Origin of the sequence: Neolewinella maritima (assembly GCF_923081025.1) — a bacterium.
In the GTDB taxonomy this organism is placed as follows: domain Bacteria; phylum Bacteroidota; class Bacteroidia; order Chitinophagales; family Saprospiraceae; genus Neolewinella; species Neolewinella maritima.
In genome coordinates this window covers 1-461,373 of sequence record NZ_CAKLPZ010000001.1, presented here as the reverse complement: position 1 = coordinate 461,373, position 461,373 = coordinate 1, and the positions used below count along the sequence as shown (strand labels likewise).

Below are 461,373 nucleotides of genomic sequence, written 5' to 3'. Positions count from 1 at the left end.
GTTTGTCGATCATCCCGTTGTACACCTTGCGGGTGTCGTGGTAGTGGTCGTGCTCGGGGGTGACGATGGTGCCGCGGAGGCGTTCGGCGAGAGAATCAAGTGAAGAACCGGATAGTGTGGCGGTAGACATGGGTGTGTGTTGGGTGAGTGTGTGTAGGTATGCTTTCGGTTGCCCGCTAAAGCTAGTCCCCCCCACGCCCCGCCGCTTTCACGGATCGATCAATTCCTGCCACCCACGGTTCACCCGCGCCCCTGCTGCCAATCGCTGGGCAGCATACCGAAGCGTGCCTTGAACGCCCGTGTGAAGTAGGACGGACTACTGAAGCCCACCGCGTAGGCCACTTCCGCTACCGTGGCTCCTCCGGCCCGCAACAGCTCCAGGCTCCGGTGCAGGCGTATCCGTTGGATAAATTCTCGGGGCGAAAGGTCCAGCAAGCGGGTCAGGGTCCGGTAGGTCGTTGCCTTGCTGATCCCCAATCGGGAGGCCAGCCGGGCGACGCTGAATTCGACGCTACCTATCTCCTCCTCCACGGCCGAGAGCGCGCGCTTCAAAAAGGTCAGCTGTTCCGGCGCGAGTACCGTCAGTCCGACCGCTATGTGCTCCAGGCGAGCGTCGGATGCTTCGGCCATGGCGAGGGTAGTCCCGTCCACGAGGACGTAGTTGGCCAACCCGATACGCGCCAGGTCCCGTAGCCGCTGCTTGGCCTCGTCAAATAGGTGGGTACTCTCCGGATCGAGGATTTGGTCCGTGAGGATACCCAGAGTAAATTCCAGCGATGGGCCTGCCCCTGCGAGCAGCCCAACTAGTGCCCGCCCACAATCCAGGGCGCGGTCGGCCGCGGAGAAGTACGCCAGGATCTCCGCACCGGGCAGCGGAATGACGTGACCCTCCTCCCGCCGGATCAGCTCGTGCACCTCCCGGCCGATCCGCTGCCCCTCGCCCGCCGCACCAATCACGTCCAGCCGCAGCAGGGTCCGGTAACCGGGGTCCAGGGCGCCGGATTCGGCGTAGGCCAGGTCGTTCTTACTGCTGCCCAGCAGCAGAAACCTCGACTCGTCTTCACTGAGCTCCACGATGTTGCAGGCGGTCATCCCGTGCGACTCCCGGTGCACGGCGTGGCAGGCCGCCTTATTCGGCCCGCGCATCAGGCAGAACACTTTCTTATTCGTGGTATCCACCCAGTACTTGAGCTGCTGCACGTCGTGCCGCTCCTCGACCTTCAAATCCTCAATGTGTGCCTTCGCTACGTCATCGGCGAGTAGCTCCTCGGTGTCCATCACGTGGATATCCATGTATAGCGGCATAGCAGATGATTTCTGTTCAGAAAAAGCAAGCTTCATGAAGTACTTAAGCTAACAAATTCTGGCGGCGGGGCGCAGGTGCTGTGTATTATGCCTCGGATCTCTCAAACCACGCGACCCGTTTAGTTAGTCGAAATTTAAGCGGCGTTTTGATACCTTAAAATAGGGGCGGTGTATCAGAAGTAATGGTCTAACGGCTACAAAACGGCAGCCTGAGCGAGGTCACTATCTCAAAGGTGACGAAACGCAAAAGGATGCTCACCTGCCCAGACTACATAAGGGGAAAGATAATCATGTACGGCCACACTCACCACCGCAAACAGCGCTACCGACGCAAGGACTGTCAGCGGCAGTTCGTCTCCCGCAACGATCACTGGATTGATGAGCGGACCCGGACATACATCGAACAGCTACTGCGCGAACGCATCAGTTTACGCGCCATCTGCCGGGCGATGCAGGTGAGCATGACCTGGTTGATGAACTTCGCCGCCTCGATCTGGGAGCAGACACCGGCCGACCTCGGAGTGAACTATGAGTTACTCGACAACTTGACGGAGGAAGAGTTGCGAGGTGTTGAATTAGAACTAGATGAGATGTGGTCTTTGTGGAGCGGAAACAAAATAAGTGGTGGATCTGGGTGATCTACTATCCGGCGATCAAGCAAGTGTTAGCCTTTCACATTGGTGGGCGGGGCAAAGCGGATGCCGAGCGGCTCCTGGACAAACTGCCCGATTGGTTACGCGAAAACTGGGCATTTGCTTCAAGTTAAGTCACTTTCTACCAAAAACTGGTCGCGCTAAATGGAAAGCCTACAGAAGGAAAGCCCAACGAAAAGCAGTTACGTAAATAGCAGCACTCTTTGCAACCTTACCTCTTGCCATTCATACAGAATAAACCTAGAAAATATTTGTCTACTTTGAAGTCAGCAAACGTCAAAAGGAGGGGGGATACAATCCTTTTCGATGCCGCCGTTCTCCGGAAGGAAATTCCCTTTGATGAGTTCGTGCTGAGTACATCAGACTGCTTAAAAGGGGGAGCTATATTCTGGCTGATAGCACTAGTTAACAGAACCAGATGTACTATCGAAATTCAAAGTGACGTGTCGAGCAGAGATGGAGTCGGCGTAGTCATTAAGAGCGGTGAAGAAGAAATACTGGAGATCTTCAGGGACGACTCAGATCGCACACGATATGTAACGATTTACTCGAACGAACTACCACTAGTTACTCTGAAAGAGGCTATTAGAGTTTTTACGACCGAATATTATCACTATATCACTTATGAGGAAAAGGAGGGTAACGTATTTAAATACTCCGTCGATTTCGCAGGCATGACGGCCTGGAAAACTCCCCTAATAGAATATTATCGAGAGTTTAAATCAGTATACGTCATTCTAAATTCATTTTATAAACCTACAAAGCCGTATGATCTCAACAATGTAAAACACAATAGATTTGCAGGTGGAAAATTCGACCAATCATATCCCACCGAAGAATACATCATCGATAGCTGTGAAACGGTCACATGGAAATACATACTAGACAATAGCACGTTAAAAACTTTTGCTGAAATAGATACGGCGCTTATTGGAATGCAGGTTGATGACGCAGAGACCACAAGATTACAAAATGAACTAGCTAAATTTTGTGACCAAACTGGATTATTTTACCCATTGGAACAAGCTATATGCCCAAAGGTCGTGTACAGAATGAGAAATGCTTTGTTATATACTAATCATAGAAGTATTAAACTAAAAGACCAATTCAACGAAACGTCAGTTGAAATAAGTGGTGAACTGAAGTATCCCCATTTATTTAGACCTTTTGCAATTGACGCGGATAGTTTGACTACCCTACGTAGCTCAACCTTTGACGATTGTAAAGTAATTGTGTGTTCCAAACTAGATTCACATGCTATGCAGAATGCTATGAAAAAATATAACATTGAATTTATAATGCCGCGTCCAGACTCAAGCCTGCAGGATCTGTCACTATGAATGCGCACAACACTGCGCCACCTCTTTAAAGCTAAGCTGTTCCTAACCATACTGGAGCCTTGACCACGGCTGCTTGACAGCTACTCTTACGTTGAGATAGCTTAGAATGTAACTTTAGGACATATTGCCCCTGCCCGGCTGTGAGGCGGCTCGTGCCGTGACCTACTGCCTTGGTAGTCCATCAGCGTGCTAAGTGATTATTGGATTCCCGATGGGCATCGGGCCCTCGGCAGATGTTGATTTTTTCATGCTGCTCCGGTGTAGTTAAAAGCAGCTAGATTGGCCAGATTTTCTAGTTATCAGTGGTCACGCTTTAAAGGGTGGGGTCACTGGGACGAGGACGAACTACCCACACTGTACCCGAAGCTAAGCCAACGATTTGGGTGATACATATGCACCAACGATAGTAGACTCTTATCCAGAAGCTAGACATTTTCAACAGCACAATCCCTGACATTAGAATTGCATATTCAGCCCACTTCCAATAACTTCATAGCCCTCCCAAACACACAAAGATCCCATGCATGAAACTCAACGCAGGAATTATCACCGAGAAGCTAGCGGAAAGCAAGGCCTTTTACACGGAGTACCTGGGCTTTGGCGTCACCTTTGAGAATGACTTCTACCTGCTGCTCCACACCCCCAACAAACAGGCTGAACTTTCCTTCCTGCTTCCCGACCATCCGACGCAACAGCCCTTATTCCGGGCGCCCTTCCGGGGCGAAGGCATGTACCTCACTATCGAAATGGACGAGGTAGATCCCCTCTACGAAGCGCTACGGTCTAAGGGCGTTGAGATCAAGATAGCGATCAGGGACGAGCCCTGGGGAGACAGGCACTTCGCCATACAAGACCCAAACGGCATCGGTATCGACATAGTCAAGTATTCCGCTCCCCAGGAATGACGGTAAGCTTTGGAGCATTTGCTCCAGACACCGTATAGGCATCATACCCCCCTCAAAAACTCAAATCCACCACCCGCAACCGCCGATACTTGCCCGGACGAAACTTGCGCGTCCCCAGCACCTTGATCAGCAGCGCACCCAGGCCTACGGAGGTGGCCGTTACCAGGGCATCGTCGGTGGAGTAGCTCGTGCTGGGGTCCTTATCGGTGGCGTAGCCCACGGCGGCAAACAGCGACCAGGCAGTCCCGAAGGTCACCAGGCCATAGCCCAATTTGGTGGCTACGGTGCTGCCGCGGTACACCAGCTCGATCTCCTCCAGTAGCACGTAGCGGTCGTTGATGACCAGCGCCTGTATATCGGGCCGCATCTCGCGGATGTAGCCCTCCTGCCAGAACTTATCGCCCCGCAGGCGGAACCGCAGCTGGTCCCCCTCGTACACCCGCTCGCTCTTCGAGTTCGTCAGCCGCTCAAACAGCAGCACCCGTTGGGCGCGCACGCAGGTGCAGGTGAGGAGGAAGAAGAGCAGGAGGATCAGACGCATGCCGGCAGGGGGGCTTCACGAGCAAGGAGGGTGGTCCGGCGAAGATAGTTGGCTAGCGACTAGCCGTCGTCAGGTCGAGGATGCGCTGCATGTGACCGGCGTAAGCGTCCAGTACCTCCCCGAGCCGGTCGATCTGCTGCTGGGCCTCGGGGAAGTTGCGCTCCTCGATCGCCTCGCGCACCCCGGGCAGGGTCTTAACCCCGTAGCCCGTATAGTAGCCCGGTGCGTAGACGTGGTGCACAAACCAGGGCCGCCGCGGCAAACCCTCCTCCCGGGTCAGCTGACGCTCCAGGTCCAGAAAGAGCTGGTTGAGCGCCTCGCGCTGTTCCTCCGGCAATTGCAGGGCTACTTTCGTATCGTACTTGCCGGCCAGCGTTTCGATCTGCCGCAGACCGTTCTCCAGGGGCGCAAAGTTCAGGTAGGGTACCTCCGCCTTGGGGGAGGGCGTGACGAACTCTTCACTGGGATCAGCCGCCAACACGTACGAACTGTCCGCGATCAGCTTGTTCTCTTGGGCGGTCTGCTCGCGCAGCTTATCGGCCAGCTCCATGACGTCCTTCCCGTAGCCCGCTAGTGTAGTACTAAAGCGTCCGAACTCGAAGGGTAGTACCTCGGCACCGGCTAGCCGCAGCGTCGTCCGACCGGCCACCTGCACCAGCGCCGCGCCATACACGAAGCCTGGATCCTTGAAGCGAGTGTAATGGGCATAGGAGTCGTACATCGTATGGTACTCTCCCCCACTGCTCTCCCCCCCGAAGCCCAGGTTGAACGACGCAATACCCAGGTGCTGAAAGAAGGGCGAGTAGTCCGAGCCGGAGCCGAGGGCCGACAGCACGAAGTGGTCTGAGTCCTTCCCGTCGTGCACGGCCTGCGCCGCCTGTGCCCGCTTCAGTACGCTGACCCCCGTTTGCGGGTCCATCACATCCCCCGTGATCTCCCCAAAAAACTCCTCCAGGGTATGGGAGCCACCGGCCGATAAGAAGCCACGCCCCGTCCCGTCCGTATTGATGTACGCCACGGCCTTTTCCCGCAGCTCGTCAGCGTGGGTCTCGACCCATTCGGTGCTTCCCAGCAGCCCCGGCTCCTCCGCCCCCCAGGCGCAGTACTTGATGGTGCGCTTGGGCCGCCAGCCCGTCTTGACCAGCTCGCTCACTACGCGGGCCTCTTCCATCACGGCGACCATGCCACTGACCGGGTCGTTCGCACCGTGCACCCAGGCATCGTGGTGGTTGCCGCGCAGGATCCACTCGTCGGGGTACTCGCTCCCCGGCAGCGTAGCGATCACGTCATAGGCCGGTGCCAGCTCCCAATTGAACTCTACCTGTAGGTGCACTTCGGCCGGACCGGGACCGATCCGGTACGTGATCGGCAGCGCCCCCCGCCAGCTAGCGGGTGCCACCGGTCCGGTCAGCGCCCGCAGGAACGGCAGCGCATCGTGGTAAGAGATCGGCAGTACGGGAATCTTGGTGAAGCCCTCCACCTCGCTGCGGTCCAGCCGCTCGGCGTCTTCCGTAGCTCCGTAACCAGGGGTGAGGGGGTCACCCGGCTGGGCGGGCAGGTCCATGACCGCGCCGCGCTGCACGCCATATTCGTTCTTGAAGGCACCGTCGGGATAGGTCTCGCCCTGGTAGTAGCCATCGTCCTCGGGGTCGGAGTACAGGATACAGCCGATGGCCCCGTGCTCGGCGGCCACCTTCGGCTTGATGCCCCGCCAGCTGCCCTGGTATTTGGCGATGACGATCTTGCCCTCCACGCTGATGCCCCGCTTGTCGAGCTCCTCGTAGTCGGCCGGCACCCCGTAGTTGACAAACACCAGCTCGGCGGTCACGTCGCCGTCGATACTGAAGGCGTTGTAGGGCGGCAGGGCCTCCTCGGTCTGCTCGGTACTGGGGTCACCCTCCACGGGCGGCTCCTGCAGCATGGCAGTATAGGGACTATCCCCGAGCAGCTCCAGCTTGCGCAGTTTCGGCGTAGGGAACAGCACATCGAAGCGCTCCACCTCCACCGCATACCCCCAGCTGCGAAACTTCTCCGCCATATAGTCCACCACCTGCTTGTCGTAGGGCGATCCCACGTGGTGGGGCCGGGCGGTCATGTACTGCATCCACTCGTCGAGATTTTCGGGCTCCACGAGGCTATCTAGCTCGGCCTCAATACGGCGCTGCTCCGCGCTACCCTCCGGAGTGAACCCCATCAGCGTCTGGGCGTGGGCGGGGCCGCAGGTGCAGAGGAAAAACAGGAAGAGCGAGGTCAGTCGTAGTAGCATATCGCAATATAGTCCACGGGCAACGACGCATGAACCGCGAAGAACGCTGAGGCGCGCAGACCGCAAAGAAGCCAGAAACCTGAGACGTTCCCCCTCTCCCCCGGAGAGGGGCCGGGGGAGAGGTATCCCAGGGCTTGGGGGAGAGGAATCCCAGGGCTTGGGGGAGAGGTATCCCTAGGCCCAGAGGAGAGGTATCCCCAAGACCTACAGAAATAGAAAACCAATAGTACCTATGTTTACAACCTCAACTACCCGCCAGATGCTCCGCTACCTCCTCCCCGTCCTTGCGTTCAGCGCACTGCTCTCCTGTGGAAACTCCGGCACCGGCGGCCCCGCCCCGGAGCGCTCCGACGTAGAACTACGCGCCCACGCCGACAGCCTGGCCCACGCCTACCTGATCATCGATGGCCACGTCGACCTGCCCTACCGCCTGAAGGTGAATAACTTCCGGCTGGAACGCGAGATGCTGGGCATCCCCATCGAGACCGATGAGGGCGACTTCGACTACGTACGGGCCGTAGAGGGCGGACTGGATGCCCCCTTCATGTCTATCTACATCCCCAGCCGCCTGCAGGACGAGCCCGGCCAGGCCCCACTGCTGGCCGATAGCCTGATCGAGATGGTCAAGGGGATCGCCGCGGCCCACCCCGATAAGTTCCGCATCGCGCTGAGCCCGGACGACCTGGAGCGCAACTTCCGCGAGGGCGTGATGAGTCTGCCGCTGGGCATGGAAAACGGCGCACCGATCGAGGACCAACTCGCCCGCGTGCAGGACTACCACGCAAAGGGCATCCGCTACATCACGCTGACCCACGCTACGGACAACCTGATCTCCGATAGCAGCTACGATACCCTGAATACGCACGGCGGACTCAGTTCCTTCGGCGAGGAGGTCGTGCGCGAGATGAACCGCGTAGGCATCATGGTCGACGTGAGCCACATCAGCGACTCGGCCTTCTGGGACGTGATGGAAGTGACGGACGTGCCGGTGATCGCCAGCCACTCCTCGGTCCGCTACTTCACGCCCGACTTCCAGCGCAACATGAGCGACGAGATGATCGAGCGGCTAGGAGAGAACGATGGCGTGATCCAGATCAACTTCGGCTCTACCTTCCTCGACGGCGCCCTGCGCGAGCGGCAGGATAGCCTGCGCGAAGTGCTCAGCGCGCAACTGGTCGATGCCGGCATGGAGTACACGGACGACGCGGCGCAGTCGCTGGTCGACAGCTTCGAGCAGGCCAACCCCACCCTGTACTCCGACGTAGAGATGGTCGCCGACCACATCGACCGCGTCGTAGAACTGGCGGGGATCGACCACGTAGGACTGGGCTCCGACTTCGACGGCGTAGGCGACAGTCTGCCCACCGGCCTCAAGGACGTAGCCGACTACCCCAACCTGATCTACACCCTGCTCAAGCGCGGCTACTCCGACGAGGACATCCGCAAGATCTGCTCCGACAATGTGCTGCGGGTCTGGCGCGCGGTAGAAACAGCCTCTTCGGCCCGGGGCTAGTACTGCAACCTGCCCAGCAGCTTTTTCACTGACTTCTCAATGGAAGCGTAGGGGAGGATTTCCTTACCGGTGTACATGAATAGCAGCGCCAGTTGGTGCGGCGTATCGGACGCGTCGGCCTGCACCTGCGTCCGCTCCCCGATCGTCTTGTGCAGCCGGTAGGCTTCGCGCATCCGGCGCTTGAGCAGGTTGCGGTCCACGGCCCGTTTGAAGCGCTTCTTGGGCACTACGAAGGTGACCTGCACGGGGTGCGGACCCCGCTGCTGCTCCATCTGACGGTATAGTATACGGACGGGATAGGCCGAGGCCGTCCGGGCACCGGAGGCGAAGAGCCGCCCGATCTCCTTGCGGGACTTTAGCCGTTCGGCGGAGAATAGGCGGTGGGACATGGCGGGGTCCTAGACGTCTACTTTGGCGTACTTGGCATTAGCCTCGATGAAGGCGCGGCGGGGGGGCACCTCGTCGCCCATCAGCATGCTGAATACGCGGTCGGCCTCCGAGCTCTCCTCGATGGCGACCTGCTGCAGCATGCGGGTGTCGGGGTCCATGGTGGTTTCCCAGAGCTGGTTCTCGTTCATCTCACCGAGTCCCTTGTAGCGCTGCACCTTGACCGAGCCGTCGTTCTCGTGGCGGCTGAAGCGGGCGATGGCCTCGCGGCGCTCCTCCTCGTTCCAGCAGTACTGGAACTGCTTGGCGCGGCTCACGCGGTACAGTGGCGGCTGGGCGATGTAGATGTACCCCCCGGCGACCAGGGCGTGCATGTAGCGGAAGAAGAAGGTCAGGATCAGCGTCACGATGTGGCTACCGTCGATATCGGCGTCACACATGATGATGATCTTGTGGTAGCGCAGCTTATCCAGGTTCAGGATCCGCTCGCCGTGCTCCCCCTCCACGATGCTCACGCCCAGGGCGGTAAACATGTTCTTGATCTCCTCATTCTCGTAGATCTTGTGCTCCATGGCCTTCTCTACGTTGAGGATCTTACCGCGCAGCGGCAGGATGGCCTGGAAGGCGCGGCTGCGGCCCATCTTGGCCGTACCACCGGCCGAGTCACCCTCGACCAGGAAGATCTCCGAGCTCTCGGGGTCCTTGTTGGCGCAGTCGGCCAGCTTACCGGGCAGTCCGGTGCCGGTCAGCACGTTCTTGCGCTGCACCATCTCGCGGGCCTTGCGGGCGGCGTGGCGGGCCGTGGCGGCGATGATCACCTTGTCGATGATGCGCTTGGCCTGGATGGGGTTCTCCTCCAGCCAGTGACCTACGCTCTCGCCGACGGCGCGGCTCACGATACCGGTCACCTCGCTGTTGCCGAGCTCCCCCTTGGTCTGCCCCTTGAACTGCGGTTCGGGCACCTTGACCGAGATCACGGCAGTGAGCCCCTCGCGGAAGTCCTCCCCGCTCACCTTGAACTTGAGCTTCTTGAACAGGCCGTTCTCGTCGCCGTACTTGGTGAACAGGCGGTTGACCGCGCGGCGGAATCCGTTGACGTGGGTACCGCCCTCGCGGGTCTTGATGTTATTGACGAAGGAGTAGATGTTCTCCTGGTAGGTCGTGTTGTACTGCATGGCGACCTCTACCTCCACGTTGTCTTCCTTTGACTTCACGTAGATGGCCTCCTCGAGCAGGTCCTGCTTGCCCTCGTCGAGGTACTTGACCATCTCGGCCAGTCCGCCCTCGCTGAAGTAGTCCTTGCGGACGAACTTGCCCTCATCGTCGGTCTGCCGCTCGTCGGTCAGGCTCAGGTGCAGTCCGCTGTTCAGGAACGCCAGCTCCTGCATGCGGCTGGCCAGGGTTTCGAACTTATAGACGGTAGACTCAAAGATCGTAGCGTCCGGCTTGAACATGATCGTGGTACCCGTATGGTCGGTGGTACCTACTTCGTGGACCTTGTTCTGCGGGATACCCTCGCTGTAGTCCTGCTGATACACCTTGCCGTCGCGGTGTACGGTAGCGCGCAGGTGGCTGCTCAATGCGTTCACACACGAGACGCCTACGCCGTGCAGACCGCCCGACACCTTGTACGTATCCTTATCGAATTTACCCCCCGCGTGCAGCACGGTCATGACCACCTCCAGGGCAGACTTTTGCAGCTTCTGGTGCATGCCCACCGGGATGCCCCGGCCGTCGTCTACGGTAGTGATCGAGTTGTCCTCGTGGATCGTCATGTCAATACGGCTGCAGTAGCCCGCCAGGTGCTCGTCGATCGAGTTGTCGACCACTTCCCAGACCAGGTGATGCAGCCCCCGCGTATCGGTGCCCCCGATGTACATACCGGGCCGTTTGCGTACCGCTTCCAGCCCCTCCAGTGCGGTAATATTGCCAGCGTCATAACCCGCTTTCGGGTTCAGCTCGTTGTTCTTTGTCATAGCTACGAAGGTACAAAAATTATGCCAGCTTTCCTAGCATTTTCGGGCCTTCGGAGGGGGTATATCGGGCGCGGTCGCCGGTGCGGTGAACGGGGGAAGATGCGGTGAGATTTGAGCTGTCGTTGGGGGTTCTTTGTGGTAGTCTTACGTGGTACGAACATCTGTCTGATGGGACTATTTTTATGGGTGCTCGCTGCCGGAGGCAGCATCTTACTATCGCTGCCGGAGGCAGCGTTTTACTGTCGCTGCCGGAGGCAGCATTTTACTATCGCTGCCGGAGGCAGCATTTTACTGTCGCTGCCGGAGGCAGCGTTTTACCGATATTCACTATGGCCACCATTCTCCCCAGCTTTATTGCCAGTATGCGTGCCGCCCGTCCGGGCCAGGCCGTAGCCATCGACGAGCGGCTTACCGCGTTCCGGGTGCCTAAGCAGCGCTTCCGTCACGGACAGTCCTACGCCCTGAGCCACGACGAGCGGGTGATCCTCATCGATGCGGTGCACGACGTGACCCGCGATGCCGTGGACCACTACCTCGCCGGCCGCACCCCCGCGGCCCTGCTACTCACCCACGGGGACCTGGTCAGCCAGGCCTTTGGCAGTCCTGGTGAGCTATCCGACTGGCTCGGTGGCGCGCCCGTACTGATCCACAGCTTCGATACGATGAACCGCGATGGCCTGCACCCCCTGGAGACCAACACCCACATCCTGGAAGACCTCAGCATGGCCTACCACCACGTGCCCGGCCACACCCCCGGCTCTACGGCCTATCTGCACCTGCCTACGGGCTACCTCTTTACCGGTGATATCATCGTGGGCAACAATTACGAGAAGCCCACCCAGCTCTTCACCCACGCCCCCATCAGTGATGCAGACTGGGCACTCAACACGGTAGGCTGGCAGGGTATTCCGGCGGCGGGGGTCAAGGCGGTGTTTCCGCTGCACGGTCAGCCCTCCATGGGCCCCAATGCCTTCGGTGAAGCGCTATCGGCGGGACTGGATCGTAAGCGGTTGATGCGGGAGTAGCCGCCTACCAGGGCCGCAGGCGGCGGCGGTACAGACTGATCATCTCCTGCTCCGGCGCCCCGGCCTTGTACATGCGGAATACCTTCCAGTTGGCCAGCTGAACCCGTAGCCAGCTGTTGGCCCGGTACTTGCGGGCTGACACCGTGATGGAGCGCGGAATGACGCGAAAGGGGATCTCCCGCGCCCAGATGCGCTCGATGATGTCGTAGTCCTCCATGATCTGCATCGAGCCGTCGAAGCCACCCAGTTCCCGCCAGGCCGCGCTGGTCAGGAACAGCGACTGATCGCCCCCCCGGCAGGAAAGCGCCCGTGGAATGCGGGTAAAGAAGGCGTTGATGGCCAGCAGCGGACTATCCGAGTCGAAACGGAAGCGGTAGCAGCCCACAGGGTAGCCCTCGTCTACACTGCGCTTGATATCATCGTAGAAGCCGTGGGGCGGACGCGTATCGGCGTGCATGAAGTACAGCACGTCGTACCGCTCGGGCTGCAGCGCGGCGGCCTCGTTCATCTGGGGGGCGCGGCCCCGTTTACTGCATCTCAGGTACTGTACGTCCTGCTTAGTCAGGGCATCCAGCATCTCCGCCGTGCCGTCCGTACTGCCGCCGTCGGCCACGGTGATGGTGCCCCGTCCGGCCAGCTCGCCGGCCAGGTACGGGAGCAGCTGTACGAGGTTCTCCCGTTCGTTGACGACGGGGATGATGAGGTGGAGGCGCATAGGGGGCGTGGATCGGCAGTCGTTCTATAGTACGTAATCGGTTCGCGGCTGGTTTCTAGTCCACCCGGTAATACACCGACTTGAGGTAGCCCCCTTCCGGAAAGCCGATGGGGTGGTCGATGTCGTGGAAGGTCTGTTCCACCAGCTCGTAGCTGCGGCCGCTGCGCTTCATCACCTTTTCTACGGTACTGAAGAAGTCCGCCGCACTCACGCGGGCCGAGCAGGAGCAGGCTAGCAGCAGACCGCCGGGCTTGACCAGGGGCACGGCCAGGGTATTGATGCGGCGGTAGGCATCCAGAGCACCGGGGATCTCCCTTTCCCGCTTAGCGAAGCTCGGAGGATCAACCACTACAATACCGAATTCCTCGCCCTGCTTAGCCAGCTGCTCCAGTTCCTTAAAGGCATCGCCCTCCAGGATCTCATGGCGGGGATCCTCGCCGAAGTTGAGCGCTACGTTGCGCTGTGCCGTGGCCAGGGCCGGACCGCTAATGTCCAGGCTCAGCACCCGGTAGGCCCCGCCCTGCAGAGCGTGTACGCTGAAGCCGCCGTTGTAGCTGAATACGTCCAGTACATCCTGCGCCTTGGCCAGCTTACCTACCCTACGGCGGTTGTGGCGGTGGTCGAGGAAGAAGCCGGTCTTATGTCCACTGACCACGTTAGCCAGGAAGTTGACATTGTGCTCCTTGAAGGTTATCTCCGGGTTTGGGAGCTCGCCGATCAGGACGGTGCCGTCGGACAGACCGGGCCGAGCATCTACCACCCGGGCCAGCCGCAGCACGACCGTGTCAGCCTTAGCCGCCCGCTGTAGGTGGGGCAGCAGCATATCCAGGTACGGAAACCAGACGGGACTGTACAGCTTCACCACCGCTACGCCGGCGTATATGTCTACGATCAGTCCCGGCAGCCGGTCGTTCTCGCCGTGGATCAGCCGGTAGCCCGTCGTGTTCTTTTTGAATAGGGGTGCCCGCAGCTTACGCGCCTTCTCGATGCGGCCGGCGAAGAAGGCTTCGTCGATACGTACCGACTCCCCCTGGTGCAGCACGCGGATGCGGATGGGTGCATCGGGGTCGTACAGGCCTACGCCGATGAATTTATCCCGCTTGCGGTCAAAGACGATGGCCAGGTCGCCGGCCTGGCCGTCGCCCTTCACGGAGTCCACGGAGCCGTCGAACAACCAGGGATGGCCCGAGCGGAGAATACGCTCCCCCTGGGGGGTAAGCTTGGTGGCGAGGCGTTTTGTCATAAAGGGCGGCAAAGATAGCCTTATTTTGGGGCGATATGCCCGAGGTATTGCAGCACCTGCACCGTTCCTTTCCCGTACAGCTCCTGCTGCTGCACCTGCGGACCAATTTCCTGTTGCTGGGCATGTGGCTGCTGCTGTTGCTCATGATCAGCGGCGGACTAGGCGCCCAACTGGGCCTGCAGTACCTCTTCCTCGACCCCGAGTACCTGGGCGAGACCGGTTACTTCGCCTTTCTCATTGTGGGTCTGGCCTTCGGCTTTTTCACCATGAGCTGGAACCTGAGTACCTACCTCCTGCTGGGGGGCTACTTCAATTTCCTGGCCAGTCTGTCGCGGCCCTTCTTCAAGTACTGTATCAACAACGCGCTGCTGCCCCTGGGGGTGCTGCTTACGTACTGCGTGCTGCTCTTTCGCTTTCACTACACCACGGGGCCGGGCGCGCAGGTGCCGGTCCTACTGGGCGTGCAAAGCCTGACGGGCCTGCTCATCGGCTTGGTGCTTAGTCTGTTCATCTACTCGATCTACTTCAACCTTACGAACCGCGACATTACCTACTACACCGGTAGCCGCGAAGCACCGCCCCACCGCGGACCGGGCCGGCGCGGTGCGCTGGGTTACCGGCCGTACCGGGCCACGGCCCTCGGTCCGCAGCTGGTCAATCTGTACGACAACCCCTTCCATGTACGCTTCTACCTCAACAGTCGCCTGCGGATAAAGCGGGTCCGATCGGTAGCCCACTACGAGACTGATCTGCTGCGCAACATTTTCCGGCAGAACCACGTCAACGCGCTGGTCCTGCAATTTGTCACGATCGGCGTACTCATTGCCCTGGGCCTGCTGATCGAGCAGCCCACCTTCCAGATCCCGGCGGGGGCCAGCTTTCTTATTCTGTTCAGTCTGTTCGTATCCATCATCGGTGCGGTCAGCTACTGGTTTTCGGAGTGGCGGGTGACCCTGCTGATCCTCCTGCTACTACTCATCAACTGGCTCACCAGCACCCCCTTCTTCGACCACGGTAACCAGGCCTACGGGCTGGACTATACGATGCGGGCCGAGTATTCCCTCGATTCCCTCCAGCAGTTCTACGCACCCGCCGCCCGCCGCCAGGATATTCGCGCCACCGAAGCTATTCTCGACCGCTGGAAGGCCAAGCAACCCACCGACCGACCCAAGCTGGTCATCCTCTGCGCCAGCGGCGGCGGGCTCACCGCTTCCCTCTGGGCTACCCACGTTGCCCAGTCCATCGAGGCCTGCAGCGAGGGCCGCCTGCTGGAATCTACCGCCCTTATCACCGGTGCCAGTGGCGGACTACTGGGCCTGGCCTACCTCCGCGAAGCCTACCTGGAGCAAAGCACCTTCCCCTTCGAGGGCACCGAGCACCTGGCCCGGGTGAGTGACGACCTGCTCAATCCCGTGGCCTTTTCCATCGTCAGCAACGACATCTTCCTGCCCTTCCGCCGGGTACGCATCGGCGGCCGCTCGTACCGCCGCGACCGCGGCTACGCCTTCGAGCGGGCCTACAACCTGGCTACTGACAACCTGCTCAACCGCCCGCTCAGCGCCTACCGGGAGGTCGAACGCTCCGCGCAGGTGCCGATGCTTTTTGTTACTCCTAGCGTGGTAGAAGATGGCCGCCGCATGGTCATCTCCCCCCAGGGCGTCAGCTACATGATGACCCCGCCCGTCAGCGCCGGCCGACAAGTGCCTTTGGAATTGGACATGGTCGATTTCCGCCGCCTGCTCCACGCCCAGGATGCCGATAGTCTCCGCCTCAGCAGTGCCCTGCGGGCCAACGCCTCCTACCCCTACGTGCTGCCCCAGGTGAGTCTGCCCACCGAGCCGGGCATCCGCCTGATGGACGCCGGCTACCGCGACAACTACGGCATCGCCTCCGCCGCCCGCTTCGTCCACGTCTTCCAATCCTGGATCGACCGCAATACCTCCGGCGTCGTCCTGGTCCAGCTCAGCGCCTTCCGCGAGCAGGGCATCCCGGACGACGGCCACCGCGGCGTCATCTCCGGTCTGCTCAGCCCCCTCGGCGTAGCCGGCAACATCCTCAGCCTCCAGATCCTGGATCAGGAAGAGCTGCTTGCCGGCCTCTACCGCAGCCTTGGCCCCGACCGCTTCCATTTGTTCCGCTTCAACTACCAGCCCAACGAGTCCGACCCCCGCCGCACCTCCGTCTCCCTCCACATGACCGCCTCGGAAAAGGTACAGGTACTGCGTGCCCTCGATAGTCCGGAGCAGCAGCGACGCATTGATGCGCTTCTTCAGGTTTTAGAGTAGGGCGCCTTCGGCTCGGTAGACGCTTCGCTGGTTAGACGCCTTCGGCTGGTTAGACGCTACGCTAGTTAGACACTTCGTTGGTTAGATGCTGTGCGGTAGACCCTTCGGGAGTAGACCGCTTCGCGCGTAGACCCTTCGGGGTAGATGGCCTGACCCGCGCGGCAGCTACCCGCGACAGCGGTCTACCGAGCCGACAGGCGATCTACCCCCAAAGGGGTCTAACCAGCGTAGCGTCTACCAAGCCGAAGGCGATCTACCGAGCCGACAGGCGATCTACCCCCGAAGGGGTCTAACCAGCGAAGCGTCTACCGAGCCGAAGGCGATCTACCAAGCCGACAGGCGATCTACCCCCGAAGGCGATCTAACCAGCGTAGCGTCTAATGAGCGAAGGCGATCTACCTTTACCCCATGCCGAAGCCCATGCCCCGCATCAATCGCCTGGAGCGCGAATTGCACCTGCGCCAACTGCAAGTACGACGCTTGCTGCAGATGACCCAGGCGATCAATAATAATGTGGCGGCCGACGATCTCTTCCAGATGTACCGGGCGTTCCTACGCAGCGAGCTGGGCGTCAACGAGATGGCCCTGATCGTGCGCGAGAGCGAGCACGACGACGAGTGGCAGCTGGCTACCTCCATCGGGCTGGATGAGGCGGAGCTCGCTACGGCCATCGATTACAGTACGGACCTGGCGGAGATCAAGCGGCCGGGCCTGATCGATCGCTACGACCACCCGCTGTTCTCCCACTTCGAGCACGTGGTGCCGGTGCTGCACAAAGAGCGGCCCATCGCCTATATCTTCATCGGCTCGTTTGAGGATGAGGATAATATGTTTGAGCGGGTACAGATCATCACGACGATCAGTAACGTGATCGCCGTAGCCATCGAGAACAAACGGCTGTTCCGGCGGCAGATCGAGCAGGAGCGACTGGAGGCTGACCTGGACCTGGGCGCCAAGGTGCAGGCTATGCTGATCCCCAAGGAGCTGCCCGTCAATGATTTTTACGAGCTCAGTGCTATCTACCGACCCAAGCTGGGGGTAGGCGGCGACTACTTCGACTACCGGGAGTTCGTGGACGGCAAGCTGGTCTTCTGTATCGGTGACTTCACGGGCAAGGGGGTGAGCGCAGCCCTGCTGATGGCCAACTTCCAGGCTAATTTCCATACCCTGATCCGCAAGCGCGGCAACCTGCACGAGTTCGTCACCGAGATCAACGAAAGCGTGTACCGCATCACGGATGGCGAGCGCTTCGTGACCTTCTTCGTGGCGGAGTACGACCGCGAATCTCACCTGCTGCGCTATGTCAACGCCGGCCACCCACCCGCCGTGCTGGTGGGCGAGAACACCTTTCAACTCCTGGATAAGGGCACTACCGTACTGGGTTCCATCGACCGACTGCCGGTACTCGAGGTGGGTGAAGTAAGCCTGCCCCCCCAGGCGCTGATCGTGACCTATACCGACGGGCTGACCGACCTGCAGAGCACCGCCGGCGAAACCTTCGAAGAGGAGATCCTGCACCAGTTTGCGCGCCGACAACACTCGCGATCGGCCAGCTCCTTCAACGCGAATCTGCTGGATAAGCTGGAGGAGTTTCGCCAGGGAGAAGCCTACCCCGATGACCTGACGATTCTGACCTGCCGGATCTTTGGCGACTAAGGGCCGACACGGGGGCGGAAATGTCCCGTAGCGAAGAACGAAATGCGGCCCGCATCCGTTCCCGTTAGTGAGATGAGAGACAAGACGATCGCGGCAATCCTGGCGTTTTTCGGAGGCATCGTCGGCCTCCAGCGCTTCTACCTCGGGCAGAAAGGTATGGGCATGGCCCACCTGTTCTTTTTCGTGCTGGCCCTGTCGGCCGGTCCGAGCCCCTTCACCGTTATGCTGCTGTCTCTGGCCCTGGTGTTCGGCATTGTAGATGCGATCGCTTACCTTTCGATGGACCCCCGAGAGTTCGACCTGAAGTATAATCAACCGGTGACCCAGACCGCGGCGGGCTACGGTCAGGCGCAGACCGGCAACGGACAAGTGCAAAAGAGAACCATCATGAACGATCGCGAACGCCGCTTTCAGGAACGGCAGCGGCAGCGGGCCGAGCGTGAAAAGGAACGCGAACGCCGCGACAAGGAACGCTACAACCAGCGCAGCACGAGCAGCGAAAAAGCTAGCGAAAGCCAGACCAGCCGGCGCGACATCGGACGGGCAGACCGGGAACGTGGCGTACGCTACTTCCGCGAGTACGAATACGAAGAGGCCATCGCCTCGTTCCAACGCGCCCTGGAGAAGAACCCCCGCGACGTAGCCTCTCACTTCAATATCGCCTGCGCCTATTCGGTGGAAGAGGAAGCTGACCGCGCTTTTTACCACCTGGACCGCGCCGTAGCCCTCGGCTTCGACGACTTCGAGCGGATCCGCACCCACGACAGCCTGGCCTACCTGCGCGTGCAGCGGGCCTTTCCGGACTTCGCGCGGCAAAACTTCCGCCTGGCTACGGCCACCGCACCTGCGGCCCCGCCCGCAACCGACGATCCCATTGCAGCCACCGATATGCCGCCCCTCGAAACCCAGGCGCCCGTTCACGACGAGCTGCTCGAACAACTGCAGCGCCTGGCCGCGCTGCGTGAAAAAGGTCTGCTGACCGAACTGGAGTTCGTAACCCAGAAGCGCCGCCTACTGGGTTAGGCCGACCCACCCTTACTTCCCCCCCCCGAATGACCGCTGACTTCCTCCTTACCGACGCTCTCGTGCCTCTGCGTCCCTCCGACACCGGGGAGGAAGCCCTCGAGATCATGAACGAATTTTACATCCGTCACCTGCCGGTGGTAGACCAGGGTAAGCTCGCCTCCGTGATCTCGGAAGACGACGTGCTGGATGCCGACCCGGAGGAGGCCGTGGGCGAATACCGCGTGGCCAAACTGCCCCCTTCGGTGTATCCCGACGATCACCTCTACGACGTGATGCGGCAACTGGTGGACAACAACCTCACGGTGGTGCCCGTCATCGACCGCGAGGGAAGTTACGTGGGTATGGTGACCGGTGAGGACCTGCTGCGCTTCTTCGCCCAGTCGAGCACCTTCAGCAACCCGGGCTCGATCGTAGTGCTGGAGATGGGGCGGCACGACTACAGCCTGGCCGAGATCGCCCGCATCGTAGAGAGCGATAGCGCGATCATTCTGAGCTCGTTCGTGCGCGGCGCGGTCGACTCCAATCAGATCGAGGTGACCCTGAAGCTGAATAGCCAGAGCATCGCCGGCGTGATCGCCACCTTCGAGCGCTTCAACTACGTGGTCAAGGCCAGCTTCAACGAAAAGCAGCTACAGGATACCCTGAAGGAGCGCTTCGATAGCCTGCTGAACTACCTCAACGTCTAGAAACTGCCCGACAGCAACAGTCGGAATTGCACATCCTGCTCGTCATTCGAGAAGAGATCGCGGTCCAGCCGGTAAGCACCCTCGACCCCGACGGTAATGGCCTGGGTGTTCAACCACACGTTGTCGAAGTACAGCTGCCCCCCCACACTCTGCTCCCGAAACCCGCCGCCGGCAAAGGCGTCAATGGTGAACCGGCTGTAATCGTAAAAGGCGTTGAGCCGGACGCGCTTGAAGTAGGTGATGCCCAGCAAGCCGATGTCGGGGTAAAGTAGCGGCAACTGGTAATTCACGCCCAGGCGGTACACTCGGTCGTTGAGGGGGGCTGAAAAGCCGCGCGCGTAGCGGAATAGATCGGGGTACTGGTACAGGTTTTCCGCCTGCTCGCGCTGTAGATCTAGGTCCAGACGAATACCGTGGGTCAGAAACGCACCCGGCAGGTAGGCGGAGCTGCGCAGGAGGAAGCGCGCCCCCGCCGCCCCGTCGCCCAGGGCACGGTCGTACAACAGGGCGGCGGTCATGCCCCAGCGGGGCTGCACCTGGCGGACGGCCGTGCGCTGGAGTACGCGGAAGTTGAGTCCCGCCGTCAGATTGCCAAAGCTGCGGGGCAGCCGGCCACTCTCTCCGCCACTGGGATCTATATAGGTGAAGCCCAGGGAGGGCGTCAGACCGGTGACGAAGTTGCCGCTTACCCACTCCAGGGGTAGCCGCAGGGTGGGTCCGAATGCCACCTCGGAGAATTCCTGGCGGAAAACCCGAAAGCTATCGGTGCGGGATTCCTGCACGAGGGTGTTGCGGTCGCGGTAGCGGCCGGAGAGCTCGATGACGGGGAATAGTCCGCCGTAGGTCGCCGTAGCCCCACCGGAATAGCGGGCCTCGTTGATATTGTACAGGCCGTCTAGCGCTAGCTCGGCCGTATTTAAGGCGTTGGCGAATTCGACCCGCACGCCGGGGGTGACGTAGCTGCCGTTGAACGACCAACTGTGCAGCTTGATGCCGCCCAGGGTATTGCTGAAGTTCTTCACCGGGTAGTTACCTGCTTCTACCTTAGACAGCAGATCGGTAGCCTCAGCAGCGAAGGCTTCCGGACGTTCGAAGAAGCTCGGTGCGGACGGTAGGTCGACAGCGCCACCCCCCTCGTCCGGACTAAGCGTAAGCAGGTGCAGCCGCTCCCCCCGCGGCGTGGGGCTGGCGTAGTAGAGCGTCGATCCGGACAGTCGCGGATAGTAGGCCCCTACCGCCACGTTGGTAAGTTGCTCTTCCCGGCTGGTGACCGGGTCGAGACGGTGCACATTGTCCACGCCGCTGCGGCCGTTGGTGAACAGCAGTTGCCCCGTCTCCGTCACCGAAAGCATGTCGATAGGTTCACGACTCGGCGGGCGCAGGGTGCGCACGGCATCCGTATCCGTGTCCCAGGCAGCGATGCTTATTCCCGTTGCAGCCTGACCGAGAAAGTACACGGTCTGGCCAGCGGGTGCGAAGCGGGGCCAGGCTACGGTAGTATACTGGACCGCGCGGCTGTTGATAACCTCCCCGCTCGTGGCGTCGAGTAGCCGCAGTTCGGGGTTCCGGGCCAGGGGATCGAAGTATACGGCTACGATGCGGCGGCCGTCAGGACTCAGAGAGGCCGAAAGGTAGTGGCCCCCCTCGGTCAGGACGTGTTTTTCGCCGGTACCAAGGTCGTAGCGGACGATCTCCGAGTAGTTCTGATTGGTGTAGCGGGGATCCTGGCGGTACTCGGTCCACAGTACGTCGCTGCCGCCGTCCAGCCACGGTTCCCGCTGGATGCCGATCGTCGTGATCACCCGATCGGGATTGCCGACTTCCACCAGCGCGGGCAGCTGCCGGTAGCTCGTGCGTAGAGCTAGTAGCCGCCCCCGTGCGTCGACGAAGGGGAAGCGGTAGTCGCGGATGTCGCCACGGTCGGACTGCTCGACTGGTAGCCCCTCCACCAAGGCTCCCCGGGCAACCAGCGCACTGTCCTGTAGCTGCTCGAGTTCGGCCATGGTGGTGAGGTACAATTCGCGGGTGGTTAGTCCGGTCTCCCGCTTCAGGGCACGGCTGAAGGGGTACAGCAGGCTGCGGTAAGCTGCCCCCTCGTGGAGTACGCGCCGCCAGACGTCGTTGCCAAACTGCTGGCGGGCATAGGTGAGCAGGGCGTAGCCGTAGCGGTAGTGGTCGGGCACCAGGTCACGGAAGCTGCCGTTGCGCGCCTTGGCGTAGCGGTATACCCGGTTCCGGCCGAGCAGGGCGCGCAGGTCACCGCTGAAGGCCGGCGTACGACCGCGGCCGGCTGCGCTGAAGGCGGTCTCGGCGATCACCGCATCGCCCTCGCTGAACCAGTTCGGCGTGGCGATACCCGACAGCACCGCCCAGCCGGTCTGCCCCTGTAGCAGGGCGGCTAGGCCGGTGAGGCCTCGCCGTTCGTTGCTGGTCTGCTGCACGTGGCGAAACTCGTGGAGGGTGAGCAGATCCACCCAGTCGGTCTGGCTGAGCAGGCTGAAGCTCTGGGGCGGGGTGACGTAGAATTCCGAACGGAACGGCCCCAGTCCTACGTAGCCGTTGACCGTCATATTGGGCGTCTGGAGCACCAGGTCGATGTCGTACAGCTTCTCCCCTACGCTGCGGGAGTGCCCGGTGGCCAGCGTATCGATGAGAGCGGCTACCCGCTGCGCCCGCTGTTCGTAGCCGGCCGGAAAGATGATACGGGCCTGCGCGGTGCGGAGTTGCTGCCAGTCGACCTCCGGGGGGTGCAGGCCGATCCCCTGGGCCGAGAGTACGGATACGCAGAGGCACAGGGCGGTCAGGAGCAACTTCATGGCACAAACTTAACCGGCCAGCACATTTTCCCGGCTGCTTTGGTCAAACATTCCGTCCTTTGTCGCCCTATTAGACTAGCCCCTTACGTTTCCTCTCCCCTAGCATATAACTAGCAGCGTAATGCTGCCCCACCCTCCCGGTGAACTGCCCCGCCAAATCCTACCCCGTACATGCGTAATTCTACCACCTCCGTCTCGCCGGGTAGCTTCAAGGCCGAGGCCCACTGGTACCCCAAGGCGCTCAACGCTACGATCCACCCCATGGTCAGCTTCTTCCTGAACCTGGACCGCGAGCGGATCGTAAGCCGCTACTGTCACCTCAACCCCCTGGTAGATCCCGACGGACTGCGCGAGATTCTGGCTTACCAGTGCAAGTACTTTCTCTGGGGTGGGGCCGATCTCATCAACGCCACCACCGCCCAGGGTCGCCGCCGCATGGTCATCATTGAAAACAACTCCTGCCCCTCGGGCCAGAAGTCGATGCCGCTGCTCGACGACCACCAGGAGGAAGGCAGCTACCGCCTGCTGGTCGAGCGCACCTTCCGGCCCTACGTAGAGCGCCGCGGAAACAAAAAAGACGGCCGCCTGGCCGTGATCTACGACAAGAACCCCATGGAGTCCAGCGGCTACGCAGCCACCATCGCCGATGTATTTCAGGAGGATGTACTCTACATCAGCGACTACTACGGGGCCGACGAACGCAAGCTGAAGGTCGAAAACGACTGGCTCTACGCCCTGCACGAGGGGGAGTGGGTACGCCTGCGCGCCGCCTTCCGCTACCTCACGCAGCGGCCCTGGACGCGGCTGCCCCTCAACTGCAAGACCCGCATCCTCAACCCCATCGTCACCTGTCTGGCCGGGGGCCGCAACAAGATGGTAGCTGCCAAGGCCTACGATTTCTACAACGGCGAGATTAGAAAGTGGGGACTCAAGATCCACACCCCCGAAACCATCTGGGACGTAAGCCGCAACGAGATCCCCCTCTGGGTGGCTAAGCTGGGCGGACAGGCCGTGGTCAAAGTCCCCTACTCCAACGCGGGCCAGGGCGTGTACACCATCACCAACCAGGGCGAGCTCGATGCCTTCATGGCCGAGCCCATCGACTACGAGCGCTTCATCGTGCAGAGCCTGATCGGCAACTACGGCTGGAGCTCGACGGGCGGCGACGGCAAGTTCTTTCACGTCGGCACCATCCCCGACAAGAAGGGCCGCACCTTCGTGAGCGACGTACGGCTCATGGTCAGCAGCACCGCTTCCGGCATCCGTCCGCTGGCCTGCTACAGCCGCCGCGCCGAGCAGGCGCTGTCGGATCAGCTCGACGCCGGCACCGACTCCTGGGCCATGCTGGGCACCAACCTCTCCGAAAAACTGGCCGACAACCAGTGGGGCTCGGACACCAACCGGCTGCTGCTCATGGACCGCCGCGACTTCAACAAACTCGGCATCGGCCTGGACGACCTCATCGAGGCCTACATCCAGACCGTACTGAGCACCGTAGCCATCGACAAAATGGCCACCAAGCTGTTTAACTCCAAGGGCAAATTTAGCCTGCGGCTGTTCTCCAGCCTGAACGACGATCCCGTCCTCCTTTCCGAAATCCTCGCATGAGCGCGCTTTCCTTCCTGGTACTGACCGACCACAGCGGTCACAGCGACCAGAATTCCGTCTACTCCCTCGTCAGCACCCTGGCGGCCGATCCGCGCTGCAAGTATGTCGACATCGCCAGCCGGGGTAATCCCAAAAATGCCCCGTTTTTCCAGGGGGCGCGCACGCAGGTGCAGGGCTTCCGGGTGAAGGGCAAACTACAGTTTCAGCCGAGCGGACGCCAGTTTCTGGAAGATACTCACCCACTCGACCCCCAGGCCTACGACGTGATCTGGCTGCGCCTGCCCCACCCGGTATCCGCCGTATTCTTCGACGCGCTGGCCGACTACAACAGTGGGGCGGACGCTCCGCTGTGCATCAACAACCCGGAGGGGATCGAGGTGACCGGCGATAAGTCCTTCCTGCTCAATTTCCCGGAGTGGACACCACCCATCCGGCTGGTGCGCAACGCGGAGGAAGCCCGGGAGTATGCCCGTCACTTCCCCCTCGTCCTCAAACCCCTGCGGGCCTACGGTGGCAACGGTATCCTGCGGGTGAACGGACCGGAGGACGTCACCGGGGCGGACTTTAGCACGCCGTACCTTGCCATGAAGTTCCTGCAGAACGTCAGCCAGGGCGACAAGCGCATCCTGGTCGTGAACGGCAAGATCCTGGCCGCTTCCCTGCGCCTGCCCGCACCCGGACAGTGGCTCTGCAACGTGGCCCAGGGCGGTAAGTCGATCGGCGCCGAAGTAGCTCCTGAGGAGCACGCTATGATTGAGGCGATCGCCCCCGAGCTCCTGCGGCGCGGCATCTGCTTCTGCGGCGTGGACACCCTGGTGGCCGACGACGGCCGGCGGGTGCTCTCGGAGCTCAACACCCTGAGCATCGGCGGCTTTCCGCAGGCGGAGGCCCAGACCGGCCGGCCGATCCTACAACAAACGATTGACGAACTATTCAGCTACTGCTATGACCACTAATACCGAAGCCCCCACCATCCTGAGCCTCTCGGAGGTCGATCAGCCGGCCGGCACCATCCGCCGGTACTGGCTGCGCATCATCAGCGACGGACTGGGTGAGCCGGTACGCATCCCCATTCTCGTGGCGAAGGGCAAACAGGACGGACCAACCCTGGGCGTCACCGCGGCGGTACACGGCGATGAGCTCAATGGTATTCGCGTGATCCAGCGCTTGTTTTCCGATCTCGACGTGGAAGAGCTTACCGGTACCATCATCGGGGTGCTGGTGGTCAATATTCCGGCCTTCCTGCGGCAGACGCGCGTCTATACCGACGGCTTCGATCTCAACCATGTGATGCCGGGTAAGGAGGACGGTCGGGCCAGCGAGGTCTATGCCTTCCGGCTCATGGACCGGATCATTCAGCACTTCGACTACCTGCTGGACCTGCACACCGCCAGCCGCGGACGGGTGAACAGCTACTACGTACGGGCCGATATGTCGCACGAGATCACCCGCCAGCTGGCCATCCTGCAGAATCCCCAGTTGATCGTCCACAACCCACCGAACGACAAGACCCTGCGCGGATCGGCCGATGCGTTGGACATTCCCGCCATTACCCTGGAGGTAGGTAACCCCGGAGTGTACCAAAAGAAGCTGATCCGGAGCGGTATCGAAGGCATTCACAATGCGCTGAGCTACCTGAAGATGACGCAGGACGAGATCATTCAGCCTTCCTCCACGGAGTCAGGGCCTATTCTCTGTAAGCGAAGCTACTGGATTTACACCCACACCGGCGGTCTGCTGACCGTAGAAGTAGATCTGCTGGCCGAGGTCAAAAAGGGTGACCTGATCGCCAGTCAGCGCGACGTATTCGGCACCCTCAAGGAGCAGTACCTGGCACCAGAGGACGGCGTAGTGATCGGCAAGAGCACTATGCCCGTGAACCGCAGCGGCGGCCGCGTCCTACATCTGGGCATCGTGTAGCGGCAGCGCCACCCGGTACATGCCCCGCATACTGGGGTACAGCAGCGGCATATCCAACTGTACGTAGGCCGATTCGGTGAAGCCCAGCTGCTGGTAGAATGCACGGGCGGCGGGCGCCTGCTCCATGGTATCCAGCCAGAGCAGTTCCTGTCCGCGGGCACGGCGGGTAGCGATCACCCACTCGATGACCGTGCGGCCGATGCCGCGGCCGTGGACGCGCTGGTCGAGGTAAAGCCGGTGCAGCTTGCTGGCCCGTCGTTCGGGCTGCTCGGGCAGCGGCTGATGGTCTACGACGCGGACGATACCCACTACGTCGCCTTCCCAGCGGATACTGCAGTAAAGGGTGTCCGCTACGCTAAGCTCCCCAGCGAAGTGAGCGGGATTGTAGAGGCTACCGACGTACCAGCGGCCACCGTCCGGCCAGAAGTTATGGTAGGCGGGTGGGTAGATACGGTGCATGAGCTCCCAAATTCCGGGCTGGTCAGCGGGCGTGAGGGTGGTGAGGGACAGCTGCTTGCTGATGGGAATAGTGCTGGGGGGCATAGGGCATCGGTATCGCAGCGGTAACCCCCTTACGCACCGCTTGGATGTGTGGTGTAGTGTGATTTTCTCTTACTCGGATCAAGCCCGCCCAGTGGGAAAGCAAACTTTCGTCCGCCCCGGGTGTCCTCACACCCTTAACTAGCTACTATGCGCTACCTCACCCTCCTCTCCTTTCTCCTGCTTCTGGCCTGTAGTCCAGATACCGAGCCTACTGCTGAAGTAGTGGTCGAAGAAACCAGTACTCCCCATGCGGAGCGGATCGCCGCTGCTACCGAACGACTCGGCACCAGCGCCCCCGCCCAGCAGGTACTACGGGCCATCAACGCCATGGGCGGACTGGAAGCCTGGTACGGCAACGGCGCCCTGTACTACCACTTCAACTACCGGCCCCTGGACGGAAGTACGCCCCGGGACACCTACATCACCAACGACTACCTGCGCAGCCGCGCGGTACACCAGCTGGCCAGCGATACGACGGTGCGCTACGGCTACGACGGTACGGATGCGTGGTCGGCCGACGGCGAAAAGGTAGAGGGAATGAGTCCGCGCTTCTGGGCCTTGACACCCTACTACTTCGTGGGCCTGCCCTTCGTGCTGGCCGATGAAGGCATCAACTTCGAAGCCATGCCCGCGGCCGATCTGGACGGCACCACCTACGATATGGTGCGCGTGACCTACGCCCAGGGTACGGGTGATGCGTCGGAGGACTACTACGTACTGTACCTGCACCCCGAAACCGGACAGCTGGATGCGCTGCGCTACGTGGTGTCTTACCCCGGCTTCTTCCCCGACGGCGGCAGCACCCCCGAAAAGCTGATGGTGCTGACCGGGAAGACCAAGGTGGACGGGCTGAGTCTGCCCACCGGCTACACTACGTACATGTGGAACGACGGCGAGGTGAGCGAACCGGTGACCGAGATCGAGGTGACGGACTATGCCTTCCGCAGTCTGGCCGATGACTTCTTCGATCGGCCGGCCGACGCACAGGTGTACAACGACCTCCCGGATAGCGAATAACTTCCAGGTCCTGTTCTACTGATCTGCCTGCCCGGTCACGAACTGTCCGACCCGCTCCATGTAAGCGGCCACCTCGGCTTGCTCCGCAAAGTCGCCGAAGTAGCTGCGGTACGCACGGCCCTCCCCTACCCCTACGAGCGGACAGCTCCCGTCGTAGGCCAGGGCGGGGCAGTTGTCTGTCTCCTGCAATTGGGCGAAGGCCTCCTCGGGAAAGCTAGTAGCAAGATCATTGGCCTCGGCCGGGGCGGGGCCTATACGCTCCCAGTTGGATTCGTCTCCGGCCGGGTCATCGGAATTGAAGGCGTAGTCCGGATCGTTGGTGCGCAGGCCGGCGTAGGCGCTGCGGTAGAGGATACCGTCCTTGAGGCGCAGGTAAGTTTCTGCGCCGTGGCCGCCGCGGGTGCCGAATACGAAGGTGGTGGTAGTGCTGGCGGAAGGCGCTTCATCCGCAGCTACTGTAGGCAGGGTGCCAGGAGACGAGCAACCCAGAATAAATAGAATGAAAACGGTGATCAGGTGCACGGATTGCATAAGGCATTTCGGTTAGGTGGTACCTTCCGAAAACCGTAATGCGGGGCGAAGTTTACTACCGCAGGTAGACCGCGTGGTTGCCGCTATGCTCACCAGCGACTCGGGGTAGCGCGGATGGCGCAGCGAGACTATCGGTGGATACCGGTGCGTGGTCTTCTACGATCACCATATTGGGGACGTCCGTAGCCGGGGGCTCGGGTGCGTCGGTGAAGGCCGAAGCGCCATATAGCGCCAGAATGATCAGGGCAAATAAATACTGGTTCATGAGGGAGAAACTAAGGGTAATGCGGGCCAAAAGACCCCGTATTACATATTCAACGATGGTAGAAAAAGACTTAGTATTTCATTAACAGTCTGCTGAATGGAGTAGAATGAGGGGTCATCCGATCACGGCTGGCCGCAATACGCTGTAATTCCCGTGCTCGATACTTGTGATCGACGGTGGTAGATTCTATAGGCTGGATGTGAAGATCTACGTTTACGCGCAGTAGGGTGAAGGAGCAGTAGACGTGGCTTAAGTATGGCCGCAGGGTGAGCGCCGGGGGCGGGATCGGCCGTTTGTTTACCACCCACCCAGCCCGTAACTTAGGAGCCTTACGCGTTCAAACCGATCATGCCATGCTTACACGCTACACACTACCGTTCTTGCTGCTCGCCGTCCTCTTCGCCCTGCCCCTGCCCCCCCTGCTGGCGCAAGACGAGATCGCCGAGCCGGTACTACTGCGCGAAGGCGCGCGGGTGAGCCTGTACTTCCTGTCCGATAGCGCGGCCAATACCGATACGATGACCGCGACCGACGGAGCGCCGATCTACCACCTGAAGGGCGAACGCGGACAGTACGAAGGCCGCCACCTGCTGCTACAGGTACTGCCCGATGGCAGTGCCCAACCCAGCGAAGTACTCACCTCCGGAGAGGCCTTCGATCAGATCCTGAACAACACCTACGAGATCATCGAAACGGGTGAGGACGTTACCCAGCACTGGCTGAGGCCCGGCGCGATCCTCGGTCTGCACCACGTACGGCTGAAGAGCGACGTGGACGAAGCCGAGTTCGAGCGCTTCATCCACAATATGTGGTCACCCACCCAGTCGGATGCCCTGCCTGATTCTAAGATCATCTTCCTGCGCGGCATAAGCGGGGAGCGCAGCGGCGACTTCAGCTTCATGTGGCTCATCGACTCCGAGGAGACACGCGACTACTACTTCCCGCAGTCCGGCGAGCCCTCGCAGATCTACCAGGATTTCGAGCGCGGCTGGGCCTGGATCAACGACGACGAGCACCTCGGCAAGTACGTTGATAACAGCCGTGGTGACGAGTTCACGGATTATATCGTGGTGCGCTGAGCCAGGTCCGTGACCTCGCGCCAGACCTCCATGCTCACCGCCATGCCGTGGGCTAGGTTGTGCTGCATGTTCTGCAATGCACGCTCCCCCGGATAGTAGGTGCGCTGCCCTTCCCGCAGGGGGGGGCCACTGTGGTTGTAGTCGACGATCTCGTCGAGTAGGCGCTGCTGTAGGTCGCGGTCGTGAAAGCGTGCGGGGTCGATGCACAGAAAGACCTGGGAGACGTCGGTCTCGTGCCCCCGCTGTCCGATCCGGTAGGTAGAGTTGCCGGCGGAGAGCAGGGTGGCCAGCATATCGAGTACCATGGACAGTGCCGAGCCCTTCCAGTACCCGATGGGCAGGGCGCGCTCGCTGGCGATGATGTCGGCGGGGGTGGTGGTCAATTGACCCTGCGCGTCCCAGCCGCCGGGGAAGGGTAGTTCCTCGCCCCGGAGCCGGTGGGCGTTCAGACCGCCGAAGGAGAACTGCGAAAGGGCCATATCGAGGACTACGTGGCCGCCCGCGCGGGGTATAGCGATGATCAGGGGGTTATTGCCCGTACGGGGATCGCGCCCGCCCCAGGCCGGCATATTGTGTGTGGTGTTAGTGAACAGGATGCCGATGCAGCCCGCCGCTGCCGTCCGCCAGCCGTAGGTACCACCGCGCATCCAGTGGTTGGTGTTGCGCAGGGCCACCAAGCCCATGCCGTGCTCCCGGGCCAGCGTGATGGCGCGATCGGTGCAGTGGAGGGCGTTGAGTACGCCGGGACCGGAGTGGCCGTCGTACCGCTCGATGCTGCCGAAGGTCGCTACCCGCGCGGCCCGGGCGTCGGTGTCGACCAGGCCCCGGCCAATGTAGTCGATGAACTTGGCTACCCGGTCGATGCCGTGGGAGTTGACCCCGTACAGGGTGCTTTCGGTGTGGACGCGGGCAAGGGTAGCGGCGTCGGCGTCGGTGAAGCCGTGCAGGGCGAACACCTGGCGGAGCACCTCGGTCATCTCCGCGGCCTGGATGGTGACGGTCATGGGGGGGTTGGGTAAGGCGCTCAGTTCAGGGAGCGCGTGAGGAAAGACAGCGACCACTTGCGTTTAACGGCGAAGAAGCGGATCAGGAAGACCACCGCGATGGCGATACTCATACCCGCCTCGTCGCCCAGCCAGGAGTCGATCAGCAGAAAAACGACGGCACCCAGCAGGCAGGCCGAGGCGTAGATCTCGCGCCGGAAGATAAGCGGCACCTCGCCGGACAGCACGTCGCGGATGACGCCCCCGAAGGTGGCCGACACCACCCCCAGCATAACGGCGATGAGGGGGGAGAGCCCGAAGGACAGGGCCTTCTGCAGACCGAGAATAGTGTAGAGCGCAATGCCGATCGTATCGAACAGGAACATTCCCTTGCGCAGCTTACCGATCTGAGGGTAGAGCAGTACGGCAAATGCCACCGCCCCGATCACCAGGTAGACGTACAGATTACTCAGCATCCAGCTGACGGGTGTGCTGCCGATGAGCAGGTCGCGCAGCGTGCCGCCGCCGATGGCCGTGACGAGTGCCATGAGGAAAATGCCGAACACATCAAACTTGCGCCGGATGCCGGCCAGGGCACCGGACACGGCAAACACCAGGGTACCGGCATAGTCGATGAAGGGGATCAGGTAGTCGATGGGGCCGGGCATTTACGGAGGGCCGCAAGGTACGGAGGGCCGCAAGGTACGGTGGCTACTAGCGGCTCACCCGATCATTCAGCAGCCGATCCAACAGGTCGCGAACCTTCCGGGTATCGTACTGCCCCATGCCCCGGTGCTCCAGGACGACCTGCCCGGCCGGAGAAATCACATAGGTTGTCGGCAGCGTACCGGTGCGGAGCTCTTCCGGCAGTCCGCCGAGTAGTCGGTATACGGGAAAGCCGTAGCCGTGACGACCTACGTAGGCGAGTCCCTTAGTCAGCTCGTCTTCCGTATTCAGTAGCACGAAGGCGATGCGGTCATCTTCCGCATAGTCTTGCCACAGGGCGTGGATATTGGGCATCTCGGCCAGGCAGGGCGCGCACCAGCTGGCCCAGAGGTTGAGGAACACGACCTTGCCCGTCAGCTCACTTGCGTTGACCACCTGACCTGCCGGGTCGACCATGCGGAAGTCGAGGGTCGTGGTACTGACCGGCCCGCCCGGCGTATAGGTAGTCGGTAGATCCGTAGCGGGCTGGAAAAGTCCGGTGGCCAGGATACCCCGCTGCAGCAGGGCGATCACGGGCGTGTGCAGGCCGGTCAGGTATAAGAACCCCACCACTAGCAGGGGCAGCCAGTTGGACGTGAGGATACGCCGGAATACGGAGCGTACTGCCATGCTGCTAGCTACTTAAAGTCATTCACCGCTTCGCTCAGGTCGAAGACCTTCACGTCCTGCAGGGCACCGGCCAGGATACTAGATCCGATCGCCGAGCGGTAGCCACCGGCACAGTGCACGACCACGGGCTTATCCGTAGGCACCTCCCCTACCCGATCGGATAGCTCGGGAAGCGGGATGTTGATGGCCGAGTCGAAGAACTTCCCCTCCTCCACCTCGCTGGCGTTGCGGATGTCGACGATGGTGTACTGCTCCGGTGCAGCGCGGAAGGCAGTCAGGTCGATGGCGGGCATGCGTTCGCCGGCCGAAGTTTCTTGCATCGAAATGGCTGCCTGAATGAAGGGTTCGTAGCCGATCTTGGCGGCCTTGGCGATCACGGTGCCAAGCGCGGCTTCATCCTTACCCACCAGGTAGAAGAGTGTTTCGGGCGCAACGAGCGCGCCGAGCCAGGTCTCGAATTTGTTGCCGTCCTGAATGTTGAGCGCGCCGGGCAGGTGACCGAGCTTGAAGGTGGCCTCGTCGCGGGTGTCTACTACTACGGTATGGCCACTGGGATCGGGAGTAAACCCGGCTTCTTTACGTGTCACGTCCTTTAGACTCTTCTCCAGCGCGGGGGCACCCTGCTTGTTCAGGTCGACATCGTAGGGGAAGTATTTCGGGATGAAGGGCTGGTCGGCCAGCAACCAGTCGACAAACGCGTCTTCCGATAGCTCCTGTAGGGCGGGATTGGTCTTCAGTTCCTTACCGATCGTGCTGCTGCGCTCGTCGCTCATCCCCTTACCGCACAAGCTGCCGGCCCCGTGGGCGGGGTAGACTTCGGCGTCCGGATCGAGGGGCATCAATTTGTCGCGCAGGCTGTGGTACATGGCGCGGGCCAGCCGCTCTTTCTTGCTGTCGGCCGCTCCGCCGGATTCGCGCAGGTCGGGCCGACCGACATCCCCCACAAAAAGAGTATCGCCGGTGAAGACCGCACGCTGCTTGTCCGCTGCGTCGGTGAGTACGATGCTGATGCTGTCCGGCGAGTGACCGGGGGTATCGAGGGCCGTAAGGGTACAGTCGCCCAGCGAATAGGTAGCCCCACCGTCGAAGGCCCGGTGGGGGTAGTGGGCGCCGACCTTACCGCTGACCAGGATCGGTGCCCCGGTCGTTTCGTGCATTTCCAGGTGGGCAGAGACGAAGTCGGCGTGGGGGTGAGTCTCGATGATGCCAATCAACTCGGCACCTGCTCCCTGGAGGTAGTCGTAGTAGGGCTGCGGGTCGCGGGCCGGGTCGATGACTACGGCCTGCTGCGCGGAGGTGACGATGTAGGATGCATGGGCGAGGCCCTCGTCGAAGAATTGCTTGATGTTCATCGTGCTATATTTTTTTGCTATTAACCCTGCACCGGCGGCCGCGCCCGGGTGCTTTGCTCGGCGTGCAACGCCTCGACCTTAGTGCGGGAGCCGGGGGCGCAGGATGCCGTACACGAAGGTGCCGAGAATGGAACTCAGGATGACGACGCCGATGGTCCAGATGCCCTGGCCGAGTAGGGTGAACATGGGGCCCGGACAGGCGCCGGTGATGGCCCAGCCCAGTCCGAACACGATGCCGCCGTAGAGGTAGCGGGGGATGCTGAAGTCCTTGGGCTTGAGCCGCAGGTCGCTGCCGTCGTAAGCGTGAATGCCGAAGCGCTTAGCCAGGGCGATACCGAGGGCGCCGACGACCACCGCCGTGCCGATGATGCCGTACATGTGGAAGCTCTCGAAGCGGAACATTTCCTGAATGCGGAACCAGCTGATGGCTTCCGACTTGGTCATCACGAAGCCGAACAGGATGCCGATGGTGAGGTAGATGAGGGAACGCATGGACTAGAATTGGAGGATCAGGGGAAGAATGAGCCAGCTCATAAGGAGCCCGCCGATGAAAAAGCCGATCACGGCGACCAGCGAGGGAAGCTGGAGGTTGGACAGGCCGCTGATGGCGTGACCGCTCGTACAGCCCCCCGCCCAGCGGGTACCGAACCCGATCAGAAAGCCACCGATCACCAGCACGATGAATCCGCGCAGGGTGAAGATCTCTTCGGCCGCAAAGAGCTCCCGGGGGACGTACGACCAGGGGGTGCCGGCCGGACCGGGGGCGGCAATACCTACCGACTGCAGGTAGTCGACCGTCTCCCCGCTAAGCTGCACCGGCTCCGGGCTGGAGAAGAAGTAGAAGGCCAGAAAACCGCCGATCACCGAGCCGGCGACGAACAGCAGGTTCCAGCGCTGGGCCCGCCAGTCGATGTCGAAGAAATCGTAGCGCTTACCGGCCCCGGCGATGGTACACATCGTGCGCAGGTTGGAGGATACGCCGAACTCCTTACCGGCGTAGAGGAGGAGGAACATCACCGTGGCGATGGCCAGTCCGCTGACGGACCAGTGCCAGGGTTGGGAAAGTACGTCTAGCATAAAAGGATCGGTTGAGGGGACAAAAGTAGGCGTCTGCCGCGGCAGACTCCGTGATGTACATCACACAGCAAAGAACTAAGCTGAGAGCGGTTTGACGAGACGGATGTGGTTACGCCCCAGCTCCACTACCCCGCGCTGTTCCAGCATCTTGAGCAGGCGGGAGACGGCCTCCCGGCTCACGTGCAGATCGCTGGCAATGTCCTGGTGCGTGGCCTGTATGCTACGGTCGGGACGCAGCTGCGCGCGGGTATCCACGTAGTCGTACAGCCGCTGATCCAGCTGGTGAAAGGCCACCTGATCGACCGTGCGGATCAGCTCGTGCATGCGCCGGTCGTAGGTCTGCATCACGAAGTTCTTCCAGCTCGTATAACGCATCATCCACTCGTCGAGCTTCTGCTGGGGCAGGCCGAGCAGCACGGTGGGTTCTTCGGCTACGGCGCGGATCTCGCTGCGTTTGCTGGCCATGCAGCAGGAGAAGGTCATCGCGCAGCTTTCCCCCGGCGCGAGGTAGTAGAGGAACAGCTCGGAGCCGTCCTCGCTCAGCCGGCTGATCTTGATCGTACCGCTCAGGATCAGCGGCATCATCCGCACGTAGTTGCCGTAGTCCATGATCACCTCCCCCTCCCCGAAGCGGTGCACACGGCCCTGATCGGCTAGCACCTGCTGTAGGCCGGGCTCCGTGAAGGTGGGGAAGTGCTGCTGTATAGCGTCGGCGGTAAGTCGGTCGGTCAGGGGGAAATGCTTTAGCACGGGGAACACTTCGGTCAGGAACCTGGTTTTGCGGGCGCGTCCGCCGGTGCGGTGTGGATTGAGCAAAAGCGCTAGCGATGGGTTTACTGCTGAAAGCCCACCCACCATGCGTTTCCTTCTGTACTGCCTCCTTCTGCTTACCGCTAGTTGCGCCACCCAGCGACCGGCTGCTTCGGCAGTGGTGGTGCCGGAGCGTAGCACGGCTATTCCCCAAATTACGCCGCAGGAAGCGCTCCGTGCCGTCCAGTCCGACACCCTACTGCTCGACGTACGGGAGCCGGAGGAGCTGGCAGCGGTGCGTTACGGCGTAGATGCGCAGCTCGACATCCCCCTCAGCGAACTCCCCGACCGACTGGACGAAGTGCCCCGCGACCGGCCCATCATCGTCGCCTGCCAGTCGGGCGGACGCAGCACCCGCGCCATCCAGTTGCTGCAGGACGCCGGCTTCACCCAGCTGCTCAATCTGGATGGGGGTCTGGGGGCGTGGGAGGCGGCGGGGCTGCCGGTGGAGCGGGGGGAGTGAACTACACGTAGTCATATGGGGCGGTAAGCTTGTTTCCCTTACTGGAGCTCCATAAACTACTGATCTACCACGCGCTTGGTCACCTAATGGTATATCTCAAAAATTACCTGCTTGTGTTTGATTAGGACACTTTCACCGTACTCTATTAGCGGTCGGGGAGATAATGCAAGCTCTTAATGCTTCACTACCCGCCGGGTCACCGAGCCACCCGCCGTATCCGTTAGCCGCAGCAGGTATATCCCCGCCGGTAGCCCCCCCAGGTCGATCGTAGCAGACTGCTGGAACGCCCGTGACTCCAGCTGCTGACCCCGGGCATCGTGCAGGGTATGGCGGAAGTCGCCCGCCTCGGACAGGCGTAGGCTAAGGCGGCTGCGGGTCGGATTGGGGGCCAGGGTCAGAATTTTTCCGCCGAACTCCCGGACCGCCGAGGTGCCATCCACCCCATCGCAGTTCTCGTCGATGCCGTTGCCGGCAATGTCGGTCATGCCCGGATTGATCTCGGCACGGCTGTCATCGCAGTCGACGAAGAAGAAGTAGCCGTCCTTGTCCGCATCCAGCTCCTCCACTATCGTGTTGGTCACCGTATTCGTGATGACCGGCGCATTGAAGTCGAAGTAGATACCGGCCGTGTTTTCGATGGCCGTGAAATCACTTACATCCTCCTTGGCCAGGATCTCAAAGGTGAAAAAGCCGTGGCTTCCCGGCTCGTTGCGCACGCTGTCGACCAGTAGGATGTTAGGAAACAGGACTTCGAGCAGTCCGCCGTCGGACAGCGTGACCCGGTAGTCGTGGCTAGCGGTCAGCGGCTTGAAGGTCGTCAGGTCCAGTTGGTCACTGAGCTGGTCCTCCAGCCGGACGGTGAAGGCCGTATCGTTGCCCGTGTTCTGAAAGCGGATCGAGTAGGTGATGGCCTCGTTGACCTGGGTGTAGTTGCTCATCGTCTCCTCGGCGCGGCTGGGCCAGCTGCGCTTGTCGTTGGGGTCGATGGCGCAGCGCAGGATGTCGGCGTAGCGGAAAGTGTCGCGTATCGTTTCCCCCGTCAGCACCCCTAAACGAATTGATCACCGGCATGTCGATAGCCTTCCCCGTGAAGTCTTCGTTGGGTAGCTTCAATTCCAGTTTGATCTGGTAGTGGACCCTGGGGGCGAAATAGGACCAGCTAAGTAGACCGTCTTCCTGACTGTCGGGGTTTTATACGCTACCGACCAACTCAGCTTCTTCGTGCAGTTGTAGGCTGACCCGGCCAGCCTGTCAGGGCATGGATTTGCTTCAGTCTCGTCTCAATCTATTTGCACTCGTACTCGTCGTAGAAGATCGTCTGCCACAGCCTGTCCTCCCCCTCGTGGTTGATCATGACCATCGTCTGCTGGAAGCGGTTGAGGTCGGCGTACTGCAGCGGCGGTTTTACATCCCTGCGGTGCTTGCGCAGGTAGGCCCTTAGGGGTTGGCGGACGGGGATCAGGACTTCTTCATCACGGGTAGTACTTGGGCGGCGGGGCGCGGGTGCGATGAAGTTAAGAAAGTCGGTGCGTTAAGCGGATCAACTGCCAGTTGACCAGTGGACTAGACAGTAAGTATTACTATACTAAGTCGCAGGTATCTCGCTACTGCGCAAGGCGCTAGAACCGGAGTACAGCTGTAGCTGCATGAGAATTTTGGCAATGCAGTGCGGAAGTGAGAGGCCAAGTCTTGAGTATAACAGGACTTGCAAGCTGGTTCACTAGAATAGTCATCAGATAAGCTGATATTTCATCAGTAGAGTTTGCACCTGCGCACCGCTGCCCGGCTTGGTAGTTCCTAGCTATGGTTAAGCTGAAGCGGTGAACTACGTAATAGAGGTAGCATCGTGTTGGTGTGGAACGAGACTAACTGCCTTCCAACCCCACTGCTTTCTTTTCTTATTGTAGGACAGAACGGCGGTACCAGTAACTGCGTGATTTTGCTGTAGTCCGTGACGTGCGGTTATGTCTGGTGCGATGAAGACCTGATCGACAAAGCTAAATTCCTGCCCCTCTCGTTTATTAATACTACCGCTGAAGGAGCGCAGAGCTTCACACTTTGAGTCCGCGTTTAGTTTTTTGGCGGTAGCGACCTTAAAATAGCCTTCGTTGGCTTGGGTAGAAAAACGTACGTTTAGGATGTCCCCAATAGAGGGTGTGAGTCCTAAATGAGTGTAGGTGAAAAAACCGTACTTACGTTCATTCTTCACGAAGTTTGCTACGTGTTTGTTTGAGTTTACAAATTCAATTACAATAGTTTCCACCGGGAGGTTCCGATAAAGGATCTCTTCGGCTTGCTGTAGATGACGTTTGTATAGCTTCTCGTTGTTTGATCGGCTCCGTGCGGTGGCATACCAGTCCTGCTTCTGCCAGTTGGTAAGTTGTGCGGACGTGTTCCAACCGTTTTTCTCCTGAATTCGAACTACTTGCTCGATCTCCGTTTTGGCGGCATCGTAGTTACCCCGCTGAATGAGAAGACCAGCGAACGTAGTCTTCGCCTTGCCGGTGTACTCAACGGGGGGCTTTAGGCTGAGCGCTTTGCAGTAGCAGGCGAACTGCACGTCTTCTTCTTCCGGAAAGAGGTCCGCCATCATCGTCCAGACCCAAAAGTCATTTTTCTTTTGCTTAGCGAAAGGAAGAAAGGCGTCAAGAGCTTCCTGCCCATCCCCCATAGCAATCAGGAACTGTGCCTTGTAGTAGGCGGGGTACTGATACTCGGGGTGCTCTTCAATTACCTTGTCAAGTAGTGGCATGAAGGCGACTACCTTCTCCTTGTCGATCGCATTTGGACTACCGAACCCCCCGGTGGGCACTCCCACTAGTAGCCTTTTTGCGTAGGCGATGTAGACTTGTTCTGCGACGGCCATGATACGACGGCCATTGAACTCCTCTTTCCGGTAATCTTCTTTGCGTAGATTGTCCAAACCGAACCAGTCGATAAAGGCTAGGTAGTTGCTCCATTCCTTATTGATCTTCTGAAAGGCCTTGAGCATAAAGGAAGCTCCTTCGGACGGGCGGGGGATGGGCATCGTCCGAACTGCACTAAAAATCCGATTGACGACTTGGTTCTCCAAGGTATTTTCCTGTGCGAGAGAGAAGATCAAGCTGCCTATCTTCCAGGTGACTTGTCCAAATAGTAGATCCTCTTCGGCCGATAGGTTCAGCGCCTGAAGAGCTTCTAAGTGCTTGGCGAAGCGCTTCTTTCCACTGGGCGTGGCGTTAGCTTTTAGGTACTCATAGTGAACCCAGGAGGCGGCACGCTTCACCCAGATGTCGTCTGGTTTTTCGACCAGCAGAAGAGTAGCTAACTCAAGAGCCTCCGATAACTGACCCGCCTTACGCAGCTCGGTAATATCCTTGGATGTTTTACGACTTGAGTCCATGGATGATGTCTTTTAGGGTAAGTATGATAGTTGGATCCTCACACTTTCCGGGCAGTAATTTTATGGTTGTAAAGAAACCATTGTCCTTGTACCGGAGATCAAATATGCATGTCTTACCACTTTTCTCAAACGTGTATCGTTCGCAGTTCTGCTGGTGTAGCAGATGAGTGATGCGCATATCATCCGATAGTCTACTAACGAACTTCGCGTAAAATCTCTTTAAAAACGGTTTTTCCTCTTCTACTTCAAGTTCGAATTGAATTCGGGGCAGTATACTCTCTACCGTATCTCGATTTACGATTACTGGCGGGACCTTTGGCAGTAATTGAATTATCTCATCGTATAGGTCGTCCGAGGTCGTAAGATTTGAAAGCTTCTGGCTCTTTTTGTTGAATTTAACTTTTTTGTTTACCCAAAATTTGATACCGGCGGTTTGCCCCTCCCGCTGAAAGGTGTACCAGATTTCAAAGCTTATTCTTTCCCAACCACAAATGTCGATATACTTCTTCCGCAGGAATAAGTGATGACGGATAAAGTGGTCCTGAATAGATAAAGGTGCATCCTGCAGGTTAAACTGTTCCAGGACCGGTAAGACCTCCGCAAATTCTACTTCTACTGCCTCGGCAGGAATGCCCGTAAGAGCAGCCAGCTCGGCTTCTACCCCATTATCGACAAAGGTGAGATTAGAAAAAGAGGTGAAGTGAGGCGGATTGATACAGTAAAGCTGATCTGCTGCCCGGGTAACAGCTGTGTAGGCCCAACGGTAAAAATCCTGGTTGTCTTTGCCCGTCTTAGTATGTTTGTTTTCGAAGAAGTCGAACCCTTCGGTGATACCCCGATCCCACAAGACAAAAGCGCTTTGCCACTCGCCACCCTGTGCCTTATGGCAGGTTACCGCGTAGCCGTACTTTAGTAGGATGCAATTGATCCATTCATCATCTGCGATCGCTACTTTGAACTCTGGTGTACCGGGTCGTAACTTCGGATGGCGCTGTTTAAAGTCGATGTATAGTGCGCGCTGTTCGAGCGAGTTCAAGTTGGCTTCGGAGGTGAGAAAATTCTCCAGTATGTACCCCGTCACCGTCACTACCTGACCACTTTCATCCCGCTTCAACAGTTCAACACTTCGCCAAGTCAGGTCTACGCTTTCCGTTTTGCCCCCTTTTACGTTAAAGCGAACGTTCCTTGTGACTGTATTTGCATCCGCTTTGTTAACCACAGCAAACTCTCCGTTGAGCAGTTCAGCCTTGTAATTGTTTCGTCCAATAATAACTATATCGCGCTCTTGGATCGGCAGGTCACTACCAAACTTATCCTTACGGATCCGTTGGTTTATGTCCCAGGCGGTCCTGTTCTTGTAACAGATGATGAGCTTCTTCCCGCTTTTTTCCTTATAGGTTTGGAGGAAGTCGGCGTATCGGGGGGTAAAAAGATCGGTGCCATTGGCCCGTAAATCGAAATCGTTGAAGAAGCCCGAAGTCATTGAGCGGCGGATGTTAGTGGCCGCTTGCAGTATACCGTTACCCTCAGCCTGTCGCACTACCCGCGACATCTCGGTACTACGTGCAGTTATTCCGAAGTGCTCGTTCAGGTAGTTGTCATCAAGGGCGGGAGAGAACGACATGCCGACCGGTGGTAGCTGGGCGCTATCCCCAACGAAAATAATTTTGCTCCTAGCTGCTGCATCGGCGATCCTACCGTAATCTATCAAATCATTCAGTAAGCGGCCACTACCGAAACGGAAAAACTCCTGCTCGCTGTAGGTATTACCGACCATGGAGGCCTCGTCTACGATCAGGATAGAGCTAAACGTATCTGCATTCTGCCTGAGTTTAAAGGCGTAAAGGAAACTGACATCGGTTGTCGCTTCCCCTGCTTCGACCTCATGCAAATCGTTGAATGCATAGATGCCCCTATGGATGGTCGATGCTTTAGCTTGAGTCTTTTCTTGTATGATCTTAGCTGCCCGGCCGGTGGGAGCCATTAGTTGGTAATTACATTCCGTAGATCTTAGGTAGCTGACTAGCCCCTTCAGCAGAGTCGTCTTCCCGCTTCCCGCGTAGCCACGTAGAATAAAGGCCCGGTCGTTACCCTCGATGAATGCCCCTAGCTCAGTTACGGCTCGGTCCTGATCGTCGGTGAGGGTAAGGTGTTGGAAGTGGTCGTGGATGTGCATTGAGGGGTGGTTTTGCTGCGAAGGTTAGGGGGTTGGGTGCAGTGGTGGTGCGTATTACCTTCTATGCTTTCTACGAATTGCATCATACTCTTTTTCCTGTTTATGTTTTAACTCTTCTTCTCTAATCTTTGCTTGCCGATTTACTAAACCTCTTTTGCTGATTTGAGCCTGGTTCTTTAGATCAAAGAAGAATACCATAAAATCGATAAGCCGATTCAGATCTTCCACAGTAATCGTTGCGTCGCTGGCGTGTGCACCTCTTTCATTGCGAATGTCTCTAATATTCGGCCAATCTGTTTGACTAGTACTGTCAAATCCATACAGACAGAGCAATACAGCTGACATTCTAAAGTCAATCGATATTGGATGGCAGTCCTTTTCTACAGTTTCCCACGTATAATATGCTGCTGGGCAACTCTTATTAGCCCTATTCCAACGTAATGCCTTTTCACAATTATATGGTTTATACTCGTCGAGCTGATTTGCGACTACGATATCTCCATTTACTGTATGGGTTACACCACCGCTATATAGTGATTCTTCATTCATGACATCTTCAAGAATCAGATATAACTGCAAATACGCATAATTCTTGTACTTTGGCACCTCGAAGGATTTTTCAATTAGCGTATAAGCAACTTCTAAATTGCTGGACAGTCTATCACGAAAATATTTGGTGAGTTTAGGTATATCAGTACCGTGTATTAGTTTAAACTTGACGTATATAGCCTTTAACAAAAGAGCTCTATCAGCAGCGTCATACATCTCACTGACCATATCTAACGCTGATGTAGTTGCGTCATTATTAAACTTCGAAACAAACCCATCTATACCAACTACTGCTCCTGGAGAAAAGCTTCTACGCTTTGGTTGATTGCCCTTCTCTACCCGCTGCATTAACCGCAAGTTCTTAAGTTGGTTTGTAGCCGAGAACACGATTACTTGAATACCTGGATTAACTTGTGTTTTGATCAGCTGCAGTATATCTACTGATATTGGGGTACCTTGATCATGGCACTGTTGCGATAAATAATAGTCTAGAATCACCACATCTGGTTGACTGCTTACAGACTTTACTTTAGACAATACCTTCTCGATGATTTGGCTAGAGGTCATTTGCCGGAAATCTGCGCCTAAAAAATCCACGGATAATTGATTCACCTTCCCAAATAAAGATGAGATTACTACATCCCAACCCATACCTACTTCATCATCCACTACTAGTACGGAAGCTGTTCGTGACAAGGAAGATCTCTTGTCACGAATGGCCTGCAGACGCACATCAAATTTTAGCTTTGCTTCGTGTCCGCAATTAGAATCAGCAAGATGCTTATAGCTATAATATTTTATGTAGAGGTTAGTTTGTGCTGCTTTGCTTAAGCCAGTAGAGGAAACGTCTATTTCGGTAGCCACAGCCCATCTATATACAGCCCATTCATTTTTCATAGAGTGGCTACTACCGTAATTCGAAGGAATTCTCAGATTTACCTTTTCTAATTCACTGATTAACTCTTGATAACTAAGCGGTGGATATACTACGCTACCATCTGCGTATCTTTCAACTACCTCAACATCACGATCGATCAGGAAGACACTTTTGGTTTTCAAAATATCGAAGCATTGATTTTGAATCAAATCGGCGTGGCCTACGAAGCTATATATAAATATTGGAGTAAGCTGGTTTGGTCCAGGTGTAAAGCGTATATGCATAGCAAGACGCAAACCGAGATAATCACATAGCGTTTTACCAAATGCTACAGGTATAAAGACTTGATCGAACACCTTATCAGCAAGGTTTGTACGCACAAAATTATCAATTTCTTCGTCGGAACTAATGCTGTATATAGTTACTTCACCCCCCCCACTAAATCGAATATTCGGTATAGCTCCTGAGGATGGTTTAATATACAGACTACCCTGATTACCAATGTCAACTAAGCTGAACTTTTTGACATTATCCCAATCAGAATTATCCCTCGCACGTCTCGCTGATTCCTCCCGCTCAGGTGTCGTCCCAAATAGGAGATATCTAATATCCCCATTTTCAGTTATTGCATGACAGGCATATGCTTCCAGATTTTCGTATAATACTTCTACCGGAAGGTATGCTACGTTATCCTGTATGTGTCTACTGTTTTTACTTCCACTAAAAATTACCAAACTAAAACTCTGATTCTCTGCGGCAAACTGCTCTAATTTTTTGCGCTTCTCTAATGCACGATCTCTTAACGAAGTTTTAGCCAAGAATGACTCGTGATAGCATATAGTGTTGCCATCTACAAAGATCTCTTCACTAAGAGCAGATAGATGCTTGAGGTTGTTTATTATCTGGACGTTATGCGCGGCCTCAAACTTATCTATGCTCCATCCGTAATCGGCCGCTCGTTTTATCTTATCATCTACTATATAAATCATAGTCAATTTTAATTTGGAAATACTAAAATGTGTTCTACCCCAAGACGTTTACTTACTGTTTGACTGGTTCTTTTTTTTCCATTCCAAACATTTACTTTTGCATAATGCGAACTACCAAAATCAGCTTCAAGGTAGAAGTCACATAAGCCATTTATTTGCTTCAATATTAAACTCGTATAGTCCTTACCCAAACGGTTAACAGTATTTTCAATGGGTTTCCCATACACTGAATTAACATGATTCACGCTCAAAATCACATTTTTACCATCGCTAGTAACGAGTGAAGAAACGATAACTTCAGGCATCATGGCTCCTTCCTGTTGTTTACTTGCCTCCACAATCATATTCAATATTTTGACATATACCTGCTTGATAGCATCTACATATGTAAATAGTTCAAGGTTACTTGCAACTTCTGATAGGTCAATTTTTATCTCAGACTTATACGTATTGTTGACTCGAGCTAGCAAACTACACAAGGAATTATCCTGCCGGATGTGGAACATATGTTTAAAATATATGACTAATTCTCTAAAATCCCGGATTATCCTATTTTGTTTTTCTATTACTATTGGCTTCACTATTCGAAAACCCTCCCTTCTGCGGCTTTCTATCAGTGATGAATTAGCATGAGGTGGGAAGTTAGGATGATTTTTTGCCCATTCGACCATACCTTTCGTACGCCAATTCATCTCAATATTTTCTTCAGACCATCTAGTTTTGCTATTCTGAATACCTAGGTATGCGGAAATCAGGCCTAACACATTTCTATTAACACCCTTGCTTCGATATCTTGCTGTCAACGAGTTGTAGTTACTTACTATTAGTTTATAATGGGCCTCCAAATTATAACTTTTGATACCACAGTAGTCGTTGATAACTTCTAGGTCGTCGCTATCCATATCATGACAAGTCGTCTTAAGCACAGGGTCCTGATTGAATTCATACAAAAAATCACGTAGATTTTTTGGATCTCTGTATTGAGGCATATCAGACTTGCCAAATACAGTTAGATCACCTTTACTACTATTCGCTTCACTATCGAGCAACTGTAGAGTTGATGACAATTCCAATCTACTATCATTGCAATAGCTGTTAGATACACCAGTATTTTTACCTCTATTGGTGATTATATCTACCTTTTGAGATAGGTTAGAACCTAAAAACTCATCGCCAATTAGTTTAACTAACCGCTGCCGCTCTTTAGGTCGAAGAACTTGACTACTTAGTATATCGTGCAAAAACCGAAATTTATCCATCATTTCTCCTTATCCTGTCCATAATATATCTTCATCCCCTCTTTAATTCCTCCCATCTCCCAAGCATCAAGCGTTTTGCTGATCTTGGTGGGTCGGAAGTCGAAGCGCTGAAAGCGCTGGAGTAAGCTAATGTATGTACTATCCTCCTGACCCTTCACCATACGCAGGAAGTCTAGCTTGCCGCCGAGCACATTCAACATCTGGGGGTTACCCTTTACATTGTGTTTTCGATCGGCGAGGTAGTCACGTAGGAAGATCGCCTCCGCCTTGTAAAATCCATACTTCTCCAGGTAGTAGAGGTACATTCGGAGTTGCTTGACGTAGCGGCGGCGGACATTTACCTTCTCGTTGACGATTAGCCCTGTCACTTCCTGTCGATGAGCCAGGTTCTGTAGTCTCGTTTTGTCGGGGTTTAGGGTCAAACCTTGGCCTTCGATAATTCGGAGAAGCTCTCGCTGGAAGTCTTCCCGATTATAGGGGCAGTGTTCGGAGCTGAAAGTGATGTCATCCGCATAGCGGGAATAGGTCACTCCGAAACGGCGAGCCAAGCCGGTCAAGCGCCGGTCGAGGGTAGCGCAGATGATGTTTGTAAGCGTAGGGGAGGTAGGACTCCCCTGAACCAAAATGGCCTTGACTACCTCGCCTGGAAAACGGAATGCTTGGGTACATAGTGAAGCGAGGAAGAAAGCTAGCGGTTCCCGCTTGTCTCGAAGATTGAAGGGTGCGTACATAAAGGCCAGCTTGACCCGATTGCGATCGAAGGAATGGAAAAAGTCCTTTACGTCGATGTTATAGACATAACGATGACCTATGTGACACTTCGCATTGTCGACAATAGATCTACCTGGCACAAAACCCGTAACAACTCGAGCCGGGGTGTACATACACTGTAGTATCAGATTTAGCGCACGAAGGATAGCCTTCAGATCATTGGTTGGCGCATAGATCACGCGCGCGCCCCCCGACTTTTTCTTTATAGTAAAATTCCGGTACCGATTCTTATTCATGTACGGGTTCATATGATAGGCAAATGCAGTTGCCGTTATCGGCTTACACGTTTTACCGTGCAGGATATTTTGCGCTTCACTCAGTAGCGCAGCTAAGTCTGTCTTCGTCTCAACCGCAGCGAGTTGAGTGGTAATTTGCTTGACTTGTTCCGGAGTGATGTTCATAGTGGATGAATTTGAAAGTTCTGAAATACTCGCCCGATACTCTATTTGTGCCACACTCTAATCCTAAAGCGTACACCTATATGCATAAATAAATAAGCGTTATACGTTCATTCATCTGCATCTATCTAGATCCTCAACTGAAAACCGTTCATCCCGGACCGAAATCAGGGAAGAGGTGCCGATCGTTGTTCCGAGCCGTAGCTAGAACCAGCACCCACGAGTCAATATCTTCTGGGCGAGCATTTCAAAGAACTTACGCAAAGATGGACCACTTGCTTGCAGCCTATTTGCAGGGCGAATATAGCTTGGCAGATGGTGAAGGACGCGTTTGTCCGAATTACTACCTAGCTTTCCCCCTTTGCTGATGCAAACCTATGCGCATAAGATGCAGTGATACTGCGCGCTATAAGATGATCGAATGCCTACCAATAAAAATGCGCTACTGCGCTACCTGACGCTCGATAAATGCCTCCGTAATACGGGACGACTGTACACCCTCAACGACCTGATAGAGACATGCAACGACGCGCTGGCCGAAGCGAACCCCGAAAGTGATGGCATCAGGAAGCGACAATTGCAAGACGATCTCAAATTCATGCGAAGCGAAGATGGCTATGGGGCGAGTATCGAGCGGATCAGAAAGGGTAAACAGTCTTACTACCGCTATGAAGACACCAATTTTAGTATTCGCGACCAGGGGCTAAACGATTCGGAGGCAAAGCAAATGCAGGCTGCCCTATCCATTTTGTCGCGTTTCTCCGGTCTGCCCCAGTTCGATTGGATTAATGAACTGACCTCTCGACTCAAGTCAAAATTTGATCTGGTTCACCAGGAAGCGGAGGTTATCAGTTTTGAGGGCAATGTAGACCTGACCGGTAGGGAGTTCATCACACCGCTTTTCAATGCCATCGTAAATAAGCGAGGCCTGAAGGTCGTTTACCAAGACTTCCTCAGTCCGGAACCGTATGAATTAGACTTTCACCCCGGTTACCTGAAGCAGTACAACAACCGGTGGTTTGTCTTCGGTTGGAATCCTGCTGAAAAACGCCCCAACTGGAATCTAGCACTAGATCGAATTAAATCCATTCATGAGGTCGACGTTCCCTACCATCCGGTCGATATTGATTGGGAGGACTACTTCTACGACATTGTTGGGGTTACCCGCCCGGAAGATGGAGTAGTAGAGAACATCGTGCTGCAGTTCGATTCACATGTAGCGCCTTATGTGAGGACTAAACCGCTACACCCTACTCAACGTATGCAGGAACTTGGTGACGGTCTCAGCGTGACCATCAAAGTCATTCCAAACTTCGAGCTAGCTAAACTAGTGCTCTCGTTTGGGGATCAGGTGACGGTTGTGGAGCCTACTAGTTTTCGGAAGAGTATTCAGGGGCGGTTGAATCAGGCTGTAGCTAGTTATAGCAAGTAGTATATTCTGTATTCCCCGCACCAGCGCCCCCGCCCCCACCTACAACGCCCCCTCCAACTTCCGCTCCTCCATCACCTCTTCTACCCGCTTCGACAGCGATTTAAGGGTATCCTGGGCAGCGGTCAGACTCATCACCCGCTCCTTGATCAGGCTGAGGCGGCGGGTAGATTGTTTGAGGCGCAGGCCGCGCAGCTTCCCTTCGTCGGCAATGATGCCGCTGAGGGACTTGAAGATCTCGGAGTCGTAGTAGAGCGACTGCGAGTCCTCCACGAAGAAGCACAGCAGCTTGTCGTTCTTGAGGATGACGCGGTCAAAGCCCAGCTCGCGGCAGAGCCAGCGGAGGCGCAGCCCGTCGAAGAGCTCCTTAACCTGCTCGGGCAGGGGACCGAAGCGGTCCTTGAGGCCGTTGGCGTAGGCTTCTAGGCGCTGCTCGTCTTCGATGTTGTCGAGGTCCTGGTAGAGGCGTAAGCGCTCCTGGACGGATTCGACGTAATTGGTGGGGATGTGCATCTCGGTGTCCGTCTCGATGGTGACGTCGCGGACGAAGTCGGCCCCCTCGGTCATGGTATCGGCAAACACGTCGCGGAACTCGCCCTGCTTCAACTCGCGCACGGCCTCCTCCAGAATGCGCTGGTAGGTCTCGTAGCCGATATCGGCGATGAAGCCCGACTGCTCGCCGCCCAGCAAATTACCGGCTCCGCGGATGTCGAGGTCCTTCATGGCGATGTTGAAGCCACTACCCAGCTCGCTGAACTCCTCCAGGGTGCGCAGACGCTTGCGGGCGTCGGGGGTGAGGACGGAGAGCGCCGGTGCGATGAGGTAGCAATAGGCCTTTTTATTGGACCGCCCTACCCTGCCCCGGAGTTGGTGCAGGTCGGACAGGCCGAACTGGTGGGCATTATTGATGACGATCGTATTGGCGTTGGCAATGTCCAGGCCGGTCTCGATGATGTTGGTGCAGACCAGCACGTCGTAGCGGCGGTCGATGAACTCGACCAGGGTGCCCTCGAGCTCTTTGGGGTCCATCTGGCCGTGGGCGGTGGCGAACTGTACGGTAGGGCACAGCTTGCGCAGCATGGTCACGATGTCGGTGAGCGTCTTGACGCGGTTGTGGACGAAGAAGACCTGTCCCCCCCGGTTCACCTCCTGCTCGATGGCTTCCTTGATCACCTCCTCGTTGAACTGCCGCACCTCGGTGTGGATCGGCTGCCGGTTGGGCGGCGGGGTGCGGATGACGCTGAGGTCGCGGGCGTTCATCAGACTGAACTGCATGGTGCGCGGGATCGGCGTAGCGGTCAGCGTAAGCGTATCCACGTTGACCTGCATGGCGCGCAGCTTTTCCTTAGCCTTGACGCCGAACTTCTGCTCTTCGTCGATGACCAGCAGACCCAGGTTCTTGAACTCCGCCCGCTTGGACAAGATCGCATGGGTACCGATCAGGATGTCCAACTTGCCCTCCTTGACATTCTTGAATATGGCCGTCTTCTCCTTCGAGGTGCGGAAGCGGTTGATGTAGTCGACCGAGATGCCGAACTCCCCCAGCCGCTCGCTGAAGGTGCGAAAGTGCTGCAGCGCCAGGATGGTGGTGGGTACCAGCACGGCGACCTGCTTGTTATCGGCGGCGGCCTTGAAGGCGGCCCGCAGGGCGATCTCGGTCTTGCCGAAACCTACGTCGCCGCAGATCAGGCGGTCCATCGGGTGGGGCTTCATCATGTCGCCCTTGACGTCGTTGGTGGCCTTGAGCTGATCGGGCGTGTCCTCGTAGATGAAGCTGGCTTCGAGCTCATTTTGCAGGTAGCCGTCGGGCGGGAAGGCGTGACCCGGACTGGCCTGCCGCTTGGCGTAGAGCTTGATGAGCTCACCAGCCATATCCTTCATCTTCTTCTTGGTGCGCGACTTGAGGTTCTTCCAGTGGTCGCCGCCGATCTTGTCCAGCCGCGGCAGGTGGCCGTCCTTGCCGCTGTACTTCGACAGCTTGTGCAGGGAATTGATGCCGACGTAGAGGATGTCGTTGTTCTTGTACACCAGGCGCACGGATTCCTGCACCTTGTTGTTGATCTCCAGTTTTTCGAGTCCGGAGAAGCGACCTACACCGTGGTCGATGTGCACGACCATATCCCCGGGGGTGAGGTCGCGCAGCAGGCGCAGGTTCAGGGCCTGGTCGCGCGTAAAGCCGCGCCGCAGCTTATAGCGGTGGAATCGCTCGAAGATCTGGTGGTCGGTGTAGCAGGCACACTCCAGTTCGGAGTCGATGAAGCCGGCGTGGACCGATAGCGGCACCGGCTCGAAGCGCACGTCGGCATTCAGGTCGTTGAAGATCGAGTAGAAGCGCTCGATCTGCTTGGGGTTCTCGGTGAAGATGTAGTTGGTGAGTCCCGAAGAGGTATTCTCCAGCAGGTTGCGGATCAGCAGCTCGAAGTTCTTGTTGAAGCTTGGCTGCGGCTTGGCGCGGCAGTCGATGGTGTGCCCGATCTTCATGGGCTGCTTGTAGTCGCTGAAGAACACGATGGGCTTATCCTCTACATCACCCATCACCTCGCCCGGACGGATGAAGGCCCGGTCGTCGAAGAGCTGCTTCAGCTCCGCGTCGTCTATCAGCGTAAGATTGCTGCCAAACTCCTCGGCCTTCGTATAGGCCTCACCCAGCTTATCGAGCAGTAGCTGGAAGTCCTTTAACCAGATCACCGTATCGTCGGGCAGGACATTAAAAATACTTGTCTTCTGGTTGCGCTCGAACTTGGTGTTGATGTTCGGTACAATACTCACGTAGCTTACCGACTCCACCGATAGCTGGTGCATCGGGTCGAAGGTGCGGATACTCTCCACCTCATCGTCGAATAGCTCGATCCGGTACGGATACTCATTGCCGTAGCTATAGATATCGATAATACCGCCGCGGATACTGAACTGCCCCGGCTCGTAGACGAATTCTTCCCGCTTAAAGCCGTATTCCACCAGTACTTCGATAATGGTGTCTACGTCGATATCCTCCCCCTGCTGCAGCTCGATGCGCGACTTCATCAGCACGGCGGGGGCTACTACTTGCTCGAACAGGGCTTCGGGATAGGTCACTACGATCTCGCCCTTGGACTGGGAATGGGTGAGGTAGTTGATCGTCTCGGTCCGCAGCAGCACGTTGGTGGGATCCAATACCTCGAAGTACAGCGGCCGGCGGAAGCTATCGGGCAGCAGACGCACCTGCTTTTTCGGCAGCAGGGCGGCGATCGTATTCTGGATATAGGCGGCTTCTTCCTTATCGGTGGCTACGACCAGGTAGTGTCCGCCCACTTTGCGGTAGCAACCCGCTAGCAGGAAGCTCTCCAGCGCGCCGGCCAGGCCCCGTAATTGAATGCGCGGTGCAGTTTTGCCCTGTGCCTTGGTTAGTTCGGTTAATTTGGCCACGCGGTCGCTCTTGGCGTACCGTTCCAGGACTTGCTCTGCAGGATTCAAATGGTCGGGGGAGTTTCTAAAATAACCCAAGTTTTGGAGTTTGGGTTCTGAGAAAGTAGGCCTGTAGCCATGTAGTTCGCAAGCCTATCAATGCAGAAGGCGTGGTGGGTGTCAAACCCTACCACGCCTCCCACATAAGACTACAGAACTATCTACTACAGAACTGCCGAGCTAGTAACTCCACAGATCCTGCTCGTAGTTGAAGATCTCCTGCTTGATGCGCTCGCTCTCGCGCAGTTGCTCGCGACCACTCCGCTCGGGCCGGTCGATGCGCTGGTCCAGTACGTTGCTGGCCTTGGTGATGTAGCTATTGAAGAAGCGGTACTCGAAGACGTCCTCCCAGCTGCGGTTGGCCGCGTCGTTGCCGTAGGCAAAGGCACTTTCGTTGGCCAGTAGCTGACGGGCCTCGGGGTAGTACACCCAGAACATGGGCCGTTCGATGGTGCGGGCGCTGCTTTCGGTGGTCTCCTGAATCATGGGGGCGATACCCAGAATGCGGACCTTCATCGTGCTGCTCTCCTTATCGAAGAACCACATCTCCTGGATGCGGTAGCGCAGTACGCTGCTGGGGTCGAAGATGCGCTCCTCGAGCACGATCTCCTCTTCGTAGGTTTCGGGGTTCATGACGCGGACGGAGTCGACCCCGCCGGCCATGCTGGTAAGGGTCTTATCGTCCATCAGCATAGAAAAGTTATCTCCGCCAATGGGGTCGAATACCCGCAGGTCACCGCTCTGCGCAGCTTCCAGAAGGATAGAGATCAGGGGCCGTTCCGGATTCTGGAAGGGCAGGTTGATCTTCTCGTTCACGTCGATGACGCGCCAGATCCGCTTCTTCCACATGATGTCAGCCTCCCGCAGGTTCTCATAGGCCAGCACGCGGCGTTCGCGGATGGACGTATTCTCGATGATATCATTGAGGGGGGCTACGAACTCCTCGTCCTGCATCAGGGGATTATCCTCCGCCACACCGGGCAGGGTGAAGGTGCTGGGCTGCTCTTCCTCCGTCGTAGGCACTTGCGCGAACGCGGGTGCGGAGCAGGTGATCAGGAGCAGCGTAGCCAGGGCATGTGTAAACTTCATAGGTAGTTGGTTCATCTAAGGAACGGGGTAAGAACGCAGGGGCGGTGAAATGTGGTATACCGGGACAAAAAAACGGGCCTCCGGAAGCGTAAACTCCCGAAGGCCCGTGCAGGTTGGTCGGCCAGCGGCCAAGCACCACTTAGCGAATCATGAAAGCCATCGTACCGAGGTTACGCGGAGCGGCGTCACCGGGACATTTAGCCTTGATATTCTTGAAGGTGTAGTTGTCGCCCGGCTTAGCGCGGCCAATCAATTGAGCAGCCTGTCCACTGAACCCACCACCACTGTTGGTAGCTACGAGGGGGTCTTCCCGTGCGGGGATGTAGAGGATCTGGAATCCGGCGATATTACAGCGGGCATCAAAGTCGAAGTTCTTCAGCTCGGCAAATACACCCTTCTGGGCGCGGAAGGTCGAGTTGGCGATGTCACCGCCCTGCTGACCACCCATCGTGGGGACCGGATCGGGAATGGGCTTGACGCGGAAGGGGAAAGTACCCAGCGTCTGACCGTCAGCCGTGACCGTCACGTTCGTCGTACCGGCTCCGGTGGGGCGTACGCCCTTCACCATGTAGCTGTTGCCCGATCCACTACCGGAGATCGCATCGCCGAAGCTGACACGTACCGAACTGGAGGGAACACCGGCGGCGGCAACCGTAAGGGGGTTGTCTACGCCCATGTAGAAGACGTTCATCTTGTCGGCCGACACAGCGACCGAGCGGGTGCCGATCTCGTAGGTGAACTCACCGTTCTCCTCGACCACGTCTCCCGTCAGGGGGTTGGTGACCTTTACGTAGGTCTTGATGGTCTTGGGTCCGGGGCTGCCGGAGGCCGTCAGGCTGAAATCGGCCGTGCCATCGGGCTTGATCGCCAGCTTCTGTCCGTTGACGCGCAGGTCGATGTTCTCGGGCTGCAGGCTGCTGGAGTAGCTTCCTACGGAGACTACCGCGTTGAGCCGTTCTCCACCGATTACGTAGCTCTTATCCGCCTGGAAGACGGGGAAGAACTTGTCGAATACGATCTGCTTGCCACCGGCGAGCTGTACCATATCGTTGACCAGGTTGGCTTCGGATATCTTGAGGTCGGACTGAATCTGCGACATCAGGGGCAGCACCGCCGCCAGGGGCATGTGCCCGAACTTGAAGTCGGCCCAGCTGACCTTCTTATTGTTAGATGTACGCCATCCCTCGTCGTCGATGTTGAAGGGCATATTAGTGGCTGCACTCTGGATGCGGGCCTCTACTTCGGCCTCATCGAGGTCGAACCGATCGGTACCGTACTGTTGCAGTAGTTCGGTGTAGGTGTCGATGAGCTTCTGGCGGGTATCGATGATCCGCTGCTTGAGCGCTTCGCCTTCACCCTCGCCTTCTTTGACGTTACCCTGTTCGTTCTGCACCAGGATCCGGGTGGTGACGTCCTTGTTCTTCTTACCGATGGGGGCCATCACGCCGTGGCTTTCTTTGTAGTCACCTTCGATGGTTACTTCTCCATCGTTGTTGCCAGACTCGTCGATGAGCCGGTCGCGCAACTGATCGACGTAGGTATTGAAGTTCTCGGATTCCTGACGAATGGTAGCGATGGCGGGCTCCAGTACGCGGAACTTCTCCTTCGACTCGTCTTCGAGCAGGTCCTTGAGGCTGGCCTCGGTTTCGTCGATCTGTTCGTCGACGGTAGCGATGCTACTCTGATTGCCCCGATCGAGGGTCTGGAACGCGTCCATCACCTCCGCAGAGACGTTGAGGGCCAGCAGCGCCATCAATACCAAGTACATGATATTGATCATTAGCTGCCGGGGTTCCTTAGGAATTGACATAGTTTACTTTTTTCGCCCCTTTGCTGTAGGCAGCCTGGAGGGGGGGGGGGATTTAGATTGGGATTATACGTTTACGCGGTGGGTGCGCGCATGGCGCTGATCATGTTGCCGTACACGTTATTGAGCGTGCTCAGGTTACCGTTCAGCTGTTGCATGTTCTTCTTGTACACCTTCGTTTCGTCGGTGGTAGCAGCCAGGTCGGCCATGGCCTCGTTGAGCTTGGCGTAGAAGTTGCCCATTTGCTTGATCTGGGCGGAGGTACCGCTGAAGTCGGCTTCCTGCAGAGCCTTGAGGCTACTCATGCTCTTGGACATGGTCTGCAGCTCTAGCAGCATGCCGCCGAGTTGCTCCTCTACGACCTCGCCGTTCAGGGCGGCCGTGGTGGGGGCGGCGACGCCGCCGCTGGTCAGGGGTTGTACATCTCCATCGTACTGGGCCAGTCCGGGGTAGAGCTTATCCCAGTAGTAGTCGGGGTCGGGTCCCACCAGCGCGATGAGTACGAAAAGGAAGGCTTCCACCCCCAGGCCGATCGTAAGTAGGTCGAAGGTCACGCCACCGATGGTGGGCATCTCCCAGGACTGGATCTTGTAAAGGGCACCGAGCATTACGATGGCCGCGCCAATACCGATGATGAAGTTTTTGGCGTACTTGACACCGGGGGATTTTAGAAAAGACATAAGTGAAAACTGTTTAACGGGAGAATGTGGAGGTTGACAACCACGATTCGCGGCGCCAATAGACGGGTTTGATGAACGGGGTTTTAACCATTTGATCGAGGCCCTTATTGCTTATTACCAAAAAAAAGGCCCGGACGTTCGCGGCGTAGTCGATTCAGCTTGGGCGCAATGTAGCGACGGCAAAACGGGCGCTCCGGATCACTGCGGTAGTAATCCTGATGCTCCGGCAGCGAGGGCGTAAACTGTACGAAGGGAAGGACCCGCGTCTGTAGTTCACCCAGATGATCGACTGCCAGCTCGGCCAGCAGACTACGGCAGGGACCAGCATCCTGCTCCCCGAAGGTGTACACTGCCGAGCGGTACTTGTGCCGCAGGGCATGCGCCACGGTAGCCGCGTGGGTCTCCAGGTGGACGGCAAGCAGCTCACCCAGTGCGATCACCGCTGGATCGTAGTGCACCACCACCGCTTCGGAGGGTGTGGCGTGGGGCGGCACCGAAGCGATCCAGCCCTGCTCCACCCGCGCTACGCCGGCTAGCGACACGAATACACCCTCGGTGCACCAGTGGCATCCGCCGCCCAATCCGATCCGCTGTAGACTTGACACCCCAAAAGAACACTCCGGACCTCCGGTTCGGTCGACTCAGGCCACCCGCTGCTGGCTGTTCCAGATCAGGCGTTTGCCCTCTTGTCGGATGGCTGACTCGGAGCGGCCAAAAACCGAAGCCAGCTTCTCCCCATCGTTGGTGTAGCACATCGCTTCGATCAGTAAGGCCCGCTCCTCCTGTGTCCAGGGCTCGAAGGAGCGCGGCAGGTGGGTACGGGCCCGGACCATGTAATCGGGTAGTTTGGCGGTGACCTTGCGCAGCCCCAGTGCCTCCACCTCCCGGTACAGCTCAGTGGCCTTTGCTTCAGAAAGCTTGTCGAAGCCATCCGTGTCGAAAAAGTCTACCGTACGCCAGGGCTTATCCTGCCGGCTACGCGCTGGCTTGGGTCCCTCGATGAGCTCCCGGTGCAGACTCAGGAGTTCGGCGATCGCCCGCCGGGTGAGCACGCCCCGGTACTTACGGTAGCTGGCCAGGCCCCGTAGCCGTGGATCGACGATGCTACGGCTCCCGATAAACACCTTAGCCAACTGGCTGACGGTCGGGGCGTAGCCCAGTTCACGCAGACTGGCGCAGCTGGTGGTGATCTCGGCTTCAGAAATGGTGGTGGCCACTGCATCCTCGTCGCGGAGCGTACGGATCAGTTGATTGATGCCACTGCGGACAGCAGTATCATTCAGGCAGCTGGTAGCAGCTACGGCCTCCCCGGTCAGCGGATTGGTGGCGTTGTGGAGGGCGTCGAGTAAAGTAAGAAGTTCGGAAGTAGTCACTAGCGGTATATTCTAGGGATGAAGGATGTGGTTGATGTCCACAAAGCTCCTCCCCGCTCACACCGCTAGTGGTCAAGTATCCGCTTACTTGCGATTATATTCGTTTACAGACGACTACAGCTTACTAGGGCTTGATCGCGCCCTGTACGCCGTCGTCCATGGTCTTACCTACCACCACCGAGGCGGCCATCTTGGCAAAGGCCACCACCTTGCCGTGCTGTGTATCCCAGTAGTAGCCCTGCTTAGGCTGGAAGTGAATAAGGCTCAGGTTAGGGTCCGTGGGTCCTTCCTGGAACCAGACCTTGACCATAGGACTCCAGAGCTCCTCCGCTTTCTGCAGGTCGTACACTACGTGGGCTTCGCCATACAGACTCAGGTATTCGTTGTTCTCGTCACTCGACCAGATCAGCTGGGCTTCCGGATCGCGTTTCAGGTCGGCGTTGCGATCACTATCCTTTGCGCTAAAGAACCAGATGGAGCCATCGTTCTCTACCTGCTGATGCGCCATCGGAGTGGAGCTAAAGGGTCGTGCCCCCAGATCGGTACAGAACATGGTCGTACGCGTGTCGTCACAGATCTTCTTGATCTGCTCGATCGCCTCCCGGCTAAATAGATTTTCGGTCTTACCCATTGGTTTGTTTTCTCGCGAAACGTCGGCCAACCAACGCCTGTTCGCCAGCACGATCTCCACACCCCCTTATCACCCAAACCATCCGCACCCGCGCCCCCGCCCGCCTATCATACCTATCCCACCCGCCTACAGAACTACAACACTAAAACTCCCCAACCCGCCCCACCGCATTCTCCCGCACGTTCATCCAGAAGAAGTTGTAGTCCGCGACGTGGTAGTTCTGCGAGCGGAAGAAGATGTTGCCAAAAAACTTCGGCTTGTTGGTGTAGAGGAACGCACCGCGGATCTCGGCCCACACGAGTTCCGGTTTTATGCCCCCGTCGTAATTGTACAGTACGCCGCCCCGGTTGAGCGCGATCGGGGCCCGGTCGGTGGAGGTGGTCCAGCTGAGGGGATTGACCACGGCAATGGCCGGATCGTCCCGCTGTGCACTCGGCACGTAGTCTTCGCGGTAGGTGCGCCAACTGACGAAGCAGCCGGTCTGCGTAGGCTCGGTACAGACCGGGATATCGGCAAACTCGTCTTTGCGTACCGGCATGCCCACCAGGTAAGCGGCCACGAGTTGCGGGTGCAGGGCGGTGCCCACGAAGCGGTCCTGCAACAGTCGGATCGTATGCAGCGTACCCTGGCTGTGGGCCGCCAGGATGATGGGACGCCCCTCATTGAAGTGCGTCAGGTAATGATCGAAGGCGGCCAGCACGTCCGTATAGGCGGTGTCGAGTGCGCGCTGCTTGACGGCGGCCCCCTCGTCGTAGAATACGCTCAGGTTAGCCTGCCGGTAGCGCGGGGCATAGACCTTACCAGCTGCATTGAACACGCTGGCCTGGTTAAGGATGGTGCTTTCGTCGACCGCTTCGTTGAGCTCGGCATCGGCTAGGGAAGCATTCCAGTAGGCATTGCCCTCGCGGGTGTCGCGGTAGATCGTGGGGTGGACGAAGAAGACGTCGGCCTTAGCCGTAGCCTGACCGTCCGGGATGGTATCGCTGGGCGTACGGTCGGCGGCATCGTCGGTAGTAGGTAGCGCAGCCCAGTGCTGCTGCTCGGCGTAATCGGGGGGTGGGGGGACCGGAAAAGAGTCTACCGAAGGCAGATCGGGCACGGACGCACACCCCGCGCAGAGGCAGAGCGTGAGGGAGAAGATACGGAGCAAATTTACTGGCTTATGCGGAGGTCGCCGGAGAGGTAAACCCCGATCAGGGCAAGTACCGCCAGGATAAAAATAGTCATGCGTGCTAGGTGCTGGTCGCTGGTATAACTGCAATATAAGCCCTGAGGTTTTCGCATATGGGTCGGCTACAGGACGCGCTCCAATAAGGTAGCTACTGCAGCCACCTCATCGGCCGTATTGTAGAGCGGAGCGGGAGCCAGCCGGAGCACGCCGCCGCCGCTGCCATCCAGATTGTCCTGCCGGTAGTCGCACACCAGCCCCGCGCGGCTCAGTTGCCGCTCCAGATCGGGTCGCTCACCAGGAATGTACACCGACAGCTGTGCGCCCCGCTGCGCGGGATCGGCGCTCGTCAGGATACGCACGTCCGGCAACTGACTGACCTGCTCGTACAGCGCTGAAGTCAGCACGATACTCTGCGCACGCAGCACTTCCACCCCACCTGCCCGCTCGAATAATGGCAGGCCCGCCAGCAGGGGGCCCAGGCCCAGCACCGGTACGGTCGATACCTGCCAGCCCGCCGCCCCGTGTTCCGGACGAAAGTCCGGCTTCATCGCAAACCGGTCGCTCTCCCGGTGCCCCCACCAGCCGGCAAAGCGGGGTAGCTGCTCGTCTTCGGCGTGGCGGGCGTGGACGAATAGCCCGCCCGGCGCGCCGGGGCCTCCGTTGAGGTATTTGTAGTTGCACCAGACGGCAAAGTCACAGCCCCAGTTGTGCAGCTGCAGCGGCACGTTACCCACCGCATGCGCCAGGTCGAAGCCCACCCGTGCGCCCACCGCCCGGCCCGCCGCGGCGATCTCACCCAGTGCGAAGTACTGCCCAGTGTAGTACTGTACGCCGGTCCACAGCACCAGGGCCAGCGTGTCGCCGGCTTCCTCGATGGCAGCTACGATGTCTGCGGTAGCGATCGTTGACTCCCCTTCCCGCGGACTCACCTCGATCAGGTGCTCGTCCGGGTCCAATCCGTGAAAGTGTAGCTGCGCCCGTACCGCGTGCTGATCGCTCGGGAAGGCTCCGCTTTCCATGATCACCTTGCACCTGCGCCCCGCCGGCCGGAAGAACGACACCATGAGGAGGTGCAGGTTGACCGTCAGGGCATTGGTGGCCACTACCTCATCGGGCTGTGCACCTACGATCGCGGCCAGTCCGTCCTGCAGCCGCCGGTGGTAGCCGAGCCAGCCGCCGTCGGGGCCCTCCCACCAGCCCTCTACGCCGCGCTGCTGCCAGCTCTGCAGGTCTTCGGTCAGTTGCTGTTGGGCCGCTTTGGGTTGCAGGCCGAGGCTGTTGCCACATAGATAAATCAGGGGCTCGCCGTCGGCATTGCGGGGCAGGTGGAAGTGGTCGCGCAGCATGGGCTAGGTACGTAGTGCGCCCTCCGCCGCCAGCCGTCCGCTGCGCATGGCGGCGTCCAGGGAGCCGTTGAGTTGTTGGTCGCCGGCCAGGAATACGCGGTCGATGAGCCGGCTCTGCGTAGCCTGGTAGCTGTAGGACACGGCGTCCAGCTCCGGCAGGGCGTGCTCGATATCGTAGCGCTTCAGCAGGCGCAGCGCGTCGTTGGGCAGCCGGCTGTGGCGCAGCAGATCCTGCTCCACCTGGGCGATGCTGTCAGTATCGGGGCAGGCCTTCAGACTCACGCTGATCAGCGAGCCGCCTTGTCCCTGTTGCTTATAGGTGGGCGCTACCTCGTCGAGCACGCAGAAGGTATTGATGGTGCTGGTGGGGTCGGCCACCAGGTTGATCAGGCGGTTCTCCTTCAGGCGGCGTGTGCTGTAGTAGTACAGGTTGGTGGTGCTACGCCACGCGCGGACCGTGCCGGCCAGCTGGGGAAACAGCGCATCGGGTGCACAGGCCACGATGACCGCCCGGGCCTCCAGGGTACTACCGTCATCCAGGGTCACCGTGTCGTCCGTCAGGGCGCGTACGCGGGTGCCGAGACGGATCTCGGTGCGGGCTAGTTTTCCGGCCAGTTGCTTAGGGATCGCCTCGATGCCCTCCGCGGGCAGCACAGCATCCCCCTGGGCAAACATCTTGAGGATGAAGCGGAACATGGCCGCCGGGGTCAGTAATTTCTGCTCCACGAAAATGCCCCCGAAGAAGGGCCGGAAGAAGCGCTCCACGATCTGCTCGCTGAAGCCGTACTCCCAGAGGTAGTCGATGGTAGACTGCTCATCGAATCCCGTAAAGCACTCCTCGGGCGTGAGCCGCATCACCTTGAAGCCGAGCTGCGCCAGGCGGATCTTATCCTGCAGCGTACCTACCGGAGAGAGCGCCGAGCGGAACAACTGCGCCGGCTCCCGCAGCGGATCGGCGAAGCGAAAGTGCTGCTGCCGCGTGTGCACGTGGGCACCCGGACGAAACTTCTCCACACCCAGCGCCCGCAGGTCGAGGTAGCGTTTGACCTCCGGATACTGGGTGAGTAGGACCTGGAAGCCGCGGTCGAGCCGGAAGCCGTCCACCTCGTCGGTACGCAGCCGTCCGCCCACGGCGTCGGCCGCTTCGAGCAGCACGGGGGCGTGGCCGGCAGCTTCGAGGGTCTGAGCGGCGATCAGGCCGGCGACGCCTCCTCCAATAACAATAAATTTAGGTGGCTCCAAAGTGGGGGGCTTAGTCGTGCAAAGATGCTACTTTTCGCCGATCGGCCAGCAGGTAGGCGTAGCGCAGGAATACCCCGTACGAAATGATGACGCTCAGCAGCAGCCCCTCGCGCCCGTCGCGGAAGCCCCCCTGGATCAGGTAGTGCTTGACGAAGCGGAACACGGGCTTGCCCAGCAGGTGGTAAGCCGTGATGCGGGGCGTGCGCTCCGCCTGGTCCTGGGCCTTCCACCGGGCGTAGCGCCGCGTCTTGTCGAGGAAGTGGTCGAGGTTCTTATACGTATAGTGTAGCAGCCGGCCGTTCAGATGTCCGACACGCAGTCCCGCCAGCTCGATCTCCTCGTGTACCTGTTTGCTGTCGTAGCGCGCCCGGTCGCGGTGAAAGAAGCGCACCACCCGGTCCCCGGCCCAGCCGCTGTGGTAGATGCGCCGGCCCATGAAGTGGTTGTCGCGACCGATCCAGTAGGCATCGAGTAGCTCGGGGGCCGCCAGTAGAGTATCTACCTCGGCGCGCAGGGCGGGGGTGACGATCTCGTCGGCGTCCAGCAGTAGGATATAGTCGTGCCGTGCCCGGGCGATGGCCCAGTTCTTCTGGTCGGAAGGGCCGGTGTAGGCGCGCTGTAGTAGGGTCACGCCCGGCGTGTCGGCGAGGAGTTCGGCCGTGCCGTCGGTGCTGAAGCTATCCACTACGACGAGATCGTCGCTCCAGTCTGCCACGCTGGCCAGCGAGCGCGCGATGATGTCCCGCTCGTTGTAGGTGGTGTAGATGATGGATAGCGGACGGCGACGACCGCGGGCGGTAGGCATCAGCAGCTCAGTTGCCCCTCACGTACGGCGCCGTAGGCGATGAAGTGTGGGTTGCGCAGTACTTCTTTATTATACACCAGCTCCTTGCCGGTACCGTCGTCGACCAGGCGGCCCCCGGCTTCACTGAGGATGGCATGGGCCGCAGCGGTATCCCACTCCATGGTGGGGGCCAGGCGGGGATAGAGGTGGGCACTTCCGCGGGCCAGTTCGATGATCTTCAGGGAGCTGCCGCGACTGACGATCTCCGGCTCGGTAAGCTTATCCATGAAGTCCTGGGTAGCCTCGTTGAGGTGGCTGCGGCTGGCGACTACCCGTAGGTTCGTATCCTGCAGGGTGAAGGCGGCGGCCTTGATCTGTCCGTGCCCTTCCTGGTGTGCACCTTCTCCCTGGGCGGCGTAGTAGAGCTCGTCGGTCACCGGCACGTAGACCGCGCCGAGTACCGGCCGGCCATTCTCGATCAGGGCTACGTTGACGGTAAACTCGCCGTTGCGCTTGATGAACTCCTTGGTGCCGTCGAGGGGGTCCACCAGCCAGAAGCGGGTGTACTGCTGCCGCTCGGCGTAGGGAATGTCCTTCCCCTCTTCGGATACGATGGGGGCCTGCAGACTCAGGTTTTTTAGGCCGGCTACGATAACGTCGTTGCCGGCTTTGTCGGCCTTGGTCAGCGGGCTATCGTCGGCCTTCTGTTCTACGCCGAAGTCGTCGGTACCGTAGATCTCCAGGATCGCGGCACCGGCCTCGCGGGTGATCTGGCCTACTTGTTTGGCCAGGTCTAGGTAGTCTGTCTTCATGGGTGCGAAGGTACAGCCTCCCGGGCGCTACCGCCAGCTCCCCTACCCCACGGCCCACACCAGGAACTCGCCGACAACTTTGCCCCATGTTTCCGGCTCGTGCTTTCCGCCCTCTACTTCGCGGTACACCATATCCTTGCCGGGCTTGAGACCTTTCTGCTGTAGCAGTGCCATAAGCTGGAGCGTATCGTCGATGGAGTCGATCACGCCGTTGTTATTGCGGTCGGCCTCTTCATCCGCCGTGCCGGCCATGAACCAGAAGCGGTTGGTGATGCCCCGCCGTGCCCGGCTGACGTAGTCGTGTACGATGCGGTTAGCATCCGGCCGCTTGGGATCAAAGGGTTTGCTGCGGTACCAGAGGGATCCACTGAATATGCCCGCAGTGCGGAAGTACCGCGGGTGCCGCCAGGCCAGGTCGAAGGCGCTTAGTCCACCCAGGCTGAAGCCGGCAATGGCCCGCCGCTCCGGCCCGTGGTAGATGTTGTTGCGCAGCTCCAGCCAGGGCACCAACTCCTCTATGATGAACTGCTCGTAGGCTGCCGCCAGTTCGCCGTGGCCCTGGTCGCTGCGGCGGCCGGCCGTGCCATACTCCCGCAGGCGGTCGTTGGCGTGTACTCCTACGACGAGGGTGGGCGGCAGTTGCTTTTCTTTAAGTAGTTGGGTGAGCGTTTTGCGGAAGTCCATCCGGTCCAGGTCCTGCCCGTCATTAAATACCACCAGCGAAAGCAGGCGCCAGGGGGGCACGGCCGGCCGGTACACATCGACGCGGACCTGCCGGTTGAGGTGGGTGCTGGTCAGGGTATACGTGCGCCGCAGCAGGCGTTTGCGCCGCGAAAGCAGGCTGCCGGCCAGTTGCTTGAGGTAGGTGAGGGGTTCCACGTTACGAAGGTAGGCGTATTCGCCGGCTTCACTACCTTGCCCGCCACTTCCCGCCCCACTATGCAAGAGTCTTATTCTGAGTTCTACAGCCACCACCTCGGTCACTCCGTCAAGGTGCTCACCTTCGGCACCCGCGGCTACCCGCTCGTCATCTTCCCTACTACACTAGGCAGCTACTTTGAGGCCAAGGACCGTGGCATGATCGAGTCGGTACGCTACTTCATCGATCGCGGCTTCGTGCAGGTCTTCTGCCCCGACAGCATCAACGACGCCAGCTGGTACGCCAGCATCCACCCCAAGCACCGGCTGGAGCGGCACATCCAGTACGATAAGTTCCTGTACGAAGAATTCGTCCCCCAGATCCGCTACAACACACCTGCGGGCCGCATCGCCTGCGCGGGCATCAGCTTCGGCGGGTTCAGCGCTACCAACTTCGCCTTCCGCCACCCCGAAGCGGTCAGCCACCTGTTCTGCATGAGCGGCGCCTTCGACATCAAGTCCTTCCTCCACGGCTACTACGACGACAACGCCTACTTCAACAACCCGGCCGACTTCATCACCGGTGCCGACGACCCCTGGCTCTGGAACATGAAGATCATCCTCGGCACCAGCAACTGGGACATCTGCCTGGACAACAACCTCAAGTTCTCCGAAAAACTCCGCCAGCGCAACATCCACCACTGGCTCGACGTGCGTGGCGATATGGAGCACGACTGGCCGCTGTGGCTGGAGATGTTTCCGCATTATGTCAGCCTTATTTAGGGAAGGGGTTAAGGGGTCAGTAAAACTCCACCTGCACCATATCCTCCACCTGGATGCCCAGGAGCGGGGCGGCGCGGCCCAGGTTTACGGCGAGCTCCAGCTGTCCGTCGGCGTCGAAGCGGCAGAGGGGCTCTCCTTCGGGAACGTCGTGGTAGTTGAAGCTCAGGCCGTCCAGGGGGGGCATGCGCTTGATCTGCAGCTGGAAGCCCCGTCCCTCCCCCACCCGCTCGAAGAGCTCGCGGCTGATGTTGGTGGTGACGTTGTCGAAGCGGTCGATGAAGACGACGGTGCCCCGGATGTAGTTGGGGCCGATCACGGGTTGAAAGGCCAGTCGCTCGGTGTAGCGGGTGGCCGGCAGACCAATCTCGTGAAACGGCTTGCGCCGCGTCAGGTGGCCCACCGCGCCGGCGTAAATGGCGTACAGGGGGGCATCGGCCGCGTAGTCGTCGAGTACAAAGGTCTGCTCGGGGACCAGGCCGAACAGCAGGGAGAAGATACCATTGTCGGGGCCGATGAAGTAGTGCCCTTCGTGATAGGTAGCCAGGAACCGGCCGCGGGGCTGGTAGTAGTCGTTGACGCTAAGCAGGTGGATGGTGCCCTTCGGAAAATGCTGCCACACCTTATTGAATACGAAAGCGGCCCGTACGATGTCGTAGGTCGGTATACTGTGGCTAATGTCTACGATCTGCAGGCCGGGCTGGGTGGTGAGTAGCTGCGCCTTTAGGCGGGGGAGGTGAAAGTCCTCATGGCCAAAATCGGTGGTCAGGGTAAGCAGCGGAGGGGCGGGGGTGGCCAAGGCGGAAAGGTGGTTTAGCGGGACAAAGAAAGGGGTTCGCGCGGCATTGGGTAGATCAGGGCGCTAGAACCACTGCAACAGCGGGTGAACATTGTGCGCCCACCCGGTAGTTGTATTCGGTGCGTTTGCGCTGCTGCAGACCGCTCATACCCCCCGCCGCCTCAGCCCCATGCTTCAACCCCTCCGTCTCAGCTTCAGGCTCCTGCTGCTCCCGCTATTCCTCGCACTTGCCCCGATGGCTATCGCGGCGCAACTGACGCTTGAACAGGGCAACCTGGAGGCGCTGACGGATGATCTGCCGGTATACTCCCGCCCGGGGGTGCGCTACCGGAGCCAGAGCCGGGGTGTAAGCATCCGCTACGAGACGCAGCCGAAGTTCGACTGGACGGGCCAGGACGGTATCACCGGAGGTACCCAGACCGTGACTCACCTGGAGCAGTTCACCTTCAAGTTCAAGGTACCGCTGCTGAATAAGCCGCGTACGAAGGTGCTGCTGGGCTACGAATGGGATACGGAAAAGTACTTCTTCGACGACCCCTACGTAGGCTTCGAGGACAAGCAAACCCTGTTTCAACTACTGGACGAGCGGCGGCTGAAGGCCAATAAGCTTTCCGCCTATGTGACCCACAGCTGGGACGATCGCTTCTACTCCTCGGGCCGCTTCCGGATATCCTATAACGGCGACTACCAGGGTTTGATCAACTTCGACGGTATCTACCGTACCTACAGTGCCGCGGCGGTGTACGGCAAGAAGGTCGACGAGGATACCGAGTGGGCCGTGGGCATCACCTACAGCAACAACAAGGCCCGGCAGATCGCCCTACCCTTCTTCGTGTACAACCGCACCTTCAACGCGCGCTGGGGACTGCAGACCGCCCTGCCCGGACAGGCCTACCTGCGGCGCAATGTAGGCAGGCGCATGGTCAATACCTTCCTGCTGGGCGCCACCTTCGATAGCAAGTACTACGCCATCAATACCGGGAGCCGGGGCGGCTTCGAGGAGCTGGGGCAGTTCTTCCTGCGCAACAACGGCATCCGTAGTATGCTACAGTACGAGCACAGCGTATCCAGGTGGGTGTGGGTATTCGGACAGGCAGGCTACTACATCCCAGTGACCACCCGCTTCAATCCGGCCGAGACGATCGATCTAGACATCGAAACCACGGTACAGGGGCGGCCCTTCTTTCGGGTAGGGCTGTTCCTGGCACCGCCGAAGGAGCTGATTAAGTAGGACAAACTAAAACGACCCCGCCAGCTGGGCTGACGGGGTCGTTGATTGTAGACTTAAGTCACTGACTTACCGCAGAAATACCTTCCGTGCGGTAGTACCCTCATCGAAGCGAAGCTGGATGATGTAGCTGCCGTTGGCCAGGTTGCCTCGGTCCAGTACGTAGCTCGACTGATCGATGCCCTTCACCTGGGCTACGCGGCTGCCACGCAGGTCGTACACGTCGATCTGACGGATGCGCTCGCTGTTGGCGACACGGATGGTGAAACCGGTGGTGCCGGGGTTGGGGAAGATCTCCAGGCCTACGGAGGCGTTGGTGAGGAGGTCTTCGGTGGACACGGTGATGTCCGCAAGCTCAAGCTGGTACCACGCACGGGGAATGAAGTGGGCCATCATGGTGTCGATGAACAGCTTGGCCTCAGCGGGATTGTTCCGGTTGGGGTTAGTGATGTCTTCACCCTCGACGACTGCATCAGCATTTATATTGGCTCCGGGCACATTCGCGTTGATACCGGTAATCTGAGCCCGTAGGGTAGTCTCGTCAAACCAATTGTAAATCCCTGCAGTTGGCGAAGCGCCGCGGTTCCGCAGAATGGGGTACATATTATCCCGGGAAAGGGGGAAAGAATCATCCGTATTTCCGGGAATGGGCGAAGTACGCGTGATGTTCTTGTAAGCGGCGTTGCGCTGGTTCACAGCGGTAGATAGCGCACTGAACGGTGCTGGCAACTGCAGCGCATTGGCGGGTGCCATGGCATCATTTAGTCCACTTCCGTTGGCGATAGCGATGATGGTGTTCGAGCCTAGAACGTCGATGACGGGAAGCGATCCGTTGGGTACGGGTACCTGAACCAGACCGGCATTGAATGGAGCAAACGGGTCGGTGAAGCTATGGTATGCGATCACACCAGGCTCGTTTTCCGTTGTGTCGATCCAGGCCGTGTCGCCGAGTGCCCCCGCCATATTCACGGTTAGGGCTACATCGGACATGTAGCCTGGGTGGTTGACTACATTCTGGGCCGTAGTTGTCGTACCCTGAGGGTTAGAGTTGACCTCCTCAGATACCAGCTGTACTCCGTCTTCATCGTAGAAATCAGGGTTTGTCAGGATTTCATCGATGTCGTCGAGGAATGCATGGGCGAGTGCCAAGTACCCACCGGAGCCGTTGCCCCAGTAGACCAGGCGGCTAGTGTCGATGTTGTAGGGGTTGTTGTCTTCAGCGACCGTTTTACGTAGGAAGCGTCCGGCAGCATGAGCATCCTGACCGGCCCGATAGACAGCGCGCAGGAGCGTACCGGTTCGGGTATCCTGATCGGCCGTAGGGCTCCATCCTACCCGGTATTCCGCAACAGCTGCGACATATCCACGCTGCACTAAGCGCTTGGCGATCTCGACGTTGACCGAATCCTTGCGGCTTCCGTAGGGACTACCGTTGAAGTACTGGGGAAGAAAGCTACCGGTGGGCCAGATGACCACCATTGGGCGCTCGGTAGTGGTCGTGTCACCTACGGGCTGGTAGATGTCCATCATAAGATCGCGGTTGGCCATCCGCAAAATGTCAAAGTTATTGGCGTACACCACTTCGGTAGCAGCACTTACCGCGAAGGAAGAGTCTACGTAGCGCGTCTGAGCGTTGACGGGTTGTAATGCCGCTCCTAAGAGGGCAAAAGCAAATAGGTAAAGAATTCGCATAAGTAATAGATTTAAAGAGTAGTTAGAAGGGTTTAGCGTTTCTGCCAGTTGTAGGTGGCTGAGATATAGGCCAGTCTACCGATACGCGGGCCACCGTATACTTGGTACACCTGATTGTCTAGTAGATTGGATGCCCCCAGTTTGATGGTCGTGTTCAGTTTGTCTAGGGTAAAGTTAACCTGTGCATCCAACATTCCATAGCTATCTACAAAGCCGGTAAACTGGGGCGAACCTTCGAAGATGAAGCCCTGCACCCACTTGTAGGTGACGTTGAAGCCGAAGCCATCCAGGTAGTTTTCTAGTACGGGAATGTCCCGGCCCGCTAGACCGATATTGTACTTATTCTCCGGCGTGTTGAAGGCCGGAATAATGGGATCTTCCGTAGCGGTGTTGAGCTTGTTCCAACTGTAATTACCATTGAGCGAGAAGTAGTTCCCAAAGTAATAGTTGCTCCCGATGCTGAAGCCCTGGGTAGTCACTCTATCCTGTGCGTTGGCCGACACCCGGTAGGCCTGCCCCCCGGTGATGAGGTTGTTGGCAAAGTCGAGATCCACGCCGATCTGGTACCCGATGAAGTCCGTGTAGAAGCTGTAGTAGTACGTAGCATCCAGGTACAACTTCTCGAATAGCGTAGTGCGGAAACCCGTCTCTAGCGTGCGTACTTTTTCGGGCCGGATCGGATCTACATCAAAGTACTCCAGCCGACTTGCATCCTGGGTGTTAGCAAATTCCCGCACGCTTTCCACCGTTACCAGTCCTTCTATTCCGTCAAGGTTGCCGAGAAGGATAGCTCGCCCTACGTTATAGAACAGGTACTGATCGTTCAGGGTAGGATTGCGAATGGCCGAGCTAAAGGAGGCCCGAAGGGTGGTGCGTTCGGTCGGCGTATAGACGAAACTGGCCGCGGGGCTGAAGAGCAGATCGAAGTTCTGATTCTTATCCGCACGTAAGCTTGCACTAAATTTATAGCGATTGTTGAGGTGGAAGGTGCCTCCGCCATATGCACCGACCTCCCAGGTGTCAATGTTGCGTCCCATCGTATCGAGCAGTAGGGTACCCTGACTGTTGGGGGTGTAGAATCTACCGTTGGCTCCTACGGTAGCCTCCAGTCGGCTATCTGCGTTGGGAGTCCAGATGCTGGCAAACTTCCGTTCCCCATGCAGGTGGTACAGGGCCGAACGATCGAAAAAGCGGGTGCCACCCTCACTGGCTAGTGTTGAGGTTATGCTATCGAAGGCTTGCTCAAAGCGTTGTGTACCTACCTCGTAAGCAGCCGAGTTACCTGCTCCGCGACCTGCCTGCCGGGCTACCTCGCGGGCGTCCATATGGTATCCATCCAGTAAGTCCTGTATGTCGGGCTGGGCCAGGAAGGTTTGGCGTTGCTGATCCTGTTCCGAAAGGCTACAATTCTGGGGGAAGCAAGCGGGCCACCCCTCCAGTTGACTGATCTTTCGTACTACCGTACCCTGCCAGTAGCTGGCGTAGTCACTAGCCCAGGCTACATCGTCTTTGCTTAGGTCCTGGAGCCGGATAGCGGTGAAATAAGGATCGTAACTATTTCCAGCATCCTCATGCGTCATGTAGGCCCGGAGGAAGAACTTATCGCGGTTGCGCAATTCCAGCCGGTGCTGGTAAAATTGAATGTCCCGCAGACTAAAGCGGTTGTCCCCCTGAAATACGGTAGTTCCGGTACTGTAGTTACTGCTTACCAACAGCTCGGTACTTTCCAGGGTCTTCTCGGGGTTCAGCCGAAAATGAAAGGCTACGCCCGCCTTCAGGTTCTTACTGTCGTAATCGACTAGGTCGAGTTCGCGGTAGCCCTGCCGGGTGATCTCCCCCAGGCCCGGACGCGACCGGATACCACTGTAATCGAAGGTTGAGCTCTGCTCATCCCCATAGATGTTGACCGCATCGTAGCCCCCTGGGTTGTCCCGTCCCAGCGTAGTATCGAACACCGGGTCGTAGTTGTCGGCAACCCAATCGTCTGCCCGGAATCCGAATAGGTTCAGCTTATACGCCATCCAGTCCTGTCCCTCCTTATTCTGCAGTGCATCGGCCCAGCGTACGCCGCCCTCGACCAGGTTGCGCTCGGCTACCTTGATCTGCGCGGACAGTCCCTGCTGCAAAAACGGATCCTTCGTCTCGATCGCGATCACCCCGTTGAAGGCGTTCGGACCGTAGAAGGCGGACGACGCGCCCACGACTAAATTTACCCGGTTGACGTCCAGTTCGGAGGCCCCCAGAAAGTTGCCGAGCGAGAAATTGAGTCCCGGGCTCTGGTTGTCGATACCGTCGATGATCTGTAGCGAGCGCACCGGATTGGTACTGTTGAAGCCCCGCGTATTGACGATCTTGAAGCCCAGGCTGGCGGCCGTGAGGTCTACGTCTTTGAGGCTTCCCAGTCCGTCGTAGAAGTTGGCGGCGGCGGTTTCCTTGATGGCAATGGCGTCGAGCGTCTCTACCGTCAGGGCGGCCTGCTGCTGCTTTTCACCGATGCGGCGGCCGCGCACTTCGACCACGTCGGTGGTCACCGCGTTATCGCCGAGGCGGATGTCCAAGTCCTGTTCCAGGTCCACGACTTCCACTTCCGTGGGGGCAAAGCCGATGTAGGAGAACTGCAGGATGGTGGGCAGTCCCGACACGGTGAGCGTCCAGCTTCCGTCCACGTCCGTCACGGTACCCGTCGTGGTGCCCTTGACCAGCACGCTGGCACCGATGAGGGGATCGCCGGTCGCACCGTCGAGAATGGACCCGTTGAGGATCGTCTGGGCCGACAGGGCGCCACTAAATGCCAGCACAAGGGCGGCCAGTAAGGGGAGTATCTTCATTGATTTGCCGGCGCTTCGTCCTAGTACATGATCGCATCCGAAAACTGCGCACTACGTTTCCGAAGGGCCAATTTAGTGAAATTTCGCTGGTAAACTATGGGCGGGGCCGCAGGTGCGATGTGCTGAACGGGATTGCTCGCTTCGCTCGTGGTGCACCATGGAGGGATACACCGAGGTGTGGCCGTGTTGTCTGTCTTGTCTGCATCCTAAGCACCCGCGGCCCCGCCCACCTATACACGCCTAGCATGCCTATCCTGTCTGACTACCCCCACAGAACTATAGAACTACCTGACTAAATCCCTACCTTTGCCCGTCTTTATTATGTCAGACCTCCTCCCACAGATCGATACGCAGCGGCTGCCACACCACATCGGTGTGATCATGGACGGCAACGGACGCTGGGCCACCGGACAGGGCAAGCCCCGCGTGTTCGGCCACCACAGTGCCGTGGAGTCTGTACGGGCCACCGTAGAATCCTGTGCGGAACTGGGCGTGGGCTACCTGACGCTGTACGCCTTCAGTACCGAAAACTGGGACCGGCCCGAGCTGGAAGTAGGCGCGCTCATGCAACTACTGGTAGATACCATCGGCAGTGAAATGAAGATGATGCTCGACAACGGCATCCGCCTGGCCACGATCGGCGACACGGCCGGTCTGCCCCAGGCCACCCGCGAAGCCCTGCAGCTCGGTATCGAGCAGACCAGCAGTGGTGACGGTATGACGCTCATTCTGGCCCTCAACTACAGCGGCAAGTGGGACATCGCCCGCGCCGTACGCCGACTGGGGCAGGAGGTAGCGGCCGGACGGCTCGACGCCGACACCCTCGACGAGGCGGACCTGAGTACCCGGCTGAGCACCCACGCCTACCCCGATCCGGAGCTCATCATCCGTACCAGCGGCGAGCACCGGCTGAGCAACTTTTTTCTCTGGCAGGCGGCCTACGCCGAATTTTACTTTAGCCCCGTGCTCTGGCCGGAGTTCCGCAAAGACGACCTGTACGCCGCCGTGATCGACTTTCAGCAGCGCGAGCGGCGCTTTGGCAAAACCAGCGAACAACTCAAGCAGGCGACCAACCCCTGAGCCTTCGTTCCTATCCTTACCCCCGACGGCCGGCCCACCCGCCGCCAAATTGAAGCTAGTATGCGTAACATCCTTTTGTGTCTCGGTTGCCTCGTTCTCTTCGGCTCCCCCATGGTACTGCACGCGCAGACCGATTCCCTGGAGCTCCCCGTGTTCGACTACTCCGAACCCCAGGAATACGAGATCGGCGGTATCAAGATCGAAGGCGCTTTTTTTGCGGAAGAAAACGCGATCATCGGGGTCACCGGCCTAAGCGTAGGACAGGAGGTCCGTATCCCCGGTCCGGATATTCCCCGCGCCATCAAGAATCTGTGGCGGCTACGGCTATTCACCAACGTGAGTATCGAGGAAGAAAAGACCATCGGTGACGTGATCTTCCTGATCGTACGGGTCGAAGAACGCCCGCGCTTCCTGAAGCACACCTTCACCGGGGCCAAGCAGAGCCGCCACGACGACCTGGATGAGGAAGTGAATAAGTACATCGTCCGCGGCGGTATCGTCACCGAAGACGCCAAAGTCAACGCCGCCGAAGCCATCCGGGGCTACTACATCGAAAAGGGCTACCTGGATGCCACCGTCTCGGTAGAGGAAGTACAGGACACCAGCCGGGCCAACTCCGTGCGCCTGATCTTCGACATCGACCGCAACGACCGGGTCAAGATCGCCGACATCAATTTCTCCGGCAACACGGCGGTGAAGGACAAGAAGCTCAAAAAACAGATGAAGGAGACCAACGAGAAGCGCAAGCTGCTCAAGGGATCCAAGTTCCAGCCCACCGAGTTCGAGAACGACAAGGAGGCCGTCGTAGCTTACTATAATACCCTGGGCTACCGCGACGCGCGGGTGCTCAGCGACAGCATCTCCCGCAATGCGAAGGGCGAACTGGTCATCGACATCAAGCTCAATGAGGGCAACCAGTACTACTTCCGCGACATCAGCTGGCGGGGCAACTCGATCTACGACGACGCCACCCTGGCCCAGGTACTCGGTATCGAAAAGGGGGATGTGTACAACGAAGAAGAACTACAGACCCGGCTGAGCTTCAGTCAGGACAACGCCGACGTCTCCTCCCTGTACATGGACAACGGCTACCTGTTCTTCAACGTCGACCCCATCGAGGTAGCCATCGAGGGCGACTCCATCGATCTGGAGATGCGCATCTTCGAGGGTCCGCAGGCAACGATCGATAAGGTGGTCATCAACGGCAACGACCGGACGCACGAGCACGTGATCCGCCGCGAGGTCTTCACCCGGCCCGGACAGAAGTTCAGTCGCTCCGACATCATCCGCTCCCAGCGGCAGATCATCGGCCTGGGCTACTTCAACCAGGAAACCCTCGGCATCGAGACCCCGGTCAATCCGGATCGCGGTACGGTAGACATCATCTACACCGTCGAGGAGAAGCCCAGCGATCAGCTGGAACTCAGCGCCGGCTGGGGTGGTAACCGGGGCGTCATCGGTACGCTCGGGGTGACCTTCAATAACTTCAGCCTGCGCAACCTATTCAACCGCGAAGCCTGGCACCCCCTGCCGCAGGGCGATGGACAGCGCCTCTCGCTGCGCGCCCAGACCAACGGCCGTTTCTATCAGAGCTACAACGCCAGTATCACCGAGCCCTGGCTGGGCGGTAAACGGCCAACCTCGCTGTCGGTATCGGCCTTCTACAACAAGTACGACTTCGGCACGAGTCAGCTGGCCCGTAAGCTGATCATTCAGCAGGCCTCCGTGAGCCTGGGTACCCGCCTGCGCTGGCCGGACGATAATTTCGTCTTCCGCACCGGCCTCAACCTACAGACCCTTACGCTGGACAACTGGAGCGAGCTCTTCACTACGGACGAGAACGAGGTAGTACGCACCGGCAACTACAACAACTTCAGCTTCCAGTTCTCGCTGTCGCGCAATACGGCCACCGACCCGATCTTTCCCAAGCAGGGCTCCAACATCGAGCTCTCGCTACAGGCTACCCCACCCTACCGTAGCCTGGGTATCCGGAACAATCCCGAGAACCTGGAGACCGTAGAGGAGCGCTTCCGCTACGTCGAGTACCACAAGTGGCGGTTCAATGCCGAATGGTATACGCCGGTCGTCGGTAAGCTCGTACTCAAGACGCAGGCCAAGCTCGGCTACGTAGGCAGTTACGACGATGCGGTAGGCGTGAGTCCCTTCGAGCGCTTCCAGCTCGGCGGTGACGGCGTCAATAACCAGCAATTCGCCTTCGCCGGTGTAGATATTATCAGCCTGCGCGGCTACGAGATCGAAGACCTGGCCAACAACTTCGTCTTCGACCCCGTCACCCGCAGCAACCGCAAGATCGCCACCCCCATCTTCAGTAAGTACACGGTGGAGCTGCGTTACCCGCTCTCCCTCAACCCCTCCAGTACCATCTTCGTCCTTGCCTTCGCCCAGGGCGGCAATGCCTGGCGCACCGCCCGCGACTTCAATCCCTTCGACCTCAAGCGCAGTGTCGGACTCGGTGCCCGCGTCTTCCTCCCCATGTTCGGTACCCTCGGCTTCGACTGGGGCTACGGCTTCGACAAATCCAGGCTCGACCCACAGACGGGAGACGACAATAAGCTGAGCACGTTTAATATTATTCTTGGCTTTGAGCCTGAGTAGGGTGCCTTTGGCGGGTTAGACCCCTTTGGGGGGTAGACCACTTCGTGGAGTAGACCGCTTCGCGGGTAGACCGTCTACTCCGCGAAGCGGTCTACCGAGCCGATAGGCGGTCTACCCGCGATAGCGGTCTCAAACCCGAAGGGTTTGCTACAACGTTCCCCGCAACGCCTGCTCCCGCTCGATGGCCTCGAACAGTGCCTTGAAGTTGCCCTTGCCGAAGCTGGTAGCCCCCTTGCGCTGGATGATCTCGTAGAAGACCGTAGGCCGGCTGCCGATGGGGCGGGTAAAAATCTGGAGGAGGTAGCCCTCGTCGTCGCGATCGACCAGGATGCCGAGTTCGCGCAGGGGCTCGATGGCTTCGTCGATCTGGCCGACGCGGTCCAGGAGATCATCGTAGTAGGTGACGGGTACGCGGAGGAACTCGATGCCGCGGGCGCGCAGGGCGGTGACCGTCTGGACGATATCGTCCGTAGCTACGGCGATATGCTGAATGCCGGGTCCGCCGTGAAACTCGAGGTACTCCTCGATCTGGGATTTTTTCAGGCCGGGGGCCGGCTCGTTGATGGGAAACTTGATGCGGCCGTTGCCGTTCGACATCACCTTACTCATCAGGGCGGTGAATTTGGTACTGATGTCCTTATCGTCGAAGCTGACTAACTGCCGGAAGCCCAGCACGTCAGCGTACCACTGTACCCAGCGGTTCATTTGTCCCTCCGCTACATTGGCCACCATGTGATCGATGAACTTGAGGCCGACGGGCTCGGTGCGGTAGCTCGGCTCCCAGGCTACGAATCCGGGCAGGAATACCCCGTCATAGTTACTGCGCTCGACGAAGACGTGTACAACGTCCCCGTAGCTCTTCACGGCCGAGCGGATGGTGGTACCCTGCTCGTCCGATTCCGTCATGGGTGCGAAGTGAGCAGTAGCTCCCCGTGCCACGGCGGTCTCGTAAGCGGCCGTAGCATCGTCGACCCACAGGGCCACGGTGCGCACCGTATCGCCGTGCTGGTCGATGAGCTTACCGATATCCGTACCGGGTACCAGTGGACTGGTCAGTACCAGCCGGATCTTATCCTGCACCAGCACGTACGACTCCCGATCCCGCAGTCCCGTAGAAAGGCCCGCATACGCCAGTGGCTGAAAGCCCATAGCCGTCTGGTAAAACAGGGCGGACTGTCGTGCATTACCAACCAACATTTCCATGTAGTCGGTCCCGTTAATGGGAAACGCATCGGTATTTTCAACAGCAGTAGGTGCGGGAGCGGTACGGGTCATGATTGTTTATTATTGTTCTGACAACTATAAGAACCACAAAGATAGGTCCAAAAGCCATACATTCAACCCCTCACCCCCCCAGCGGTTTCCTCACCAGCCCCATATACCCACAAAGCACCCCACCGAGCCGAAGGCGAGTCTACCCCGCGCAGCGGTCTACCCCCGAAGGGGTCTAACAAGCCGAAGGCGATCTAACGAGCCGACAGGCGATCTACCCAGCCGAAGGCGATCCACCCGCGCAGCGGCCTAATGAGCGAAGCGAACCATGCTACTAAAAACCCGCGCCATCATCTTTCGGTCCACCAAGTACGGCGACTCCTCCCTCATCATGGAAGCCTACACCGAAGAGCGCGGTATCCGCAAGTACATCGTCAGCGGAGTGCGTAAGGCCCGCAGCAGCACGCCGGCCAGCAAGCTGCAGCTGATGAACCTAGTGGACCTGATCGCCTACGAGCGGCCCGGCAAGGACCTCACCCGTATCAAGGAGGTGCAGCCCGCCTTCATCTACACCCGTATTCCCTTCGAGGTGGAGCGCGGCACCATCGGCCTGTTCATGCTCGAGGTGGCGCGCAATAGTATCCGGGAATCCGAAGAGAACCCCTCGTTGTTTCACTTTCTTTATGAGTCCTTCGCCTTTCTGGACAGCACCGCCGGACCGATCAACAACATCCATCTCCACTTCCTGCTGGAACTGACGGCTCACCTCGGCTTTCTGCCCTCGGGCGATCACTCGCCGGCCACGCCTCTCTTCGATCTGCGGGAGGGACAGTTCATCGGCGGCTTTCCCGGTCATACCGAGTACCTCGATCCGCACCGCGCCGGACTCATGTACCGGCTGCTACACGCCGACCGGCAAGCGCTCGCCGATATTCGGCTCAGTAGGGAGGAACGCTCGGGTCTGCTCACCGATCTACTGCGCTACTACCGCTACCACATCGAGGGCATGCGCGAGATCAATTCACTGGATATCCTGCGCACCGTCATGGCCAAGTAGCCAGTCGGGGCCCTGTACGCCTACACTCCCCCCCGGTGCGCGACGCCCCGCCCTTACCTTCGCCTTCATGAGATCCCGTACCCGCTACCTCACCGCCGCCGGTCTGTTTCTTGCCGCTGCCGGTGTCGCCGTGGTGATGTACCAGCGCAGTGCAGCAGAGGAATTATGGGGGCACCTTCCCCTGGCCCTTTACCTATTCAGTTGGGGAGGCGTGGTGGCGCTCTGTCTGGCAAAGGCCGGCCGCGCTACCTACCACCGCTTCCTGCTTTCTACCGCCAGCGGACTACTGCTAGGCCTAGGCTTCCCCGGCTACCTGCCCGTGCCGTTCCTGCTGCTCGTGGCGTGGGTGCCCTTGCTGTTGCTCCAGCAGAAGACGCGGAGTACCCGGACCGTCTTCTGGCACGGCTTCAACACCTTCCTGCTCTACAATATCCTGGCCACCTTCTGGGTCACCAACACGGCATTTGCGGCCGGCCTATTTGCCGTGGTGGTCAACACGGGCCTGATGTGCGTGCCCTGGCTGGCCTTTCACTGGACGAGCCAGGTCTCGCCGCGCGTAGCCTACCTGTCCCTGGTCGCCTTCTGGCTCAGCTTCGAGCACTTCCACTACAACTGGTCGCTCAACTGGCCCTGGCTTACGCTCGGTAACGGCTTTGCCCAGTATCCCTCGCTGGTGCAGTGGTACGAAGTGACCGGCGTGCTCGGAGGCAGTGCCTGGATCCTGCTGGTCAACTACCTCCTGCTCAAGTGGTACCTCTCCCCCACCCCCCGCCGGGTGCCGCTAGCCCTTATCGCCAGCGTGCTGCTTCCGCAGACCGGCTCATTGATCCGCTACGCTACCTACACCCCACCCCCCGGTGAGGTCATCGCCGTCAGCGCCATCCAGCCGAATCTGGAACCCCACTTCGAGAAATTTTCCAGCGACCCACAGCGGCAGTTGGAGCTGTTTGCTTCCCTGAGCCAGCAGGCGCTACGGGCACAGGACGGACCGGTAGACTACCTGCTGTTTCCAGAGACCAGCTTTGGTGGACTGGATGAATCCCGGCTCAGCACCGCACCGGCGTTTCGCGCCCTGCTGGATGTGCTGCCGGACGATAAGTTGCGCTACCTGATCAGTGGGTATCAGGGCTACTACCGTTTCGGACCCGACGAGCCGGTGACCGATGCGGTGCGCTACGTACCTACGTCCGACGGCAGCCAGGTAGCTCTGGAGCGCCTCAACGCCGCCGTGCAGCTGGACACCCGCAGTCAGGACTACCAGAGCTACCGCAAGGGCGTATTCGTGCCCGGAGCCGAAAGCTTTCCCTTCCGCAAGGTGCTGTTCTTTCTGGAGCCGCTGGTGAATAGTCTGGGGGGTACGGTAGCCGGTACCGGCACGCAGACCCTGCGCACGCCCTTCGTCGGGGAGCGCGCCCGCGTGGCGCCGGTGATCTGCTACGAAAGTGTGTTTGGCGAGTACTTCACGGGCTACGTGCGCGAGGGGGCGCAGGCGGCCTTTGTACTAACCAACGACGGCTGGTGGGACAATACCGCCGGCCACCGCCAGCACCTCTACTTCAGTAGCCTGCGGGCCATCGAGACACGGCGGGCCGTCGTCCGCTCCGCCAATATGGGGGCCTGCGCCTTCATCGATCAGCGGGGCCACATCGCTAGCCGCACCCACTATGATCAGCGCGGCTACCTGAACGGCACGATCCAACTCAACGACGCCATCACCCCCTACGTGCGCTTCGGCGACATCCCCGCCCGCGTGGCTATGCTCCTTGCCGCTATGGCGTTGCTCTCCAACCTCGCCCACACGCTACGCCGACGCAGCGGTTCGTTGGATCCCCACTAAGCCCGTCCCATGCGCTGCCTGCTATTGCTATTTCTATACTGCCTCAGCTCCCCCGGGGCACGGGCGCAGGTGCAGGAGTCGGTGGCAGAAAAGACCCTTAGGGCCGACTGGACACTCATTCCCTCCGGCAGCGATTTCACCTTCACCGACCGCCTGCCCAAATCCTTCGCAGACTCCGCCGCCGTGCGCCGTTTCCTGACCACCTGGCGCGACCGCCAGCGGGAATCAGCCTACTGGGAAGCCTCGGTAGATAGTGTCGTACGCAGCGGACCCAGTGCACTCACCGCCTACCTGCATCGGGGCCCATCCTACGCCTGGTCGGAGCTGACGCTACCCGACGATCCCCTGATCGAGCGGTGGGCCCGGCGCAGTGGGTACCGACAGCGGCGCTTTGCGGGGGGGCGCCCCCTGAGCCCGGCCGCCTGGGCGACGGTGCGCGATAGCCTGGTGTCACGGGCGGCGGCAGGCGGTTACCCCTTCGCTTCGGTAGCACTGACCGACATTGAATGGGTAGCGCCGGGCCAGCTGGCGGCCAGGGTGGACGTGCGGACCGGTCCGCTAATCCGCGTCGGCGAGGTGAGCGTGCCGGAGGAAGTGCGGGTGCGCAACATCTTTCTGGAGCGCTACCTGGGCCTGGTCGCCGGCGAGGTATACTCCCAGCGGCGGGTGCGCAGGCTGCAGGAGCGGATCGCGCAGTTGCCCTACCTGACCATGCGAGGTGCACCGGCGGTGAGCTTTCGCGACAGTCTGGCGTACATCGACCTGCCCCTGAGCCGGCGGCCCGCCAGTCGGTTCGATTTCGTGATCGGGGTGCTGCCCAATAGTCAGGCCACGGGTAAGCTGCTCATTACCGGCGAGCTGAACGGAGAATTATACAACGGCTTCGGGCAGGGCGAGCGGATCGCCGTCCGCTTCGAGCAGCTGCGGCCGCAGACGCAGGAGCTGCAACTGGCCCTGGACTACCCCTTCGTGTTCGGACTCCCCTTCGGATTCGAAGGGGAGTTGGAGCTGTACCGGCGGGACACCTCCTTTCTGAACCTGAGCTGGCACCTGGCCGGCACCTACATCCGCGAGGGCAACGACCGGCTGTCGGCCTTCTGGGAGCAGCGCAGTACCATTGTGCCCGGGCTGGATAGTACTCGCCTGGTGAACGGACAACTGCCCGACACCCTCGGAGTGAGCCGCTCGTTCTTCGGCCTGCAGCTCCGGCGTACGCGTACGGACCGGCGCTTCAGTCCCCGCAATGGTTATACCGTAGATATAAGCGGTGCGGCCGGATTCCGACGCCTGCGCAACATCGACTTTACTGGCGAGGCGGCCGATAGCCTGAAGCGGCGCAGTACCCAGTTCCAAGTAGGGGCAGCGCTGGATTTTTACGTGGAGCCCCTCGTAGGCACGGTCCTCTACCTCGGTCTGCGCGCCCGCGCCTTGCTAACGGACCGCGAGGTGCTCGCCAACGAACAGTTTCGCATCGGCGGCGCGCGGCTGCTGCGGGGCTTCGATGAGCAGCGCTTCTTCGCTACGGACTATCAGGTACTGACGGCCGAGTTTCGGCTGCTGCTGGGCGAGCGTGCCTTCCTATACACCTTCGTCGATGCCGCCCGGCTCAATCAGCGCAGCAGCAACCGCCCGGACCTACCGATCGACTACCCCATCGGTCTGGGCGCGGGGGTGAACTTCGAGACGCGGGCCGGGATCTTCGGGCTCAGTCTGGCCGTGGGCCGGCGTACGGATGAGCCGTTCGATTTAGGGGCACCTAAGGTGCATTTGGGGTACGTGAGTGTGTTTTAGCCTAGTGACTAGAAAGTCACGACCAGGGGCAGGCGCGCCTGCGGCGTCTGGGCCTTAGACAGATCGCGGAGCAACTCGAAGTGTTGGTACTGCTTGGTGCCGATCTGGCTCCGGACCAGTTGGTTCATGACTTTATCATCGTCATCAGCTCCGATGAGTTCTTCAATGAAGCGCTCCAACGGGGGCTTGAGGCGGGGGTAGTGACCGATGGCAAAGTCGTCTCCGAGATCAGCCATGCGGGCGGCGGAGGCTACGGCGGCATCCAGTCCACCGAAGTGGTCGATCAGGCCGATCTCCATGGCGCGGTCACCGGAGTACACGCGGCCACCGGCGATCTCGCGCACGCGCTCGATAGGTAGCTTGCGACCGTCGGCTACGCGGTCCAAAAAGGTGGCGTAGATGCCCTGGGTGCGCTGGGTGAGCAGTTGTTTTTCATCCTCGCCCATCTCGCGGAACGGGCTGAAGGCGTTGGCGTTGGCGGCGGTATTGACGGTGTCGAAGGAGATACCGATCTTGTCTTCCATCAGTTCGCGGATGATGGGGAAGGTCAGGAACACCCCGATGGAGCCGGTGATGGTGGTAGGCTCGGCGTAGATGCTATCGGCGGCCGCGGCGATGTAGTAGCCTCCGCTGGCGGCATAGTCGCCCATGCTCACGACGACGGGCTTACCCGTTTCCTTAAGCTTCTCGATGGCGTACCAGATGTTTTCGGAGCTACTGGCACTGCCGCCGCCGCTGTTGACGCGCAGCACGACGGCCTTGACGTTGTCGTCTTCGGCAAGCTTCTCGATCTCATTGACGTACTTCTTGTCGCCGATGCTGCCGAGGTCGCCGGAACCATCGACGATACCTCCTTCGGCGATGAGTACAGCCACCTGGTTATCTCCACCGTTCAGTCGCTCCATGCGGGCGGAGAAGTAGCGAGCGATGTCGATGGTGTTGAGCTTCTCGTCTTGTTCGAGGCCGACCTTGTCGTGGAGTAGGCGGTCTAGCTCGGTGCGGCGCAGGATACCGTCGATGAGCCCGGCGTCGACGGCTTCCTGATCGCGCCAGCCGGTCATATTGGAGGCGGCCTGGCGGAGGCGGCTTTCGGATACGTTGCGGGAAGTGCTCAGGTCGGTGAGCATGACGCCGAAGAGGTCTTCCAGAAATTCCTTGGTCTGCTCCCGATTCTCGGGGCTGATCTCGGTGCGGCGGAGGGGCTCGGTAGCGCTCTTGTAATCACCAGCATAGAAGATCTCGAACTTGATGCCCGCCTGGTCGAGGGCATTCTTCAGGAAGGGGATGTCGGCACCCAGTCCGCGGAAGTCGACGACGCCGAGGGGGCCTACGTATACTTCATCCGCCACGCTGCCGAGGTAGTAGGCACTCTGGTCGTAGTAGGGGGAGTAGGACACGACGAACTTGCCGGCGGCGCGAAACTCAGCGATCGCCTCGCGCAGGGTACGCAGGCTGGTAAAGGGCACTCCGGTGATGCCATCGTTGAGGTAGATGCCCTTGATGTCATCGTCCTCGGCGGCGTGGCGTACGGCGCGGACCACGTCATGTAGTCCGGGAGGTTGATCTTTTCCGAAGGATTCAAACGACTCGAAGGGGTTACTGACCGGCGTATTACCGGTAAGTTCGGGAAGTCCCTGCAGATCGAAGGTGAGGATCGAATTCGCGGTGACCTCCGGTTTGTCTTCCCCGGAAGCAGCCAGACCTCCGATCACGGAAAAGCCGATGATCATGAGTACGGCGAGGGCCAGCAGGGTACCCAGGCAAGATCCCAGGAGAAGTTTGACAAAGTTAGGCATGCTACGGAGTTTCAGATGATAGCGGAGCGCAAAGAACGGCAGTACGCACAGAAGGTTACCAGCTTTTCGATCAATGCCCCCTTTTATCGGATGACTACCTTTGCCGGATGCCCACCGACGCCCACGGCCTACGCATTGCCGACTTCACCTACGAGCTACCCGACGCGCGCATTGCCCGCTACCCCCTACCCGATCGCAGCAGCGCCAAGCTGTTGCAGTACCGCCGCGGTGATATCAGCTCCCATACCTTCCGCAATCTCCCCGACCTGCTCCCCCCGCACACCCTGCTGATCGGCAACGAGACCCGGGTGATCCATGCCCGCTTACACTTTACGCTAGACAGCGGTAAACCGCTGGAAATATTCTGTCTGGAGCCTCTCCAACCGGTAGACTATGCCCAGTCCCTGGGGAGCACCGAGCCGGTCACCTGGAAGTGCCTGATCGGGGGCAACCGACGCTGGAAGTCAGGCCCCGTCTCCCTATCGCTTAGCCTGGATGGGAGCCCCGTCCACCTGAGTGCGCAGCGCGGAGCCCGCGATGAAAATACCTTTGCCGTCACCTTTCACTGGCAAGCGGCCCGGCCGGTGTCCTTCGCCGAGGTGCTGGAGCTGGCCGGCACCATTCCCTTACCCCCCTACCTAGGGAGGACAGCGGAGGCAGAGGACCAACAGCGCTACCAGACGGTATTCGCCCGCCGGGAGGGCTCGGTGGCTGCCCCTACGGCTGGTCTCCACTTTACTCCCGAAGTACTGCAGGAACTTACCCAACGCGGCATAGCCTTTGCTCCCGTTACCCTGCACGTGGGAGCGGGCACCTTCAAACCCGTGAGCTCGGATACACTCGGCGAGCACGTCATGCACCGGGAGTACTTCACGGTAAGCCGGTCGTTCATCGAGCGGGTACTTAGCCAGCTGCAGTCCGGCCGGCCGATCGTGTGCATCGGTACCACCAGCCTGCGGTGCTTGGAGTCCTTGTTCTACGAGGGGGCTTCCTTGCTGCTAGACGGACAGCGGGTGGTGCAGGAAGACCAGTGGGTGGCTACCCGGGATCGCTTCCTTGCCGTAGACCCCGCACCTGCGTGCAGCGCCCTGCTGGAGTACCTGGATCAGTCCGGACAGGATGTAGTAGAGGGATATACGCAGTTGTTACTTACCCCGGCTAGCCGGGTACGTATGGCGGATGGACTCATCACTAATTTTCACCAGCCGAACTCGACGCTGCTGCTGCTGGTGGCTACCCTGATCGGGCCGGACTGGCGGCGGATGTACGACTATGCGCTACAGCACGACTACCGCTTTTTGAGCTATGGCGACAGTAGCCTACTCTGGCGGCGGCGGGGAAGTACGGAGTAGGTACACCAGGCGCTGGGCGGTATCGGCCTGCATACGGATGACGAGGGAGTCGAGGTTGAGCGTCTCGACGGCTACCACACGCTCCGGGTTGCTAGGCTGGGTAGTATCCTGGGCGAAGAGGTAGCCGCTGTCGTACCGCCAGGTGCCGGCCTCGCGGTAGCGCAGCGTGGAGGTGAAGACGTAGCGGTTGTCGGGGGTAAAGCGGAAGGTGATCTCGCGGGGGTCGAGGCGCAGGCTATCGCCGTTTTCGGTCACCAGCTGCGCCTGCCACTCGCCGAGGAGTAGCTCATCTTCCCGCGCGCAGTGCAGCAGGAGGAGGGACAGGAAGAGCAGGAGGTATTTGGTCAAGGGCCGGGGGGGTTAGTGCTCTATCCCGAGATTAAAGGCGGTTTCGATGACCAGGAAGGTGACGGCACCGGCCGCGAAGCCGACGAAGGCCAACCAGGCGATCTTCTTGAAGTACCAGATGAAGTCGATCCGCTCCATGCCCATGGCGGCTACGCCGGCGGCCGAACCGATGATGAGCATACTGCCTCCGGTACCGGCGCTGTAGGCGATGAAGTGCCACAGGCGCGCATCGATGGGGTGGGTACCCAGATCGTACATGCCCATGGAAGCGGCTACGAGGGGCACGTTGTCGATGATGGCGGACAGAAAGCCCAGTACCACGATCACGATGTCTTCGTTGGGGATGACGCTACGCAGGCTCTCGGCTACGGCACGTAGGGAGCCGACTCCGTTGACCACCACCGTCTCCAGCGCGGCTACGGACATCAGGATACCGAGGAAGAACAGGATGGACGACATCTCGATCCGGCTCAGGGCCTTGTGGGCCGAGTACTGGACCTTGCGCTCTTCGGTGAAGTCCTCCTCGGGGTGGATGTATTCGCTGACCAGCCAGACGACGCCGAGGCTCAGCATCATACCCAGGTAGGGGGGCAGGTGGGTGAGGGTCTTGAAGATGGGTACGAAGACGATCATACCGAGGCCCAGAAAGAGCATCGTCTTGCTGCTCAGCAGGCGGCCCTGCTCTTCTTCTTCGGCCTCCGTGAGGACTACCGTGGCCAGATTACCCTGGAAGGGCTTCAGGAAGCTGGCGATCACGAAGGGCACCGCAAAGCAGACCAGGGAGGGGACGATGAGAAACTCCATCAGTCCGGCCGTACTGACCCGCTTACCGATCCAGAGCATGGTCGTGGTGACGTCTCCGATGGGCGACCAGGCACCACCGGCATTGGCGGCAATGACGATGAGGGCTACGTACCAGATACGCTCCTCGCGGTCCGGCACGAGTTTGCGCAGCAGGGTAACCAGTACGATGGTGGCCGTGAGGTTGTCGATGATGGCCGACAGGATGAAGCCGAGCGCGCCGACGATCCAGAGTAGTTTTTTCTTGTTGCGCGTACGTACCCAGCCCTTGAGCACGTCGAAGCCGCGGTGCAGGTCGACGATCTCGACGATCGTCATGGCCCCGATGAGGAAGATGAGGATCTCGGCCGTTTTGCCGAGGTGGTGGAGCAGCGTGCCGACGAAGCCTTCTTCAGCGACCTCGTGCGCACCGGCGTGGCCGAACTCCTGGGCGTGGCCACTTACGCTGTTGAACATATTGAATACCTCCCCCTCGGTATTGACGACCTCGAGCGTACCCGCATTGAAACCGAGGCTCAACAGGGCCCAACACACGGCCCCCATCAGCAGGGCGGGCACGGTCTTATCCAGGCGAAGGGGGTGTTCAAACACGATTACGATGTAACCGATGACAAAACAAGCGACGATGGCTGCAACCATGAGGTGGGGTAGTTATCTTGGGCGGACCGGCGTGGTCCGGCCGCTCGCAATTATACGAATAGTACGCAACTACCACCCGGGCAAAACAGTTTCTAGCGTATGAAACCGGAACAAGGACCCGATACTTCACGCCTTCTTCTCCTCGCCGGCACCGTCCTCATCATCGTGATGGTGCTCCTGCGGGTTCACCCCCCGATGGCCTTTATGGCCTTCATCATCGGCAGTACGGCTGGCTTTTTCCTCCTGGGTGGCCGGCTGCTGCACCTGATCAACGGCACGCCGCTGTTCGGCGGCAAAGCCGCACGAAAAGAAAGTGAGTTCAGCAAGCGCGTAGCCGAACGACTGGCCGACTGCCGGGAACGGGAAGAGCGCTTCCGCGACGAGGGCGAGCGGATTCTGAAGAGCATCGCTACCCTGCGGGACGACCTGGCGCGCAACGCGGCGGCCGACCCGGTAGAAGTAGCTAAGGCCGACACCGTTATCAAGGAATTGGAAGCAGAATTCAGCCTGCGCCATGCCAAAGCCAGCTTCTTCGCCGACTGCGCGGCCAAGCTGCGCGAACTACTCGACCGCCACCGCCTGGTGGAGAGTATCGCCGCCCGCCGCCGCGAACTGCGCGATCTACGGCAGACCAACTTCGACGACGAAGCCGTGGTGGAAGAAACCCGCTTCAGTATCGAGCAGGATACCATCGAGTTGGATACCATCGTAGAGTTGAGCAACTCCGCCGCCAGCAGCAGCAAAGCCGAGCAGGCCGAGCACCTCCGGGATCGACTGGAGCAGCTGCGCAGCACGCTGGGCAAGTCAAACAGCACGGAAAGCAGTACTTCTTAGCGTATTTTTTTCCATTTCCCTTGCGATTTTCACTCCCGCACCTATCTTTGCACTCGCTTACGCCAGGATGCTGGTCTAGCTGCTTTTATATGGCCCGTTCGTCTATCGGTTAGGACGCCAGGTTTTCATCCTGGTAAGAGGGGTTCGATTCCCCTACGGGCTACCTTAGCGCTGCACGTCTTCTGCCTACTGCGCGATCTACCTGCTTGGCAGATCATATGTGCACAGGAGGCAGCGCGTAGAACTGCTACGTCAGTCATCGCGTACCACTACACTTTTCCGGCCCGTTCGTCTATCGGTTAGGACGCCAGGTTTTCATCCTGGTAAGAGGGGTTCGATTCCCCTACGGGCTACTTCAGTGCTGCACGCTTCGGATTTCCGGTGGTATTCCAGTGGTCCATCCCGGCCATGAAGCCGTGAGGGACAGCACACCGGTCGATCCGGATACCCGCCTCCTCCCCCCCGCTAAACATTCGTGGCCTTAGCTACTTATCATTGCGCACACTGCACGTACTTTGCGTCCCGGTAGCATTCGGGGGCCCGCCCCCGCATCGTGGTGACCGCACATATACGTAACTCCCCAACAAACCAACTCAACCCCCCTCTCTCCCATGGCAAAGATTGCAATCAACGGTTTTGGCCGTATCGGACGGATCACCCTGCGTAACCTCCTGGAAAAAGGAATGGACGTAGTAGCTATCAACGATCTCACGGACAACGCCACCCTGGCACACCTCTTCAAGTACGATAGCGTACAGGGCAACTACGCCGGAGACGTCTCCTCGGATGAGAATTACATCTACATCGACGGGAAGAAGATCGATGCACTGAGCCAGCCCGACCCCAGCAAACTGCCCTGGGGCGATATGAACGTAGACGTGGTGCTGGAGTGTACCGGCCGCTTCGTAGAAAAGTCGAAGGCCAATCTGCACATCGAAGCCGGCGCGAAAAAGGTACTGATCTCGGCCCCCGCCAAGGGCGACGTAGCCACCGTAGTACTCGGCGTGAACGAAGAGGTGATCAACGCCGAAACCAAGATTTACAGCAACGCCAGCTGTACCACCAACTGCCTGGCCCCCATGGTGAAGGTACTCGACGACGCTTTCGGCGTGGAGAAAGGCTTCATCACCACGGTACACGCCTACACGGCCGATCAGAACCTGCAGGACGGCCCCCACAAGGACATGCGCCGCGCCCGTGCCGCCGCCATCAACATCGTACCTACCACCACCGGAGCCGCTAAGGCGGTCGGACTCGTACTGCCCCACCTGGATGGCAAGCTCGACGGCGGTGCCATGCGCGTACCCGTACCCACCGGTTCGTTGACCGACCTCACCGCGATCGTCAAGCGTGACGTGACCCTCGAAGAGGTAGACAACGCCTTCAAGCAGGCCGCCGAAGGCGATATGAAGGGCATCCTAGCCTACGTAGACGAGCCCTACGTGAGCAGCGATATCGTAGGCAGCAAGTACAGCAGCCTCTACGACAAGGACCAAACCATCGTATCCGGCACCCTCGTGAAGGTGGTGAGCTGGTACGACAACGAAGCGGGTTACAGTGCCCGTCTGGCCGACCTGTGCGAGCGCATCTCGAGCCTTTAAATCAGGACCCCATGAAGTTTGAAGCACTAGACGTTAAGGACAAGAAGGTACTTGTCCGGGTAGACTTTAATGTCCCCATCGACGAAGACGGAAAGATCACCGACGCTACCCGTATCGAGAAGGCGGCCCCCACCATTCAGTACCTGCTGGAGCAGGGCGCGGCCGTGATCCTGATGTCGCACCTCGGTCGTCCGCAGAAGGAGAAGCTGGAAGACGGTACCATCGATAAGGAGTCTTTCACGCTACGGCCCATCGTCACTACCCTGGAGGACCACATCGGCTGTCAGGTCCAGTTCGTCGAAGACACCATTGGGGAGGAAGCCAAGGCGGCCGTCAAGGCCCTGGAGTCCGGCCATGTGCTACTGCTCGAGAACACGCGCTTCTACGCCGGCGAGGAAAAGGGAGACGAAGACCTGGCCCGGGCTATGTCGGCACTGGGCGAGGTGTACGTCAACGACGCCTTCGGTGCCGCGCACCGGGAGCACGCCTCTACGGCCACGGTGGCCAAGTTCTTCCCGTCTGACAAGAAAAGCTTCGGTTACCTCATGGGGGCGGAGCTCGCAGGTGCGGAGAAACTCCTGAACGAGCCAGCCCATCCCGTCACGGCCATCGTAGGCGGCGCAAAGGTGAGCGATAAGATCCAGCTGCTGGAAAAGCTGCTGGACTTTGCCGACAACATCATCATCGGCGGAGCCATGGCCTATACCTTCAGCCTGGCGCAGGGGGGCAAGGTGGGCAACTCGCTGGTCGAGCGCGATAAGGTCGACACCGCCAAGGAGCTGCTCGAAAAAGCTAAGGCTCAGAACACCAAGATATACCTACCCGTAGATACGATGGTCGGTAAGGAATTCAGCAATGAGACGCCGAGTAAGGTCGTCCCTTCCGGGGAGATCGAGGATGGCTGGGAGGGTCTGGACATCGGGCCGGATTCCATCGCAGAGTTCTCGCGCATCATCGCGCAGAGTAAATCCATCCTGTGGAACGGCCCGATGGGCGTCTTCGAAATGAAGAACTTCGCGATCGGCACCAACGCGATCGCCGAGGCGGTAGCCCGGGCCACGGAAGAGAATGACGCCTATAGCCTGATCGGCGGCGGCGACTCGGTGAGCGCCATCAATCAGGCAGGACTGGCCGACCAGGTCAGCTTCGTCTCCACCGGCGGAGGGGCCATGCTGGAACTGCTGGAGGGCAAGGAGCTACCCGGTATTGCCGCGATCCGCAGCTAGGCCGGGAATCCTTTTGCGGAGCCGGGGCGTTCACGGCATGTTATGGAACTGGAAATCTTCGTAAACGATCATGAACCCCGTGAGGATACCTCCTTCACCCTGGTAGATAATGACGGACTGCGCTCGACCACCAATCCCTTTGCGACGCCCTACGACACCTCGCTGTGCCTTGACGTACTGATTCGGCAGGTAGAAGAACTGGCCGGGGGCGAAGACCCCGGAGTACGCTTCCTGGCGCAGGAGATCCTGCGACGACTGGCTCCCCTACCTCAGCTACACGGCCCCATTACCGACCTATCCATCCTGCGGGAGCATACCGAGGTACTCGACCTGCTGATGCTGGCCATGATCTCACCGCACGAGCGGGCTACGGGGCTGTTCAAGATATCCCTTCCCTTCGCCTTCGATCCACTCTACATCAGTAAGACCCTGCGGGCACTGATGGGCCAGCAAAACGTATGCTACTCCTTCGGCACTCACCTTGAGGAAGTAAAGAAGCTGAACCTACTGATGCTGGGGACCACCATTCTGAAGCAGTGCTACGGGGTACAGGTAGAGGTGAAGCCGACGGCTATGCTCACGGTACCGGACGCAGAGACCGGGCTGAAGCGATTCTACAAACCATCACTGAACGAGGAATTCATCGAGGTTCAGGTACGGGGGGAGTTACCCCCCCTCGGGGAGCAGGAAATTCAGCAACTCCTCAACAACGTACACGACACGGAACTCTGGCTGCGGCTGCTCCCACCGCGGAGCTTTCACTTCCACGGCTTCCACCTGGCCCGCCTGTACGAAGTGACGGAGGAGGAAAGCCTCAGCCGGCTGAAGCACCGACTCATCAGTCGGGATGCGGTGCTCGACGTAAGCCGGGTCAAGGAACTAGCCAATCTGGTCCGCCTGCAGTTTCAACTGCCCCACCTTCAGCTCGGCCTCACGGCGGTAGATTATCCGGTAGAGCGCGCCATCGATCACGAGTACCGCATCCGCTACAATCTCCTGGCGGACGAGGTAGATCGGCTGACCGACCCCCTGTACGCCGGTAGCATTTATGACCAGGTATTCTTATCCGGCGAGATCCTAGTGGTTCAGGATCTGCGGGAACTGCCCGTCCGCACCGTGTTGGAGCAAAAACTGATCAGCCTGGGCTACCGGAGTATGCTGCTGGCCCCCCTGCTCAGTCAGGAGCAGCACGTGATCGGAATCGTGGAACTGGCCAGCCCGGTGGTTAATGCGCTAAATGCCTTTCTGGAAACCCGCTTCGAAGAGATCCGCGGCCTGTTCCGAACCGCCGTGGAGCGTAGCCGGGAGTATATCGACAACCGCATCGAGGTGATCATGCGCGAGCAGTACACCAGCCTGCACCCGACGGTCGAGTGGCGCTTCACCGAAGCTGCCTTCAATATTCTGAAGCGGCAGGAAGAGGGACTGCCCGAAGTGCAGGAGGAGATCCGCTTCACGAAGGTTTATCCCCTATACGGGCAGGCCGACATCGTAGGGAGCAGTAACCTGCGCAACGCGGCGATCTATCAGGACCTGATCGACAACCTGCGGGCCGGCCGCTTCTTCCTGCTCCAGGCACTCGAGCTGGTAGACTTCCCGATCGTCAATCAGGCAATCATGCGGCTGGACGGCCATCTGGCTACCACGATGGAAGAGTTCGACAATGGGCACGAGGTACGGTTCGGCGAGTTTATCCACAAACAGCTCAGTCCGCTGGTCAAGCAGCTCGGCGGACAGCTGCCTGAGCTCCGGCAAGTAGCGGAGCAGTACCGCAACAACCTCGATGAGGAGCTGGGGCTGTTCTACCGCGTGCGGCGCGACTACGAATCGAGCGTAGACAAACTCAACCGCACCATTAGCGACTTCCTGACCGAACGCGACCAGGCAGCCCAGCGGGTTTTGCCCCACTACTTTGAAAAGTACAAGACCGATGGGGTCGAATACGAGATCTACGCAGGGCAAAGCCTGCTCAAGCGACATCATTTCTCCCGGATCCACCTGCGCAACCTGCGGCTCTCGCAACTCGTGGACCTCTGCCACCTGACGCGGCAGATTGCGACGCTGAGCACCACCCTACCCATGCCCCTGCGCACCGCGCAGCTGGTGTTCGCCTACACCACACCCCTCAACATCCGCTTTCGGATGGATGAAAAACGCTTCGATGTAGACGGAGACTATAACGTACGCTATGAGATCCTCAAGAAGCGGATCGATAAGGCCACCATTCACCAGGGGGAGGAGCGGCTCACGCAGCCGGGTATGATCAGTATCGTTTATCTGCAGGACCGCGACCTGGAGGAATACCAGGATTACCTGCACTACCTGCGGCAGGCGGAGTTCATTGACGGGGAGATAGAGTATCTCGTACTCGACCCCCTACAGTCCGTAAACGGTTTACGGGCCATCCGCTTCCGCGTAAGGGTATAGGCTACTGCAACTTTGCCACAATTATGTGGGTTAAGTAGCCACTACCACGGCACTTTCATCGTGGGAAAAAAGCGAACACGTTTGAGTGAAATTGTAATGACCCTCAACGGGGTGGACCCCGTAGAACTCCTAGGCGAGAACAATAAGAAGCTGAAGCTCATCCGGGCCGCCTACCCGGAAGCCACCATTACCCAGCGGGGTACCAACGTCAAGATCAAGGCTGAAAAGCAGGACGCCCAGAAGATCAAGCACCACCTGGAGTTGATGATGCGTCTGCTGCAGGACAATAGGGAGCTCAGCAGCCAGACCGTCGAGGATTTACTGGCCGGTGAGAACCCCTTCCAGACCCGCCTGGGCAACGGGGCCAAGAATAAGACCATTGTATTCGGCCGCAACGGTAAGCCCATCAAGGCCCGCACCCCCAATCAGGCGGCAATGATCACGGCGGCTGAATCCAATGACATCGTTTTTGCCGTAGGTCCAGCTGGAACCGGCAAAACGTACACGGCAGTAGCCCTGGCGATCCGTGCCCTGAAGAATAAACTCGTGAAAAAGATAATCCTGACCCGCCCCGCCGTAGAGGCTGGGGAGAGCCTCGGCTTCTTGCCGGGTGATCTGCAGGATAAGATCGATCCCTACTTACGGCCCCTGTACGATGCACTAGACGATATGCTACCGCGTGAACGCCTGGACAAGTTCCGCGAAGACGGTACCATCGAGATCGCCCCCCTGGCCTACATGCGGGGCCGTACGCTGGATAATGCCTTCGTCATCATGGATGAGGCGCAAAACACGACCACCTCTCAAATTAAGATGTTCCTCACCCGCCTGGGCCCCTCCGCTAAGTGTATCGTTACGGGCGACCTATCCCAGGTAGACCTGCCACGTAATCAGGTATCGGGACTGCGGCGCGCCATCATGTTACTGGCGCCCATCAAGGGCATCTCGGTCATTCGGTTGAGTGCTGACGATGTGGTACGCCACCGACTGGTCAAATCCATCATTAAGGCCTACGACGCTGCCGACGAGCAGGAGGGCCGGGGACGGTTCGGGCCGGTGCAGCAGGAGAGCACGTTCGAGCGATTAGGACCTCCGGGCCGCAGCCACCGGGACGATATGCGGGAAAATACCCCCCCGGAAGTAGAGAATTAACTTACTATTGTATTCCAAAATATAGAAAAGCCAAAGGTGTAAACCTTTGGCTTTCTTTGTTTTATAAAAAGTACGCCGTTTTCACCACCAAATATAAGCTTAAAATAACGTGAAAACTGCCGCCGGCGTGCCCCCATCCTCCCCCCATATTTGGATCACAATCAACGGGGACACACCGATTAACGTGCTCCCCACACTCAATCACCTTCGACCGGGTGCAAATTTTTCCACCCGGTTTTAGCTTTCATCTCTCAATCTACTTTACCCATGGCTTTCATTAACGAACTCTTTTCCCCAGAAACCATCCAGGCCGCTCAGTCCTTCATCGACTACCTCGGCACCGTTGCCCCCCATATTGTTGTCGAGGACATCATCATGCGTGGTCAGGAAGTTGCCAGCAGCAACATCGTCGTCGAAGACATCATCATGCGCGGCCAGGAGGCTAGCATCGTCGTCGAGGACATCATCATGCGTGGCCAGGAAGTTGCCAGCAGCAACATCGTCGTCGAAGACATCATCATGCGCGGCCAGGAGGCTAGCATTGTAGTCGAGGACATCATCATGCGTGGCCAGGAAGTTGCCAGCAGCAACATCGTCGTCGAAGACATCATCATGCGCGGCCAGGAGGCTGGCATCGTAGTCGAGGACATCATCATGCGCGGCCAGGAAGTTGCCAGTAACAACATCGTCGTCGAAGACATCATCATGCGCGGCCAGGAGGCTAGCATCGTGGTCGAGGACATCATCATGTAACTACCTGCTAGTTAGCACCCTAAATATCCTCATGAATCACACCTACTCGACTCCCATACGTTCACCTGATCTAGGCAGTGGCGCATTCGCGTAGCAAGCGGCGTAAGTACCCCGGATCGTAAATACATTTCCCATGGTTGAGGACATCATTATGTAAGTAGCTAGGTATCCTAGCCCTTACACTCCCCCCCCACCTGTATGCACCCTGAGCGGTGACGCTCGCGGCCGGCTCACGCCTGCTGACGTCTCCGCAACTTCCGCCCGTCGGGCAGCGTGGTGTCCAGGTTCTCTAGGACGATCTCCCAGAGGTTTTCATACTGAATGATCTCCGTGCTGTTCGCACGGCCCAGGCGCTTCGCCTGGGGACTAGTCATTCGCTTATAGGTTTTACTCGATTCCCGTACCGTGGCCGCGCGGTGGAACTGACATTTTTCCGCGGTCAGCAGCAGCTTAAAGAAGCAGTTGTTTCGTAAGTTTTCATTGTTCATCAGGTACCGACTACCGTAGCGGACCAGTGCGTCCGTGCGGTCGATGATCTTACCGTACTGCTTCTTGATAATAAAGTAGACGACCTGGATGATCAGTATCTGGATGTTCATCCCCTGTTTGTCCTTCGAATAGGAGGGCACGTTATTGACAAACTTTGCCAGCTTAAAGTCAGGCAGCTTGATCTGCTGCTCCTCCGGGTCGATCCGTCCCGCCAGTACCAGCAGATTGACGTAGGCCTCGAGGATAAGCCAGTACTCTACGTGCTGCTGCGTGAGCAGCCGGTTGAGCACCTCCCGGTCTACCTGGGCGAGCTGCGCGTAGGCGTAGGCAAAGTTGCCAGTCTGTAGGCCCAGGGTAATCGCGTACTCCGAAAGCTTGATGTGGTTGATGCTATTAGCAGGCACCATCAATTCGGCACGCCTTACCTGCACCGAGCCCTGCTCGAAATCCCTTAGCTTGATGGAACACTCCACCCGGGTGAGCGCCATCAGGCTAAGGGATTGCTTACCCGCCCCCTTACACTTCGTCAGTACGGCTTCGGCATCGTTCGCCGTATGGATCGCTGAGCGGTAGTCGCCCAACAGGGTCATTCCGTGCACCTTCATGATGAAGAACATGGCCTGGAGGGCAGATACCTGAGGATACTGCTGCACCAGGTGCTGGCAGCCCGCCACGTACTCCCCCACTTTCTCCCCGATCTCGTTGGGCAGTAATTTGTGGGCGTACATCATACGGCGCATCTCGCGGTAGTGACTGGACACCAGGTTGAGCACCCGTTCCGCTTCGGCGTAGTAGTCCGTCATCGTCTGATACTTCGTAAACTGCTTTTCGTCAAATCCCACCCCCAGGTACAGGCTCGCCAGTATCGAGGCCAGGCGGTGATTGATAGGCAGGATCTCGAAGTCCTTTACGCGGCGTAGCGTCAGGTGCGACAGGTAGCGTGCACTGTGCCAGGCACGGCGCAGTAGCAGCAGGTTGATCAGATTGAGCTGGCGGAAGCCGTTGATCTGGGCATTGTCGTAGTCCTTGTAGTTCGCCGAGTACACGTCCTCGTCCATAATGGCCGTGGTCAGTAGGTCGCGCAGGCGGTTCTTTACGGCGCGGTACGCAGGATGCGATGGGGTGTGCGTAGGGCTATACAGCTCGGCAACGATCTGCTGTTCCGTAAGATTATCGCGTTTGACCAGGCGGTGCAGTTCTCCGATTACAGAGTGTTTGCCCTTGGTCTGGCTGATTTTCAGCAGCTTAGTCACCTTTTTTGGGGAGGCGATCTCTAGCAGTTCGCGTATATCTTCCATGAGCGTGTTCCAGTTTGCGGCGCTTATCGCCTAGTTTGGAACGTGTAAATTACAGCAAATCAACAGATTACCAAATATAGCCAGGGAAACATCCAGAATAAGCGGGTTACAAAACCCGGCATTCTGCTTATTTTATGGGCCTATGCTGCCGCTATATTTGTATCATCAACAACGGGGGAACACCTAAAACCACCCTCCTAAAGAATCTAAATCTTGAGTTTTATGAAATTGTGTTTGTTCATAGTGTCTCTTTAGTTATAATTCGCAACCCTTGAATGTGGGGTCTATAGCATCAAAGGAGTGACTGACCTTACTAGCCTTGGGTCAGTTAACCGGTTTAGCGAAATTATAGCGACAGCGCCAACCGCATTTCGGTTGGCGCTATTTTTTTGCCCCAACCTATGCACAAATCTAACAAAAGTTAGCGAAACATTCCAAGGCAATCGTTGTAGCGGTCCGCATGCCGCCTCCGCTGCACCTCCCGGCTATCCCCAAAGTCTACCGCAATACTCACTTCCAGGGTAGCTCCCAGCCCACCGGGCACCGTCCGCAGCGCCGAAATGACCGCGTCATAGCTCACCCCTACCTTGAATATATCCTCTCGAAAGGTGACCGTGCCGATGAAGCCGTCCGCATTACCGAACGCATGCCGGTACCAGCCCCCCACGGCAAACTGTCCGTAGCCGAAGTACGCCCCCAGGTTGAGTTGCCGAAACTGTGCCTGACTGGTGTAGAGGAAGTTAGGCGTCACGTAGGCCGGACGGCGGGGATTGGAGTAGCGCTTCACGTCCAGCTGTGCCCCCGCGTGGAGACTGAATCGCTGGGGCCTGCCGGCATACAGGTTGTTGTCCAGTTGCAGCAGGTTCTCCTCCGGCCGGTTCATGTGCTCTATGCTGAAGCCCGCATAGAGATTCTTGACGTACATAAGGATACCGGAACTCAGATCGACCGCCGTACGCGAGATACTGGCCAGTTGTTCTTGCGTTGGGGTGTTATCGCCCGAGGGGTCGATCATATCTCCGAAGACCAGGCCGTTGTAGTCGATCCGGGAGGTTAGCAGACCCGCACTGAGTCCGATGCGCGCGTGCAGCTCCTGCGTCACCCGGATATCGTAGGCGTACACCAGTCCTACCGAGGTGTTTTTGTAGAGGCCCTCCAGTTGGCTATCCGTCAACAAGCGAAAACCAAAGCTAGAAGGGCTGCGGTACATCGGCACTTCCAGACTGGCGGCCAGGGTACGGTAAGCGCTGGGATAACTGGTATGCTGGCTCCGGTAGTTGGCCGTCATGCGCGGTGCGGCACTCACCCCCGCAAAGGCAGGGTTGAGCTGCATCGGGGAAGCGTAGAACTGGGAGAACACCGCATCCTGCGCCCCCGCCCACGTGAGGCCCAAACAACACAGCATAAGTAGGAGGATGCGCATGCCTAAAGCTACTCTTCCCGCCCCCCGTTTCCAAATAGCAGCTCCGGGCGGTCGCTCGGCCGACAGCCCCCGTAATGTGCGGCGGCGGAACAACGTTTCCCCGGCCGCAGTGTATCTTAATTTTGCGTCCCAACCCCACCGTATGCTCAAGTCCACCATTAGTCTGCTCTTTTTTCTCTGCCTTGCCTTTTCCCTTGGGGCTCAGGAAGTTATTCAACAGTCCCTGGACTGGCAGGAAGCGCAGACCATCGAGTGGGAGGGGCAGCGCAGTGCCGTACTCTCCTACACCCTGGGCGGAGACGCAGCCGCGGTACGCTCCGGGGAGACACCCGCCTTCGTCCACACCTTTCGCGCCACCACCGGAGCCGATAGTCGGGTAGAGATCGTACGGCTGGAATCGGAGCCCTTCTCGCCACCCAGTACCTTCCGGGCCGAAGTACCGGAGGCCTTCACCTTCGACTATACGGCCGTGCAGCAGCCCGAGGGGTGGTTGGGTAAGGTGAGCGGGCCGTCCGTGATCCGCACGGCCGGTGGCTACGAACGGCTGCTGACGGTAGCCCTGCGCGTCGTGCCGACCGTTGGCGGACGCTCAGCCAGTGCACGAGTGGCTGAGTTTGCCACGGCCTCGGTGCTGCGGGAGGGAGACATTTACCATTTCGCCGTTCCCGCTACCGGCGTATACAAGCTTACGCGATCTTTCCTGATCGATGAACTCAGGATGATGGGACTGGAGGGGGTAGATCCGCGCGACATCAAGATATACGGTCAGGGCGGCGGGATGCTGCCGGAGACGAATAATGTGCAGGCGCCTGATGACCTGGTCGAGCAGGCCATTGCCATCGAGGGGGAGGACGACGGGCGTTTTGACTCGGGTGACTTCATTCTCCTCTACGCGGAAGGGCCGGACGAGCGGCGGTACGACCCTCTGGCCAATCGCTTTATCTACACCAAGAATATATACGCCCAGGAAAATTACTACTTCCTGCAGATCGGTACGGCCGGTCGCGGCCGGCGGGTGACTGCCCTACCGGCTGGCTCCGGCGGCACGGTAGTCGATAGCTATGATGCGCTGTACCGCTACGAGGAAGACCGCAGTAACGTACTACACGAGATCGGTGGCAACAGTCATGGTTCCGGGCAGACCTGGTTCGGGGAGTTCTTCCGGGTAAACCGGGAGCGGAACTTCCCTGAGTTCGCGGTGATTCCCGATGTGGTGACCGGCGAGCCGATGGGGGTACGCGCACGGATGGGACTGCGGTCTACCACCACGAGTGCCTTCTTTCTCAATGTGAACGGCCAGGAGATCAGTAGCTTTTTAGGATCCCGTGTCAACTTCGGGGCCCAGGAGCAGCAATCGGCCGTGGACGTTACGGATCTGGTGGGTACGGTGCAGAATGCCAGCGAGCGCGTGAGCATCAAACTGACCTACCCCGTACCGGGTGGGGCCAGCCAGAGCGAGGGTTGGTTGGACTACATCGAGCTACAGGCCCGCCGCCGGCTGAGCTTCGGGGGGCAGGACCAGTTTGGCTTTCGGGATACCCGGAGTCGTACGGCTGCTTCGCTCACGTTCAACCTGCTCAATCCGCCCGCCGATACCCGTATCTGGCGGATCGACAGCAGTGAGGTGCGACAGGCCAGCCTGTCCGGCGGTAGTTTTACGGCTCCGGGAGGGCGGCTCTACGAGTACGTGGCATTCCGACCGGGCAGCGCCCTACTCACGCCCCGGGCAGTGGGCCGCATAGAGAACCAAAACTTACACGGGCTGTCTACGGCGGACATGGTCATCGTCACCCATCCGGACTTTCTGCCCCAGGCGGAGCGTCTGGCCGAGCACCGACGCAATCACAACGGCTACACCGTACAACTGGTGACTACCCAGCAGGTGTACAACGAGTTCAGTAGCGGGCGGGACGACGCAGCGGCCATTCGCAATTTCGTGCGCATGCTGTACGAACGCGATCAGGGGCTGCGGTACCTGCTGCTCTTCGGTGACGGTAGCTTCGACCACCGCAACATCTACGGACTAGGGGACAACTTCATCCCCGCCTACGAATACCAGGGAGCCTTTACGGAGGTACGCAGCTTTCCGGCTGATGATTTCTACGGCATTATGCTTCCCGCGGCCGGCGGACAACCCCTCGGGCCCGATCTGAGCGTGGCTGTAGGGCGCCTGCCGGTAAAGTCGGCCGACGAGGCTGGCCCGGTCGTAGAAAAACTGATCCGCTACGATACGGACCCCAGCGCCCTGGGCGACTGGCGTACCCGTATGGTCTTTGTGGGGGATGACGAAGATCAGGGGCGCCACACGATCGACGTGAACCGGGTGGCCAACGCGGTAAAATCCCGTAAGCCCGACCTCAACTTCGATAAGTTGTACTTCGATCTCTTTCCGCAGGTCAGTCAGGTGGCGGCCGACCGGTACCCGGCGATCAGCGAGGGCCTGGACCGGGCGATATTCAAGGGGGCGCTAGCCGTCACCTACCTCGGCCACGGCGGTCCCCGCGGTTGGGCGCAGGAGCGGGTGCTTACCATCCCCCAGATCCGCAACTGGACCCGTCCGGTGAACGCGGTCGACCCCATTCAGCCGCCGGTGTTCATCACGGCTACCTGCACCTTTAGTAACTACGACGATGCCTCCTTCGTGAGTGCGGGTGAAGAGGCCCTGCTCACGCCCCGCGGCGGGGTGATCGCCCTGATGACCACTACGCGGCCCGTGTTTGCTACCCGGAACTATGAATTGACGGACAATACCGTGCAGGCCATGCTCGAACGCCCCGACGGGGAGTGGCGTAGCCTCGGTGACATCATCCGTATCGCGAAGAACGAGACTACCCCCATCGACCGGGGCTTTCTCTCGGGAGACACCCAGAATGCCCGCAAATTTACCCTGCTGGGTGATCCGGCGACGGTCATCGCTCTACCAACCCACGGAGTGCGTACTACGCAGGTGGACACCATGTCCGTAGATGGTGTGCGCACGGACACGGTAAGTGCCCTGCAGAAAATGCGTATCAGTGGTGAGATCGTCGATGGGGCCGGTAACCTACTAGCTGATTTCAACGGTGAGGTATATCCGACGATCTACGATAAGGCGCAGACCATCCCCACGCTACAGCAGGATGCCAGCAGTCCGCTTCTCGAGATCGAAGTACAGCGCAGCATCGTCTTCCGGGGCCGGGCTACGGTGACCAACGGCAAGTTCTCCTTCGAATTCGTGGTCCCCAACGACATCGACTACGCCTACGGTCCTGGCAAGGTGAGCTACTACGCTGCCGATCGTACGCAGTTTACCGATGCGGCGGGCTTTTACGACCAGCTCATCATCGGCGGCACCAGCCAGGAGAATACCGGCAACGATGCCGGACCGGAGGTAGACGTCTATCTAGATGATACGGACTTCGTATCGGGCGGGCAGGTAGGCGAAGACCCCGTCCTCCTGCTTCACCTATCGGACGATCTGGGGATCAACGTGACGGGGAACAGTATCGGGCACGACCTGGAGGCGGTCATTGACGGGGATACCCGTAACGCGATCGTCCTGAACGACTACTACGAAGCCGACGTGGACAACTTCCGCAGCGGCAAAGTGCGGTATCCGCTGTTCGATCTCGAACCCGGCGTATATACCCTCTCGGTACGTGCCTGGGATGTGGCCAATAACAGCACGGTAGCTACCACTGAATTTGTGGTGAGCAGCGAGACCGGAGCCGCCCTGAGCCACGTACTGAACTACCCCAACCCCTTTACGACCCAGACCTGCTTCCAGTTCGACCACAGCCTGATCGGACAGAATGTAGAGGCGGTCGTACAGATCTACACGGTCAGTGGCCGGCTGGTGAAGACCCTCGACCGGACCTTCGACTTTAGCGACGGCTCCATCCGGCAGGATGATTGCATCGCCTGGGATGGCCTGGATGACTATGGCGACCAGTTGGCCCGCGGCGTCTACCTCTACCAGGTGCGGCTACGGGGCGACGGGGTGAATACCGTGAATGGGGAGCTGGAGAAGCTGGTGATCCTACGGTAGGCAAGCAATACAAACAAAAAGGGGGTTGAAAGCAGTGCTTTCAACCCCCTTTGGAATCGCTTAGTACGTCGGTTAGTAACCGGGGTTCTGAGGAAGTATCTCGGGACCCTGTAGGTCGATCTGACCCTGGGGGATGGGGTAGAGAAGATCCTGAGGCGTGACAAACTCTGCACCGGCGTATGCCAGGGGCAGGTACTGCTTCTCGTTGTCGATGATGCGGTTCAGCTCAGGCTCGGCAATGCCCCAGCGACGTAGATCGAAGAAGCGGTGTCCTTCGCCACTCAGCTCGAGCTTACGCTCCAGGCGGACTGCCTTACGGGCCATATCCAGGTCGGAGAATGGCTCGTACAGTTCGATGCTGTAATTAGCAGCTGGGCTACCGTCGTCCATCATGACGAAGTTCTCATCGTCCTTGGCACGGGCACGCACCTGATTGATCAGTTCGCGGCCGGCTTCTAGGTCACCGGTTTCGATCTCGGCCTCGGCGAGCAGTAGGAGCACGTCGGAGAAGCGGATCAGGTTGTAGTTGATGGCTGTGTAACCTGCCGTCCAGGAGGTACCATCGGCGATGGTGCTTTCCTGGCTCTGCCGGAATACAAACTTCTTAGGGGAGTAAGGACCAGCGTATCCCTGGTCGCGAATGAACGACTTACCGGGGTGGATCTGCCAGTCGAGGTAAGGAATACCACGACGTCCTACACTGTGGTCGAGCCGTGGATCGATGGGGCCGGTGTCCGGGGTGAAGGGATCCGAGCTAGCGATACCGAGATCATCCGCGATCTTGTTGGATGCCGAGTTGTAGCTATTGTCCAGCAGGGGTAGACCGTCCTCCGTACGGAAGGAGTTTACCAGGTCGTAGCTAGGCTGAAAGAAGCCACAGCAGCCACCGGGCTTGTTTCCCTGGATGAAATTGAGTACGAAGTCAGGATTCGCCACGTTGGTGGTACCGCTATTCGCAGCTGCCTGAATGGCGAAAACGGACTCTAAGCTGTTGTCGAAGTCACCGTTGAAGGCGTTCGCGTAGCTATCCAGCAGACCATACTTCTGTCCGTTGGTAGTTTGTCCGTTATCTACTACATCGCGCAGTACCGTCTTAGCTGGTTCGTACTTGCTCTGGTGCATGTACGTCTTGCCGAGGTATGCTCCTGCGGCCCACTTATTGGCACGGCCATCTTCAGGTAGGGTCTCGGGTAGGTTATTGTAGGCGTACATGAAGTCCGCTTCAATCTCAGACCATACATCTCCGGAAACTACCTGTACGATCTCGTCGAGAGTCAGGCCCGGGGTCAGAAAAGGTGCCTGACCGAAGGAGATCTGAAGTTGAAAGTAGTAGTGGGCACGGAGGAAGCGGGCTTCCCCTTCGATGCGGGTGCGGTCAGCGTCCGTCAGCAGGGGATCTTCCGAAAGGCTGAGCAGTTCGAGGACCTGATTGCTACGGGAAACACCTTCGAACAGTCCGTTCCACCGGTCGGCGGGGATACGGGAAGTAGGCTGGAGCTGGTAACGTACGAGTTCGTTGATGTCCGAGAAGTCACCGTCGTCCGTCCCTTTATTGGCTTCGCCGCCCTGGATGGAGCCGTTGGCCCAGTTGGAGGAGCCGCCGAAGTAGTTTCCGCGGCCGCCGAGCTGAGCGTAGGCGCCCAGCAGAACGCCTTCGATACCGGCCTCGGTCGCGAGGACGGATGGTGCGAGTGCACCCTTGGGCGAAACTTCCAGGAAGTCGTCACTACACGTCCATAGTAGTCCTCCGACTAGGAGGGACCCCACGAACAGCAGGGGGAGTCTTTTATAAAGTTGCATGATATAGTAATTGCGATTCGTGATTAAAAGTTGAGACCGACCTGAAAGTTGAATCCGCGGGTGACGGGGTAGTTACCTACATCAACACCGAAGTTGGTATCGGCGGCACCTCCCACGGCGGGGTCGAGGCCCTCGTAGCCCGTGATGGTGAACAGGTTAGTAGCGGAGACGGCTAGCCGCAGGCTATTGAATGCACCACCCAGCGCACTGTTGGGCAGCGTGTAGCCCAGCGTCAGATTGACCAGACGCAGGTAAGAGCCATCCTCTACGTAGTAGCTGGTCGACTGCTGGTTGGTACTGAAGTTAGCGGCCGTCTCGTAGATAGGAATCTCGGTATTGGTATTGGTGGGTGACCAGCTGTCCAGTACACGACTGGAGATAGCTGCTCCCTTGAACGTACCGTAGAAGTCGGTGAACCACCGCGAGTTGTTGTAAATCTCGTTGCCCAGGCTGGTGTAGAAGAAGGACGTCAGGTCGAAGTTCTTGTAGATCAGCTTGAGGTTGAGGCCTCCGGTGAAGTCAGGGACAGCACTTCCGAGCAGCGTACGGTCGGCTTCATCGATCACGCCATCGGGTACACCGGTAAGCTCACCGTCGTCGTTGCGGCCGTTGTTGTCCTCGAAGCGGAAGCGGCCGGGAGCGGCACCCTCCTGGGTAGGCGCACTGACTACTTCGTCGTCGCTCTGGAAGAGACCGATCACCCGGTAGCCGAAGAAGGAAGACAGGGGGCTGCCCACTTGGTTGCGAACGATGTCTCCGTTGATCCGAGAGCCACCGCTGCCGAAGAAGTCGACATCGTCGGTGAACTTGGTGATCTCGTTCTTCAGTAGGGCACCGTTCAGCGTGACCTCCACGCCGAAGCCGGAACCCCAGGTATTGCGGTAGGTGATGGCGGCATCAACGCCCTGGTTGAGCATGCTACCGATATTGACAGCCGGAGCTGCGGCGGTAGGGCCGGTTACGTTAGGAAGGGGCAGTACGACCAGGAGGTCGTCGGTCGTCTTTCTCCACACATCCACGACGAAGTCGATCTTGCCGTTGAGGAGCGTAGCATCCATACCGATGTTGGTCGTGATGGCTGCTTCCCAGCGGGCGCTCTCCGTACCGATCCGGCTACGCCGGAATCCGTTGCTGGCTGTCGAGTTAGATCCAGTGATCGGGTAGCTGGCCTGGCCGACGCTCTGATCGAAGAGGCTAAAGCGGTTCGAGGCACTCACGTTGTTGGAGTTACCCATCTGTCCCCAACCACCACGGATCTTCAGGTCCGTGATCAGGCTCTGGTTTTCCATGAAGGATTCACCGGTAACACGCCAGGCGGCGGAAAAGGCGGGGAATGTACCGTAGCGGCTGTCCGTACCGAAGCGGCTCGATCCGTCGCGGCGCACGGTAGCAGAAGCGTAGTAGCGATCGTTCCAGTTGTAGTTCACCTGCCCGAAGGTGGAGAAGAACTTGACCGGCACGTTGTACCCACTGCCGGGAGGGTTGGCACTCACCGTGTTCAGGTTGATAAAGTCGAGGTTGCGGCTAAAGGGGTTAATGCCACTCGCACCACTCTGTCGGCCATTGCCGGCGGAGAGCGCTTCGACGCCTACCAGTACATCTACATTGTTTGCACCGAAGTTCGTCTTGTAGCGCGCGGTATTGGTGAACGTCCAGTCGAAGAAGTAGCCCTGGAACTCGTTGTAGCCGAAGCTGCTGTTGTTCTCCGAGTTCTCGTACGTCTGCCGGCTGTAGCCATTGCCGTTGTACTCCAGGTACCGACCGCCGATGCTCGACCGCAGTGTGATCGCTTCGATGGGGTCTACCTCGATGTACACGTTACCAAAGGTCGCGGTGCTGAAGTTTTGGTTGTTCTTCACACCTTCCCGCTCGGCGCGGGGGTTGCGGGGGTTAGCAAAACCCTGGGCAGCCGTACCGGCAAAACCGCCGAACTCGTCGTAGACGGGAATGATGGGGTTCATACGGGCCGCGCCGAGGATACTGTTCTCGTCACGGGCAACGCCGGCACCGCCACCGCCACCGATCTGGCCGGTAGCACTGCGGTAGGTGATCTGCAGGTTCTCACCGATGCGTACCCGGTTGCCCAGGTCGAATTCAGTGTTGGCGCGCAGGCTGTAGCGATCCAGGTCGTTGTACAGCAGGATTCCCTCCTGTACCTGGGCGCTCAGACCGACGTAGTACCGCAGGTCCTCCGTAGAGCCCTGGAAACCCAGCGTATGCCGCTGCAGGATACCCGTGCGGGTGATGGCGTCATACCAGTCGGTACCTTCTTTGTTAGCACGCACGACCTGATACAGGGGGCCGAAACGCGCATCGATGTTGTAGTTCTCCCGCTCGGCGTCGAGGTCGACGTTGCCGACTACACCGAAACGATTGCCTACCAGTAGGTAGTCAGGAAGCACCGGCGTGGCACCGTTGCCGTACTGGGGGTGTCCCCAGGCATCGTCACCGGGCTGCAGTCCGTCGTTGCGCAGGGCCTCGAAGGTCTTGTCCGCATCCTGTTGCGGGGTCAGGAATTCCTGACCCTCACCGGGGTCGGTCAGACCCACCAGTCCGTTGTAGCTGATGGTGAGGGGCTGGGGGGTCTTCTTGCCCCGCTTGGTCTGAATGACGATAACTCCACCGGCGGCACGGGCACCGTAGATAGAGGCCGAAGCGGCGTCCTTCAGTACGGAGGTAGCCTCGATGTCGTCGGGGGAAAGAAATTCGATGTTGTCAATGGGTACACCGTCCACTACGTAGAGGGGTGCGTTGCCACCGAAGGAGCCGAAGCCGCGAATACGGATAATGGAGGTCGTACCGGGCTGTCCGTTCGTAATGACGGTCACACCGGGCGCGCGGCCCTGCAGCTGCTGCTCGACGTTGCCCGAAGGAACGGCGGCGAGCTCTTCGGTGGATACCGTAGAGATGGCAGCGGTGGTCTGTCGCTTCGTACCGACCGAATAGCCGGTCACCACGATCTCGTCCAGGGCTACCCCCTCGCTCATGATCACGTCTACGACCGTTTGTCCGCTCAGTACGACGGTCTGGGTCTCGTAGCCCGTGAAGGAATATTCCAGCTCCACGACATCTTCGGGAACGGTGAGTGAGTAGTTGCCGTCGAAGTCGGCTACCGTACCTACGGTAGTGCCCTTGGCCAGCACGGTAGCACCGATGAGGGGGAAGCCATCCGCATCCTGGATATTACCCGTGACAGTAGTTTGCCCGTACACGGCGGCTGTAAGACACAGCGCCACGATGAGGCCTATAAGTCTGTTCATGATCAAGTAGAATTAGTGAGTCGAAGTTGATTAACGTCCGAAATGTACAGCACTCCGGTATCTAGTCGTAAGGTACTGCGAACATACTCAATTTTAGAAAAACCATGCAAATCCAAATTATTTGTTTCGCCGGGGGGCCTACATAGCAGCGACTTCTGTTTAAGATTCTAGCGAAAAGTTCACGCCTCCAGCCGGTACGTGGGCTATCTTGGCGACTCCCACTTTACTGTCCAGCATGCGTACCGGTAGCTTCCTTCTCTTCGTGTTCGTTCTTTTGGTCTCGGGCTGTGATTCTACCCCTCCCACCCTATTCGTGCGGGTGCCCACCGCGGAGAGTGGACTGACCTTCGCCAACCGCATCACCGAAAACGACACCTTTAACATCCTCGACTTCGAGTACGTCTACAACGGCGGCGGCGTCGGCGCGGGCGACTTCAACGGCGACGGCCTTACCGACCTCTACTTCAGCGGCAACACGGCCGACAACCGCCTCTACCTCAACCTGAGCGACTTCAAGTTTCTGGACGTCACCGAGCAGGCAGGGGTAAGCGGGCGCGGCCGCTGGTGCAGTGGTATTACAGTCAGTGATGTCAATGGCGATGGTCTGCCTGACCTCTACGTGAGCGCCACCGTGCGTGAGCCCGCTAGCTTACGGGCGAACCTGCTGTACATCAACCAGGGTAGTGAGGACAATGGACAGGGGGTCTCTATCCCCCGCTTCCGGGAAGTAGCCCGCACCTGCGGCCTCGCCGACACCTCCCACACGACTCAGAGCGCATTTCTGGACTACGACCGCGACGGCGATCTCGACCTGTACGTACTGGTCAACGAAATGGACGACCGCGCCATCCCCAACCGCTACCTGCCCAAACGGACCGACGGCAGCGGCCGCAAGAACGATAAGCTCTACCGCAACGACGGCCTAGCTGCCGACGGCCTGCCCCGCTTCACCGAGGTGACCCGGGAGGCCGGTATCCTGACCGAAGGCTACGGCCTGGGCGTGAGCGTGAGTGACGTGAACCGGGATGGCTGGCCCGACCTCTACGTCACCAATGACTACCTGAGCAACGACCTGCTGTGGATCAACAATCAGGATGGCACGTTTACCGACCGCGCCGCCGACTACCTCAAGCACAGCAGCTACTCGGCCATGGGCAATGACGTAGCCGACCTGAATGGCGACGGCATAGAGGATCTGTTCAGCGTAGATATGTACCCGGAGAACAACCTGCGCCGCAAGGCCATGATGCCGCCCAACAACTACAATGCCTACCTTAATAATGCGCGCTTCGACTACCTGCCGCAGTTCACCCGTAATACGCTGCAACTCGGGGCCCGCCCCACGGACAGCACGCTGGTGTACCAGGAGGTAGGTATGCAGGCCGGCGTGGCCGCTACCGACTGGAGCTGGAGTCCGCTGGCCGCCGATGTAGACAATGACGGGGACCGCGACCTGCTCATCACCAACGGGTTCCCGCGTGACGTGACGGACCGCGACTTCATGGACTATAACGTGCAGATGAGTCAGCTGGCCAGCCGGGAGATCCGTCTGGCGCAGATCCCCTCGATCAAGATCCCGAATTACGCCTATGAAAATACCGGTGGCAACGTACCCGTATTCACCAAGCGCATTGCGGAGTGGGGGCTGGACTACCCTTCGTTCAGCAACGGAGCGGTCTACGCCGACCTGGACAATGACGGTGACCTGGACTACGTAGTCAATAACATCAACGACAGTTGCTTCCTGTTTCGCAACACCCTGATCGGGGACGCGCAGCCGTCGGATACCCACTGGGTGCAGTTTCGGCTGGAGGGTAGCGGACTGAATACCTCCGCGCTGGGCGCGCGGGTGACGGTGTACGGTCCGCAGTACCCCATGACAGCCTACCACCACCCCACCCGCGGCTTTCTTTCCAGTGTGGCCGACGACCTGCACTTTGGCTTTGCCGCCGGTGATACCCTGGGTGACGTCGTCGTAGACTGGCCGGACGGTACGCGCCGTGCTTACGCCGGCCTGCAGTGGGACCAGCGGATCGTACTGCAGCAGGAAGATGGAACGGAGGCGCTCGTACTAGAGGACAGTCTCCCCACCCCCCTGCTGCAGGCGACCGATCACCTGGACCAACTACCGCTGCACCGCGATAGTCTGTTTATCGACTTTAATGTACAGCCCTTGCTCCCCCACAAACTCTCCGAGTACGGGCCAGGGTTAGCCGTGGCCGATGTCAATGGAGACGGGCTAGATGATGTGTACCGCTCCGGCAGTCACTTCTTCCCTGGCTACCTCCTGCTGCAGCAGCCCGGTGCGGCGGGGGAAGCCAGCTTCCGAATGGCTTCGCCGCTGCCCGTAGACAAGGGTCCGGAGGAACTAGGCAGCCTGTTTTTCGATGCGGACGGTGACGGTGACCAGGACCTATACCTGGTGAGCGGCGGTAGCGAGCTGAGTATCGACCGTCCCGAACTTTTGGACCAGCTACTTCTCAATGACGGCAGCGGTGCCTTTACCGTAGCCGAAGGTGCACTGCCCGGGGTATACTCCAGTGGCTCCTGCGTGCGGGCTGCCGACTACGACCGCGACGGCGACCTGGACCTGTTCGTCGGGGGCCGTCTCCAGCCTGCCCGCTTCCCCGAACCCGTGGACAGCTACGTGCTGGAGAACGACGGCTCGGGCCACTTCGCGGTAGCCCCCCTACCCGAACTGAGCGCCCTCGGCCTGGTGTGTGACGCCCTGTGGACGGACTACGACAATGACGGCTGGGTAGACCTACTGATCGCTGGCCAGGGCATGAGCCTACGCTTGTTTACCAACCGGGAGGGCGTACTCAGCGAGGCTACCCCCCCTACCCTCGCCGAGCACGTAGGCTGGTGGAACGGACTGACGGGTGCAGACTTCGACCACGATGGAGACATCGACTATGTAGCCACCAACTTCGGCAGCAACAACCTGTACCGGCAGAACGGACAGGATTACGTGGGCCTCTATGGTGCGGACTTCGACGGCAACGGCGGCTACGACCTACTGGTAAGCAACTACGCCCTGGCCGAAGACGGCACCTACGGGGAGTACCCCCACAACCAGCGTACCGACACGGAAAAGCAACTCATCAGCGTCAAGCAGCGCTACCCGCGTCACGATGCCTTCGGACGGGCCACGATCGATGAGATCGTCGCGGGCTACCCCAGTGCCGAACTCACCGCACTGCGCGCCAACTATTTGCGCTCGGCCTGGATCGAGAACTTGGGAGATGGAACCTTTGCCTTCCACGAGCTGCCCCGGGAGGCTCAGGTCGCCCCGCTCTACGGCGTGCAGCCCCTGGATGTAAACGGTGATGGCTACCAGGATCTCATCGCTATCGGCAACGACTACGGTGCCGAAACAGGCATGGGCATGCTGGATGCGCTTAACGGCCTAGTCCTATTATATGTGCCGGAACGGAAAAATTTCGAGGTCCAATCACTTGGCACCTCGGGCATCTACGTGCCGGGCAATGGTCGCAGCCTCAGCGTGCTTAACCTCGCCAGCACCCCCCTCGTGATCGCCGCCGAAAACCAGGGGCCTACCCGCAGCTACCGAGTCACCCCATCAACTACCGGAGCAGACCCGACCTATACGGTTGTGGACGATGATGTCCAGCGCGTCACCTACATCCTAGACGGTAAGCCGGTAACTGAAGAGGTCTACTGGGGCAGCGGCTACCTGAGTCAGCGCAGTCGCGGAATCTGGCTTCCGGCGGGAGCCGAAAAGGTCTCCTTCACCAAATCAAACGCCCTACCCAGCCGATAGGCGATCTACCCGTGCAGCGGTCTACCCCCAAAGGGGTCTAACGAGCCGAAGGCGATCTACCCGCGCAGCGGTCTAATTCATAGGAACCTCCATAGCCAGGACCCGCGCACCCTCCGGCCCAGCGATAAGCGTAAAGCGCTCCGTAGCGGTGACGCCGAGTCCATCCCGCGTTCCGAGCTGCTGCCCGTCTACCTCAGCACTCCCTTCAAGAATGAACAGGTAGACGCCATGACCGGCTTTGTTGAAGGTGTAGTCCGTATGCGTACCCGCGTCGAAGCGGCCGATACTGAAGTAAGCATCCTGATGGATCCAGACGGTACCGGCTACCGCAGCAGCCTGAGGAGCGAGCACCTGCTGCCAGGCGTTGGTTTCCTTGTCCGCATCCATCGCTAATTGGTCGTAGCGGGGCGTTACGTTGCGCGCATTCGGAAACACCCAGATTTGTAGGAACTTGACCTCGCGATCAGCGTGCTTATTCTTTTCCGAATGCACCACGCCGGTACCGGCACTCATGACCTGTATGTCCCCCTGCCGGATGACCGTAGTATTGCCCATACTATCCTTGTGCTCCAGATCTCCCTCCAGAGGAATAGAGATGATCTCCATATTATCGTGGGGGTGTGACCCAAATCCGCGACCGGCCGCGACCTCATCGTCGTTCAGTACGCGCAACACCCCGAAGTTGGTCCGCCGTGCGTCCCGGTAACTACCGAAGCTGAAGGTATGGTGCGTATTTAACCACCCGTGATTAGCGTGGCCGCGCGAGTCAGCGGCGTGATAAACAGTCTTCATGATTTACTATTGTATGTACATTAGATACAAGTGTATAACATCTTCATCAAACATTAGGTTGCCCCAATCTACCACCCCGAAGGCGTCTAACCCCGCACAGCGGTCCACCCCCGCAGGGATCTAACCAGCCGAAGGCGTCTAACCCGCGAAGCGGTCCACCCCCGCAGGGGTCTAACCAGCCGAAGGCGTCTAACGAGCGTAGCGATCTACCTACCTTCGCCGCATGGATCAGCTAATCGTACACCACCTCATCGTCCACGAGCTCAAGAAGCAGCCCGAAATGGCCGAAGCCGACCTGCTGCTCAGCACTCAACCCCTGGCCATCACCGAGCAGGCCGTGGACCTGATCGGCCGGCTGGACCAGACCTTCGAGCGGAAGTCCGACCTCCTGCAGGGCTTCCTGGTGGCACCGGATGAGGGCCTTTTCCCCGCCTACTACCAGAACTGGCTGGAGGAGGGCCGCAACCGGTCGGCCTTCGTCACCTTCAGCCAGAACGCTATGGACGTGCTAAAAAACAGCCTGCAGGGTGTAACCGGGGCCAAGGGGGGCTACCTGCTATTCGCCGACTACACCATCGAGGAGCAGCGTATGCTTGGTATTTATATGATCCGCAATACGGAGGGAATGGTTTTTGTGGATGACGAGGAGCAGGACGCCCTGCGACTACAGACCACCGCCTACCTGGATATTCAGAATATGGCCATGGCGGCCCGCTTACTGGCCGGCTCCGGACGCAACGTACAGATGATCCGCCACGCCCGTACGCAGAGCAGCATCAGCCAGTACTTTACCGACTGGGTAGGTATCGACCGGGCTGAAACCAGCTCCGAGCTGACCTACTCCTTCCTGGAGATGGTCGAAGAACTGCCCGTACCCAAGGACCGGGAGACGGGTTTTGCCATGAACGACGGAGACTTCGAGAAGGCACTGGTCAAGTATGCCGCCAAGGCCCCGCAGCAGACCATTCGGGTGGAAGACTTCGATGCACACTTCTACGGCAATGAAAAGCCGCTCAAGGATATGCTTGCCGAGCAGGAGAGCCCCATCGATCAGGGCTTCCGGGTAGATCGTAAAGCCCTGCGCAACCAGTTCTACCTGCGGGCCGGGGTGGGCGGTATCAGCATCACCTGCACCAAGGATCATTTCCGCAACGGTCAGGTACACATCGACGAAGCGAGCGGCAAGATCACCATCCATAGCGAGGAGTTGGCCTCCCTACTACTGGATCAATACGGGGAGTAAGGCCCAAAATACTGTGTGAGCGCGAACATCTGCCCGCTTGCGCTAGGTTGTATAGCTACTAACCTAAACTACCACTACTATGGCTACGACCGACCAGAACCCCGAAACTACCTCTACCGCAAGTGCAAGCAGCGAGAACCTGCCCACTACCACGGACACCGCAAACAAAGCGGAGCAGGCTGATGCTATCATCAAACGCTATGCTCTGTTCGGCACTGCAACGGGACTGATTCCCTTCTTCGGCCTCGACGTAGCCGCCATGACCGCCATCCAGGTCAAGATGATTAAAGAACTGGCCAACGTATACGAGTACGACATCGACGACCAGATGATCCGTATGACGATCACCACCGGGGTTACCTCCCTGGCCGGCCGTTTGGTCACAGGTGTACTCACTAGCATTACCAAAGCCTTCTCGCCCCTGAAGTTCCTCATCGGCGGCGCTACCCAGGCAGCCCTGAGCGGATTCCTGACCGCCGAGACCGGTAAGATCTACCAGGCACGCATGTCCAGCGGTGAGAACCCTGCCGACATCACCGTCAGCGAGATCGTCAACCACGTGGTCGCCCAGATTCAGCAGGGTGAATGGAACCCCACCAAGGTGGCCGGCTTCCGCAACAACTTCAGCTACCTGATGGACAATAAAGAGAGTGACAAGGCCTAAACCTGCCTCGGCATTCGTCGACGAATACAAAAAGCCCCGCTGCGTAGTACGTAGCGGGGCTTTCTGCTATCTTAGAAGTTGTAGTTGAAGCCCGTACGGAACTCGTAGGGGGAGTCATTCAGCCGGTCGGGCTGGGTAAGACGAAACATGACCAGGATCTCGAAGCCGCCCATGCCGGGACCACCACCCTGGCTCAGTCCGGCCCCCAGGAAGGGAACGGCCCGGGTAGCCCGCTGCTCGATGAGCTGCTGCCCGTTGGCGGTGACTCCGGTGATGACTACATCACTCAGCAGACTGTACTCCGCCTGCACGAAGAAGCCACGGTAGATCTTGGCCCGGGTGAAGGCACCGATCGACCAGGTCCAGTTGCGTGACTTTAGTCTGCCGCCGCCGGTACCGGTCTCGAAGCCGTAAGCATTGTAGATGATGCTGGCCCGCGGGCCTGCGCTGATTATGTTATTGAACTTGTAGCCTACGATGGGATTGATACCGACCCGAAACTGGTTGCTGAACCGGGAGCTCGAGAACTGTAGCACCGCACCGGCACCGTACCAGATATCTCCCGCCTCATTAAAGGTTTCCCGCTGGCTGCGCTGGTTGCCGTAGCGAATGTCATCACGGGCAGCATCTTCCCGCGTCTGGGCGGTAGTAAAAGTAGAAAACACGAGGCAGCACAGGAGGGGGAGTAGATAACGTAGCATAGAAGATAGCGTAAATGGAGGAGTAAAGATAACGGAATGAACGACCGGTAAGGGTGTGTGCCCGGCGGGCTTAACCGCCACTATGACGGACGGCGGCCAATTCTGCGCCGACTTCCTACCTTTCGGCCTGATGACCGACCGCAAAAAGACGGGAAATCGTGGCGAAGCGTTGGCCCGGCAACACCTCGAGGCCCTAGGTTACGCCATCGAGGCGACCAATTACCGCTACCGTCGCACGGAGATCGACCTGGTCGCCGCCTTCGAGAACCGCCTCGTATTCGTGGAGGTGAAGACGCGCAGCTCGCTGGCCTTCGGTCACCCCAGTGTGTTCTTCAAGCGGCCACAGCAGCGACGTATCAGCCGGGCCGCCTCCATGTACATGGAGCAAACCAACTACGACTGGGAGATCCGCTTCGACCTCATTGCCATTCACCTGCGTTCCACGGCCGATTATACCCTGCAGCACTACGAGGACGTGTTCTTTCCGGGACTACACTAGATACTTCCCCGCCCCTTGAGTTCCAGGTATTTGGAGATGGTTGCTCCGGTGAGGTCCTCGGGACGGGTCAGCACTACCTGTATACCGTTCTGCCGTAGCCTGGCCGCCATCAGTTCCCGTTCCTGCACGTAGCGCCGCGCGGTACTCTTGCGGTATACCTCCTCGATGCTCGCGGCCGGGGGCTCCAGCAGTTCGGTGATTTCCGTGTTCTGAAATAGGATCACGACCAATGCGTGGTTGCGGCCGATGCGGCGCAGTACCGGCAGCACCCGGTCCAGCGCATTATTGCTCTCGAAATTGGTGAATAGCAGCAGCATACTCCGGGCGGGCAGAAAACGCCGGGTGGCATAGTACAGCAGGTCGTAGTCGCTCTCCCCCTCCCGTTCCTGTTGCCGGTAGAGCGTCTCCAGAATACGCCGCAGCTGATCGGGCTTGCTGTCGGCGGTGAGTACATCGCCGAGCTTGTCGGAAAAGGTGATCAGGCCGGCCCGGTCGTCGCGGCGCAGGACCACGTTGGAAACTGCCAGCGATGCGTTGATAGCGTAGTCGAGCAGGCTCAGTCCAGCAAATGGCATCAGCATCGACCGGCTCTTGTCGATTACGCAGTAGATGCGTTGGGCCCGCTCTACGACGTAGGTATTGACCATCAGCTCCCCCCGCCGCGCGCTGGCCTTCCAGTTCACACTGCGCAGATCGTCTCCGCGGACGTAGTCCTTGATCTGATCGAATTCGTAGCTCTTGGCCACGGGTCGGGGCCGGCGGCGGCCGCCCGTCCGCACGGTCTCATGGCCCCGCGCCGCAAACTGCTTCATCTGTACGATGCTGGGGTAAACGGCGACGGACTGTGCAAGCGGCACCGCTACGCGCCGCTCGACCAAGCCCAGGGCGGATCGTAAGAATAGCTGGAGCGCACCGAAGCTATGTACGCCCCGCTGCGTGGGCCGCAGGCCGTAGCTGGTCGTAAGCATCGCTCCCGCCGCGATGGAGACCGAGATGTGATGATCTCTACGTTGCAGCTGCTCGGGCAGCTCATCGATCAGGGTGAGCCAGAGGTCGTGACTCCCGGCATTGTGCAGGGATAGATGCACCTGCATTTCATCCCCCAGGGAGAAGACGGGCGGCGGCTGGCGCGTCGCCGTCAGTGATTTAGCAGCGGAGTGCAGGAGGTAGGTATCGTAGACGACCAACAGCAGCAGCACGCCCAGTAGCACGGTAGATAGCCAGAATGCGCCGGGGTACCAGAAGCCTATCGCACTGAGGGTACTCACTACCGCAAGACCCAGGAAAAAGCGGCTCCCCAGGTAGAGCGCACTTAAATGATTCATAAAGGTGAGTATTTGGGCCGTCACGGGTGCCCCAAACTAAACTATAATTACCGTAGCCGGCGTTCCCCCGGTACTAACTACCACACATTTGAAACATCCCGTTCTACTGCTGTTCCTGTTCGGATTACTCGCAAGCTGTAGTTCCTTCCGTCCGGCCACCTCGGTGCGCAACCCCTCCCGCGCCTCGGGCGATGCCGTTGTGCGCACGGATCGGACCGCCACTCGGCACCCGCGACCGCGCCCTACTCGCACCGCGCCACCCGTACCCCGCAAGAAAGAGGCCCCCACCGGACCAACGGCGGCCGTACGCAACAACTTAGTGAGTAAGGCGGAGCAGTACCTCGGACTGCGCTACAAATACGGTGGTAATACGCCCCGGGAGGGCTTCGACTGCTCCGGCTTCGTGAAGTACCTGTACAACGACCAGGGGCTGGACATCCAGCGCGTGAGCCGCGACCAGGCGCGACAGGGCCGGCAGATCGACCCCGCTACGGCCCAACCCGGCGATCTGGTGTTCTACCGTCGTGGGGCCAACCAGCCGGTGTTTCACGTTTCGATGATCGTGTCAGCAGCACCCGGGGAGATCTGGGTGATCCACCCCACCAGCAGCCGGGGCGTTATTCGGGAAAATATCCTTGCGTCCTCCTACTGGCGGCCCAAGATCTATACCGTTAAGGACCTGATTCAGTAGCCGCCGCCCGTCTCGGTCGGTAGTACGCTTTCGGTCTGGTTGATCTGGCTCTTGTTATTATAGCCCTGCTGAATCTCCTGCTGCCGCATCGGCATACTGTCGATGAGGTTGAGCAGTACGGAGGGCGGGGTCACGGTGTTTCTGGCACGGTACTTTTCGTAGCTATCCAGGCCCACCAGGATCAGCTCCATCTGGTAGGGCTCCGCGCTGAAGTGATCGTAGAAATACCGCGAGGCGCTTTCTCCCAGAAAGATGCCGGTATTCTCGTGCTCGCCGTCCGGGGTGATCAGCATGATCTTGATCATACGCTCCTCCAGTTCCTCTGCGGCCTGCTGGAGTAATCCGTACTGCTCTACAAAGAGTGGGTCGCTGATATCGGGGGTGAATACGAGAATTAGCCTAGCCTTCCACTGATAGTCGCTCAGACTCTGTGCCGTAGCAGTGAGGGGCAGTAGCACGGACAGGCAGATCAGGAGGGCGGAGGCTTTCATACCCCTGAAACACAGTCCCTTAGTCGGATGTTCCGGATAGCGCCATGAGCAGGGCCCGGAAGCTTTCCGGCTCGCCGTAGAGGGAGTCCTGATAGGTCGTAGCCCGCAGCCGCAGGTTCCAGGGCAGGTCGTCGCGCAGTTCCAGCTCGACGGTGATGTTGCCAAACTTCTGGTCTAGTCCACCGCGCTCCAGGGGGGCGGTCTGCCGCTGGTGCCGGGTACGGGGCTTGAGGTAGTGACGCTCCTGGGTCTCTACCCAGTCTTGCCGGCTGAAGACGCGCCGGTCGCTGATCTGCGTGCGGTAGTTGAGGGCCAGGACCCGCTCCTTGAGGTAGTGAAAGAAGTGGTTGATCTCCTCGCGGCGGTACTGCGTCTCGTGAAAGTGCACCACAAAGCCCTTGCTACTGGTGGTATCCAGAAAGCTGACGGACTGATCGGACTGCCGCCCCGTCAGAAACAGGGCGTACTGATCGGTGATCCAGTCGAAGAGCCGGCGGCGGGCCAGCGTTTTCTTCCACCGCTCGTAGTCGGCTACCTCTTCGGTATCGCGCTCGATCAACTCGTGCACGGCCGGTGCCTGCGGCGTGCTTTCGGCCGCCGCATCGAAGAGCGCCGTGATCTTATCCCAAAAGTTAGCCATAGCGAGTTAGTTAAAGCGAGTGACGGTGCCCCGGAGCCGCTGCTCGCGCTCTTCGGTGTAGCCGAATTCAGCGTGGGGCAGGAGTCGGTTCAGGGTTTTGGTGACCAGTAGGAGCTGCTCGGGATGCAGACTGAAGTCATGTGCCTCCCCGCGGTCGTCCACCAGGTAAAGGGTGGCACTGTGCATCAGGTTCAGCCCGAAGGGCATGCGTTCGGTGACCATACCGTACACCCACACGATGCGGTGGGGTGCCTCGCGTAGATCTTCCCGCCAGGCGGCGGCGGGTTGTTCGCCCAGCAGACGCACCAGCCAGTACACCCCCAGCGTGGCGCCCAGAATACCCAGAAAGGGGAATACCGCGGAGTAGCGCAGGGTGAACAGACAGGTCGCCAGACCCACCACCACCAGGCCTACCGCGGTGAGTTGCTTCATACGGTGTTCCCGCTCCATACTATCCCAGAGGGGCAGCAGTCCTGGGTGTCGGAGTAGGCGTTCGTGGGGGGACATAGGTATATAGGTCTGCAGGCCAGGGCTGGTTTATTTTTCCCCACCCTTTTTATGTCACTTACGCAAACAAGCGGTTGCTCCCCTACGCTTAGTCTTATACAGATGCCCGCTGACAATAAAATTCAATCCTACGCCCATGTGGTGGTGCTAGACGCTGCTACCCATACGGTGCGCGCGGCGAGCAGCAACCTGCAGGACATCACGGGCGCGGCCGCGGGTGCCATGGTCGGATGGGCAGCTACGGACTTGTTCCCCCAGGATATTTTGGACGGACTGCCGGCTAACCGGGATCGGCGCGTCCCGCTGCCCCAGCGCATCGGCAGCGATGGTCCGGTAGACTGGGGGCACCGCCAGATCATCCCCTTTTTTGACCAGGACGTCATCGTCCTTGAGATCGAACCTTACCTGCAAAATCAACTAGGCAGCCTGGATCGGGAGGTAGCTCTCAACGACATCACTAAAGGACTCTTGGAGGCTAGCGACTCCAACGAACTGCTCAATATGGTGTGCCAAAAGCTGGCCGCATACCTTAAGTTCAACCGCGTGATCGCCTACCAGTTTGAAGACAATGGCGCCGGATTGGTACGCAACGAGTATAACGATGGTCGCTTGCCCGCCATGCTGAACCTACGCTTTCGCGCCTCCGACTTCCCGGATGAAGGCTACAAATTGCACGAGCGGGAGACGGTACTGAACTTCGCAATATCCTCCATACCCTTCGCTACGGTACAGGGTGATCTCGGTGCCGGAACGCACAGTGTCAATTACTATTTAGGTTGCCGGACCCCCTACCCCATTTTTGAGCAGTTTATGGTGGAGTCTGCTTTCAAAACCCTATTGAGTATTGCCATCATAGTAGATGGTAAACCCTGGGGAATGCTCTTCGGCCACGCCATCCCGGAGACCCGGCTCGACTATCAACTGCGCACGTTCGCCCACCTGATCGGTACCCTTACGGGCCAGAATATTACGTACCGTCTGCTGGAGGAGATGCGGCAGCGGCTGCTATCCTCCGATGTAGTGCGCTCGACCCTGCGGGAGCGTATCGCCGGCGCTTCTACACTGCGTAAGGGATTGCTAGGCACCGATCCCTCTCTGCTGGAATACGTAACACCCAGCTCCGGAGCAGCACTATTGGTAGAGGATAAGTTTGCCGTCCTTGGCATTACTCCCCCGAAGCACGAGGTGCTCGAGCTCGCAGTCTGGTGTCGACAAGCTTCTGGCACGGAGGATCTGTTCGTGACCAACTGCCTGGAAAAGCAATACGGTAGTGAGCACTTGCGTGAGCTGGCGTCCGGGATACTATTCCTTCCCCTTAATGCCAGTAGGTCGGAGTGGATCATCTGGTTCCGTCCCGAATTGGTGGAGGAGATCATATATGGAAGCTCGGACAACAACCAGCAGGAAACGGGGGAGGCGCGATACGTGTCTGTAACGGAATCGCGCCGGGGCTACGCGCTGGCCTGGTCTATGGCGCAGATACGGGCGGCCCGTGATCTGCAGGCCTTTGTCCGCGATGTGGTCATGGAGCGTTATACCCATCTACGCCGCGTCAATCAGCAGCTCAAAACGGCCTACGCCGAGATGGAGGACTTCAGCTACATGGTCAGTCACGACTTACGCGCGCCGCTGCGGGGCATCGATGGTTTTGCGGAAATCTTACTGGAGGATTACGGCACCGGTATCGGGGAGGGGGGAAAGGAGATCATCCAGACGATCCAGTACAATGCCGCCCGGATGAACCAGTTCATCGCCGATATTCTGGAGTTGAGCCGGGTGGGCCGGGCCAAGTTGATCATCAACGACATTAGCGTGGCGGACTTAGTGGCTGACACCCTCCGCGATGTCAATCAGCAGATGGGCCTCGCCGCTGAGTTGACCGTGCAGCAGCCTATGCCTCCCATTCGCGGAGACCGCGACCAGCTGGCCGTAGTCTTTCGGCAGCTTATCTCCAATGCGATCAAGTATAGCGGAACACGCAAAAAAGCCGAGATCGTCATTGGCTTCCGCCCCGCCGCCGCTGGCGCGCGCTTCGGCGAGTTCTTCATCTGTGACAACGGTATCGGTATCGAGACGCAGCACCAACAGCGGGTATTCGGCATGTTCAACCGTCTGGTCACCCAGGAAGACTACGCCGGTAATGGAGTCGGGCTGGCCATCGTGCGTCGCATCATCAAGCGGCACCACGGAGACATACGCATCGAGAGTAATCCGGACCAGGGGGTCACGTTTCTTTTTCACACCGACCTACCCGCCCCAATTTTTGAGAAAACAAGTTAGGATACGATCGGTTAGTGTAGATGTCCCGCAACACCCCCACGTTTTTTCGCACGAAATCCCATGTACAGCAACCAAATACTCCTCGCTGAAGACGATACCACCGACGCTACGTTCTTCCAGCGCGCCCTCAACCGCCTTGACGCTCCCCCGGAACTTCTCTGGTGTCGAAGTGGTACCGAGGCGTATGAGGGGCTCTGCCGCAGCAGCCGGCCCGAAAATATGTCGCTACCCCGGCTGGCCGTTCTGGACATTAAGATGCCCGGTATGACTGGTTTGGAATTACTTCAGAAGCTTAAGACCGACGATAGATTCAGGAGCCTACCGGTCATTATCATGTCCAGCAGCGACGAGCCGCAGGACATTGCGCGGGCCTACGATCACGGTGCCAATGGCTACCTGGTCAAGCCCAGCCGCTTTCAGGAGTTGCGTGAACTGGTGAGCTGCATCAATTCTTTCTGGATAAAAACCAACCGACTTCGCCCGATCACCGTATAGCGTGGTGTGATTATTCTACCGAAGCGGAGGCTGCGCGTCTTATTTTGCGTACGTAATTACATATGTGGTTCTGCCTCAACCTGTCTAGCGCAGCACAATTTAGCCCATGTCCCTATCCTCCGATCCGGTAGCGCAATCTATTCGCGAAGTATATCCCTATCCGGTCGATCTCGAAAATTGTGATGTAGAGCCCTTGCGCCACATTCAGGTCGTACAGGCCCATGCCTGCCTGCTGGCGGTAGAGATCGATTCGCTGATTGTACGCTACGTAAGTGAGAATACCCTGTCCTTTTTGGGTAAGCCCTGGGAAGAGATCATCGATGCGCACGTAGATACGGTGCTCAGTGCAGAGGTCATCGGACAGATCCCGTTAGGTCTGGGACGGACCGGCGGATTCGACACGATCAACCCGATCCTGTCCATGGTGAAGATCTCCGGCAAGCAGCTCATGCGCAATGTCATCATCCACCGTACGGATGATCTCCTGCTCATCGAAGTGGAAGCCCGCGATTCAAACTTACAGACCGCGCAGTATCAACAGCTCCTGGCGCGTTCCATCAGTCGCATACAGAACATCACCGACCCCAACATTCTATTCCCCGATACCGCCCTGATCATCAAGCAGATATCGGGCTACGACCGCGTGATGGTCTATCAGTTTGACAAGGATTACAACGGGGAGGTGATCGCCGAAGCCCGCAACGAAACGCTGGAATCGTTTGAGGGGCTGCGGTACCCCCATACCGACATACCCAAGCAGGCGCGGGAGCTGTACCTCACCAATCGAATACGCCTCATCAGCAGTGCAGGCGAAGTACCCGCACGTATTCAGCAGAGTACTCAACTACCACAGGCTGCCCCCCTCGATCTTACCCTTGCAGGCAGCCGGGGGGTTTCCCCGGTCCACCTGGAGTACCTAGGATACATGGGCGTGAATAATTCGCTCAGTGTAGCCATCGTGCTACGGGGCAAGCTGTGGGGCCTCTTTGCGCTACACCATTACTCCCCGCGCCACATCGATTACGAGGTGCGCAACGTACTCATGTTTATCGGTGAGATCTTCAGCGGTCACCTCTCCCTTCAGGCAGCCAATCGCTACCGGGAGCAGACCCTTACCCGTAAACTAGCCCGACTAGCGATCGGTGAGCAGATCACCAAGACCAGGGACATATTTGCGGGCCTTACCACCGGCAATTACTCCTTGCTCAATATGTTCCCGGGTACTTCCGGGACCGCGGTGTACTTCGAAGGGCGCATGGAGCGACAGGGCGATGCTCCCGATGAAGCGGATATACTGGCACTTGCCGGGTGGATACGCGAACATGCCGCTTTTCAAGATCTATACTACGAGTCCGACTCGGTCAGTAAGGTTTTTCCTCCCTTTGCGGCCTACTGTGATTCGGCGGCCGGTGTGATGATGATCTTCCTGGACGCTACCCACAATGATTGGATCTGCTGGTTCCGACCCGGGATGGTGCAGCAGATCAGCTGGGGCGGCAAACCCAATAAGCAACTTGTAGTGACCGATACCAGCCGGCGGCTGGGTCCGCGGCAGAGCTTTGCCCGCTACGTGCAGACGGTAGAAGGCTGCTCCGCCCCCTGGACGGACGGGGAAATAGACACCGCCCTGGCCCTGCGCATTACCGTCATCAACAGCCTGATGCAGCGGTATACGGAGGTCAAAGAAATCAATGAACGCCTACAGAAGGCGTATGAAGACCTGGAGTCATTCAGCTACACCGTATCGCACGACCTGCGGGCTCCACTGCGGGCGATCAACGGTTACGCCGAAATACTGGAAGAAGAGTACGGGGAAGAGCTTAACGATGACGCGAAGACCCTACTCGGCGGCATCCAGCGGGGCGTCGAGCAGATGAACAGCTTTATCACCGATATTCTGGAACTGAGCCGGGTGGGTAGTGGTGGACTTCAACTGAAGACTACCGCCGTGATTCCGTTGATCCAGGATGTTCTGCTGGAACTAAATCTGGTTTACCTCCGCTCCCGGAAGATCGCAATTCATGTTGACGAACAGATACCTCCCGTAGTCGCCGATCCGCGCTTGCTACGGCAGCTCTATACCAACCTGCTCTCGAATAGCTTAAAGTACGTATTGCCTGACGCGCAGGGTGAACTTGCCATCCGGGCGGGAGCCTATTTTGACGAAGAGCTTCAGTGTACCGTGTATACCGTCAGTAATACCGGACCGGAAATACCGGTGGAGTACCGGCGCTCGATATTCCAGATGTTCTCCCGTATGTCCTCCAATCATGAGTCCGAAGGCACTGGAGTAGGCCTGGCAATCGTAGAACGTATCGTCGAACGCCATATGGGTAAGGTGTGGGTGGATGATACCGGACTGGGTGTCACCTTTCACTTCTACCTCAAGTCGGAGCACATTACGCAGTAATGGCTGAGCCCAGCAGTTATCCGCCCCAGGAATCCTACATCCTCTATGCCGAGGATAACTACATCGATGCGCGCTTTTTACTCCGTATCTTTTATAAGCAGTATCCGGAGCAGCACATCGTTCACCTGGAAAACGGTCAACTCGTCAAGGATTTTTTACTTAGGGCGCTAGAGGAGGGCACGCCCCTTCCCCACCTGGTTCTATTGGATATCAAGATGCCGGGACTCAGCGGGCTGGACGTACTTGAGTTTATTCGCTCCGAACGGCTGCTCCGTAAAATTCCCGTGGTGATACTGAGTGCATCCGGAGAGCAGCGGGATCTGACGCGAGCCTACCACTCCCGAACGAACGCGTACTTGATCAAGCCCGAAGGCTATCGGGGACTTAAACATGTAGTCCTATCCATCTACAGCTTTTGGTCACAGCATAACCGTATCGTTGTATGAGTAGTCCCCTACTCGCCGCCCTGCGGGCGGGCACTCAGCAAGCCCACCGAACCCTGGAGGAAATGACCTTGGGGGCCAGCATTATGGATGCGACCCTCAGTCTGGCAGAATACGAACGGATCCTGTCGTGGCAGCGCAGCGTCCATGAGATATTGGAACCCGGCCTGGTCGGTTTTGAATCTGGCATGTACCGGTACCGGCCGCGCTTCGTCTCCCCGACCGAACATCCTACCCCCCACCCCAGCGGAATTCTCGGTGTACTCTACGTCGTCGAGGGAGCCAGCCTGGGAGGTAGCCTGATCTACCGTAAGCTACGGACTAACCCGCGGCTTAGTGCCGCCGCCCCCTTCGCCTTTTACCGCGATCAGGCCGCGTGGGGCCTACAGCAGTGGCGGGCCTACGTCGGTATGCTCAGCGAACGCAGCTTTACCGAAGAGGAGATACAGACCAGCGTAAAAAGCGCCCAGGAAACCTTTGCGGTATTCGCCCGCACGTGGAAGGCCACGGAAGCCTAGTTACCTTCGCCCCATGCCCCCCGTACCCGTACTGTACCAACTCGACACCTGCTCTACCTGCCAGCGGATCCGCCGCACCCTCGGTGACCAGCCGGATCTGACCGTGGTCGATATCAAGACCACGCCACTCACGGCTCCCGCACTCGACCGGATGGCCGAGCTTGCCGGCAGCTACGCCGCCCTGTTTAGCCGGCGGGCCATGAAGTACCGCAGCATGGGGCTGGCCGATCAATCGCTCACCGAAGCCGATTACCGCCGCCTGATCCTGGAGGAGTATACCTTCCTCAAGCGGCCCGTCCTCCTCACCCGGGATCAGGTCTTCGCCGGAAGCGCTAAGGCTACCATAGCCGCCGCAAAAGCCGCCCTGGATGCCCGCTGAACCTACCCGCGACGAGATCACCGCCTACTTCCGGAGTCTGCAGGACAGTATCTGCAGCCAACTCTCCGCGGCGGACGGCGGCACCCCCTTTACCGAAGACGAGTGGGAACGCCCCGGCGGTGGCGGCGGCCGGGCACGCGTGCTGCTCGGCACCGACATCGAAAAGGGGGGCGTCAACTTCAGTAGCGTACACGGCGAGCTTTCCGCCGCCGCAGCGGCGAGCCTGCATACCGAGACGGGGGAGACGAGCTTCTACGCTACGGGGGTAAGCATCGTTCTGCATCCCCGCAACGTGCACGTGCCCATCATCCACATGAACGTGCGCTACTTCGAGCTCGACGGGGGCCGCTACTGGTTTGGTGGGGGCATCGACCTGACGCCCCACTACATCGTGCCCGAGCAGGCCAGCTACTTCCACCGGCAACTACAAGCTACCTGCGACCGCTTCGACGACAGCTACTACCCCCGCTTCAAGAAGTGGGCCGACGAGTACTTCTTTATCCCTCACCGCGACGAGACCCGTGGCGTCGGCGGCATCTTTTTCGACCGCCTGCAGCCCATCGCCGAGCGGAAATCCAAGCGAGAGCTGTTCGACTTTACGGCCGCGGTGGGAGAAACCTTCGCGCCTACGTACCTGCCCCTGCTCCTGCGTTCGCGCCATACCCCCGTTACGCCCGAACAGCGGCGCTGGCAGGAGTTGCGCCGGGGTCGCTACGTGGAGTTTAACCTGGTCTGGGACCGTGGCACGAAGTTCGGACTTACTACCAACGGACGTACCGAAAGCATCCTGATGAGCCTGCCGCCGCTGGCGGGCTGGACCTACGACTACCAGGCCGAAACCGGTAGCCCGGAGGCCGATACCCTCGCCCTGCTAAAGAAGGGCATCGACTGGTGAGCCAATCGGTGCACTACCGCGTTCAGTCTGCGTATGCCACGCGAAACCGCCTTTGATGAGACCGCTATTCTGGAACGGGCCCGCAACCTGTTCTGGGAGAAGGGCTACACCGCTACGTCCATCCAGGATCTGGAGGCCGCCCTCGGGATCCGGCGCAGCAGCATCTACAACACCTTCGGCGGCAAGCGGCAGCTCTACGACCGCACGCTGGCGCAGTACCAGGAAGAAAACCTAAGCCGGCTACGCACTGCACTACTTAATACGCCGGACCTACGGGCCGCGCTGATCACGCTATTCACCCAGGCCGCCTCTCAGTTACACCCCGAGTGCCTGACCTCCTCCCGCGGCTGCTACATCGTCAACGCCACCACGGAGATGGCCAACTCTTGCGCCGACGCCCTGACCTTCGTGAGTGACAACCGCGAGCAGTTCACCACTATCCTCCATGAGGCCCTGGCGGGGTCGCAGGTGCGCGGCCAACTGGATAAGGACGCAGACCCAATGGAGCTGGCTGACTTCCTCTTTCTGTGCTACAACGGCCTGCAGGTCGTAGTGCAGACCCGCATCGAGCGGCCCGCCCTCCTGCGCTCCGTAACCCGCTGCATTAACAGCCTACCTTGGACCTAGACCCCACCCCGTTTCAGAATCGCCTGCGCAAAATGGCGCGCCACCACGGGAAGTGGGCACGGCGGCAAGGCCTGCAGGCATACCGGATCTACGATGCGGACCTGGATGAGTTCCCGCTAACGGTAGATCGCTACGGCGACAATCTTTACGTGGCTATATATACCAAGGGGGAGACGGCAGGGGGGGAAGAAACTACCTACCGCCAACTGCTAGCCGATACGCTGGACGTGGCTGCGGAGCGCATTTTCTTTAAGTTGCGGCAGCGACAGTCGGGCAGTCAGCAGTACGAAAAGCTGGCGGCCGCACAGGAGGAGTTTTCGGTACGGGAGTACGACCGGCAGTTCTTGGTCAATCTGACGGACTACCTCGATACCGGACTGTTCCTCGATCACCGGCTACTTCGTAAGACAATTGGAGCGCAGGCTGCCGGTAAGCTCGTGCTCAACCTGTTTGCCTACACCTGCTCCTTCGGCGTGTATGCAGCTACGGCCGGCGCTACCCGTGTGGACAACCTCGACCTGAGCAATACCTACCTCGACTGGGGGCAGCGCAACTTCCGCCTGAACGGCTTGAACCCCAAGCAGCACGGCTTCATCAAGGCCGATGCGCTGCAGTGGCTGGCCGGTCCGGCTCGGGACACCTACGACCTGATCGTGCTCGACCCGCCGACCTTTTCCAACTCGAAGATGATGACCGACGTACTGGATACGCAGCGGGATCACGTCCAGCTGATCAACAGTTGTATGCGCCGGCTCGCACCGGGGGGTACGCTCTACTTCAGCACGAACTACCGCAAGTTCAAACTGGACGAAGGGGGCCTGGAGGGGGAGGCGAAGGAGATCACGCAGCAGACACTCTCACCGGACTTTCGCCGCAAGAATTTGCACCGCTGCTGGCTCATTCGAGCTTAGGACCTAATAGTTGCTCTGGAAAAAATCACCGTAGCCGTCGAAGGAGCGCGCCTTGAGGATCTCGCGGTAGTTGGTCTGGGATACCGGATAGACGGTGAAGCTTTGTCCCACGTCGTTGAGGAACTCCGTCTGGTGCTGCTGGGTGCTGCGGTAATACGCCTGGGCATCTTGCCCGGTCTTGAAGCGACGCAGGACTAGCACGGGCACCTCGTTATCCTGCCCGATGAAGATGGGGGTGGAGCGTAGGCGGTCCGTCTTGTTGTACTTCTCGTTGTAGGCTTCCAGCTTGTCCTTGAGCTCGTTGAGCTGTGCCTCCCGGTCGTCGAACACGACGAGGACGTAGTGGATCTCGTCCATACTTTCGCGGAATTTGCCGCCCGCTACGGCGGTAGCCCGGCCCGGTAGTCTGGCCCCGGTCTCGCCGAGTAATCGGAGGATCTCACGGGCACGGGTCTGCTCGGGGGTATCGTTGTATTGCGCTACCAATTGCTGCAGCGAACTGATGTAGGCGGCGCGCCCTTCGAGCTTGCCGGTCACCATGGCCTGCAGCAGGGCATAGCGCGGGAGCAGGGGATCGCCCTCGGGTAGGTCCGGCATGGCTCCGGTGATGAGCTGATTGGCGCGGGCGTAGTTTTCCTGTTCGAAGGCCTGATAGGCCACTTCGTACATGCGCGCGCGCTGACCGGCCTCCCCCACGAGCTGCTGGGCGTAGGAGGGATCGTTGGCCAGACGGGCAAACTTGCTATCGGGGTAGTTCTCGGCCAGGCGGGCAGCGTAGCGGCCGGCGGCAGCGGCATCCTTTTCGGTAGTGTGTAAGAGGTAGAGGTAATACCAGCTTTCAGCTTCGTACTTGGAACCGGGAAACTTACGGTCCAGCGTCTCGAAGGCCTCGATGGCGCGGGCATTATTCTCTACCCGGTCGCGGTACTCGCGCCCCAGGGTGAAGTAGGCATCGGCCAGCTGATCGCGCATCGTGGCCTGGGTCTGCGCATCTACGGGGATGTCGGCTAGAATGGCATTGATCTCTTCCTCGGTGACCAGGGCTACCTCAGCATTAGAGGGGGCACCGGCGGCGAGGTTATCGTCGACATCCGTGAAGAGGCTTGCATCGGTGCGGTTGCTGCGGCGCCAGTTGTCCTCCAGGGAGCGGTCGCCCCAGGTGCGGCTGAAGTCGCGGCTCCCCCGGCGGATGACCTGGTTGTCGTAGCCCCAGAAGCTGCTGCCACTGAGGGTACTGGCGGAGGCGGCCGGGTTCCTGATATTGATGCTGCCCTGTGTGGCTGGCGTACTGAAGTTGGCGGCCGAGTTGGTGGCCCGTCGCAGCTCGAACACTTCTTCGGCCCAGCGGCGGCGGTCGGGTTCGGCCAGGGTACCGATACGGAGCAGGCTATCGCGGAGGGTGATCTCCTCCAGGCTGCGGGCTACCCCGCTGAGCCGGTCGCGGCGGTCGCTGGTAGTGAAGTAGCGGCCATCGGTATCGGCCATCACCTGCAGGGTACTGTCGTAATACCGCTTGGCGGGCAGGTAATCTTCCTGTCCGTAGGCCATATCACCCAGCAATTGGTAAGCTTCGATGCGGGTGGCCCCGCCGCCGTAAGGGCTATCCAGGGCCCGGCGGAGGTAGTCGGCACCGCCCGCGTCGTCACCGCTGCGCATGGCGATACCGGCCATGGCGTAGTAGAGCTGGCTTTCGTACTCCAGGTTCTTCTCCTCCCGGGCCATACGTTCCAGTTGGCGAATGGCCTCGTCGGGGGAGCCGCTACCGCTCAGGTAGGCGTTCTGGGCCATATTGATGCGGGCACCGAGCTCGAATTCATAGGCGGGTTTGGCGGCCACGACCTGCTCGAAGGCAGCCAGGGCGGCCCCGGGCTGATTGAGCTCCTGATACAGCTGACCGGCGATGTAGTAGTAGCGCGCGCGCTCATTGCGCTCCTCGGCTACCTCGGCGGCGGCCTCTAGGTAGGGAATAGCTTCTTCGGGGCGTTGCTGCTGCAGGTAGTAATAGGCCTGTACGGCGATGGCCTTACGGCGCACGCTGGCGTAGGTGGAGCGGTCGTTGCGCAGGTCATCGAGGATGATCTGCGCCCGGTCGAAGTTGTCGCGCTTGATGAGCGTCCAGGCCAGCCACAGGCGGATCTCCTGGTGGGCGGGGCGGTGCTTGAGGATATAGCTGCCGGACTTCTTACCGTACTCGCCGCCGTCGGCGTCCGCGGCGTTGCGGTTGCCAAAGATCGAGATCATGCCTACGGGACCTTCCTCGGCCTCGGCGAACAGCTCGTCGGCCACCGGGTCGGGTTCGTTGTCGAGCCCCTCTACCTGGGTAGTATCGCTGGTGACCTTGGTGGGGGTGCGGATTCCGCGTTTGCGGTTGCGGATCTTTTCCTTGCGCTCCTTTTCCCGTTCGCGCTGGGCTTCCTTGCGTTCCTTATCGCGTTGCTTGATGGTGCGCTGCCGCTCGCGCTGGGCGTCGCGGCGGGCCTGCAGTTGATCGCGGCGGCTCTGGGCCTGGCTGCTTTCCACCTCGCGGCGGCTTTCGAACTCCTCTTCGGACTCGTCCGCCTTCTGGCCCTTCTTGACCTTCTTCTTGGGCGGGCGGGGGCGGAACTCGGTGGCGGCGAAGCTGAGGGTGCGCTCGGCACTCTCGTAGTCCTGCTTGATGAGCTGGGCCTGACCCACCAGGAGGTAGCTGTCGTCGGTCCAGTTGCTGTAGGGGTGCTTCTTGACTACGATGGCGACCTTTTCGATCGCGCGGTCGAGCTCTTCGGAGACGCCGGCTACGCTTTCGGCGGCCAGGAAGGGGAACATCTCCAGCCGCTGGTTGTAGTTGTCGGCGTGCTGCTCGTTGAGGACCAGGAGCGTCTCGTCCATGATCTCACGGGCGTTGAAGTAGCCGTTGTAGTGGGCGTTGGTGTTGTGCCACAGCTTTGCGATCGCGCCCTGTTCTTCACGGCTCTTGGTGGACTTGCAGCTGATGAACACAAGCTGCAGGGCCAATAGAAGAAATACGTAGCACGTTAGCTTTTTCAAATCGTTGGTAGTCTTAAGTGTCTGCTTTGCCCTTCACCCTATCTTTGCCCCCGGAGGGGCAAACGTACAGGTTAGGGCGTAAAGTACCCGACCGCACCGCTTTAACGCCATTCACCATGGAGGAACCACAGAAGACTAACCGCTGGAAGCGCCTCCGGGAAAAAAGCCGCGACGAATACCAGCTAGTCGTGCGCAACCTGCAGAACTACGACGAGGTCGGTAGCTACACCCTCACCCCCCTGAACGTCTATATCCTGTTCTCCGGCGTATTCGTGATCATGGCATTCCTGGTCGTACTGCTACTGGCCTTCACGCCGCTGCGGCGGTACATACCGGGCTACGGCGACGTGGTGCAGCAGCAGGAACTGACCGAACTGGAGGGCGCCCTCACCGAACTCAGCGACCTGGTAGAAAGCCAGCAGACCTACATCGAGAACCTGAAGCGGACGGTGCTGGGGGAAGTCACCACGGTAGACAGCCTGGCGGAACGCGAGGTGGTAGTGCCCCGGGAGGTCATCGCCGCCCTCCCCCCCTCGGAGGCGGAGATCAAACTGCGGCGTGAACTGGAGCAGGAGCGGCAGGGCCGAGTGGGTACCACCCAGTCTGCCGCCGCCCCGCCCTCCCCCGGCAGCGACGCGGTCTCCCTGGCCCAGGTGTATCTGGTGACCCCGGTGAACGGAGAGATCAGTGCGGGCTTCGACCCGGCCAGCGCGCACACCGGCGTAGATATTCTGGCTCCCCAGCACACGGCCATTAAGGCGGTGCGGGCGGGCATCGTATTCATGTCGGAGTTCACCAGCGCCAACGGCAACGTGATCGGCATCCAGCACGACCACAACCTGATCAGCTTCTATAAGCACAACGAACAGTTGCTCAAAGAAGTAGGCGACCGTGTGCAGCAAAGCGAGGCCATCGCCATCATCGGCAATACGGGCACCCAAAGTACCGGACCCCACCTGCACTTCGAGCTGTGGTACGACGGCCGGGCGGTGGATCCGCGCGACTACCTGAGCTTCTAGATGCTCTTTAATTCGCTGGACTTCTGCCTGTTCCTGCCCCTGGTGTTCGTCCTGTACTGGTACGGGACCCGGCACAGCCTGCGGGCCCAGAACGCACTGATCGTCCTGGCCAGCTACGTCTTCTACGGCTGGTGGGATTGGCGGTTCCTACTGCTCATTCTGGGCAGCACCGCCGTGGATTTTTGGGTCGGGCGGCGGATCGCGGCAAGCAGCGGCGGGCGGCGGCGGGCGTACCTGGGCGTGAGTATCGCGGTCAATCTGGGGGTACTGATCTACTTTAAGTATGCCGACTTCTTCCTGGCCTCCTTCGCCGAGGCCTTTACCTTTTTCGGTCACCCCTTCAGTCGTCAGGCCCTGGGGGTAGTCCTGCCGGTGGGCATCAGTTTTTATACCTTCCAGACGCTGAGCTACTCGATCGACGTATACCGGGGAAAGCTACCGGCCAGCAACGATCCGCTGGCCTTCGCCGCATTCGTAAGCTTCTTTCCGCAACTGGTGGCCGGGCCCATCGAGCGGGCCACCCGACTGCTGCCACAGTTTGGCCGGCGGCGGGAGTTTGACTACGATCAGGCAGTCTATGGCGGCAAGCAGATCCTCTGGGGGCTGTTCAAGAAAATGGTCGTGGCGGACAATTGCGCGGTCGTGGTTAACGAGGTATTCGCCGATCCTGGCGCGTACGCGGGAAGTACCCTCCTGCTGGGGGCGGCGCTGTTCGCCTTCCAGATCTACGGCGACTTCTCGGGCTATTCGGACATCGCCATCGGTACGGCGCGGCTCTTCGGGATACGCCTGACGCGCAACTTCGCCTACCCCTACTTCTCCCGCAACATCGGCGAGTTCTGGCGGCGGTGGCACATCTCGCTGTCCACCTGGTTTCGTGACTACCTCTACATCCCCCTGGGAGGCAGCCGAGGCACGCAGGTGCGGGTGATCAGAAACACCTTTGTCATCTTTCTCGTCAGCGGGCTCTGGCACGGGGCCAACTGGACCTTCGTGATCTGGGGCGGACTGCACGCGCTCTACTTTCTCCCCCTACTCCTGACGGGCCGCAACCGCAAGTATACCGGCATCGTGGCGGCAGACCGTAAGCTACCCAGCGGCCGCGAAGCCCTGGGCATGCTTGGCACCTTCACCCTGGTGACGATAGGTTGGGTATTCTTCCGGGCGGATAGCCTGGGCGAAGCCTGGCTCTACCTGGAGCGTATAGCTTCGGCCTCCTTGTTTGCAGAGCCGATCTTTCCCGGTCGGCGCGATGCACTGGTGACGGTAGGCTTCGTGCTGTTGCTGTTAGGCATAGAGTGGTGGGGGCGTAGGCGGGACGTACCGCTGCTGCAGGTAGAGGGCATCCTCCCGCGCCGCCTGTGGATCATGTTCTACTACGCCTTTGCCGTCTGCACGCTACTCGCGGCGGGCCGGAGTCAGGCCTTTATTTACTTTCAGTTCTGACCCCGTCGTATGGCTCCACGCACCCGCTTTATGCTGCTCTGGATGGGACTCGCCGTAGTAACGGTGGGAGTACTGTACGGTGTATTCTACCGGGCGGACGGCTACGCCGACCCTTACTACTTACGGTTCACTAGTCCGCCGCAGCGGTCGCTCATCCTCGGCACCTCGCGGGCGGCGCAGGGCCTACAACCCGCCGTGCTGAACGAGGTACTGGACCGGGATGACCTGTACAACTTCGCCTTCACCATCGGCACCTCCCCCTACGGACCGGCCTACACCAGCCTGATCGAGCGAAAATTAGTGCCGGCCACGAATACCGAAGGTCTGTTCATCCTGGCCATCGACCCCTGGAGCCTGTCGGTGAGCTGCCCCACTGGCCCCGATAGCCTGTGTCTGGACGAGCAGGACCGCTTCACCGGTCAGCTACGGGAGGTATCGCAACAGCCCAACTTCGCGTACCTCCTGGACCACTACGGCTCCCCGTACTACCGCATTCTACTCCCCGCGTCCCGCGATATGGCCGTACAGGCCGACGGCTGGCTGCGGGTTGATATCGAGATCGATTCGGCCGACTTCGTAGCCAACCGCGACGAAAAGCTCCTCCCCTACCGGCGGTACGCGCAGACCTGGCGCTACTCCGACTACCGGGTCCGCTCCTTGGTCCGGTTGATCCGCTCGCTGCAGACCAGGGGGGAGGTCTTCCTCGTCCGCCTACCCGTAGACCCGGCCATGCTGGCGATCGAAGAGGCGTACCTACCGGGCTTCCGTGATTCGATCGAAAGTCTGGCAACGCGTAACGGAGTCCCCTATCTGGACCTTACTATAAACAGCGCCGGCTACCGTACGCTTGACGGCCACCACCTGGAGCAGGCTTCCGGTCGACGGGCCAGCCGGGAGGTCGGCCAGTGGATACGCAGACAGCTAGCTGAGTAGATTATACAGCAACTGCACCGCCAGGATCTTGCCGATCAGCACCACCGGCAGCATACGCGTGTACCCGATCGTCGGGTAGCGGTTACCCGCCTGCTCTACGGCAAACTCCAGGACGGCGGGCTGGGAGCCCACCATGCCCCCCAGGAAGCTGAAGGGGATGCGCAGCACCCGGTAGCCGATAATGATGGTAGCGGCCGTGGTGGTCAGTGCGATTACTCCGCCGGCCAGAAAGAGCTTGAAGCCCAGGTCGGTCTGCAGGGTCTGGTAGAAGGTCTGGCCGGAACGGATTCCGATCCCCGCCAGCAGGAAGATTAAACCTAACTGTCGCAGGGTGAGATTGGCACCGTAGGGGAGCGTCCAGACGATAGGCCCGGTGCGGCGCAGCTGACCGAGCAGCAGCGCTATGATGAGCGGTCCGCCGGCAAAGCCCAGACTGAAGGAGTAGCCCCCCGGTAGCGCAAAGGTGACCATACCCAGCAGCAGACCGAAGGTGATGCCCAGGCCGAAGGAGAACAGATTGATCCGCGAGAGCGCCTCGTAGCTGTTGCCGAACACCCGGAACACTTCCGGCAGGTCATCGCGGTGGGCCACCAACAGGATCCGGTCACCGAGCTCCAGCACCGTATCACCACTGGCCAGTAGGTCCATATCGCCCCGCTGTACGCGGGTGATCAGGACGTTGAATTTTTCCTGCAGGTTGAGCGAGGCGATGGACTTGCCGGCGATCTCGTCGTTGGATACGAAGATGCGGCGCACGTCGAACACCGAGCGGTCGTGATTGAGCTGCCCCTCGGCGGCCGGGCCCACGAAGGCCGCCGCCTCCCGGATCGCTTCCTCGGAGCCCACTAGCACGATCAGGTCACCGGCGACCGGCCGCGTATCCCAGGTCGTAAGCGTAGTGCGGCCCTCGTGCGAGCTACGCCCGAAGGCGATTCCGATACTGTGCTGCTGCCGCCATTCACGGATGGTGTGGTTCACCAGGTCGGGGTGCTCCACGCGGAAGGTGCGGCTGATCAGCTCCTCCCCCATGGGGTAGTCCTTCTGCAGGCTCCGGAACTCCTCCCGGTAGTCGATCTTGAATAGGCGCTGCAGTACAAACAGACCCAGCATTACGCCCAGCACCCCGAGGGGATAGGCCAGCGAGTAGCCCACCACGGCCTGCTGACTCACCGCATCCCGCGCGTCCAGCGGCGTATTCTTCTGGATCGCGTCGAGTAGACCCGCCAGGGCGGGGGTATTGGTACTGGCTCCGGCGTAGAGTCCGCCCGTAGTCGCCGCATCGAAGTCGAGCCACACCCCAATCCCGTAGGCCAGGGCCGCCGAAAGCAGGATAGTACCCAGCGCGAAGTAGATATCCCGGAAGCCATTGCGCCGGAAGCTGGCAAAAAAGGCGGGCGCGGAGCTCAGTCCTACGGTATAGACGAATATGGCCAGCCCCAGAAATACGATCAGCTGCGGCACCTCCAGCCGGGGGTCGAGCGCCCCGAAGCCCAGGCCCACGAAGAGTACGGCGGCTACACCTAGTTTGAAGCCCTTGATGCGGATCTCCCCCAGGCCGTAGCCGAGGGCCATGACGGCGAACAGCAGGAGCAGGGGGCTGGTAGTGAGAAGGTCGATCATACGCTAGGTGAACATCTTGCCTACCCCGTTAGTCAGCAGACGCCGCAGGGCGGGTACCCCATGGGTAAAGCGGAGGTAGCAGAAGAATAGGCTACAGATCAGCCCGCCCCGTACCAGCACTTGCATCGACGTCCGCGCCTCCAGGGGTAGGAACCACCCGATGAGCCCGGCGGTCACCAGGGCTAGTGTGGTGTATAACTGACTGACGGTCAGCGGCTGCAGCCGCATTTTCCAGTACACGAAGGCTACTTTGCACACATTGTACAGCAACAGCGAAACCAGCGTGGCCAGGGCCGCCCCCGTCATGCCGTAGCCCAGCACGGCGATAAAAATATAGTTGAGAAAAACGTTCAGGATGCCGAGGAGTAGCACCAGGCCTACGTTCCAGCGGTAGTAGTCCGTCATGCCGATCAGGTTGCCGTTGATGCTGGTGAGCAGGTCGAACAACTGCGCACCGCCCAGTAGCAGTACAGCGGCATAACCGATCCGGTAGGCTTCGAGGGCATCGGTGAGTCCGTAGACGTAGGGCAGGCACACTACCGAGCCCACGTAGATCAGTCCACCCACCGCATAGAGCACCTGTGCGCTCTCCTTGTAGAGAAAACCCAGATGCGCCATATCGCGCTCCTGCCAGGCGCGGGCCACGATGGGGGAGGTGATGGCGTTGATGGCCACCGTGGGGATGATGATCACGTTCATCACGTACTTGGCGATGGCGTAGATGCCAGTGTCCGTATCGCCCAGTAGGGTGTTGATGCTTGCCGTGTCGAGCTGCGCGCTGAGCCGCGAGCCCAGCGCACCGAAGACGCTGAACAGCGCCAGACTATATAGTTGCCGCACCCGCACCTCCCCGAGCGCCAGCTTACCCCAGCCCAGCCGCAGGATGCCCAGATGCCTGGCGTACACCACCAGCCCTACGGCGGCCAGCCCGTACAGCCCCACCAGCCAGGCGGTCACGGCGGTTTCCGATAGGTAGCCGTACACCGCGGCCAGCACCAGCAGTGGTACGCCCACCTTGATGAGCAGGTTGTTGAACACCACGGGTAGCGCGATGCGCTGAAAGTTGACGAGGTGGGAGGTCAGCACGCCGGCGTACACCAGCGCGCCCGTCACGCCGATGATGGCCCAGCGACTGTCTTCCAGCACCCCCTGCCCTACGGCCAGCCGATCACCGAACGCCACATTGAGCAGGCATACCAGCAGCAGCGCCAGGGTACTGACTACCAGACTACGCGTCAAAAGTTGTCCGGCCCCCTCCACCTCATCCTCCCCCCGCAAGTACGGCAGGTAGCGCACCATCACCGCCGGTGTACCCAGCAGCACGAGCGGCACCAGCAGGGTGGCAAAGCTGACGATCCCGTCCAGGTGCCCCTTCAACGCCACGTCGAGGGGGTAGATCAGCAACTGGCTCACCGCCCCTATGGCCACCCCCACCAGGGATACCACATTGTTTTTGATGGTCTGCCGCTGGATCACCCCCACTGCTCAGGCTTTTCTGCGTAGGTGAGAGTAGAGTTTAGCCAGCTCGCTCAGGCGCAACCGGCGCCCGGTCACGATGCGGTGAGTACGCAGCCAGTCCGACAGCCGGGGCAGGTAGCGCAGTAGCCGACGCGCAGTACCGGCACTGAAGCGGCGCAGCTTGTTGCCCGCCACGTAAGCCGTCTTAGGTCCTTCAATTCGGGCGTAGCTATACGGTTTCCCGTAACTGCTTGCGAACAGTCCGTACTTCAGGGTCCCGACTGAGTCGGGACGGGTGCAGGGGGGAAGACCGGGCGTAGTGAGTGTTTTCATCAGCTCCGCGAAGGTCTGTGGGTGATAGACCGCCCCCTCCCCCTCGTAGAACGCTCTGCCGTACAACACGCTGGCCGTACCCCAGTAGGTAGCTTCTACGCCGATGGTGGAGGCGAAGGCGAGCACTACGTCGGCGTGATCGCAGAGCGTATAGGTATCGACCGTATCGGTGGGTCGCAGCAGGGTCAGGTTGTCCTGCTGAAGGGCGTACAGCTCCTGCGTCTGCGCGTTATCGACTACGCTCAGGTTGGGGTGCATGCGGATGTAGACGTGCACGTCGTCGCGCCCCCGCAGCTGTGCCAGTACGGCCGTAATAGCTTCGTTTTGATTCGTATACAATGGGGTGCGCCATTCGGCGATGGCCTGCATCTCGTCTTCCGAGCTGTTGAACACCACGATGTTGTGCTTGGCCGGGTCGAAATCGTCCGGCAGCTGGCCCGTCGTCATGGCATCGAGGTAGCTGCGGTCGTCGCTTGCCGTGCCCCGGCGCTTTTGTTCGTACCAGGCGCTGGCGCGGCGTTCCCGTTCGTCTGCCGGCGTACTATCCCACAGTTCGTTCATGAGTCGCCGGCGGGCGGCGATACTGTGGGGCAGGCTGTTGCGAAACTCCTGGTACAGCTGGATACTACCCCCCCGCTCGTGGCAGACGTAGTCGATACCGCGATCGCGACACAGCTCCACCATCGGCCAGAGCTCCGAGTGCCGTCCGTTGAACAGCACCACCTCGCTTGGTCGCACTTCATCCAGCACACGCCGGTAGTTACGCAGGGCACCCACGGCATTGCAGCATTCCAGCTCGACCAGCGCGCGGTGCCGGCCCCGGGGCTGCACATCATAGTCCCGCAGGATGGAGATGGTCGACGAGGCCACCCCCCGGCCGATGTTGATGCCCTCGTAAGTCAGTTCCATCAGCTCCCCTACCGTAGCGGGTGCCTCCCCGTACTGCGCGGGAAACAAGCTGCGGTCGAGCTGCCGCGTACGCACACCGGCCTGATCCGCCGTAGCGTGGGCCCGTGCCTGACACACCGCGCAGCCCAGCAGATTATGGGTGCTGTTGAGGCTGCAGCTGCGCAGACAGGCCCCGCAGTGCAGCACCACCACCTCGTGGCCCGCCCGCAGCCGCTGCTGGATCAGCTCGGCCTCCGTAGCCTGGTGTAGAGGACTGATGCCCTGAAGGGATAGGAAGAGGGTGGTCATAGGGGCGGGGGCGCGGGTGCGGTGAGTTGTGCACGAATCTCATCACCAATAACGCGTACGTTATGCGCTACAGCTAGTCCCAATACGGAATTTTCGTGGTAGTACGCATCGCAGTTTGCGGGTAGGGTTCGGGCCAGTAACGCTGCGGTAAATGCCCTCCCCTGCCCCTCTGGTTTCGACGGGCTCCGCTGCATGATCTCCGTAGCCGCCCGACGGGCAGTGTCTACACTGGTGACGGAGTACACTCCCGGCCCGCCGAGGTAGTAGGTCAGACCGAAGGCGAGCACCGGTATACCGAGCCAGATAGATTCGTAGCCCACCGTACCCGTTACCGTGGCCACCGCTACCGCGTGCTGCCTCAGCCTCAGGCTGCTCACCCCACTCGCAATGAAGTGTAGGCGGGGAGACGCCGCGAATAGCTCGCAGTAGCCCTCGCCCCGACCGACCAACCCCTGGGCCGGGTGTTCCTTGACGTACACCTGCACCTGCTCCGGAAAGGCCGCCAGCAGGGCATCTACCATCAGGTACTGATCCACGAATACGCCGCCCAGGGGGGAGGTAGTCGCCTCGGGCTGGTAGTGCAGCGCCAGGTAGATGTAGGGCTGATCCAGGTCTGGGGTATCGGTAGCGATCGCTGCATACCGCTCCGCAAATGTACGGTCGGCGCGTACCTGCAGGAAGCGCTTCTCGGCCAATAGGTACCAGGCATAGCGCAGTCCAGAGGGGGAAACCATCCGCCGCCAGTCGGTGCGTACTTTGGTGAGCGCCCTGCGTATCCAGTGCCGCTCGCGCCTTTGCTTCTGGCGGCGCACGATGCCGGTCTGCATATAGAACGGAGTCCGCTCCCGGCCCGTCTCGTACTGCTTCTGTATACGGATTTCAGTGGCGATCAGTAGTTGCACGTCCGCCTCGCCCAGTATACTCACCGGCCTGGTCGACTGCTCCCCCAATTGCGCTATCCTACGGAGCGGAAGCAGTACATCGGGGGTCCACTGATAGAAGAAAACCGTCCTGATACCCAGCGCCTGACACAGCTCGTAGACGATGTAGTCGACGGTTTCGTGAGGCACATTGGAGCAGATGAATCCTTCGATCTTGCGCTGTGTAAGGAACCGTAACCAGTAGTTAAAGTGCTTGCGCAGGGTGGTCTCGCGCTGCGCGTAGCTCACTGCGGGTCCGTAGCGATCCAGGCGGTCCTGCATTTTGAGTACTACCGGCTTGATGCGCGCGTAGCACTGCAGCAATTCATCGGACCACGATACCTCCTGCTGTACTGGAGGGACTACGTCTGGGTTGAGCTGGAGTACTTCCTGGTGGTCGAGCACCAGTAGTCCGTCGCGGGATACCTGCTGTTCTTCGCCCAGGTTATCCCGGATCCAGTAGACCGTACCCCCGTCAGGCGCACTGACGAACGATTCGACCAGGCCGGTTACCGCTGCGGTTCCAAATCCATTAAACAGCAGATTCATGGCGGCGAAGGTACTGTACCCGCTACCGGGCGGATGCCCTTTACTGCTTCACGAATCGCTGTAGCCCGAAGCGATCTCCGCGGAAGGCCCGCACGAAGTAGGTACCCGGTGACAGGCCCTCGATGTTGAAAGTAGTCTGCGGCTGAGAAGTTAGTACAGCTCCTGTGATGGACACGAGCTCGAAGCGATCGAATTGCTCCACAGTATTGATCGTCAGGTAGATACTGGCAGGATTGGGACTTAGCTGGAAGAGATCATCCGCAGCATAGTCACGGGCGGGATCACGCTGCGCTAGTGCAGTAGGATCGTCGTCCTCCGGCTCTTCCGTCACGGTGGACTCTATAGCCTGTAGCGCCGTCCAACGTAAATAAAGTCCCAGATCTTCCGCGGTAGCTACCGTAAGCGGGTTAGGGTACTGCTTAGATCCGATGGCAGGATCTACGCTTGGATGATCTACCCAACGAATGTAGACATCAAAGCCTTCCATGGTAGGGTCGTAGACCGAAGCGGTCCCGGTCATAAACCAGTGATAGCCGCCGAGGGATTCTAGGGTAACTATGTATTGGGGTACACTAGTGAAGTTACAGCCCCGGGTGTCGACATGTACTCGGATCCCCTGTACGGGCTCGGAGGTGATAGTGCGGTAGGGCTCCCATTCCGCTGGCTGGGTCACTCCTTGGCAAATCTGGCTGGTGGTGGAACTGAGTTGGCCATTCAAAAAAGTAGAAAATAGCAATGTCACTAGAAAAACGACCGAAGGAACAAATGCAAACATGGCTGCTTAATTTAGGGTAATCTTTGAAGGAGATGCTCTCTATTTTTTAGGATTCTTTTCTCAAGAATACAAGTTCATGACCGCATCAAATCGTTTGAACTGTTATATAGGTATAACCCCACCACCACCCACAAGCCCCGAAAGTTCATCACGTCCTTAAACACACTGACCAGCAGAAACAGTAAGAGCAACACGGCAGCCACCGTAAGCTGCTGCGGGCGGTAGTAACACAGGGCCAGCACCAGTGCCAGTAGAGCTAGCAAGCCGGGCAGACCAGTTTCGGCAAAGGCACCGGTCCAGGCGGAGTGGGGATCGAAGCGGCCAAAGTGCGGAACGAACTCTCCCGGTAAACTAGCCGCCGTCGAGTAGGCTGCGAACTGTCCCGGGCCTACACCTAGCCACGGATGGGCAAGGCCCACCCGGACCGCCGCGCGCTTGATGGGTAGGTAGACCGTCTCTACCAACTGATAGTCCCCCCCACGGGCCAGGGCGGTATCCGTCGTGTAGGGATTCGTCTGTAAATCGGTAGCGGCTGGAACAACGACCCAGTGTGTACCGACGAGTAGTACGATTCCCAAGCCCGCTATCACTAGCGCATGCCAGTACCGCCTGCCGGGCAGGAGCAGGATTACCCCCAGGGGGAGTAAGAGAAGTTCCTTACTCAGCGTGGGTATGGTAGCCAAGCCTATGATCCACCAGCACCAGTTACTGCCCTGCTTAGCGGTGGCGTAGGCCATTAAAAAGCCTGGTAGTAGCAACATCACCCACATACCGTAGGTATTGGCCGTACCCCGCATGCGGTATACATCGCCCAGGTATGGGTAGTCGGCATGGAAGGAGGTCCAGTGGAGTAGGTCGGTTACTCCCCAGGCGATCATGCTGTAATACATAAGACCAAACGCGGCTACAGCTACCGTGCCCCATATCCACCAGCGCAGTAGTTCGTGGCCTCCGTAGCGGTTGACATGGCAGAGGGTAATGATCGTGACGAGGACCAGGTAACAGCGCGCGCCGCCCTCCAGTATCGCACCCGCGGTTCCCGCCCATAGCCCCGACAGTAGGTTTAGCCCTGCATACAGCACCAAAATGATGGAAACCACACGGTATCGACGAAACTGCGTCAGCAGATCGTGCCGAAATACCCACAGCAGGGGCAGAAACAAGCATTCGGTTAGCTGGACTTGGTGCAGTGGCGCGGGTAGCTGCAGCAGACGGGGCAGTAGCGTACTGATGGCATAGAGCGGCAGCAGGTAGCGTATCCACCCCATCACTTCACCCCACCCCAGGCTCCGTCCCACTGTGCGATCATGTAGGCACCGAGCTGCTCCAGGTCCGGAGACCACGGTAGCGTACCGCTATTCGCCTTCCAGGTCTGGTAACTTCCCAGCAACCAGGTGCGGGGAGATTCCGTAGCGCTGTATACCCGACCGCCGTGGGTACCTTCTACCAGTTGACGAAGCTCCGGGTCGTCGGGCCCGTTGACCAGCGCCACGATGGGCCGGCCGGACGATAAGTAATCGTACAACTTGGCCGTGAGGACGCCGTAGTAGTCCGGAGCAGACCAGTTGAGCAACAGCAGCAACTGCGCCTCCGCCTGTAGCTTTTGCGCGGCCGCAGGTGCGATGTAGCCCCGGGTATTGCAGTGAACGGCGGGATGCAAGGCTTCCAGCCACTTGGTCCAGAGCGCATCGTCCTTGCCCCGGTAGATGAGCTCGATATCGTGGGGGTCGACCGCCCCGCTCTGTACCAGCTCGTTGAGCGCTTCGATCAGGGGGGTGATCGACTGCAGACGCTGGTAGACACTGCCGGTATAGACGATGGTGAACCGGTCGGTCTGCGGAGCGGTGGTCGCGGGTGGCAGAGTCAGTAGTTGGTTCCGGCGCACCGTAGCGGCCGGAAAGAGTTCGCGCAGGTACTGCACCTGCCCCTCTGACACGCCCCATACTTCACTGGCTTGCTCCACGACCCAGCGGGCCCACCGTCGTTGCAGGGCGGGCCACCATACGTCCTTACGCACCGGATCAGCGTGCAGGTCACGAAAGTCCGCAATCCAGTGTAGGTGGGGATAACGTCGCTTCAGGCGGCGGGCCACCAGGTGGTCGGACCACGGGCGGAAGGAAGAAAAGACGGTATTGATCCCCTCGGTTTCGATCAGACGGACTGCCTCGCGGTAGGCCATGTGGCGGTAGGCCGGTCCACCATCGTCGGTCAGGTACAGGAAGGGGAAGGATTGGCGCAGCCGCAGCAGCGGACCACTCAGGCGGCGGCGGTAACTGTCGTAGGGGAGCGTCTGCGCCGGTCCATTACCTCCGGCGATGGAGCGCAGGTCGCGGTTGGGCAGGGCGGTGACCCGCAGGCCGGGTGGATCATCGCCGGCGAAGTTGCGATCGCCCCGAATGACGAACACTTCATCGTACCGCTTTCTAGCCCAGGCGGCGAGGTGGCCGAGCCTACGACCGGCTACCGCGGGGCGGGGCGGGAAGTAGCTGGTGATGAAGAGGATTTTTTCCGCCGCCAAGGGTGCATCATACTTTTGCTGAGAAAACGGGAACCTCGGGGAAGGTACGGTACACGAGGTCTGACTGCGGTTGGACGATGACCCAGGCGGTAAGTAACAAGATTTTGAAGTCTACCCCGAAAGACTGGTTGGCCTGGTACCACTGCTCGATCTTGCCCTTGTGGGGGTAGATCACATTGCGGTAATAGGCCCAGGTATCTTCGCCCCGATTGCGCACTTCGGTGATCAGCTGCTCCTCGTCCCGGAAGACGATGCTACCGATTCCGGTGATGCCCGGCTTGACGTTGTAAATCACTTCCTGTACCGGTGCGGGGTACTGGTCGAAGCTCTTTTGCATGACGGGGCGCGGCCCCACGAAGCTCATATCACCAAAGAGTACGTTGAGTAGCTGGGGGAGCTCGTTGATCTTCGATTTGCGCAGGAATCCGCCCATCGGTGTGATCCGGGGGTCGCGCGTAGTGGTGATGATACCCCCCTTCATATTGGGGCTATCTTTCAGCATCGTGGCAAACTTGTAGATATTGAAGAGCCGGTTGCGGTAGCCCACCCGCTCCTGCAGGTAAAATACGTGGCCCTCCCCCGTAAGTTTCAGGCCGATGATGATGGGGATCAGCAGGGGACTGAGCACGAGCAGGGCCAACACGGAAAACGTAAGGTCGAAAAAGCGTTTAATGAGGGGGTACATGCTTACATTTTCTGGTCGAGGGAACGACCGGTCTCGATGTGCTCGAAGTTGGGGATGAAGTTGGTAATCAAGCGCACAATGGCAGCCTTGTCGATGTGAGAGTCCTGAAACAGGGCATTGAGCTTCGCAAACATCACCTCCAGATCCTGTGCCGACTTCCGCGGAGCGTTCTTGATCACGCCGAGCTGCTCGAAACGTTCGCGATCGATTTCCTCTCCTTCCGTATAGAACTCTTCAAATTGCTTCTCCCCGGAAGTCGTACTCCCAAAAAAGAAGACGGGATATTCCTGTGCATCCGGACCAAGCGCGGCGGCCGCTTCCCGGGCTTCCTGCTCCGAACTACAGTAGCGGGGCCGGTAGTTTCCGTATTCGCGTAGAAAGTCCTCGGCGATACTAGAAAAGGTGCGCATTTGCTCCTCCCGCAGATTAGGAAAGACGATCTCGCCGGTTTGCCCTACGATGCAGGCCAGTAAGCAGAGTTGACCGGATTCGGCTGGAGAGACAAAGTAGCGCTTCACGTCGCTGGGGGAGCTTAAAGGCTGTCCCTTCATCATCCGCTCGATGAACCCGAAGAGCAGGCTACCATTGGAGAAGGCCACATTAGCAAAGCGCGCGGTCGTGATCTTGAGCCGATTGGAGTAAGCTAGGATGACCTCCTCCATGAGTTTCTTACTGGCTCCCATCACGTTGACGGGATTAGCGGCCTTATCCGTAGACACGCAGAAGAAGTGCTGCGGCGGATAAGCCAGCAGTAGTTCCAGTAGGTGCTTGGCCTTGAGGACGTTATTGTCTACCATCGCCTCGATGCTGTAGCGGTCTTTTTCGCTGCGCACGTGCTTGTGAGCGGCGAAGTTGGCTACGATGTCGAAGGGTCCTTCGTTGGCTAGCATCTTGGCAAAAACCGTGCCGCCAAAATCGATGGGGTACGGCTTGTAGTCGTCGGGGACCGTAAGGTCGGCGCGCGAACGCAGGTCCCTGGTCAGTTCTGTAAGCCCATTCTCATTGGTATCCACGACGAAGAGCCGGGCGGGGCCGTACTGGAGCAGGGCACGGATAAAGGACGAACCGATGGTACCGGCCCCACCGATCACTAGTGCGGACTTACCACTAATCTGTTGCCGAAGGAGTGCATCGTGCGTGGCTAGGTCAGCGGCGAACAAGCTCTCGTCCCGTGCGGTGACGTACTGCGCGATAAATTGATCAAGGCTAAAGTGCTTCATAAATCTGGGAAGATGGTGATCAGCTGTAAAAAGCGCGAACGTGACCGACCACTTCGGCCAGTTGGTCGTCCGTTAGTCCGCTGCTACTGGGTATACTGATTGCGGTAGCGTGTACGGCACGGGCGTTGTTTGCTTCGGTAACGTAGCGCAACCGCTCGTACATGGGTAGATCGTGCATCGGGGTCCAGAATGGCCGCGACTGTATGCCCCGGTCATTGAGGTAGGTTAGCAGTTCCCGCATCCGTCCGGTACGAAAGGTAAAGAGCCAGCAGTTGGGATCTACCCCCGGGGTGATACGCTGAAAGCTGATGTCCCCTACCCCACCGAGTTGCTCGCGGTAGTAAGCGTCCATGTGTTTTTTGCGCCGGATCAGGTCCGGAAGCTGCTCCAACTGGGCCACCCCGATGGCGGCCAGTACATTGACCAATCGGTAGTTGTACCCTACCTCATCGTGAAAGTAGTCGAGCGGATCTGTTTTAGCTGTTGTGGTAAGGTGTTTAGCGCGGGTGGCCAGGTGTTCATCCTGGGTAAATACCATGCCGCCGCCGCCGGTAGTGATGATCTTGTTACCGTTGAAGCTACTGGTACCGAACACGCCGAAGGTGCCAGCATGTTGTCCCTTGAAGGTAGAGCCCAGCGCCTCGGTACTGTCTTCGATGATCGGGATGTGGTAGGCCTCGCTGAGCTGCTGCAGCCGGTCCATATCGCACAAATTACCCAGCACGTGGACGGGCATAATTGCCGCGATCCTACGACCGTCCTCCCGCAGAGTACATACTGTATCGGTTATCGAGGTATGTTCGGCGAGCCAGCGCTCCAGCAGCTTCAGATCAAGCTGCCAGCTAGCGGGATCTACGTCGATCAGTAGGGGATCCGCCTTCGTATAGGAGATAGCGTTGAGGGTAGCGACGAAGGTGAGGTTAGGGGCCAGTACGTAATCCCCCCGGCCAATACCGAGCAAGTTCATGGCCGTATGCAGACCGGCCGTACCATTCATGCACGATATAGCATACTTGCTACGGGTGAAGGCCGCAATATCCTCCTCGAACCGGCTGACGTATGCACCCGCCGTTGAGACCCATCCCGTGTCGAGGCACTCCTTCACATAGGTCCATTCGTTACCGGCGAGGTGAGGGATAGAGAGGGGGATCATACCTTGAGTTTAGCTGGGTTACCGTACATGGTCTGCCCCGGAAAGACGTCGCGCAAAACTACGGCACCTGCACCGATAATGGCTCCTTTGCCGACCTTTATTCCGGGAAGGACAACTGCACGGGCTCCGATGAACGCTCCCGCACCGACGGTTACGTTTCCGGTCAGTACCGCTCCGGGAGCTATGTGCGCAAAGTCACCGATCCGGCACTCGTGCTCCACCACCGCCGCACTATTGATGATGGCCCCCTGGCCAATCTCGGTCAGTGCATTGACCACCGCTCCCGGCCCGACTAATGTGCCCGGACCGACGGTAGCTATTCTAGATACTTGACTACTGGGATGTACCGCGGCCGGAGCTGCGGTGTAACCCATAGCAAGGAGCTGCTCACTGACCCGGCGACGGATCGTATTCGAGCCGATGGCTACAAAAAAGTCCGCTGCCCGTAACTGGTAAGCTGCCCGTTCACCGGCCTCCGGTCCGAAGAACGTGAGCCCGAATGGGTTGACTATCTTCTGCTCGCGGTCGCAGTATCCCACTATAGGACGGCCCGCGCTACGCAGTACGTCGGCCACCACGAATGCATGGCCGGAATAACCGATCAGTAGTACGGAGCGATTCACCGTCCTTTAGCGGTAAGTAGTGCCCGGTAGCGGTCCAGGATCAACCCATGGATCACCCGACGGTCAAACTGTGTCTCCACCTTATGGCGTAGAGCTTCAGCCATATGTCGCATACGCGGGCGGTTGGTTAAGGCCTCCTGCAAGCAGATACGGAGCGCCTGCGTGTCACCGACGGGGAAGCTCAGCCCCGTTTCCCCGTTACTGACAATATCGATATTTCCCGGTATGGCGGAACAGACGATTGGACATTTCATGGCGCCTGCTTGTAGCGGTACATTAGGAAAGCCTTCCCGGTGGGAGGCGTGCACTAGCACGTCGGCCAGATCGAGGAAGGCAGCTACGTCATCCGTCCACTCGATATGGATGATGGACCGATCTTCGGCGATGGTCCGGAGGTCCTCTTCGCCCAGGGTCTCTTCCGGGCGTTCTCGTTCGATGGGCCCGATCAGCACCAGACGCAGGTCGGGGAAGTCCTCCTTCAGCTGACGGAAGGCGGTGAGCACTTCAGGAATGCCCTTGTCGCGTACCACGCGTCCTACCGCCATCAGGTAATTAGCATCGGCGCGGTAGTCCAGGAGGTGTTCCGCCGCCGTGCGGGCGGCCGTCCGCACGGCGGCGGGTGAGAAGACTTCCAAATCGATCCCGTTCGTGGATCCCTGCCCGATCATGGATAGCTTCCGTTCCGGACACAGTTGGTGCGTCTGCATATAGGACATAATACTGTCGCTGTTTGGCCACACGTGCTGGGCGGCGGCATACGTCAGTTTCTCCATAGCAATGAGTAGTTGCCGTTTGCGGCCGGTAGCCGTCATGAAGGGCAGTCCGGCGATGGTGTGGATTCGGATAGGGACTCCGGCAAGCTTAGCGGCCAGCATACCCAGCAGACCGGCCTTAGGGGTATGGGTATGCACGATATCGGGCCGGTACTCACGCATGAGCTGTACCAGTACGCGCAGACAGTTCAGGTCCTGCACCGGGGTGATGGCACGGGTAAACGGGATGATCACGTGCTTGCAGCCCTCCGCTTCGAGGACTAGGGGGCGCTCCGGTCCGTCTGCACTCCCCAGCAGCACATCCATCCCCGCCGCCGCCATATACCTAGGTTGCCCCGTAAGTAGCAGGCGGAGTGAAATCGGTACTGTGGTAAGTCGAAGAAGTTTCGGCAAATTAGTGGGGGGCGTTAGTCGATGCCAGCTCTTCCATGCTCACACTCTGCATCCCGTACTGTTGGCGTACGGCAGCGAAGTGATCCAGTATATGGTCTAGTGCGGCAAAATTCTTGTGGGGGTCGGTAGCCATGTTATGGGGGTGCCACCAGAGGTGATAGTCCCGGCCGGAGCGTGCTGCCGCCGTGAGTTCGTGACAGATTCGGCGGATCTTCAGCGACTGCCCCCCGAATCCGTCGATTTTAGGCAGGTAGGGTCGTAGGAACCGGCTGGCGGGTATATCGACTGGCTGCTGGGCCAGCACCTGGGGAGCGGAGAAACTACTCTGCTGATCGAGGCTCACGTAGTGGTCGGCGAGTCGTGCCGCTTTCTGCAGCAGGCCGGTCGACTCGGCGGACTCTGCCTGCCAAAACCACACATTAGGGTTGGTCCGGTAACTTCTGAAGCGGTTGTCAGTAAGGGCCGCTGCATAGGCTGGCACGTACTGATTGCGGGGGTAGACCAGTGAGGTAAGCCGGGTACCAAACATCCGTTCCGCGATGCGTTGGGCGGCAGCCAGGTCGGCGGCGAAGGCCGTCCCATCCTGCCCGGGTTCCAGGCAGTAATAGTGAGAGTATGTATGGCTACCGAGTGCTTGCCCTGGAGTGGCTAGTATCCGCTCGATCAGGCTGGCGGCGTAGTGGTAGGGATCTTCGTCCTCGTCGCGCCCGATGTCGTCGAGCAGCGCGTAAGGGTTCAATGCCTGATTGCGGTAGGCCGGCAACTCATCCGGCAGGGTGGCCAGGATATCGGCCTTAGTGCGGGCAAACAGTAGGCCCACCGTGGCCCAGGTAGCGTGAATATCCTTTTGCTGAAACCGGTCCAGCAAGGTGTGGACAAGTTCGCGCGTGCGCAGGAAGTAGTTCCTACCCGCTTCGTCCAGGGCTACATGATCGAATACGCCCCAGTGGAGCTCGAAGTCTAGCGATATAATAAGTCTACTCACCGATCACTAGTTTGCGGTCCTTCTGGTAGGCGTAGTCTGCGTAAGCCAGGAAGACGAAGAGAAACAAGTACATCACCTGCGATTTTTGCCGGATGGCGATGCCCGAGTTGCCGGAAATTTGGGCGAGGGCTACTGAAACTCCGATGAATACGATCAGAGCGACCTTCACGATCCAAGGTGATTTACCTAGGTACCGTACAAAGGAGGGTGTAAGGCATTTAAGGAACAGCAGCAAGTAAAACAGATTCTCGAACGAGACGATCAACCCCAGCGCATTCGGTGCATCTACAAAGAGCGGGCGAAACAAGAAGCTAAAGATTTTCATGGGTTGGGAGTAGTTCGTAATGTCTACCCCCGAAGTAGCATTGCTCAAGTCGCTTCCCCGATGATCCTGCCAATCCTCCACCGCCTCAGTGTCTGCCTCCTCCAGCCCCGCTACGGCTAAGAAGGTACCCAGCACAGGTACGATCGCACCCAGGGCTACCGTCACAATCAATGCTTTTTGCCAACCCTTGATCCCTTTGGATGAAAAGATAGACGCGATGACGGCTGCAGCTAGCACGATCAGTAGTACGTGCGCCCGCACGTGAAAAACAATTAGTCCACCTACAGCCAACAAAATGAGACGCCGCCCGATGTCATTAAGGGCATAGAACAACAACCCCATACCGAACAGAATCACCGACCCCTTACCCAACGACACACTCCAAAAATGCATATTTGGTAGTAGCATGAGCACTACGATGAAGTCTATTCCGAAGAGCCGGTGGCGGAAAGTAGTTCGCTCGACAAAAAAGAGGTAGAAATAGAAGATTCCTATAAAACCAAGAAAGGAAAACAACAGCATGATCGCCTCGTAGCTGAAGTTGAGTCCCTGTACGAACGGAAAGGCTAAAAACTTGATGAAAGGCGTACTTACTCCGTAGTAGTCAAACCAGTTCTCCCCATAGTATAGGGTAGAGACATCCTTGTAGTACCTGAAGGAGTCAGATCCGCTACTCGATGCGTATAGGTAGTACACGACAAATAGCAGCAAGTGAAAGACAAATACGCCGTTCAGTAAGGCTTTGGAATGACGCAGCTTCGCCTCGTAGCGCTTCAGCAGCAACTGCGTAAATAGGATAGAGAACAGTAGTACAGCAACGACACCCAGCATATCAGAAGAGTTCCATGTCACCTAATTGATACTGCCAGTCGGTTAGTGCGGGAGCTTGGTCGAACGTCAGTCTACGAAATGTGAGCACCGGCCCTACCTCACGCCTGATCCAACTTACACCCCAATCGAAGTTTCTACCGGGTGCAACGGAGGTATAATCCGGAGTAAACTGCCGCCTTAAGTCTTGTAGCGCAGCTTGGGCTGCGCCTACCTGGCCCGGACCAACATGTGCCTGCACCACCCTGAATTCCAGTCCTAATGCGGTCACCTTAGGGTGTACGACCAGCAGGTAGCTATTCCGCTGCCCCAGGGGGAGGTAGTTAGCTACGGGACAGTCGCGGTACCGCCAGCCTATATATTTGGGTCGGTAGGCTGTTGACCAGCCTTGCACCGGCGACCCCGCCCAGTCTTCCCATAGGCTCCAGTCGAACGCATCGCGCTCTTTTGCTACATCAGCAGGCGCAGGCTCCCACGCTGCAGCCGCCCAGCCGAGTTTACGTTGCAGCAGTGCGAGGGGCCGGTTTATCCGCAGGGCAACCGGCAACCGGCCTACCTCCTGCCACCCCATCTTCAGGTAACCGGGCTTGCTCTGCGAATTAGGGGTATTGAAAATGAAGTCGTCGCCGGCTGCAGTTCGCTCGGCAATGAGCTGCAACGTGAGTTTTTTAAAGATGCCCCTGCCACGGTATCCGGGGTGAGTCGCAGTATCTACGGCGCGCAGTGCGCTGTACTCCCGCCGTCCATCCGTCCACCGCCACTGCATGAAAGCACGTACCCCCACCAGTATGCCATCGGCTTCGGCGAGCAGGACGTGCGATGCCCCGAAGGGATTATCCAGGTGCTTCCAGCGCCAGAAGTGGGCAGATTTGGTGGTCGATACATCTCCCAAACTAAGCTTGAGCAGCTCAACGATCCGGTCGGTATCGGAGGGCGTGGCGGGGCGGACGGTCATGCTACGGGATGGGGTTGGGACGTAAGTATGCGGTGATAGACCGCCTCCAGTTCGCCGGCCATCTTCTGAATACTGAAGTCTGCAATCACTCGCTTGCGGGCACTGGCTCCGAGTCGTGCCCGAAGTGTGTCATCCTGCACCAGTTGGTGCAGGGGGTCGTACAGTTCGGCCCAGTCTGCTACGGGGCGTAGGAAGCCTTGCGCGCCATCCGTTACCGCCTCCGGTATGCCACCCGCTGCCGTGGCTACGATGGGGAGAGCCATACTCATGGCCTCCAGCATAGCGATGGGTAGACCCTCAAATTCCGAGGTCATCAAGTACACGTCCATAGCACTTAACCAGGGCCTGACCTCGTCGAGGCGACCGGGAAAGTGCACGCAATCGTGCAGATCGAATACTGTAGCGCGACTCTTTACCAGCTCCTCTGTAGGGCCGTCACCAATTAGCACAAAGTGGACAGCTGGTACAGCTTCCCGAAGTCGACGTGCTAGGTCCAGCCACAACTCCAGTCGTTTTTGGTCGCGAAACACGCAGACGGTACCTACAATGGGGGCTGTAGCTGGTAGCTTAAGTTCGGTCCGGCTGACCAGTCTGTCGTAGTTGGCCGGATCGTAGCGCTCGGTGTTGACCCCGTTGATGAGTACACTGAGTTTGCCCTTTGGGCCCTTCCAGTGCGCGGCAATGCTATCCCTGACATCATCGCTCACCGCCAGAATGGCTGCGTTGTAGTCCATGGTAAGCAGGTTAGCGCGTCGCGTAGCTCCATGGTAGCGTTCCTGCTTATTGTGCTCAGTGTACACAACGGGTACCCCAAGAAACTTACCCACCAACCGGCCGGCCACGGCAGATACTGGCAGGTGACAGTGGATAAGATCGAAGTTCTCGCGCTTTACGTAGGCGGCCAGGCGCGGCAGGCTGGCAAGGATAGCCGGTGCACTATCCGCGTTCAGGCAGGTCACTACCGCATCCTGTGCACGGAGATCTTCGGCCAGTTGTCCCTTATAGCTGACGAAATAGGCGTACTGAAACTCGAAGGCCTTCCGATCATGTACCCGTAGGGTTTCACTCAGTAGCGTTTCGGCACCTCCCCGTCCCAGGGATTTTATCAGGTGAAGGATTTTGTACACGTAGGCTATGGGTGTTTGGGCGGGGCCGCGGGTGCGAGAGAAGGTAGACCAGTGGCAAAGCTACAACGTAAAGGGGGTGCCGCGCTTCCAGGCCCGTCGGGCCGGCTTGCCGAGCACCTGCTCGTAAAATTTGGGGGCTAGTCCGTCTCCGGGCCGAATAACCCGTAGGTTATCTGGACTAAGCAGTTCCCCTTCGGCGATGTCCTGTACGACGTAAACAGACCGTTTGAACTGTCGGCTCTTTTTTTCTGCCTTTTGTGTGTCAAGCTGTACGCCCCCCAGGCCCTGCCAGGCCCGCTCCGTTTCAGTCACCAGAGCGGCAAGTTCGGTGGGTTCCAGGCTGAAAGCACTGTCTACTCCTCCATCCGCACGGCGAAGTGTGAAGTGCTTTTCTATGACGGAGGCTCCGAGAGCTACGGCAGCTACTGAAACTCCAATGCCCATGGTGTGATCGGATAGACCCACCGCGCAGTCGGGAAACAGTGACTGGAAGACCGGAATAGTACGCAGGTTCGTGTTTTCGGGCGTAGCGGGATAGGTACTGGTACACTTGAGCACGCAAATTTCCTTAGCTCCTGCTTCGCGTAGTACACGTACGGATTCGTAGATTTCGTCCAACAGCGAGGCACCCGAACTGATGATGATGGGCTTACCGGTAGCGGCTACCTTGCGTAAGAGAGGGTAGTGATTAGACTCGAAAGAGGCAATTTTGTAGGCGGGCACATTCAGTTCCTCCAAAAAGTCTACGGCGGATTCGTCGAAAGGAGATGAAAAGGCTACCATACCCAACTCCTCGGCCCGCTTAAAAATGGGCTTATGCCACTCCCATGGTGTATGCGCTTCCTTATACAGATCGTACAGATTCTGCCCGGCCCAGAGGCTGTTCTTGTCGGCAATGTCAAAGAGTCCTCCCCGGTGATCGATAGTGATAGTATCGGCCGTGTAGGTCTGCAACTTGAGCGCATGCGCTCCTGCGGCGGCAGCGGCATCTACAAGTTCCAGTGCCCGATCCAATGATTGATTGTGGTTGCCCGACATCTCCGCAATTATGAAGGGTGCGTGCGTCGACCCGATGTCGAAGTGCCCAATTTTAAAAGTCATGGAGCTCAAATTTTATAGCGTTAGGATAGTCATCTGTGGGTAACTCCCGGTAGCCAAGCCGGCGGAAAGTAATTAGGGAGGCTACATTGCTTTGCTTGACGTACCCCACAATGTGATCTACTTCGGGTCGATGCGCCTGTAGATGGTTCTGGGCGAAATGGAGCATGGCTAACCCAAATCCAGCTCCGCGTGCTGCTGCAGCGACCGAATAGCCAATCACGGCAGTCGATCCATCAAGTTGCAGACGTACCTGCCCTACTGCTAAGCGGCGGCGATCGGTAAACACTAGCAAATCGGTGTTTGGATCTTCTAGGCGGCGGCTAAACCAAGCGTCATGTGCGGCAGGATCGATCATCCGGGAATCGAACGATTGGGCCCGCACCAGAGGGTCGTTGGCCCATTGCAAGTACACTGCACTATCCGAGTGGGTCGCCGCACGATATGTCAGGCCAAGCCCAGCGAACAACTTTCGAAAGCGTACATCCTGCAAGCCATCCAGTAGCATAGGCCCTCTGGTGGAAGGGCTATCCGCCAGTGTGTCGCCTCTTCCGGACCCCACACTGAATGCTGAGATATCTTGCGCTAACCCACGTGCAAGCAGTGCGGTATGAATCTCCTTTTGATTATCAGCGATTTGCTGTAGGAAGAGACGGCCACCAGCACTAAGGTATTCTAAGCAGACCGTACTGGGACTTGTAATCCCCACGCTGGATGCTCTCATCAATTGCGCCATTTGACTAGCCGAAACTGCCCGGTGTACTGTTACGGATAACTTGCTATGCCTGAGGTAGTCCGCTAAGGTCACCTCATGCGTGTAAGCTGAGCCGACCACCAAATCGATGGTCTCGCTTACACCTCGATCAGTAAGTGTTTGAAGCACCTTGATCGTAACGTTATCTGGATCAGCCCCCCCCAAACAAACGAAGATGTGATTACCCTGCTGCTGCCGCTCAGTTCGCGATTGCGCAGCTTGGCGAAACGGTGCGCGAAGTAGTGCAAACCGCAATCCAAGTGCGAATTGCGTAGTCTGCGCCGATTGGTAATCCGCTAGTGTGGCCGCTGGCGCGTGATTGATCACGAGTTGACCGATAAACTCAGTCTGGTGGATATCGTCAATACATACCAGGAAGCAACCCGCTGTAACGATTTCCTGCTGGTAATCAGTGGTGAAGTGATACCCATCAAGTACAACAATGGGACAAGGTTGACCGAGACTAGCCACATAATCAATCAGAGCCTGTGCATCGGTGTGAAGCGACAGCGAAGCATCAAGTTGACAGAATCCGATGAAATGCGAAAAGTCTGCAAGTAGCGCTTTTGGACAGTGGCGGTACACTAGGTGGCAGTCAAAATCTGGTGTCAGCATTTCGGCTAGGGCGGCCGACCGGATCAGATGTCCCAAGCCCATCTTAGCATGGCCGTCCGCACGAAAGACCACAGCAGACTTACCCATGTTGCAAGTATTTATACTTGAACTCGGCTAACTGCCAGTCGGCCAGGGTATCAATGTCCTGAGCAGCTAACTCACTGACCTCTATACATCCCGTATTGTCCGTCCATAACTTCTGCTTGCGCAGTATCGGTTCTGGTTGAAACCAGTAGAACATCCCGGCATCATGATAGCTGGGCACCAAATCCTGTGATCTGCTGCTCAGGTGTTCGGGTGAACACAACTTCATCCTGGCGGATGAGTCCAGCGTTACCGCGCGCTGAATTGGGAAACTATAGCGGAGCACAGGAAACACACAATCGAATGAACCGTGCTCCAGTAGGGAGAGCCCTGATTGCAGCAGGTCCGCGGTAACGAACGGGCTCGTGGGATATATACAGCAGACGTTGTCGAAGCTACGCCCTTGTGTTGCATAGTGTTCTAGCACCTCAGATAAAGCATCGAACGTAGTGGCGGTATCATCACTATTAGCCGCACTACGATAAAAGGGTACCTGGGCACCGTACGATGCGCCGATACGTCCGATCTCCACATCGTCCGTGGAAACGATGACCTCTTCGAACAGTCCGCTTTGCAACGCCGCCTCGATGGAATAGGCTAAGATTGGCTTACCCAAAAAGGGGCGGATGTTCTTACGGGGTATGCGCTTGCTTCCTCCCCGAGCAGGGATGATCGCCAGGTTACCCACGCACAAATTCTTTTATCCGGTCAATGACAAAATCTTGCTCCTCATTCGTCAGCGTAGGATACATAGGCAAACTGATGCCACCGGAATAGTACCGCTCCGAGTGGGTGAGGTCCGCCTCTTCATAACCAATATCCTGGTAGTAGGGCATGGTATGCACGGGTACATAGTGGACCTGCGCATAGATTTCGTGGTCGCGTAGGAAATCGTACAGGCCCCGTCGGTCGGCCACCTCGATCACGTAGAGGTGGAAGGCATGGCGGCGATCGGCAGATGGGACGCCGTGTATCTTCTTTATGTTTGCAGTACGGAAGTCGTCAGTTGAAAAGGCAGTATCGTACCGTTGAGCGATCTCTTGCCGACGTTGCATCCCCTCTTCCGCCCGGGACAGCTGACTGGTGCCCAGTGCACAAAGGATATCGGGGATGCGGTAATTATAGCCTAGTTGCTGCATCTCCATGTACCAACCGCCGTGATCAGGGTAGCGAAGGTTGCCGCGGTCGCGCGTAATGCCGTGAGTGCGCAGTATTTTGAGCCGTTCGTACAGTGCCTTGTCGTTGGTAGTGATCATCCCCCCCTCACCACTTGCAATGTGTTTGACGGGGTGGAAACTAAAAATGGCAAGATCGGCGTAGTTCCCGTTGCCACACCACTGTTCTTCACCCTTGCTATCCGTAAACCAGCCGCCCGGGGCATGACAGGCATCTTCGATGATCCATAGACCATGCTCGTCGGCCAGCGCACGGAAGGCCTCAAGATCGACGGGATACCCCGCAAAGTCAACGGGGACAAGGCCGTGGAAAAAGCCCTTCGGACGGCTTTCAATCAGTTGCCGCACCCTCTCTAGGTCAAGTGTAAGCGTCTCTGGATCGATATCGGCGAACCACACCTCCCCACCACAGTAGCGTACGCAGTTGGCACTAGCGGCGAATGTAATGGGAGTAGTAATAACCCGAGTCCCGGGCTGCACGTCGAGGGCAAGCGCGCAGAGGTGCAAGGCGGCCGTACCGTTAGCTACCGCTACGGCGTAGCGCGCACCAATGTATTCCGCAAACTTCTCCTCGAATGCATCGACGCGGGGGCCGGTAGTGAGGTAGTCCGATTTCAGCGCTTCGGTGACTGCGGCGATATCGTCATCCGTGATGTTTTGCCGTCCGTAGGGAATGGCGTGGGTCAGGGTGGTCATGCGACGAAACTTGAATCTACATGGGTAGTGATGAACGAACGCAGGTCGTCTACAGTAACCCAGTCGGTGTTGGTGCCTGAGTTGTAGCTAAAGCCATTGTCTACGAGTTCCGCGCCAAACTCTTGCTTGAACGATTCCAGGTCCCAAGTGGGTACAGACGGTAGGATAGCGTAGTACTTGCCCATATCATATGTATAGAACGAGTCGGAGGGAGTGATCATCTCTTCGTGGATCTTCTCACCGGGACGAATACCAATGACCCGTTGCTCTACGTCTGGAGCGATTGCACGGGCTACGTCAGTGATTCGGTAGCTAGGAATTTTAGGAATGAAAATTTCTCCTCCCCAGGCGTTTGCTAGCGCGTGGAAGACCATGTCCACCCCGCCGTCCAAGCTAATATTGAAACGGGTCATGCGTGGGTCCGTGATGGGCAGGTACGCCTCGTTCCGCTTGTTGAGAAAAAAGGGAATGACCGATCCGTTAGAGCCCATGACGTTTCCGTAGCGCACGACGGAAAAGCGAATGGGGTTCTTTCCCTTTATGTTATTAGCGGCGATGAATAGCTTATCACTGGTCAGCTTGGTGGCTCCGTACAGGTTGATGGGCGCGCAGGCCTTGTCGGTACTCAGGGCTACAACGCGCTGTACGCCAGCCTCCAGGGCGGCGTAGATCACATTCTCAGCTCCCCCCACATTGGTCTTGATACACTCCGAGGGGTTGTACTCAGCTAGGTGCACGTGCTTCATGGCCGCAGCGTGGATGACCTGATCCACCCCCTGCATGGCGCGTACGAGGCGTTCGCGATCACGGACATCGCCAATGAAAAAGCGAATGGCAGGGTACCGCTTAGTGGGGTATTCCTGTGCCATCACGAACTGCTTTTGCTCGTCGCGGCTAAAGATCACCAGACGGCGAACATCGGGCCACTTGGCAAAAATACGCTTGGTGAGGGCCTTGCCAAGTGAGCCAGTGCCTCCGGTAATGAGGACGGATTTTCCGTTTAGATCGAGATTTTCCATAAGGGGGGCAAAGGTAAGACTATTTGGTGATGGGTTCAAGGTCAAACGCCTCAATCACCTCGCCCAGATCGTCTCCTCTCATCTCTGATTGCCAGCGGACATCAGCCTTGATAGCGAATCCGTGCTGAGCGTAGAATTCCTTACTTCCCTCGTTTGTCGTGTAGGCGTCTATCGCGTTATGGTACTTTGCCACCAGGGTCTTGGTGCCCGAGTTGCCCGCAATATGGTGGTGCTCGTGCTTCCAAAACTCCAGCATGTCCGCTTCGAAGTCGAGCCCACAAAAGTCACACAAGCGGCGGGTTTCCGCTTCTGGGTAGCCAGCGAGTTGGCCGTAATCTACGATCATTTTCTTGACGCCCAGCGTGTCATGAATCTGCCGGATCTCCCGTTCAGCACGCTTAAACTTCTCGATGAAGGTGGCCACGGGGATTTCCGGATATTTCCTCCGGTAGCTATTGATCACTCCCCGGGGATCTCGTTTAATCCAGATCAGGTAGGGCTCGAATGCCTCCGACGCTTTAAGTTGCAACAAGCTGGTTTTGGTGTACGGCACTGACTTCGAACTATCTACTAGCAGCCTCTTCTTCGGCACAGCATCAAGAATTGAAGCGTAGATTTTTGTCCGGTTAGACTGCATCATTGGTGCCACCTTCCCTAGTACGCGATGCCAAAACGACCGTTCCTTTACAAACTGCTGGTACACGTACCGAAGCCGTTGGGGTGTCCAAAGCGAATCATCAAACCCGTAGAGCTCATTGGGGACTAGAGTCCCTCTGGCATAGCCCTCCTTATTTCTGACATCGATCAACTCCCCAACCCCCAAGCTGGAAGAATGACTACTCAGTATGAGGTCTACCAAGGTAGATCCACAGTGTCCGGTACCCGTCACGAGTACTACTTTCTTTTGCTGCATTCCAATAGATTGCCTTTATTGATCAGCCACACTACATAAGTCGGCCAGCGGGGATGTTTGGTTAGTACCCAATCAGTTGTTTGGTTCTTACCTTGACTAAGCGCTTGAAATCAGTCATTTTACTGTTGGGAATGCGCTTCAGCGGTATCCGCACATCGGCGCTCTCTGCCTCGTATTCGGCCAATCTGGCCAGCCAAGTGCCCATATCAATGTGGAGCGGTGCTTTCTCCTGTATGCCAAGCTTTGGGAACTCTTGCGCGGTGATCGTCTTGAAGAATCGGCTATCAACTACCGTGCTACTGGTGTCGATTCTTCCATGGACCCATCCCTGGTACATAACCTTAAAGTCAGGATCCTTATCGATATTCTTTTGCCAGTAATTTAACATCTTCATAGTAACGGTATCGTTACTAATTTTCTTTGCATGAAAATACGCTTTCCGGAAATAGTCCTCATACGTTTGGGCGTAGTCGTGGACCCCAAAGGCCAGGGTATCAAAAATGGTTTGATACCCTAATTTACCCAGTTCAATGTACGTCCTTGACTCCGGGCGCAGCATATCTTTGGTTTCTTCTAGCGCCTTCACCCCAAGCCCCAGCAAATCCGTATTGTAAAGATGTGGACCGGCAGAGCGAAAACTACCCAACATTTTATCCTTGATTAGGCCCTGGTAGCTATATAGTTTCGCTCCGTATTTACTAGCGCGGTCGACCATTTTTTTTATGGCGCCGGGAAAAACCAGTACATCTGCATCAATGGCCAGCGTCCAGGGTAGATCTCGTTGTATCCCCAACTGATAGGTTTTGCGTACAGCTTCCGAAAAAGGAGAGATTTTGATCGTCACGATGTTTTTAGCGGGGACTTGTAAGCCTACAAGCTTTTCGCAAAGCTCTAACGTCCGCTCGTCTACGGCTCGAATCACTACTAAAATATTAGTTTGCATTCGTCTTAGTTTATGGAATGAGTTGAGGCGATTCGTCAAATGATGGAGAACTAAAGTTCTTCATCCTACTTGAGCGACCGGCTATTTCTATAGGCTAGACGAATTTAGGGGTGAATAAATTTGACGATCAGGCAAATATTTTCCCTGCAGCTGCTCGATAAGCATCCCAGGAGTAGTCGCGCTCGTAGGTCAGGCGTGCATTAGCCTGTAGTTTCTGCCTCACTGTCGTATCAGTCAGGGCAGCGTGTACTTGCTCTGCAAGCTGATCTACATGTCCGAATGGGACCAGGATCGCGTTGTCCGTAGTGCAGATCTCCGATGTACCCTGAATGTTGAACGTTGCAACCACTTTGCCCAAAAAGAAACTCTCCCGGATTATTCGTGAAACGCCCTCCAGTTCAGAGGTCTGTACGATAGCATCCGCCTCGCTCATATACTGCAGGTAGTTCTCCCTGAATCCGGCGATCTCGACCGTGCCGGGGGGCAAACTGAGCGCTTGCTCCCGAATACCGGCGGCGTATGCAGCATCGTAATGGGGCCCGACCAGAGTCAGTTTATACGTATAGTCGTAGGCAAGCAGCTTTCTGACCACATCAAGGGCGAGGTCCGGTCTTTTCCGGGTCTGCAAAGACCCCACCCACACAATATTGACATGCTGATCAGATAGGACCTTCGATACTCCGAGATTTGCGGCCTTATCCTCTCGGAACGAGGGACGGAGCGTTGTAGCGTTCGGTAAACCTGAAGTCTTGCAGTCTGCACCGGACTGAAAGAGCACCCGATCAAAAAGACTACAGTAGGCTGAATAGGTGTGTCCGTTTTGCTGGACTATGCTGGTCATCATATCTACACTAGCGGCGTGATTCAGAACGAGTTTAGCCTTTGTCGACTGCTTAATTCGTGCAAGCCGTTGTGGACTTACGAAGGGAACTATTACGTAGTCGGATCTCCGTAGGACTGATCCGACGCTTGGTGAATAGAACGTCTTGATAGTATCTTTCACTAACCGTTTAGGCGAATATCCCGAGTTGCTGTCCATAAAGGTAGCTGGATAGATCCCCCTGCCAAAATTGACCAAGATGCTCTTCACCGTGAAATAGTTGACTACGTAGTTGACCCGATGCCCAAGCTGCGTAAGCGCTTCGCCTAATTCAATCAGGGTAGCACTACCTCCGTTTTTATGCGTGTACTGATCAAGGAATATAGTGATATGCTTCATCAGGTGCTTTTCAAACAGGTCTGTAGAATTTGAGTGAGATTGCCAACGTGTGCGGCCGGAGAGTAATACATCGTGTAATCCTGCTTTGCCTCCGGATAAAAAGCAGTGATTTGCCCACCTTTCTTCCGCTCGATGAATGCATCCATGATCCGCACGAATTCATCTTTCTCGTCAAATATAGAAATATAATCTTTATCTATTATTTTATCATATCCATTAATCCCCATACGGGTAGATACAACGGGCTTACCGTAGTACAGTGCTTCGGCCACCTTAGTCTTCATGCCCGAACCGGAAAAGATAGTATTCATCACTACATCACTGGCGTTGTAGTACATAGCTAAAGAATCGACAAATCCCAATACGCGAATATTATCCGCGCCCAGTCCCTCCACACGATCGAATCCCTTACCAACCACCGTCAACATAATATCATGGCGATCACCTAGTGCTTCCTGAAGCCAACGGGCGGCTTCTACATTTGCGTAGAACGCTCCGCCTACAAATAGGGCGTTTAGTGGCAGCTGCGAATCCGCACTTGGCCTTATTGGTCCGTCACACTCTACCGATATGGGAAGCACTTCGGTGTTTCTCATTCCCGGATAAAACTGCTTGGCAATGTGTAAATCTTCCTGGGTCAAGAAAATATTTACATCCGCATATTTTGCTACCAGGCGCTCCTGCATGAAATAGTAGCCGGCCAGGGCCAGGGACTTAGGACGTCGATTCTGCTTGAAGGCCCGGTGAAAGAATGAGCTTTCTACGTTATGATAGAGTACAACGATGTGAACGTCCGGTCGTAAACTTCGCAGCCTGGCCACGGCTGACCCATAGTTGGATCCATCAAAGAAGGCGATCCCCTCTTTTGGAATGTTCCGTACAAAGTCTACGAACGCGGAGCGACTCATCAAGTGTAGACCGTCAAGGCGTAGCGACAGTAACTTAGCCAGCTGATGCTGTTTGTTGTACTTGAACTGAAACACGGGTAGATCCGGGACGATTTGTTGCAGGGCAATTAAGTTGCTATACCTGAATTTCTCTCGTCCAGTGCCATGCTCATCAAAAAGACCAGTAAATAATACAGTATGTGCACTTATGTCCGCTGCCATCGGTCGTAGATTATTGCCGTCGATTTCAGTTCCTCATCTAGTATACTGGCAATACGCTGTAATGCCTGAAGACCGGTGTAACTCATCCATTCGGCGAAAAACAGTTTGGCCCGTTGCTCGTACGCCTTCAGATCGAGTTGGAAGGCACTGACCAGCGGGATAATCTCACGAATAGCATGCTCGCGCTGCTTGATGATAAGCTCATCCTGTAGGTAATAGTAGTTCAGGTCGACCCCGGGGGCAGTCAGGTCTACCACAATAGCACCATTCTTTAGCCCGTCCAGTGCTACCCCCGAAGAGCAGCAGAGAACTACATCTCCTCGCCTACAGTAAACTGCTACCCGCTCGGCAATAAACTCAAACGGGTACGGTAGAAGCTCCGTAGCTAGGGAGGCTAAGGTGGCTTTTGTCATACGTGGATGCATGCTGATGCGGAGTAGGTCCAGAGGTAGTTGCCCCAGTATCGCAAACTGTCTGCGTAATTCTGCTTCTGTGTAGGGGGAAGGAGCATATACGTACCTAAATGCTGTGGACTCGCGTTCAGGAGGAGGAGTAATTTCCTGCAGCACCGGATTGCCTGCCACCAGTAGGTAACCTGAAGTCGAGAAGCTTCGATAGATAGATGCATCGCGCTCACTCCACAGACCCGCTGTATGGACGGGTAAGTCTTGGTACGCAACATTATTAGCTGTGGGTGCGTGAGGTAGGTACACGACGTGCAGTCCTCGCTTGCGAGCTATCCAAATCAAGGCACGACAAGTAATGGAGTGCTGGCTGAACACAACAATTCTCTGGGGACTGCTAGATTCAAAAATGACCGAAGCCCGCACGTAGCTCCACATGGCTGCCCGTACGTCGACTAACCTGATGGTCGGACGATCTGCTGCTTGTGCGAGTGAACAAACAATGGAGGGTATTGATCCTATTAATCTCGCCCACACCTTTACTCCCCTCCACTGCCAACCGGTATGGTGCACTGGGCGTGCCCCCACATATTCGCAGACTGTGGAGTAATAAGCCGCTGTGGTCCCCCAATCGCTAAATAGTAACGTATCGCGGTATCTGCTGTAGTGATACGCTCTTTTTACGATAGTTATACCTGCAGTCAGTACAGCGATCACAATAGCCCACAGTATCCTGATCCGACTGGGTTGGTGGCGTTCAGGTTGAAGGTGATAAAATGGAGCGCCTGCCCAATTTATGAAAAAGAGGAGGTTACGACTCACTATAATATCCATAACCGTACCCATAACCGTAGCCATAGCCATAACCGTAGCCATAGCCCCGTCCACTCTTCACCCCGTTGAGTACTAAGGAGAGATTGGGTAGTTTCTTAGCGGCATACAGGTCGTTTACAATGGCTATCTGGCCCTGCTTCGTCTCTCCAAAACGGGTGACATACACCGACAGGTCTACCTGATTTCTAAGCAGTAGTGCGTCAGTAACCAACCCTACTGGCGGTAGATCGATTAGAATATAATCGTATCTTTCCCGTAGCTCGCTAAGTAGATCGGTCAGCTTAGGCAGCATTAGCAATTCAGCCGGATTAGGGGGCACCACGCCGCTTGAAATGAAGTGCAGGTTGGACTGTTCCGGATATGGTTGAATGATATCTTCTAGTTGGGCTCCTCCCGTCAGGTAATTCGTCAGGCCATCATGTTGGTAGTTCTCATCATTGGTGATGTACTTACCTAGTTTAGGCTTGCGTAGGTCCATGCCAATCACCAATACCCGCTTACCGGAAATAGCTAAGCTCATACTCAGGTTAAGACAGATAAAGGTCTTGCCTTCCCCCCCCACGCTGGAGGTTACCAGGATGATCTGTTGGTTCTTGCCGGCCCCCACGAACTGCAAGTTGGTACGTAACATCCGAAACATCTCAGCGATGGGAGTACGACTACTTGCGTCCACTACAATGCGATTCTGCGCAGTTTCGAAAGCGATTGTACCCAGTAGAGGAGCCAAAGACAACTCTTTGAGCTTATCGGGACTCTTGATGGTATCATCCATGAACTCCTGCAGGGTAACCCACCCCAGGGGCAGTAACAAGCCCATCAACAGAGCTATACTATAAACTGGTACTGGCCCGGAGGATGTACTTCCTCCCTGCATCGGTGCTTCGAACACCCGGATGTTTTCAACCGCCGCGGCGGAGGAAAGCGCAGATTCTTCTCTGCGCTGTAACAAGAAAAGATAGAGTTGCTCCCGGATAGACTGTTGCCGCTCCAGCGCCATGAGTCCACGCTGTTTGCCCGGAATACGTTTGATACTGGTAAACACTGTCTCGTTAGTAGCCTTTAGTGCGGCTATATTGCTATTGATATCCTCAGTAGCTTCCTTCAACACATCGGCGACCGTCTGTCTCACCTCTAATAAACTCTCATTAATTGGGATCAAGGCCGGATTATCTGACTTCGCGGATTGTAATAATTGTTCGCGCTCCAGAAGCAGACGATTGTACTGTTCAAGCACTGGACCTAGGTCAAGATTTGCTAATTCCACGGTATAAGGAAGATACCTTAGTGAATCCGTAGAATTTCCGCTAAGCACACCCCGAAGGCGGCTGATTGCCTCCTGAGTGATAGAAAGTTCGATAATTTGCCGCTCATTCTCGGTAAGTTGGGTAAAGGCCGTTTCCAGTTCGCGATCCGTGCCGCCTACAATATCATTATTGATGATGTAGTCCTCCGCAGCGACTTCCACTTCGTTAAGTTCTTGTTGCAGATAATCAAGTCGGTCGTTTACGAATTCTGTTGTCCGCAAGGCAATCTCCTTTTGCTCAAGGATAGTGAACGTATTGTATACCTGAATGATGGTCGTGATGAAATCGATGGCCCGCTCAGGTACGACGTCCTGCAGACTGATCTCTAACAGCTCCGAACTACGCAGCGTATTTATTTTAAGTCGCTTGCCGTAATTCTTAGCTACACTAACCGGATCCTGGACTACGATACTCATGGAAGCACGACTGCCTACGTAGTCCGAGTTGCGTTCGAGCGTGATGGTGCCGTATGGCAGCACCAAGGACTGACCAAACCGCCCTATAATCTTTTCCTCGTCCTCAAAGGATACAGCATAGGACTGCCGGTCATCATTTAGCGCAATGAAAAGGGGTTTGTTGTACAAACGCTGACCATCACTTTGGTAAGAGGATAGTAGGAAGGGTCTTTCCGCTAGGTCGTAAAGGTTCGTATTTTTTACGTTCCCCATGGATAGATAGCTGACCTCCAGTCCCAGCGTATCCACCGCCGCCCGCATGATGGCGAATGACTTCAAAATCTCGATCTGGTTGATCAGATTCGTAGCGTTGTTTTCTACAAATACCCCCCCGACATCACCTACGGCTTGAGACAGTGCGCGATCTTCCGGACTCTCCTTAATGAGTATCGTTCCTTTCACTTCAAATTCGGGCACCTCATAACGCAGGTACGCATAGCCCAGTGAGAACGTCAACAGAGGGAAAAGCAGAAATAGGTACCACTGACGGATCGCTCGACCTAGAACTGCCTTGACGTCCAAACTAGTACTGCCTGCTGCAGCCACTTTTGGTAGCTCTGCAGCGGCAGTCTGGTCTACAGAGGTAGGGTTAAGTAGTTCCAATCGAGTCGAAATTATAGCTTAGTTGCTTACCGGGTGAAAGCAACGAAAATGGAGATCAAGGCCAGACCGGCGGATACATATTGGACTATACGCTGCCCGGGATCGGCAACCGTAGCGACTACCGCCCGGATGGGCTGCACGTAGATTACATCATTCTGCTGTAGATAGAAATAATCAGAGGAAAACACCTCGCTGGACTGTAAGTCCAGGTACGTGAAGGTGCGTTGTCCATCTTCTTCCCGAATGACCAGGATGTTGTTGCGATTAGCGTAATTAGTTAGATCCCCTGCCATTCCAAGTGCTTCTAAAACGGTGATCCGTTTGTTAGACAAACGCACGGTTCCGGGATTCGTGACTGCGCCTAAGATTGTGATTTTGAAGTTCAGGTAACGGATGTTGATGACCGGTTGCTTGAGGTACCCGTTCTCCAACCTATCTACTATCCTATCCTTTACCTGCGTAAGGGTGAGGCCTTCTACCTGAATGGCCCCAAGAACCGGAAAATCGATATAGCCAGCGCGGTCGACGAAGTAGCCAGTGGTAAGCTCCAGCACGGAAGAACCGTTACCGCCACCCGCTCCCTGCTGGCCCATTTGGGTATTCTGGGGCACAATATTGAAGGGTAGCGCAGCATCTGGATTAAGACTACTTACGTCAATTTTCAACAAATCTTCGGGTTGGACCGTTAAATCATAATTGTTATCGATCATTTCCGGGCTGATGGTCGTCAGATCTTCCCCCTCGAAATTTACGAGTTCCTGATACGATACGCAGGACGAGGCCAGCGCGAGGCAAAGGAAGGATAGTACAATCCCGAAAGTGCTGTTCATATACGTATCACTTAATAAGGTGGTGATTTAGCCAGTCCTGTTGCTTCGACAAAGCAGCAAATCTACGGTTGCCCAGCAATTGACGCAACTCCTTGGTATGTGCCCGGTGGTGAGCATCAGTCCCAAACATGCTCACTAGCCCCTCGTCAACCAGCTTCCATGCAATCTGCTGGACGGATTTACCGTAGTGCCCGTTCAGCGAAAGTAGGTTCACCTGGAACAGGGCGCCTCGCTCGTGAAGAAAGCGATACTGATCGAAGGTAGTATGATAGTACCGGTACCGTTCGGGGTGAGCTAAAATGGGACGGTAACCCTTCATCTGCATTTTGAAGAATAATTCATGCACGTCAGGAGGTGCGGAAACAAAGCTCATTTCCACGAGCAAGTAGTTGCCCGGCAAGGTGAGCAGGTCATCCTGTTCCAGACGTTGTAAGAAGCCTTCATCCAGCAGATATTCCGCAGCGGTACCTAGGGGTACCGTGATGCCTTGATTCTGCGCAGCTTCACGGACGGTCTCCAGAGCGGCTAGGATAGTTGCGCTAGAATTTGGGTACAGATCGGCCATAACGTGAGGTGTAGCATAGAGCTGTTGGTACCCTAAGTCTACTAAATCACGGATTATGGCCACACTATCATTCAGCGTGGCAGCCCCATCATCGATGCCCGGCAGCCAGTGTGCGTGCATATCAGCCTGGAGAAAACCCAGTCCGTCCAACGACTTACCGCGACGCAAAAACTCAAACATCAGTTTTGCTCAGTTTGTATTGCACCTGCCTTCGCGCCCGTATAGCCGTAGTACGCTCGGTACCAGTTGAGAAAGGAGCGGATACCGTCACGGATCGGTGTTTCCGGTTTGTATCCAAGGTCCTGCATGAGATCCTGTACATTCGCATAAGTGGCGGGCACGTCACCGGGTTGTAGGTCCATCATGATCTTCTCGGCGGGCTGCCCGAGTTCCTCTTCGATAGCGGTGATAAAATCCATCAGCTTTACAGGATCGTTGTTACCAATATTGTACACTTTATACGGTGCTTTGGAGGTAGAAGGGTCTGGGTGCTGACCGGTCCAGTCTTTATTGCCCTGAGGTGGATGAGCGATCACCCGGGTGATGCCCTCTACAATATCGTCTACGTAGGTGAAATCGCGCACCATGTTGCCGTGGTTAAATACCTTGATGGGTTCGCCCTTCAGAATGGCTTCGGTAAACAGAAACAGGGCCATATCGGGGCGCCCCCACGGGCCGTAGACCGTGAAGAAGCGCAGCCCCGTGGTAGCTAAGCCGAACAGGTGACTGTAGGTGTGCGCCATGAGCTCATTGCTCTTCTTACTGGCAGCGTACAACGAGATGGGGTGATCGACATTATCGCTGGTCGACAAGGGCATCTTCTCATTTAAGCCATATACACTAGAGCTAGAAGCGTACGCTAGGTGTTTGACCCCATGATGGCGACAGGCCTCTAGGATGTTGGTGAAGCCGATGATGTTGCTGTCGATGTAGGCCTGCGGGTTGATCAGACTGTAGCGGACGCCAGCCTGGGCGGCCAGGTTAACTACCGTGCTGAACTGTTCAGCAGCGAAAAGGGCATTTAGGCCCTCGCGGTCCGTCATGTCGAGTTGCACGAAGCGGTAGTTGGTCTGTGTACTACTCTGGACCAACTGATTGTAGGTGATCTTTGCTTTGTCGATACCCGCTTCGGCTAGTCGACTATATTTGACATTGACATCATAGTAGTCATTGACGATGTCTAGACCTACCACCGCTTCGCCATCAGCCAAAAGCCGCTGTGCGAGGTGGAAGCCGATAAAGCCGGCGGTTCCAGTAATCAGAATCATGGATAAGTATTTATGAGAGACTAATTAATTTATAGCCGCCAGATGGTTTCGCCCTCTTGCAGTTGATTACGATCGTACAGCCCCTTGAGGTCAAACAAAAGTAGCCGGTCTTTACTGAGTTCGCGGAACTTATCAAGCGTGAACGACCTGAACTCCTGGTGGGCCACGGCCACTACGACCGCGTCGTACTGTTGACCGATCTCCTCAATCATCGCCAACTTGTACTCGTGCGCGATCTCATTGGGGCTAGCGTAGGGGTCATAGAGCTGGACGTTGACGCCAAAGTCCATAAGTTCCCGTACTACATCTACTACCTTCGAATTACGAATATCGGCTACGTTTTCTTTGAAGGTCACGCCCAGTACCAGTACTTTACTCTGCTTGGGGTTCTTGTTTTCTTTAAGAAGCGCTTGCACCAGTTCTTTGGCGATAAAGGCCGGCATTCTATCGTTGATCCTGCGCCCACTTGCGATCACCAGTGGGTCATAGCCCATCTTCACACTTTTATGAAGTAGGTAGTAGGGATCAACACTGATGCAGTGACCACCGACTAGCCCAGGGCGAAAGGGCAAGAAATTCCACTTCGTACCGGCTGCCTCCAGCACATCCTGGGTATCGATGCCCATCCGGCGGAAGATGATGCTCAGCTCGTTGACGAAACTAATGTTGACGTCGCGTTGGCTGTTTTCAATCACCTTGGCTGCTTCAGCCACTTTGATACTGGCTGCTTCGTAAATACCTGCCGTAATGATATCACCGTAGATACCGGCGACGATCTGTAGGGTTTCAGGGTCACTGCCGCTTACGATCTTTAGAATTTTGTCGACCGTATGTTCCTTGTCACCCGGATTTATCCGCTCGGGAGAGTAGCCGACGGTAAAGTCCTCGCCGAAGGTAAGGCCGCTTTCCGCCTCCAGGATAGGTACGCAGTCTTCTTCCGTACAACCCGGATAGACGGTGGATTCGAAAACAACGATGTCCCCCTTCTTAAGCACCTTGCCGACGGAGCGGCTAGCACCGAGTAATGGCTTGAGGTTGGGGGTACGACTTTCGTCGACCGGGGTAGGTACGGCCACTATATGGAAGGAAGCCCCCCCGAGCTCCTGTGGGTCTGCGGTGAAGGTGATGTCCTTTCCTTCGAAAGCAGCCGCTTCGAGTTCTTCGCTAGGATCCTGCTGGTTGCGCATCATCTCCACCCGGGGAGCACTGATGTCGAACCCAATAACCTTAAATTTTTTTGCTAATTCCAGGGCGAGCGGAAGACCGACGTACCCGAGGCCGACCACCGAAATGGACTGCTTCTTCTTGCGATAGGCGCTTAACTCCCGTTTTGCATCTATGGTGGTTGATACGTTGTTTAAAGTGGCTGTAGACATACTTGCTTGTGTGAATGATGAGAGAAGTAAAAGATAATAGCACTATACAGTCTGTAAATCGACCATTTTTCGGAAATTTGCCGAACTATGCTGTAAAGAGGAGAAAGTACCTATATCGTATGCTCCACCTTGTTTAAGGAAGACGATCTTGTCCGCGTTGCGAATAGTGGACAACCGGTGTGCTATAACTATGATCGTTAGGCTTCCCGAGAGGCTATCAATATTTTCCTGAATTAGCAATTCACTCTGTGAATCTAATGCAGAGGTGGCTTCGTCCAAAATCAGAATATCCACATTCCGATAGAGCTCTCGGGCGATGGATAGTCGCTGCCGTTGGCCTCCGCTAAGGTTTACCCCATTGATGCCGATGATCGTGTCTAGCCCCTGAGGTAGCTCTTGGACAAAGGTGTCTGCATGAGCTAGGCGCAGTGCTTGCCACACTTTCTCATCCTTCACACCAGTATCAGCGTCCCAGAAACTCACATTGTTCTTGACGGTGTCAGCAAACACCTGCGCCTCCTGTGTGACGTATCCTATGGACCGGCGGAAACTGTGTTTCTCTAAATCCGCGATGTCGGTTCCGTCAACAAAGATCATCCCTTTGTCAACAGGGAGTAACCCACAAAGTAGATTAACTAGTGTAGTCTTACCTGTACCACTTTCACCTACAATACCAACTGTTTCAAAACGGCGTACTTCAAACGTTAACTCGCTCAGCACCTGGGTTTCTGGGTATGAGTAACTGAGTTTTTCAACGGAGTAACCCTGCTGCAACCCATTGAAGGGTATTTCACCCTCTTCCTCCTGACTTTCTTCCATTTCGTGAGTAAACTCCTTCATGTTTTGGATGGAGCCCTCTACGGCGAGAAATGCATTATAGGAGCTTTGCATAATCACCAGATACGTGAGTGCCCGATAAAAGAAAAGTAAACTAAGAATGATTAGCCCGAGGCTTTCTTGAAAATATAGCACTTGAATTAGGATGGCGGCTACCACTACTATGATGATAAGTGGTTCGCGCGCAGCGGAGGCGATACCCGTCATCACGCCGATCCGACGCTGCTGGTACTCCACATCCACAATCGATTGATCGATCTTCTGTTTGTACTTGCTGATTAGATCGGTGGCTTTCAGAAATTTGAAGGAAGAGACACTCTCAATCAGAAAGCCCTGAAAGACGTTCATCTCCTTTGATACCTTACGGGATGCTGTCTTGGTGGTCGAATAGATCTGACTAAACACCAGATTGGACAGTGCACCACCCACAGCTACAATGATGGCAAATTTGGGGTTCGAAACGTAAGCCAGCACGACATACACCACCGTCATGATCAAGTACTGGAGCATCAAAAAGTACTGCCGGTAAGCACTGTTGATGCGCGAGATTTCTCCGCTAAAAGTGTTCTGAATCTTACCGGAGTCCGCTCGGGAGAATTCACTGTAGCTATACCCCGCCAGGAGGCGCATATTGTCCAGCCGCATCTTGTTAGCGAACCGCTGTTGCAGCACTACCCGGTAATACTCCATCCCAAACTTCGCTACTCCCTTAAGAAGAAAAAAGACAAGCATCATGATGAGCACTGTCACCAGATTTGGTGTCAAACCTATCGTCTCCATCGCATCGATCACGACGCGCATATCCCCCATTTCGCCCTTGTTGGGTGTGCTGCCACCGTCCACCGCCTGCATCAGAGGAAGAAACATCGTCAACCCTAATCCATCCAGGATAGCGACAAGCATACTAGTGGCCAGCGCAATGTGCACACTGACCCCCAAGTAGCTATAGAAAAAGTTGAAATACCCCAGGGGGAGTAGTCTCTTTAGCCGTTCTAACACACTTTAATTGTCTATGAGATTTTCCAAATAAGTGCCGTAGCCGCTCTTTCGCAGTGGCGCAGCTATTTGCATGAGCTGCTCCCGGTTGATGTAGCCCATACGGTACGCCACCTCCTCGATGCAGCCTATTTTGTAGTCCTGCCGCTTCTCGATCACCCGTACGAACTCCGCCGCGTCATGCAGGCTCTCGAAGGTCCCCGTATCCAGCCAGGCCGTCCCGCGGCCCATCACGCCAACGTCTAACGTTCCTTCTTCTAGGTAGTAACGGTTCAAGTCCGTGATCTCATACTCCCCACGCGAGCTGGGCCGTATCTGCTTTGCGATCTCCACTACCCGCGCATCATAAAAGTACAGACCGGGCACGGCGTATTTACTACGGGGAGTAGCGGGCTTCTCTTCAATACTGACCACTCGATTATCCTCGTCGAATTCAACTACACCGTAGCGTTCTGGATTCAGTACCGGATAGGCAAACACCCGGGCACCGTGGGAGATATCCGTGCTCATTCGCAGCAGGTCCACCAGGCCGGTCCCGTGAAAGATGTTATCTCCCAGAATCAGCGCGCAGGTGTCCCCACCGATAAATCCTTCTCCGATAACGAAAGCCTGAGCCAGTCCATTAGGTTTTTCCTGCACCGCGTATTCAAAGCTGCACCCCAGTTCATTGCCGTCTCCCAGCAACGCCTGGAACGCTTCCCGATCGTGCGGTGTAGTGATCAGTAAAATCTCCCGGATACCCGCCAGCATCAGGATCGACAGTGGGTAGTAGATCATCGGCTTATCGTACACCGGCATCAACTGCTTGCTGACTGCCTTGGTGATGGGATAGAGTCGTGTGCCTGACCCTCCGGCTAGAATGATTCCTTTCATAATACACTAGTGATCCACCGCGCATTGGCGAGGTACCAGTCGATAGTACGTTCGATGCCCTCCTCAAATTGTATCTCCGGCACCCAGCCCAGTTCCCGTTGCATCTTACTGGCATCGATGGCGTAGCGCTGGTCGTGGCCCGCCCGGTCCGTCACGTAGGTGATCAGACGCTCACTATCCCCGGGTGTGCGGTTCAGCTTCCGGTCCATTGTACGACAGATAACGCGTACTAGGTCGATGTTCTTCCACTCGTTGTGCCCTCCAATATTGTACGTTTGTCCTACCACGCCCTGGTGCAGTATCAGATCGATTGCCCGCACGTGGTCTGCTACATAGAGCCAGTCCCGCACATTGCTCCCCTGCCCATAGACTGGTAGTGGCTTACCGGCTACGATGTTGCGGATGAACAGCGGAATCAACTTCTCTGGCAACTGGTAGGGCCCGTAGTTGTTAGAGCAATTACTGATTACCACCGGAAAATCATAGGTGTGATACCATGCCCGTACGAGGTGATCACTCGCTGCTTTTGATGCCGAGTAGGGACTCCGGGGGTCGTAAGGTGTTGTCTCGGTGAACATCCCCGTTGGTCCCAACGAGCCATACACTTCGTCCGTCGACACATGGTAAAACCGTTTACCCTCCAACGCATTCTGCCAACTCTCCCGCGCCACCTGAAGCAGCGTAGCCGTACCCAGCGTGTTTGTACGCACGAAGATCAGGGGATCGGAAATACTCCGGTCTACGTGGCTTTCCGCCGCCAGATGTACTACCCAATCGATGGCGTTGTCTTGAAACACGCGACGCATAGCCTCTAGATCGGCCACATCCGCCTGTACAAAGCAATAATTCGGTGCATCAACTACATCAGACAGGCTTTGCTGATGTCCTGCGTACGTAAGGGCATCAAGATTGATTACCGTGTAGTCAGGATACTGCCTGACCAGATGCCGCACCAGGTGGGACCCGATAAAGCCGGCTCCTCCAGTAACAAGAACAGTTTTAGCACTCATGCGATAATCTCATCTAAGTAAGTAGCCAGTTGTGCCACCAGCCGGGGGTGGCTATACCGCTCAATCAAGGGCGTCGGCTGCATTCGTAACGACTTACCTCCTTTAAACTGTCGGTACAGCTCCAGGAGGTAGCGGGCGGGATGCGCAGGTGCAGTGGAATAATCGAAAGTCTGCCCACACCCCGTCTCGGTCAGGATGTCGGCCACATCACTGTCGACCGGTCCGATGTTCAGTACAGGGTTGCGAGCTGCCAAGTATTCGAACAGTTTACCGGGGATGCGGCCCCGGGCATTTGGTTGCTGATTGAGGAGCAGCAGAAGAACGTGGCTGTCGACTGTTTCCTGAAGCGCTACCCGTCGGTCCACATTTCCACAGAAGCTCACTTGGGGTAGCAGACCGTAGGCAGCTAGACTTGCACGTACCCGATGGTCGACCTGTCCGTACAGGCGCAACTCAAAATCGTGGGCGAATTCAGGCACATCTCGGTTAAGCTGCGTGATGGCGGCAAACAGCACCTCCGGGTGCCGATCGTAGCCCATGATACCGAGGTGCGTGAGTGTGAACTTTCTGTGTGGATTGCGTTCCAAACCGGAAAAATCTTCCGGATCGTAGCCCCAGTAAAGTACCCGTACGTTTCGGGCACCAATCGCTTCCAGTTCTTTTTTCCACGAAGGACCTACGATAGTAGTCAAGCTAGCCTGTTGTAGGGCTTCCTGCTCCATACGCTCGTGGCGCCGTCTTCCCCATCGGGTCAACTTCAGTAGGCCGTAGTAATCGACTTGTGTCCAGGGGTCTTGAAAGTCAGCTAACCAGGGTAAGCCCGTGCGCTGACTGACCAGTGTAGCGATACGAGTATTACTGTGGGGTGGCCCATCAGAAAACAGCGCATCTACCGGATGGTCGGCCAGGTAAGTAAGTAGCCGCTTCACTGATCCCCGTATCCAAAACGCTCTGGCATCAGGAATGAAGAAGTTACTGCGAATCCAGACAGCAAGAGTGTGCTTCCACCCTCCAGCTGATTCGTCAGTGTAAAATACGTTGTTGACGTTCTCTTCCGGGGGCTTTCCCGTAAATCGTTTGTACCAACTGTAAGGCTCCCATATAGGTTGGCGAATGACCTCCAGTTGGTTTGGGATGTCACCATCGTTGCTGTGGTCTACCGTAGGATAGTGTGCGTTTACGGCTGTGAAGATGACCGGTTCCCAACCCTGTGTGCGCAGGTACTTGGCTATCTTTAAACATCGGAGGACTGCCACCCCCCCGGAAGGAGGCCAGTAGTAGGTGATGATCAGTACCCGTTTACTTATGGCTTCGCCGTCCATGTGTCGAAACCACTCTGCCCAAACCGATCGTACGGTAATGATCCATCCTTGGAACTATCTGCATCATAGCTACCGTGCCGTCGCGTTTCCGCTTGCGGCACTTGATAAGGGAATAACATCTTCCGGAGCAACCTCATAGGTCATCAACCTAGCATCCAGCCCAGCGAAAGTGATTAGAAAAATCTTTTTACTCTTTGCGGTGACGTACTGCCCCCGCACACCAGCTAGCGGGCCACGTGCAATTTCTACTGCGCAGCCTGGTTGGAAAGCATCCACCGCATCCTCTACATCCCACTGCAACGAATGATCAGTGGAAATACGTCGAAGTAGCTCAATCTCGGATGCAGTGACCTGGCGACGGCTACGCCCTAACTTAACAAACCCAAAGACAAAAGTAGGCTGTAAGACCAAGGTGGCCTGACTAGTGACAATCCTGACGAATACATAGCCCCCTAGCAAGGGAAGTTGCCGCACCCCCACCTTGGACTTGTAGTGAAATGGGCGATCACGTAATGGCACGAACACCTCAATCCCAGACGGTTGCAGCTGCTTAGCTACCACCTTCTCTTTTCGGTGTCCCACCCGTAGCGCGAACCAGCGGGCATACTGAGGGTCTAAGTCATCCACAAAATCACGCCGAGACGCTCCGGAACCGTACGATGGAGAGATGATTGGCACTAATACACAAGTTTTCGGGCAGGTTCGATCTGTAAGAGTGCGCAAAGATACGCCATTCTGTAGCAAAGGGGGTGGGCACCATCACCTTAAGTAAAAAGCCGCTACCCCTTCCTCGAGAAGGGATAGCGGCTTAAGACAACCTGATCGCAGTCGGGTTTACTTACTCACTACGAAGCGGAAGTTTTCCACCTCGTCTCCACTGACAACTTGCAGAATGTACGTTCCATCTTTGTAACCGTCCAGTTGCACCCGGTGGGTTCCGGCACCCTGGCGGGTAGTCAGTTGAAGTACCCGGCCACTTGCATCCATCACCCGTAGGGAGATGTCACTGACGAAACGAGCGGGAAGCGACACACGTATTTGATCTCCACTAACAGGGTTAGGGTAAATAGTCACCTCGTCGGAAGTGGTAGTCATAGCACTCGACTGGACGCCTGCTTGGCTACCCGTTGCACTAGCACAACTTTCTTGCAACTCGTAGGAGCCAATATCACGGACCCCAACTACTGACTGACCAAGCTGGTCAAGGCTACTATCAGCTGGATCACCTGTGCCAACTATGGGACTGCCACAATTAGGCTTGAGGGTCATCGTTGTGCCTCCATTATCGCTCAAGTCACCCAGATCTGGGTCCGCACCTGTAATATCTCCGTTAGCAGTGTTGAGTGTGATGTCATCACCCACCTCGGTCCCGAAGAAGTTGAACCCAGCGGATGTGGTAGTACCCCCGCTTCGATTGAGGTTTGCATCAGTATCAGCAGTGTTTGCACTGAGAATACTTCCCTGAATGAGCAGGGATTCGCTCGTGGCTACGCCACCTCCCGTCGTGGCGGTATTAGCAACAACTGTCGAATTTTCGATGCGAGCATTAGTAGAACTAAAGATTCCACCACCGGTCTCAGCTGAATTGCCGGTGACTGTAGAGGCCGTTACCGAGAAGTCACCCGAAGTTCCTGCGTTGGCAATACCACCACCGGTACCGGAAAGCTCTAAGCTATCTCCGGTAACTACAGTATTGTTGAATACAGTAGATCTAACGAGATTCAGGTCACCCCCATCATTGTAGATTCCGCCACCGGCAAGCACTTGGTCCGTACCTAAGGTAGCGGAGTAGACGCTGTTGTTCATTATAGACACGTTGGTCACTTCCATGAAGGATCCCATCATGTTCCACAATCCTCCACCTTCATTGGCAGCGCTGTTGTTTGCAACGACACCTCCATTGATATCAGTGTTGCTTTCTGTACCGCTGACGTGCAGTGCACCTCCGTTACCGGGGGCCGCACTAGCGCGATTACCGTCAAAGATTACGTCATTACTAGTGAAATCACCGAGAACGATCTCAACGCCTCCACCGGCGCGCACCGCCGAATTACCGGAAACGGTGCCACCTCGGAGGATGATCGATTTGGGCGAAATAGTAGCTGCCTCACCACCGCTGAGAATACCTCCCCCACTACCTGCGACGCCGCTAGCGGTGTTATCGCTGATCACGCTGACCCCCAAGATTTCCACAGCACCACCATCGTTGTAGATGCCACCACCACCCTGGATGTCGTCGACGGTGCCATCACCCGAGGCCTCGTTACCATTAATGGTCAAATTGGAGAGAGTCATAATACCGGTGCCGTTCCAAAGGCCTCCACCATCAGTAGCAGCCGTGTTACCGCTGACCGATCCACCGGTCATGATAAGGTCACCTTCTCCTCCTACATGGATAGCCCCTCCGTTGCCGGGGTTAGCCAGGGCCATGTTATCGTCTATGGTAGAGTTCGTGATTATAGTGATACCGGCAGCACCGGAGGCATCTTCGATAGCTCCCCCAGCACGGTTGGCCATGTTACCGGTAAGGACAGACTGGTTCAAGCTGAGACTACCACCCGGAGCAATAAGAATAGCACCTCCACTGGGTGCCGCTCCCTCCGCTGCGCTGACTGCCATATTATCCGTAATAGTGGCTCCACTGATGGCAAGGCTACCACCATCTGTGTAGAAACCTCCTCCACCCTCGGTACTTGCAGTACCTGAGGTGGTATTTTCGGTAAAGGTTCCGGCCGTTACCGTAATGGTACCCGTACCACCCCAGATGCCGCCGCCCTGCGAGGATGCTGAGTTCACCCGTACCTGGCTCGTACGAATAAGCAGGTTGCCGTCACCTCCAATGTGGATACCACCGCCGTTGCCGGGATTGCTGGCAACCGTGTTGCTATCGATGACTGCATTTTGAATGAAGAAGCGACTGGCACTGCCGGAGGCATCTTCAATTCCTCCACCGGCGCGTACGGCCGTGTTACTCACAATCACCGCATTGTTTACGAACAGCGTTCCCGGAAATTCTACTTCATCAACTGTAGTAGCAGCGTTAAGTACACCACCACCGCTGCCGGAGGCACCTGTAGCACGGTTGTTCGATACCCGCGTATTGGGGTTCACAAATAGCGTACCACCGTTATTGTAAATGCCACCACCACCTTGGGTTGCATCGTCACCAGCGGCTTCGTTGTTATCTACGACCGTGCGGCGTACGTCCATACGCCCTACACCGTTCCAGAGTCCACCGCCTTCTTGTCCGGCGGTATTGCCACTTACCGAACTTAGCACAATGAATGAGTTCCCGTCACCGCCAATATGGATGCCTCCACCGTTGCCGGGACTAGTCATGACGACATTGCTATCTACGCGGGAATTGTAAACAAAGAACCTGGAGTTGGCACCGGAGGCATCTTCAATTCCCCCACCGGCGCGCATGGCCGTGTTATTAGCAACGACAGCGGCATTCAGGCGTAGTGAACCACGAATGGGTCCTTCAGTACCTGGAGTTTGGTTGTTTAGAATTCCTCCTCCACTACCCAATGTGCCAGTAGCGCGGTTGTCGGAAACACGTGTGCCAGGGTCCACTCGCATGGTACCTCCTTCGTTGTAGAGTCCTCCACCTCCCTGGTCAGCCGCATTACCCTGTGCTTCGTTATCCGAAACCAAAGTACTTCTGATTTGGAGCAAACCGGTACCCATCCATACGCCGCCGCCTTCGCTAGAGGCAACGTTGCTGTTGACTTGACAAGCCTCCATACGAAGGTTGCCAGATCCACCTACATGGATTCCTCCACCATTCCCAGGTCCGCTTAGTGCAGAGTTGTTCAAAATAAATGAACTGCCAATAACGGTTTCATCCGTACCCTCGGAAGCATCTTCGATACCCCCACCTGCACGGTTAGCTTGGTTGTTGGAAATGTTAGATAGCGCGATCTGGAGGAATCCTCCCGGAGCATTGAAAATGCCACCACCAGAACCCGCCGTACCTAAAGCGGTGTTTTCCGTGATCATCACGCGACGTAGGAATACTGTCCCCTGGTTGTAGATGCCGCCACCCCCTTGGGTACTTGCTACACCCGTAGCCGAGTTATTCCGAATGATGGCATTCTCCATCCTCAATGTAGAACCGGCGCGAACACGTATACCACCACCAATTAGTGCCACACCATCCCGGACCGTAAGCTTTGCAATACGAACAGTCACGTTGCCATCCACCGTAAAAATCCGGTTGGTACTGGCACCGCTAATGATCGTCTGATCCATACCGTTGCCAGCGATTTCTATACTCTTGTCGATTAGTATTAAAGCGCCCGTTAGATTGATAGGCGTACCATTTGTACTGACATCGAACCGAATGACATCACCGGCAACAGCACTGGCCACGGCCTCTCGGAGTGTACCATCTCCGCTGTCACCAGTACTGGTAACTACAATTGTTGCCCCGAGTAACAGTGGAGTCGTGAAGAGTAAGAGCAGCAGCGTACATAGCCACCGCAAGGGGTAAAGTTTGGACATAGAAACTGGGTTTGTAAAAAAGGTTAAGGATAACCAAGCACCCAATGGGTGCATGATTTGAAGTAGTTACGGTGCCAGTACCGCACATGGTTTTGCCAAGTTCGAAAAAATTGGACAAATTGACCGTTAATTTTTACGATAACACAATAAAGTTGTGCAGAACTACGCCAGTCGCTATCAATAGCAGACTGAGAGTCAATTGTTTTTCATGAGACGATACCGATGGCAGACTTAGCTACGCCTTCTGGCATCTGTGATAAAAAAGCAACTAAATCACCTAATGTTCGCTGCCACGTAGATTAATAGCCCCCCGTGTACCGTCGCAGTACCCACTCCCCGGTAAATAGCGCGAGCAGTAGAGCGAATACGCCCCACAGGTTCAGGATCGACCGGGTGTTGACCGTCTCGAAGAGTAGCGGCTTCACTCCCCCGCTCTCCCGTAGGCGGTCAGATAAGCTTCCCAGCTGATCGGGAAGTAAAAATTCGCCCCCGTAGCGGCTACTTAAGCGGCGCAGTAATTCGTGGTCCGCTTCCAGTGTGTAGCGTTCCACCTCCACGGCCTGTACGCTAAAGCGACCCTCACTGAGCAGCTCCTCCCCGTTCATTTGGGTAGTAGCGCGGTAGCGGTAGTTGCCCACCGGCAGGGTACCGGCGTTGAGGGTATAGGCAGTGGTGGTGCGGGTGAACGTATAGGTATACTCCCGATCGTCCGGTCCGGTAAGCACTACGCGCGCCTCCGGCTCGTTGACCAGCTCATAGCTGCTATTGTATAGCTCGGCGTCCAGACGGACCGGCTCGTTCTCCGCAAACACGTTCTCGGGCAGACTGACGCGGAAGCGGCGCTTGTCTTCCTGTACCGTCAGGTACTGGGTGAGCTGGGACACCAACTCGTCAAAGCGATCGTGGGTACCGCCATCCAGGTAGTCGTAGAGCCGCCACTGCCAGAGCCCGGTACCGAGTAGTATCCCAGTGCGCACCCCCCGGTCTTGGCCCACTACCAGCAGGGGGTATTCGGTATCTACCCGACCGATCCGCTGCCGCAGCAGCACGTTGGCTCCCGGCCCAGCGGAGAAATTATCGAAGGCCGCGGTAAGCGGCGGAAATGCCGGAAGGAAGCGACTTACCTCGTCGCTAAGGGTAAAGGCCGTGAAGGGGGTGACCAGCCGTGCACTTACGTCGTTACCCTGCACCTGCGTGCCTCCGCCCCCTATGGTGACGAGGTCCTGGGCCGCATTGAGGAGCGGAGCAGGCACGGCGGGACCGGTGATGAAGCAGACCGGAAGCTTTGCCTGCTGAATTACCTCCAGGATGGGCGTGATGCGCTGGGTAGCGGAAGGCAGTTGGTGGAGCACGACCAGGTCGTAGTCCTGTACCCGGCCGGTGAAGCGATTGGCGTAGGCGATCTCTACCTCGTTATTCCGACCAGTCTGTAGCGACTGGCGGAGCGCGGACACATCCGGGTGGGGAGCAGCCGCCAGGATCAGGATTTTTTGCCGTGCGTTCAGTACATCTACGAAGATGTCGCGCTGGTTGTTAGCCGTGACGGCCTCGCCAGCTAGTGGAGCGACGGCAATGCGGTACCGCTGCACACCCGGCCGATCGGCGTCCAGTACGACCTCGCGGGTGGTGAAGAAGTCGGCCTGGTCGATCGGGATGCGTTCGGTGTGGACGGTACGGCTGCCGCCCTCCCCGAGGCGGGTGACGGTCAGGGTGGTCGCCTCGGCGCTGGCATTGCGGGCGTTCAGGTCGATTTGGATCGAGAACTGATCGCCGAGGTAGGCGATCCGGTTGTGGAACACGCGGCTGACCCGCAGATCGCGCCGGCGGGTCGTATCGCCAAGACCTATAGTATACACCGGCGCCTGAAGGCCATACTCGCGGTAGGCGGGGTTGCTACCTTCGTTGTAGATACCGTCGGTGGCTAGGATGACCGCCCCCAGGTTCTGATTGCCGTAGACATCGCTGATCTGAGTGAGGACGGCGTCGAGATTGGTCTGCTTGTCGGTGAAGGTGAGGGGACCGTCCTGAGTGACCTGACTACCGAACTGGTAAGTGACCACTTCGTAGGATTCGGCCAGTTCGTTGCGTAGGGCAGTCCACTGAGTGGTGTAGGCGGTGGTGTCCGTTTCCAGCCCGATGGATTCGCTCACGTCCTGGGCCAGAACTACGATGGGCTCCTCGCGGTCCGTCTGTACGAAGCGCAGGAGGGGGGACAGTAGCAGGGCGGCCAGCAAACTGTAGCCGAGAAAGCGGAGCACGGCCATCGTCCAGATCAGTGCCCGCGGGGCGGGGTTGTCCGCGCGGAAATACAGCAGCAGGGCCACCCCGAGTCCCGCCAGCGCACATACGGCGAGGTACCAGACGGGGTATTCAAAGGTGAGGGATTGCATATACGGGCTACGGGGGTCTACTCCACGAACTTATAGCCAACGCCACGGACGCTCAGGAAGTGCGTGGGCACCTTAGGGTCCTGCTCGAAGTACTTGCGGAACGACAGAATGAAGTTGTCGATCGTGCGTGTACTGGGGTACACGTCATACCCCCAGACCGACTGCAGGATCTGCTGGCGGCTGACCACCTCGCCCCGCCGCTCGGTGAGGAGCTTCAGTAGCATGGCCTCTTTTTTGGTCAGGGTGAATACTCCCTGGTTGCCGGTGGCCTCGTAGGTGGCAAAGTTGACGCGGTTCTCGCCGAAGGTGAACAGTTCGGGCCGCACCTCGGGTGACTTGCTGGTGCGCTCGATGAGCCGGTTGATGCGCAGCAAGAGTTCTTCAAACACGAAGGGCTTGGTGAGGTAGTCGTCGGCCCCCTTCTTCAGTCCCTGGATACGGTCCTGCGCCTGATCCTTTGCGGTGAGGAAGATAATGGGCGTGTCCCGGTTCGTGAGTCGGATCTGCTCTACGACCTGGAAGCCACTGACTTCGGGGAGCATCACGTCGACCACCATCACATCGAAGTGCTGCTCGCTGGCGTGCTTGAGGGCCTTGCGGCCATCTTCGGCGGTGACTACCTCGAAGCCCTCCAGCTCAAAATTGAGCTTGACGGTGTCGCGGATATTCTCTTCGTCTTCGACCAGCAGGATACGCAGCATGAGTGTGGGGTATTTGCTGTTTCTTACAATAAGCTAAACCCAATGGTTGTGATCCGTCTTCTGTCGCTGCTCTTCCTTTCCGCCACGCTATACGGCCAGTGGACGCCCGGTGATGTCTACCGGGAGTATATCTGGACTACCCCCGCTGGTGACGGCGAGGCCTTCCTGCGCGTCGGTGGCCGCTACGGCTACGCCGAGCAGGTGGGTAAACTGCCCGATTCTTTACAAGTTGGTGACCAGTTAGTATTCCCACAGGCGCTCGACCTTACCGCTGCTACCCACGCCACGCTCACCTTCGAAAAGGTGCTGGGGCACGAGGATAGCCGTGATCTGCGGGTAGCCGTCAATGGCCATACCGCCCTGTCCATCCCCGAGCCCGCTGACGTACCCGAACCGCAGACCGAGTATATGTACCACACCGATGTTACGGTCGAGGTACCCCTCGCGCAGCTCCATGCCGGTCACGACAACCGCTTCGCCCTCACACTCGACACCGCCCAGCGCTGGGGCTGGCCGCAAAATCTGTTCTATGCCGTGATCCTGCGTGTGCACTACCCTAGTGATACGGTGTCCATGCCCGTCATTGATTATCCGGACCAGATGGTACCCAGCAGCAGCTACCTATATATAAAGGACGTACGGGCCGGGGATGAGCTAGCTGATTACGTCTTCATCGGTCACGACGTCGACTGGTCGGGCCGTGGCGTGCAGGACCGCATACACTGGCAGACCCACCGCGGAGAGCCCCTGCAAATCATTGGCCGCAGCACGGCGCGCTCCACCCGATTTGCCCAGCGCTGGAATACCGAGTGGCTCCCTACCCAAGAAGGCTTCGCCGTACAGGCCCGGGTGCTGGGGGCGGACGGTAAGTACCGGGTAGGTCCTCCCCTACGGAACCTTACCCTTGCCCCCCGTCCCTATACCGTAGCGGTCTACGGTGGAGAGGCGCCGCGCAACTGGGTCACTCGCTCGGGTGCCTTCGAGCAGTCCATCCAGATTGACGAAGACGTGGAGACCGCTACGGCCCTGCAGGTCCACTGGGTCAGCTGGTCGCCCTGTTACAGCAATGGGGTGTTTCTAAACGGTCACCTGATCTGGGACCGTACGGATGATTGTTACGTCTTTGCTACCCACTCACCACAGTACACGGGGCATGATGTGCACTACCTGCAATCGGGGGAGAACATGCTCTCCACAGCCCTTACTCCCCTGTTCCGCGGTGAGATGGTACACGGCATGGAGGTGCAGTGGCCGGGCATGCAGTTGCGGGTCAGGTACGGGAAGTGAGCTTTTTAGCCGTTCTTTGTCCTACTTTCGACTGCCGCGCGCATGAACAACTGGTCTTTCTTTCGGGAAGCCATCCGGAACTTTCGTTCCACGGGGGCCATCGCCCGGGCTTCCCCCCTCCTCATCAAGCGGCTGATCGAGTCTGTCCCCTCCCGGGTGCCCCTCACCGTGATCGAGCTTGGGCCGGGAGACGGGTGCATTACTTCTGCCTTGCTGGGCCGTCTGCACTCCGAAAGTAGCCTGACAGCCTTTGAGATTAATCCTGCCTTCGTTCAACGCCTCGGGTGTTTGGCTGATCCCCGGCTACGGGTCCTACCGGTGGGGGCCGAGCTCCTGACGGACCATTTCAGTCCGGGAAGCGTCGACTTCGTCGTGTCCAGCCTGCCCCTGAGTATGATCCCGCAGGTCACTAAGGAGGAGATCATCCGGCAGGCGCAGGTGGTACTTCGCCCGGAGGGGCATTTTCTCCAGTACCAGTATGCACTACAGGATTACGGTCTGCTGAAGGACAGCTTTGATAAAGTTTCCGTGGGCTTTACGCTGGCCAATCTGCCGCCGGCCTTTGTGTATAGCTGCTCGTTGGGGTTGGTATGAACCGGGGCGGGGCCGCCCCAATAGTTATCGGGGTGCAATGAAAACGGGCTAGACTACTTGATGGTCACGCTGCGGATGATCACGTCCTGCTGCGGCCGATCATACTGCCCGGTTTCCACCTCAGCGATAGTCTCCACGACATCCATTCCGCTGACGACCTCACCGAAGACTGTATAGTCCTGATCCAGGCTAGGGCTACCCCCCTGCTCCCGGTAGGCGGCGCGTTGGGCTTCGCTGTAAGTGATCCCCTTGATGCGTTCGAGCTGGTCCAGCGTGGAATCGTCGACCAGTTGACCGGTGACGATGAAAAACTGCGAGCCGTTGCTCTTCTTCTCCGGATCTTGCGGGGGGCGGGCGGCGGCCAGGGCGCCGTACAGGTGGGGCGCACCGATCTCGGCGTCAAGCATGTATCCGGGACCACCCATACCGAGAGTTTTGTCGGCGGCGGCACCCTTACTCAGCGGATCTCCTCCCTGGATCATGAAGCCCGGGATCACGCGGTGGAAGAGGGTGCTATCGAAAAAACCTTCTTCGGCCAGCTTGATGAAGTTCTGGGTATGGCCGGGGGTCTCGGGATACAGCTTAACCTCTACGTCACCCAGGGTGGTGGAGATGATGGCGTGGGTAGGGCCGCTGGGCTGGCAGGCGGCAAGAGTAAACAGGGAGATAACAACAAGCAGTACGCGCATGCAGCGAAGGTACTACCTCAGGAATCGATCCGCCCCTCGGTAAGCTCCAGCTCCTCGAAGTAGCCCACGATCTTCGCCTTCAACAGTTCCTCCTGCCCCTTCAGGTCTACCGGTGCGATCTTGCTGGTAAGGGCGTAGTGGGGCCAGCCGTCGGCATCGCGGCCCTCGAAGCGGTAGTGGCCGTCTTCGGCAAACAGGCGGCATACGGCTACGTGCATCAGGTCGCGTTTTTCTTCCTTGGTGAAGTCGGCCTGCCAGCGGCCCAGTTCCTGCACACCGATGAGAAAGAGTAGGGCATTGAGATCGGGCAGGGTACCCCGACGAAAGCGGGCCTGTACGAGGTGGCGTACGCGTTGGTAGGCGAAGTCTTGCTCCCAGTCGGTCATGGGGTGGGTGATTAGTGGAGTCGTAAACGGAAGGCAGGCTGGGTTGGGGGCGTCGGCTTACCTTCGCCGCATAAACGGACGGAGCCGGGGGGGAAGTTGACCCCGGCCCTAAATTCGCCTCCTTCTCTATGCCCTTTCAGACTACCCCGCTCCCCGGACTGCTCGTATTCGAACCCCGCGTCTTCGGCGACGAACGCGGCTACTTCTTCGAAGCGTACAACGAGCAGGTGTTCCAGGAAGTAGATGCCGCGGCCTGCTTCGTACAGGACAACCAGGCAGCGAGCAGCCGTGGGGTACTCCGCGGACTACACTTTCAGGCCGGCGAGGCGGCACAGGCCAAATTGGTGCGGGTAGTCAGCGGTGAAGTGTACGATGTAACGGTGGACATCCGCCCGACATCCCCCACCTACCTGCAGTGGTACGGCCTGTACCTGAGCGGAGACAACCACCGGCAACTATACATCCCCCGGGGCTACGCCCATGGCTACGTAGTGACCTCCAAGGAGGCTATCTTTCTGTACAAGTGCGACAATTTTTACGCTCCGGAAGCCGAAGGTGGGCTACGCTACGATGACCCCGCCATCGGCGTAGAGTGGCCGGAGGTGGAGGGCGGCTACCATATTGTCGAGCGTGACCTAGCCTGGCCGGGCCTGTAGCTCCCGGCAACCGCCGTAAACGCACGCTGCCCCGGCTCAGTGATGAACCGGGGCAACGTACCCTTGTGCTAATCTAGGATAAATACTAATCCACTACCGGCTCACCACGAAGCGGATACTCTGTACCTCGTCGCCGTTGATCACCTGCAGGGTGTAGGTCCCCGTAGCGTAGGCACTCAGATCAAGCCGGTGCTGCTGCGATTGGATGGTACCGGCGTTACGTACCCGACCGTCCATACCCGTAATTTTCAGCCCTACATCACCCGTGAAGTGGGCGGGTAGGTTTACCATCAGGTAGTCGGTGGCAGCTGGATTGGGGAATACACTGAGCGTGCCACCAGTGGTGCTAGTGGAAGCCGTAGTGGGCTCACCGGCCGCTACCGCGGGGGCATTCTGACCACAGGCCGACTGCCGCTCGAACGAGCCGATATCACGCCGCGCACCGAATACGGCCTGGTCGATCTGATCGACGGACTCGTCATCCGGATCGCCCATATCGACGGCGGGACTCACACAACGCAGCGCGTGGGTCATCGTCATTCCACCATTGTCGGCGAGCGGGAAGAGTGCGGCGGGTACGTTCTCCTTGTCGGTGGCCGTTGCCGGAAACTGATTGAAGAGGTCTTCGCCGATGAGGTTGTATCCATTGGAGGTGACCATACCAGCTACGGTAGCAAAATCGCGGGCCAGGTTAGCGGAGTTTTGTGCGATGATGGTACCGGTGATGGTCAGGCTGGCCGAGTGGGTAGCCTGGGCGAAGCCGCCGCCGCCGCGGGCGTTGTTCATGGCGATCGTAGAGTTTACGATCTCCATAGTCCCATCGTTGGCGATGCCGCCGCCGGCCAGTCCGCCCTGGTTGCCCGATACAGTAGACTGCAGCAGGGTAAGGGTGCCACCCGTATTGTTGGCGATACCACCACCTGCGGTGATTTTACCGGTCATGCGATTGTCGGCGATCGTTGAGGACTCAATGTCCAGAATGCCTCCGTTGTTAAATACACCGGCACCGGCTACGCGCGTCTCCAGCGTACCCTCATCCGTGACCGTATTACTGCGGATGCTGACCTTCATCAGGCTCATCATCGTACCGGATTGATTCCAAACTCCGCCGCCTTCGTTAGCTGCGGTATTATTGGTGATCGAGCCTCCGGTGATATCCACGGTACTCATCATACCCGTGACGTGGAAGGCTCCCCCGTTACCGGGCGCACTACCGGCGTCGTTGCCATCATAGACGACGGCAGTAGATGCGTAGCTACCGTCAATGACTTCTACGCCGCCACCGGCACGGTTAGCGGTGTTGTTGCGGATGGTACCGCGGTCGATGCGGACCGACCCACCGGTGCTGAGCAGCGCGCCGCCCGAACCGGAGGTACCGGTCGCCTGGTTGCCGTGCAGTCTGGCAGCATTCACTACTAGCGTACCGCCATTGTTGAACAGGCCACCGCCGCCGTCATCGGCATCATCACCTAGTGCTACGTTATCGCGGATCAGCACATTATTCACCGTAGTGGTGCCAACGCTGTTCCAGATACCGCCGCCTTCCTGGCCAGCCGTATTGTTATTGACCATGCCACCGGTGATCGTCAGGTCGCCATCGCTACCGATGTGGATGCCGCCGCCGTTACCCGGGGCGGTATTGACTACGTTACGCTCGATAGCAGTGTTGGTCACCGTAAATTCGGTGGTAGCACCTGAGGCATCCTCGATGCCTCCACCGGCGCGATTGGCCTCGTTGTCGGATACCTGCGAGTCGGTGATCCGTAGCGCAGCACCCATGTTGTTGAGGATACCGCCGCCGCTGCCGGAAGTACCGGTGGCTTTGTTACCGAATACCCGGGTGTTACTGCGCAGTACGATGGTACCACCGCCGTTATTGAACAAGCCGCCACCGCCATCATTGGCATCGTCGCCCTTAGCTACGTTGTTGCGGATCAGGGTGTTGCTGACGGTCATCGTACCGGCACCATTCCAGAGTCCTCCGCCTTCCTGACCGGCCTCGTTAAGATCTACCGTACCGCCGGTGAGCATCACGTCGCCATTGCTGCCCACGTGGATACCCCCACCGTTACCCGGAGCGGTATTGACTACGTTGCGGTTGATCCGGGTATTGGTGATCGATACCAGGGTAGTATTGCCCGAGGCGTCCTCGATACCACCGCCGGCGCGATTGGCTTCGTTGCGCTCGATGCGGCTGTCCGTGATGGTCAGCGTAGCAGCCGTATTGTTCAGAATACCGCCGCCGCTGCCGGAAGTACCGGTAGCGCGATTCCGTAAGATCTGCGAGTTGTTTACCAGTATGGTACCCATACCGTTGTTGAACAGGCCGCCGCCGCCGTCATCGGCGTCATCACCCATTCCGGTATTGTCGCTGATCTCGGTAGCCGATACCGTGAGCGTACCGGCGCCGTTCCAGATACCGCCGCCTTCCTGTCCGGCCATGTTGCCGGTGACAATGGAATTCATGATGGTGAGATCACCGTCGCCGCCAATGTGAATGCCGCCGCCGTTACCGGGAGCGGTATTGACTACGTTACGGTCGATCGTAGTACTACTGATGGTGAAGGTGGATGCGGCGCCCGATGCGTCCTCGATACCGCCGCCGGCCCGGTTGGCCGTATTGGCTTCGATGCGGCTATTTGCGATACGCAGGGTAGCTCCCGTATTATTGAGAATGCCCCCTCCGCTGCCGGAGGTGCCCGTTGCCTTATTACCGCGGATGCTTACTCCGTTGCTGACCACGATAGTACCGCCACCGTTGTTATACAGTCCACCGCCGCCCATGTCGGCATCGTCGCCCATGGCCACGTTACTGCGGATGCGTGCCCGATCGGTGACCGTGAGTGTACCCAGGTTATTCCAGATACCACCCCCCTCGGCTCCCGCCGAGTTGCCAGAGACCGAGCCGCCCGAAACGGTCAGGCTGCCATCGCCTCCAATGTGGATACCCCCCCCATTACCCGGGGCGGTATTGACTACGTTGTCGTCAATACTAGAGTTGGTGATCGTGAAGGCTGAGGCTGCTCCGGAAGCATCTTCGATACCGCCGCCGGCGCGGTTGGCCTCGTTGCCCGACACTTGTGAGTCGGTGATGCGCAGCGTAGCTCCGGTGTTGTTGAGAATACCACCACCGCTGCCGGACATGCCGGTTGCTTTGTTGTTGAGAATACGGGCGTTGTCGCTCAGTACGATGGTACCTCCTCCGTTGTTGTACAGTCCACCGCCGCCGTTATCGGCTGCCTTACCCTTCGCTACATTCTGGCGAACCAGGGTATTCTGAATCGTCAGGGTACCGGTGCCGTTCCAGACGCCGCCGCCTTCCTGACCGGCTTCGTTGAGGTCTATCGTACCACCGATGAGGGTCAGGTCACCGTCGCTACCGATATGGATACCGCCACCGTTGCCGGGGGCTGTGTTTACCACGTTACGGTTGATGCGCGTCTCCGAAATCAGTACCATCGAGCCGCTACCCGATGCGTCCTCGATACCGCCACCGGCACGATTTGCGACGTTGCGTTCAATGCGGCTGCCCATGATAGTGAGCGTAGCGCCGAGGGCATTGAAAACAGCCCCCCCGGAGCCGGCCGGACCGGTAGCGGCATTGTTCATCAGTTTCGACGCCTTGATGGTCAGCACACCCTCGTTGTACACCGCGCCGCCACCCTGGGTAGCGACGGGTCCGTTGGCGATACAGTCATAGATGTAGACGCGCTCGATCTCCAGGGTACTGGTCGCCCGTACGCGTAGTCCGCCGCCGATCCGCTCCAGTCCATCGTAGATGCGCAGATCCTTGATGACCACACTGGCGCCCTTGCGGACAGAGAATGCCCGGTTGGTGTTATTTCCCCGGAGGTAGGTAGCGTCCATGCCGTTACCGAGTACCACGAGGTCCTTCTCGATATTGATAACGGTACGTAGGGTGATCGCCCTACGGTCGGTACGCGCAGCGAAAACGATCGTATCGCCCGGCTGGGCCTGACGGACAGCTTGGCGCAGGGTACCGTCACCATCGTCTGCTGTCGAGGTGACCGGTAGCGTAGCCGCCAGGCTTAGGTTGAGTGAAAAAAGGCTGACGGCCAGCAGGAGGCAGCAGCGTAGTAGGTAGTTGTGTTGCATAGGTAGATGTGAATTAAGATCACACACCGTGCGATCATTCACAACTTACGCAGTTAAACCAAATGAAGTTCTTCATATTTATTGTTTCCTTAGCTTAAATTTTTTAGCATCCTTTATTTTATTGGTTATCACCGTTCTTGGGTGGAGAGAAGCGAAATTTAATACTAAGGACATGGCTAGCAATCCGCTCCTGCCCCCGTACCCTACCTTGCACCCGCGGCCCCGCCCGCCTTAACCCCTTCACTCCCTCACCCCTTAACCCCTTGTATTTTGACCCTAACCTTTCACGGAGCCGCCCAGGAAGTCACCGGCTCGGCCCACCTGCTGACCCTCGACGACGGCTGTAAGATCCTGCTCGACTGCGGACTGTACCAGGGACGGAATAAGGACATGGAGGACTTCAACCAGACCTTCGCCTTCGACCCGGCGGAGATCGACGTACTGGTGCTGAGTCACGCGCACATCGACCACAGCGGACGGGTGCCCAAACTGGTCAAGGACGGCTTTCGGGGACGCATCTACGCCACCCACGCTACGCGGAGCCTCTGCGCGATCCTGCTGCTGGACTCGGCCTTCATCCAGGAAAAGGATGCGGAGTACTACAATAAGAAGAACGACGACCGCCGCGAGCCGCTGTACGTGCGCAAGGACGTGAAGCCCACCATGGAGCGCTTCGTAGGCTTGCCCTACGGCACTTGGAGTGAGGTGCGGCCGGGTGTGGAGCTGCAATTTCGCGACGCCGGTCATATTCTGGGTAGCGCCAGCGTGACCCTGCGGGTGACCGAAAATGGCAAGACGACCACCGTGGGCTTCACCGGCGACGTGGGCCGCCCCAACCGGCCGATCCTGCGCGACCCGGTCAAGCTGCCGGACTGCGACTACCTGATCTGCGAATCCACCTACGGCGACCGCGAGCACGAGTTGCCGCCCAATGAGATGGCCCGCTTCCTGGAGATCATTAAGCGTACGGCGGAGCGGGGCGGCAAACTGCTGATCCCCGCCTTCAGCGTGGGACGGACGCAGGAGATCGTCTACATGCTGGACCAGCTCGAAAGCAGCGGTAAGCTGCCGAAGATCCCGGTATTTGTGGATAGTCCGCTGGCGGTGAACGCCACGACCGTCTTCGGTGCCCACCCGGAGTGCTACGACAGTCAGCTGCAGACCTACCTGCTGCACGACAGCAACCCCTTCGGCTTCAACGACCTCACCTACACCCAGAGCGTGGAGGAAAGTAAGGCCCTCAACTACCTCGACGGGGCGGCCATCATCATTAGTGCCAGCGGCATGATGAACGCCGGACGCAGCAAGCATCACCTGGCCAATACGATGGGCGATCCTAAGAATACCATCTTCATCGTCGGCTACTGCGCCCCTGGCACCCCCGGCGGTAAGGTGCGCGACGGGGTAGACGGCATGAAGCTCTACGGCCGCTACCATGACCTGCGGGCCGAGGTGGTCGTGATGGACTCCTTCAGTGCGCACGCCGATCGCTCCGAGCTTATCCACTTTCTGAACGGACAGCAGGACACGTGTAAGAAGGTGTTCCTGGTGCACGGTACGCTGGACCGGATGGAGCCGTTTAGCGAGAGCCTGGGGCGGGCTGGTTTTCGGGAGGTGGTGGCGCCTGAGTTGGGGGATGTGGTGGTATTGTAGGTGTGGTAGGGTTAAACACGGAGGGCACGGAGGTGGGGCACGGAGGGGCACGGAGGCTGGTGTGGCAGCTTGGTGTAGGGTTGTTCTTTCTGCTGGCGGGCTGTACCTCCGAAGTGCATCCGCCGAGCTATAGCTTTTATCACTGGGAGACTCAGTTGAAGGTCAATGACAGTTTGCTCCACGCGCACCAGGCGGACCGACTGTACATCAAGGCATTCGACGTGAGCTGGGAGCAGGGGCGGGCCGAGCCGGCGGCTGTTCTACAGACCTCAGACAATACGCTTGCAGTAGTAGCCGTACCCATCATATTCATCACCAATGAAGTATTCCAGCATCCGGCAGATACGCTAGCTGAAGACATCACCGCCCTGCTCGACCGCAGCTTCCCCTACCCCTTCGCCGAGCTGCAGCTCGACTGCGACTGGACGGCCGGTACGCGCATCGCTTACTTCGACTTCCTCACACACCTGCGCGAATTGCTTCCCGGTAAGACCATCAGCTGCACGGTGCGCCTGCACCAGTACCGCGATCGCGCAGTGCAGGGTGTCCCCCCCGTAGACCGGGCCGTACTCATGGCCTACAACACCGGCGAACTAGGCCGCTGGGAGACCGACAACTCGATCGTCGATCCACGGATCATTTCGGCTTACGTAAAGGACCAGCCCCCCTACCCGCTTCCGCTCGACCTGGCCGTGGCGGTCTACGACTGGGCGGCAGTGTACCGGCGCGGGCAGCTGGCCTACCTTATTAACGAGCCGGACCTGGCGGAGCTCGCCGATACGGCACGCTTTGCCGCTCTCGGCCCGCTGCGGTACCAGGTGGAGCGGTCTACCTACTACGGGGGGCTGTACCTCTACCGTGGCGACCTGATCCGGCGAGAGGTGGCGGGCCGGGACGCGGCCTTACGCTTAGCTGACGGCCTGTGGCCGCAGATTGCGGGGGTGAAAAGTGAGCGGATCATTTTTTATCGGATGGGCAGCCGCCAGTGGGCGGACTAGCGCCGCCGTATCCGCCGCCCGATCGCGTGTCGTCGCAACTTCGTGGCCTCCGCCCCTATATATAGGTAGTCCTCGTCGTATACCGCTACCGCCTCGTGCTGCGTCGGCACGGCCCAGCTCAGGTTGCGCCGCCGGACCGTACCACTCAGGAACCGCTCATCCGGATAGTCGCTCAGTGTGATCAGCGAGGCCGAACTACTCGGTAGGAAGCCCAGCAGCATCCGGAAGTTGTAGGCGATCAGAAACAGCTCTTTGGTGTGGCGGTCCAGCGCGGCGCCCGTTACCACCCGGCGGGGCAGGTAGAGGCTATCGACCAGCTCCGCCTCGTAGTGACCCGGCGTGGCGGGCACCGTATAGTGCTTCACGTAAAATTGCCGGGGCCCGAAGAGCATATCCTTCGTGAACAGGTGCACCTTTCCCTGATCTACTACCATGGCTTCGCAGTCGTAGTTGCCGGGGGCGAGGCGGCCCTGGGCGTCCTGCCCGGGATAGGTGTAGGTGATGGAGTCGGTCCGGCGGGTGCTGCGGTCGTAGCGGTACACGGTTTCTACTTCACGCTGCCCGCGGTTGTTGCCGAAGTCGCCTACGTAGAGCAGTCCGTTTTCGTCCATGGCCAGGTCTTCGTAGTCGCTGGCGCGGGCGTTTAGAGTATCGGTACGCAGTAGTTTTCCGGTCCGGTCGGTGGTATAGAGGTAGGGTCCGTCGCCGCTGTCATTGTGCCAGATGAAGTCGTCGCCGTCGATCACCAGTCCGGAGGCCTCGCTGATGCGGGCGGGCAGACTAAATTTACGCGGCGCGGTGGTCGAGCAGGCGGCCGTCAGGAGTAGCAGCAGGAGGGCGGGAACGCCGGTGCGGAGTACGTTGAAAGGGGCAAGTTGGGGTGGCATGTCGGAGTTAAACACGGATTCCTCGGAAGTAGGGCACGGATTGTGCACGGATTTTCGGATTGAACCTGTGGGTGGTCAAACGTTTTGTGACGGAGCGTACCTGCGGTACTTCCGTACCGTTGTTTTTGTACCCGCCCTGACCTTTCTTGGAGCCTTTACGTTATTCCCCACTATGCCCCAGCGGACCCTCAAATTGATCACCACTACCGACGACGACCGGCCGGTGTACGTGGCCGGCACCTTTAATAACTGGACGGCCGGCGATGCCGCCTACCGCCTCGAAGCGGACGACAAACCGGGGACCTACCGCCGTACCTTCCACTTCGACGATCCGCAGAAGAAAGTAGAGTATAAGTACACCCGCGGTGGCTGGGAGGGGGTAGAACTGGGAGCCCACGGTCAAAACGCACTCAACCACACGCGGCAGACCGGTGAAACCTGGCGGATACCCGACAAGGTAGAAAACTGGGCCAGCCCCGGCCTACAGTACCAGACCGAACTGCTGCCGCGCATCGAGGTGATCAGTCAGGACTTTGAGATCCCGGAGCTCATCCGCACGCGCCGGGTGGCCGCCCTGCTGCCCCACGACTACTACGAGACCGACAAGCACTACCCGGTACTCTACCTGCAGGACGGGCAGAACCTCTTCGACGACTACGCACCCTACGGCAGTTGGGGGGTAGACAAGCGCATGGCCAGTCTGGCCGAGCGCGGCATGGGCGATCTGATCATCGTGGCCATCGACCACGCCGAGGCCCAGCGGGTGAGTGAGTTCACCCCCGCCTTCCGCAACCGGCTGGGCAAGGGGGACGGCCGGGCCTACACCCGCTTTCTGGCCGAACGGCTCAAACCCTACATCGATCAGCACTTCCGTACGAAGCCGGAACCCGAGCACACGGGTATCGGGGGCAGCTCTTTGGGGGGGCTCATCAGTATTTACGCCGGTATCCTCTACCCCAATGTGTACGAGCGGATCATGGTGTTCAGTCCGAGCCTCTGGGTGACACCCGACATCCCCTTCACCCTGATGAAATTTACTCACCGCTACCGGGGGCGCATCTACCTCTACGGTGGGGAGGCGGAAAGTCAGACCATGGTACCCAATATGGAGCGCTTCCGCGATCAGCTGCTGGCGCAGACCGGCACTACGAAGCTAGAACTTAATATGGCCGTCGATCCCCTGGGGCAGCACAACGAGGCGCGCTGGGGCCGGGAGTTTCCCCGGGCCATCGAGTGGCTCTATTTTGCTGACCGCTGAGGTCTTTTCTTTATCTTGCGATCCGCCGATCCGTCACCTTAGTTCTACGCCCTTGTTGCTACGTACCTACTTATCCGTTTGTCTGACCTTCTGCCTGTTGCCCTGTCTGGGAGCGATGAGCGAGGCGGCGGCCGAACGACAGGCACGCCAGATCATTGAGCTGAGCCGTGACGAGGTAGAGCGCCGGCTGGGTGCGATCGATCAGTCCTTTCTCGAGTACCGGGTGGACGATGCGGTGTACCGTAGAATCGTCAACTACCTGCAGGACTGGCCCATCGCCAGCGGCCGTATGCTGGCCCGCTCGGCCCGCTTCTACCCCATTTTCGAAGAACAACTGGTCGCTGCCGATCTCCCCCTGGAGCTCAAGCACCTCAGTATAGTAGAGAGTGCCCTGCGGTCCTGGGCCATCAGCCGGGTCGGTGCGGCGGGCCTCTGGCAGCTCATGCCGGGTACGGCGCGCGAACTGGGGCTGATCGTCAACGATGAACTGGACGAGCGGCTCGACCCCACCCTGGGCTGCGCGGCCGGACTGGACTACCTGCGCATCCAATTCGACCGCTACGGCGACTGGGCGCTGGCGCTGGCTGCCTACAACTCGGGCCCGGGCAACGTGAACCGGGCTATCCGCCGCTCCGGTAGCCGTAATTACTGGACACTGCGCCGCTTCCTGCCGCGGGAGACGCGCAGTTACGTACCGAGCTTCATCGCCGCGGTGTTCCTGATGAGCTACCACCAGGACTACGGCCTACCCGCCACTCAGATCCCCCTCGACGACCAACTGACGGAGCGGATCCTGATCCGCCGGGAGCTCAGCCTCTACCGCGTAGCTCAGGTGACGGGCCTGCGGCCGGAGGTCGTCATCGAGATGAACCCCCAGTACCTGCGGGGCTACCTGCCGGGCCTACGGGGAGGCCACCTGCTCCAACTCCCCCGACGGGTCGTACCGGCCATGCGAGAATACCTGGCCCTACATCCGGCCGGCGTGCGCGAGGACGCCATCGAACTGCCCTGGTCGCACCCCCTGTTAGCTGAAGGGGAGCTGAACGCCGACCGCTACTATGTACGCCGGGAAGCGCCGGTGGAGGAGGGGGACAGTACAGCCCGTCAGGTCGCCGCACGCTACGATCAGGCGGTAGACCGGTTGGTGATCTGGAGCGACCGGGGCGAACTGGATACGGTAGCCGTTGGAGAGACCTTTTACTACTACGAGGTAGAAGTATTCCAGCCCTACGATACGCGGACCCGGGATATTCCGCCGCCGGCTACCCGCTTGGCCGCCGACGCACAGCCGCGCATCCCGACTTCCTTCCACGCGTACCTCACTGACGTGCCCGAGCCCTACTATACCGAGCCAGAGGAGGCGCGGCGGTGGTGGCAGCTATTCCAACGCTAATTTCTTGGCACGTGGGTTAACGGGGAAAAGTATTCGCTACAACACTTCGCCCCTAACTTTATTCTTATTTTACCGCCCCGCGCAAAACGGGCGGCACAGAAATCGATCACATGAAATTTAACTCACAGGGTGACGCTGAGGTCACTTACGACGCCATAGTTGTCGGCACCGGAATCAGCGGAGGCTGGGCCGCTAAGGAACTGTGCGAAAAAGGACTCCGGACGCTGGTGCTGGAAAAGGGCCGCATGGTCAAGCACAACGACTACCCCACCGCCAACCTGGACGAGTGGGATATGGAAAATCTAGGACGTACCTCGGCCGAAGAGATCAAGGAGCACTACCAAAAGCAGAACCGGACCGGCTATACGGTAAAGGAGGCCAGCAAGCACTGGTTCGTCAAGGACGACGAGCACCCCTACGGTGAAAAAGAACGCTTCGACTGGATGCGGGGCTACCACGTCGGCGGCCGCTCCATCATGTGGGGCCGTCACAGCTACCGCTGGTCCGAGATGGACTTCCAGGCCAATGCCAAGGATGGTGTAGGTACCCCCTGGCCGGTAGGCTATACGGACATCGCCCCCTGGTACGACTACGTAGAGACCTTCGCCGGCATCAGCGGTGAACTGCTGGGACTATCCCAGCTACCCGACGGTAAGTTTTTACCCATGATGCCCCTCAACTGCGTAGAAGACAAGTTCCGCAAGGGCGTAGCCGAAAACATGAACGGCCGTACCGTCACCGCCGGCCGCGTGGCGCACCTTACTGCCTATGATCCCGCCGTGCACAAAGGCACCCGCGGGCAGTGTCAGTACCGCAACCGCTGTATTCGGGGCTGTCCCTACGGCGGCTACTTCAGCAGCGTATCCTCGACCATCCCCGTGGCCCAGGAGACCGGCAACCTGACGCTGCGCCCCAACAGCTCCGTGTACTCCCTGATTTACGATAAGGAGAACAAGCGCGCCAAGGGCGTCCGCTTCCGCGATTCCGAGACCGGTGAAGACCACGAGGCCTACGCCAAGGTCGTCTTCCTGTGCGCCTCGGCCATCCCGAGCTCCTACATCGTGATGAATACGGAGCATGAGGAAGAAGTAACCCTGGACACCAGCGGCGAGCTCGGTGGCAACATCATGGACCACCACTTCCGCGTAGGCGCCTCCGGCGATACCGACGAATTTGGCGACCGCATCGAAAAGGGCCGCAAACCTAATGGCGTATACATCCCCCGCTACCAGAACCTGGGCGACCGGGCCAGCAAGAAGGACTACCTCCGCGGCTGGGGCTACCAGGGCGGCGCAGGACGCGGCAGCTGGGCACAGAACGTGCGCGAAATGAACGTCAAGATCGGCCCCGAGCTCAAGCAATCCCTGCTGCGCCCCGGTAAGTGGACGATGGGCCTGACCGCCTTCGCCGAGACCCTGCCGGACACCAACAACCGCATGACCATCGACCGCGACACCCTCGATAAGGACGGTCTGCCGACCCTCGTCTTCAACGCCAAGTGGGGCGAGAACGAGTACGCCATGGTCGACGACATGATGAACGACGCGGCCGAGATGCTCGAAGCCGCCGGTATGAAGAACGTGAGCACCTACAACGCACACTCCTTCCCCGGCCTCGGTATCCACGAGATGGGAATGGCCCGCATGGGCAGCAACCCCCGCAACAGCGTAGTAGATAAGCACAACCGGCTCTGGGCCGCCCCGAACGTTTATATGACCGACGGTGCCTTCATGACCTCCGCCGCCTGCGTGAACCCCTCCCTGACTTACATGGCCTTTACCGCACGGGCGGCCGACCATGCCGTCAACGAACTCAAAAAGATGAACATCTAATACAGGATGAAAAGAAGAGAACTACTGCGGTATACCGCTTACCTGGCCGGCGTCGCCGTCACCGGACCCGTCGCCTCCGCCCTCCTCGCCGGTTGCAAACGCGACGAAGCCGTCGCGGCCGGTGAGGCCACCTACTCGCCCTCCTTCTTCAACGAAGACGAGTACGAGTACATCAGCAAACTGGCCGATATCATCATCCCCCGTACGGACACCCCCGGCGCTCTCGACGTAGGTGCCCCCGAGATGGTCGACAAGATGGTCGGCGAGGTCTACGACGAGGAGTCGCGCGACAAGTTCCGCGACGGCCTCAAGGAACTGATGCGCAAAATGGACGCCGACAACGCCGACGCCGGCTTCCGCCAGCTCGATACAGACAAGGCACTGGTCTATCTACAGGATCAGGACCTCCACTACAAAAACCCTGATACCGACTGGAACACGCTCCCCGCCACCGACGTCAGCGCCAAAGACACCTACTTCGACCTCAAGGCACAGATCGTCGGCGCCTGGTTCAACTCCGAACCCATCGGCACCGAAGTACTCGCCTACCTACCCGTCCCCGGAGAGTACATCCCCTGCGGCGACCTACAGGAGCTTACCGGAGGAAAAGCCTGGGCTATCTAGAAGAGCCCTCGCCCTGAAGATCGCTGCACCCTCACTAGACTGCTTCGCGGGTCAGACCATCTACCCGCGTCAGCGGTCTACCCCGAAGGGTCTAACGAGCCGACAGGCGATCTAATGAGCGAAGCGATCTACCCCGAAGGGTCTAACGAGCCGACAGGCGATCTACCAAGCGAAGCGATCTAACAAGCCGACAGGCGATCTAAATCCACCTACATGAAGTTCAACTCCCAAGCAGACCAAACCGTCACCTACGACGCCATCGTCATCGGCTCCGGCATCAGCGGTGGGTACGCGGCGATGGAGCTGTGCAAGAAAGGCTACAGCGTACTGATGCTCGAGCGGGGCCGGATGGTCAAGCACAACGAGTATCCGACGGCGAACCTGGATACCTGGGACCTGGACTACCAAAATATCGTACCGCGCGAAGAGATTGCCGCCCACTACTACAAGCAGAACCGCCTGAACTGGTGGGTGAAGCAGGACAACAAGCACTGGATCGTCAAGGACGACGAGTACGAGTACGACGAGAAGCAGCGCTTCGACTGGATCCGCGGTCACCACGTAGGCGGACGCTCCATCATGTGGGGCCGGCACTGTTACCGCTGGAGCGACCTGGACTTCGAGGCCAATATGAAGGACGGCATCGCCATCGACTGGCCCATCCGCTACGCTGACATCGAACCCTGGTACAGCTATGTAGAGAAGTTCGTCGGCGTGCAAGGCAAGAAAGAGGGCCTGGCCCACCTGCCCGACGGTGAATTCCTCCCCCCCTTCGACCTCAACTGCGCCGAAGACCAATTCAAGCAGGCCGTAGAGAAGGCCTTTCCCGAGCGCATCATCACGCCCGGCCGCACCGCTAACCTGACCAAATACATCCCCGAGCTCCACCACGGTACCCGCGGACAGTGTCAGGCCCGCAACCGCTGCTGGCGGGGCTGCCCGTACGGCGGATACTTCAGCAGCCTGTCCTCGACCATCCCGGTCGCCAACGATACGGGCAAGTTTACGCTGATGGCCGACAGCATCGTCCACTCCATCATCTTCGACGATGCCACCCAGCGGGCTACCGGAGTACGCGTCATCGACGCCGAGACCAAGGAGACGCGGGAGTACTTCAGCTCGGTCGTATTCTGCAACGCCAGCACGATCGGCTCCACCGCTATCCTGCTCAACAGCAAGTCGGAGCGCTTCCCGGACGGACTGGGTAACGACAGCGGTGAACTGGGCCACAACATCATGGACCATCACTACGGCATGGGCGGCTACGCCACCTTCGATGGCATGAAGGACAAGTACTACAAGGGCCGTAAGCCGAACGGTGGCTTCTACATCCCCCGCTTCCGCAACATCAACAAAGCGACCGAGCGGACGGACTACATCCGCGGCTTCGGCTACCAGGGTGGACTCAGCCGGGCCACCAACCTGAACGCCCCGATCGGACCGGACTTCAAAAAAGCCATCACCGAGCCCGGGGACTGGATGTTTGCCGCCACCTGCTTCGGCGAGTTGCTGCCCTACCACGACAACCAGATGTCGCTGCACGAGACCGAGACCGATCAGTACGGCGTACCCCGTCTGGTCTTCGATGCCGGACTCAAGGACAACGAAACCAAGCTGCGCGCCGACGGCGTAGCCTGCCTACAGGAAATGATGGAGGCCGCCGGCTACAAGAACATCAGCGTCCATAACAACCCCACCGCCGTAGGGGCCGCCATTCACGAAATGGGCACCGCCCGCATGGGCCGCGATCCCAAGACCAGCGTACTCAACAAGTGGAACCAGGTACACGCCGTACCGAACGTATTCGTCACCGACGGCAGCTTTATGGTCAGCTCCGGCACCCAGAACCCCTCCATCACCTACATGGCCATGACCGCCCGGGCCGTCGACTATATGGATAGGGAGTTGAAAAAGAATGGGGTGCTGTAGGTAATAGTCAAGGTCGAGTGGCCTCCGGTCCGAGTACACTATAGATTCATAAAGTGGCTCCGCCACTTCATCAGTACGTTGGATTCTCGGACCGGAGGCCGCTCGACCGTTTATTGTGCCAACGTCCGGTGCACATCCGTACGCGCCGCCCGCCAGGCCGGTACGCTAGCCGCCAGTACCCCGACCACCACCGCACCGGCCAGCAGCCAGTACTCCTCCGGCAGAAACACCAGCCGCTGAAAATCATAGCGGTAGGCCTGCGAGAAATAGCGCGCGATAAGGGCCAGGCCGGCATGACTCAGCAGCAGTCCGAGCAGCGCACCCGCGACCGCGGTAAACGTACCCTCCATTAGCAACAGACCGAAGAGTTTGCTTGGGCCCGCCCCCAGGCTACGCAGCAGGGCCAGCTCCCCCCGCCGCCGGTCCAGTGAGCTGTACAGTCCGATGAAAATACTGAGGATGCTCACGCCGACCACCACGTAGCCGAGCTGCCGCAGCACCTGCTCCCCCTGCCCCACCGTAGCGTACAGCTCGGCCAGCTGGATGGAGGGCGTGACGGCCTGCATCTCGGTATTCTCGTTGATGCTGCGCTGCATATTGAGGGCCGTGATGCTGTTGCCCTTAAACTGAATGAGCACGGAGGTGATGATCTTATCCGTGTAGTCCATCAGGGGCTGCGTGACGTCGTAAGCGGGCGCGTGCGCAGGTCCGGTGTCGTGATCGTGGTCGTCGTGCTGGGCAGTCGCGTCGTGCGTATCGTGAGTATCGTGGACGGCCCAGAGGCTTTCGGTCGGGGTGAGGAGTACGAGATCGGCGACCGTCCCCGTCGGGCCCAGGATACCGACCACCCGGAAGGGCGGCGCATCACGGTGGGTCAGGTCATCATCCTCTACCAGGCCATGGCTACTCCGGAAGGTGTCGCCGAGCTGCAGGCCCAGCTCCCGGGCGGCGGAGGCTCCGGCTACTACGTCCATTGGTGCGGTCCACATGGCGCCTTCGCTCAGTTCAGCGCCGTAGAGCTGGAGGAAGGTCGGACGCGTACCCACGATGCGGCGGCCGCGGTAGCTGTCCCCCAGCGAAAGCGGCACGCCCAGCGAGATGTAGGGGTGGGCGGGGTTCAGGAAGGGCTTAACCTTATCGAGCGGTACGTTGCCAGTGGGCGAACTGATGTGGTACATGCTCGACATCATCAGCTGCAGGGGACTTCCCTTAGCTCCTACGACCAGGTTGATGCCGGCCAGGTTGCGGTCGAATTGCTGCTCCAGCTGCCAGTTCAGCAACAGGATCAGACTGATCAGGCCGGCCCCCAGGGCAGCCAGGAGCAGACTCAGCGCCGTAGTCCAGGGTCGGTACAGCAGGTTGCGGAGGGCGAGACTAAGGATCGACACGGGCGGTAGCTTGATCGGTGACGGGCCGTAGTTCGACCACCTGCGTAAAATCTGCCCGCAGCCGCTCATCGTGGGTCACCACGACCAGCACGGCCCCCAGCTCGGCCGCCCGGCTACGGAGTAGGTCACTGACCCGCTGCGCATTCACCTTATCCAACGCGCTGGTCGGTTCGTCGGCCAGAATAAGCTTGGGCTGATTGACCAGCGCCCGGGCGATCATCACCCGCTGCTGCTCCCCCACACTCAACTGAGTGGGCCGGCGATCCGCATACCGGTCTATACCCAACTGCTCGAGGGTACTGTGTATGATCGTTGCATCCGCCGGCAGACCGGCCGTACGCCGCGCAATCGCCAGGTTCTCCCGCACAGTGAGCGCCTCCAGGAAGTACGGCCGCTGCAGCACCAAACCGATCTGCTGACCCCGAAAGCGATCCAGTGCCGCCCCCCCTAGCTGAGCGTAATCCGTACCCGCCAGCTCCATACTACCGCTCTCCGGCGTAAGGATACCGGCCAGCAAGTGCAGCCAGGTAGACTTCCCCGACCCGCTGGGGCCCAACAGCAGCGCCGGCTCACTCACCCCCACCCGCAGATCAGGAAAGCGGAACGTCGGTCCACCCTCCCCGTACCGATACGTCAGCCGACTAGTTACGAGCATCCCGCAAAGTAGGCACATTCCCCCGCACCCGCGCCCCCGCACACCTACCGCCTAACGAGCGAAGCGATCTACCGAGCCGAAGGTGATCTAACCCGCTGAAAGCGGTCTACCCCCGAAGGGGTCTAAACCCGCCGCAGGCGATCTACCCGCGTAGCGGTCTAAACCCTTTCCCCCACCCCAAACGTTTATCCCCACAGTGGCTATGCAAGACAAGACCGTACTCATCACGGGAGCGAACGACGGCATCGGGAAGGCAACCGCCGAACGACTGGCCCGTAAGGGCGCTCACCTCGTGCTAGCCTGCCGCAGCGAAACCAAGGCGCAGCGCACCGCCGACTGGCTCGTAGAGACCACCGGCAACGAACACATCGATACCCTGCCCCTGGACCTGGCCGACCTGCACAGCGTGCGCGCCGCCAGCGAACTCTTCCTGGCCGAGCACCCGCGGCTCGACGTACTCATCAACAACGCCGGTGTCTACTGCGGCAGCCTGGAACTGACCAGCCAGGGCTACGAACTTCAGTTCGGCGTCAACCACCTGGGCCACTTCCTGCTCACCCTCAACCTCATGCCGGCCATGCAGTGCTCCAAGCTCTGTAGTCGGGTCATTAACGTGAGTAGCGCCATGCACACCAAGGGGGGCATTGACTTCGGCAACCTGCGCGGCGAGCGCGGCGAGAAGGCCTACGACGGCACCCGCGCCTACGCCCAGAGCAAGCTGGCCAACGTACTGTTCACCAAGGAACTGGACCGGCGGCATGGCAGCGAGCTCACTACCAACTGCCTGCACCCCGGCGTAGTGGGTACGAGCCTGGCCAACAAAAAGGGTAAGCTGTTCACCAAGGCCGTTTGGTCGATGTACAAGCCCTTTGCCAAGACTCCCTCGCGCGGGGCGGATACGAGTGTCTACCTGGCCAGCAGCCCGGAAGTGCGCGAGGTAAGCGGCCGCTACTTCAACCCCAACCAGTGCCTGGTCAAGCCCAGTCCTACGGCCCGCAACGAGCAACTCGCCCGCCGCCTGTGGGAGTACAGCGCCGCGGCCGTTCACGAATTTCTTCTCTGATAATCGCGGTACCTTCGCCCCATGCCACTCGACCAACAGGACGTAGACACTTGGAAATACGACACGGACGGCAAACCCGTCCCCGAACAGGAGCAGGAGATGACCTTCATCGACCACCTGGAGGAGCTGCGCTGGCACGTGATGCGGGCATTGATCGCGATCTGTGTCTGCGGCGTGGTGCTGTTCATCTTCCGCGACTGGTACTTTCGGTACGTTCTCTTCGGCCCCCTCAACGATGACTTCCCCAGCTACCGTGCCCTCTGCCGCCTGTCCGACTGGCTAGGTACCGGTGGCGCGCTCTGTATGGAGGCCCCCAATGTGCTGGTGCAGGCCATCGAGTTTGGGGAGATGTTTATCACGTCGGTAAAGATGGCCTTCGTGGGCGGGTTCGTGATCGGCTTTCCGTACGTGTTTTATGAGATTTGGTCGTTCATCCGTCCGGGCCTCTACCCCGCCGAGCAGAAGGCTACGCGCTGGGTGATCCTCATCTGCTCGCTGCTGTTCTTCATTGGGGTGGCCTTTGGATTCTTCATCGTGGCGCCCTTCGGCACCAACTTCCTGATGGGCTTCGAGGTGGGCGGCGCGGTCAATCAGCCGCAGATGGCATCGGTGATCGGCTACATGATCATGTTTACCCTACCGGCGGCCCTCATCTTCGAGCTGCCGGTGCTGGTGTACTTCCTGGCCAAGTTCGGACTCGTGACGGCGGAATCCATGCGGCAGTACCGGCGCCATAGTCTGGTCGGCATCCTTATTCTGGCTGCCCTGTTGACCCCTCCGGACGTCGTCACTCAGATCCTGATCGGCGTACCGCTCTACGGCCTCTACGAAATCTCCATCTTTGTCGCCAAACGCGCCCAGCGCCAGTACGAAGCGTCCCTCCAGTAGGGCGGGTACGCAGGTGCAACGTCTATAAAATTATATCCATGTTTATCATTCCTCCCTATATCCGTTTCGCGCTTATTGCCGCCGGCGTGCTCGGTGGCATCGCGCTGTGGATCGCCTTCGGGTTCTGGTACGGCTTTCCGTTCCTGCTGGCGGGCATCATCCTGTTCGCGGGCTATATTTTCCTCGGCACGGTAGGCCCGGCCGCCAAGGCGGTGCAGGTACAGGACTTCGCCCGCGGCGAGCAGCTCCTCAACCTGACCCTCAAGCCGGAGTGGCTCTATAGCGCCAACCGCGCGTTCTACTACATGATGCGCGGCACCATCGCACTGAGCCGCAAGGACCTCAACGCCGCCGAGGGCTACCTCAAGCAGGCCGACGCCATCGACGTGCCCACCGCCAACGAAAAGGCGATGCTGAAGCTCCAGCTCGCGCAGATCGAAGCCAATCGCAAGAACTTCCCCGCCGCCAAGAAATACCTCAAGGCCGCTCGCGACACCAACGTCAAACTGCCCCAGATCGTCGAGCAGATGGATATGCTCGACAATGCCCTCAAGCAATCCGGACAAGTCAAGGCCGCCCAGCGCATGGGCAAGCAGGGCCACCAGATGATGAGCCGGGGCGGCAAGCGCCGTCGGCCCAAGGGACGGTAGCCCATGACCACCCCGCCAAGTGCTCTACCTCCACATCCCCTTCTGCAAGCAAGCGTGTAGCTACTGCAACTTCCACTTCAGCACCAACCTGAAGCAACGGGAAGCGGTACTGGACGGGCTCGTGCGGGAACTAAGAGTGCGGCGGCAGGAGCTTCCTGCGGGAAGCGTCCCCACCATCTACTTCGGCGGAGGCACCCCCTCCCTGCTCTCGGCTGCGGAACTGGATCGCTTGTTTTCCGCAATCCAGCAGGCGGGTTACTGGGGCGGGGACGCAGGTACCGAGATCACCCTGGAGGCGAATCCGGACGACCTGACGGACGAGCTCGTCGCCACCCTGGCCGCCAGCCCCGTAAACCGGCTGAGTATCGGCATTCAGAGCTTCGACGAGGCAGACCTCCGGTTCATGCACCGGGCCCACGACGCCCGGCAGGCCCTGACGGCCGTGCAGCGAGTGCGGGCCGCCGGTTTCGACAACCTGAGCATCGATCTGATCTACGGCGGACAGACGACCAGCGACGCCACCTGGCAGCGCAACCTAGAGCTGGCCACCGAGCTGGGGGTGAACCACATTGCCTCCTACGCCCTGACGGTAGAGCCTAAGACCGCCTTAGGCCACCGGGTAGCTACCGGTGCGGTGCCGGATACCAGCGATACACGCTTCGCTACCCAGTTCGGCATGCTGATCGATCACTTGACGGACCGGAGCTTCGAGCAGTACGAGATCAGCAACTTCGCGCGGCCCGGCCACCGCAGCCGGCACAATAGCGGCTACTGGACCGGACAGCCCTATTTGGGGATCGGACCGGGCGCTCACAGCTTCGACGGAGCCTACCGCCGCCGCTGGAACGTGAGCAACAACGCCCGCTACGCCAACGTATGGGCGGACGTACATACACAGGCAGACTACCTCAATGCCGCCCCCCTACTGTACGAAGAAGAAGTGCTGAGCGAGCAAGACCGCTACAACGAGTACGTGATGACCGGACTCAGGCGCACGGAGGGCATTGCCCTATCCGAGCTGATCGAGCGGTACGGAGAGGAGCTGGGTAGGCACTTCGTCACTGAAATGAAGCCCCACCTACAGAAGGGTAACGTACTATCGCCTGACCAGACCGCTACCTACCGACTGAGTCGGCAGGGACTGGAAGTAGCGGACGGCGTAGCAGCGGACGGCTTCGTCTAGAGCCGCCTAGAATCAAGATTATCCCGAGAGCAGACCGTCCGATACAATGCCCCAGATGTATGCGGCCAGCAGCAGCCCGACTACCAGACCGATCAGCGTAAGCATCCACTCATGGCGACGTTCTGCCCTGACGTCCTGACGGTAGCGCTCGCGGAGGGTCTTGCGGGTAGCGTCCGAAGCGGGCTGATCCACGCTGTAGCTTTGATCCAGCGGACCGGCCGGTCGTTTTATACCGCCTAAAAAAGACCGCTTGCCCCGCAGCGCGGCGTTGCGTTTAATGGCTGCATTCATTGCGGCAGCGGCTCCTCCGAATCCCATGATAAATTATTTTATACGTTCAACATAGGAGCAATGGTGGGCCCGGGCACTACGCCTTCGACGTATCCTTGGGGAAGTACGACCAAGCAGGATACATGCAGACGGTATTCCGACGAATTCGCTACGGAGTCCCTACCTTATGCAGTCGAATGCACCGCTCGTGATCTACCGTTTAGCACTCCTCCTGATTACCCTGCTACTGTGGGGCTGTAAGACTGAATCCCCCCCCGGCCCCGTCGTGCTCGCGCAGGGCGACCACGTCGTGCTCATCGGCAATAACCTCTGTAGCCGCATGGCCTACTTCGGGCACTTCGAAACGGCCCTGTACCAGCAGTTTCCGGATGCACGGCTGACCGTGCGGAATATGTGCGACCCGGGGAACACGGCCGGCTTTCGTCCCCACGCCAGCCGGGTTTCGCCCTGGGCCTTTCCCGGGGCGGAGGACTTCAATCCGGACCTCAGCAAGCAGAGTGGCAGCGAGGGCTTCTTTCCCACCGAAGACCAGTGGCTTGACAGCCTGGATGCTGATGTGGTGATCGCCTTCTTCGGGCTCAACGAGAGCTATGCCGGACGGGAGGGCCTGACCAAATTCGCTCTGGAGCTCGAAAGCTTCATTCGTCACACACAGGCGCAGCAGTATAATGGCGTAGGTGCTCCCCAACTGATACTGGTCTCCCCCCTGGCCTACGAGAACTCCGCCGAGTTGGGCCTGCCCGACGGCACTGCGGAGAACGAGCGCCTGGAGCTGTACACCCGGGCCATGCGCGACATCGCCGCGGACAACGAAGTGCCCTTCGTGGACGTATATACCCCCTCGCTGGAGTGGATGCAGGAGGATAGGCTAACCACCGATGGCATCAGCCTCAACGACACGGGCTACCGCAAACTAGCTAACTACCTCAACCAGCAGCTCTTTAATCGGGAGCCCGTGGAAGAGGACAAGGAGCTCCTCGCGGCAGTAAAGGAAAAAAACGAATTCTGGCTCCTCGACTTCAAGATGCCAAATGGTGTACACGTCTACGGCCGCCGCTTCAAACCCTACGGACCCGACAACTACCCCTACGAGATCACCAAGGTGCGGCAAATGACGCGCAACCGCGATGAGGCCATCTGGGCCCGGCTGGCGGGGGAAGACTTCGATGTGGTCCGGGCGGATGAGCAGACCATCCCCCTGCCCCCGGTAAAGACAAACTACGAAGTGGAAGCCCCCGAAGACGTGCGCTACCTCTACGGCGAGGAGCTGATGGCCAGCTTCACCGTAGCACCCGGCTACCGCCTGGAGCTGTTCGCCTCCGAAGAAGACTTCCCCCTACTGGCCAATCCCGCTCAGATGAACTGGGACGACCAGGGGCGGCTCTGGGTCAGCGTCATGCCCAGCTATCCACACTACCGGCCGGGCGACGAGCTACCCAACGATAAGCTGGTCATTCTGGAGGATACCGACAAGGACGGCAAGGCGGACGAACTGAAGGTCTGGGCCGATAGCCTGCACCTGCCCGTCGGCTTCGAGTTCGGCGGGGGCGGCGTGTACGTCTCCCAGGGCACGAACCTGGTCTTTCTAAAGGATACCGACGGGGACGATGTAGCCGACTACCGCGAGATCGTGCTGAGCGGATTCGACGACCACGATACCCACCACAACATCAGCGCCTACGAAGCCGACCCGGCCGGGGGGATATATATGGCCGAGGGGGTATTCCTACACACTAATGTCGAGACGCCCCACGGGCCGGTACGCGCTACGAATGGGGGCTTTTATCGCTTTAACCCCGGGCGCCGGCACTTGGAGCGGACCGCGCAGATCGCCATCCCCAACCCCTGGGGTATCATCTTCGACGACTGGGGGCAGCCCATATTTGCCCACACCAGCGACCCCAATGTACGCTGGATGCTGCCCTCGACGATGAAACCCGTCTACGCCGTCAATAGCCCCATGGCCGATAACCTGATCGAGCAGGAGCACATGGTGCGGCCTACGTCCGGACTGGAGATCGTAAGCAGCCGCCACTTCCCCGACGAGGTACAGGGCGACCTGCTGATCAATAACACCATCGGCTTCCTGGGTACCAAGCAACACCGGCTGTACGACGCGGGGACGGGCTTCGGGACCCGGTGGCGGCAGGACCTACTCACCAGCACCGACGGCAGCTTCCGGCCAGTCGACATGGAGTTTGCCCCCGATGGCAGCCTTTACCTCGTGGACTGGCACAATGTTCTCGTCGGCCACATGCAGCACAATGCCCGCGATCCTCTGCGTGACCACGTCCACGGCCGGGTGTACCGCATCACCTACCCCGGTCGCCCCCTCGTCGAGGAAGCGAAGGTGGCCGGTGCCAGCATTCCTGAACTGCTCGACAACCTGAAGCTGCCGGAGTACCGGACGCGCTACCGGACGCGCCGCGTACTACGCGAACGCGATGCCGCGGAAGTGATGACCGCCACCCGAAAATGGGTAGCTGATTTAGACACTACTGATGCCAACTACGCCGCCTACCTCCGCGAAGCACTCTTCGTGGGTTGGGGTGCGGACCAATTAGATACTGACATCCTCGATGCGGCTACCCGGTCCGCCGACCCCCAGCTGCGCGCCGCCGCCGCCCGGGTGGTGCGCTATATGGGTCATCAACTCGACGACGAGCGGGAGCGCCTACTGGCATTGGCCCAAGACTCCGATAGCCGCGTGCGTATGGAAGCTCTAATAGCCGCTACCTGGCTAGATCCTGAGGCAGCCGAGGAGGTACTGTCAGTAGCAGAACAACAGCCCACCGATGCCCTTACCGAAAACATCCTGCGCAATGCGTACGCCCAGGTCGCCGGGGAGGCCTACACCGAACCCACCGGTAGTATTGCCGAGGACCCCGACAGCCCCATCGCCAGAGCTTATGCGCTGGGCGAGGAGCTGTATAGCCGCGAGGCCTACTGCCAGACCTGCCACCAGAAGAATGGGCAGGGCCTGGCCGCCACCGGGTATCCGCCCCTGGCCGGCTCGGCCTGGGTGACGGGCGATCCCGAGCGGCTCATCAAACTCGTGATGTACGGCCTCTACGGTCCCATCGAGGTACTGGGTAAGCCGTACGACGGACAAGTGCCCATGACGGCCTACGGCGGACTGATGAGCAACGAAGAGATGGCCGCCGTACTTACCTACGTGCGCAATGCCTTCGGCAATGAAGCCAGCATGATCAAGCCCGAGCAGATCGGCACCGTACGCACCGCTACCGCCGGCCGGGAGGGGATGTACCAGGCCGCAGAGCTCCTACGGGAACATCCGATGCCGGGCAAGAAGTAACAGATCCACTCCCTTCAACACTACTCCCGTGAAGTACCTAACCAGTCTGTTTTTACTCCTGTTCCTTTGCACCTGCGGCCCCGCCACTAACAGTACCGTGCAATCGGGTGGTGAGGTGCCCCCTGCGGACCGCCCTAAAGTAGTGTTCGTAACCGGCGACGAGGAGTACCGCAGTGAAGAATCCATGCCGATGCTCGCCCGGATGCTGGAGAATAATATGGACGTGCAGACGGTCGTCGGCTACTCCCTGGACTCCGCCGGCGTGATCGACCCCAACAACGTCTACAGCATATCCCAGCTAGACGAGCTGGCCGATGCCGACCTGATGGTGGTCTTCGCCCGCTACCGGCAGCTGCCCGCTGAGATGGCCCGCAAGATCACCGACTACGCCGAGAGCGGTCGGCCCCTGGTGGGCTTCCGCACCGCCACCCACACCTTCAAGTACGTGGAGGAAAAGGACAGTGCCCTGATGGTGCTCAACGATGACTGGCCCACGCGGGTGTTCGGCCAGCAGTGGATCGTACACCACGGCCACTTCGAGGACGGCCACGGGAAGCTGACCGATGTGACGGTCCGGGAGGGTAAGGAGGACAACCCCATCCTGCGCGGCTTCGAGCCCTTTGAAGCGTACAGCTGGCTCTACCACGTGGATGGTGGCGATTGGAAACTGAGCGGCGACAGTGATCCCATCCTGATGGGGCATAGCCTGCGCTCCAAGCAGGAGGCCGACGGGAAGCTGGACGAATACCCCCTGGACCAGCCCGTAGCCTGGACCAAGACCTACACCGGCACGAGCGGCATCCCGGCCCGGGTGTTCTTCACTACCCTCGGGCACCCCTACGACTTCCGGGAGGAGTCGATGCGCAAGCTCGCCCTGAACGGTATCTACTGGGCCCTGGGCCGGGAAGACGATATCCCCGAGGACGGTGCGGATGCCACCACTATCGGTACCTACACACCCAATAATTCCGGCTTCGGGGAAGTATACAAACAAGGCGTTCGTCCGGAGTAAAAAGCTGCCTCCGGCAGCGGAGTAAAAAGCTGCCTCCGGCAGCGAAGGACGAGGCTGCCTCCGGCAGCGAGAGCTACTTTAGTAGCGACCACCCCCACGCCATGACCCCCCTACAAACACTACACGACCTACTAGACCACACCAGCATCTGGCAACGCAGCATCACCCTCCCCCGCGGTGCCCCCCTCACCCTGCCCGGTATCACGGATAGAAACCTGTACCGGGTAGACCTCGGCACCCTGGTCAGCACCCTGGAGGTAGCCGGCACCGAACAATGCTGCCGCTTCGGCTACGCCGGTGACTACGTGATGTCGCTGGACTCCTACATCACGAATCAGCCCACCGCCTACGGCATCTACGCCCTGCGCCGCTGCGAGGTAGCAGTGGCGAGTTTCGGGGCATTACAGGACTTCCTGGCACAGTGTGCGGGGCGCAGTCAGATCTGGGAGGAGGCGAAGGGCGGACTGATCCTGAGCTTTCTGGAGCGCGAGATTGATCTGCTCACCCCCTCCCCCGAGGAGCGGTACCGACGGGTACTGGATCGGAGTCCACGGCTGTTCCAGGAGGTGCCTGCCAAGTACATCGCCAACTACCTGCGGATGACGCCGGAGACGCTTTCCCGGCTGAAGAAAGAGGCGTAATTGTTGCGTTGGGTCAAGATTGGGGCGGCGGGGCCAGACTAGTTTTGCACTATGACGTACGATTCGAACGACTTCCTAGATCGACTACGGCAACGGGTAACGGAGAACGTGGCAGTGCTGGACCATCTGGACACACTGCCCCAGGAGGCGTTGCACCTGCGGCCCCGCCCGGAAGCCTGGACGGCCCTGGAAGCCCTGTCACACATCAATTCGTTCGACCGGGCCTACCAGCGGCAGGTGGACCGGGCACTGGAACAGCAAGATTATGGCTCCGCAAACACGTTTCGTCCCGGCTTAGTAGGTAAAGTGGTGGCGAACTGGGCACGGCCCGGTGCTAAAACAATCAAGCTATGGGCACCGAAAAGCGTGAACTTCAAGCGGAAGGCGATCAGGCCGGGAACACTGGAGGAGTGTAGGGAGTATTCCGCCCGTCTGCTCGCGCTGATCGAGCGGGCACGCAGCCAAGACCTGACGCGGGTGAAGGTGGCGACCATTGAGGTATCTTGGATCAAGTTGCGCCTGGGTGATGTGCTCCGCCTGCTGGTCAACCACGACTGGCGCCACATCGAGCAGGCCGAACGGGCCACCCGGGGGGAGGCGGGAATACGGACGAGCGAAAAATAGACCGGGGAGCTTGCAAGATCGACTGGCTTTTAACTACCTTTGCGGCCCACCCGGTGCGGTAGCTCAGTTGGTAGAGCAATGGACTGAAAATCCATGTGTCGGCGGTTCGATTCCGCCCCACACCACTTCCTGAAAGGAGCCTGCTGAGAGGTCTGTCGGAAAACCCCGACGGACCTCTTTGCATTTTATGCCCACGCCCATGTCCACCACCCCACCCCTCCGCATCGCCGTTCAGAAATCCGGCCGTCTGCTGGACGAGTCCATCGAGCTGCTCAAGGAATGCGGCATCAAGATCGACAACGGCCGCGATCAGCTCAAGGCCCCGGCCCGCAACTTCAACGCCGAGGTACTCTACCTGCGCAACAGCGATATCCCTCAGTACATCCAGGACGGCGTGGCCGACATCGGTATCATCGGCGAAAACACCCTGATCGAAAAAGAGAAGGACCACGAGGTGGTCCTCAAGCTAGGCTTCTCCAAGTGCCGCCTGAGCCTGGCCACCCCCCGCGGCATGGCCTACGGCGGCATCCGCAGCCTGCACGGACAGCGCATCGCCACCAGCTACCCCAACAGTCTGCGCGCCTTTCTGAGTAAGCAGGGCATCGAAGCAGACATCCACGAGATCAGCGGCTCGGTAGAGATCGCTCCGAATATCGGTCTGGCCGATGCCATCTGCGACCTGGTCAGCACCGGCAGTACGCTGTTCAAGAACGGACTGGAGGAGCAGGACGTGATCCTGAAGTCACAGGCCGTCATCGCCGCCAGCCCCAAGATCGATGCCGGCCGCCGCGCGATCCTCGACCAGCTGGTGTTCCGGATTAAGTCGGTACTCGCCGCCCGCAACCAGAAGTACGTACTGATGAACGTGCCCGAGGCCAGTATCCAGGAGGTCATTGCGCTACTGCCCGGCATGCGTTCCCCCACCGTGCTGCCGCTGGCCGAAGCCGGCTGGTCGAGCGTCCACTCAGTGATCGCCGAAGACCGCTTTTGGGACATCATCGACCGCCTGCGCGCCGCCGGAGCCGAGGGTATCCTGATCGTACCCATCGCCAAAATGATCGTCTGATGAAAACCTTCGTTGCCCCCAACCCGGGCGAGTGGGACGCCCTCACCCGCCGCCCCGCCCAGGACCTGAGCAAGCTGGAAGCCACCGTGCGCGCCGTCATGCAGCGGGTACAGCAGGAAGGCGACGCCGCCCTGCGCGACTACACCGCCCGCTTCGACGGCGTGGAGCTGGACGACTTTGCCGTCGGAGCCGAGGCCGTACAGGCAGCCGCCGACCAGGTGCCCGAACAGCTCAAGCAGGCCATACAGACCGCCAAGCGCAATGTGGAGACCTTCCACCGCGCCCAGCAGACTTCCGTACGGGAGGTCGAGACCATGCCCGGCGTCCGCTGCTGGCGCGAAGCCCGGGCCATCGACAAGGTGGGCCTGTACATTCCCGGCGGCACGGCTCCGCTGTTCAGCACCGTGCTGATGCTGGCCGTTCCCGCACAGATCGCCGGCTGCCGCGAGGTCGTTCTCTGCTCCCCACCCGATAAGGAAGGCAACATCCACCCCGCCATCCTCTACACCGCCCAGCTCTGCGGCGTGACCAAGATCTTCCGCCTCGGTGGCTCCCAGGCTATCGCGGCCATGACCTACGGCACCGCGACGGTCCCCAAGGTGTACAAGCTCTTCGGCCCCGGTAATGCCTACGTGACGGTCGCCAAGCAGCTAGCCCAGTTGCAGGGCCTAGCCATCGATATGCCCGCCGGTCCCTCGGAAGTCCTGGTGTGCGCGGACGCAGGTGCCCGGTCAAGCCACGTCGCCGCCGATCTGCTGAGCCAGGCAGAGCACGGCCACGACAGCCAGGTCGTACTGGTCACCGACAGCGAAGAAAAAGCAAAGGACGTGTGGCTACAGGTACAGGCGCAACTGCAGCAGCTCCCCCGCAAAGCTCTGGCGAGTCAGAGCCTGGACAACAGCATGGCCCTGGTCTTCCCCGACTGGGACGATGCGGCGGGCTACGTCAACCACTACGCCCCCGAGCACCTCATCCTCAGCATGGCGGATGCGCGCGCCTTTGCCGGCAAGATCCGCAATGCGGGCTCCATCTTCCTCGGCTACCATACCCCCGAGAGCGTAGGCGACTACGCCAGCGGTACGAACCATACCCTGCCGACCTACGGCTACGCCAATCAGTACAGCGGCGTGAGTCTAGATAGCTTCGTCAAGCAGATCACCTTTCAGGAGCTGACCCGCGAAGGGCTGCAACTGCTGGGCCCCACCGTCGAAGTGATGGCGGAGGCCGAGGAGCTGATCGCGCACCGGGATGCTGTGCGGCTTCGGTTGTTGGATTTTTAAACACGGAGGGCGCGGATTAAGGCACTGATTTAACACGGATTGACGACGTCGCTAGCGTGTGATATATACCAAAGAATCTGTGCAGTAATCCGTGTTATAATCCGTGTAATCTGTGTTTAGCCCCCCACCACATGAAAGACATCAAAGCCCTAGTACGGCCCAACATCCTCACCCTCACCCCCTACTCCAGCGCCCGCGCCGAGTTCAAGGGAAAGGCCGAAGTACTGCTAGACGCCAATGAGAGCCCTTTCGACAACGGACACAACCGCTACCCGGAGCCGCTGTCGACCGATATTCGCAACGCGTTGGGCAAAATCAGGGGCGTACACCCCGACAAGATCTTTATCGGCAACGGCTCGGACGAGATCGTAGACCAGATCACCCGCGTCTTCTGCGTGCCCGGCGAGGATGCAGTGCATGCCCTGCCCCCCACCTTCGGGATGTATAAGGTGGCTGCAGGCATCAATAATGCGGAGTTTCGGGCGATGAATTTGCTCCCCGATTTCTCTATTCCCGTATCAGACCTAAAGGCCGGCTTCGACGAGCGGTCCAAGGTGCTCTGGCTGTGTAGTCCGAATAACCCCAGTGGCAACCTCATGGACGCGGCGGTCATCGAGGACCTGATCCGCAGCTTCCCCGGTATCGTGGTGCTGGACGAGGCCTACATCGACTTCATTCCCGAAGCCAGCTTCCTGCCCCGCCTGGACGAGTTTCCGAACCTCATCATCACCCAGACGCTCTCCAAGGGATGGGGCATGGCGGGTGTGCGACTGGGTGCGGCCTACGCCTCCGAGTTCATCGTCACGATGCTGCGCACCATCAAGATGCCCTACAACATCAATGTGCTCACCCAGGCCGTAGCCCTCGCGGCCCTGTCCGAGCCCGAACAAATGGAGGAGCGGGTCGGTATCCTCAAGGCGGAGCGCGAGCGCCTGGAGCGGGAGTTGGGCAAACTCGACATCGTAGACCATATCTTCCCGTCGGTCACTAACTTCCTCCTGGTTCGTTTTCAGGATTCTGACAGCGTGTACCGCTATTTACTCGGTAAGGGTATCGTGGTACGTAACCAGAGCTACCAGCCGAACGCGGCCAACTGCCTGCGCATCACGGCGGGGCTGCCGGAGGAAAACACGCGCTTGCTGGAGGCGCTCCGGGAGATCTAACGCCCTCCCCCCCCCACCTGAATCTGTGTCTAATCCATGAATCTAATCCGTGTACTCCGTGGTTAACCCCCAAAAGATCCTCTTCCTAGACCGCGACGGCACCCTCATCCTGGAGCCCGAAGACTATCAGGTAGATAGCCCCGATAAGCTTAACTTCTACCCCGGGGTCTTCCGCTGGCTCGGCCGCATCGCCCGCGAGCTGGACTACACCCTGGTCATGGTCACCAATCAGGACGGGCTGGGTACGGACGATTACCCCGAGTCCACCTTCTGGCCTACCCACGAACTGATGCGCCGCGCCCTGGCCGCCGAGGGCATCGAATTTGCCGAGGAGCTCATCGACCGCACCTACGCCAAGGGCAATGCCCCCACCCGCAAGCCGAATACCGGCCTGCTCACCGACTACCTCAGCGGCGACTACGATCTGGCGAACAGCTACGTCGTCGGCGACCGGCTCACCGATATTCAACTTGCCAAGAACATCGGGGCCAAAGGCATCTGGATCGCCACCGATCCCGAGCTAGGCAATGATGAGCTGAGCGACCAGCAGCTCGCCGACCTCCAGGACACCATCGCCCTGCGCACCACCGACTGGGAGGCCATCTACCGGCACCTCCGCCTGGCGAACCGCACGGCCACCGTCCGCCGCACGACGAAGGAGACCGACATCCGCATCGCGCTCGACCTGGATGGCACCGGGCAGACCGATATGGACACCGGACTCGGCTTCTTCGACCACATGCTCGACCAGCTGGGGCGCCACTCTGGCTGCGATCTCACGGTGCACGTGCAGGGGGATCTCGACATCGACGAGCACCATACCATCGAAGACACCGCCATTGCCCTCGGGGAGGCCTTCGCTCAGGCCCTCGGCGATAAGCTGGGCATCGAGCGCTACGGCTGGTACCTGCCCATGGACGACGCGCTGGCCAGCGTGGGTATCGACTTCGGCGGCCGGCCCTGGCTGGTCTGGGACTGCGACTACCGGCGGGAACGGATCGGCGATATGCCCACCGAGATGTTCTTCCACTTCTTCAAATCCTTCACCGACGGCGCCCGCTGCAACCTCAACATCAAGGTCGAGGGAGACAACGAGCACCACAAGATCGAAGCCACCTTCAAGGCCTTCGCCAAGAGTATCAAAATGGCCAAGCAACGGGATGTAGATAACATGCGGCTGCCCAGTACTAAGGGGGTGTTGTAGTTCGACACTTCTGTAAGCGGGCGGGGCCGCGGGTGCGGGGTGATGGAGTGGAAATTAAATGTATAACGCTATGACGGGTATACGATGGTTCGTTCTTCTGGCCGTACTGGCTGTATTGCTGGGGTGTGGGCGGCAGCGGGACTTCGATGCGGAGCAGTGGAAGCGGGTGCGGGGGGAGGCCCTGCTGGAAGATGGCCGGGAAAGTATGGTGCAGGACCTGCTGCAATCCGACACTCTACTGGGAAAGTATGCGCCGGAGGTGACCGAGCTGCTGGGAGAAGCCGATATTGCGGAGGCCGGGCAATTCGACTACGTCATCCGCGAGCAGTATGGCAGCGACGTAGATCCGGAGTACGTGAGCTTTCTGGTCGTGCGCTTCGGGGCGGACCGGCGGGTGGCTACCTACTTCGTCGAGGAGCGTTAACCGGCCGTAAACCGGGGTCGGCACTAGTGCAACGGCTCCCATCGTTACCCTCCAGTGATCCCAAAACTTGTTTGGCTGGTAGTCTGCTTACTGGGGCTCGGCGCGCTCCGGGCCCAGGAAAGTGAGCTGTCCAACCTGAGGGAACGCACCGTTGCCGTGAACGCGGCCGGACAACTGGTGGACTCCCTCACCGTCGCCCCCGGAAGCCTGCAGATCACCACCCTGACGGGGCAGCCCGTCCCCCGTACCAGCTACACCCTACTGGGCCGCTACCTGCGCTGGAACACCGCCGACCTGCCCGATTCGTTGCACCTGCGCTACCGCGCCCTACCCTTTGCGCTGGACAAACGGGTGCGCCTCATCGACTCCACCCAGCTGCGGCGCGAGGAGGCCGGTCTGGTCATCGGCGGCTACGACCCCTACGTGCGCTCGGGGCTGCTCGATAACGACACGAAGGTGCAGACGCGGGGCAGTTTTAGTCGCGCCATCAGCTTCGGCAACCGGCAGGACTTGGTCCTGAACTCGGCCTTCAACCTGCAGCTGAACGGCGAGCTCGGTAACGGCATCGAAGTGGCTGCCGCCATCACGGATGAAAATCTACCCGTACAGCCCGAGGGGACGACCCAGCAGCTGCGGGAGTTCGACCGCATTTTTATCCAGCTGCGCAAGGACCGCACCCAGCTCACGGCCGGCGACTACGAGCTGCGCAACCCGGAGGGCTACTTCATGCGCTACTACAAAAAACTGGAGGGAGCTACGTTTACTACCGTCGCGGGCGGGGATCCTCCCCTCTCCCCCGGAGAGGGGGCCGGGGAAGCCGGTAGCTGGGCCAACTCCGCCAGCATAGCCGTAGCCCGCGGACAGTTCATCCGCCAGAACATCACCCCAGGAGAGGGCAATCAGGGACCCTATAAGCTGACCGGCAACGGTGCGCAGCGCTTCCTGATCGTACTGGCGGGCACCGAGCGGGTGTTCCTGGACGGCGAGCTGCTGCAGCGCGGCCTGGATGCGGATTATGTCATTGACTACAACCTGGCGGAGCTGACCTTCACGACCCGCCGGCTGATCACCCGTGACGTACGTATCACGGTAGAGTATGAGTACGCCGACCAGCGCTACCTGCGCACCCTCACTGCCGGTAGCAGCCGCTACGACCGGGGGCGATTCTCCGCCTACCTGAACCTGTACTCCCAGCAGGACAGCAAGACCGCCACCGGCGACCTGGAACTCAATGCCGCACAGCGGGAGGCGCTGAGTCTGGAGGGGGACAGTCCTGAGGGCATCGCCGTGTCCAGCATCGATACCCTGGAGGGACGGGAGGAACTGCGCACCACCTACGCCCTGCGCGATACTGCGATCGATTGCGCCGTAGACCAAACCTACCTCGTACAGAGTAATGATCCGGAGCTGGGCCGCTACGTAGCCACCTTTACCGACCGCGGCGTGAACGGCGGTCCCTACGACCTGGACCCCGACCGGCCGGGCAACGAGCGGGTCTACGTCTTCGTGGGCTACGATGAGGATTGCCGTCCCCTGGGCCGCTTCGCTTCGGAGATCGATCTGGTAGCTCCCCAACAGCAACAGCTCTTCGCGATCGGCGGGGAGTATCGGTTCAAGGGGGAAGGGGCCGTGCGTATCGAGGGTAGTCGGAGCAAGCTGGACCTGAATCGCTTCAGCCGCCTCAACAGTGGCGACGACACAGGCCACGCCCTGCGGGTGGATGTGGACCGCACTGTTCCACTCGGTCCGGACACGACGGGCTGGGCGGTAGCCGGTCGCGGCCGCTACGAATTCGTGGAGAAGACCTTCACCTTTATCAATCCCTACCGCTCACCGGAATTTTACCGCAACTGGAACCTGAGCAACCGGCTGAGTACCATCCGGCCCGAGGCCGCTACGGAGCAGCTGGCGGGCGGCGGCGTGGGCCTGCTGCGCCGGGGGGTGGGGCGGATCGACTATGATTATGAGCAGTTCGTTCGCGGTACCGACTACACCGGTCGGCGGCACGAAGCCCTGCTGCAGCTGGATGTCGAGGGTTGGGCGGCGGCCGGGGCCTACAGTCAGCTCAACAGCGAGGACACGGAGACGGTGGGTAGCTTCCGTAGGCCCAGCCTGCGGGTGAGCAAGGAGTTTGCTAGTCTGGGGGGGTGGGAACTGAGCGCCGCCTACGCCGGCGAACGGAGCGTGCGGCGGGGGCTCGCCGGCGATACGCTCTCGGCGCTGTCCTTTCAGTACGACAAGTATGTGCTCAGCGTGGAGGCACCGAGCAGTGAAAAATACGCCTTCACCCTCACCGCAAACCAGCGCGACGACCGGCTACCGGACGCCACCGAACTGCGGGAGAGCACCTCGGCCCGGGAGGTGGGCGCGGAAGGCAAGTACCAGGCCGGCCGCAACCTACAGCTCGGCGGCAACTTCACCTACCGGGCGCTGGATGTACCTAGTCCGGACCTGGTCGAGGATCCCCCCTCCAGCACTTTCCTGGGGCGCTTCGACGTGCGGGCCGAGGCGCTGAAGCGGTCGTTCACCAGCCAGACCACCTACCAGGTCGGCAGCGGGCAGGAGCCGCGGGTAGACTTTCAGTACCTCTACGTGGGGCCGGGACAGGGGCAGTACATCTGGCAGGATAGCCTGTACAACAACGATGGGCGCATCCAGCCCAACGAGGTAGAGCTCAGTCCCTTTCCCGATATCGCCGACTACATCCGGGTCAGTGTGTTCAATAATGCATTTATCCGTACTGACAACGTGGGCATCAACCAGCGCTTCAACTGGGATCCGGACCGGCTCTGGCGTGGGGCAGAGGGGATCCGCGGTTTTCTGCGCCGTATCGCCCTCAACACCGCGATCAACATCGACCGCAAGACCCAGCAGGACGACGATATCCAGAGCTGGAACCCCTTTCAGCTTGCCGTAGCCGACAGCAACCTGGTGGCCCTGACCGTGCGCCGCCGCCACGGACTGTTCTTCAACCGGGCTAATCCGCGCTACGACATCCAGCTCAGCAACGGCGAGCAGCGTAACCGCCGCGTACTTACCACGGGCTACGAGAGCAGCCGCCGCGAAGACTGGGAGCTGCGCTTCCGCTACCGCCCCAACGACCAGCTCAGCATCGAAGCCGCCGGCATCACCGGGCGCCGGGAGTCGGACTCCGAGCGCTTCAACGAGAAGGACTACAAGATCATCTTTAACCGCCTGGAGCCCAGCGTGAACTGGCAGCCGGGGGAGTTTCGCTTCAGCACGACGGTCACCGTGGGCCGGGAAGACAATGTGCTCCCCGAGATCGACGGAGAGTACACCCTCCGCCGCGAGCTCAAACTGGAAAGCAACTACCGCAACTTCGTTAATGCCGGTCTGCAGTGGATAGAGATCGACCTCGAGAACGGCAGCTCGAGCAGTCCGGTCGGTTTCGCCCTACTACAGGGCCTGCAGCCGGGCCGCAACCTGCTCTGGAACGTGAGTCTGACCCAGCAACTCGGCGAGTACCTACAGCTCAACCTGCTTTACGACGGACGGCAGACCGGCGAGGCGGCCGTAGTGCACGTAGGACGGGCGCAGGTGACGGCCCAGTTTTAGTGCGTGCCTACCTGACCCGCGAGCCCTCCAGCTCCACATCGGCCGTGGCCCAGACCTCGGCGATGCGTTCGGAAACGGCTGCTTCCTGCACCTGCTCGTCTAGTCCGCGGTAGGCAGCCTGAAGCCCGTGGAGCGCCCAGCCGTTCTTCGGAAAGGTATGCAGGTCCTGTTCGTACACCTCCACGGCCTCGCGGTAGCGTCCGGCGTCGACCAGTACGGCACCGAGGTGGTGGCGTACGGAGAAGAACCAGTCGGGGGGCTCCATGTAGTTGAGTGCATCCTCTATCGCGACGGCTTCCCCCAGGATCTCGGCGGCTTCGTCCAGTTCACCGGCATGCGCTGCGATCTCTCCGGCCAGTACCCGTTCGGCGATGGAGGCTACGTTGCGCGCCGAGTTGACGCCGATAACCAAGCTATCGATCGTCGGGTCGGGCAGCAGAGCCTGTAAGGCAGCGAGTTCTTCCCGGGCAGCGGCGATGTTATCCTTTCCCAGCTGGGCCATCCCGCGGGCGTAGTGGCGGATCAACTTGGGGTACGTCAGGTCGCGGCGTACATCGAGCGCATTCAGGATCTCATCCCAGTGGCCGAACTTGACCAGCACGTAGTCGGGCACCGTGTAGAAGTGCTGCAGCAGACCCAGGGCGGGGATAGTCACCAGATCGTTGTCCGCGTGTCGGGCGATTCGCTTCGCCGCGTCGATGGCCCATTCGCTGTGGCCCGCCAGCGTAGCCGTGGCGGCCAGGAAGTGATAGTTGTGCGGATGGTAGATCAGCGGATACGCCCCCTGCGCCCGGCAGGTGGTGATGTAGTTACTGTCCACCTTCACGGCCTCCCGGTTGGCCAGCGATCCCTCGTGGTAGTGGCCGGTGCGGATGTAAATGTGGGAGGGCATGTGTACGAGGTGACCGGCACCGGGTACCAGTCCACCCGCCAGCCGGCGGGCACTGACCAGTCCCTGCTCCGGCGTATGCGAAGCCTCGATGGCGTGGATGTAGAGGTGGTTGGCCCCCGGGTGATCGGGGTCCAGGAGTAGCACCTGGTCTAGGAGCTCGAGGATTTCGGGTGTCCAGGGGCGGGGCTCTCCTGCCTTGTCCCAGAGGTCCCAGGGGTGCAGGTCCATGAGGGCTTCGGCCAGAAGGGTACCTACTTCGGCGTCGTTGGGAAAACGCTCCCAGACCTCCCGCATGGCTGCGGCGTAGGCCTCGTCCAGGTGACTACGGTCGGCGGGTGCATCGGCACTGTAGCGCTGGGCGAGCGCCCCGATCAGGGCCTTCTCCGTAGGAGTACCCTTTGTTTTGGCGAGTTCCTGTGCCTGCTGCACCGCGGCGTAGGCCCGGGGGTAATTGTTCGGCTCCATACCGGCGTTGTAATTAGGCCCCAGCACGTAGGCGTAGCCCCAATAGGCCATGGGACAGTCCGGCTCCAGGCGGGTAGCGTAGTAAAAGGACCGGGCGGCTTCGGCGTGATTGAAGCCGTAGGCCAGCACCATACCCTGGTTGAAGTAGGTGTTGACGGCTTTTTTTCTGGCCGTAATGGGGAATTCGAGGTCCGTCAGGTCCTTGAACAGCGGAGCCTTCTTGTCGTCTTCGTACCAGGCCTGGTCATTGGTGGCTGGCGCGCAGGAGACCGGATCGTCGGGCACGGCGGAGTAGGCCGGCGGGCGGGTCGCACGGTCCGCGCAGGAAGTGGATAGAAGTAAGGACAGCAGGAGAAAGCTACCGGTAGCGAAAAGGTGTCGTGTGTTCATAGTGAAGGAGGTTGTACATCATCAGTCCATCACTCGGCATCTTGGGTCTTTCAAGTTAAGGCATATTACGTTACAACACCCAGAAAATTCACTTCGCTATCCGAAACCGCACGTACGTAATCGTTTTACCCAGCGCCTTATGCATTCGCTCGTAGTAGGTCTCGGTGGCCAGTTCGGGCAGGGGCAGGGGCTTGCTGTAGATGTCTTCGTCGTGGTACACCACCTCCACTTCCGGCTGCCGGGCAAACTCCGCCAGTGTCCACTCGTAGAGCTCGCGGCTGTCCGTTTTGAGGTGGACCGGGCCGCCCCGCTGCAGGATCTTGCGGTACTGCTGTAGAAACTGGGGGGCGGTGAGTCGGCGGTTCTCCTTGCCCTTCTTCAGGAAGGGGTCGGGGAAGGTGATCCATAGCTCACTGATCTCGCCGGGGGCGAAAAAGGCACTGATGACTTCGATGCGCGTACGCAGGAATGCGGCGTTGGGCAGGTCCTCGGCCAGCGCGGTGCGGGCCCCCTTCCAGATGCGGGCACCCTTGACGTCCACGCCGATGAAGTTGCGGTCGGGGTACTGCCGGGCCAGGTCCAGGGTGTACTCTCCGCGGCCGCAGGCGAGTTCCAGCGTGATGGGCCGGTCGTTGCCGAAGTGCTTGGCGGCCCAGTGTCCCCGCAGATCGACCTGCGCACCGTCCAGCCCGGTGAGCTGCGGCTGGGCGGGGTCGAAGCTCTCGTAGACGTTGGGAAAGCTGAGATTCTCGGCGAATTTCTGAAGCTTGTTGCGGCCGGGCATGGAGGGGGAGGTTGGAGCGGGCGGCAAAGGTATGCGGTTCCCAACTTCTAGCCAGGGGTATACAGAAGGACCGCAGGCTATTCTGCTCTAGCTAGCCCCCAGTAGGCGGTGGTACTTGTGGGTGAACTCCCGGCGGGTGTTGCTCCGGGGAAACGCGGTAGCAGACTCCTCCACCCCTAGGTAGTCGCACAGCGGCCCCCAGCCCTGCCGCACGTTATACACCAACAGGCGATCGTGGGGAATGGTGGCCTTGACTTGGGCGTTCCAGTCGCGAAATCGTTGCAGCGCACGGGCCCTGCGCACCGCCTCATCCTGGGTACCGAGCTGCCAGAAGCTACCGGCCAGCTGAGCGACCTCCAGTAGCTGGCGCTGACGGCGCGAAAAGGGCAACTTGAGCGACATCCTGATCTTGCCCCCCAGGCTGGGCTCAGCGTCTAGGATCGTAGCACGGGCACTGCCGTACCAGGCCGCTTCGTCACGCACCGTGAGGATACATTTCGCTGTAGGATACTGCCGTAGCAGTGCTGCGTAGTTGGCAATGGTGGGAAAGTCTACGGCAGCTCCGTAACCATGGAATAGCCGGCTGAAGTCCGTAGTACCCGAGCGGTCCAGCTCCTTCCAGTATCGGATGTCGTGGGGCCGCGCCAGTAGCGTATCCATATGGTAGCACTTCCCGAAGCCTAGCTGCTCGAGGGCCAGTTTCAGGGAAAGCGTGCCGGTGCGGCCCAGTCCGAGGCCGATGACTTGGAGTGACATAGGTGGGTGGTACAGCGCTGGATAGAAAATTGTTCCGCCATTCATTGCACCTGCGCTCCCCGCCCGTAACGAGCCGCGCGCTGTGCTGTATATAGGGACAGAATTACCCCCTATGCCCACCCAAGCCTACGAAGAGGAAGTGTTCGACCTGGTCGAGGACCTGCGCGCCTACCGGACCACCCGCGGCGCGGCCTTTCGCTACTCCGATATCTACGACGCCACCGGACTGCAGTACGTGAACCTGGTGCAGGAGGGCGGCGGCATCCTGGGTATCGCGCTCCTGGGCTTCACCTACGTACTGGAGGAGCTGGGACTACGCTTCCTCAGCCTCGGAGGTACCAGCGCCGGCTCCATCAACACGCTGCTGATGGCCGACCTGGGCACCCCCGACGAGCCCAAGAGCCTGCGCATTCTGGAGCGGGTGGCGGGCAAGCAGTTCATGGACTTCGTAGACGGCGGCTACGATGCCGAGCAGCTCACCCTGCTGATCCAGGCGATGCGGGAGGGGCAGAGCGCCCTCTCTATCCTGAGTAAAGGACCGGAGGTCTTCGCCGCGCTCGGTAATCTGCCCGAGCTGTTCGACCGCTACGGCATCAATCCGGGCAGGCACTTCGAGGACTGGCTGCGCAGCGTGCTGCAGCACGACGACTGGTACGGTCTGCAGGAAAACCTGCGCCGGCTGCCGGATAATCTATACCAGCTATCCGACTACGGCGATCGTCGCTACCCGGTGGGCGTACAGGAGCTCGACCCCCGCCTCGCCATTCTGGCCGCCGACATCACGACGCAGACGAAGGTGGAATTTCCGCGCATGGCCGGACTGTACTACGACAAGCCCCTGGAGCGGCACCCGGCGGAGTTCGTACGGGCCTCGATGTCGATCCCCTTTTTCTTCGAGCCGAAGTCGATCCCGCTCGGCTGGCGGGCGGGCCGCGAGGAGGAAGTGCGCCGACAGTGGCGTAAGCTAGCCGGCTACCGCGGCACCCTGCCCGACGAGGTGCTGCTGGTGGACGGCGGCATCATGTCCAACTTCCCGATCGATGTGTTCCACCGGGCGGACACCATTCCGCAGCGGCCGACCATCGGGGTGAAACTGGGCGAGGACCGCGCTAGCTCCCAGACCATCACCCAGCTCACCGGCTTCGCAGGCGGCATCGCCGAGGGGATGCGTAACCTGCGCGACTTCGAATTTATCCGTAACAACCCCGAGTACCGGGCCCTGGTGGAGTACATCGACGTGGAGGGCTTCAACTGGCTCGACTTCGCGATCTCGGAGCAGGACAAGCTGCGGCTGTTCCGTCGGGGGGCCGAGGCGGCCAGCCGCTTCCTGCGCCGCTTCGACTGGTTGGAGTATAAGCAGGGCATCAAAGCCAATCTGCTGCGCCGCATCAAGCCTCTGGTGTGGGAACTCAGTGACCTGCGCGACCTGAGCGAGACCCTGGAGGTACTGGGCATCCGGGACGATAAGGAGCTCGAAGCCCGTATCAGACACATGCAGGAACGAGACGTACCGTATAACATCCTCTGGATCGACGACGCCTTCACCTACGCCCTGCCGCTGGCTATCCTGGACCGGCTACATACCCGCAGCGATACCGTACGCAGCAGCGACGAGGCCCTACGCCAACTGGATGTGCGCAACAAGGGCGATGGCCGCCCCAGCGGACGGATCGACCTCATCATCTCCGACCTCACGCGCCGCGAGGACAGCGGCAACGACAGCCTGCGCGGACTCGACTTCGCGGCCCTGCTCGCCCAAGACCCCGACTGGCGCGACATCCCGGTACTGATCTACGCCCATACCCGCGAAGGGCTGCGGGAGCAGTACGGCCGGGCCCTGCCACCCAATGTGGTCAATACGCCGGGCCGCGATACCGTCAGGCACCCCCATTTGGTGCAGGAAGTCGTGGACGCGCTGGGTAGGTTTGGCGACTTTGGGTGACCTTTACGGTCCACTAGTTGTCTTTCTCCTTCGTGAAGTACGTGCAGCAAGTCCGTGACTACTTTTCCGGCAATCCCTACCAGGAGCTGCTCGCCACCGCTTGGCATTATGCCCGGGGCATGCGGGGGCGCTACCTGCTGATCTACGCCATGTTCACCCTGGTGAACCTGATCATCTCGCTGCAGCCCATCGTGTTCGGCTACTTCATCAACTACCTGCAGCAGGAAGAAGGGGACCTGATCACTGCGGCCTGGATATACGGCGGGGCCTACCTGGCCATCATCCTGGGGCACTGGGCGTTCCAGTGGCCGGCCCGGCTGATGGAGCGGCGCATGGCCTACGACATCAGCCGCCGCCTGCTCACGGAGACCTACGACCGGGTCGTGCAGCTACCGCTAGACTGGCACCGCCGCCACCACTCCGGCGATACTATCAACCGGACCCGCAAGGCCTACGAAGCGCTCAAGAATTTCTTTGACAACGGCTTCACCTACTTCCAGACGCTGGTGCGGATGCTGCTGTCCATCGCCGCCATTCTGTACTTCTCGGCTGTATTCGGCGGGGTCGCGGGTGCAACGGGCGTACTCATCGTGCTCACCGTACTGGCCTTCGACCGGCCCATCATCGCCGCTACGATCGAGACCAACGAGCGGGAGAACGAGCTACTGGCGGGCCTGACCGATCACCTCGGCAACATCATCACCGTCACCACCCTGCGGCTCGGCCGGCAGACGAGCAAGCGGATCGATAAGCGCGTCCGGGCGGTGTGGCCCCCCTTCCTGCGCAACACCCAGCTCAATGAGCAGAAGTGGTTCACCACCAGCATCCTGATCGGACTGATGTACGTAGTGATCGTGATCGGCTATGTGTACCAGAACTACGTGCCGGGGGAGGTCTTCCTCGTGGGCGGACTGGTGACGCTGATCGGCTTCGTCAACCAGTTCTCCAATATGTTCAATGCCCTGACCGGGCAGTACAACACCGTCATCCGACTCCGGGCCGACCTGGCGGCCATCGACCCCATCACGGAAGCGTACGAGCGGCGCGCCCGGCCCCGGCTCCCGGTGGGCACGGCCCTCATCAAGGACTGGCAGGAGGTCGGCGTAAGCGACCTACAGTTCGTCTACGACCGGGAGAACGAGGACAGCCGAGGACTCAGCGATATCAAACTGCGACTGGGTCGCGGCCGGCGGATCGCCTTCATCGGTCCCAGCGGCAGCGGCAAGACCACCCTGCTGTACAACCTGCGCGGCCTTTACCCCCCGGACCATATTGCCCTGCGCTTCGACGACCGGATGGTGGATACCCCCGCGCAGCTGTACGAACAGACTACGCTGATCCCCCAGTCGCCCGAGATCTTCGAGGATACCATCCTGCACAACCTCCTCATGGGCATCAGCCGCAAGCCCGCCGACGTGGAGCGGGCCATCCACCTGGCCGCCATGGAGGACGTGGTCAGCAAGGCGGAGGACGGCCTGGATACGGTGCTCTCCGAGGGCGGAGCCAACCTGAGTGGGGGCCAGCGGCAGCGGCTGAGCATCGCCCGGGGACTACTCGCCGCCGAGTCCTCCACCCTACTGCTCCTCGACGAACCCACAAGCAGCCTGGACCCGCAGTCGGAGATGCTGGTGTACCAGCGCATCTTCGCCGCCTACCCCGACAAGACCATCGTGAGCACCCTGCACCGGCTGCACCTGCTGCGGGAGTTCGACTATATATACTACCTGGAGGACGGTCGCATTCAGAGTGAGGGCACGCTCGATCAGCTGATGCAGCGGAGCGGTGCGTTCCGGATGCTGTGGGAACGGCAGGTGGAGGCCTGACGCCCGTCGTGTGTTATGACACGGTGGTAGAATTCAGTTGCTCCTCCCCTACGGCCTGGCCGTACTTACTGCACTCAAGTACGCCGCTATGTTATCGCCCAAGGTCCGCAAGCAGTGGGGGCAGCTACTCCCCTTCGGTCTGTTGTTCTGCTTATCCAGTATTGTCACTCTCGCCATCGACGCTGCGGTGCTGGGTCCGGATGCCGAGTTACCGGTTTCCGCCATAGATCCTACACCGGGCATCTACCTGTTTGGTGTAGCCGCTATGGGTATCATCGGACTATTGATCGGCTACGTTGAGCTATACCTCCTGAGCGGTTTATTCCGGCACCGGACGCTGGTTGAGATGATCGTGTACAAGCTGGTTATCTACCTGATTCTGATGCACATACTGATCGTGCTGGTCTATCCGGTCGCGGCTGCCATGGAATTGGGTCAATCGCCCCTGCACCCGGATGTGCGGGACAAATTGAGTATTTACTTGGTCAGCCGGACCCACCTCAGCACTTCTTTGCAATTGGGAACGACCATCGCACTGGCGATCTTCTACGCACAGATCGGTCAGCACCTGGGCCATGCTAACCTGCTGAACTTCCTGACGGGTCGCTACCACCGGCCCCGGGAGGAAGCCCGGATTTTCCTCTTCGCGGATATGACGTCGAGCACTACGATCGCCGAGCAGTTAGGGCACCTGCGCTACTTCGATCTGCTAAAGGATTACTACGACGATCTCTCGCCGGCCATCACCCGCTACCTGGGTGAAGTGCACGAATACGTAGGTGACGAGGTGGTCATCTCCTGGACCTACCGGGAGGGCATCCATGCAGACAACTGCCTCCGCTGCTTCTTTGCCATGCGGCAGGAGCTGGAGCGGCGCCGGCCGTACTATCTGGCCAACTACGGAGTAGCCCCCACCTTCAAGGCCGGCCTCCACTGCGGTCACGTCACGACTGGGGAGATTGGTCTTTCCAAGAAGAAGATCGTGTTCACCGGTGACGTGCTCAATGCCACGGCGCGCATCATGGCCCTGTGCGGTCACTACAACACGGACCTGTTGCTCTCAGAATGTGTGGTGCGGGAGCTATCCGAGCGGGTCCGTCACCATACCGTCTTTCTGGAAGAGCAGCGGTTGCGGGGAAAGGCCGGCACGGTCATGCTATACACTACGGAGGATGTAGCGATCGCTGCTTAAGATTTATTATCCTTCCCGTACCGTAGGTTTACCCCATCAAACGCATCCCCCCGCCCCTCATCATGCTCTTTGCCATCATCGTCGTAGTGACGGTGCTGACCTACCTGCTGCCCGCCGGACTGTACGAGCGCATCGAGGTAGGCGGCAGGCTGCGGGTGGTGCCGGATAGCTACGCCGAGGTAGCCCCTAGCCCAGTGGGATTCTTCCAGATGTTCCGCGCCTTCCCGGAGGGGTACCGATTGGCTACGCCGGTCATTTTCATCTGTCTGGCCAGTGCGCTGATGTTCTCGGTGCTGGAGCGTACGCGCACCATCGAGAACGCCGTCGGCCGGCTGGTCTTCCGCATGGGCACAGAGCGGTCGGAACTCCTGCTAGTGCTGCTCACCTTCATGTACGCCCTGCTCGGCGTCATGGTGGGCTACGAAAACAACATTGCCACGGTACCCATCGCAGTGGTCGTGGTGCTGGCGCTGGGGGGCGACCTGGTCCTGGCAGCCGGGGTGAGTCTGGGGGGTATGACCGTTGCCTTCGGGCTCAGTCCCATCAATCCCTACACCGTGGGCATCGGGCATGACATTGCCGGACTACCGCTCTTCAGCGGCTGGGCACTGCGCAGCGTGCTCTGCTTCGGGGCCGTAGCCCTGACTGCTGTATACAACGTGCGCTACTACCGCCGACTACTGACCGATCCGGACAGCGGCATCGGGCGCGGGCTCGACACCACCGGTCTGGCACTCTCCCAGCCACTGGCCGACTACCGCGTCAGCGCCCGCAACTGGTGGCTGCTGGGGGTATTCCTGGCGGGTTTGGGGGCCGTGCTGTTCGGGGTGTTCCGACTGGGCTTCGGGATCAATGAGATCTCGGCGGTTTTTCTGATCGTGACGCTGGTGTGCGGTCTGACCAGCGGGCTATCCGCTAAGGTATTCAGTGAGGCGGCCCTGAAGTCCATCGCAGAAATGGCCCCGGCCACCTTCATCATCGGCATGGCGGCTACGGTGAAGGTGATCATGGAGCAGGGGCAGATCCAGGATACGATCAGCTACGGACTGGCCCAGGCGCTGGATGGTCTGCCCACCTACGCTTCGGCCGTAGGCATGTCGATCGGGCAGAGTGGTATCAACCTGCTCATTCCCAGCGGCTCGGGGCAAGCTTTGGCTACGCTGCCGGTGATGATCCCCCTGGGGCGGGCACTGGAGCTGAGTCCGCAGATCTCCATTCTTGCCTTTCAGATCGGCGATGGAGTCACGAACCTGTTCAATCCCTCCCTGGGTGGGTTGGTAGCAATGCTGGGCGTATGCCGGGTACCCTTCGATCGCTGGTTGCGGTTTATACTTCCGCTGACCGGTGTCTTGCTCGTATGGGCTTGGCTGGGTCTATTGGTGGCGGTGGCGATCGGGTACAGTTGAATCTGGGGGGAGACATTCACCGCACCTGCGGCCCCGCCACAAATGCTCATACAGAAGTCCTGAACCACCGTGCTCGGTAGCGTGTCTTAGCAGACTAAGCTCTGCCAGTGCCCGACCAGAAAGCTACCCCGCTAAAGAATACCTACTTCCTGCTGTTCGTCTTCGCCACCTTCGTGTCGAACGTGGGGACCTGGCTGTTTGCCATTGCGGCCGGCTGGCTGATGACGGACCTAGGCTCCTCGGCGCTCTCCGTATCGCTGGTGCAGACCGCCGCCCTGCTGCCCATGCTGCTGCTGGCCGTACCGGCGGGTACGGTGGGCGACCTGTTCGACCGGCGGCGGGTGGTGATCTACAGCCAGCTGTTCCTGATCGTCAATACCCTGACCTTTGCCTACCTGGTGTACCTCGAGCTGGCTTCGGTGAACCTGCTGCTGCTGTTTACCCTGCTAAACGGTGCAGGGGCGGCATTTGCCCGGCCGGTGCTCTCGGCCATCATCCCGCAGCTGGTAGAGCGCGATGAGCTACGTACGGCGATGGCGGCAGCTAGTATTTCGTTTAATCTGAGTCGGGCCGTGGGTCCGGTGCTGGCCGGTATCCTGATCGCGCGCTTCAGCATCGACCTGCCGTTCTGGATCGACGGATTGTCCTTTGCCGCCGTGGTCGCCGTGATCTACTTCTGGCGGCAGGACAAGGACGAGGCGGACACGCTGCCCCGCGAACCCCTCGGTCTGGCCATGATGGATTCGATCCGTTTCCTGCGCTACACGCCGGCCCTGTACAATAGCGTCCTGCGGTCGCTGGTCTTCTTCGTGAGCGCCGGCGCACTCTGGGCGCTGCTGCCACTAGTGGCCAAGGAGCGGCTCGGCGGCGGGGCGGACCTGTACGGCTACCTGGTCGGCGCGGCGGGTCTGGGCGCGGTGGTGGCCGGCCTGGTCAGCAACTGGCTCACGGACCGCTTCGGCTCCAATCACCTGACCGTGGCCGTATCCATCGTACTCGGTGTCGGTCTTGCCGCGCTGGGCTACACTACCCGGACCGAGATCGCACTGGCGGCCGCCTTCGTTTGCGGTATGTGCTGGCAAAGCGCCTTCACTAGTCTGATCACCTCGGCGCAGTACGCCCTGCCGAAGTGGTTCGGCGCGCGGGGGATGGCCTACTTCATTATGGCGATGTCGGGGGCCATTGCACTGGGCAGCGCGGTCTGGGGCTGGCTGGCCGACGTGACCAGCATCGAGATGGCGCACTACCTGGCGGCGGGTACGGGGGCTATCCTGGCGCCGCTGGGACTGCGGTTTCAGCTCGACCAGGCGGAGCAGGCCGATCTGCGCGCCGTGTCCGATACGACCTGTATACCTCCGGAGGATGAGCAGCACAGCGGGTGGGTCATGACGCGCATTCACTACCGGCTGGGGCAGGCCGATCCGCGGGAGGCTGCCGGGCGTATACAGTCCCTCAAACCCAAGCGGTACCGCGCCGGTGCCCTCCGCTGGGGGCTGTACCGCGAAGCCGGCCGGCAGGACGAATTGATCGAGGCCTTTATGGAGGCTAGCTGGAGTCAGCTGCAGCGCCATGCCCGCCACGTGACCCGCGAGGACGAGGGGCAGGTACGCGCCTTCGAGGAGTGGCTGCGGGCGCAGGGCGGCTCCGTCGAGCGGCAGTTGCTGGAGGAGGTCCGGTAGCCTAGCCCACCGAAGCGATCTCCACGTAGAACAGCAGGTCGCTGTTCGAGGGGATGCCCTGGCCGCGCCCCTTGGGTCCGTAGCCCAGTTTACTCGGAATGATGAGGGTGGCCTCGTCGCCCCACTGTAGCAGGGCGATCCCTTCGTCCCAGCCCGGGATGACCTGGCCGGTGCCGAGCACGAAGCGGGCACCCCGGATATTGCCGAAGGATTCATCGAATACCTCGGGCTTATCCTTCAGCATCCCCACGTAGTGCACTTCCACGTTCTTACCCGCCCGGGGTTGAGCCCCCTCCCCCTCCGCATGGAGGACGTAGCCCAGACCGGAGTCGGTATAGGTGACCTCCAACTCTCCGGCAAGGAAGGCTTCCCGCTGCTGGAGGGCGAAGGCCGTGCGGTCGGCGGAGCGCTGGCGTAGTTTGGCCTTGGTGGGTTTTTTCATGGTGGAATTGTAGTAGTGGGGCGGGTGCGCGGGTGCGGGGTTTGTAGAAGAGTAGCCGGATGGGTAAATCAGATCGGGTTAAGCCACTTCTAGAGCACGCGCTGCTGGAAATCCTTCAGCTGTTAAAGCGCATGAACTGCTGATGATTTCAGTGCGGTTAGCCCTTCGCTGTCCAGCCTCTAGTAAGCAACACTTATTGAGTATTCAATTCGTAGTCCGTCACCAGTACTTCTACGGGTAGGTCGAGGGCATCGTGGAGCCTGCGGATCATGTCGAGCGTAAGTCGCTTTTTGCGATTGAGTACTTCTGACACCCTGCTCTTCCCTCCGATGATTCCGATCAGGTCTTTCTGTTTGATGTTCCGTTCGTCCATACGAAGGCGAATGGTTTCAATGGGATCGGGAGGGGCAATGGGGTGGTGCTTCGCTTCGTAGGATTCAATGATAAGGGTGAGTACTTCGGCTTCGTCGCCCGCTGCTGTGTTGGAGGGCGCATCGAAGATCTCGTCGAGCCGGGCCAGTGCCGTATCGTACTCCTGCTCGTTCCGTATTGGCTTGACATTCATTAGATTAGACTTTGGTTGCATCAATATTATCGTACTCGCGGTGTGTACCGATAAACTTTATAAAAACGGTAGCGCGCTCATAATTTATTCTTACGATGAGTCGGTAGGTGTTCCCTTTGATATTAAATACGACTCGATTATCTCCGACTAGGCTTGCACTCGCCTGAAAGGATTTCACATCATTGGGCGTTGCCCAGTTTGCCGCTTTCACCCTTTGGTACCAATCCTTGAGGGCCTGCTCGGCCGCTGGCTCAGCGGACCAATATTCACGGAGCGTCCGCTTAGCGATGATTCTCATAAACTATAGCTATACCGGCGGAAGGTAGATAAAGTTCTCTGAATGAGAACTATTAATAGCTGGTAGAATTCATTCTCTGTCTAGCGTAGCTACCGTCTCCCTAGCGATCGGAAGATGCAGCCACCTACTGAGGCCCCTCCCCTATCTTCGCCCCATGCCCAATCCCGCTACCGACAAACGCCTTTTTCTGCTCGACGGCCACGCCCTGGTGTACCGTGCCCACTTTGCCTTTATCAACCGGCCCCTGATCAACTCCAAGGGGATCAACACCTCGGCGATGCACGGCTTCACGCGCACGCTGTGGGACCTGATGAAGAACCAGCAGCCTACGCACTTGGCGGTGGTATTCGATCCGGATGGGCCGACCTTTCGCAACGAGCTAGCCGCCGACTACAAGGCCAACCGGGAAGAGCAGCCGGAGGACATCGGTGTGGCCTTCCCGTACGTGCATCAGATCCTGCAGGCCTTTAAGATCCCCACCATCATCGTGCCCAACTTCGAGGCCGACGACGTGATCGGTACCCTGGCCAAGCAGGCCGCGCGGCAGGGCTACGAGGTGTACATGGTGACACCCGACAAGGACTACGGGCAGCTGGTAGAGGAGAAGATCTTCATGTACAAGCCCAGCCGCATGGGTAACGGGATCGAGATCCTGGGCGTAGATGAGATTAACAAGAAGTGGGGCATCGAACGGCCCGAACAGGTGATCGATATGCTGGGCCTGATGGGTGATTCGGTGGATAATATCCCCGGCGTGCCTGGGGTGGGTCCGAAGACGGCCGCCAAGTTCATCGCCGAGTACGGCAGCATGGAGAATCTACTGGCTAACAAGGACAAGATCCGGGGCAAGAATAAAGAGCGGCTCACCGAGTTTGAGGAGCAGGCCCGCCTAAGTCGGCTGCTAGCGACCATCGACATCAACGTGCCCATTCAGTTCGACGAGAAAGCCTATATCATCGAGGACTTCGACCGCGAGTACCTGACGGACGTGTTCCGGGAGTTGGAGTTCCGCAGCATTGCTAACGAGATCTTGGGGCTGGAGGAGGACAGCAAACCGGCCTCCGCCCAGGGGGATCTGTTTGCCGCCCCCCGTTCGCCTTCCCGGAAGTACACCGCACCTGCGTCCGCGCCCGCACACGCCGTAGCGGATAAGAACTTTGAGAATACCGAGCAGGCCTACCATAAGGCGGAGTCGGCCGAGGAGCGCGCCGCACTGGTAGACCAACTTACGCAGCAGCCGCTGATCTCCTTCGATACCGAGACCACCAGCGTGGACCCCACGACCGCCGAGCTGGTGGGGATGAGCTTCGCCTGGACCAAGGGGGAGGCCTACTACGTCCCCGTGCCCGCCGACCGGGCGGAGGCCGAACGGATCGTAGCGGAATTCGCGCCCGTCCTGGCCGACGAGACCGTCGATAAAGTGGGGCAAAACCTCAAGTACGACATGATCGTACTCGAACGCTACGGTGCCCCGGTAAAGGGTAAGCTGCTGGACACCATGGTGATGCACTACCTGCTACACCCCGACAAGCGGCACGCTATGGACCTGCTCAGCGAGGAGTACCTCAACTACAAACCGGTACCCATCAAGGACCTGATCGGTAAGGGGAAAAACCAGCTGACGATGCGCGACGTGGACGTCGACAAGGTCGTCGACTACGCCTGCGAGGATGCCGATATCACCCTGCGGCTCTACCACGCGCTGTGGCCGGAGCTGGAGGAGGAAGGGCTGGTGGAACTCTACGAAACGGTCGAAGCGCCACTGATCCCGGTATTGCGCGATATCGAGCTGGCGGGTATCAACGTCGACGGAGACTTCCTGAACAACTACAGTAAAACGCTGACCGAAGAGCTGCACCGGATCGAAAAAGAGATCTACGAGGCGGCGGGCTCCGAGTTCAATATCGGCTCGCCGAAGCAGATCGGAGAGATCCTGTTCGGCCGCATGGGGGTACCGTATAAGGGCAGTAAGACCAAGACCGGGCAGTTCAAGACCGACGAGGCGACGCTGACCGAAGTAGCCGTAGACTTCCCGATCGTCAAGCTGATCCTGCGCCACCGCAGCCTGAGCAAGCTGATCGGCACCTACGTGGATGCCCTGCCCTTGCTGATGAACGAGGACGGCCGGATCCACTCCAGCTTCAATCAGACCATCGCGGCGACGGGCCGACTGAGTAGCGCCAATCCGAACCTACAGAACATACCGGTACGTACCCCGGAGGGGGCCGAGGTGCGCAAGGCCTTTATTCCGCGCGACAAAGACCACGTACTACTGGCCAGTGACTACTCGCAGATCGAGCTGCGGCTGGTGGCGGCGCTGAGTCAGGACGAGGGAATGCTGGACGCCTTTAAGACCGGCAAGGACATCCACACTGCCACGGCTGCGCTGATCTTCGACGTACCCTACGAGGAGGTGACGCGGCTACACCGCTACCAGGCTAAGACGATCAACTTCGCCATCCTGTACGGGGCCGGGGCTACGCGCCTGACGCAGGAGCTGGAGATCAGCCGGTCCGAGGCCAGCGAACTCATCGCCAACTACTACGAGCGGTTTACTGGCCTGAAGCAGTTTATGAGCGGTACGGTGCAGCAGGCTAAGGAAGAAGGCTTCGTCACTACCCTGCTGGGCCGCAAGCGTTCCCTGCGCGACATCAACAGCCGCAGCAGCGTGGCCCGAGCCCTGGCCGAGCGCATGGCCATGAACACCCCGATCCAGGGCACGGCGGCCGACATGATCAAGCTGGCGATGATCCGCATTCACAAGGCGCTGCGCGAGCAGGGCTTTAAGACCCGGATGATCTTGCAGGTCCATGACGAACTGGTCTTCGATGCCCCCCGCGACGAGGTAGAGCGGGTGACCCCACTGATCGAGGAGCTGATGCGTGAGGCCATTCCGAACCTGGACGTGCCGATCGTGGTCGAAACCGGAATCGGAGAAAACTGGTTAGAAGCGCATTAAGGGCCTGCGGCCTGGTTAGACCCCTTCGGGGGTTAGATCGCCTTCGGCTCGTTAGACCGCTAAAGCGGGTCAGACCGTCTGCCGGCGGGTAGATCGCTGCGCTCGTCAGTAAGTAGTATGGCACGTAAGGGAAAGAACTATACGGATCGGATGCGGGGCCCGGTGGGCGGGTGCGAGTTGTGTGGGCGGGTGCAGCCGCTGACGGAGCATCACCTGATCCCGCGGGCCGTGCACCGGAAGACGTACTTCCAGAAGCTGTTTACGAAGGTGGAGATGACGGAGCAGCGCATCAGTATTTGTCGCAAATGTCACAAGGGCATTCACCGCATCATACCGGACGAAAAAGAGCTGGCGCGCAACTACTACACCAAGGAGTTGCTACTGGCGGACGAGCGGATCCGGCGGCATGTGGACTGGGTGGCTAAGCAAAGGTAGACCTGGCTGCGCCGGGGGTAGACCGCTCGCTGACGCATTCGGGTGTAGACCGCTAAAGCGGGTAGAGCTACCGCGTCTACTCCGCGTCAGCGGTCTACCCTAGCGAAGCTAGGTCTGCCTTTTTTCTTGGCCTACGGCCAAGAAAAAAGGCAAGCCGGAATGAACCAGCTTGCCCGAACATTAACCAAAAACCCAGCAAAAGACATGACCTTAGATTTTGCGAATCCAGGTACCGAGGGGGGTCGGCACCAGTCGCGATAATAGTCAAGCCATGCAGGAAGTCGCTACTACGCTGAGCCGCGGTTCCGGGTTGCCGGAATGGTCAGTTCAGCGGAATGTCGAATGGTTCTTCCCTAAGCAGCAGGTGATTGGTTGGCAGCAAAGATAAAACTGCCGGTGATAGAATCCGCAAGTTAGGACATAGTTCGCACTCACGGATTTTTTTTGCCTCAAACATGCGCCCCAAACCTACCGTTGCACTTAGCACGCCGCACTGAAGCGGCTAAAAACGTACCCATGCAACTTACCGAATCACAACAGACCGAAAAGGAGGCCGTAGCCGCCCAACTACTCGCCATCAAGGAGAACTCATACCAGAACATGATGGCCATGCAGAACGCCGACATGAACGAGGCGGAGTCCACCAATGACAACGTCCAGAATATGTTTGAGGACGGCAAAGTAGACCAGAGCATCAACCGCGTCGAAGCCCGCGCTTCGGTCGTCGAGGCGCTGCAGCACGACATCCGGGTACTGGCCAACCTGAGTGAGATCGAGCCTACCGAGGAGATCCAGCTTGGCGACATCATCGAGACCGACCAGGGTACCTTTTTCGTAGGCGCCGCCAGCGACGAGTTTGAGGTGAACGGCAAGAAGTACCGCGGTATTTCCACCGATAGTCCCCTCTACCTGGCCCTGCGCGGTAAGCACAACGGCGATAAGGTCGAGGTGAACGGCACCAGCTTTACCCTCAAGAACTCCTACTAGGGCGTGACCCTGCAGCAGGCCCAGGCCACCGTAGACGAGTGGATCAATACCGTAGGAGTACGCTACTACGGCGAACTCACCAATACGGCCATTCTCATGGAGGAGACGGGGGAGGTAGCACGACTTATGGCACGCCTTTACGGCGAGCAGTCCTTCAAGGACCCCCAAGACGCCGCTACCGCTCCCGCCCAGCTTGCTGACGAGTTAGCCGACGTGCTCTTCGTACTGATCTGCCTGGCCAATCAGACCGGGGTAAACCTTACCGAAGCCCTCCGGCAGAACCTGCTCAAGAAAACGGGCCGCGACGCCGAGCGGCATCAGAATAATCCAAAGCTACAGTAAGATGTATCACCGGGGCGGGACCGCAGGTGCAAGGGCTACTTTTCAAACATTTTTTGTAATCATATGAGTTATAAAACGTGATTTATCGCTAATAAGCGGATTTTTTATCGCTCAAAAGCGTGCAAAAGCTTGTGCAGTTGGAACAAGGTGTTTATATTTGTAGCGTCGCAAAACAAAAGCAGTTTTAAACAAACAGGATAATGGCAGATAACCACAAAGACACCGCCGCGAAGCTTAAGGCCCTCCAGATGACGATCGATCGGCTGGACAAGGCCTACGGCAAGGGCACCATCATGCGCCTCGGCGAATCACAGGCCGCTAATGTAGAGGCCATCCCCACCGGCTCGCTCGGGCTCGACGTAGCCCTCGGCATCGGTGGCTTCCCCAAGGGACGGATCATCGAGATCTACGGCCCGGAAAGCTCGGGTAAGACCACCCTGGCTATTCACGCCATCGCCGAGTGCCAGAAGCGTGGCGGTATCGCCGCTATCGTGGACGCGGAGCACGCCTTTGACCGCTTCTATGCCCAGAGCCTGGGAGTAGATACCGACAACCTCCTCATCTCGCAGCCCGACAACGGCGAGCAGGCGCTGGAGATCACCGAAAACCTCATCCGCTCGGGTGCCGTCGATATCATCGTCGTGGACTCCGTCGCCGCACTCGTACCCCGGGCCGAGATCGAAGGCGAGATGGGTGACAGCAAGATGGGTCTGCAGGCGCGTCTGATGTCGCAGGCCATGCGTAAGCTGACCGGCACGATCGGCAAGACCGGCTGCTGCTGTATCTTCATCAACCAGCTGCGCGAGAAGATCGGCGTCATGTTCGGCAACCCCGAGACCACCACGGGCGGTAACGCACTGAAGTTCTACGCTTCGATGCGGATCGATATCCGGCGTACCGGCGCGGCCATCAAGGATAAGGAAGGCAACGTCGTAGGCAACCACGTCAAGGTCAAAGTAGCTAAGAACAAGCTGGCTCCCCCCTTCCGGATCGCGGAGTTCGATATCATGTACGGCGAGGGCATCTCCAAAGTAGGCGAGATTGTCGACCTCGGTGTCGACCAGGACATCATCACCAAGTCCGGTGCCTGGTACGGCTACGACGACGCCAAGATCGCCCAGGGCCGCGAAGCCGCCAAGATGTTCATGCTCGATAACCCCGAAGTAGCCGACGAGGTAGAAGCCAAGATCAAGGCCAAGCTCATGGGCCTCGAGGAAGAAGCCCGCGCCAACCGCAACGGTAAGGGCAAGAAAGCCGACGCTGAGGTAGCTGAGGCCGATGCTTAGCGCTGAGTTCGTATAGATTAGTGACGCCCACTCCGGTTCTCTGGGGTGGGCGTTTTTTTAAACACGGAGGTTCACGGAGGGGAAAGCACGGAGGGTACACGGAGCGTCCCACTGTACTACCCCACCTCCGTGCAACTCCGTGCCCAACCTCCGTGCACCTCCGTGTTTAACCTACCACCCCACACCACACCACACCACACCACCACACCCTAAAACCAAAGCCGTAACTTTACCCCTCCCAAAATCCCCACCCCCATGAGCCGTGATTCCGCCGTTTTCGACCGTATCGACCGTGAACTCGACCGCCAACGCAACGGCATCGAACTGATCGCATCGGAAAACTTCACCAGTGCCGCCGTCCTGGAGGCTGTAGGTAGCTGCCTGACCAACAAATACGCGGAGGGCTATCCCGGCAAGCGCTACTACGGGGGCTGTGAGGTCGTAGACGAAATAGAGCAGCTGGCCATCGACCGACTGTGTGAACTGTTCGGCGCCACCTACGCCAACGTGCAACCGCACTCCGGTGCCCAGGCGAATGCGGCGGTGTTCCTGGCCTGTTTGAAGCCCGGCGACAAGACCTTAGGCTTCAGCCTGAGCCACGGCGGTCACTTGAGTCACGGCCATCCAGCCAACTTCAGCGGTAAGCACTTCAAGGCTAACTTCTACGGGGTAGAGGAGGCTACGGGACTGATCGATATGGACAAGGTGGCCGAAAAGGCCCGCGAGGTCGAACCCAAGATGATCATCTGCGGTGCATCCGCCTACAGCCGCGACTGGGATTACGCCCGCTTCCGGGCCATCGCCGACGAGGTAGGTGCTATCCTACTGGCCGACATTGCGCACCCCGCCGGACTCATCGCTGCCGGTCTGCTCAACGACCCCCTCCCCCACTGCCACATCGTGACCAGCACCACCCATAAGACCCTACGCGGCCCCCGTGGCGGCATCATCATGATGGGCCAGGACTTCGATAACCCCTTCGGCAAGACAACCAAAAAGGGTACGATGATCAAGATGAGCCGGTTGCTCGATAGCGCGGTGTTCCCCGGCATGCAGGGTGGCCCCCTGGAGCACGTCATTGCTGGTAAGGCCGTAGCCTTCGGGGAGTGCTTGAATGAAAACTGGAAGGCCTACGGTAAGCAGGTGATTGCCAACGCCCAAGCTATGGCCGAAGCCCTGGTCGAACGCGGCTACCACATCATCAGCGGCGGCACGGATAACCACAGCATGCTCATCGACCTGAGCAATAAAGAGATCACCGGCCGTGACGCGGAAGAAGCCCTGGGTAAGGCGGACATCACCCTGAACAAGAATATGGTGCCCTTCGACAAGAAGTCGGCCATGGTCACCAGTGGTATCCGGATCGGCACGGCGGCCATCACTACCCGCGGTTTTACGGAGGCAGACTGTCGGCAGACCGTAGCGTGGATCGACCAGGTCATCTCCAATGCGGAAGACGATGCGCTACTCGGCAACATCCGGCAGGAGGTACACCAGTTCATGGCACGCTTTCCGCTCTACGAGGGCGAGCTAGTCAGCTAGGTCATTCAGCCAGTACGATCGAATCATTGGGAACCGGGAAGCGCAAGAGTCGCTTCCCGGTTTTCCTGTTTCTGTAGCCTCCGCATTCCAAATATTTAACTTCGCTTTCATACCCGCTACGTATATTAATCGCGTTAGTCTGTGGATGGCTACCACCACATTCGGTTTCCTGCCTATTTTGCCCGCTTACTCCCCCAGTCGTATGAAGGTCTTTTGCACCGTCTTGTTGTTTTGTGTTCTTCAGTTTGCTCCCTCCCTTTTCGCTCAGCAGGTTTACCGCGGTGACCTCTCTCAGCTTACGACGACGGAGCAACGGTGGGTAGATTCGGTGTATACCAGCATGAGCGAAGACGAGCGGCTCGGCCAGCTGTTCATGATCCGCGCCCACAGCGACCTCGGTGCCGATCACGAGGCCAGCGTCGAACGGCAGATCAAGGAGTACCACGTCGGCGGTCTGTGTTTCTTCCAGGGCACCCCCGAAAAGCAGCTCCAGCTCACCAACCGCTACCAGGGCATGAGCGAGCTGCCGATGATGGTCAGTATGGACGCCGAGTGGGGCCTGGGCATGCGGCTTCCCGACCAGACCATCTCCTACCCCAAACAGCTCGCACTCGGGGCCATTCGCAACAACCAACTGATCTACGATATGGGCGCCGAGATCGCCCGACAGATGCGCCGGCTGGGCGTGAACGTGAGCTTCAGCCCCGTGCTCGACGTCAACAATAACCCCAACAACCCCGTCATCGCGACCCGCTCCTTCGGCGAAGATCGCTATAATGTGACCGCCAAGGGCTACATGTACATGAAGGGCCTGCAGGACAACGGCATCCTGGCCAGCGCCAAGCACTTCCCCGGCCACGGAGATACCGATGTCGATAGTCACCTCGACCTCCCAGTCATCAACCACAGCCGCGCCCGGCTCGACAGCATCGAGCTCTACCCCTTCCGCGCACTCATCCGCTACGGCATCGGTAGTATGATGGCCGCTCACCTACAGATCCCGGCACTCGACCCCCGTCCCAATCGCCCCTCCTCCCTGAGTAAGCCCATCGTGACCGACCTACTCCGGAAGGAGCTGGGCTTCACCGGACTCATCTTTACGGACGGACTGGAGATGAAGGGCGTCACCAAGCACTACGGCGACGGAGAAGTAGAAGCGGAAGCCATCGCAGCGGGCTCTGACATCCTCCTGCTACCCGAGGATATCGGTGCTTCCTTCAAGGCCGTCAAGCGCTACCTGGCCGAGGGGAAGATCACCCAGGCTGGTCTGGAGGAAAAAGTACGCCGGGTACTCCTGTCTAAGTACCGGCTCGGACTAGACAAGGCCAGCTTCCCCGCGGAGGCTAACCTGCGTGCCGATCTCAATAACGCACGGGCCGTAGCACTCAAGCAGGAACTCTTCGAGGCCGCTATGACGCTGGTACGTGATAAGCAACAGCTCGTCCCCGTACAGACACCCGCCGACGGCAAGCTGGTGAGTCTCCAGATCGGAGCGGCAAAGACTACCCCCTTCGCGGAACGGCTGGATGACTACGGTCAGCTCACCCACCTCATTGCCGGCAGCACCCCCACCGCTACCGAGCGCAAGCAACTGCTGGAGCGCATCAAGCCGAACGATGTAGTACTCGCCAGCCTCTACAGCGATGGCAGTCGCTTCATCGAGAAAGTACCCATGTCAAGCGACCTGCTCGGACTACTCCGGGAAGTTGACGCCAAGGCAAAGCTTGTACTTACCGTATTCGGCAACCCCTACAGCCTCGCCGCCCTGGATGAATTCGGTACCGTACTGGAAGCCTACACCCGCGATGAGGTAGCCCAGGACGCCGCCGCCCAGGCGCTGTTCGGGGCCAACCGTATCACGGGCCGCCTACCCGTCACGGCCAGTAAGAAATCCGCCTACAATGCCGGTCTGGAAACCACCGCCAACTACCGCATGGGCTACGGTAATCCCGAGAGCGTAGGTATCGACGGCGAGCGCCTCACCAGCCGGATCGACGCCCTCGCCAGAGATGCTATGGCAAAGAAGGCTACCCCCGGCATGGTTGTCCTGGTAGCCCGCAGCGGAAAGATCGTCTTCGAAAAGGCCTACGGACGGCATACTTATAGTCCGCGTAGCCGGGCGGTCAGCGTGAACGATGTGTACGACCTGGCCTCCGTCACCAAAGTAGCTGCCACCACGCTCTGCGTCATGAAACTGGTAGACGAGGGCAAGATCGACCTCGACAAGCCCCTGGGCCACTACCTCTCCGAACTCACCGGCAGCAATAAGGAGCCTCTCATCATCCGCGACGTACTTGCGCACCGTGCAGGTCTGCACAGCTGGATTCCCTTCTACCGTTACACGCTCGGGCCGGGCAAACACCCTAAGCCCAGCTCCCAGTACTACCGCACCGTACAGACCGGCAACTTCGTGGTCCCGGTCACGGATGAGCTGTTCATGAATAAGGTGTACGTGGACTCCGTCTGGCAACGCATCTACGACAGCCCGCTGCCTAACATCGGCCGCTACCGCTACAGCGACCTGGGCTTTTACCTCCTGGCCAAACTGGTGGACCGGGTCAGCGGCCTGACCGTCGACGAATTCGCCGCGCGCAACTTCTATTACCCCATGGGGCTGGAATCCCTGCGTTACAACCCCCTGCGCTCGATCGCCCGCGATCGCATCCCCCCCACCGAGATCGACAACTACTTCCGGATGGCCGCCGTACAGGGGCACGTCCACGATATGGGCGCCGGTATGATGGGTGGAGTAAGTGGTCATGCCGGCCTGTTCGGCTCGGCCCACGATCTGGCCGCGCTATTCCAGATGCTCCTGCAGGAGGGCAGCTACGGGGGCAAGCAGTACCTCTCCCCCGCTACCGTCAAACTGTTTACCACCCGTTATCCGGGCGAACTGCGGCGCGGCCTGGGCTTCGACATGAAGAACCTCGACGAGAACCGCTCGCCAAACATCGCGCAGGACGCTTCCGCCCGCACGTTCGGCCACCTCGGCTTCACGGGTACGGCAGTCTGGGCCGATCCGGAGGAAGAACTGGTGTACGTGTTCTTATCCAACCGCACCTTCCCCAGTATGGAGAACAACAAGCTCGGTCGGATGAACACCCGCCTCAAGGGACAGGCGGCAGCCTACGACGCCCTGGCGGCTCCTACCGTTCGTAAGCCCGGTTCGGCTATCGGACAGAATGATGCTACCGCGCGCCTGGGTAAGCGCCCGTAAGCACTACTAGGGCTTCACGCCACTAGTGCCTCCACTCACCGTCTTGATCAGGTAGCCGGCCGGTAGCTGTGTATTTAGCTCCATACCATTCAGTACTGAGAACTCCTGCAGCCGCGTCTGCGGAATACCGGCGTTCAGTAGTGCCTGCTGGAGGGTAGTCGCTACGGGCACCGTGACGATCTTGATCCGCTCGGGCTGGCGGTTGAGTTTACTCTGGTCCGTCAGCTCACTGAAGCTCCGGATGGTGTTCTCCATGAGTGGGGCGTACTTGCGGAAGTTCTGGGCCACCGACAGGCCGGTAAGCATGTAGATATTTCCCCCGTAAGCGATGAAGCTAGTGATGACCCCCAATTTCTGGGTCTGTCCGCTCTGCTGGTCCTGCTGAGTGATCTCACCGACCAGGGTTGTAGCGGGCAGTCCGTTAATCGCCTGATCGCTGGAGCTGCTGACCTGTAGTTTACTCTGCGTCACGAACTCTTCGGCCGCGGCCCGGGTATCGGTGCCCTGTGCCAGCCGCATCTGCATCATGGCATCCTGGTTAGGGCTCACCATCTGCACCATGGTGGGTGCATTGATCAGTTGCCAGTCCTTCGGGATACCAAACCGAAAGCGCAGGGCGGGGTGGTAGAAGGCACCGCTTTCCACGTAACCCTGATCGGGGTCTTCGCCGTACAGCAGGCCATCGATCCGGCGCAGGTAGCCGTCGCGATCCACTTCATAGTCGGTTTTCGTATCGGCCGCCTGAGCGGCTATGGTTAGTTCCTGTACGCGTGCTTCGCGGTTGAGCGGATCGGGGTGGGTACTCAGGAAGCTGGGGGCACGATTCTCGGCACCGCCGCTGAGGCGGTCGAGGGTCTTGAAGAAGCCGGCCATCTCCTTGGAGTCATAGCCGATGGCGGTGGAGTACTTCACGCCTAGTTCGTCCGACTGACTCTCGGCGTCGCGGCCGTACTTAAGGAACAGGAGCTGCATACCCTGCATCAGGCTTTCGCCCTGACTGGCTAGTTCGGGCGAAAGGATCATACCCACCATGGCCGCGCCACCGAGGAGCTGCTGCTTGCTCTGCTGGGCTACGGTATGCCGCGCCGTGACGTGGCCGATCTCGTGGCCCAGTACACCGGCAAACTGCGCCTCGTTATTGAAGTGAGCCATGATACCGCGCGTGAAGTACACGAAGCCGCCGGGTACGGCAAAGGCATTTACTACGTCGGAATCTACCAGCCGAAAGGTCCAGGGCAGGTTAGGCCGCTCACTGATGGCCGCCATTTCTTTGCCCTTTTCGCTGAGAAAAGACTGCAACTGGGGGTCTTCATAGATACCGAACTCAGCCACCACCTGCGGGTCGTAGCTCTGCCCCATCTGGATCTCACTCTCTTCCGAGATGAACGAAATCTGCTTCTTTCCCGTCACCGGATTGGTTGCGCAGCTGGGGAGTAGAACGCCGAGCGATAGCACGAGGGCTAGGACGGAAAGGCGGGAAAGCGATAGGTACATGCGTTGGTCTGAACTGGTTTACCCTGCTAGAAGTCAAGTGTTGCACCAGAAGTTTGCATGGAAAGGTTAAGCCTGCGGCTTGGTTAGTCGCTGCGCTGGTTAGATCGCCTTCGGCTCGGTAGACGCTGCGCTGGTTAGGAGGGCGCCGGTGCCGGGGCGGTCGGGGTATAGGGCATAGCCAGTCTGGGGGTCGAAGGTGACACCCTCGGCCGGATCGTGAGCCAGTAGCATAGCCCCGTCGAGGTCGGCATAGTCGAGTTCGGGGAGTAGCTGGGCGATGGCGCTGATGCCTACGCTGCTTTCGGTCATGCAGCCGGCCATAACGCCCAGACCAAGCGCACGCGCCCGGTCGATCATCCGGCGGGCGGGCAGGAGTCCACCGCACTTGACCACCTTGATGTTGATGCCACTGAACAGGTCCGCACAGCGGTCCACGTCGGCCTCCGTCTGGCAGCTTTCGTCGGCGAACACGGGGAGTACGCAGTGGCGGTTCAGTAGCTGCTGGCCCGCCACATCCTCCGGCCGGAGCGGCTGCTCGATAAATTGTACGTCCAGTTCCTTCAGATGGATGGCGTGGTCGATGGTCTGCCGGGCGGTCCACCCCGTGTTGGCGTCCACGTAGAAGGGGGCATCCGTATGCTTGCGTAGCTCCCGGATGATATTGACGTCATCGCCTCCCCCGCCGAGCTTGATCTTGTACACCGGCCAGGGGGTAGCCCGCAGCTTACGCACCATCTCCGGCAACGGGGCCAGACCGATGGTGTAGCAGGTCGGCGTCATCCGGCGGCGGTTCTGCTTCCATAACGTACCGAGTCGTTTACCGGCCTGCTTGGCATACAGGTCATGCAGGGCCACGTCAATCGCGCAGCGCAGGAAGGGGTTCAGCTCAGTGGGCAGGTCGCGCAGTAGTCCCTCTACGCCCAGTACGTCCAGGTCTTCCACGGTCCAGGGCGCGATCGCGGGTGCTAGGTCTTCCAGGAGGGCGGTGCAGGTAGCCGTCTCTAGCCCGTAGTAGCGGGTCATGGGGGCTTCCCCAAGTCCGGACAGGCCACTGGCTTCGTCCCGCAGTTCTACAATGAGGGTGGGCTGCACCGTACGGCTTTCGTGGGCGATGCGGAAGGGGTCCCGGAGGGGGAGGTCGTAGGGGTGGATACTGAGGTGCATGGGATAGAAATGAGGCCCCCGCCTGCGTAACGCCTGCGGTCGATTAGGGATAAAGGTGCAAACTCCCCCAGGCATGCAACGCAAAAATTTCCTTCGTACCTCCCTCGCCGTGGGCATCACTGCAATCTTCGGCAGTCCCGCGGCCAGCCATCCGGGTAGCGCTCGGCTAAGCACACTACCGCGCATCGTACGTAGCGATGAAGGTCGTCCGGTGACGGTACTAGGTGACCGGATGCGCATCAAGCTCACCGCCGAGGACACCAACGGCCTCTTTACCCTCATCGAGGAAGACAACGCGGCCGGGGTCCAGATCCCTCCACACATACACGAACACGAGGATGAAGTCTTCTACGTACTTGCGGGAGAATTGGAACTAACCGTCGGTGACCAGACTACCGTACTGCAGGCCGGCGACCTGGCCTTCGGACCGCGCGGGGTACCGCACTCCTGGCGCACCATCGGATCGTCCACTACGAGGGTACTGCTGTCGGTCTTCCCCGCCGGCCTGGAGGCGATGTTTGCCGAACTAGGGGAGTTGCCGCCCGGCCCGCCCGATATGGCAACGGTAACGGAGGTCTGTGGCCGGTACGGGATACGCTTTGTGTAAGCCCGCAGAGTGCGGTGGGCCGCCAGCTCCGATGCCTATCCCATCAGCCTACAGAGCCACAGAATTACCTCACTACACTACTTCTGCCGGAAGAAGATAGTGATCGGCACCCCCGTAAAGTCGAAGTGCTCGCGTAGCTGATTCTCCAGGTAGTTCTTGTAGCTGTCTTTGATGTGCTGGGGGTGGTTGCAGAAGAAGGCGAAGGCGGGGTAGGCCAGGGGGAGCTGGGAGACGAACTTGATGCTGATGACGCGACCGCGGGAGCTGGGTGGATTGAAGCGCTCGATGGCCGGTAACATCACGTCGTTGAGCTGGGAGGTGGGGATGCGGCGCGTGCGGTTGGCGTAGACTTGCTCGGCGGCCTCGATGGTCTTCATGATACGCTGCTTCTCGGTGACGCTCATGAATACGACGGGCAGGTCGTTGAAGGGGGCGAAGCGGCGGCGTACCTCCTGCTCCAGGTCGCGGGCAGTATTGGTCTCCTTGTTCTCGACCAGGTCCCACTTATTGATGGCAATGACAATGCCCTTATTATTCTTCTGGGCGAGGCGGAAGATGGCCAGGTCCTGGGCCTCTACCTGATCGACGGCGGAGATCATGAGTACGCAGATGTCGGCCTTCTCGATGGCGCGGATGGCGCGCATGACGGAGTAGTACTCCAGGTTCTCGTGCACCTTGGCCTTCTTGCGGATGCCGGCGGTATCGATGAGGATGAATTCCTTGCCGAATTTATTGTAGTGGCTGTTGATGCTGTCGCGGGTGGTGCCGGCCACATCGGTGACGATATTGCGCTCCTCGCCGAGCAGGGCATTGATGAAACTGGACTTACCGGCATTGGGCTGACCGACGATAGCCAGCTGCATGAGCTCGCTCGGCTCCTCCTCCCGCACGGTGATGTACTCAGCGGCTACGTCGAGCAGCTCGCCCGTACCGCTGCCGGTGATGGAGCTGAGGAAGAAGGTCTGCTCGAAGCCCAGTCCCCAAAACTCATTGGCCTCCAGCTGGCGGCGGTTATTGTCGACCTTGTTGACGGCCAGTAGTACGGGCTTGTCGGTGCGGCGCAGGAGCTGGGTGACCTCCTCATCCAGATCCGTGATTCCGGTAGTGACGTCGACCATAAAGATGATCACCGTAGCCTCCTCGATAGCGATGATGACCTGCTCGCGGATGGCGGCCTCGAAGACGTCATCGCTATTGCGCACGAAGCCCCCGGTATCGACTACGGCGAACTCCTTGCCGTTCCAGTTGCTCTGTCCGTACTGCCGGTCGCGGGTCACGCCGCTCTGGTTGTCGACGATGCTCTGCCGCTCGCCAATCAGGCGGTTAAAGAGGGTGGATTTGCCTACGTTGGGGCGGCCTACTATTGCTACGATGTCCATGGGGAGAATTAAACACGGTGCCACAGGGTTCAACACAAAGTTGCCACAGCGCTAGCACAGCTATGGGACAAAGGTAGGTGGCTAAGGTGAACTCAGGGTACCCTTATAGTAAATCCCCCACCTTGATCGGAAACACCTTCACCAGCTTGCCCGTAGCGTTGTAAACGGCATTGACGATGGCCGGGGCCATGGAGATCATACCGATCTCGCCGATGCCCTTGGCACCAAGCTCATTGATGATGGTATCGTGCTCCTCGACGAAGATCACCTCCAGGTCGTGGATGTCGGCGTGTACCGGCAGGTGGTACTCCCCGAGGCTGGTATTGATGTACTTGCCGAGCCGGGGGTCGAGCAGGGTCTCTTCGCGTAGGGCCATGCTGATGCCCCAGACCATACCGCCCAGAATCTGACTGCGGGCGGTCTGCGGATTCATGATGCGGCCGGCCGCCACCACCGTGACCGCGCGGGTGACGTTGATGATGCCGAGCTGCTCATCCACCTCTACCTCCACAAAGGAGGCCGAGTGCGACGCCCGGGTGTACTGCTTGAGCTTAAATACGTTGGGGATGTTAGACTTAGAAGCCGTGACGGCTTTCCCCTTATTGAAGGCGATGATGTCAGTAAGCCTAATCTTCGTATGCGGGGCTTCCTTTAGTACGATCGCCCCGTCGGTAAACACGGCATCCTCCGGCAGGGCGTTGCCGAGTGGGTAGCCATCCATAATCTGGGCGAGTTTGAACAGCTCGTTCTTCAGTGCCCGACAACTAGCCTTCACGGCCGAACCGATCACGCCGGTCGTGTAGGAGCCCCCCTGGATAGGAGATAGCGGCAGTTTGCTGTCGCCGTACTCGAAGGTCACGGCCTCTAGCGGCAGACCGAGCTCATGGGCCGCGATCTGGCTCATCACGGTATAGGTACCCTGCCCGTTGTCGGTGACGGCACTGCGTACGATCAGCTTCCCATCGGCGGTAAACTCGGCGGTGGCCGTTCCCGGTAGTGCGATCACGTCCCACATGCCCGAGCTCATGCCGTGGCCTACCAGTCGATTACCCCGACGACCCTGCTCACTGGTGGGCTTACGTTCCGACCAGCCGAACTGCTCGGCACCCTGCCGGTAACACTCCCGCAGTTCCTTGCTGGAGAAGGGTTTGTCGGAGCTCACGTCCCGCTCGGCGTAGTTGCGCAGGCGGAACTCGAGGGGGTCGATGCCGAGCTGGTCGGCCAGCTGATCCATGGTCGTCTCGATGGCCAGCATACCGGTGCTGCCGCCCGGTGCGCGCATGTCGAGGGGGGTGAAGCGGTCCAGGGGGACGAGCTTGTACTCCAGGGTCACGTTGCCGGCCGGGTAGAGCATATTGGCGTGGTTGACGACCACCTCGTTGTAGTCCTCAAAGCGAGAGGTTTCGGCTAGGGCTACGTGATTAATGGCCGTCAGCTCGCCATCGGCCGTAGCACCGAAGCGGGTACGCTGCACGGTCTCCGGCCGGTGACCGAAGGTGAACATTTGCTTGCGGTCCATGACCACCCGTACGTTCCGCTTCAACTCCAAAGCCGCCATCACGCAGAGCACGAGCTGATACTGCGGTCGCAGGCCCGAGCCGAAGCCACCGCCTACGAAGGGCGCGATGACCCGCACGTCCTTGAAGCGCAGTCCGAACAGGTTACTCACATAGACCTGTGAGTTGGTCGTTCCCTGTGTCTTATCGTAGATCGTCAGTTTGCCCTCCCCCTCGTACACCGTAGTGGTAGCAAATAGCTCCAACGGATTGTGGTGCTGCGAGCCGTGCAAAAACTCTCCCTCAAAGCGAGCATCCGCGCTGGCGTAGGCGGATTCGAAGTCGCCACGGGGACCCGGCGGCAGGGGTTTGATAAGGGTCGCTAGTCCCTTGGAGGGTTTCTTTGCCTGGTGCAGGTTCTCCTTTAGATCCACGTCGAAGGCTTCCTCCGCGTAGCTGATCTCGAGTAGGGAGGCCGCGTAGCGGGCTGCTTCGAAGGTTTCGGCTACGACGAGCGCGATGGGCTGTCCGTTAGACTTGACCTCCGCATCGTAGAGCGGGCGGAAGGCCGAGCCCGGCGGGGCGTCCATCTCTTTGTACAGCATATCGAACTTCGGCAGATCGCTTCGGTGGTCGTGGTGGAAGATATCCACTACCCCACCCACCGTGCGGGCGGCCGTTTCGTCGATGTGGGTGATTCGTCCCTTGGTGATCGTCGCGTTGACGATGTAGCCGTACAGTAGATCAGGTACTTGGTACTCCGCTGCGTATTTGGCCTGACCACTCACCTTGAGGGCGCCCTCAATGCGGCGGCGGGGCTTGCCTATTTCTTCGTGCTTCTTCATGGGGGTGGTGGCTTAGAGAGAGGGTTGTGCGCCCGGGCGCTGACAGGAGGGGTCGAGGGCCATCGCCCCGTTGCGGATGATGGCACGGCGGGCCAGTTCGATCTTGAAGTCGTTGTGGCCGTAGCCGGTAGCGCCCGCCAGTAAGATGTCGGCGGCAGCCCCGAAGGCTTCCGGGCTTGGTTCCTTATCAATCAGCGCGTCTTCGGCCGCCGGCTTACGCCAGGGTTTGTGGGCTACCCCACCCACTGCGATACGGGCGCGGGTGATCTTACCGTCTTCCAGTTCCAGGCCGGTAGCGACACTGACCAGGGCAAAGGCATAGGAGTTGCGGTCGCGCAGTTTCAGGTAACTGTGGTGGGCTGCGTAGCCGGTAGCCGGCAGGTCGATGGAGGTGATAAGCTCGTCGGCCGCCAGGGTGTTGTCTCGCTCGGGGGTATTGCCCGGCAGGCGGTGGAAGTCGGCGATGGGGATCGACCGCTGGCCCTCCGGACCGGTCACCTGCACCACCGCTTCGAGTGCGGCCAGGGCTACGGCCATGTCGGAGGGATGGGTGGCGATACACTGCGCGCTCTCCCCCAGGATGGCGTGCAGTCGGTTCTGCCCCTCGATGGCCGGACAGCCCGAGCCCGGCACCCGCTTGTTGCAGGGGGAGGCTACGTCGTAGAAGTAGTAGCAGCGAGTGCGTTGCAGTAGGTTTCCTCCGTTCGTAGCGCTGTTGCGGATCTGGGCAGTAGCTCCAGCCAGAATGGTGCGTGACAGCAGGGGGTACCGCTCCTCCACGATCGGGTGGTAGGCGGTAGCGTTGTTGCTGACCAGGGCCCCCAGTCGCAGACCGCCATCGGGCAGCTCGGTGATAGTCTTGAGCTCGTCGAGTCCGTTGAGGTCGATCAGACGGGCCGGGTGGGTCAGGTCGTACTTCCAGAGGTCGATCAGGTTGGTCCCTCCGGCGATGAACTGGTTGGCGGGCTGGGTGGCTATCCCCCGGACGGCTTCCTTGATGGTGCCTGCTCTGAGGTAATCGAAATTATTCATGCGCGCCGTCCTTTACCGCCATGATGGCGTCGATGATATTAGTGTTTGCCCCACAGCGGCAGAGGTTGCCGCTCATCAGGTCCTTGACCTCCTCGCGGGTGTTGCCGTGACCCGCTTCGATCATAGCGATACTACTACATATCTGCCCCGGGGTGCAGTAGCCGCACTGGAAGGCATCGTACGCGATGAAGGCCTCCTGCAGCGGGTGCAGCTTACCCTCCGCACCGATCCCTTCGATGGTGGTGATCTCAGCGCCGTCCTGCATCACGGCCAGGGTCAGGCAGCTCAGGATGCGCTGTCCGTTGCAGATCACGGTGCAGGCACCGCACTGTCCGTGGTCACAGCCCTTCTTGCTGCCAGTCAGGTCGAGGTGGTCGCGCAGGGTATCGAGCAGGGAGACCCAGGGGGCTACGTGTACGGTTCGGGCAGTACCGTTGACGGTGAGGGTTACCGCGCGGGTAGGGGGGTCTGGTCGGTTGGGCATGGGTGGTGGTGGGATCAACTTAAATGAAGCGGTATTCGATCCCCGCTTGTTCGTTCGCACCTGCGGCCGCGGCGGTTACTTTTCGTCGTCGAACAGGGTGTACGGCTTGCCGCCGGCCAGCAGGGTGAAGCTCTTGCGGTGGTGGCGGGTGGCCCCGTACGCCTCGATGGCCTGGCGGTGGGCCCGGGTGGGGTAGCCCTGATTGGTGTGCCAGGCGTACTGCGGGTAGGTGGCGTGCAGGCCTAGCATGTGCGCGTCGCGGTGGGTTTTGGCTAGTATGCCGGCGGCGGCGATGGATTGGTACTTACCGTCGCCCTTGATCACGCACAGGTGCTCCACCCCCGGGTAGTCGATGAAGTACTTGCCGTCGATGAGCAGAAAGTCGGGCCGCGTGGCGAGGCGGTCCAGTGCCCGGTGCATGGCGCGGTAGCTGGACTGAAAGATGTTGTGGCGGTCGATCTCGTCTACGGAGTAGCTGGCTACGGCCCAGGCCAGGGCATCCTGCTCGATCTGCTCACGCAGGCGGGCGCGGTCGCGGGTGCCGAGCTGTTTAGAGTCGTTGAGCTCAGGATTGGAATAGCCGGGGGGCAGAATGACGGCGGCGGCGAATACGGGACCAGCCAGGCAACCGCGGCCGGCTTCATCGCAGCCGGCTTCGTGGCGGTCGGGGAGGTGGCAGGGGAGTAACATCAGCCGTAGTGAGTGAAGCACTGCACAATCTCACAGACTTGATCTCCGTCTTCCCGCGTGGTGATCCGGTATACCAGGCGATGTTCCTGGTTGATGCGTCTGGACCACCACCCGGAGAATTCGTGCTTGAGCGGTTCGGGCTTACCGGTACCGGTGAAGGGATGCTTGCGGATTTCGCGTAATAATCTAGCCAGCTTACGGGCTAGTTTAGGCTCCCGCTCCAGCAATTGAAGTAGGTCGTCGAAGCCACGGGTAGAGAAACTAATCTCCATCCGTAATTCGCTCCTCCACCATACGATCGATCTCCTCTATGGGTACGGTACGCAGCTCACCCCGCTCGGCTTCCGCAATCGATTCGAGCAGTCGCTGGTGATTGGCTGGAGACGACCTCAGGTGCATCGTTTCCATCAGCGAGTTGTATTCTGACAGGCCCATCAGTACCACGCCCTTCCGCTCCCCGCTGCGGGGTATCAGGATGGTCTCGCTCGAGTCCTCTACCTCATCCAGGTAGTGCTTCATGTTAGACCTAAACTTAGATACGGTGATCGCCTGCATCGCTTTTACGCTTTTACGCTTTTACGCTTTTACGCTTTTACAAACGTACAACATTACGTACAAGTTGCGCTACAGCGGCGAGATCATGATGTGTGCGCGGTGGGTGCCCGGATCCATGATCCAGGGGTGGTTGGGGGCTACGGGGGATTCCGGCAGACCGGTGGACGCGGCCGTCGCGTAGGGCATGTACACCACGTAGCGGTACTTCGCCTGCTCTACTTCGCCGGTGGTTGGGTCGTAGCGGACTTCCGGTCCGTAGTAGATATGTAGCGTGGCGCCGGTCGGGGCCATTGCGAGGGTCTTGTCCTTCACCTCCGCTTCGCGGATGGCGTCGATCTCCGGGGGGGTCTTGCCTTCGGCCTTGAGCTCCCGGCCCCGGGCCATGAAGGGTTCGAGGTCGCGGTGGTAGCAGGCGGCGTTGAAGCCGTCCTTGCCGGGGTCGTCGGCCAGGCAGATGAATTCATTCGTGCCTTCCCGCAAGGTGACCAGCTCACCGGCCGCATTGTACCCGATCACCTTGGCCCCCGACCGGCTGGCCTCCGGGGCGGCCAGGAGGGCGGTGGCGATGCGGGCCTCGTCGGAGGTGATGTCCGTCCAGGCTGCTTCCTGCTCGTTCTCGTCGGTAGTGACCGCTACGTCGCTGGACGTTTCCGCGGTGCCTTCTTCCGCAGGTGCCTCTGGCGTGCAGGCGGTGAAGGTGCCCGCCAGGAGGAGAAATAGGATAAGCTGCCGCATGATGTGTTGATTTAGTAGTGCCTCACGAATATACTGCCCCCGGCCTACTCCGCTATCGCCCCGTATTCGGTGAGCGCCTCGCGCCAGCTTTCCGAGAGCGTGACCCGCACGACCGCCGCATCCAGCCGATCACGGAGCGGACTGCCCTTCTCCACGGCAATGGCTAGCGACTGGGGTCGGGTGGCGGTCGACTGGATATTAGCCGCGACGGCCTTATGGCTATTCACTGCGTAGCGGATGGCGGAGGTATTGTCCACGTACAGGTCGATCTCGCCCTTATTGAGTTGCTGTAGCCCGTCCAGGGCGGTATCGAAGGGCCGGAAACTGATGTCCTGATCCTCCAGATACTCTGCAGCCTGGGAGTGAGCGGTAGCACCCACCGTCTTATTCCGTAGGTCGTCGGGGAAGCTGATGGTGGAATCCTTGTTTAGCGCACTGATCACGCCGGCGGTCAGACTAGACGTGAGAGCCAGGGCGGTCAGCATCCAGAGCATGGCCACGATGCGGCCACCGAGGGTGTGCGGTGCCTTATCGCCGTAGCCGATGGTAGTGAGCGTGACACCGGCCCACCAGAAGCCGGCCCCGACGCCCTCTGCCACGCTGCGCTCGCCGCCGAACTGGTCCTCGTTGCCCCCCCGCTCCAGGAAGTACATCGCCGTGCCGATCAGGATGAGCAGGGCAGACAGGGCGAGCACGATGTAAAAAAACTGTAGCGAAAACAGGTTACGGGCCACCTGCCAGATGCTGTTGCGCTTGGGCTGTGCTACGGCCAGGGTGGTCGTGTGGTAGGGTTGCAGGTAGTCTACCTCACGGGTTCCGTTGGCGGTCACGGGGGCCTGTAGGAGTACGTCGATCCGCCGACCTACGAGGGGCAGTAGACTGTCGCGCTCTTCCACGCTCACCCATTCGTAGGTCAGCTGCTCCCGTTCAGCGACCTGGCGCCAGCACTCTACGGCCAGCCCACTCCAGTTACCCTGATCATCCTGCATGGCGTGGGGGGCACGCTCCACGATACCTACGCGGAGGGTGGCGCTGCTGTCTGCCTGAGCGCTTACGGGTTGGTATAGACTAACTAATAGTACGAAGGCCAGAAATGCTCTCATGGTACACAAAGCGGATCGGGCGGGGGATATGTTGGGTACTGAACGGTTCCGTACCCCTATAGTGGCGCGTACACCCGCACGTAGTCCACCACGAATTCCTGGGGGAAGACGGTATCGTCTACCTCAGGACCACCGAAGTTGCCCCCCACGGCCACGTTAAGGATGATGTAGAAGGGCTGATCGAAGGGCCACACGGCCTCCGTCCGCTGCTCGGGGTCGAAGGTGAAGACCAGCTGGTCGTCGACGTAGAAGGTGATCTGCTCGGCCGTCCACTCCGCGGCGTAGCGGTGGAAGCCCTCCTCGATATCGGGAAAGGCCGTGGTTTTCGAGCTTCCATTATCGCCGTGGTTCGCCTGCGTATGCAGGGTAGTAAAAATCTCCCCCGGTTCGCGGCCGACGTACTCCAGGATGTCGATCTCGCCGCACAGGGGCCAGCCGACCTCGCCGATGTTCTCGCCTAGCATCCAGAAGGCGGGCCATAGCCCCTCCCCGACCGGTAGTTTGGCGCGGGTCTCGATGCGGCCGTACTGGAAGGCCTGCTTGTCCTTGGTAGTGATCCGGGTAGAAGTGTAGTCCGTCCCTTCCTTGCGGGCGGTAATGATCAGGTGACCGTCCTCCAGGCGGTGGTTGCTCCGGGTGTAGGACTGCCGTTCGTTATTGCCCCACCCGCAGAGGTTCGGGCAGCCGTCGCCCAGCTCGAAGTTCCAGTCGGCCGTGGACAGTGAATCACCGTCGAACTCATCCGCCCAGAGGAGCTGTCGCTCGGCCGTTTCCTCCGCTACCGCACCTGCGTTCCCCGCCCGGTTGCAGTGAAGTAAGAGAAGGGCCAGGGGCAGCAGGAGGAGTGATCGTGTCATGCCGCAAACTTACGGCTACTGGTACACCCGCACGTAGTCGACCTGCATACTGGACTGCTGGAAGGCCGCATCGATGGCCCCACCGAAGTTGCCGCCCATGGCTACGTTGAAGATCAGGAAGAAGTCGGAGTCGAAGGGCAGTCCCGCGCTGTTGTTGAAGGTGTGGTAGAGCTCGTCGTCGACGAAAAAGCGGATGCTGCTTTCCGACCAGATGGCGCGGTACACGTGGAACTCATCCTCCGCCGTGGGCACCACCGTGCTCTCGGTGGCTGCATTACCGCCGAAGTTGCCCGGGTAGTGGAGGGAGGAGAAGATGCGGTTTTGCTGGTTGCCGACGTGCTCCATGATGTCGATCTCGCCGCAGGCCGGCCAGGTGTTGGTGTCGTAGTCAGCGCCTAGCATCCAGAGGGCCGGCCAGGTACCGCCGCCGGTAGGCAGCTTGGCGCGGATTTCTACCCGGCCGTAGGTGAATTCAAACTTGTTCTCGGTCACGATCCGGCTGGAGGTGAAGTCCGAGCCGCTGAAGTTCTCCCGCTGGGCGGTGATCGTCAGCAGACCGTCGGCTACCGATAGGTTCTCTTCCCGGTCGGTGTAAAATTGGGATTCCCCGTTGCCCCAGCCGTTGTTGCCGGTGCCGGTGTCGTAGCTCCAGGAAGTATCGGCCAGGGAAGTGCCGTCGAATTCATCGGCCCACACGAGCTGCTCGAAGACCGGCTCCTCCCCACTGGTGCCCTGGGCGGGCTTGGTGGTGGTGAAGACGTGATACCAGGCCAGGGCGGGGTTATCACCCTGCTCTGCCCGCACCACGAGGCGGTTCTCGGTGAGGGAGAGGATCTCGTAGGTGCTGGCCCCGATGTAGTAGCTCATGAAGCCGCCCTCGGTGAAGTTCAGCAGGGTACCGCGCGTTTGTCCGGGTATGCCGTTAGCCGCGACTACGGATTCGGAGGGCGACAGCGCCACCAGCTGGGGGTCGTCCTGCACCGTGTAGTCGTAGCAGAAATCGAAGCCCGCCGAGCCGCCCGCTACGCTCTGGTAGGCAGCGTTGAAGTAGGTCATGCCGAAGTTATTGAGCGTGTAGAAGAGGCGGTCGCCGTCCCGGCTGAACACCAGCTCGTCTTCGTACAGGCACTGGCTTTCCGCGGCACCGTCCTTCTCGAAGGGGGCGGCCTGGTAGTAGTTGGCGAAGTAGTTCTGGTCGGCATTGCCGTCGTTCTGCCCTACACCGAGCTGCCCCGGCTCGTCGGCGGCCCAGTACCAGGTCTTGCTGCCGTCTCCGGCCAGCAGTTGCACGGCCTCGGCGTCGCTGAAGGTGCTCTCCACCGTCACTTCGGTAGTCGCCGTGGTGGATACACCGGCAGTGCCCGAGGCTACCACGGTGACCTGGAAGGTGTTGGTGCCCACCTGACTGAACCGCTTGGTCAGCCGGCCGCTGGGCGCCAGCTCTTCCGTACCGTCGCTGAAGACGTACTTGTAGGTGATCGCATTGTCGGCGGTAGCCGTAAAGATGACCGTGCCGCTGCCGTCGCCGTTGGGGGTAGCGGCGGACTCGCCCACTACTTCTACGTCGACCTGCAAGTTGGTGGGGGCCTGGATGTCGCCAAACGCATAATCTTCCTGTTCGCACCCCAGCAGGGTAAGGGCCAGGAACAGCAGGAGGTGATGGACTTTCATGATCGTAAGATTATAGGGGGTTGGCTACACAAAAAGGGCGGGGTCGCGGGTGCGAAGGTGATGCAGGCTACTCCAGGCGAATGTCGTCGAAGTAGTAGTCCGTATCGGTACCGGCCGCACCGAAGTCGAAGAACACGACCACCTTGCTGTACGACTGACTGAGGTCGCCGGCGGCTAGATCGAAGGTGAGCTCCTGCCACTGGCTGGCGACCGTCGTTGTGGCGGTCACCTCCACATTGATGTCGGCATCAGTCGCATTCTCCAGCTTAAACAATACGGGGATATTGGCGACGGGAGACCACACCTTCATCCTAAAGGTCGTGCGCCCGCCAAAGTCGATGGGCGTGGGCAGCTCGACGAAGGCACCGGCGAAGACCTGCGCGCCGTCCGCCTTATTGATCGTGGCTACCTGTGCGCTGGTGTTGATACCGCTTAGGTCGGGATTGGCAACTACCATGGCCTCCGCTCCGCCAAAGGCAGTGAAGGTGTAGGTAGCTGCCGCCTCCTCGAAGGTGAGGGGCAGGCCCAGGGGGGTGTCTTCCTCCCCGGCGTAGCGGATGTCGTCGAAGTAGAAGTCTTCGCCCACACCGGCCGCACCGAAGTCAAAGAATACCGCCAGCTTGGAGTACTCGCGGCTCAGGTCACCGCTGCTGAAGTCGAAGGTGAGGGTTTCCCAGCTGCTGGCTACCGTGGTACTGACCGTGACCTCGACAAAGGTATTGGGGTCGGTGGCGTTCTCGAGCTTAAGCAGTACGGGCACGCCCGCCCGGGGCGACCAGACCTGCATGCTCAGTGCGCCGCCGCCGGTGAAGTCGAGCGGCCGGGGCAGTTCCAGTACGGCACCCGCGAAGGTTTCCGCCCCGCTGGCCTTGTTGATGGTGACCACGCGAGCGCTGCTGTTGCTTCCCCCCGCGACCGGATTGTCGATGACCCCGGCCGTAGCTCCGCCGAAGCCGAACCACTCGTAGGTCAGCTCGCTCGACTCGAAGGTGAGGGGCAGGGCCAGTTCCGGCCCGCTGGCCTGCAAACTAAGCTCGTCGAAGTAGTAGTCCTTGCCCGCTCCGGGCGTACCGAAGTCGAAGAAGACGACCACCTTGGTGAACTCTTGCGTCAGATCGGCACCGCTGAAGTCGAATACGAGCTCCTCCCACGCACCGGCTACGGTGGTGTTGGCCGTCACTTCGGCGAATACATCGGGATCACTGGCATTCTCCAGCTTGAGCAGTACGGGAATGTCGGCATCGGGCGAGTAGACCAGCATCCGCAGCTGCTGTACGCTACTGAAATCGAGGGGCTGGCCCACTTCGATCAGCGCACCGGCGAAGGTCTCCGCGTTCTCTGCCTTAGTCAGGCGGGCTACGCGGGCCGTAGTATTCAGTCCGGTAGCGTCGGGATTATCCACTACCTCTACGGATGCTCCGCCGAAGGCCTGGAAGTTGTAGTCCTTGGTCGGGTCCTCAAAGGTGAGGGGCAGGAAAAGCGGGTTGTCGATATTCACGGTGACCGTGTCCGCTACCGAGGCGGCTCCGCCGCTCAGTGCCCGCACGATCAGCTCATAGGTGCCGGTAGAACCGTAGGTGTAGCTGACCACTTCGCCCTCCTGAAAGGACACGGGTTCCGCTTCCGGGTCCTCCCCGAAGGTGACCAGAAAATTGGTCTCCTGATCGGCCGTGGCGCTTACATCGATGGACAGGGGGTTACCGGGCGTCGGGACGACCGAAACGTTCAGGTTCTCCGGAGCCCGGAAGCTCAGAGTCAGTTCCTGCGTGATCGAGGTGGTCTGCCCGTTGATGTTCATCGCTTCCAGGGTGACGGTGTAGGTGCCCTCGCCGTAGACGTGGGAGGCGGTCTCGCCGGGCGCGACGGTCTCGGGCATCGAGGTGCCGTCGCCGTAGTCGATGGTGAAGGAGGTAACGGCCTGTCCCTGCGGCAGGATGGTCACCGTACCGGAGTTGTCGGGAGCGACGGTGAAGGCCAGCGACAGGTCGCTGGGGAGCGCCGCCTCATCGAGGGCGGGCAGGAATACTTCGTCCTCGCAGCTACTGATCAGCAGGAAAAAGAACAGGATGTAAAGGCCGTGCGAGAAGTTCATCGGAAGGAGTGTTTTGGGGCGGCCCATTAGTAGCCGGGGTTCTGGGTCCAGTTGCCATTAGAGAACTGGATCTCCTGGAAGGGTATGGGAAACAGCTCGTGCTTGCCCGTAGTAAAACCGTCGATGGCGGCGGCGGCCCGGCCGGTACGCACCAGATCGAAGAAGCGGTGGCCCTCCCCGACTAGCTCCAGCCGGCGCTCGGCCAGGATGAAGTCGCGCAGGGCGTCTCCGGATGCACTGATGTCGTGGTCCATATCACCGAAGGCACGGCGGCGCACCTGATTGAGGTAGTCGCGGGCCTGCTCGTCCTGCCCGGTTGCGTTGAGCGCCTCGGCGGCCATCAGCAGCACGTCGGCGTAGCGGATGGACCGGTAGTTGTTGGGGTTGGTCAGGTTCTGGTCACCGATGTTGCTGTCTCCCTTCCGGGCGATGTACTTGCGGTTGTAGAAGCCGGTGTGCTCGAAGCCGATGCCGAAGCTGGCCCCGGTCTCTTCGGCCCAGGCGTCGATGTTCAGGATGGCTACGTCGCGGCGCCCGTCACCCGGTGCGAAGGCGTCGTACACTTCCTGTACCGGCACGTTGAAGCTGAACCCGCCGTCGAACAGGGGTCCGGTATAGTTGCGGATCCCGTTGAAACCCACGGCCACGTTGCCCTCGCTGCACTGTAGGCAGCCGAAGCCCGCGCCCTCCGCATCGGTGTACTCCACCTCGAAGACCGAGCCGGGACCGTGCTCGCCGGCCAGCTCGAAGATCTGGTCGTAGTCGTCCGTCAGGCGGTAGTTGCCCGAGTTGATCACCTCCTGCAGTAGCCGGGCGGCGTCCGTGTATTCTTCCTGGTACAGGTGCACCTTACCCAGCAGGGCCTGGGCGGCACCCCGGGATACGCGACCCACCTGGGGGGCGGTAACAGCGAGCTCGGAGATAGCGGCCATGAGGTCTGCTTCGATGAAGTCGTAGACTGCGCTGACCGGAGAGCGTGGGATGCTCGTCTCGTCACCCAGGGAAAAGCGGGTCTCCTTCAGCGGAATGGGACCGAACCACTTCACCAGTTCGAAATTGTAGTAGGCCCGCAGGAAGCGTGCCTCGGCCAGTAGCTGGGCCTTGCCCTCGAAGTCGATCTTATCCTGGAACTCCAGCAAGAAGCTGGCGCGGTTGACTCCGGCAAACATCCAGTCCCAGATGTTATCGAGCTGGTCGTTGACCGGGGTGTGGATCATATCGTCCACCTGTTGGATACCGATCACGTCGTTGGCGCTCTCGCCGCCGGCTAGGGTATTGTCCGAGGCGATCTCACCGAGCATGACGTTCAGGTAGCTGGGCTGCAGCAGGTCGTAGGCGGCGATCAAAGCATTGTAGTAGTCAGACTCCGAATTGAAGTAGTTCTCCGAGTCGATGGAGTACACCGGGTCGCGGTCGATGAATTCCTCCTCGCAGGAAGCGGCGGTGAGGACCAGCAGTGCAGCGCACAGGATGAGTTTGATGTTACTTGGCATGAGCGATAGCATTACAGGCTGAGGTTAGCACCGACGAGGAAGGAGCGGGCGATGGGGTAAAAGCCGAAGTCGATGCCCCCACCGATGGGTGCACCGGAGGATGCCCCCGGGTCGTAGCCGAGGTAGTTGGACACGGTCAGCAGGTTGTTCCCACTGAAGTACAGGCGCAGGCTGGAGTTGTCGCGCTTGCCGATGGCCAGCGGCAGGGTATAGCCCAGGGTTACGGTCTGCAGGCGCAGGAAGGAGCCGTCCTCAACGTAGAAGTCGGAGAACACCTGGTTGGCCGTAGCGGCGGTAGTGACCCGGGGTACTTCATCGGTGCTGCCGAGTCCGGTCCAGCGCTGGAGGTAGTAGTCGAGGCGGTTCACATCCGATAGCGCGCGCTCGTAGTTGCGTACGATCTCGCTGCCCAGGCTGGCAAAGGCGTAGGCCGTGAAGTCGAAGCGGCGGAATTCCACCTGTGCGTTGAAGCCCATGGTGAGGTCCGCGATCGGGTCGCCGAGGTAGGTGCGGTCGTTGGGGTCGATGACGCCGTCGCCGTTCACGTCTACGTAGCGCAGATCACCCGGCTGGGCGGCCGCACCGAGGGCGGTCTGGGAGGGGGCACCCTCGATCTCGCCGGCCGTCTGAAAGATGCCGTCCGTCTGGTAGCCGTAGAAGTAGCCGATGGGCAGACCGACCTCCATGCGTGAGGGGGCCAGCTGGCCTACGCCGAAGCCACCACCCTCGATGAAGCCGGTGCCGTTGTTGACCTCTAGCACCTCGTTGTCCAGGGTGGCAAAGTTGTAGCTGAGGTTTACCCGCCAGTCGCTGTTGATGCGTTGCCGGTAGTTGATCGCGAACTCCAACCCGCTGTTGCGTACCGCACCGGCGTTGACCGTGGGGGCCGCCGCGCCCGGGGCTGCCGTGCCGACGATGCCCGACACCGGGATGTTGCTGATCAGCAGCTTATCGCGGGTATTGACGAAGTAGTCGGCGGTGATCGTGACGCGGTAGTCGAGCAGGTTCAGGTCGAAGCCGGTATTGAATTTCTTGGCCTCCTCCCACTGCAGGGCGGGGTTGGGCAGGGCACCGATGGCGGTACCGTTGACCAGTATGCCGTCGAAGACGTAGGTAGCCTCTCCACTTAGGGTACCGATGTAGCCGTTGTTAAGGATCTGGTCATTACCCAGGATACCGTAGCTGATGCGCAGTTTGAGCAGGTCGATGGGACTGTTGCCGCTCAGGCGCTCGCCGTCCAGCGCGATCCAGCCCGCGGTGAAGGAGGGGAAGTAGGCCGTGCGGTTCTCCGGACCGAACTTGGTGGAGGCATCGCGGCGCAGCATGGCGGTGAGGAAGTAGCGCTCGGCGTAGTCGTACTGCACCCGGCCGAAGTACGACAGCCGCCGCTCGTCGTAGGAGTAGCTGCCTACGTCGCGGGCCCCTTCCGGACTGGTGCCGGTGGCCAGACTGAGGTCGGCAAACTCGAAGTCGTTGTTGGGTACGTCGAAGCCGGTCGCGAACAGTCCGTCGCCCAGCTCGCGGTACACCGTAGTACCCAGCGTAGCGGTCAGATTGTGGTTACCACCCAGGGTCTTTACGTAGGTACCGTAGAGGTCCAGGGAGTAGTTGTTGTCGTTGATCCGATTCTGATTGACGCTGCTGCGCGTCACATCGAAGACCTTACCTCCATAGCTGAGCCGCTTGTTGAAGTTGCGGCTCTCGCTGTTGGAGGTGTTGAAGCCTACGCGGCCGGTAAGGGTCAGGCCGTCTACTACGCTGTAGTCGAGGGTAGCCTGTCCGTTCAGTTTGTTGAGGGTGTAGTCGTTGAAGGTATTGGCGATCTGGGCGGCGGGGTTGATGACCTCGATACCGAGTCCCGGCGTACTGGGCACCAGGCTGAATGCGCCGTCCGCATCGCGCAGGGGCAGGGTAGGTGGTGCGTTGAGAGCGTTGAAGAGCACCGATCCCAGTCCGCCCTCACTGAGGGAGCGGCGTGAGATATTGGTAAAGATGGCGTTGGTGGACAGCTTGAGGCGGGAGGCGAGGTCTACCCCCAGGGCAACCCGGCCAGTAGCGCGACTGAAGCCCGCCTTGTCGCCGCCGATGATACCGTCCTGATCCAGGTACGATCCGCCAATGGAATAGGTCATCTTATCGCTGCCGCCGGACGCGGTCAGGTCGTGGCTCAGGATGGGGGCGTTCTCGAATACTTCGTCCTGGTAGTCGGTGCCGAAGCCGAGTCCGGAGGCATCCGGGAAGGGCAGGGCCTGTCCACCGGCGGCGTAGGCCTCGTTGAGCAGCAGCGCATACTCGGTGGCGTTGAGCTGGTTGAGGGAGCGCGAGGTTTCCTGGGTGCCGTAGTAGGTATTGTAGCGCAGCTGGGTAGGCTGGTTGCGCTCGCCCGTCTTGGTGGTGATCAGGATGACGCCGTTGGCACCGATCGTACCGTAGACCGCCGCCTGGGCGTCCTTGAGTACGGTGATGGTAGCTACGTCGGAGGGGTTGACCGTACTCAGGTCACCCTGGTAGCCGTCGATGATGACCAGCGGGGCGTTCTGTCCGTTCGTGGCTACCCCCCGGATGCGGATATTTAGTCCGGCGCCGGGCGCGCCCGACTGGGTGGTGACGTTCACGCCGGCGACCGTACCCTGCAGGGCCTGCTCGATCTTCACGGGCTTTAGCTCGTCGATGGTCTCTGAGTCGACCGTCGAGACCGCCCCGGTGACGCTGCGCTTCCGCTGGGTACCGTAGCCGATCACCACTACTTCGTCGAGTGCCTGTACGTCGGTGCCCAATGAGATGGTGAGGGGCTCGGCACTGGCTACGGTTACCGTAGTGGGTACGAAGCCGGTGTAAGTGATCCGTAGTACGGTGCCGGTGGTGATGTCGGCCAGTTGAAAGCTCCCGTCGATGTCCGTGACCGTACCCCGGAGGGTGCCGCTTTCAACTGCTTCGTCTACGATCACGCTGGCGCCGATGAGGGGGTCGCCGCTTTCTGCGTCTAATACTGTACCGCTAAGGGGGAAGGACTGGGCAAAAAGGCCGAAATTCGCCCCGAGGAGGACGACAAACAGTATAAATCTGGGCATGCAGCGTGGGGTTGACCGCTCCCTCCCGCAATGGCGGAGTGGAACGCTAGGTAAGCTCCGGCAAAATTACTCATAATCCGCTGTATCCCGTGACCGTCATTGAGATATGAATGATGCACGTCAAAGCCGCACAAGCAGCGGCGCGGGCGGTTGCGCAACTAAGCTGTACCCATCTACCCTATGAACTACTATCCCATCATCGCCGGACTGGTCTTCCTGGCCGCCGTATTCGGCTACCTCAACGTCCGTTTTCTCCGCTTACCCACCACGATCGGGCTGATGCTGATCACGCTGCTGTACACCCTGGGCGTACTGGGCTTGAGCTACTTCGACGATACGCTGCTGCGCGCCGAGGCCGAGCTGGTGCGGCAAATTAACTTCGAGACGGTGCTGATGGACTACATGCTCAGCTTCCTGCTCTTCGCCGGGGCGCTGCACACCAACTTCAACGAGCTCAAAAAACAGCGGTGGCCGGTCATCGCCTTCGCTACGCTGGGCGTAGTGGTCTCTACCTTTCTCATCGCTACTACCGTCTACTACCTACTACAACTACTGGGTGCTCCGGTCAGCTACCTCTACTGCCTGCTTTTCGGGGCCATCATCTCCCCCACCGATCCCATTGCGGTGCTGGGTATACTCAAGGAGGCCAATGCCCCCAAGAACCTGGAGACCAAGATCGTCGGTGAGTCGCTGTTCAATGACGGCGTAGGTGTGGTGCTCTTTCTTACCCTGTTCGGCATCGCGGCCCTGCCGGGTGAGTCGGTGGAGCCCCTGGCGATTGCCAAGCTATTCGCCCAGGAAGTGGGTGGCGGATTGCTGCTGGGCTTGCTGCTCGGGTGGGTGACCTTCCGGCTGCTCAAGTCCATCGACGACTTCAGCACCGAGGTGATCATCACCTTGGCGGCGGTCATGGTGGGTACCGTAGTGGCCGAGCACCTGCACCTGTCGGCCCCGCTGGCCATGGTGGCTGCCGGACTGCTGGTGGGCAACGACCGGGTACGGGCCAGCGCCATGTCGGCCACTACGGAGCAGTACGTAGACAAGTTCTGGGAGCTCATCGATATCCTGCTCAACGCCATCCTGTTCGTGCTCATCGGCATGGAACTGCTGGTGCTTAACTACGACATCACCTACATCACGGCCGGACTGCTGGCCATCCCGATCGTGCTGCTGTGCCGCTACGCCTCGCTGTACTTCCCCGTACGGATCTTCGAACGCAGGCTGCAGTTCACACCCCACACCACTTCGATCATGACCTGGGCCGGACTGCGCGGTGGCATCTCCATCGCCCTGGCCCTGAGCCTGGCTCCGGAGATGAACCGGGAAATGTTCCTGGTCATGACCTACATCGTCGTCGTCTTCTCGATCCTCGTGCAGGGACTCACCATCGAACGGATGATCGGGCGGATGCTGCGGCGGACCTAAGCCCCGCACCCGCGACCGCGCTTTAAAAGTTGGTGCCCAGGCCGAACTGGATCAGCGCCGTTTCCTCCTCCGAAAAGCCGGCGATCAGGCTGAAGGTGAAGGAACGCGACAGCGGAATGAGGTACACCCCGCCCCCGTAAGAATCGTGGAAATCGCGCGGCCCGGCGTAGTCGCCCAGGATCTTGCCGCGGTCGTAAAAGGCCCGGATACCGATGGCGAAGGGCGCGATGCGGCTGCGCACCAGGGCCAGTGGCGTGCGGAATTCGACGTTGTAGAATACGTAGCCGTCGCCCACGAAGCGGTTGCGCTGGAAGCCCCGCAGTCCGTTGTCGCGGCCCAGGGCCGGTAGCTCGTAGAAGGGGGCCGTGCCCGTGCTGTTCGCGTAGCCCGTGCGCAGACTCAGTGAGATCGGAAAGCGCCGCGTGCTCACGTGGATCTCAGCCGCCACCCGGCTCACGCCGAAGTCCTCGGCCATACCGCTGCCGAAGGCCTGCTTGTGGCTGGCTTCCAGCATGACGCCCTTGGAGGGGAACACCGGATGGTCGCGCAGGTCGAGCACCACGGCGGGCGCCAGGTAGGTGAAGGTGAGGTCGCCGTCGCCGTAGACCCGATCGGGCTGGTCCAGGACGGTACCCTCCCGATCCATGGTTTCGTTGCTCTGGAAGCCGCTTAGTAGCTGCACGTAGCTGCGCCCGGCGAAGCGTTGCCGCAGCCCGCCCTCCACGTCGAAGTGCTGCAGGCGGACCAGGTTAAAAGTGTTGCGGTCGACCTCCGGGTCGCGCACCGTATTGTTGCCCAGTCCGTAGAAAAAACTGTACAGATCGGGACGACCCAGACGGGTATTCACCACGGCATCGACCGTGCGGATCACCTGACCGAACTCCGCGCCGGCCGTCAACACCGCGTTGCCCAGCGAGCTGATCTCGGCGTACGCCCGGTAGCGCGCACTGAAGTCGCGCCGCGTGAAGCTGCGCCGGGTGTAGGTGAATCCCAGTCCCGCCTGCACCCCGTTGTAGCCATTGAGGCCTACGCCCACCTGCGGCACCAGCGTATTGTACTTATAGGCGGTGCGGTCGTAGTAGTACAGCTCGTCGCGCCAGTTGCGCACGCGCCGCATGCCGGGGATCTTGGCGGCGGCGGTACCCTCCGGCTGTCGCTCGTAGACCAGCACCTTTTGCGGCGTGTCGTCCGGCGCGGCCGTCACGTAGGTATCCTCGCCGTGTCCGCCCACGAGCCGTACGCGGATGCGGTCCCCCACCCTGCCCCGGGTGATGAAGGTGTCGTCGTCGCCCAGTCCGTAGAGCCGCACCTCGTGGGTCTCGCCGGGTAGAAAGGTGCGCTGGTACAGCACCTGCCCCTCGCTCTTCCCCTTCAGGTCGGTGACGGTCACGGTGAGGCGGCCGTCGGCCTCGGCGCTGAGCAGGAAGGATTCCTCGTCGTTGGTGCCGACGACGTCCACGATCCGTGCCGCCAGGGCGTAGTAGTCGTCGGCGTAGTCGAGCAGTTCGTCGCGGCGCACCTTCAGTTTTTCCAGCAGCTCGGCCTCCTCCTCATTGTAGCGGCGGTTCGTTTCTGCTTGCGCGGACGCCGGTGCGGGCACTTGTCCAACGGCGGCGGTCAGTACCTCATCGGTGAGGGCATCCTGGATGATCCGGGCCTGCTGCCGGTAGGCCTCCCGGTCGAGCCCGCTCAGTAGCAGGCGGTCCATGTGGCGGGCCTGGAAGGTCAGGCTGCGGATGTCCGGCCGGCGGTAGCCGAAGTGCTCCAGGTTGGGCACCGCCCAGCGGCGGGAGGCCAGGTAGGGGAACAGGCCATCCATGAGGGAAAAGGCGTTGTCGCGGTCGCGGGGGATGGGGCGGATGCGCAGGGTATCGCCGCGTTCGTACTCGGCCCACTTCCAGTTGTCTTCGTGCTTGGACCAGTCACCGATCAGCAGATCGAACAGCCGGGCGCGCAGAAATTCGTCGTAGTCGATCCGCACCTCCTGGTCGTCGTAGCGGGCTCGGAAGAGCTCGAAACTCTTGAGCACGTCGTCCGCCCCGAAGGTGCCCGGCTCGCCCTTCTTCGGCTTATCGCCCTGGGGCTTGATCTCCAGGGTGCCGAGCAGGTTACCGAAGGTGGGGTTGAAGTCGCCCAGCCCCGGCCCCGGTGAGAGGGAGTACAACTTCGGCGTAGCGTGCAGGATATCGATCTCGTCGAGCAGGGGCGCGATGATGAGTCCGCCGTAGGGGTGGCCACTGGAGGTCTGATCGCGCACCGCATCACCGACCAGCGTATTGCGGATCTCGTAGCTGAAGGTGCCCGAGGGATCCTTGTCTACCGAGCGGAAGACGTAGCTCTCCCCGTCGGCCGCCCGCAGTTTTAGGCTGGTTGTCTGCCGTCCGCCGCCCTGGCGTACGGGCTCCAGTCCCCCCTTGCGGTCGGGTAGCCGTAGCACGGGCACCTTCACCGGGGTCACCCACAGATCGCGGTAGTGCGCACCTAGGAACAGCTCCCCGAAGCCGTTGCGGGCGTACTGCGGTCCGGGAGCGAGCAGCAGACTGGTCGAGTCCGTCCGCGCGATGTCGCTGAGGGCCAGTGAGTCGATGCCGCAGGGCGGGAAGGCCGGATTGGAAGGGATGCTATCCGAAGTGGAGGCAGCACAGGGGGCGCGGTACAGGGTATCCTGCCGCGCGACGGCCTGGTCAGCTAGATGGATGTAGCGGTAGGTGACGCTACCGTCCACCGCGTAGGTCAGCTCCGTAAAGCCGGCCTCCCGGCTCGTGTGGATGGCTGGTTTGTGCTTGGCCACCCAGCGTCCGTCGTTCGGAGCACCGGCGTTGAGGACGTGGTTGCGGCCGAACTGCAGCAGTTGCTGGCTGTGGTCCTGCGCACCGACGAATACCAGTCCCTGAAACTGGCTGTTGTAGTCGCTGAGTTTACTGGCCAGCTGATCAAAGCGTGCATTCGTGAGCTCCTCCGGGGTACCGACGTTCTGTCGCCACGACAGGCGGAAACTCCCGATCACGGGCGGCAGGAAATGATCGCGGGCCGGAAACTTGCCCCCGTAGCGCCCCTGCGACCGCGGCGGAAAGTGGCCGGCGATGATGACGTTCTCATCCTGGTTCTCTTCGATGGCGCTGATGATCTCGTCCAGCGCGATGGTGGGATCGGCGAAGTCACAGTTGCCGTCGGCGGGCACGGGCTTGGTGTAGGGGTGGTTCCACCACTGCGTATTGAGCGTCATCAGCAGCACGGTCGGCGAGAGCTGCACCAAGTCCGGCCCCGGACAGCCCTTATCCAGCGGCCAGTGCAGGTTGTCCAGTTTCCGATCTTCGAGGTAGTCTTCGAGGGCCTTCACACAGTCTAGCCCTTCAGGTCCTGACTTGTCCCAGTCGCGGTCGCCCGGTATCAGGTAGAACTCCGTTTCCGGATTGGCCCGGATCAGCGCCAGCAGCGGAGCTACCGTAGGAAAGGCCAGATCGCCGTTGCCATTCTTCTTGTCGTAGGCCAGCATCGCCTCCGTACACTCGGGGAAGAAGTCTCCGGCAAACAGCACCGTAGCCGGTCCTTCCCCGCTGCGGATGCGGGTCTGCAGGGCGGGGTAAAAGTCCGCTCCGGCATCGGCGGTATTACCGGCTACGAGCAGGCGCAGCTGGGCGGGCAGCGCCGTGGCCAGCAGAAGGAGGACGGGAAGAAAGGCCTTTGTCATGTGGGGTAGGAACGTCGGGGGAGGTGCAAATTACATGTTGTGGGGGTGGATTTGGTTTCTGATTGGAAACCACCCCATACCTCATGCACGTCAGTACCGAAATGCTAACAAGGGGACCCAACAGCGATACGCAGCGCCCTTATACACCTACAAGAAGGGACCGGGAAGCGGGCTAGGCCAATGTGCGCACCACGCTGCGCGCCGCATGGTACCCATTCATCCCGTGCACGCCCCCGCCCGGCGGCGAGGAGGCCGAGCAGATAAAGATCTTCGGATTCGGCGTACTGTAGGGATCGATGCGGGTAACGGGACGGGTGAACAGCTGGGTGATATCCGCCGCACCGCCGGTGACCGCACCGCCTACGTAGTTCGGATTGTACTGCTCGAAGGCCGGGGCGTTCATGCTGCTGCGGGCCAGGATGCGGTCCCGGAAGCCGGGGGCGAAACGCTCGATCTGTCGCTCGATGGTTTCCCGCTGGTCGACCGTCGAGCCGTTGGGTACGTGGCAATAGGCCCAGCAGGTGTGCTTACCGGCGGGGGCGCGGGTGCCGTCGAACTCGCTCTGCTGGGCTAGTAGTACGTAGGGGCGTTCGGCGTGCTTGCCCTGCCAGACCCGCTTTTCGGCTGCGGCGATCTCGGCAAAGGTGCCGCCCAGGTGTACGGTGGAGGCGTCGCGGCAGCGCGGATCGGTCCACGGGATGGGCCCGTCGAGGGCGTAGTCGATCTTAAAGACGCCGGGGCCGTACACGAACTTCTCCAGCCGCCTGCGGTAGGTGCCGGGTAGCTCATCACCGGCGATGGCGGAGAGCTGGTGCGGGTTGGTGTCGAATACGTAGGACCGGGCCGGCGGGAGCTGGGAGAACTGCTCCACGCGAGTATTCAGCCGGATCTCGCCGCCGGCCTCCTCGAAGCAGCGTTGCATGGCCCCGGAGATAGCCCGGGAGCCACCCCTGGCTACCGGCCAGTCTACGGCGTGACCGGAGGCCAGGAAGGTGAGTCCCAGGGCGGTAGTGAAAAACTTATCGAAGGGCAGCACACTGTGGGCGGTACAGCCGGCAAAGAGCGCCCGGGCCCGCTCGCCGCGGAAGGCCAACTTGGAAAACAGGGTGGCGGGCAGTGCGGCCCGCATCCCGAAGCGGGCCAGGAAGAGCGGGTGTTCGGGGATACCCAGCGGACCCAGGGCATCCTCCATCAGCCAGTCGACGTGTTCGGCCAGCGGCTGTAGCAGCTTGCGGTAGGCCCGCTCGTCCGTACCCAGGCCGGCGGCGGTTTCGGCGACCGATTTGTGGAGCATGACCGCGTCCTGCCCGTCCAGCGGGTGAGCCACCGAGGCCCGGGGGAAGACCCACTCCAGTCCGTACCGCTCCAGTTGCAGTTCCTGAAAGTAGGGCGAGAGGTAGCCGAAGGGGTGCACCGCCGAGCAGACGTCGTGCCGGTAGCCAGGCAGCGTAAGTTCGGCCGTGCGGGTGCCGCCACCGATCTCGGCGTGGGCTTCCAGGATGAGCACACGCAGCCCCTGACGGGCCAGGTAGCAGCCGGCGCTGAGCCCGTTCGGCCCGGAGCCGATAATTACCGCGTCGTACATCGTAGTCATTTATCGCAGAGCCCCTACCTAGTCCGCAACCGGATCACCGGACAGATGATCTCCTCCAGGCTGATGCCCCCGTGCTGGAAGGTGTCGCGGTAGTAATTGTTGTAGTAGTTGTAGCTGTTGGGGTAGAGGAAAAACTTGTCCTCCTTGGCGAAAATGAAGCTACTGCTCAGGTTCGGACGGGGTAGTTTAGCCTCCTTGGGCTCGCGGACTTCGAGCACGTCCTTGGTCTCGTACTGGAGGTTGCGGCCCAGTTTGTAGCGCAGGTTGGTGCTGGTGTCGCGGTCGCCGATCACCCGACTGGGGGTGTTGACGCGGATGGTGCCGTGGTCCGTGGTGACGATGAGGGTGATGTCGCGCTCCGACAGCCGGCGCAGGGTAGCGTAGAGCGGGCTGTTCTCAAACCACGAGCGGGTGAGGCTACGGTAGGCTTTTTCGTCGCCGGCCAGCTCCTTGAGCACTTCCATCTCGGTGCGCGCGTGGCTGAGCATGTCGATGAAGTTATAGACGATGACCGAGAAGTCGTTGTTCAGAAAGTCGAGGGCACGGTCCTGCATCTGCCGGGCGAAGTTGGTGCGGGTCACCTTAGTGTACTCCCACTTGATGTCCTTGCGGCGCAGGAGGCGCTCGATCTGCTTGCCCAGCAGGTCGGCTTCGTGGTTGTTTTTGCCGCCCTCCTCGGAGTCGTTCAGCCACCAGTCCTTGTAGTGCTTCTCGATCTCTGCGGGCCACATGCCGGCGAAGATGGCGTTGCGGCTGTACTGGGTGGCGGTGGGCAGGATGCTGTAGAAGTAATCTTCCTCCTCCACGCGGAAGAGCTCGCTCAGGTAGGGCTCGATTACCTTCCACTGGTCGAAGCGCATGTTGTCCAGCAGCACCATCACCGTGGGGCGCTCCTTATTGAGGTGGGGGAAGACCTTTTCGCGCATCAGGTTATGGCTCATGATGGGCGCCTCGTCGCCGGCTACCCAGTCGAGGTAGTTGCGCTCGATGAACTTGCTGAACTCGGCGTTGGCCTCCCGCTTCTGCACGGCCAGGATCTCGCCCATCTGCTCGGAGTTGCTCTCGTCGAGCTTCAGCTCCCAGCCGATGATCTTCTTGTACATGTCTACCCACTCCTCCTTGTCCAGTCCCGAGTTGATCTGCATGAGCAGCTGGCGGAACTCCTGCTGGTAGTCGCTGCTAGTCTTTTCGCGCACTAGCCGCTTTTCGTCGACGATCTTCTTGAGGGTCAGCAGGATCTGCGAGGGGTTGACGGGCTTGATCAGGTAATCGGTGATCTGGCTGCCGATGGCCTCCTCCATCACGTCCTCGGCCTCGTTCTTGGTGATCATCACTACGGGAATGGACGGCTGTAGCTCCTTGATGCGGCTCAGGGTTTCCAGTCCGGTGAGACCAGGCATACTCTCATCGAGGAATACGATATCGATGTCCTTTTTCAGTTCCATCTCCTCCAGGGCGTCGTGGCCGTTGGTGACGGTAGTGACCTCGTAGCCCTTCTTCTTCAGGAACAGGAGCTGGGGCTTGAACAGGTCGATCTCGTCGTCGGCCCAGAGGATCTTGATGGGGTCCATATGCTGTGTTGTTTTGTCGGTGGTGTAGCTGAGGGGGTAACGGGGGGGCTCGGGGGGAAGTTGTTTGGGTTAGGAATGCTCGCTGCGCTTGTAGACTCAACACGGAGGGGACACGGAGGATAGCACGGAGGTGCCACGGAGACGTTGTACTATCCGTTGTACCCTACTAGTAAATTCAACCCGCACCCGCGACCCCGCCCGGAGAGTGCGTATAGCCGGTTTTATTATTTGTAGGGTCACGCTGAGGGGTTGAAGGAGCTAATTTGGCAGATTAAATTGTTGTCCGAACAATTCATTAGTTTTGGCGCCGCACCTAGTATACCCTACATAAACACCTATGAACAACTTTGCTTTGCTTCGCACGATCTGCGAAACCCCCGGCGTATCGGGCTTCGAGCGCCGTATCCGGAACGTTATCCTGGAAGAATTACGCGAGCTGGCCGACGAGGTCAGTATCGACAATATGGGCAACGTGATTGCCGTAAAGAAGGGCCGTCAGCCCAAGCGCGTGATGGTGGCCGCCCACATGGACGAGATCGGCTTCATCGTCAACCACGTCGACGACAACGGCTTCATCCGCTTCCTGCCCCTGGGCGGCTTCGACCCAAAGACACTCACCGCCCAGCGCGTGGTTGTACACGGCCGCCGGGATGTGCTGGGCGTGATGGGCTCCAAACCGATCCACATCATGAAGCCCGACGAACGCAGCAAGGTGGTGCCCATCACGGACTACTTCATCGACCTGGGCCTGCCCAAGGAGGAGGTCGATAAGCTGGTCGGCGTCGGCGACCCCATCACCCGCGAGCGCGAGCTGGTGGAGATCGGCCACTGCGTGACCGGTAAGTCGCTCGACAACCGCGTCTCCGTATTCATCCTGTTGGAGGTACTGCGCGAGCTGAAGGGACAGGACATCCCCTACGACCTCTACGCCACCTTCACCGTGCAGGAAGAGGTGGGCCTGCGGGGCGCCATGGGCAGCGTGAGCCACATCGATCCCGACTTCGGCTTCGGCCTCGACGTGACCATCGCCTACGACGTACCCGGCGGTGCACCCCAGGAGCGCGTCACCTGCCTGGGCGGCGGCGCGGCCATCAAGGTGCTCGACGGCTCAGTCATCTCTGACTACCGCATGGTCAACTACCTCAAGGGCGTGGCCCGGGACAAGGACATCAGCTACCAGCTCGAACTGCTGCCGGCCGGCGGCACCGATACGGCCGCCGTACAGCGCTACGGCAAGAAGGGCAGCATCGCCGGGGCTATTTCCATCCCCCTGCGCAACATGCACCAGGTCATCGAAATGGCCAATCAGCAGGACATTGCCGACTGCATCCGTCTGCTGGCTGAATCCATCCGCGGGCTAGACACCTACGACTGGGACTTCACCGCCGATCACGACCACCGGCCGCACCCCGACAAGACCCGCGACGAGGCACCGGACTGGCTCTAGGCCGCTCCAATATTGCGTAACTTTGCGCCGTTTGCAACGACAAGCTCCGCCACATGGGTAAATTACACCGTCTCCATCAGCTGACCGGTTGGGTGGTCTTCCTCCTCACCGCTACCGTACTGCTGCTCAGCGTAGAGCGCACGGGCAGTCTCTGGGACGTCGGCGAGTTCATCCTCGGTGCCTACAAGCTCCAGGTCGTGCACCCCCCCGGCGCTCCGCTGTTTCTGCTCATCGGCCGCATGTTTGCCGGCCTGGGCGGGCTACTGAGCGACGATCCGGCCTTCATCGCCGCCTTCGTCAACGGTATGTCGGCCCTCTGCACGGCCTTCGGGGCCACCTTCATTTCCTGGGCTACGATGCGGATGGCGCTACTGGGGCTGACCGGCCGCGACGAGCGGGCCGAGATCGGCGGCGGTCAGGTCATCGCCATTGCCGGCAGCGGACTGGTGGCCGGGCTTTCGGTCGCCTTCACGACCTCCGTCTGGTTTTCGGCCGTAGAGGGCGAGGTGTACGCCATGTCGTTCTTCTTCACCTGTATGACGGTCTGGGCGGCCATTCGCTACTACACCACGCCGCGCACGCAGGACTACCTGGCCTACCGCTGGCTGGTGTTCAGCATCTTCTGCATCGGCCTTTCCTCGGGCGTTCACCTGCTGAGTATTCTGGCCCTGCCCTTCATCACGCTGCTATTTTACCTGCGCGAGCGGGGGCAGGTGTTCCTGACGCGGGTGGCCAAGATCGTGGGCTATATGTTCGCCGCCAGTCTACTGCTCACCTCGGGCGGTCTGGCCGGTAAGATCATCGGTATTGGCGCGGTCGCGGGTGCAACGTATTTTCTGGGGGGGCGCAAGTTGCCCCGCTGGGCGCAGTTCATTGCCGCTGCGGCCTGCGGCGTGCTCATGATCGGCATCATCCAGACGCTGGTCATCATCGGCGTACCGGCCGTGTGGCAGTGGTTCGAGATCGGGATGGTGAATAGCGGCTTGCCCGTACACATCGGCATCCTACCTACCCTACTGGCTTACGGGGGGCTACTCTACCTGGCCTTTCGCTACGCCCACAAGCACAACGATCAGGGCGTACAGTTGGCGGCCATGGGCATCGCTACGATCCTGATCGCCTACAGCGTCATCGCCGTGGTGGTGATCCGGGCCGAAGCCAAGACGCCGGTCAACATGAACAATCCGGACAATGTGACCAGTCTGCTGCCCTACCTCAACCGCGAGCAGTACGGGGAGCGGAGCCTGGTGTACGGTCCGCAGTTCGAGGCCCAGATCGTGGCTACACCGCTTACCGATCGTTACGGCCTGGTCGACGGCAAGTACGAGTACACCAACTACAAGATCGACGCCGAGTACGAGAAGGACAAGCAGATGTTCTTCCCCCGCATGTACGACGGTACCCAGGGGCGGCCCAACCTCTACAAGCGCTGGATGGGCCTGGATCCCTCTCAGCCCCTGCCCGCCGGCCGGCCCAACCAGCTGGACAACGTCCGCTTCCTGTTCAACTACCAGATCGGCTGGATGTACTGGCGCTACTTCATGTGGAACTTCAGCGGTCGGCAGAACGGGCAGCAGGGCTACTACAGCTGGGACGAAAGCAGCGGCAACTGGATCACGGGCATCAAGTTCCTCGACGAGCTGCGGCTCGGTGAGCTGGACGAGCTGCCGAGCGGGTTCAGGAACGATCCCTCCCGCAACGTCTACTTCCTGATCCCCTTCCTGCTCGGCCTGCTGGGCCTGTTCTGGCACTCCGGCAAGCGGGGCGAGGAGTTTCTGGCCCTGCTGGCCCTGTTCGTCATCATGGGATTGGGCATCATCGTGTACACCAACCAGCCGCCCAACGAGCCGCGGGAACGCGACTACGTACTGGTGGGCTCCTTCATGGTCTTCTGTATGTGGATCGGCATGGCCGTGCCCGCGATCTACGAGTTCGTCAAGCAGCAGTTCCGGGCCAAGGGCCCTGCCGTGGCCGTCGGCGTAACGCTGCTGGCCCTATCCGCTCCGCTACTGATGGTGACCCAGAACTGGGACGACCACAACCGCTCGGGCCACACCGCGGCGCGCGACTACGCCCACAACTTCCTGGAGTCGGTGGACGAGAACGCCATCCTGTTCACCTACGGCGACAACGACACCTATCCCCTCTGGTACGCCCAGGAGGTGGAGGGCATCCGTACGGACGTGCGGGTAGTCAACCTCAGTCTGATCGCCGTAGACTGGTACATCGACCTGCTGCGCTACCAAATGAACGAGTCGCCGGTCATCGACCTGCAACTCACCGCGGATCAGACCCGTGGCAAACTCCGCAACAACGTACAGTTCTACAATCCGTCCCTCCCCCAGGGCACCGGCTGCGAGCAGGCCCCACCCGTGAGCCTGGAGACCTTCATGAACGAGATCGCCACGGACAAGAACCTGGTGGATCAGCGCAGTGGCCGGGTAGTCGAGACTACCTACTCTACCTGCAACGTGAGTCTGCGCGTGGACCCCAACAAACTCAAGCAGGCCCCCTGGCTGACGCCGGCCGGCAAGCCCGTAGTGCAGAACATCCCCCTGCGGATCAACGGACGGTCGATGCAGAAGGACGAGCTGGCCATCCTGGATATCATCAACTCCAACTTCTACACCCGGCCCATCTACTTTGCCGTGACCTCTAACCCCTCGAAGTTCCTGGGTCTGGAAGACTACATGCAGCTCGAAGGACTGGCCCTGCAACTGACGGCCACCCGCACGCCCTCGCAGGTGGAGCGGTACCAGAACATCGGTCCCGGCGGCATCGACGTAGACAAGAACTACGACCTGATCATGAACACCTGGAAGTGGGGTAACTTCGATACCGAGGATACCTACGTCAACACGAGCTACGCCCCGGCTATCCAGTCAATGCGCGGCGTGATGCTGCGCACGATGGACGAGCTCATGCAGCGCGGGGATACCGAGCGGGCCCTGCAGGTGGGGGATAAGTACTTCGAGGCCTTCCCGGACATGAACTTCCCCCTCTACTACGAGGCCTTTATCATGCTGGATGCCTACTTCCGCAGCGAGAATACGGAACGGGTAGCCGACGTGATCAGGACCCTGGCGCAGAACACCGCCGAACGCCTGCGCTACTACGAATCACTGGATCCGGAGATCCTGGCGCAGAGCTCGTTCCGGATGGAGCAGCGACAGGGGCAGGTCATCGCCCAACAACTCCTGCTCCAACTCGGAGCCAGCAAGAATACCGAACTGCTACAGGAGGTACAGTCTATTCTGAACGACTACCTCTACCTGGCCGAGCCACAGGAGCAGACGCCGGGTTAAGCCCCTTATGGACAAGCAAAAGTTTGGTACCGCGCCGGTCTTCTTCACGGCCATCTCGACGATCCTGGGGGCGATCATGTTCCTGCGGTTCGGCTTCGCGGTGGGCATGGTGGGCCTGGCGGGTACGATCGGTATCATCCTGATCGGCCACGCGGTGACCATCCCCACGGCCATGGCCATCGCCGAGATCGCTACCAATCAGAAAGTCGAGGGTGGCGGGGAGTACTATATTATTTCACGCAGCTTCGGACTGGTGATCGGCTCCACGATCGGTATGGCACTGTTCATGTCGCAGGCCATCTCGGTGGCCTTCTACATCATGGCCTTTACCGAAGCCTTCAAGCCGCTGCTGGACTGGGTGCGGGAGACCTACGTGCTACTGCCCTGGGCCGAAACCCTGCTGGGCTACCCCCAGACCATCGGTATTCCAGCTCTGCTGCTGCTGACCCTACTTATTCTCACTAAAGGAGCGGACCTGGGCGTCAAGGTGCTCTACACCGTGGTGGCCACGCTGGCCTTTGCGCTGGTAGCCTTCTTTGCCGGCACTACGGACTACGCCCGCGAGCACTCCGTAGAGTTCTTCAACAGCTACACGGCGGATGCGGAGGTGACGGCGGAGATACTCGATGAGCTGACTGACGAGGTACGACTGGGCGCAGGCATCGATACGGCTTACTATCCGGGAAGTAACGTGGTGGCTAAGGCCGCTCCACCGCCGCTCCCGACTAAGTCGGGATCCCCCGCCCTGCCGGCCATCAGTTTCTTTACGGTCTTTGCGATCATCTTTCCGGCCTTTACGGGGATGACGGCGGGCGTGGGCCTGTCCGGTGACCTGCGCGATCCGGGCCGAAGCATTCCCAGAGGTACGCTGGCGGCGACCATCGGGGGTATGATCGTATACTGCTTCATGGCCTGGAAACTGGCCTCCTCGGCCGCACCCGCTGACCTGGCCGATACCAGTAACCTCATCATGGCCGACATCGCCTGGCAGGGCTGGTGGCTGATCCCGCTGGGACTGGCGGCGGCCACCATCTCTTCCGCGCTGGGCTCGATCCTGGTGGCACCGCGCACCCTGCAGGCGATCGCGGCGGACAATATCTTCCCCGCCCGGGGCATCAATCAGTTTCTGGCCCGGGGTAAGGGCAAGGCCAACGAGCCCTACAATGCCAGTCTGATCACGGTGGTACTAGCGGCCTTCTTCATCCTGCTGGGCGCGCTGGATAGCGTGGCGGAGATCATCTCGATGTTCTTCATGGTCACCTACGGTTCGCTCTGCCTGATCAGCTTCCTGAACCATTTTGCGGCCGACCCCAGCTACCGGCCTACCTTCCGCTCCAAGTGGTACGTTTCGCTCTTCGGCGCGGTGGCCTGTTTTGGGCTGATGTTCTTCATGAACTCTACCTACGCGGCCGCGGCGGTGGTCCTGATCGGTCTGCTGTACGTCTACATTGCCTACAGTAACCCCGATAAGCGGAGTCTGGCGCTGATCTTCCAGGGGGTGATCTTCCAGATCAGCCGGCGGATCCAGATCTTCCTGCAGAAGGCGGACAAGGAGGAAAAGCAGACCTGGCGGCCGAGTGCGATCGCGGTGAGCAGTGCCACCTTCACGCGGCTGGGGGCCTTCGACTTCCTGCGGTGGATCTCGCAGAAGTACAGCTTCGGCACCTACCTGCACTACATCAACGGCTACCTGAGCCACGATACCTCGGAGGACGCGGCACGGACCAAGGAGCGTATCATCCGCATGGCCGAGGCGACCGAGAGTCGGATCTACGTGGACACGATCGTGTCGCCCTCTTACACCTCGGCGATCGCGCAGATCATCCAGTTTCCCGGCATCGCGGGCACGGAGAATAACCTGCTTCTGCTCGAGTACTCGAAGCAGACCGGCGAGGGGCTGGAGAACATCATCGACAACTTCAAGCTCATCAAGTCGGTCGACTTCAACATAGGGATCCTGGGGCTATCCGAGCGGGGCTTTGGGTTGAAGCGGACGATCCACGTATGGGTCACCCGCGCCCACTACGAGAGTGCTAACCTGATGATCCTGCTGGCCTACATCATGACCGGCCACCCGGACTGGAAGAACGCCGAGATCCGCCTGTTTGCCGTCTTCGAGGAATCGAAGCTGGTCGAGGAAGAGCAGCGGATGTACGACCTGATCGAGACGGGGCAGCTGCCCATCAGCCGCAACAACATCGACGTGCTCTGCCGGCAGGACGATACGGACTCCCGCAGCGTGATCGCCCGCAAGTCGGGCGAGGCGGACCTGGTCATCCTGGGCTTCCGGGACGAGGCCATCAAGCGCATGAAGGGCGATCTGTTCGCTGGCTACGAGGAGATCGGCAACGTACTGTTCGTGAACGCTACGGAGGAGGTGAAGATCCGGTAGGGCAACTTCCGTATTTTGCGGTATGTTATCACCTAAACTCCAGCGTAATGGGCGTACAGATTGAGGTTCCGGACAGTGTGGGACTGAGTGATTTCGAGCTCAGGATGAATCTCGCCGCTAAGCTCTTTGAGCGCGGGCTAGTCACCACCGAGCAGGGCGCCGCGATGGTAGAGTTGGGTACCTCTGCATTTGTCCAGTTGCTGGGACATTACGGGGTATCGGTCATCCAGTACGGGGTAGACGAAGCGCTGGGCGACCTGGAAAATGCGCGACGTGCTAGTAGTCTGTGACGCTAGTCCGCTCATCGCACTATGTGCCATCGGCCGGATCGACCTGCTGCGATCACTCTTTAGCGATATATGGATCACCGACTTGGTACGCGCCGAGATTAAGGCCGATCTACCCGACTGGATTCAAATAACTACCCAGTACAATCCGGACGATTTTGCGCTACTTCGTGTAGGTCTGGACCGGGGAGAAGCAAGTGCTATAGCATTTGCGATGGGGCAAGAAAACGCCACACTGATCATCGATGAATTGGCGGGAAGGCGCGTAGCGCGCGAACTCGGCATACCGCTTACCGGTCTGGTCGGCGTACTGCTGCTGGGTATTGAAAAGAACCTCATCGCGTCGGGCAGCGAGATCGTTGCCGATTTACGGACTCACGGATTCTGGCTTTCCAGCAAATTAGAGCGATTATTAAGCGATCAGCCCACCCCATGAAACAACATACCCTCTCCATCCCCTACACCGCCTACCCCACGCCAGACGCTCTACCCTCGCAGGATCAGGACCTTCTCGATGCCGCCACCGCCGCCCTACCCCACAGCTACTCCCCCTACTCCAACTTCAAGGTAGCCGCCGCGGCCCTACTCGAGGATGGCACCGTAGTAGCCGCTGCTAATACCGAGAACGCAGCCTACCCCATGTGCATCTGCGCTGAGCCCAACGCTATGGCCGTCGCAGCTGCCCTGCGCCCGGGCGTACCCGTAGTGAGCATGGCCATTACGGTACGGGCACCGGGGCGGGTGCTGGACGTGCCGGCCAGTCCCTGCGGCTCCTGCCGCCAGATCCTGAGCGAGCACGAGAGCCGGTTCGGACACCAGCTGCGGCTCGTGCTGCGGGCAGAGGCCGGGCCGGTGTACGTGTTCGATTCGGCCAGCGTGCTGCTGCCTTTCGGCTTTAGCGGCAAGCTGCTCTGAAGTCGGTGGTCGAGTGGTCTCGACCTAAACCTGCTAGCTTTGCCGGCATGCGTATCGTCCTGTACCTCGTGCTCCTTCTGTCCGGCTCCCTCATGGGCCAGGACGATTACTTTCAGCAGGACGTCAGCTACGACATCCGTGTGCGGCTCGATGACCGGCGCCACGAGCTGCACGGCGACCTTACGCTACAGTACACCAACAACGCCCCACACGCACTCGATTCCCTGTACTTCCACCTTTGGCCCCGAGCCTATAGCAGTGAGACGACCGCCTTTGCCCGGCAACTACTGCGCAACGGCAGCACCCGCTTTCACTTTGCCGACCCCTCCCTGCGCGGCACCCTCGACAGCCTAAGCTTTCGGGTGGCGGACCAGCCGGCGGCCTTCCGGTACACGGACGATCCAGATATCGGGGTACTCCTGCTGCCTACTCCCCTGTCCAGTGGCGCTACGGTCACCGTTACGACCCCCTTCCGGGTGAAGATTCCGCGCAGTTTTAGCCGGCTCGGACGCGTAGGAGAGTCCTACCAGCTCACCCAGTGGTACCCCAAGCCGGCTGTGTACGACCGCACGGGCTGGCATCCCATGCCCTACCTCGACCAGGGGGAGTTTTACAGCGAGTTTGGGTACTTTCGGGTGCAGCTTACCCTGCCGGAGAATTACGTCGTAGCAGCCACCGGCGTACTGCAGGAAAGCGCGGAGCGCGACTGGCTCCTGGCCCGGGCCGATAGTACCGCCCGGTCGCTCGCCCAGCATAGCGACCTGCCGACCGGCTACGTAGCCGAGCCCTACCCCGCCTCGTCTGCCCGCGAGAAGACCATCACCTACACCGCCGAACGGGTGCACGATTTCGCCTGGTTTGCCGACAAGCGCTTCGCCGTTCTCCACGATACCCTGCACCTGCGTGACGCGCCCGCTACCGACGTTTGGGCCTTCTTCACGCAGACCGAGGCAGACCTCTGGCAGCATAGTCTGACCTACCTGAAGCGTGCCACCCGCTTCTACTCCGACCGCGTAGGCACCTATCCCTACCCCCAGGTGACGGGCGTGCAGTCGGCCCTGAGTGCCGGCGCCGGCATGGAGTACCCAATGATCACCGTGATCGGGCGAAGTGGGAGTGCCTACGGTCTGGACGAGGTACTGGCGCACGAGGTCGGCCACAACTGGTTCTACGGCATCCTGGGGAGCAACGAGCGCGACCACCCCTGGATGGACGAGGGGCTGAACAGCTACTACGAGGGACGCTACACTCAGCAGTACTACCCCGAGCGCAGTGGCCGGATGCAGGTGATCCCCGGCCGCGAGATTGATCTGGACGCGCTGGGCTACCGCTTCCTCCGCCGGATGGGCAGGGATCAGGCCCCGGATACCCCCAGCGACAGCCTGAGTCAGTTCAACTACTTCATGGGGGCGTACAGCAAGCCGGAGCTGGTACTACAGCAGCTCGAGCAGCGCATCGGACGGGACGCACTCGACGCGACCTTCCAACGGTACTACACCCAGTGGCAGTTTCGGCACCCGCAACCAGAGGACCTTTACGCCGTGCTGGGCGCAGAAGGCGGCTACCTGCGTGATGCCATGGAATCAACCGAGGCGGGTAACTTTAATGAGGCCGCGAAGCAGCAAGCAAAGGGGGTAGGCGGACTCAGCCTCGGTCTGGTCACCGACCAGGAGGACGGACGGACGCAGCTCTTCGTCACCCCCCTCCTCGGCTTCAATGCGAACGATGGCTTCATGGCCGGCGGAGCGCTGCACAACCGGACCCTGGAACCGAAGCAGGTCGAATTTCTAGCCGTACCCCTTTACGCCTTCGGCAGCAAGCAGTTGGCGGGATTCGCGGGGGCCCGCTACCGACTGACCCGCCCCCTCGATCGGATACAGCGGCTGGAGGTGAGTGCCGGGGTGCAGCGCTTCAGCGACTTCCGGCCCACCGCCGCCCGCCTGGATAGCCTGGACCTCGTGTACGGCTATACCCGCACCGCCGTGAAGACGGAGCTGTACTTCGACCACCCCGCGGTGTCGCAGCGCAGCAGTAGTCTATACACCCGCCTGATCAACCTACGGCAGCAGCGGCCGGCCTTCACCGAGGAGGGGGTACTGCTCGACGATCCCGGCGTGATCACCACCAACTTTCTCCAGCTCGGCTACCGGGCCGCCGTGGACCGTACCATCAATCCCGTAGCGTACGACCTGCGTTTGGAGTACCGCGCCGGCGACCCCGACCTGAGCCGGGAGGTCAACAACCTGCGCCTGGACGGCAGTCTGCATGGCAGCTACCTCTACCGCCGCGGCCGACGGATCCGGGCCCGGCTGTACGGAGGGGTATTCCTCGCCCACACCGAGCGCGACCGGACCACCTCGCCGGCTTACAGCTTTTCGCTGGTCGATAACGCCGCCAGCGACTACCGCTACGACGACCTCTACCTGGGCCGCAACCGCGACGGGGGCTACGGACAGCAGCTCGAGCAGCGGCAGGGCGGCTTTCGGGCACCCATCGCCGCCGCCTTTACCTACGGCCGCAGCAACACCTACCTCACGGCCCTCAACCTGGACGCCGACCTGCCCATCCCCCTGCCCATCGGAGTGTACTTCGACGCCGGCATGTATGGCTCCCGCCCCACCCTTTCCAGCGATCCGACCAACGCGTTCAACTACGTAGCCGGCCTGTCCGTCAACATCCTGCGCGACCAGTTCCACCTCTACGTGCCCCTGCTGGCCGGCGGCACCACCCGCAACCTGCTCGAGCAGCGCGGCAACCTGGCCGAGCGCCTCGTGCTCCGTCTCAACCTCACCCACCTCCTGCCCTGGCACCTTATCGATAAGCTCCCCTAGCGTGACCCTCAACGACTTTTACGCCTTCGCGGCCAGCCACCACAGTCAGGTGGTCTTCTACTTCGCCCTCGTACCTTTTGCCGCCCTGCTGGCCGGCTTCATGGAGCGCCGCGAGGGCCACCTGCCGCCCTGGAACTACCTCTACAGCGCCATGCTGTACTTGGTCGCCATCCCGGCCGTCTTCTCCGTCGGGCTCACCGCCTACCGCTGGCTCTTCGAGCGCAGCAGCATCATGGAAGCCGACCTGGTACTGCAGATCGTGCCCGTCATCAGCCTGATCCTCACCGTCTTGTTCATCCGGCGGCAGGTCTCCCTACGGGCGCTGCCGGGCTTCGGCCGCCTGAGCGGACTGGTCCTCCTCATCGCCGCCGGACTGATCCTGCTCTGGGGCATCGACCGCACGCGCATCATCCTATTCAGTCAGCTACCGATGCAGTACCTGGTAGCTGTCTTCCTCTTGCTGCTGATCGTGCTGCGGTATGGGTTTAAAAGAGTAGTGGGGTAGTTCTGTGGTTCTGTAGTGCCGATGTTGGAGGCGTGATAGACGTAGTAGCTACGGTAGGCGCGCTAGATTGCGTAGATGCGGTAGAGGGCGGGGGCGCAGGTGCAAGGCCACACTACAAGACTAACCCACTACCGAACTACCTTTACCCCCATGAGCGTACATAAGGTAGCTGACGTAAAGCGGGTCACCACCCACACCCTACAGGCCATGAAGCGGGCCGGCGAGAAGATCGCCATGCTGACCGCCTATGATTTTTCCATGGCGCGGATCCTGGATGCGGGTGGGGCGGACGTGCTGCTGGTCGGTGATTCGGCGAGCAATGTCATGGCCGGTCACGAGACTACCCTACCCATCACACTGGATCAGATGATCTACCACGCAGCCAGCGTCGTGCGCGGCGTACAGCGGGCACTGGTGATCGTGGACCTGCCCTTCGGCACCTACCAGGGCGACAGCAAGATGGCTCTCAAGTCGAGTATCCGCATCATGAAGGAAAGCGGTGCCCACGCCGTGAAGCTGGAGGGCGGACAGGAAGTAGAAGACAGCATCCGCCGTATCCTCAGTGCCGGTATCCCCGTGATGGGCCACCTGGGTCTCACGCCGCAGTCGATCTACAAGTTCGGCACCTATACCGTGCGCGCCAAGCAGGAGGCGGAGGCGCGCCGGCTGCTCAAGGACGCCAAGATGCTCGACGAACTGGGCTGCTTCGGCATGGTGCTGGAGAAGATCCCCGCCGAGCTGGCCCAGAAGGTGAGCGAGTCGGTCGACGTACCCACCATCGGGATCGGCGGCGGTATGCACTGCGACGGGCAGGTACTCGTGACCCAGGATATGCTGGGCATCACCAAGGACTTTCACCCCCGCTTCCTGCGCCGCTACGCCGAGCTGTTCGACGTGATCCGGGAGGCTACCCAGGCCTACGTGAGCGATGTGAAGGCTCAGGCGTTTCCTAACGATAAGGAACAGTATTAGATGAAACAGCTGATTGCCCTATTGATCCTCGTAGTCCTGGCCGTGCTGGGCTACGCCTATTACGAAGTGATGGTTCGCCCCGTAGTGCCCGAGGGCGGCGATCCGGTAGCCATCGAGATCCCCACCGGCAGCAGCTACGAGCAGGTCATGGACAGCCTGGCCGTACACGGCATCACCCCCAACCGCCTGTTCTTCGACCCCCTGGCCGAACGTATGGAGTTCAACCGGCCGCGCATGCGGGCCGGTCGCTTCACTCTGGCGCCCGGTACCAGCAGCGTCGGACTGATCCGCAAGCTGCGCAGCGGTGCCCAGGCTACGGTAGATGTCGTACTCACCACCGAGCGCGAACCCATGAACGTAGCGGCCAAAGTGGCCCGCTTCCTGGAGCCCGACAGCCTGGCCTTCCAGCAACTGTTTCAGGATACGGCCTTCATCGACAGCATCGGCTTTACCCCCGAGACGCTGCAGACGCTCTTCATCCCCAATACCTACGAGATGTACTGGAACGCCACGCCGCGCGAGTTCGTCGCCCGCATGGTGAAGGAGCACGAACGCTTCTGGCGCGCCAACGACCGCATGGCCAAGGCAGCCGCCCGCGACCTCTCCCCCGCCGAAGTCTACACCCTGGCCAGCATCGTCGAAAAGGAGAGCCTGCAGGCTACGGAGCGGCCCCGCATCGCCGGCGTATACCTCAACCGTATCCGCATCGGTATGCCACTCCAGGCCGATCCCACCGCTGTATTTGCCACCCGTGAGTTCGACGTCGGTCGAGTGCTCAACCGGCACATCGAGTTCGACAATCCCTACAATACCTACGTCTACCGCGGACTGCCCCCCGGCCCCATCACCATGTCCAGCGTAGGGAGTATCGACGCAGTGCTCTCCCCCGAGCAGCACGACTACCTGTACTTCTGTGCCCGGGGCGACGGCAGCGGCCTGCACAATTTCGCCAGCACCCTGGGGGGCCACTCGCGCAACATCGCTATCTACGTAGCCAACCTGAAGCTGCGGGGCATCCGCTAGCTCACCTCTCACCACCCTACTCTTTCACCACCCGCACGGTCCGCGCCGACTCTCCGGCCCGCACCCGTACGAAGTACAGCCCCGTCGGCTGATCTCCCAGGTTGATCTCCGTAGCCAGCTCCCGACTGCGCCCCAGGTCGAGGTCCATGACGCGACGCCCACGACTGTCGTATACCGTCACGCCCAGGTCTACGGCCGTAGCCAGTCCCAGGCGGAGCGCGATGCGGTCCGCCGTAGGGTTGGGGAAAAGCTCCAGTCCGGCGAGTGGGCCCGCCTGATCGGTGCTTACCGCCAGCAGGTCTACGCCAAAGCTGCGCGAACCGGTACAGCCTAGTGCATCGGTCACGGTCACGGAGTAGTCCGCTACGCTGAGGCTGTCGACGGACTGGGTACTGTCTCCCGTACTCCAGGCGTAGGTGTACGGCGCCACTCCACCACTTACGTCGAGGTAGGCTGCCCCGTCGTCGGCGAATATGCCCGAGGGGGGCGAGGTGGTCAGACCGATAGTAAGTCCGGTAGCACAGCGGCTCACGCTGATGTCGTCGAAGTCCACGAAGAAGTTTCCGCTGCCGTAGGTCACCGTGAAGGTGAGCGAAGCGGTCTGCCCCGCCAGCTCCCCCAGCCCGATGGAAAAGTCCGTGCTGGTGACGTCCGTTCCGGAAAACAGTTCGATCTCGGTGGAGTCGCAGCCAGTGCGTGCAGTGACCCGCAAACTGCGGATACCGTCTGCAATAGGATTGCCCCCCACGTCGCGCCGGCCGAGCGTGAAGGCGAGCACATCGTCAGCCGCGAAGGGACCGTAACTGGAGGTAGTAAAGGACAGCACGGTATCCTGCGCACTGAGGTTGTCCGTCAGCGCGATGGAGGGGTGGCCCGGCCGCTGAGCGATCACGGCATCCTCCGGCAATTGCCAGCCCCGGGGCCGCCGCCCGTCTTCGAAGTCGACCAGGAAGGGCACCCGCTGCGTAGGCTGGTAGACCAGCACGGTGGTATCGTTGTAGGTAGCTATATCGTCTGGCGCAGACACCCAGGCCTCCACCACGACCGGGTCCGGTGGGGTCACGTCGATCATCGTGGGAATGCGCACCCGCGCCCGGTTGCCCAGGGTAGTGGGGGCGGCGGCGCGTACGGAATCTACCGTTCCTCCGTTGACGCGGTAGCTGACCGTGACGCTATCCCGGCGCTCCTGTCCGATATCCGTGAAGGTGAACTGCAGGGTATCCGTCCCGTCCCCACAACCGTCGAAGGACAGGAACTCCGCCCCCACGGCCGCAAAGTCGACCTGCTGCTGCGCGGTCAGACGGATGTTATCGATGGCTACCCCTTCGCGCTGCCCGTCGCCGTCGCTGACGAATACGAAGCGCATCCGCACGTCGCCCTCTCCCGCCAGTCCGCTGAGCCGGGAGCCCACCAGGGCGTAGCCTTCGCCCAGACCGCCGTCGCCGTCCCACCGCCGCGCGCTGCGGTTATTGTACCAGTTGATGCTGCTGGCGTTCGTTTCGGCCCGGCGGTAGGTGGTGCCACCATCAGTGGACACTTCCAGGTACAGGCCATCGAAGCCCGCCTCGGTATCTACGTTCAGCAGGAAGGACAGGAAGGGATCCGCGTCCAACCCTGAAAAGTCGAAGCAGGGGGAGGTCAGGTAGCTGCGCTCATCGGCACTGTAGGTACCATCGGCGTTGGTCACGTAGGCCGACTCGCCCGAGCCCGCCCGGGTGATCCGATTGGTTTGCGGCTGCGCGCGTTCCCAGGTCGCGGGGCCCCGACCGGCCCGTTCCGGGAGCCAGAAGCCGGCCGACTGCTCGAAGTCCTGCAGGTAGGGCAATTGCCGGATGACGGGCCGGCGGATCACCTGCGTAGTGAGCCGGTCATTGCTACGGTTCTCATCGTCCTCCAGTCCCGTGAAGAGCTCGAAGGTGTACACGCCTGGCTCGCCCACTTGCGTCCGCACGTCGAAGGTGAAGAACTCGGTGCTGTCTACCCCTAGCACCCCGGTAAAAATGCCGTCGAAGGGGGTGTTGACGCCCCCCGGCACGCCATTTACGGCAAAGTCGACATTGAAGAACTGCTGGGCCTCGCCCCCGAAGTTGGTGATGCCGATGGTAACTGAATCCGCACCCGCGCCCGCGCACGCATCGGCCGTCGGGTTGCGGAGTACCGTCACGCCGATGTCGCGCCGCAACTGGGTCATAGCCCGGAAGGGGCCGCGCCGCACCGTGGTGTCCCCCGAAGCCGCACAGCGGGTGGATACGTAAAAGGTATAGGCCGTGTTAGGCAGTAGATCGTTGATGCGCACTGCCGTATCCCGGGTTTCTACGGTGGTGCCGGCGCCCGTGGCGGGATCGAAGTCGCCCTCCCCGTACTCGATCACGTAAGTGGGCTGGGCGGCGGCCGGTACGGAGCGGAACCGCAGGCTCACCGAATTGTACCGTACCCGAAACAACTCAATGGACGATAGGGGCGGCGGCGCGCAGCTGCGGCACTGAGCGGTAAAGGTGGTAAGGCTGGGCGAGTCAGCCGGACTCTGTACGGTATAGATGAGGCTGTCGTTGTTGTCCAGTACGGACAGCGTCACTTCCTCGGCAAAGGCACCCGCGTCGAAGCCTAGGGTGACCACGTCGCCAGTGTTGACGGGGAAGAAGAAGTCGCGGCGGCTCCCATCGTCCTGCATCGCGTCCAGGGTATAGGTGTACGGGCGGTCGGCGACGGTGACCGTGACGCTGCCTCCGTTGAACCCGTCCCCGCCGCTGTCCTCGAGGCGGAGCTGGTAGAAGCAGTCGGAGGTGGCCTGCTGCGCATCGACGGTGCCGGAAAGCAGGCCGAGAACGAACAGATAGATCAGGGAGCGAAGCGGGTGTAGCGGTAGTTGCATAGGGTCGGTCTAGGGGGAGTGGCGAAAAATACCACAAAGGCAGCGAACGAGACGACCTGAACCATTCACGAAGGTCGGCGTTAGTCCCCCGAATATCCAATACTCACTTTTCCCCAATAATTGTGGCGGTTTACTCCATCAAGGACGTAGAAAAACTGACCGGCATCCGTGCCCACACGCTCCGTGCGTGGGAGCAGCGCTATGATCTGGTCACCCCCCGCCGCTCGAGTACCAACGTGCGCTACTACCTCGACGAGGACCTGCAGGAGCTCACCACCGTGGCCGTCCTGAATAAGCATGGCTACAAGATCAGTAAGATCGCCGCCATGAGCTGTGCCGAGCGGGCCGGGCACCTGGCGCGGGTGTCGAGCCTGAACGTCGGACCCGAGATGCAGCTCGACGCACTCACGCTCTCGATCGTGGAGATGGACGAGGAGAAGTTCAGCCTCATCATCGACAACAACATCGAGCAGCAGGGCTTCGAGCGCACCATGATGGAGGTGGTGTACCCCTTTCTGGATAAGCTGGGAGTGCTCTACTTCACCCGCTCGGTATCGCCGGCGCAGGAGGCCTTCGCCAGTCACCTGATCCGGCAGAAGGTAGTGGCTGCGACTAACCAGCTGCCCGTGGCGCCCGACGCAGAGCTGCCCGTGTTCGCCCTCTTTCTGCCCCAGGGAGAGCGGCAGGAACTGAGCCTGCTCTTTATGCAATTTTTGCTGCGGCAACGCGGCTTCACCGCCCTGTACCTGGGGGCCCACATCGGTCCGGAAGACCTGGCGGACGTCTGCCGGGTGCGCGAGGTCGACTACCTGTTCACGATCCTATCTACCGGCTACGTAGAGCGGCCAGTGGAGCAACTGGTGGAGGATATTCTGGCCCACTGTACCGATGCCCGGCTACTGCTGGCGGGCTACCAGGCCAATCTGCACGACCTGAGCGGCCTGCCGCGCACCGAGACCGTAGCGGGGCTTCAGGAGTTTCTTGCCTACCTCGACCGCTTGCTCAATATGCCCGCAGATCGGAGTACTGTTGCAGCGAGATAATTTGCCAATCATTGAGGACGCGTTCTACCTCGGCGGGATGCACCGCCGCCAGGGCCACCAGCGCGGTGCCCAGCTCCGGGCGGGGCAGTAGATCGCTGTAGTATTCGGGGAAGGCACGGCGCTCGTCCTCGCTGGCCCGCGCGGGATCGGGCTGCACGGCGGCGCGGGTAGCGTTGCTCCATACCTCGAAGCCCAGTCCGGCCTCGTAGCACAGTTTTTCGAGTTGCTCGATGGCCGGCTCACTGCCGGTGTGCAGCAGGCAGCTGAAGGTGCGGTAGGGCGAGCGCTTGAGCGTATCTACGGCCCGGTAGATGGGCACGCGGCGGCGGCGGATGACGTTGTAGCCCTTCTGTCCGCGGCGGTCGTACAGCACCAGATCGCGGTAGCGGGTGCCGCTGCCCGGGTGGGGAATGCTCACCACCCGGGCCCGCGACGCGTCCAGGGGCTGCATCCAGAGGATCTCGTAGCCATCGTCGTGCTGGAGCTGTAGGCCCAGGGGCTGATCGTAGCGCAGGCGGTCGAAGCCGAACTTGGCCCAGACGGTCTGGGCGGTGCGCATGCGCTTCAGGGCTACGGCGGCCAGGCCCAGCTGCCACCAGGCGTCGCGGTCGTCGGCATCCAGTGCTACGGCCTTGCTCCAGTAGTGGAAGGCGGGCTTCCACTCGCGGCGGCGGGTGTAGATGGTGCCTAGACTGCGGTAGGCGTCGGCCCAGTCGGGCACCAGGCGGGTCACCTTCTTGAGCAGCTTCACGGCGGTGTAGGGATCGCCGACCCGGTCGTAGCGAAGCGCCTGCGCGTAAAGCTCCATGTAGTTCGGTGGCAATTGCATAGTCCAGTAGCTGCCGGCACGGGTCCGGAAGATTGTTAACGTATCGGCGCAGGCAGGGTTTTGTGGGTCAACCCCCCCGCGGGCTTGGGCGTTGGGGAGGGTATGTCTGCAGTGATCGTCTCTACCCTTCCCGATATCCGTTCCCTTAGCCTGGAAGAGCTCACTTCGCAGCTCATCCTGACGGGGGAAAAGAAGTTCCGCGCCAAGCAAGTATACGAATGGCTCTGGCAAAAGGGGGCACGCAGCTTCGACGAGATGACCAACCTGTCCCTAGCCCTGCGCGAAAAGCTCTTTATGAGTTACCGGCTGCCGGTGATCGTGTTGGATAAGCAGCAGCGCAGCGCCGACGGCACCATCAAAAGCCGCTTCCGCCTGCACGACGGCCACCTGGTCGAGTCGGTCCTCATCCCCGTGGTAGCCGACGACCGCTTCACCGTCTGCGTATCCAGTCAGGTAGGCTGCAGCCTCAGCTGCACCTTCTGCGCTACCGGCCGTATGAAGCGGCTGCGCAACCTCACCGCCGCCGAGATCTACGATCAGGTCTACCTGGTCAACGAGCAGTGCCTGGAAACCTACGGTAAGCCCCTGACCAATATCGTCTACATGGGCATGGGCGAGCCCCTGCTGGCCTACCGCGAGGTGGTCGGTAGCATCGACCGCATCACCAGCCACACCGGATTGAATATGGCCGCCCGCCGCCTCACCGTCTCTACGGCCGGCATCGCCAAGATGATCCGCAAGTTGGCTGACGACGATACCAAGGTCAATCTCGCCCTCAGTCTCCACGCCGCCGACGACGTGAAGCGCAACGAGATCATGCCCATCAATGAATCCAATAATCTGGAGGCCGTCGTAGAGAGCCTCGAGTACTTCTACGCCAAAACCAAGAAGCGCATCGGCTTCGAGTACATCACCTTTCAGGACTTCAACGACGGACTCGACGACGCCGAGAAGCTCTACCGCATCTGCCGCCGGGTGCCCAGTATGGTGAATATCATCGAGTACAATCCCATCGACAACGCCCCCTTCAAGAAGTCTAGCGAGCACCGCATCGACGACTTCGCCACCTACCTGCGCGATCGCGGTATCATGGTCACCGTGCGGCGTAGCCGCGGCAAGGACATCGACGCCGCCTGCGGTCAACTGGCCAACAAAGAGTAACTAGACCCCCAGCGCCCGCTCCAGCTCTTCCTGCTTCCCGTCCTCATCGATCAGGTAGATCGGTAGGACCTGTTGCGTTCCATCACTGAGGTCCAGTACCAGGTCGCGCACTGAGGGCCGCGAGACCTTCACGATCCGATCCAGGTCGACCTCCTGCCGCCCGCTGAGCTGATCGAGGTCGTACACCAGCCGTCCGTCGGCAATGCGTACGTAGCGCTCGGGGGGCACTTCGCCGTCGGATCCGTTCGCGTGAGTATAGGTGGCGTAGGCGATCAGTCCACTCGCCACCAGGTATACCAGTCCCAGGATCAGTTGCCAGATCGGGTGGTCGTCTTCCCCGCCGGACCAGTGGGTGAAGTAAAGGTAGAGGGTATAGATCGCCGCGGCGAGCAGCAGCACGGCAGCCAGGTAAAATAGCGCGTGCAGCAAGCCGGTGGTGCGGGGATCGGGGGGCGTGGTGTGGAAGTCGTAGTCGGGTGTCACGGTAGCGAAGATACGCCGGGTATTGCCTAGCGGATGAACACGATCTTACCCACTGCCCCCTCGGGCTTTGCCTCCCCGATGAACTGCCCCTCGCCCGTAGAGGCGAACACGAGGTAGACCCCGCTGGTCACCCGCCGGCCGGTGTAGTCCGTGCCCGACCAGACAAACTGCCCGCCGGCCGCCTGCCCCTCCTGCACCAGCTTACCGCTCAGGTCGGTGATCTTCACCCTGGCGTTGCGGATCAAGCCATTGATGGCGATGGGGCCGGTATAGCCCGGCTCTACTGGGTTAGGGAACACTACCAGCTCGCGGAAGAAGGGCTCCGCCTCCGTGGCATCCCCGCGGTAGCTGATCACGCCGAGTTCGGTGCCGAAGTATACCGTGCCCGTCGTGGGGTCGATGGCGATACTCCGCACCACGTCGCCCAGTAGCGGACTGTTGCCCCGGTTGAAGTAGCGCAATTGCTCCCGGCCGTCGGAGGAGAGCAGGTACGCCCCGCCGTTGGTGCCCAGCCACTTACGGTTGCCTCCGTCTACGGCGATGGTACGGATCTCTTCGGTTTCGAGCAGGAAACTCCCGAAACCGTCCTCCCCCTCCACCCGGGGCAGCGTACCCGGACAGAGATCCTCGTCGAACACATCCAGACCACAGGCAAATACGATGATGCCATTCGCCGTACCGATCCATACCTCCCCCTTAACGTCGACGGCAATGCTGCGCGTTTCATTGGTGGGCAGGTTGTTGCCGCTGCCCGCCGTGATGGTGCGGCAGCGGTCGTCGCTGGGATCCATGGGCGTGCCGTTGGGATCGATGACGGTGATGCCGCCGTTGGCCCCGCCCCGGTGAATGACCCAGACGTAGCCCGCCTGATCGACCGCGATATCGATGGCGATATTCAGGCCGCAGTCCTGGCCCAGCGCGGCCCACTGGCCGTCCGGACTCCGCACCGATACGATCCCGCTCTGGGTAGCCCGACTTACTGCTACGTAGGTAAATCCATCGGCATCGGTGGCCGCACCTGCCGCCCGAATACGACCGCTCCCGGCACCGGCGGCTAGTTGCAGGCTGGTGTTGGTCTCGTCGTACAGGCTGGCGGCCCCGTCCGTCCCGTCGATCTGGATCACCCCCTCGAAGAAGGAGCTCAGAAAGTGAATATCGTTGATCGGGTCGTAGTCTACATCGATGATCGTAGCTACGTCATCATCGCCGCCCCGGCTGCCGTCGCGGCCCCGGAAGGCCCCGGTATTGTTGATGTTGATGATGTCCCACGCCCCGTCCATCTGCCGGAACACCCCCTCGAAGTCATAAAAGGGCGTCGTATTCTCATCCAGTTGGCCGGGCGCGACCCATAGGGAACTACCGTCGTGGAGCAGGCGGTACACCTGGTCCTTCGGCGGACCGGGGAAGGTCATCCGCCGGCATTCCCCCGCCAGCGATTCCAGGTGGCGCACGGCGTAGGAATCGTCGCCGAACCAGATGCGGCCGTCGCTATCCTCCAGCGCGTAGTTCGTCCGGTCCGCGCAGTCGGGCAGGCTGCGGGCACTGCCGGATTCCTCCAGAGCGATCACAGCACCGTCGGCACAGGTACCGCCTGCACAGCGGTAGCCGACCAGCAGGCGGGTGGGTCCGCCACTCAGGTAGACCAGAGTATTCCCGGCCTGCGGTGTGTCGTAGAACGGCTTTCCCGTCACGGCTGTCGGGCTCCCACTCAGTCGCCACACGTCTTCATTCACCGCGAAGTAGAGCCGCTCCTGCCACACGGTGACCGCACTGCTACTGTAGTCACCCGGCAGGGCCTGGGCCGGACCCAGCAGCTCCCAGCGGGTGAAGTCATTCAGGTTGACGCCCGTGAGCGGCACGCGGTACAGGCCCTCCGGGGTGGCGGCGTAGATGCCTCCGTCGTGCTCGGCTACGGCATTGACGCGCAGTCCGGTGAAGGTGGTGAAGGTGAAGGTTTCGTCGTTCAGCGACAGGGCCGACACGCCGTAGCCCGCCGCGATGTACACCCGGTTATCGGCGCCGAAGGACAGGTCGTAAATACGCTTATCGCCGCTGAAGTTGAAGTTATCGATCTGCTGCAGGGTAGTGAAGCGGCCGTCGCGGTACAGGTCGATGGTACTGTTGTCGTACACGATCAGCAGCGTCTCGGTGGGCTGGTGGTACTTCACCAGACTGATGCGGCCGCCGGCTAGTCCCTCGGTACGCGTCAGGCGGGTGAAGCTCAGATCGGCCTTGTCGAGCAGGAACAGGGCGTTGCCGGTGGAATAGATGATGTCTTCGGCCGACTCCGTCACGTAGCGGCCGTAGCTGAAGGACTGCAGGCTGGTCCACTGCCCCAGGCTATCCCTTTGGGCGGTCAGGCAGCCGGCACTCAGGAGGAGGCTCAGGCACAGCAAAATATTGGGTAACGGCATGGGCTAAAGGTACGTAGGGGCGGGGCCGCCGGTGCGGTGGTTAGGGAAAAAGCAATGTCAAGGGGCTTACCCCCGCATAGGATACCCTAAGCCGTGGATCCGTTTTCGCCACGCTGGCGAGGGCAGAGCAGGCGGCCCAGCTACTCGATCTGGTTCGGTAGGAGGTCGCGGTACTGCATACCATAACGGAACACGCGCGCCGGGCCCCAGGGTTGAGCCTAGAGGCATTCGCCGCAGGTAGGGGTAGCTTTGGGCTCATGGACGACTACTCGCCGGGCATCATCGTGTTCTACCTTCCGGACAAGGGCTACGGCTACGTACGCCTGGCGGATACGCGGGAGGAATTCCACTTCCGGCGGCAGCACCTGCGGGTGGATAGCGTGCAGCGGGGCGACCGAGTACGCTTCATTCTACGGCAGGGGCGGCAGGGCTACTTTGCGGATGCGATCGAGCCGGCGGGGGTGGTGTAGGAAGCGCAGCGGCTACACCGTCAGCGCCTGCCGGAGGTAGGCGTTGAAGGGCTGCAGCTCCAGGTAGGCCCGTTCGACCAGGTCGACGAAGTGGTCGGAGGTCACCTCCTTGCGGCTGACGTCACGCATCACGGTGAAGTCCTTGCGGCGGAGCAGCTCGATGTGCGGGTGGTCGGCGGCGTAGCCCTGGGGGCTCGTCTTTAGTTTATTGGGGTCTTCGCTCAGCGGACCGAAGAAGTCCCGGAAGGATCGCTCGTTCAGGATGTCTAGGAGCCGTTCACCGTCGTAGTCGATGGCCTCGCGCAGGCTTTTGAGCAGTTGGGGGCCGGGGTTGCGTAGGCCGCCGGCGATGAAGGAGTGCTTGGGGGATACGTGGACGTAGATCATGGGTTCCTCGCCGCTGCTGCCCGGGCTGAAGCCGAAGTTGTCCTTATAGACCGGCCGATCGGGGTGGAACTTGCGGTTGTTGTTGATGCGCAGGATGGTGTCCTTCGGTGCGATCGTGGCGTAGGTGGGGTCGTGGGTGGCGAGCCGGTCGAGGATGGCCTGAATCTCGGCGAGCCAGATGTCCTTCGCTTCCTGGTAGGCGTCGCGGTGGGTGTCCATCCACGCTTTAGAATTGTTGGCCGCCAGGTCGCCGAGAAAGTGGTAGATCCTCCGTTTCTTGTTCATACGCCCGTAAACTACGCATTCCGGTAGCGGGCTGTCCTATCTCACTCGGCGTACAACGCCTCGACCTAAGTAGTTTTTAAAACAAGCTGTGTCAACCAATCGGGCCTTTCCCGACTTAGTACAACCTATGTCCGTACCCACGTCCACCGCACCCGCGCTCGCGCCCACCGCTAAAGACAGTAGCGCAGCTAAAACGACTTCTGACATTCCGCACACCGAGCGTTTCCTCACCGTCACCGGCGCCAAGGAGCACAACCTCAAGGACATCAACGTGGAACTACCACGCAACGAACTGGTGGTGATCACGGGACTGAGCGGCAGCGGCAAATCGAGCCTGGCCTTCGACACCATCTACGCCGAGGGGCAACGACGGTACATGGAGACCTTTTCGAGCTACGCCCGCCAGTTCATGGGCACGATGGAGCGGCCGGATGTGGAGCAGATTACCGGACTGAGCCCCGTGATCTCCATCGAGCAGAAGACAACCAACCGCAGTCCCCGCTCCACGGTGGGTACGGTGACGGAGATCTATGACTTCCTGCGCCTGCTGTACGCCCGGGCCGGCACCGCCTACAGCCACGTGAGCGGCAAGCCCATGCTACGCTACACCGAGGAGCAGATGTTGGAGCAGATCGCGGGTAACTACGACGGGCAGAAGATCGTGGTGCTGGCCCCCCTGATCCGCGGCCGCAAGGGCCACTACCGGGAGCTCTTCGATCAGGTGCGCAAGCAGGGCTACGTGAAGGTGCGCGTGGACGGCGAGATCCAGGACCTCACCGAGGGCATGCAGGTGAGCCGCTACAAGGTGCACGACATCGAGCTGGTCATCGACCGCATCAAGATGAGCGCCGAGCGGCTGGACCGCCTGCGGCAGGCCGTAGCCACCTCCCTGAAGATGGGCGAAGGGCTGGTGTTCATCCAGGACGCCGAGACCGGTGAGGTTGCCCCCTTCTCCAAGAACCTGATGGACGCCGAGAACGGCATTAGCTACGAGGAGCCGAGCCCGAACACCTTCAGCTTCAACTCGCCCTACGGCTACTGCACGAGCTGTAAGGGCCTGGGGCAGGTGAACAGTCCGGACATCACCAAGATCATCCCCGACCGCTCCAAGAGCATCAACAAGGGCGGGCTGGTGCCCCTGGGCGATAGCCGCGACAATACCACCTTCAAGCAGATCAAGGCCATCGCTAAGGCGGAGAAGTTCAAGCTCAGCGACCCCATCGAGAAGCTGCCCCCCGAGGCCCTGAACGTGATCCTCTACGGCCGCAAGACCAGCGGCCGCAAGAAGAAGAGCAAGTACGACAAGAGTGCCCACGACCTGGTCTGGGACGTAGAGCAGAACGGGCTGGTCAACATGATCGTGCGCTGGTACGAGGAGACGACCAGTGAGCGCATCCGTAGCTGGGCCGAAGAGTTCATGACCATCGACACCTGCCCCGACTGTGAGGGCGCGCGCCTGCGCCTGGAGGCCCGCCACTACAAGATCAAGGAGCACACCATCAGCGACCTGGCCCGTATGGACCTCGGCGAGCTCGGCACCTGGATGGAAACGGCCGAGGAGGGCATGGACGAGCGCACCACCCTGATCGCCACCGATATCTTGAAGGAGATCCGCTTCCGCCTGCAGTTTCTGCTGCACGTGGGGCTGGGCTACCTGAGCCTGGACCGCCCGGGCCGTACGCTCTCTGGCGGCGAGGCGCAGCGCATCCGGCTGGCTACCCAGATCGGCAGTCAGCTCACCGGTATCACCTATATCCTGGACGAGCCAAGTATCGGGCTGCACCAGCGCGACAACCAGCGGCTGATCCGCGCCCTGCGTGACCTGACCGACATCGGCAACACGGTACTGGTAGTGGAGCATGACAAGGACATCATGATGGCCAGCGACTACCTGCTCGACCTGGGCCCCGGTGCGGGCGTAAACGGAGGCTACGTAGTCACCGCCGGCATTCCCGCCGACTTCCTCAAGGCCGAAAACGCCGGCAGCATCACCAGTGACTACCTGGCGGGCAGAAAACAGATCGAGCTACCGGAGAAACGCCGCAGGGGCAACGGCAAGTTCCTGACCCTCAAGGGCGCAAAGGGCAACAACCTGAAGGGGGTAGACATCAAGATCCCCCTCGGCACACTGACCTGCGTGACGGGCGTATCGGGCAGCGGCAAGTCTACCCTGATCAACGAGACGCTCTACCCCATCCTCCGTCAGCACTTCTACAACTCGGTCAAGAAGCCGCTGGAGCACGGTCGGGTCTACGGGCTACAGCACATTGACAAGGTCATCGATATCGACCAATCGCCCATCGGGCGCACGCCGCGGTCTAATCCGGCTACCTACACCGGCGTGTTTACCGACATCCGTCAGCTATTCACCAAGCTACCGGAGGCGTTGATCCGGGGATATAAGCCGGGTCGCTTCAGCTTCAACGTGAAGGGGGGACGCTGCGAAACCTGCAAGGGCAGCGGCATGCGCACCATCGAGATGAACTTCCTGCCCGACGTAGAGGTGCAGTGCGAGAACTGCCAGGGTATGCGCTTCAACCGCGAGACGCTGGAGATCCTGTACAAGGGCAAGTCCATCACGGACGTGCTCAATATGAGCGTAGCCGAGGCGGCTGACTTCTTTAAGCCCATTCCGAAGATCTACCGGCGCATGAAGACGCTCAAGGACGTCGGCCTGGGCTACATCACGCTGGGGCAGCGGGCCACCACCCTATCCGGCGGCGAAGCTCAGCGGGTGAAGCTGGCCGAGGAGCTCAGCAAGCGGGACACGGGACAGACCGTCTACATCCTCGACGAGCCCACCACGGGGTTGCACTTCGAAGACATCAAGTACCTGCTCAAGGTGCTGCAAAAGTTGGTGGACAAGGGTAACACCGTGATCGTGATCGAGCACACTATGGACGTGATCAAGGTGGCGGACTACCTCATCGATATGGGTCCGGAGGGCGGTCGCGGCGGCGGAGAGCTGGTGGCCAAGGGTACGCCGGAGCAGGTCGCGGAGGTAGCAAAGAGCCATACCGGACGGTTTTTGCGGGTCGAGTTAGGACAAGCGGTTGGCATTTCGGACCCTACCGGGTAGTTTTACCGGTGAATGGAAGTTTTACCGAATTCACCGATCAAGGTGCAAGCATACGCGGTCGTACTGGTTATAGACCGCCCTACCCTGGTAATCACTGCGGCTAGTGCCAATACGCAAACCATCGGGTGGCGACAGGCCGACACCCTCATCGGTAATGGCCTGCGGCACTACCTGTCCGTGGAGACCCTAGGAAAGATCACCGCATTCACTCAGCATGCGGAGCCGGGGGTGGTTCCCCTGACGGCGCAGGATGGCTTTCCCGACCGCTCCCACCAGATCGTACTCTATCAGTTTGCCGAGGAGCTGGTGATCGAGATCGAGCCGCACCAGAACTGGCCGCACCCTGACGACTACGCCACCCGGCTAAATGACTTTACGCGACGGCTGGAGGATGCGGCCAACGTTGACGCCCTCCTGCAGTGCCTCTGTGACGGTATCGGCTACCACTTCGGCTACGATCGGGTGCTCGCCCTACAATTCGATGAGCAGAATAACGGACTGGTCACCAACGAATTTGTGGAGTCCGGCACGGAAAGCTTTCTGCACGTACATTTCACTAGCGAGGACATTACGGCCTCCACCCGCTACAACCAACTCGTGGAATCGGTCCACAACTTTGCCGACTTCGATACCGCGATGGTAGAAATACGGGGGAGTTACGGACCGGCGGCCCGTGAGATGCTACGCCGGCACGCCGGTAGTCGGGAACCGAACGAAAACTTCCGCCAGTTTTTGCGGGATACCGGTATGCGATGTATCGGCTACGTATCTCTGGCGGTAGGGGGAGTCTTGAACGGCTCGATCTATATGCACAGTGACGAGCCCGTTTATATCGATTACCAGATGCGGACCTTTCTGTCCGTCGTAGGCCGGATCGCCCAACAGAAGCTGGGCTACCACATTTACTCCCGCACCCTGCGCCTGCGGCAGGCCGCCAACGTGGTGCGCGACCGCCTGTACGAGCATATCGTCAATTCGGAGCACCCCGCCGAGGGCCTTACCGGGGGCACGACCACCCTGATCGATCTGATCGAGGATACGCACGGGGCGGCCATCTGCGCGGATGAGCAACTCACCCTATTTGGCATCACCCCCAGCGAGGCGCAAACCGATGCGATCATTGATTGGATGAAGGGGTTTAACGGGGAGGAACGCCTGTACCACACCGACCGGCTCGGAGAACTCTACCCCGCCGCCAAGGCGTATCCGCAGCTGGCTGCCGGCATTCTTTTTCTGCCCCTCGACATATCGGCTAACCAGTGGATCGTATGGTTTAAACCCGAGGTTGTACAGACCATTGCCTACGGTAGCAGTACGGCCCCCCAAACAGCAGGAGGAAAACAGGACTACAGTACCTCCCGCCGCTTTTACGTACATAACGATACCCGCCATGGCTACTCACTCCCCTGGACGGCCGACGACATCGGTACGGCCGTGGCCTTGCAGGCCTTCATCAAGGAGGTAGTCATGCAGCGCTATGCCCGGGCGAAGCACAACAACGCCCTGCTCCAACAGGCGTATGACGATCTGGAAGTATTCAGCTATACGGTAGGGCACGACCTGCGGGCACCGCTGCGGGGCATCTCCAGCTTTGCCGAGATCCTGCGGACTGACTTCGCCGACACCCTCGGGGAGGAGGGCCTGAGCCACCTGCGGCTCATTCAGGACAATGCCAAGCGCATGCGCAACTTCATGAATGACCTGCTGGCACTCAGTCGCATCGACCGGGCCAGTATCATCATCAACGCCCACTCACTCAAAACCCTCGTGGAAAATGCTCTGCTGGATCAGGTCACTACGGCGGAGCCACCCTTCGAGCTGATCGTTCACGAAGATATGCCTCCCCTGCACGGCGACCGCAGTCACCTACAGACGGTAGTCAATAACCTACTATCGAACGCCATCAAGTACTCGGCCGCCAGGGAGACGCCCCGTATTGAAGTAGGCTGCACCGGCACCGGTCGCGGTGGCTACCCGGTCTTCTTTGTCGAGGATAACGGTATTGGCATACCGCCCGCACACCGCGATCGGATATTCGATCTCTTTACCCGCGGCGGCAACGTCGGCGATCTACCGGGTACCGGCATCGGGCTGGCCCTGGTCAAGCGTGTACTTTCCTTCCACGAAGGGGATATCTGGATCGAGCCATCAACACCGACGGGCACCCGTTTTTTATTCTATACGGGGGTACAAGCAGTTAGCTATGCGGATAATTGAATTATAAATAGCGTACTAATCGCTTATCTGCCCGTTGTAACGTATTTTAATGCTGCGGTATAAACCCGTGATGGTGCCTATTTCGTCACTATCTACAGTGCCTGACTTACCGTATGCCTCTCGTTTCGACACCTGCCCTGCCGGGAGCGGCTGACTGGGTCGCCGTTCTTGATTCCGACCGTCGGGCCGCCCGACGCCTGCGGACGAAGTTGCGTGCTTACTGGCCGGACTGCTTCCGCTACCGCAGTTTTTCTACCCTCAGCCGCTTTCTCGGGGCAGCCCGTTGCCACCCGCCGCGCCTGGTATTCATCACTACTACCCTGTTCGGTTATCCGTCCGGTGGGCTGTGTACCGCGCTGCCGGAGGGTGCTCCTACGGTCGTACTGACCAGCGCAGTACGGGAGCCGGACGTTCCTCCCCTGCGGATCACGGACCAGTGTTACCTCATCGCCGCGGGTGCCACCCAACCCGTACTGCACGAGCTGGTGCAGCAGGTCGGTAGCGAACTGAAGCCGCCGGGTACCGAACCGATCGAGCAGGGCACCGAGTCCCCGCCCCACTACCTCGCGCTGGTGAGCCAGGAGGGTATCCGCTACGTACGGGCCAGCGAGATCGTGTACCTGCGTGCTGACAGCAACTATACCACCGTGCACATACTGGGAGAGGAGACCCGGGTGGTCTGCCGTTCCTTACGGGAGTTCGATGCTCTGCTGGCTCCCTGGGGGTTCCTGCGGGTCCATCAGTCTTACCTGATCAACCCCGCCTACGTGCGCGAGTACCTACGCAAGGACGGGGGGAAGATCCTGCTGGCCGAGGGGGGGGAAGCCTTACTCGCCCGCAGCCGGCGGGAGAGTTTCTTCCGGGCCATGCAGGATTGGTGCTACTGACCGGCCTAGCGGTTGATCCGGATGGTGAGACTGGCCGTGGGACGGGGCACGGTGAAGTCTACCGCTTCGCTGATGCCGTCGACCGTGACCTGTAGCCGGTAGCTACCGTTGGGAAAGTCGTCGAGGTAGAAGCGGCCCGCATGGTCGCTCAGCATGGCGATGTCGGGTACGGGGGCCGAAGCGCGTACGATGGATAGCGTAGCGTCCGCCACCGGCGCACCGTACTGATCGACCAGTTTGCCGTTGATCGTCTGCATCAGCGACCCTCCCTGGCCCAGCGACGCAGATTGGCCTTTACCGAGCTATTGATACGCGTGCCGGCATTGCCGCTCATGCTACCGCTGGTGTGTATACCCACGGCTACCCGTAGTCTGCCGCGGCGGTAAAAGACCGGTGATCCGCTCTGTCCGCCCGCGGTATCGATCTGGTAGGTGAGTCGCTTGCTGGTGATGCGGGAGATACGCCGGGCGTGGTACCACTGCGTCTTGCCGCCCTTGTCGCCGGGATAGCCACAGATGTTGACGTACTTGCGCAGCATGATCCGGTCGGGCACGCTAGCGTAGCGGAAGGTTCCCGTCCTACGGCCCAGCGGGTGGCTTTTGGGCAGGATGATGGCTCCATAGTCGTAATCGCGCGACTTACCCTTTACCCACCCCCGCACGGAGCGGAAGGCGGTAGCCCGGGCACTGCCGTAGGGTTTGCTGGTATTATTCATACCGGGGGTCACCTGGATCGACTTCGCCCACCCGCCGGCACCGTGCAGGTACACGCAGTGGCCAGCCGTGATGACGGTACGTGGACTGACCAGCCATCCGGTACCGACGTAGCGGCGGCCGTTCTTTGCCTCGATGCTGAGTTGTACGATCGCGCGGTAGGGGAAGGGGCGGGTGTTGCGCACTTGCTTGCGGTCGTCCCGGCCGATCACCACCTCCTGTACGACATCCTCACCGGGGAAGCTAGCTATGTAGGCCTCGGCCACTTTCTGCTCATCGCCAATAATGCTTATCCGGCCTTCGTCGGACTGGTATTCGCCGCCGCCGCCGCCACTGTCGCCGCCATCATCGTCGAATTCATCGAACCCACCGTCGAACTCCTGGTAGTCCTCCCCTTCGGTATCCGAAAACTCGTAGGAGCCGTCCGAGGAGTCGAAATCTTCCAGTCCGGAGTCGTCGCCGGATTGATCGCCGCTGCTGCTGCCACCGGCCTCCTGCAGCTGTTCGAGCCCGAGTGCTTCCAGGGTATCGGTGTCGCCGGATTCGGCACCGCTGCCGGAATCCTGGGCGGTGAACTCCTGCGTGCCGCTGTCGTCGTATTGTTCGCCGGATGATCCGCTGCTGACCGCAACGTGGCCGTTGCCGTTGTCGGAGTAAGTAGTCTGCTGTGCCATAGTGAAGGTATTTAGGAGGCGTTAGTAGGTGTGGGAGTGGAGGTATGTTTCTGCGCAGCCTTCGTTTTGGTCGAGCTACGTTCGCTGCGGTACGGTTCGGGCTTCGGCTCCTTCTTTGGCTTACCGCCGCCGCCAGCGCCGCCGCCGCCGAAGGCACTGCGTTGCAGGAGTAGCAGCATCAAAGGATTACACTGCCGCTGGCTCATCAGGAGCAGGGGCAGCAGGGCACGGCGTTTGGTGGTGCCGCCCTTCATGCGGGTCAGGAGGAGTAGGAGCAGGAGGTTCTGGTCGGTCCGGCAGTCGGATTGCCGGGGCTGGGTACGTGCCATGACTAGCAGTTGTTGATCAGCGAGAAGAGCAGCAGGGTGGACAGGGTGTCGTCCTCGCCTTTTTTATTATCCTGACTCAGCAAGAGAAAGGGAAGCAGGGCCTGCATGGAGTCGGACTTTCCGTTGCCTCCACCGCCCAGCATGCCGCCGCCCTGTCCGAGCAGTTGCAGGAGTAGGACGGACTGCTTGTCGAAGCTGCTGTGCTCCACCCGCTGGGCCTCGTCGTCCCCTTCGTACTGGATGGAACCCAGCTGGGGCAGGTCGAACAGTTGGGCCATGAGCTGGCTCTGCTGCATGCGCGAGGTGGTGCCTTCCAGCTCCTTGAGCCGGCGGGCCAGGTTGGCCGGGGTGCCCGCACTGCGGCTGATCCGTGAGAGGTGCTTGTGCAGGTGGTTCATCTGTTGCTGTAGCCGCTTCACCGAGCGGATCAGTCTTTTGCTACTGCGCTTGGGTTTTGCGGCTTCCAGTCCACCGCCGTCGAACTCATCGTAGGCTTCGGCGTAGCCCTCGTAGGCGTCGTAGGGATCCGTCTCGTAGTCTAATTGGGCGGTAGCGTATTCGTCGTTGTTATAGTATGGCATGGCCAGGTGCGTTTAGGGGTGATTTAGTAGTATTCATCGGCGTAGGCATCATCGGCTTCGGCCCAGTCGGATTCGTCATCGAACTCGTCAAAGCCCTCTACCTCGTAGTCATCGAATTCCGTGTCGTAGGCTTCTTCCAGCACCATCTCCGGACCGTACAGCTTATTGAGGCCAGCCTCGAGGTCCTGGCCCATCTCGCCGCTTTCGTTGCCCATACTGGTCGATAGGGAAGAGCCGTTACCGGACTTCCCGCCACCCCCGCCGAGCAGCTTGAGCAGGTTGACGAATTCCGACAGATTGATCTCGGTGAGTTCCCGGCGGCCGCCACGACGCCGCACGTGGCGGATCTTGGTGCGGCCGATGCGGCGCGGACTGAGGCGATTGAGCAGGTTGCCAGCCAGCAGGCGCTTGAGCCGCGGGTCGTTCATGAGCTTCAGCAGGTGGCTGATACGCCCGCGGCTGCCGGAGACGCGGCGGCGGCGGTAGCGTGGCTTGCGGCGGCGGCGGCGGCCACCCCGGGAGATCGCTCCGCCGATCTTCTTGACGCCCCAGCTGATGGCTTTACCGATAAAGGGTGTGGCGATACTGGCCAGGGCGCCGAAGAATTCGTCGCGCTCCTCGGCGCTCATGCGCTCCAGGGCGGGGTTGACCGCGGCGTCCAGTTCCTGATAGGGGGCGTCCTGGTACTGCTCGTCTACGACCTGCCGCAGGGCCTCGTAATATTCGGAAGCGGAAAGGCCATAGCTCTCCAGTACTTCGTTGTTCATAGTGCGCAAATTTGCGGGTGAATAGGATGCTCCCTAAGGTATACCCCATTCATGCGCTATGTAGCGACACTATGTATTCGGTAGGCTCGGCCCCGTATTCGGTCGCCTCAGTCGGGTATTTGGTGTATACCCCGCAACCTGCGTGCCCCGCCCGCTACTAAGCGAACTTCAGCTGCTTCAGGTAGTCTGCTCCCGCGCGGGCACTCCGTAGCGGAGTAGAGTTTTCGTACTCCTCCTGCTCCAGAATGTAGTATTCCATGCCCTGCTCCGCGGCCACCTTCAGGATACGGGGGAAATCGATGGAGCCCATCCCGAGGTTGACGCTGGCCTCGTGGTCTTCCAGCGGGGCATCCTTCTTGCGGTCCTTGACGTGGCAGAGCCGCCACTTGCCGGGGTAGCGCTCGAGCCACTCCACGGGATCGGCCCCGCCGGTGACGACCCAGTAGATATCCATCTCGTACTCGACCGTATCGTCGGTGCGGTCCATCAGGTAGGCCTGCGGCACGATACCATCCACCTCTTCGAAAGTATAGGCGTGGTTGTGGTAGGCGAACTTGATGCCCGCCTCGCGGCAGGTCTTGCCGGCGGCATTGAACTGCTCTACGATGGTCTGCCAGCCGGCCTGTCCGTCCTGGGCCCCCACGTAGGGGCACACCGCGTAGGCCGTACCGATACTGGCCAGCTGGGCCGCCTTTTCGGCCAGGTTCTCGTTGATATTAACGTGGCAGCTGACCATGCTCAGGCCCAGCTCGTCGCAGTAATCCTTCCACTCCTGAGCGGTCATGCCCCAGAACATACCCTGGTCGCCTTCGTAGCCTTCGATCTGGGTGTAGCCCATGTCGGCGACCTGCTTCAGGGTACCCTTCGGATCGTCGGGTAGCAAATCGCGCAGGGTGTAGAGCTGGAGGCCGAAGCTGCTCAGGCTACCGGCTGCGGTGGTGACTTCGTCGGTACTGGCTTCGGCGTCTTCGTCGGCTACCTTTGTCTCGCCGGCGCAGTGCAGGAGTGGCAGGAAAACGGTGGCGGCGGAAAGCTGGCCGCCGAGGCGGAGAAAGGTGCGGCGGGAGTAGGTCATGGCGGAAGTGGCTTGATCGTTAGACCCATCAATGTACTCGTAATCTGAGAAAAGCCGGTCGCGCGGTCAGACGGACGGGCGGGGCCGCAGGTGCCGTAGGCCGAAGCCAATCAGGCTCAGGCTACCAATGGGTATGTAGAGCAGGGCCGCAGCGAGGTACATCTCGTCGGTGCCCTCCGTGGCGAAGATGTAGGTGAAGGTGCAGACGGCAAAGAGCAGTTGGGCCTTAAGGGTAGCTAGCAGCAGTTGCATGGCCGACAGACCGCGTCGATGCAGTACGTACCGCGTGATAAGTAGCGCCACCAGGGCGGGCAGCGAGCATGCGAAGCTGAAGCCCGCCGGCCAGATGCTCAGATACAGCATCTCCAGCAAATCCCAGTCTTCAGCCCCTCCGTACCCACCAGTAAGGGAATTTAGGAGGCCGACTGACGGAAAGAAGAGTAGGCTGCCGAGTACGATGGTCGTCAGCCAGGCAGTGAGGATCGTCTTGGTGGTCATAGTACTTAAAGATAGGCGCTTCACGAGATTCCAGGTGTTAAATGCGGCACGATAGAACAATCCACCCTGATTAATCGTAATATTGCTATATAAGCATACATCAAAGCTACTACGCATGAAACTCTCCGAAGTAAAGGACTACCTGACCCAGCGGGATACTTTGCTCTTCACCCTACCCGATGGCACCCGCGTGCCCGCCCACTTTCACGTTACGGAAGTGGGGGAAGTGAGTAAGACCTTCATCGACTGTGGGGGTACGCTGCGCCGCGAACGGGTCGCCAACTTTCAGCTCTGGAACGCGGACGACTACGACCACCGTCTGCACCCCGGTAAGCTCGTCGACATCATCACACTGGCGGAGGACCGCCTGGGTCTAGCCGACCTGGAGATCGAGGTAGAGTACCAGGGCCCGGACACGATCGGCAAGTATGGACTGGCCGTGGACGCGGACGGTCTGGCACTGACCAGCCGGCAGACCGACTGCCTGGCCAGGGAAACGTGCGATATCTCACAGCCGGCTACCTCACTGACCAATCTCATCGCCCCCGGTAGCAGCTGTGCCCCCGGAAGCGGCTGCTGCTAGTACCCCATGGGAGTAACGAAACACGACAGCTACACCGCCGAGCAGAACCGCATCGCCGCCCTGTGCAAAGTGCTGGGCCACCCGGCGCGGATCGCCATCCTGCAGAAGCTGCTGGCTACGGATTGCTGCATCTGCCGCGACTTCACCGACGAGATCGATCTGGCCCAGCCCACCATCTCGCGCCATCTGCAGGAACTGAAGGCCGCCGGTCTGATCGCGGGCACTATTGAGGGTACCAGTGTGAGCTACTGCATCAATCCCGAGCGGTGGCGGGAGGTGTGGACGGTGCTTCAAAGCTTCCTATCGGTCGGTACAGAAGGAATAACCAGCTGCTGCGACGTAGCAGCCGAACAAGAACAAAGCAAGTAATATGTCAGATAAACTCAAGATCGATATCGTCTCCGACGTCGTGTGCCCCTGGTGCATCATCGGCTACCGGCGCCTGCAACGGGCCATCGCGGACCTTAAACTGGAAGACCAAGTGGAGATCGCCTGGCAGCCCTTCGAACTGAACCCCCAGATGCCTGCAGAAGGGCAACTACTGGAGGAGCACCTGCGGGAGAAGTACGGCTCTACCCCACTGGATCAGCAGACCATGCAACAGCGCATGACCGAAGCGGGCAATGAGGTCGGCTTCACCTTTAGCTACTACCCCGAGATGCGCATGGCCAACACCTTTGCCGCCCACGTATTACTGGAGTACGCTCAGGAACACGGCAAGCAGAGCGAGCTGCAGCTGCGCCTCATGACCGCTTTTTTCAGTGAGCGCAAGGATGTCTCCCAACGCGACGTACTACGGCAGGCCCTGCTCGAAGTAGGCCTGAACGCCGAAGACGCCCTGGCCAGACTGGACGACGAACCTGCCCGGCAGAAGGTGCGCGAAAAGCAGGCCTACTGGAAGCGCCTGGGCGTAAATTCCGTACCCACCATCGTCTTCAACCGCCAGAGTGCCGTGACGGGCGCCCAGCCGGTCGAGGTATTCAAGCAGGTCCTGAACGAACTGATGGCGGCAGCCTAGCAAACCACTTCCCATGCCCACACCCGACCGACCCAAGGTGATCTTCTTCGACGTGAACGAGACCCTATTGGACCTCGCCCCACTCAAGAAACGGATCACCGAAGTACTGGAAGGAAACGAGCAGCTCGTACCGCTCTGGTTCACCACTCTGCTGCAGTATTCGCTGGTCACTTCGTCGAGCGAACGCTACACATCCTTCGCCCACATCGGCGCGGCTACCCTGCAGATGGTGGCAGCTAATAACGACATCACGATCTCCCAGGAAACGGCCCGTAACACCGTGACCAGGGGGCTGCGGTCCTTGCCGGCCCACCCGGAGGTCAAGGATGCGCTGGCCCGTCTAAAAGCAGCTGGCTACACCCTCGTCACTCTCACCAACGGATCACAGGAGGAGGTCGATGCACAGTGTGCGTATGCAGGACTCACCAGCTACTTCACCGAGCGCCTGAGCGTCGAGGAGGTAGGCAAATTCAAGCCGTTCGCGGAGACCTACAGTTGGGCGGCCCGCCGCATGGGCGCGGCCCCCGAAGACTGTATGCTCGTAGCCGCCCACGGCTGGGACGTAGCCGGCGCACGCTGGTCGGGCTGGCGCGCGGCCTTTGTGGACCGGCCGGGGCAGCAGGTGTATCCGCTGGGCCCGGATGTGGAGATCGTGGCGAGCGATTTGCGGGGGGTAGCGGAGGTGTTGACGCAAGAAAGCTAGTGCCGACGCATCACTACAACCGTACCGTCCGGCTTCACGTAACCGTGCCAAGTATCGGTATACGTCATCCCCAGGTAAGCGGCGGTGAGGCGAAAGGGCTCGTAGAAGCCTAGGTTGACCTCGGCGTCATTGGCACAGGAGAGTACAGCTAGCTGCTTGCCGCGCAGCTGGCGACCCAGTTCTTTGTGGGTGGTCAGCAGGTCGGTGAAGCGGTCCAGGAAGGTCTTCATGCCCCCACTCATCGCGTACCAGTAGACGGGGCTGGCCAGGATGATGCGGTCTACGGGAAGCAGCCGGTCGCGGACGAGGGCGATGAAGGAATCGTCAGCGGGATAGTTGCCGGCGTAGTCGTAGGGATGGATGCGGTGGTCCAGGAGGTCTACCACAGGACAGTCCAACTGATCGGCGAGATGGCGCACGACCCGGCTGGTATGGCCGTTGGAGCGGGCGCTAGCCTGGAGGAGTAGGGTGTCATGGTTCAAGGCACCTGGTAGTTTGTTGCTAACACGTAAAGTATAACCTACTGTTAGCATTAATCTACACCTACAGATAGTACTGGCAGTGCAAATTCCTTTTTTATTATCCTTGGGCTTATCTGGTTGTATCACCGCAACGACGGAAAGGCCTACCGCAGAGGACGCGGAGAAACGCGGAGGCTAACGTACTCTTCCTCTGCGCCCCTCGGCGCACTCGGCGGTCCATAGTTAGTGCATGTGTCATCGGTCAAACCATTGAAAATTGTTACGGGCTAACTGGATAAGCTGTACCACCGTATGTTAGCCTTCATGCGCCCAATCCCCACCGCCATCATCGGCTTCGGCCTCTCCGGCCGCTACCTCCAGGCTCCCTTTTACCGTGCCCATCCGGGCTTCACCGTGCACCGCGTCGTGACCAGCCGGGCCGACGAGCTAGCCGAGGAGTTCCCAGACATGGAACCCACCACCGACCTGGAGACCGTACTGGCCGACCCCGAGATCCAACTAGTCAGCATCGCCACGCCCAACGCGACCCACTATGCCTTCGCCCGCGCGGCCCTGGAGGCCGGCAAGCACGTGCTGGTCGACAAGCCAGCCTGCGCTACAGCCGAGCAGTTGCGGGAACTACGTGACCTGGCTAGCCACAAGAACCTCCACCTATTCGTGTTTCAGAACCGGCGGTGGGACAGCGACTTCCTCACCGTCCGCCAGCTGCTCGACGCCGGCCACCTCGGCGAGCTGATCAACTACGAGGCCCGCTACGACCGCTGGAAGCCCGCCCCCAACGCCAAGGCATGGAAAGAAACCCCCGGCCCGGGCGCCGGCATGCTCTACGACCTCGGCGCCCACCTGATCGACCAGGCCCTCGCGCTCTTCGGCCGGCCCCTGGACGTACAGGGCTCCACCTGGACGCAGCGGGGCCACTCAGACATCCCCGATGCCTTCGACCTGCAGCTCACCTACGCCGCACCGCTGCGGGTAAGTCTGTCGTGCAGTCTGCTGGTCCGGGAGCCCACGCCCCGCTTCACCCTCCACGGCCGCCACGGCAGCTACGTCAAGTACGGAGTAGACGTACAGGAAGACCAGCTGCGGGCGGGCATGGCACCTGACGACACATCCTTCGGCACGGAGCCTACAGCACAGGACGGCATCCTCCACACGGAGCTGGACGGACTCACCTTCCGCGGTCCGCTCACCACCCTGCCCGGCCGCTGGACCGAGCTGTTCGATAACATGCAACGGGTGATCAACGGCACGGCGCAGCCGGCCGTACCGCTGGACGATGTGATCGCCCAGCTGGAACTCATCGAATCAGTAGCGGGCTAGCCGCGGGTCACGAAGGCGTAGTCCTTCGACATCCCCTCCGTATCGTAGGATAGGGCCTGCTGCCGCAGTTCGAAGTGATCGAAGAAGGTAGCCCAGCTCACCTCGCGAAACTTGTTGTCGCTCCGGTTCTCCGGCCAGATAATGGCCAGCGGCCGGCTATCGTTGGCGGTGGTGGCTTCTTCGATCACTCCGGGCACACCGTTGTGCTTGTTGGTCCATTCCTGGATGGCGGTGTGGTCGGTGGTGGTGGCGTTAGTCGGCAAGGGATCTAAATTTTGGTGACGCAACGATGCGTACCGCTGCAACGTAGCACGGTGGGAAGGAAGTTCACCGCACCTGCGTCCGCGGCCCTAATGCTGCCTGCCAAGCCGAAGGCGCCCTACCCGCGCAGCGGTCTAACCAGCCGAAGGCGCCCTACCTATCGTATCCAAACCGCTTCAGCCACACCTCGTCGTCGCGCCACTCCTCGCGGATCTTGACGTGCATTTCCAGGAAGACCTTGCGCTGCAGGAAGTCCTCCATGCGCCGGCGGGCGTTGGTGCCGAGCTTCTTGATACTGGCGCCGCCCTTGCCGATGAGGATAGGCTTCTGGGTCTTGCGGCTCACGTAGATGACGGCGCTGATGCGGGCCAGTTCGGCACCGTCCTTGGTCTGGGTCTCCTCGAAGGTCTCGATCTCGATCTCCACGCTGTAGGGGATCTCCTGGTGGTACTGCTCCAGGATCTGTTCGCGCAGCATTTCGGCTACGAAAAAGCGCTCGGAGCGGTCGGTGAGCTGGTCTTCGGGGTAGTAGACGGGGCCCTCCGGCAGCGTGGCCTTGATGGCGTCGAGCAGCTCCGGCACACCCGTACCGTCGCGCGCGGAAATGGCAAAGATGCGCTCCGGCTTCATCCACTTTTTGAACTGCCGCTCCAGGGTATTCACCTGGTTATCATCGACCAGGTCCAGCTTGTTAAACACCAGGAAGAGTGGCGTATCGAGGCGGCGCATTTTGGTCACCAGCAGGTCGTCCTCGGCGTACTGCTCCTGGGGGTCGATCAGGTAGAGCATCACGTCGGAGTCCTCGAAGGCGGAGTTAACGTAGGCGTTCATCTTCTCCTGCATCTTGTAGCCGGCCTCCTCGATGTAGCCGGGCGTATCGCTGAACACGATCTGGTAGTCCGGCTCGGTCAGGATACCGATGATGCGGTGGCGCGTAGTCTGCGGCTTGGCCGTAATTATACTCATCCGCTCACCGACCAGGGCGTTCATGAGGGTCGATTTTCCGGCATTGGGCCGACCGATGATGTTGACGAATCCACTCTTGTGCATGGGGTGAAGGTAGGGTTAGTTGAAGGGGTTAGGGGGTTAAGGGGTTAGGGAGTTAAGGGCGGGCGGGGTAGGTGTGGTAGGGGGGGGACAGGTGTGGTAGGGGGGACAGGTGTGGTAGGGGGGACAGGTGTGGTAGGAAGGGTAAGCGGGGTAGGTATGGTAGGTAAGACAGACTTAGCAGGTGTGACGGATGTGACGGATGTGACGCGCACGGCAGCTACGGTGATAGTGTTTACGCACAGCGCATACGGGCGCGGCCGCAGGTGCAACGCATCACCCAGACGAGCAAAGCGAGCATCCCCACCCTTAACCCCTTAACCCCCTTACTCCTTAACCCCTTGCCCTAACCCCTTAACCCCCTTACCCCTTAACCCCCTTACCCCTTAACCCCTTCAACCCTCAAGCACGTACCTTGCGCCACTAAAACGCACAACTTGCAGGCTACCATACTCACCGTAGGCGACGAAATACTGATCGGCCAGGTCACCGATACTAACGCCACCTACATGGCCGCCGCACTGAGCGAGGAGGGCATCACCGTAGTCGAGCACCTCAGCGTGGCCGATAGCCGGCAGGGCATCATGGGGGGGCTGGACCGTGCCCTGCAGCAGTCGGATCTGGTGCTGATGACCGGCGGACTCGGCCCTACCAAGGACGATATCACCAAGCGGGTGCTGGCCGACTACTTCGGCGGCGAGCTGCGCTTCCACAACCCTACCTGGAAGCGGCTGATCAAGCTCTATCAGCGCTACGGCCGCGAGCCCAACGAGACCCACCGCGCGCAGTGCCGCCTGCCCACCGGGGCCAAGATCCTGGTCAACGAACGCGGTACCGCCCCCGGCCTGTGGATGGAAAAAGAGGAGCAGGTGGTCGTGTCCATGCCCGGCGTGCCCTACGAGATGGCCTACCTCATGGAGCACGAGGTGATGCGCCGGCTCAAGCGCAAGAACTTCGACGCCGAACTGCTGCGCTCCGTCACCCTGCTCACCGCCGGTGAGGGCGAAAGCACGATCGCCGAGCGGGTAGAGCGCATCGAAGACGAGCTGCCCGAAAACATGTCCCTGGCCTACTTGCCCAATCTCGGTACGGTACGCCTGCGCCTGAGTGCCCGCGGCAACGACGAAGCCCTGCTGCAGAGCCAGCTCGACGAATACCGCAACCACCTCGAAGGCGCCCTGGGCGAGCTGGTCTACGGCTACGGCAAGGACGACCTGGCCTCCGTCGTAGGCCGCGCGCTACAGGCGCGCAAGCAGACCCTCGCCACGGCCGAAAGCTGCACCGGCGGCACCGTAGCGGAAATGATCACCGCCCACCCGGGGGCCAGTGCCCACTTCATTGGCGGCGTAGTGGCGTACTCCAACGAACTCAAGCAATCCCTGCTCGGCGTACCCGCGCCCGTGCTGCTGGATCACGGCGCGGTGAGCGAGGCCACGATCATCGCCATGGCCGAGGGGGCCTGTGAGCGGCTGGGGTCGGACTACGCCATTGCCACCTCCGGTATCGCCGGCCCCGGCGGCGGCACGGCCGATAAGCCCGTGGGTACGATCTGGATCGCCGTAGCTACCCCGGAGCGCACTATTACGAAGCTGCTCCGCTCCGGCAAGGACCGGCAGCGGAACATCACCTTCACCAGCCTGCAGGCACTCAACCTGCTGCGGCTGAATTTGTAGCTTTGCACACGCCCCCCCTGACCAACCACGTTTAACCCACCACCACACCGCCACCATGCCCCACGTCGAGCTCATCATGCCCAAAATGGGCGAAAGCATCATCGAAGCGACCATCCTGAACTGGACCAAGCAGGTCGGCGATACGGTGGAAGTAGACGATACCGTACTCGAGATCGCCACCGACAAGGTCGATAGCGAGGTGCCCGCCCCGGTGGCCGGCACCATCGCGGAGATCCGCTACGGGGTAGACGAGACCGTGGCCGTCGGCGAAGTCATCGCCCTGATCGAAACGGAGGTCGGCGCTACGGTGTCTGCCTCCCCGACCGTTGCTCCGGCTGACCCAGAACCGGCCCCAACACCACCGGCCGCTTCCGCTCCCGCAAAGGAGCCCGCAGCGGCCACCACAGCTACGGGGCCAGCAAAAGAAGAAAATTCGGAGAGTGGGCGGTTTTATTCGCCGCTGGTGCGTACTATTGCAGCTACGGAGGGCATCGGACAGACGGAGCTCGACCAGATCCCCGGCACGGGCAACGGCGGCCGGGTCAATAAACAAGACATACAGGCTTACCTGAAGCGGCGAGACAATCGCTTCATAACCGGTCCTGGCAAGGCTGCACCAACGGCTGGACTCCATGCGACAACCCTTCCCCCCCGCCCCCCTGTCGCTCCAGCTGGCAGTCTTGCCTCCGGTTCTTCCGAGCTCATCGAGATGGGCCGCATGCGCAAGCTCATCGCCGACCATATGGTCATGTCGAAGCGCACCAGCCCCCACGTCACCAGCTTCATCGAGGTAGACGTCACGGACCTGGTCAACTGGCGCGAGCGCGTCAAAAAAGACTTCCAACAGCAGCACGGGCAGAAGATCACCTACACCCCCGTGTTCATCGAAGCCGTGGCCAAGGCCATCAAGGACTTCCCGATGGTGAACGTCTCGGTCGACGGCGACCACATCGTCAAGAAGCACGACATCAATATCGGCATGGCTGCCGCCCTGCCCAGTGGCAACCTGATCGTACCCGTGATCCGCAACGCCGACCAGCTCAATCTGCTGGGACTAAGCAAGCAGGTGAACGACCTCGCAGCCCGCGCCCGCGCCAATAAGCTCAAGCCCAATGAGATTCAGGACGGCACCTTTACGGTGACCAACGTGGGCACCTTCGGCAACGTCATGGGCACCCCTATCATCAATCAGCCGCAGGTGGCCATCCTCGCCGTAGGCGCGATCCGCAAGAAGCCCGCCGTACTGGAAACGGAATACGGCGACGTGATCGCCATCCGCCAGCTGATGTTCATGAGCCTGAGCTACGACCATCGGGTAGTAGACGGCTTCCTGGGCGGCTCCTTCCTGCGCCGCATCGGGGACTACCTCGAGGCCTTCGACGCCCAACGTTCCGACGTATGAGCACCTTCTCGTTCCTTCTGGAAGGGCTGAAAAATATCGGTACCACCGGCACCATCACCCGCAGCGGTACCGCCCTGTGTAAGGCTGCCATCGACCGGATCGACTGGACCACCGCCCGCACCATCGTCGAACTGGGGGCGGGCGACGGCGTCATCACCCGGCACATTCTCGAGCGGCTACACCCCGAGGGGCGGGTGATCGCCTTCGAAGTAAGCGAAGACCTCTGCGACGACATGCGCGCCATCGGCGACCCACGGCTCGTGGTGGCCCAGGACAGTGCCGAACACATCCGCGCCTACCTGGACCGGATCGGCGCCGATAGGGCCGACCACATCGTCTCGGCCGTCCCCTTTGCCGCCCTGCCCCGGGAGCTCGGCGAGCGTATCGTCACGGCGGCCCGCGACAACCTTCGGCCCGGTGGCTGTTATAACCAGGTCCACTACAGCCTGAAGACTAAGGCGTACTACGAGCGCGCCTTCGGTACGGTCGAGGCGCGGCGCGTGTACCTGAACCTGCCACCGGCCTGGGTGCTGTACTGCCGCAGGTAGCGTTAATTGTCCGGTCACGAAGAACTGAATGGGTGGATTTATGCGTTTCGTCCCCGTCTTCCGTCCCGTTCGCCCCTATTAGTATGTACAAGCTCCTTCTCCTCCCGCTTCTCCTTCTGTCCTGTACGCAGCAGGCGGACGTGCGCGACTACTACTTCCCCGTGCGGGAGCTTACGGACGGACTAGTCTACGAGTACGCCAATAAGGGCACGCTGACCGATGAGCCCGCTGAGTACTGGTACTTTCTGGGCGTAGACCGCGATACGGCCCTCTACCTCAGTGCCACCCAGTACGCCGATGGCATGACCCCCGTACAGCTGGCCCGCGAACGCATCACCAATGAGGGCGTGGAGCTGGAAGAGTTGTTCCTCTTCCCCCCCAGCCTCAGCGGGGAGCGCAAGCGGGTGACGACCGACATCATCTACCCCCGTTCCTTCCCCTTCTACCTCGACGACGGGCGGGCCGTAGGCTACCGCATCGGCTTCTCCCCACCGGATAATCCGGACGCCACCAATTACGTCTCACTGGACCGCACCTACCAAAAAGACACTACCCTCACCGTAATGGGCCAGCCCCGCGATGCCATCGTGTTCGGCCTGACCGGGGAGGTCAGTCAGCGCGACCCACGCCTCGGGGATATCTCCCCCACCTTCACGGGCTACGAGGTCTACGCCGAAGGGCTGGGGCTGGTAGAATACTACCGAGACCTCGGTGCCGGGGGCACCGTAGCGGGCAAGCTGATCCGCCGTATCCCGATGGCCGACTACGCCGAGCGGTTCGAGTAGGCGGTGTAGTGGTCTACCCGGGGGTTCATCACCCGGAACCACACGGGGGGCAGCAGCGCCATCAGCATACAGGCGGGGTAGCCACTGGGCAGCTGCGGGCTCTCGTCGAAGCGGCGCAGGATCTGGTACTTGCGGGTAGACTTAAAGTGGTGGTCGCTGTGGCGCGTCAGTTCATACAGCAGGATACGGCCGAGCTCGTGGTCGCTGTTCCAACTGTGTTGGGGCAGCACGGCCTCGTACCTTCCCTGCGCATTCTGCCGCCGCAGCAGGCCGTAGTGCTCGATGTAGTTGACCGTCTCCAGCATGAGGAAGCCGAACACCGCCGCCCCGATCGCCAGCCAGCAGCCCGGCCAGCCGAACACTAGCGTGATCGCGGCCAGGTAGGCCAGCTGGATCAGCTGGAACTTGAACATGAGCGGCTTGTCCAGTCGCCAGGCATCGACGTAGCTCAGCGTCACACTCCGCAGCCAGAAGGCGTAGACCGTCTGGTCGCGGCGGCTGGTGGCGGGGTCCAGCGGCGTAGCCACGTGGCGGTGGTGGCCCCGGTTGTGCTCAATGAAAAAGTGCATGTACAGGCCGGGCAGCAGCAGCGCCTGGGCCAGGCGCTGCTCGCCCTTCGTGGAGCGGTGCCCCAGCTCGTGGGCCACGTTGATCCCGATGGAGCCTACGAGCAGACCGACGTTGCAGACCATACCGGCCGTCTCCCAGCCCGACAGATCGCGTGTAGTAGCTACGTACAGAAAGTAGCCTACCGTACCGTACAGCACCGGCAGGTTCAGGTACAGCAGCCAGTCGAACAGGCGGCGGCCGCTGCGGCTGTCCTCCTCCACCTCCGGGTGATTGTCCGTACTAGCGGGCAGCACCAGTTCCAGCAGCGGCAGCAGCACGAAGGCCACGTAGATGCTGCCCGGCGACCAGGCCCCGCCCAGGTGTACCCCCAGGAAACCGGCCAGCGGCAGCAGGTAGGCGAACAGGTATTTATAGTCTTTCCACATGGTAGTAAATATAGCGGTTTACCGCTGTACGGCACTACAGGGATTCGCCGCGGCCGCAGGTGCAAGCCAGCCGCCATCCGCGCACTTCGTTCGGTACGTACCTTAGCCCGTCGTGTACACCGGTTTATCCATCCCCTCGTTTTCCTTCCGCCCCGGAGCGGTGCTGCTGGTCCTATGGCTAGCTACGGCAACAGTATACGGACAGGTCTACCTCAACGAAGCCTCGCTGGCCAACACCAGTCTACCCGACGAGGACGGCAGCTTTCCCGACTGGTTCGAGCTCTACAACGTCGGCCCCGCGCCCGTCGACCTCACCGGCTGGTCCGTGACCGATCGGGCGGACCGACCCCGCAAGTGGGTATTCCAGGATGGCACCCTGCCCGCCGGCGGCTACCTGATGCTGTGGGCCTCGGGCAAGGACCGGCCCACCCCCAGCTACCCCCACGCACTGCTCACCGTGGGCGATGCGGTACGCTACGTGCTGCCCGACAGTACGGTCGCAGCGTCGGACTGGACGGGTACCACCTACGACGATACAGACTGGACTGGCGGAGCTACCCCTCTGGGCTACGGCAGCGGTGAGTTGCAAACCCTACTACTTCGCGGTACCCAGACGGTGTTCCTGCGTGCCCGCTTCCAGGTGAGTGATACGGCAGCGATCCGCGGACTGGTCCTGGATATAGACTACGACGACGCCTTCGTCGCCTACCTCAACGGCGTAGAAATAGCCCGCGCGGGACTCTACGGGGACCGGCCGGACTACCAGGACCGCGCCGCCCGCAACGCTGAACCCCAATTCCCCCAGGGCCGCCGGCCGCCCAGCTTTCCGATCGCTGACTACGCCGGGCTCCTCCGGGAAGGCGATAACGTACTGGCCGTACAGGTACACAATCGGGACACACGGTCGCCGGACCTGTACGCCCTGCCCCTGCTCACCGCCTTCCTGCCCACTCCCGCCGCTGCCGGGTTTACCCCCCTGCCGGTCCTGGAGTACGCCGAGCGAAGTCGCCACACCAACTTCTCGCTCTCCTCCGCGGGGGAGCAGCTCTACCTCTACGATGCGGCCGGCCGGCTGGTGAATCAACTGAGCTGTCCGCCCGCCCCCACCGGCACCTCCACTGGGCGACCGCCGAATCAGCTAAACGCTACGGTCTTCTTCGCTACGCCCACGCCGGGTGCCGCCAACACTACCCCGGCCTACCTGGGCACCATCACCGACCGGGTGAGTTTCTCCCGGCCCGGCGGTCCGACCACCCCCTTCAGCCTCATCCTGAGCGGTGCCGGACCGGGTCGCGAAATTCGCTACACGACTGATGCCACTACGCCCACGGCCACTTCCCCACGCTACGAGGGGCCGCTTGCGATTGAGCAGACGACGGTCGTGCGCGCCGCCGTATTCGGTAGTGATCGTCTGCCCTCCGCTACCTACAGCCAGACCTACCTGATCGGCGCGTCCCACACCCTGCCGACCGTCTCCCTGGTCACCGATCCGGATAATCTGTTCAGCAACGAACGGGGGATCTACGTGCTTGGTCCGGGTCGGCACGGCGACTATCCTTACTTCGGGGCCAATATCTGGCAGGACTGGGAGCGCCCCGTGCAGTTCGCCTTCCGGGATGCGGACGGGAGCGGGGGCACTGACCTGAATGCCGGCCTGAAGATCTTCGGGGGCTGGAGCCGCGCGCAGTCCCAGCGCTCCCTCTCCCTCTTCGCCCGCGGGGCGTACGGAGACAGTGCGATCGATTATCCCCTGTTTCCCGACCGGCCGTACGAGGACTATCAGTCGGTCGTCCTGCGCAACTCCGGCAACGACTGGATGAACACCATGCTCCGCGACGCCGCCATAGCCGGGTTGTACCGCAACGCCGATCTGGAGACCCTGGCCTACCGTCCCGTAGCCACCTACCTCAACGGCAGCTACTGGGGGCTGTACAACCTGCGCGAAAAGGTCAACGAGCACTACCTGGCCAGCCGCAGCGGCTACCCCACCGATGAGATCAACCTACTGGAACTGGGGGGTGACGTGGTGCACGGGCAGCGGTCGGGCTACGACACCCTGATCGACTACGTACAGAATCACACGCTGGAGGACCCGGAGCACTACCAGTACGTAGCCGGCGAAGTCGACGTGGCCAACTTCATCCTCTACCACGTCGTGCAGATCTACTTCAACAATACGGACTGGCCGGCCAACAACAACAAATTCTGGCGGCCGGACGGCGGCCGCTGGCGGTGGATCCTGTTCGATACCGACTTTGGCTTCGGCCTGTCTACCAGTACGGACTACACCAACAACTCCCTGTACCGAGCCCTCGAAGCGGAGTCTAGCGGCTGGCGCGGACAGTACTACGCCAGTACGCTCCTGCGCGCCACGCTGGCCAACGAGAACTTCCGCCATCAGCTCATCAACCGTTTTGCCGACGAGATGAACAGCCGGCTGCTACCCGAACGCGTACATCAGCATATCGATACCCTGGCCGCCGCCATCGCGCCGGAGATGCCGCAGCACTTCGCCCGCTGGAACAAGGATTTCAGCACGTGGACCGATCGGCTCGACCGCATGAAGGACTACGCCACCCGGCGGCCAGCCGTCATGAAGCGCCATTTGCTGGACTACTTTAACCTGCCCGCCTACCACCCGCTCCACCTACAAAATGCTACTCCCGAAGGTGGCTACGTCCGGCTCAACACCCTGACCATCACCGAAGGCGACTGGACGGGCGATTACTTCGAGGACGTACCCGTGCGGCTCACGGCCGTAGCGCGCACCGGCTACACCTTCCGCCACTGGACGGGGGATGTCTTTTCTTCCGACCCCGTACTCGTGCTAAACCCCAATCAAGCGCTAACGGTAGTCCCGGTATTCGAGGCGGTCGCGGAGACCAAGTCGATGGTCGTCATCAATGAGATCCACTACGCCTCGGCGGATGCTGCAGATAGCGGCGACTGGATCGAGCTGTACAATCCCGGCTCCGCCACCCTGGACCTGAGCGATTGGGAAGTAAAGGATAACGACGACAGCCACAGCTTCCGGCTCCCCACGGGTAGCAGTCTTGCACCGCAGGGCTACCTGCTTATCGCCCAGGATGTGGCACGCTTTACGACCCAGTATCCTTCCGTATCGGAGGTAGTCGGTGATCTGGAGTTCGGCTTGTCCGGTCAGGGAGATGCCGTGCGGCTGTACGACGCTGGCGGTCAGCTGCAGGACGAGGTGTACTACACCGATGCCGCCCCCTGGCCGACCGACTTCACCGGCGACGACCGCACCATCGCGCTGCGGCATCCTACGTCGGACAATGCGCTCGGGCAGCAGTGGTTTGCCGCCGGTGCGGGTACGCCGCTGTTACCGAATGGGAACAAGGCGGCGGGCTCGAGGCGGCCGTCCGATCCTAGCCTGTCCATCGCACTGCGTCCGAATCCCGTTCTCGACCGGGCTACGGTACGGATCCGCATGCAGGAGGCGGGACCGGTGACCATAGGGATCTATAATTCCAGCGGACAGCGACTGGGTACCGTGATCAGTAGATCGCTGCCGGCCGGGGAGTCGTTCGTACCCATCGACGTACGGTCGCTGCCGCTGGGGATGTACATCCTGCAGGTCATTGCGTCCAGTGACGTGGGTGCGGTAGCGCTGCGATTCCTGCGGCAGTAGTTGCATTGCACCTGCGTGCGCGCCCGACGGGACACCTAGCGAATTTTCGCTAATTTTGCAAGCTAAAGCCTAACGATCATGAACTTTACCCTTACCGAAGAACAACTCGCCGTGCGCGAGGCCGCCCGTGATTTTGCCCAGCAGGTGTGTCTGCCCGGCGTGATCGACCGCGACCGGACCATGGAGTACCCCACCGAGCAGATCAAGCAGCTCGGCGAGCTGGGCTTCATGGGCATGACGGTGAGCCCCGAATACGGCGGCAGCGGTCTGGACAACCTGAGCTACATCATCGCCCTCGAGGAGATCTCGAAGGTAGATAACTCGACCTCCGTGATCATGTCGGTCAACAACAGCCTGGTCTGCTACGGCCTGGAGACCTACGGCAGCGAGGAGCAGAAGCAGAAGTACCTGACCAAACTGGCCACCGGCGAGTGGATCGGCAGCTTCTGTTTGAGCGAGCCCGAGGCCGGCAGCGATGCCACCCATCAGCGTACCACGGCCGTCGACATGGGCGACCACTACCTGCTCAACGGCACCAAGAACTGGATCACGAGCGGCGGCACGAGCAGCGTGCACCTGGTGATCGCGCAGAGCAATCCCGACGCCGGCCACCGCGGCATCAACTGCTTTATCGTCGAGACCAGCTGGGACGGCGTAGAGATCGGCGCCAAGGAAGACAAGCTCGGCATCCGCTCCAGCGACACCCACACCATCATGTACAACGACGTGAAGGTGCCCAAGGAGAACCTGCTGGGTAAGGACGGCAGCGGCTTCAAGTTCGCCATGAAAACCCTCTCCGGCGGCCGCATCGGCATCGCGGCCCAGGCCCTCGGTATCGCCGGTGGTGCCTACGAGCTGGCTACGGCCTACTCCAAGGAGCGCGTCGCCTTCGGCAAGGCCATCTCCGACCACCAGGCCATCGCCTTCAAGCTGGCCGATATGGCTACGGACATCGAGGCGGCCAAGATGCTGGTCTACCGCGCGGCCTGGCTCAAGGATGCCGATCTGGACTACAATCAGGCCGGCGCCATGGCCAAGCTGTTCGCCAGCTCCGTAGCCATGAAGCATACCGTAGAGGCGGTGCAGGTGCACGGGGGCTACGGCTTCGTCAAGGAGTACCACGTCGAGCGGCTCATGCGGGACGCCAAGATCACGCAGATCTACGAGGGCACGAGTGAGGTGCAGAAGATCGTGATCAGCCGGGGGCTGCTTAAGGGGGAACTTTATGTTTAGGGGGCCTTCGGCTGGGTAGACCCCTTCGGGGGGTAGACCGCTACGCGGGTAGACGCCTTCGGGGGTAAGGGGGGTTATCCGCTGGTTTTGACCATTTCCAGGTAGGTCTGGCTGAACTCTAGGAGGTTGGCGTAGCTGAGCTCGCTGGTGTCGGGGGAGAACCAGGGGAAGGCTTCTTCGTGCTGTTTGACGATGCGGTTGACGGCGCTGCGGATGCTGCGTTTGTTGGGGCGGCCGGCTTTGTCCAGGTAGCGCTCCGTGAAGCCTAGCTGGAGGAAGTAGGCTTCTTCGGTGACCCGGTAGTAGAGGTGGAGCAGGGCGCGGTCGGGCAGGGGGATGGCGTAGTTGAACAGGGCGTAGCCGACGATGTAGCCGGGGATGGCGCAGGCGACTTCGGGGTAGCCGTTGTCCTGGTACCAGTCCAGGTTGGGCAGCTCGTTGTTGATGAGGGTGGCCAGGCGGTCGTGGCTGACGGGCAGGGTGATGCCGAAGGTGGACTTGCCGGCGTAGAGCTCCTCACCGAAGTCTTCCGGCGCGCGCTCCAGCAGCTGCTGCAGTTCGTCGAGCAGGCGTTCGTTCTTGTGGTTGACGGACTGCGCGTCTTCCCGCGCGAAGTACATGCGGTGCATGCGTTCCAGGGCTTCCATGGTGTAGCCCTCGGGGGTGAGGAGGTAGTCCAGGCGGTAGACCAGATCGAGCAGCAGGTAGGCCACGGCGCCGGGGTGTTCCTGGGGGTCGAGCTGACCGGAGTCCAGGTAGTCGAGTAGCGACTGAATATGCTGGCGCAGGAAATCGAGCTTCACGGCTTTTTCCGGGGCGGGGATGGGTGCCAGGTGGGTCACTTCCACGGGGCTCAGGGCATGCTCGAACTCGTGCAGCAGCAGGTCGTCCTGCTTGTCGGCGCGCAGGGCCATTTCCTTGAGGGCGTAGTAGAGTTTGTAGGGGCTGGCGTCGTGGACCGGCGTATCGAAAATGATGGTGAGGCAGTCGTCATCGTCCAGCGCGAAGCGGCTGTACTTGAGCGCGTAGTTCATGGCGGTGAGGCGCTGCAGCAGTTCGCCGTTCAGCGTCGTCAGGCGGGCGATGCGGGCGGAGGCACGCAGGTGCGCAGTATCGGCCAAACCGGTGACCCGCTTACTGCCCTGGTACAATTCGAAGTACACCGTTTCCCCCCTGCGCTGCCACTTGACGTTCTCCTCGGCTTCGTCGCTGAGGTACTCCAGGAAAGCCTCTACGCTGTCCAGGAAGTCATGCTCCTCGAAGGCATCGGCGGCGCGGGTGTAGGCGGCGTGCTTTGCCTTAGACTTATAGGCATCGGTATAGCGGCCGAAGCGGTGCTGCGGCTCGGGGGGCGCGGGGGTACGGCTGCGGTTGAATAGGGAATCCCAGATGCTCATTGGGGGTGAAAGATAGGCGATCCGTTTGGCTACCCAACCAGGTCGGGGGCTTGTGGCCCGAGTCAGGCATGCGGCGGCTGAGTGTTGCGAGCTCGGCCCGGAGTTCCCCTAGCTACCGTACTTAGCTGGCGATTTAATATAGTTCAATACTCCACGTGCTGATGGAATACCTACAGTATTCATCAATTTTACTTCATTTAACATCAGTAATATCCGGCTGTGCGTGCAGTACCCTCGAATAATCCTACCAAGGCGAGGATACGTTATAGTGTACTTATCCTGCAGGGGCGACCGTTGGTGTAGAAATTCATTTCATGCGAATTTTCTCCTTATTAGTTATTCTATTTCCTTTTTTACTGCAGGCGCAGTCTACCGAGTCCGGGCGGGAGAGGCGCTGGTCGGTCGGTCCGCTCATCGGTATGGAGCATATGTGGTTCAAGACCTACGACGACGTCAATGCGTCGCGCCAGCTGATCGGTAGCTCGACCAGGGCTGTGGTGTATGGGCTCACTGCCCGCTATGACTACCCTAGTCGCGTCGATATTTTTGGTGACCTAGCCTACCATAGTTTCGACTTTTCGACCACGATAGACCTCTTCGAGATCGGCAGCAAGACGGTTAGGCGGCGCATGTACTATGATCAGCAGGCCATCAACCTGAATCTCGGGCTCCGGTACGACTTCACGGTAGGCCACACGGTCGTCTTCGGCGAAGGCGCCATGTTCATGAATCACCCCATCCGTAGCACCTTCGGCCGCAGCACCCTAGTAGAAGACACGGAAACCTTCGACCTCAAGCGCGAGATCGTAGGAGCAGACTATGGTGCGCTGCTCGGCCTTGGCCTCAGTGTAGGTGCTGTGGAACTGCGTACGCGACTCACCCTTACCGACCGGACCATCGATGAACTACCCTTCACGAGCAGACGGCTGGGCGCTTTCATCACGTACTGGCTCTAGGTTCCCGGCGCGGCGTGCTTGGTTAAGCGGCCACCCGAAAGGTCGAGGGCTTGCAGCCCGAGTACGCATGCGGCTGCTGCACAATACAGGCTCGGACCGCAGGCCACTCGACCGTTGGTTTTACTGACCAGCTGGCCGGTGCCGAGGGGGCAGGTAATTCAGCGCGCATATCCGTACTTTACGATCATGTACCGCTTCCTTCTCTTTATCCTCCTGTGCGCCGGACTCACGTACTGCGCCGCGCCGCCCGCTACTGACTCGGCTACCGACACCGCACCCGCGATCGCGCCCCCCGCCCCGCGGCCCAATATCGTGTTCATCATGAGCGATGATCACGCGCAGCGGGCCATTTCGGCCTATACCGATGAGCTGATCGAAACGCCGAACCTGGACCGGATCGCTAACGACGGTATGCTGTTTCGCAACAGCTTCGTGACCAATTCGATCTGCGCACCGAGTCGGGCGGCCATCCTGACCGGCAAGTACAGCCACCTGAACGGCAAGATCGATAACCTGAGCCCCTTTGATCCCGACCAGTGGACCTTCCCCGAAGCCCTACACGAGGCCGGCTACCGCACCGCCCTGATCGGTAAGCACCACCTGCAGGCGCGGCCGCGGGGCATCGATGAGTTTCGCGGACTGATCGGACAGGGCAGCTACTACGCCCCGGTATTCGTACACAACGGCGATACGCTAGGCCCCGAATCGGGTTATACTAGCGACATCATCACCGACTACGCCCTGGCCGAGCTGCAACGCAACGCCGCCGCCGACCAGCCCTTCCTGCTCATGTACTGGCACAAGGCCCCCCACCGCAACTGGATGCCGGATACGGCCTCATTGCCCGGTCTGCTCGACCAGCGCTACCCCGAGCCCGCCACCCTGCGCGATGACTACGCCGGCCGGCCCCGGGCCGAACACGCCGATATGCGCATCGCAGATATGTTTACCAGCCACGACCTCAAGGTGACCGGCACCTACCAGAACCCCGATCCCGGCACGGGCGGGGCCACCTTCATCAAAGACCCCACCTTCGACCAGGTCAAGAATCTCGACTACCAGCTCTCCCGCCTGCAACCCGACGAACGCGCCGCCTGGGCCCCCTTCCTGGCCGAAGTAGGCCGGCAGTGGCAGCAGGTGAAGGGCACGGACGAAGAGCTCAGCTGGCGCTACCAGCGCTACATGCAGGACTACCTGGCCAGCGTCAAGAGCGTAGACCGCAACGTGGGCCGCGTACTAGACTATTTGGAGGAGAGCGGTCTGGCCGAAAACACCCTGGTCATCTACACCAGCGACCAGGGCTTCTACCTGGGCGAGCACGGCTGGTACGACAAGCGCTTCATGTACGAAGAGAGCCACCGCACCCCCCTGATGATCCGCTACCCCGCCCTGATCGACGCCGGCAGCACGATCGACGAGCTCGTCCTGAATATCGACCTGGCCCCCACCCTACTCGAACTGGCGGGTGTGCCGGTACCCGGCGAAGTACAGGGGCGTAGTCTGCTACCGCTCTTCTCCGACCCCGCACCCGCCGACTGGCGCGACGAGATCTACTACCGCTACTACCAGCAGATGGACAGCTACCACCGCGTAGCCCGCCACGAAGGGGTGCGCGACGAACGGTACAAGCTCATCCACTTCACCGAGCCGGGCTTCGAGGGCTACGAACTGTACGACCTGGAGCAGGACCCCCACGAGCTGGAAAATCGCATCGACGACCAGCAATTAGCGGAGCAGCAAGAGCGGCTAAAGGACGACCTGGCCCGGCTACGCCGGGAGTTGCGGGTAGCGGATTAAACCCTTATATTGTATGTTGCAACACAATGCCGTGGTGGCCCGACATGCACAAGTACCGAATAGAGATAAAGTGGGCACTGATCTTCGTGGCGATGACCCTCGTATGGGTGGGCCTGGAGCGGGCCGTCGGGCTGCACGGACCCCACATCGACCGGCACGTAGTGTTCACCAACTTCATTGCCCTGCCGGCCGTAGCGATCTATGTGCTGGCGCTGATAGACAAGCGCAGGCACTACTACAGCGGACGGATGACGTACCGACAGGGCTTCCTGACCGGCGCCGTCATCACCGGCATCATCGTATTCCTCAGTCCCCTGACGCAGTGGCTCGTACAGCGCGTCATTAGCCCCGATTACTTTCCCAATATGATCGCTTACGCCGTAGAGGCCGGTCACGCAAGCCGCGTAGACGCAGAAGCTAATTTCCAGCTCGGCAGCTACATCCTCCAGGCGGCGGTCGGCTCGCTCGTCCTCGGCCTGATGACGACGGCGGTGGTCGCCTGGTTTACCCGGCGGCCCTAGGCATCAGCCTAGCGTACCCTCGGCGTACTGCCGGCGGATTTCCTTCTTATCGAACTTACCCACGCTGGTCTTCGGCACTTCCTGCAGGAAGACGTAGTCGCGCGGGATCTGGTAGCTCACGAAGTCGGTAGACAGGAAGTCGGCCAGCTCCTTCTCGGTCACGGGTTCAGTAGCATCGAGCAGGACGACCGAGGCCAGCGGCCGCTCAATCCACTTGTCGTCGGGGATGGCCACCACGGCCGCTTCCCGCACCCGGGGGTGGGCCATGAGGGCGGATTCCAGGGCAACGCTACTGATCCACTCGCCGCCCGACTTGATGAGGTCCTTGGTGCGGTCCTTGATCTCCATGTAGCCGTCCGCGTCGATCGTGCTGACGTCGCCGGTTCGGAACCAGCCGTCGGCGGTGAAGCTCTCCTTGTTCAGCGTCTTGAAGTAGGAGCTGATCGTCCAGGCGCCGCGCACCTGTAGTTCGCCCATCTCCTTGCCGTCGCGGGGTACGGCCGTGCCGTCTTCGCCTACGACCCGCAGCTCCACGCCGGGAAAGGCGATGCCCTGTTTGGCGCGGATGGTGAGTTGCTCTTCCTGCGACAGCCGCTCGTGCTTGCGCTGCAGCCGACTGATGGTACCCAGGGGCGAGGTCTCGGTCATCCCCCAGGCGTGTACGCCGCGGATACCGAAGTCGTCCTCGAAGCCGCGGATCAGGCTCTTGGGCAGGGCCGAGCCGCCCACTACGTATTCCCGCAGCGTCAGTGGTTCGGCCGGCGGGTTTTTCTTCAGTTCCTGGTACACGCCGAGCCAGATCGTGGGCACGCCGTTCGCCGTAGTGACCCCCTCCTGCTGGATGATCTTGATCAGCGCGGCCGGCTGCAGGTTGGAGGAGGGCATCACCATATCCGAGCCCGCCAGCAGGCAGAGGTAGGGGTAGCCCCAGGCCATGACGTGGAACTGCGGCACGACGAGCAGGGTGACGTCATTAGCGTCGATATTCGCCGCATTGGGTGACAGGATCGTCATCGCGTGCAGGTAGGTCGAGCGGTGGGAGTACAGTACGCCCTTGGGCAGACCGGTCGTACCGCTGGTGTAGCACATGCCGCAGGCCTCGTTCTCGTCGATGTCGGGCCATTCGTATTCGTCGGGCTGCTCGGCCAGCAGGTCTTCGTAGTGCAGCGTATTGGGCAGGGTGGTCTGGAAGTCGGCCGGCGCGTGCAGCAGCACGTAGTGGCGCACGGTCTCCAGTTGGGGGGCGATACGTTCCAGCAGCGGTACCAGGGTGGCGTCTACGAACACCACCTTATCCTCCGAGTGGTTGATGATGTACTCGATCTGCGGTGCGGAGAGCCGGATGTTGATCGTATGGCAGACCGCGCCGATGCCCGAGATCCCGTAGTAGAGCTCTACGTGCGGACCGTGGTTCCAGGCAAAGGTGCCCACCATATCACCGCGCTCGATGCCCAGGCGGTCGTGCAGGGCATTGGCCAGCTGCTTGGTGCGCAGGTACATATCCCCGAAGGTGTATTCGTGCCGCTCCCCACCCGGCAGGTGACTGATGATGCGCTTGTGGTGGAACACCCGGTTGCCAAATTCAAGAATGGCATTAGTCGTGAGGGGATAGTGCTGGATAAGGCCTTGCATAGTCGGGGGGGATGTGAAGTGAGCGTTGATCGGGCGATCAATGTAACTAAAGCGCGGGGATTACCGGAACGCGTCGTCCGGGGGCGGGGCCGCAGGTGCAATGGGACGTGCGAATGGGCTGATCGGGTGCAGATCTTAAAGTCGATGGCGCGCAAATTTTGTTAAAAAGCGGGTTTTCAGACAAATTTGCGCGCTACTGGAGCTTCACTACATCCCGCAACTCCCCCACCAGCTCCTCATCCATGTAGCGGTACTCGTCCGCAATATCCAGTACGACGGTCCGCCCTTCCCAGTCGCCCCGCCCGAAGCGCTGCAGCAGCTTATCCCGGTGGTGGGATTCCATGACGTAGATGCGGTCCGCCCAATCCAGCAGCTGCTGACTCACCCGCACCCGCGCTACGGATGAGGTGCCGGCCGATTTGACGCGTACGTCGGGGTGGTCCTGGAATAGCGTTTCGGCGGTGCGGCTGCGCCACTGGTTGCGGCTACAGATGAATAACAAGTGTTGCATGGGCAGTAATTGGAGTTCTGGTGAATGTAATGCGGACTAAAATGATATGCATTCGGCCCTGCCGGCTTCGCACTGCACCTGCGGCCCCGCCTGGATGGCTACTACCGTTGCACTGAAAGCATCGCGCAATAAAACTTGGACGTTAACTTTTGTCTTAGCCTGCAATACTATACGCGTATATACTATTATGGTAGCGCACTATTACAGCAGGCGATAGTATATATACCTTCCGACGCTGCTTTACACACCTACCCTCACCCTATATTATGTTTAAACAGATTACTTTCCTAGTACTGGCGGCTATAGTACTCGCCAGTAGCAGCTGCGCTACTATCGTCAGCAAGAGCAGCTACCCCATTATGATCAATAGTACGCCGGCGAGTGCGCGTATCACGATCACCGATAAGCGGGGTAATCAGGTATTTCAGGGGGCTACACCCGCACTGGTGGATCTGAGTGCCAGCAGCGGTTTCTTTTCCAAGGCCTTTTACCAGGTATCCTTCGAGCTACCCGGCTACGACCGGCGCCTGGTGCCCATCAATTACAAACTCGATGGCTGGTACTTCGGCAATATCGTATTCGGCGGACTACTCGGTATGCTAATCATCGACCCGGCCACCGGCGCCATGTTTAAGCTGGATACCGAGTTCGTGAACGAGACGCTTACCCAATCCGTCACCACCGCCGCGGACCAGACGCTACGGGTCTATAGCCTGGACGAGATCCCGGCCGCCTGGACCACCCACCTGGTGGAGATAGCGGAGTAATACGGGCTATTGCCGTCCGCCGCTCAATACTGTCCCGTATCGGGTCCTACAACTTACTGGGGTCCACCACCGCATACTTGATGGCCTCCCGGTTGTGGGTGTAGGAGATATGCAGCAGCCCGTCAGCCGACTGGATGATCGCCGGATACGCGTACCCGAATTCCGAGGGAGCGTTTTCCAGGGTGAGTACCGTGGTCCACGTGACGCCGTCGTCGGAGATGGCGAGGTTCAGATGGTCCCGGCCCCGCTCCCCGTTGCGCTTCAGCTTGTGGTTATAGATCAGCAACTGGCGACCGTCCCGTAGGGTGAGCGCATCGGTGCCGGCGTCGGGATTGGGCAGGTGGGTGGCGACCGGCTCGCTCCAGCTCATGCCCCGATCCTCGCTCCAGGTTTGGGCGACGACGTCCTGCCGGGTACGGGCCATCATCATCAGCCGACCGTCGGCAAATTCGAGGATCGAGGGCTGGATCGCATCGAAGGTGATGCCATCGTTGAGGGGGCCGATCACGTCCCACGAGCGACCGCCATCAGTGCTGCGCTCCACGTGGAGTTGCCAGCGGATATCCCCGTCTACCGTAGTTTCTGTACTGGAGGGACTCAGCAGGGTACCGTCGGCCAGCTGCACCGGCTTGTTCTTTACGGGCCCTACCAGGTGACCGATCGCGGGGTGCTTGCCGAGCTTCGTACCGTCGGTCCACGTCCTGCCATTATCGGCGGAGGTCTTCACCATGCCCCACCAGTCGCTGGGCGTAGGCCCTAATTTGTAGTACAACTGCAGGGCGCCCCCGGCGGGCTGGAACAGCACCGGGTTCCAGGTAGGATACCGGAGGGTATCGTTTATGAAGCCATTGGCTACTTCGACCGGCCAGCTCCACCTGCTATCCTGCAGTACGGACAGGCGGATGCCCACGTCGGGTGCACCCTCGTTCGTACCGGCAAAGAAGGCGATCAGTATACCCTCCGGACTTTCCATGATCGTGGAAGCGTGGGCGCTGCGGGTGGGTTTATTATCCAGCGAATAGATGAACTCCCGCCGCAGGAGTGCTCCCTCCCCGACTTGGGCTAGTTCAGGAATGTCGTAGGTCTGTGGCTCCATTTCTGTGGTGGATGCGGGAGTTTGACCGTAAGCCGGCACGGTAACAAAAAGGATCAGGATGACGAGCGGGACTAATCTCATGGAGGCGGAAGCTAGATGGACGAAGCCCGATCGTGATGGCTCACGGGCTGCAGTAAGATAGGCAGCTGGTCAAACTTGTCTGAGGAACTCCGTCACCTTATTCGCACTCCCCGCGCCACCCACCGCCGTCCCGCCCCGTCCGTGACGGTGAAGTAGTACAGCCCCGGGGCCAACGCGCCCAGCACTATCCCCTGCGTACTGCCCCCCACCTGCGTATGCACCAGCCGACCGGCCGCATCCCGTACCTCTAACCGACGTACCCGGCCGGCAAACTCTAGCGATACCTGCTCCCGGAAGGGATTAGGAAATAGGCGTACCGTCTGCGGAGTAGCGGATGCGACTACCGAACTGCGCAGTTGGTATACCTCCAAGAGCGAGTCGCAGTCGATCCCCTGCAAGCGGTAGTCCCGCACCGTATCCCGGTAGCAACTCAGCCGCCCCGGCCCGAACTCAGGAATATAACCGATGCCATTTGTCGTACCCAGCATCGACTCGGTGCCCAGACCACCGACGCCCTCCAAAATCTGCCCCGGCACCCCATCCTCCAAATCATAGATGTTCTGGAAGCCCCACTGGTCGATGACAAATTCCACATCGCGCAGGTACGACACATACTGCAGCCGCAGCGTGTCCTCCCCGACCACGCGCCGAGTCACGGAGTCCACCCGGTAGGCAAAGTCGGAATACTGTATCCTGGAGGGTGGAAAGAACAGACCTTTAAACGGCTCGCTTACCACCCGCACCGTATCACCCGCCCGGGCCGTATAGTCAAACACCAGGTGAAAGGAATCGCGTAGGTATACGTATACGGAGTCACCCGTAGCGTATACCACTTCCCGTTCCCCCGTCCGCTGCTCCCCACTGCCGAGAATACTCGTCTCTTGAATAATCCGGCAGCTCCACCCGTCGATTAGGGTGTCTTTCGGTACGGTAAACACCGTGGCTACTGAGTAGTCATTGCCCGGCGTCACGTAGTGAAAATACGTCCACTGCGCCCCCACGGGGGCAAATTCCTGGCCGTAGAGGGCGGGGCCGCAGGTGCAGCATAGTGCCAGTAGCACCGTACAGGGACGAACTATGTAGCGGAAAAGCGTGGAATAGGGCATGGTGTGCGGGGGGGGGTGTTGACCGAAGATCGCTTATTTGCTGCACTCCTGCTTCTGTAGTACGCGATTAGTACCTCAGCCCCGAAAGGCAAGTCCATTAGCTACCGCACCACCAGCCTCACCTGCTGCCGCCGCGCCCCATCCGCCACCAGCAGCACGTAGGGGCCAGTCGGTAGCTCGCCCACCTCCAGGTCGATCCGCTGGCCGGTTCGGGTCCACTGCGGATGGTACGCGCGGCCCAGGGCATCGGCCAGTAGCAGCGTGATCCGCTCGGCGTTCCAGGTGGGGGGCAGCAGCAGCTGGGTGCGGCCGCCGACCGGGGGGTTGGGGTAGCAGCTCACCGCTTCCATCGCCGTGGTACCGGCTAGGGCTACGATCGGACTGTAATCTTCCGTACCGTCGTGGTCGACCTGCCGCAGCCGGTAGTAAAGCGTAGCGGCAGGTGCTGCGGTGTCGAGGTAGCCGTAGTCGCGCTGCTGGCGGCTGTCCCCCGCACCCGCTACCCAGGCGATTTGCGTGAAGGGCTGGCCGTCGACGGACCGCTCTACGGCGAAGCCCGCGTTGTCCTGCTCGCCGTAGGTGGCCCAGTGTAGCTGTGCCCCGTGGCGCCCCTGGCGGTCACCGGTGAAGTGTGCCCAGTCGACCGGGGTGGCCCCGCAGTCCGTGCAGGCCTCCTGTACGGCCTGCTTATTTTCACAACTCCCGCCCGACTTATTGCTGCCGAAGGTGACCGCTCCGTTGTTCCCGTCGATCGGCTGACCGCTGACCGTAGTCTGGCAGGGCAGCGCACAGCAGTCCTCGAGCTGTGAGTTGGAGACCACGGTGAGGGAGTTGAGGATGGTAGTGAGGCTGGCGAGCGGATCGAGCGTGGTCAGCTGTGCGTTGAAGCTTATGGTCAGCGCGCCCACCTGTTCGAGCAGCTCCAGGCCGGTGAGGCTCGGCAGGGAAGGATTGAGGCTGAAGTTCACGTCACCCGCTACGAAGCGAACGTTGTTCAGGGAGCCGATCGTGGTCAGCGCGGGGTTAGCACCCACGAGTAGGGTGCCGGCAAGGTTGGTGGTGGGGCTGAAGTCCGGCAGGGCGGTCACTACGGTATTTTCAATGATCTCGATCCGTTCGCTCACGTTGAGGGGCGCGGTGCCCAGGTCAGTCAGTGCGTCGTTCTCCAGCACCTCGTATTTCACCACGGCTACCGGGCTGCTCCCCTGTAGCAGACCGGCGATGGACGTAAGCTCGGGGCAGTTCTGGATCAGCAGTTCGTCGAGCCGGCCATTGCGTGGGGCGAAGCCCGTACCGATCGTGGTCAGTGCCGCATTATTGACCACCTTGAAGCCTAGCTGCACGTCAGCCAGAATGGACGAAATGTCCTCGATCAGCGGGCTACCCCGCAGAATAAATCGTTTGAGGTTGTACCGCGGCCGCCCGCCCGGTACGGTGGCCCCCAGGCCGGTCACGCTGGTCAGGGCGGGTAGGCGCAGCAGCGATAGGTTGGTGCTGATCGACGACAGGGCCCCGAATCCGTCCAGGTTAGTCACTTTATCGAGCTCCTCCAGCTGGAGGGTACGGCCCACCGTAGTGAGCTTGGGGAACGACAGGGTCTCGACATTGCGCAGGGTATCGATAATGAGCGTGTTGTCGACCTGCGTCAGCTCCGGAAAACTGATCGTGACCAAGTTGTTGCAGTTCCTGATCTGGGCCCGCACGTCGACGATAGTCAGCAGGGGGGCCGATACGGCAGTGACGCCGAGGTTGTTCACGTCGAAGTCGCCGATCTCCAGATTATTGAGCAGGGTCAGCGCGCCGAAGGCCGAGAGGGGGTCACCCGTCGTGGCGGCCTGTTCGTCCGTACCCCAGCCTATTATAGTCAGCCGGCCGTTGATATCCGTAAGGTCCGAGAGGTTGCTCAGGTCGGTGAGGGGGTCGGTCGCGTTGTTGCCGTTCAGGGTGATCCCGATGTTGCTGGAGGTATACTTGCCGTTTGCGTTGACGAAGGCGTCCAGGTCAGCCTGCTGGTCGAACAGGAGCACGGCATCCGGGTCGCCGCTGGTATCCGTATAGGGGTTCTGTCCCAGGGCGGGGACGCAGGTGCACAAGAACAGGAAAACGATGAAGCTTCGGCTAACCGCCAAAAGACGATCGCGGGCCCCGGCAAGGGAATACATATACACTGATTATCAGTAGCTAAAGAGTGTTTAACGTTGATTAAGTGTGTTTGGTACTAGCACCTACACACCTTCTTCTAGTCGCTTGGCACCCGGGTAATGGCTGCATCCGCTACCTTACCCCCATGGAAAAACTTCGTAAGGCACTCTACCTCCTGCTTAGCCTCATCGCCGTGGCCGTAGCGATCGCCTCCATCCTGTCGATGTTTCGCAATACGGATAGCCGGTACTTAAAGATGCTCGATTTTCCGCGCATTCAATTATTCATCGTATCGGTGGTCGCCCTGCTGCTGTTCATACTCGATACCAAGCGGTGGCAGTGGTACGATTACGCCCTGGTGGGTGCGCTGCTATCGGGGATAGCCATCAACGGGGGCTACTTGATCAATTATACGCCGCTGGTGGCTCCGCGCGTGCCTCAGGTCACCGCATCCAGCGACCCCGCCCGGGAGATCGGCCTACTGCTGGCCAACGTGAAGATGTCGAACCGCAACGCCCAGCCCCTGCTCGATCTGATCGAGCGCCGCCGGCCCGATCTGCTGCTGGCCATGGAGGTCGACGACTGGTGGGACGAGCAGCTGCAGCCCATTGAACAAGACTACCCCTACACCCACGAGGCGATCAACGAAAAGGCCTACGGCATGACGCTGTACAGCAAGTACCCGCTCGAGAACATCCAGGTCAACTACCTGAATAACGAAAAGGTGCCCTCCTTCGAAAGCCGCATCACGCTGGCCGACGGCCGTTCCGTACAGCTCCACACCCTGCACCCCGTGCCGCCCACCCGCTTCGAGGACTTGCCCGACAACGCCGGACAGGAAGAAGTAGCCATGCTCAAGCTGGGCCGGCGGGTCGCCGCCGAAGATCTGCCCGCCATCGTAGCCGGTGACCTCAACGACGTCGTCTGGGGCTACACCGACGAGCTTACCGGCACCCAGGATCTGCTGCACGACGTGCGCGTGGGCCGCGGCTTCTACAACAGCTACGACGCCAGCAGCCCCTTCCTGCGCTGGCCGCTGGATCACGTGTTCGTGACCAAGCACTTCGGGCTCCTGGAGCTGGAGCGGCTGGAGAGTATCGACTCGGATCACTTCCCGGTGTACGTAAAATTGGTGTTGCTGGAGTAGGTCGCGGCGTGGTACGCTGAGCGCGGTCTGCCTGAGTACTCGGACCGGAGGCCACTCGACCTTTGCTTTTGCAACGCCTCGACCTTACTGCTCGTCGACCTCCTCGGCAAGCTGGCGCTCGACGATCTCGGAGTAGTAGCCGCCGTTGGCGAGTAGCTCCTCGTGGGTGCCTACCTCGGCGACGTGGCCATCCTCGAGCACGATGATCTTATCGAACTTGAGGTGGCCGTAGATGCGGTGGGTGATGATGATAGCGGTCTTGTCCTGTAGGGCCTCGTTAAAGTAGCCCAGGATCTGCTGCTCGGTATTCGTATCAACGGCGCTGAGGGCATCGTCGAGGATGACAATATCGGGCCGCTTGATGAGCGCGCGGGCGATGGAGACGCGCTGCTTCTGTCCGCCGGACAGCGTCACACCCCGCTCCCCTACCAGGGTATCGAAGCCCAGGGTGAGGCCCTCGATGTCTTTGTACACCGCGGCGTACTTGGCAAACTGCTCGATCTCGGCCTCGTCGGGATCGTGGTCGGCCCCGAAGGCGATGTTGGCCCGGATGGTGTCGGAGAACAGGAATACATCCTGCGGTACGTAGCCGATGCGGCGGCGCAGATTGGCCAGTCCGATCTTGGATACGTCCTTGCCGTCGACCAGGATGCGCCCGCTGGTGATATCGTACATGCGCAGCAACAGGTCGGCTATGGTGGTCTTGCCCGAACCGGTGCGGCCGATGATGGCCAGCTTTTCGCCGGGCTTGAGGGTGAAGCTGAGTCCGTCGATGGCCTTGATGCCGGTATCGGGATAGACGAAGGTCACGTCCTCGAAAACGATGGAGCCGCGGATGTCACCGCGGTAGTCCGGGTCGGGATCGATCACGGTGGGCTCGGTGCTCAGAAACTCATTGATCCGCTTCTGACTGGCCGAGGCCTGCTGCACGATACTGGCGATCCAGCCGATCGCCGTGACCGGCCAGGTCAGCATATTGACGTAGATGACGAATTCGGCGATATTACCCGCGCTGATCTCGCCGGCTACTACCTGCAGTCCGCCGACGTAGACGGTCAAAATCGTCGCCGCACCCACCATGAAGATCATCAGCGGAAAGAACCAGGCATCCACCTTGGCCAGGTCTACGCTCATATTCTTATACACATCGCTCTGCCCGGCAAAGTAGCGGATCTGCTGCCGCTCCCGCACGTAGCTCTTCACCACCCGAATACCGGAGAATACCTCCTGGGCGATGCTCGTGAGCCGCGACAATTGCTGCTGGATCAGGGTAGACCGCGTATGGATGATATTGCTCACGTAGTAAATACTGATCGCCAGCACCGGTAGGGGGATCAGTGTGTAGAGCGTCAGCGTAGGACTCACCGCCAGCATACTCACGATCACGAAGATGATGGTCGACACCAGGTTGGCCATGTACATCACGGCCGGCCCCAGGTACATGCGCACCTTGTTGACGTCCTCGGTGATGCGGTTCATCAGGTCACCGGTATTGTTGCGCTTATAGAACTCCAGGCTCAGGTCCTCATAGTGCTGGAAGATCACCTCCCGCAGGTCATACTCGATGAGGCGCGACATCACGATGATCGTCTGCCGCGTCAGGTACAAAAAGAAGCCCATGATCAACGCCAGCAGCAGCACGAGCCCCGCAAACAGCATCAGCGTATGGCTCAGGATACCGAAAAACTCGCCCTGCACCCCGAAGCCGTCGTACACCCCGTAGGCATTCACGTAGTCGATCACCAGGTCCAGCGCCTCGCGGATCACCTGCGGCTGCAGCACCTGAAAGTAGTTGCTGATACAGATAAACACGATCCCCAGCGCCATGCGCAGGCGGTACGTCCAGAAAAAGCGGTTCAGGTATTTGAGGTCGCCCAAGGGGTGCGGGGTTATAGGGGGTGAACGCCTGCTGGGGGGGATAGTTGGTCGGCGTTTCTACAGACTAAACACGGAGGTGCACGAAGATCCACGGGCCCTCCGTGTACCTCCGTGCCTTCACCTCCGTGTTACTCCGTGTTTAGATCTCCCCACAAGCCTCCTCCAGCCAGGCCAACTCCTCACCGGATAGCAGGGGGCCCACCCGCTCCAGTACCGTGGCGTGGTAGGTGTTAAGCCACTGCACCTGCGGCCGCGCCAGCAGACTTACGTCGATCAGGGCGCGGTCGATGGGGAAGAGCGTGAGGGTCTCGAACTCGAGCCAGTCTTCCTGGGGGGCGGGGCGTACGGCGACCAGGTTTTCCGTGCGGATGCCGTACTGCCCCTCTTCGTAGTAGCCCGGCTCGTTGCTCAGTACCATGCCGGACTCCAGGGCGTGCTGGGCCGTGGGGGAGCGCGGATTGGGACTGATGCCCGCCGGCCCCTCGTGTACGTTGAGGAAGAAGCCCACCCCGTGGCCCGTGCCGTGGCCATAGTTGAGCCCCTGCTGCCAGAGCGGACGGCGCGCCAGCACGTCCAGCTGCACCCCGCTGGTACCGACCGGGAAGCGGGCCGTGGCCAGGTCGATGTGGCCCTGTAGCACCAGCGTGAAGTTGCGGCGCTGCGCATCCGTGACCGGGCCCAGGGCGAAGGTGCGGGTGATGTCCGTGGTGCCGTTCTGGTACTGTCCGCCGCTATCGAGGAGCAGGATACCGTCGGCCTTCACGGTAGCCGAGGTGTCCGCGCTGGCGTGGTAGTGTACGATCGCGCCGTTGCCGCCGTAGCCTACGATGGGGTTGAAACTCTCACTGACGTAATGGGGGTACTGCGCGCGGAGCTCCGCGAGCTTCTGCCCGATGGCGTATTCCGTGATCCCGTCTTGTACAGCACCGTCGAGCCAGCGACGCAGGCGCAGCAGGGCTACCGCGTCGTGGCGCATCACTTCCCGTAGGTGGCCCAGTGCTACGCCGTTCTTGATGGCCTTCCAGCGGGGGATGGGGCTGGCTACGCCGCAGTCTGCAATGCCACCGGCCACCGTAGTCAGGTAGACGGAGGTAGTGGTGGGGTCGAGGCCGATGTCGGCGTCCTTAGCATTGAGGCTACGCAGGTAATCGGCTACGGCGCCGTAGGGGTGGCGCTGCAGTTCGGACAGTTGGTCTACCCAGGGGGCGAGGGCCTCCGCCTGCTCGGCAAAGACGGCATGATCGCCGCGCCGGCCGGCCACGAAGTAGCCCACCATGAGGGGGTTGAAGTCGATATCGGTACCCCGGATATTCAGCAGCCAGGCCAGTTCGTCGAGGGCGGACACGAGGTAGTAATCCAGTTGCTGCTCGCCCATCCAGTCGGTGAGTTGCTGCAGGCGATCTTGCCACTTTTCGCCGCTGAAGTCGGCCAGGTGCTCGCTGATCGGCCGGTTGGGCAGGGCCGGGCGGTCCTTCCAGATCAGTCCGACCAGGTCGACATCGGTGCGCAGTTGCAGTTGGGCTTTCTTCAGGGTGGCGCCGAGTTTCTTGGCGGCCCGGGCGCTGAATACGCGGCCGTCTACGCCTACGGTCTGTCCGCGCAATAGGTGGTCGCCCAGCCAGTCGGCGTACTCCGGCGTGTGCGGCGTTTTGAGCTTCATGAGCTGGATCTCCGTGCCGGCCAGTTCCTCTTCAGCCTGCAGGAAGTAGCGGCTGTCGGTCCACAGTTTGGCATCGTGTAGGGTCACGACCAGGGTGCCCGCCGAGCCGGTAAATCCACTCAGCCACTCCCGGGCCGCCCAGCGCGGCGCGGGGTATTCGCTCTGGTGGGGGTCGGTACTGGGGATGATGTAGGCATCGAGCTGGTGTTCGAGCAGTTCGTGACGGAGGGCGGCTAGCATAGCGGATAGTTTGTGGGCGGGGGAAGATACGGTAGGGCAGCGGCCCTATCATCCCTGGAGCGCACCCCCCACCACGGCCGTATCATTGCGTCACAACCCTCCCCCGCCCATGTTCGACATCACCAAAGTGCTACGGCCAGCCCCTGACGCCCGACCCGCCCCGGGGGAAGTGATCAATCTGCTGGCAGACGGTGGCGAGAACTACGTCGCCCACTACCAGCGCGACGCCGTGGAGTTCGACTACTTCGCCGCACCCGCGGACCCCGCCACCCTGCACGAAAATGAACGGCTACACCAGGAGATCCTGCGGCATGTTCCGTCGTCCACCCGGGTAGTGCTGGACGTGGGGTGTGGCAGCGCCTGGGTGGCCCGCGAACTGCTCCCTACCAAAGAGGCGGTCATCTCCTTCGATATCGCCCTGCGCAATACGACCGAGGCACTGCGCCGCTACCCCGCCCCGAACCACTATGCGGTGACGGGAGATGCCTTCGATCTACCGTTCCAGGATGGATCCATCGATGCCGTGATCTCCAGTGAGGTAATGGAGCACGTGCCGGACGTATCCGCCTATCTACGTAGTCTGGTGCGGGTAGTCAAGCCGGGCGGTACCATCGTCATCTCTACGCCCTACAACGAGACGATCCAGTACTCGCTGTGCATCCACTGCAATCAACCCACGCCGCTGCACGCCCACCTGCACAGCTTTAATGAGGCCCTGATGGAAGAGCTCCTGGCCCCGCTGCCGGTGCGCTACACCCTACATACGCTGTCGAACAAGGCGCTGCTGTACTTGCGGACGCACCGGCTGCTCCGTCACCTGCCCTTCGGCGCGTGGCGCGCGGTAGACGGACTGGCGAACCGGGTAGTGCGAAAACCGGCGCGGCTGGTAGTGGTCATCAAGGTCGAGACCTAGTAGGTCGAGCGTCCGGGCCGTGGAGGCCCGGCGCCTAAGCTGCATGTCTACCGCCCCGATAGCTATCGGGGGACGCCGCTTTTTACTACCGCGGCGGGACGCCGCTGCGTACTGTGCAGTGGGACGCCGCAGCCTACTGCATCCAGTAATAAGCAGCAAACAAAGCAGTTACATAAGCAAAATACCAGCGCAGATCCGCAAACTCCCGCCAGCGGATGCCCGTGCGGTAGCGGAGGTAGAGGACTAGGCATGCCTCGTGAAAGTAACTGGCCAGTACCGTACCCCACACGATACCCACCAGGCCGTAGCGGGGGGCGAGTAGCAGGGACAAAACGATATTGACCGCCAGCTCCAGCACGCCCCAGAGGTAGATCTGCCGCGTCTGCGTGAGGGCCGTAAGTACCGACATGGCGAACACCACCCGGCAGCCCACCACCAGCAGAAAAGTCCGGAAGATCGGTAGGCTATCGGCGAAGGTGGGGGTGAAGACGCGCGTCCACCAGCTATCGGCGGTGAGCATCATCGCGAGGGCCAGGAGGAAGAGGTAGTGAAATACCTTGCGGGATTGCTTGCGCAGCTCCAGCAGACCGGCGGCGCGGTCGCGGGTAATCAGGGGGATCGCCACTACCGTCATGCCGCTGATCAGGGCAGCCAGCAGGGGCAGTTCCCGCACGCCATAGCGGAATAGGGCGAAAACTTCCGGATCCCCGTCGTACCAGTAGTTGACCACCCAGGGGTCGGCGGCCGTGACGAGGGCAGCTACGGAAGCGTAGGCTACCAGCGGACGGCTGAGCTTCATCCACTCCTGGAACTGCTCGCTAGTTGGATTTGGCTCGACGGTAGTGGATGCGCGGCGCGGCAGCAGCGTCCACAGCAGCACCGCCACGACCTTCGCACCGGCGAACGCGCCCAGTACCTGCATGGCCTGTAGCATGGACGCACCGAGGTAGAGGGGCAGCAGCAGCGACAGTAATAGACCGGCCGCATTGATCACCGCATATACGATCAGTGCGCGGGCCTGTCCCCGCAGCAGCAGGGCCTGCTCGAAGCAGTAGGACGGCCAGCGGCTCAGCAGCAAGAGGAAGAAGAGGTACCAGCCGACGGGCACCGTCTCGATCTGCAGCAGGGCGAAGAAGGGGTCGCGCAGTAGGGCCACACTGCCCAGAATGAGCGCGGATATTCCCGCCATCACCTGTACCGCGGTACGTGAGAACCGACCGGCGTGCGGCTCGGTCAGCACCCCCATCTGCACCAGAAAACCCTGGAGCAGGCCGCTCGTCCAGCCGAAGCCAAGTAGGAAGCCGAGAAACAGCAGGGTCTCCCACTCACCGATGAGCTCGCGGGACACGCCTAGCCGGGGCAGCGCCAGAGCGATCAGGATGTAGGCTCCCTGGCGGCTGGCCTGGTTGAACTGACCGGCCCGGACCAGTCCGCTAGCAGTCAACCGTATGGTGGGTAAATTCCATGCCGTACTGCTCCATCTCCTTCAGCACCGGCTCGTAGACCTCGCGCATGGTGGGGATGTGCACGCCGGTGGTCTGGATCTTGCCCTCGCTCATGAGGCGCACGAAGATGCCCAGGGGCAGGCCCACGAGCCGCGACATGGCAGTATCCTGGCTGTTCTCGCCCTTCATGATCAGGTTGGAGACGTCGCGCTTCTGCTTGCCATCGAGGGTGTACTCGATCTGGTGTTGCATGACGATGAGGTCCTTGTCGTCGGGCTGCAGCTGCCACTTATCCAGCAGTAGCCGTTCGAGGATCAGGGCGGGGGTGGCCCCCTTGAGTTTGATGCGCTTCTTGCGGAACAGGCCCAGCCAGATGAGGCGCTTCATCACCTCCCCCTGGGGGTCGAGGTCGAGCATACCGGCGATGCGGTCCTTGACCGAGCCGCTGCCCGTGGGGGCCAGGGCTTCCATCAGTTCGTGGTAGGTCAGCGAGTTGCTGTCCAGGATGGGGAAGTCACCGTCCGTCATGCCGATGTGGATCAGGGCGTTCCAGGCGGCGCAGTAGCCGGGATACCGCAGGGTGCCGCGCAGGATGGTGGGGATGCCGTTGAGCCCATACTGCTTGCGGTATAGCAGGCTGTCGCGGTTGGCGTAGGCTTCGAAGGTGCCGATACCGTCGATCTCCACATCCCAGGTGTTGGCGAACACGCGGTAGTAGGGAAGGTACTTGAGCTTTTGCTGGGATAGGTACTGGGCGGTGCCCTGTCCGGCGAGCACGACGTTGCGGGGGTTCCAGGTGAATTTGTAGCCCCAGGGGTTATCGTTGCTTTCGGGACTGATCAGGCCGCCGGTAAAGGAGCGGAAGGAGGTCACCTCGCCCCCCAGTTCGCGGATGGCGTTGATGCGCTGCATGGCCGACATATGGTCGATGCCGGGGTCCAGGCCCATCTCGCCCATAAACATCAGCTCGCGGTCGCGGGCCTCGTCGCCCAGCCGGTACAGCTCCTGACTCACGTAGCTGGCGGTGACCAGGTGCTTCTTGAGGCGGATGCAGTCCTGGGCTACCTCGATGTGCAGGTGGGCGGGCAGCAGGGAGACGACGATATCGGAGCGACTGATGAGCTCGCGGCGGTCATTGGTCTTGGTGACGTCCAGCCAGGCGGTGGTGCCGCGGGGGTGGTTATTGACCTTGGCGGCGGCAGCGGCGGGGTCGGCATCGGCTACGGTGATGTTCCAGCCGAGGCGTTCGCTGTTGTCGAGGCAGTACTTGATGAGCGCGGAGGAGGACCGGCCGGCACCGATAATAAGAATACGGGAGGACATAGCGGCTAAAGTACGGTGGGCAGGTGCACTTCTAGGTGTAGGAGGCTGCAAGTTCTTGCAGTGTCGTGCCGGTCACCCGCTGCACGGTCCAGCCCTCCATAGGCTCAGCACCGATCGCGCGGTAGAATTCCACGGCGGGCGTATTCCAGTCCAGTACGCTCCACTCGAAGCGGCCGTAGCCCCGCTGCACGGCGGTATGGGCCAGAAACTGTAGCAGGGTCTTACCGATCCCCTTACCCCGCAGCTCCGGCAGCACGAATAGATCTTCCAGGTACAGCCCGGGCTTACCCAAAAAAGTAGAGTAGTTGCGAAAGAACAGCGCAAAGCCGGCGGGAGCCCCCTCGTGCTCGGCGATCACGACCTCAGCGGCGGGCTGCTCGCCAAACAGCGTACGCTCCAGATCCGCCTCGGTAGCGGTGACCTCGTGCGCCAGCTTTTCGTAATCGGCAAGCTGACGAATGAAATTAAGAATAACGGGAAGGTCGGCACGGGTAGCAAATCGGATCAAGGGACAAGGTTTTGAGGAGGTCAAGGTAGCCCCTAACCCCTTAAGTCCTTAACTCCTTGACTACGCCTCTACCGTATTCTCCTCCAGGATGGTATCGTCGACCAGTACGCGGCTGCAGTGCTCACAGGCCATGACGCGCTTGCGCTGGCTGATCTCGAGCTGCTGCTGGGGTGGGATGGCGTTGAAGCAACCGCCGCAGGCGTTGCGCTCGACGGTAACTACGGCCAGTCCGTTGCGGTAGTTGGCACGGGTCTTGTCGTAGGCGCGCAGAAAGCGGTCTTCGATGAGCTTGCGCTGCTTGTCCGACTGCCGGCGAAGCTTCTTCTCCTCCTTTTCGGTCTTGGTGATGATGCTCTTGAGCTCCTCCTGCTTCACTTCCAGCAGTTTGAGCTTGGCGTCGCGGCGCTCCTTAGTGGCGTCGAGGGTGGCCTGACGACCTTCGAGGTCCTCGGTGTTGGTCTTGGCCTTCTTCTGGCTCAGCTGAATTTCCAGCCGCTGCATCTCGGTTTCCTTCATCAGGGCCTCGTACTCGCGGTTGTTCTTCACGTTGTTCATCTGCTCCTCGTAGCGGGAGATGAGCATGTTGGATTCATTGACGTTGGCGTCGTGGCGGCTGATCTCGGTCTGCAGCTCCTCTACGACGGCCTCGGTGCGGTTAATGCGGGTCTCCAGACCGGCGATCTCGTCTTCCAGGTCACTGACTTCCATGGGCAGTTCGCCCTTGAGGATCTCGATCTCGTCAATCTGAGAATCAATGAGTTGCAGGCGATACAGTTCGCGCATTTTTTCTTCGACCGTCAGTTCGGAAGTGGGGGCAGCAGCAGCCATGCGGGGGATCTTTTTAAGGGGTAAGCGGGAGTCCGTTCAGCCGACGAAGTAGTGGACCGGGTTAGTGGTCTGCTCCGTGGAAAGGACCGCAAAGGTAGTGAATTCTTTAGTTAACACCTCCGCAAGTAGTTGAGTTGTAAACTGTTCGGATTCGTAGTGGCCGATATCGCAGATCACCACCTCGCCGTCCGCGTCGAAGAACTCGTGGTATTTGTAGTCGGCCGTCACGAAGACCTGCGCGCCGGCCCGCTTGGCATCATCGAGCAGGAAGCCGCCCGCGCCGCCGGCCACGGCTACGGTGGTCACCTCGCGGTCCAGCAGGGCGGTGTGCCGTACCACCTCGGTCTGCATCCGCTCGCGTAGCATGGACAAAAAGGCCGTCTCCAGCATCGGCTCGGGCAGCTCGCCGACCATGCCGGAGCCCACGGTGCCCTCCTCGTTCTTGCTGCGCAGTAGCCGCAGGTTCTCCAGGTCCAGCTGCTGGGCGATCCGTTCGTTGACCCCCCGGTGACGCACGTTGTCCAGGTTGGTGTGGATGGCGTAAATGGCTACGCCCAGCTGGATGGCCCGGATCACGGTACGCTCCACATAGTTGGTCCCGTTGAGGCGCTTGAGCCCGCGGAACACGATGGGGTGATGGGCCACCACGACATTGCACCCGCGCGCCGCCGCCTCCTCGATCACGGCCTCCGTACAGTCCAGACTGGTAAGGATACCGGTCACCTCGGTAGCCGGATGGCCCACGATCAGTCCGGCATTGTCGTAGCTTTCCTGCAGGTGACCGGGCGCGATGGTCTCCAGGAAGTCAGTGACCTGTTGAATCGTCATAGCGAGGCGAGAATACGGGTGGTAGAATAACCGTCCACGAACGGAAGCACCTCCACGCTGCCGCCCCAGCTGCGCACCTCGGGCGCACCCACAATGGTGGCCTCGGTGTAGTCGCCGCCCTTCACGAGCACGTCGGGCCGCAGGGCCTGAATCAGGTCGATGGGCGTATCCTCCTCGAAGGCGATCACGCCGTCTACAAAGAACAGGCTGGCCAACAACTGCATGCGGGCCTCTAGCGACATCACCGGACGGCTATCCCCCTTCAGCCGCTTCACGCTGGCGTCGGAGTTGACCCCCACGATGAGGCGCTTACCGAGTCCGGCGGCCTGGGCCAGGTAAGTCAGGTGGCCGGGGTGCACCAGGTCGAACACGCCGTTGGTGAACACCGTGGGCTGGCTCACCACCCGCCAGCCGCAGCGGCGGCGGCTCAGGTCGGTCAGGGAAAGGAGCTTGTCGTGAACTAGTTCTAGGGGCGTCATGGCGAAAATTCGCTGGGTTGGTGGGCTGTGGTGGACTAAGCTACGGGTTATTTAAACACATCACCCCTACCGCCGCCCAGCCACCTGATACCGCGCCCAGGCATTATAAATGATCCGGAACGGCATCATCGCAGAAGCCACCACCGCCCACACCCCGAAGAAGCGATACTCGGCGTGCATGTAGCGGTCGATGGTCGTGCCCACCTCATTGTCCAGCCCCTGCACTAGCACGTCCGGGCCTCGCTCGTCGAAGTACACGACAAAGCCGTTGAAGGCCTGCACCATATAGAAGATGAGCGGGATGAGCGCCAGGGCCAGCAGCGCCCCCACGATGAAGCGGTCGCGCAGCCAGCTCACTTGCAGCAGGAACAGGTAGCGGGTGACCGTCACGGCCGTCACCACGTAGATGAAATTGGGCAGGAAGAACGGGAAGTTCGGTACCGCGGAGTGGATCGGTAGCAGCACCAGACCGGCCAGCACGAGCGTGAAGGCCCACCAGGTGAGTTCGAAGGCCGCGGTGGTAGTTCCCTTACTTGGCAAAGTGGTCGCGGATTTTTTCGAAGAGCTCTACACCGATGTTGTCCTGTGCCTCCCCGGTGGCGGCGCCGATGTGGGGGGTCACGCTCACCCGGGGGTGCTCGAGCAGGTCGCGCCGGGGGCTAGGCTCACCCACGAAGACATCCAGGGCCGCGCCGGCGATCTTGCCGCTGTTAAGCGCTTCCAGCAGGGCATCCTCGTTGATGACACCGCCGCGACTGGTGTTGGCGATGATGACGCCGTCCTTCATCTTCGCGATCTCGTCGGCCCCGATCAGGTCGCCACCGGGTACGTGGATGGTGATGTAGTCGGCCTGCGCGAGGGCCTCGTCCAGAGGTACGGTCTGTAGGGTGAAGTCTACGGACTGTCCGTCGAAAAAGTCCACCTTCACCGTATCCTGGTCTTTGTACAGGTCTACCGGCAGCACCTTCATACCCAGTCCCAGCGCCATACGGGCCGCCGCGATACCGATTCGACCAAAGCCGATCACGGCCAGGGTACGACCGCGCAGCTGCTGTCCGCCGGCATAGGCCTTTTTCAGCTTGCCGAACTCACCGTCTGCCTTGGTCAGTTCCCGATTCGAGCGGTGCAGGAAACGGCTCAGCGCGAAAAAGTGCCCGAACACCAGCTCCGCCACGGCCTGACTGGAAGCCGCCGGCGTATTGTAGGTCGGAATGCCCTTACCCTGGGCGTACTCGTGGTCGATATTGTCGATGCCCACGCCGCCCCGCAGGATGGCCTTGAGGTTGGGCGTCGCGTCGATCAGCTCCTTGCGGACCTTCGTCGCACTGCGCACGATGATGACGTCGAAATTATTGAGCTTGGTTATCAGCTCGTCCTGGGGGATCTTGTCGGTCACTACTTCGTAGCCGGCGTCTTCCAGTAGTCGTTTGCCGCTGGCAGCGATGCCGTCGTTAGCTAGTATGCGGATCATAGTTGTCAAGGAGTTAAGGGGTTGCGGAGTAAAGGGGTTAAGGGCGGTCGTTGTGGGCGTTGTAGGTGGGGGTAGGCGTTGTAGGCGGGATAGGCGGGCGGGGCCGCGGGTGCGGGGAATAGCGAAGGGGCGCAAAGGTAGGATGGATCGCGCTACCCTGCGTACCTTAACCAAAGCAACGCTAGTACGTTTACTGCCCTAGGGCCTTAACCCCTTAGCCCCTTTACTCCCTAACCCCTTGTCCCCCCATGGTCATCGACATCGTCTGCCTCGTGTTCCTTGCTTACGGCTTCTGGGTCGGGTATAGTAGGGGCATCATTTCTACGGTCCTGAGCCTGGCGAGCTACCTCTTCGGGGTGTTGGCGGCGATGAAGTTCGGTCCCATCGCGGCGGAGATGATCTTCGAGGCCTTCCCGGCCGTGACCAGCGCGGGGGCCTTCGTGCTGGGCGTGGTGCTGCTATTTTTCCTGACGCTCATCCTGTTCCGCATCATCGCCCGCGGCCTCACCGGCTTCATGGAGCGGGTCAATATCAACTTCATCAATCAGGTGCTCGGCGGACTCCTCTCCGGCCTCTTTTTCACCTTCATCTTTTCGGGTCTGGTCTACTTCGGCGACCGCAGCCGCATCATCACCGACGAAGTCAAGGCCAACAGCATCACCTACCCCGTACTGATCCAGCTGCCCGATATCGTCATCGAGAACGGTAAGGCGATCTTCCCCATCTTCTACGACTTCTACGAGCAGGCCGTGGACGCGATGGACCGCTTGCGGGATGGCGTGGACCGTAGTGAGAACGATAGCATCTTCGATCTGCCGGAGTAGTTTAAACACGGGGAGTAGTTTAAACACGGAGAGCACGGATTTAGAGCACGGATTAGCACCGAAGCATCTGTGTAATCCGTGCTCAAAATCTGTGTAGATCCGTGTTTAAGCCGGATGCATCAGCCGATACGTAAGCTCCTTCAGCAGCTCATGCTCCTCCCGGCCGGCCAGGTTACTCCCTACCCCCTTGCTCTTCAGGTCATACTCCCGCAGTAGAGCGAAGACATCGTAGAGAGCGGGCTCGCTGTAGTTGCGGGCGGTCTGCTCGTAGTCCTGCAGGAAGAAATCGAAGCGGAGGCCGAGGGCTTTAAGTTGTCCCTGCCGGCTCTCGCCCCGGCGGTGCAGCTCCTTGAGCAGGAACACCTTACTGAAGTAGTTGTACAGACTCCCCGTGATCATGGGTAGCGGACCGGCCTTCGGGTTGGCCCGGAAGTAGTTGAGGATGCGGGTGACCTTGACCACGTCGCGGTGGCCGATGGCGCGCTGTAGCTCGAAGACGTTGTAGTCCTTGCTCACGCCCACCTGATCCTCTACGATCTGGGCGGTGACCTCGGTGCCGGGGGTTAGATTGAGGAGCAGCTTATCGAGCTCGTTGGTGATCTTGCCCAGGCTGGTGCCCAGGAACTCGGCGAGTAGATTGGCGGCTTCGGGGCGGATCGTGTACTTGCGGTCGCGCAGGTAGTTGGTGATCCAGCCGGGTACCTTGTTGTCGTATAGCCCCTTGGCTTCGAAGACTACGCCGTTCTTCTTGATGGCCTTAGTGAGCGCCAGGTTACCGTTCAGCTTCTTGTGCTTGTGGCTGATCACCAGTACGGTCGTGGGGGCGGGCCGCTCGACGTACTTGGCCAGTTCCTTGAGTCCCCGCATATCCTGGGCTTCGCGCAGTAGGATCAGCTGGCGCTCGGCCATCATGGGGAAGCGGCGGGCGGCATCTACGACCTGCAGGTGTTCGGTGTCCTTGCCGTACAGAATGGTCTGGTTGAAGGCCCGCTCGTGCTCCTGCAGCGCGTGCCGCTCGATGGCCCCCTCGAGCTGGTCGATGAAGTAGGGCTCCTCCCCGTGTAGCAGGTACACCGGAGCGAAGTCCTTGGCCTTGATCGATTTGAGCAGCGTGGAAAAATCCATGGTCGCGAAGGTAGGATACGCCCGGCTACTCCCCCGCCCCGCCGTCGTCATCCAACGCCGCCAGCAGCACCCCGCAGGCCCACGTGATCTCCTCTTCGGTGATGGTCAGCGGCGGGGCGATGCGCAGACTCCGCTCGTTGAACAGGAACCAGTCCGTGATCAGCCCCCGCTCCAGGCAGCCGGCAATGACCCGCCGGATCTCGTCGAAGTCGCTCAGCTCTACGGCCATCCACAGACCGGCCGAGCGGACGTGGAGAATTTTCGGATGTACCAGTAACCGGTGAAATAGTGCCTCCTTTTTCGGCACGTCCGCCAGTAGCTCGGGTTGCTCCAGTAGCGTCTGCAGCACGGCCACGCCCGCCGCGCAGCTTACCGGGTGGCCGCCGAAGGTGGTGATGTGACCCAGGACGGGGTTGTTGGTCAGCGTCTCCATTAATGCACGGCGGGCCACGAAGGCGCCCAGTGGCATGCCGCCGCCGAAGCCCTTGGCCAGCAGCAGCACGTCCGGCACCACGCCGTACTGCGCAAAGGCGAAGAGCGTACCCGTGCGGCCCATGCCGGCCTGTATTTCGTCGAGGATCAGCAGCGCGCCCGTTTCATCGCACCTGCGTCGCACCGCCCGGATCCACTCGGGGCGTGGTTTGCGGATGCCCCACTCGGCCTGCACCGTCTCGAGGATGACGGCGGCGGTCTGCTCGGTGATGCGGTCCAGACAGGGAGTGCAGTTGAAGTCGAGGTGGCGGATGCCGGGTAGCAGCGGATGGAAGGCGCGCGTGAAGTCCTTGGGCCACATCAGGCTGGCCGCCCCCTGGGTACTGCCGTGGTAGGCGCGGGTGGCGGAGATGAATTCGGTGCGACCGGTGACCCGCTTGGCCAGTTTCATGGCCCCCTCGGTGGCCTCGGTGCCGGAGTTGGTGAAGTAGACGTTGTCGAGCCCGTCGGGGAGCTGACTGCATAGCAGGGTCGCCAGTTCGACCTGCGGACCGAGCACGAACTCGCCGTACACCAGGGTATGCATGTAGGTGCCCGCTTGCTGCTGCACGGCCTGTACCACGGCCGGATGATTGTGGCCCAGGGCACTCACGCCGATGCCGGCGATGAGGTCGAGGTAGCGCTGGCCGGCCGTATCGATCAGGTAGACGCCCTCGCCGCCGGCGATCTCGAGGGCCATGGGGGCGGGGCTGGTCTGGGCTACGTGTTTGAGGAAATTGGCGCGCTGCATCCGCGCAAAGGTACGTCCGGCCTAGAGCGACTCCAGGTCGTTCACGACCCGCCCGAGCTCCTCCGCGGATAGCTGCGCCTTGGCGGCCACCAGCGTGGTACGGTCGTCTTCGGTGAGGATGGTGAGGATCTCGCGGATCTTCTTTTTGTGGTAGCGCACGGTAAGCGTGATGCGGGTGCCGTCCTGGGTGCGCAGCTCGGCCCAGCGCTCGAAGCCGCGGTAGCGCTCCAGACTGTACAGCAGGTTACCGATGCTGGCCTCGGGGCGGCGGAAGTCGGCGTTCTCGTAGGTGACCATGCGCACCGTACCCAGGTCACCAAGCAGGCGGAACAGGGCGCGCTCGTCGTCGTCTTCGGCGGCGGTGACGGCGATGCTGCTGGCCAGTCCGATCAGGAAGCCGGGTACGGTGAGGGCCACGTTCTCTTCCCCCCGGCGGTGTTCCTTGATGAAGTCCTTGATGACGACGTCCTGCGCCCCGAGGGTAGCGGTCAGCAGGATGAGGATGAGTAGCGTGCGCATAGTGAGTCGATTATAGGGTGAGTAGAAAGGAGAGGGGGCCCTAGTCCAGGGCCTGCTGTAGTTCGCTGAGCTTGCTGAGGTCGATGTTGCCCACGAAGCTTAGCATGGCGAAGGTGTCGCGGGTGCCCACTAGCAGGAAGAGCTCATTGACTATAGCCCGGTCGTTCTGGATGAAGGCCTCGACATTCTGCCCGTCCTGGGTGCGCACCTTGAAGAGCAGCTCGTAGGTATCGGTACGGATGCGGCCCTTGGCCTCTTCGTAGAATTTTAGGGGCGTCACGTCGGTGTTCAGCACGCGGATACCCTTGATGTCGCGCACAACTTCCAGGATGGCCCGCACTTCGTCTTCGTCGATCTCATCCAGGTCGATCTTCGCGTCCTCGAATAGCTCGAACATCTTACCGCTGACGTACACGGCCGTGAAGCGCTCGTCGTCCACGTACTCGCTGAAGTAGTTCGATATCGCATCCAGGGGCAGGGCGTTTTGCGCGGCCGCGGGTGCCAGGTAAAGCAGGAGGAGCAGGGTGGTTAGGTAGCGCATGATGGTTAGTGTTGTAGTTCTGTGGTTCCGTAGGGGGTGGTGGCGCAGGGCTTAGTCCAGGATGTCGCGTACTTCGCGGAGTTCGCGGACGGTGATCCCGGGGCCTTCGTTGAGCTTGTCGGAGGTGGTGGTGAGTACGGTCTTGAGGAAGCGCAGGGCTTCTTTTTCGTCGGTGATCTCGTGCTGACTCCAGTCTACGGCCTGCCGCTCGGCGACCGGGAAGGTGGTCAGGCCGGGCTGCTGCCAGCGGTAGGTGCCGCGTACGGCGAGCAGGAGCAGCAGGGCGGCGGCGATGGCCAGCAGGGTACGGCGCAGGCCGGGGCGGGCGGTGAGCTTTCGGGGCGGGGCGGTGATGGCGCCCTGCTGCTCCCAGTAGGCGAACAGGGAGGCGTAGGGGGCTAGCTCCGCTGGCACGTCAGCCGTGCGGAAGTAGGTCTTGAGGTCGTGCTCTTCGGCCGGGGTGGTCGTGCCGGCGAAGTAGCGATCGAGCAGGGCGGTGGCGTGGGTGTGGTTCATCGTTCGACGATCTGTTCGTGCAGCAGCAGTTGGCGCAGTTTGCCGCGGCCGCGGTGGAGGTATACTTTGACCTGGTCTACGGTCAGTCCGGTCGTCTCGGCGATCTCCCGGTAGGGGAGTCCTTCGACCTCGCGCAGTTGTAGCACGCTGCGCTGATCGGCGGGCAGCTGCTGCATCAGGCGGTGGATATGGCCGAGGGTGTCGGCGCTTTCCGCCAGGCAGTGGGGCGTACGGCTCGTCTGATCGGCTACGGCCGCGGCCCGCTCGTTGGTCGTGCGCACCCTGCGCGAGCGCAGTCGGTCGATGGCCCGGTTATGGGTCATCTTCAGCAGCCAGGCGGGCGGGTTGTCGAGGGCCTCGATCTCCCGGCGCCGCTGCCAGCCGCTGAGCAGCACTTCCTGTACCACATCCTCGGCCTCTCCGTCATCGCCCACCATCCGCAGGGCCAGCCGGTAGAGGCGGTCGCGGACGGAGGCGGCAATGGTGGTGAAAGGGGGCACGTGGTACGTTTGCGGGGTACACGGGCCAAAGTGGGGGGATGTTACAGGGGGGACGTAAGATTTTCTACTAATTGCTGCTTTGTGGGGTGGTTAAACACGGATTGTACGGATTTGGGGCACGGATTCATCGGTTTGGCGGACCTACGATCCGTGGTAGATCCGTGAAGACAATCCGCGTATTCCGTGTTTAAACCTACCTACACCTCAGCCCCCAGCCACACCTCGCACCCCTCCGTACAGTTCTGGCAGATGTCGATCTCCGACCTTCCCTTCAGCAGCTTGGTACGGAAGTCGTCGTAGGCGGCGCCTTCCCAGACGTCGTGCAGGCTGTCCGTTTTCACGTCGCCGAGTCGGTGGGTCACGTCCTTATCGAAGCAGCAGGGGGCAACCAGGCCGTCCCAGGTGATGACGCAACTGTGCCAGAGTTTCCAGCAGTGGTTCTGCAGCTTATTCTTGATGCCGTAGGTACCGTCCCCCTTCTTGTAGTAGCGGGCGTACTGCTCCTGCTCGGGCATGAGGGGGTTGCCGTGCTCGTAGTCGTACAGCTGGGCGGACTTGAACTTCACCTCGTCGATACCGATCTCGTCGGCGAGTTGCACGACGTCGGCCATCTGGTGCTCATTGGGTTTCACGACCAGGAACTGAAAGATAAGGTGGGGGGTGGGCGATTGCAGTTCGGCTTTCCACTTCACGAGGTTGCGCGCGCCCTGTAGGACGGTTTCGAGCTTACCGGCCTTGCGGTACTGCTCGTACACCTCCTGGGTGGTACCGTCTACGCTGATGATGAGTCGGTCCAGACCGCTCTCGATGGTCCGCTTAGCGTTGGCGTCGTTGAGGAAGTGGCCGTTGGTAGAGGTGATGGTGTACACGCCGCGGTCGCTGGCTTCCTTCACCATATCCAGGAAGTCGGGGTTGATGTAGGGTTCCCCCTGAAAGTAAAAAATGAGGTACAGCAGCCGGTCGGCGATATCGTCGAGGGTGCGGCGGAAGAAGTCGGCCTTCAGGTTGCCGGTGGGCCGGGTGAACTCCCGTAGTCCGCTCGGGCACTCCGGGCAGCGCAGGTTGCAGGCCGTGGTGGGCTCGAAGCTGACGGTAAAGGGCTTGCCCCACACCACCGGCCGCTGCAGCCAGCGCGTGGCGTAGTAGCTGGCCGTGACCTTCGTGGCGTTGATCACCCGCCGGGGGGTGAGCTTGCGCAGGAAGTTGAGGGTGTCGCGGGGGTAGAGGGTGGGCATGGGGCGTAAAGGTACAGGCTGGGATAGGGGTCACCCGCCCTTAGGTTATAGACTCTGTCGGTTTATCGACCACTATCCCGAATATCACGCAGCGTCAGTTTTGACTGACAAAATCGCTAAGCAGCGGATCGCTTGGTTTTGGACACGGTTGACATACTGGAGAACCATCGGAATCTACCAGTACATAGGTGGGGGCTCCGGTGGTTCCTGCGGCGGCAACGACATCCTTTAAGCCTGCATGCGGGATAAGGTACTGACGTTGCGTAGGTGGGCGGTGCTCTTCCAAATAGCTCTTCCAGGTGTCCGGACGCGTACTGTGTGCCACGTAGATCAGCTCTACCTCCGGGTGTTCGGTAAGAAATTTCTGCTCGTGAGGTTGTTCCTTTAGGCAGGGCATGCATCCAGCAAACCAAAACTTCAGCAACCGGAACTTCATCTCCCCTTTTTTCCCAATAGTCTGCTGGCTACCGTTTGGAATCTCCCACTTGCTTTCCAAAAATTGCTGTAGCCCTTCGATTGAGGTTGAACGTGCAATGGTTGATCGCTCCAGGTCAGTTATTGTAACAAGATGTGCGGGTGGCAGGTGTTGCTTCAACTTCAGGATGTTCTCCTCTTTATTCAGGTACACCCGTTGATCAACGATTAAACCTGCCAGGTGGTCGGCTATGGCATCCGCCCGGCGAGAGGTGATGGGAAATTTGATGTAAGCATTGGCCCGGGCCGTCATCAAATTAGTCGAACTGCCGTAGCTCGTATCATAATTTTCTTCGGCCACAATCTGCGCCCAGTTTATCATAACGTCTGTATAGGTAGGGCTTTGGTAGTAAGCTTCCTGCGCCAGTAAACTTTCTATTGAGTCCAACATTATGGCGGGAACCGGAACGGTATCTTCCAAAAAGAACAGGTGATAGTTATGTGACATCGTACTTTCAAAGAATGACGCAAGTTCTAGCGTACGTAGAAGTAGAGATGGAATGTAACTTGGTAAACCCTCAGGAATGGTAACTGTATCAAAATGTGCCTTAGCATTTTGAAAATGAGCCTGCTGTAATTTCACCAGATTGGTTTCCGTTGGAGGCTGACGTCCAATCAGGTTGAGTGGAAGTATCACGCGATCTATGTAGGCGTACTCCAAGGCGTAGTGTCCAACTTCCACCATTTCGGAATCGGTGTGTACGAGTACGCGATCGAGTCCCGGAAGCACCATGCGCAGGTTAACATTGTACTCCGATTGGTAGAAGACATACCGTGGCCGGTAGAGGTCTAAGGCCACCCTAATGGAGTCACCCGGCTGAAGGCTATCTGGCAGAATTACTCCAAGGTCAAGGTGGTAATCCTGCACCCTTCCACTGATTTCGCGGGCGCTTGATCCAGCATTTACGAAGGTGATCGTAGTGGGAATAGGGTCTACGAAAGACGCCGATTGCCAGGGTACTTGCTCGGTGTTCGGGTCCGCGGAACACGAGCCGAATAACAAAATGAGTGACAAGGCGGCAAGAAGTACTCGAACCATTTTACTCCAGAGATGCCAGTTAATGCCAATTTGGTGTCCATCGTGTTCAACTGTTCGTAGCAAAATAACGCGCGTCCAGTTTTTCCGCGTCATTCCAGTCTCCGCGAACGGCTTTATCCGATTGTCGCGGGGGTAGAGGGTGGGCATGGGGCGTAAAGGTACGCTTAGCCGACCTCGTCTATCCCTTACCCTAGGTAGTTACTGGTGTACGCTTTGACGACGTGCCGGTGTTGCCATACCATATCTCTCAGGAGGCATCATGACCTTTACTTTACCACGCGTACCTTAACCGCTATGCGATTTCTACTGCCCCTCCTCCTGTGTATGTGTCCCTACTTAGCCGTGACCGCCCAGAACGCCGATCCCGACCCCGGCTGGCAAATACACACCGAAGACCGCACAGACTACACCGGTATCGCACTCGCCAACGGCCGGATCGGCCTGCTGAGTTCCGCCGAACCGCTACAGATCCAGCACGTAGTGCTGAACAATGTGTACGACGTCGATTCCCATACGCTCGTCAGCCAGGTGCTGCACGGAATGAATTTCGGCAACATCGACCTGTACATCGACGGCGAGCCAATCAGCAGTGAGAACATTACCAACTGGTCGCAGACGATGGATATGCAGCGGGCAGCACTGACCACGAGTTTCGACGTCGAAGGCAAAGCCACGATCCACTACACGGTATACGCCCTGCGCAATATCCCCTACAGCGGGTACTTCGATGTGGCGGTCGAGGCGCGGGAAGACATCGATCTGCGGGTAGTCGGCAAGATCATGACACCGGAGGAATACCAGCTTCCGGAGCAATCGTTCGAAGTACTGCGCGACGTGGAAACTACCATGCCTATTCTGCAATCCAAAGCCCTGAGCCCCTTCGGAAAACACCTCGTGGCGGCGGGCGGCACCTTCATCTGGCACGCCATCAACTCTTCGCGCGAGGACGAGCGGCCGGAGCTGACCCACCGCATCGTCTCGCCCTACGAAAACACCCTCGAATGGGAAATGAGGCTTCCCCGCGGTGAGCAACTGGAGTTTGCCTGGACGGGCGCCCAGTGTACCAGCAAAGATTTTGCGGACCCCAAATCGGAGGCCGACCGCATGATCATCTACAACCTACTCAACGACCGGGACGTACTGATCGATCGGCACGAGGCCGCCTGGGCCGATCTGTGGCGGGGCGACATCGAGATCGAAGGCGACCCGCAATTCCAGCTCGACGTCCGCCTGGCCCTGTACCACCTGTACGCCTTCGGCCGGGGGGATTCCGACCTCAGCATCGCGCCCATGGGCCTCTCCTTACAGACGCCCTACAACGGCCACATCTTCTGGGATACGGAGCTGTGGATGTTCCCCCCACTCCTGCTGTTCAATCAGGATATTGCGCGGTCGCTGGTGAATTACCGGTCCGACCGGCTGGGCAAGGCCGTACAGCGCGCCCGCAACTACGGCTACCGCGGAGCGATGTTCCCCTGGGAGAGCGATGATACCGGCGAGGAGGCTACCCCTCCGTTTGCCCTCACTGGCCCCTTCGAGCACCACATAACGGCGGATATCGCCATCGCCTTCTGGAACTACTTCCGCGTGACCAAGGATAAACAGTGGCTCCGTGAAAAGGGCTACCCGGTCATCAGAGCAGCAGCGGACTTCTGGGTAAGCCGCGTGACGGCCAATGCCGACGGGACCTACTCGATCAAAAACGTAGTGGGGGCTAATGAATTCGCACCCAACGTAGACGATAATGCCTTCACGAACGGAGCGGCCATCACGGCCCTCGATTACGCCGTCCGTGCGGCACGGGAACTTGGCGAAGTGCCGGATCCGCAGTGGGAACGGGTAGGCACGGGTATCCGCATCCTCCGAATGGCGGACGGCACGACCAAGGAGCACGCCGCTTACGACGGTGCCATCATCAAACAGGCGGATGTCAACCTACTCTCCTACCCATTAGAAGTAGTGACCGACTCCGCCGCTATTCTACGCGACCTACGCTATTACGAGCCAAAGATATCCCCGGAAGGGCCGGCCATGGGCAAGTCGATCTTCGCCATCCTGTACGCCCGGATGGGTGATACGGACAATGCCTTTCGCCTATTCAAGGAAAGCTACGTACCTAATTCGCAGCCGCCCTTCGGGGCACTCTCGGAGGTGGCTACCTCCAACTACTCCTACTTTGCTACCGGGGCCGGGGGGATGCTGCAAACCGTGCTATTCGGCTTCGGTGGCTTACAGTTGACCGACGCGGGCATCACGCAGGGCCCAACGGCCCTACCCGCGCAGTGGACCTCCTTGACGTTGAAGGGGATCGGGCCGGAGCGGAAGACGTACGTGATCGAGGAGTAAGCTGCTACGTAGTAGCACAAGATCCAGCCGGGCACCTCCCATAACAAAGGAACCAATCGGCGCGCACCGATTGGTTACCCTAAATACTTAATCAACTAGCACAAAAAAGATCTTTCGAGCCCCTTAGCGGAGCCAGCGGTAGGTCATCTTTATCAGGAAATTATTGCGGGTCTCTTCGGAGAAGATGTTACTGCCCAGCGAGGACACCACTCCGCGGGCGGGATCGTCGTTGGCCGTAGCGCCCTGCGACCACACCAGGAAGAGCTCCGAGCCGGGCCGGTACTCCCAGCGGGCCACCAGGTTGGAGCGGAACTGGACGAAGTTGAAGTCGGGATCGCCGAACTCCATGACCTCGTCGCCGTCCACCCGGTACCGGCCCACCTCAGTGTCGAACTGCACCGCCTCCCGCGCAAACACTTCGAAGCGGTCGCCGAACGTAGGGGCCTGCCCCCGCCCCGTGAAGCGCTTGAAGTTGGTGTAGGTGCCCCGGCTCACGAAGGGCTGCCCGTAGTACTGTAGGGTGAGGTCCGGGGTGAGATTGTAGTTCAGCCGCAGGGTGGCGCTGAGGGTGCGCTGGTCCACCAGGCCTACGATGTATTCGGTGCTGCCGTCCGCCTGTTCGAGCTGGTCTACGTACTGATCCGCCCGCTGGAAGCGCGTGTAGCTGGGCGACAAGCTCAGGGATAGCGCATCCATCGCCTGCCAGTTGGCCTGTACGTAGTAGGAGCTCTGCCGTTCGCTGGCGTCGAAGGCCGTGTAACCGTAGTGATTCAAGAAGGCCACCACCTTCTTGCGGCTATCGCTAGACACGTAGCCAAAGTACTCCGCACCCGCGCTCCGCCGCAATACTGGTCCGCCGCGCAGGTCCGTTTTGGAGGCGCGCTGTAGCAGGTAGGTGCCGCCGCCGCCCACCCGCCAGAAGTTGGTGAAGTTGGCGTGGCTATTGGTGTTGATGCCCTGGTAGAGCGACTCGCCGCTGAAGTCGAAAGTGGCGTAGTAGTTGCCGTTGATCTGGAAGCGGCGGAAGATCGAGAAGGGCTCCTGCCACCGCCGCGCCGCCCAGCCGAAGTAGTTGATCTCGTCGGCGTTGCGCATGAAGCCGATGTCGTTGATCTCGAAGCCGGGCGAACGCCAGGTGGCCCCCGACTCGAAGATGAAGTTGCCGGCCAGGTTGCCCACCTTAAGCATCCCACTGCTGCCGTTGAGGCTTGTAGCGGTACTGTCTACTTCCAGGTGCTCCGCGTCGGGGCGCTGGAAGAAGTGCTCGAAACCAGTCTGGGTATTCAGGATAGCCTGCTGGCTACCGCTGACCGAGCTCAGCACGGTATTGCCCGCCAGGTACCAGGCGCGGTCCTTCCAGCGGTGCACGAAGTCGGCGCCCCCCGAGTAGGCACGCCGGTGCAGAAAGTTGAGCTCCGGGTCGTCGTCCATACTCCGCTGTACCCCCGTGAAGATGGCCCCCACGTAGGTGTCGCCGCCGCGGAAGTCCTGCTGGATGCGCCCCACCTGGTAGTTGGTCAGGGGTTCTACGACCTCCTCGCTACGCTCCCCCCGGTCGTCGATCGTAGCGAGTTCGCGCTGGGTGGTGCTCTGCAGCAGGCCTACGGACAGGCCCGACTGGGTCTTGCCGCTAAACTTAGCCGCCCCCAGGATCGTGGTGTTGTCGGGCTGGTCCACGTAGTAGGAGCGGCCGCCGTCGGAGCCGATGAAGCGGGCCGGGGAGCTGCCGATCCGCCGCGAGTAGAACAGCTGATCGGAGGTATGACTGCCGCCCGCCTCGGCACTGCTCAGGCTGAAGTCGAAGATGTTCTGCCCCTCCACGAAGAAGGGCCGCTGCTCGCGGAAGAAGATCTGGTAGCCGTCCAGGTTCAGGGCGCCGGGGTCAGCTTCAACTTGCCCGAAGTCGGGATTGATCGTAAGGTCCAGCGTCAGGTCGTTGGTCACACCGATGCGGGCGTCCAGGCCGGTGGAGAAGCGGCTGTCCGCCCCATCCACGAAGGGGTTGCCCTCCTCGGCGGGGTAGGTCGAGTGCTGCGCCAGCACGTAGGGCTGTAGTTCGACGTTGCGGCGCGGTTTGAGGTCCTTGAGTCCGCGCAGCTCACCGAAGCGGCTGACCCACCCGCTGGCATTGCGGTCCCGCGGCTGCCAGATGGAGCGCTCGTCCATGCGAAAGTCGGTGCGGGTAGACTGAATGCCCCACACCTGGTCGGCACCGGCCGAGAACCGCAGCTGCGATAGGGGAATACGCAGCTCGGCCGTCCAGCCGGCGGAGTCGATCTGGGTGCGGGTCTCCCAGATGGGGTTCCAGGAGCTGTCCCAGTTGTTGCCGTCGTTGGAGATGAACTCATCGCCCTTCACGCCCGAGGCCGAGACGGTAAAGGAAAAGGCTGTGCGCTTGTCGTGGTAGCTGTCGATGTTGAGCTCCACCCAGTCACCGGGAAACTGGTCGCGGCGGCCCATCCGCGCTTCGATCTTTGCCGGCTCGCTGTCCAGGCAGCGGTATGCCACGTAGAGGTTGCGGTCGTCGTACAGGATCTTGAGAAAGGTCTGCTGGGTGGGCGGATTATCCGGGTTGGGACTGTACTGGATGTAGTCGCCGCTCCACTCCACCAGCTCCCAGGCGACCTCGGTAGGGCTGCCGTCGATGAGGGGAGGCTCGGCGGTGCGCACGGTCTGGTACACCTTCTGGGGGTACTTGACCGCAGCCGTAGTGTCCTGTGCGGGAAGCAGGGCCGTCAGGGTAGCCAGTAAGACCAGTAGAGTGATGCGCATAGTGGACCAGGAGTGAGCAAACGTTTGATAAGGATAGGGACGACTGATCCCTACACGGGTTGCACCTGCGGATTGTTACACCTTGCCGGACCGCACTCAGCCTTCCCGCAGGTAGACCTTGCCGTAGGGGGCTTCGCAGCGCACCACCCCTGGCCGGGCCGCCCCTTCCACCGTACCCACGACGTGCTCGTAGAAGTCGCGCCGCTCGCTGGCCGCCGGGTCGATGGTGAGGTCGACGTCGGTGAGCAATTCACCGTACTGGGTAGTCAAGTCTACCCGCAGTGCCTGCCCCGGGGGGATGGTCAGGTCGACCGCCCCGTAGTTGCTGTATAGGTCCAGCTCGGCGGGGAATCCAGTGTCCGCATAGGCTACCGTGACGCCGCCGTAGGTAGACTTCACCTCCCGCAGCCCCGTCAGGTCGGTGATGTCGACGCTGCCGTAGACGGTCTCGACGGTGACGGTAATACCGGCGGGCACCCGCACGATCATCCGGACCTGGGAGTTGCAGCAGCTATCCCGCCCGTACTGTTTATTAACCTTGCTTAGGTCGCGCATCGTCGGCCCTTCCTCGTCTACGTAGATGGTGCCGTCGCGGCGGTCGATGTCCAGTTTGGCCAGTTCGGGGCGCGGCTCGCCCTCGATGGTCACGGCGTGCTCTACGGTGACGGCATCCCCCGTGGCTTCGCGGATTTCTACGTTGCTGAACAGGGCCGACAGGTGCAGGGCGGTGGCCCCTTCTAGCTCGATGCCCGTCATATCGGACTGAGCGTACAGCAGGGGGCTGGCCAGGAGAAGTAGGAGGAGTGGACGTATCATGAGCGTGCTTATTTTTTACGGATGTAGAGGTTGTCGTAGGTCGCGGTGAGGGAGAGCAGCGGTCCGCCGCCGTTGATGGTACCGGTGAGTTGCCCGCTGTGCCCCGCTTCCTCGCAGTTACACTCTTCGTCGTCACGCAGGCGCTCTCTGTCCCGGTCCCGGTCGTCGGCACCGGCGGTGGTCATATTCGACTTGATCTGGATGTCGAAGTCGGTGTACATATTCCCGTAGCTGGTGCTCAGCCGTACGTCCGCCTTCGTGGCGGCCGGCAGGGTGATGTCCACGTCCGAATAGCTCGAGTGCAGGCGGATCTCCTGGGTGGGTACTGCATCCCAGGTGCCTACGACGTCGCCGTATACGGCACTGACGGCGGTGGGGCCCCTGACGTTTTTGAGCTTGACGTCATTGTACATCATACTCACGTCCAGCTCGCCGGTAAAGTCCCGCACGCTCAGGTCGTTGCCCCGGTGGGTGCTCTGTTCTACGCTCACGCTGGCGGTATTGGGCACGTGTACGGTGACGGCCTTACCGTCGCCACCCACCTGCTGCACCAGGATGCGGCCGTCGGATTCGGTGACGCTCAGGCCCAAGCCGGTATTGTCGGTAAGACCGCTGGCGCTGATGCGGCGCAGGCCGGCGGCGCGCTCGTCTTCCTTGCCCCCGTTGCGCTGAGCTTCGATCCGGAGCTCACCGCCGGTGGCACCGACGATGGTGAGCCGGTCGATCTCCTTGAATTCGATAGGTTTACTACCGGTGGCGAGGGTATAGTCCTGCTGGGCCCACAGGGGGCTGCTCAGGCAGAGGAGGAGTATAAGTCGTAGCATGGTCATGGTTTAGATCAGTTTAAAGGTGCCCAGCTCGGCCGCGTCGCGCAGTTGCTGCGGCAGGCTGTCGTTGGTCATGATATCCTGCAGGTAGGGCAGCACGTCCCGCTCCTGGAGGGCGACGAGCGTTTCCAGCAGTTGCACGCGCACGGCGGGCGGTGGGGCGGCGGACATGGCGCGCAGCATTTCGCGGCGGGCGGCGGGGCTAGCGGCGAAGCGGCGCAGGGCATCCAGGGCGGCCAGGCGCACGTTCGTGCTGGCGTCGGTACGGAGCAGGTGACCGAGGTGCTCGATCACTTCGGGGTCGGCGGATGGCAGCTCCAGACTGGCCGTCACGGCACGCATCCGGGTGAAGCTGCTGCGGTCCTGCATCAACTCCAGCATCAGGGTGCGGGTGGCGGCGAGGTCCTGTGCTACGCGGCCGGTATCCTGTTTGGCGTAGGACCAGCCCAGGCCGAACACAAGCAGCAGGCTAGCGGCTACGGCCAGATAGGGGGCGGCGGTGCGCAGGTGCGATGACCTGGAGGGAGGGCGGTGGCGGCTGACTTCGGCGGCCAGCATCGTGGCGAACCGTTCGTCCGTTTCCGGGCCCGGTAGCGGGTCGGGCAGGGCGGCTAGTTCGCGGCGTAGTTTGTCGAGCGGGTCGTTCATGGTTTATCGGCATTGTGATAATTCGCACGCAGCCGCTTGCAGGCGCGGTGCATGCGCACCTTGACGTTGGCTTCCGTGGTGCCGAGCACGTGGGCGATCTCGGCGTACTTCATGTTGCGCTGCCAGGCTAGCTCTACGACCATGCGGTAGTTGTCGGGCAGCTTTCTGATGGCTGTTGGGAGTGTATGGCGGTAGTCGGTAAGCTGGTCGTCCAGTTGCTCCGGCGGCAGGTCCGGTAGCTCGCTGGTCGCGCAGACGGGGTTGCGCCCCATGGCCCGGCAGTGGTCGTGGTGCAGGTTACGCGCAATGGTGAACACCCAGCTACGGAACGACTGTCCCGCCCGCCAGCTCGTGCGGTAGGTGATGACGCGCTCGAACACTCCGTGCAGCAGATCCTCCGCCGTAGCCCGGTCGAGCGCCCCACGGTTGAGCAGAAAGCCCAGGATCGGACCCTTGTACCGCTCGTAGAGTGGGGCCAGCTGCTGGAGCTGCCCGGCGGCTACGTGCTGCATCAGGGTCTCATCGGGGGTAATCGTCACGGATAGCGGAGTGTCTTCTGGTGGGGATACTGCGGGTCTCCCTAAAGGTTACACTTGTTATTCGGATTATTCCTCCTGCTCTGTGGGCACGGTGTGGGCGGAGATTCCGGCTCGTGGCTTCCAGCCGCGGTGCATGCGGGAATTTCGGTTCGTGGCTTCCTGCCGCGGTGTAGGCGGGTCAATAAGAAAGTATATATGCAAGACCAGCAAGGAGCCGCGGCTGGAAGCCACGAACCGGAGGGGCATGCGGGGATTCCGGCTCGTGCCTTGTAGGCGCGGTGCATGCGGGTCAGTGAAGAGCACGTGCGCCAGACCAGCAGGGGGCCGCGCCTGCAAGGCACGAGCCGGGAGGGGCCGTCAGGAAGGCGCGAGCCTACAGAGCGCACCAGCGCAGACCTAACCGTGTTACCTCAGCGTAACCAAGCTACTCGATCGCTATGCCGCTCACTGACCCCGCACCCGTCCCGACTCAGTCGGGACCCGCGAAGAAACGATCCACCCTAAGGACGATCGTGTACGTCATCATTCTGCTCGTGGCCCTGTCGCTGATCCTGCAGGTGCTGGGCTTCGGCGTACTGGATCAGCGGGAGGACAACACGCTCATCGAGCAACCGCACATCGAGTAGGCAGCCTTACGACCAGCCCACGCTCTCCAGCCCGGAGTAGAAAGGCCAGGGGATAGCGGCCAGCATGATCAACAGTCCGATGGCATAGTATACGCCGATGGTCTTGTACCCCTTGTTGAGCTCGGCCTGCTTTTTGGCCTTTATGTACCCGATGGTAACAATGGCCACGGCCAGTAGCATAGCCCACCAGTGGACGTAGTTGTAGTACTTGGCGACCGCCGAGCCGCCACCCTCCAGGGGGTCGGCCGCAATGCCATAGGGGCTGAGCCATAGGAACAGCAGCAGGCCCAGCAGCAGCTGCAGGTGGACCGAGATGAAGGCGAAGAGCGCTAGCTTGTCCTTACCGGGATACAGTACTCCCGATCGGCGACGCGAATAAGCGCGCGCGATAGCGGCAATCAGTAGAATGAGTACGATCCAGCGCAGGCCGGAGTGCGCGTGTTGAATAGCGGTGTAGAGTACGCCCATGGTAGGTATTAAGTGGGCTGCAAGATACGGGCTGCCTACTCCTGCCCCAACAGGTAGGCGTAATCTTTCAAGCCCTCGACGTGCATGCACAGCACCCGCAGGATCGCCACCAGGGGAATGGCCACGATAGCCCCTACCGGTCCCCACATGACGGTGAAAGCGATGACCGCCACAATGGTCGTCAGAGGATTGATATCCACCTCGTCGCCCACGATGAGCGGGGTGAGGATGTAGCTTTCGAGCAGTTGTGCTACGGCCATGGTAGCCAGGATCCCGAGGATCATGTCCGTGCCCCCGCCCCCGGCAATCGCGATGGCCATAGCCAGCACCCCACCGATAATGTTACCGAGGTAAGGAATGATACTGAGCACGGCGACCAGTACGGCCACTACGATCGCATAGTCCAGCCCCACGATGCTGAAGCCCACGCCGTAGAGTACCGACAGGATCAGAATGAGGATCAGGCGCCCCTTCAGGTAGTTCTGGGCTACGTCCGACGCCTCGTTCATGGTCTCCTTGGTCTCGGCGCGGCGGGTGTCCGGCGCGCGGCGAAGTACGAACTCGTACAGCCGCTCCTTCTGGGCCAAAAAGAGTACAACGTATACCAGCATCAGCAGAAAATCACCCAGGATACTCAGCGTACCGGAGAGCGCTCCCGTGATCTGCTTCCCCCCGATCGGCAGGCTGCTGATCACGCTACCCGAGGTGCCCCCGCCGTCCTGTGTTTCTGCCGCACCACCGGTTGCGGCAGTGTCGCCGCCGCCGCCACCTCCCGGCAACACGGCGATCTGCTCCCTAGCCTTGGCCACCTGCTCGCTGATGCGCTCTTCGATCTTCGGCCAGTTATCGGCAAAACGGGTAGCCTGCTTGCCCACCGCAAAGAACAGCGCGGCAAAGAACAGCAGCAGCACGCACACCGCACCCGCGATCGCGAAGCCCGATTTCCACCCCCAACTGCGCAGCTTATTGTCGATGGGATTGAGGAGCATGGCGATCAGCCCCGCTATGACCAGCAGTAATACCACCCCCTGGCCGTAGTACAGCACCACGACCGTACCGATCACGGCCGCTAATCGCCACACATACGCCTGTAACTTGGATGTATCCTGCATAATCAATGATTCTACCTACTCGTAGGTCAAACCGGCCCGCCCTGTTCACTCTACCCTACTTTTGTCCCGCCCCCCTACCACAGCAGACTCCCCCCTACAGCACTACCAAACTACAGAACTACCCCTCCCCCCCAATGACCACCCAGACCACCTTCCGCCTCCCCGCCCACCGCCGCGGCTTCCACGTCGTGACCCGCGAGGTGCTGGACCAACTACCCCCGCTGCCCGCCGCCGGCCTGCTGCACCTGTTCATCCAGCACACCTCAGCTGCCATCACCGTCAATGAAGCGGCAGACCCCGACGTGCTGACCGATTTCGAATCCGTCTTCAACCAACTGGTACCGGAGAACCTGCCCTTTCTCGTGCACACCATGGAGGGGCCCGACGATATGCCCGCCCACATCAAGGCGGCCATGATCGGCCATAGCATCACGCTGCCCATCACCGCCGGCCGACTCAACCTGGGTACCTGGCAGGGCATCTACCTGTGTGAATTTCGCAATCGCGCCTCAGGCCGCAGCCTCGTGGCCACTGTGTATAGCTAGCCGGCGCCAGTGCAGGTAGCCGTACACCGCCACCACGATGTACAGTAGCATGACCAGCAGGTACAGGTAGGCTTCCGTGCGCCAGTAAATGAAGACATAGGCCAGGTCGATCACCACGAAGTACAGCCAGTTCTCCAACCGCCGCGCGATGAGCAGGAAGGTGGCCACTACGCTAAAGGCCGTCGTGATGCCGTCCAGGTAGGGCATCGCCGCATCCGCCCGGTAGATAAGCACGAAGTTGGCCAGGCCATAGCCCAGCAGCAGGGCGCTCGATGCTACCGTCAGGTGCTCACCCAACGTCATGCGCAGGATCGGTGGTTTTTGTCCTGCCAGTTCGCCCACGACCTCGCTATCCAGCGCCTCTACCGCCGGCCGCGAGCGGGTACTTCGGCGCCAGCGGTACAGCCCAACCCCCGCCATCACGAAGTAGAATACCTGGAGCAGGGCATCGGAAATGAGGTTGTACACGGCCACCATCTGGTGGGCCCACAGCAGCGACCCTACGGCGGCGAATAGCCAGCAGGCGTTGCGGTCCCGGCTAGCCAGCAGTACGTAGACGACCGAGCAGCCCAGCGCCAGCCAGTCCAGCAGGGGGGTGGTCCGTACCTGTTCGATCAGTAGCGCTACATCCATCGGGGTGTCCCGATAGCTATCGGGACAAGTGCCAGTTTATTGATTAAAGGGCCACATTCATCAGCCGCACGAAGCGCTGTACCCGCTCGTCGATCTGCCCGCGGTCCAGTCCCTGCATTCGCCGGGTACCGAAGTCTTCCACTACGAAACTGGCCATAGCCGAGCCGTAGATGACCGCCCGCTTGAGGTTCTCAAAGCTGATGTCGTCGGTAGCGGCCAGGTAGCCCATCAGACCGCCTGCGAAGGTGTCGCCCGCTCCCGTGGGATCGACCACCTTGGCCAGCAGCAGCGCAGGGGCGGAGAAGACCTCGTCCTCCTTGAACAGCAGGGCGCCGTGCTCCCCCTTCTTGATGATGAGGATCTCGGGACCCATAGCCACGATCTTGGCCGCCGCGGTAAGCAGACTCAGTTCGCCGCTCAGCTGCCGGGCTTCTTCGTCGTTGATGATGAGGATATCGATGCGCTGGAGTACCGCCTTAAGGTCGTCCAGGGCGATGTCCATCCAGAAGTTCATCGTATCCAGGGCGATCAGCTTGGGCCGGCCGTCGAGCTGGTCGATCACCCGGGCCTGTACGGCGGGGGTGAGGTTGCCGAGCATGATGTAGTCCGTAGCGCGGTAGCTCTGTGGCACCTTGGGGTCGAAGTCGGCCAGTACGTTGAGCTGGGTATCGAGCGTGTCGCGACCCATCATATCGTCGTGGTAGCGGCCCGACCAGAAGAATGACTTGCCATCGGCAATCACCTCCACGCCTTCCAGGTCAGCCCCGCGGCGGCGGAGATCGGCCAGAAAGTCGTCGTTGTAGTCGCCACCGATCACGGAGACGAGCTGGACCGGCTCCACGAACTGGGTGGCGGCCATGGCGATGTAGGAGCAGCTGCCGGCCTCAATCATCTTCACCTCCCCGTAGGGCGTATAGACATCATCGTAAGCGAGCGTACCGACAGCAAGAAGGGGCATATTTTAATTTTTTGGGGCCGCAAAGATTGCAAAATAAAGGCAGACGGCGTAGCTTTGCGTCCGCTTAAGCGCACTGCCTCAGTAGCTCAGTTGGTTAGAGCGGCGGACTGTTAATCCGTAGGTCAAAGGTTCGAGCCCTTTCTGAGGCGCATTTCAAGATCAAGGGATCGAAGACTACGGTTTTTGATCCCTTTCTCTTTTGTCCTACACGTTGCCTCGGTAGCTCAGTTGGTTGGAGCGGTCCCGACTCAGTCGGGATTACTCCGTAGGTCAACGATTCGAGTCCTTTCTGAGGCACATTTCTTTAAGGACCAAAGGGCAGTTACCCTTCGATCCGTTCCATCTCTTCCCTCAACTTCTCCAGGTATTGCCGTACCCCGTGGTGGCTCACCGTGCGCCCGTTGAAGAAGTCGGTCGTCTGCTGTCGCTCGGGTACGGTGGCTTCCAGACTCGACAGGATATTCTGCAGATGCATCTTCATGTGGCCGCGCTGAATGCCAGTGGTGACCAGGCTGCGTAGCGCTGCGAAGTTCTGGGCCAGGCCGGTGACGGCTGCGATACACATCAACTCCTCGGCGTTGGGACGGCCCAGTAGGTCCAGCGCCAGGTCGGCCAGCGGATGCAGCCGGGTCAGCCCCCCCACCGTGCCCAGGGCCAGCGGTACGGTGAGCTCGAAGTGGAACACCTCATCGACTACCCGGCAGCGACTCAGCGAGCGGTACTGCCCATCTTCGGCGGCAAAGGCATGTACGGCAGCTTCTACGGCCCGGAAGTCGTTGCCAGTGGCGAGCACCACGGCATCGATACCGTTCATCACCCCCTTATTGTGGGTTACGGCGCGGTAGGGATCCTGGCGGGCAATGTCTACCGCCAGCTGGAACCGGCGCACGAAATCCGCCGCATCGACCCCGGCACCGGGAATATTCATCGCCTCGATGGGGCAGCTCACCGCCGCGCGTACCACGCAGTTGGGCGTGTGGTTGCTCAGGATAGCCATGATGATCTCCAGCTCCCGCTCGTCGGCAGTGAGCTCCTCGCTGGTAGCTGCCCATAGTTCCAGCTCACCGGCGTAGGCTTCGAGGATGGTATTGATGAAGTTGGCACCCATACTGTCTGCCGTGCCGAAGCGGACGAGCAGCTGATAGCACTGGGGGTGCACGGCGGGCAGGTGCTTCCAACTGAGCCCGCGCACGCCGCCGCCGCGTGCTTCCATACGGGCGGTAAGGCCGGCGGTGGCGGCGTACAGGCGTTGTTCCAGGGCAGGCAGGAGGGCGGCACGGCGCTCCGGGCGGCCCGACCAGCGGAAGTGTACCTGCCCCAGTTTTTCGGTAGCGATCACCTCGGCCCGAAAGCCGCCCCGCGTGGCCCAGTACTTGGCGGCGCTGCTGGCGGCGGCCACCACGCTACTCTCCTCGATGACCATGGGCACCACGTAGGTCGTACCGTTGATCACCACATTGGGGGCCACGCCGAAGGGAAGGGGGAAGTTGGCGACCGTGTTCTCGCTGAAGTTGTCGAGCACCTGCTGCAGGTCCTGGCTTCCGGCGTCGAAGTAGCGGAACTCCTCGGTCGTACGGCCGGCCAGAAAGGCGTCTAGAAGCCACTGCCGACGCTGTTGTTTGCCGAGTTTGCTGAAGCCGTTGATACGTCCCTTGTCCTGCTGCTGCGCCACGGGCGGTCGTTTAGTGCCGGGGGCGAAGATAGGCGTTGGCCAGTTCGAGGCCCCGCAGCTGGGTCATAACAAAGCGCCGCAGGGTGCCGTAGTCTTCCCGGGCATAGCGTAGGAAGGCCGAGGCCTGCCCGTATACGGCCGGCAGACCAGCGATCTGCGTCAGGTAGTAGCCGTCCAGAAAGCCCTGCACGCCCCCGCTGACGATGAGGTGCTGACAGGCCACCGGTACGGTCTCCGAACGGAGTAGTCCGTTGATCTGGCGGACCATCTCCTCCGCGCCGTGTCCCACCTGCGTAAGTCCGGAATAGGCCTCGCGGGCCAGGTCGTCCGAGCGGAAGAGCTCCAGTTTAGCGAAGTTCGTGCCCCCGTTGGCGGCGGTATCCAGGGCCAGGAGGGGGAGCCGTAGCAGGGCCTGCAGACTGGCGGGGCCCATCCCCTGCCCTACTTCCTTCACGATGAGGGGCAGATCGGGCAGGGTCTCGATCAGGGCCTGGATGGTCTCTAGTGGAGACACCGTAAAACGGTCACCCTCTGGCTGCAGCCACTCCTGTAGGGGGTTGACGTGCACGATGAGCCCGTCCAAGTCGAGGGTACGGACCAGTTGGCCGATCATGGCCTCGTTGCCTTCGTCCAGCAGCACTTGCACCTGCGCAACGCCGAGGTTGGCAAACAGGATGGCTGCATCGCCCGCTATGGGCCGTACGTTGAAGTCCTTGAAGCGGTGATCGTCGTAGAGCAGGCCGCGGCAGGAGCCCAGTCCCATGCCGATCCCAAACTCACCGGCGGCGCGCGCCAGGTTATGGTTGATGGTATAGGCCTTTTCCGTGCCACCGGTCATGCTGCTCACCCAGAGGGGAGCGTGCAGCTGCTTGTCTCCCCAGTCGATCCTGGGCAGGCTGCCGGGGGCGGGGTGCGCGGCCAGGAGCGGCTCGTAGTCGAAGCGCTTATCGAGCTGCAGGCGATCGACCTGCGAGCGGAAGGCCAGCTCGATGTGATCTTCCTTCCGGCCGGGGGCGGTGGGGTCGCGCGGGGCGGTATCCGGGGGGGAGACGGAAGGAAATTCAGCCATAGTACAAGGCAACGCCGCGTCCCGGGAATGGTTTAGCGCATGAAAAAGGGAGTGCCTAAGTGGCACTCCCTCTAAAAACGGTCTTTCCAAAAAGCAAACACTTGACAAAAATCTTTCCCGCCCGTACCCGTAAACCGGGGGGGCAGTTATTTCTTTAGGGTTAATAGTCTGTTCACTTGCTAACCGTACACTCGCTAGATGAAATCATCCGTTGTCGTTCCCGTCATCCTCATCGTCTGCCTGCTAGCCCTTGCACTGCTGATTTCCCGGGCCTTTACTGCTGCCAATCAGGGGGAGGTCGTGCCCCAAGATAGCGGTAGCTACACCAATTCTCCAAACTCAGCCGCGCAGGATTCCTTCGAATTCTCCGCAGACCGGGAAAATAGCAGTTCTGACACCGAACGTATTCCCCGGGAACTGCGCCCCGTCACCGCCGATGATAGCCAGCTGCCCAGTGCGGATATTTCCGGTGAGGGAAACTACTTCGTCATCGCCGGCACCTTTCGGCAGGAGATCAACGCCCGCACCCGCGTCCGCGACCTCAGAAAAGCCGGTTTTGACAGCACGGAGCTCTCTACCTTCGACCGCGGTACCTACGCCGTGGCCCTGGTGGGTCGCTCCGACGACTTTGCGGAAGCCGGAGCCCTCGCCGAGCGCGTTCGCACGGCGGGCTATGAAGCCAAGGTCTACCGCAAGCGGTAACCGAAACTACTCCTGGTAGGCCAGCATGCCGCCCTCCAGGTTGCGCACCCGCTTGAAGCCCGACTGCCGCAGCAGCTCCTGGGCCATGGCTGAGCGCTTGCCACTGCGGCAGTAGATGATGATCTCCTGCTCGCGGTAGGGCGTGAGCTTGTCCATCGACATACTCAGCTGGCCCAGCGGCACGTGAATCCCTCCGATGTTGAACTCCGCCCGCTCGTAGTCCTCGCGTACGTCCAGCAGGACATAATCGTTCTTTCCTTCTTGCTCTCGTTGCTTGAGTTCCGCTGCGGTGGCTTCCATAAATTACGTTGCTTGTGGTGAGGGCTAAAGTCTGTGCGAACACCGGAAGAGGCAAATAGATTAATGGCGCACGATCTTATGTCGACTCAGTCGGTCGCCCCAGCGGCATTCCAGCAGGTACATTCCGGGCGGTAGCGCCGTCAGATCTACCGTCAGACTGCCCCTCTGGGCATACACCAGCTGGCCGCTGCCGGTGTACAGGCGCACTCCCAAATCCGCAGCCGCTAGCGCCTCCCGGGGCTGGAGGTATAGCATACCGTCGGTCGGGTTGGGGTATACGTCGACCAATCGCTCGATCACCAGATCGCGGGTAGCAGTGGGCCGGATATCCGCTCCGCTCAGTAGCGGCCGGATCATGATCGCGCCCCGGGTAGAGCCCCCCAGGGTCTGAAAACCACTTCCCGCATTGAAGAATTGTACGCTATCGGGCTGCGTATTGCGGTCGAAGCCTACGGGTAGCGAGCGATCCGCTGATCCCTGCCGCCAACCGATGTAGAAATCACCTACGGGCAGTGCCAGCGGCTCCGGCAGGGCGTAGCTGCTGAAGGCCTGCAGAGAGTCGGCGTAGAAGTCTTCGGCGTAGAGCACGGGTGCCGAGAAGCTGTACAGTAGCTCACCGGGACGGTTAGTCTCTCCCTCCCCGTACACCTCGAAGTTGATGTTTTGATTGCCGGCACTGCCGAGCCCGCGGGGAAGGCGGATGCGGATACCGGTCAGCTCGTCGGCCACGTAGGCCCGGTAGCGCTGTACGATGACGTTGCCCTGCTGCCCCTCGATGGCCACCTCGGCACTGCCGTCGTCGTAGGCCATGTAGTCGGCCAACTCGGTCAGGGTAGTGGCCGTATCATTGCGGGCCACGGCGGGCGAGAAGGTCGCATCTTCGGTGGCCACCGTCAGGGCGTAGGTCGTGGCCAGGAGGTAATCTTCGGCGGGGTCCAGCCCGAGCAGGAAGTCGCGAATGGCCGCTGCCGTAGGCAGTTCGGCAAAGGTGGCCCGGCGGGTTTCGAAGCTCAGGGGGGCGATACCGTTATCCTGTCCGAAAAAGCGGGAGGGGAATAGACCGGCCGCGGAGGAGAAGAAGGGGGTACCCCGATTTTCGATCGTGTAGGTCGACTGGGTGACCGGCGTGACGTCCGACCGGTGGTTCCATACGCTCAGGAAAATGGAGTCGGCAAACAGCTCACCCCCCGCGGCCTGTAAGTGGCGTACCGGTACGCTGGTGTACGGGGCCACCAGGCGAAAGGGTTCGTCGGTCAGTGCCAGGTCCTGGGTCACCAAGCTGGTGGAGGTGTTGCTAAGCTTCACGTAGTCCAGGTTCCAGTTGTCTACCCCGCCGGTCTCGGTGCTCAGGTTTACGAAGCGAAACTGAAAGCCGTCGTACTGGTAGTCAGCCGGTACATCCAGCAGCACCCCCGTGAAGGGGTCGATCACGGTATTGGTCTGGGTATTGAGGATTCCCTCCCGGGCAAAGACCGTGTTCCAGCTACCCGCCACGTCGAGGAACTGCACCAGGAAGCTGTCCTGTAGTTCCGGACGGTTGCCCAGTCCCTTCGGCTGTAGGTAGAACGACAGTACCGTGCCGCTCTGCCCCGCCAGATTGATGGAGGCCGAGGTAAGGAAGTCCCGGGGCTGTCCCCGCCGCCCGTTGCCGCCCGCCGCGTAGGGCCGCCCGTCGAAGTCGAGCCCGTCGAAGGTAGCCACCCCGATGGAGGGCGGCGTGACGCCGTAGCTGCGGTTGATCAGCACGTCCTCGTCCTGCCACAGTTCTACCGCCGGCCGCACCCCTCCGTACGAGAAGTCGTCGAAGAAGGGCAGGTCCACGCTGGCCCGATCCACGGTGAAGGAGGCTCGGTAGGTGTCGCACAGACCAAATTCGTTGCAGACCGTCACGCACACCGCGTCCGTCCCCCCGTAGCGCCCGGCCACGTAGTCGAAGTCGTTACTCCCCTGCCCGAGCGCGCGGGCAAAGTTGCTGCGCTGCCCCCGTCCGGCGTAGTCGGTGTCCTCACAGTCGGCCAGACTACGGCACACGGTTCCACCGGGCAGGCTATCGGCCGGCACTACGATACTGGTCGTGGTTTCCGGTACGACCAGCCGGTTGCCGAGCTGCACCGTGCGGCCCGGCCGCTGTACGAGTACTACCAGGTCCACTGTATCGGCGCATACGCCCTGCGGCGAGCAGACGGTCAGCCCCAGCGTATCGAAGCCCTGCACCACGCCCGCGGTGGCAGTGTACAGTACGGTATCACCCCGTAGCTCGGCCGTACCGAAGCGGGCCGTGCTGCAGCCGATGCAGCGGTAGTCCGTCAGGTCGCTCGACAGTCCCGTCGTGTCCAGGTCCACGCGCAGCATGCGGTTCTGCCCGCTGATGAGCCGTTCTACGCCCGGCAGTTCCGCGACATCCCCACAGGCCATGCGGAAGTCGACCGCCTGGGCCGGTCCGGCGGAGGCGCGACGTAGTTCCGCTCGTTCCTGTAGCGGTACGATCGTTTGGGCGGCCAGACCGCAAGTAGCCAGCAGGAAAAACAGGATAAGTCTCATGTACGGTAGTTGCTAGGGAGTCAACGCAAAACGCGGCTCCGGGGATACGTCCTAGTCGCAGTCCGTCGGCTGCACATCACTGAGCACCAGATTTACCCGCCCGCCGGTCTCTACCTGGGCACCCGCCGCCGGCTCGGTCCGCACGATATAAGCCGCGTAGCGGTCGGTAAACTCTCCGGTCACGCGACCCACCACCAGCTGACTGCCCGTGATACCGAACTCGGCCGTACCAAACTGCTGGCAGCGGTAGTCGGCCAGCTCGATCCGGTCCCCCTTACGCTTGGTGACCACAAAGTCCAGCGTACTCCCCATCGGCACCTGTATGCCCTCTCGCAGGTCCTCGTCGGTGATCTTGCGGTCGTCGTAGTACAGGTAAAGGATGGTACCCTCCTCCTGCCGTGCGTCGTACTGCTGCTCGCGGATCCGGTAGCGGATGTTCTTGCGCTCCAGTAGGCGGGTATAGACGCTGTAGTCGTAGTTGCCCACCAGGCTGGGCAGGGTCACGTCGGGCACGGTCTCGCTCAGGATGGTGAGGTAGACCGTCCGGTTATTCTTCACGCGGCTCCCCACGGGGGGCTGCTGCTGCACCACCAGACCGGGCGGGCGTTCGGGATCGTAGGCGCCTACGGTCACGTCGATCTTGAGGTCCTGGGCGTGGGCCACGCGGCGCGCCTCATCGATCAGGCTACCCTCGAAGGTGGGGATCTCCATGCTCTCGCCGTGGTTGGTGTACATATTGAGTCCGGTGCGCAGCAGCAGGAACAACAGGAGCAGAAAGGCACCGGCCAGAGCCACGTTCTTCAGCACCGTCAGCAGCACCTTACTGTTGGGCGGGGCCGCAGGTGCGGGGCCCTGGGTAGCGGGCGGCGGGGTGGCGGCGGGCGGGATGGGAGCGGTGTACGCTGGTTTAGCCACGGGTATGCGTTTCTTGCGTTCCTGCGCAAAACGCAGCAGGGCAGCGATAAATTGGTAGGGCTGGTAGCCGGCGATCGCGGCCTGGTGGAAGATGGCCGTGGCCGGGGTCATTCCGGGCAGACTGTTCACCTCGATTACGATCGTCCGCGCCCGCCCGTCGGCGAACACCTGCACGAAGGCATCGATGCGGCAGTAGCCCTCTACCCCCAGGGTGCGGGCGGCTAGTTCCAGATCCGCCTTGACCTGATCGGCTACGTGCTCGTACGAGTAGGCATCCGTACCCAGGCGGGCCGGGGTGAGGTTTTGTCCCTCACCGGCCAGGAATTTTTCCTCTAGACTCAGCACCTCGCCACCGGCCAGGGCCTCGCTGGGCTCGAAGATCTCGTACCGGAGCTCCCCGTCCGCCCCGTAGTGGGTGAGCATGCCGCCGGTGATCTCCAGGAACTTATCCGCCCCCTCGGCCGTAATGGCCGACTCGAAAAGAATAGTGCTCTTGCCCAGCGGCCACTCTGCCTTTTCACCCAGCTTGAGCACGGCGCGTGCGCTGCGTTCCTGCTTGCCGCCGGGCTGGAAGGTAAGCTGGGTGTAGGCCTCCAGTTCGGCGCGGTTGCGCAGCAGCAGGACGGCCGAGCTGCAGCCATCGTCTACGGGCTTAGCGATGAGGGGGTAGTCGAATTTCTCCTCCACCCGCTGGTAAAAGCCGGATTGGTTGAGTAGGTAGTCCTCCCGGGGGGCCAGCCACTGCTCGGTGACGGGCAGACCAGCCGCGTACAGCCGCTGCAGGGTCTCGTACTTGTCGATGGTGACGGTGGAGGTCTCCGGTCCGGAGCCGTTGTAGGGCAGGCCCAGTCGTTCGAGCTGCTGCTGGACCTGACCATCCTCCCCGGGCCGACCGTGCAGGGCGATGAATACGGCATCGGCGACACCGGGCAGCGCGTCCAGCGGAATGTGCACCGGATGGAAGACTACGTCAGGATCGGCATACCGATCGGTGATCGCCGCACAGGCCTGGCGGATCTCGGCAATGGCGGGGTGCTCGGCCGGCTTGCGGATCTTGTCGCGGATATCGTCGGCGTTGTCCTTCAGCAGCAGATTGATGGGTAGCTGGTACAGGACGTAGGGCGCGTCGGCCTGATCTTCTGCTATGGGACTGGTCAGGAAGAGGGGTAGCGGCCGGTACTCCTCCGAAGAACTGAGCTTCTCGTATACGTTGCGGCCGCTCTCCACACTGATGTGGCGCTCGAAACTGCTGCCCCCGAGCAGGACGGCTACGCGCTTCTTCGCACCCGCGCTGCGCCGCAATGCGTCTACAGCCGCGTCTACCCGCTGGAGTAGGTCGGTGTGCTCCCGCTCCTGGAGGCTGGTGCGGATGATGTAGGTGAGAAACTGGCTGGGGCTGAGGCCGATCTCGGCCGCTTGGTGGAAGAAGAACGACGAAGGCATCATGCCGCTGGTCGTGTTGGGATCGTTGAGGAAGATCGTGCCTTCGGGAGTATAGAAGCCGTCGATGCGGGCGTATACGGCAAAGCCCAGCTCGGTGAACAGCCGCTCGGTCTCGCGCCGGATGGCGGTGATAGCTTCCTGCGGCAGATCGATGGGCGTGACCTTGCGGCTGCGGCCGGGCAGGTACTTGCTGCGGTAGTCGAACAGCTCGCCATCGTACTTGACGATCTCGGTGGGCGGCAGGGCCACTACCCCACCGTCGGGCGTGCGCAGCACGATGGTCGAAAACTCCTTGCCGGCAATGAAGCCTTCGATGATGACGCGCTCCTCGGACTGCTGGCCCTCGAAGACGACCAGCGGGTGCCCCTGATCGGTACTGGCCTGCTCCAGGTAGTCGTAGACCTCGTCGGGAGTGTAGAGCGTGAGGCGGTGGTCGCCACGCTGGGCATCGAGCGGAAAGGCGATGCCGTCGCGCAGGTCGCTGAGGTGGCGCACGTACTCTATGCGGTCGGCGGGACTGCGGTCGGCGTAGTCCTGCAGCAGCAGCTGGGCGCGGAAGAAGGCCGCATCGACGGCGTGCTCGAAGCCGCTCAGGCCCTCCTCCTCCTGTAGGATGGCCACGCCGATGCTGCTGCCCTGACGGGCGGGGCGTACGACCATGGGCCAGCCGATCTGCTCGACGGACTGCTGGTAGAACTGCTCGATGGGAGTACGGCCAAAGGCCTCCTGCTCGATGACCAGGATGGGCGGCGAGGGGTAGCCGGCGGCGGCCATGAGCTCCTTCTGCAGGGCCTTGTCGATGCCGATCTCGCTGGCGCGCACGCCGCTGCCGGTGTAGGGTACGCCGGCGTATTCGAGTTCGCGCTGGAGCTGTCCGTCCTCGCCGTACTCGCCGTGCAGGGCCAGGAAGGCTACATCGATCAGGTCGGGAAGCTCCTCGCGGCGGATGCGGCGACCGATGTGGCTACCCATCGCTTCCAGGTCCAGCTCACTCTGCGGACCCAGGCTCTCCTGATACACCTGGAAGCCATGGGCGCTCTGGGGGGCCAGGGAGACCGGCGGAAAAAAATCGCGGATACTGCCCCGGTAGAGGTACTGCCAGTCGAGCAGGTACCAGCGGCGGTGGCTGTCGACGAAGATGGGCAGCGGCGTGAAGACGGCCTTATCGAGGTTGTCGTAGACCGTGCGGCCGCCGGCGAAGGAGATCTCGCGCTCCCGGGAGGGGCCACCGAAAAAGATGCCAACAGTGATACTCATAAGCGCGCGAAATAGCGGGCGAAGTTACGGCTATCACCGCAACCGCAGGGACGGCAAGCCGTGCCGGGGATCGAACACAAAACTCATCTCCTCAAAGCGCGGCTTGCGCAACCAGCTCTGCAGCGGGCGGCTGAAGGCCCAGGGCTCGGCGGGTAGCCCCACTAGGTTGGTATCCAGCTCGCCGTTGTCGTTCTCGTCGTGGAAGACGGCAATGGCGTAGCGCCGGCCGACCACCAGCTTGTCGATGCGCACCTGCGTCGCCCCGGTACCGTGGACCGGCTGATACACCAGGCGGGCCTTATCACGATCCAGAAAGTCGGCGGGGGATTCGTAGATGCCCACCCAGAGGGTGCCGCTGCTACTGCGCACATTCTCAATGTGCAGCGTCAGGGTAGCCAGAGCCGCCGGCGCGGGTGCCGGGGCGGACGGGATGAACAGCAAGAGGATCAGGAGCAGCATGGGTGGGGAGGGAAGCTAACGTACAACGGGGCGACACCCGGCTTGTAAGGTGTCGCCCCGTGAATAGGGACCAGTGACGTCTGGAACCTTACTTAACGATGGCGTACTTGTAGGTGCGCGACGTATCGTCGGGATATACCCCTTCGAGGGTGATGGGACCGTCGGCACCGTCCAGCAGGTCTTCCAGCTGCTCCACGTCCCGTACGCTGCGGCCGTTGACGCGGGTGAGGATGAAGCCGGGGCGGACGCGGGTCTGCTCGGCCAGCAGACCATTACCCAGCTTGGCGATGGCTACGCCCTGTACGTTCAACTCATTCGCGTAGTCCTCGCTCAGGTTCTCGAACTCGGCGCCCAGGGAGCTGACTATTTCGGGTCCTTCGGTGGGTAGCATCACGTCCGTGTTGCCGTTGGTGTTCTGTAGTACGACCGTATAATCGCGGGCCTTGCCGTCGCGCTCTACGTTCAGGGTGACGCGGTCGCCGGGGCGGTGGCGGCCGAGCTGCTCCAGGAGCTCGCTGCTGCGGAGGGTAGATACATTGTCGACGCTCAGGATGACATCACCGGCGCGGATACCGGCCTCTTCGGCGGCACTGCCTTCGACTACTTCGGCGACGTAGACGCCGTTGTCGCGGTCAATATCCTTATCCTTAGCAAAGGCCGTATTGATCTGCTGAATGCGGGCACCGAGCAGGCCACGCTGTACGATGCCGAACTCGCGCAGGTCTTCGGCGACCTTCTTGACGATGGCGGAGGGAACGGCAAAGCTGTAGCCGGCGAACACACCGGTGGGGCTGCTGATGGCAGTGTTGATACCGATCAGGTCACCGTTCTGGTTGACCAGGGCACCGCCGCTGTTGCCGGGGTTGACTACGGCGTCAGTCTGAATGAAGGACTCGATGGCCATATCGCCGCCGCTGCGGCGTACGATATCGATACTGCGTCCCTTAGCCGAGACGATACCGGCGGTGACGGTGCTGGTGAGGCTGAAGGGATTACCCACGGCTACCACCCACTGGCCCACCTTCACTTCGTCGCTATCGGCAAACTGAATGGGCTGTAGACCGGTCTCGTCGATCTTGATCAGGGCGATGTCGGTAGTAGGGTCGGTACCGATGACGGTAGCGGTGTAGGTGCGCTCGTCGTTCAGGACCACCTCCAGGGTTTCAGCGTCTTCTACGACGTGGTTGTTGGATACGATGTAGCCATCGGTACTAATGATCACACCGGAGCCGCTGCCCTGCTGCAGGGGCATCTCGCCGCCATTGCCGCCGCGGCCGGGGTTACCAAATAGGTCACGGAAGGCGTCGGGCAGTTGATCGGGATCGATGCCGAAGGGATTGCCACCGCCGCCATTGCGTCCGGCGGGCTTGCTCGCTTTGATATGCACGACGGCGGGTAGCGCACGGTCGGCAGCAATTACGAAGCCTTCCGTGGGTGCGGGTACCACGCGGGTTTCGGGGGCATTAGAAAAACGGGCCAGGGTCGTGGTGGGCGTACCGTTGACCTCTACATACTTGGTCTGTCCCCAACCTAGATAATTGGCGCCGCCTAGGGCGACCATGCCGCCGAGTATGGCGACCAGAACGATAATGAGTAATTTTTTCATTTGACCTTACAATTAAATTTTCGGGAGGGTAGATTCCACTGGAGAAACTATACGCAGAAGACCACTTACACCTACTTTTAGTTGGCAGAACGGCTTTCTCTTAACAAGTTTTAACGGGGTGGGGTTGGAGGCCTATTCCTTTACGAATACCATACAGTGTTGCCAGGGCAGGTTATCTATATTCTCCTGCAGCCGCAGGCCGACGGATGCCATCTCCCGCACGGCCTGTGCTTCCGATAGCTTATGCAGGCGTTTGATGGGTACCGTGGAATCTTCCATGCGGTATTCCAGCAGGACGAAGCGCCCACCCGGCCTGAGGGCAGTGACGATGTCCTGCATCATCTCCCGGGGGTGGGACAGCTCGTGGTATACATCCACCATTGTGACCAGGTCGACGGAGTTTGCTTCCAGATTCGGGCTGGTCTCACTGCCCTGTATGGGTGCTACATTCTCGATATCCTCCCGTTCGATCCGCTCGTTCAGTATGTCAAGCATCTCGGGCTGGATATCTACGGCGAATACCTTGCCCTGGGGGACCTTCCGGGCCATTCTAAAGGTATAGTAGCCGGAGCCGGCCCCGATGTCCGCAATCCGCTCGTCGGGCTGTATGTCCATATTCTCAATGGCCTGACTGACGTTTTCCTCCCGCTCCCGCTCCGGCCGCTCCAGCCAGTTGGCGGCGAGGTGGCCCATCACGTGGCTGATCTCCCGCCCCATATAGTACTTGCCGGTACCGTCCGGGGAGGGGGTCTTGAAGGTGTAGGGGGAGCTTGCTTCGTTCGTGGAAATCTCTTCCTTGGGTGATTTATCCTGTTGGGCGGTGCAAGCGGTGAACGTAGCCAGGCAAACCAGCAGGGGGAGCAGACGGAGGGGCATGTCGGTATGTTTTGCAGGATAAGCGAGACGGGCGGGAATGGTTCTCCGCCTACCCTGAAGGGGGAGATGGACAGCGGCTATAAAAAAGCCCCGACCCGGCAGAACCAAGTCAGGGCTTTTATCACGTTCAGACCGGCGCAGCCTTGCACCCGCGCTCTGCCGCAATCATTGGACTAGGCAAGCTCGACTTCCGACCCTACCCGCTCCGTATCCCGGGCTTTGCGGAACACCACCACATCCCCAAATACATCCAGGACCACCTGGCTGCCGGCCGGCATGTCGCCGTTGAGCATCTGCTTGGAGAGCTGGCGCAGTACCCGCTTTTTGATCACCCGCTTGAGCGGACGGGCACCGAACTCGGGGTTGTAGCCCTCGGCGGCCAGCCAGTCCATCGCTTCGGGCGCTACGGTGAGGTGGATATCCTGCGCGGCCAGCAGTTGCTTGACCTCGTTGAGCTGTAGCTCGACGATCTGCCGGATATCGGCGCGGCTCAGCGGACGGAACATGACCACGTCGTCGATCCGGTTGAGGAACTCGGGGCGCACGGTCTGCTTGAGTACGTTGAAGAGCGTGTCCTTGGTCTCCTCGATGATCTCCTCATCGTTGCTGCCGTCGATCTGGGAGAACTTCTCGCGGATCACCTCCGAGCCGATGTTGGAGGTCATGACGATGATGGTATTCTTGAAGTTGGCCACCCGGCCCTTGTTGTCGGTGAGCCGGCCATCATCGAGCACCTGCAGCAGGATATTGAACACGTCGGGGTGCGCCTTTTCGATCTCGTCGAGCAGCACCACGCTGTAGGGCTTGCGGCGCACGGCTTCGGTGAGCTGTCCGCCCTCGTCGTAGCCTACGTAGCCGGGAGGGGCACCCACCAGGCGGCTGACCGCGTGGCGTTCCTGGTACTCGCTCATGTCGATGCGCGTCATCATGTCGGCGTCGTTGAAGAGGTAATCGGCCAGGGCCTTAGCCAGTTCCGTTTTACCCACCCCGGTGGTACCGAGGAAGAGGAAGGACCCGATGGGACGGTCCTGATTACTCAGGCCCGTACGGCTCAGGCGGATGGCGTCGGCTACGGCCTCTACGGCTTCTTCCTGACCTACGACCCGCTCGTGCAGGGCCTCCTCCAGGTGCAGCAGCTTTTCGCGCTCGCTTTCGAGCATGCGGGTGACGGGGATGCCGGTCCAGCGGGCGACGATCTCGGCGATGTCTTCGCTGTCTACTTCCTCCTTGACCAGCATCTTGGCGTTGGACTGCATATCGATCAGCCGCTCGTTGAAGCCCTTCAGCTCGGCCTCTACGCCGGGGATCTGTCCGTAGCGGATCTCGGCTACTTTGGTGTAATCACCGGCCCGCTCCAGGCGCATGGCCTCGTTCTTGAGCTCTTCGATGCGCTGCTTGGACTGCTGGATGCCCAACACCACCTCGCGCTCGCTTTCCCACTGGGCGCGCAGCTCGTTGCGGCGCTCTTCGAGGTTGGCCAGGTCGTGATTGATGCGGTCGATCTTGGCGTCGTCGCCCTCGCGCTTGACAGCCTCGCGCTCGATCTCCAGTTGGCGGATGCGGCGTTCGATCTCGTCGAGCTCTTCAGGCATGGAATTCATCTCCAGGCGCAGGCGGGCGGCGGCCTCGTCGATCAGGTCGATGGCCTTGTCGGGCAGGAAGCGGTCGGTGATGTAGCGCTCCGAGAGCTGTACGGCGGCTACGATGGCCTCGTCCAGGATATTGATCTTGTGGTGGGTCTCGTAGCGCTCGCGCAGACCGCGCAGGATCGAGATCGCGTCTTCCTCATTCGGCTCGTCGACGGTCACCTGCTGGAAGCGGCGCTCCAGGGCCTTGTCGGTCTCGAAGAATTTCTGGTACTCGGCCAGGGTGGTAGCTCCGATGGCACGCAGTTCGCCGCGGGCCAGGGCGGGCTTGAGGATGTTGGCCGCATCCATGGCACCGGCGCCCTTACCGGCCCCTACGAGGGTGTGGATCTCGTCGATGAACAGGAAGATCTGTCCGTCCGCCTGGGTGACCTCGTTGATCACGGCCTTGAGCCGCTCCTCGAACTCGCCCTGGTACTTGGCCCCGGCGATGAGCGCGCCCATATCGAGGCTGTAGATGTCTTTTTCGCGCAGGTCTTCGGGTACGTCGCCGTTGACGATGCGGTGGGCCAGGCCCTCTACGATGGCGGTCTTACCCACGCCGGGCTCACCGATCAGGATGGGGTTGTTCTTGCTGCGGCGGGCCAGAATGTGCAGCACGCGGCGGATCTCCTCGTCGCGGCCGATGACCGGATCGAGCTTACCCTCGCGGGCTCGTTCGTTGAGGTTGATGGCGTACTTCTCCAGCGAATTGTAGCTATTCTCGGCGCTGTTGGAGGTCACTTTCTTGCCCCCCCGCAGTTCTTCGATCGCGAGCTTGAGCTCCTTTGCGCGGATGCCGGCGTCCTTGAGGACTTGTCCGGCGGGGTCCTTGACCTTGAGGGCGGCCAGCAGCAGGTGCTCGATGGAGACGTACTCGTCGCCCATCTCGCGGGCCACTACATTGGCCTGCTGGGCCAATTCTACGCCGTTGCGACTCAGCACCTGCTGGGCACCCGTCACCTTGGGTACGCCGGCTACGATCGCATCGGTAGCGGATTTAATTGCGTTGAAGTTCACCCCCAACTTCTTAAATAAAAAGGGCGTAACACTCTCATCTACCTCGAAGATCGCCTTGAGCAGGTGCGCCGGGTCGATGGACTGCTGCTGATTGCCCACCGCGATCTCGCTGGCCCGCTGTAGCACCTCCTGGCTCTTTATCGTGAAGTTATTAAAGTTCATAATATATTGTTTATCAGCGCAGTGCGCCGCTGTATTGGTAAGTTTGTGCCTCCCGGGGAGGTTCACCGTACTGCTGGCAAAATCCAGGCCCACCGGGACGGTTTGAAAATTTGTCAGTCTATTTTCTTCTTGCCTGACTTTATGTCATCAGCAAATCGGGCGGGGCCGCAGGTGCAATTCACGCTCGAGCCAGCCGTACTAATATAGGTCCTGACGTAGCAGTGTACTATGGACTGCCTGTCCTTATTTTCCGCGATGCAGTCAATTCCAGCTACCCCTAGTCGCCCTACACTATCAGCGCTACGCCATCTTCTGACTTACCTCCTGGTACTGGCTGGGCTGATGATGCCGCCCCACCTCACCGCCCAGGCACCCGCGTCGCCCGCCCGCACGAAAGTGACGCCGGTGGTGCCCTACGGCGGTATCTATACCCTGCCGGAGGCGACCGTAACGCCCGACCCCGAGCTGTCTTACCGACTGGTCATCGATGTAGTGACCGGCCAGGAAACGCCCGATAGCCTGGCGCAGGGACTGTACAACGTAGCCCGTATGCTCAACCTGTTCAGCGTGGGCGGCGTGCCGGACGAGCAGGTAGAAGTCGTACTGGCGATCCACGGCGGGGCCACCTTCGCGGTGATGAACGACGCGCTGTACCGCGAGCACTACGGCATCGATAATCCTAATCTGCCGCTAGTCCGAGCCCTGAAGGAGGCCGGCGTTCAGGTGACCGTGTGCGGACAGTCGCTGATCGGACGCGGTATTCCCGTCGATGGAGTAGCCCCGGAGGTGGAGGTGGCTACTTCGATGCTCACTACGGTGGCGATGTACCAGATGCGGGGGTACGGGCTGCTGCGGTTCTGAACGGCCCGTTGCGCTAGCTCCGCGTTCTACCGTCAGAGTGTAGCTTTGGTGGACTACCAACTACTCTCCCTCCTATGACCCTCGTCGACCGCGCATCTACCTTCCTGGCACGGACCGCCGTGGTCGACCCCACCGCTAGCTACACCTATTCACAGCTCCTGGACCGCTCGGCGAAGGTAGCCACCACCCTGCTCGCCGGCCAGACCGACCTGAAGGAAGACCGCATCGCCTTCCTCGTACCCCCGAGCTTCGGCTACGTGGCCCTACAGTGGGGCATCTGGCGGGCCGGGGGCATTGCCGTACCGCTCTGCACCAAGCACCCGACCCCCTCGCTGCGCTACGTGATCGAGGATACGCAGGCCAGTGCCGTGATCTATGCAGAGGAATTCGAAGCCGTACTATCGCCGCTGTTCGATACCGTGTCTACCCGTTTTCTGCGGACCGAGGACTTCGGTACCGAGACTAGCCCCTTACCCGACCTTGAGAGCGATCGGCGGGCCATGATCCTCTACACCAGCGGCACCACCGGCCGGCCCAAGGGCGTAGTGACCACCCACGCCAATATCGAGGCCCAGATCACGGCTCTGTTCGATGCCTGGCAGTGGTCGCAGGACGATCGGATCCTCAACATCCTGCCCCTGCACCACGTGCACGGCATCATCAACGTGCTGTCGTGCGCGCTGTGGAGCGGGGCCTGCTGCGTATTCCTTCCCAGGTTCAGCGAGCGGGCCGTGCTGGACGTTTTCCGCCGGGGCGAGGTGAACGTCTTCATGGCCGTACCCACGATCTACTACAAGCTGATCGCCTACTACGACGTACTGACGGAGGTGGAGCAGGAGGCTATCCGCAGCGCCCTGCGCGGATTCCGACTGATGGTCTCCGGCTCGGCCGCCCTGCCCGTATCGGTGCTCGAGCAGTGGCGCACGATCAGCGGACACACGCTGCTGGAGCGCTACGGCATGACCGAGATCGGCATGGCCATCAGCAACCCCTACGCGGGCGAGCGCAGACCGGGCTATATCGGTCAGCCCCTGCCGGGGGTAGACGTCCGCCTGGCCGATGATGGAGAGATACAGGTCAGGGGACCCAGCGTATTTCTGGAGTACTGGGCCCGACCGGACGCCACGGCCGAAAGCTTCACCCCCGACGGCTACTTTCATACCGGCGATATCGCGGTATACGAGCAGGGGGCCTACCGCATCCTGGGGCGCAACTCGGTGGACATCATCAAATCCGGCGGCTACAAGATATCCGCCCTGGAGATCGAAGAAGTGCTCCGCACCTACCCCGGCATCAGGGAATGCGGTGTCGTAGGCCTGCCCGACCCCGAGTGGGGCGAGGTGATCGGTGCCAGCCTCATCACCGATAGCGGCACGCTGGACCTGGACCAACTCACGGACTGGCTGCGCGAGCGGCTACCTGGCTACAAGCTGCCGCGCCGCTACATCTTTCAGGACGAGCTGCCGCGCAACGTCATGGGCAAGGTGACCAAGCAGGAACTCAAGCAGGCCTTCGCATGACCATTTACGGCGTAGCCCTGCTGGCCCTCTGCTTTCTGGTGGGTAAGATCACCGGTACCCTGCTGGGTGCGGCCATCGGCATCGACGGCGACGTAGGGGGCGTGGGCTTTGCCATGCTGCTGCTCGTCGTCGGTAACAACTGGCTCAAACACCGCGGTGGTTTGCGCAGGGTCACGGAGGGCGGCATCCTCTTCTGGAGCGCCATGTACATCCCCATCATTGTAGCCATGGCGTCGGTGCAGAACGTGCGGGCAGCCCTCACGGGTGGGTGGGTGGCCCTGCTGGCGGGCGTAGCGGCTACGGTGGGGGGCTTCCTGCTGGTCCCGGTTCTGTCGCGGATCGGACGGCCCGCCGCAACGCAGACCGAGCATGAGTGAGCTGATCGAAGCGGTCCTGATCAAGAACGGGCTGGTGTTCGCCTTTCTGTGTGTCGGACTACTGATGTGGGTGAGCTTCTGGGTATCGAAGCACGTGCTGGGCAGCAAGATCCCCGGCGTTGCCCTGGCCATCGTGGCGGGGCTGGCCCTGGCCTTCCTGGGCGATAAGAAGGGGCTGGCCGACGTACCGCTGTTTGCCGGTCTGGCCCTACTCGGCGGCTCCATGCTGCGCGACTTCGCCGTAGTGGCCACCGCCATGGGAGCCGATCTCGATAAGATCCGCTCGGCCGGTCTGGCCGGTACCGTAGCCCTGTTCCTTGGCGTGACGCTGTCGTTCGTGCTCGGTGTGGTGGTGGCCTTCCTGTTTGGCTACAGCGATCCGGTGAGTCTGGCCACGATCGGCGCCGGGGCCTGCACCTACATTGTCGGGCCGGTCACGGGCGGGGCACTGGGCGCCAGTTCGAAAGTTATCGCCATCAGTATCGCGGCCGGGGTGGTGAAGACGATCGTGACCACCGTAGCCACGCCGCTGGTGGCCCGCTCGATCGGACTGGATAATCCCCACGCCGCGGCAGTGTTTGGCGGATTGATCGGTACGACGAGCGGCGTGGCGGCCGGCCTGGCGGCTACCGACCCCAAACTCGTACCCTACGGCGCGCTGACGGCTACCTTTTATACCGGTCTGGGCTGTCTGCTTTGTCCGTCCGTATTCTTCATCCTACTGCGCTGGCTGGCGTAGCTCAGCAGTCCAGCACCGGCTCCTCGGGCCGCACGCGGCTTTCATCCAGCACCTTCTGGTAGTAGGCTTCGTACTTCGGGATCATCGCCTCGATATCGAAGCGTGCGGCCTGCTCCAGGGCCCGGGTGCGGAATCCGCGTAGCGACTCCTTGCTGTCCAGGATCTTCATCACATCCTCGGCCATCTTATCGACCATGCCTACGCCGGAGGTGAAACCGGTCTGCCCGTCGATATTGACCTCCGGAATACCGCCGACGTTGCTGCTCACTACGGGCACCTCGCAGGCCATGGCTTCCAGGGCGGCCAGCCCGAAGCTCTCGCTGGCCGAGGGCAGCAGGAAGACGTCGGCTACGGCCAGCAGTTCCTCTACGGCGTCCTGCTTGCCGAGGAAGCGGATGTCCTTGGTCAGGCCGAGGCGGCGGCTCAGGTCTTCGCACTTGCCGCGCTCGGGTCCGTCGCCGATGAGCAGCAGCTTGCTGGGCGTCTGGTCGTGGATGATCTTGAAGATGTAGATCACGTCGTCCACCCGCTTGACGGGGCGGAAGTTGGACACATGGATCAGGATGTGCTCCCCGTTCGGGGCGATGGCCCGCTTGAAGTGCTCCTTGTTGTCGCGGCGGAAGCGCTTGAAGTCGATGAAGTTGTAGATCACCTCGATGGGCCGGCAGATCTCGAAGTTGTCGAGCGTATCCTTGCGCAGGGACTCGGACACGGCCGTCACGCCGTCCGACTTATTGATCGCGAAGGTGATGGTGGGCGCGAAGGCCGGGTTGGAGCCCACCAGCGTGATGTCGGTACCGTGCAGGGTGGTCACGAAGGGCACGTAGCGGCCGCGGCTCAGCAGGATCTTGCGGGCCATGTAAGCCACCGCGGCGTGGGGTACGGCGTAGTGTACGTGCAGCAGGTCGAGCGCGTAGTTCTCCACCACGTCCACCAGCTTGGAGGCCAGGGCGGTCTCGTAGGGAGCGTACTCGAACAGGGGGTAGTCCGCGCCGCTGTCCACCTCGTGGTAGAAGACATTCTCATGAAAGAAGCCCAGCCGGGCCGGCCGCCGGTAGGTGATGAAGTGGATCTCGTGGCCCCGGCGGGCAAGCCCCAGACCGAGTTCGGTAGCCAGCACGCCGCTGCCGCCGTAGGTAGGATAACAGACCACGCCTATTTTCATGTCTTTCAAAATGCGGAAGGCCCGCAAATAGTTTGCTCCGGCTACCTTCGCGCCATGTCTACCACCATCACCCTGTTACCCGCCGAAGGAAACGACCCGTTCACCGATTCAGTCAAGCCGGGGAAGTACCTGCGCAGCCCCTCGGAAGCCCGCATCATCGCCCGGCTACCCAAAGACCCCGCACCCGCGACCACGCACACCCTGGGCCGTACCCTGAGCCATGAGGTCGGGCAACACCTGCAGTCGGACGTGACGGTAGAGGCGCCCGACGTGGACCCCGGACTTACCACGGCCTTTATCGGCGGACTCAAGCTAGGCAGCTACTCCGCCGGCGCGGGCAAAGCAGACCACACCCCCCACCCCCTCCTGGACGGCAGCATCCACTGGGCGGGCGGGGACGCAGGTGCGGAGCTCATCGTGACGGACGTGCAGGCCCGCATCATGGCCCTCGTGGACGCACCGGCGAACAAGAAACGTCCGCAGGACCTAGCGGAATGGGCCGTACAGAGCGGAAAAACCTACGGCTATAGCGTCAAGGTGCTGGACAAGGAGGCGTGCCGGGAGGAGGGGCTACACGCCCTGCTGGCCGTCAACCGCGGCAGTGAAGACCCCGCCGTGCTGATCGTGATGGAGTACCGCGGCGGGGCGGACGACGGTGACGTGACCGCCCTGATCGGCAAGGGGGTGACCTTCGATACCGGCGGGGTGAGCATCAAGGGCAGCCAGAACCTGCACCTGATGAAGTCCGACATGGGCGGAGCGGCCGCTACCCTGGGCACCCTGGAGGCCGCCGCCCGACTGAAACTGCCGGTCAACCTGATCGGTATCGTGCCGGCTACGGACAATAGTGTCGACGCCCTGAGCATCAAGCCCAGCGACGTGATCGAAAGCCACGCCGGCAAGACGATCGAGATCATCGACACCGACGCCGAGGGCCGCCTCATCATGGCCGACGGTCTGAGCTACGCCGTGAAGTACTACGCCCCCACCACCCTGATCGACGTGGCTACGCTGACGGGCTCGGCGGTGCGCACCTTCGGCTACGTCTGTGCCGCCACGCTGAGCAAGAACGAGAAGCTGGTGGAAGAATTCCGGCGGGCGGGCACGACTTGCGGGGAGCGCGTCTGGCCCCTGCCCCCCTGGGACGACTTCGGCAAGGGACTGAAGAGCGACGTGGCCGACGTGAAGAACTTCAGCGGCACACCCCTGCACGGCGCTACGGACGCCTTTAAGTTCCTGGAGCACTTCACGCACGACCACGAACGCTACATCCACTTCGACATCGCCGGGGTAGCCCTCAAGCAGGGTCCGTACGCCAAGGACCGGCAGGCGACCGGCTTCGGCGTACGACTATTTGTAGCCTGGCTGAGCCAGTAGCCCGCACCGGGTAGCGTCTGGTCATGGGTACTTAGTGGCAACCGCCGAGGGCGCGGAGGGGGGCGGAGCCGTACGTACCGCCCCGTGTTCCTCTGCGTTTCTCCGTGTCCTCCGCGGTTCGTACCCCAGACACACGGAACGCATAAAAACCGTTCGCAAAACCGAACAATTTGTTTTAAGTATGCTTTTAGGGGGTAAACAAGCCACCATGAAAGTACAAGTCCAAGAGAAGCCCCGCCTGCAGAACGGCCGCCACGTCGTCACCATCACCGAGATCTCCGAAGGGAAGAGCGAGTACAAGGGCATTCCCTTCTTTGCCGCCCGTATGGAGACCGAGGAGGGATTCGTCGAGCAGCGCTTCTACAACAGCGAACCCAGCAAGCCCATCCTGGCCGAGCTTATGCGCGCCGTGGAGATGGAAGGCGACGAGCTGGATACCGAGAAGCTGGTCGGTAAGGAGCTCAGCGTAGAGGTCCACGAGCGCAGCTACCCCGACCCCGATACCGGTGTCGAAAAGACCATCACCGAGGCCGGCCACTTTCTGAAAGTAGGCGAGGCCGATACCAGCGAACAGCCGAAGTAAGCTGTTTAAGCGTCTAGTACGTGTCACATCTGCGACCAACGGCGCACCGGGGACTAACTCCGGTGCGCCGTATGTCGTTAAGGGGGGTAGCTCTTTCTTTCCGCCAGACTAGTCCCGATGAAGCACTTCCTACTTACGTTCCTTGCCGTGTGTTGTACTCTGGGAGTATTCGCACAGACCAATGTGACCGCCCGGGGGTACGTGCGCGACGCGGCCAACGGCGAAACCCTCATTGGTGCCACCATCTACCTGGAGGGCACCAATAAGGGTACGTCCACCAACGAATATGGCTTCTACTCCCTTACCGTAGTACCCGGCACCTACACCATGGTCGTGAGCTACCTGGGCTTTGCTGACCAGCGGCGGGAGGTGGAGCTACTCGGCAATATGACGCTAGACTTCGATCTCGGAGAGGCCGGCAGCGTGCTCGAAGAGGTCGTCGTGACGGCTACGGAGGAGGACCGCAACGTGAGCACCGTACAGATGAGCGTGGAGCAGCTCGATATGAGCACCATCGAAAAGCTCCCCAGCCTGCTAGGAGAGGTAGACGTACTGCGGAGCATCCAGCTCCTGCCCGGCGTGACCAGCGTAGGCGAGGGAGCCGCTGGCTTCAACGTACGCGGCGGAAGTATCGATCAGAACCTGGTGATCCTGGATGAGGCTCCGGTATTCAATTCCAGCCACCTGTTCGGCTTCTTTTCCGTCTTCAATCCGGATGCGGTCAAGGGCGTAAAGCTCTATAAGGGAGGGATCCCCGCCCGCTACGGGGGCCGGCTATCCTCCATCCTCGACGTGCGGATGAAGGAGGGCAACAACCAGCAGTTCGAGCTGCAGGGCGGTATCGGTACCATCTTCAGTCGGCTGAGCGTGGAGGCCCCACTGGTGAAGGACAAATCCTCCTTCCTGCTGGCCGGCCGGCGCAGCTACATCGACGTCCTGGCCGCCCCCTTCCTAAGTGGCGACCTGGCGAATACCGAGCTCAACTTCTACGACCTCACCTTCAAGACCAACTACCGCTTCAACGACCGCGATCAGCTATTCCTGTCCGGCTACCTGGGCCGTGATGTCTTCAGCCCCGGCGACGACGCCGGCTTCAGCTGGGGCAACGCCACGGGGACCCTGCGCTGGAACCACCTGTTCTCCGACAAGCTATTTGCCAATCTGACGGCCTACTACAGCGATTACGACTACGCCATCGACTTCGGTAACGATCCCAACGAAGACGCCTTCAACTGGGACGCCAGCATCGTTAATACCAGCCTGAAGCCGGAGTTCTCCTTCTTCATGAGCCCCACCAACGTGCTGCGCTTCGGCGGTCAGGTGATCCACTACCGCTTCGAGCCGGCCAACGCCATCGCCGTGAGCCAGGGCGACCGGATCGACATCAGCGTCAACCGGCAGTGGGCCCTGGAGTCGGGAGCCTTCGTGGAGCACGAGGTCACCCTGTTCGACAAATTCAAACTGAACTACGGCATCCGCCTGAGTCACTTCGCCTACCTCGGTGGCCGCAATGTGTACACCTTCGGCGAGCCACTGCGGCAGGGACTCCCCCGTCCGCTGACCGGCTTCACCCCCACCGAGCGCAACGAGACAATCGAGGACTGGCTCAACTGGGAGCCCCGCGCCGCCCTGCAGTATACCCTTAGCGAGACCAGCTCCCTCAAGGCCAGCTACCAGCGCACCGCCCAGTACATTCACCTGCTCAGCAACACCACCGCCTCCATCCCCTTGGATATCTGGACGCCCAGCACCAACAACATCGACCCCCAACTGGCCGATCAGTTCGCTCTGGGCTACTTCCGCAACTTCCGGGACAATGCGTACGAGCTCAGTCTGGAGACCTACTACAAGTCGTTCGATAACCTGATCGACTACATCGATGGTGCCGATCTGGTGCTCAATGAGTTCGTCGAGGGACAGGTGCTGGTGGGTACCGGACGGGCCTACGGTACCGAGCTGCAACTCAAGAAGACCAAGGGCCGCGCCTCCGGCTGGATCAGCTACACCCTGGCCCGCACCGAGCGCCTAGTCGAGGGCATCAATAACAACGAGTGGTACCCCACCCGCTTCGATCAGACGCACAACTTCAACCTCACCGGCTTCTACGAGCTGAGTGAGCGCGTCACCCTCAGCGGCACCTTCGTGTACAACACCGGCACCCCCCTCACGCTGGCCAATAGCGGCTATTACCAGCTGGGCTACTTCGTACCCAACAACGCCGGCGATGCCCGGAACAACTTCCGCATTCCCGACTACCACCGGCTGGATGTTTCCCTCACCCTAGACCCCAAGAAGGAAAAGGCCGACCGCCGCTGGCAGGGCCAGTGGGTATTCGGGGTGTACAACCTCTACGCCCGCCGCAACCCCTTCACCGTCTACGGACAGCAGGCCGATGGCCGCAGCGCACCGGGTGCTGCCGTCAATACCGAAGCCATAAAGCTCTCCGTCGTCGGTAGCATCGTCCCCTCTGTATCCTACAACTTCACCTTCAAATGATGCGCTCGCTCCTCCTCCTCGCGCTCGCCGCGGCCCTGTGTACCTGTACCGACCCCATCGAGCTCACCACCGACTTCGAGACACCGGAACTGGTCGTGGATGCCTGGCTCACCAATACCTCCGAGCCGCAGACCATCCGCCTGACCCAGAGTCAGGACTACTACGCCAACCGCCTGCCCGCCGGGGTGACCGACGCGGAGGTCGTCGTATGCCTGGAATCCGGAACAGCCTGCTACCCCTTCGTGCACCAGGATTCGGGCCGCTACGTCTGGACACCCCAACCCGGCGAGACGATCGGTGCGGTGGGCGACCAGTTTGTATTAGGGATCCGGCAGGGGGGCGTAGACTACGCCAGCCGCACCACCATGAACCGGGTACCACCCATTGATTCGATCGCCGTGCGCCTGGAGGAAGAACGCCTCGGGCTGGACGAGGGCCGCTATGCTCAGCTCTACGCGCGGGACTTCACGGGAGTAGGCGATGCCTACCTCGTACGTACTACCATCAACGATACCCTGCTTAACCTGCCCCGGGAGCTCAACCTGGTCTATGATGCCACCTTCGATGCCGGAAGCGGGACGGACGGCATCGTATTTATCGCCCCCATCCGCTTCAATATCAACAAGCTCGACGAAGCGGGCAGTTTCATCCCCCTGGAGACGGATGATCGGATCGAGGTAGAGATCTGGTCCCTGAGCCAGGAGGCCTTTTTCTTTCTGAGCGTAGCGCGCGATCAGATCCAGAACGGCGATAACGGTATATTTCAGATCCCCGTAGCCAACTCCCCCGGCAACGTCATCAACCTGGCGACCGAGCAGCCGGCCCTGGGAGTATTCAACGTAGCAGCCGTCAGTGCCGCCAGCAAAACCGTGGAATAAGGCCCGTTCTCCTTTGTGGTACGTGACCCAGGCAGTATTTTAACGTCTCACCCCAGGTATACGCCGTTTGTCGGCGGTGTCTGCAATTACCCATTTTACCATGCCCAGCGGTACGTCCTTCCGTGGTTGTGATCCTTCGATGGAAGATATGGACATCATACGCGCCTACCGGGAACGCAAGCATGCCCTCTGCTTTCGCTTACTGTACGAGCGGTACGCCAGCCGTATCTACAGCAAGGCCATCACCATGCTGCACAAGCAAAGCGAGGCGGAGGATGCGACCCAGGAGATCTTCACCAAGGTGTTCCTTAGCCTGGACAAGTTTGAGGGCCAATCTAAATTCTCCACCTGGGTGTACTCGATCACGTACAATTTCTGTATCGACAAGATCAGGAAAGACAAACGCAGCCGCGCCCTCTTCGCCGACGAGGTAGCCGAGCCGCCCGACACCATCGAGGAGGTACCCGACGAGGCCCTGATGCACATGCAACTCAACGAGCTGCGCTACGTGCTGAGCCAGCTCACCCCACCCGAGCGCACCCTGCTGTTGATGAAGTACAAGGATGGCGTCAAGATCAAAGCCCTGGCCGACCTGCTGGGCAAAAACGAGTCAGCCGTCAAGATGCAGCTCAAACGCACCAAGGAAAAGGCCAAGCGCATCCACGACCGGCAGTTCACCACCCAAAGCTCCAACTCATGAATGCCTTCCTCTTACTGCAGGAGCAGGATGTAGCTGACTTCCGGGGCACGCGCAGTCGTGCCGTACGCCAACGGGTGGAGGGCAACCTACGCTCCGCGGAGTTCGTAGGTAGCCTCATCGAGCTGTTCGGCCCCCGGCTGGCCGATACCCTCAGCGTGTTGAGCGGGGGCACCCCCTCGCTGGTAGATGAGCAGTACCTCCGGCTGCGGGAGGGGGAAGACGACGATCCCTACGGTCAGCCACCGCGCGGCCCCGGCCCCTCCGCCTCCATACCTTCCTAACGCCTCCTATGGAATCCGTACTCGACCTTCTCCGCCTTCAGGCCTACCAGCTGCTCACCGTCATCCCGGCCCTGCTCAAGGCCCTGGTGGTATTTGTGGTCGGCTACGTCATCGCCAAAGTACTCTACCAGCTCATCCGCCGGCTGGTCGCGGCCTCCGGCTTCGACCGGCTCAGCGACCGGGTCATGGACATAGATCTGCTCCAGCGGGCCAACATCAAACTCGTGCCCAGTACGGTGCTGGCCACGATCGTATACTACTTCGTGCTCATCGTATTCACCATGGCCGCCGTAGACGCCCTGGGTATGGAGAAGCTCTCCGAGATGATGGCCCAGCTCGTGGCCTATCTCCCGAACGCGGTCACCGCCTTCATCCTCCTCATCGGGGGCATCTTCCTGGCGGATCGCGCCAAGCGCGTCGTGGTCGGGGCCTGCCGCTCGCTCGGTATCCCCTCCGGCAACCTGATCGGCAACGTGGTCTTCTACTTCATCCTGCTCAATATTATCCTGATCGCCCTCAAGCAGGCCCAGCTCCAGACGGCCTTCATGGAAAACAACATCAGTATCATTCTGGGCGGGATCGCGGGTGCGTTTGCCATCGGGTACGGCATGGCCTCGCGCCACATTATGGGCAACATTCTGGCTTCCTTCTACAACCGCGATCAACTGCAGGTGGGGGATGAGGTCAGCATCGACGGCAAGCGCGGTGAGGTAGTTCAGCTCAATACGGTCAGCATCACGCTCCAGAGTGAGGACTCCGAGTACACCATCCCCTTCAGCAAGCTCAGTAGCGCGGGCTTCGAGATGCACAGTCGCCGCACGTCCACCAGGCCCCTGCCGCCCCACCTCGAGCAGTAAGCCCTACATGGGCGTTCAGTGACTTAATTTGCAGCCGCGCTTAAGGGCCGTTATGCCCACCTCCCACGTACATTATCCATACCGACTATGCGTTATCTTTTTCTCCTTCTTCTTCTAAGCACTTCCGCTGTCGTATTCGCCCAGGAAGAGGAGGAAGAAATTCCCGACGGCTGGCGCAGTGGGGCCGGCCTGGGCCTCGACCTGGCCCAGCTCCTGCAGATCAACCCCAAACAGGGAGCCGGACAGAATCGCCTCGGACTGGGCGGTGCCTTCAACGGCTTTGCCAGCTACAAGATGGGCCGTAAGGTCTGGGACAACACCCTACTGTGGCAGTTCGGGGTCCAACGCCTCGGATCGGGCATCATTGGGCAGGGATCGAGCAGTAAGATCCCCTTCCAGAAGACGATCGACGAGTTTCGCCTCAACAGCAAGTACGGCTACCAGATCAAAGAAGACAGTGAACTCTACTACTCGGTCAACGCCACCTTCCTGAGTCAGCTCACCCCGACCTACCAGTTTCCCGACCTGTACTCCGGCAACTTCGTCAGCGATTTTCTGGAAACGGGACGTAGCCCACTCTCCAAATTTCTCTCTCCAGCCACGGCCACGCTATCGGTGGGTGTCGACTACAAGCCTACGCCAGAGTTATCGATCTTCTTCTCCCCGGTCGCTTCCAAGTTCATCATCGTGCTCAGCGATAGCATCGCCAGCCGCGGCGTGCACGGCAACCAGGTCAGTGGGGAAGCCAATTCCGCCGGCATTTACCCCGAGTTTCAGAACGTAGATGCCCAGCTCGGTGCCCTGGCCCAGATCCAGTACAAGGCCGCCCTGCTGCCCGACGACCGGCTCACCTTTTCCTCCACCCTGGGCCTGTACACCAACTACCTGCGCAACCCCCAGAACGTCGATGTAGACTGGCAGAACGGCCTGGCCTTCGCCATCACCGAGAATTTCCAGCTCAACCTGTTCGTCAATGCCTTCTACGACGACGATATCCGCGTACAGATCACGGACTACGACGCACCGAACGGCGTACGGGGACTGGGCCGCCGCGTCAGCATTACCGAGCAGATCGTACTTACCTACGCCCGCACGTTCTAGCCCCCCATGGCCGAAGGATTCACCCCCAACTACGCGCATCCGCTAACCGAGCAGGCCCGTGACTGCACGGTATGTGCCGCGCACCTGCCCCTGGGCCCTAATCCCATCATCCGCATTCATCCTGCCTGTACCATCGCCCTGATCAGTCAGGCCCCCGGCCGGCTGGCCCATCTGTCGAGCGTAGCCTGGGACGACCCCAGCGGCCGGCGATTGCGGGAATGGCTGGGCGTGACCGAAGAGCAATTCTTCGACTCGTCCACCTTCGCGGTACTCCCCATCGGCTTCTGTTATCCCGGTAAGGGCAAGGGTGGCGACCTACCCCCCCGCCCGGAGTGCGCCCCACTCTGGCAGGACCCACTGCTCGCCCTGATGCCGAACCTCCAGCTGAAGGTGCTCATCGGCGCTTACTCCCAGAAGCATTACCTGGGCGACCGACGCGGAAAGAACCTCACCGAGACCGTACGCAACTACGAGGATTATCTGCCGGAGTACTTCCCCATCCCCCACCCCAGTCCACGCAACGGCATCTACCTGCGGCGCAACAGCTGGTTCGAGGAGGTGAATGTGCCGCACTTGCAGCAGTTGGTGCATAAGATACGGTCGAGTGGCCTCCGGTCCGAGCCTATTTGATCAGTACTCGGACCGGAGGCCACTCGACCTTATATCCTACTCAGTCCGCCGTCCATACCGATCACCTGGCCGGTCATGAAGGCCGCCCGCTCGCTCAGCAGGTAGGCCGCCATACTGGCGATCTCGTCCGCGCCGGCGACGCGGTTGAGGGGGTGCCGCTTGGCGCTGGCTTCCCGCTTGTCGTCGCTGCCCAGCAGTTTCTCGGCCAGCGGGGTATCGGTCAGGGAGGGGGCAATGGCATTGACGCGGATTGTGGGGGCGTACTCGGCAGCCAGACTGCGCGTCAGTCCCTCCACAGCGCCCTTGGCCGATGCGATGGCGGCGTGGAAGGGCATCCCCCGCTGTACGGCGACCGTAGAGAAGAAGACCACGGAAGCCTGGGTGCTCTTCTTGAGCGTGCGCTCGGCGGCCTGCAGGCAGCGTACCGCACCTACGACGTTGAGCTGGAAGGCATCGTGAAAGGCCTCCGGCTTGAGGCTGCGGAAGGAGCGCAGGTCGATGCTGCCGGGGCAGTATACCAGTCCGTCCAGACTATCGGGTACGGCAGACTTGAAGTCGGCCCCGTCGTCGGTCACATCCAGGGAGGTGAAGGTGACGGTGGCGGGCAGGTCGCGGCGGTCGCGGGCCCAGACGTGGAGGGTGTGGCCGGCCTGTTGGAGCTGGTCGACCAGTGCGCGGCCGATGCCGGAGGAGCCGCCTACGATGAGGTAAGTCATGGGGAGTATGGTATAAAAACGACCCGACCGGCGGCTGCCGATCGGGTCGTTGGATTCAGGGCCTTTGGGGCCCTAATGGGGGTAGGCCGAATTAGTTGACCGACTCGCTGAGTTTCTTACCGGGCTTGAACTTCACTACGTTCTTGGCCTTGATCTGAATGGTCTCATTGGTACGGGGGTTACGTCCTTCGCGCGCTGGGCGGTTGGTGACCGAAAACGTGCCGAAGCCGATGAGGCTTACGCTGTCTTCCTTCTTCAGGGCGCCTTCGATGCTATCGATCATGGCGCTAAGGGCGGTTTCGGCTTGGTCTTTGGTCAGGCTGGCTTTTTCGGCGATGGCCGATACGAGTTCTCCTTTGTTCATTATGGGAATACTTTAGTTGTGAGTCGATGCGTCTGCACGCACCACCAGGAATGCCCTGGATATGGGTGCAAACGTAGGAATTTCCCCGGTGTTTATCGCCTAAGTCCTTATTTTCCTAGCGTTCCAGGCGTATTTCATGGGCGCGGCCGCCGGTGCGCAGCCAATTCAGGGGTAGGCGGAGTGCGACCCGGCTACGCTACACCAGCACGCCATCAGGCACTTCCTTCCTCCGTGGAGGACGGGCGAAGCCTAGCCACGCGCACCGGTCGTTCGGGCAGCTCCACCTCCCCGAACCGCTTGATTTCCCGCACTTTATACGGTTTCTTGTCCTGGCTCTCGTAGTACGTACGCATGAGCACCTCCACGATGATGCCCACCGTGACGAGCTGAATACCCGCCAGTACCAGCAGGGCCCCCAGGATGAGAATGGGCTTACCCCAGATATCCTGCCCCATAATCTTCAGCCCGAGCAGGTATACATTGATCAGGGCGCCAATAGCGAATAGGGCCAGCCCCGCCTGGGCGAACAGGTGCATGGGTTTCTGCAGGTACTTCTTAAGGAAGAGCATCAGCAGTAGATCACTCACCACCTTGAAGGTGCGGCCCAGCCCATACTTGCTCTGGCCGAACTGCCGGGCGTGGTGCTTGACCGGGATCTGGGTAATGCGTGCCCCCTCCAGGCTGGCCAGCACGGAGATGAAGCGGTGCAACTCCCCGTAGATACCCAGGTCCCGGGCGATCTCGGCCCGGAATACCTTGAGGGCGCAGCCGTAATCCCGCAACTGTACCCCACTCAGGTTGCGAATGATCCAGTTGGCGATCCGGCTGGGCAGCTTGCGGAGCACCGCGCCGTCCTGTCGGTTGATGCGCTCTCCGACGACCAGATCCCAGTCCTCCCGCTCCAGTAGCTGCAGCATGGCGGGGATATCGCTGGGGTCGTTCTGCAGGTCTCCGTCGAGGGTAGCGATGAAGTCCCCCCGGGCCACGTCGATGCCGGCCATCAGGGCCAGACTCTGTCCGTAGTTCTTGCGCAGCTCTACCACGACCAGGCGGGGGTCGATGAGGCTTTTGAGCAGCTTGACGGAACCGTCCGTACTGCCGTCGTCCACGTACACGATCTCGTAGTCGTACCCCCGCAGCGCGGCGTGGATGCGGTCGATCAGCGGGCGGATATTTTCCACCTCGTTGAGAATAGTGACTACGACGGAGAGGTACACAGGGGCAAAAGTACGCCCCAGTCACCGGCCGGGCCCGGCCTAGTCGTCTGCCGAGCCTTGCGGAGCTTGGCTCGTCCGCCGACTAGGTTTGACCTTAATCCCCGATCCCATCCCATCCTCCAACTCCTCCCCGTCCCCCGCCGGCACGGGCAGCGGGTACTGCAGGTAGCCCACCGGATACTTCGTCCGCAGGTGCCGCAAGTACAGCGAGTCGGTGGCCTCGATCCGCAGGTCCTGGTACTGGAGCGGACTACCTACGTAAACCACCCCCTCCGGATAGCGGTCGAAGTAGCGGGGCACCACCCGCCCGTAGGCCTGGGTGAGGTAGTAGCCGGTGGCGGGCTCCATGAGGGTGTAGCGGTATATGCCCAGGGGCTTGTCCGCATTGGTGCGTACGACCGACTCTGCCGTGGCCCGCACGGCGATCCCCCGCTCGTCCTCGGCGGCGCGGGGCGGCAGTACGAAGAAGTTGAAGGCCACGCGCAGGAGCAGCAAAAAGCAGCAAAAGATGAGCAGGAAGTTGCGCCGGTCGCGCCAGCCCGCCACCACCAGTGCACCGGCGGCCGCGCCCAGCAGGATACTCTTCGGCCAGGCGTAGGTGACGAGTTGTGTCTGGGGTACCAGGGGGGCCAGGGGCAGTACCACAGCCACTACGGTCATCATAGCCAGCAGCGTGTACCGCAGGATCGTATAGGTACTACTCCGCTCCCGCGCGTGGTACTGATGCAGCCACAGCATACTGGCAAACAGCAGCGGGACAAGCATGAGCAGGTAGCGGGGGTACACGTTCGGAGAGAGCCAGTATACGGGGATGTTGACCAGAAAGGCCACCAGACAGAAGGCAGCGAAGTCACTGGTCCTGAGCAACTGCCAACTGCCCCGCCGTAGTAGGTAGACGAGCAGGAAGGTCCAGGGCAGGAAGTGGTAGCTCATCTCGAAGGGGAAGGCCGCCACGTGGCGGACCGTCTCCCAGACCCCGTGGGCCACGGCGGTCCGCTTGCCGCTCTCGACGAACAGCCGCTCCCCCACCTGCGCCAGGTCGACGTAGTGGTCGTACTGCATGTAGTACAGCGCCAGCAGCGCCAGGCAGCCCAGGCCGCTCACCAAGTGGGCCGGACGCACGAGCTGCCACCAGGCCCGCCGCCAGCCCAGGATAGCGAACACGCTCAGGCCCTGAAACACGATGGCGGGTAGCCCCTTGAGCATGAAGGCGACGGCGGTGAGCAGGTAGGTCCAGCCGAAGGCCCGCCACCAGCGGCCGTCGCGACCGTAGTAGTACAGCAGCATGATCTGGGTGTACACTACCCAGCTGAAGGTGACGTCGATCAGGGCCAGCATACTGTCCCAGAAGAGCATGCGCCCGCAGGTGATGACCGTCAGGGCGTGAATACCGGCCAGGTAGCTACCGAAGTAGCGGCGGCTGAAGGCGTAGGTCGTAGCCGCGAAGCCCAGCAGACTCACGACAGTGGGCAGCCGGGCGGCCCACTCGCTGGCCCCGCCGTGGAGCGTGAAGCTCAGGGCCAGTAGCCAGTTCCAGAGGGGGGGCTTATTGAGGTAGGCATCGCCGTGCATGGCCGGGGCGATGTAGTTACCCGACCAGAGCATCTCCTGGGCGACCAGCGCGCGGATGGCCTCATCGTCGATGAAGACCATCAGGCCCAGGTGGATGAGCAGGGCGGGAAAAAGTAGCCCGAGGGCGAGAATGTAGTACCAGCGGCGCACTAGGACGAAGGTACGCGGCATTAATATGTTGTTAAACGGGAGAATGCCGGGGCGGGGACTCAACTACTCCCGCTCGCCAAACATTACCATACGGCTACTCCTTCAGGACCAAATGTATGCGGCGTCCGACGCGGAGATCAAAAAAGAAATCTTATGAAAACGAGAGGACCCCTGCTTTTTTCCGCCCTCGTAGTCGTGGTCGGCCTCATCGCTGCCGTTCGCCCCGATCATACCCCGCCGGGTGACGCCCCCTCGGTCATCCTGAAGACCATGCTCGCCAACCTGCAGAGCTACCATTACGAACCGAAGGACATTGACGACGACTTCAGCGAAGCCGTCTACACCCAGTACCTGAACGACGTAGACGGCGCCCGCCTGTTCTTCACCCAGGATGACATCGACGCCTTCGCCGAGTACCGGACCGCCATCGACGACCAGGCTAAGGCCGGGGAGTACACCTTCTACGAGCTGGTACAGGCGCATCTGGACGCCGATATGGATAAGGTGCAGGGCTGGTACGAGGAGATCCTGGCCGAGCCCTTCGACCTCGAGCAGGCCGGTGAGATGAAGGATACCGACGACGATGCCCCCTGGGCCGCTGACGACGCCGAGCTGCGGCAGTACTGGCACGACTACATGAAGCGCGAGCTACTCAGTCAGATCGTAGAGCGCCGTGAAGAACTCACCAAGGACACCACCGGGGCCGTACAACCCACCCTCGACAGCCTCGAGATCGAATACCGCGGCAAGATCCTGAAGCGCTACCAGGACTGGTTCAAGCGCATGCGCGAGCTCAAGCCCAGCGTAAAGGAAGCCCAGTACCTCAACGCGATGACCGCCGTCTTCGATCCCCACACCAGCTACTTCCGACCCAAGGATAAGGAGTCGTTCGATATTCGCTTCAGCGGCCGCCTGGAGGGTATTGGTGCTACACTGCAGACTTCGGACGAGTACACCAAGGTCACCTCGGTGGTCGTAGGCGGACCGGCCTGGCAGGGCAAGGAGCTGAAAGAAGATGATATCATCATGGGCGTGCGCCAGGAAGAAGGCGAGCTGGTCACCATCAAGGGCATGCCCCTGGAAGATGTCGTGGACAAGATCCGCGGTCCCAAGGGCACCACGGTATTCCTGAAGGTCAAGAAGCCCGACGGAGCGATCCAGGATATCGCCATCGAGCGGGATGTGATCGTCATCGACGACACCTACGCCAAGTCGCTCCTCATCGATGAGGACGACGACGAGAAGATCGGCTACATTAATCTGCCCAGCTTCTACGCCGATTTCCAGAACGAGGACGGCCGCTTTTCGGCCAAGGACGTAGCCGCCGAGATCGAAAAACTCAAGGATCAGAATGTCGACGGCATCATCCTCGACCTGCGCAACAACGGCGGTGGCTCGCTGCGTGACGTGGTCGATATGACCGGCTTTTTCATCCCTGAAGGCCCCGTCGTACAGGTGGCCGGTCGCGGCATGGACAAGGAAGTACTCAAGGATAAGGACCGCCGGGTACAGTACGACGGCCCGCTCGTCGTGCTCGTGAACCAGTACTCTGCCTCCGCCAGTGAGATCCTCGCTGCTGCCCTGCAGGATTACGGCCGTGCCGTGATCGTAGGCAGTACCTCCACCTTCGGCAAGGGCACCGTACAGCGCTTCATCGATATGGACCGCACCGTCAACGGCTACAGCGACATCAAGCCCTTGGGTACGGTGAAGCTGACCATGCAGAAGTTCTACCGCATCAACGGCGGCTCCACCCAGCTGCGTGGCGTAACGCCCGATATCATTCTGCCCGACAGCCGCTCGCTGCTGGAGACCGGCGAGAAAGAACAGTCCTCGCCCCTGGCCTGGACCGAGATCGAGCCCGCCAAGTACCGGCAGGATGTCTACAAGATCAACAATATGGACGCCCTACAGGCCCGCAGTGCCGAGCGCGTAGCCGCCAGCGCCACCTTCGGCCGTATTCAGGAGAACGCCGCCCGCGTGAAGCGGCAGCGCGACCGCGACACCTACCCCCTGGCCCTGACCGACTTCGAGTCGCTGCAACGCGCCAACCGCACGGAGGCCGAGATGTACGATGATCTGTTCGACGATGTAGTCAACCCCGGTGTGCTCAACCTGGAGGTCGATCTGGAGCCTATCCTGGCCGACGAGACCAAGGTGGCCCGCAACGACGACTTCAAGCAGAGCGTAGGCAAAGATGTCTACATCGAAGAGGCGGTAAATATCGTAGAGGACATGATCGCCCTGCAGGGCAAGCGGGTCGGTGGTCGCTAAAGAGCTTACTCAGTAGCTGACACCGGACGGACCAGGCTAGCGCGGGCGACCGTCTCCTGCTCCCCGCTCCGCATCGTTTTCACGGAATACTCTCCGCTCTGCGCCTCGCGGCTGCCGATGATGATCACCTTCGGCGCAGCACGCTGATCGGCGTACTTCATCATTTTACCCAGCTTGGCGGCGCTGGGATAGAGATCGGTATTACGACCGGCCTTGCGCATATCGCCCACCAGGTCGAAGCCGTGGCGGAGGCTCTCCTCATCCAGGCAGACCACCAAATACTCCAGGCTTTGGCTGGCATCTTCGGGGAAGCCCTCGAGCTCCTCCAGTACATCATAAATGCGCTCGGCGCCGAAGCTGATGCCCACGCCGGGTAGGTCGCGGCCGCCGAAGATGCCCATGAGATCGGCGTAGCGTCCGCCGCCGGCGATGCTGCCCATACGGATAGCGGGGTGCAGCTCGGGATCTACGGTCACTTCGAAAATGCAGCCGGTGTAGTAGTCGAGTCCGCGGGCCAGGGTGACGTCGAACACGACCCGGTTGACCAGCGGGCCGACGGAACTCAGCACCTCGCGCAGTTCGGTGACACCCCGTTGTCCTACGGCACTGTTTGCCAAAAGTGGGGCAACTTCTTCTAAATCGTCAGTATGCAGAAATTGCTTGATCGTGGCTACGGCAGTGGCGTCGATACCGCGGTCGAGCAGCTCCCGCTCGACGCCCTCCATACCGATCTTATCCAGCTTATCGACCGCTACGGTGATATCGCCCAGCCGGTCGGCATGACCGGCCAGCTCGGCCAGTCCGGCCAGGATGCCCCGGTGGTTCAGGCGGATCACTACCCCCAGGCCCAGCTTAGTGAATACCTCGTCGAGCAGTTGCGTCAGTTCGGCTTCGTAGAGCAGGCTATCGGAGCCCACCACGTCGGCATCGCACTGGTAGAACTCGTTGTAGCGGCCCTTCTGCGGCCGGTCGGCCCGCCAGACGGGGGCGATCGCGTAGCGCTTGAAGGGAAAGGCCAGGTCGTTCTGGTGCATCACCACGTAGCGGGCGAAGGGCACGGTAAGGTCGTAGCGTAGCCCGCGCTTGGAAATTTGCGAAAGTACGGCGGTACTGTCCTTGGCTGCCAGGTCCTGCTCCTTAGCCTTGCTCAGGAAGTCGCCGTTATTGAGCACCTTGAACAGCAGCCGGTCGCCCTCCTCACCGTACTTACCGGTCAGGGTACTGAGGTTCTCCATCACCGGCGTCTCGATGGGCTGGTAGCCGTAGCGGTGGAAGTACGTACGGATGGTATCGAAGATATAGTTGCGGCGGCGCACCTCGTGGGGGAGGAAGTCGCGGGTGCCTTTAGGCAGGGAGGGCTTCATAGGGGGTCAAAGGTCGGACAAAAGTTGCTGGGCCTGCCGCCGGTAGGGGTGATCGGGTGCCGCAGCGATCGCCTGTAGGGTGTGCTTTGCACCGGCGGCCCCGCCCTGACCGAGTTGTGCCAGGGCGTCGTACCACTGGGCGGCGGGCCGGTGGGGGCTCTGGTCGGGCAACTCGGCCAGCCACTCGCGGGCGCGGGCCGGATCGTTGAGGGCCAGTGCGGTCACGCCCAGGTAGAGCGGGGCGGCGGGGTAGGCAGCGGCCGTAGGCAGCAGTTCATCATAGGCCGTGCGGTACTCGCCCCGGTCGTAGTAGTAGAGGATGCGCTGGAGGTCGCGCTCGTCTTCCGTCGCTGGTTCCCGTACCGTAAAGATATTTGGGTAGGGCTCGAAGTACTTCGTGTATAGCGAGCCCGTCGTTGCGCCACCGAAGGTCGTATAGGCCAGGTACAGCAGCACGCCGAACAGCGCCCCCGCCAGTACGATCCCCGCCGAGGGCCAGTTGAAGGCAGGAGCACGGCGCGTGAGGGAGACATCGGATGTCTCGTTTGTGCGCACTGGCGAGTCACTCGAGGTTTGCGGGGTCGCGGGTGCGGCGGATTGTAGGGTGGCCAGGAGGTCCTGCCGGCCGGCTACGGTGATGACGGATGGCCAGAGGAGTTCAGCGGCTGGGCCATCCAGGCCTGCCCGGGCGCGAGTGTCTTCGAGGGGATCGGTGAGGACGTCCGGGTCTTCGTCCTCGCCGTCCAGTGCACGCAGCAGGGCGGGCGGGTCGAGCCGGTGGTAGTCGGCTAGCAGGAGCAGCTCGCGGTCGGCTTCCGGCAAGGCCTGTAGGCGGGTGAGCAGTTGCTGGCTGCCGGCATCCAGCTGGACGGTACGTGGCAGGTGGTCCAGGGGATTGTCGCCCAGCGGAACGGTATCCTGGGGGGGCGGTGCACCGAAGTAGGTGGCGGCCAGGGCGGTCACGTAGTAGAGCACCTCGCCGCGGTAGGGGTGGGTGGGGTCCATGCTGGCTTCGTACCAGCCTACGAGGGCACGGCGGTAGTTGTGGAGGGCTGCTTGCTCGGGATAGCCGCGTGCCGCGGCCCACTCCAGGTAGTCCGCGCGGTACTGCCGGTGGTAGGCGAGGAGCTCGGCGAGGTGGCGACCGTCTTGCATGGGGTGAAGGTACACCGTGGCTGCAGCGGACGGAACACCCCGCGGTGAATCACGTTGCAACAGATTCACCAACCACCATTCCCATGAGTGCTACCCACGATAAGATCAAAGGCAACTGGACCGAAATGAAGGGCAAGGCCAAGCAGCAGTACGGCCACCTGACGGACGACGACGTAGCCTACACCCACGGCAAGGAAGACGAGCTGATGGGCCGGCTGCAGCAGAAGCTGGGCAAGACCAAGCAGGAGATCAAGGACTGGATCGACAGTCTATAGCCCCTGGGGCCCGCCTTTCCTGCACGCCCTGCCTGTCTGCGGCAAACAAATTGCACTACCTTGCTTTACCCTTTCGGGTGAGGCCGATACCGCCTTGTCCCATACCCACTAAAAATTTCCCCCTTACATGGCAGATATTCAGGAACTCAAGCGCACCGCCTCTCAGGTACGGCGCGACATCATTCGGGAGGTCTACGGATGCCAGAGCGGCCACCCCGGTGGAGCCCTCGGCAATACCGACCTCTTCGTCGCCCTCTACTTCGAGGTGATGAAGCACGACCCCAGCTTCAATATGGAAGCCCACGGCGAGGATGTATTCTTTCTCTCCAACGGCCACATTTCCCCCGTTTTCTACAGTGTGCTCGCGCGCTCGGGCTACTTCCCGGTCGAAGAGCTGAAGACCTTTCGCGCCATCGATAGCCGCCTGCAGGGTCACCCTACGACCCACGAAGGTCTGCCCGGCGTACGTATCGCCTCCGGTAGCCTCGGACAGGGCGTCAGCGTAGCCTGCGGTGTAGCCCTGCAGAAGCGCATGGACGGCGACGACCGCACCGTCTTCGTACTCACCGGCGACGGCGAGCAGCAGGAAGGACAGATCTGGGAGGCCGCCCTCTTTGCCCCCCACAACCAGCTGGAGAACCTGGTCCTGATCATCGACGATAACGGCCAGCAGATCGACGGCCCCACCAAAGAAGTACTGCAGCTCGGCAGCTTCGCGGACAAGTACGCGGCCTTCGGCTGGGACATTATGCACATGGACGGCAACAACATGGAGGAGACCGTCAGGGTGCTCAAGGAAGCTCAGGCCAAGCGCAACGGCAAGCCTACCTGTATCGTCATGAAGACCGAGATGGGTATGGGCGTAGACTTCATGGTCGGCACCCACCACTGGCACGGCAAGGCCCCCAACAAGGAACAGGCCGAAAACGCACTCTCCCAATTGGAGGAGACCCTCGGTGACTTCCCCATGGAAGGTATTTAGGTGATGAGACCACTGGGACGCTCGCTTGTCCAGGCAGTGTTGCACCCGCGGCCCCGCCCATACGTCACGTAGCGTGGGACCTGTTTCACCGATCCCAACGGCACCTCGCCTTCCCCCCTCCCTTCCCCACAAACAAAAAATAAACTATGCTATCCTTAGATAAACTACAATCCACCGGCAAGAAGGCCACCCGTGACGGCTTCGGTGCCGGACTCAAGGCTGCCGGTGACAAGCACGATAATGTCATCATGCTCACCGCCGACCTGCGCGGCTCCATGAAGTCGGAAGACTTCATCACCACCTACCCCGACCGCTTCATCCAGATGGGTATCTCCGAGGCCAATATGATGGGCGTAGCCGCCGGTCTGGCCACGGGCGGTAAGATCCCCCTGACCACCACCTTTGCCAACTTCAGCACCGGCCGGGTCTACGACCAGATCCGCCAGTCGATCGCCTACAGCGATAAGAATGTCAAGATCTGCGCCAGCCACGCCGGCCTCACCCTGGGCGAAGACGGTGCCACCCACCAGATCCTCGAAGACATCGGGATGATGCGCATGCTGCCCGGCATGACGGTCATCAACCCCTGCGACTACAACCAGACCAAAGCGGCCGTACAGGCCATCGTGGAGCACCACGGCCCGGTCTACCTGCGCTTCGGACGGCCGAGCTGGCCCATCTTCATCCCCGAGGGGACCAAGTTCGAGATCGGTAAGGCACTGCACCTGAGCGAGGGTAGCGACGTGAGCATATTCGCTACCGGCCACCTGGTCTGGTATGCCGTAGAGGCCGCCCGCCAGCTGGAAAAGGAAGGCATCAGCGTAGACCTGATCAACATCCACACCATCAAGCCCCTCGACGCCGAAGCCGTAGTAGCCAGTGCCAAGAAGACCGGCGCTGTGGTGACCTGCGAGGAGCACAACCGCTACGGCGGACTGGGCGGAGCCATCGCCGAAACCCTCAGCGCACAGCACCCCACCCCCCAGGAATTCATCGGTACCGACGATACCTTCGGGGAGTCCGGCGAAGCCGAGCAACTACTGGAGAAGTACGGCCTGGGCGTGAAGGACATCGTAGCCGCCGCCAAGCGCGTAGTGAAGCGAAAGCAGGGCAGTGCTGTAGTGGGGTAGTTCTGTAGTTTTGTAGTGCTGTAGATATGCCACCTACAGCACTACAGAACTACCAATGCCCATCAAGATCACCCTGGCCCGTAAGGACTATCAGCTCAAGCAGATCCTGGCTCTGCAGCAGGCCAATTTATTGGAGACCATCGACGCGGAGACCGCCGAGGCGCAGGGCTTCGTCACGGCCACCCACGACCTGCCGCTGCTGAAGCGTATGACCGCCTCGGCCGCCTCCGTAGTGGCCATGCAGGAACGCCGGGTGCTGGGCTACTGCCTGTCGATGACGCGGGAGTTCGGCGAGTCGGTGCCAGTACTTACGGCCCTGTTCGAACGGCAGGATGCGATCGTGCACCGGGGGGAGCTGCTCGGCACGTCGGGCTACCTGGTGATGGGACAGATCTGCGTAGCGGAGGAAGCCCGCGGACAGAAGCTGGCCGACCGGATGTATAAGTACCTGCGCGGCTGCTACCACCTCCGCTTCCCCTACTGCGTCACCGCCATCGATGCCCGCAATACCCGCTCGCAGCGCGTACATGAGCGGATCGGCTTCGAGGAGCTCGACCGGTTCACCGCGCCGGATGGCCGGAACTGGGTGCTGGTGATCTGGAACTGGCAGGATGGCATGGAGATGACGTAACGACTATAATAGTATACTAAGCACACATATCAGGCTGTAAAACAAGGCCGCTAATGGTCGATACGCTATATTAGCCCCCGAGCTGATACCCCGCACACCCTACCAAGCGTATGCGACGGACTTACTACCTATACCTTCTTCTATTCTTATTTGGCGGCTATTTTTCTTCCCTGACCGCCCAGGACAGCATCAACTACGAGACGGCCTTCCCCGCCCTATCCTTCCGGTTTCCGGTAGAGATACAGCACGCCGGCGATGGCTCCGACCGCCTGTTCGTCGTCGAGCAGGCCGGCACGATCCGGGTCTTTGCTAACCGGCAGGACGTCCAGTCCGCAGCGACCTTCCTCGATGTCACGGATGTCGTGAGCTTCTCCGCCGGTCAGGAGATCGGCCTGCTTGGCCTGGCCTTCCACCCGCAGTTCACCACCAACGGCTACTTCTATATCTACCATACGCGCAAGAGTAGCGTAGCGGACGTGAATGTGGAGTTGGTCCTGGCGAGGTACCAGGTAAGTGCGGACGATCCCAACCGGGCAGATCCATCCTCCCGGCTAGAGATCTTCAGCTTCGACAAGAACCAGCGCAACTCGAACCACAATGGGGGCAAGATCGCCTTCGGTCCCGATGGCTACCTCTACGCCTCCCTCGGGGATGGCGGTGGCGGCGGCGATCCCCAGCAAAACGCCCAGGACCTCGGCACCATATTCGGTAGCATCCTGCGGATCGATGTGGACGTAGACGGCAATAATCCACTGGAAACCAATCCAGCCACCCCCAATGGAAACTACGAGATCCCGTCCGACAACCCCCGCGTAGGGCAGTCCGGGCTGGACGAGCTCTACGCCTGGGGCATCCGCAACACCTGGAAGTTCTCCTTCGACGAGGCCACCGGACGGCTCTGGGGCGGCGACGTGGGCCAAGGCTCCTTCGAAGAGATCAACCTGATCGAAGCCGGCGGCAACTACGGCTGGAACCGCTTCGAGGCCAACAGCACCTTCAGTAGTTCCGCCACCCTGGCCACTAATCCAGACACCAAGCCGGTCTACGCCTACGACCACGACGACGGAGACGTATCCATCACCCTCGGCTACGTATACCGCGGCCCACTTCAGAATCCCGCCATCCAGGGCAAACTGATCTTCGGCGACTACGTCTCCGGACGCGTCTGGGCCCTCGACTACGCGGCCGGTAGCGGCACGGCGACCGCCCAGCTCCTCTTCCGCACCCGCGACGGAGAGCGGGTATCCAGTTTTGGACTCGATGAGGCCGGAGCACTGTACTTCAGCGGCTACGATCAGCAAACCCAATTGTTCCGCATCGTGGACGAAAACGACCCCGCCCCCACCGCCACGGCCGTAGATGGCATCGGTGACTGGCAGTCGCTAGGTGAAGGAGTCGCCGGGACCGTAGATGCGGTGGTAAGTAATGGAAGCAACATCTACGCCGCCGGAAGCTTCGAGACCGCCGGAGGAAGCAGTGCCGGCAACATCGCCGTATACAGCGATGCGGACGGCTGGCGCAGCCTCTCCACCGGCTCCAATGGCAGGATCAGCGCGCTGGCCCTCGGATCGGACGGCCGACTGTACGCCGGAGGAAACTTTACTACGATCGGCGGCACTACTGCGCAGCACATCGCGGTATGGGACGGTAGCTCATGGGCGGCGCTTGGAGCAGGCACGGACGGTGCGGTACTAGCCCTGGGGATCAGTCCCGAAGGGGAAGTGTTTGCAGGCGGCACCTTCGTCACCGCCGGGGGGATCACCGCAAATAACATCGCCAGGTGGGATGGAAACTGGTCGGCCCTCACCGACTCCGGCACCGGCGTACCCGGCACGAATAACGAAGTGCGTTCCATCGCCTTTGACGAGGAGAACACGGTCTACATCGGCGGCAACTTTGCCAGTGCGGGAGATAGACCAGCCAATCGTATCGCGACCTTCGACGGCAGCAACTGGGGTAGCCTGGGGAGCGGGACCAGCGGTTTCGTACAGGCGATTGCCGTCACCGGATCGTCCGTATACATCGGCGGCAACTTCGCTACGGCGGGCGAGCAGACCGTGAACCGTATCGCACGCTGGGACCGGACCACCGACCAGTGGCAAGCGATCGGACAGGGGGTGAGCGACAACGTGAATGCGCTGGTGCACGACGGTACTCACCTGTACGCCGGCGGTAATTTCGAGACCGCTACCCTTGCAGACGGCACACGCTACATCGTCAGGAACATCGCCCGGTGGAGCGCCGAGTTGGAGTGGGAAGCACTCGGCCCGGATAAGGACGTCGGTACCGATACCCGGGTCAACGCCATTAGTCTGCCGGAAACGGGTGGCTTAGTCGTGGGGGGTAGCTTCGAGGTAGCCGGCAGTACGACCGCCCCCGGTATTGCGCGCTGGACAATCGGTGATATTGTAGATGGCGCGGTCTACGAACTAGAGCCCCAGCACGACACCAAACTGCGACTACACGTACGCGGCTCACGTACACGCAACGGGACCGAGGTGGACGGTATCGCCCGCACCGGAAACAGCAATCAGCAGTGGACCTTCATCGAGGTAGACGCCGGAGTATACGAGCTTGCTCCCGTCCATGCACCCACTAAGCGATTGGATGTCCAGGGTGCGGATGAGGGTACCAATGCCTCCCTCATTATCTGGGACCGGCATGGCCGGGCCAACCAGCGCTGGAAAGTCCTCCCGGTCGGCGACGGTACATACCGCTTCTCCCCCGGACACGCCCCGGACAAGCGACTGGATATCGACTACCTCGGTGGAATGCGTAGGGGACTGAGCCGTACCCTGGACTCCGGGAATAGTCAGCGGTGGCGACTTATCCCCGTGCCGCAGGCTCAGGCAAGCGCGCCGGTAGTTCAGTCCGCTAGCGAGACCCAGCGTGCACCTGCCATCCAGCTCTACCCCAACCCCGTCACCGACCAGCTGACCGTGGAGAGTCCCTACGCACACCAACTCAGTCTGCACGACATCAGTGGGCGTACGGTGTACCAGCGGGACTATCCGGAGGGCATCCACCGGGTGAATGTGAATGACCTGTCACATGGGGTGTACATCGTCCGGTTGGTAGCCTCCGGGCAGCGGCCCGTCAGCAGACGCATCGTGGTAGAGTAGTGCTACCGCTGTACCCGTCCGCTTCCGTCGCCCTCCATCAGCGCGATCACCTCCTGCTCGGTGACGAGGTTTACATCACCGGGGATGGTGTGCTTGAGCGCCGAGGCGGCTACGGCAAAGCGGAGGGCGTAACTCGGCTCGTCCGGCCAGGTCAGCAGCCCGTGGATCAGTCCGCCCATAAAGCTGTCACCCCCGCCGACACGATCTACGATGTGGGTCAGGTGATAGGTGGGGCTAGAGTGGAGCTGGCCGCCGTCCCACAGCAGAGCCGTATAGGTGTTGTGACTGGCGGAGATGGAGCCGCGGAGCGTAGTGACGATCTCGGTGGCCTTTGGGAAGCGTGCGCGCAGGGCGCGGGCCAGTAGGGTGAAGTCCGTTTTATCCTCCACGGTAATGCCGAAGTAGCGCTCGGCCTCGTAGCTACCGCCCACGATCACGTCACAGAGCTCGACCAGGGCGGGCATCACCTCGGCGGGTGACTTGCCGTACTGCCAGAGCTTGCTACGGTGGTTGAGGTCTACGCTGATCCGTATACCGCGCTCGGCGGCGGCCGTGCAGGCTTCCAGGCATACGGCGGCGGCCGAGGCACTTACCGCCGGCGTGATACCCGACCAGTGGAACCAGGTGGCGCCGTCGAAAGCCCGGTCCCAGTCGATCTGTCCTGGCGCCACAGTGGCCAGGGAGCTGTCCTCCCGATCGTAGATCACCTTCGAGGGGCGCTGTACCGCGCCGGTCTCGAGGAAGTACAGTCCGAGGCGCTTGCCGCCCCGCACGATGTATGTCGTGTCGATGCCCGTGGCGCGCAGTGAGCGGATGGCGCATTCCCCCAGGTCGTTGTCCGGCAGTCGAGAGACGAAGCGGACGTCCTGCCCGTAGTTAGCCAGGGAAACGGCAACGTTGCTTTCTCCGCCGCCGTACTCGACTTCCATATTTCTGGCCTGGCGAAAGCGTTGGTGGCGCAGGGTGCTGAGGCGGAGCATGATCTCGCCGAAGGTGACGATACGGGTGGGAGGGGTGTTCATCGGGAGTGTGTATGGGAGTACGATCGAACGTGTCGTAGGTCTCGCTGCTGCAAGCTATACGATTCGCACAAATTAAAATGCCGGACGGTGTCACTGAGGGACCGTCCGGCATTAACGAGCAAGGCGTGTATATCCGGGTTCGCTAGGAGAAAGCCAGTCCTCCGTTGATGTCCACATTGGCACCCGTCACGAAGGAGGAGGCATCCGACAGTAATACAGCGACCAGATCGGCTACTTCTTTGGCACCACCCTGCCGGCGCAGGGGCGTCTTCCCGGCGACCATTTCGCGGACGTTATCGGGGGTGAAGGTATCGTGGAAGGTAGTGGCGATCATACCGGGGCAGACGCCGTTGACCCGGATGCCGTCCGGACCGAGCTCCTTGGCCATCGAGCGGGTGAAGGTCATCAGGGCACCCTTAGAGGTAGCGTAGGCGGATGCACCACCGCCGCCACCGTCCCGACCCGCTAGGGACGTGAGGTTTACGATCGCGCTACCGGAGGGCATGTGCGGTACTACGGCCTTGTGGGCCAGAAATACGGAGGTTAGGTTCAGGGTCATGAGCTTGTTCCAGAAGTCGAGATCCATCTCCGCTAGCTTCTTGCGGGCGACCAGGCCGCCGGCATTATTGACCAGGTAGTGGATCTCGTTACCGAAGGCCGTGCGGGTCTCCTGTACGAGCCGTTCGACATCTTCTTGCTTGGTCATATCTGCCCGTACGGCAAGGCCTTTACCGCCGGCCGCATTCACATCGCTGACGGTGTCCTTACCGTCCTGCTCACTGCTGAAGTAGTTGACGACGACGTTGGCACCTAGGGCGCCGAGTTTTACGCAAATAGCACGACCGATGTCGCGTGAGCCACCGGTTACGATGGCGGTTTTACCAGTTAAGTCCATGGTATATTAGTTTAGTAATTTAGGTTGTAGTGATTCGATTCTTGGGATCAGCAACCAGACGCTGGCAATGGCGATGCAGGCCAGGGCCGCCCCGATCACGAAGGCCGGTGTGTAGTTGCCCCCCGCCGTCAGCCACGGCACCAGCGAGGTCAGCCCCGCCACGGCCAGCTTGGCCGACATGCCCGATAGCCCCGCCAGGGTGCCCACCGTCTTGCCGCCGAACAGATCGCTCGGCAGGGTCTGTACGTTGCCGATCGCCGTCTGGAAGCCAAACAGGATGGTGGCCATCAGCAGCACCGCCGTCACCGGTGCCCCGGGATTGGCCATGGCCAGCAGCGCCGGCAGCATGATCAGACAGCCCAGCGTGATGACCAGCTTGCGCGTACTGTCTACGTCCCAGCCCGCCTTGAGGCGGTTCTGTGCCAGCAGGCCGCCGAACCAGGCCCCGAACATGGCCCCCACGTAGGGCACCCAGCCGTAGATACCGATGGTCTTGACGTCCATATTGTATACCTCCGACAGGTAGATCGGGATCCAGAACACGAACAGCCACCAGATGGGGTCGATCACGGCCGAGGCGATGATCACCCCCCAGCTCTCCTTGTGCGAAAGCATCGTCCGTAGGTCCGGGTTGTAGCCCTCGTCGAAGTTGCCGTCCGCGTCCAGGTCCTGGTTCTGCTGCCCAGTCAGGATGTACTCCCGCTCGGCCGCCGTGATCCAGGGGTGGGCCTTCGGGGGGGCCTTGACCAGCACCACCCAGGGGATGAGCCAGAGCAGTCCCGTGACCCCCACCAGGATGAAGATCACCTGCCAGCTGAAGTACACGGACAGAAAGGCGATGAGGGGGATCGAGATGATGCCCCCGATGGCCGCCCCGGAGTTGAAGATGCCCTGGGCCAGGGCCCGCTCCTTGGTCGGGAACCACTCGGCGTTACCCTTCGTGGCCCCGGGCCAGTTGCCGGCCTCGGCGATGCCCAGAATGGAGCGGAAGAAGGCGAAGCTGGCCACACCGCTGGCCACCGCGTGCAGGGCCGTGGCGATGGACCACACGCCGATGGACAGCACGAAGCCCAGCCGCGTACCGATCCAGTCGAAGATCTTGCCGAACAGCGCCTGGCCGAAGGCGTAGGAGAAGACGAATACCACGGAGATCAGGGCGTAGATCTCCTTGCGCTCATCCTCGGTCTTTTCGGGGTAGAGATCGACGGAGATCTCGGGCCAGAGCACGTTGAGTGACTGGCGATCGATGTAGTTGATGACGGTAGCCAGGGCGATCAGGCCCACGACCCACCAGCGGAGTCCGGAGAGCTTCATACCTGGGGGGGAGATGAGGGGAGGAAGTCCGCGCGGTGGGGACTGAACACGTCGATCAGTACCCCGGCCGCGGTGCATACGCAGCCGTGCATGACGTGGGGCGGGATGTAGTAGCTATCGCCCCCGCGGATGGTCCTGACCTCGTCGCCGATGGTCATTTCGAACACGCCGGACTCCACGTAGGTGACCTGGCTGTGGTGGTGCTCGTGCAGCTGCCCGACGGCTCCGGGCTGGAAGTCGACCTTGACCAGCATGATGTGATCGTCGTAGCCCATGACCTGGCGCTTGAGGCCCGGGCCTACCTGTTCCCACTCCAGCTCCTTGCCGAACAGAAATTCTTTACTCGCTTGCATCGTTAGTTTTTATCAGGTGATGGACGCCCTCCCAGCGGTAGGTCGTATCGTCCAGGATCAATTCGTGGATAGACTCCGGACTGGCATCGTGGTTAGAAAGTAGAAGCGTCCACTGTGCTCCGTCCCGGTGGGTGAAGCGCAGCGCGGTATAGTCGCTGTCGTCCTGTATCAGGTGTAGTCCGCTGATACTCCCGAAGGGCCGCTCGGCTACCTCCACCCGGGGGTCGTAGCTACCGTGTGCTTCGAGTACCGCAAGGAAAGTCGTAGATGCGGGCCCCTCCCGCCGCAGCAGGAAACCGGGATCGCGGCGCAGGTTGAAGTTCGGATCGTTGGCCCCTGGCCGGACGAACAGTAGCTCGTCGCCGGGCTGGGTGATCATGGTCTGGGTGTAGAAGCGCCCCCGTCCGAACCACTGCACGGTAGCCGTGCCCGCTTCCGGATAGCCCCTTGCCTCGGTCAGCAGGTGCTGGTAGCCATGGTCGGCACCCATTGCGGTCAGGGTATCGATGGTGGTGTAGTCGAAATCGGCCGCTAGCAGCTGCCCCTGGTACCAGGTGGGTAGCTCGTACACCCCCGCCGTATCGCCCGTCACCCGAAACAGATCGATCAGCAGGGGGTGGTCGAACAGGCTATCGGTCAGCAGCCACTGGCTGCGGTGCAGCCGCCGGCCGGGATACGCATCGGTAGCAACGGCACTGACTAGCTGAAGGCTGTCTCCGTCACCATCCCAGGCGTATAGGTCGGGGTGAAAGTTCTCCGCGATCCGGATGTCCCCCTGATAGTGGGAAGTCCGGTCGACCACCAGGGTGTTGTGGGCTACGGTCTGCTTGGCCCACGTCTGGTTTTCGGGCAGGTAGCGGCCCCCACCCTTCTGGTCGATGTTGACCCAGCGGGCCGCACCGTAGTCCTGTATCACTTCTCCCGTACCGTCGTAGAGCGAGTAGGATAGTTTATCGAAGTGGCCATGCCCCATACCCTGGGCGGAGTACTTCATCACCAGGCCCGTCCGTTCCTCCCCGTCCCCGTAGGCGCGCAGTATACCCACACCCCCCTCCTGCCCGTCCGGACCGTCGGTAAAGGCGACTGATCCGGGTCGGAAGGGCTGCGCCTTCCCGGCGGCGACGGCCGTGGCCACAGCCAGTCCGGCAGCATCCAGAGTCACGCTGCCCTGCTCGATGGCTAAAGAAAGCAGCGTCGGATCCTGACCGTAGAGGTAGTAGCCGTAGTCTACGGTCTTGACCACCTCCGGTGCGTACAGCGACATCCCCTTCTGGGAATCGTTCAGGGGGTAGAAGTCGCCGAGAGGATCAGCCTGTAGCAATAATGCATCGATCGCCTTGCCGAGGATACTGTCACGATAAGCTAAATTATTCAGCTCCGGCCGCTTATCGGCCAGCATCCGTCCGAAGAGCAGGAAGGGCGAGAGCGCGTAGCGCAGGTAGTAGGGCCCCTCGGTGAAGTAACCGTCCGGAGAAAAGGACAGATCCAGCTGCGCCAGGAAGCCCGCCCGCCCGGTCTCCGACATGATCTTGCCGCTGTCATCATCGCGTAGATCCTCCGGCAGTTCGGTTGCGGGGATACCGTACAGCGCGCGTTGTACCAGTTCTTCGTCATCCATCACCAACCCGATCATGCCCACCGCGGCGTTGCCCCAGGTACTATGATTGTGGATACGGTTGAAAAACTGTGGGTTTTCGAGAGAGAGAAAATCCGCCATGGGCCGGAAGAGCTCCGCGTTGATCCGGCTGCGGACGCTAGGCTCCAACCAGTCGTATACGTCGGCGTAGGCTTCGCTGACGTACACCAGCCAGTTAGCATCATTGAGGCACTGCCAAAACACCTTACCGGTAGCGTAGGAGCGAGCCGTCGGATGGGTCGGCCAGTCGCGGTATACCTCGGCGTAGGCGAGCAGTCCGTCGCGCACGATAGCGGCGTAAGTCGTATCACCAGTCAGGCGGTATATGGCACCTGCACCGGATAGGGTCTTCCAGTTTTGCTTGTGGACCTCGTGGGTGTATCCTCCCGCCATATCCACCGGGGTAGGCACCAGGAAGCCCCGCTCCATCGCACCATCTACTTGCACCTGCGTACGCGCCAGAGCCTCTGCGAAGAGGGGGGGATAGTCAGTCTGTGCAGAGAGCAAGGCGGCAGACAGGCAGCAGCAAAGAAGGAAGAGAAGGCGCAAAGCTTACTGGAGTTGGCTGCCGATCGCCCGACCGTCGGGCAGGGTAGTGATGGGTTCGGGGAGAAAAAGAAGGTTTTCGGTCGTGTAGGGCGCGCCGTTGTCGAGCAGCTCGGTACCCCCGGAGAAGACACAATCGGCCAGGGAGATCACCGGGTCGCCCACCACTAAATGCAGCCGTACGGGAGCCGAATCATCGAAGATGGAGTTCGTGATGGATACGCTCTGGGGACCGTACAGTCGGATCGCACTGTCACTGCGGTTGCGCCGGTCCATCCCCACCTCGTCGAAGGTGCAGCGGTCGATGGTCAGGAAGGGGCCGAAGGTGCTCTCGTCCGTACCCCCGCGGTACAGGTGCAGGGCGGCCTGACCGATCTGGTCGAAATCGCAGTTCTCGATCACTACGTTCTCGGCGTTGTAGATACCGATGTCGTCGTTTTCCTGATGGAGCGGTAGCACGCTGCCGCTCACGTTGTGAAAGGTCGAATTACGCAGCACGATGGAGTCTGCGAAGGTGTGCTTGGCTACCCGTACCACATCGAAACTGTGATTGACATCGAGCTCGGTAAAGTCGCAGTTTTCGATGATCAGCTTGTAGTTGTTGACCATGGAGTAGCGGCTGGTACGGATCACGCTGTTGAGTGGCTGGTCGAGGCACTCGCGGCCGTCAACCCGCACGCCCTGGAGGGTCAGCGCACCCCCGTTTTCTAAGTTTATGAAAGATGTCTTCCGGAATAGTAGCGTAGGTTTTTCCCCACCCGAAGCAGTAATGGTCAGCGGATGGCGTAGGTCGATAGCCTTAGTCTGTAAGTACTCACCGGCGCTCAGCGCGATGACGTCGCCGGCGGCAGACTGCGCGATAGCATCCGAGAGCGTGTTCTCGCCGGGGGTGATACGGATCGTTTTGCCGTTGCCAAACACCTGCCCCTCCTCCCGGATCGGGTACCAGTCCACGCCACAGTTCTCCGGGGTGCCGCGATCGGCCATGCGGGTGCGGATGCTATCGGCGGCCGGTAGGCCGGTGGGCAGCAACAGACCCTCGGCTCCGGCCAGCTCGATCGCGATGTTACGGAAGCCGGCTTCCTGCGGGGCGGTGAGCTGTTCGTCCAGCAGGTTATCGCGGAAGGTGATGCCACTGATGTCATCGTGGACGGTGAAGAGGTCACTGCGCTTGCGGTTCACGAAGACGTTGTCGGCGATCAGGCTACGTTCGGGTGCCGCGCTGCGCTCACCGTCACTACCCACCCCGAGTTCGATGTGGTCGCAGTCGATGAATACATTGCCGCGTGCCTCCGCGTCGGTGACCTGATGGTAGCGATTGATGGGCGAGTCGGGTACCCCGTTCATGATCGCCAGGGCGGCCCGGAAGCGGTGGCCGGTCACGCCGTAGAGGTAGTTGTTCGTCACCTGCTGACCGGCATTGATGATGCGGATGCCGCCGGTGTTCGGCTTGCCGTTGCCGAGCAGGAAGTTACCATCGACCACCGTGCCGTTGCCGTGGCGCATGGTCAGGGTACCCTGGCATTCGTGAAAGGTATTGCCACGAAATTCGTTGGCTCCCGACTTACTGGAAACGATCTCGACCTCCCCACTACAGCGGTCGAAGTAGTTGGATTCGACCAGCGTATTGGAGTTACTCAGGGAGTAGTGGCTGGTACCGATACGCAGGGTCTCCCCGCCGTTGGAGCCCAGCAGCGGCCGCTCGCCGAAGTAGTTGTGATCAATACGATGGAAATTCTCCCGACTCTCCTCGCTATCCAGCCGCACGGCCAGGGTCACCCCCTGATTGCGCTTACCGGTCAGGTAGTTGTGGTCGAAGCGGTTGTTGCGACCGTAAATACCCACCCAGTAGTCGCTCTCGAAGCGTTCGCTAGGGTTGTAGTTGTCGATCACGCACTCGGTCACGCGGCAGTTAGTACACAGCGAGTCTTTGGCGGTACGGAAGCTGATCACCTCACTGGTCGGGGTGTGGCCGTTGCGGAACACGAGACCCTCCACCACCAGGTGCTCACCCGATAGTCGCAGGTAAGACTCACCCTCCAGAAACACCTTCCCTTTTTCCTGGGCGACCAGCCGGATCGGCTTGCCTTCCGTACCCCGGCCCGTAAAGTCCAGGGCCAGGTCGGTGTAGGTGCCGTTAGCCAGTACGATCTCGTCGCCGGCTTTGGCGGTGGCGATCGCCTGCCGTAGCCCGTCCGACGTGTCGATCCGGGGCTCCGGAGACCCACAACCGAACCCGACGACCAAGCACATGAAGCCAACTAGCCAGGGGTGCGCGGTCGCGGGTGCAGTGAAGGTATCGAGGTCGATCAACTAGCGCATACGTTTAGTCAGAAAAGAAGGTGCAGTCAGGACCCGGATGGGTTTAGTAGCCGGGGTTCTGGGGCGCCAGGTTCGGATTCCGGGATAGCTCATCGGCCGGTAGGGGGAACAGGTAGTCCTGCGCCGCATCGAAATTCGGCTTAGCACCTTCCAGGCCATCGGCGGCAAACACCTCGTCGGCGAGGCGGCGGCGGGCGATGTCGTACCACCGCTTGACCTCAAAGGCCAGCTCCCACTTCCGATCTTCCAGCACCAGTTCGCGGAACGCATCCTGCGACAGGCCGGAGACATCCGCGGGGAAGGACGAACCGTTTCTCGCGCGTGCCCGAACCCGGTTCACGTAGCCTTCAGCTTCGGTGCTTCCGGGACTGATCTCATTGAGGGCTTCGGCGGCGATCAGCAGGACTTCCGCGTAGCGCATCATCATGTAGTTGTAGTTGGATCCCCGACCGTTTCCGGTAGCGGTGGCTCCGAACCGACGCGTGTACTTAGCAATGTGCGGGCGGTTGACGGCCCGGGTATTGAAGTTCATGAAGACTTCGTAGGTCTCCGTTACGCCATTGTATACAGCGGTAGTATCCAGACTGACGGATTTGCGGTAGTCCCGTCCGTCCCAGCTCCTGTATACATCCAGGGAGGGCACACCCACGGACCAGCCTCCTCCGTAGCCATACTGCTCGTCACCACGGATACCGGTCAGGGCAGCCTGGTAATCGCGTCCGTCGTCTCCGTCGCTCGCGCCGATAAAGTCCAGCGTGAAGAGGGGCTCGCGCGAGCTCTCGATCGCTACGGCATCGAACAGGTCCTGGAAATCATCTTCCAGCCCCAGGTTATAGGTGTCTTCGTTGTCTATCACTCCTTTCGCCTCATCGTAGGCCATCTGGTAGTTGCCCATGGTGAGGTGTACCAGCGACAGGTAGGCGTGCGCCGCCGACCTAGCGGGGATAGACCGCGACTCCTGGGTATCTGGCAGCCACTGCTTGGCAAACTCCAGATCGGCAATGATATTAGCGTAGACCTCGGCGGCGGGTGTCTTACTGACGGAGCTCGCCGCGGCCAGATCCGTAATCGGCGTATTGATGTACGGGATATCTCCAAACTGCCGTACCAAGTGGAAGTAAGCGAAGGCACGCGCGAAGTAGGCCTGCGCCGTGATCGCGTTCTTCACCTCGGCGGCTGCGTTGACCTGTTCGGCACCGGCGATCGCCTGGTTAGCGGCGGAGATGATCTGATAGACCCTCAGCCAGTACCCTTCGATCATTCCGTTATCGGCCGCAACGGTAAACTCGTCGTGGTCGATACGTCGGCGTGCGGTCGTCGGATCACCGATGGCTACCATGTCGCTGCGCAGCATGAGGGTCAGGGACATCTTACGACCCCAGAAGTCCTCGTGTACCATATGCCCGAAGGCGGCATTGGTGGCGGTCTGAATATCACTGGGCGTCTTGAAGAATCCGTCGGGTGCCAGGACCCCTACGGGTTCTTCCACCAGATCAGAGCAGCTGGCCAGTGCGAATCCTAAAAAGAGAAATACTACGTACTTTTTCATCTTATTGCTTATTTAGAATTTTACGCCGAGGCTAAAATTCAATGATCGAATGGTGGGATAATTTCCGAAGTCGAATCCGTTGGTGGTATTGCTCTCCGAGGCACCCTGGCCACCAGAGCCGAAGTAGCTTACCTCGGGGTCTAGGCCTGAGTAGTCCGTGAACGTCAGCAGGTTCTGTGCACTTACGGAGAGCCTGATATTACCTACGCGTAATCGTTCGGTGAAGTTTCCACCGAAGGTGTAGCCAAGCGCGAGGTTCTTCAACCGAATATAACTGCCATCCTCCACAAAGCGTGAAGAGATTTCCTTCCCCCGGAGGCGGGCGCGGGGCACATCGGTATTGGTATTAGACGGCGTCCAGGCGTTCAGTAGGGCGTTGGGTCCGTTAGAATCTCCGTTATACAACTGCACGGCCGTAAGATTCATGACGTCACCACCTACGGCACCCTGGAAGAAGATACTCAGGTCGAAGCCTCTGTAGGAGAAACTATTGGTCACCCCCATCGTGAAGTCTGGGTTAGGGTCACCGATGATGGTCTGATCATCCGTAGTGATGGTCCCGTCTCCGTTGACATCCACGAAGAGTTGATCCCCGGCTTCGGCTCCTTCGAAGGTAGCCAGGCCAGTGGGCAGATCGCCTCCCTGATAGATGCCTTGGTAGTCGAAGCCCCAGAAGACACCCACCGCCTCTCCCTCGCGCAGCACGTGCGTACGGGGTACGTTGAAGTAGCCGGGCGAGGCATCCTGGAAGATGTCGCTTCCGTCCAGCAGAGTCACGAATTCATTTCTATTCGTAGCCCAGTTAAAATCGGTGCTCCAGCGGAAATCACCCTTTGCGATGTTGCGGGAGTTCAGCGTGATCTCGAATCCACGGTTATTGATCTCGCCTACGTTTCTCAGGCTCGCCGCATTCAGGAAGCCCAGATACTGTGGTTGACTGGCATCCTGTATGATCAGGTCCTTGGTATCGATATTGTAGTAGTCCAGGGACAGCGATAGCCGGTTTTCGAACAGGCCGAAGTCCAGGCCAATATTGGTCTGGTAGGAGGTTTCCCACTTCAGGTCCGGATTGGCTACCTGATTTGGCGTCACGTTAGTGACCGTGCGCCCGTTGATGGGCGTGAAGACCGAGCCGAAGCTGGCCAGGGATTGGTAGGGCGAGATGGCCTGGTTGCCGGTGAGTCCGTAGCTAGCCCGAAGCTTCAGGCTGGATACGGTAGGATTGTCGCGCAGGAAGGCTTCATTGGAGATGCGCCAGGCGACGGCACCGGAGGGGAAGATGGCGTACTTCTCGTTGGCGGCGAAGTTGGACGCACCATCCCGTCTTACGGTAGCCGTGATCAGGAAGCGGTCGTCGAAATCATAATTTACCCGGCCGAACTGCGACTGGATCTCCGATTCCGATAGCGAGGAGCTAGGAATCAACTGGGTGGAGCCGGTCTGTAGCGCGCGGTAGGAGAACGAATTCGATGTAAAGCCCTGAGCGGCCGCCGAGAAGCGTTCGTTGGTATTCTTCTGATATGAATAGCCTGCCAGCAGGGTCAGGTCGCCCCGGCCTAGCTCCTGGTCGAAGGTCAGGTAGTTCTCACTCAGCAGGTTGGTGTTCCGCAGGTTATCGATGCTCGCCGTGCCGCCGGTACCACCTGCGGTGACTACCAGGGTGGACGGCCGGAATACACCGAGCGTCAGGTTTCGGGTACTGTAGCCAAAGGTTGTTTTGAAGTTCAGATTCTCCAGGATCTCGTAGCTGGCGTACAGGTTCGTACGGTAGCGGTCCACTTTGGTTTCGTTGATCGCCTCCCGGGCGATAGCCAGGGGGTTGTCTACGTTGTCGCCTACGGAATTGATCGTATTCACCCCGTTCTCGTCCTGGACACCCCGGTCGGGCGTGAAGCGGAAGAGCAGGGAGACCACATCGTCACCACCGCCGTTGGCGGTCTGACCGGTAGACTGGGTGGGTACACCGTCCTGCTTGCCCCGGCTGGCGAAGAAGTTGATCCCCAACTTCAGCTTATCGCTCACCTGTGCGTCTACATTCGATAGGAACGACAGGCGTTCGAAGGCCGAGTTGATGATTACACCCTCCTGGTCGAAGTAGGTGCCGGACGCATAGAAGTTGATGTTATCGCTGCCCCCCGAGAAGGAGACCTGGTGGTTCTGTGTATTGCCCGTGGTGTAGAGGAGATCCTGCCAGTCCGTATTCGCGGGGCCCTGCACGTAATTGGGGTTGATCGCCTGCTGGTATGACGCAAACTCATTGGCGTCCAGTAGCTCGAGCTCATTGGCCGTATTGGTAATGGAATAATTCGAGTTCAGCTCCACGGCGAGCTCGCCGCTCCTACCCTTTTTGGTCGTTACCAGAATTACGCCATTAGAGCCTCTGGAGCCGTAGATAGCGGCTGCCGAAGCATCCTTGAGGACCTCTACGGAGGCGATGTCGTTGGCCTGGGGGAAGGTCGCGCCGACGAAGCCGTCTACTACTACGAGCGGATTGCTACTGGCATTGATCGAGGTATTGCCCCGGATCTTTACGCTGATGGGTGCGCCGGGCTCTCCGCCGTTATTGGACTGCACCACCACACCGGCGGCACGTCCCTGCAGCGCCTGGGCCGCGTCCAGTACTGGAAAGGCGGTCAGTTCTTCGGATTTAATGGACGATACCGCTCCGGTGATGTCGCTCTTCTTGCGCGAGCCATATCCTACGACCACTACTTCGTCCAGTAGTTCAGAATCCGAGCTTAGTTGCACATCGATGGTGGTCTGCCCCGCTACATCGATGGTCTGGGGAGCCATACCCGTATAGGAAAACACCAGCCTATCGGTGGGCTCGGCGTCGATCTCGTAGCGGCCGTCGAGGTCGGTGACGGTACCGGAGGTCGTACCCTCCTTAATTACGGTCACACCGATGAGGGGCTCGCCGGTATCGGCGTCGGTGACTACACCGACGATAAGTTGAAAAGGTAGATGGGCCGCACCGGCGGAGGACGGTATGGCCAGTGTGATCGCTAACAACAGGACCAGTAGGGTCCGGGATAGAGCGGATAGATGATTCATTGTTTCATAATTTGCGTGAGGACAATAGCGTGGGATAGTAGGGTAAGAACAGACAAACCGGTGATGGGCAGCGGCGGGGCTACTCTAATTCAATCGGTTGCAATTTAACAATAAGTTTGGTGTGCTGGGAGAAATTACCTCGCCTGGCGTTGAGCATAATTTACAAGATCGTATGCTGACTTAGTTCTGTCCGTTCAGTGTTTTACTGAACTGAGCTACATCACTCAGGTGGCGCTGCATAGCTTTTTGTACGGCTACCGTATCCTGTTCGCGAATATATCGCAGTATTTCTACGTGTTCGTGGTGCGCTTTGAAGTCAGCCCGGTCACCGCAAATAGCATACTTCACATACTGACTGATAATATCTGGTGTAATGATCATCATCAGCGATTTCAGCACGCTGTTCTTACTGGCATCGGCGATAGCCAGGTGATACAGCAGGTCTTCCTCAACCGCGGAGCCTCCGCTTCGCGTCTTCTCCTCATATGCGCCCAGCGCCCGTTCGATCTCGATGAGGTCGTCCGTAGTGCGGCGCTCGGCAGCCAGCTTCACGCACTGCAGTTCCAGCATGATTCGGGTCTCGACCAGCGAGCCAAAGTCACGCTCCTCCAGTTGCAGGACGTCCGTGATCAAGCCCTCCAGCGCAGCGATACCCAGGCCGGCGACCACCGTACCACTCTGCGGTAGCGTGCGGAGGATACCGTAGAATTCTAGCTTGCGGATCGCATCGCGGACGTGGCTGCGGCTTACGCCCAGGCGCTCGGCCATCTTGCGCTCGGCCGGTAGCCGGTCACCCGGTGCCAACTGTCCCGAAGTGATCAGTGCCCGCACCTGTCGAATGATAATGTCGACTGGGTTCTCTACTTTAATGGCGCTGAAATTCTCTAACATTCTTACTGCTTTGCTGCGGGGCTTATTCACGCTGGCTCAATATACATATAGAATAATTGGTTAACCAAGTATTGGTCAACCAATTTTGCGTTTTCTTTCTGCGCGCTATTCCCTCTGCACCCGCGGCCCCGCCCCTGCCTACTGCTCGGCTGTCCATCGTTTCTGCCGTGAGGCGATCACCCCACCAGCGAGCCCCGCTACCATGAAGCCGATTGCGATGAGCTGTGCCTGGGTGAGACTCAGACCCAGTACATCATATTGGTCGTTGACCCGCACGTACTCGATGAAGAAGCGCTCCACTCCGTTGAGGAAGAGGTATACGCTGAAGAGTAGCCCGGGGTATACCGTGAGTCGCTTGCGCAGACCCCACAGTACGCCACCGATCGCAAAGGCCATGAGGGTCTCGTAGAAAGGCGTGGGATAGTGCAGCTCCGCGAGCCGACTGCAGTACTCAGCCGTACAGCCAGGAATCGGGACGCCCTTACCGAGCACGTTGTGGGGATAGTCGAAGCCGTACATCCAGTCGGGCAGCCACCAGCCCGCGGGGATGCCGTTCGGAATGGCCACGCCCCAGTCGCCATCGCCGCTGAGCTGACACCCGATCCGCCCCACTCCGTAGGCTACGATCAGGGCCGGCGCCACCGCGTCCATGACCGGCAGGGCGGCAATGCGGTGCTTGCGCAGGTAGAGGTAAACGGCTACGAAACCGCCGATGAGTCCGCCATAGATCGCTAGTCCGCCGCCGCTGAACAGCTCCTGTAGGGGGTTGGCCAGGAAGCGGTCCCAGTACTCGATCACGGCGAAGAGCTTGGCGCCCAGCAGTCCGCCGATGGCCGCCCGCATGGTGATGGGACCGATGCGCTGACTGGGGTACACGTCCACCGGTACCGGATTTACCACGGCATCCTGTTTACGCGCGATGTTGTAGTAGTAGCCGACGAGCAGTGCCGCGCCCAGCAGACCGGTCAGCAGGTAGCCCTCCGTAGACAGGAGCACCCCACCCGGATCGCGCTGCCAGGCCGCGAAGTTGACCACTGCGTAGGGGAGCTTGTAGCCCAGCACGAAGCCCAGGATACCGTTAGTGATATAGTCCGCCGTAGTGACCGTATAGCCCGGCACCTGTAGCGTTTTGGTGGGGGTGAGTTGTCCGATCCGTTCCCGACGTTGCAGCTCCCACTTCAGTAGCCGCGCGGCGACCAGAAAGGCCAGCAGCAGGAAGAGCCCGAAGGTCTTGACGATGCTGAAGGCGTTGTCGCGGGCGGTCCCGATCAGGGCGTGCAGGAGGTAAGACAGGTCGGGATACATGCCACAAAACTACACCCTGCCTACTTGGTCGCTGCGCGCAGCTCGTCGACCAGCGCCTGTACGGCGCGGCGGTAGTTGGCGGGTCCGTTGGTCAGTCCGGCCAGCGACCGCTCGGCAGCTTCGAGGGCCTGCTCGTTGCGCATGCGCTCCTGCAGGTAGCGGGCCAGCTGGTAGTAGTCGCGCCAGCCCTCCTCGGGGGATAGCTCGGCGGCAGCGGAAAGCGCCTCGGCCGCCAGGTCGGTAGCCTCCTTGTATTCCTTGAAGGAGGAGCCTTTGATCTCCGTGAAGGCCCCACGCAGGCGCCCGGCATCTCCGGCAGCGCCATGCTTGAGGTAGCTCTTGCTAGCTTTCACGAAGTCTTTATAGTCATTACCACGTAGCGCGAGCGCAAACTCACCTTCTGACTCCAGGCGCTTAGCCTCCTCCCTATTTATCAGCGCCAGCTTCTCCACCGCGGTAGCCAGCAGGTCCTCACTGCGATATTCAAGCCCCTTATCGAAGGTATTGCGCACGGCCCGCTGCAGCTGAGCATCTACGGCTTCCCCACCCTCCAGTGCAGCTACTGCCTCCCGGTGTTCCAGCAGCAGGTCAAACAGTCGGCTATCCGCTTCCGTGGCGGAAAGTAAGAGTAGGCGGAGGGTCGCAGGTGCGGTGAAATCTACCTCCGGCCGGCGCAGGTAGTCATTGGCCACCCGCAGGTGAGCTTCTTCGGCGCGGAGCAGCGCACGCACGTAAGCGTAGGCGGTCTCAGCGGTGTTATCGGCTTCGTAGTCGGCCCGCAATTCGTCCAGGTCCTTCTCGGTACGGGCCAGGGCACTGGCGGCATCCCGCAGAAGCTGCTTGGTCTGCCGGGCCCCGATCAGGCGGTGCACCACCTCATTTTCCGCATTGATGAATAGCAGGGTCGGATAGGCGGAGGCGGAGTGCCACTGCCGAAACTCCTCGGACTCACTCTTCTCCATATCGTACTTCACGCTGATGAAATTGGCATTGAAGTACTCCCCCACTTCCTGGTCCGGAAACACGCGGGCAGACATCATCTTGCACGGTCCGCACCACTCGGCGTAGGCATCTACGAAAATGAGCTTGTCTTCCGCGGCGGCCTGCTCCAGCGCCTCGGCCCAGCTCCCCTCGAAGAATTGAATACCCTGGGCGGAGAGGGTGGCGGTAGTGAGTAGAAGGAGTAAGATGAATTTTAGCATGCTTTCGTTGCTTTTTTAAAAGACCACGTATGACGACAAGTAAGGCCGAAAGAATCTGTGCCCTAATCCGTGTGTAATCTGCGTAATCCGTGGTTAATCCTTACGGGGAACAGGATCAGGTCCAAACCCACCCCAGGGATGACAGCGCCCGATCCGTTTTAGTGCCAGCCAGCTACCTTTCAGGGGCCCCCACTCCTCGATGGCCTCTACGGCGTAGTGCGAGCAGGTGGGGTCGTAGCGACAGCGCGGGGCCAGCACCGGTGAGATAGCGGCTTGGTAAAAACGAATCGGCAGAATGAACAGCTTGCGGAGCATAAATCCTTAACGGTCAGGGCAAAGTGATGGTTGATGTAGGTCAGTAGGGCTCAGTATTCACTCCAGCGGCGCATCTCGATGCGGAAATGATCGCTGTCGTCTAGGTCGGTGGCTACTTCGGTAAAGGAAGGCGAGCGCCACTTGCTGGGGGGCAGCTTGGCGAAGCCGTAGGGCTCGGTGGGTACGCCCAGGAAGTTGCGGTCCAGCTCGCCATTGCCGTTCATATCCTGGAAGGCGGCGATGACGTAGCGGCCCCGCTCGGGTACCCGTAGCGCGAGCTCGGTACGGTCGGCGGCGGCGTCCAGAGAAGCGCTGGCGTTGGCGATAAAGTCTTCGTTCTGGAAGCCGGCCTGGCTGGCGTAGGCCGCTACGTAGACCTTACCGCCCGCGGTGGAGCTCACTACCTCGACGCTGATGCGCTGGGGAGCGGCGGAGGCCAATCCAATTAAGGCGATAAGGCTGATCAGGTGGTACACGGCAGACGAATTTGTGGGGCCAGTCGCAGGTATAACCACGAACGCCCCGTGAAGGTGTATTCACGGGGCGTTAAGGGAATCTCAAATCCCGTACCTACTCGGCGGGTACGCAGTACTTATCGAAGGCCATCTTCAGGTTCTGGGCGATCACTTCGGCCGGGCGCCCCTCGATGTGGTGGCGCTCCAGGAAGTGGACCAGCTTACCGTCGTGAAACAGTGCGATACTGGGGCTGCTGGGAGGGTACGGCAGCAGGTGCTCGCGGGCCTGGGCCGTAGCAGCTTTGTCTACGCCGGCGAATACGGTGTACAGACGGTCCGGACGGTTCTCGTTGCGCACGGCCATCTTGGCACCGGGGCGGGCCATAGCGGCGGCGCAGCCGCAGACGGAGTTGACCACGAGCAGGGCGGTGCCTTCGGTCTGCCCCAGGGCGGCGTCTACTTCTTCGGGGGTGGTGAGTGCTTCGAAGCCAAAACCAGTGAGGTCTTTGGCCATCGGCACGGTGAATTCGGCGGGGTACATAGCTTTTAGTTTGCGGTTATTACCTGGGCTAATTACACCCGAGCACCCGCTTTAGTTGGACCGGCGGGCTCAATACTCGAACTCCAGCTTCTCGGCCGGGTAGCCGAACAGACAGTCCTGCTTCACCAGCTTAGCCACCCGCTCGGGCACCATGCTTTCCCAGCCGTCCTCGCCGTCCCGGATCAGGTTGAGCACCTCCCGCGAGTAGATGTGCAGGTTCTCCGCCTTGTACTCCTCGATGTCCACGATCTGCCCGCTATCCAACAGGTGACGGTACAGGAACTTGACCCCCTCCGGGATCGGTACGTTCTCGGCCGTCATCAGGTCGGCACTCCCCTCCTGCTGGGCGGGGTATACGTACAGCTTGACGTTGCGGGTAAAGATCTCCCCGAAGGCCGCCAGCAGGCGGCCGTCCTGATTGGCGTAGTACTTGTCGCTGATCAGCTGCAGCAGGTCGTTGACGCCCACCACGATTCCCAGTGGTGACACCTTATACAGCGAGAGGTACTCGATCAGGTCGCCGTAGCGGTGGTAGTTGCTGATGATGACCGTCTGCCCCAGCGCATTGAGCAGGGTGGCCCGGTGCAGGTAGTCGCGTTCGTTGAGCTCACTATTGCCCTGTAGGTTATCCAGCGTAAGCTCCGTGAGCAGGAAGCTCTTCGAGGGATCGATGTGCTCCTCGGAGCGAAACTGCTTGTAGCCCGCCTCCAGCATATCGGCGTTGACCAGGGTAGTGGGGCGGAAACTGCCCCGCACCACCATCACGGCCTTACGGTACAGGAACTCGCTGGGGTGGATGCTGCGGCCGCGGGGGTCGAACATGGTGATGTCCGTCAGCGCATGCTTCACCATCCAGAGGCTCAGCAGGCGGTTGTCGACCGAGAAGTCCGGACCGCTCAGCACCATCATATCGATGGCGATACGGCCCTTGAGTCCGTCGAGCAGTGATTCCACCAGTTCCTCCGGCTTGCTGTGCAGGTGGTAGGCCCCGTAGATCATATTCACCCCCAGTATCCCGATAGCCTGCTGCTGCAGTTGGTTGTCGTTGTCCAGCATGCGGGCGTGTAGGAGCAGGTCGTTGCCCCCCCCGTTCGGCGTGAGCTGAAAGCGCAGTCCCAGCCAGCCATTACCGCGTATCGTACGGGTGTAGTTGACCGCCGCCACCGTATCGGCAAACACGAAGAAGTTGGTATCGGGCCGGTCGTGCCGCAGCCGGTCCACCATCAGTTCGTATTCGTGGTCGATCATCTTGTGGATACGGCTCTCACAGACGTAGCGCCCGCTGGGCTCCGTGCCGTAGATCTGGTCGGAGTACACCTTGTCGTAGGCGCTCATCGTCTTGGCGATCGTACCGGCCGCCGCGCCGACCTGAAAAAAGTGGCGGGCAACCTCCTGTCCGGCACCGATCTCGGCAAAGGTGCCGTAGATACGGGGATCGAGGTTGATCTCCAGGGCTTTCTGTTCGGTTTCTAGTAGCTGACGGGGCATGGGGGCGGGTGGTTTGTCGCTTCCAATGTACGATAGCTCGCTGTTGCTCGTGGGGTTAAACACAGATTACGCAGATTCAGGGCACGGATTATGCACAGATCATACACTCCCCAAATACCCACGAATCCGTGTTATATCCATGGAAATACCGCCGAAGGCAGCAGCGAAGCAAATCCGTGCACTCCGTGTTTAACCTACAACACCCCCAACACAGCCTGCGCCGCCCAGGTCCGGTTATTCGCCTGTTGCAACACCAGCGACCGGTCGCTATTCAGTACCCCGTCGCTCACCACTACATTGCGCCGCACCGGCAGGCAGTGCATGAAGTACGCGTTATTGGTCAGTGCCATTTTGTCCTCATCCACGATCCAGTCGGGTAGCTCGGCCGTGGCGCCGTAGTCGTCGTAGCTCGACCAGTTCTTGGCGTACACGAAGTCGGCCCCCCGCAGCGCCTCCCGTTGATCGTGCAGCACCTGCGTCCCCGCCCGGAACCGTTCGGCTAGGTCGAAGCCCGGGGGGTTGGCGATCACCAGGTCTACCTCCCCCCAGGCCAGCATCCATTCGGCGAAACTATTGGCTACGGCCTGCGGCAAACGGCGCGGGTGGGGCGCCCAGGTCAGTACCACCTTAGGGCGCGTACGCAGGTGCAAGGCATGCTCCGCGATGGTCACGCAATCCGCCAGGCTCTGCAGGGGGTGGCGGATGGCCGATTCCAGACTCACCACCGGCACCGTAGCGTAGGTCTTGAAGGCCGTGATGATGCGGTCTTCGTAGTCGGCCTCCCGATCTTCGAGACCGGGAAAGGAGCGTACGGCGAGTACATCACAGTACTGGCTCAGCACTCCAGCGGCTTCCCGGACGTGCTCGGCCTTTTCGAGATTCATCACCGCCCCGTCCTCAAACTCGAGCTGCCAGCCCCCGGCCATGTCCATCGTGATGACCTGGAAACCCAGTTGGTAGCCGGCCTTTTCGGTACTCAGGCGGGTGCGTAGACTGGGATTGAAGAACAGGTTAATGAGCGTCCGGTGCCGGCCCGGTGCCTCGGCGGGAAAGGGATCGCGCTTGTAGGCTTGCGCTCGTGCGATGAGCTGATGGATCGTAGCGGTATCGGGTGCTGAAGTAAAGTGCATAGTACGCAGCGGTCTCCGACCGCGGTTGTAGATAGCTGCCTCCGGCAGCGATTTGTAATTGGTAGTTTCTATCCCCGCTAGGAAGTAACCAGCGCCTCCCCAAACGCCTCCACCACGCGCTCACATTCCTCCCGAGTGATGTTGAGTGGTGGCAGCAAACGGATCGTATTCGGGTCCTTCGAAGAGCCCGTAAATACGTGGTGCTCGAACAACAGCCGCTTGCGCAGTGGAGCGATGGGTTCGTTCATCTGCAGACCGATCATCAGCCCGTGGCCCCGTACCTCGGTAAATAGTCCGGTCTGCCGCATGGCCTGCATCAGGTAGTCGCCCTGCACCTGCGCCCGCGCCACGAGGTCTTCCCGGGCGATGACGTCCAGCACGGCGATGCCCGCCGCACAGGCCAGGTGACTGCCCCCGAAGGTCGTGCCCAGCATGCCCGCTTTGGGTCTGATCTCCGGCGCGATGAGTACCCCGCCGATGGGGAAGCCGTTGCCCATGCCCTTGGCCATGGTGATGATGTCGGGCCGCACCCCGCTGTGCTGAAAGGCGAAGAACTTGCCGCTGCGCCCGTAGCCCGACTGCACCTCATCGAGGATGAGCAGCGCACCGTGGCGGTGACACAGCTCCGGTAGGGCTTCCAGGTAGTCCGCGTCGGGCACGTGAATACCGCCCACCCCCTGGATACCCTCGATGATGACGGCCGCCACGTCGCCCCGCTCCAGCTCACGGCGCACGGTATCCAGCTGGTTGATGTCGAGAAAGGTGACGGGGTAGTTGCGGTTGATGGGGGCCTTGATGGCCTCGTTGTCCGTAGCATTCACGGCCGCGGAGGTGCGCCCGTGGAAGGCACCGCGAAAGGCGATGATGCGGCTGCGGCCGGTGTGGAAGCTGGCGAGCTTGAGGGCATTTTCGTTGGCCTCCGCCCCGCTGCTGACCAGGAACAACTGGTAGTCGTCCAGCCCCGACTGCTCCCCCAGTTTCACGGCCAGCTCCAACTGCAGCTTGTTCTCTACGCTGTTGCTGTAGAAACCAAGTTTGCCCACCTGCTCCGTAATCTTCTGCACGTAGTGCGGGTGGGCATGGCCGATGCTGATCACCGCATGCCCCCCGTAGCAATCCAGGTACGCTTCGCCCGATTCGGTGTACACGTAGGTGCCCTGGCCGCGGACCGGCTCGATGGGGTAGAGGGAGTAGACGTCGAAAAGGGTCATTTTGGGAAGGGGTTAAGGGGGGAAGGGGTTAGGGGGTTAAGGGTGGGGATGCTCGCTTCGCTCGTTGAGGGGGGGGGGAGGGTAGTTCGTCGGCCGAGGCTTACGCAGTTTGGCTCGTCCGCCGAAGGGGGAGCTCAGAACATGCTGGCCTTTAGCTCAAGCCCCAGCGTTTCTCCTAGGCCGAGGGCCAGGTTCATGTTTTGTACGGCTTGTCCGCTGGCGCCCTTGAGGAGGTTGTCGATGGCGGTGGTGACGAGGAGCTTGCCGCCGTGCTTTTCTACGTGTACCAGTCCCTTATTGGTATTCACCACTTGCTTGAGGTGTACGGGCTGGTCGGTGAGGTGGGTGAAGGCGGCGTCGGCGTAGTAGTCTTTGAATAGTTGGCGGACTTCTTCTTCCGGGCGGTCCGTATCCAGGTAGCAGGTCACGAAGATGCCGCGGGCGAAGGGTCCGCGCACGGGTAGAAAGTGCATGCCCTCCGTGGCTACCCTACCCGCCTGGGCGGCGCTGCGACCGATCTCGGCCAGGTGCTGGTGGTCGAAAGCCTTGTAGACGCTCACGTTGTTGTTCCGCCAGCTGAAGTGGGTGGTCGGGGAGGGGCTCTGTCCGGCACCGGTACTGCCCGTGATGCCGTTGATGTGCAGCTCGCCCTCGACCAGACCGGCCCGGGCCAACGGTAGTACCGCCAACTGGATCGCCGTGGCGAAGCAGCCGGGGTTGGCGATCCGTCTGGCCCCCTGGATGCGCGCGCGGTTGAGCTCGGGGAGGCCGTAGACCCAGCTGTCGTCCATACGGTAGTCGGTGCTCAGGTCCACCACCAATAGCGACTTGGCCGGTCGGTGACTCTCTACCCAGCCGCGGGAGACCCCGTGGCCCATGCAGAGGAATACGGCATCGACTTCGGAAAGCCGCGCACCTGCGCTCCCGCAAAAATGGAGGTCCGTTTCTCCGGTGAGGTCATCGTGCACTTCCGAGATGGCCTTGCCCTGCTGACTCCCGCTTTCGACGAAGGTGATCTCTACCTCCGGGTGGCGCACGAGCAGGCGCAGTAGCTCGCCCGCCGTGTAACCACCTCCTCCGACAATGCCTATCTTTTTCATATTCATATCACTTCACCACCTCACTACTTCTCACCGTCCACCTTATTCCGGATACGTCCGGGGACGCTGAGGATCTTGGTGAAGCCGCGCACGTCGTCGCCCGACCAGCCCTTGTTCATCTCGCCGTAGCTGCCGAATCCGGCGCCGAGCAGGTCGTTGGGGGAGGTGACGCCATCGACCGTGTAGCGGTGGGGATGCAGCGTAAGGTGTACCGTACCGTTGACCGTGCCCTGGGAGCTTTCCAGGAAGGCCTCGATGTCGCGCATGACCGGGTCCTGAAACTGCCCCTCGTGCAGCATCATGCCGTACCAGTTGCTGAGTTGCTCCTTCCAGAATAGTTGCCACTTGGCCAGGGTATGCTTTTCGAGCAGGTGGTGCGCCTTGATGATGAGCACGGCGGCGGCGGCGGCAAAGCCTACCCTCCCCTTGATGCCGATGATGGTATCCCCTACGTGCACATCGCGGCCCACGCCGAAGGGTGCGGCCAGCTGCTCCAAAGCCTTGATGGCGGCCACCGGTCCGTCGAACTCCTGATCGTCGAAGCCGGTGAACTGCCCCTCCGTAAAGTGCAGGTCCAGTTTGCGGGACTCCGTCTCCGTGACTGGCACCGGCCAGGCGGACTCGGGCAGCGGTTGGTCGCTGGTCAGCGTTTCGGCGCCGCCTACCGAGGTGCCCCACAGGCCGGCGTTGATGCTGTACGTCCCCTTCTTTTCGGGCCACTGCAGACCGTGCTTGGCCAGGTAGTCCACCTCTTCCTGCCGCGATAGTTTGAGGTCGCGGATGGGGGTGATGATGTCCAGTTCGCGTCCGCTCAGCTCGAAGGCCAGGTCGAAGCGCACCTGGTCGTTGCCCGCTCCGGTGCTGCCATGGGCCACGGCTTCGGCACCGATCTCGACGGCATACTGGGCCGTGGTGATGGCCTGGAACATGCGCTCGGCGCTCACCGACATGGGGTAGGTCTGGTAGCGCAGACAGTTGCCGTACACGAGGTAGCGCAGGCAGTCGCGGTAGTACGCCTCGGTCACGTCGATGCGCTTATAGGACTTGGCACCGAGCGACAGCGCGCGCTGCTCCATCTCTGCGATCTCGGCCGTGTCGAAGCCGCCGGTATCGACGGTCAGAGCGTGCACCGCATAGCCTTCGTCGGTGAGGTGCTTGACGCAGAAGCTGGTATCGAGGCCGCCGGAGTAGGCTAGGACTAGTTTTTTCAAGGGGTTTGGGGGTTGAGGGGTTAGGGGGTTAAGGTCGGTGGACTTAACCCTCGACGATCATGTCGGAGAGGTCTACGGCCAGGGCGCGAACCTCTTCGGCGCTGGGGGCGAGCATGGCGGTGCAGAGGCACATCTTGCGCTCGTTGCGGGTTAGGATGTCGTAATTCGGGCAGGTTTTGCAGCCGGCCCAGAAGGCATCGTCCTGCGTGAGCTCGGAGAAGGTCACCGGCCGGTAGCCCAGGTCGTGGTTGATCTTCATGACCGGCAGGCTCGTCGTGATCCCGAACACCCTAGCCGTGGGGTACTTCGTGCGCGACAGCTCGAATACGGCGGCCTTGATGCGGCGCGCCAGTCCGTGGCGGCGGTATTTGGGATTGACGATCAGGCCCGAGTTGGCTACGTACCGGTGGTGGTCCCAGGTCTCGATGTAGCTGAAGCCGGCGATCTCGTCATCGTCGGCCAGGGCGATGACGGCCTTGCCGGTCAGTATCTTTTCCTCCACGTAGGCGGGCTTGCGCTTGGCAATGCCCGTACCGCGCGCCTTGGCGCTCTCTTCGATGAGGTTGCAAATGGCCTGGGCGTACACCGTATGTTCCGGTTGGGCCACCAGTATCTTGAGCTGCATAGGAAAGGGAAAAAATCGACCGCCGGGGCCGGGATAAAGGGGGGGATGGGTATCGCGGGGGCTCGTGACGAGCTACTCGCTTCCAGGCCGTAGCGGGGAAGCGGGAATTAAATCCTTCGCCTGAGTAGGCGGATGCGGGCGGATACCTGTGCCATACCACAAAGTTAGGCCATTTCAGCGGGAGTACCCAGGCCGTCCCTTCATTTGGGCGCGGACGCGGGTGCGGGGTAGTTCCCTTAGCGGCCGTAAAAACCAGCGCATAGCTACCAAAGCAAAGCCCCTGACCGGCGGGCGGTGAGGGGCTTGCTGTGGGGGAAGTAGACCTACAAGGACTCGAACCTTGAACGACAGAACCAAAATCTGTTGTGTTGCCAATTACACCATAGGTCTATGCTACGGTTAGCGGCCGCAAATATACGCGGGCCGAATCTTTCCTACAAGCCGCACGCTAATTTTGTAACCCCTGGTGCCAGTCGGAAGTTGCGTAGACCGTCTGGCGGAACGAGCCGTCGTCCGCCCATTCCAGTAGCTGGAAGCCCGGGGGGTGATCCTGCATGCGGAAGGTCTCGGCCCCGGGGTAGATGAAAAAGCTGGTGGGGGGACAGAGCAGCACGTCCAGATTGCGGTAACTAACCGTGCGGGCGGCGTGGTAGTGACCGCAGAGGATGCGGCGGCGCTGGCCGTCACGGGTCAGAATGTCCAGCAGCCGGTCCGTGTCGCGCAGGGGGTACTTGCTATCCATAAAGGGCATCCCCAGCTTGATCGGGGGGTGGTGGATGACCACCGTAGCCTGCGGATGCTCGGCAATCGCGGCAGCTAGCCAGTCCAGTTGCTGGTCATCCACGACACCGGGGCTGGAGTCTAGGAATAGAAATACCTGTCCACTTAGCTCCACCGTGCCGTGGATGGGTTCCTGCCCTACGCCCGGCATCAGGGGATAGGCCGCCCGCATCATCGCCCGGTCGTCGTGGTTGCCGGGAATAATGTAGTAGGGCCGGTCGAAGCGTTCGAAGCGGCTCCGTAGGCGGTGATAGACCTGCTCGACCGGCTCGTCGGCGCAGAAGTCGCCGGTGATGAACAGCGCATCCGGCTCCAGGGTGGCGATCCGCTCCAGGGCGGCTTCCAGGCGGGCATTCACGTCCAGCCCCATCAGCTGCTCACCGGGAGGTAGGAGGTGAAGATCGGTAAGCTGAACGACGCGGAGGGACACAGCGGCACGGGGTTTAATGCGGTAGGGCTAAAATACAAACGACCCTCCCACTAGCGTGGAAAGGTCGTCTTTATTGTAGTGTGTGCTGGTCTAGGCCAACTTACGGTAAACAAATAGCAGAATCAGTGCACCGAGAATGGCGACCAGGATCGAGCCGATGTTGAATCCGTCGACGCCACCGAATCCGAGGGCGCTTCCGACGAAGCCGCCGATAACTGCACCGACGATGCCGATAAGGATAGTGACGATCCAGCCTCCGGGATCGGGGCCGGGCATGATCCACTTAGCGATGGCGCCGGCGACAAGTCCGAGTAAAATCCAGGCAAGAATACCCATGTGAGGTGTAGTTTTGTTTTGATGATAAATACAGTTATAAAGCCCCTAAAACAGTGCATTTGTTCGCTGCGTGTCAAATTTAACCTTGCGGAGCCCACCGGCGTTTCCCCCGTACGATGCAAATTTCATCTCCCATACTCTTCTTCGACGGCGTTTGCAACCTATGCAACGGCGCGGTACAGACCGTTCTGCGCCACGACCAACGCGGGCAGCTCCGGTTCGCCAGTCTGCAGTCTACCCTAGCCGAAAAACTTCTGCCGGACCTCGGGATCGACCCCACGGCCCTGCGCTCGTTGGTCCTTTACCAGGACGGCACGGCCTACACCCGCAGCGAGGCGGCCCTGCGTACCGCCCGTATGATGGGCGGCCCCTTTGCCGCGCTGTACTACCTTCGTCTTTTCCCGCGTCCCCTGCGCGATTGGGTCTACGACCTGGTCGGTCGCAACCGCTACCGCTGGTTCGGCAAGCAGGACGAGTGCATGCTGCCGCGCCCGGAATGGAGCGCGCGTTTCGTATCTACCTAGCCCCCGTCGCCCCTATGCGCTTGCTGCTCCTGCTCTCCCTGCTCCTTTCCGTCTCGGCTACCGCCCAGACCACCCTCGGACTCTCCGCCTATTACCCCTTCGAGAGCAACCTGGGCGACGTCACGGGTGAACCCACGAACCTCGGCAGCCCAGAAGGTGCCGTAGATTACGACTGCGGCGTACGCACCGAAGCACTACTCCTGACCGGCCCGGGCGATTTCGTCCGCATTCCCGGCGGAGCCTCAAATAATGTGAACCGGGAATTCGACGACGAGGACTTCTCGGTGAGCCTCTACTTCAAGGCGCTGGGCACCCAGGGGGAGCAGTATCTCCTGGCCAAGCAGGATACCAACTGCAGCACCGCCCCCGCCTTCTTCATCCGCTACGATGTGGCCCCCCGCACCATCACCGCCCAGCTGACCGGGGTGGACGGCGAGACCCTCGCCCTCACCCACACACTGACCAATCTGTCCTGCTGGCAGCACCTGGTGCTGGTACGCGACAATACCCGCTTGCGGCTATTCATCAACGGACTGGAGGTGGCCGATGCGACCTCGCCCCAGCGCGTCAACGTCGACAACGACGGCGATCTGCTCATCGGAGCCTCCGCCTGTACGGATCTCAGCAGCGCTACCTTCTCCGGCCTGATCGACGAACTGCGCATCTACGGCCGCGCCCTGCTTACCGCCGAAGTGCAGGAACTGTACCTTTTTCCCGACCGCATACTTACGCCTCCCACCAACCTGTTCCTCGGTCAAAGTATCATGCCGAGCGTCAATAGCAACTGCGGCGCCACCTTCAGCTGGACACCGGTCGATCCCGTAGCGTCCCCCACCGACCGCGAGCCCACCATCACGCCCACCACCGCCGGCCGGCGCGTGTTCCGGCTGCGTATCGCGGATGACGTCAGCAGCTGCGTAGCCCGGGACAGCCTGGTGCTGCAGGTGATCGACCCCGAGGATCTGGACTGCAATAACCTCTTCGTTCCCAAGGCCTTCACCCCTAACGGCATCGGGCCGGTGGCCAACGAGACCTTCGGCATTTCCAATCCCTTCGCTATCGGCACCCTCATCAGCTTCGAGGTGTACGACCGCTACGGTGGCCAGGTGTTTCGCAGCGACGACCGCTTTGCCCGCTGGGACGGCACCTTCGACGGGCAGCCCGTCAACCCCGGCGTGATGCTCTGGCGGGCCGTATACCGCTGTGGGGAAGAGGAGCTGATCCGCACCGGTAGCGTTACCATTCTGCGGTAGCGAAGTCGGCCGGACGGTCCATCCAGCGCCCGCGGGTGAAGTCGGGAAAGGCCTGCAGTGCACCGCCCGTAGCCACGCTCTGCTCCGAGAGCGGCGTGACCGCCAGCCAGGTCGCCGCGTCGTAGACGTCGATGGGGGGCACGGTATTCGCCCGGGCTACCCGTACGAAGTCCTTGATCAGAAAGTAGTCCATGCCTCCGTGGCCCGCCCCGGCGGCCAGCTCTCCCTCCGCCCGCCAGTAGGGGTGATCGTAGCGTTCCAGCCAGGGCCCGGCCGGCTCCCACTGGTGCTCGGGCGATTCCCCCTCGATGTGTACACTGTTGTTGATGTCCATCCAGAGCCCCTTCGTACCCTGTACGCGGAAGCCCAGGCTGTAGGGTCGCGGCAGGTTCGTATCGTGGTGGAGCACGACCACCTCCCCGTTCTGGGTACTGAGCATGCTGGTCACTACGTCGCCTAGTTTGAACTCCACCGCGGCATTGGGGTGGTCCGGGCCGGCCTGGTCCACGACGTACTGGTGCAGCCCCCTGGCCTTGGTGGCCATGGAACTGATGCCGACGAAGCGGTTGCCGCGGTTGATGTTGATCAGATTAGCGGCCGGACCGAGCCCGTGGGTCGGGTACAGATCGCCGTTACGGTGCACGGAGTGCCGGGTGCGCCAGCGGGCTTCGTGGAAAGCCTTATCACCAAACTCCACCCCACCCCCGTAGGCCTGCTTACCGTCGTTGAACTTCACGGTCCGCAGGTCGTGCTGGTAGCCGCCCTCCAGGTGCAGCAGCTCGCCGAATACCCCCGCCCGGGCCATGTTCAGCACCGCCATCACGTCGCGCCGGTAGCAGACGTTCTCCAGGAAGTACAGGTGGCTACCGCTCTCCTCGTGGGCCCGTACGAGCTCCCAACATTCGTCCAGACTGAAGGCTCCCCCCACTTCCAGTCCGGTGTACATGCCGGCGTGCAGCGCAGCAACGGCCATCACGGTATGCCAGCGCCAGGGGGTAGCGATGATGACGGCCCGCACGTCGGCTTCCTGTAGCAGCCGGCGGTAGTCCTCCGGGCCGCGGTCGTAGACCGTGGGCCGGGGCTCGCCGGCAGCGTCGAACACCTCGTGGGTGCGGCGTACCATCTCGGAATCTATATCAGCAATGGCGGTGACCTCCACCCCGGGGTGACCGAGCAGCTCGCGAATGTGGCTCTGGCCGCGGAGTCCGCTACCGAGCACGGCTACGCGCAGGGGGCCGTCCTGACTAAGGTCCGCACCCGCGTGCCCCGCCCGCACTAGGGTACTGCCGGCCAGGCTGGCGACGGTGGTCTGGAGAAACTTGCGGCGATCGAGGGGCATAAGCGGTGGATTGACCCCATAATGTAGCAAGGATCAATCAACTGTGCCCGAGCGCAGCAGGCGGCGGCCCCACAGCAGGACCTGGAAGCCATAGACACTTAGCCACACCAGCAGCACGGTGTAGCTCAGCGACTGCGCGCCGGCGTACCAGGGCTGGTCGTGCATATCCACGAAAAAGTAGTTGTAGCTGATGAAGTCGCTCAGGGCCAGAATGGCGTAGGCGATGACGAACAGCATACTACCCTTGAGCAGCTTGCGCAGGTACCACAGCAGGCGGGGCAGGGAGCTACGCCGCAGCTGCGCCCGCCGCCGCCGCAGGTACTGATAGGCGAATATGATGTAGGCTGGCCAGATGACCAGGTACAGCGCCTGTTCCAGACCACCGTAAAAGGGGCTGTAAAAGTAGCGCCCCTCCGGCCGGCGAAAGGAGGGGATGAGCCAGAGGGAGACGAAGAACAGCAGCTGGGCGACGGGGAAGATGAAGTGCTTCAGGTCGCCCAGCCGCATGCGGTAGCCGGGGTAGAGGCTGATCTTGACGTGCAGGAACAGCAGCACGGGTAGCCAGAGCGTGAAGTAGATCGGCAGAAACTCCAGGGCGGGGTAGCGGGCGGCCAGTCCGGTAAACAGCAGCAGGAAGTGCAGTTGGGTGAGTCCGCCGGCCAGGAGCAGTCCGCCGTACAGGCGGTTGGCGCGCACCTCGCCGCTCCGCTTCAGGAAGAAAAGGCTACCGATACCGATCGCCGCCAGCAGGCTGACGGCCATCAGTACGACGGGCAGGTAAAAGGTGAGCGCGCGGGCGACGGACATGGCGCGAAGGTAGGCTGCTACAGGGTGACCTCGCCGGCCTGCAGCTCCTGAAAGAAGCCCCGCAGGTACTTGCTGATCTTGCGCTTGCTGCCCTTGTCGAGCGCCGCATACTCCTCGACCTGCTGCAGCAGCTGCTCCTCCAGGCTCAGGAGGGTGGCCGTAGCGGCGGTAAAGTCAGGCGTATCGGTGAACTCCCAGATCAGGTGACGCTCCTTCACCTTGGCGTTGAGGTAGGGAGGGCTCACCAGACCGCTGAAATCGAAGTCGTAGGGTACGGAGGTCAGCCGGCCGTCGGCGGTGCGCAGCAGCTTGAGGTTGCGCGTCAGCAGGGTGCTGAAGTCGTGGTTGCCGATCATATACTGGAACAGGGCCACCTGCTCGGCATTGGCGTACTCGGCCAGGGGGGCGTTGTAGCACTCCTTGCAGTTGTCGGCCTGCAGGCGGCTTTCCAGCTCGTCGATGTCCTCGATCAGGATAGCGTAGCCGGAGGTGACGCTGCCGTCGGCGGTATTGACGTAGTTGATGGTCAGCAGCTTGGTGCGGAAGCTGGCCTCGGGGGCCACGGTGTGGTAGAGCTCGTAGGCGAGCTGCTCGCGCAGGATGGCGTCCTGTCCGGCGGGGTCGCTGGTGCAGGGGGTGACCAATTTGTAGTCGTTGTGTGTATTGAGCCCGGCCAGGCGCAGCATGTCCTTATCGAACTGCAGCTTCATGGGCGGCAGGGCGCAGGTGCGGCGGCGGAAGCGGCCCCGGGTGGTGATGGCGAGCGTGAAGGAGCGGCCGTTGTCGATCACCGTACCCTGTATGGCAGCTTCCGAGTAGCGGAGGGCTTCGAGGCTATCGAGGTTGAGGTGCAGCTCGATAGTCTTCTGGTCCATGTGGCTCCAGCGGTCGAAGATGCTCTCGCCGCGCTTGGCCAGCAGCGGGGAGGCCGAGCCGATAAGCAGGAAGAGGATCAATAGCGTAGCGCGTAACATGGTAGGAGGGGGATAAGGGAGGTATAAAGAAGGACGACGGATCGTTTACCGCCGTTGCATGATGCTAAAGTCGCGGCATGCACCTCCTTTCACAAATCCGTTCGAGTACTCCTAGTAATGCATCGACGAACGCAGGGGTAACCCCCTCAATCGATTAAAACACCTTCTCGTACAGCTCCTTGCTGTGCTCCTCGGCGGGGGTGCGGTCTTCCAGTAGCTCGAAGACGTTGCGCTTGATGGTGTGGGCCATGTCGCCGGTGGGCAGGTCGTTGCAGTCCAGCCCGAAGGGGTCTTCGATCTCCTCCCCCATCAGTTCGATGCCGAGCAGGGCGAAGGAGATGAGCATGGTGATGGGCACCGCCGCCCAGCCGAAGGGCTCCACCAGTCCGAAAGGCAGCAGCAGGCAGTAGGCCGATACGAAGACCTTCAGGTACACCGCGTAGCTGAAGGGGATCGGCGTCTTCTTGATCCGCTCGCAGGCCCCCAGGATATCCAGCAGACTCTGGTGCTGGGCCTTGATATTGATGTAGTCGCCCTCGTTGATCGTCCCCTCCCGGTGGGCGGCTGCCATACGCTGAAAGATGCGCAGGGCGATGAAGTTGGGGATGTGGTCTTTGGTAGTGTAGTAGGCTTCTTCTTCGGGGGCCAGGTAGATGAGCTTATCGAGTTTGGTACCGTCGCGCAGGTGCTCCGACAGCGACAGGCAGAAGTTGGCGATATGCTTGGCCATAAAGCGGCGGATACCGGTATCGGAGGCCGGCCACATGCTGTCTACGTAGATGGCCATGTTGCGGGTGTTGTTGACCAGTGCCCCCCACTGCTTGCGGGCCTCCCACCAGCGGTCGTAGGCCGTGCTCGTGCGGAAGCCCAGGAAGAGGGACAGGATCACCCCCAGCAGGGAGAAGACCGCCGTATCCATCTGCAACTGCTCCTGCAGTTCGAATAATACGATGATGGTCATGATCGCCGCGGCGTACAGCCCCAGAAACAGCACCGACTTGATGATGCGCTCCATGGTGTAGCTGCTGGTCAGGTGAGCGACATCGCCAAACCAGTTGTCATTGGTCTTGTAGAGAATCATATGCAGGGGAGGTAGATGAGGGAACGGTGTAGATACACCCTAGCCCCTTAGTTGGTTCCCTCGCCAGGTCTCTGCACAGGCAGCGGCCAAGTGGCTCTACAGCTTGACCACCTCGGCGGCCATCGTCTTGCGGCCCAGATCGATCAGTAGCTTGGTGCCCACCGCATGGTGGCCCGTCTGCACATAACCCATGCCCAGCGGATAGTCCAGGCTCGGCGCATGGGTGCCGCTGGTCACCTCACCGATCACCTCACCGGCTTCGCTCTGAATGGGGTAACCGTGCCGCGGGGCCCGCCGATCGTGCACCCGGAAGGCCACCAGGCGGCGCGTGACCCCCTCGGCTTTCTGCCGGACGAGGAAGTCCTTGCCCACGAAGTCATCGCCATTCAGTTTGGTGATCCAGCCCAGGCCGGCCTCGAGCGGACTGGTAGTATCGTTGATGTCGTTGCCGTACAGACAGTAGCCCTTCTCCAGGCGCAGGGTATCGCGGGCGGCCAGTCCGGCGGGCAGCAGCCCGTGGGGCGTACCGGCCTGCAGGATCGCATTCCAGGCCTGCTCGGCCCGGTCGCCATCCAGGTACAGCTCGAAGCCACCGGCCCCGGTATAGCCCGTCGCCGAGATGATGACATTATCCACCCCCGCTATGGCCCCACGCACGAAACTGTAGTAGGGAATGGCGGCCAGGTCGACGTCCGTCAGCGGCTGCAGAATATCGGCGGCTTTAGGCCCCTGTACGGCCAGCAGCGCGGTGCGGTCGCTGATATCGAGCAGCTCGGCGCCGAAGGAGTTGTGCTGCTCGATCCAGTCCCAGTCCTTCTGGATGTTGCTGGCATTGACGACCAGCATGTAGCTGGGGTGGGTGCCGCTCATGCCCATCTTGGGGTTGGCGGGCAGGCGGTATACCAATAGGTCATCCACGATGCCCCCCTCCGGCCGCGGCAGGCAGCTGTACTGGGCCTGCCCCTCCGCGAGCTTGTCTACATCGTTGCTTGTCACGTACTGCACCAGCGCCCGCGCCCCTGCTCCGCGTACGATGAACTCCCCCATGTGGGAAACGTCGAACATACCGGCGGCCTCGCGTACTGCCTGGTGCTCCTCCTTGAGGGAGGTGTAGGACAGCGGCATCTCGTAGCCGGCGAAGTTGACCAGCTTGGCGTCGAGAAGGCGGTGGGTATTGGTGAGGGGAGTGGTAAGCATCGGTAGGTGGTGGTTATGGGGAGTGCGCAAGTTAGGTCACCGAACCGCAGAGGGCGCGGAGCGGCGCGGAGACGCGCTTCACACCGGCAGGTATACGCGGAAGATGGTGCCGCGCGGCTCGTTGTCGAGTAGCTCGATCTGCCCGCCGTGCTTGTCGATGACCTGGCGGACGATAAACAGGCCCAGTCCGGTGCCCTTGGTACTGCGGGTATCTTCATTGCCTACCCGGTAGAACTTGGTCCACACCCGCCGCTTCTCCCGGTCGGGGATGCCCAGGCCGTTGTCCTGTACGGTCCAGACGATCTCGCTGTTGCCCCCCTTGTGGAGGCTGGTGTGGATGACCGGCTCCGGCTGACTGTACTTGGCCGCGTTCTCGAGCAGGTTGACGACCACGCTGGTCAGTCCGGGCCGGTCGCCGGAGATGGCGGGGATGTCGGGCTCGATGTCTACGTTGACCCGGGCGGTCTTGTACTTCATGGCTACGCGGTCGGCGGCATCCTGCACCAGCTCCCCGAAGTCGACCGGCTCGCGGTTGAGCTGGTAGACGTTCTCCAGCTTGGCGCTCAACAGCAGGTCGTTGACCAGGGCGGTCAGGCGGTCGGTTTCGGCCAGGGCATTGGTGCTCAGCTTCTGCTGGATCTCGGGCTTGAGCTCGCGGCGCTTCTGGAAGGTCTCCAGGATGAGGCGGATACCGGCCAGGGGAGACTTCAGTTCGTGCGTGATGCTGAGCAGGAAATTGCGCTGCTGCTCGGCGGCGCTGATCTCCTTGCGCAGGTTGCGGAACAGCAGGTAGATGCCACCCGCCAGACTCAGCACCAGCAGCAGGGCCTCGCCCAGGATCATGCGCTGCTGCCGCTCGAAGCGGTCGGTGAGCAGCTGGTAGTTCTCCGTACGGCGGAAGTCGCTGGGCTGGTCGATGCGCTTCTGCACCGCCAGCTCGATGGCCAGTTTGTCTACGCGGGCGTTGTGGGCCTCCTCATTCTTGCGCAGTAGCAGGATCGACCACCAGCCGAAGGCCAGTAGCATGTAGGCGATGATGGCGTAGCTGATTAAGGGGAGTCGCCGCATGGGGATAAGCTAAGGTCGAGTGGCCTCCGGTCCGAGTACCATTCTGCACGTTTCGTTCGGTGGCTTTGCCACCAGTACCGGCATCACAAACTCGGACCGGAGGCCACTCGACCCTTTACCTTACTGACGCACTAACTCGAAATCCGTACGCCGGTTCAGCGCCCGGCCGCTCTCGCTGCTGTTGTTGGCGATGGGGTTGTCGGGGCCGTTACCGACGATGATGAAGCGGTTGGGATCCATGTTGTATTCCCGCGACAGGTAGTTGGCGACCGACTGCGCGCGGCGCTTGCTCAGTGCCTGGTTCGTGGCCGCGCTACCGGTATTGTCGGTATTGCCCTCGATGCGGATGCGGGCGTTGCCGAAGGCCTTGGCGATCTGTACGAACTCGTCGTCGATGATGGCCTTGGCCTGGTCGTCCAGCGTAGCTACGCCGACGGGGAAGTTAATGCTGACCCGCTTGGTGGCGATGGCCTCCAGGTTCTCGCCCTCCGCCTCGTCTACCCGGGCGAAGGTGGCCGCAGGCTCGGCCGCGTTGTCGCTGCCCGTGAGGCTGCTGCTGGCATTGATGACCAGTCCGCCGTAGCTGGCCTGGCGGAAGTCGGGTACCCGGCCGTCGATCAGTCCCAGGCTACGGTACGCCTGTTCCATCTTGCGGTACAGTTGGCCGCCGGTCACGCCGCGGTAGTCCGGGTTCTGGCCGAAGAAGTTGACGTTGTCGCCGTGGGTGGTCAGCCGTACGTTGTCGATCATAGCTACGGCATCGGCTTCGGTGAGCGACATTTCCGGACCGATGATGCGCGCCGCCCGCTGCTTGTTGGCCTCGCTGGCGTTGATCTCAGCCGCGCCGCGCATCCAGCCCTGGTAGAGCTTCTCCAGCCGGTCGCGGTTGGCCTCTACGTAGTCGCGCTTGGCGAAGAATACGTCGGCGATAATATTGGAGGCGGAGGCCGTGCTCTCCAGGATCTTGGCGCCCGATACGGCCCGTACGCTGAGCTCGTCGTCCGGCGACCAGACCACTGCCGCATCCACGTTCCCGCTCTTAAAGGCAGCGGCCGCATCGATGGCGGAGGGTACACCCTGCACCCGGATATCGTCTACGGTGAGTCCGCCCGCTTCCAGCAGGTACAGCAGGAAGGTATGACTGGGCGTGAGTTCGGCTACCGCCACGGTCTTACCCTTCAGGTCGGCTACGGAGTTGATGCCCCGCTTAACCACGATAGCGTCGCCGCCGCGTGACCAGTCCGACTGCCAGAGTACGACCGGATTGAAGTCGGCCAGCTCGGGCATGATCGTCGGCATCGCGTCGATGGTGTACCAGTGCACGTCGATGTCACCGTTCTTGAAGGCGTTCAGGCTGGCCGGTACGTCGTCGTTGAGCACGAACTCCACATCGATGCCGTACTCCTTGCTAAAGCGACTCTCCGCCGAGGGTTTGAAGCCCTCGTTGAAGTACTGTCCACCCGCGTACCCGCCCCAGGTCACTACGCCTACGCGGATGGGGTCGTCACTGCCTCCACCGCCGCTGCGGCGATCGCCGTCGCTATCGCGGTCGTAGCGGCTGCCGTCGGCCTGTTCCGTGCCGTCACCGCCGCCCAGTACGCCGGCCAGCAGCTTGCCGTCGGTGAGGTAGTTGACGCCGAAGACGATCAGGAGTAAAATGAGGACCGTGATCAGCAGCTTGCTGAAGGTGGTGAGGCGTGCCATAGGTAAGTGTTCGGAATGCGCTCGGCCGACGAGCCAAGCTGCGCAACGCTCGGCGGACGAGCCGCCGGGCGTTATTTAAAGAAAGAGTCGTACTGGTTGTTGCTGCCCGTCTGCCGCTGCCGCTCCGGCACGGGGGCGTCCAGGTCGAGCACGTCGGTATCGCTGTTGGCCTGCAGCAGGAGGGTGGATTTTTCCTCGCCCAGGAGCAGGCTGTTGGATTCCTTTTCCCACTGCTCGAGCATATTGAGGCCTTCCTCTTCGAAGACGCCGTTCTGCAGGTCTACCGAATCCATGAAGTTGGCGGACACTTCCATGAAGCGTTCCATCTCGCCGACCTTGTTGGCCACGTCTTCGGTGATGCTCTCCATGGCCATATCGAACATGGCCCGCTGGTCGGGATCGCCCTGGATCACGCTCATGGCCGACTTCATCGCGCCGTGGCTGGCGTGGATCGCCTTGCGTTCCTGCTCCTTGACCATCACCTGATCCTGAATATCCTCGGCCAGGATGGAGCTGTTCTCGTACATCTTGGTGAGCACCCGGTAGAGCACTTCCATCTTTTTGTACAGCTCGTCGAGCCGCACGTTGCTGTCCTTGAGGCGGCCGGCGCGGCGCGACTTCAGGATCATCACGTTGCGCTTATTGGTTTCCTTGGCCTTACCGGCGATCTTGAGGTTGGAGCTGATCTCGCGCTCGTTGTTCACGATCACTTCCTTGAGCTTGTGCATCTGGGCCCGGAGCTGACTGATCTGCTTATTCATCTTACGCAGATTGCCCTGCAGCTCGTCGACGTAGGTCTTGAGGATACCGATGGGGTCGATCTGCACGAACATGCCGGTGATGGCCCGCATCACGGACTTGTACATATAGAAGACCAGGTTGCGCATCTTGGGGTCCAGCACCATGTAGATCAGTGCCATCAGGATGAGGCCGGCTACGACCAGCCCGATCGTGGTACCGATGAAGCTCAGGATAGCCGCCCCGAAGGTCACCACCACGTAGCCCAGTATGCCTACCAGGGCCACCAGGAAGAGGAGTCCGGTCACGCCCTCCGGCCGCTGCCAGAAGGATTTTGGTTTCATCTGTGTTCCATCCATGTCTATATCATTTTTAGGGGCCGTCAGCAAATATAACTAATGGCCTGTCCCTATAAAGCCCTGCTTGCGTCGCAAGTTTGCCCACCTCGACCAGCATCCCGAATTTATCGACTATTTCAGGTATTGCCGCATTTTCTCGATATCGGCCGTGATGCTACCCGTGATGGTGTCGTACGTTTTGCGGAAGTCGGCCGCCGTAGCCTGGATCTTTTGCCGGCTCTCCCCGATCGTCTGCTGTAGCTGCTGCTGCCGCGTCCTGGTCTTAGCGATCTGCTCCTGCAGGGCCGCGATCTTGGCCTCCTGCTCGCTCACCAGCGCATCCAGCCGCTTGAGTTCGTTCTGCTTGCTGCCCACCTGATCGTCCTGCTGCTTCTGCACGGCGGCGGTGAACTTGTCCTGCTCCGTCTTTAGGGCCTGCAGGTAGTGGGCGGCCGATTCGGTGAGCTGCTGCGGCGTCACGCCCATACTCTGGGCGGCGGCGTAGGCGGTCTGGAAGCGCATCGCCTCGTCGAAGTTCATCTTCTGCAGGTTCTGTAGCGACTTCTTGTACTCCAGGTAGTCGAAGCCCGGCAGGTTGGCCCGCTCCATGGCCTGCAGCAGCGCATCCTCGAATTTACCGGATACCCTACCCGTCACGGGGGCGGCGGCGGAGGAGGAGGCAGCGGGCGGGGCCGCCGGTGCGGAGGTGGTGGATTTGGGCTGTTTATCCGGCAACTTTGTTTTAGTACCGGCGCCTTTGCCCGGTTCCTCGACGATGAAGTAGCCCTTTAGATTTTTCCACATGGTGCTTGAATCAGCGCATCAAGGTAAGCTACTTTGTAAACACTAAGGGCGAGGCGTGGCACGACAAAGGCCCGCCCGACGTACTGTCGAGCGGGCCTTCACCGTGCAATTGCTTACTGTGCCTTAGAAGCGCAGTGTAACGGTCTCACCGATACCACAGCCTACGCTTACGCGGTCTCCTTCCTTCATGCTGCGCGAGAAGGCCTCGGAGCGGATGGGCATGGAGTTGCGGTAGTTGCCGATGCGGCGGTTGGCGTCACCGGCTACGTCGCCGTCGATGCTCTTGGCGTAGTTGTACTTGTCGATGGCGGCGAGCACGGCCAGGCGCTGGTCCCAGGCGTCACCGCAGTTGCTGCTCATGCGGCCGTAGAGGTCACCGATGAGGATGTAGGGCTTGCCCCAGCCGGGCTTGAGTTCGGCGGCGCGGTTGGCGCTGGCACGGGCCGAGCTGTACTGTCCGAGCTTAGCGAGTTGGATCTGGGCGATCTGGTAGTAGGCCTGGGCCTTCTTCTCGTTGTCGTCGGTGGCTTCGATGCCGCGCTCGTAGGCCTGTACGGCTTCGTTGTACTTGCCTTCGTTGTACAGCTCGCTGCCCTCGTAGAGGGGGTTCATGCGGCGGCGCTCGGCTTCGTACTCTTCGGACTTCTCGGCGTAGAGCTCGTCGTACATAGTCTGTACGCGGGCTACGTCGGCATCGGTCGAGTCACAGCCCTGGGCCTTCAGCTTGGTGACGATGTACTTCAGGATGTTGATACTGTCCTTGTTCTCCTCCACTTTGGGGAGCAGCAGCCCCTTGAAGTAGTCGCAGTCGAAGATCTCGTCGGCGAACTCCAGTACATCGGCTTCGAGGTTGTCCTTGCCGGCCTGGTAGTAGGGGGCGTAGGTCTCGTTGTTCTCGATATTGTAGTCGGCTACCTTGGCGGCCTTGTCGTACAGCTCCCGCACGCGGGTGTTGTCAATGGCTTTTTCCTTGAAGTAGTAGTTGAGCAGCTTACCCAGGGGGGCCAGTACTACGTACTCCGTGTCGTTGCCGCCTTCGTCGATGGCCTTTTCGATGGTGCTCATGGCATCCTCGCTGTAACCGGCCAGGTAGAACATATCTGATCCCTTACGGCCCAGCAGGTAGGCTTCGTACTTGGGGTAGCACTCCAGCTCCTGGTCGTAGAGGCTGAAGATCATGTCGGTGTACTCCTGCTTCTTGGCCTCATCGGTGGCCTTTTCGCGCATCGCCTTGTAGAACATACGACCGTCGCGGTAGTGGAAGGGGCGGTTGCCATCGGCCGCGGGGGCGATGTCGTAGGCGGTCTTCCAGTTCTTGAAGGCGTCGTTGAACTCTCCGTCGGGGAGGGCCGCCAGGTCTTCGGCCGTTTTGCCTTTGACGAAGTTGCGGTACGCGACGTGCGCGTTCTCGGCAGCTTCTTTCTGGGGCGAATCTACCCAGGTGACACACTGGGCCGTCGCCAGGGCGCTGGAGCCGCAAAATGCAAGCAGCAGAGCTAGGGTGCGAAGGATATACATATTGATTTAATTGAGTTTGCGTTTAAAGAACCAGGAGTTGTCGTTGAGCGAAAATCCTAGCGTAAATTGTACATAGGTCTCATCTAGCACGTCGGGGACCCCAAATTTACCGTATTCCACGGCAAGGTCAAGGAAAGATACCTGTTGGCGGGGTAACCGGATGGGCAGGCCCACCCCTACTGTAACCGCGTTGCGGCGCGCCTGTTCTCCGCCGATGGTGCGGGGATCATCCTCCAGCCGCACCCCCGCCCGGTAGCGCACGCGCTTCCAGTAACGGTTGTAGGAGCCGATATTGGGGATGTACTGAATACCGGCGGCCAGGCGGGTGACGTCAGCCAGCGTCTCCGGCTGCGCATCGTTGGTGTAGTTGCCGTAGCGCTGCTGCCCGTACTCCACCCCGACGTATAGCCGGTTGACGTCCTCGAAGGCCAGACCAAAGTTATAGCTCGCGGGTAGATCGGCGCTGCCCTCCAGTCCGTCCTCGGACCGCAGCGTATCCTGGATCACGACGGTCCCTACCGGACTGAAGCGCCGCGAAAGCAGGTTAGCCTCGGTATTTACGTTAGCCCCCAGCACGCCGTTGACGCCCAGGATGATCCGCTTGCCACTGGCTACCTTCTGCCCTGTCTCGTTGACTTCGGTGAAGTTGAAGGCGTACTGCAGTCCGTACCCCAGGTTGAAGCCGCTCAGGCTGAACTCCTCGACGAACTCCGTAGCCAGGGCCTGCGGGATGCTGTCGAAGGCCAGGATCCGGCTGTTGGTGATCTTGCCAAAGTTGTAGTTCACGTTGACACCACCGGACAGGCCGCGGTAGCGCAGGGCCGTCGACCAGCTGAAGCGGTACGCCCCGCCCGTACCCTTGAGGCGGTTGGAGGTGGGGCCCAGTTCGCTGTCCGTATTGCCCTGCAGCTCCAGGTCGTAACCGACCAGGGTAGTGGGCGCCAGGGAGAAGGCCATGCCGCCGTTCCAGGAGTTGAGCTGGCGGTCCAGGTTCAGGTTGATGGGGTTGCGCAGCGGAAAGCCGAGCGCGATGTAGCGGATGTTACCCTGCCAGCTGTTGGCGCTGCCATTGACGTCGGACAGCTCCGAATTGCGGGCGTACAGACCGATCTCGAAGCTGGTCGCCTGCAGACTGGCCAGACTGGCGGGGTTGAGCAGGTTCAGGTGGAAGGCGTCCTGGTAGGTGGACCGCAGTCCGCCCATACCGGCCTGTGCGGCGTGGAACTGGTCGATGGGGTCGCCGAGTCCGAAGCGGCTCAGCGGGCTGTTCTGCTTGGGGCGGATCTCGGTGAAGTCAGTGCTGGTCACCTGCTGCGCCATCACACCGGCCGAGGACAGGAAGCCCAGGAGCAGCAGAAGGAACGGTGAGGGAGTGTAACGCTTAACTGACATAAGTTGACAAGATTTGATGGAGCCCGCTGAGGACCAAATGGGGTCGGTGTAACACCGGTAGCGAAAAAGCGGAAAGTAGCAGCGGCGCATCGCCGCCCGTCAGCACGAGCTGCAGGTCGGGGTGTGCGTCGAGCAAGCGGCGGTACAGCCCCTCGATCTCGTACACCACGCCCAGCTGACCACCGTGCCGTAGGGCCTGCTCCGTAGAGCGTCCTACCGCACCTGCGATCCCGCCCCCCTGTACCAAGGGGAGCCGGGCCGTGCGTTCGTGCATGGCCGTGAGCCGCATCGTTACGCCCGGACTGATGTTGCCGCCCAGGTAGCGGTCGTGCCGGTCCATAAGATCCAGCGTGACGCAGCTACCGGCGTCGACCACCAGTCGGGCAGTGTGCATGTGGCCCAGGGTACCGGCCAGTGCGGCGATGCGGTCCTGCCCCAGCGTATCCGGCGTAGTGTAGTCGGAGGCGAACGGGAGGGGCTGGCTGCGATCGAGCGCAAAGACGCCGATACCGGCTGCTTTCCATTTTTCCAGCCACCGTTGGTTCGGCACGTTTGCCACGGTAGCATAGAGGATGTTACGTACCCCAAGGTTGGTTACCCGCTCGTCCAGTGCCGACCAGTCATCGCCCGCTAGGCGAAGGACCGGAGGCCGCAGTTCATCGCCAAGGAAGCAGGCGGCCTTGAGGCCGGAATTTCCGATGTCGATGACCAGGTGTGGAGCGGGCTCCCTCATCTTAAAGTCGGGTATAAGACGCGTGGGTACAGGGTGGGGGTTCTTAAGCGGACGTTAAAGTACCGTCCCTGATTATTCTGCTTAGTGCTTGAAGTGCCGAATGCCCGTAGTAACCATGGCCACATTGCCCGCATTTGCTGCGGCGATGCTGTCCGCATCCCGAATCGAGCCGCCGGGCTGCACCACGGCGGTGATACCGGCCTCGGCCGCGATCTCGACGCAGTCGCTGAAGGGGAAGAAGGCATCGGAGGCCATCACGGAGCCGGCCACCTCGAAGCCGAAGTTCTTGGCCTTGTTGATGGCCTGGCGCAGGGCGTCTACGCGGCTGGTCTGTCCACAGCCCATACCGATGAGCTGGTTGTTGCAGACCAGGGCGATGGTATTCGACTTGAGGTGCTTGGCGCACTTACCGGCAAAGACCAGGTCGGCGGTCTCGGTGCCGGTGGGCTGGCGTTCGGTGGCGATCTCGAACTGGTCGGCACCTTCGGTCTTCAGGTCGGTGTCCTGCACGATCACGCCATTGAGCAGACTCTTGAAGCTCAGGGGCTGCTGCTGCAGGTGGTGGTACTGCAGGAGCACGCGCTTCTTTTTCTTGCTCAGCAGCTCCAGGGCCGAGTCGGTAAAGTCGGGGGCGATGAGCACCTCGTAGAACAGCTTATCGATCTCCTGAGCGGTAGATACATCGAGCGGCCGGTTGGTGATCAGGATGCCACCGAAGGCCGATACGGGATCGCCGGCCAGGGCGGCCTTCCAGGCTTCGAGCTGGGTGGGCCGTACGGCTACGCCGCAGGCATTGGTGTGCTTGAGAATAATGAAGGTGGGGTCCGCTTCTTCGAACTCCTTCATCAGTCCTACCGCCGCGTCGATGTCCACCAGGTTGTTGAAGCTCAGTTCCTTGCCGTTGAGCTTGGTGAACATCTCGCTGAGCCGGCCGTAGAAGGTGGCTTCCTGGTGGGGGTTCTCGCCGTAGCGCAGGGGATTGGCCTTCATTTCGCTCCGCTTGAAGACGGGCAGCTCGCCGTCCTCGTTGAAGTAGCTGAAGATGGCCGTATCGTAGTGGCTGCTGATGGCAAAGGCCCGGCGGGCCAGCTTGCGGCGGTCGGTGAGCTCGCTCACGCCCTCCTGCTTGTCGATGATGTCCTGCAGGGTCGCGTAATCTTCGCGGCTGGGCACGATCAACACATCGCGGTAGTTCTTGGCTGCGGCGCGGATCAGGGCGATACCCCCGATATCGATCTTTTCGATGATGAGGTCTTCCTCTTCGGTGTTGGCTACGGTCTCCTCGAAGGGGTAGAGGTCGACCACGACCAGGTCGATCTGGGGGATCTCCAGCTGATCGAGTTGCAGCAGGTGCTCCTCCTCGCGCCTGGCCAGGATACCGCCGTGCACCTTGGGGTGCAGGGTCTTGACCCGGCCGTCGAGGATGGAGGGGTAGCCCGTGAGCTCTTCCACGGGCACCACGTCGATACCGCGGTCGCGGATGAAGGTTTCGGTGCCTCCGGTACTGTAGATCGTGACGCCCAGTTTGGCCAGTCCGTCCACAATGGGGCCGAGGCCTTCCTTGTGATAAACGGATACCAGGGCGGAGTTGATTTTCCGTGCGGTCATACGCGAGGGGTGCGTCCCGGCCGTTCCGGGACTGGTTGGTTTAAGGGGCGCAAAGATACGCATATTTGTAGCGGGGTGTAAAATGCACCGAGGCACGCTAAAGGCTCAGGTCGAGCGGCCTCCGGTCCGAGATGTCTGGCTATGAAGTAGCTACCCCACTTTGTGCGGGGGTGGTGTGCTCGGACCGGAGGCCACTCGACCTTTTATTCCCAGGATCCAGCCTTCGTGTTGCGTGACCCGGTTATGGACTCCCACATCCTCCCCCCACGGCCGTTCTAGTAGGCTGCGAAGCTCGCCCGCCGCCTGCCGCTCCCGCAGCCACGCCACGTAGCTCCGCACCTGCTCGCGGTCGGGGATCGCATCGCGTTTGGGGAGGGGCAGGAGGCTGGGGTAGATCTCCGCGTGCAGAATGTGCGCACCCGCGGCCCCGCCCTCGAATGGCCAGACGCGCGACACCCGCCGCAGCTGCGCATGATCGCGCAGACGCAGCAGGTAGGGGATACCGAGGAGCGTCTGACTGCCCACGCTACCCGTATACGCCAGCTTCCAGGCGGGCTGCATGCGGGGGTGCAGGGTCTCGACCAATCGGCGCTCGGGGAGCGAGTGGTGCCCGGCTTGCACGGGGTAGCGAAAGGTGCGGGTACTATGCAGGTGGGCACTGCGCTGCCCAGCCGGTACACCCCAGAACGGACCGGCCGGGGCACCCACTTGCTCGTTGAGTAGTGCGCCTACGGCAAAGCGGTTACTGCGGTTGTCCGCCGTGTCCTCTACCAGGCCAGTGATGTGTTTCCAGACGGCGCGCCAGGCGGGTGTCCCCTCCAGTCCCAGTGCCGCAGCGAAGCCTTCCGGGTAGCCGAAGGAGAAATCCCAGCCGACCAGTACCCGCTCATGGCGCAGCTCGATCAGTCGCTGCTCCAGGTAGGCGGCGCAGGCGTGGCGGGTACGGAAGTAGTGGGTACGGGCGGGGCCGCAGGTTGCGGATTCGGCTACCCAGATAGCGTCTTTAGTCGGCCGGGCAGGGCTAGGCTGGTTTCTGGCCGACCAGTCTATGGCTATATAGTGGGTGTAGTTAAACACGGATTACAAAAAGAATCTGTGCAAAATCCGTGAAGTAGATCTGCGTACATCCGTGTTTAAACCGCCATCTCATAAATCCCCTCCCGCTTAGTCTCCACCTCCGCAGACTCCAGGAAATCCTCATACGTAAGCAGGGAATCGATCATGCCGCCGGGGCCGATCTCGATGATGCGGTTGGCGACCGTATTCGTCAGCTCGTGGTCGTGGCTGCTCATGATGAGGTTGCCCTTGAAGTCCTTGAGCGCGTTGTTGAGCGCCGTGATGGACTCCAGGTCGAGGTGGTTGGTGGGCTCGTCGAGCAGTAGGAAGTTGGGGTGGTTAAGCATGGCCTTGGACATCATGCAGCGCACCTTCTCGCCCCCACTCAGGACGCTCACGTTCTTGTGCACCTCCTCGCCGCCGAAGAGCATACGGCCCAGGAAGCCGCGGATGAACTGCTCGTCCTTGTTCTGGGAGTACTGCCGTAGCCACTCGACCAGGTCGAGCTGACCGACCTGCTCGGTGAAGTAGTCGTTGTTCTCGTTGGGCAGGTACTGGGGGGTGATGGTCTGTCCCCACTCGAGGCTGCCGCTGTCGGGCTCGGTGATGCCGGCCAGCACCTCGTAGAAGGCGGTGAGGGCGGCGGAGTCCATGCTCACCAGGGCGATCTTATCCGGGCTGTTCATGGTGAAGTTGATGCCCGAGAAGAGCAGGGAGCCGTCGATGGACTTCTTGCTCAGGTTGGTCACCTTGAGGATCTGGTCGCCGGGCTCGCGCTCGGGCTGGAAGGCGATGAAGGGGTAACGGCGGCTACTGGGCTTGATCTCCTCCAGGTTGAGCTTCTCGAGGGCCTTCTTACGGCTGGTGGCCTGCTTGGACTTACTGGCGTTAGCCGAGAAGCGCTGGATGAACTCCATCATTTCGGCCCGCTTGGTCTCCATTTTCTTGTTCTTGTTCTGAGCCTGCTGGGTGGCGAGCTGGCTGGACTGGTACCAGAACGAGTAGTTGCCGGTATAGATCGTAGCCTGCTGGCGGTCGATATCGACGATGTGGGTACAGACCATATCCAGGAAGTAGCGGTCGTGACTCACCACGATCACCGTATTGGGAAAGCTGGCGAGGAAGTCGGCCAGCCAGTGCACGGTGGGCGCGTCCAGGTCGTTCGTAGGCTCATCGAGCAGCAGGATGTCGGGGTTGCCGAACAGGGCCTGGGCCAGGAGCACCTTCACCTTCTCGGGTCCGGTAAGCTCGCCCATCTCCTTATAGTGCAGGTCTTCGGCGATGCCCATATTGGACAGCAGCTCGGCGGAGTCGGAGTCGGCCGTCCAGCCCCCCATCTCGCCGTAGGTGTTTTCGAGCTCGGCGGCGCGCATGCCGTCGGCGTCGGTGGCCTCGGGGTTCATGTAGATGGCGTTCTTCTCCTGCTCCATGGCGTAGAGTTCCTCGTGGCCCATCTTCACTACTTCCAGTACCACCTTGTCTTCGTAGCCGAAGTGGTTCTGGCTCAGTACGGCCATGCGGTTGCCGGGCTCCATGCTGGCATTGCCGCGGTTGGGCACCAGCTCGCCGGAGAGCACCTTGAGGAAGGTCGACTTACCCGCTCCGTTGGCGCCGATGATGCCGTAGCAGTTGCCGCGCACGAAGTTCAGGTTCACTTCATTGAACAAGACGCGCTTGCCGAACTGTACGGTGAGGTCGTTGACTGATAGCATGGCTTAGATTTTTAGGGGGCGCAAAGATACGGCTACCAACTGGTGGAGCGGAACGGTACGCAGCTACCTCCCGCTAGCGGTTGTACGTAGCTGCCTCCGGCAGCGAGATCTTCGGAGCGGTAAGGAGGGCGCTTACATCATTCAGCGCGTCGGGATGCACGAGTCGAACGTCAGTGAAACTGCTTGGTACCTGCGGCCGCGCTCGTCGTGGGAGGTGCATTGTAGGTGCGGGGGCCCAATAGATATTGGGGGTGCGGAGGGGATACCGCTAATTGAGAAGGCCCCGCAGTATCGCTACAGGGCCTACTACTTTTACTATGTGGAACGCTTACTTTTTGCCGCCCTTAGTATTCCCGCCCTTCGGGGCTGGAGGGTTGTTTCCGCGACCACCACCGGAAGGTTTGCCCAGATTCTTGGAAGGTGCATTATGGGGAGTCTTAGCCATCGAATAGGATATTGCGCTACTCAGCCAAAGCGGGTAGCAGGTGATAGAATACCCTTACAACCCAATTAGGCGCTTTACCCATGTGACAAGATATAGGTTTAACACTAATGTGTATCGCTGGGTAAAATGTAGAAATTCTTACTTGCTATTTCACTCCCATTGACCCGCCCAGGCCGCGCCTGGAAGGCACGAACCGGAGGGGCGGCATGCAGTTCCTGCCGATTCTTGACTGGTGAACGTGGGCCGGCCGGCTGGGCTAGACCCCGTTACATATATGCTTAGGTGGGACTGGCATAGCGGAACGTACCGTCCTCACTCACCTCGATGACCCGCCAGCCGTTGGCATGGAAGAAGCGTCGGGCGATCTGATTGGTGGGTAGCACAAAAGCGATCCAGCCATTCTGCACAGCAAGCGGATGAATCTGGTGCAACTCCCGGAGCAAGAGTGCACCGATACCCTGCCGGTGATAGCGCGGATGTACCGCAAGGTTAGTGATGTAAGGTACGGGATGCCCAGCGACGGGCAGCTGGATACCTATTACCCCGACCAGTTCTTCCTGGCGGTAGACGGCGTACTCCCTCCCCTGCGTATCGGTGCACACGTACTGTAACCATTCTTCATCCATAGGTCCCAGGGCGGCATTCAGACGCTCGTCGGCAAACCAGGATTTATACTCCGGGTAGTGCGCTGGGGTGAAGGGGGTGAAGCGGAGGGTGGCCATGCTAATCACTTACCGGTTTGGCTTCCAATATATCTCGCCAGTCCCCCGACTCTGCGTAGTCCTTAATGACCTTATTTCTACGCCTGAGCAAGTGGGTCATGTACGCGTTGAGAAAGATACGGTCGGCCAGCCTTCCCAGAACTCCGAGCGGGGAGGTATAGTCGAATACATCCTGCATAAGCGTGCCTTCCCGTAGCGCAACAAACCGGTGCGTATGGTGAAAGGACCGGAAAACACCCTCCTGCATCTCATCGACGAAGTAGTGCGGCCGATCATACGCGGTCACCATCGCCATAAGTCGCTGCTTAACGCCAAAGTGCCGGGCTTCCCAGGTGACCGACTCGCCCATACCGATCAGTCCGGACGTGACGCCGGCCACGGCGCGCTCGCTGGTCTGCTGCGTGGAGATAGTATGCAGGTCGATACTCCGGGCCAAATCAAACACCGTAGCGGGAGACTCACGGATCAGCGTTTCAAGACGAATAACGGGCATAGGATAAGTAGTGCTAAATGCTAGTTGCGCGATAGAGATCAACAGTTATAGTTCCCATTATCCACAAGCTAGCGGGTTACCTCCCCTCGCCTCTGGAGAGGGGCCGGGGGAGAGGATAACACCAGCCCAAACCACAACTTCCCCGGGCCATACCGGTTACACAACACTAGAACACGGCAGTACGGGAGGCATGCGCAGCGTAAGTACCCCTGCGGCATTTATCACTTAAGTAGTCACAATGGCAGATAGTTTTAACAAGAAAGAACGGGAGAAGAAGCGGCAAAAGCGGAAAAGAGACAAGGCGCACAAGCGCGAGCAGCGTAACCTCAGCACCACCAAGCCCCCCGAGTTTATGTACGTAGGGGAAGACGGTAACCTGACCACCGAGCCGCCAGATCTGACCAAGAAAAAGATCGTAACCCTCGACGAGATCGACATCAGTACCCGCAAGTCGGAAAAGTCGTCGGAGTCGAAATTCGTCAAGGCCGGCGTGGTCAAGTTCTTTAATACCGAGAAGGGCTACGGCTTCATCGTAGACAACGAGAGCGGCGAGAGCTACTTCGTGCACATGGACAACCTGGACGGCCCCATCAAGGACGGCGATCGCGTAAGCTTCGAAACCGGCAAGGGACCCAAGGGACCGATCGCCGTATCGGTCAAGGTGATGCCCTAGGCACACTCCCCCGCCCCTTGGCGGTATGAACATACCGGATACAGGAAAGGCCCGTCAAGCAAGTTGACGGGCCTTTCCTGGTTTATAGGTGCGGTAGCTCGCTTACGTCAGGCTGACGTTCACGGCGTTGAGGCCTTTCTTGCCTTCCTCCACTTCGAACGAGACCTTGTCTCCTTCGTTGATGGTAGCGCCGTCGAGGTCGTTAGCGTGGACGAAGATGTCCTTCCCACCATCGTCTGGTGTGATGAATCCGAATCCTTTGCTCTGGTTAAAAAATTTGACTGTTCCGTTGCTCATCGTAGAGTTGGGTAAATTGTAACGAGGCGAGATAATAGCGTACCATCTCTACCAAGCCACAAGGTACGCCCTCTTTTAGTGGCATGGCGGATTATCTTTTTTCCGGCGCTCCCGTATAGGCCCCCGACGAGTACGTCAGCTCGTAGCTGTGGGTGTAAATCTCGGAGGTGGTCCACTCGTCTCCGTCGACCTCGGCACGCTGTGGCCAAGGTGGGAGAAGCTTTGGGGTGGGGGGTTGCTTTGGGCGGGGTCGCTGGTGCGGGGTCTTGATCAAACGCTACTTAACCGCTGGTCTCACGATACGCCGTTGACCATAGTACATTCGAATCTACGACAACGGTGCGCCTCATTGAGGAAGATCCTCAAAACCCGCGACACCCTCAAAGCGATCGCGATTCTTGGTCCACCATCCAGACTTGCTCTCTAAAGCAAGCTTATCGATCTGGTCCTGAGTTACTTTACTACCGCTGCCTGCCTGGACATAAGTCAGGTAGTCGAGCATGTTCTGTATGTACTCTGCCGATAAGTCTAGTGGCAGCTTAATTACTATCGCTTCACTCATTCTTTCCAAGATTTATGAACAGATCTCTATAGCGTGACCATCGCTACCCCCCGATTATCAGCCTTAGAAAGTCCATTGTATTTATTACCCTCATCCGCGGAAAATCAATTCTCTTCAGTACCCCAAAATGACGGTCATCGGTGACGATGTACCGCGCATTACGTTGAAGGCACAATTTGTGCGCTGCTCCAAAATTTCGGCATACTCCGTCAGAATTTCATTCGACAGCAGCAGGGTGAGCCGTCCCCCAATACGTGCATCGAAGATCGGACGGTACTTTGATCGCCGACCAATACTTACCAGTAGCGAGTTGGTATCAATAACTACCCGCACTAGGTCTGCTTACCGCTAGCAGAGTCGGTCAACCACGCATCCATCGTCTCATCGGACCATGACTTGTTTTCCCATAGCTCGTCCATGGCGTCACTTGCGCGATCGGCAAAGAAAGCAGCCAGCATCCGGCGCAGTTTTAGCAAATCTGCTTCGCTCAGTTCGTGGCTGAACATCTTCATCAGCTCTAATTGTCCATTGTTTAAGGGCTTGTCGAGTACCATGGTGGTAGTGATAAGATCATAGACTGCCTGTAAAACTATCCCACATACTACTTAGTTGCCTATCACTACGAGCGAAGCTTAGTTTGTTAAAGTCGACCTACTGACTGTTCCATAACTATGGACATCCACTGAAACTCCGAGGGAGTTCTAATGAGTAGAGTTTACTGATCAGTAGGCGTCCCTGGGAACAGCTCACAGAATGCTTATGCCCTTTGATCTTCAACTTGTCTAAGCTTCGCTATTCTACCTCAAATGTAGCGGCCTACTCAACAGCTGTATATATCCTGTCTGATTCGCCCTAACTCTTGCTTAAAGTACAGATTCTTCACACCCCGCCTAATGACCAGGTCGATCTTTGCGGCTTTTAATTTCTGGACTAGATTTACAGATTCTTGCGTTCTAGGAAGATCATCCAGCTAGGCTAGTCGGATGGTTTTGGGGAGTTGTAAGGTCATAAACTGGTGATTTACTAGTTGTGGCGAATCTTTTGATAGCGCGCTGATGACTGTCGTGCCAGCAGTGTAGCTCATCTGTTTTTCCTCGTCCAGCGCGGCTTGACGAGCAAGTGGAAGAAGCCCATGCACAACTGGAATCGTATTCTGTGACCATTGGCTATCCTCTATGTTGACCGTTTACGCCTTGATTTATGAACACCTTGACACACTTTATGCAATACTCCCAGCCCTTAGCTTAATGAAGTTGGCGCAGTGTTCGCCGCATAATCTATGATTTCCTTCAAAGCCTTTATATCGCTAGGGTTTTCCGTTCGATGGATCATCCGATGACAATTGGAACAAAGAACTGAGAAATCTAAGTCTGGATCAAGCAAAACCTTTTCACCCTCTAACTCACTAATTGGAATTAGATGATGAGCTTCAATAAACTCTTTACCAAGTTCACCATATTTCTCTAAGAAATTAAACTGGCACACTTGGCACGTATACCCTTTGACTTTTTTGACTTCATCAACCAATTTTTGGTTTCTCTCGATCCTGAAGTGAAGCCGCAAATTGGCAGGATCCTCAGCAAATTCTTTTTCTTCATCTTGATTTGTCGACGTGGTGTCATTATACACTAAATATTCGTACATTTCAAGCATTTCTATTAAATCAATTTGTACTTCACTTAATGATGTATTTCTATTTATATCATAATATTTGGCACATATGTTGCCATGCTCGTAATTTTTTACAGTTGAAGTTTCACCATATAATTCAATTTCTTGGGTGGTAAACCCCTTAGGTAATTCCCCTAGTCGTTTTCTAAAGTCTTCGGCACGCCATCTTAGCACATCGCTAGCTTTTAGATGATGGTATGCCATCACATTAGTGACTCCTTGGTTTAAGGATAGGTAAAAGCCGGACATATCTCGTCGAAATAGAAATACTGGGTAATAACCTTTTTGAGGAGTTACAGTAATTACCTTATCTAGTATTGCTATCCAAGGGCAATGAGTCCAATTTCCTTTTCCTGATGATCCTTTGACAATATATCTATCGTTAAAGTCAATTAGTTCATGTAGAACTTTAGGATAGACCGATCGAAAATTTTTCGCCAACCAGTGTCCAGAGAATTTCTGGGTGGCGGATAATTCATAGTTGTATAAAATTTCCTCGAAGAAAGGTAAAGTAGCCACGATGATGCTTTAAGTTCTTTAATATGGTGGTTAAAAGACTGCGTACTGAAATCGCTGCCCAGGTCCTCGTAGAGCTAGAGTGCATTTTGATTGTCGGCGAACGTTTGCGCCGGCGCAGACCGTCTACCACCGACCATCATCGGGATCTCCACCAGCCTCAGATTACCTTTAAAAACTTCAATGACACCAATCCGCACCCTCGCCGGTTTGTCGCTGGCGCGTTGTTCACGGCCATTAAGCTAAGCATTTGACGGCATTAGTCTGCTGCCGAACTTAGGAGCATGACCCGCGCCCTGACTCGCTTTCTGACTCTTCTGCGCAGCTTCCCTGACCTCACCACGGAGGCCCA

At 60.2% G+C, this 461,373-nt stretch carries 382 protein-coding genes and 5 tRNA genes (1 of these 387 only partly in view); 150 read left to right on the top strand and 237 right to left on the bottom strand.

The window, feature by feature from the left end; translation table 11 throughout:
- Positions 1 to 130: the beginning of an FAD-binding oxidoreductase gene (locus MJQ68_RS01930; protein ID WP_238749290.1), read on the bottom strand. 1,250 nt of this gene lie to the left of the window's left edge; the window shows 130 of its 1,380 coding nt (coding positions 1–130); its start codon is at positions 128 to 130; its stop codon lies off the left edge, out of view.
- Positions 131 to 240: 110 nt separating this feature from the next.
- Entirely contained in the window at positions 241 to 1,305 is a 1,065-nt protein-coding gene (locus tag MJQ68_RS01925; RefSeq protein WP_238749289.1) for a nickel-binding protein, read from the bottom strand.
- Between the two features lie 290 nt (positions 1,306 to 1,595).
- On the opposite strand from MJQ68_RS01925, the gene MJQ68_RS01920 reads away from it, so the two are divergent.
- The 3 genes from MJQ68_RS01920 to MJQ68_RS01910 all read left to right on the top strand — a co-directional run bounded on the left by MJQ68_RS01920 (position 1,596) and on the right by MJQ68_RS01910 (position 4,203).
- The gene (locus tag MJQ68_RS01920; protein WP_238749288.1) at positions 1,596 to 1,943 is read left to right on the top strand and encodes a hypothetical protein; all 348 of its coding nucleotides are present in this window, start codon (positions 1,596 to 1,598) and stop codon (positions 1,941 to 1,943) included.
- A gap of 233 nt (positions 1,944 to 2,176) precedes the next feature.
- Positions 2,177 to 3,298: a DUF2711 family protein gene (locus tag MJQ68_RS01915; RefSeq protein ID WP_238749287.1), complete on the top strand. Its 1,122-nt coding sequence runs from the start codon at positions 2,177 to 2,179 to the stop codon at positions 3,296 to 3,298.
- A gap of 524 nt (positions 3,299 to 3,822) precedes the next feature.
- Positions 3,823 to 4,203, top strand: a complete 381-nt coding sequence (locus MJQ68_RS01910; protein WP_238749286.1) for a VOC family protein — start codon at positions 3,823 to 3,825, stop codon at positions 4,201 to 4,203.
- A gap of 52 nt (positions 4,204 to 4,255) precedes the next feature.
- Here the strand turns inward: MJQ68_RS01910 and MJQ68_RS01905 are convergent, their stop codons facing one another.
- Together MJQ68_RS01905 and MJQ68_RS01900 are read right to left on the bottom strand one after the other, a co-directional pair.
- On the bottom strand, positions 4,256 to 4,744 hold the full coding sequence (locus MJQ68_RS01905; protein WP_238749285.1) for a hypothetical protein: 489 nt from the start codon (positions 4,742 to 4,744) through the stop codon (positions 4,256 to 4,258).
- Positions 4,745 to 4,796: 52 nt separating this feature from the next.
- Positions 4,797 to 7,010 (bottom strand): M28 family peptidase, encoded by a 2,214-nt coding sequence (locus tag MJQ68_RS01900; protein WP_238749284.1) that lies wholly within the window; start codon positions 7,008 to 7,010, stop codon positions 4,797 to 4,799.
- A gap of 232 nt (positions 7,011 to 7,242) precedes the next feature.
- On the opposite strand from MJQ68_RS01900, the gene MJQ68_RS01895 reads away from it, so the two are divergent.
- Entirely contained in the window at positions 7,243 to 8,523 is a 1,281-nt protein-coding gene (locus MJQ68_RS01895; protein ID WP_238749283.1) for a dipeptidase, read from the top strand.
- On the opposite strand, the gene MJQ68_RS01890 is transcribed toward MJQ68_RS01895, so the two are convergent.
- Both MJQ68_RS01890 and gyrB read right to left on the bottom strand, forming a co-directional pair.
- Positions 8,520 to 8,912, bottom strand: coding sequence for a ribonuclease P protein component (locus MJQ68_RS01890; protein ID WP_238749282.1), 393 nt, complete (start codon positions 8,910 to 8,912; stop codon positions 8,520 to 8,522). The two genes, MJQ68_RS01895 and MJQ68_RS01890, sit on opposite strands and share 4 nt — an antisense overlap.
- 9 nt (positions 8,913 to 8,921) lie before the next feature.
- Complete coding sequence (gene gyrB, locus MJQ68_RS01885; RefSeq protein WP_238749281.1) at positions 8,922 to 10,886, bottom strand: DNA topoisomerase (ATP-hydrolyzing) subunit B; 1,965 nt, start codon at positions 10,884 to 10,886, stop codon at positions 8,922 to 8,924.
- A 329-nt stretch (positions 10,887 to 11,215) separates the two neighbouring features.
- On the opposite strand from gyrB, the gene MJQ68_RS01880 reads away from it, so the two are divergent.
- Positions 11,216 to 11,911, top strand: coding sequence for an MBL fold metallo-hydrolase (locus MJQ68_RS01880; protein ID WP_238749280.1), 696 nt, complete (start codon positions 11,216 to 11,218; stop codon positions 11,909 to 11,911).
- Between the two features lie 4 nt (positions 11,912 to 11,915).
- On the opposite strand, the gene MJQ68_RS01875 is transcribed toward MJQ68_RS01880, so the two are convergent.
- Both MJQ68_RS01875 and MJQ68_RS01870 read right to left on the bottom strand, forming a co-directional pair.
- On the bottom strand, positions 11,916 to 12,626 hold the full coding sequence (locus tag MJQ68_RS01875) for a TIGR04283 family arsenosugar biosynthesis glycosyltransferase (RefSeq protein ID WP_238749279.1): 711 nt from the start codon (positions 12,624 to 12,626) through the stop codon (positions 11,916 to 11,918).
- Between the two features lie 55 nt (positions 12,627 to 12,681).
- Positions 12,682 to 13,869, bottom strand: a complete 1,188-nt coding sequence (locus MJQ68_RS01870; protein ID WP_238749278.1) for a class I SAM-dependent rRNA methyltransferase — start codon at positions 13,867 to 13,869, stop codon at positions 12,682 to 12,684.
- 35 nt (positions 13,870 to 13,904) lie between these two features.
- On the opposite strand from MJQ68_RS01870, the gene MJQ68_RS01865 reads away from it, so the two are divergent.
- From MJQ68_RS01865 to MJQ68_RS01850, 4 genes are all read left to right on the top strand, one after another.
- Entirely contained in the window at positions 13,905 to 16,154 is a 2,250-nt protein-coding gene (locus MJQ68_RS01865; RefSeq protein ID WP_238749277.1) for a hypothetical protein, read from the top strand.
- 408 nt (positions 16,155 to 16,562) lie between these two features.
- Positions 16,563 to 17,810 carry a PP2C family protein-serine/threonine phosphatase gene (locus MJQ68_RS01860; protein ID WP_238749276.1) on the top strand — a complete coding sequence of 416 codons (1,248 nt, stop codon included), beginning with the start codon at positions 16,563 to 16,565 and terminating at the stop codon, positions 17,808 to 17,810.
- Positions 17,811 to 17,882: 72 nt separating this feature from the next.
- Positions 17,883 to 18,833 carry a TPR end-of-group domain-containing protein gene (locus MJQ68_RS01855; RefSeq protein ID WP_238749275.1) on the top strand — a complete coding sequence of 317 codons (951 nt, stop codon included), beginning with the start codon at positions 17,883 to 17,885 and terminating at the stop codon, positions 18,831 to 18,833.
- Positions 18,834 to 18,862: 29 nt separating this feature from the next.
- Positions 18,863 to 19,522 (top strand): CBS domain-containing protein, encoded by a 660-nt coding sequence (locus MJQ68_RS01850; RefSeq protein ID WP_238749274.1) that lies wholly within the window; start codon positions 18,863 to 18,865, stop codon positions 19,520 to 19,522.
- Here MJQ68_RS01850 and MJQ68_RS01845 read toward each other — a convergent pair.
- Positions 19,519 to 22,338 carry a TolB-like translocation protein gene (locus tag MJQ68_RS01845; RefSeq protein WP_238749273.1) on the bottom strand — a complete coding sequence of 940 codons (2,820 nt, stop codon included), beginning with the start codon at positions 22,336 to 22,338 and terminating at the stop codon, positions 19,519 to 19,521. The genes MJQ68_RS01850 and MJQ68_RS01845 overlap by 4 nt on opposite strands.
- 171 nt (positions 22,339 to 22,509) lie before the next feature.
- Between MJQ68_RS01845 and MJQ68_RS01840 the strand changes: the two genes are divergently transcribed.
- The 3 genes from MJQ68_RS01840 to MJQ68_RS01830 are packed head-to-tail and all read left to right on the top strand — an operon-like array spanning position 22,510 to position 25,866.
- On the top strand, positions 22,510 to 23,946 hold the full coding sequence (locus MJQ68_RS01840; protein ID WP_238749272.1) for an ATP-grasp domain-containing protein: 1,437 nt from the start codon (positions 22,510 to 22,512) through the stop codon (positions 23,944 to 23,946).
- Complete coding sequence (locus tag MJQ68_RS01835; protein ID WP_238749271.1) at positions 23,943 to 24,902, top strand: ATP-grasp domain-containing protein; 960 nt, start codon at positions 23,943 to 23,945, stop codon at positions 24,900 to 24,902. Before MJQ68_RS01840 ends, MJQ68_RS01835 begins: the two co-directional genes overlap by 4 nt.
- A complete protein-coding gene (locus MJQ68_RS01830; RefSeq protein WP_238749270.1) occupies positions 24,892 to 25,866 on the top strand; it encodes a succinylglutamate desuccinylase/aspartoacylase family protein in 975 nt (324 codons plus the stop codon). Before MJQ68_RS01835 ends, MJQ68_RS01830 begins: the two co-directional genes overlap by 11 nt.
- Here the strand turns inward: MJQ68_RS01830 and MJQ68_RS01825 are convergent.
- A complete protein-coding gene (locus MJQ68_RS01825; protein WP_238749269.1) occupies positions 25,846 to 26,409 on the bottom strand; it encodes a GNAT family N-acetyltransferase in 564 nt (187 codons plus the stop codon). The genes MJQ68_RS01830 and MJQ68_RS01825 overlap by 21 nt on opposite strands.
- 147 nt (positions 26,410 to 26,556) lie before the next feature.
- Here MJQ68_RS01825 and MJQ68_RS01820 point away from each other — a divergent pair, with 147 nt between their 5' ends.
- Entirely contained in the window at positions 26,557 to 27,426 is an 870-nt protein-coding gene (locus MJQ68_RS01820) for a hypothetical protein (RefSeq protein ID WP_238749268.1), read from the top strand.
- 15 nt (positions 27,427 to 27,441) lie between these two features.
- Here the strand turns inward: MJQ68_RS01820 and MJQ68_RS01815 are convergent, their stop codons facing one another.
- Positions 27,442 to 27,957 (bottom strand): hypothetical protein, encoded by a 516-nt coding sequence (locus tag MJQ68_RS01815; RefSeq protein ID WP_238749267.1) that lies wholly within the window; start codon positions 27,955 to 27,957, stop codon positions 27,442 to 27,444.
- A 55-nt stretch (positions 27,958 to 28,012) separates the two neighbouring features.
- Complete coding sequence (locus MJQ68_RS01810; RefSeq protein ID WP_238749266.1) at positions 28,013 to 28,222, bottom strand: hypothetical protein; 210 nt, start codon at positions 28,220 to 28,222, stop codon at positions 28,013 to 28,015.
- A gap of 353 nt (positions 28,223 to 28,575) precedes the next feature.
- On the opposite strand from MJQ68_RS01810, the gene MJQ68_RS01805 reads away from it, so the two are divergent.
- Positions 28,576 to 29,301 (top strand): hypothetical protein, encoded by a 726-nt coding sequence (locus tag MJQ68_RS01805; protein WP_238749265.1) that lies wholly within the window; start codon positions 28,576 to 28,578, stop codon positions 29,299 to 29,301.
- Here MJQ68_RS01805 and yiaK read toward each other — a convergent pair.
- The 7 genes from yiaK to MJQ68_RS01770 form a co-directional block, all read right to left on the bottom strand.
- The gene (yiaK, locus tag MJQ68_RS01800; protein ID WP_238749264.1) at positions 29,283 to 30,305 is read right to left on the bottom strand and encodes a 3-dehydro-L-gulonate 2-dehydrogenase; all 1,023 of its coding nucleotides are present in this window, start codon (positions 30,303 to 30,305) and stop codon (positions 29,283 to 29,285) included. The genes MJQ68_RS01805 and yiaK overlap by 19 nt on opposite strands.
- 20 nt (positions 30,306 to 30,325) lie before the next feature.
- On the bottom strand, positions 30,326 to 30,952 hold the full coding sequence (locus MJQ68_RS01795) for a trimeric intracellular cation channel family protein (protein WP_238749263.1): 627 nt from the start codon (positions 30,950 to 30,952) through the stop codon (positions 30,326 to 30,328).
- Between the two features lie 46 nt (positions 30,953 to 30,998).
- Positions 30,999 to 31,619 (bottom strand): TlpA family protein disulfide reductase, encoded by a 621-nt coding sequence (locus MJQ68_RS01790; protein ID WP_238749262.1) that lies wholly within the window; start codon positions 31,617 to 31,619, stop codon positions 30,999 to 31,001.
- 8 nt (positions 31,620 to 31,627) lie between these two features.
- Positions 31,628 to 32,971 carry an MBL fold metallo-hydrolase gene (locus tag MJQ68_RS01785; protein WP_238749261.1) on the bottom strand — a complete coding sequence of 448 codons (1,344 nt, stop codon included), beginning with the start codon at positions 32,969 to 32,971 and terminating at the stop codon, positions 31,628 to 31,630.
- Between the two features lie 78 nt (positions 32,972 to 33,049).
- Entirely contained in the window at positions 33,050 to 33,463 is a 414-nt protein-coding gene (locus MJQ68_RS01780) for a DUF6691 family protein (RefSeq protein WP_238749260.1), read from the bottom strand.
- A 3-nt stretch (positions 33,464 to 33,466) separates the two neighbouring features.
- The gene (locus tag MJQ68_RS01775; RefSeq protein WP_238749259.1) at positions 33,467 to 34,048 is read right to left on the bottom strand and encodes a YeeE/YedE family protein; all 582 of its coding nucleotides are present in this window, start codon (positions 34,046 to 34,048) and stop codon (positions 33,467 to 33,469) included.
- A 75-nt stretch (positions 34,049 to 34,123) separates the two neighbouring features.
- Positions 34,124 to 34,864: a Crp/Fnr family transcriptional regulator gene (locus MJQ68_RS01770; protein ID WP_238749258.1), complete on the bottom strand. Its 741-nt coding sequence runs from the start codon at positions 34,862 to 34,864 to the stop codon at positions 34,124 to 34,126.
- A 40-nt stretch (positions 34,865 to 34,904) separates the two neighbouring features.
- Here MJQ68_RS01770 and MJQ68_RS01765 point away from each other — a divergent pair, with 40 nt between their 5' ends.
- Complete coding sequence (locus MJQ68_RS01765) at positions 34,905 to 35,321, top strand: rhodanese-like domain-containing protein (RefSeq protein ID WP_238749257.1); 417 nt, start codon at positions 34,905 to 34,907, stop codon at positions 35,319 to 35,321.
- Positions 35,322 to 35,494: 173 nt separating this feature from the next.
- Here the strand turns inward: MJQ68_RS01765 and MJQ68_RS01760 are convergent, their stop codons facing one another.
- From MJQ68_RS01760 to MJQ68_RS01735, 6 genes are all read right to left on the bottom strand, one after another.
- Positions 35,495 to 36,367 carry a DUF7619 domain-containing protein gene (locus tag MJQ68_RS01760; protein ID WP_238749256.1) on the bottom strand — a complete coding sequence of 291 codons (873 nt, stop codon included), beginning with the start codon at positions 36,365 to 36,367 and terminating at the stop codon, positions 35,495 to 35,497.
- A gap of 779 nt (positions 36,368 to 37,146) precedes the next feature.
- Positions 37,147 to 38,703, bottom strand: coding sequence for a DUF7017 domain-containing protein (locus MJQ68_RS01755; protein ID WP_238749255.1), 1,557 nt, complete (start codon positions 38,701 to 38,703; stop codon positions 37,147 to 37,149).
- Positions 38,687 to 40,879: an ATP-dependent DNA helicase gene (locus tag MJQ68_RS01750; RefSeq protein WP_238749254.1), complete on the bottom strand. Its 2,193-nt coding sequence runs from the start codon at positions 40,877 to 40,879 to the stop codon at positions 38,687 to 38,689. The genes MJQ68_RS01755 and MJQ68_RS01750 overlap by 17 nt, the downstream gene beginning before the upstream one ends.
- Positions 40,880 to 40,933: 54 nt before the next feature.
- Positions 40,934 to 43,294: a hypothetical protein gene (locus MJQ68_RS01745; protein ID WP_238749253.1), complete on the bottom strand. Its 2,361-nt coding sequence runs from the start codon at positions 43,292 to 43,294 to the stop codon at positions 40,934 to 40,936.
- An 8-nt stretch (positions 43,295 to 43,302) separates the two neighbouring features.
- Positions 43,303 to 44,535, bottom strand: a complete 1,233-nt coding sequence (locus MJQ68_RS01740; RefSeq protein ID WP_238749252.1) for a hypothetical protein — start codon at positions 44,533 to 44,535, stop codon at positions 43,303 to 43,305.
- Between the two features lie 17 nt (positions 44,536 to 44,552).
- Positions 44,553 to 45,725, bottom strand: coding sequence for a reverse transcriptase family protein (locus tag MJQ68_RS01735; RefSeq protein WP_238749251.1), 1,173 nt, complete (start codon positions 45,723 to 45,725; stop codon positions 44,553 to 44,555).
- A 418-nt stretch (positions 45,726 to 46,143) separates the two neighbouring features.
- Between MJQ68_RS01735 and MJQ68_RS01730 the strand changes: the two genes are divergently transcribed.
- Positions 46,144 to 47,154 (top strand): helix-turn-helix transcriptional regulator, encoded by a 1,011-nt coding sequence (locus MJQ68_RS01730; protein ID WP_238749250.1) that lies wholly within the window; start codon positions 46,144 to 46,146, stop codon positions 47,152 to 47,154.
- 39 nt (positions 47,155 to 47,193) lie between these two features.
- Here MJQ68_RS01730 and mfd read toward each other — a convergent pair whose 3' ends face one another.
- From mfd to MJQ68_RS01665, 13 genes are all read right to left on the bottom strand, one after another.
- Positions 47,194 to 50,604: a transcription-repair coupling factor gene (gene mfd / locus MJQ68_RS01725; RefSeq protein ID WP_238749249.1), complete on the bottom strand. Its 3,411-nt coding sequence runs from the start codon at positions 50,602 to 50,604 to the stop codon at positions 47,194 to 47,196.
- Positions 50,605 to 50,775: 171 nt separating this feature from the next.
- A complete protein-coding gene (porN, locus tag MJQ68_RS01720; RefSeq protein WP_238749248.1) occupies positions 50,776 to 51,684 on the bottom strand; it encodes a type IX secretion system ring subunit PorN/GldN in 909 nt (302 codons plus the stop codon).
- 139 nt (positions 51,685 to 51,823) lie between these two features.
- Positions 51,824 to 53,494 (bottom strand): type IX secretion system motor protein PorM/GldM, encoded by a 1,671-nt coding sequence (porM, locus tag MJQ68_RS01715; RefSeq protein ID WP_238749247.1) that lies wholly within the window; start codon positions 53,492 to 53,494, stop codon positions 51,824 to 51,826.
- Between the two features lie 71 nt (positions 53,495 to 53,565).
- Positions 53,566 to 54,171 carry a GldL-related protein gene (locus MJQ68_RS01710; protein ID WP_238749246.1) on the bottom strand — a complete coding sequence of 202 codons (606 nt, stop codon included), beginning with the start codon at positions 54,169 to 54,171 and terminating at the stop codon, positions 53,566 to 53,568.
- 104 nt (positions 54,172 to 54,275) lie between these two features.
- On the bottom strand, positions 54,276 to 54,776 hold the full coding sequence (locus MJQ68_RS01705) for a peptide-methionine (S)-S-oxide reductase (protein ID WP_238749245.1): 501 nt from the start codon (positions 54,774 to 54,776) through the stop codon (positions 54,276 to 54,278).
- A gap of 36 nt (positions 54,777 to 54,812) precedes the next feature.
- Complete coding sequence (locus MJQ68_RS01700; RefSeq protein ID WP_238749244.1) at positions 54,813 to 55,544, bottom strand: hypothetical protein; 732 nt, start codon at positions 55,542 to 55,544, stop codon at positions 54,813 to 54,815.
- Between the two features lie 124 nt (positions 55,545 to 55,668).
- Positions 55,669 to 56,175 carry a pyridoxamine 5'-phosphate oxidase family protein gene (locus MJQ68_RS01695; RefSeq protein ID WP_238749243.1) on the bottom strand — a complete coding sequence of 169 codons (507 nt, stop codon included), beginning with the start codon at positions 56,173 to 56,175 and terminating at the stop codon, positions 55,669 to 55,671.
- 142 nt (positions 56,176 to 56,317) lie between these two features.
- Positions 56,318 to 57,325 carry a DUF3089 domain-containing protein gene (locus MJQ68_RS01690; RefSeq protein WP_238749242.1) on the bottom strand — a complete coding sequence of 336 codons (1,008 nt, stop codon included), beginning with the start codon at positions 57,323 to 57,325 and terminating at the stop codon, positions 56,318 to 56,320.
- Positions 57,326 to 57,468: 143 nt separating this feature from the next.
- The gene (gene kynU, locus MJQ68_RS01685; RefSeq protein ID WP_238749241.1) at positions 57,469 to 58,692 is read right to left on the bottom strand and encodes a kynureninase; all 1,224 of its coding nucleotides are present in this window, start codon (positions 58,690 to 58,692) and stop codon (positions 57,469 to 57,471) included.
- Between the two features lie 3 nt (positions 58,693 to 58,695).
- A complete protein-coding gene (locus MJQ68_RS01680; protein WP_238749240.1) occupies positions 58,696 to 59,934 on the bottom strand; it encodes an NAD(P)/FAD-dependent oxidoreductase in 1,239 nt (412 codons plus the stop codon).
- Between the two features lie 10 nt (positions 59,935 to 59,944).
- On the bottom strand, positions 59,945 to 60,739 hold the full coding sequence (locus MJQ68_RS01675; RefSeq protein ID WP_238749239.1) for a glycosyltransferase family 2 protein: 795 nt from the start codon (positions 60,737 to 60,739) through the stop codon (positions 59,945 to 59,947).
- Positions 60,739 to 61,530, bottom strand: coding sequence for a 3'(2'),5'-bisphosphate nucleotidase CysQ (gene cysQ / locus MJQ68_RS01670; protein WP_238749238.1), 792 nt, complete (start codon positions 61,528 to 61,530; stop codon positions 60,739 to 60,741). The genes MJQ68_RS01675 and cysQ overlap by 1 nt, the downstream gene beginning before the upstream one ends.
- A 42-nt stretch (positions 61,531 to 61,572) precedes the next feature.
- On the bottom strand, positions 61,573 to 62,409 hold the full coding sequence (locus MJQ68_RS01665; protein WP_238749237.1) for an alpha/beta hydrolase: 837 nt from the start codon (positions 62,407 to 62,409) through the stop codon (positions 61,573 to 61,575).
- Positions 62,410 to 62,469: 60 nt separating this feature from the next.
- Here MJQ68_RS01665 and MJQ68_RS01660 point away from each other — a divergent pair, with 60 nt between their 5' ends.
- Positions 62,470 to 63,171, top strand: coding sequence for an alpha/beta hydrolase-fold protein (locus MJQ68_RS01660; RefSeq protein ID WP_238749236.1), 702 nt, complete (start codon positions 62,470 to 62,472; stop codon positions 63,169 to 63,171).
- A gap of 16 nt (positions 63,172 to 63,187) precedes the next feature.
- Here MJQ68_RS01660 and MJQ68_RS01655 read toward each other — a convergent pair whose 3' ends face one another.
- Positions 63,188 to 63,967, bottom strand: coding sequence for an SAM hydrolase/SAM-dependent halogenase family protein (locus MJQ68_RS01655; RefSeq protein WP_238749235.1), 780 nt, complete (start codon positions 63,965 to 63,967; stop codon positions 63,188 to 63,190).
- Between the two features lie 169 nt (positions 63,968 to 64,136).
- Between MJQ68_RS01655 and MJQ68_RS01650 the strand changes: the two genes are divergently transcribed.
- Positions 64,137 to 65,198 carry a TonB-dependent receptor gene (locus MJQ68_RS01650; RefSeq protein WP_238749234.1) on the top strand — a complete coding sequence of 354 codons (1,062 nt, stop codon included), beginning with the start codon at positions 64,137 to 64,139 and terminating at the stop codon, positions 65,196 to 65,198.
- A gap of 66 nt (positions 65,199 to 65,264) precedes the next feature.
- Here the strand turns inward: MJQ68_RS01650 and MJQ68_RS01645 are convergent, their stop codons facing one another.
- Positions 65,265 to 66,887, bottom strand: coding sequence for a T9SS type A sorting domain-containing protein (locus MJQ68_RS01645; protein ID WP_238749233.1), 1,623 nt, complete (start codon positions 66,885 to 66,887; stop codon positions 65,265 to 65,267).
- A 32-nt stretch (positions 66,888 to 66,919) separates the two neighbouring features.
- Entirely contained in the window at positions 66,920 to 69,715 is a 2,796-nt protein-coding gene (locus MJQ68_RS01640; RefSeq protein WP_238749232.1) for a TonB-dependent receptor domain-containing protein, read from the bottom strand.
- 321 nt (positions 69,716 to 70,036) lie between these two features.
- Between MJQ68_RS01640 and MJQ68_RS01635 the strand changes: the two genes are divergently transcribed.
- Positions 70,037 to 70,795, top strand: coding sequence for an isoprenyl transferase (locus tag MJQ68_RS01635; RefSeq protein WP_238749231.1), 759 nt, complete (start codon positions 70,037 to 70,039; stop codon positions 70,793 to 70,795).
- 60 nt (positions 70,796 to 70,855) lie between these two features.
- On the top strand, positions 70,856 to 73,411 hold the full coding sequence (gene bamA / locus MJQ68_RS01630; protein WP_238749230.1) for an outer membrane protein assembly factor BamA: 2,556 nt from the start codon (positions 70,856 to 70,858) through the stop codon (positions 73,409 to 73,411).
- Positions 73,412 to 73,558: 147 nt separating this feature from the next.
- Here the strand turns inward: bamA and hppD are convergent, their stop codons facing one another.
- Positions 73,559 to 74,686 carry a 4-hydroxyphenylpyruvate dioxygenase gene (gene hppD, locus MJQ68_RS01625; protein WP_238749229.1) on the bottom strand — a complete coding sequence of 376 codons (1,128 nt, stop codon included), beginning with the start codon at positions 74,684 to 74,686 and terminating at the stop codon, positions 73,559 to 73,561.
- Positions 74,687 to 74,951: 265 nt separating this feature from the next.
- Between hppD and recO the strand changes: the two genes are divergently transcribed.
- The 3 genes from recO to MJQ68_RS01610 all read left to right on the top strand — a co-directional run bounded on the left by recO (position 74,952) and on the right by MJQ68_RS01610 (position 79,308).
- Positions 74,952 to 75,680 (top strand): DNA repair protein RecO, encoded by a 729-nt coding sequence (gene recO / locus MJQ68_RS01620; protein WP_238749228.1) that lies wholly within the window; start codon positions 74,952 to 74,954, stop codon positions 75,678 to 75,680.
- 67 nt (positions 75,681 to 75,747) lie between these two features.
- Positions 75,748 to 77,517 (top strand): apolipoprotein N-acyltransferase, encoded by a 1,770-nt coding sequence (gene lnt, locus MJQ68_RS01615; RefSeq protein ID WP_238749227.1) that lies wholly within the window; start codon positions 75,748 to 75,750, stop codon positions 77,515 to 77,517.
- A 9-nt stretch (positions 77,518 to 77,526) separates the two neighbouring features.
- A complete protein-coding gene (locus MJQ68_RS01610; RefSeq protein ID WP_238749226.1) occupies positions 77,527 to 79,308 on the top strand; it encodes a BamA/TamA family outer membrane protein in 1,782 nt (593 codons plus the stop codon).
- Between the two features lie 8 nt (positions 79,309 to 79,316).
- Here the strand turns inward: MJQ68_RS01610 and sppA are convergent, their stop codons facing one another.
- Entirely contained in the window at positions 79,317 to 81,104 is a 1,788-nt protein-coding gene (sppA, locus tag MJQ68_RS01605) for a signal peptide peptidase SppA (RefSeq protein WP_238749225.1), read from the bottom strand.
- Positions 81,105 to 81,211: 107 nt separating this feature from the next.
- Here sppA and MJQ68_RS01600 point away from each other — a divergent pair, with 107 nt between their 5' ends.
- Complete coding sequence (locus MJQ68_RS01600) at positions 81,212 to 82,456, top strand: S-adenosylmethionine:tRNA ribosyltransferase-isomerase (protein WP_238749224.1); 1,245 nt, start codon at positions 81,212 to 81,214, stop codon at positions 82,454 to 82,456.
- Here the strand turns inward: MJQ68_RS01600 and MJQ68_RS01595 are convergent.
- Positions 82,424 to 82,804, bottom strand: coding sequence for a hypothetical protein (locus MJQ68_RS01595; RefSeq protein WP_238749223.1), 381 nt, complete (start codon positions 82,802 to 82,804; stop codon positions 82,424 to 82,426). The two genes, MJQ68_RS01600 and MJQ68_RS01595, sit on opposite strands and share 33 nt — an antisense overlap.
- Positions 82,805 to 82,816: 12 nt before the next feature.
- Entirely contained in the window at positions 82,817 to 84,244 is a 1,428-nt protein-coding gene (nhaD, locus tag MJQ68_RS01590) for a sodium:proton antiporter NhaD (RefSeq protein WP_238749222.1), read from the bottom strand.
- Between the two features lie 99 nt (positions 84,245 to 84,343).
- Between nhaD and MJQ68_RS01585 the strand changes: the two genes are divergently transcribed.
- From MJQ68_RS01585 to MJQ68_RS01550, 8 genes are all read left to right on the top strand, one after another.
- A complete protein-coding gene (locus MJQ68_RS01585) occupies positions 84,344 to 85,078 on the top strand; it encodes a hypothetical protein (protein WP_238749221.1) in 735 nt (244 codons plus the stop codon).
- A gap of 91 nt (positions 85,079 to 85,169) precedes the next feature.
- Positions 85,170 to 85,241: transfer RNA gene (locus MJQ68_RS01580), tRNA-Glu, on the top strand.
- A 118-nt stretch (positions 85,242 to 85,359) separates the two neighbouring features.
- A tRNA-Glu gene (locus tag MJQ68_RS01575) sits at positions 85,360 to 85,431 on the top strand.
- Positions 85,432 to 85,689: 258 nt separating this feature from the next.
- On the top strand, positions 85,690 to 86,679 hold the full coding sequence (gap, locus tag MJQ68_RS01570; protein ID WP_238749220.1) for a type I glyceraldehyde-3-phosphate dehydrogenase: 990 nt from the start codon (positions 85,690 to 85,692) through the stop codon (positions 86,677 to 86,679).
- Between the two features lie 11 nt (positions 86,680 to 86,690).
- Positions 86,691 to 87,905 carry a phosphoglycerate kinase gene (locus tag MJQ68_RS01565; RefSeq protein ID WP_238749219.1) on the top strand — a complete coding sequence of 405 codons (1,215 nt, stop codon included), beginning with the start codon at positions 86,691 to 86,693 and terminating at the stop codon, positions 87,903 to 87,905.
- A gap of 42 nt (positions 87,906 to 87,947) precedes the next feature.
- Positions 87,948 to 90,332, top strand: coding sequence for a hypothetical protein (locus MJQ68_RS01560; RefSeq protein WP_238749218.1), 2,385 nt, complete (start codon positions 87,948 to 87,950; stop codon positions 90,330 to 90,332).
- 81 nt (positions 90,333 to 90,413) lie between these two features.
- Positions 90,414 to 91,484, top strand: coding sequence for a PhoH family protein (locus tag MJQ68_RS01555; protein ID WP_238749217.1), 1,071 nt, complete (start codon positions 90,414 to 90,416; stop codon positions 91,482 to 91,484).
- A gap of 267 nt (positions 91,485 to 91,751) precedes the next feature.
- A complete protein-coding gene (locus MJQ68_RS01550; RefSeq protein ID WP_238749216.1) occupies positions 91,752 to 92,237 on the top strand; it encodes a hypothetical protein in 486 nt (161 codons plus the stop codon).
- Positions 92,238 to 92,467: 230 nt separating this feature from the next.
- Here the strand turns inward: MJQ68_RS01550 and MJQ68_RS01545 are convergent, their stop codons facing one another.
- Positions 92,468 to 94,024, bottom strand: a complete 1,557-nt coding sequence (locus MJQ68_RS01545; protein ID WP_238749215.1) for a hypothetical protein — start codon at positions 94,022 to 94,024, stop codon at positions 92,468 to 92,470.
- A gap of 421 nt (positions 94,025 to 94,445) precedes the next feature.
- Positions 94,446 to 95,447: a PorP/SprF family type IX secretion system membrane protein gene (locus MJQ68_RS01540; RefSeq protein WP_238749214.1), complete on the bottom strand. Its 1,002-nt coding sequence runs from the start codon at positions 95,445 to 95,447 to the stop codon at positions 94,446 to 94,448.
- 142 nt (positions 95,448 to 95,589) lie between these two features.
- On the opposite strand from MJQ68_RS01540, the gene porU reads away from it, so the two are divergent.
- Positions 95,590 to 99,474, top strand: coding sequence for a type IX secretion system sortase PorU (gene porU, locus MJQ68_RS01535; protein ID WP_238749213.1), 3,885 nt, complete (start codon positions 95,590 to 95,592; stop codon positions 99,472 to 99,474).
- Between the two features lie 72 nt (positions 99,475 to 99,546).
- Here porU and MJQ68_RS01530 read toward each other — a convergent pair whose 3' ends face one another.
- Entirely contained in the window at positions 99,547 to 101,274 is a 1,728-nt protein-coding gene (locus MJQ68_RS01530) for a RagB/SusD family nutrient uptake outer membrane protein (protein WP_238749212.1), read from the bottom strand.
- Positions 101,275 to 101,297: 23 nt separating this feature from the next.
- On the bottom strand, positions 101,298 to 104,534 hold the full coding sequence (locus MJQ68_RS01525; protein WP_238749211.1) for a SusC/RagA family TonB-linked outer membrane protein: 3,237 nt from the start codon (positions 104,532 to 104,534) through the stop codon (positions 101,298 to 101,300).
- Positions 104,535 to 104,769: 235 nt separating this feature from the next.
- Here MJQ68_RS01525 and MJQ68_RS01520 point away from each other — a divergent pair, with 235 nt between their 5' ends.
- The gene (locus MJQ68_RS01520; RefSeq protein ID WP_238749210.1) at positions 104,770 to 108,318 is read left to right on the top strand and encodes a VCBS repeat-containing protein; all 3,549 of its coding nucleotides are present in this window, start codon (positions 104,770 to 104,772) and stop codon (positions 108,316 to 108,318) included.
- Positions 108,319 to 108,390: 72 nt separating this feature from the next.
- On the opposite strand, the gene MJQ68_RS01515 is transcribed toward MJQ68_RS01520, so the two are convergent.
- Positions 108,391 to 109,110 carry a pirin family protein gene (locus tag MJQ68_RS01515; RefSeq protein ID WP_238749209.1) on the bottom strand — a complete coding sequence of 240 codons (720 nt, stop codon included), beginning with the start codon at positions 109,108 to 109,110 and terminating at the stop codon, positions 108,391 to 108,393.
- A gap of 223 nt (positions 109,111 to 109,333) precedes the next feature.
- Here MJQ68_RS01515 and MJQ68_RS01510 point away from each other — a divergent pair, with 223 nt between their 5' ends.
- The gene (locus tag MJQ68_RS01510) at positions 109,334 to 110,353 is read left to right on the top strand and encodes a nucleoid-associated protein (RefSeq protein WP_238749208.1); all 1,020 of its coding nucleotides are present in this window, start codon (positions 109,334 to 109,336) and stop codon (positions 110,351 to 110,353) included.
- A gap of 79 nt (positions 110,354 to 110,432) precedes the next feature.
- Entirely contained in the window at positions 110,433 to 111,017 is a 585-nt protein-coding gene (locus tag MJQ68_RS01505) for a YcjF family protein (RefSeq protein WP_238749207.1), read from the top strand.
- A gap of 71 nt (positions 111,018 to 111,088) precedes the next feature.
- Here MJQ68_RS01505 and MJQ68_RS01500 read toward each other — a convergent pair whose 3' ends face one another.
- Positions 111,089 to 111,718, bottom strand: a complete 630-nt coding sequence (locus MJQ68_RS01500) for a hypothetical protein (protein ID WP_238749206.1) — start codon at positions 111,716 to 111,718, stop codon at positions 111,089 to 111,091.
- Between the two features lie 130 nt (positions 111,719 to 111,848).
- Between MJQ68_RS01500 and MJQ68_RS01495 the strand changes: the two genes are divergently transcribed.
- On the top strand, positions 111,849 to 112,217 hold the full coding sequence (locus MJQ68_RS01495) for a YraN family protein (protein ID WP_238749205.1): 369 nt from the start codon (positions 111,849 to 111,851) through the stop codon (positions 112,215 to 112,217).
- On the opposite strand, the gene MJQ68_RS01490 is transcribed toward MJQ68_RS01495, so the two are convergent.
- Complete coding sequence (locus MJQ68_RS01490) at positions 112,214 to 113,542, bottom strand: DUF58 domain-containing protein (protein WP_238749204.1); 1,329 nt, start codon at positions 113,540 to 113,542, stop codon at positions 112,214 to 112,216. The genes MJQ68_RS01495 and MJQ68_RS01490 overlap by 4 nt on opposite strands.
- Before the next feature lie 88 nt (positions 113,543 to 113,630).
- Between MJQ68_RS01490 and MJQ68_RS01485 the strand changes: the two genes are divergently transcribed.
- A complete protein-coding gene (locus tag MJQ68_RS01485) occupies positions 113,631 to 114,233 on the top strand; it encodes a C40 family peptidase (protein ID WP_238749203.1) in 603 nt (200 codons plus the stop codon).
- Here MJQ68_RS01485 and MJQ68_RS01480 read toward each other — a convergent pair.
- From MJQ68_RS01480 to MJQ68_RS01470, 3 genes are read right to left on the bottom strand one after another with little or no spacing between them, the layout of a single operon-like run.
- A complete protein-coding gene (locus MJQ68_RS01480; protein ID WP_238749202.1) occupies positions 114,227 to 114,724 on the bottom strand; it encodes a DUF4174 domain-containing protein in 498 nt (165 codons plus the stop codon). The genes MJQ68_RS01485 and MJQ68_RS01480 overlap by 7 nt on opposite strands.
- A gap of 19 nt (positions 114,725 to 114,743) precedes the next feature.
- A complete protein-coding gene (locus tag MJQ68_RS01475; protein ID WP_238749201.1) occupies positions 114,744 to 115,364 on the bottom strand; it encodes a hypothetical protein in 621 nt (206 codons plus the stop codon).
- A 6-nt stretch (positions 115,365 to 115,370) separates the two neighbouring features.
- Complete coding sequence (locus tag MJQ68_RS01470) at positions 115,371 to 115,871, bottom strand: hypothetical protein (RefSeq protein ID WP_238749200.1); 501 nt, start codon at positions 115,869 to 115,871, stop codon at positions 115,371 to 115,373.
- Positions 115,872 to 115,973: 102 nt separating this feature from the next.
- Between MJQ68_RS01470 and MJQ68_RS01465 the strand changes: the two genes are divergently transcribed.
- The 9 genes from MJQ68_RS01465 to MJQ68_RS01425 all read left to right on the top strand — a co-directional run bounded on the left by MJQ68_RS01465 (position 115,974) and on the right by MJQ68_RS01425 (position 124,829).
- Positions 115,974 to 118,151 (top strand): sensor histidine kinase, encoded by a 2,178-nt coding sequence (locus MJQ68_RS01465; protein WP_238749199.1) that lies wholly within the window; start codon positions 115,974 to 115,976, stop codon positions 118,149 to 118,151.
- Positions 118,152 to 118,211: 60 nt separating this feature from the next.
- Positions 118,212 to 118,646, top strand: coding sequence for a response regulator (locus MJQ68_RS01460; RefSeq protein WP_238749198.1), 435 nt, complete (start codon positions 118,212 to 118,214; stop codon positions 118,644 to 118,646).
- A 106-nt stretch (positions 118,647 to 118,752) separates the two neighbouring features.
- A complete protein-coding gene (locus MJQ68_RS01455; protein ID WP_238749197.1) occupies positions 118,753 to 121,056 on the top strand; it encodes an ATP-binding protein in 2,304 nt (767 codons plus the stop codon).
- Complete coding sequence (locus tag MJQ68_RS01450) at positions 121,056 to 121,502, top strand: response regulator (protein ID WP_238749196.1); 447 nt, start codon at positions 121,056 to 121,058, stop codon at positions 121,500 to 121,502. Before MJQ68_RS01455 ends, MJQ68_RS01450 begins: the two co-directional genes overlap by 1 nt.
- Positions 121,499 to 122,017, top strand: coding sequence for a biliverdin-producing heme oxygenase (locus MJQ68_RS01445; protein ID WP_238749195.1), 519 nt, complete (start codon positions 121,499 to 121,501; stop codon positions 122,015 to 122,017). The genes MJQ68_RS01450 and MJQ68_RS01445 overlap by 4 nt, the downstream gene beginning before the upstream one ends.
- Positions 122,018 to 122,030: 13 nt before the next feature.
- The gene (locus MJQ68_RS01440; protein ID WP_238749194.1) at positions 122,031 to 122,396 is read left to right on the top strand and encodes an arsenate reductase family protein; all 366 of its coding nucleotides are present in this window, start codon (positions 122,031 to 122,033) and stop codon (positions 122,394 to 122,396) included.
- Positions 122,386 to 123,291: an oxygen-dependent coproporphyrinogen oxidase gene (hemF, locus tag MJQ68_RS01435; protein WP_238749193.1), complete on the top strand. Its 906-nt coding sequence runs from the start codon at positions 122,386 to 122,388 to the stop codon at positions 123,289 to 123,291. Before MJQ68_RS01440 ends, hemF begins: the two co-directional genes overlap by 11 nt.
- Positions 123,292 to 123,324: 33 nt before the next feature.
- Positions 123,325 to 123,918 carry a TetR/AcrR family transcriptional regulator gene (locus tag MJQ68_RS01430; protein WP_238749192.1) on the top strand — a complete coding sequence of 198 codons (594 nt, stop codon included), beginning with the start codon at positions 123,325 to 123,327 and terminating at the stop codon, positions 123,916 to 123,918.
- Complete coding sequence (locus MJQ68_RS01425) at positions 123,909 to 124,829, top strand: class I SAM-dependent methyltransferase (protein ID WP_238749191.1); 921 nt, start codon at positions 123,909 to 123,911, stop codon at positions 124,827 to 124,829. The genes MJQ68_RS01430 and MJQ68_RS01425 overlap by 10 nt, the downstream gene beginning before the upstream one ends.
- A 3-nt stretch (positions 124,830 to 124,832) precedes the next feature.
- Here the strand turns inward: MJQ68_RS01425 and porW are convergent, their stop codons facing one another.
- Entirely contained in the window at positions 124,833 to 127,823 is a 2,991-nt protein-coding gene (gene porW / locus MJQ68_RS01420; protein WP_238749190.1) for a type IX secretion system periplasmic lipoprotein PorW/SprE, read from the bottom strand.
- A gap of 149 nt (positions 127,824 to 127,972) precedes the next feature.
- Here porW and MJQ68_RS01415 point away from each other — a divergent pair, with 149 nt between their 5' ends.
- From MJQ68_RS01415 to MJQ68_RS01405, 3 genes are read left to right on the top strand one after another with little or no spacing between them, the layout of a single operon-like run.
- The gene (locus MJQ68_RS01415; protein ID WP_238749189.1) at positions 127,973 to 128,875 is read left to right on the top strand and encodes a M23 family metallopeptidase; all 903 of its coding nucleotides are present in this window, start codon (positions 127,973 to 127,975) and stop codon (positions 128,873 to 128,875) included.
- A complete protein-coding gene (locus tag MJQ68_RS01410) occupies positions 128,876 to 130,321 on the top strand; it encodes an MBOAT family O-acyltransferase (RefSeq protein ID WP_238749188.1) in 1,446 nt (481 codons plus the stop codon).
- A 9-nt stretch (positions 130,322 to 130,330) separates the two neighbouring features.
- Positions 130,331 to 131,254, top strand: coding sequence for a hypothetical protein (locus MJQ68_RS01405; protein WP_238749187.1), 924 nt, complete (start codon positions 130,331 to 130,333; stop codon positions 131,252 to 131,254).
- On the opposite strand, the gene MJQ68_RS01400 is transcribed toward MJQ68_RS01405, so the two are convergent.
- From MJQ68_RS01400 to MJQ68_RS01210, 39 genes are all read right to left on the bottom strand, one after another.
- A complete protein-coding gene (locus MJQ68_RS01400; RefSeq protein WP_238749186.1) occupies positions 131,243 to 132,874 on the bottom strand; it encodes an aspartate:alanine exchanger family transporter in 1,632 nt (543 codons plus the stop codon). The genes MJQ68_RS01405 and MJQ68_RS01400 overlap by 12 nt on opposite strands.
- 3 nt (positions 132,875 to 132,877) lie before the next feature.
- Positions 132,878 to 134,356, bottom strand: a complete 1,479-nt coding sequence (locus MJQ68_RS01395) for a lipopolysaccharide biosynthesis protein (RefSeq protein WP_238749185.1) — start codon at positions 134,354 to 134,356, stop codon at positions 132,878 to 132,880.
- Between the two features lie 3 nt (positions 134,357 to 134,359).
- Positions 134,360 to 135,862, bottom strand: coding sequence for a capsular polysaccharide export protein, LipB/KpsS family (locus MJQ68_RS01390; protein WP_238749184.1), 1,503 nt, complete (start codon positions 135,860 to 135,862; stop codon positions 134,360 to 134,362).
- Positions 135,859 to 137,331, bottom strand: a complete 1,473-nt coding sequence (locus MJQ68_RS01385; RefSeq protein ID WP_238749183.1) for a capsular polysaccharide export protein, LipB/KpsS family — start codon at positions 137,329 to 137,331, stop codon at positions 135,859 to 135,861. The genes MJQ68_RS01390 and MJQ68_RS01385 overlap by 4 nt, the downstream gene beginning before the upstream one ends.
- Before the next feature lie 40 nt (positions 137,332 to 137,371).
- Positions 137,372 to 137,851 carry a T9SS type A sorting domain-containing protein gene (locus MJQ68_RS01380; protein ID WP_238749182.1) on the bottom strand — a complete coding sequence of 160 codons (480 nt, stop codon included), beginning with the start codon at positions 137,849 to 137,851 and terminating at the stop codon, positions 137,372 to 137,374.
- A gap of 329 nt (positions 137,852 to 138,180) precedes the next feature.
- Complete coding sequence (locus tag MJQ68_RS01375; RefSeq protein ID WP_238749181.1) at positions 138,181 to 139,374, bottom strand: hypothetical protein; 1,194 nt, start codon at positions 139,372 to 139,374, stop codon at positions 138,181 to 138,183.
- Complete coding sequence (locus MJQ68_RS01370) at positions 139,374 to 140,624, bottom strand: glycosyltransferase family protein (RefSeq protein ID WP_238749180.1); 1,251 nt, start codon at positions 140,622 to 140,624, stop codon at positions 139,374 to 139,376. The genes MJQ68_RS01375 and MJQ68_RS01370 overlap by 1 nt, the downstream gene beginning before the upstream one ends.
- A gap of 7 nt (positions 140,625 to 140,631) precedes the next feature.
- Positions 140,632 to 141,309: a sugar transferase gene (locus MJQ68_RS01365; RefSeq protein ID WP_238749179.1), complete on the bottom strand. Its 678-nt coding sequence runs from the start codon at positions 141,307 to 141,309 to the stop codon at positions 140,632 to 140,634.
- A gap of 2 nt (positions 141,310 to 141,311) precedes the next feature.
- Entirely contained in the window at positions 141,312 to 142,529 is a 1,218-nt protein-coding gene (locus tag MJQ68_RS01360) for a polysaccharide biosynthesis protein (protein ID WP_238749178.1), read from the bottom strand.
- A gap of 19 nt (positions 142,530 to 142,548) precedes the next feature.
- Positions 142,549 to 143,682, bottom strand: a complete 1,134-nt coding sequence (locus MJQ68_RS01355) for a LegC family aminotransferase (protein ID WP_238749177.1) — start codon at positions 143,680 to 143,682, stop codon at positions 142,549 to 142,551.
- Positions 143,679 to 144,305, bottom strand: a complete 627-nt coding sequence (locus MJQ68_RS01350) for an acetyltransferase (RefSeq protein WP_238749176.1) — start codon at positions 144,303 to 144,305, stop codon at positions 143,679 to 143,681. The genes MJQ68_RS01355 and MJQ68_RS01350 overlap by 4 nt, the downstream gene beginning before the upstream one ends.
- Positions 144,302 to 145,399: a glycosyltransferase family 4 protein gene (locus MJQ68_RS01345; protein ID WP_238749175.1), complete on the bottom strand. Its 1,098-nt coding sequence runs from the start codon at positions 145,397 to 145,399 to the stop codon at positions 144,302 to 144,304. The genes MJQ68_RS01350 and MJQ68_RS01345 overlap by 4 nt, the downstream gene beginning before the upstream one ends.
- 73 nt (positions 145,400 to 145,472) lie before the next feature.
- Positions 145,473 to 146,456, bottom strand: coding sequence for a polysaccharide deacetylase family protein (locus MJQ68_RS01340; RefSeq protein WP_238749174.1), 984 nt, complete (start codon positions 146,454 to 146,456; stop codon positions 145,473 to 145,475).
- Entirely contained in the window at positions 146,449 to 147,612 is a 1,164-nt protein-coding gene (locus tag MJQ68_RS01335) for a hypothetical protein (RefSeq protein WP_238749173.1), read from the bottom strand. The genes MJQ68_RS01340 and MJQ68_RS01335 overlap by 8 nt, the downstream gene beginning before the upstream one ends.
- A 1-nt stretch (position 147,613) precedes the next feature.
- The gene (locus MJQ68_RS01330) at positions 147,614 to 148,564 is read right to left on the bottom strand and encodes a GNAT family N-acetyltransferase (protein WP_238749172.1); all 951 of its coding nucleotides are present in this window, start codon (positions 148,562 to 148,564) and stop codon (positions 147,614 to 147,616) included.
- A complete protein-coding gene (locus MJQ68_RS01325) occupies positions 148,561 to 149,691 on the bottom strand; it encodes a glycosyltransferase (RefSeq protein WP_238749171.1) in 1,131 nt (376 codons plus the stop codon). The genes MJQ68_RS01330 and MJQ68_RS01325 overlap by 4 nt, the downstream gene beginning before the upstream one ends.
- Before the next feature lie 60 nt (positions 149,692 to 149,751).
- Positions 149,752 to 150,792 carry a pseudaminic acid synthase gene (pseI, locus tag MJQ68_RS01320; RefSeq protein WP_238749170.1) on the bottom strand — a complete coding sequence of 347 codons (1,041 nt, stop codon included), beginning with the start codon at positions 150,790 to 150,792 and terminating at the stop codon, positions 149,752 to 149,754.
- Positions 150,782 to 152,245, bottom strand: a complete 1,464-nt coding sequence (gene pseG / locus MJQ68_RS01315; protein ID WP_238749169.1) for a UDP-2,4-diacetamido-2,4,6-trideoxy-beta-L-altropyranose hydrolase — start codon at positions 152,243 to 152,245, stop codon at positions 150,782 to 150,784. The genes pseI and pseG overlap by 11 nt, the downstream gene beginning before the upstream one ends.
- Positions 152,238 to 152,930: a pseudaminic acid cytidylyltransferase gene (gene pseF, locus MJQ68_RS01310; protein ID WP_238749168.1), complete on the bottom strand. Its 693-nt coding sequence runs from the start codon at positions 152,928 to 152,930 to the stop codon at positions 152,238 to 152,240. The genes pseG and pseF overlap by 8 nt, the downstream gene beginning before the upstream one ends.
- Positions 152,923 to 154,113: a UDP-4-amino-4,6-dideoxy-N-acetyl-beta-L-altrosamine transaminase gene (gene pseC / locus MJQ68_RS01305; protein WP_238749167.1), complete on the bottom strand. Its 1,191-nt coding sequence runs from the start codon at positions 154,111 to 154,113 to the stop codon at positions 152,923 to 152,925. The genes pseF and pseC overlap by 8 nt, the downstream gene beginning before the upstream one ends.
- On the bottom strand, positions 154,110 to 155,132 hold the full coding sequence (gene pseB / locus MJQ68_RS01300) for a UDP-N-acetylglucosamine 4,6-dehydratase (inverting) (RefSeq protein ID WP_238749166.1): 1,023 nt from the start codon (positions 155,130 to 155,132) through the stop codon (positions 154,110 to 154,112). Before pseB ends, pseC begins: the two co-directional genes overlap by 4 nt.
- A 19-nt stretch (positions 155,133 to 155,151) precedes the next feature.
- Positions 155,152 to 156,045 carry a sulfotransferase gene (locus tag MJQ68_RS01295; RefSeq protein WP_238749165.1) on the bottom strand — a complete coding sequence of 298 codons (894 nt, stop codon included), beginning with the start codon at positions 156,043 to 156,045 and terminating at the stop codon, positions 155,152 to 155,154.
- 61 nt (positions 156,046 to 156,106) lie between these two features.
- A complete protein-coding gene (locus MJQ68_RS01290; protein WP_238749164.1) occupies positions 156,107 to 156,988 on the bottom strand; it encodes a hypothetical protein in 882 nt (293 codons plus the stop codon).
- A gap of 127 nt (positions 156,989 to 157,115) precedes the next feature.
- Positions 157,116 to 158,207: a glycosyltransferase family 4 protein gene (locus tag MJQ68_RS01285; protein WP_238749163.1), complete on the bottom strand. Its 1,092-nt coding sequence runs from the start codon at positions 158,205 to 158,207 to the stop codon at positions 157,116 to 157,118.
- Positions 158,207 to 159,316 carry a glycosyltransferase gene (locus tag MJQ68_RS01280; RefSeq protein ID WP_238749162.1) on the bottom strand — a complete coding sequence of 370 codons (1,110 nt, stop codon included), beginning with the start codon at positions 159,314 to 159,316 and terminating at the stop codon, positions 158,207 to 158,209. Before MJQ68_RS01280 ends, MJQ68_RS01285 begins: the two co-directional genes overlap by 1 nt.
- Positions 159,301 to 159,573: a hypothetical protein gene (locus MJQ68_RS01275; RefSeq protein WP_238749161.1), complete on the bottom strand. Its 273-nt coding sequence runs from the start codon at positions 159,571 to 159,573 to the stop codon at positions 159,301 to 159,303. Before MJQ68_RS01275 ends, MJQ68_RS01280 begins: the two co-directional genes overlap by 16 nt.
- A gap of 958 nt (positions 159,574 to 160,531) precedes the next feature.
- On the bottom strand, positions 160,532 to 162,916 hold the full coding sequence (locus tag MJQ68_RS01270) for a polysaccharide biosynthesis tyrosine autokinase (RefSeq protein ID WP_238749160.1): 2,385 nt from the start codon (positions 162,914 to 162,916) through the stop codon (positions 160,532 to 160,534).
- A 26-nt stretch (positions 162,917 to 162,942) separates the two neighbouring features.
- Entirely contained in the window at positions 162,943 to 163,746 is an 804-nt protein-coding gene (locus tag MJQ68_RS01265) for a polysaccharide biosynthesis/export family protein (RefSeq protein ID WP_238749159.1), read from the bottom strand.
- 7 nt (positions 163,747 to 163,753) lie between these two features.
- A complete protein-coding gene (locus MJQ68_RS01260; RefSeq protein WP_238749158.1) occupies positions 163,754 to 164,491 on the bottom strand; it encodes a tyrosine-protein phosphatase in 738 nt (245 codons plus the stop codon).
- Entirely contained in the window at positions 164,491 to 165,579 is a 1,089-nt protein-coding gene (locus MJQ68_RS01255) for an NAD-dependent epimerase (RefSeq protein WP_238749157.1), read from the bottom strand. Before MJQ68_RS01255 ends, MJQ68_RS01260 begins: the two co-directional genes overlap by 1 nt.
- Positions 165,580 to 165,608: 29 nt before the next feature.
- Complete coding sequence (locus MJQ68_RS01250) at positions 165,609 to 166,955, bottom strand: nucleotide sugar dehydrogenase (protein ID WP_238749156.1); 1,347 nt, start codon at positions 166,953 to 166,955, stop codon at positions 165,609 to 165,611.
- 42 nt (positions 166,956 to 166,997) lie between these two features.
- Positions 166,998 to 168,719, bottom strand: a complete 1,722-nt coding sequence (locus MJQ68_RS01245) for an ABC transporter ATP-binding protein (RefSeq protein WP_238749155.1) — start codon at positions 168,717 to 168,719, stop codon at positions 166,998 to 167,000.
- Positions 168,720 to 168,794: 75 nt separating this feature from the next.
- On the bottom strand, positions 168,795 to 169,661 hold the full coding sequence (gene rfbA / locus MJQ68_RS01240) for a glucose-1-phosphate thymidylyltransferase RfbA (protein ID WP_238749154.1): 867 nt from the start codon (positions 169,659 to 169,661) through the stop codon (positions 168,795 to 168,797).
- The gene (rfbB, locus tag MJQ68_RS01235; RefSeq protein WP_238749153.1) at positions 169,658 to 170,671 is read right to left on the bottom strand and encodes a dTDP-glucose 4,6-dehydratase; all 1,014 of its coding nucleotides are present in this window, start codon (positions 170,669 to 170,671) and stop codon (positions 169,658 to 169,660) included. Before rfbB ends, rfbA begins: the two co-directional genes overlap by 4 nt.
- Positions 170,668 to 171,993 carry a glycosyltransferase gene (locus MJQ68_RS01230; protein WP_406612606.1) on the bottom strand — a complete coding sequence of 442 codons (1,326 nt, stop codon included), beginning with the start codon at positions 171,991 to 171,993 and terminating at the stop codon, positions 170,668 to 170,670. Before MJQ68_RS01230 ends, rfbB begins: the two co-directional genes overlap by 4 nt.
- Before the next feature lie 69 nt (positions 171,994 to 172,062).
- On the bottom strand, positions 172,063 to 172,671 hold the full coding sequence (locus tag MJQ68_RS01225) for a transcription termination/antitermination NusG family protein (RefSeq protein WP_238749151.1): 609 nt from the start codon (positions 172,669 to 172,671) through the stop codon (positions 172,063 to 172,065).
- Between the two features lie 156 nt (positions 172,672 to 172,827).
- Positions 172,828 to 176,499: a beta strand repeat-containing protein gene (locus MJQ68_RS01220; RefSeq protein WP_238749150.1), complete on the bottom strand. Its 3,672-nt coding sequence runs from the start codon at positions 176,497 to 176,499 to the stop codon at positions 172,828 to 172,830.
- Between the two features lie 299 nt (positions 176,500 to 176,798).
- On the bottom strand, positions 176,799 to 178,889 hold the full coding sequence (locus MJQ68_RS01215; protein WP_238749149.1) for a hypothetical protein: 2,091 nt from the start codon (positions 178,887 to 178,889) through the stop codon (positions 176,799 to 176,801).
- Between the two features lie 17 nt (positions 178,890 to 178,906).
- The gene (locus MJQ68_RS01210) at positions 178,907 to 179,590 is read right to left on the bottom strand and encodes a response regulator transcription factor (protein WP_238749148.1); all 684 of its coding nucleotides are present in this window, start codon (positions 179,588 to 179,590) and stop codon (positions 178,907 to 178,909) included.
- A gap of 48 nt (positions 179,591 to 179,638) precedes the next feature.
- On the opposite strand from MJQ68_RS01210, the gene MJQ68_RS01205 reads away from it, so the two are divergent.
- Together MJQ68_RS01205 and MJQ68_RS01200 are read left to right on the top strand one after the other, a co-directional pair.
- The gene (locus tag MJQ68_RS01205; protein WP_238749147.1) at positions 179,639 to 180,877 is read left to right on the top strand and encodes a hypothetical protein; all 1,239 of its coding nucleotides are present in this window, start codon (positions 179,639 to 179,641) and stop codon (positions 180,875 to 180,877) included.
- A 42-nt stretch (positions 180,878 to 180,919) separates the two neighbouring features.
- Positions 180,920 to 181,471: a class I SAM-dependent methyltransferase gene (locus tag MJQ68_RS01200; protein WP_238749146.1), complete on the top strand. Its 552-nt coding sequence runs from the start codon at positions 180,920 to 180,922 to the stop codon at positions 181,469 to 181,471.
- Positions 181,472 to 181,524: 53 nt separating this feature from the next.
- Here MJQ68_RS01200 and MJQ68_RS01195 read toward each other — a convergent pair whose 3' ends face one another.
- Positions 181,525 to 182,160 (bottom strand): peptidylprolyl isomerase, encoded by a 636-nt coding sequence (locus MJQ68_RS01195; RefSeq protein WP_238749145.1) that lies wholly within the window; start codon positions 182,158 to 182,160, stop codon positions 181,525 to 181,527.
- 17 nt (positions 182,161 to 182,177) lie between these two features.
- Positions 182,178 to 182,546 (bottom strand): hypothetical protein, encoded by a 369-nt coding sequence (locus MJQ68_RS01190; RefSeq protein WP_238749144.1) that lies wholly within the window; start codon positions 182,544 to 182,546, stop codon positions 182,178 to 182,180.
- A 128-nt stretch (positions 182,547 to 182,674) separates the two neighbouring features.
- Here MJQ68_RS01190 and rfbC point away from each other — a divergent pair, with 128 nt between their 5' ends.
- Complete coding sequence (gene rfbC, locus MJQ68_RS01185; RefSeq protein WP_238749143.1) at positions 182,675 to 183,202, top strand: dTDP-4-dehydrorhamnose 3,5-epimerase; 528 nt, start codon at positions 182,675 to 182,677, stop codon at positions 183,200 to 183,202.
- A gap of 93 nt (positions 183,203 to 183,295) precedes the next feature.
- On the opposite strand, the gene MJQ68_RS01180 is transcribed toward rfbC, so the two are convergent.
- Positions 183,296 to 187,318, bottom strand: a complete 4,023-nt coding sequence (locus tag MJQ68_RS01180) for a choice-of-anchor Q domain-containing protein (protein WP_238749142.1) — start codon at positions 187,316 to 187,318, stop codon at positions 183,296 to 183,298.
- Positions 187,319 to 187,588: 270 nt separating this feature from the next.
- Between MJQ68_RS01180 and MJQ68_RS01175 the strand changes: the two genes are divergently transcribed.
- Together MJQ68_RS01175 and MJQ68_RS01170 are read left to right on the top strand one after the other, a co-directional pair.
- Positions 187,589 to 188,971, top strand: a complete 1,383-nt coding sequence (locus MJQ68_RS01175) for an MBL fold metallo-hydrolase RNA specificity domain-containing protein (protein WP_238749141.1) — start codon at positions 187,589 to 187,591, stop codon at positions 188,969 to 188,971.
- A 2-nt stretch (positions 188,972 to 188,973) separates the two neighbouring features.
- The gene (locus tag MJQ68_RS01170; protein WP_238749140.1) at positions 188,974 to 189,969 is read left to right on the top strand and encodes a hypothetical protein; all 996 of its coding nucleotides are present in this window, start codon (positions 188,974 to 188,976) and stop codon (positions 189,967 to 189,969) included.
- Here MJQ68_RS01170 and MJQ68_RS01165 read toward each other — a convergent pair.
- Positions 189,966 to 190,856, bottom strand: a complete 891-nt coding sequence (locus MJQ68_RS01165) for an NHL repeat-containing protein (RefSeq protein WP_238749139.1) — start codon at positions 190,854 to 190,856, stop codon at positions 189,966 to 189,968. The genes MJQ68_RS01170 and MJQ68_RS01165 overlap by 4 nt on opposite strands.
- Before the next feature lie 172 nt (positions 190,857 to 191,028).
- Here MJQ68_RS01165 and MJQ68_RS01160 point away from each other — a divergent pair, with 172 nt between their 5' ends.
- The 5 genes from MJQ68_RS01160 to MJQ68_RS01140 all read left to right on the top strand — a co-directional run bounded on the left by MJQ68_RS01160 (position 191,029) and on the right by MJQ68_RS01140 (position 197,892).
- The gene (locus tag MJQ68_RS01160) at positions 191,029 to 192,114 is read left to right on the top strand and encodes an alpha/beta hydrolase-fold protein (RefSeq protein ID WP_238749138.1); all 1,086 of its coding nucleotides are present in this window, start codon (positions 191,029 to 191,031) and stop codon (positions 192,112 to 192,114) included.
- A 52-nt stretch (positions 192,115 to 192,166) separates the two neighbouring features.
- Positions 192,167 to 193,507, top strand: coding sequence for a lytic transglycosylase domain-containing protein (locus MJQ68_RS01155; RefSeq protein ID WP_238749137.1), 1,341 nt, complete (start codon positions 192,167 to 192,169; stop codon positions 193,505 to 193,507).
- Between the two features lie 110 nt (positions 193,508 to 193,617).
- The gene (locus MJQ68_RS01150) at positions 193,618 to 195,339 is read left to right on the top strand and encodes a GMC oxidoreductase (protein ID WP_238749136.1); all 1,722 of its coding nucleotides are present in this window, start codon (positions 193,618 to 193,620) and stop codon (positions 195,337 to 195,339) included.
- Between the two features lie 6 nt (positions 195,340 to 195,345).
- A complete protein-coding gene (locus tag MJQ68_RS01145) occupies positions 195,346 to 195,963 on the top strand; it encodes a gluconate 2-dehydrogenase subunit 3 family protein (RefSeq protein ID WP_238749135.1) in 618 nt (205 codons plus the stop codon).
- A 213-nt stretch (positions 195,964 to 196,176) separates the two neighbouring features.
- Positions 196,177 to 197,892, top strand: coding sequence for a GMC oxidoreductase (locus MJQ68_RS01140; protein ID WP_238749134.1), 1,716 nt, complete (start codon positions 196,177 to 196,179; stop codon positions 197,890 to 197,892).
- Positions 197,893 to 198,002: 110 nt separating this feature from the next.
- Here the strand turns inward: MJQ68_RS01140 and MJQ68_RS01135 are convergent, their stop codons facing one another.
- Complete coding sequence (locus MJQ68_RS01135) at positions 198,003 to 199,280, bottom strand: ABC transporter permease (protein WP_238749133.1); 1,278 nt, start codon at positions 199,278 to 199,280, stop codon at positions 198,003 to 198,005.
- On the bottom strand, positions 199,267 to 199,935 hold the full coding sequence (locus tag MJQ68_RS01130; protein WP_238749132.1) for an ABC transporter ATP-binding protein: 669 nt from the start codon (positions 199,933 to 199,935) through the stop codon (positions 199,267 to 199,269). Before MJQ68_RS01130 ends, MJQ68_RS01135 begins: the two co-directional genes overlap by 14 nt.
- Positions 199,936 to 200,137: 202 nt before the next feature.
- Here MJQ68_RS01130 and MJQ68_RS01125 point away from each other — a divergent pair, with 202 nt between their 5' ends.
- The 4 genes from MJQ68_RS01125 to hemW are packed head-to-tail and all read left to right on the top strand — an operon-like array spanning position 200,138 to position 203,719.
- A complete protein-coding gene (locus MJQ68_RS01125) occupies positions 200,138 to 200,998 on the top strand; it encodes an SDR family oxidoreductase (RefSeq protein WP_238749131.1) in 861 nt (286 codons plus the stop codon).
- A gap of 21 nt (positions 200,999 to 201,019) precedes the next feature.
- The gene (gene tatC, locus MJQ68_RS01120; protein WP_238749130.1) at positions 201,020 to 201,886 is read left to right on the top strand and encodes a twin-arginine translocase subunit TatC; all 867 of its coding nucleotides are present in this window, start codon (positions 201,020 to 201,022) and stop codon (positions 201,884 to 201,886) included.
- Between the two features lie 38 nt (positions 201,887 to 201,924).
- Positions 201,925 to 202,536 (top strand): tetratricopeptide repeat protein, encoded by a 612-nt coding sequence (locus tag MJQ68_RS01115; RefSeq protein ID WP_238749129.1) that lies wholly within the window; start codon positions 201,925 to 201,927, stop codon positions 202,534 to 202,536.
- A 19-nt stretch (positions 202,537 to 202,555) separates the two neighbouring features.
- Positions 202,556 to 203,719 (top strand): radical SAM family heme chaperone HemW, encoded by a 1,164-nt coding sequence (gene hemW, locus MJQ68_RS01110; RefSeq protein WP_238749128.1) that lies wholly within the window; start codon positions 202,556 to 202,558, stop codon positions 203,717 to 203,719.
- A gap of 18 nt (positions 203,720 to 203,737) precedes the next feature.
- On the opposite strand, the gene MJQ68_RS01105 is transcribed toward hemW, so the two are convergent.
- Positions 203,738 to 204,037 carry a hypothetical protein gene (locus MJQ68_RS01105; RefSeq protein ID WP_238749127.1) on the bottom strand — a complete coding sequence of 100 codons (300 nt, stop codon included), beginning with the start codon at positions 204,035 to 204,037 and terminating at the stop codon, positions 203,738 to 203,740.
- 139 nt (positions 204,038 to 204,176) lie between these two features.
- Between MJQ68_RS01105 and MJQ68_RS01100 the strand changes: the two genes are divergently transcribed.
- The 11 genes from MJQ68_RS01100 to MJQ68_RS01050 all read left to right on the top strand — a co-directional run bounded on the left by MJQ68_RS01100 (position 204,177) and on the right by MJQ68_RS01050 (position 218,316).
- Positions 204,177 to 207,326 (top strand): PVC-type heme-binding CxxCH protein, encoded by a 3,150-nt coding sequence (locus tag MJQ68_RS01100; protein WP_238749126.1) that lies wholly within the window; start codon positions 204,177 to 204,179, stop codon positions 207,324 to 207,326.
- 28 nt (positions 207,327 to 207,354) lie between these two features.
- The gene (locus tag MJQ68_RS01095; protein WP_238749125.1) at positions 207,355 to 208,338 is read left to right on the top strand and encodes a ThuA domain-containing protein; all 984 of its coding nucleotides are present in this window, start codon (positions 207,355 to 207,357) and stop codon (positions 208,336 to 208,338) included.
- Between the two features lie 101 nt (positions 208,339 to 208,439).
- Entirely contained in the window at positions 208,440 to 208,979 is a 540-nt protein-coding gene (locus tag MJQ68_RS01090) for a Crp/Fnr family transcriptional regulator (protein ID WP_238749124.1), read from the top strand.
- A gap of 51 nt (positions 208,980 to 209,030) precedes the next feature.
- Entirely contained in the window at positions 209,031 to 209,603 is a 573-nt protein-coding gene (locus tag MJQ68_RS01085; protein ID WP_238749123.1) for a DinB family protein, read from the top strand.
- Between the two features lie 52 nt (positions 209,604 to 209,655).
- Positions 209,656 to 209,728: transfer RNA gene (locus MJQ68_RS01080), tRNA-Phe, on the top strand.
- 74 nt (positions 209,729 to 209,802) lie between these two features.
- A complete protein-coding gene (hisG, locus tag MJQ68_RS01075) occupies positions 209,803 to 210,669 on the top strand; it encodes an ATP phosphoribosyltransferase (protein ID WP_238749122.1) in 867 nt (288 codons plus the stop codon).
- Positions 210,669 to 211,949 carry a histidinol dehydrogenase gene (gene hisD, locus MJQ68_RS01070; protein WP_238749121.1) on the top strand — a complete coding sequence of 427 codons (1,281 nt, stop codon included), beginning with the start codon at positions 210,669 to 210,671 and terminating at the stop codon, positions 211,947 to 211,949. The genes hisG and hisD overlap by 1 nt, the downstream gene beginning before the upstream one ends.
- Positions 211,950 to 212,080: 131 nt before the next feature.
- On the top strand, positions 212,081 to 213,112 hold the full coding sequence (hisC, locus tag MJQ68_RS01065; protein ID WP_238749120.1) for a histidinol-phosphate transaminase: 1,032 nt from the start codon (positions 212,081 to 212,083) through the stop codon (positions 213,110 to 213,112).
- 58 nt (positions 213,113 to 213,170) lie between these two features.
- On the top strand, positions 213,171 to 214,316 hold the full coding sequence (hisB, locus tag MJQ68_RS01060; protein ID WP_238749119.1) for a bifunctional histidinol-phosphatase/imidazoleglycerol-phosphate dehydratase HisB: 1,146 nt from the start codon (positions 213,171 to 213,173) through the stop codon (positions 214,314 to 214,316).
- A gap of 70 nt (positions 214,317 to 214,386) precedes the next feature.
- Positions 214,387 to 214,740: a hypothetical protein gene (locus MJQ68_RS01055; RefSeq protein WP_238749118.1), complete on the top strand. Its 354-nt coding sequence runs from the start codon at positions 214,387 to 214,389 to the stop codon at positions 214,738 to 214,740.
- 54 nt (positions 214,741 to 214,794) lie between these two features.
- Positions 214,795 to 218,316: a hypothetical protein gene (locus MJQ68_RS01050; RefSeq protein WP_238749117.1), complete on the top strand. Its 3,522-nt coding sequence runs from the start codon at positions 214,795 to 214,797 to the stop codon at positions 218,314 to 218,316.
- A gap of 7 nt (positions 218,317 to 218,323) precedes the next feature.
- Here MJQ68_RS01050 and MJQ68_RS01045 read toward each other — a convergent pair whose 3' ends face one another.
- The 3 genes from MJQ68_RS01045 to MJQ68_RS01035 form a co-directional block, all read right to left on the bottom strand.
- Positions 218,324 to 220,063, bottom strand: a complete 1,740-nt coding sequence (locus MJQ68_RS01045) for a tetratricopeptide repeat protein (RefSeq protein WP_238749116.1) — start codon at positions 220,061 to 220,063, stop codon at positions 218,324 to 218,326.
- Between the two features lie 88 nt (positions 220,064 to 220,151).
- The gene (trmB, locus tag MJQ68_RS01040) at positions 220,152 to 220,847 is read right to left on the bottom strand and encodes a tRNA (guanosine(46)-N7)-methyltransferase TrmB (RefSeq protein ID WP_238749115.1); all 696 of its coding nucleotides are present in this window, start codon (positions 220,845 to 220,847) and stop codon (positions 220,152 to 220,154) included.
- An 87-nt stretch (positions 220,848 to 220,934) separates the two neighbouring features.
- Positions 220,935 to 221,603 (bottom strand): sulfotransferase family protein, encoded by a 669-nt coding sequence (locus tag MJQ68_RS01035; protein ID WP_238749114.1) that lies wholly within the window; start codon positions 221,601 to 221,603, stop codon positions 220,935 to 220,937.
- A 112-nt stretch (positions 221,604 to 221,715) separates the two neighbouring features.
- On the opposite strand from MJQ68_RS01035, the gene MJQ68_RS01030 reads away from it, so the two are divergent.
- From MJQ68_RS01030 to MJQ68_RS01010, 5 genes are all read left to right on the top strand, one after another.
- Positions 221,716 to 223,545: a patatin-like phospholipase family protein gene (locus MJQ68_RS01030; protein WP_238749113.1), complete on the top strand. Its 1,830-nt coding sequence runs from the start codon at positions 221,716 to 221,718 to the stop codon at positions 223,543 to 223,545.
- A 17-nt stretch (positions 223,546 to 223,562) separates the two neighbouring features.
- Complete coding sequence (locus MJQ68_RS01025; protein WP_238749112.1) at positions 223,563 to 225,368, top strand: ABC transporter ATP-binding protein; 1,806 nt, start codon at positions 223,563 to 223,565, stop codon at positions 225,366 to 225,368.
- An 88-nt stretch (positions 225,369 to 225,456) separates the two neighbouring features.
- Positions 225,457 to 226,560: an adenylate/guanylate cyclase domain-containing protein gene (locus MJQ68_RS01020; RefSeq protein WP_238749111.1), complete on the top strand. Its 1,104-nt coding sequence runs from the start codon at positions 225,457 to 225,459 to the stop codon at positions 226,558 to 226,560.
- A gap of 62 nt (positions 226,561 to 226,622) precedes the next feature.
- Positions 226,623 to 227,966, top strand: coding sequence for a YfcC family protein (locus MJQ68_RS01015; RefSeq protein ID WP_238749110.1), 1,344 nt, complete (start codon positions 226,623 to 226,625; stop codon positions 227,964 to 227,966).
- Between the two features lie 107 nt (positions 227,967 to 228,073).
- Entirely contained in the window at positions 228,074 to 229,645 is a 1,572-nt protein-coding gene (locus MJQ68_RS01010; protein WP_238749109.1) for an MFS transporter, read from the top strand.
- 1 nt (position 229,646) lies between these two features.
- On the opposite strand, the gene MJQ68_RS01005 is transcribed toward MJQ68_RS01010, so the two are convergent.
- The 3 genes from MJQ68_RS01005 to MJQ68_RS00995 all read right to left on the bottom strand — a co-directional run bounded on the left by MJQ68_RS01005 (position 229,647) and on the right by MJQ68_RS00995 (position 230,950).
- Positions 229,647 to 230,087: an FKBP-type peptidyl-prolyl cis-trans isomerase gene (locus MJQ68_RS01005; RefSeq protein WP_238749108.1), complete on the bottom strand. Its 441-nt coding sequence runs from the start codon at positions 230,085 to 230,087 to the stop codon at positions 229,647 to 229,649.
- A gap of 193 nt (positions 230,088 to 230,280) precedes the next feature.
- Positions 230,281 to 230,652, bottom strand: coding sequence for a helix-turn-helix domain-containing protein (locus MJQ68_RS01000; protein WP_238749107.1), 372 nt, complete (start codon positions 230,650 to 230,652; stop codon positions 230,281 to 230,283).
- 4 nt (positions 230,653 to 230,656) lie between these two features.
- The gene (locus tag MJQ68_RS00995; protein ID WP_238749106.1) at positions 230,657 to 230,950 is read right to left on the bottom strand and encodes a type II toxin-antitoxin system HigB family toxin; all 294 of its coding nucleotides are present in this window, start codon (positions 230,948 to 230,950) and stop codon (positions 230,657 to 230,659) included.
- Between the two features lie 154 nt (positions 230,951 to 231,104).
- On the opposite strand from MJQ68_RS00995, the gene polA reads away from it, so the two are divergent.
- From polA to MJQ68_RS00960, 7 genes are all read left to right on the top strand, one after another.
- Positions 231,105 to 233,909: a DNA polymerase I gene (polA, locus tag MJQ68_RS00990; protein WP_238749105.1), complete on the top strand. Its 2,805-nt coding sequence runs from the start codon at positions 231,105 to 231,107 to the stop codon at positions 233,907 to 233,909.
- 117 nt (positions 233,910 to 234,026) lie between these two features.
- The gene (locus MJQ68_RS00985; protein WP_238749104.1) at positions 234,027 to 234,344 is read left to right on the top strand and encodes a hypothetical protein; all 318 of its coding nucleotides are present in this window, start codon (positions 234,027 to 234,029) and stop codon (positions 234,342 to 234,344) included.
- Positions 234,345 to 234,860: 516 nt separating this feature from the next.
- A complete protein-coding gene (locus MJQ68_RS00980) occupies positions 234,861 to 235,331 on the top strand; it encodes a hypothetical protein (protein WP_238749103.1) in 471 nt (156 codons plus the stop codon).
- A 3-nt stretch (positions 235,332 to 235,334) separates the two neighbouring features.
- A complete protein-coding gene (locus tag MJQ68_RS00975; RefSeq protein ID WP_238749102.1) occupies positions 235,335 to 235,673 on the top strand; it encodes a nucleotide pyrophosphohydrolase in 339 nt (112 codons plus the stop codon).
- Between the two features lie 200 nt (positions 235,674 to 235,873).
- On the top strand, positions 235,874 to 236,959 hold the full coding sequence (recA, locus tag MJQ68_RS00970; protein WP_238749101.1) for a recombinase RecA: 1,086 nt from the start codon (positions 235,874 to 235,876) through the stop codon (positions 236,957 to 236,959).
- Between the two features lie 255 nt (positions 236,960 to 237,214).
- A complete protein-coding gene (gene glyA, locus MJQ68_RS00965) occupies positions 237,215 to 238,501 on the top strand; it encodes a serine hydroxymethyltransferase (RefSeq protein WP_238749100.1) in 1,287 nt (428 codons plus the stop codon).
- 202 nt (positions 238,502 to 238,703) lie between these two features.
- The gene (locus MJQ68_RS00960; RefSeq protein ID WP_238749099.1) at positions 238,704 to 241,718 is read left to right on the top strand and encodes a glycoside hydrolase family 3 N-terminal domain-containing protein; all 3,015 of its coding nucleotides are present in this window, start codon (positions 238,704 to 238,706) and stop codon (positions 241,716 to 241,718) included.
- A 6-nt stretch (positions 241,719 to 241,724) separates the two neighbouring features.
- Here MJQ68_RS00960 and MJQ68_RS00955 read toward each other — a convergent pair whose 3' ends face one another.
- A complete protein-coding gene (locus MJQ68_RS00955; RefSeq protein ID WP_238749098.1) occupies positions 241,725 to 243,212 on the bottom strand; it encodes a M48 family metalloprotease in 1,488 nt (495 codons plus the stop codon).
- Positions 243,213 to 243,311: 99 nt separating this feature from the next.
- Positions 243,312 to 244,376, bottom strand: coding sequence for a dipeptide epimerase (locus tag MJQ68_RS00950; protein ID WP_238749097.1), 1,065 nt, complete (start codon positions 244,374 to 244,376; stop codon positions 243,312 to 243,314).
- A gap of 73 nt (positions 244,377 to 244,449) precedes the next feature.
- On the opposite strand from MJQ68_RS00950, the gene MJQ68_RS00945 reads away from it, so the two are divergent.
- Positions 244,450 to 244,983, top strand: coding sequence for a quercetin 2,3-dioxygenase (locus tag MJQ68_RS00945; RefSeq protein ID WP_238749096.1), 534 nt, complete (start codon positions 244,450 to 244,452; stop codon positions 244,981 to 244,983).
- Between the two features lie 77 nt (positions 244,984 to 245,060).
- Here MJQ68_RS00945 and der read toward each other — a convergent pair whose 3' ends face one another.
- The 14 genes from der to MJQ68_RS00875 form a co-directional block, all read right to left on the bottom strand.
- Positions 245,061 to 246,362, bottom strand: a complete 1,302-nt coding sequence (der, locus tag MJQ68_RS00940; RefSeq protein ID WP_238749095.1) for a ribosome biogenesis GTPase Der — start codon at positions 246,360 to 246,362, stop codon at positions 245,061 to 245,063.
- Between the two features lie 103 nt (positions 246,363 to 246,465).
- On the bottom strand, positions 246,466 to 248,703 hold the full coding sequence (locus tag MJQ68_RS00935; RefSeq protein WP_238749094.1) for a xanthine dehydrogenase family protein molybdopterin-binding subunit: 2,238 nt from the start codon (positions 248,701 to 248,703) through the stop codon (positions 246,466 to 246,468).
- Between the two features lie 12 nt (positions 248,704 to 248,715).
- On the bottom strand, positions 248,716 to 249,735 hold the full coding sequence (locus MJQ68_RS00930) for an FAD binding domain-containing protein (protein WP_238749093.1): 1,020 nt from the start codon (positions 249,733 to 249,735) through the stop codon (positions 248,716 to 248,718).
- A complete protein-coding gene (locus MJQ68_RS00925) occupies positions 249,728 to 250,219 on the bottom strand; it encodes a (2Fe-2S)-binding protein (RefSeq protein ID WP_238749092.1) in 492 nt (163 codons plus the stop codon). The genes MJQ68_RS00930 and MJQ68_RS00925 overlap by 8 nt, the downstream gene beginning before the upstream one ends.
- A 75-nt stretch (positions 250,220 to 250,294) precedes the next feature.
- The gene (locus tag MJQ68_RS00920; protein ID WP_238749091.1) at positions 250,295 to 250,909 is read right to left on the bottom strand and encodes a ribonuclease HII; all 615 of its coding nucleotides are present in this window, start codon (positions 250,907 to 250,909) and stop codon (positions 250,295 to 250,297) included.
- Positions 250,909 to 251,181: a Txe/YoeB family addiction module toxin gene (locus MJQ68_RS00915; protein ID WP_238749090.1), complete on the bottom strand. Its 273-nt coding sequence runs from the start codon at positions 251,179 to 251,181 to the stop codon at positions 250,909 to 250,911. Before MJQ68_RS00915 ends, MJQ68_RS00920 begins: the two co-directional genes overlap by 1 nt.
- The gene (locus tag MJQ68_RS00910) at positions 251,171 to 251,464 is read right to left on the bottom strand and encodes a type II toxin-antitoxin system Phd/YefM family antitoxin (protein ID WP_264758988.1); all 294 of its coding nucleotides are present in this window, start codon (positions 251,462 to 251,464) and stop codon (positions 251,171 to 251,173) included. Before MJQ68_RS00910 ends, MJQ68_RS00915 begins: the two co-directional genes overlap by 11 nt.
- Before the next feature lie 69 nt (positions 251,465 to 251,533).
- Positions 251,534 to 252,199: a hypothetical protein gene (locus MJQ68_RS00905; RefSeq protein ID WP_238749088.1), complete on the bottom strand. Its 666-nt coding sequence runs from the start codon at positions 252,197 to 252,199 to the stop codon at positions 251,534 to 251,536.
- 44 nt (positions 252,200 to 252,243) lie between these two features.
- On the bottom strand, positions 252,244 to 253,302 hold the full coding sequence (locus tag MJQ68_RS00900; RefSeq protein WP_238749087.1) for an ion channel: 1,059 nt from the start codon (positions 253,300 to 253,302) through the stop codon (positions 252,244 to 252,246).
- Positions 253,303 to 253,358: 56 nt separating this feature from the next.
- Positions 253,359 to 254,159 (bottom strand): glycoside hydrolase family 16 protein, encoded by an 801-nt coding sequence (locus MJQ68_RS00895; RefSeq protein ID WP_238749086.1) that lies wholly within the window; start codon positions 254,157 to 254,159, stop codon positions 253,359 to 253,361.
- A 15-nt stretch (positions 254,160 to 254,174) separates the two neighbouring features.
- Positions 254,175 to 255,830 carry a glycoside hydrolase family 16 protein gene (locus MJQ68_RS00890; protein ID WP_238749085.1) on the bottom strand — a complete coding sequence of 552 codons (1,656 nt, stop codon included), beginning with the start codon at positions 255,828 to 255,830 and terminating at the stop codon, positions 254,175 to 254,177.
- A gap of 67 nt (positions 255,831 to 255,897) precedes the next feature.
- On the bottom strand, positions 255,898 to 257,922 hold the full coding sequence (locus tag MJQ68_RS00885; protein ID WP_238749084.1) for a PKD domain-containing protein: 2,025 nt from the start codon (positions 257,920 to 257,922) through the stop codon (positions 255,898 to 255,900).
- Between the two features lie 26 nt (positions 257,923 to 257,948).
- The gene (locus MJQ68_RS00880; protein ID WP_238749083.1) at positions 257,949 to 259,427 is read right to left on the bottom strand and encodes a RagB/SusD family nutrient uptake outer membrane protein; all 1,479 of its coding nucleotides are present in this window, start codon (positions 259,425 to 259,427) and stop codon (positions 257,949 to 257,951) included.
- Positions 259,427 to 262,486, bottom strand: coding sequence for a SusC/RagA family TonB-linked outer membrane protein (locus tag MJQ68_RS00875; RefSeq protein ID WP_238749082.1), 3,060 nt, complete (start codon positions 262,484 to 262,486; stop codon positions 259,427 to 259,429). The genes MJQ68_RS00880 and MJQ68_RS00875 overlap by 1 nt, the downstream gene beginning before the upstream one ends.
- 180 nt (positions 262,487 to 262,666) lie before the next feature.
- On the opposite strand from MJQ68_RS00875, the gene MJQ68_RS00870 reads away from it, so the two are divergent.
- Positions 262,667 to 263,911 carry a cation:proton antiporter gene (locus MJQ68_RS00870; protein ID WP_238749081.1) on the top strand — a complete coding sequence of 415 codons (1,245 nt, stop codon included), beginning with the start codon at positions 262,667 to 262,669 and terminating at the stop codon, positions 263,909 to 263,911.
- Positions 263,912 to 263,933: 22 nt separating this feature from the next.
- Here MJQ68_RS00870 and MJQ68_RS00865 read toward each other — a convergent pair whose 3' ends face one another.
- The 3 genes from MJQ68_RS00865 to porX form a co-directional block, all read right to left on the bottom strand.
- On the bottom strand, positions 263,934 to 267,602 hold the full coding sequence (locus tag MJQ68_RS00865; protein WP_238749080.1) for a BamA/TamA family outer membrane protein: 3,669 nt from the start codon (positions 267,600 to 267,602) through the stop codon (positions 263,934 to 263,936).
- A 172-nt stretch (positions 267,603 to 267,774) separates the two neighbouring features.
- Entirely contained in the window at positions 267,775 to 269,187 is a 1,413-nt protein-coding gene (locus tag MJQ68_RS00860) for a phytoene desaturase family protein (RefSeq protein WP_238749079.1), read from the bottom strand.
- 23 nt (positions 269,188 to 269,210) lie between these two features.
- Positions 269,211 to 270,767, bottom strand: coding sequence for a T9SS response regulator signal transducer PorX (gene porX, locus MJQ68_RS00855; protein ID WP_238749078.1), 1,557 nt, complete (start codon positions 270,765 to 270,767; stop codon positions 269,211 to 269,213).
- Between the two features lie 337 nt (positions 270,768 to 271,104).
- Here porX and MJQ68_RS00850 point away from each other — a divergent pair, with 337 nt between their 5' ends.
- From MJQ68_RS00850 to mltG, 10 genes are all read left to right on the top strand, one after another.
- Positions 271,105 to 272,214 (top strand): M42 family metallopeptidase, encoded by a 1,110-nt coding sequence (locus tag MJQ68_RS00850; protein WP_238749077.1) that lies wholly within the window; start codon positions 271,105 to 271,107, stop codon positions 272,212 to 272,214.
- A gap of 53 nt (positions 272,215 to 272,267) precedes the next feature.
- On the top strand, positions 272,268 to 275,519 hold the full coding sequence (locus MJQ68_RS00845; RefSeq protein ID WP_238749076.1) for a glycosyltransferase family 117 protein: 3,252 nt from the start codon (positions 272,268 to 272,270) through the stop codon (positions 275,517 to 275,519).
- Between the two features lie 7 nt (positions 275,520 to 275,526).
- The gene (locus MJQ68_RS00840) at positions 275,527 to 277,911 is read left to right on the top strand and encodes an APC family permease (RefSeq protein WP_238749075.1); all 2,385 of its coding nucleotides are present in this window, start codon (positions 275,527 to 275,529) and stop codon (positions 277,909 to 277,911) included.
- 47 nt (positions 277,912 to 277,958) lie between these two features.
- Entirely contained in the window at positions 277,959 to 278,201 is a 243-nt protein-coding gene (locus MJQ68_RS00835; RefSeq protein WP_238749074.1) for a UPF0175 family protein, read from the top strand.
- Positions 278,185 to 278,634, top strand: coding sequence for a DUF3368 domain-containing protein (locus MJQ68_RS00830; RefSeq protein WP_238749073.1), 450 nt, complete (start codon positions 278,185 to 278,187; stop codon positions 278,632 to 278,634). The genes MJQ68_RS00835 and MJQ68_RS00830 overlap by 17 nt, the downstream gene beginning before the upstream one ends.
- On the top strand, positions 278,631 to 279,113 hold the full coding sequence (locus tag MJQ68_RS00825) for a cytidine deaminase (protein ID WP_238749072.1): 483 nt from the start codon (positions 278,631 to 278,633) through the stop codon (positions 279,111 to 279,113). Before MJQ68_RS00830 ends, MJQ68_RS00825 begins: the two co-directional genes overlap by 4 nt.
- A 47-nt stretch (positions 279,114 to 279,160) precedes the next feature.
- Positions 279,161 to 281,944, top strand: coding sequence for a M1 family metallopeptidase (locus MJQ68_RS00820; protein ID WP_238749071.1), 2,784 nt, complete (start codon positions 279,161 to 279,163; stop codon positions 281,942 to 281,944).
- A 1-nt stretch (position 281,945) separates the two neighbouring features.
- Entirely contained in the window at positions 281,946 to 282,449 is a 504-nt protein-coding gene (locus MJQ68_RS00815; RefSeq protein WP_238749070.1) for a hypothetical protein, read from the top strand.
- 150 nt (positions 282,450 to 282,599) lie between these two features.
- Positions 282,600 to 283,421: a 3-methyl-2-oxobutanoate hydroxymethyltransferase gene (panB, locus tag MJQ68_RS00810; RefSeq protein WP_238749069.1), complete on the top strand. Its 822-nt coding sequence runs from the start codon at positions 282,600 to 282,602 to the stop codon at positions 283,419 to 283,421.
- The gene (gene mltG, locus MJQ68_RS00805; protein ID WP_238749068.1) at positions 283,422 to 284,444 is read left to right on the top strand and encodes an endolytic transglycosylase MltG; all 1,023 of its coding nucleotides are present in this window, start codon (positions 283,422 to 283,424) and stop codon (positions 284,442 to 284,444) included.
- Between the two features lie 16 nt (positions 284,445 to 284,460).
- Here the strand turns inward: mltG and MJQ68_RS00800 are convergent, their stop codons facing one another.
- A complete protein-coding gene (locus MJQ68_RS00800; protein WP_238749067.1) occupies positions 284,461 to 287,316 on the bottom strand; it encodes a T9SS type A sorting domain-containing protein in 2,856 nt (951 codons plus the stop codon).
- Positions 287,317 to 287,438: 122 nt separating this feature from the next.
- Here MJQ68_RS00800 and MJQ68_RS00795 point away from each other — a divergent pair, with 122 nt between their 5' ends.
- Positions 287,439 to 288,359, top strand: a complete 921-nt coding sequence (locus MJQ68_RS00795; RefSeq protein WP_238749066.1) for a MerR family transcriptional regulator — start codon at positions 287,439 to 287,441, stop codon at positions 288,357 to 288,359.
- On the opposite strand, the gene MJQ68_RS00790 is transcribed toward MJQ68_RS00795, so the two are convergent.
- Entirely contained in the window at positions 288,319 to 289,188 is an 870-nt protein-coding gene (locus MJQ68_RS00790; RefSeq protein ID WP_238749065.1) for a tetratricopeptide repeat protein, read from the bottom strand. The genes MJQ68_RS00795 and MJQ68_RS00790 overlap by 41 nt on opposite strands.
- 102 nt (positions 289,189 to 289,290) lie before the next feature.
- On the opposite strand from MJQ68_RS00790, the gene rlmN reads away from it, so the two are divergent.
- Positions 289,291 to 290,349 (top strand): 23S rRNA (adenine(2503)-C(2))-methyltransferase RlmN, encoded by a 1,059-nt coding sequence (rlmN, locus tag MJQ68_RS00785; RefSeq protein ID WP_238749064.1) that lies wholly within the window; start codon positions 289,291 to 289,293, stop codon positions 290,347 to 290,349.
- Here rlmN and MJQ68_RS00780 read toward each other — a convergent pair whose 3' ends face one another.
- Both MJQ68_RS00780 and porZ read right to left on the bottom strand, forming a co-directional pair.
- The gene (locus MJQ68_RS00780; protein ID WP_238749063.1) at positions 290,350 to 290,832 is read right to left on the bottom strand and encodes a hypothetical protein; all 483 of its coding nucleotides are present in this window, start codon (positions 290,830 to 290,832) and stop codon (positions 290,350 to 290,352) included.
- Between the two features lie 26 nt (positions 290,833 to 290,858).
- Complete coding sequence (gene porZ, locus MJQ68_RS00775; protein WP_238749062.1) at positions 290,859 to 293,246, bottom strand: type IX secretion system anionic LPS delivery protein PorZ; 2,388 nt, start codon at positions 293,244 to 293,246, stop codon at positions 290,859 to 290,861.
- A 257-nt stretch (positions 293,247 to 293,503) separates the two neighbouring features.
- Between porZ and MJQ68_RS00770 the strand changes: the two genes are divergently transcribed.
- Positions 293,504 to 293,716, top strand: coding sequence for a cold-shock protein (locus MJQ68_RS00770; RefSeq protein WP_238749061.1), 213 nt, complete (start codon positions 293,504 to 293,506; stop codon positions 293,714 to 293,716).
- A gap of 12 nt (positions 293,717 to 293,728) precedes the next feature.
- Here the strand turns inward: MJQ68_RS00770 and MJQ68_RS00765 are convergent, their stop codons facing one another.
- Positions 293,729 to 294,388, bottom strand: coding sequence for a DUF2461 domain-containing protein (locus tag MJQ68_RS00765; RefSeq protein WP_238749060.1), 660 nt, complete (start codon positions 294,386 to 294,388; stop codon positions 293,729 to 293,731).
- A 127-nt stretch (positions 294,389 to 294,515) separates the two neighbouring features.
- Between MJQ68_RS00765 and uvrA the strand changes: the two genes are divergently transcribed.
- The 3 genes from uvrA (at position 294,516) to MJQ68_RS00750 (ending at position 300,571) form a co-directional block, all read left to right on the top strand.
- Positions 294,516 to 297,467 carry an excinuclease ABC subunit UvrA gene (gene uvrA, locus MJQ68_RS00760; RefSeq protein WP_238749059.1) on the top strand — a complete coding sequence of 984 codons (2,952 nt, stop codon included), beginning with the start codon at positions 294,516 to 294,518 and terminating at the stop codon, positions 297,465 to 297,467.
- 12 nt (positions 297,468 to 297,479) lie between these two features.
- A complete protein-coding gene (locus MJQ68_RS00755) occupies positions 297,480 to 299,684 on the top strand; it encodes an ATP-binding protein (protein ID WP_238749058.1) in 2,205 nt (734 codons plus the stop codon).
- Between the two features lie 113 nt (positions 299,685 to 299,797).
- Positions 299,798 to 300,571, top strand: a complete 774-nt coding sequence (locus MJQ68_RS00750) for a LytR/AlgR family response regulator transcription factor (RefSeq protein ID WP_238749057.1) — start codon at positions 299,798 to 299,800, stop codon at positions 300,569 to 300,571.
- A 5-nt stretch (positions 300,572 to 300,576) separates the two neighbouring features.
- On the opposite strand, the gene MJQ68_RS00745 is transcribed toward MJQ68_RS00750, so the two are convergent.
- The 7 genes from MJQ68_RS00745 to MJQ68_RS00715 all read right to left on the bottom strand — a co-directional run bounded on the left by MJQ68_RS00745 (position 300,577) and on the right by MJQ68_RS00715 (position 305,208).
- A complete protein-coding gene (locus tag MJQ68_RS00745; RefSeq protein WP_238749056.1) occupies positions 300,577 to 300,828 on the bottom strand; it encodes a carboxypeptidase-like regulatory domain-containing protein in 252 nt (83 codons plus the stop codon).
- Positions 300,828 to 301,958 (bottom strand): trypsin-like serine peptidase, encoded by a 1,131-nt coding sequence (locus MJQ68_RS00740; RefSeq protein ID WP_238749055.1) that lies wholly within the window; start codon positions 301,956 to 301,958, stop codon positions 300,828 to 300,830. Before MJQ68_RS00740 ends, MJQ68_RS00745 begins: the two co-directional genes overlap by 1 nt.
- Before the next feature lie 11 nt (positions 301,959 to 301,969).
- Positions 301,970 to 302,287 (bottom strand): hypothetical protein, encoded by a 318-nt coding sequence (locus tag MJQ68_RS00735; RefSeq protein WP_238749054.1) that lies wholly within the window; start codon positions 302,285 to 302,287, stop codon positions 301,970 to 301,972.
- 2 nt (positions 302,288 to 302,289) lie between these two features.
- Complete coding sequence (locus MJQ68_RS00730) at positions 302,290 to 302,868, bottom strand: hypothetical protein (protein WP_238749053.1); 579 nt, start codon at positions 302,866 to 302,868, stop codon at positions 302,290 to 302,292.
- A 23-nt stretch (positions 302,869 to 302,891) separates the two neighbouring features.
- Positions 302,892 to 303,635 carry a hypothetical protein gene (locus MJQ68_RS00725; protein ID WP_238749052.1) on the bottom strand — a complete coding sequence of 248 codons (744 nt, stop codon included), beginning with the start codon at positions 303,633 to 303,635 and terminating at the stop codon, positions 302,892 to 302,894.
- 157 nt (positions 303,636 to 303,792) lie between these two features.
- On the bottom strand, positions 303,793 to 304,710 hold the full coding sequence (locus MJQ68_RS00720) for a sugar phosphate isomerase/epimerase family protein (protein ID WP_238749051.1): 918 nt from the start codon (positions 304,708 to 304,710) through the stop codon (positions 303,793 to 303,795).
- A 66-nt stretch (positions 304,711 to 304,776) separates the two neighbouring features.
- The gene (locus MJQ68_RS00715) at positions 304,777 to 305,208 is read right to left on the bottom strand and encodes a hypothetical protein (protein WP_238749050.1); all 432 of its coding nucleotides are present in this window, start codon (positions 305,206 to 305,208) and stop codon (positions 304,777 to 304,779) included.
- 115 nt (positions 305,209 to 305,323) lie between these two features.
- On the opposite strand from MJQ68_RS00715, the gene MJQ68_RS00710 reads away from it, so the two are divergent.
- The 4 genes from MJQ68_RS00710 to MJQ68_RS00695 are packed head-to-tail and all read left to right on the top strand — an operon-like array spanning position 305,324 to position 307,512.
- On the top strand, positions 305,324 to 305,791 hold the full coding sequence (locus MJQ68_RS00710; protein WP_238749049.1) for a DUF6428 family protein: 468 nt from the start codon (positions 305,324 to 305,326) through the stop codon (positions 305,789 to 305,791).
- A 6-nt stretch (positions 305,792 to 305,797) separates the two neighbouring features.
- Entirely contained in the window at positions 305,798 to 306,160 is a 363-nt protein-coding gene (locus tag MJQ68_RS00705; RefSeq protein ID WP_238749048.1) for an ArsR/SmtB family transcription factor, read from the top strand.
- A 1-nt stretch (position 306,161) separates the two neighbouring features.
- Positions 306,162 to 306,809, top strand: a complete 648-nt coding sequence (locus tag MJQ68_RS00700) for a DsbA family oxidoreductase (RefSeq protein WP_238749047.1) — start codon at positions 306,162 to 306,164, stop codon at positions 306,807 to 306,809.
- A gap of 13 nt (positions 306,810 to 306,822) precedes the next feature.
- Complete coding sequence (locus tag MJQ68_RS00695) at positions 306,823 to 307,512, top strand: haloacid dehalogenase type II (protein WP_238749046.1); 690 nt, start codon at positions 306,823 to 306,825, stop codon at positions 307,510 to 307,512.
- On the opposite strand, the gene MJQ68_RS00690 is transcribed toward MJQ68_RS00695, so the two are convergent.
- Positions 307,509 to 307,994, bottom strand: a complete 486-nt coding sequence (locus MJQ68_RS00690) for a flavodoxin family protein (protein ID WP_238749045.1) — start codon at positions 307,992 to 307,994, stop codon at positions 307,509 to 307,511. The genes MJQ68_RS00695 and MJQ68_RS00690 overlap by 4 nt on opposite strands.
- Before the next feature lie 303 nt (positions 307,995 to 308,297).
- Between MJQ68_RS00690 and MJQ68_RS00685 the strand changes: the two genes are divergently transcribed.
- Positions 308,298 to 309,314 (top strand): Gfo/Idh/MocA family protein, encoded by a 1,017-nt coding sequence (locus tag MJQ68_RS00685; protein ID WP_238749044.1) that lies wholly within the window; start codon positions 308,298 to 308,300, stop codon positions 309,312 to 309,314.
- Here MJQ68_RS00685 and MJQ68_RS00680 read toward each other — a convergent pair.
- Both MJQ68_RS00680 and era read right to left on the bottom strand, forming a co-directional pair.
- On the bottom strand, positions 309,311 to 309,577 hold the full coding sequence (locus tag MJQ68_RS00680) for a hypothetical protein (RefSeq protein ID WP_238749043.1): 267 nt from the start codon (positions 309,575 to 309,577) through the stop codon (positions 309,311 to 309,313). The two genes, MJQ68_RS00685 and MJQ68_RS00680, sit on opposite strands and share 4 nt — an antisense overlap.
- Before the next feature lie 151 nt (positions 309,578 to 309,728).
- Positions 309,729 to 310,625 carry a GTPase Era gene (gene era, locus MJQ68_RS00675; RefSeq protein WP_238749042.1) on the bottom strand — a complete coding sequence of 299 codons (897 nt, stop codon included), beginning with the start codon at positions 310,623 to 310,625 and terminating at the stop codon, positions 309,729 to 309,731.
- Between the two features lie 434 nt (positions 310,626 to 311,059).
- Between era and MJQ68_RS00670 the strand changes: the two genes are divergently transcribed.
- The 4 genes from MJQ68_RS00670 (at position 311,060) to MJQ68_RS00655 (ending at position 315,030) form a co-directional block, all read left to right on the top strand.
- Positions 311,060 to 312,295 carry a competence/damage-inducible protein A gene (locus tag MJQ68_RS00670; protein WP_238749041.1) on the top strand — a complete coding sequence of 412 codons (1,236 nt, stop codon included), beginning with the start codon at positions 311,060 to 311,062 and terminating at the stop codon, positions 312,293 to 312,295.
- A gap of 55 nt (positions 312,296 to 312,350) precedes the next feature.
- On the top strand, positions 312,351 to 313,697 hold the full coding sequence (locus MJQ68_RS00665; RefSeq protein WP_238749040.1) for a dihydrolipoamide acetyltransferase family protein: 1,347 nt from the start codon (positions 312,351 to 312,353) through the stop codon (positions 313,695 to 313,697).
- Entirely contained in the window at positions 313,694 to 314,245 is a 552-nt protein-coding gene (locus tag MJQ68_RS00660; protein ID WP_238749039.1) for a class I SAM-dependent methyltransferase, read from the top strand. The genes MJQ68_RS00665 and MJQ68_RS00660 overlap by 4 nt, the downstream gene beginning before the upstream one ends.
- Positions 314,246 to 314,328: 83 nt before the next feature.
- Positions 314,329 to 315,030: a hypothetical protein gene (locus MJQ68_RS00655; RefSeq protein ID WP_238749038.1), complete on the top strand. Its 702-nt coding sequence runs from the start codon at positions 314,329 to 314,331 to the stop codon at positions 315,028 to 315,030.
- Here MJQ68_RS00655 and MJQ68_RS00650 read toward each other — a convergent pair.
- Entirely contained in the window at positions 315,009 to 316,025 is a 1,017-nt protein-coding gene (locus MJQ68_RS00650; RefSeq protein ID WP_238749037.1) for an alkane 1-monooxygenase, read from the bottom strand. The genes MJQ68_RS00655 and MJQ68_RS00650 overlap by 22 nt on opposite strands.
- Before the next feature lie 112 nt (positions 316,026 to 316,137).
- Between MJQ68_RS00650 and MJQ68_RS00645 the strand changes: the two genes are divergently transcribed.
- Positions 316,138 to 319,677 (top strand): CotH kinase family protein, encoded by a 3,540-nt coding sequence (locus MJQ68_RS00645; RefSeq protein ID WP_238749036.1) that lies wholly within the window; start codon positions 316,138 to 316,140, stop codon positions 319,675 to 319,677.
- 78 nt (positions 319,678 to 319,755) lie between these two features.
- Positions 319,756 to 320,910: an acyl-CoA dehydrogenase family protein gene (locus MJQ68_RS00640; RefSeq protein WP_238749035.1), complete on the top strand. Its 1,155-nt coding sequence runs from the start codon at positions 319,756 to 319,758 to the stop codon at positions 320,908 to 320,910.
- A gap of 74 nt (positions 320,911 to 320,984) precedes the next feature.
- Here the strand turns inward: MJQ68_RS00640 and MJQ68_RS00635 are convergent, their stop codons facing one another.
- A complete protein-coding gene (locus MJQ68_RS00635; RefSeq protein ID WP_238749034.1) occupies positions 320,985 to 322,307 on the bottom strand; it encodes a YbjN domain-containing protein in 1,323 nt (440 codons plus the stop codon).
- Between the two features lie 314 nt (positions 322,308 to 322,621).
- On the opposite strand from MJQ68_RS00635, the gene MJQ68_RS00630 reads away from it, so the two are divergent.
- From MJQ68_RS00630 to MJQ68_RS00620, 3 genes are all read left to right on the top strand, one after another.
- The gene (locus MJQ68_RS00630; RefSeq protein WP_238749033.1) at positions 322,622 to 323,263 is read left to right on the top strand and encodes a hypothetical protein; all 642 of its coding nucleotides are present in this window, start codon (positions 322,622 to 322,624) and stop codon (positions 323,261 to 323,263) included.
- Positions 323,264 to 323,449: 186 nt separating this feature from the next.
- On the top strand, positions 323,450 to 325,060 hold the full coding sequence (locus tag MJQ68_RS00625; RefSeq protein WP_238749032.1) for a sulfatase family protein: 1,611 nt from the start codon (positions 323,450 to 323,452) through the stop codon (positions 325,058 to 325,060).
- A gap of 26 nt (positions 325,061 to 325,086) precedes the next feature.
- Positions 325,087 to 325,581 (top strand): DUF4199 domain-containing protein, encoded by a 495-nt coding sequence (locus MJQ68_RS00620; RefSeq protein ID WP_238749031.1) that lies wholly within the window; start codon positions 325,087 to 325,089, stop codon positions 325,579 to 325,581.
- Between the two features lie 3 nt (positions 325,582 to 325,584).
- On the opposite strand, the gene MJQ68_RS00615 is transcribed toward MJQ68_RS00620, so the two are convergent.
- Together MJQ68_RS00615 and MJQ68_RS00610 are read right to left on the bottom strand one after the other, a co-directional pair.
- Complete coding sequence (locus MJQ68_RS00615) at positions 325,585 to 327,213, bottom strand: long-chain fatty acid--CoA ligase (RefSeq protein WP_238749030.1); 1,629 nt, start codon at positions 327,211 to 327,213, stop codon at positions 325,585 to 325,587.
- A gap of 193 nt (positions 327,214 to 327,406) precedes the next feature.
- Positions 327,407 to 327,724 (bottom strand): low molecular weight protein tyrosine phosphatase family protein, encoded by a 318-nt coding sequence (locus MJQ68_RS00610; protein WP_238749029.1) that lies wholly within the window; start codon positions 327,722 to 327,724, stop codon positions 327,407 to 327,409.
- A 266-nt stretch (positions 327,725 to 327,990) separates the two neighbouring features.
- Between MJQ68_RS00610 and MJQ68_RS00605 the strand changes: the two genes are divergently transcribed.
- The gene (locus tag MJQ68_RS00605) at positions 327,991 to 328,491 is read left to right on the top strand and encodes a hypothetical protein (protein ID WP_238749028.1); all 501 of its coding nucleotides are present in this window, start codon (positions 327,991 to 327,993) and stop codon (positions 328,489 to 328,491) included.
- A 46-nt stretch (positions 328,492 to 328,537) separates the two neighbouring features.
- Here MJQ68_RS00605 and MJQ68_RS00600 read toward each other — a convergent pair whose 3' ends face one another.
- The 3 genes from MJQ68_RS00600 to MJQ68_RS00590 all read right to left on the bottom strand — a co-directional run bounded on the left by MJQ68_RS00600 (position 328,538) and on the right by MJQ68_RS00590 (position 332,936).
- A complete protein-coding gene (locus tag MJQ68_RS00600; RefSeq protein ID WP_238749027.1) occupies positions 328,538 to 329,668 on the bottom strand; it encodes a sialidase family protein in 1,131 nt (376 codons plus the stop codon).
- Positions 329,669 to 329,760: 92 nt separating this feature from the next.
- Positions 329,761 to 330,774, bottom strand: a complete 1,014-nt coding sequence (locus MJQ68_RS00595) for a T9SS type A sorting domain-containing protein (protein ID WP_238749026.1) — start codon at positions 330,772 to 330,774, stop codon at positions 329,761 to 329,763.
- 101 nt (positions 330,775 to 330,875) lie between these two features.
- Positions 330,876 to 332,936, bottom strand: a complete 2,061-nt coding sequence (locus tag MJQ68_RS00590; protein ID WP_238749025.1) for a hypothetical protein — start codon at positions 332,934 to 332,936, stop codon at positions 330,876 to 330,878.
- Positions 332,937 to 333,061: 125 nt separating this feature from the next.
- On the opposite strand from MJQ68_RS00590, the gene MJQ68_RS00585 reads away from it, so the two are divergent.
- The gene (locus MJQ68_RS00585; protein ID WP_238749024.1) at positions 333,062 to 334,063 is read left to right on the top strand and encodes an endonuclease/exonuclease/phosphatase family protein; all 1,002 of its coding nucleotides are present in this window, start codon (positions 333,062 to 333,064) and stop codon (positions 334,061 to 334,063) included.
- An 84-nt stretch (positions 334,064 to 334,147) separates the two neighbouring features.
- Here MJQ68_RS00585 and MJQ68_RS00580 read toward each other — a convergent pair whose 3' ends face one another.
- Together MJQ68_RS00580 and MJQ68_RS00575 are read right to left on the bottom strand one after the other, a co-directional pair.
- Positions 334,148 to 335,941 (bottom strand): ABC transporter ATP-binding protein, encoded by a 1,794-nt coding sequence (locus MJQ68_RS00580; protein ID WP_238749023.1) that lies wholly within the window; start codon positions 335,939 to 335,941, stop codon positions 334,148 to 334,150.
- A gap of 139 nt (positions 335,942 to 336,080) precedes the next feature.
- On the bottom strand, positions 336,081 to 337,841 hold the full coding sequence (locus MJQ68_RS00575) for an aminopeptidase P family protein (RefSeq protein ID WP_238749022.1): 1,761 nt from the start codon (positions 337,839 to 337,841) through the stop codon (positions 336,081 to 336,083).
- Between the two features lie 109 nt (positions 337,842 to 337,950).
- On the opposite strand from MJQ68_RS00575, the gene MJQ68_RS00570 reads away from it, so the two are divergent.
- Positions 337,951 to 338,754, top strand: coding sequence for a class I SAM-dependent methyltransferase (locus tag MJQ68_RS00570; RefSeq protein WP_238749021.1), 804 nt, complete (start codon positions 337,951 to 337,953; stop codon positions 338,752 to 338,754).
- A gap of 133 nt (positions 338,755 to 338,887) precedes the next feature.
- Here the strand turns inward: MJQ68_RS00570 and MJQ68_RS00565 are convergent, their stop codons facing one another.
- The 8 genes from MJQ68_RS00565 to MJQ68_RS00530 all read right to left on the bottom strand — a co-directional run bounded on the left by MJQ68_RS00565 (position 338,888) and on the right by MJQ68_RS00530 (position 345,636).
- Entirely contained in the window at positions 338,888 to 340,198 is a 1,311-nt protein-coding gene (locus tag MJQ68_RS00565) for a lipopolysaccharide biosynthesis protein (RefSeq protein ID WP_238749020.1), read from the bottom strand.
- Positions 340,188 to 341,522, bottom strand: a complete 1,335-nt coding sequence (locus tag MJQ68_RS00560; protein ID WP_238749019.1) for a saccharopine dehydrogenase family protein — start codon at positions 341,520 to 341,522, stop codon at positions 340,188 to 340,190. The genes MJQ68_RS00565 and MJQ68_RS00560 overlap by 11 nt, the downstream gene beginning before the upstream one ends.
- A gap of 31 nt (positions 341,523 to 341,553) precedes the next feature.
- Complete coding sequence (locus MJQ68_RS00555) at positions 341,554 to 342,030, bottom strand: GNAT family N-acetyltransferase (RefSeq protein ID WP_238749018.1); 477 nt, start codon at positions 342,028 to 342,030, stop codon at positions 341,554 to 341,556.
- Positions 342,031 to 342,090: 60 nt separating this feature from the next.
- Positions 342,091 to 342,858, bottom strand: coding sequence for a zinc ribbon domain-containing protein (locus MJQ68_RS00550; RefSeq protein ID WP_238749017.1), 768 nt, complete (start codon positions 342,856 to 342,858; stop codon positions 342,091 to 342,093).
- A gap of 36 nt (positions 342,859 to 342,894) precedes the next feature.
- A complete protein-coding gene (locus tag MJQ68_RS00545; protein ID WP_238749016.1) occupies positions 342,895 to 343,686 on the bottom strand; it encodes a Nif3-like dinuclear metal center hexameric protein in 792 nt (263 codons plus the stop codon).
- Complete coding sequence (rfaE2, locus tag MJQ68_RS00540; RefSeq protein WP_238749015.1) at positions 343,683 to 344,165, bottom strand: D-glycero-beta-D-manno-heptose 1-phosphate adenylyltransferase; 483 nt, start codon at positions 344,163 to 344,165, stop codon at positions 343,683 to 343,685. The genes MJQ68_RS00545 and rfaE2 overlap by 4 nt, the downstream gene beginning before the upstream one ends.
- A gap of 66 nt (positions 344,166 to 344,231) precedes the next feature.
- Positions 344,232 to 344,705: a hypothetical protein gene (locus MJQ68_RS00535; protein ID WP_238749014.1), complete on the bottom strand. Its 474-nt coding sequence runs from the start codon at positions 344,703 to 344,705 to the stop codon at positions 344,232 to 344,234.
- Positions 344,695 to 345,636 (bottom strand): D-2-hydroxyacid dehydrogenase, encoded by a 942-nt coding sequence (locus MJQ68_RS00530; RefSeq protein WP_238749013.1) that lies wholly within the window; start codon positions 345,634 to 345,636, stop codon positions 344,695 to 344,697. The genes MJQ68_RS00535 and MJQ68_RS00530 overlap by 11 nt, the downstream gene beginning before the upstream one ends.
- A gap of 248 nt (positions 345,637 to 345,884) precedes the next feature.
- Here MJQ68_RS00530 and MJQ68_RS00525 point away from each other — a divergent pair, with 248 nt between their 5' ends.
- Entirely contained in the window at positions 345,885 to 346,460 is a 576-nt protein-coding gene (locus MJQ68_RS00525; RefSeq protein WP_238749012.1) for a CvpA family protein, read from the top strand.
- A gap of 105 nt (positions 346,461 to 346,565) precedes the next feature.
- Here the strand turns inward: MJQ68_RS00525 and holA are convergent, their stop codons facing one another.
- The 8 genes from holA to MJQ68_RS00485 form a co-directional block, all read right to left on the bottom strand.
- Positions 346,566 to 347,585, bottom strand: coding sequence for a DNA polymerase III subunit delta (gene holA / locus MJQ68_RS00520; protein ID WP_238749011.1), 1,020 nt, complete (start codon positions 347,583 to 347,585; stop codon positions 346,566 to 346,568).
- 25 nt (positions 347,586 to 347,610) lie between these two features.
- Complete coding sequence (locus tag MJQ68_RS00515; protein WP_238749010.1) at positions 347,611 to 348,807, bottom strand: aspartate aminotransferase family protein; 1,197 nt, start codon at positions 348,805 to 348,807, stop codon at positions 347,611 to 347,613.
- A 21-nt stretch (positions 348,808 to 348,828) separates the two neighbouring features.
- Positions 348,829 to 349,326, bottom strand: a complete 498-nt coding sequence (locus MJQ68_RS00510) for a DUF4252 domain-containing protein (RefSeq protein ID WP_238749009.1) — start codon at positions 349,324 to 349,326, stop codon at positions 348,829 to 348,831.
- A 40-nt stretch (positions 349,327 to 349,366) separates the two neighbouring features.
- On the bottom strand, positions 349,367 to 349,867 hold the full coding sequence (locus MJQ68_RS00505) for a DUF4252 domain-containing protein (protein ID WP_238749008.1): 501 nt from the start codon (positions 349,865 to 349,867) through the stop codon (positions 349,367 to 349,369).
- 51 nt (positions 349,868 to 349,918) lie between these two features.
- Positions 349,919 to 350,383, bottom strand: a complete 465-nt coding sequence (locus tag MJQ68_RS00500; RefSeq protein WP_238749007.1) for a hypothetical protein — start codon at positions 350,381 to 350,383, stop codon at positions 349,919 to 349,921.
- Entirely contained in the window at positions 350,380 to 350,883 is a 504-nt protein-coding gene (locus MJQ68_RS00495) for an RNA polymerase sigma factor (RefSeq protein WP_238749006.1), read from the bottom strand. The genes MJQ68_RS00500 and MJQ68_RS00495 overlap by 4 nt, the downstream gene beginning before the upstream one ends.
- 197 nt (positions 350,884 to 351,080) lie before the next feature.
- Positions 351,081 to 352,118 carry an SPASM domain-containing protein gene (locus MJQ68_RS00490; RefSeq protein ID WP_238749005.1) on the bottom strand — a complete coding sequence of 346 codons (1,038 nt, stop codon included), beginning with the start codon at positions 352,116 to 352,118 and terminating at the stop codon, positions 351,081 to 351,083.
- Between the two features lie 94 nt (positions 352,119 to 352,212).
- A complete protein-coding gene (locus tag MJQ68_RS00485; RefSeq protein WP_238749004.1) occupies positions 352,213 to 353,778 on the bottom strand; it encodes a TlpA family protein disulfide reductase in 1,566 nt (521 codons plus the stop codon).
- Positions 353,779 to 353,925: 147 nt separating this feature from the next.
- Here MJQ68_RS00485 and MJQ68_RS00480 point away from each other — a divergent pair, with 147 nt between their 5' ends.
- Entirely contained in the window at positions 353,926 to 355,977 is a 2,052-nt protein-coding gene (locus tag MJQ68_RS00480; RefSeq protein ID WP_238749003.1) for a glycosyl hydrolase family 95 catalytic domain-containing protein, read from the top strand.
- Between the two features lie 123 nt (positions 355,978 to 356,100).
- Here the strand turns inward: MJQ68_RS00480 and MJQ68_RS00475 are convergent, their stop codons facing one another.
- The 5 genes from MJQ68_RS00475 to MJQ68_RS00455 all read right to left on the bottom strand — a co-directional run bounded on the left by MJQ68_RS00475 (position 356,101) and on the right by MJQ68_RS00455 (position 361,579).
- Complete coding sequence (locus MJQ68_RS00475; RefSeq protein ID WP_238749002.1) at positions 356,101 to 358,749, bottom strand: DUF5916 domain-containing protein; 2,649 nt, start codon at positions 358,747 to 358,749, stop codon at positions 356,101 to 356,103.
- A gap of 96 nt (positions 358,750 to 358,845) precedes the next feature.
- Positions 358,846 to 359,565 (bottom strand): DUF4097 domain-containing protein, encoded by a 720-nt coding sequence (locus MJQ68_RS00470; RefSeq protein ID WP_238749001.1) that lies wholly within the window; start codon positions 359,563 to 359,565, stop codon positions 358,846 to 358,848.
- A gap of 8 nt (positions 359,566 to 359,573) precedes the next feature.
- Complete coding sequence (locus tag MJQ68_RS00465; protein ID WP_238749000.1) at positions 359,574 to 360,389, bottom strand: DUF4097 family beta strand repeat-containing protein; 816 nt, start codon at positions 360,387 to 360,389, stop codon at positions 359,574 to 359,576.
- A 9-nt stretch (positions 360,390 to 360,398) separates the two neighbouring features.
- Positions 360,399 to 361,040 (bottom strand): HEAT repeat domain-containing protein, encoded by a 642-nt coding sequence (locus MJQ68_RS00460; protein WP_238748999.1) that lies wholly within the window; start codon positions 361,038 to 361,040, stop codon positions 360,399 to 360,401.
- Positions 361,037 to 361,579: an RNA polymerase sigma factor gene (locus MJQ68_RS00455; protein WP_238748998.1), complete on the bottom strand. Its 543-nt coding sequence runs from the start codon at positions 361,577 to 361,579 to the stop codon at positions 361,037 to 361,039. Before MJQ68_RS00455 ends, MJQ68_RS00460 begins: the two co-directional genes overlap by 4 nt.
- Positions 361,580 to 362,016: 437 nt before the next feature.
- Between MJQ68_RS00455 and MJQ68_RS00450 the strand changes: the two genes are divergently transcribed.
- Complete coding sequence (locus MJQ68_RS00450; RefSeq protein ID WP_238748997.1) at positions 362,017 to 362,205, top strand: hypothetical protein; 189 nt, start codon at positions 362,017 to 362,019, stop codon at positions 362,203 to 362,205.
- A gap of 6 nt (positions 362,206 to 362,211) precedes the next feature.
- Here MJQ68_RS00450 and MJQ68_RS00445 read toward each other — a convergent pair whose 3' ends face one another.
- Both MJQ68_RS00445 and MJQ68_RS00440 read right to left on the bottom strand, forming a co-directional pair.
- On the bottom strand, positions 362,212 to 362,673 hold the full coding sequence (locus MJQ68_RS00445) for a cytochrome B (RefSeq protein WP_238748996.1): 462 nt from the start codon (positions 362,671 to 362,673) through the stop codon (positions 362,212 to 362,214).
- Positions 362,674 to 362,708: 35 nt separating this feature from the next.
- Positions 362,709 to 363,785 carry an AI-2E family transporter gene (locus MJQ68_RS00440; RefSeq protein WP_238748995.1) on the bottom strand — a complete coding sequence of 359 codons (1,077 nt, stop codon included), beginning with the start codon at positions 363,783 to 363,785 and terminating at the stop codon, positions 362,709 to 362,711.
- A 134-nt stretch (positions 363,786 to 363,919) separates the two neighbouring features.
- Between MJQ68_RS00440 and MJQ68_RS00435 the strand changes: the two genes are divergently transcribed.
- Entirely contained in the window at positions 363,920 to 364,330 is a 411-nt protein-coding gene (locus MJQ68_RS00435) for a secondary thiamine-phosphate synthase enzyme YjbQ (protein ID WP_238748994.1), read from the top strand.
- On the opposite strand, the gene pnuC is transcribed toward MJQ68_RS00435, so the two are convergent.
- A complete protein-coding gene (pnuC, locus tag MJQ68_RS00430; RefSeq protein WP_406612750.1) occupies positions 364,295 to 364,909 on the bottom strand; it encodes a nicotinamide riboside transporter PnuC in 615 nt (204 codons plus the stop codon). The two genes, MJQ68_RS00435 and pnuC, sit on opposite strands and share 36 nt — an antisense overlap.
- A gap of 97 nt (positions 364,910 to 365,006) precedes the next feature.
- Positions 365,007 to 365,921, bottom strand: coding sequence for a PfkB family carbohydrate kinase (locus tag MJQ68_RS00425; protein ID WP_238748992.1), 915 nt, complete (start codon positions 365,919 to 365,921; stop codon positions 365,007 to 365,009).
- A 75-nt stretch (positions 365,922 to 365,996) separates the two neighbouring features.
- Here MJQ68_RS00425 and MJQ68_RS00420 point away from each other — a divergent pair.
- Positions 365,997 to 366,070 (top strand) — tRNA-Asn (locus MJQ68_RS00420).
- A gap of 173 nt (positions 366,071 to 366,243) precedes the next feature.
- On the opposite strand, the gene MJQ68_RS00415 is transcribed toward MJQ68_RS00420, so the two are convergent.
- Positions 366,244 to 367,593, bottom strand: a complete 1,350-nt coding sequence (locus MJQ68_RS00415) for a hydroxymethylglutaryl-CoA reductase (RefSeq protein ID WP_238748991.1) — start codon at positions 367,591 to 367,593, stop codon at positions 366,244 to 366,246.
- A 10-nt stretch (positions 367,594 to 367,603) separates the two neighbouring features.
- Entirely contained in the window at positions 367,604 to 368,662 is a 1,059-nt protein-coding gene (locus MJQ68_RS00410) for a beta/alpha barrel domain-containing protein (protein WP_238748990.1), read from the bottom strand.
- Between the two features lie 198 nt (positions 368,663 to 368,860).
- On the opposite strand from MJQ68_RS00410, the gene MJQ68_RS00405 reads away from it, so the two are divergent.
- Entirely contained in the window at positions 368,861 to 369,364 is a 504-nt protein-coding gene (locus MJQ68_RS00405) for an SPOR domain-containing protein (RefSeq protein ID WP_238748989.1), read from the top strand.
- A gap of 6 nt (positions 369,365 to 369,370) precedes the next feature.
- On the opposite strand, the gene MJQ68_RS00400 is transcribed toward MJQ68_RS00405, so the two are convergent.
- The 7 genes from MJQ68_RS00400 to clpB all read right to left on the bottom strand — a co-directional run bounded on the left by MJQ68_RS00400 (position 369,371) and on the right by clpB (position 381,568).
- Positions 369,371 to 369,664: a rhodanese-like domain-containing protein gene (locus MJQ68_RS00400; protein WP_238748988.1), complete on the bottom strand. Its 294-nt coding sequence runs from the start codon at positions 369,662 to 369,664 to the stop codon at positions 369,371 to 369,373.
- A gap of 60 nt (positions 369,665 to 369,724) precedes the next feature.
- Complete coding sequence (locus MJQ68_RS00395; protein ID WP_238748987.1) at positions 369,725 to 372,205, bottom strand: T9SS type A sorting domain-containing protein; 2,481 nt, start codon at positions 372,203 to 372,205, stop codon at positions 369,725 to 369,727.
- Positions 372,206 to 372,256: 51 nt separating this feature from the next.
- Entirely contained in the window at positions 372,257 to 375,820 is a 3,564-nt protein-coding gene (locus MJQ68_RS00390; protein ID WP_238748986.1) for a PASTA domain-containing protein, read from the bottom strand.
- A gap of 33 nt (positions 375,821 to 375,853) precedes the next feature.
- Complete coding sequence (locus tag MJQ68_RS00385) at positions 375,854 to 376,279, bottom strand: DUF2141 domain-containing protein (protein WP_238748985.1); 426 nt, start codon at positions 376,277 to 376,279, stop codon at positions 375,854 to 375,856.
- 88 nt (positions 376,280 to 376,367) lie between these two features.
- On the bottom strand, positions 376,368 to 377,885 hold the full coding sequence (locus MJQ68_RS00380) for a trypsin-like peptidase domain-containing protein (protein ID WP_238748984.1): 1,518 nt from the start codon (positions 377,883 to 377,885) through the stop codon (positions 376,368 to 376,370).
- Between the two features lie 132 nt (positions 377,886 to 378,017).
- Positions 378,018 to 378,761 (bottom strand): class I SAM-dependent methyltransferase, encoded by a 744-nt coding sequence (locus MJQ68_RS00375; protein WP_238748983.1) that lies wholly within the window; start codon positions 378,759 to 378,761, stop codon positions 378,018 to 378,020.
- Between the two features lie 173 nt (positions 378,762 to 378,934).
- Positions 378,935 to 381,568, bottom strand: coding sequence for an ATP-dependent chaperone ClpB (clpB, locus tag MJQ68_RS00370; RefSeq protein WP_238748982.1), 2,634 nt, complete (start codon positions 381,566 to 381,568; stop codon positions 378,935 to 378,937).
- A gap of 255 nt (positions 381,569 to 381,823) precedes the next feature.
- Here clpB and MJQ68_RS00365 point away from each other — a divergent pair, with 255 nt between their 5' ends.
- The 4 genes from MJQ68_RS00365 (at position 381,824) to madM (ending at position 385,065) form a co-directional block, all read left to right on the top strand.
- Positions 381,824 to 382,429 (top strand): DsrE family protein, encoded by a 606-nt coding sequence (locus tag MJQ68_RS00365; RefSeq protein ID WP_238748981.1) that lies wholly within the window; start codon positions 381,824 to 381,826, stop codon positions 382,427 to 382,429.
- A gap of 74 nt (positions 382,430 to 382,503) precedes the next feature.
- Entirely contained in the window at positions 382,504 to 383,949 is a 1,446-nt protein-coding gene (locus MJQ68_RS00360; protein WP_238748980.1) for an acyl-CoA synthetase, read from the top strand.
- The gene (gene madL, locus MJQ68_RS00355; RefSeq protein WP_238748979.1) at positions 383,946 to 384,326 is read left to right on the top strand and encodes a malonate transporter subunit MadL; all 381 of its coding nucleotides are present in this window, start codon (positions 383,946 to 383,948) and stop codon (positions 384,324 to 384,326) included. Before MJQ68_RS00360 ends, madL begins: the two co-directional genes overlap by 4 nt.
- Complete coding sequence (gene madM, locus MJQ68_RS00350) at positions 384,319 to 385,065, top strand: malonate transporter subunit MadM (RefSeq protein ID WP_238748978.1); 747 nt, start codon at positions 384,319 to 384,321, stop codon at positions 385,063 to 385,065. The genes madL and madM overlap by 8 nt, the downstream gene beginning before the upstream one ends.
- A gap of 1 nt (position 385,066) precedes the next feature.
- Here madM and bshA read toward each other — a convergent pair whose 3' ends face one another.
- On the bottom strand, positions 385,067 to 386,230 hold the full coding sequence (gene bshA / locus MJQ68_RS00345) for an N-acetyl-alpha-D-glucosaminyl L-malate synthase BshA (RefSeq protein ID WP_238748977.1): 1,164 nt from the start codon (positions 386,228 to 386,230) through the stop codon (positions 385,067 to 385,069).
- Between the two features lie 54 nt (positions 386,231 to 386,284).
- Between bshA and MJQ68_RS00340 the strand changes: the two genes are divergently transcribed.
- The 9 genes from MJQ68_RS00340 (at position 386,285) to MJQ68_RS00300 (ending at position 395,133) form a co-directional block, all read left to right on the top strand.
- Positions 386,285 to 387,607 carry a leucyl aminopeptidase family protein gene (locus MJQ68_RS00340; RefSeq protein WP_238748976.1) on the top strand — a complete coding sequence of 441 codons (1,323 nt, stop codon included), beginning with the start codon at positions 386,285 to 386,287 and terminating at the stop codon, positions 387,605 to 387,607.
- 208 nt (positions 387,608 to 387,815) lie between these two features.
- The gene (locus MJQ68_RS00335) at positions 387,816 to 388,190 is read left to right on the top strand and encodes a hypothetical protein (RefSeq protein WP_238748975.1); all 375 of its coding nucleotides are present in this window, start codon (positions 387,816 to 387,818) and stop codon (positions 388,188 to 388,190) included.
- A gap of 117 nt (positions 388,191 to 388,307) precedes the next feature.
- Complete coding sequence (locus MJQ68_RS00330) at positions 388,308 to 390,686, top strand: TonB-dependent receptor (RefSeq protein ID WP_238748974.1); 2,379 nt, start codon at positions 388,308 to 388,310, stop codon at positions 390,684 to 390,686.
- Positions 390,683 to 391,564: a DUF4249 domain-containing protein gene (locus tag MJQ68_RS00325; RefSeq protein ID WP_238748973.1), complete on the top strand. Its 882-nt coding sequence runs from the start codon at positions 390,683 to 390,685 to the stop codon at positions 391,562 to 391,564. The genes MJQ68_RS00330 and MJQ68_RS00325 overlap by 4 nt, the downstream gene beginning before the upstream one ends.
- Positions 391,565 to 391,664: 100 nt before the next feature.
- On the top strand, positions 391,665 to 392,264 hold the full coding sequence (locus tag MJQ68_RS00320) for an RNA polymerase sigma factor (protein ID WP_238748972.1): 600 nt from the start codon (positions 391,665 to 391,667) through the stop codon (positions 392,262 to 392,264).
- Entirely contained in the window at positions 392,261 to 392,545 is a 285-nt protein-coding gene (locus MJQ68_RS00315; protein ID WP_238748971.1) for a hypothetical protein, read from the top strand. The genes MJQ68_RS00320 and MJQ68_RS00315 overlap by 4 nt, the downstream gene beginning before the upstream one ends.
- Positions 392,546 to 392,553: 8 nt before the next feature.
- Complete coding sequence (locus tag MJQ68_RS00310) at positions 392,554 to 393,402, top strand: mechanosensitive ion channel family protein (protein ID WP_238748970.1); 849 nt, start codon at positions 392,554 to 392,556, stop codon at positions 393,400 to 393,402.
- An 87-nt stretch (positions 393,403 to 393,489) separates the two neighbouring features.
- A complete protein-coding gene (locus tag MJQ68_RS00305; RefSeq protein ID WP_238748969.1) occupies positions 393,490 to 394,503 on the top strand; it encodes a DUF3078 domain-containing protein in 1,014 nt (337 codons plus the stop codon).
- Positions 394,504 to 394,509: 6 nt separating this feature from the next.
- Complete coding sequence (locus tag MJQ68_RS00300) at positions 394,510 to 395,133, top strand: uracil-DNA glycosylase family protein (protein ID WP_238748968.1); 624 nt, start codon at positions 394,510 to 394,512, stop codon at positions 395,131 to 395,133.
- A 29-nt stretch (positions 395,134 to 395,162) separates the two neighbouring features.
- Here MJQ68_RS00300 and MJQ68_RS00295 read toward each other — a convergent pair whose 3' ends face one another.
- The 4 genes from MJQ68_RS00295 to MJQ68_RS00280 form a co-directional block, all read right to left on the bottom strand.
- Complete coding sequence (locus MJQ68_RS00295) at positions 395,163 to 395,849, bottom strand: SDR family NAD(P)-dependent oxidoreductase (protein ID WP_238748967.1); 687 nt, start codon at positions 395,847 to 395,849, stop codon at positions 395,163 to 395,165.
- Between the two features lie 91 nt (positions 395,850 to 395,940).
- Positions 395,941 to 396,213: an HU family DNA-binding protein gene (locus MJQ68_RS00290; RefSeq protein ID WP_238748966.1), complete on the bottom strand. Its 273-nt coding sequence runs from the start codon at positions 396,211 to 396,213 to the stop codon at positions 395,941 to 395,943.
- Positions 396,214 to 396,425: 212 nt separating this feature from the next.
- Positions 396,426 to 397,430 carry a glycosyltransferase family 2 protein gene (locus tag MJQ68_RS00285; protein WP_238748965.1) on the bottom strand — a complete coding sequence of 335 codons (1,005 nt, stop codon included), beginning with the start codon at positions 397,428 to 397,430 and terminating at the stop codon, positions 396,426 to 396,428.
- Between the two features lie 39 nt (positions 397,431 to 397,469).
- Positions 397,470 to 399,173, bottom strand: coding sequence for an ArnT family glycosyltransferase (locus MJQ68_RS00280; protein ID WP_238748964.1), 1,704 nt, complete (start codon positions 399,171 to 399,173; stop codon positions 397,470 to 397,472).
- Positions 399,174 to 399,305: 132 nt separating this feature from the next.
- On the opposite strand from MJQ68_RS00280, the gene MJQ68_RS00275 reads away from it, so the two are divergent.
- Entirely contained in the window at positions 399,306 to 401,426 is a 2,121-nt protein-coding gene (locus MJQ68_RS00275) for a carboxy terminal-processing peptidase (protein WP_238748963.1), read from the top strand.
- A gap of 5 nt (positions 401,427 to 401,431) precedes the next feature.
- Here the strand turns inward: MJQ68_RS00275 and hisS are convergent, their stop codons facing one another.
- Together hisS and MJQ68_RS00265 are read right to left on the bottom strand one after the other, a co-directional pair.
- A complete protein-coding gene (gene hisS / locus MJQ68_RS00270; RefSeq protein ID WP_238748962.1) occupies positions 401,432 to 402,790 on the bottom strand; it encodes a histidine--tRNA ligase in 1,359 nt (452 codons plus the stop codon).
- Between the two features lie 6 nt (positions 402,791 to 402,796).
- A complete protein-coding gene (locus MJQ68_RS00265; protein ID WP_238748961.1) occupies positions 402,797 to 403,945 on the bottom strand; it encodes a tetratricopeptide repeat protein in 1,149 nt (382 codons plus the stop codon).
- An 83-nt stretch (positions 403,946 to 404,028) separates the two neighbouring features.
- On the opposite strand from MJQ68_RS00265, the gene MJQ68_RS00260 reads away from it, so the two are divergent.
- The 5 genes from MJQ68_RS00260 (at position 404,029) to MJQ68_RS00240 (ending at position 410,085) form a co-directional block, all read left to right on the top strand.
- The gene (locus MJQ68_RS00260) at positions 404,029 to 404,220 is read left to right on the top strand and encodes a CsbD family protein (RefSeq protein WP_238748960.1); all 192 of its coding nucleotides are present in this window, start codon (positions 404,029 to 404,031) and stop codon (positions 404,218 to 404,220) included.
- 127 nt (positions 404,221 to 404,347) lie between these two features.
- Entirely contained in the window at positions 404,348 to 405,202 is an 855-nt protein-coding gene (locus tag MJQ68_RS00255) for a transketolase (protein ID WP_238748959.1), read from the top strand.
- Positions 405,203 to 405,348: 146 nt separating this feature from the next.
- Positions 405,349 to 406,332: a transketolase family protein gene (locus tag MJQ68_RS00250; protein WP_238748958.1), complete on the top strand. Its 984-nt coding sequence runs from the start codon at positions 405,349 to 405,351 to the stop codon at positions 406,330 to 406,332.
- A gap of 55 nt (positions 406,333 to 406,387) precedes the next feature.
- Entirely contained in the window at positions 406,388 to 406,963 is a 576-nt protein-coding gene (locus MJQ68_RS00245) for a GNAT family N-acetyltransferase (protein ID WP_238748957.1), read from the top strand.
- Positions 406,964 to 407,073: 110 nt separating this feature from the next.
- Entirely contained in the window at positions 407,074 to 410,085 is a 3,012-nt protein-coding gene (locus MJQ68_RS00240; protein ID WP_238748956.1) for a PQQ-dependent sugar dehydrogenase, read from the top strand.
- Between the two features lie 2 nt (positions 410,086 to 410,087).
- Here MJQ68_RS00240 and MJQ68_RS00235 read toward each other — a convergent pair whose 3' ends face one another.
- The 23 genes from MJQ68_RS00235 to MJQ68_RS00125 form a co-directional block, all read right to left on the bottom strand.
- Complete coding sequence (locus tag MJQ68_RS00235) at positions 410,088 to 411,107, bottom strand: sugar kinase (RefSeq protein ID WP_238748955.1); 1,020 nt, start codon at positions 411,105 to 411,107, stop codon at positions 410,088 to 410,090.
- A gap of 142 nt (positions 411,108 to 411,249) precedes the next feature.
- Positions 411,250 to 412,002: an SDR family NAD(P)-dependent oxidoreductase gene (locus MJQ68_RS00230; protein ID WP_238748954.1), complete on the bottom strand. Its 753-nt coding sequence runs from the start codon at positions 412,000 to 412,002 to the stop codon at positions 411,250 to 411,252.
- Positions 412,003 to 412,008: 6 nt separating this feature from the next.
- Positions 412,009 to 413,316 (bottom strand): MFS transporter, encoded by a 1,308-nt coding sequence (locus tag MJQ68_RS00225; protein WP_238748953.1) that lies wholly within the window; start codon positions 413,314 to 413,316, stop codon positions 412,009 to 412,011.
- Complete coding sequence (locus tag MJQ68_RS00220; protein WP_238748952.1) at positions 413,313 to 413,669, bottom strand: cupin domain-containing protein; 357 nt, start codon at positions 413,667 to 413,669, stop codon at positions 413,313 to 413,315. Before MJQ68_RS00220 ends, MJQ68_RS00225 begins: the two co-directional genes overlap by 4 nt.
- Entirely contained in the window at positions 413,656 to 415,854 is a 2,199-nt protein-coding gene (locus MJQ68_RS00215; protein WP_238748951.1) for a heparinase II/III domain-containing protein, read from the bottom strand. Before MJQ68_RS00215 ends, MJQ68_RS00220 begins: the two co-directional genes overlap by 14 nt.
- A gap of 3 nt (positions 415,855 to 415,857) precedes the next feature.
- Entirely contained in the window at positions 415,858 to 418,164 is a 2,307-nt protein-coding gene (locus MJQ68_RS00210) for a chondroitinase-B domain-containing protein (protein ID WP_238748950.1), read from the bottom strand.
- Positions 418,165 to 418,216: 52 nt separating this feature from the next.
- The gene (locus MJQ68_RS00205; protein WP_238748949.1) at positions 418,217 to 419,722 is read right to left on the bottom strand and encodes a RagB/SusD family nutrient uptake outer membrane protein; all 1,506 of its coding nucleotides are present in this window, start codon (positions 419,720 to 419,722) and stop codon (positions 418,217 to 418,219) included.
- Between the two features lie 12 nt (positions 419,723 to 419,734).
- Positions 419,735 to 422,776: a SusC/RagA family TonB-linked outer membrane protein gene (locus MJQ68_RS00200; protein WP_238748948.1), complete on the bottom strand. Its 3,042-nt coding sequence runs from the start codon at positions 422,774 to 422,776 to the stop codon at positions 419,735 to 419,737.
- Positions 422,777 to 422,956: 180 nt separating this feature from the next.
- Positions 422,957 to 423,667 (bottom strand): FadR/GntR family transcriptional regulator, encoded by a 711-nt coding sequence (locus MJQ68_RS00195; protein ID WP_238748947.1) that lies wholly within the window; start codon positions 423,665 to 423,667, stop codon positions 422,957 to 422,959.
- Positions 423,668 to 423,805: 138 nt separating this feature from the next.
- Positions 423,806 to 424,972: a prolipoprotein diacylglyceryl transferase gene (locus tag MJQ68_RS00190; RefSeq protein WP_238748946.1), complete on the bottom strand. Its 1,167-nt coding sequence runs from the start codon at positions 424,970 to 424,972 to the stop codon at positions 423,806 to 423,808.
- A 20-nt stretch (positions 424,973 to 424,992) separates the two neighbouring features.
- Positions 424,993 to 426,174, bottom strand: coding sequence for a thioredoxin family protein (locus MJQ68_RS00185; protein WP_238748945.1), 1,182 nt, complete (start codon positions 426,172 to 426,174; stop codon positions 424,993 to 424,995).
- A gap of 93 nt (positions 426,175 to 426,267) precedes the next feature.
- Positions 426,268 to 426,489, bottom strand: coding sequence for a membrane protein insertion efficiency factor YidD (gene yidD, locus MJQ68_RS00180; protein WP_238748944.1), 222 nt, complete (start codon positions 426,487 to 426,489; stop codon positions 426,268 to 426,270).
- 50 nt (positions 426,490 to 426,539) lie between these two features.
- Positions 426,540 to 426,965: a DUF2141 domain-containing protein gene (locus MJQ68_RS00175; protein WP_238748943.1), complete on the bottom strand. Its 426-nt coding sequence runs from the start codon at positions 426,963 to 426,965 to the stop codon at positions 426,540 to 426,542.
- 94 nt (positions 426,966 to 427,059) lie between these two features.
- Positions 427,060 to 427,485: a BrxA/BrxB family bacilliredoxin gene (locus tag MJQ68_RS00170; protein WP_238748942.1), complete on the bottom strand. Its 426-nt coding sequence runs from the start codon at positions 427,483 to 427,485 to the stop codon at positions 427,060 to 427,062.
- Positions 427,486 to 427,554: 69 nt separating this feature from the next.
- The gene (locus MJQ68_RS00165; protein WP_238748941.1) at positions 427,555 to 428,973 is read right to left on the bottom strand and encodes a TonB-dependent receptor; all 1,419 of its coding nucleotides are present in this window, start codon (positions 428,971 to 428,973) and stop codon (positions 427,555 to 427,557) included.
- Between the two features lie 194 nt (positions 428,974 to 429,167).
- Complete coding sequence (locus MJQ68_RS00160; protein ID WP_238748940.1) at positions 429,168 to 430,103, bottom strand: N-acetylornithine carbamoyltransferase; 936 nt, start codon at positions 430,101 to 430,103, stop codon at positions 429,168 to 429,170.
- 77 nt (positions 430,104 to 430,180) lie between these two features.
- The gene (locus MJQ68_RS00155) at positions 430,181 to 431,314 is read right to left on the bottom strand and encodes an aspartate aminotransferase family protein (RefSeq protein ID WP_238748939.1); all 1,134 of its coding nucleotides are present in this window, start codon (positions 431,312 to 431,314) and stop codon (positions 430,181 to 430,183) included.
- 134 nt (positions 431,315 to 431,448) lie between these two features.
- Positions 431,449 to 432,414: an N-acetyl-gamma-glutamyl-phosphate reductase gene (argC, locus tag MJQ68_RS00150; RefSeq protein ID WP_238748938.1), complete on the bottom strand. Its 966-nt coding sequence runs from the start codon at positions 432,412 to 432,414 to the stop codon at positions 431,449 to 431,451.
- Positions 432,415 to 432,437: 23 nt separating this feature from the next.
- Positions 432,438 to 433,625, bottom strand: a complete 1,188-nt coding sequence (locus tag MJQ68_RS00145) for an argininosuccinate synthase (protein ID WP_238748937.1) — start codon at positions 433,623 to 433,625, stop codon at positions 432,438 to 432,440.
- 43 nt (positions 433,626 to 433,668) lie between these two features.
- Positions 433,669 to 434,250: a GNAT family N-acetyltransferase gene (locus MJQ68_RS00140; RefSeq protein ID WP_238748936.1), complete on the bottom strand. Its 582-nt coding sequence runs from the start codon at positions 434,248 to 434,250 to the stop codon at positions 433,669 to 433,671.
- A 318-nt stretch (positions 434,251 to 434,568) separates the two neighbouring features.
- A tRNA-Gln gene (locus tag MJQ68_RS00135) sits at positions 434,569 to 434,640 on the bottom strand.
- A 58-nt stretch (positions 434,641 to 434,698) separates the two neighbouring features.
- Positions 434,699 to 435,460 (bottom strand): metallophosphoesterase, encoded by a 762-nt coding sequence (locus MJQ68_RS00130; protein ID WP_238748935.1) that lies wholly within the window; start codon positions 435,458 to 435,460, stop codon positions 434,699 to 434,701.
- A 90-nt stretch (positions 435,461 to 435,550) separates the two neighbouring features.
- Positions 435,551 to 435,796 carry a GlsB/YeaQ/YmgE family stress response membrane protein gene (locus tag MJQ68_RS00125; protein WP_238748934.1) on the bottom strand — a complete coding sequence of 82 codons (246 nt, stop codon included), beginning with the start codon at positions 435,794 to 435,796 and terminating at the stop codon, positions 435,551 to 435,553.
- Between the two features lie 116 nt (positions 435,797 to 435,912).
- On the opposite strand from MJQ68_RS00125, the gene MJQ68_RS00120 reads away from it, so the two are divergent.
- Together MJQ68_RS00120 and MJQ68_RS00115 are read left to right on the top strand one after the other, a co-directional pair.
- On the top strand, positions 435,913 to 436,320 hold the full coding sequence (locus tag MJQ68_RS00120; protein ID WP_238748933.1) for a thiol-disulfide oxidoreductase DCC family protein: 408 nt from the start codon (positions 435,913 to 435,915) through the stop codon (positions 436,318 to 436,320).
- A 14-nt stretch (positions 436,321 to 436,334) separates the two neighbouring features.
- A complete protein-coding gene (locus MJQ68_RS00115; RefSeq protein ID WP_238748932.1) occupies positions 436,335 to 437,573 on the top strand; it encodes a LamG-like jellyroll fold domain-containing protein in 1,239 nt (412 codons plus the stop codon).
- Here MJQ68_RS00115 and MJQ68_RS00110 read toward each other — a convergent pair.
- The 17 genes from MJQ68_RS00110 to MJQ68_RS00030 all read right to left on the bottom strand — a co-directional run bounded on the left by MJQ68_RS00110 (position 437,557) and on the right by MJQ68_RS00030 (position 457,302).
- Complete coding sequence (locus MJQ68_RS00110) at positions 437,557 to 438,912, bottom strand: Gfo/Idh/MocA family protein (RefSeq protein WP_238748931.1); 1,356 nt, start codon at positions 438,910 to 438,912, stop codon at positions 437,557 to 437,559. The two genes, MJQ68_RS00115 and MJQ68_RS00110, sit on opposite strands and share 17 nt — an antisense overlap.
- Positions 438,913 to 438,945: 33 nt before the next feature.
- A complete protein-coding gene (locus MJQ68_RS00105; RefSeq protein WP_238748930.1) occupies positions 438,946 to 439,719 on the bottom strand; it encodes a hypothetical protein in 774 nt (257 codons plus the stop codon).
- A gap of 17 nt (positions 439,720 to 439,736) precedes the next feature.
- Positions 439,737 to 440,693 carry a hypothetical protein gene (locus MJQ68_RS00100; protein WP_238748929.1) on the bottom strand — a complete coding sequence of 319 codons (957 nt, stop codon included), beginning with the start codon at positions 440,691 to 440,693 and terminating at the stop codon, positions 439,737 to 439,739.
- A 154-nt stretch (positions 440,694 to 440,847) separates the two neighbouring features.
- Positions 440,848 to 441,774: a bestrophin family protein gene (locus MJQ68_RS00095; protein WP_238748928.1), complete on the bottom strand. Its 927-nt coding sequence runs from the start codon at positions 441,772 to 441,774 to the stop codon at positions 440,848 to 440,850.
- Positions 441,775 to 441,870: 96 nt separating this feature from the next.
- A complete protein-coding gene (gcvT, locus tag MJQ68_RS00090) occupies positions 441,871 to 442,971 on the bottom strand; it encodes a glycine cleavage system aminomethyltransferase GcvT (protein ID WP_238748927.1) in 1,101 nt (366 codons plus the stop codon).
- Positions 442,972 to 443,049: 78 nt separating this feature from the next.
- A complete protein-coding gene (locus tag MJQ68_RS00085) occupies positions 443,050 to 444,039 on the bottom strand; it encodes a sensor histidine kinase (RefSeq protein ID WP_238748926.1) in 990 nt (329 codons plus the stop codon).
- A gap of 120 nt (positions 444,040 to 444,159) precedes the next feature.
- Positions 444,160 to 445,743: a phosphate ABC transporter substrate-binding/OmpA family protein gene (locus tag MJQ68_RS00080; RefSeq protein WP_238748925.1), complete on the bottom strand. Its 1,584-nt coding sequence runs from the start codon at positions 445,741 to 445,743 to the stop codon at positions 444,160 to 444,162.
- A gap of 71 nt (positions 445,744 to 445,814) precedes the next feature.
- Positions 445,815 to 446,825, bottom strand: a complete 1,011-nt coding sequence (locus tag MJQ68_RS00075) for a hypothetical protein (RefSeq protein ID WP_238748924.1) — start codon at positions 446,823 to 446,825, stop codon at positions 445,815 to 445,817.
- Positions 446,826 to 446,951: 126 nt separating this feature from the next.
- Positions 446,952 to 447,623 carry a hypothetical protein gene (locus tag MJQ68_RS00070; RefSeq protein ID WP_238748923.1) on the bottom strand — a complete coding sequence of 224 codons (672 nt, stop codon included), beginning with the start codon at positions 447,621 to 447,623 and terminating at the stop codon, positions 446,952 to 446,954.
- A 123-nt stretch (positions 447,624 to 447,746) separates the two neighbouring features.
- Positions 447,747 to 449,141 carry a tetratricopeptide repeat protein gene (locus MJQ68_RS00065; RefSeq protein WP_238748922.1) on the bottom strand — a complete coding sequence of 465 codons (1,395 nt, stop codon included), beginning with the start codon at positions 449,139 to 449,141 and terminating at the stop codon, positions 447,747 to 447,749.
- Between the two features lie 6 nt (positions 449,142 to 449,147).
- The gene (locus MJQ68_RS00060; protein WP_238748921.1) at positions 449,148 to 450,533 is read right to left on the bottom strand and encodes a hypothetical protein; all 1,386 of its coding nucleotides are present in this window, start codon (positions 450,531 to 450,533) and stop codon (positions 449,148 to 449,150) included.
- Positions 450,523 to 451,266: a type III pantothenate kinase gene (locus MJQ68_RS00055; protein ID WP_238748920.1), complete on the bottom strand. Its 744-nt coding sequence runs from the start codon at positions 451,264 to 451,266 to the stop codon at positions 450,523 to 450,525. Before MJQ68_RS00055 ends, MJQ68_RS00060 begins: the two co-directional genes overlap by 11 nt.
- 81 nt (positions 451,267 to 451,347) lie before the next feature.
- A complete protein-coding gene (gene purH, locus MJQ68_RS00050) occupies positions 451,348 to 452,874 on the bottom strand; it encodes a bifunctional phosphoribosylaminoimidazolecarboxamide formyltransferase/IMP cyclohydrolase (protein WP_238748919.1) in 1,527 nt (508 codons plus the stop codon).
- Between the two features lie 150 nt (positions 452,875 to 453,024).
- A complete protein-coding gene (locus tag MJQ68_RS00045; RefSeq protein WP_238748918.1) occupies positions 453,025 to 453,951 on the bottom strand; it encodes a hypothetical protein in 927 nt (308 codons plus the stop codon).
- A 56-nt stretch (positions 453,952 to 454,007) separates the two neighbouring features.
- Positions 454,008 to 455,642 carry an ABC-F family ATP-binding cassette domain-containing protein gene (locus MJQ68_RS00040; protein ID WP_238748917.1) on the bottom strand — a complete coding sequence of 545 codons (1,635 nt, stop codon included), beginning with the start codon at positions 455,640 to 455,642 and terminating at the stop codon, positions 454,008 to 454,010.
- A gap of 723 nt (positions 455,643 to 456,365) precedes the next feature.
- Positions 456,366 to 456,809 (bottom strand): GNAT family N-acetyltransferase, encoded by a 444-nt coding sequence (locus MJQ68_RS00035; RefSeq protein WP_238748916.1) that lies wholly within the window; start codon positions 456,807 to 456,809, stop codon positions 456,366 to 456,368.
- A 1-nt stretch (position 456,810) separates the two neighbouring features.
- Positions 456,811 to 457,302 (bottom strand): SRPBCC family protein, encoded by a 492-nt coding sequence (locus MJQ68_RS00030; RefSeq protein ID WP_238748915.1) that lies wholly within the window; start codon positions 457,300 to 457,302, stop codon positions 456,811 to 456,813.
- Positions 457,303 to 457,540: 238 nt separating this feature from the next.
- Here MJQ68_RS00030 and MJQ68_RS00025 point away from each other — a divergent pair, with 238 nt between their 5' ends.
- The gene (locus MJQ68_RS00025; RefSeq protein ID WP_238748914.1) at positions 457,541 to 457,975 is read left to right on the top strand and encodes a cold-shock protein; all 435 of its coding nucleotides are present in this window, start codon (positions 457,541 to 457,543) and stop codon (positions 457,973 to 457,975) included.
- A gap of 102 nt (positions 457,976 to 458,077) precedes the next feature.
- Here MJQ68_RS00025 and MJQ68_RS00020 read toward each other — a convergent pair whose 3' ends face one another.
- The 5 genes from MJQ68_RS00020 to MJQ68_RS00005 all read right to left on the bottom strand — a co-directional run bounded on the left by MJQ68_RS00020 (position 458,078) and on the right by MJQ68_RS00005 (position 461,024).
- Complete coding sequence (locus MJQ68_RS00020) at positions 458,078 to 458,272, bottom strand: cold-shock protein (RefSeq protein ID WP_238748913.1); 195 nt, start codon at positions 458,270 to 458,272, stop codon at positions 458,078 to 458,080.
- 346 nt (positions 458,273 to 458,618) lie between these two features.
- Positions 458,619 to 458,774, bottom strand: coding sequence for a hypothetical protein (locus MJQ68_RS00015; protein ID WP_238748912.1), 156 nt, complete (start codon positions 458,772 to 458,774; stop codon positions 458,619 to 458,621).
- A 174-nt stretch (positions 458,775 to 458,948) separates the two neighbouring features.
- Complete coding sequence (locus tag MJQ68_RS17975) at positions 458,949 to 459,167, bottom strand: PIN domain-containing protein (protein ID WP_406612595.1); 219 nt, start codon at positions 459,165 to 459,167, stop codon at positions 458,949 to 458,951.
- Positions 459,167 to 459,388, bottom strand: a complete 222-nt coding sequence (locus tag MJQ68_RS00010; RefSeq protein ID WP_238748911.1) for a hypothetical protein — start codon at positions 459,386 to 459,388, stop codon at positions 459,167 to 459,169. Before MJQ68_RS00010 ends, MJQ68_RS17975 begins: the two co-directional genes overlap by 1 nt.
- 685 nt (positions 459,389 to 460,073) lie before the next feature.
- The gene (locus tag MJQ68_RS00005) at positions 460,074 to 461,024 is read right to left on the bottom strand and encodes an MrcB family domain-containing protein (RefSeq protein WP_238748910.1); all 951 of its coding nucleotides are present in this window, start codon (positions 461,022 to 461,024) and stop codon (positions 460,074 to 460,076) included.
- Between the last annotated feature and the right edge of the window lie 349 nt (positions 461,025 to 461,373).

Excerpts from the sequence above, each read along its gene's own strand:
- MJQ68_RS01925 (WP_238749289.1), bottom strand. The coding sequence starts at position 1,305 with ATGCCGCTATACATGGATATCCACGTGATGGACACCGAGGAGCTACTC.
- MJQ68_RS01920 (WP_238749288.1), top strand. The coding sequence starts at position 1,596 with ATGTACGGCCACACTCACCACCGCAAACAGCGCTACCGACGCAAGGAC.
- MJQ68_RS01910 (WP_238749286.1), top strand. The coding sequence starts at position 3,823 with ATGAAACTCAACGCAGGAATTATCACCGAGAAGCTAGCGGAAAGCAAG.
- MJQ68_RS01905 (WP_238749285.1), bottom strand. The coding sequence starts at position 4,744 with ATGCGTCTGATCCTCCTGCTCTTCTTCCTCCTCACCTGCACCTGCGTG.
- MJQ68_RS01900 (WP_238749284.1), bottom strand. The coding sequence starts at position 7,010 with ATGCTACTACGACTGACCTCGCTCTTCCTGTTTTTCCTCTGCACCTGC.
- MJQ68_RS01895 (WP_238749283.1), top strand. The coding sequence starts at position 7,243 with ATGTTTACAACCTCAACTACCCGCCAGATGCTCCGCTACCTCCTCCCC.
- MJQ68_RS01890 (WP_238749282.1), bottom strand. The coding sequence starts at position 8,912 with ATGTCCCACCGCCTATTCTCCGCCGAACGGCTAAAGTCCCGCAAGGAG.
- gyrB (WP_238749281.1), bottom strand. The coding sequence starts at position 10,886 with ATGACAAAGAACAACGAGCTGAACCCGAAAGCGGGTTATGACGCTGGC.
- MJQ68_RS01880 (WP_238749280.1), top strand. The coding sequence starts at position 11,216 with ATGGCCACCATTCTCCCCAGCTTTATTGCCAGTATGCGTGCCGCCCGT.
- MJQ68_RS01875 (WP_238749279.1), bottom strand. The coding sequence starts at position 12,626 with ATGCGCCTCCACCTCATCATCCCCGTCGTCAACGAACGGGAGAACCTC.
- MJQ68_RS01870 (WP_238749278.1), bottom strand. The coding sequence starts at position 13,869 with ATGACAAAACGCCTCGCCACCAAGCTTACCCCCCAGGGGGAGCGTATT.
- MJQ68_RS01865 (WP_238749277.1), top strand. The coding sequence starts at position 13,905 with ATGCCCGAGGTATTGCAGCACCTGCACCGTTCCTTTCCCGTACAGCTC.
- MJQ68_RS01860 (WP_238749276.1), top strand. The coding sequence starts at position 16,563 with ATGCCGAAGCCCATGCCCCGCATCAATCGCCTGGAGCGCGAATTGCAC.
- MJQ68_RS01855 (WP_238749275.1), top strand. The coding sequence starts at position 17,883 with ATGAGAGACAAGACGATCGCGGCAATCCTGGCGTTTTTCGGAGGCATC.
- MJQ68_RS01850 (WP_238749274.1), top strand. The coding sequence starts at position 18,863 with ATGACCGCTGACTTCCTCCTTACCGACGCTCTCGTGCCTCTGCGTCCC.
- MJQ68_RS01845 (WP_238749273.1), bottom strand. The coding sequence starts at position 22,338 with ATGAAGTTGCTCCTGACCGCCCTGTGCCTCTGCGTATCCGTACTCTCG.
- MJQ68_RS01840 (WP_238749272.1), top strand. The coding sequence starts at position 22,510 with ATGCGTAATTCTACCACCTCCGTCTCGCCGGGTAGCTTCAAGGCCGAG.
- MJQ68_RS01835 (WP_238749271.1), top strand. The coding sequence starts at position 23,943 with ATGAGCGCGCTTTCCTTCCTGGTACTGACCGACCACAGCGGTCACAGC.
- MJQ68_RS01830 (WP_238749270.1), top strand. The coding sequence starts at position 24,892 with ATGACCACTAATACCGAAGCCCCCACCATCCTGAGCCTCTCGGAGGTC.
- MJQ68_RS01825 (WP_238749269.1), bottom strand. The coding sequence starts at position 26,409 with ATGCCCCCCAGCACTATTCCCATCAGCAAGCAGCTGTCCCTCACCACC.
- MJQ68_RS01820 (WP_238749268.1), top strand. The coding sequence starts at position 26,557 with ATGCGCTACCTCACCCTCCTCTCCTTTCTCCTGCTTCTGGCCTGTAGT.
- MJQ68_RS01815 (WP_238749267.1), bottom strand. The coding sequence starts at position 27,957 with ATGCAATCCGTGCACCTGATCACCGTTTTCATTCTATTTATTCTGGGT.
- MJQ68_RS01810 (WP_238749266.1), bottom strand. The coding sequence starts at position 28,222 with ATGAACCAGTATTTATTTGCCCTGATCATTCTGGCGCTATATGGCGCT.
- MJQ68_RS01805 (WP_238749265.1), top strand. The coding sequence starts at position 28,576 with ATGCTTACACGCTACACACTACCGTTCTTGCTGCTCGCCGTCCTCTTC.
- yiaK (WP_238749264.1), bottom strand. The coding sequence starts at position 30,305 with ATGACCGTCACCATCCAGGCCGCGGAGATGACCGAGGTGCTCCGCCAG.
- MJQ68_RS01795 (WP_238749263.1), bottom strand. The coding sequence starts at position 30,952 with ATGCCCGGCCCCATCGACTACCTGATCCCCTTCATCGACTATGCCGGT.
- MJQ68_RS01790 (WP_238749262.1), bottom strand. The coding sequence starts at position 31,619 with ATGGCAGTACGCTCCGTATTCCGGCGTATCCTCACGTCCAACTGGCTG.
- MJQ68_RS01785 (WP_238749261.1), bottom strand. The coding sequence starts at position 32,971 with ATGAACATCAAGCAATTCTTCGACGAGGGCCTCGCCCATGCATCCTAC.
- MJQ68_RS01780 (WP_238749260.1), bottom strand. The coding sequence starts at position 33,463 with ATGCGTTCCCTCATCTACCTCACCATCGGCATCCTGTTCGGCTTCGTG.
- MJQ68_RS01775 (WP_238749259.1), bottom strand. The coding sequence starts at position 34,048 with ATGCTAGACGTACTTTCCCAACCCTGGCACTGGTCCGTCAGCGGACTG.
- MJQ68_RS01765 (WP_238749257.1), top strand. The coding sequence starts at position 34,905 with ATGCGTTTCCTTCTGTACTGCCTCCTTCTGCTTACCGCTAGTTGCGCC.
- MJQ68_RS01755 (WP_238749255.1), bottom strand. The coding sequence starts at position 38,703 with ATGGACTCAAGTCGTAAAACATCCAAGGATATTACCGAGCTGCGTAAG.
- MJQ68_RS01750 (WP_238749254.1), bottom strand. The coding sequence starts at position 40,879 with ATGCACATCCACGACCACTTCCAACACCTTACCCTCACCGACGATCAG.
- MJQ68_RS01745 (WP_238749253.1), bottom strand. The coding sequence starts at position 43,294 with ATGATTTATATAGTAGATGATAAGATAAAACGAGCGGCCGATTACGGA.
- MJQ68_RS01735 (WP_238749251.1), bottom strand. The coding sequence starts at position 45,725 with ATGAACATCACTCCGGAACAAGTCAAGCAAATTACCACTCAACTCGCT.
- MJQ68_RS01730 (WP_238749250.1), top strand. The coding sequence starts at position 46,144 with ATGCCTACCAATAAAAATGCGCTACTGCGCTACCTGACGCTCGATAAA.
- porN (WP_238749248.1), bottom strand. The coding sequence starts at position 51,684 with ATGAAGTTTACACATGCCCTGGCTACGCTGCTCCTGATCACCTGCTCC.
- porM (WP_238749247.1), bottom strand. The coding sequence starts at position 53,494 with ATGTCAATTCCTAAGGAACCCCGGCAGCTAATGATCAATATCATGTAC.
- MJQ68_RS01710 (WP_238749246.1), bottom strand. The coding sequence starts at position 54,171 with ATGTCTTTTCTAAAATCCCCCGGTGTCAAGTACGCCAAAAACTTCATC.
- MJQ68_RS01695 (WP_238749243.1), bottom strand. The coding sequence starts at position 56,175 with ATGGGTAAGACCGAAAATCTATTTAGCCGGGAGGCGATCGAGCAGATC.
- kynU (WP_238749241.1), bottom strand. The coding sequence starts at position 58,692 with ATGCTGCGCGACCACTTCCACCTGCCCCGCAATGCCGACGGCGAGCCC.
- MJQ68_RS01675 (WP_238749239.1), bottom strand. The coding sequence starts at position 60,739 with ATGCCTACCGCCCGCGGTCGTCGCCGTCCGCTATCCATCATCTACACC.
- cysQ (WP_238749238.1), bottom strand. The coding sequence starts at position 61,530 with ATGAAGACAGACTACCTAGACCTGGCCAAACAAGTAGGCCAGATCACC.
- MJQ68_RS01660 (WP_238749236.1), top strand. The coding sequence starts at position 62,470 with ATGCAAGAGTCTTATTCTGAGTTCTACAGCCACCACCTCGGTCACTCC.
- MJQ68_RS01650 (WP_238749234.1), top strand. The coding sequence starts at position 64,137 with ATGCTTCAACCCCTCCGTCTCAGCTTCAGGCTCCTGCTGCTCCCGCTA.
- MJQ68_RS01645 (WP_238749233.1), bottom strand. The coding sequence starts at position 66,887 with ATGCGAATTCTTTACCTATTTGCTTTTGCCCTCTTAGGAGCGGCATTA.
- MJQ68_RS01640 (WP_238749232.1), bottom strand. The coding sequence starts at position 69,715 with ATGAAGATACTCCCCTTACTGGCCGCCCTTGTGCTGGCATTTAGTGGC.
- MJQ68_RS01635 (WP_238749231.1), top strand. The coding sequence starts at position 70,037 with ATGTCAGACCTCCTCCCACAGATCGATACGCAGCGGCTGCCACACCAC.
- bamA (WP_238749230.1), top strand. The coding sequence starts at position 70,856 with ATGCGTAACATCCTTTTGTGTCTCGGTTGCCTCGTTCTCTTCGGCTCC.
- hppD (WP_238749229.1), bottom strand. The coding sequence starts at position 74,686 with ATGACCCGTACCGCTCCCGCACCTACTGCTGTTGAAAATACCGATGCG.
- recO (WP_238749228.1), top strand. The coding sequence starts at position 74,952 with ATGCTACTAAAAACCCGCGCCATCATCTTTCGGTCCACCAAGTACGGC.
- lnt (WP_238749227.1), top strand. The coding sequence starts at position 75,748 with ATGAGATCCCGTACCCGCTACCTCACCGCCGCCGGTCTGTTTCTTGCC.
- MJQ68_RS01610 (WP_238749226.1), top strand. The coding sequence starts at position 77,527 with ATGCGCTGCCTGCTATTGCTATTTCTATACTGCCTCAGCTCCCCCGGG.
- sppA (WP_238749225.1), bottom strand. The coding sequence starts at position 81,104 with ATGCCTAACTTTGTCAAACTTCTCCTGGGATCTTGCCTGGGTACCCTG.
- MJQ68_RS01600 (WP_238749224.1), top strand. The coding sequence starts at position 81,212 with ATGCCCACCGACGCCCACGGCCTACGCATTGCCGACTTCACCTACGAG.
- nhaD (WP_238749222.1), bottom strand. The coding sequence starts at position 84,244 with ATGGTTGCAGCCATCGTCGCTTGTTTTGTCATCGGTTACATCGTAATC.
- MJQ68_RS01585 (WP_238749221.1), top strand. The coding sequence starts at position 84,344 with ATGAAACCGGAACAAGGACCCGATACTTCACGCCTTCTTCTCCTCGCC.
- gap (WP_238749220.1), top strand. The coding sequence starts at position 85,690 with ATGGCAAAGATTGCAATCAACGGTTTTGGCCGTATCGGACGGATCACC.
- MJQ68_RS01565 (WP_238749219.1), top strand. The coding sequence starts at position 86,691 with ATGAAGTTTGAAGCACTAGACGTTAAGGACAAGAAGGTACTTGTCCGG.
- MJQ68_RS01560 (WP_238749218.1), top strand. The coding sequence starts at position 87,948 with ATGGAACTGGAAATCTTCGTAAACGATCATGAACCCCGTGAGGATACC.
- MJQ68_RS01550 (WP_238749216.1), top strand. The coding sequence starts at position 91,752 with ATGGCTTTCATTAACGAACTCTTTTCCCCAGAAACCATCCAGGCCGCT.
- MJQ68_RS01545 (WP_238749215.1), bottom strand. The coding sequence starts at position 94,024 with ATGGAAGATATACGCGAACTGCTAGAGATCGCCTCCCCAAAAAAGGTG.
- MJQ68_RS01540 (WP_238749214.1), bottom strand. The coding sequence starts at position 95,447 with ATGCGCATCCTCCTACTTATGCTGTGTTGTTTGGGCCTCACGTGGGCG.
- porU (WP_238749213.1), top strand. The coding sequence starts at position 95,590 with ATGCTCAAGTCCACCATTAGTCTGCTCTTTTTTCTCTGCCTTGCCTTT.
- MJQ68_RS01530 (WP_238749212.1), bottom strand. The coding sequence starts at position 101,274 with ATGCAACTTTATAAAAGACTCCCCCTGCTGTTCGTGGGGTCCCTCCTA.
- MJQ68_RS01525 (WP_238749211.1), bottom strand. The coding sequence starts at position 104,534 with ATGAACAGACTTATAGGCCTCATCGTGGCGCTGTGTCTTACAGCCGCC.
- MJQ68_RS01520 (WP_238749210.1), top strand. The coding sequence starts at position 104,770 with ATGCGTACCGGTAGCTTCCTTCTCTTCGTGTTCGTTCTTTTGGTCTCG.
- MJQ68_RS01515 (WP_238749209.1), bottom strand. The coding sequence starts at position 109,110 with ATGAAGACTGTTTATCACGCCGCTGACTCGCGCGGCCACGCTAATCAC.
- MJQ68_RS01510 (WP_238749208.1), top strand. The coding sequence starts at position 109,334 with ATGGATCAGCTAATCGTACACCACCTCATCGTCCACGAGCTCAAGAAG.
- MJQ68_RS01505 (WP_238749207.1), top strand. The coding sequence starts at position 110,433 with ATGGCTACGACCGACCAGAACCCCGAAACTACCTCTACCGCAAGTGCA.
- MJQ68_RS01500 (WP_238749206.1), bottom strand. The coding sequence starts at position 111,718 with ATGCTACGTTATCTACTCCCCCTCCTGTGCTGCCTCGTGTTTTCTACT.
- MJQ68_RS01495 (WP_238749205.1), top strand. The coding sequence starts at position 111,849 with ATGACCGACCGCAAAAAGACGGGAAATCGTGGCGAAGCGTTGGCCCGG.
- MJQ68_RS01490 (WP_238749204.1), bottom strand. The coding sequence starts at position 113,542 with ATGAATCATTTAAGTGCGCTCTACCTGGGGAGCCGCTTTTTCCTGGGT.
- MJQ68_RS01480 (WP_238749202.1), bottom strand. The coding sequence starts at position 114,724 with ATGAAAGCCTCCGCCCTCCTGATCTGCCTGTCCGTGCTACTGCCCCTC.
- MJQ68_RS01475 (WP_238749201.1), bottom strand. The coding sequence starts at position 115,364 with ATGGCTAACTTTTGGGATAAGATCACGGCGCTCTTCGATGCGGCGGCC.
- MJQ68_RS01470 (WP_238749200.1), bottom strand. The coding sequence starts at position 115,871 with ATGTCCCCCCACGAACGCCTACTCCGACACCCAGGACTGCTGCCCCTC.
- MJQ68_RS01465 (WP_238749199.1), top strand. The coding sequence starts at position 115,974 with ATGCCCGCTGACAATAAAATTCAATCCTACGCCCATGTGGTGGTGCTA.
- MJQ68_RS01460 (WP_238749198.1), top strand. The coding sequence starts at position 118,212 with ATGTACAGCAACCAAATACTCCTCGCTGAAGACGATACCACCGACGCT.
- MJQ68_RS01455 (WP_238749197.1), top strand. The coding sequence starts at position 118,753 with ATGTCCCTATCCTCCGATCCGGTAGCGCAATCTATTCGCGAAGTATAT.
- MJQ68_RS01450 (WP_238749196.1), top strand. The coding sequence starts at position 121,056 with ATGGCTGAGCCCAGCAGTTATCCGCCCCAGGAATCCTACATCCTCTAT.
- MJQ68_RS01445 (WP_238749195.1), top strand. The coding sequence starts at position 121,499 with ATGAGTAGTCCCCTACTCGCCGCCCTGCGGGCGGGCACTCAGCAAGCC.
- MJQ68_RS01440 (WP_238749194.1), top strand. The coding sequence starts at position 122,031 with ATGCCCCCCGTACCCGTACTGTACCAACTCGACACCTGCTCTACCTGC.
- hemF (WP_238749193.1), top strand. The coding sequence starts at position 122,386 with ATGCCCGCTGAACCTACCCGCGACGAGATCACCGCCTACTTCCGGAGT.
- MJQ68_RS01430 (WP_238749192.1), top strand. The coding sequence starts at position 123,325 with ATGCCACGCGAAACCGCCTTTGATGAGACCGCTATTCTGGAACGGGCC.
- MJQ68_RS01415 (WP_238749189.1), top strand. The coding sequence starts at position 127,973 with ATGGAGGAACCACAGAAGACTAACCGCTGGAAGCGCCTCCGGGAAAAA.
- MJQ68_RS01410 (WP_238749188.1), top strand. The coding sequence starts at position 128,876 with ATGCTCTTTAATTCGCTGGACTTCTGCCTGTTCCTGCCCCTGGTGTTC.
- MJQ68_RS01405 (WP_238749187.1), top strand. The coding sequence starts at position 130,331 with ATGGCTCCACGCACCCGCTTTATGCTGCTCTGGATGGGACTCGCCGTA.
- MJQ68_RS01400 (WP_238749186.1), bottom strand. The coding sequence starts at position 132,874 with ATGATCGACCTTCTCACTACCAGCCCCCTGCTCCTGCTGTTCGCCGTC.
- MJQ68_RS01390 (WP_238749184.1), bottom strand. The coding sequence starts at position 135,862 with ATGACCACCCTCTTCCTATCCCTTCAGGGCATCAGTCCTCTACACCAG.
- MJQ68_RS01385 (WP_238749183.1), bottom strand. The coding sequence starts at position 137,331 with ATGAATCTGCTGTTTAATGGATTTGGAACCGCAGCGGTAACCGGCCTG.
- MJQ68_RS01380 (WP_238749182.1), bottom strand. The coding sequence starts at position 137,851 with ATGACCGGGACCGCTTCGGTCTACGACCCTACCATGGAAGGCTTTGAT.
- MJQ68_RS01375 (WP_238749181.1), bottom strand. The coding sequence starts at position 139,374 with ATGGGGTGGATACGCTACCTGCTGCCGCTCTATGCCATCAGTACGCTA.
- MJQ68_RS01365 (WP_238749179.1), bottom strand. The coding sequence starts at position 141,309 with ATGTACCCCCTCATTAAACGCTTTTTCGACCTTACGTTTTCCGTGTTG.
- MJQ68_RS01360 (WP_238749178.1), bottom strand. The coding sequence starts at position 142,529 with ATGAAGCACTTTAGCCTTGATCAATTTATCGCGCAGTACGTCACCGCA.
- MJQ68_RS01355 (WP_238749177.1), bottom strand. The coding sequence starts at position 143,682 with ATGATCCCCCTCTCTATCCCTCACCTCGCCGGTAACGAATGGACCTAT.
- MJQ68_RS01345 (WP_238749175.1), bottom strand. The coding sequence starts at position 145,399 with ATGGCGGCGGCGGGGATGGATGTGCTGCTGGGGAGTGCAGACGGACCG.
- MJQ68_RS01335 (WP_238749173.1), bottom strand. The coding sequence starts at position 147,612 with ATGCTGGGTGTCGTTGCTGTACTACTGTTCTCTATCCTATTTACGCAG.
- MJQ68_RS01330 (WP_238749172.1), bottom strand. The coding sequence starts at position 148,564 with ATGACCGTCCGCCCCGCCACGCCCTCCGATACCGACCGGATCGTTGAG.
- pseI (WP_238749170.1), bottom strand. The coding sequence starts at position 150,792 with ATGACTTTTAAAATTGGGCACTTCGACATCGGGTCGACGCACGCACCC.
- pseG (WP_238749169.1), bottom strand. The coding sequence starts at position 152,245 with ATGGGTAAGTCTGCTGTGGTCTTTCGTGCGGACGGCCATGCTAAGATG.
- pseC (WP_238749167.1), bottom strand. The coding sequence starts at position 154,113 with ATGACCACCCTGACCCACGCCATTCCCTACGGACGGCAAAACATCACG.
- pseB (WP_238749166.1), bottom strand. The coding sequence starts at position 155,132 with ATGGAAAATCTCGATCTAAACGGAAAATCCGTCCTCATTACCGGAGGC.
- MJQ68_RS01295 (WP_238749165.1), bottom strand. The coding sequence starts at position 156,045 with ATGCAGCAAAAGAAAGTAGTACTCGTGACGGGTACCGGACACTGTGGA.
- MJQ68_RS01290 (WP_238749164.1), bottom strand. The coding sequence starts at position 156,988 with ATGCAAACTAATATTTTAGTAGTGATTCGAGCCGTAGACGAGCGGACG.
- MJQ68_RS01285 (WP_238749163.1), bottom strand. The coding sequence starts at position 158,207 with ATGAAGCATATCACTATATTCCTTGATCAGTACACGCATAAAAACGGA.
- MJQ68_RS01280 (WP_238749162.1), bottom strand. The coding sequence starts at position 159,316 with ATGGCAGCGGACATAAGTGCACATACTGTATTATTTACTGGTCTTTTT.
- MJQ68_RS01265 (WP_238749159.1), bottom strand. The coding sequence starts at position 163,746 with ATGAACAGCACTTTCGGGATTGTACTATCCTTCCTTTGCCTCGCGCTG.
- MJQ68_RS01260 (WP_238749158.1), bottom strand. The coding sequence starts at position 164,491 with ATGTTTGAGTTTTTGCGTCGCGGTAAGTCGTTGGACGGACTGGGTTTT.
- MJQ68_RS01255 (WP_238749157.1), bottom strand. The coding sequence starts at position 165,579 with ATGATTCTGATTACTGGAACCGCCGGCTTTATCGGCTTCCACCTCGCA.
- MJQ68_RS01250 (WP_238749156.1), bottom strand. The coding sequence starts at position 166,955 with ATGTCTACAGCCACTTTAAACAACGTATCAACCACCATAGATGCAAAA.
- rfbA (WP_238749154.1), bottom strand. The coding sequence starts at position 169,661 with ATGAAAGGAATCATTCTAGCCGGAGGGTCAGGCACACGACTCTATCCC.
- rfbB (WP_238749153.1), bottom strand. The coding sequence starts at position 170,671 with ATGAGTGCTAAAACTGTTCTTGTTACTGGAGGAGCCGGCTTTATCGGG.
- MJQ68_RS01230 (WP_406612606.1), bottom strand. The coding sequence starts at position 171,993 with ATGGACGGCGAAGCCATAAGTAAACGGGTACTGATCATCACCTACTAC.
- MJQ68_RS01220 (WP_238749150.1), bottom strand. The coding sequence starts at position 176,499 with ATGTCCAAACTTTACCCCTTGCGGTGGCTATGTACGCTGCTGCTCTTA.
- MJQ68_RS01215 (WP_238749149.1), bottom strand. The coding sequence starts at position 178,889 with ATGCAATCCCTCACCTTTGAATACCCCGTCTGGTACCTCGCCGTATGT.
- MJQ68_RS01210 (WP_238749148.1), bottom strand. The coding sequence starts at position 179,590 with ATGCTGCGTATCCTGCTGGTCGAAGACGAAGAGAATATCCGCGACACC.
- MJQ68_RS01200 (WP_238749146.1), top strand. The coding sequence starts at position 180,920 with ATGAACAACTGGTCTTTCTTTCGGGAAGCCATCCGGAACTTTCGTTCC.
- MJQ68_RS01195 (WP_238749145.1), bottom strand. The coding sequence starts at position 182,160 with ATGCGCGTACTGCTTGTTGTTATCTCCCTGTTTACTCTTGCCGCCTGC.
- MJQ68_RS01190 (WP_238749144.1), bottom strand. The coding sequence starts at position 182,546 with ATGACCGACTGGGAGCAAGACTTCGCCTACCAACGCGTACGCCACCTC.
- rfbC (WP_238749143.1), top strand. The coding sequence starts at position 182,675 with ATGCCCTTTCAGACTACCCCGCTCCCCGGACTGCTCGTATTCGAACCC.
- MJQ68_RS01180 (WP_238749142.1), bottom strand. The coding sequence starts at position 187,318 with ATGCAACACAACTACCTACTACGCTGCTGCCTCCTGCTGGCCGTCAGC.
- MJQ68_RS01165 (WP_238749139.1), bottom strand. The coding sequence starts at position 190,856 with ATGCCACCCCAACTTGCCCCTTTCAACGTACTCCGCACCGGCGTTCCC.
- MJQ68_RS01160 (WP_238749138.1), top strand. The coding sequence starts at position 191,029 with ATGCCCCAGCGGACCCTCAAATTGATCACCACTACCGACGACGACCGG.
- MJQ68_RS01150 (WP_238749136.1), top strand. The coding sequence starts at position 193,618 with ATGAAATTTAACTCACAGGGTGACGCTGAGGTCACTTACGACGCCATA.
- MJQ68_RS01145 (WP_238749135.1), top strand. The coding sequence starts at position 195,346 with ATGAAAAGAAGAGAACTACTGCGGTATACCGCTTACCTGGCCGGCGTC.
- MJQ68_RS01140 (WP_238749134.1), top strand. The coding sequence starts at position 196,177 with ATGAAGTTCAACTCCCAAGCAGACCAAACCGTCACCTACGACGCCATC.
- MJQ68_RS01130 (WP_238749132.1), bottom strand. The coding sequence starts at position 199,935 with ATGCTCGTAACTAGTCGGCTGACGTATCGGTACGGGGAGGGTGGACCG.
- MJQ68_RS01125 (WP_238749131.1), top strand. The coding sequence starts at position 200,138 with ATGCAAGACAAGACCGTACTCATCACGGGAGCGAACGACGGCATCGGG.
- tatC (WP_238749130.1), top strand. The coding sequence starts at position 201,020 with ATGCCACTCGACCAACAGGACGTAGACACTTGGAAATACGACACGGAC.
- MJQ68_RS01115 (WP_238749129.1), top strand. The coding sequence starts at position 201,925 with ATGTTTATCATTCCTCCCTATATCCGTTTCGCGCTTATTGCCGCCGGC.
- MJQ68_RS01105 (WP_238749127.1), bottom strand. The coding sequence starts at position 204,037 with ATGGGATTCGGAGGAGCCGCTGCCGCAATGAATGCAGCCATTAAACGC.
- MJQ68_RS01100 (WP_238749126.1), top strand. The coding sequence starts at position 204,177 with ATGCAGTCGAATGCACCGCTCGTGATCTACCGTTTAGCACTCCTCCTG.
- MJQ68_RS01090 (WP_238749124.1), top strand. The coding sequence starts at position 208,440 with ATGACCCCCCTACAAACACTACACGACCTACTAGACCACACCAGCATC.
- MJQ68_RS01085 (WP_238749123.1), top strand. The coding sequence starts at position 209,031 with ATGACGTACGATTCGAACGACTTCCTAGATCGACTACGGCAACGGGTA.
- hisG (WP_238749122.1), top strand. The coding sequence starts at position 209,803 with ATGTCCACCACCCCACCCCTCCGCATCGCCGTTCAGAAATCCGGCCGT.
- hisD (WP_238749121.1), top strand. The coding sequence starts at position 210,669 with ATGAAAACCTTCGTTGCCCCCAACCCGGGCGAGTGGGACGCCCTCACC.
- hisC (WP_238749120.1), top strand. The coding sequence starts at position 212,081 with ATGAAAGACATCAAAGCCCTAGTACGGCCCAACATCCTCACCCTCACC.
- MJQ68_RS01055 (WP_238749118.1), top strand. The coding sequence starts at position 214,387 with ATGACGGGTATACGATGGTTCGTTCTTCTGGCCGTACTGGCTGTATTG.
- MJQ68_RS01045 (WP_238749116.1), bottom strand. The coding sequence starts at position 220,063 with ATGAACACACGACACCTTTTCGCTACCGGTAGCTTTCTCCTGCTGTCC.
- trmB (WP_238749115.1), bottom strand. The coding sequence starts at position 220,847 with ATGCCCGGCCGCAACAAGCTTCAGAAATTCGCCGAGAATCTCAGCTTT.
- MJQ68_RS01035 (WP_238749114.1), bottom strand. The coding sequence starts at position 221,603 with ATGTCACTCCAAGTCATCGGCCTCGGACTGGGCCGCACCGGCACGCTT.
- MJQ68_RS01030 (WP_238749113.1), top strand. The coding sequence starts at position 221,716 with ATGCCCACCCAAGCCTACGAAGAGGAAGTGTTCGACCTGGTCGAGGAC.
- MJQ68_RS01020 (WP_238749111.1), top strand. The coding sequence starts at position 225,457 with ATGTTATCGCCCAAGGTCCGCAAGCAGTGGGGGCAGCTACTCCCCTTC.
- MJQ68_RS01015 (WP_238749110.1), top strand. The coding sequence starts at position 226,623 with ATGCTCTTTGCCATCATCGTCGTAGTGACGGTGCTGACCTACCTGCTG.
- MJQ68_RS01005 (WP_238749108.1), bottom strand. The coding sequence starts at position 230,087 with ATGAAAAAACCCACCAAGGCCAAACTACGCCAGCGCTCCGCCGACCGC.
- MJQ68_RS01000 (WP_238749107.1), bottom strand. The coding sequence starts at position 230,652 with ATGAATGTCAAGCCAATACGGAACGAGCAGGAGTACGATACGGCACTG.
- MJQ68_RS00995 (WP_238749106.1), bottom strand. The coding sequence starts at position 230,950 with ATGAGAATCATCGCTAAGCGGACGCTCCGTGAATATTGGTCCGCTGAG.
- polA (WP_238749105.1), top strand. The coding sequence starts at position 231,105 with ATGCCCAATCCCGCTACCGACAAACGCCTTTTTCTGCTCGACGGCCAC.
- MJQ68_RS00985 (WP_238749104.1), top strand. The coding sequence starts at position 234,027 with ATGGCACGTAAGGGAAAGAACTATACGGATCGGATGCGGGGCCCGGTG.
- MJQ68_RS00980 (WP_238749103.1), top strand. The coding sequence starts at position 234,861 with ATGCAACTTACCGAATCACAACAGACCGAAAAGGAGGCCGTAGCCGCC.
- recA (WP_238749101.1), top strand. The coding sequence starts at position 235,874 with ATGGCAGATAACCACAAAGACACCGCCGCGAAGCTTAAGGCCCTCCAG.
- glyA (WP_238749100.1), top strand. The coding sequence starts at position 237,215 with ATGAGCCGTGATTCCGCCGTTTTCGACCGTATCGACCGTGAACTCGAC.
- MJQ68_RS00960 (WP_238749099.1), top strand. The coding sequence starts at position 238,704 with ATGAAGGTCTTTTGCACCGTCTTGTTGTTTTGTGTTCTTCAGTTTGCT.
- MJQ68_RS00955 (WP_238749098.1), bottom strand. The coding sequence starts at position 243,212 with ATGTACCTATCGCTTTCCCGCCTTTCCGTCCTAGCCCTCGTGCTATCG.
- MJQ68_RS00950 (WP_238749097.1), bottom strand. The coding sequence starts at position 244,376 with ATGCACCTCAGTATCCACCCCTACGACCTCCCCCTCCGGGACCCCTTC.
- MJQ68_RS00945 (WP_238749096.1), top strand. The coding sequence starts at position 244,450 with ATGCAACGCAAAAATTTCCTTCGTACCTCCCTCGCCGTGGGCATCACT.
- der (WP_238749095.1), bottom strand. The coding sequence starts at position 246,362 with ATGGACATCGTAGCAATAGTAGGCCGCCCCAACGTAGGCAAATCCACC.
- MJQ68_RS00935 (WP_238749094.1), bottom strand. The coding sequence starts at position 248,703 with ATGAAGAAGCACGAAGAAATAGGCAAGCCCCGCCGCCGCATTGAGGGC.
- MJQ68_RS00930 (WP_238749093.1), bottom strand. The coding sequence starts at position 249,735 with ATGAATAATTTCGATTACCTCAGAGCAGGCACCATCAAGGAAGCCGTC.
- MJQ68_RS00925 (WP_238749092.1), bottom strand. The coding sequence starts at position 250,219 with ATGCCCAACCGACCAGACCCCCCTACCCGCGCGGTAACCCTCACCGTC.
- MJQ68_RS00920 (WP_238749091.1), bottom strand. The coding sequence starts at position 250,909 with ATGTTACTCCCCTGCCACCTCCCCGACCGCCACGAAGCCGGCTGCGAT.
- MJQ68_RS00915 (WP_238749090.1), bottom strand. The coding sequence starts at position 251,181 with ATGGAGATTAGTTTCTCTACCCGTGGCTTCGACGACCTACTTCAATTG.
- MJQ68_RS00910 (WP_264758988.1), bottom strand. The coding sequence starts at position 251,464 with ATGCAGGCGATCACCGTATCTAAGTTTAGGTCTAACATGAAGCACTAC.
- MJQ68_RS00905 (WP_238749088.1), bottom strand. The coding sequence starts at position 252,199 with ATGCGGCAGCTTATCCTATTTCTCCTCCTGGCGGGCACCTTCACCGCC.
- MJQ68_RS00900 (WP_238749087.1), bottom strand. The coding sequence starts at position 253,302 with ATGAGAGCATTTCTGGCCTTCGTACTATTAGTTAGTCTATACCAACCC.
- MJQ68_RS00895 (WP_238749086.1), bottom strand. The coding sequence starts at position 254,159 with ATGACACGATCACTCCTCCTGCTGCCCCTGGCCCTTCTCTTACTTCAC.
- MJQ68_RS00890 (WP_238749085.1), bottom strand. The coding sequence starts at position 255,830 with ATGAAAGTCCATCACCTCCTGCTGTTCCTGGCCCTTACCCTGCTGGGG.
- MJQ68_RS00885 (WP_238749084.1), bottom strand. The coding sequence starts at position 257,922 with ATGAACTTCTCGCACGGCCTTTACATCCTGTTCTTTTTCCTGCTGATC.
- MJQ68_RS00880 (WP_238749083.1), bottom strand. The coding sequence starts at position 259,427 with ATGCTATCGCTCATGCCAAGTAACATCAAACTCATCCTGTGCGCTGCA.
- MJQ68_RS00875 (WP_238749082.1), bottom strand. The coding sequence starts at position 262,486 with ATGCCCAGATTTATACTGTTTGTCGTCCTCCTCGGGGCGAATTTCGGC.
- MJQ68_RS00870 (WP_238749081.1), top strand. The coding sequence starts at position 262,667 with ATGAACTACTATCCCATCATCGCCGGACTGGTCTTCCTGGCCGCCGTA.
- MJQ68_RS00865 (WP_238749080.1), bottom strand. The coding sequence starts at position 267,602 with ATGACAAAGGCCTTTCTTCCCGTCCTCCTTCTGCTGGCCACGGCGCTG.
- MJQ68_RS00860 (WP_238749079.1), bottom strand. The coding sequence starts at position 269,187 with ATGTACGACGCGGTAATTATCGGCTCCGGGCCGAACGGGCTCAGCGCC.
- porX (WP_238749078.1), bottom strand. The coding sequence starts at position 270,767 with ATGGACCCCATCAAGATCCTCTGGGCCGACGACGAGATCGACCTGTTC.
- MJQ68_RS00850 (WP_238749077.1), top strand. The coding sequence starts at position 271,105 with ATGAACAACTTTGCTTTGCTTCGCACGATCTGCGAAACCCCCGGCGTA.
- MJQ68_RS00845 (WP_238749076.1), top strand. The coding sequence starts at position 272,268 with ATGGGTAAATTACACCGTCTCCATCAGCTGACCGGTTGGGTGGTCTTC.
- MJQ68_RS00840 (WP_238749075.1), top strand. The coding sequence starts at position 275,527 with ATGGACAAGCAAAAGTTTGGTACCGCGCCGGTCTTCTTCACGGCCATC.
- MJQ68_RS00835 (WP_238749074.1), top strand. The coding sequence starts at position 277,959 with ATGGGCGTACAGATTGAGGTTCCGGACAGTGTGGGACTGAGTGATTTC.
- MJQ68_RS00825 (WP_238749072.1), top strand. The coding sequence starts at position 278,631 with ATGAAACAACATACCCTCTCCATCCCCTACACCGCCTACCCCACGCCA.
- MJQ68_RS00820 (WP_238749071.1), top strand. The coding sequence starts at position 279,161 with ATGCGTATCGTCCTGTACCTCGTGCTCCTTCTGTCCGGCTCCCTCATG.
- panB (WP_238749069.1), top strand. The coding sequence starts at position 282,600 with ATGAGCGTACATAAGGTAGCTGACGTAAAGCGGGTCACCACCCACACC.
- mltG (WP_238749068.1), top strand. The coding sequence starts at position 283,422 with ATGAAACAGCTGATTGCCCTATTGATCCTCGTAGTCCTGGCCGTGCTG.
- MJQ68_RS00800 (WP_238749067.1), bottom strand. The coding sequence starts at position 287,316 with ATGCAACTACCGCTACACCCGCTTCGCTCCCTGATCTATCTGTTCGTT.
- MJQ68_RS00790 (WP_238749065.1), bottom strand. The coding sequence starts at position 289,188 with ATGCAATTGCCACCGAACTACATGGAGCTTTACGCGCAGGCGCTTCGC.
- rlmN (WP_238749064.1), top strand. The coding sequence starts at position 289,291 with ATGTCTGCAGTGATCGTCTCTACCCTTCCCGATATCCGTTCCCTTAGC.
- porZ (WP_238749062.1), bottom strand. The coding sequence starts at position 293,246 with ATGCCGTTACCCAATATTTTGCTGTGCCTGAGCCTCCTCCTGAGTGCC.
- MJQ68_RS00770 (WP_238749061.1), top strand. The coding sequence starts at position 293,504 with ATGGACGACTACTCGCCGGGCATCATCGTGTTCTACCTTCCGGACAAG.
- MJQ68_RS00765 (WP_238749060.1), bottom strand. The coding sequence starts at position 294,388 with ATGAACAAGAAACGGAGGATCTACCACTTTCTCGGCGACCTGGCGGCC.
- uvrA (WP_238749059.1), top strand. The coding sequence starts at position 294,516 with ATGTCCGTACCCACGTCCACCGCACCCGCGCTCGCGCCCACCGCTAAA.
- MJQ68_RS00755 (WP_238749058.1), top strand. The coding sequence starts at position 297,480 with ATGGAAGTTTTACCGAATTCACCGATCAAGGTGCAAGCATACGCGGTC.
- MJQ68_RS00750 (WP_238749057.1), top strand. The coding sequence starts at position 299,798 with ATGCCTCTCGTTTCGACACCTGCCCTGCCGGGAGCGGCTGACTGGGTC.
- MJQ68_RS00745 (WP_238749056.1), bottom strand. The coding sequence starts at position 300,828 with ATGCAGACGATCAACGGCAAACTGGTCGATCAGTACGGTGCGCCGGTG.
- MJQ68_RS00740 (WP_238749055.1), bottom strand. The coding sequence starts at position 301,958 with ATGGCACAGCAGACTACTTACTCCGACAACGGCAACGGCCACGTTGCG.
- MJQ68_RS00735 (WP_238749054.1), bottom strand. The coding sequence starts at position 302,287 with ATGGCACGTACCCAGCCCCGGCAATCCGACTGCCGGACCGACCAGAAC.
- MJQ68_RS00730 (WP_238749053.1), bottom strand. The coding sequence starts at position 302,868 with ATGCCATACTATAACAACGACGAATACGCTACCGCCCAATTAGACTAC.
- MJQ68_RS00725 (WP_238749052.1), bottom strand. The coding sequence starts at position 303,635 with ATGAACAACGAAGTACTGGAGAGCTATGGCCTTTCCGCTTCCGAATAT.
- MJQ68_RS00720 (WP_238749051.1), bottom strand. The coding sequence starts at position 304,710 with ATGACCTACTCCCGCCGCACCTTTCTCCGCCTCGGCGGCCAGCTTTCC.
- MJQ68_RS00715 (WP_238749050.1), bottom strand. The coding sequence starts at position 305,208 with ATGACCACCAAGACGATCCTCACTGCCTGGCTGACGACCATCGTACTC.
- MJQ68_RS00710 (WP_238749049.1), top strand. The coding sequence starts at position 305,324 with ATGAAACTCTCCGAAGTAAAGGACTACCTGACCCAGCGGGATACTTTG.
- MJQ68_RS00705 (WP_238749048.1), top strand. The coding sequence starts at position 305,798 with ATGGGAGTAACGAAACACGACAGCTACACCGCCGAGCAGAACCGCATC.
- MJQ68_RS00700 (WP_238749047.1), top strand. The coding sequence starts at position 306,162 with ATGTCAGATAAACTCAAGATCGATATCGTCTCCGACGTCGTGTGCCCC.
- MJQ68_RS00695 (WP_238749046.1), top strand. The coding sequence starts at position 306,823 with ATGCCCACACCCGACCGACCCAAGGTGATCTTCTTCGACGTGAACGAG.
- MJQ68_RS00685 (WP_238749044.1), top strand. The coding sequence starts at position 308,298 with ATGCGCCCAATCCCCACCGCCATCATCGGCTTCGGCCTCTCCGGCCGC.
- era (WP_238749042.1), bottom strand. The coding sequence starts at position 310,625 with ATGCACAAGAGTGGATTCGTCAACATCATCGGTCGGCCCAATGCCGGA.
- MJQ68_RS00665 (WP_238749040.1), top strand. The coding sequence starts at position 312,351 with ATGCCCCACGTCGAGCTCATCATGCCCAAAATGGGCGAAAGCATCATC.
- MJQ68_RS00660 (WP_238749039.1), top strand. The coding sequence starts at position 313,694 with ATGAGCACCTTCTCGTTCCTTCTGGAAGGGCTGAAAAATATCGGTACC.
- MJQ68_RS00655 (WP_238749038.1), top strand. The coding sequence starts at position 314,329 with ATGTACAAGCTCCTTCTCCTCCCGCTTCTCCTTCTGTCCTGTACGCAG.
- MJQ68_RS00650 (WP_238749037.1), bottom strand. The coding sequence starts at position 316,025 with ATGTGGAAAGACTATAAATACCTGTTCGCCTACCTGCTGCCGCTGGCC.
- MJQ68_RS00640 (WP_238749035.1), top strand. The coding sequence starts at position 319,756 with ATGAACTTTACCCTTACCGAAGAACAACTCGCCGTGCGCGAGGCCGCC.
- MJQ68_RS00635 (WP_238749034.1), bottom strand. The coding sequence starts at position 322,307 with ATGAGCATCTGGGATTCCCTATTCAACCGCAGCCGTACCCCCGCGCCC.
- MJQ68_RS00630 (WP_238749033.1), top strand. The coding sequence starts at position 322,622 with ATGCGAATTTTCTCCTTATTAGTTATTCTATTTCCTTTTTTACTGCAG.
- MJQ68_RS00625 (WP_238749032.1), top strand. The coding sequence starts at position 323,450 with ATGTACCGCTTCCTTCTCTTTATCCTCCTGTGCGCCGGACTCACGTAC.
- MJQ68_RS00620 (WP_238749031.1), top strand. The coding sequence starts at position 325,087 with ATGCCGTGGTGGCCCGACATGCACAAGTACCGAATAGAGATAAAGTGG.
- MJQ68_RS00615 (WP_238749030.1), bottom strand. The coding sequence starts at position 327,213 with ATGCAAGGCCTTATCCAGCACTATCCCCTCACGACTAATGCCATTCTT.
- MJQ68_RS00610 (WP_238749029.1), bottom strand. The coding sequence starts at position 327,724 with ATGCAACACTTGTTATTCATCTGTAGCCGCAACCAGTGGCGCAGCCGC.
- MJQ68_RS00605 (WP_238749028.1), top strand. The coding sequence starts at position 327,991 with ATGTTTAAACAGATTACTTTCCTAGTACTGGCGGCTATAGTACTCGCC.
- MJQ68_RS00600 (WP_238749027.1), bottom strand. The coding sequence starts at position 329,668 with ATGAGATTAGTCCCGCTCGTCATCCTGATCCTTTTTGTTACCGTGCCG.
- MJQ68_RS00595 (WP_238749026.1), bottom strand. The coding sequence starts at position 330,774 with ATGCCCTATTCCACGCTTTTCCGCTACATAGTTCGTCCCTGTACGGTG.
- MJQ68_RS00590 (WP_238749025.1), bottom strand. The coding sequence starts at position 332,936 with ATGTATTCCCTTGCCGGGGCCCGCGATCGTCTTTTGGCGGTTAGCCGA.
- MJQ68_RS00585 (WP_238749024.1), top strand. The coding sequence starts at position 333,062 with ATGGAAAAACTTCGTAAGGCACTCTACCTCCTGCTTAGCCTCATCGCC.
- MJQ68_RS00575 (WP_238749022.1), bottom strand. The coding sequence starts at position 337,841 with ATGCTAGCCGCCCTCCGTCACGAACTGCTCGAACACCAGCTCGATGCC.
- MJQ68_RS00570 (WP_238749021.1), top strand. The coding sequence starts at position 337,951 with ATGTTCGACATCACCAAAGTGCTACGGCCAGCCCCTGACGCCCGACCC.
- MJQ68_RS00560 (WP_238749019.1), bottom strand. The coding sequence starts at position 341,522 with ATGTCCTCCCGTATTCTTATTATCGGTGCCGGCCGGTCCTCCTCCGCG.
- MJQ68_RS00550 (WP_238749017.1), bottom strand. The coding sequence starts at position 342,858 with ATGGCTGCTGCTGCCCCCACTTCCGAACTGACGGTCGAAGAAAAAATG.
- MJQ68_RS00545 (WP_238749016.1), bottom strand. The coding sequence starts at position 343,686 with ATGACGATTCAACAGGTCACTGACTTCCTGGAGACCATCGCGCCCGGT.
- rfaE2 (WP_238749015.1), bottom strand. The coding sequence starts at position 344,165 with ATGACGCCCCTAGAACTAGTTCACGACAAGCTCCTTTCCCTGACCGAC.
- MJQ68_RS00530 (WP_238749013.1), bottom strand. The coding sequence starts at position 345,636 with ATGATCCGCATACTAGCTAACGACGGCATCGCTGCCAGCGGCAAACGA.
- MJQ68_RS00525 (WP_238749012.1), top strand. The coding sequence starts at position 345,885 with ATGGTCATCGACATCGTCTGCCTCGTGTTCCTTGCTTACGGCTTCTGG.
- holA (WP_238749011.1), bottom strand. The coding sequence starts at position 347,585 with ATGGATTTTTCCACGCTGCTCAAATCGATCAAGGCCAAGGACTTCGCT.
- MJQ68_RS00515 (WP_238749010.1), bottom strand. The coding sequence starts at position 348,807 with ATGCAGCGCGCCAATTTCCTCAAACACGTAGCCCAGACCAGCCCCGCC.
- MJQ68_RS00510 (WP_238749009.1), bottom strand. The coding sequence starts at position 349,326 with ATGCGCACGCTACTCATCCTCATCCTGCTGACCGCTACCCTCGGGGCG.
- MJQ68_RS00505 (WP_238749008.1), bottom strand. The coding sequence starts at position 349,867 with ATGCGCTACCTAACCACCCTGCTCCTCCTGCTTTACCTGGCACCCGCG.
- MJQ68_RS00500 (WP_238749007.1), bottom strand. The coding sequence starts at position 350,383 with ATGAACCACACCCACGCCACCGCCCTGCTCGATCGCTACTTCGCCGGC.
- MJQ68_RS00490 (WP_238749005.1), bottom strand. The coding sequence starts at position 352,118 with ATGCCCACCCTCTACCCCCGCGACACCCTCAACTTCCTGCGCAAGCTC.
- MJQ68_RS00485 (WP_238749004.1), bottom strand. The coding sequence starts at position 353,778 with ATGCCCACCCTCTACCCCCGCGACAATCGGATAAAGCCGTTCGCGGAG.
- MJQ68_RS00480 (WP_238749003.1), top strand. The coding sequence starts at position 353,926 with ATGCGATTTCTACTGCCCCTCCTCCTGTGTATGTGTCCCTACTTAGCC.
- MJQ68_RS00475 (WP_238749002.1), bottom strand. The coding sequence starts at position 358,749 with ATGCGCATCACTCTACTGGTCTTACTGGCTACCCTGACGGCCCTGCTT.
- MJQ68_RS00470 (WP_238749001.1), bottom strand. The coding sequence starts at position 359,565 with ATGATACGTCCACTCCTCCTACTTCTCCTGGCCAGCCCCCTGCTGTAC.
- MJQ68_RS00465 (WP_238749000.1), bottom strand. The coding sequence starts at position 360,389 with ATGCTACGACTTATACTCCTCCTCTGCCTGAGCAGCCCCCTGTGGGCC.
- MJQ68_RS00460 (WP_238748999.1), bottom strand. The coding sequence starts at position 361,040 with ATGAACGACCCGCTCGACAAACTACGCCGCGAACTAGCCGCCCTGCCC.
- MJQ68_RS00450 (WP_238748997.1), top strand. The coding sequence starts at position 362,017 with ATGCCGCTCACTGACCCCGCACCCGTCCCGACTCAGTCGGGACCCGCG.
- MJQ68_RS00445 (WP_238748996.1), bottom strand. The coding sequence starts at position 362,673 with ATGGGCGTACTCTACACCGCTATTCAACACGCGCACTCCGGCCTGCGC.
- MJQ68_RS00440 (WP_238748995.1), bottom strand. The coding sequence starts at position 363,785 with ATGCAGGATACATCCAAGTTACAGGCGTATGTGTGGCGATTAGCGGCC.
- MJQ68_RS00435 (WP_238748994.1), top strand. The coding sequence starts at position 363,920 with ATGACCACCCAGACCACCTTCCGCCTCCCCGCCCACCGCCGCGGCTTC.
- MJQ68_RS00425 (WP_238748992.1), bottom strand. The coding sequence starts at position 365,921 with ATGCCCCTTCTTGCTGTCGGTACGCTCGCTTACGATGATGTCTATACG.
- MJQ68_RS00410 (WP_238748990.1), bottom strand. The coding sequence starts at position 368,662 with ATGGCTGAATTTCCTTCCGTCTCCCCCCCGGATACCGCCCCGCGCGAC.
- MJQ68_RS00405 (WP_238748989.1), top strand. The coding sequence starts at position 368,861 with ATGAAATCATCCGTTGTCGTTCCCGTCATCCTCATCGTCTGCCTGCTA.
- MJQ68_RS00400 (WP_238748988.1), bottom strand. The coding sequence starts at position 369,664 with ATGGAAGCCACCGCAGCGGAACTCAAGCAACGAGAGCAAGAAGGAAAG.
- MJQ68_RS00395 (WP_238748987.1), bottom strand. The coding sequence starts at position 372,205 with ATGAGACTTATCCTGTTTTTCCTGCTGGCTACTTGCGGTCTGGCCGCC.
- MJQ68_RS00390 (WP_238748986.1), bottom strand. The coding sequence starts at position 375,820 with ATGAGTATCACTGTTGGCATCTTTTTCGGTGGCCCCTCCCGGGAGCGC.
- MJQ68_RS00385 (WP_238748985.1), bottom strand. The coding sequence starts at position 376,279 with ATGCTGCTCCTGATCCTCTTGCTGTTCATCCCGTCCGCCCCGGCACCC.
- MJQ68_RS00380 (WP_238748984.1), bottom strand. The coding sequence starts at position 377,885 with ATGAAAAAATTACTCATTATCGTTCTGGTCGCCATACTCGGCGGCATG.
- MJQ68_RS00375 (WP_238748983.1), bottom strand. The coding sequence starts at position 378,761 with ATGCCCCTCCGTCTGCTCCCCCTGCTGGTTTGCCTGGCTACGTTCACC.
- clpB (WP_238748982.1), bottom strand. The coding sequence starts at position 381,568 with ATGAACTTTAATAACTTCACGATAAAGAGCCAGGAGGTGCTACAGCGG.
- MJQ68_RS00365 (WP_238748981.1), top strand. The coding sequence starts at position 381,824 with ATGCAGTCAATTCCAGCTACCCCTAGTCGCCCTACACTATCAGCGCTA.
- MJQ68_RS00360 (WP_238748980.1), top strand. The coding sequence starts at position 382,504 with ATGACCCTCGTCGACCGCGCATCTACCTTCCTGGCACGGACCGCCGTG.
- madL (WP_238748979.1), top strand. The coding sequence starts at position 383,946 with ATGACCATTTACGGCGTAGCCCTGCTGGCCCTCTGCTTTCTGGTGGGT.
- madM (WP_238748978.1), top strand. The coding sequence starts at position 384,319 with ATGAGTGAGCTGATCGAAGCGGTCCTGATCAAGAACGGGCTGGTGTTC.
- bshA (WP_238748977.1), bottom strand. The coding sequence starts at position 386,230 with ATGAAAATAGGCGTGGTCTGTTATCCTACCTACGGCGGCAGCGGCGTG.
- MJQ68_RS00340 (WP_238748976.1), top strand. The coding sequence starts at position 386,285 with ATGTCTACCACCATCACCCTGTTACCCGCCGAAGGAAACGACCCGTTC.
- MJQ68_RS00335 (WP_238748975.1), top strand. The coding sequence starts at position 387,816 with ATGAAAGTACAAGTCCAAGAGAAGCCCCGCCTGCAGAACGGCCGCCAC.
- MJQ68_RS00330 (WP_238748974.1), top strand. The coding sequence starts at position 388,308 with ATGAAGCACTTCCTACTTACGTTCCTTGCCGTGTGTTGTACTCTGGGA.
- MJQ68_RS00325 (WP_238748973.1), top strand. The coding sequence starts at position 390,683 with ATGATGCGCTCGCTCCTCCTCCTCGCGCTCGCCGCGGCCCTGTGTACC.
- MJQ68_RS00320 (WP_238748972.1), top strand. The coding sequence starts at position 391,665 with ATGCCCAGCGGTACGTCCTTCCGTGGTTGTGATCCTTCGATGGAAGAT.
- MJQ68_RS00315 (WP_238748971.1), top strand. The coding sequence starts at position 392,261 with ATGAATGCCTTCCTCTTACTGCAGGAGCAGGATGTAGCTGACTTCCGG.
- MJQ68_RS00310 (WP_238748970.1), top strand. The coding sequence starts at position 392,554 with ATGGAATCCGTACTCGACCTTCTCCGCCTTCAGGCCTACCAGCTGCTC.
- MJQ68_RS00305 (WP_238748969.1), top strand. The coding sequence starts at position 393,490 with ATGCGTTATCTTTTTCTCCTTCTTCTTCTAAGCACTTCCGCTGTCGTA.
- MJQ68_RS00300 (WP_238748968.1), top strand. The coding sequence starts at position 394,510 with ATGGCCGAAGGATTCACCCCCAACTACGCGCATCCGCTAACCGAGCAG.
- MJQ68_RS00295 (WP_238748967.1), bottom strand. The coding sequence starts at position 395,849 with ATGACTTACCTCATCGTAGGCGGCTCCTCCGGCATCGGCCGCGCACTG.
- MJQ68_RS00290 (WP_238748966.1), bottom strand. The coding sequence starts at position 396,213 with ATGAACAAAGGAGAACTCGTATCGGCCATCGCCGAAAAAGCCAGCCTG.
- MJQ68_RS00280 (WP_238748964.1), bottom strand. The coding sequence starts at position 399,173 with ATGCCGCGTACCTTCGTCCTAGTGCGCCGCTGGTACTACATTCTCGCC.
- MJQ68_RS00275 (WP_238748963.1), top strand. The coding sequence starts at position 399,306 with ATGAAAACGAGAGGACCCCTGCTTTTTTCCGCCCTCGTAGTCGTGGTC.
- hisS (WP_238748962.1), bottom strand. The coding sequence starts at position 402,790 with ATGAAGCCCTCCCTGCCTAAAGGCACCCGCGACTTCCTCCCCCACGAG.
- MJQ68_RS00265 (WP_238748961.1), bottom strand. The coding sequence starts at position 403,945 with ATGCAAGACGGTCGCCACCTCGCCGAGCTCCTCGCCTACCACCGGCAG.
- MJQ68_RS00260 (WP_238748960.1), top strand. The coding sequence starts at position 404,029 with ATGAGTGCTACCCACGATAAGATCAAAGGCAACTGGACCGAAATGAAG.
- MJQ68_RS00255 (WP_238748959.1), top strand. The coding sequence starts at position 404,348 with ATGGCAGATATTCAGGAACTCAAGCGCACCGCCTCTCAGGTACGGCGC.
- MJQ68_RS00250 (WP_238748958.1), top strand. The coding sequence starts at position 405,349 with ATGCTATCCTTAGATAAACTACAATCCACCGGCAAGAAGGCCACCCGT.
- MJQ68_RS00245 (WP_238748957.1), top strand. The coding sequence starts at position 406,388 with ATGCCCATCAAGATCACCCTGGCCCGTAAGGACTATCAGCTCAAGCAG.
- MJQ68_RS00240 (WP_238748956.1), top strand. The coding sequence starts at position 407,074 with ATGCGACGGACTTACTACCTATACCTTCTTCTATTCTTATTTGGCGGC.
- MJQ68_RS00235 (WP_238748955.1), bottom strand. The coding sequence starts at position 411,107 with ATGAACACCCCTCCCACCCGTATCGTCACCTTCGGCGAGATCATGCTC.
- MJQ68_RS00230 (WP_238748954.1), bottom strand. The coding sequence starts at position 412,002 with ATGGACTTAACTGGTAAAACCGCCATCGTAACCGGTGGCTCACGCGAC.
- MJQ68_RS00225 (WP_238748953.1), bottom strand. The coding sequence starts at position 413,316 with ATGAAGCTCTCCGGACTCCGCTGGTGGGTCGTGGGCCTGATCGCCCTG.
- MJQ68_RS00220 (WP_238748952.1), bottom strand. The coding sequence starts at position 413,669 with ATGCAAGCGAGTAAAGAATTTCTGTTCGGCAAGGAGCTGGAGTGGGAA.
- MJQ68_RS00205 (WP_238748949.1), bottom strand. The coding sequence starts at position 419,722 with ATGAAAAAGTACGTAGTATTTCTCTTTTTAGGATTCGCACTGGCCAGC.
- MJQ68_RS00200 (WP_238748948.1), bottom strand. The coding sequence starts at position 422,776 with ATGAATCATCTATCCGCTCTATCCCGGACCCTACTGGTCCTGTTGTTA.
- MJQ68_RS00195 (WP_238748947.1), bottom strand. The coding sequence starts at position 423,667 with ATGTTAGAGAATTTCAGCGCCATTAAAGTAGAGAACCCAGTCGACATT.
- MJQ68_RS00190 (WP_238748946.1), bottom strand. The coding sequence starts at position 424,972 with ATGTATCCCGACCTGTCTTACCTCCTGCACGCCCTGATCGGGACCGCC.
- MJQ68_RS00185 (WP_238748945.1), bottom strand. The coding sequence starts at position 426,174 with ATGCTAAAATTCATCTTACTCCTTCTACTCACTACCGCCACCCTCTCC.
- yidD (WP_238748944.1), bottom strand. The coding sequence starts at position 426,489 with ATGCTCCGCAAGCTGTTCATTCTGCCGATTCGTTTTTACCAAGCCGCT.
- MJQ68_RS00170 (WP_238748942.1), bottom strand. The coding sequence starts at position 427,485 with ATGTACCCCGCCGAATTCACCGTGCCGATGGCCAAAGACCTCACTGGT.
- MJQ68_RS00165 (WP_238748941.1), bottom strand. The coding sequence starts at position 428,973 with ATGCCCCGTCAGCTACTAGAAACCGAACAGAAAGCCCTGGAGATCAAC.
- MJQ68_RS00160 (WP_238748940.1), bottom strand. The coding sequence starts at position 430,103 with ATGCACTTTACTTCAGCACCCGATACCGCTACGATCCATCAGCTCATC.
- MJQ68_RS00155 (WP_238748939.1), bottom strand. The coding sequence starts at position 431,314 with ATGACCCTTTTCGACGTCTACTCCCTCTACCCCATCGAGCCGGTCCGC.
- argC (WP_238748938.1), bottom strand. The coding sequence starts at position 432,414 with ATGAAAAAGATAGGCATTGTCGGAGGAGGTGGTTACACGGCGGGCGAG.
- MJQ68_RS00140 (WP_238748936.1), bottom strand. The coding sequence starts at position 434,250 with ATGCAGCTCAAGATACTGGTGGCCCAACCGGAACATACGGTGTACGCC.
- MJQ68_RS00125 (WP_238748934.1), bottom strand. The coding sequence starts at position 435,796 with ATGGGTATTCTTGCCTGGATTTTACTCGGACTTGTCGCCGGCGCCATC.
- MJQ68_RS00120 (WP_238748933.1), top strand. The coding sequence starts at position 435,913 with ATGCAAATTTCATCTCCCATACTCTTCTTCGACGGCGTTTGCAACCTA.
- MJQ68_RS00115 (WP_238748932.1), top strand. The coding sequence starts at position 436,335 with ATGCGCTTGCTGCTCCTGCTCTCCCTGCTCCTTTCCGTCTCGGCTACC.
- MJQ68_RS00110 (WP_238748931.1), bottom strand. The coding sequence starts at position 438,912 with ATGCCCCTCGATCGCCGCAAGTTTCTCCAGACCACCGTCGCCAGCCTG.
- MJQ68_RS00105 (WP_238748930.1), bottom strand. The coding sequence starts at position 439,719 with ATGTCCGTCGCCCGCGCGCTCACCTTTTACCTGCCCGTCGTACTGATG.
- MJQ68_RS00100 (WP_238748929.1), bottom strand. The coding sequence starts at position 440,693 with ATGTTACGCGCTACGCTATTGATCCTCTTCCTGCTTATCGGCTCGGCC.
- MJQ68_RS00095 (WP_238748928.1), bottom strand. The coding sequence starts at position 441,774 with ATGATTCTCTACAAGACCAATGACAACTGGTTTGGCGATGTCGCTCAC.
- gcvT (WP_238748927.1), bottom strand. The coding sequence starts at position 442,971 with ATGCTTACCACTCCCCTCACCAATACCCACCGCCTTCTCGACGCCAAG.
- MJQ68_RS00085 (WP_238748926.1), bottom strand. The coding sequence starts at position 444,039 with ATGCGGCGACTCCCCTTAATCAGCTACGCCATCATCGCCTACATGCTA.
- MJQ68_RS00080 (WP_238748925.1), bottom strand. The coding sequence starts at position 445,743 with ATGGCACGCCTCACCACCTTCAGCAAGCTGCTGATCACGGTCCTCATT.
- MJQ68_RS00075 (WP_238748924.1), bottom strand. The coding sequence starts at position 446,825 with ATGAAACCAAAATCCTTCTGGCAGCGGCCGGAGGGCGTGACCGGACTC.
- MJQ68_RS00070 (WP_238748923.1), bottom strand. The coding sequence starts at position 447,623 with ATGTGGAAAAATCTAAAGGGCTACTTCATCGTCGAGGAACCGGGCAAA.
- MJQ68_RS00065 (WP_238748922.1), bottom strand. The coding sequence starts at position 449,141 with ATGTATATCCTTCGCACCCTAGCTCTGCTGCTTGCATTTTGCGGCTCC.
- MJQ68_RS00060 (WP_238748921.1), bottom strand. The coding sequence starts at position 450,533 with ATGTCAGTTAAGCGTTACACTCCCTCACCGTTCCTTCTGCTGCTCCTG.
- MJQ68_RS00055 (WP_238748920.1), bottom strand. The coding sequence starts at position 451,266 with ATGAGGGAGCCCGCTCCACACCTGGTCATCGACATCGGAAATTCCGGC.
- purH (WP_238748919.1), bottom strand. The coding sequence starts at position 452,874 with ATGACCGCACGGAAAATCAACTCCGCCCTGGTATCCGTTTATCACAAG.
- MJQ68_RS00040 (WP_238748917.1), bottom strand. The coding sequence starts at position 455,642 with ATGCTATCAGTCAACGACCTCACCGTACAGTTCGGCAAGCGCGTCTTG.
- MJQ68_RS00035 (WP_238748916.1), bottom strand. The coding sequence starts at position 456,809 with ATGGCCACCCTCCGCTTCACCCCCTTCACCCCAGCGCACTACCCGGAG.
- MJQ68_RS00030 (WP_238748915.1), bottom strand. The coding sequence starts at position 457,302 with ATGCCCGTTATTCGTCTTGAAACGCTGATCCGTGAGTCTCCCGCTACG.
- MJQ68_RS00025 (WP_238748914.1), top strand. The coding sequence starts at position 457,541 with ATGGCAGATAGTTTTAACAAGAAAGAACGGGAGAAGAAGCGGCAAAAG.
- MJQ68_RS00020 (WP_238748913.1), bottom strand. The coding sequence starts at position 458,272 with ATGAGCAACGGAACAGTCAAATTTTTTAACCAGAGCAAAGGATTCGGA.
- MJQ68_RS00015 (WP_238748912.1), bottom strand. The coding sequence starts at position 458,774 with ATGCTCGACTACCTGACTTATGTCCAGGCAGGCAGCGGTAGTAAAGTA.
- MJQ68_RS00010 (WP_238748911.1), bottom strand. The coding sequence starts at position 459,388 with ATGGTACTCGACAAGCCCTTAAACAATGGACAATTAGAGCTGATGAAG.